The sequence below is a fragment of the Pseudomonas anguilliseptica genome (genome assembly GCF_900105355.1).
In the GTDB taxonomy this organism is placed as follows: Bacteria; Pseudomonadota; Gammaproteobacteria; order Pseudomonadales; family Pseudomonadaceae; genus Aquipseudomonas; species Aquipseudomonas anguilliseptica.
On record NZ_FNSC01000001.1, the window covers coordinates 395,996 to 857,368 of the forward strand.

At 60.7% G+C, this 461,373-nt stretch carries 378 protein-coding genes, 3 tRNA genes, 2 rRNA genes, 1 other RNA gene, 34 pseudogenes and 1 riboswitch (2 of these 419 only partly in view); of the genes and pseudogenes, 207 read left to right on the forward strand and 211 right to left on the reverse strand.

Going from position 1 to position 461,373, the window contains the following annotated elements; genetic code table 11:
- From BLW24_RS02025 to ilvC, 6 genes are all read right to left on the reverse strand, one after another.
- Positions 1-2,171: ribosomal RNA gene (locus tag BLW24_RS02025) — 23S ribosomal RNA — on the reverse strand (it extends 720 nt beyond the left edge of the window).
- A gap of 244 nt (positions 2,172-2,415) precedes the next feature.
- Positions 2,416-2,491, reverse strand: a tRNA-Ala gene (locus tag BLW24_RS02030).
- Between the two features lie 31 nt (positions 2,492-2,522).
- Positions 2,523-2,599 (reverse strand) — tRNA-Ile (locus BLW24_RS02035).
- A 65-nt stretch (positions 2,600-2,664) separates the two neighbouring features.
- Positions 2,665-4,201, reverse strand: a 16S ribosomal RNA gene (locus BLW24_RS02040).
- Together the 16S and 23S rRNA genes with 2 tRNA genes alongside form the textbook arrangement of a ribosomal RNA operon.
- Positions 4,202-4,864: 663 nt before the next feature.
- Complete coding sequence (gene pssA, locus BLW24_RS02045; RefSeq protein ID WP_090376053.1) at positions 4,865-5,677, reverse strand: CDP-diacylglycerol--serine O-phosphatidyltransferase; 813 nt, start codon at positions 5,675-5,677, stop codon at positions 4,865-4,867.
- A 156-nt stretch (positions 5,678-5,833) separates the two neighbouring features.
- Positions 5,834-6,850, reverse strand: coding sequence for a ketol-acid reductoisomerase (gene ilvC, locus BLW24_RS02050; protein ID WP_090376057.1), 1,017 nt, complete (start codon positions 6,848-6,850; stop codon positions 5,834-5,836).
- 125 nt (positions 6,851-6,975) lie between these two features.
- On the opposite strand from ilvC, the gene ilvY reads away from it, so the two are divergent.
- The gene (ilvY, locus tag BLW24_RS02055; RefSeq protein ID WP_090376061.1) at positions 6,976-7,857 is read left to right on the forward strand and encodes an HTH-type transcriptional activator IlvY; all 882 of its coding nucleotides are present in this window, start codon (positions 6,976-6,978) and stop codon (positions 7,855-7,857) included.
- A gap of 131 nt (positions 7,858-7,988) precedes the next feature.
- Here ilvY and ilvN read toward each other — a convergent pair whose 3' ends face one another.
- Both ilvN and BLW24_RS02065 read right to left on the reverse strand, forming a co-directional pair.
- Positions 7,989-8,480, reverse strand: a complete 492-nt coding sequence (gene ilvN, locus BLW24_RS02060; RefSeq protein WP_090256033.1) for an acetolactate synthase small subunit — start codon at positions 8,478-8,480, stop codon at positions 7,989-7,991.
- Between the two features lies 1 nt (position 8,481).
- Entirely contained in the window at positions 8,482-10,206 is a 1,725-nt protein-coding gene (locus tag BLW24_RS02065; RefSeq protein ID WP_090387605.1) for an acetolactate synthase 3 large subunit, read from the reverse strand.
- A gap of 407 nt (positions 10,207-10,613) precedes the next feature.
- Here BLW24_RS02065 and BLW24_RS02070 point away from each other — a divergent pair, with 407 nt between their 5' ends.
- Complete coding sequence (locus BLW24_RS02070) at positions 10,614-11,057, forward strand: DUF4124 domain-containing protein (protein WP_090376064.1); 444 nt, start codon at positions 10,614-10,616, stop codon at positions 11,055-11,057.
- 15 nt (positions 11,058-11,072) lie between these two features.
- On the opposite strand, the gene BLW24_RS02075 is transcribed toward BLW24_RS02070, so the two are convergent.
- The 3 genes from BLW24_RS02075 to mrcB are packed head-to-tail and all read right to left on the reverse strand — an operon-like array spanning position 11,073 to position 14,425.
- A complete protein-coding gene (locus BLW24_RS02075; RefSeq protein ID WP_090376067.1) occupies positions 11,073-11,402 on the reverse strand; it encodes a YqcC family protein in 330 nt (109 codons plus the stop codon).
- Complete coding sequence (locus BLW24_RS02080) at positions 11,402-12,091, reverse strand: tetratricopeptide repeat protein (protein WP_090376070.1); 690 nt, start codon at positions 12,089-12,091, stop codon at positions 11,402-11,404. Before BLW24_RS02080 ends, BLW24_RS02075 begins: the two co-directional genes overlap by 1 nt.
- A 15-nt stretch (positions 12,092-12,106) precedes the next feature.
- Positions 12,107-14,425, reverse strand: coding sequence for a penicillin-binding protein 1B (gene mrcB, locus BLW24_RS02085; RefSeq protein WP_090376072.1), 2,319 nt, complete (start codon positions 14,423-14,425; stop codon positions 12,107-12,109).
- Positions 14,426-14,551: 126 nt separating this feature from the next.
- Here mrcB and BLW24_RS02090 point away from each other — a divergent pair, with 126 nt between their 5' ends.
- From BLW24_RS02090 to BLW24_RS02110, 5 genes are all read left to right on the forward strand, one after another.
- Positions 14,552-16,114 (forward strand): bifunctional aminoglycoside phosphotransferase/ATP-binding protein, encoded by a 1,563-nt coding sequence (locus tag BLW24_RS02090; protein WP_090376075.1) that lies wholly within the window; start codon positions 14,552-14,554, stop codon positions 16,112-16,114.
- Between the two features lie 83 nt (positions 16,115-16,197).
- Positions 16,198-16,542: a pentapeptide repeat-containing protein gene (locus BLW24_RS02095; RefSeq protein ID WP_090376079.1), complete on the forward strand. Its 345-nt coding sequence runs from the start codon at positions 16,198-16,200 to the stop codon at positions 16,540-16,542.
- Positions 16,539-17,294: a class I SAM-dependent methyltransferase gene (locus BLW24_RS02100; protein ID WP_090376082.1), complete on the forward strand. Its 756-nt coding sequence runs from the start codon at positions 16,539-16,541 to the stop codon at positions 17,292-17,294. Before BLW24_RS02095 ends, BLW24_RS02100 begins: the two co-directional genes overlap by 4 nt.
- Before the next feature lie 39 nt (positions 17,295-17,333).
- Positions 17,334-17,606, forward strand: a complete 273-nt coding sequence (locus BLW24_RS02105; RefSeq protein WP_090376085.1) for a TfoX/Sxy family protein — start codon at positions 17,334-17,336, stop codon at positions 17,604-17,606.
- A gap of 106 nt (positions 17,607-17,712) precedes the next feature.
- On the forward strand, positions 17,713-18,513 hold the full coding sequence (locus BLW24_RS02110; protein ID WP_090376092.1) for a Crp/Fnr family transcriptional regulator: 801 nt from the start codon (positions 17,713-17,715) through the stop codon (positions 18,511-18,513).
- Between the two features lie 275 nt (positions 18,514-18,788).
- Here the strand turns inward: BLW24_RS02110 and BLW24_RS02115 are convergent, their stop codons facing one another.
- The 9 genes from BLW24_RS02115 to BLW24_RS02155 are packed head-to-tail and all read right to left on the reverse strand — an operon-like array spanning position 18,789 to position 25,592.
- Positions 18,789-19,196, reverse strand: coding sequence for a nuclear transport factor 2 family protein (locus tag BLW24_RS02115; protein WP_090376095.1), 408 nt, complete (start codon positions 19,194-19,196; stop codon positions 18,789-18,791).
- Positions 19,197-19,250: 54 nt separating this feature from the next.
- Positions 19,251-20,132: a ChaN family lipoprotein gene (locus BLW24_RS02120; protein WP_090376099.1), complete on the reverse strand. Its 882-nt coding sequence runs from the start codon at positions 20,130-20,132 to the stop codon at positions 19,251-19,253.
- 10 nt (positions 20,133-20,142) lie between these two features.
- The gene (locus BLW24_RS02125; RefSeq protein ID WP_090376102.1) at positions 20,143-20,910 is read right to left on the reverse strand and encodes a heme ABC transporter ATP-binding protein; all 768 of its coding nucleotides are present in this window, start codon (positions 20,908-20,910) and stop codon (positions 20,143-20,145) included.
- Positions 20,910-21,854 (reverse strand): FecCD family ABC transporter permease, encoded by a 945-nt coding sequence (locus tag BLW24_RS02130; RefSeq protein ID WP_090376105.1) that lies wholly within the window; start codon positions 21,852-21,854, stop codon positions 20,910-20,912. The genes BLW24_RS02125 and BLW24_RS02130 overlap by 1 nt, the downstream gene beginning before the upstream one ends.
- The gene (locus BLW24_RS02135) at positions 21,851-22,750 is read right to left on the reverse strand and encodes a heme/hemin ABC transporter substrate-binding protein (RefSeq protein ID WP_090376108.1); all 900 of its coding nucleotides are present in this window, start codon (positions 22,748-22,750) and stop codon (positions 21,851-21,853) included. Before BLW24_RS02135 ends, BLW24_RS02130 begins: the two co-directional genes overlap by 4 nt.
- The gene (locus BLW24_RS02140; RefSeq protein ID WP_167360311.1) at positions 22,737-23,168 is read right to left on the reverse strand and encodes an ExbD/TolR family protein; all 432 of its coding nucleotides are present in this window, start codon (positions 23,166-23,168) and stop codon (positions 22,737-22,739) included. Before BLW24_RS02140 ends, BLW24_RS02135 begins: the two co-directional genes overlap by 14 nt.
- Positions 23,165-23,806, reverse strand: a complete 642-nt coding sequence (locus tag BLW24_RS02145; protein ID WP_167360312.1) for a MotA/TolQ/ExbB proton channel family protein — start codon at positions 23,804-23,806, stop codon at positions 23,165-23,167. Before BLW24_RS02145 ends, BLW24_RS02140 begins: the two co-directional genes overlap by 4 nt.
- Position 23,807: 1 nt before the next feature.
- Positions 23,808-24,878 (reverse strand): hemin-degrading factor, encoded by a 1,071-nt coding sequence (locus BLW24_RS02150; protein WP_090376116.1) that lies wholly within the window; start codon positions 24,876-24,878, stop codon positions 23,808-23,810.
- Positions 24,879-24,899: 21 nt separating this feature from the next.
- Positions 24,900-25,592: an energy transducer TonB gene (locus BLW24_RS02155; protein WP_090376121.1), complete on the reverse strand. Its 693-nt coding sequence runs from the start codon at positions 25,590-25,592 to the stop codon at positions 24,900-24,902.
- 130 nt (positions 25,593-25,722) lie between these two features.
- Between BLW24_RS02155 and BLW24_RS02160 the strand changes: the two genes are divergently transcribed.
- The 3 genes from BLW24_RS02160 to BLW24_RS02165 all read left to right on the forward strand — a co-directional run bounded on the left by BLW24_RS02160 (position 25,723) and on the right by BLW24_RS02165 (position 28,367).
- Positions 25,723-27,648 carry a TonB-dependent hemoglobin/transferrin/lactoferrin family receptor gene (locus BLW24_RS02160; RefSeq protein WP_338062044.1) on the forward strand — a complete coding sequence of 642 codons (1,926 nt, stop codon included), beginning with the start codon at positions 25,723-25,725 and terminating at the stop codon, positions 27,646-27,648.
- Complete coding sequence (locus BLW24_RS26935) at positions 27,570-27,914, forward strand: hypothetical protein (protein ID WP_338062095.1); 345 nt, start codon at positions 27,570-27,572, stop codon at positions 27,912-27,914. The genes BLW24_RS02160 and BLW24_RS26935 overlap by 79 nt, the downstream gene beginning before the upstream one ends.
- Positions 27,915-28,040: 126 nt before the next feature.
- A complete protein-coding gene (locus BLW24_RS02165) occupies positions 28,041-28,367 on the forward strand; it encodes a Rieske (2Fe-2S) protein (RefSeq protein ID WP_090376124.1) in 327 nt (108 codons plus the stop codon).
- 138 nt (positions 28,368-28,505) lie between these two features.
- Here the strand turns inward: BLW24_RS02165 and BLW24_RS02170 are convergent, their stop codons facing one another.
- Entirely contained in the window at positions 28,506-29,396 is an 891-nt protein-coding gene (locus tag BLW24_RS02170) for an esterase/lipase family protein (protein ID WP_090376128.1), read from the reverse strand.
- Positions 29,397-29,517: 121 nt separating this feature from the next.
- On the opposite strand from BLW24_RS02170, the gene BLW24_RS02175 reads away from it, so the two are divergent.
- Complete coding sequence (locus BLW24_RS02175) at positions 29,518-30,246, forward strand: class I SAM-dependent methyltransferase (protein WP_244161066.1); 729 nt, start codon at positions 29,518-29,520, stop codon at positions 30,244-30,246.
- Between the two features lie 122 nt (positions 30,247-30,368).
- Here the strand turns inward: BLW24_RS02175 and BLW24_RS02180 are convergent, their stop codons facing one another.
- Both BLW24_RS02180 and BLW24_RS02185 read right to left on the reverse strand, forming a co-directional pair.
- Positions 30,369-31,457, reverse strand: coding sequence for a fatty acid desaturase family protein (locus BLW24_RS02180; protein WP_090376130.1), 1,089 nt, complete (start codon positions 31,455-31,457; stop codon positions 30,369-30,371).
- A 17-nt stretch (positions 31,458-31,474) separates the two neighbouring features.
- Positions 31,475-32,590 carry a ferredoxin reductase gene (locus BLW24_RS02185; RefSeq protein WP_090376133.1) on the reverse strand — a complete coding sequence of 372 codons (1,116 nt, stop codon included), beginning with the start codon at positions 32,588-32,590 and terminating at the stop codon, positions 31,475-31,477.
- Positions 32,591-32,731: 141 nt separating this feature from the next.
- On the opposite strand from BLW24_RS02185, the gene BLW24_RS02190 reads away from it, so the two are divergent.
- From BLW24_RS02190 to BLW24_RS02220, 7 genes are all read left to right on the forward strand, one after another.
- Positions 32,732-33,394, forward strand: coding sequence for a TetR family transcriptional regulator (locus BLW24_RS02190; protein ID WP_090376136.1), 663 nt, complete (start codon positions 32,732-32,734; stop codon positions 33,392-33,394).
- 177 nt (positions 33,395-33,571) lie between these two features.
- Positions 33,572-34,072 carry an urease accessory protein UreE gene (gene ureE, locus BLW24_RS02195; RefSeq protein ID WP_090376139.1) on the forward strand — a complete coding sequence of 167 codons (501 nt, stop codon included), beginning with the start codon at positions 33,572-33,574 and terminating at the stop codon, positions 34,070-34,072.
- A gap of 87 nt (positions 34,073-34,159) precedes the next feature.
- On the forward strand, positions 34,160-34,834 hold the full coding sequence (locus tag BLW24_RS02200; RefSeq protein WP_090376143.1) for an urease accessory protein UreF: 675 nt from the start codon (positions 34,160-34,162) through the stop codon (positions 34,832-34,834).
- Between the two features lie 19 nt (positions 34,835-34,853).
- Positions 34,854-35,468 (forward strand): urease accessory protein UreG, encoded by a 615-nt coding sequence (ureG, locus tag BLW24_RS02205; protein WP_090376147.1) that lies wholly within the window; start codon positions 34,854-34,856, stop codon positions 35,466-35,468.
- Positions 35,469-35,495: 27 nt separating this feature from the next.
- Positions 35,496-36,068 (forward strand): HupE/UreJ family protein, encoded by a 573-nt coding sequence (locus tag BLW24_RS02210; protein WP_090376151.1) that lies wholly within the window; start codon positions 35,496-35,498, stop codon positions 36,066-36,068.
- Positions 36,069-36,239: 171 nt separating this feature from the next.
- A complete protein-coding gene (locus BLW24_RS02215) occupies positions 36,240-37,151 on the forward strand; it encodes a glycerophosphodiester phosphodiesterase family protein (RefSeq protein WP_090376155.1) in 912 nt (303 codons plus the stop codon).
- A gap of 1,041 nt (positions 37,152-38,192) precedes the next feature.
- Positions 38,193-39,149 (forward strand): DUF808 domain-containing protein, encoded by a 957-nt coding sequence (locus BLW24_RS02220; protein WP_090376158.1) that lies wholly within the window; start codon positions 38,193-38,195, stop codon positions 39,147-39,149.
- Between the two features lie 38 nt (positions 39,150-39,187).
- Here the strand turns inward: BLW24_RS02220 and BLW24_RS02225 are convergent, their stop codons facing one another.
- The 6 genes and pseudogenes from BLW24_RS02225 to BLW24_RS02250 all read right to left on the reverse strand — a co-directional run bounded on the left by BLW24_RS02225 (position 39,188) and on the right by BLW24_RS02250 (position 49,442).
- The gene (locus BLW24_RS02225) at positions 39,188-40,036 is read right to left on the reverse strand and encodes a mechanosensitive ion channel family protein (RefSeq protein ID WP_090376161.1); all 849 of its coding nucleotides are present in this window, start codon (positions 40,034-40,036) and stop codon (positions 39,188-39,190) included.
- Positions 40,037-40,114: 78 nt separating this feature from the next.
- Positions 40,115-41,020 carry a transglutaminase family protein gene (locus BLW24_RS02230; RefSeq protein WP_090376164.1) on the reverse strand — a complete coding sequence of 302 codons (906 nt, stop codon included), beginning with the start codon at positions 41,018-41,020 and terminating at the stop codon, positions 40,115-40,117.
- A pseudogene (locus BLW24_RS02235) lies at positions 41,017-43,518 on the reverse strand (circularly permuted type 2 ATP-grasp protein). The gene BLW24_RS02230 and the pseudogene BLW24_RS02235 overlap by 4 nt, the downstream one beginning before the upstream one ends.
- Positions 43,519-43,578: 60 nt before the next feature.
- A complete protein-coding gene (locus tag BLW24_RS02240) occupies positions 43,579-46,836 on the reverse strand; it encodes a transglutaminase family protein (RefSeq protein WP_090376167.1) in 3,258 nt (1,085 codons plus the stop codon).
- 255 nt (positions 46,837-47,091) lie between these two features.
- Positions 47,092-48,204, reverse strand: coding sequence for an SO2930 family diheme c-type cytochrome (locus tag BLW24_RS02245; RefSeq protein ID WP_090376170.1), 1,113 nt, complete (start codon positions 48,202-48,204; stop codon positions 47,092-47,094).
- Positions 48,204-49,442, reverse strand: coding sequence for a parallel beta-helix domain-containing protein (locus tag BLW24_RS02250; RefSeq protein WP_090376172.1), 1,239 nt, complete (start codon positions 49,440-49,442; stop codon positions 48,204-48,206). Before BLW24_RS02250 ends, BLW24_RS02245 begins: the two co-directional genes overlap by 1 nt.
- A gap of 144 nt (positions 49,443-49,586) precedes the next feature.
- Between BLW24_RS02250 and BLW24_RS02255 the strand changes: the two genes are divergently transcribed.
- From BLW24_RS02255 to BLW24_RS02335, 17 genes are all read left to right on the forward strand, one after another.
- Positions 49,587-49,763 (forward strand): hypothetical protein, encoded by a 177-nt coding sequence (locus BLW24_RS02255; protein ID WP_003244646.1) that lies wholly within the window; start codon positions 49,587-49,589, stop codon positions 49,761-49,763.
- A 59-nt stretch (positions 49,764-49,822) separates the two neighbouring features.
- Complete coding sequence (locus BLW24_RS02260) at positions 49,823-52,777, forward strand: sensor histidine kinase (RefSeq protein WP_090376175.1); 2,955 nt, start codon at positions 49,823-49,825, stop codon at positions 52,775-52,777.
- A gap of 76 nt (positions 52,778-52,853) precedes the next feature.
- Positions 52,854-54,281, forward strand: coding sequence for a sigma-54-dependent transcriptional regulator (locus BLW24_RS02265; protein WP_090376178.1), 1,428 nt, complete (start codon positions 52,854-52,856; stop codon positions 54,279-54,281).
- A 700-nt stretch (positions 54,282-54,981) separates the two neighbouring features.
- Entirely contained in the window at positions 54,982-56,388 is a 1,407-nt protein-coding gene (locus BLW24_RS02270) for a polynucleotide adenylyltransferase PcnB (RefSeq protein WP_090376181.1), read from the forward strand.
- Positions 56,388-56,885, forward strand: a complete 498-nt coding sequence (gene folK, locus BLW24_RS02275; RefSeq protein WP_208600127.1) for a 2-amino-4-hydroxy-6-hydroxymethyldihydropteridine diphosphokinase — start codon at positions 56,388-56,390, stop codon at positions 56,883-56,885. Before BLW24_RS02270 ends, folK begins: the two co-directional genes overlap by 1 nt.
- A 236-nt stretch (positions 56,886-57,121) precedes the next feature.
- Complete coding sequence (gene panB / locus BLW24_RS02280; RefSeq protein ID WP_090376187.1) at positions 57,122-57,922, forward strand: 3-methyl-2-oxobutanoate hydroxymethyltransferase; 801 nt, start codon at positions 57,122-57,124, stop codon at positions 57,920-57,922.
- Positions 57,919-58,779 carry a pantoate--beta-alanine ligase gene (gene panC, locus BLW24_RS02285; protein WP_090376190.1) on the forward strand — a complete coding sequence of 287 codons (861 nt, stop codon included), beginning with the start codon at positions 57,919-57,921 and terminating at the stop codon, positions 58,777-58,779. Before panB ends, panC begins: the two co-directional genes overlap by 4 nt.
- A 107-nt stretch (positions 58,780-58,886) precedes the next feature.
- Positions 58,887-60,551, forward strand: a complete 1,665-nt coding sequence (gene pgi / locus BLW24_RS02290; protein WP_090376193.1) for a glucose-6-phosphate isomerase — start codon at positions 58,887-58,889, stop codon at positions 60,549-60,551.
- 95 nt (positions 60,552-60,646) lie between these two features.
- Positions 60,647-62,584, forward strand: coding sequence for an acetate--CoA ligase (gene acs, locus BLW24_RS02295; protein ID WP_090376197.1), 1,938 nt, complete (start codon positions 60,647-60,649; stop codon positions 62,582-62,584).
- 141 nt (positions 62,585-62,725) lie between these two features.
- The gene (locus tag BLW24_RS02300) at positions 62,726-63,601 is read left to right on the forward strand and encodes an oxygenase MpaB family protein (protein ID WP_090376199.1); all 876 of its coding nucleotides are present in this window, start codon (positions 62,726-62,728) and stop codon (positions 63,599-63,601) included.
- 95 nt (positions 63,602-63,696) lie between these two features.
- Positions 63,697-64,878: an acetyl-CoA C-acetyltransferase gene (locus BLW24_RS02305; RefSeq protein ID WP_090376202.1), complete on the forward strand. Its 1,182-nt coding sequence runs from the start codon at positions 63,697-63,699 to the stop codon at positions 64,876-64,878.
- 176 nt (positions 64,879-65,054) lie between these two features.
- Complete coding sequence (locus tag BLW24_RS02310) at positions 65,055-65,546, forward strand: phage infection protein (protein ID WP_090376204.1); 492 nt, start codon at positions 65,055-65,057, stop codon at positions 65,544-65,546.
- A gap of 120 nt (positions 65,547-65,666) precedes the next feature.
- Positions 65,667-66,683, forward strand: a complete 1,017-nt coding sequence (locus BLW24_RS02315) for a class I SAM-dependent rRNA methyltransferase (protein ID WP_090376207.1) — start codon at positions 65,667-65,669, stop codon at positions 66,681-66,683.
- A gap of 102 nt (positions 66,684-66,785) precedes the next feature.
- Positions 66,786-69,785 (forward strand): DUF748 domain-containing protein, encoded by a 3,000-nt coding sequence (locus BLW24_RS02320; protein WP_090376210.1) that lies wholly within the window; start codon positions 66,786-66,788, stop codon positions 69,783-69,785.
- A 12-nt stretch (positions 69,786-69,797) separates the two neighbouring features.
- Positions 69,798-70,094, forward strand: coding sequence for a DUF2845 domain-containing protein (locus BLW24_RS02325; RefSeq protein ID WP_090376213.1), 297 nt, complete (start codon positions 69,798-69,800; stop codon positions 70,092-70,094).
- 3 nt (positions 70,095-70,097) lie between these two features.
- Positions 70,098-70,397, forward strand: a complete 300-nt coding sequence (locus tag BLW24_RS02330) for a DUF2845 domain-containing protein (RefSeq protein WP_090376216.1) — start codon at positions 70,098-70,100, stop codon at positions 70,395-70,397.
- 43 nt (positions 70,398-70,440) lie between these two features.
- Entirely contained in the window at positions 70,441-70,731 is a 291-nt protein-coding gene (locus BLW24_RS02335) for a DUF2845 domain-containing protein (protein WP_090376220.1), read from the forward strand.
- Positions 70,732-70,795: 64 nt separating this feature from the next.
- Here the strand turns inward: BLW24_RS02335 and BLW24_RS02340 are convergent, their stop codons facing one another.
- Complete coding sequence (locus BLW24_RS02340; protein WP_090376224.1) at positions 70,796-70,993, reverse strand: CsbD family protein; 198 nt, start codon at positions 70,991-70,993, stop codon at positions 70,796-70,798.
- A gap of 64 nt (positions 70,994-71,057) precedes the next feature.
- On the reverse strand, positions 71,058-71,426 hold the full coding sequence (locus tag BLW24_RS02345) for a BON domain-containing protein (RefSeq protein ID WP_090376228.1): 369 nt from the start codon (positions 71,424-71,426) through the stop codon (positions 71,058-71,060).
- Positions 71,427-71,500: 74 nt separating this feature from the next.
- Between BLW24_RS02345 and tnpB (BLW24_RS02350) the strand changes: the two genes are divergently transcribed.
- The 4 genes and pseudogenes from tnpB (BLW24_RS02350) to BLW24_RS02365 all read left to right on the forward strand — a co-directional run.
- Positions 71,501-71,896 (forward strand): IS66 family insertion sequence element accessory protein TnpB, encoded by a 396-nt coding sequence (gene tnpB, locus BLW24_RS02350; protein WP_244161054.1) that lies wholly within the window; start codon positions 71,501-71,503, stop codon positions 71,894-71,896.
- 18 nt (positions 71,897-71,914) lie between these two features.
- Positions 71,915-73,471 carry an IS66 family transposase gene (gene tnpC / locus BLW24_RS02355; protein ID WP_090375474.1) on the forward strand — a complete coding sequence of 519 codons (1,557 nt, stop codon included), beginning with the start codon at positions 71,915-71,917 and terminating at the stop codon, positions 73,469-73,471.
- A gap of 41 nt (positions 73,472-73,512) precedes the next feature.
- Positions 73,513-74,343, forward strand: a pseudogene (gene tnpC / locus BLW24_RS02360) (IS66 family transposase); the annotation flags it as partial.
- Positions 74,344-74,388: 45 nt separating this feature from the next.
- Positions 74,389-74,592 (forward strand): annotated as a pseudogene (locus BLW24_RS02365) (transposase domain-containing protein); the annotation flags it as partial.
- Between the two features lie 211 nt (positions 74,593-74,803).
- Here BLW24_RS02365 and pnp read toward each other — a convergent pair.
- The 25 genes and pseudogenes from pnp to tnpC (BLW24_RS02495) all read right to left on the reverse strand — a co-directional run bounded on the left by pnp (position 74,804) and on the right by tnpC (BLW24_RS02495) (position 111,103).
- A complete protein-coding gene (pnp, locus tag BLW24_RS02370; protein WP_090376234.1) occupies positions 74,804-76,909 on the reverse strand; it encodes a polyribonucleotide nucleotidyltransferase in 2,106 nt (701 codons plus the stop codon).
- A gap of 207 nt (positions 76,910-77,116) precedes the next feature.
- Positions 77,117-77,386, reverse strand: coding sequence for a 30S ribosomal protein S15 (gene rpsO / locus BLW24_RS02375; RefSeq protein WP_042554902.1), 270 nt, complete (start codon positions 77,384-77,386; stop codon positions 77,117-77,119).
- Between the two features lie 180 nt (positions 77,387-77,566).
- Complete coding sequence (gene truB / locus BLW24_RS02380) at positions 77,567-78,487, reverse strand: tRNA pseudouridine(55) synthase TruB (protein ID WP_090376237.1); 921 nt, start codon at positions 78,485-78,487, stop codon at positions 77,567-77,569.
- A 4-nt stretch (positions 78,488-78,491) separates the two neighbouring features.
- The gene (gene rbfA / locus BLW24_RS02385; RefSeq protein ID WP_090376241.1) at positions 78,492-78,896 is read right to left on the reverse strand and encodes a 30S ribosome-binding factor RbfA; all 405 of its coding nucleotides are present in this window, start codon (positions 78,894-78,896) and stop codon (positions 78,492-78,494) included.
- 116 nt (positions 78,897-79,012) lie between these two features.
- Entirely contained in the window at positions 79,013-81,499 is a 2,487-nt protein-coding gene (gene infB, locus BLW24_RS02390) for a translation initiation factor IF-2 (protein WP_090376245.1), read from the reverse strand.
- A 27-nt stretch (positions 81,500-81,526) separates the two neighbouring features.
- Positions 81,527-83,008 carry a transcription termination factor NusA gene (nusA, locus tag BLW24_RS02395; protein WP_090376248.1) on the reverse strand — a complete coding sequence of 494 codons (1,482 nt, stop codon included), beginning with the start codon at positions 83,006-83,008 and terminating at the stop codon, positions 81,527-81,529.
- A 67-nt stretch (positions 83,009-83,075) separates the two neighbouring features.
- Positions 83,076-83,537, reverse strand: coding sequence for a ribosome maturation factor RimP (rimP, locus tag BLW24_RS02400; protein WP_090376250.1), 462 nt, complete (start codon positions 83,535-83,537; stop codon positions 83,076-83,078).
- Positions 83,538-84,167: 630 nt separating this feature from the next.
- A complete protein-coding gene (locus tag BLW24_RS02405; RefSeq protein ID WP_090376253.1) occupies positions 84,168-85,397 on the reverse strand; it encodes a glycosyltransferase family 4 protein in 1,230 nt (409 codons plus the stop codon).
- Complete coding sequence (locus tag BLW24_RS02410) at positions 85,394-86,635, reverse strand: glycosyltransferase family 4 protein (RefSeq protein WP_090376256.1); 1,242 nt, start codon at positions 86,633-86,635, stop codon at positions 85,394-85,396. Before BLW24_RS02410 ends, BLW24_RS02405 begins: the two co-directional genes overlap by 4 nt.
- Positions 86,625-88,553: an asparagine synthase (glutamine-hydrolyzing) gene (gene asnB, locus BLW24_RS02415; RefSeq protein WP_090376258.1), complete on the reverse strand. Its 1,929-nt coding sequence runs from the start codon at positions 88,551-88,553 to the stop codon at positions 86,625-86,627. Before asnB ends, BLW24_RS02410 begins: the two co-directional genes overlap by 11 nt.
- A gap of 20 nt (positions 88,554-88,573) precedes the next feature.
- Positions 88,574-92,761: a D-glucuronyl C5-epimerase family protein gene (locus BLW24_RS02420; protein WP_090376261.1), complete on the reverse strand. Its 4,188-nt coding sequence runs from the start codon at positions 92,759-92,761 to the stop codon at positions 88,574-88,576.
- Positions 92,761-94,113 (reverse strand): glycosyltransferase, encoded by a 1,353-nt coding sequence (locus BLW24_RS02425; RefSeq protein ID WP_167360313.1) that lies wholly within the window; start codon positions 94,111-94,113, stop codon positions 92,761-92,763. Before BLW24_RS02425 ends, BLW24_RS02420 begins: the two co-directional genes overlap by 1 nt.
- Before the next feature lie 14 nt (positions 94,114-94,127).
- On the reverse strand, positions 94,128-97,580 hold the full coding sequence (locus BLW24_RS02430; protein WP_167360314.1) for a methyltransferase domain-containing protein: 3,453 nt from the start codon (positions 97,578-97,580) through the stop codon (positions 94,128-94,130).
- Positions 97,577-99,352, reverse strand: coding sequence for an ABC transporter ATP-binding protein (locus BLW24_RS02435; protein ID WP_090376272.1), 1,776 nt, complete (start codon positions 99,350-99,352; stop codon positions 97,577-97,579). The genes BLW24_RS02430 and BLW24_RS02435 overlap by 4 nt, the downstream gene beginning before the upstream one ends.
- Positions 99,352-100,134: an ABC transporter permease gene (locus tag BLW24_RS02440; RefSeq protein ID WP_090376275.1), complete on the reverse strand. Its 783-nt coding sequence runs from the start codon at positions 100,132-100,134 to the stop codon at positions 99,352-99,354. Before BLW24_RS02440 ends, BLW24_RS02435 begins: the two co-directional genes overlap by 1 nt.
- 2 nt (positions 100,135-100,136) lie before the next feature.
- Positions 100,137-101,225: a non-hydrolyzing UDP-N-acetylglucosamine 2-epimerase gene (gene wecB, locus BLW24_RS02445; RefSeq protein ID WP_090376278.1), complete on the reverse strand. Its 1,089-nt coding sequence runs from the start codon at positions 101,223-101,225 to the stop codon at positions 100,137-100,139.
- Positions 101,222-102,313, reverse strand: a complete 1,092-nt coding sequence (locus tag BLW24_RS02450) for a DegT/DnrJ/EryC1/StrS family aminotransferase (protein ID WP_090376282.1) — start codon at positions 102,311-102,313, stop codon at positions 101,222-101,224. Before BLW24_RS02450 ends, wecB begins: the two co-directional genes overlap by 4 nt.
- A complete protein-coding gene (wbpD, locus tag BLW24_RS02455) occupies positions 102,310-102,894 on the reverse strand; it encodes a UDP-2-acetamido-3-amino-2,3-dideoxy-D-glucuronate N-acetyltransferase (RefSeq protein ID WP_090376285.1) in 585 nt (194 codons plus the stop codon). The genes BLW24_RS02450 and wbpD overlap by 4 nt, the downstream gene beginning before the upstream one ends.
- A 3-nt stretch (positions 102,895-102,897) precedes the next feature.
- The gene (locus BLW24_RS02460; RefSeq protein WP_090376287.1) at positions 102,898-103,848 is read right to left on the reverse strand and encodes a Gfo/Idh/MocA family protein; all 951 of its coding nucleotides are present in this window, start codon (positions 103,846-103,848) and stop codon (positions 102,898-102,900) included.
- Positions 103,849-103,901: 53 nt separating this feature from the next.
- Entirely contained in the window at positions 103,902-105,212 is a 1,311-nt protein-coding gene (gene wbpA, locus BLW24_RS02465) for a UDP-N-acetyl-D-glucosamine 6-dehydrogenase (RefSeq protein ID WP_090376290.1), read from the reverse strand.
- A gap of 900 nt (positions 105,213-106,112) precedes the next feature.
- A complete protein-coding gene (locus tag BLW24_RS02475; protein WP_090376295.1) occupies positions 106,113-106,997 on the reverse strand; it encodes a recombination directionality factor in 885 nt (294 codons plus the stop codon).
- A 79-nt stretch (positions 106,998-107,076) separates the two neighbouring features.
- Positions 107,077-108,081 carry a YqaJ viral recombinase family nuclease gene (locus BLW24_RS02480; RefSeq protein WP_090376298.1) on the reverse strand — a complete coding sequence of 335 codons (1,005 nt, stop codon included), beginning with the start codon at positions 108,079-108,081 and terminating at the stop codon, positions 107,077-107,079.
- An 80-nt stretch (positions 108,082-108,161) separates the two neighbouring features.
- A pseudogene (locus BLW24_RS02485) lies at positions 108,162-109,135 on the reverse strand (DUF932 domain-containing protein).
- Positions 109,136-109,223: 88 nt separating this feature from the next.
- Entirely contained in the window at positions 109,224-109,445 is a 222-nt protein-coding gene (locus tag BLW24_RS26315) for a hypothetical protein (RefSeq protein ID WP_244161257.1), read from the reverse strand.
- 101 nt (positions 109,446-109,546) lie between these two features.
- Complete coding sequence (tnpC, locus tag BLW24_RS02495) at positions 109,547-111,103, reverse strand: IS66 family transposase (RefSeq protein ID WP_090376045.1); 1,557 nt, start codon at positions 111,101-111,103, stop codon at positions 109,547-109,549.
- Positions 111,104-111,203: 100 nt separating this feature from the next.
- Here tnpC (BLW24_RS02495) and BLW24_RS02500 point away from each other — a divergent pair, with 100 nt between their 5' ends.
- On the forward strand, positions 111,204-112,184 hold the full coding sequence (locus BLW24_RS02500) for an IS5 family transposase (protein ID WP_090375775.1): 981 nt from the start codon (positions 111,204-111,206) through the stop codon (positions 112,182-112,184).
- 130 nt (positions 112,185-112,314) lie between these two features.
- Here the strand turns inward: BLW24_RS02500 and tnpB (BLW24_RS02505) are convergent, their stop codons facing one another.
- From tnpB (BLW24_RS02505) to BLW24_RS02520, 4 genes and pseudogenes are all read right to left on the reverse strand, one after another.
- Complete coding sequence (tnpB, locus tag BLW24_RS02505) at positions 112,315-112,713, reverse strand: IS66 family insertion sequence element accessory protein TnpB (RefSeq protein ID WP_244161067.1); 399 nt, start codon at positions 112,711-112,713, stop codon at positions 112,315-112,317.
- A gap of 281 nt (positions 112,714-112,994) precedes the next feature.
- Positions 112,995-114,659 (reverse strand): recombinase family protein, encoded by a 1,665-nt coding sequence (locus tag BLW24_RS02510; RefSeq protein WP_090376300.1) that lies wholly within the window; start codon positions 114,657-114,659, stop codon positions 112,995-112,997.
- 192 nt (positions 114,660-114,851) lie between these two features.
- Positions 114,852-115,037 (reverse strand): annotated as a pseudogene (locus BLW24_RS02515) (FKBP-type peptidyl-prolyl cis-trans isomerase); the annotation flags it as partial.
- Positions 115,038-115,117: 80 nt separating this feature from the next.
- On the reverse strand, positions 115,118-115,630 hold the full coding sequence (locus BLW24_RS02520; protein ID WP_090376305.1) for a MarR family winged helix-turn-helix transcriptional regulator: 513 nt from the start codon (positions 115,628-115,630) through the stop codon (positions 115,118-115,120).
- Between the two features lie 92 nt (positions 115,631-115,722).
- On the opposite strand from BLW24_RS02520, the gene BLW24_RS02525 reads away from it, so the two are divergent.
- Both BLW24_RS02525 and BLW24_RS02530 read left to right on the forward strand, forming a co-directional pair.
- The gene (locus BLW24_RS02525; RefSeq protein WP_090376311.1) at positions 115,723-116,625 is read left to right on the forward strand and encodes an EamA family transporter; all 903 of its coding nucleotides are present in this window, start codon (positions 115,723-115,725) and stop codon (positions 116,623-116,625) included.
- A gap of 11 nt (positions 116,626-116,636) precedes the next feature.
- Positions 116,637-117,254, forward strand: coding sequence for a nitroreductase family protein (locus tag BLW24_RS02530; RefSeq protein ID WP_090376314.1), 618 nt, complete (start codon positions 116,637-116,639; stop codon positions 117,252-117,254).
- 19 nt (positions 117,255-117,273) lie between these two features.
- Here the strand turns inward: BLW24_RS02530 and BLW24_RS02535 are convergent, their stop codons facing one another.
- From BLW24_RS02535 to BLW24_RS02545, 3 genes are all read right to left on the reverse strand, one after another.
- Positions 117,274-117,579 carry a ribbon-helix-helix domain-containing protein gene (locus BLW24_RS02535; protein WP_090376317.1) on the reverse strand — a complete coding sequence of 102 codons (306 nt, stop codon included), beginning with the start codon at positions 117,577-117,579 and terminating at the stop codon, positions 117,274-117,276.
- A gap of 46 nt (positions 117,580-117,625) precedes the next feature.
- Positions 117,626-118,207: a DJ-1/PfpI family protein gene (locus tag BLW24_RS02540; RefSeq protein ID WP_090376320.1), complete on the reverse strand. Its 582-nt coding sequence runs from the start codon at positions 118,205-118,207 to the stop codon at positions 117,626-117,628.
- A gap of 286 nt (positions 118,208-118,493) precedes the next feature.
- Positions 118,494-118,907, reverse strand: coding sequence for a hypothetical protein (locus tag BLW24_RS02545; RefSeq protein WP_090376325.1), 414 nt, complete (start codon positions 118,905-118,907; stop codon positions 118,494-118,496).
- A 272-nt stretch (positions 118,908-119,179) separates the two neighbouring features.
- Here BLW24_RS02545 and lldD point away from each other — a divergent pair.
- From lldD to BLW24_RS02560, 3 genes and pseudogenes are all read left to right on the forward strand, one after another.
- Positions 119,180-120,121: pseudogene (gene lldD / locus BLW24_RS02550) on the forward strand (FMN-dependent L-lactate dehydrogenase LldD); the annotation flags it as partial.
- Positions 120,122-120,146: 25 nt separating this feature from the next.
- Positions 120,147-122,899: pseudogene (locus tag BLW24_RS02555) on the forward strand (FAD-binding and (Fe-S)-binding domain-containing protein).
- Positions 122,900-122,972: 73 nt separating this feature from the next.
- The gene (locus tag BLW24_RS02560) at positions 122,973-123,218 is read left to right on the forward strand and encodes a hypothetical protein (RefSeq protein WP_090376326.1); all 246 of its coding nucleotides are present in this window, start codon (positions 122,973-122,975) and stop codon (positions 123,216-123,218) included.
- Between the two features lie 27 nt (positions 123,219-123,245).
- Here BLW24_RS02560 and BLW24_RS02565 read toward each other — a convergent pair whose 3' ends face one another.
- Positions 123,246-126,161: a hybrid sensor histidine kinase/response regulator gene (locus tag BLW24_RS02565; RefSeq protein WP_090376329.1), complete on the reverse strand. Its 2,916-nt coding sequence runs from the start codon at positions 126,159-126,161 to the stop codon at positions 123,246-123,248.
- Between the two features lie 147 nt (positions 126,162-126,308).
- On the opposite strand from BLW24_RS02565, the gene ssrA reads away from it, so the two are divergent.
- The 5 genes and pseudogenes from ssrA to BLW24_RS02590 all read left to right on the forward strand — a co-directional run bounded on the left by ssrA (position 126,309) and on the right by BLW24_RS02590 (position 131,019).
- Positions 126,309-126,700: a transfer-messenger RNA gene (gene ssrA, locus BLW24_RS02570) on the forward strand.
- A 402-nt stretch (positions 126,701-127,102) separates the two neighbouring features.
- Positions 127,103-128,256 (forward strand): annotated as a pseudogene (locus tag BLW24_RS02575) (iron-containing alcohol dehydrogenase).
- 82 nt (positions 128,257-128,338) lie between these two features.
- Positions 128,339-129,016 (forward strand): type 1 glutamine amidotransferase domain-containing protein, encoded by a 678-nt coding sequence (locus tag BLW24_RS02580; protein ID WP_090376333.1) that lies wholly within the window; start codon positions 128,339-128,341, stop codon positions 129,014-129,016.
- Between the two features lie 90 nt (positions 129,017-129,106).
- On the forward strand, positions 129,107-130,231 hold the full coding sequence (locus BLW24_RS02585; protein WP_090376336.1) for an alkene reductase: 1,125 nt from the start codon (positions 129,107-129,109) through the stop codon (positions 130,229-130,231).
- A 188-nt stretch (positions 130,232-130,419) separates the two neighbouring features.
- The gene (locus BLW24_RS02590) at positions 130,420-131,019 is read left to right on the forward strand and encodes a nucleotidyltransferase family protein (RefSeq protein WP_090376339.1); all 600 of its coding nucleotides are present in this window, start codon (positions 130,420-130,422) and stop codon (positions 131,017-131,019) included.
- Here the strand turns inward: BLW24_RS02590 and BLW24_RS02595 are convergent.
- From BLW24_RS02595 to BLW24_RS02610, 4 genes are read right to left on the reverse strand one after another with little or no spacing between them, the layout of a single operon-like run.
- Complete coding sequence (locus BLW24_RS02595) at positions 130,997-131,965, reverse strand: GTP 3',8-cyclase MoaA (protein WP_090376342.1); 969 nt, start codon at positions 131,963-131,965, stop codon at positions 130,997-130,999. The two genes, BLW24_RS02590 and BLW24_RS02595, sit on opposite strands and share 23 nt — an antisense overlap.
- Entirely contained in the window at positions 131,962-132,300 is a 339-nt protein-coding gene (locus BLW24_RS02600; RefSeq protein ID WP_090376345.1) for a putative quinol monooxygenase, read from the reverse strand. The genes BLW24_RS02595 and BLW24_RS02600 overlap by 4 nt, the downstream gene beginning before the upstream one ends.
- Before the next feature lie 28 nt (positions 132,301-132,328).
- Positions 132,329-133,537, reverse strand: a complete 1,209-nt coding sequence (locus BLW24_RS02605; RefSeq protein WP_090376347.1) for an XdhC family protein — start codon at positions 133,535-133,537, stop codon at positions 132,329-132,331.
- 13 nt (positions 133,538-133,550) lie between these two features.
- Positions 133,551-134,327 (reverse strand): cytochrome c, encoded by a 777-nt coding sequence (locus BLW24_RS02610; RefSeq protein ID WP_244161068.1) that lies wholly within the window; start codon positions 134,325-134,327, stop codon positions 133,551-133,553.
- A 158-nt stretch (positions 134,328-134,485) separates the two neighbouring features.
- On the opposite strand from BLW24_RS02610, the gene BLW24_RS02615 reads away from it, so the two are divergent.
- The gene (locus tag BLW24_RS02615; RefSeq protein WP_090375775.1) at positions 134,486-135,466 is read left to right on the forward strand and encodes an IS5 family transposase; all 981 of its coding nucleotides are present in this window, start codon (positions 134,486-134,488) and stop codon (positions 135,464-135,466) included.
- 141 nt (positions 135,467-135,607) lie between these two features.
- Here BLW24_RS02615 and BLW24_RS02620 read toward each other — a convergent pair.
- From BLW24_RS02620 to BLW24_RS02645, 5 genes and pseudogenes are all read right to left on the reverse strand, one after another.
- Positions 135,608-135,967 (reverse strand): annotated as a pseudogene (locus BLW24_RS02620) (c-type cytochrome); the annotation flags it as partial.
- A gap of 10 nt (positions 135,968-135,977) precedes the next feature.
- Positions 135,978-138,175, reverse strand: a pseudogene (locus tag BLW24_RS26940) (xanthine dehydrogenase family protein molybdopterin-binding subunit).
- 1 nt (position 138,176) lies between these two features.
- Positions 138,177-138,638, reverse strand: a complete 462-nt coding sequence (locus BLW24_RS02630) for a (2Fe-2S)-binding protein (protein WP_090376350.1) — start codon at positions 138,636-138,638, stop codon at positions 138,177-138,179.
- 462 nt (positions 138,639-139,100) lie between these two features.
- Entirely contained in the window at positions 139,101-140,135 is a 1,035-nt protein-coding gene (locus BLW24_RS02640) for an NADP-dependent oxidoreductase (protein WP_090376356.1), read from the reverse strand.
- 112 nt (positions 140,136-140,247) lie between these two features.
- Entirely contained in the window at positions 140,248-140,841 is a 594-nt protein-coding gene (locus BLW24_RS02645) for a TetR/AcrR family transcriptional regulator (protein ID WP_090376359.1), read from the reverse strand.
- 272 nt (positions 140,842-141,113) lie between these two features.
- Between BLW24_RS02645 and BLW24_RS02650 the strand changes: the two genes are divergently transcribed.
- Positions 141,114-141,734 (forward strand): glutathione S-transferase family protein, encoded by a 621-nt coding sequence (locus tag BLW24_RS02650; RefSeq protein ID WP_090376362.1) that lies wholly within the window; start codon positions 141,114-141,116, stop codon positions 141,732-141,734.
- Between the two features lie 102 nt (positions 141,735-141,836).
- Here BLW24_RS02650 and mnmH read toward each other — a convergent pair whose 3' ends face one another.
- Positions 141,837-142,934, reverse strand: a complete 1,098-nt coding sequence (mnmH, locus tag BLW24_RS02655) for a tRNA 2-selenouridine(34) synthase MnmH (protein WP_090376364.1) — start codon at positions 142,932-142,934, stop codon at positions 141,837-141,839.
- Positions 142,934-143,968, reverse strand: coding sequence for a selenide, water dikinase SelD (selD, locus tag BLW24_RS02660; protein ID WP_090376366.1), 1,035 nt, complete (start codon positions 143,966-143,968; stop codon positions 142,934-142,936). Before selD ends, mnmH begins: the two co-directional genes overlap by 1 nt.
- A gap of 169 nt (positions 143,969-144,137) precedes the next feature.
- On the opposite strand from selD, the gene BLW24_RS02665 reads away from it, so the two are divergent.
- From BLW24_RS02665 to phnE, 4 genes are read left to right on the forward strand one after another with little or no spacing between them, the layout of a single operon-like run.
- Entirely contained in the window at positions 144,138-144,989 is an 852-nt protein-coding gene (locus tag BLW24_RS02665) for a putative selenate ABC transporter substrate-binding protein (RefSeq protein ID WP_090376369.1), read from the forward strand.
- A complete protein-coding gene (locus tag BLW24_RS02670) occupies positions 144,986-145,783 on the forward strand; it encodes a phosphonate ABC transporter ATP-binding protein (RefSeq protein WP_090376372.1) in 798 nt (265 codons plus the stop codon). The genes BLW24_RS02665 and BLW24_RS02670 overlap by 4 nt, the downstream gene beginning before the upstream one ends.
- Entirely contained in the window at positions 145,777-146,604 is an 828-nt protein-coding gene (locus BLW24_RS02675) for a PhnE/PtxC family ABC transporter permease (protein WP_090376375.1), read from the forward strand. The genes BLW24_RS02670 and BLW24_RS02675 overlap by 7 nt, the downstream gene beginning before the upstream one ends.
- A complete protein-coding gene (phnE, locus tag BLW24_RS02680) occupies positions 146,601-147,368 on the forward strand; it encodes a phosphonate ABC transporter, permease protein PhnE (RefSeq protein ID WP_090376378.1) in 768 nt (255 codons plus the stop codon). The genes BLW24_RS02675 and phnE overlap by 4 nt, the downstream gene beginning before the upstream one ends.
- Before the next feature lie 265 nt (positions 147,369-147,633).
- Here the strand turns inward: phnE and putA are convergent, their stop codons facing one another.
- Positions 147,634-151,575, reverse strand: coding sequence for a trifunctional transcriptional regulator/proline dehydrogenase/L-glutamate gamma-semialdehyde dehydrogenase (gene putA / locus BLW24_RS02685; RefSeq protein ID WP_090376381.1), 3,942 nt, complete (start codon positions 151,573-151,575; stop codon positions 147,634-147,636).
- A 563-nt stretch (positions 151,576-152,138) separates the two neighbouring features.
- Between putA and BLW24_RS02690 the strand changes: the two genes are divergently transcribed.
- The 6 genes from BLW24_RS02690 (at position 152,139) to BLW24_RS02715 (ending at position 155,614) form a co-directional block, all read left to right on the forward strand.
- A complete protein-coding gene (locus BLW24_RS02690) occupies positions 152,139-152,426 on the forward strand; it encodes a hypothetical protein (RefSeq protein ID WP_090376384.1) in 288 nt (95 codons plus the stop codon).
- A gap of 296 nt (positions 152,427-152,722) precedes the next feature.
- Complete coding sequence (locus BLW24_RS02695; protein ID WP_090376387.1) at positions 152,723-153,517, forward strand: outer membrane protein OmpK; 795 nt, start codon at positions 152,723-152,725, stop codon at positions 153,515-153,517.
- Positions 153,518-153,704: 187 nt separating this feature from the next.
- Positions 153,705-154,163, forward strand: coding sequence for an LEA/WHy family protein (locus BLW24_RS02700; RefSeq protein ID WP_090387609.1), 459 nt, complete (start codon positions 153,705-153,707; stop codon positions 154,161-154,163).
- A gap of 50 nt (positions 154,164-154,213) precedes the next feature.
- Positions 154,214-154,555, forward strand: coding sequence for a zinc ribbon domain-containing protein YjdM (locus BLW24_RS02705; protein ID WP_090376389.1), 342 nt, complete (start codon positions 154,214-154,216; stop codon positions 154,553-154,555).
- A gap of 107 nt (positions 154,556-154,662) precedes the next feature.
- The gene (locus tag BLW24_RS02710) at positions 154,663-155,385 is read left to right on the forward strand and encodes a substrate-binding periplasmic protein (RefSeq protein ID WP_090376391.1); all 723 of its coding nucleotides are present in this window, start codon (positions 154,663-154,665) and stop codon (positions 155,383-155,385) included.
- Positions 155,386-155,419: 34 nt separating this feature from the next.
- On the forward strand, positions 155,420-155,614 hold the full coding sequence (locus BLW24_RS02715; protein WP_090376393.1) for a hypothetical protein: 195 nt from the start codon (positions 155,420-155,422) through the stop codon (positions 155,612-155,614).
- Between the two features lie 18 nt (positions 155,615-155,632).
- Here the strand turns inward: BLW24_RS02715 and BLW24_RS02720 are convergent, their stop codons facing one another.
- On the reverse strand, positions 155,633-156,343 hold the full coding sequence (locus BLW24_RS02720; RefSeq protein ID WP_090376397.1) for a hypothetical protein: 711 nt from the start codon (positions 156,341-156,343) through the stop codon (positions 155,633-155,635).
- Positions 156,344-156,627: 284 nt separating this feature from the next.
- Between BLW24_RS02720 and BLW24_RS02725 the strand changes: the two genes are divergently transcribed.
- The 3 genes and pseudogenes from BLW24_RS02725 to BLW24_RS02735 all read left to right on the forward strand — a co-directional run.
- Complete coding sequence (locus BLW24_RS02725) at positions 156,628-157,386, forward strand: endonuclease (RefSeq protein ID WP_420874975.1); 759 nt, start codon at positions 156,628-156,630, stop codon at positions 157,384-157,386.
- A 72-nt stretch (positions 157,387-157,458) separates the two neighbouring features.
- Positions 157,459-158,040: a DUF1415 domain-containing protein gene (locus BLW24_RS02730; RefSeq protein WP_090376401.1), complete on the forward strand. Its 582-nt coding sequence runs from the start codon at positions 157,459-157,461 to the stop codon at positions 158,038-158,040.
- 324 nt (positions 158,041-158,364) lie between these two features.
- Positions 158,365-159,558: pseudogene (locus BLW24_RS02735) on the forward strand (type IV pilus assembly protein FimV); the annotation flags it as partial.
- A 55-nt stretch (positions 159,559-159,613) separates the two neighbouring features.
- Here BLW24_RS02735 and BLW24_RS02740 read toward each other — a convergent pair.
- Positions 159,614-160,716 (reverse strand): annotated as a pseudogene (locus tag BLW24_RS02740) (hypothetical protein).
- Between the two features lie 202 nt (positions 160,717-160,918).
- Here BLW24_RS02740 and BLW24_RS02745 point away from each other — a divergent pair.
- Both BLW24_RS02745 and BLW24_RS02750 read left to right on the forward strand, forming a co-directional pair.
- The gene (locus BLW24_RS02745) at positions 160,919-161,680 is read left to right on the forward strand and encodes a substrate-binding periplasmic protein (protein WP_090376406.1); all 762 of its coding nucleotides are present in this window, start codon (positions 160,919-160,921) and stop codon (positions 161,678-161,680) included.
- A gap of 66 nt (positions 161,681-161,746) precedes the next feature.
- Positions 161,747-162,444: pseudogene (locus BLW24_RS02750) on the forward strand (transposase).
- A gap of 224 nt (positions 162,445-162,668) precedes the next feature.
- On the opposite strand, the gene BLW24_RS27065 reads toward BLW24_RS02750, so the two are convergent.
- Together BLW24_RS27065 and BLW24_RS27070 are read right to left on the reverse strand one after the other, a co-directional pair.
- Positions 162,669-163,514, reverse strand: a complete 846-nt coding sequence (locus tag BLW24_RS27065; protein WP_420875020.1) for a methyl-accepting chemotaxis protein — start codon at positions 163,512-163,514, stop codon at positions 162,669-162,671.
- 15 nt (positions 163,515-163,529) lie between these two features.
- Positions 163,530-164,636: pseudogene (locus BLW24_RS27070) on the reverse strand (cache domain-containing protein); the annotation flags it as partial.
- 319 nt (positions 164,637-164,955) lie between these two features.
- Between BLW24_RS27070 and BLW24_RS26130 the strand changes: the two are divergent.
- The 3 genes from BLW24_RS26130 to BLW24_RS02770 all read left to right on the forward strand — a co-directional run bounded on the left by BLW24_RS26130 (position 164,956) and on the right by BLW24_RS02770 (position 167,500).
- On the forward strand, positions 164,956-165,462 hold the full coding sequence (locus tag BLW24_RS26130; protein WP_244161070.1) for a hypothetical protein: 507 nt from the start codon (positions 164,956-164,958) through the stop codon (positions 165,460-165,462).
- Positions 165,463-165,771: 309 nt separating this feature from the next.
- Complete coding sequence (locus tag BLW24_RS02765) at positions 165,772-166,554, forward strand: substrate-binding periplasmic protein (RefSeq protein WP_090376412.1); 783 nt, start codon at positions 165,772-165,774, stop codon at positions 166,552-166,554.
- Positions 166,555-166,765: 211 nt separating this feature from the next.
- Positions 166,766-167,500, forward strand: a complete 735-nt coding sequence (locus BLW24_RS02770) for a DUF6882 domain-containing protein (protein WP_090376415.1) — start codon at positions 166,766-166,768, stop codon at positions 167,498-167,500.
- A 1,010-nt stretch (positions 167,501-168,510) separates the two neighbouring features.
- Here BLW24_RS02770 and BLW24_RS02780 read toward each other — a convergent pair.
- Positions 168,511-169,491 (reverse strand): IS5 family transposase, encoded by a 981-nt coding sequence (locus tag BLW24_RS02780; protein WP_090376416.1) that lies wholly within the window; start codon positions 169,489-169,491, stop codon positions 168,511-168,513.
- A gap of 31 nt (positions 169,492-169,522) precedes the next feature.
- Here BLW24_RS02780 and BLW24_RS02785 point away from each other — a divergent pair, with 31 nt between their 5' ends.
- The 3 genes from BLW24_RS02785 (at position 169,523) to tnpC (BLW24_RS02795) (ending at position 172,982) form a co-directional block, all read left to right on the forward strand.
- Positions 169,523-170,797 (forward strand): type I restriction endonuclease, encoded by a 1,275-nt coding sequence (locus BLW24_RS02785; RefSeq protein ID WP_244161071.1) that lies wholly within the window; start codon positions 169,523-169,525, stop codon positions 170,795-170,797.
- A 214-nt stretch (positions 170,798-171,011) separates the two neighbouring features.
- Positions 171,012-171,407 (forward strand): IS66 family insertion sequence element accessory protein TnpB, encoded by a 396-nt coding sequence (gene tnpB, locus BLW24_RS02790; protein WP_244161054.1) that lies wholly within the window; start codon positions 171,012-171,014, stop codon positions 171,405-171,407.
- Between the two features lie 18 nt (positions 171,408-171,425).
- Positions 171,426-172,982 carry an IS66 family transposase gene (gene tnpC / locus BLW24_RS02795; protein WP_090375563.1) on the forward strand — a complete coding sequence of 519 codons (1,557 nt, stop codon included), beginning with the start codon at positions 171,426-171,428 and terminating at the stop codon, positions 172,980-172,982.
- 46 nt (positions 172,983-173,028) lie between these two features.
- Here the strand turns inward: tnpC (BLW24_RS02795) and BLW24_RS02800 are convergent.
- The 3 genes and pseudogenes from BLW24_RS02800 to BLW24_RS02810 all read right to left on the reverse strand — a co-directional run.
- Positions 173,029-173,424, reverse strand: a pseudogene (locus tag BLW24_RS02800) (nitroreductase family protein); the annotation flags it as partial.
- A gap of 95 nt (positions 173,425-173,519) precedes the next feature.
- Positions 173,520-174,002 (reverse strand): glutathione peroxidase, encoded by a 483-nt coding sequence (locus BLW24_RS02805; RefSeq protein WP_090376419.1) that lies wholly within the window; start codon positions 174,000-174,002, stop codon positions 173,520-173,522.
- A gap of 223 nt (positions 174,003-174,225) precedes the next feature.
- Positions 174,226-174,711 carry an FKBP-type peptidyl-prolyl cis-trans isomerase gene (locus BLW24_RS02810; RefSeq protein ID WP_090376422.1) on the reverse strand — a complete coding sequence of 162 codons (486 nt, stop codon included), beginning with the start codon at positions 174,709-174,711 and terminating at the stop codon, positions 174,226-174,228.
- On the opposite strand from BLW24_RS02810, the gene BLW24_RS02815 reads away from it, so the two are divergent.
- The 4 genes and pseudogenes from BLW24_RS02815 to BLW24_RS02830 all read left to right on the forward strand — a co-directional run bounded on the left by BLW24_RS02815 (position 174,680) and on the right by BLW24_RS02830 (position 179,498).
- The gene (locus BLW24_RS02815) at positions 174,680-175,051 is read left to right on the forward strand and encodes a DUF3565 domain-containing protein (RefSeq protein WP_090376426.1); all 372 of its coding nucleotides are present in this window, start codon (positions 174,680-174,682) and stop codon (positions 175,049-175,051) included. The genes BLW24_RS02810 and BLW24_RS02815 overlap by 32 nt on opposite strands.
- Positions 175,052-176,239, forward strand: a complete 1,188-nt coding sequence (locus BLW24_RS02820; RefSeq protein ID WP_090376429.1) for an acetate kinase — start codon at positions 175,052-175,054, stop codon at positions 176,237-176,239. It begins immediately after the preceding gene.
- Between the two features lie 27 nt (positions 176,240-176,266).
- Positions 176,267-178,360, forward strand: coding sequence for a phosphate acetyltransferase (pta, locus tag BLW24_RS02825; RefSeq protein ID WP_090376432.1), 2,094 nt, complete (start codon positions 176,267-176,269; stop codon positions 178,358-178,360).
- 239 nt (positions 178,361-178,599) lie between these two features.
- Positions 178,600-179,498, forward strand: a pseudogene (locus tag BLW24_RS02830) (acyltransferase).
- A gap of 28 nt (positions 179,499-179,526) precedes the next feature.
- Here BLW24_RS02830 and BLW24_RS02835 read toward each other — a convergent pair.
- The 6 genes and pseudogenes from BLW24_RS02835 to BLW24_RS02850 form a co-directional block, all read right to left on the reverse strand.
- Positions 179,527-181,677 (reverse strand): putative bifunctional diguanylate cyclase/phosphodiesterase, encoded by a 2,151-nt coding sequence (locus BLW24_RS02835; protein ID WP_090376435.1) that lies wholly within the window; start codon positions 181,675-181,677, stop codon positions 179,527-179,529.
- A gap of 71 nt (positions 181,678-181,748) precedes the next feature.
- Positions 181,749-183,758, reverse strand: a complete 2,010-nt coding sequence (locus tag BLW24_RS27075) for a response regulator (protein ID WP_420874976.1) — start codon at positions 183,756-183,758, stop codon at positions 181,749-181,751.
- Positions 183,718-184,410 carry a PAS domain-containing protein gene (locus BLW24_RS27080; RefSeq protein WP_420875022.1) on the reverse strand — a complete coding sequence of 231 codons (693 nt, stop codon included), beginning with the start codon at positions 184,408-184,410 and terminating at the stop codon, positions 183,718-183,720. The genes BLW24_RS27075 and BLW24_RS27080 overlap by 41 nt, the downstream gene beginning before the upstream one ends.
- Positions 184,402-185,131, reverse strand: a pseudogene (locus tag BLW24_RS27085) (CHASE domain-containing protein); the annotation flags it as partial. The pseudogene BLW24_RS27085 and the gene BLW24_RS27080, both read right to left, overlap by 9 nt.
- Positions 185,132-185,307: 176 nt before the next feature.
- The gene (locus BLW24_RS02845) at positions 185,308-185,964 is read right to left on the reverse strand and encodes a YiaD family glycine zipper/OmpA-like lipoprotein (RefSeq protein ID WP_090376438.1); all 657 of its coding nucleotides are present in this window, start codon (positions 185,962-185,964) and stop codon (positions 185,308-185,310) included.
- A gap of 113 nt (positions 185,965-186,077) precedes the next feature.
- Positions 186,078-186,722: an MBL fold metallo-hydrolase gene (locus BLW24_RS02850; protein WP_090376442.1), complete on the reverse strand. Its 645-nt coding sequence runs from the start codon at positions 186,720-186,722 to the stop codon at positions 186,078-186,080.
- 364 nt (positions 186,723-187,086) lie between these two features.
- On the opposite strand from BLW24_RS02850, the gene BLW24_RS02855 reads away from it, so the two are divergent.
- The 6 genes from BLW24_RS02855 to BLW24_RS02875 all read left to right on the forward strand — a co-directional run bounded on the left by BLW24_RS02855 (position 187,087) and on the right by BLW24_RS02875 (position 192,884).
- Positions 187,087-187,887 carry a site-specific integrase gene (locus BLW24_RS02855; RefSeq protein WP_244161073.1) on the forward strand — a complete coding sequence of 267 codons (801 nt, stop codon included), beginning with the start codon at positions 187,087-187,089 and terminating at the stop codon, positions 187,885-187,887.
- 54 nt (positions 187,888-187,941) lie between these two features.
- Positions 187,942-188,922, forward strand: coding sequence for an IS5 family transposase (locus BLW24_RS02860; RefSeq protein ID WP_090375775.1), 981 nt, complete (start codon positions 187,942-187,944; stop codon positions 188,920-188,922).
- Positions 188,923-189,253: 331 nt separating this feature from the next.
- Positions 189,254-190,000, forward strand: a complete 747-nt coding sequence (locus BLW24_RS02865; protein WP_090376445.1) for a hypothetical protein — start codon at positions 189,254-189,256, stop codon at positions 189,998-190,000.
- Positions 190,001-190,045: 45 nt separating this feature from the next.
- Complete coding sequence (locus BLW24_RS25505; RefSeq protein ID WP_139272630.1) at positions 190,046-190,543, forward strand: serine protease family protein; 498 nt, start codon at positions 190,046-190,048, stop codon at positions 190,541-190,543.
- Between the two features lie 40 nt (positions 190,544-190,583).
- Positions 190,584-191,564 carry an IS5 family transposase gene (locus BLW24_RS02870; RefSeq protein WP_090376448.1) on the forward strand — a complete coding sequence of 327 codons (981 nt, stop codon included), beginning with the start codon at positions 190,584-190,586 and terminating at the stop codon, positions 191,562-191,564.
- A 228-nt stretch (positions 191,565-191,792) separates the two neighbouring features.
- Entirely contained in the window at positions 191,793-192,884 is a 1,092-nt protein-coding gene (locus BLW24_RS02875; protein WP_090376451.1) for an IS630 family transposase, read from the forward strand.
- A gap of 514 nt (positions 192,885-193,398) precedes the next feature.
- Here BLW24_RS02875 and tnpC (BLW24_RS02880) read toward each other — a convergent pair.
- Positions 193,399-194,955, reverse strand: a complete 1,557-nt coding sequence (gene tnpC, locus BLW24_RS02880) for an IS66 family transposase (protein ID WP_090375563.1) — start codon at positions 194,953-194,955, stop codon at positions 193,399-193,401.
- Positions 194,956-194,973: 18 nt separating this feature from the next.
- Entirely contained in the window at positions 194,974-195,369 is a 396-nt protein-coding gene (gene tnpB, locus BLW24_RS02885; protein ID WP_244161054.1) for an IS66 family insertion sequence element accessory protein TnpB, read from the reverse strand.
- An 87-nt stretch (positions 195,370-195,456) separates the two neighbouring features.
- On the opposite strand from tnpB (BLW24_RS02885), the gene BLW24_RS02890 reads away from it, so the two are divergent.
- Entirely contained in the window at positions 195,457-195,774 is a 318-nt protein-coding gene (locus tag BLW24_RS02890) for a glutaredoxin family protein (protein ID WP_090248834.1), read from the forward strand.
- 33 nt (positions 195,775-195,807) lie between these two features.
- Here BLW24_RS02890 and BLW24_RS02895 read toward each other — a convergent pair whose 3' ends face one another.
- The 4 genes from BLW24_RS02895 to BLW24_RS02910 form a co-directional block, all read right to left on the reverse strand.
- Entirely contained in the window at positions 195,808-196,743 is a 936-nt protein-coding gene (locus BLW24_RS02895) for a glutathione S-transferase family protein (protein ID WP_090376454.1), read from the reverse strand.
- 66 nt (positions 196,744-196,809) lie between these two features.
- Complete coding sequence (locus BLW24_RS02900) at positions 196,810-197,127, reverse strand: GIY-YIG nuclease family protein (protein ID WP_090376457.1); 318 nt, start codon at positions 197,125-197,127, stop codon at positions 196,810-196,812.
- A 37-nt stretch (positions 197,128-197,164) separates the two neighbouring features.
- A complete protein-coding gene (locus tag BLW24_RS02905) occupies positions 197,165-197,635 on the reverse strand; it encodes a nuclear transport factor 2 family protein (protein ID WP_090376460.1) in 471 nt (156 codons plus the stop codon).
- 163 nt (positions 197,636-197,798) lie between these two features.
- On the reverse strand, positions 197,799-198,779 hold the full coding sequence (locus BLW24_RS02910; RefSeq protein ID WP_090376416.1) for an IS5 family transposase: 981 nt from the start codon (positions 198,777-198,779) through the stop codon (positions 197,799-197,801).
- 171 nt (positions 198,780-198,950) lie between these two features.
- Between BLW24_RS02910 and BLW24_RS02915 the strand changes: the two genes are divergently transcribed.
- From BLW24_RS02915 to BLW24_RS02935, 5 genes are all read left to right on the forward strand, one after another.
- Entirely contained in the window at positions 198,951-199,898 is a 948-nt protein-coding gene (locus tag BLW24_RS02915; RefSeq protein WP_090376463.1) for a GlxA family transcriptional regulator, read from the forward strand.
- A gap of 99 nt (positions 199,899-199,997) precedes the next feature.
- Positions 199,998-200,951 (forward strand): ornithine cyclodeaminase family protein, encoded by a 954-nt coding sequence (locus tag BLW24_RS02920; RefSeq protein ID WP_090376466.1) that lies wholly within the window; start codon positions 199,998-200,000, stop codon positions 200,949-200,951.
- Positions 200,951-202,081 carry an NAD(P)/FAD-dependent oxidoreductase gene (locus tag BLW24_RS02925; protein WP_090376469.1) on the forward strand — a complete coding sequence of 377 codons (1,131 nt, stop codon included), beginning with the start codon at positions 200,951-200,953 and terminating at the stop codon, positions 202,079-202,081. The genes BLW24_RS02920 and BLW24_RS02925 overlap by 1 nt, the downstream gene beginning before the upstream one ends.
- Positions 202,082-202,212: 131 nt before the next feature.
- On the forward strand, positions 202,213-202,845 hold the full coding sequence (locus BLW24_RS02930; protein ID WP_090376471.1) for a helix-turn-helix transcriptional regulator: 633 nt from the start codon (positions 202,213-202,215) through the stop codon (positions 202,843-202,845).
- A gap of 29 nt (positions 202,846-202,874) precedes the next feature.
- A complete protein-coding gene (locus BLW24_RS02935; RefSeq protein ID WP_090376473.1) occupies positions 202,875-203,327 on the forward strand; it encodes a hypothetical protein in 453 nt (150 codons plus the stop codon).
- 19 nt (positions 203,328-203,346) lie between these two features.
- Here the strand turns inward: BLW24_RS02935 and BLW24_RS02940 are convergent, their stop codons facing one another.
- The 7 genes and pseudogenes from BLW24_RS02940 to dmeF all read right to left on the reverse strand — a co-directional run bounded on the left by BLW24_RS02940 (position 203,347) and on the right by dmeF (position 209,167).
- Positions 203,347-203,844: a hypothetical protein gene (locus tag BLW24_RS02940; RefSeq protein WP_090376476.1), complete on the reverse strand. Its 498-nt coding sequence runs from the start codon at positions 203,842-203,844 to the stop codon at positions 203,347-203,349.
- Between the two features lie 201 nt (positions 203,845-204,045).
- Positions 204,046-204,824, reverse strand: a pseudogene (locus BLW24_RS02945) (ABC transporter substrate-binding protein).
- Positions 204,825-205,100: 276 nt separating this feature from the next.
- Positions 205,101-205,559 (reverse strand): molybdopterin synthase catalytic subunit MoaE, encoded by a 459-nt coding sequence (gene moaE / locus BLW24_RS02950; RefSeq protein ID WP_090376479.1) that lies wholly within the window; start codon positions 205,557-205,559, stop codon positions 205,101-205,103.
- 46 nt (positions 205,560-205,605) lie between these two features.
- A complete protein-coding gene (locus BLW24_RS02955) occupies positions 205,606-205,848 on the reverse strand; it encodes a MoaD/ThiS family protein (RefSeq protein WP_090376482.1) in 243 nt (80 codons plus the stop codon).
- A complete protein-coding gene (gene moaC, locus BLW24_RS02960) occupies positions 205,845-206,321 on the reverse strand; it encodes a cyclic pyranopterin monophosphate synthase MoaC (protein ID WP_090376485.1) in 477 nt (158 codons plus the stop codon). Before moaC ends, BLW24_RS02955 begins: the two co-directional genes overlap by 4 nt.
- Positions 206,322-206,466: 145 nt before the next feature.
- Positions 206,467-207,858: a PhoH family protein gene (locus BLW24_RS02965; protein ID WP_090376488.1), complete on the reverse strand. Its 1,392-nt coding sequence runs from the start codon at positions 207,856-207,858 to the stop codon at positions 206,467-206,469.
- Positions 207,859-208,159: 301 nt separating this feature from the next.
- Positions 208,160-209,167: a CDF family Co(II)/Ni(II) efflux transporter DmeF gene (gene dmeF / locus BLW24_RS02970; protein ID WP_090376490.1), complete on the reverse strand. Its 1,008-nt coding sequence runs from the start codon at positions 209,165-209,167 to the stop codon at positions 208,160-208,162.
- A 138-nt stretch (positions 209,168-209,305) separates the two neighbouring features.
- On the opposite strand from dmeF, the gene yaaA reads away from it, so the two are divergent.
- On the forward strand, positions 209,306-210,085 hold the full coding sequence (gene yaaA, locus BLW24_RS02975) for a peroxide stress protein YaaA (protein WP_090376493.1): 780 nt from the start codon (positions 209,306-209,308) through the stop codon (positions 210,083-210,085).
- Positions 210,086-210,186: 101 nt separating this feature from the next.
- Here the strand turns inward: yaaA and BLW24_RS02980 are convergent, their stop codons facing one another.
- On the reverse strand, positions 210,187-211,215 hold the full coding sequence (locus BLW24_RS02980) for an IS30 family transposase (protein ID WP_090375993.1): 1,029 nt from the start codon (positions 211,213-211,215) through the stop codon (positions 210,187-210,189).
- 559 nt (positions 211,216-211,774) lie between these two features.
- Here BLW24_RS02980 and BLW24_RS02990 point away from each other — a divergent pair.
- The 16 genes and pseudogenes from BLW24_RS02990 (at position 211,775) to BLW24_RS03065 (ending at position 230,860) form a co-directional block, all read left to right on the forward strand.
- A pseudogene (locus BLW24_RS02990) lies at positions 211,775-213,086 on the forward strand (nucleotide sugar dehydrogenase).
- Between the two features lie 81 nt (positions 213,087-213,167).
- On the forward strand, positions 213,168-214,655 hold the full coding sequence (alg8, locus tag BLW24_RS02995; RefSeq protein WP_420874977.1) for a mannuronan synthase: 1,488 nt from the start codon (positions 213,168-213,170) through the stop codon (positions 214,653-214,655).
- Positions 214,656-214,689: 34 nt separating this feature from the next.
- A pseudogene (locus tag BLW24_RS03000) lies at positions 214,690-215,855 on the forward strand (alginate biosynthesis protein Alg44).
- Positions 215,856-215,866: 11 nt separating this feature from the next.
- On the forward strand, positions 215,867-217,258 hold the full coding sequence (algK, locus tag BLW24_RS03005) for an alginate biosynthesis TPR repeat lipoprotein AlgK (RefSeq protein ID WP_090376504.1): 1,392 nt from the start codon (positions 215,867-215,869) through the stop codon (positions 217,256-217,258).
- A 14-nt stretch (positions 217,259-217,272) separates the two neighbouring features.
- Positions 217,273-218,766 (forward strand): alginate export family protein, encoded by a 1,494-nt coding sequence (locus BLW24_RS03010; RefSeq protein WP_090387612.1) that lies wholly within the window; start codon positions 217,273-217,275, stop codon positions 218,764-218,766.
- Between the two features lie 12 nt (positions 218,767-218,778).
- The gene (gene algG, locus BLW24_RS03015; protein WP_090376508.1) at positions 218,779-220,368 is read left to right on the forward strand and encodes a mannuronan 5-epimerase AlgG; all 1,590 of its coding nucleotides are present in this window, start codon (positions 218,779-218,781) and stop codon (positions 220,366-220,368) included.
- An 11-nt stretch (positions 220,369-220,379) separates the two neighbouring features.
- A complete protein-coding gene (locus BLW24_RS03020; protein ID WP_090376511.1) occupies positions 220,380-221,804 on the forward strand; it encodes an alginate O-acetyltransferase in 1,425 nt (474 codons plus the stop codon).
- 17 nt (positions 221,805-221,821) lie between these two features.
- A complete protein-coding gene (locus BLW24_RS03025) occupies positions 221,822-222,922 on the forward strand; it encodes a mannuronate-specific alginate lyase (protein WP_090376514.1) in 1,101 nt (366 codons plus the stop codon).
- A gap of 145 nt (positions 222,923-223,067) precedes the next feature.
- Entirely contained in the window at positions 223,068-224,555 is a 1,488-nt protein-coding gene (locus BLW24_RS03030; protein ID WP_090376517.1) for an MBOAT family O-acyltransferase, read from the forward strand.
- An 11-nt stretch (positions 224,556-224,566) separates the two neighbouring features.
- Positions 224,567-225,709 carry an alginate O-acetyltransferase gene (locus BLW24_RS03035; protein ID WP_090376520.1) on the forward strand — a complete coding sequence of 381 codons (1,143 nt, stop codon included), beginning with the start codon at positions 224,567-224,569 and terminating at the stop codon, positions 225,707-225,709.
- A 60-nt stretch (positions 225,710-225,769) separates the two neighbouring features.
- Positions 225,770-226,414: an alginate O-acetyltransferase AlgF gene (locus tag BLW24_RS03040; RefSeq protein ID WP_090376523.1), complete on the forward strand. Its 645-nt coding sequence runs from the start codon at positions 225,770-225,772 to the stop codon at positions 226,412-226,414.
- 168 nt (positions 226,415-226,582) lie between these two features.
- Entirely contained in the window at positions 226,583-228,022 is a 1,440-nt protein-coding gene (locus tag BLW24_RS03045; RefSeq protein WP_090376526.1) for a mannose-1-phosphate guanylyltransferase/mannose-6-phosphate isomerase, read from the forward strand.
- A 108-nt stretch (positions 228,023-228,130) separates the two neighbouring features.
- Positions 228,131-228,595 (forward strand): multidrug transporter, encoded by a 465-nt coding sequence (locus tag BLW24_RS03050; RefSeq protein WP_090376529.1) that lies wholly within the window; start codon positions 228,131-228,133, stop codon positions 228,593-228,595.
- A gap of 34 nt (positions 228,596-228,629) precedes the next feature.
- Entirely contained in the window at positions 228,630-229,460 is an 831-nt protein-coding gene (locus tag BLW24_RS03055; RefSeq protein WP_090376532.1) for an SDR family oxidoreductase, read from the forward strand.
- Positions 229,461-229,471: 11 nt separating this feature from the next.
- The gene (locus BLW24_RS03060; RefSeq protein ID WP_090376535.1) at positions 229,472-229,825 is read left to right on the forward strand and encodes a hypothetical protein; all 354 of its coding nucleotides are present in this window, start codon (positions 229,472-229,474) and stop codon (positions 229,823-229,825) included.
- 54 nt (positions 229,826-229,879) lie between these two features.
- Positions 229,880-230,860: an IS5 family transposase gene (locus BLW24_RS03065; protein WP_090376538.1), complete on the forward strand. Its 981-nt coding sequence runs from the start codon at positions 229,880-229,882 to the stop codon at positions 230,858-230,860.
- A gap of 130 nt (positions 230,861-230,990) precedes the next feature.
- Here BLW24_RS03065 and BLW24_RS03070 read toward each other — a convergent pair whose 3' ends face one another.
- Positions 230,991-231,314 carry a hypothetical protein gene (locus BLW24_RS03070; protein WP_139272631.1) on the reverse strand — a complete coding sequence of 108 codons (324 nt, stop codon included), beginning with the start codon at positions 231,312-231,314 and terminating at the stop codon, positions 230,991-230,993.
- Between the two features lie 719 nt (positions 231,315-232,033).
- On the opposite strand from BLW24_RS03070, the gene BLW24_RS03075 reads away from it, so the two are divergent.
- The 3 genes from BLW24_RS03075 (at position 232,034) to BLW24_RS03085 (ending at position 238,108) form a co-directional block, all read left to right on the forward strand.
- Positions 232,034-236,221 carry a sensor domain-containing protein gene (locus tag BLW24_RS03075; RefSeq protein ID WP_090376543.1) on the forward strand — a complete coding sequence of 1,396 codons (4,188 nt, stop codon included), beginning with the start codon at positions 232,034-232,036 and terminating at the stop codon, positions 236,219-236,221.
- 125 nt (positions 236,222-236,346) lie between these two features.
- Positions 236,347-237,600: a serine hydroxymethyltransferase gene (gene glyA, locus BLW24_RS03080; RefSeq protein ID WP_090376546.1), complete on the forward strand. Its 1,254-nt coding sequence runs from the start codon at positions 236,347-236,349 to the stop codon at positions 237,598-237,600.
- 136 nt (positions 237,601-237,736) lie between these two features.
- On the forward strand, positions 237,737-238,108 hold the full coding sequence (locus BLW24_RS03085; protein WP_090376549.1) for a PilZ domain-containing protein: 372 nt from the start codon (positions 237,737-237,739) through the stop codon (positions 238,106-238,108).
- A 187-nt stretch (positions 238,109-238,295) separates the two neighbouring features.
- Here the strand turns inward: BLW24_RS03085 and radA are convergent, their stop codons facing one another.
- The 3 genes from radA to BLW24_RS03100 form a co-directional block, all read right to left on the reverse strand.
- Positions 238,296-239,660 carry a DNA repair protein RadA gene (radA, locus tag BLW24_RS03090; protein ID WP_090376552.1) on the reverse strand — a complete coding sequence of 455 codons (1,365 nt, stop codon included), beginning with the start codon at positions 239,658-239,660 and terminating at the stop codon, positions 238,296-238,298.
- A gap of 68 nt (positions 239,661-239,728) precedes the next feature.
- Positions 239,729-240,007 carry an HP1242/YdcH family protein gene (locus BLW24_RS03095; protein WP_090376555.1) on the reverse strand — a complete coding sequence of 93 codons (279 nt, stop codon included), beginning with the start codon at positions 240,005-240,007 and terminating at the stop codon, positions 239,729-239,731.
- An 84-nt stretch (positions 240,008-240,091) separates the two neighbouring features.
- Positions 240,092-240,334, reverse strand: a complete 243-nt coding sequence (locus tag BLW24_RS03100) for an HP1242/YdcH family protein (RefSeq protein WP_090387613.1) — start codon at positions 240,332-240,334, stop codon at positions 240,092-240,094.
- A 137-nt stretch (positions 240,335-240,471) separates the two neighbouring features.
- On the opposite strand from BLW24_RS03100, the gene BLW24_RS03105 reads away from it, so the two are divergent.
- Together BLW24_RS03105 and mscL are read left to right on the forward strand one after the other, a co-directional pair.
- Positions 240,472-241,218 carry an EAL domain-containing protein gene (locus BLW24_RS03105; RefSeq protein ID WP_090376558.1) on the forward strand — a complete coding sequence of 249 codons (747 nt, stop codon included), beginning with the start codon at positions 240,472-240,474 and terminating at the stop codon, positions 241,216-241,218.
- Positions 241,219-241,285: 67 nt separating this feature from the next.
- Positions 241,286-241,699 (forward strand): large-conductance mechanosensitive channel protein MscL, encoded by a 414-nt coding sequence (mscL, locus tag BLW24_RS03110; protein WP_090376561.1) that lies wholly within the window; start codon positions 241,286-241,288, stop codon positions 241,697-241,699.
- Between the two features lie 58 nt (positions 241,700-241,757).
- Here the strand turns inward: mscL and BLW24_RS03115 are convergent, their stop codons facing one another.
- Positions 241,758-242,531, reverse strand: coding sequence for a ferredoxin--NADP reductase (locus BLW24_RS03115; protein ID WP_090376564.1), 774 nt, complete (start codon positions 242,529-242,531; stop codon positions 241,758-241,760).
- 230 nt (positions 242,532-242,761) lie between these two features.
- Positions 242,762-243,634: pseudogene (locus BLW24_RS03120) on the reverse strand (DctP family TRAP transporter solute-binding subunit); the annotation flags it as partial.
- 112 nt (positions 243,635-243,746) lie between these two features.
- On the opposite strand from BLW24_RS03120, the gene BLW24_RS03125 reads away from it, so the two are divergent.
- Both BLW24_RS03125 and BLW24_RS03130 read left to right on the forward strand, forming a co-directional pair.
- Positions 243,747-244,871, forward strand: coding sequence for a methyltransferase (locus BLW24_RS03125; RefSeq protein WP_090376572.1), 1,125 nt, complete (start codon positions 243,747-243,749; stop codon positions 244,869-244,871).
- Between the two features lie 123 nt (positions 244,872-244,994).
- The gene (locus BLW24_RS03130) at positions 244,995-245,447 is read left to right on the forward strand and encodes a GNAT family N-acetyltransferase (RefSeq protein ID WP_167360315.1); all 453 of its coding nucleotides are present in this window, start codon (positions 244,995-244,997) and stop codon (positions 245,445-245,447) included.
- Positions 245,448-245,549: 102 nt separating this feature from the next.
- On the opposite strand, the gene BLW24_RS03135 is transcribed toward BLW24_RS03130, so the two are convergent.
- From BLW24_RS03135 to BLW24_RS03170, 8 genes and pseudogenes are all read right to left on the reverse strand, one after another.
- Complete coding sequence (locus tag BLW24_RS03135; protein ID WP_090376577.1) at positions 245,550-245,693, reverse strand: DUF2474 domain-containing protein; 144 nt, start codon at positions 245,691-245,693, stop codon at positions 245,550-245,552.
- A gap of 150 nt (positions 245,694-245,843) precedes the next feature.
- Positions 245,844-246,851: a cytochrome d ubiquinol oxidase subunit II gene (gene cydB / locus BLW24_RS03140; RefSeq protein ID WP_090376579.1), complete on the reverse strand. Its 1,008-nt coding sequence runs from the start codon at positions 246,849-246,851 to the stop codon at positions 245,844-245,846.
- Between the two features lie 2 nt (positions 246,852-246,853).
- Entirely contained in the window at positions 246,854-248,293 is a 1,440-nt protein-coding gene (locus BLW24_RS03145) for a cytochrome ubiquinol oxidase subunit I (protein WP_090376581.1), read from the reverse strand.
- A gap of 237 nt (positions 248,294-248,530) precedes the next feature.
- A pseudogene (locus tag BLW24_RS03150) lies at positions 248,531-249,097 on the reverse strand (nucleotidyltransferase family protein).
- Position 249,098: 1 nt separating this feature from the next.
- Positions 249,099-250,054: pseudogene (locus tag BLW24_RS03155) on the reverse strand (XdhC family protein).
- Between the two features lie 16 nt (positions 250,055-250,070).
- Positions 250,071-251,279 (reverse strand): cytochrome c, encoded by a 1,209-nt coding sequence (locus BLW24_RS03160; protein ID WP_090376584.1) that lies wholly within the window; start codon positions 251,277-251,279, stop codon positions 250,071-250,073.
- 2 nt (positions 251,280-251,281) lie between these two features.
- On the reverse strand, positions 251,282-251,821 hold the full coding sequence (locus BLW24_RS03165) for a (2Fe-2S)-binding protein (RefSeq protein WP_090376587.1): 540 nt from the start codon (positions 251,819-251,821) through the stop codon (positions 251,282-251,284).
- The gene (locus BLW24_RS03170; RefSeq protein ID WP_090376590.1) at positions 251,814-254,570 is read right to left on the reverse strand and encodes a xanthine dehydrogenase family protein molybdopterin-binding subunit; all 2,757 of its coding nucleotides are present in this window, start codon (positions 254,568-254,570) and stop codon (positions 251,814-251,816) included. Before BLW24_RS03170 ends, BLW24_RS03165 begins: the two co-directional genes overlap by 8 nt.
- Positions 254,571-254,842: 272 nt before the next feature.
- Here BLW24_RS03170 and BLW24_RS03175 point away from each other — a divergent pair.
- A pseudogene (locus BLW24_RS03175) lies at positions 254,843-255,914 on the forward strand (MFS transporter).
- Here BLW24_RS03175 and BLW24_RS03180 read toward each other — a convergent pair.
- Positions 255,911-256,465 carry a DJ-1 family glyoxalase III gene (locus BLW24_RS03180; protein WP_090376593.1) on the reverse strand — a complete coding sequence of 185 codons (555 nt, stop codon included), beginning with the start codon at positions 256,463-256,465 and terminating at the stop codon, positions 255,911-255,913. The pseudogene BLW24_RS03175 and the gene BLW24_RS03180 overlap by 4 nt on opposite strands.
- 185 nt (positions 256,466-256,650) lie before the next feature.
- On the opposite strand from BLW24_RS03180, the gene BLW24_RS03185 reads away from it, so the two are divergent.
- Together BLW24_RS03185 and trmA are read left to right on the forward strand one after the other, a co-directional pair.
- Complete coding sequence (locus tag BLW24_RS03185) at positions 256,651-257,943, forward strand: NCS2 family permease (protein WP_090376595.1); 1,293 nt, start codon at positions 256,651-256,653, stop codon at positions 257,941-257,943.
- Between the two features lie 73 nt (positions 257,944-258,016).
- On the forward strand, positions 258,017-259,105 hold the full coding sequence (trmA, locus tag BLW24_RS03190) for a tRNA (uridine(54)-C5)-methyltransferase TrmA (protein ID WP_090376598.1): 1,089 nt from the start codon (positions 258,017-258,019) through the stop codon (positions 259,103-259,105).
- 2 nt (positions 259,106-259,107) lie between these two features.
- Here the strand turns inward: trmA and BLW24_RS03195 are convergent, their stop codons facing one another.
- Positions 259,108-259,494, reverse strand: coding sequence for a DUF4345 domain-containing protein (locus tag BLW24_RS03195; protein ID WP_090376601.1), 387 nt, complete (start codon positions 259,492-259,494; stop codon positions 259,108-259,110).
- Between the two features lie 126 nt (positions 259,495-259,620).
- Between BLW24_RS03195 and BLW24_RS03200 the strand changes: the two are divergent.
- The 3 genes and pseudogenes from BLW24_RS03200 (at position 259,621) to ypfJ (ending at position 261,876) form a co-directional block, all read left to right on the forward strand.
- A pseudogene (locus BLW24_RS03200) lies at positions 259,621-260,068 on the forward strand (DUF411 domain-containing protein).
- 15 nt (positions 260,069-260,083) lie between these two features.
- Positions 260,084-260,956, forward strand: coding sequence for a PhzF family phenazine biosynthesis protein (locus tag BLW24_RS03205; RefSeq protein WP_090376604.1), 873 nt, complete (start codon positions 260,084-260,086; stop codon positions 260,954-260,956).
- Between the two features lie 53 nt (positions 260,957-261,009).
- Positions 261,010-261,876, forward strand: a complete 867-nt coding sequence (ypfJ, locus tag BLW24_RS03210) for a KPN_02809 family neutral zinc metallopeptidase (RefSeq protein ID WP_090376607.1) — start codon at positions 261,010-261,012, stop codon at positions 261,874-261,876.
- Between the two features lie 195 nt (positions 261,877-262,071).
- On the opposite strand, the gene BLW24_RS03215 is transcribed toward ypfJ, so the two are convergent.
- Positions 262,072-262,959 carry a PA4780 family RIO1-like protein kinase gene (locus BLW24_RS03215; RefSeq protein WP_090376610.1) on the reverse strand — a complete coding sequence of 296 codons (888 nt, stop codon included), beginning with the start codon at positions 262,957-262,959 and terminating at the stop codon, positions 262,072-262,074.
- A gap of 347 nt (positions 262,960-263,306) precedes the next feature.
- On the opposite strand from BLW24_RS03215, the gene BLW24_RS03220 reads away from it, so the two are divergent.
- Complete coding sequence (locus BLW24_RS03220) at positions 263,307-263,711, forward strand: DUF2218 domain-containing protein (RefSeq protein ID WP_338062045.1); 405 nt, start codon at positions 263,307-263,309, stop codon at positions 263,709-263,711.
- Positions 263,712-263,714: 3 nt separating this feature from the next.
- Here BLW24_RS03220 and BLW24_RS03225 read toward each other — a convergent pair whose 3' ends face one another.
- Positions 263,715-264,605 (reverse strand): LysR family transcriptional regulator, encoded by an 891-nt coding sequence (locus BLW24_RS03225; protein WP_090376614.1) that lies wholly within the window; start codon positions 264,603-264,605, stop codon positions 263,715-263,717.
- A gap of 100 nt (positions 264,606-264,705) precedes the next feature.
- Between BLW24_RS03225 and BLW24_RS03230 the strand changes: the two genes are divergently transcribed.
- Both BLW24_RS03230 and BLW24_RS03235 read left to right on the forward strand, forming a co-directional pair.
- Positions 264,706-265,347 (forward strand): NAD(P)-dependent oxidoreductase, encoded by a 642-nt coding sequence (locus BLW24_RS03230; protein WP_090376617.1) that lies wholly within the window; start codon positions 264,706-264,708, stop codon positions 265,345-265,347.
- A 25-nt stretch (positions 265,348-265,372) separates the two neighbouring features.
- A complete protein-coding gene (locus BLW24_RS03235; protein ID WP_090376619.1) occupies positions 265,373-265,654 on the forward strand; it encodes a DUF2218 domain-containing protein in 282 nt (93 codons plus the stop codon).
- Here the strand turns inward: BLW24_RS03235 and BLW24_RS03240 are convergent, their stop codons facing one another.
- Both BLW24_RS03240 and BLW24_RS03245 read right to left on the reverse strand, forming a co-directional pair.
- Complete coding sequence (locus tag BLW24_RS03240) at positions 265,655-266,842, reverse strand: response regulator (RefSeq protein WP_090376620.1); 1,188 nt, start codon at positions 266,840-266,842, stop codon at positions 265,655-265,657.
- 13 nt (positions 266,843-266,855) lie between these two features.
- Positions 266,856-270,368 (reverse strand): response regulator, encoded by a 3,513-nt coding sequence (locus BLW24_RS03245; protein WP_090376623.1) that lies wholly within the window; start codon positions 270,366-270,368, stop codon positions 266,856-266,858.
- A 122-nt stretch (positions 270,369-270,490) separates the two neighbouring features.
- Between BLW24_RS03245 and ada the strand changes: the two genes are divergently transcribed.
- On the forward strand, positions 270,491-271,528 hold the full coding sequence (ada, locus tag BLW24_RS03250; RefSeq protein ID WP_090387615.1) for a bifunctional DNA-binding transcriptional regulator/O6-methylguanine-DNA methyltransferase Ada: 1,038 nt from the start codon (positions 270,491-270,493) through the stop codon (positions 271,526-271,528).
- A 225-nt stretch (positions 271,529-271,753) separates the two neighbouring features.
- Here ada and BLW24_RS03255 read toward each other — a convergent pair whose 3' ends face one another.
- A complete protein-coding gene (locus tag BLW24_RS03255) occupies positions 271,754-273,034 on the reverse strand; it encodes an acetyl-CoA C-acetyltransferase (protein WP_090376628.1) in 1,281 nt (426 codons plus the stop codon).
- 330 nt (positions 273,035-273,364) lie between these two features.
- Here BLW24_RS03255 and BLW24_RS03260 point away from each other — a divergent pair, with 330 nt between their 5' ends.
- The gene (locus BLW24_RS03260) at positions 273,365-274,720 is read left to right on the forward strand and encodes a 3-oxoacyl-ACP reductase (protein WP_090376631.1); all 1,356 of its coding nucleotides are present in this window, start codon (positions 273,365-273,367) and stop codon (positions 274,718-274,720) included.
- Positions 274,721-275,157: 437 nt separating this feature from the next.
- Here BLW24_RS03260 and speA read toward each other — a convergent pair whose 3' ends face one another.
- The 5 genes from speA to BLW24_RS03285 form a co-directional block, all read right to left on the reverse strand.
- Positions 275,158-277,071 carry an arginine decarboxylase gene (speA, locus tag BLW24_RS03265; protein ID WP_090376634.1) on the reverse strand — a complete coding sequence of 638 codons (1,914 nt, stop codon included), beginning with the start codon at positions 277,069-277,071 and terminating at the stop codon, positions 275,158-275,160.
- Positions 277,072-277,195: 124 nt separating this feature from the next.
- Complete coding sequence (locus BLW24_RS03270; RefSeq protein WP_090376637.1) at positions 277,196-277,567, reverse strand: translation initiation factor Sui1; 372 nt, start codon at positions 277,565-277,567, stop codon at positions 277,196-277,198.
- A gap of 19 nt (positions 277,568-277,586) precedes the next feature.
- Complete coding sequence (locus BLW24_RS03275; protein WP_090376640.1) at positions 277,587-277,778, reverse strand: hypothetical protein; 192 nt, start codon at positions 277,776-277,778, stop codon at positions 277,587-277,589.
- Positions 277,779-277,838: 60 nt separating this feature from the next.
- A complete protein-coding gene (locus tag BLW24_RS03280) occupies positions 277,839-278,375 on the reverse strand; it encodes an NUDIX hydrolase (RefSeq protein ID WP_090376643.1) in 537 nt (178 codons plus the stop codon).
- A 3-nt stretch (positions 278,376-278,378) separates the two neighbouring features.
- A complete protein-coding gene (locus BLW24_RS03285) occupies positions 278,379-279,452 on the reverse strand; it encodes a DUF2333 family protein (RefSeq protein ID WP_090376646.1) in 1,074 nt (357 codons plus the stop codon).
- 308 nt (positions 279,453-279,760) lie between these two features.
- On the opposite strand from BLW24_RS03285, the gene BLW24_RS03290 reads away from it, so the two are divergent.
- The 30 genes and pseudogenes from BLW24_RS03290 to BLW24_RS03435 all read left to right on the forward strand — a co-directional run bounded on the left by BLW24_RS03290 (position 279,761) and on the right by BLW24_RS03435 (position 315,665).
- The gene (locus BLW24_RS03290) at positions 279,761-281,380 is read left to right on the forward strand and encodes a GGDEF domain-containing response regulator (protein ID WP_090376649.1); all 1,620 of its coding nucleotides are present in this window, start codon (positions 279,761-279,763) and stop codon (positions 281,378-281,380) included.
- Between the two features lie 821 nt (positions 281,381-282,201).
- Positions 282,202-283,245 (forward strand): methyl-accepting chemotaxis protein, encoded by a 1,044-nt coding sequence (locus BLW24_RS27360; RefSeq protein WP_477742882.1) that lies wholly within the window; start codon positions 282,202-282,204, stop codon positions 283,243-283,245.
- A gap of 127 nt (positions 283,246-283,372) precedes the next feature.
- The gene (locus BLW24_RS03300; protein ID WP_090376654.1) at positions 283,373-285,136 is read left to right on the forward strand and encodes a protein-disulfide reductase DsbD; all 1,764 of its coding nucleotides are present in this window, start codon (positions 283,373-283,375) and stop codon (positions 285,134-285,136) included.
- Between the two features lie 120 nt (positions 285,137-285,256).
- Entirely contained in the window at positions 285,257-285,706 is a 450-nt protein-coding gene (gene aroQ / locus BLW24_RS03305) for a type II 3-dehydroquinate dehydratase (protein WP_090376657.1), read from the forward strand.
- A 22-nt stretch (positions 285,707-285,728) separates the two neighbouring features.
- On the forward strand, positions 285,729-286,190 hold the full coding sequence (gene accB, locus BLW24_RS03310) for an acetyl-CoA carboxylase biotin carboxyl carrier protein (RefSeq protein WP_090376661.1): 462 nt from the start codon (positions 285,729-285,731) through the stop codon (positions 286,188-286,190).
- Between the two features lie 17 nt (positions 286,191-286,207).
- On the forward strand, positions 286,208-287,557 hold the full coding sequence (gene accC / locus BLW24_RS03315) for an acetyl-CoA carboxylase biotin carboxylase subunit (RefSeq protein WP_090376664.1): 1,350 nt from the start codon (positions 286,208-286,210) through the stop codon (positions 287,555-287,557).
- 264 nt (positions 287,558-287,821) lie between these two features.
- Positions 287,822-288,700: a 50S ribosomal protein L11 methyltransferase gene (gene prmA / locus BLW24_RS03320; protein WP_090376667.1), complete on the forward strand. Its 879-nt coding sequence runs from the start codon at positions 287,822-287,824 to the stop codon at positions 288,698-288,700.
- A 76-nt stretch (positions 288,701-288,776) separates the two neighbouring features.
- A complete protein-coding gene (locus BLW24_RS03325) occupies positions 288,777-290,102 on the forward strand; it encodes a DUF3426 domain-containing protein (RefSeq protein WP_090376670.1) in 1,326 nt (441 codons plus the stop codon).
- Between the two features lie 179 nt (positions 290,103-290,281).
- Positions 290,282-291,280, forward strand: coding sequence for a tRNA dihydrouridine synthase DusB (gene dusB, locus BLW24_RS03330; protein WP_090376674.1), 999 nt, complete (start codon positions 290,282-290,284; stop codon positions 291,278-291,280).
- Positions 291,277-291,597 (forward strand): DNA-binding transcriptional regulator Fis, encoded by a 321-nt coding sequence (gene fis / locus BLW24_RS03335; protein WP_090376677.1) that lies wholly within the window; start codon positions 291,277-291,279, stop codon positions 291,595-291,597. The genes dusB and fis overlap by 4 nt, the downstream gene beginning before the upstream one ends.
- A 74-nt stretch (positions 291,598-291,671) precedes the next feature.
- A complete protein-coding gene (gene purH / locus BLW24_RS03340) occupies positions 291,672-293,279 on the forward strand; it encodes a bifunctional phosphoribosylaminoimidazolecarboxamide formyltransferase/IMP cyclohydrolase (protein ID WP_090376680.1) in 1,608 nt (535 codons plus the stop codon).
- A 115-nt stretch (positions 293,280-293,394) separates the two neighbouring features.
- Positions 293,395-294,672 carry a phosphoribosylamine--glycine ligase gene (gene purD / locus BLW24_RS03345; RefSeq protein WP_090376683.1) on the forward strand — a complete coding sequence of 426 codons (1,278 nt, stop codon included), beginning with the start codon at positions 293,395-293,397 and terminating at the stop codon, positions 294,670-294,672.
- A 113-nt stretch (positions 294,673-294,785) separates the two neighbouring features.
- Positions 294,786-297,566 (forward strand): hybrid sensor histidine kinase/response regulator, encoded by a 2,781-nt coding sequence (locus tag BLW24_RS03350; protein WP_208600131.1) that lies wholly within the window; start codon positions 294,786-294,788, stop codon positions 297,564-297,566.
- 71 nt (positions 297,567-297,637) lie between these two features.
- Positions 297,638-298,234 (forward strand): MarC family protein, encoded by a 597-nt coding sequence (locus BLW24_RS03355; RefSeq protein ID WP_090376687.1) that lies wholly within the window; start codon positions 297,638-297,640, stop codon positions 298,232-298,234.
- 218 nt (positions 298,235-298,452) lie between these two features.
- Positions 298,453-300,296, forward strand: a pseudogene (atzF, locus tag BLW24_RS03360) (allophanate hydrolase).
- Positions 300,278-303,894, forward strand: a pseudogene (gene uca / locus BLW24_RS03365) (urea carboxylase). The pseudogenes atzF and uca overlap by 19 nt, the downstream one beginning before the upstream one ends.
- A 1-nt stretch (position 303,895) precedes the next feature.
- Positions 303,896-304,627, forward strand: a complete 732-nt coding sequence (locus tag BLW24_RS03370) for a GntR family transcriptional regulator (RefSeq protein ID WP_090376690.1) — start codon at positions 303,896-303,898, stop codon at positions 304,625-304,627.
- Positions 304,628-304,723: 96 nt separating this feature from the next.
- Positions 304,724-305,989: an urea ABC transporter substrate-binding protein gene (gene urtA / locus BLW24_RS03375; RefSeq protein ID WP_090387617.1), complete on the forward strand. Its 1,266-nt coding sequence runs from the start codon at positions 304,724-304,726 to the stop codon at positions 305,987-305,989.
- Positions 305,990-306,062: 73 nt separating this feature from the next.
- Positions 306,063-307,505, forward strand: a complete 1,443-nt coding sequence (gene urtB / locus BLW24_RS03380; RefSeq protein WP_420875023.1) for an urea ABC transporter permease subunit UrtB — start codon at positions 306,063-306,065, stop codon at positions 307,503-307,505.
- Positions 307,505-308,600: pseudogene (gene urtC, locus BLW24_RS03385) on the forward strand (urea ABC transporter permease subunit UrtC). The gene urtB and the pseudogene urtC overlap by 1 nt, the downstream one beginning before the upstream one ends.
- Positions 308,600-309,451, forward strand: coding sequence for an urea ABC transporter ATP-binding protein UrtD (urtD, locus tag BLW24_RS03390; protein ID WP_090376693.1), 852 nt, complete (start codon positions 308,600-308,602; stop codon positions 309,449-309,451). Before urtC ends, urtD begins: the two are co-directional and overlap by 1 nt.
- A 96-nt stretch (positions 309,452-309,547) precedes the next feature.
- On the forward strand, positions 309,548-310,246 hold the full coding sequence (gene urtE, locus BLW24_RS03395; protein WP_090376696.1) for an urea ABC transporter ATP-binding subunit UrtE: 699 nt from the start codon (positions 309,548-309,550) through the stop codon (positions 310,244-310,246).
- Positions 310,247-310,309: 63 nt separating this feature from the next.
- The gene (locus BLW24_RS03400; RefSeq protein WP_139272632.1) at positions 310,310-310,726 is read left to right on the forward strand and encodes a hypothetical protein; all 417 of its coding nucleotides are present in this window, start codon (positions 310,310-310,312) and stop codon (positions 310,724-310,726) included.
- Positions 310,723-311,556 carry an urease accessory protein UreD gene (locus tag BLW24_RS03405; RefSeq protein WP_090376701.1) on the forward strand — a complete coding sequence of 278 codons (834 nt, stop codon included), beginning with the start codon at positions 310,723-310,725 and terminating at the stop codon, positions 311,554-311,556. The genes BLW24_RS03400 and BLW24_RS03405 overlap by 4 nt, the downstream gene beginning before the upstream one ends.
- A 3-nt stretch (positions 311,557-311,559) precedes the next feature.
- The gene (gene ureA / locus BLW24_RS03410) at positions 311,560-311,862 is read left to right on the forward strand and encodes an urease subunit gamma (protein WP_003347927.1); all 303 of its coding nucleotides are present in this window, start codon (positions 311,560-311,562) and stop codon (positions 311,860-311,862) included.
- A 2-nt stretch (positions 311,863-311,864) separates the two neighbouring features.
- Entirely contained in the window at positions 311,865-312,377 is a 513-nt protein-coding gene (locus BLW24_RS03415) for a GNAT family N-acetyltransferase (RefSeq protein WP_420874978.1), read from the forward strand.
- Positions 312,377-312,907: a GNAT family N-acetyltransferase gene (locus BLW24_RS03420; protein WP_090376706.1), complete on the forward strand. Its 531-nt coding sequence runs from the start codon at positions 312,377-312,379 to the stop codon at positions 312,905-312,907. Before BLW24_RS03415 ends, BLW24_RS03420 begins: the two co-directional genes overlap by 1 nt.
- Complete coding sequence (locus BLW24_RS03425) at positions 312,904-313,212, forward strand: urease subunit beta (RefSeq protein WP_090376709.1); 309 nt, start codon at positions 312,904-312,906, stop codon at positions 313,210-313,212. Before BLW24_RS03420 ends, BLW24_RS03425 begins: the two co-directional genes overlap by 4 nt.
- 109 nt (positions 313,213-313,321) lie before the next feature.
- Positions 313,322-315,022: an urease subunit alpha gene (ureC, locus tag BLW24_RS03430; protein ID WP_090376711.1), complete on the forward strand. Its 1,701-nt coding sequence runs from the start codon at positions 313,322-313,324 to the stop codon at positions 315,020-315,022.
- Positions 315,023-315,164: 142 nt separating this feature from the next.
- Entirely contained in the window at positions 315,165-315,665 is a 501-nt protein-coding gene (locus BLW24_RS03435) for an REP-associated tyrosine transposase (protein WP_090376715.1), read from the forward strand.
- 146 nt (positions 315,666-315,811) lie between these two features.
- Here BLW24_RS03435 and BLW24_RS03440 read toward each other — a convergent pair whose 3' ends face one another.
- The 7 genes from BLW24_RS03440 to BLW24_RS03465 all read right to left on the reverse strand — a co-directional run bounded on the left by BLW24_RS03440 (position 315,812) and on the right by BLW24_RS03465 (position 320,804).
- Positions 315,812-316,078, reverse strand: a complete 267-nt coding sequence (locus tag BLW24_RS03440) for a DksA/TraR family C4-type zinc finger protein (RefSeq protein ID WP_090376720.1) — start codon at positions 316,076-316,078, stop codon at positions 315,812-315,814.
- Between the two features lie 74 nt (positions 316,079-316,152).
- Positions 316,153-317,016, reverse strand: coding sequence for an isocitrate lyase/PEP mutase family protein (locus BLW24_RS03445; RefSeq protein WP_090387619.1), 864 nt, complete (start codon positions 317,014-317,016; stop codon positions 316,153-316,155).
- 130 nt (positions 317,017-317,146) lie between these two features.
- The gene (locus BLW24_RS03450; RefSeq protein WP_090376723.1) at positions 317,147-318,145 is read right to left on the reverse strand and encodes a type II secretion system F family protein; all 999 of its coding nucleotides are present in this window, start codon (positions 318,143-318,145) and stop codon (positions 317,147-317,149) included.
- A gap of 72 nt (positions 318,146-318,217) precedes the next feature.
- Complete coding sequence (locus tag BLW24_RS03455; protein ID WP_090376726.1) at positions 318,218-318,949, reverse strand: substrate-binding periplasmic protein; 732 nt, start codon at positions 318,947-318,949, stop codon at positions 318,218-318,220.
- A gap of 77 nt (positions 318,950-319,026) precedes the next feature.
- Positions 319,027-319,311 (reverse strand): hypothetical protein, encoded by a 285-nt coding sequence (locus BLW24_RS26330; RefSeq protein WP_420874979.1) that lies wholly within the window; start codon positions 319,309-319,311, stop codon positions 319,027-319,029.
- Between the two features lie 35 nt (positions 319,312-319,346).
- On the reverse strand, positions 319,347-319,787 hold the full coding sequence (locus BLW24_RS26335) for a substrate-binding periplasmic protein (RefSeq protein ID WP_244161075.1): 441 nt from the start codon (positions 319,785-319,787) through the stop codon (positions 319,347-319,349).
- A gap of 102 nt (positions 319,788-319,889) precedes the next feature.
- On the reverse strand, positions 319,890-320,804 hold the full coding sequence (locus BLW24_RS03465; RefSeq protein ID WP_167360316.1) for a substrate-binding domain-containing protein: 915 nt from the start codon (positions 320,802-320,804) through the stop codon (positions 319,890-319,892).
- Positions 320,805-321,094: 290 nt separating this feature from the next.
- On the opposite strand from BLW24_RS03465, the gene BLW24_RS03470 reads away from it, so the two are divergent.
- The 4 genes from BLW24_RS03470 to BLW24_RS03485 all read left to right on the forward strand — a co-directional run bounded on the left by BLW24_RS03470 (position 321,095) and on the right by BLW24_RS03485 (position 324,802).
- A complete protein-coding gene (locus tag BLW24_RS03470; protein WP_090376733.1) occupies positions 321,095-321,823 on the forward strand; it encodes a VC0807 family protein in 729 nt (242 codons plus the stop codon).
- A 24-nt stretch (positions 321,824-321,847) separates the two neighbouring features.
- On the forward strand, positions 321,848-322,285 hold the full coding sequence (locus tag BLW24_RS03475; protein ID WP_090376735.1) for a YqaA family protein: 438 nt from the start codon (positions 321,848-321,850) through the stop codon (positions 322,283-322,285).
- Between the two features lie 131 nt (positions 322,286-322,416).
- A complete protein-coding gene (locus BLW24_RS03480; RefSeq protein ID WP_090376739.1) occupies positions 322,417-323,382 on the forward strand; it encodes a lysylphosphatidylglycerol synthase transmembrane domain-containing protein in 966 nt (321 codons plus the stop codon).
- 154 nt (positions 323,383-323,536) lie between these two features.
- Complete coding sequence (locus tag BLW24_RS03485; protein ID WP_090376742.1) at positions 323,537-324,802, forward strand: Hsp70 family protein; 1,266 nt, start codon at positions 323,537-323,539, stop codon at positions 324,800-324,802.
- Between the two features lie 150 nt (positions 324,803-324,952).
- Here BLW24_RS03485 and BLW24_RS03490 read toward each other — a convergent pair whose 3' ends face one another.
- Entirely contained in the window at positions 324,953-327,283 is a 2,331-nt protein-coding gene (locus BLW24_RS03490) for a YgiQ family radical SAM protein (RefSeq protein ID WP_090376746.1), read from the reverse strand.
- 234 nt (positions 327,284-327,517) lie between these two features.
- Between BLW24_RS03490 and BLW24_RS03495 the strand changes: the two genes are divergently transcribed.
- Positions 327,518-329,395 (forward strand): diguanylate cyclase, encoded by a 1,878-nt coding sequence (locus tag BLW24_RS03495; protein WP_208600132.1) that lies wholly within the window; start codon positions 327,518-327,520, stop codon positions 329,393-329,395.
- Between the two features lie 132 nt (positions 329,396-329,527).
- Positions 329,528-331,431 (forward strand): annotated as a pseudogene (locus BLW24_RS03500) (diguanylate cyclase).
- 1 nt (position 331,432) lies between these two features.
- Here BLW24_RS03500 and alr read toward each other — a convergent pair.
- Entirely contained in the window at positions 331,433-332,512 is a 1,080-nt protein-coding gene (alr, locus tag BLW24_RS03505; protein WP_090376750.1) for an alanine racemase, read from the reverse strand.
- A 239-nt stretch (positions 332,513-332,751) separates the two neighbouring features.
- On the opposite strand from alr, the gene BLW24_RS03510 reads away from it, so the two are divergent.
- Complete coding sequence (locus BLW24_RS03510; RefSeq protein ID WP_090376753.1) at positions 332,752-333,117, forward strand: VOC family protein; 366 nt, start codon at positions 332,752-332,754, stop codon at positions 333,115-333,117.
- Between the two features lie 62 nt (positions 333,118-333,179).
- Entirely contained in the window at positions 333,180-333,881 is a 702-nt protein-coding gene (locus BLW24_RS03515; protein WP_090376756.1) for a helix-turn-helix transcriptional regulator, read from the forward strand.
- Positions 333,882-333,904: 23 nt separating this feature from the next.
- Here BLW24_RS03515 and dnaB read toward each other — a convergent pair whose 3' ends face one another.
- The 7 genes from dnaB to rnr all read right to left on the reverse strand — a co-directional run bounded on the left by dnaB (position 333,905) and on the right by rnr (position 341,028).
- Positions 333,905-335,299: a replicative DNA helicase gene (gene dnaB / locus BLW24_RS03520; protein WP_090376759.1), complete on the reverse strand. Its 1,395-nt coding sequence runs from the start codon at positions 335,297-335,299 to the stop codon at positions 333,905-333,907.
- 115 nt (positions 335,300-335,414) lie between these two features.
- Positions 335,415-335,861: a 50S ribosomal protein L9 gene (rplI, locus tag BLW24_RS03525; protein ID WP_090376762.1), complete on the reverse strand. Its 447-nt coding sequence runs from the start codon at positions 335,859-335,861 to the stop codon at positions 335,415-335,417.
- 21 nt (positions 335,862-335,882) lie between these two features.
- A complete protein-coding gene (locus BLW24_RS03530; protein WP_090376765.1) occupies positions 335,883-336,776 on the reverse strand; it encodes a YybS family protein in 894 nt (297 codons plus the stop codon).
- Between the two features lie 36 nt (positions 336,777-336,812).
- The gene (gene rpsR / locus BLW24_RS03535) at positions 336,813-337,043 is read right to left on the reverse strand and encodes a 30S ribosomal protein S18 (protein WP_069519637.1); all 231 of its coding nucleotides are present in this window, start codon (positions 337,041-337,043) and stop codon (positions 336,813-336,815) included.
- Between the two features lie 28 nt (positions 337,044-337,071).
- Entirely contained in the window at positions 337,072-337,494 is a 423-nt protein-coding gene (gene rpsF, locus BLW24_RS03540) for a 30S ribosomal protein S6 (RefSeq protein WP_090376767.1), read from the reverse strand.
- Positions 337,495-337,738: 244 nt separating this feature from the next.
- Complete coding sequence (gene rlmB, locus BLW24_RS03545; RefSeq protein WP_090376769.1) at positions 337,739-338,491, reverse strand: 23S rRNA (guanosine(2251)-2'-O)-methyltransferase RlmB; 753 nt, start codon at positions 338,489-338,491, stop codon at positions 337,739-337,741.
- Entirely contained in the window at positions 338,488-341,028 is a 2,541-nt protein-coding gene (gene rnr / locus BLW24_RS03550; RefSeq protein WP_090376772.1) for a ribonuclease R, read from the reverse strand. The genes rlmB and rnr overlap by 4 nt, the downstream gene beginning before the upstream one ends.
- 215 nt (positions 341,029-341,243) lie before the next feature.
- Between rnr and BLW24_RS03555 the strand changes: the two genes are divergently transcribed.
- Positions 341,244-341,330, forward strand: a tRNA-Leu gene (locus BLW24_RS03555).
- Positions 341,331-341,433: 103 nt separating this feature from the next.
- Here BLW24_RS03555 and BLW24_RS27095 read toward each other — a convergent pair.
- The 15 genes and pseudogenes from BLW24_RS27095 to BLW24_RS03625 all read right to left on the reverse strand — a co-directional run bounded on the left by BLW24_RS27095 (position 341,434) and on the right by BLW24_RS03625 (position 357,704).
- Positions 341,434-342,318: a methyl-accepting chemotaxis protein gene (locus BLW24_RS27095; RefSeq protein ID WP_420875024.1), complete on the reverse strand. Its 885-nt coding sequence runs from the start codon at positions 342,316-342,318 to the stop codon at positions 341,434-341,436.
- A pseudogene (locus BLW24_RS27100) lies at positions 342,292-343,221 on the reverse strand (HAMP domain-containing protein); the annotation flags it as partial. The pseudogene BLW24_RS27100 and the gene BLW24_RS27095, both read right to left, overlap by 27 nt.
- Positions 343,222-343,505: 284 nt before the next feature.
- On the reverse strand, positions 343,506-344,801 hold the full coding sequence (locus tag BLW24_RS03565) for an adenylosuccinate synthase (protein WP_090249662.1): 1,296 nt from the start codon (positions 344,799-344,801) through the stop codon (positions 343,506-343,508).
- Between the two features lie 64 nt (positions 344,802-344,865).
- Positions 344,866-346,053 (reverse strand): ATP phosphoribosyltransferase regulatory subunit, encoded by a 1,188-nt coding sequence (locus BLW24_RS03570; protein ID WP_090376778.1) that lies wholly within the window; start codon positions 346,051-346,053, stop codon positions 344,866-344,868.
- A gap of 37 nt (positions 346,054-346,090) precedes the next feature.
- Entirely contained in the window at positions 346,091-346,276 is a 186-nt protein-coding gene (locus BLW24_RS03575; RefSeq protein WP_090249667.1) for a DUF2065 domain-containing protein, read from the reverse strand.
- Between the two features lie 100 nt (positions 346,277-346,376).
- On the reverse strand, positions 346,377-347,246 hold the full coding sequence (gene hflC / locus BLW24_RS03580) for a protease modulator HflC (RefSeq protein ID WP_090376781.1): 870 nt from the start codon (positions 347,244-347,246) through the stop codon (positions 346,377-346,379).
- Positions 347,246-348,403 (reverse strand): FtsH protease activity modulator HflK, encoded by a 1,158-nt coding sequence (gene hflK / locus BLW24_RS03585; RefSeq protein ID WP_090376784.1) that lies wholly within the window; start codon positions 348,401-348,403, stop codon positions 347,246-347,248. Before hflK ends, hflC begins: the two co-directional genes overlap by 1 nt.
- A 96-nt stretch (positions 348,404-348,499) precedes the next feature.
- Positions 348,500-349,801 carry a ribosome rescue GTPase HflX gene (hflX, locus tag BLW24_RS03590; RefSeq protein ID WP_090376787.1) on the reverse strand — a complete coding sequence of 434 codons (1,302 nt, stop codon included), beginning with the start codon at positions 349,799-349,801 and terminating at the stop codon, positions 348,500-348,502.
- 14 nt (positions 349,802-349,815) lie between these two features.
- Positions 349,816-350,076 carry an RNA chaperone Hfq gene (gene hfq, locus BLW24_RS03595; protein ID WP_090249679.1) on the reverse strand — a complete coding sequence of 87 codons (261 nt, stop codon included), beginning with the start codon at positions 350,074-350,076 and terminating at the stop codon, positions 349,816-349,818.
- Between the two features lie 101 nt (positions 350,077-350,177).
- Positions 350,178-351,155: a tRNA (adenosine(37)-N6)-dimethylallyltransferase MiaA gene (gene miaA / locus BLW24_RS03600; protein ID WP_090376790.1), complete on the reverse strand. Its 978-nt coding sequence runs from the start codon at positions 351,153-351,155 to the stop codon at positions 350,178-350,180.
- Between the two features lie 168 nt (positions 351,156-351,323).
- Positions 351,324-353,201, reverse strand: coding sequence for a DNA mismatch repair endonuclease MutL (gene mutL, locus BLW24_RS03605; RefSeq protein ID WP_090376791.1), 1,878 nt, complete (start codon positions 353,199-353,201; stop codon positions 351,324-351,326).
- Positions 353,198-354,628 (reverse strand): N-acetylmuramoyl-L-alanine amidase, encoded by a 1,431-nt coding sequence (locus BLW24_RS03610; protein WP_420874980.1) that lies wholly within the window; start codon positions 354,626-354,628, stop codon positions 353,198-353,200. The genes mutL and BLW24_RS03610 overlap by 4 nt, the downstream gene beginning before the upstream one ends.
- Before the next feature lie 7 nt (positions 354,629-354,635).
- Entirely contained in the window at positions 354,636-355,103 is a 468-nt protein-coding gene (tsaE, locus tag BLW24_RS03615) for a tRNA (adenosine(37)-N6)-threonylcarbamoyltransferase complex ATPase subunit type 1 TsaE (RefSeq protein WP_090376796.1), read from the reverse strand.
- Positions 355,091-356,539 (reverse strand): NAD(P)H-hydrate dehydratase, encoded by a 1,449-nt coding sequence (locus BLW24_RS03620; RefSeq protein WP_244161076.1) that lies wholly within the window; start codon positions 356,537-356,539, stop codon positions 355,091-355,093. The genes tsaE and BLW24_RS03620 overlap by 13 nt, the downstream gene beginning before the upstream one ends.
- A gap of 184 nt (positions 356,540-356,723) precedes the next feature.
- A complete protein-coding gene (locus BLW24_RS03625; protein WP_090375326.1) occupies positions 356,724-357,704 on the reverse strand; it encodes an IS5 family transposase in 981 nt (326 codons plus the stop codon).
- A gap of 142 nt (positions 357,705-357,846) precedes the next feature.
- Between BLW24_RS03625 and queG the strand changes: the two genes are divergently transcribed.
- Complete coding sequence (queG, locus tag BLW24_RS03630; protein WP_090376803.1) at positions 357,847-358,908, forward strand: tRNA epoxyqueuosine(34) reductase QueG; 1,062 nt, start codon at positions 357,847-357,849, stop codon at positions 358,906-358,908.
- A 42-nt stretch (positions 358,909-358,950) separates the two neighbouring features.
- On the opposite strand, the gene orn is transcribed toward queG, so the two are convergent.
- Both orn and BLW24_RS03640 read right to left on the reverse strand, forming a co-directional pair.
- Positions 358,951-359,493, reverse strand: coding sequence for an oligoribonuclease (gene orn / locus BLW24_RS03635; protein ID WP_090376806.1), 543 nt, complete (start codon positions 359,491-359,493; stop codon positions 358,951-358,953).
- Between the two features lie 76 nt (positions 359,494-359,569).
- Positions 359,570-360,349: a class I SAM-dependent methyltransferase gene (locus BLW24_RS03640; RefSeq protein ID WP_090376809.1), complete on the reverse strand. Its 780-nt coding sequence runs from the start codon at positions 360,347-360,349 to the stop codon at positions 359,570-359,572.
- A 119-nt stretch (positions 360,350-360,468) separates the two neighbouring features.
- On the opposite strand from BLW24_RS03640, the gene rsgA reads away from it, so the two are divergent.
- Positions 360,469-361,500 carry a small ribosomal subunit biogenesis GTPase RsgA gene (gene rsgA, locus BLW24_RS03645; RefSeq protein WP_090376811.1) on the forward strand — a complete coding sequence of 344 codons (1,032 nt, stop codon included), beginning with the start codon at positions 360,469-360,471 and terminating at the stop codon, positions 361,498-361,500.
- 118 nt (positions 361,501-361,618) lie between these two features.
- On the opposite strand, the gene motB is transcribed toward rsgA, so the two are convergent.
- Positions 361,619-362,635 (reverse strand): flagellar motor protein MotB, encoded by a 1,017-nt coding sequence (gene motB, locus BLW24_RS03650; RefSeq protein ID WP_090376815.1) that lies wholly within the window; start codon positions 362,633-362,635, stop codon positions 361,619-361,621.
- An 8-nt stretch (positions 362,636-362,643) separates the two neighbouring features.
- Entirely contained in the window at positions 362,644-363,495 is an 852-nt protein-coding gene (gene motA / locus BLW24_RS03655) for a flagellar motor stator protein MotA (protein WP_090376818.1), read from the reverse strand.
- Between the two features lie 119 nt (positions 363,496-363,614).
- On the opposite strand from motA, the gene BLW24_RS03660 reads away from it, so the two are divergent.
- From BLW24_RS03660 to BLW24_RS03680, 5 genes are all read left to right on the forward strand, one after another.
- Positions 363,615-365,129 carry an HDOD domain-containing protein gene (locus tag BLW24_RS03660; protein ID WP_090376821.1) on the forward strand — a complete coding sequence of 505 codons (1,515 nt, stop codon included), beginning with the start codon at positions 363,615-363,617 and terminating at the stop codon, positions 365,127-365,129.
- Positions 365,130-365,174: 45 nt separating this feature from the next.
- Positions 365,175-365,990, forward strand: coding sequence for a rhodanese-like domain-containing protein (locus BLW24_RS03665; RefSeq protein WP_090376824.1), 816 nt, complete (start codon positions 365,175-365,177; stop codon positions 365,988-365,990).
- A 36-nt stretch (positions 365,991-366,026) separates the two neighbouring features.
- Positions 366,027-366,887: an archaetidylserine decarboxylase gene (gene asd, locus BLW24_RS03670; protein ID WP_090376827.1), complete on the forward strand. Its 861-nt coding sequence runs from the start codon at positions 366,027-366,029 to the stop codon at positions 366,885-366,887.
- Between the two features lie 230 nt (positions 366,888-367,117).
- Positions 367,118-368,923: a molecular chaperone gene (locus BLW24_RS03675; protein WP_090376830.1), complete on the forward strand. Its 1,806-nt coding sequence runs from the start codon at positions 367,118-367,120 to the stop codon at positions 368,921-368,923.
- Positions 368,924-368,977: 54 nt separating this feature from the next.
- Positions 368,978-371,047: an EAL domain-containing response regulator gene (locus BLW24_RS03680; protein ID WP_090376833.1), complete on the forward strand. Its 2,070-nt coding sequence runs from the start codon at positions 368,978-368,980 to the stop codon at positions 371,045-371,047.
- 48 nt (positions 371,048-371,095) lie between these two features.
- On the opposite strand, the gene serB is transcribed toward BLW24_RS03680, so the two are convergent.
- Positions 371,096-372,310, reverse strand: coding sequence for a phosphoserine phosphatase SerB (gene serB, locus BLW24_RS03685; protein ID WP_090376836.1), 1,215 nt, complete (start codon positions 372,308-372,310; stop codon positions 371,096-371,098).
- 174 nt (positions 372,311-372,484) lie between these two features.
- Here serB and BLW24_RS03690 point away from each other — a divergent pair, with 174 nt between their 5' ends.
- Entirely contained in the window at positions 372,485-374,017 is a 1,533-nt protein-coding gene (locus BLW24_RS03690; RefSeq protein ID WP_090376839.1) for an AhpA/YtjB family protein, read from the forward strand.
- 51 nt (positions 374,018-374,068) lie between these two features.
- On the opposite strand, the gene BLW24_RS03695 is transcribed toward BLW24_RS03690, so the two are convergent.
- The 10 genes from BLW24_RS03695 to thiC form a co-directional block, all read right to left on the reverse strand.
- Positions 374,069-374,773 carry a PqiC family protein gene (locus BLW24_RS03695; protein ID WP_090376842.1) on the reverse strand — a complete coding sequence of 235 codons (705 nt, stop codon included), beginning with the start codon at positions 374,771-374,773 and terminating at the stop codon, positions 374,069-374,071.
- Positions 374,774-374,928: 155 nt separating this feature from the next.
- Complete coding sequence (parC, locus tag BLW24_RS03700) at positions 374,929-377,178, reverse strand: DNA topoisomerase IV subunit A (RefSeq protein ID WP_090376845.1); 2,250 nt, start codon at positions 377,176-377,178, stop codon at positions 374,929-374,931.
- Positions 377,179-377,185: 7 nt separating this feature from the next.
- Positions 377,186-377,710: a retropepsin-like aspartic protease family protein gene (locus BLW24_RS03705; RefSeq protein WP_090376848.1), complete on the reverse strand. Its 525-nt coding sequence runs from the start codon at positions 377,708-377,710 to the stop codon at positions 377,186-377,188.
- Complete coding sequence (locus tag BLW24_RS03710; protein ID WP_090376851.1) at positions 377,707-378,690, reverse strand: esterase-like activity of phytase family protein; 984 nt, start codon at positions 378,688-378,690, stop codon at positions 377,707-377,709. Before BLW24_RS03710 ends, BLW24_RS03705 begins: the two co-directional genes overlap by 4 nt.
- Positions 378,690-380,594, reverse strand: coding sequence for a DNA topoisomerase IV subunit B (gene parE, locus BLW24_RS03715; RefSeq protein WP_090376854.1), 1,905 nt, complete (start codon positions 380,592-380,594; stop codon positions 378,690-378,692). Before parE ends, BLW24_RS03710 begins: the two co-directional genes overlap by 1 nt.
- A gap of 15 nt (positions 380,595-380,609) precedes the next feature.
- Positions 380,610-381,221 carry a YqiA/YcfP family alpha/beta fold hydrolase gene (locus tag BLW24_RS03720; RefSeq protein ID WP_090376857.1) on the reverse strand — a complete coding sequence of 204 codons (612 nt, stop codon included), beginning with the start codon at positions 381,219-381,221 and terminating at the stop codon, positions 380,610-380,612.
- A 55-nt stretch (positions 381,222-381,276) separates the two neighbouring features.
- Entirely contained in the window at positions 381,277-382,098 is an 822-nt protein-coding gene (gene cpdA, locus BLW24_RS03725; RefSeq protein ID WP_090376860.1) for a 3',5'-cyclic-AMP phosphodiesterase, read from the reverse strand.
- A gap of 173 nt (positions 382,099-382,271) precedes the next feature.
- A complete protein-coding gene (locus BLW24_RS03730; protein WP_090376863.1) occupies positions 382,272-382,736 on the reverse strand; it encodes a DUF1249 domain-containing protein in 465 nt (154 codons plus the stop codon).
- Positions 382,727-383,326: an NUDIX domain-containing protein gene (locus tag BLW24_RS03735; protein WP_090376867.1), complete on the reverse strand. Its 600-nt coding sequence runs from the start codon at positions 383,324-383,326 to the stop codon at positions 382,727-382,729. Before BLW24_RS03735 ends, BLW24_RS03730 begins: the two co-directional genes overlap by 10 nt.
- Before the next feature lie 88 nt (positions 383,327-383,414).
- Positions 383,415-385,307 carry a phosphomethylpyrimidine synthase ThiC gene (gene thiC, locus BLW24_RS03740; protein WP_090376870.1) on the reverse strand — a complete coding sequence of 631 codons (1,893 nt, stop codon included), beginning with the start codon at positions 385,305-385,307 and terminating at the stop codon, positions 383,415-383,417.
- An 85-nt stretch (positions 385,308-385,392) separates the two neighbouring features.
- A riboswitch (TPP riboswitch) is annotated at positions 385,393-385,500 on the reverse strand.
- Positions 385,501-385,715: 215 nt separating this feature from the next.
- Between thiC and BLW24_RS03745 the strand changes: the two genes are divergently transcribed.
- A complete protein-coding gene (locus BLW24_RS03745) occupies positions 385,716-387,158 on the forward strand; it encodes a TolC family outer membrane protein (RefSeq protein WP_090376872.1) in 1,443 nt (480 codons plus the stop codon).
- Between the two features lie 106 nt (positions 387,159-387,264).
- Here the strand turns inward: BLW24_RS03745 and waaA are convergent, their stop codons facing one another.
- Together waaA and BLW24_RS03755 are read right to left on the reverse strand one after the other, a co-directional pair.
- Positions 387,265-388,557, reverse strand: coding sequence for a lipid IV(A) 3-deoxy-D-manno-octulosonic acid transferase (gene waaA / locus BLW24_RS03750; protein ID WP_090387622.1), 1,293 nt, complete (start codon positions 388,555-388,557; stop codon positions 387,265-387,267).
- Between the two features lie 52 nt (positions 388,558-388,609).
- Positions 388,610-389,494 (reverse strand): LysR family transcriptional regulator, encoded by an 885-nt coding sequence (locus BLW24_RS03755; protein WP_090376876.1) that lies wholly within the window; start codon positions 389,492-389,494, stop codon positions 388,610-388,612.
- 87 nt (positions 389,495-389,581) lie between these two features.
- On the opposite strand from BLW24_RS03755, the gene BLW24_RS03760 reads away from it, so the two are divergent.
- From BLW24_RS03760 to BLW24_RS03775, 4 genes are all read left to right on the forward strand, one after another.
- Positions 389,582-389,914: a DMT family transporter gene (locus BLW24_RS03760; protein ID WP_090376881.1), complete on the forward strand. Its 333-nt coding sequence runs from the start codon at positions 389,582-389,584 to the stop codon at positions 389,912-389,914.
- 202 nt (positions 389,915-390,116) lie between these two features.
- Positions 390,117-391,289 (forward strand): NAD(P)/FAD-dependent oxidoreductase, encoded by a 1,173-nt coding sequence (locus tag BLW24_RS03765; RefSeq protein WP_090376884.1) that lies wholly within the window; start codon positions 390,117-390,119, stop codon positions 391,287-391,289.
- On the forward strand, positions 391,289-392,104 hold the full coding sequence (locus BLW24_RS03770; RefSeq protein WP_090376887.1) for an aldo/keto reductase: 816 nt from the start codon (positions 391,289-391,291) through the stop codon (positions 392,102-392,104). Before BLW24_RS03765 ends, BLW24_RS03770 begins: the two co-directional genes overlap by 1 nt.
- A gap of 69 nt (positions 392,105-392,173) precedes the next feature.
- Positions 392,174-393,049, forward strand: coding sequence for a metal ABC transporter ATPase (locus BLW24_RS03775; RefSeq protein ID WP_090376890.1), 876 nt, complete (start codon positions 392,174-392,176; stop codon positions 393,047-393,049).
- A gap of 202 nt (positions 393,050-393,251) precedes the next feature.
- Here the strand turns inward: BLW24_RS03775 and BLW24_RS03780 are convergent, their stop codons facing one another.
- Both BLW24_RS03780 and BLW24_RS03785 read right to left on the reverse strand, forming a co-directional pair.
- On the reverse strand, positions 393,252-394,460 hold the full coding sequence (locus tag BLW24_RS03780; RefSeq protein ID WP_090376895.1) for an acyl-CoA dehydrogenase family protein: 1,209 nt from the start codon (positions 394,458-394,460) through the stop codon (positions 393,252-393,254).
- 12 nt (positions 394,461-394,472) lie between these two features.
- Positions 394,473-395,549: pseudogene (locus tag BLW24_RS03785) on the reverse strand (acyl-CoA dehydrogenase family protein); the annotation flags it as partial.
- Positions 395,550-395,593: 44 nt separating this feature from the next.
- Between BLW24_RS03785 and tnpB (BLW24_RS03790) the strand changes: the two are divergent.
- Both tnpB (BLW24_RS03790) and tnpC (BLW24_RS03795) read left to right on the forward strand, forming a co-directional pair.
- On the forward strand, positions 395,594-395,989 hold the full coding sequence (gene tnpB, locus BLW24_RS03790; RefSeq protein ID WP_244161054.1) for an IS66 family insertion sequence element accessory protein TnpB: 396 nt from the start codon (positions 395,594-395,596) through the stop codon (positions 395,987-395,989).
- Positions 395,990-396,007: 18 nt separating this feature from the next.
- Entirely contained in the window at positions 396,008-397,564 is a 1,557-nt protein-coding gene (tnpC, locus tag BLW24_RS03795) for an IS66 family transposase (RefSeq protein WP_090375563.1), read from the forward strand.
- A 42-nt stretch (positions 397,565-397,606) separates the two neighbouring features.
- Here tnpC (BLW24_RS03795) and BLW24_RS03800 read toward each other — a convergent pair whose 3' ends face one another.
- The 3 genes from BLW24_RS03800 to aptA all read right to left on the reverse strand — a co-directional run bounded on the left by BLW24_RS03800 (position 397,607) and on the right by aptA (position 401,716).
- Positions 397,607-398,320 (reverse strand): gamma-glutamyl-gamma-aminobutyrate hydrolase family protein, encoded by a 714-nt coding sequence (locus tag BLW24_RS03800; protein ID WP_244161077.1) that lies wholly within the window; start codon positions 398,318-398,320, stop codon positions 397,607-397,609.
- Positions 398,321-398,716: 396 nt separating this feature from the next.
- Entirely contained in the window at positions 398,717-400,213 is a 1,497-nt protein-coding gene (locus BLW24_RS03805; protein ID WP_090376903.1) for a CoA-acylating methylmalonate-semialdehyde dehydrogenase, read from the reverse strand.
- 156 nt (positions 400,214-400,369) lie between these two features.
- Positions 400,370-401,716, reverse strand: coding sequence for an omega-aminotransferase AptA (aptA, locus tag BLW24_RS03810; RefSeq protein WP_090376906.1), 1,347 nt, complete (start codon positions 401,714-401,716; stop codon positions 400,370-400,372).
- 148 nt (positions 401,717-401,864) lie between these two features.
- On the opposite strand from aptA, the gene BLW24_RS03815 reads away from it, so the two are divergent.
- Positions 401,865-402,785, forward strand: coding sequence for a LysR family transcriptional regulator (locus BLW24_RS03815; protein ID WP_090376909.1), 921 nt, complete (start codon positions 401,865-401,867; stop codon positions 402,783-402,785).
- A 99-nt stretch (positions 402,786-402,884) separates the two neighbouring features.
- Here BLW24_RS03815 and BLW24_RS03820 read toward each other — a convergent pair whose 3' ends face one another.
- The gene (locus tag BLW24_RS03820; RefSeq protein ID WP_167360318.1) at positions 402,885-403,391 is read right to left on the reverse strand and encodes an energy transducer TonB family protein; all 507 of its coding nucleotides are present in this window, start codon (positions 403,389-403,391) and stop codon (positions 402,885-402,887) included.
- Between the two features lie 396 nt (positions 403,392-403,787).
- Between BLW24_RS03820 and BLW24_RS03825 the strand changes: the two genes are divergently transcribed.
- From BLW24_RS03825 to BLW24_RS03865, 9 genes are all read left to right on the forward strand, one after another.
- On the forward strand, positions 403,788-404,459 hold the full coding sequence (locus BLW24_RS03825) for a TetR/AcrR family transcriptional regulator (RefSeq protein WP_090376914.1): 672 nt from the start codon (positions 403,788-403,790) through the stop codon (positions 404,457-404,459).
- On the forward strand, positions 404,459-405,043 hold the full coding sequence (locus BLW24_RS03830) for an IMPACT family protein (protein WP_090376917.1): 585 nt from the start codon (positions 404,459-404,461) through the stop codon (positions 405,041-405,043). The genes BLW24_RS03825 and BLW24_RS03830 overlap by 1 nt, the downstream gene beginning before the upstream one ends.
- A gap of 175 nt (positions 405,044-405,218) precedes the next feature.
- Entirely contained in the window at positions 405,219-405,677 is a 459-nt protein-coding gene (locus tag BLW24_RS03835; protein ID WP_090376920.1) for an REP-associated tyrosine transposase, read from the forward strand.
- Positions 405,678-405,946: 269 nt separating this feature from the next.
- A complete protein-coding gene (locus tag BLW24_RS03840) occupies positions 405,947-407,527 on the forward strand; it encodes an ABC transporter ATP-binding protein (protein ID WP_167360439.1) in 1,581 nt (526 codons plus the stop codon).
- Positions 407,528-407,538: 11 nt separating this feature from the next.
- Positions 407,539-408,636 (forward strand): ABC transporter permease, encoded by a 1,098-nt coding sequence (locus BLW24_RS03845; protein ID WP_090376925.1) that lies wholly within the window; start codon positions 407,539-407,541, stop codon positions 408,634-408,636.
- A gap of 125 nt (positions 408,637-408,761) precedes the next feature.
- Positions 408,762-409,688 carry an ABC transporter permease gene (locus BLW24_RS03850; protein WP_090376928.1) on the forward strand — a complete coding sequence of 309 codons (927 nt, stop codon included), beginning with the start codon at positions 408,762-408,764 and terminating at the stop codon, positions 409,686-409,688.
- Between the two features lie 281 nt (positions 409,689-409,969).
- Positions 409,970-411,052: a BMP family ABC transporter substrate-binding protein gene (locus BLW24_RS03855; RefSeq protein WP_090376931.1), complete on the forward strand. Its 1,083-nt coding sequence runs from the start codon at positions 409,970-409,972 to the stop codon at positions 411,050-411,052.
- A gap of 198 nt (positions 411,053-411,250) precedes the next feature.
- On the forward strand, positions 411,251-412,219 hold the full coding sequence (locus BLW24_RS03860) for a 2-oxoglutarate and iron-dependent oxygenase domain-containing protein (protein WP_090387623.1): 969 nt from the start codon (positions 411,251-411,253) through the stop codon (positions 412,217-412,219).
- 206 nt (positions 412,220-412,425) lie between these two features.
- A complete protein-coding gene (locus BLW24_RS03865; RefSeq protein WP_090376934.1) occupies positions 412,426-413,373 on the forward strand; it encodes an adenosine deaminase in 948 nt (315 codons plus the stop codon).
- Between the two features lie 79 nt (positions 413,374-413,452).
- Here BLW24_RS03865 and BLW24_RS03870 read toward each other — a convergent pair whose 3' ends face one another.
- The 10 genes from BLW24_RS03870 to BLW24_RS03915 form a co-directional block, all read right to left on the reverse strand.
- Positions 413,453-413,986, reverse strand: coding sequence for a cytochrome b/b6 domain-containing protein (locus BLW24_RS03870; protein WP_090376937.1), 534 nt, complete (start codon positions 413,984-413,986; stop codon positions 413,453-413,455).
- The gene (locus BLW24_RS03875) at positions 413,986-414,252 is read right to left on the reverse strand and encodes a PepSY domain-containing protein (protein ID WP_090376940.1); all 267 of its coding nucleotides are present in this window, start codon (positions 414,250-414,252) and stop codon (positions 413,986-413,988) included. Before BLW24_RS03875 ends, BLW24_RS03870 begins: the two co-directional genes overlap by 1 nt.
- Positions 414,253-414,418: 166 nt before the next feature.
- Complete coding sequence (locus BLW24_RS03880) at positions 414,419-416,512, reverse strand: TonB-dependent copper receptor (RefSeq protein ID WP_090376945.1); 2,094 nt, start codon at positions 416,510-416,512, stop codon at positions 414,419-414,421.
- Between the two features lie 82 nt (positions 416,513-416,594).
- Positions 416,595-416,966, reverse strand: a complete 372-nt coding sequence (locus tag BLW24_RS03885; protein WP_090376948.1) for a DUF2946 domain-containing protein — start codon at positions 416,964-416,966, stop codon at positions 416,595-416,597.
- A 131-nt stretch (positions 416,967-417,097) separates the two neighbouring features.
- Positions 417,098-417,580, reverse strand: coding sequence for a copper chaperone PCu(A)C (locus BLW24_RS03890; RefSeq protein WP_090376951.1), 483 nt, complete (start codon positions 417,578-417,580; stop codon positions 417,098-417,100).
- An 89-nt stretch (positions 417,581-417,669) separates the two neighbouring features.
- The gene (locus BLW24_RS03895; protein WP_090376954.1) at positions 417,670-419,049 is read right to left on the reverse strand and encodes a PepSY-associated TM helix domain-containing protein; all 1,380 of its coding nucleotides are present in this window, start codon (positions 419,047-419,049) and stop codon (positions 417,670-417,672) included.
- Between the two features lie 46 nt (positions 419,050-419,095).
- Positions 419,096-420,379 (reverse strand): hypothetical protein, encoded by a 1,284-nt coding sequence (locus BLW24_RS03900; protein ID WP_244161078.1) that lies wholly within the window; start codon positions 420,377-420,379, stop codon positions 419,096-419,098.
- 217 nt (positions 420,380-420,596) lie between these two features.
- On the reverse strand, positions 420,597-422,642 hold the full coding sequence (locus tag BLW24_RS03905; protein WP_090376957.1) for a TonB-dependent receptor family protein: 2,046 nt from the start codon (positions 422,640-422,642) through the stop codon (positions 420,597-420,599).
- Positions 422,643-422,907: 265 nt separating this feature from the next.
- Positions 422,908-423,294, reverse strand: a complete 387-nt coding sequence (locus BLW24_RS03910) for a DUF2946 domain-containing protein (RefSeq protein WP_090376960.1) — start codon at positions 423,292-423,294, stop codon at positions 422,908-422,910.
- A gap of 82 nt (positions 423,295-423,376) precedes the next feature.
- Positions 423,377-424,294, reverse strand: a complete 918-nt coding sequence (locus BLW24_RS03915; RefSeq protein ID WP_090376963.1) for a LysR family transcriptional regulator — start codon at positions 424,292-424,294, stop codon at positions 423,377-423,379.
- Between the two features lie 103 nt (positions 424,295-424,397).
- Here BLW24_RS03915 and BLW24_RS03920 point away from each other — a divergent pair, with 103 nt between their 5' ends.
- The 3 genes from BLW24_RS03920 (at position 424,398) to BLW24_RS03930 (ending at position 426,216) form a co-directional block, all read left to right on the forward strand.
- On the forward strand, positions 424,398-424,691 hold the full coding sequence (locus BLW24_RS03920) for a putative quinol monooxygenase (protein ID WP_090376966.1): 294 nt from the start codon (positions 424,398-424,400) through the stop codon (positions 424,689-424,691).
- 10 nt (positions 424,692-424,701) lie between these two features.
- On the forward strand, positions 424,702-425,718 hold the full coding sequence (locus tag BLW24_RS03925) for a zinc-binding alcohol dehydrogenase family protein (RefSeq protein WP_090376968.1): 1,017 nt from the start codon (positions 424,702-424,704) through the stop codon (positions 425,716-425,718).
- Positions 425,719-425,871: 153 nt separating this feature from the next.
- The gene (locus BLW24_RS03930) at positions 425,872-426,216 is read left to right on the forward strand and encodes a hypothetical protein (RefSeq protein ID WP_090376970.1); all 345 of its coding nucleotides are present in this window, start codon (positions 425,872-425,874) and stop codon (positions 426,214-426,216) included.
- Between the two features lie 130 nt (positions 426,217-426,346).
- On the opposite strand, the gene BLW24_RS03935 is transcribed toward BLW24_RS03930, so the two are convergent.
- Entirely contained in the window at positions 426,347-427,327 is a 981-nt protein-coding gene (locus BLW24_RS03935) for an IS5 family transposase (protein WP_090375425.1), read from the reverse strand.
- Between BLW24_RS03935 and BLW24_RS03940 the strand changes: the two genes are divergently transcribed.
- Both BLW24_RS03940 and BLW24_RS03945 read left to right on the forward strand, forming a co-directional pair.
- Positions 427,269-428,951: a PAS domain S-box protein gene (locus tag BLW24_RS03940; RefSeq protein ID WP_167360319.1), complete on the forward strand. Its 1,683-nt coding sequence runs from the start codon at positions 427,269-427,271 to the stop codon at positions 428,949-428,951. The two genes, BLW24_RS03935 and BLW24_RS03940, sit on opposite strands and share 59 nt — an antisense overlap.
- A gap of 69 nt (positions 428,952-429,020) precedes the next feature.
- A complete protein-coding gene (locus tag BLW24_RS03945; protein ID WP_090376976.1) occupies positions 429,021-429,200 on the forward strand; it encodes a hypothetical protein in 180 nt (59 codons plus the stop codon).
- A gap of 2 nt (positions 429,201-429,202) precedes the next feature.
- Here BLW24_RS03945 and BLW24_RS03950 read toward each other — a convergent pair whose 3' ends face one another.
- From BLW24_RS03950 to BLW24_RS03965, 4 genes are all read right to left on the reverse strand, one after another.
- On the reverse strand, positions 429,203-430,387 hold the full coding sequence (locus BLW24_RS03950; protein ID WP_090376979.1) for a multidrug effflux MFS transporter: 1,185 nt from the start codon (positions 430,385-430,387) through the stop codon (positions 429,203-429,205).
- A gap of 127 nt (positions 430,388-430,514) precedes the next feature.
- Positions 430,515-433,643 (reverse strand): efflux RND transporter permease subunit, encoded by a 3,129-nt coding sequence (locus BLW24_RS03955; RefSeq protein WP_090376980.1) that lies wholly within the window; start codon positions 433,641-433,643, stop codon positions 430,515-430,517.
- A gap of 12 nt (positions 433,644-433,655) precedes the next feature.
- Entirely contained in the window at positions 433,656-434,795 is a 1,140-nt protein-coding gene (locus BLW24_RS03960) for an efflux RND transporter periplasmic adaptor subunit (protein ID WP_090376981.1), read from the reverse strand.
- 237 nt (positions 434,796-435,032) lie between these two features.
- Positions 435,033-436,013: an IS5 family transposase gene (locus BLW24_RS03965; protein WP_090375775.1), complete on the reverse strand. Its 981-nt coding sequence runs from the start codon at positions 436,011-436,013 to the stop codon at positions 435,033-435,035.
- A gap of 116 nt (positions 436,014-436,129) precedes the next feature.
- Here BLW24_RS03965 and BLW24_RS03970 point away from each other — a divergent pair, with 116 nt between their 5' ends.
- A complete protein-coding gene (locus tag BLW24_RS03970) occupies positions 436,130-436,768 on the forward strand; it encodes a TetR family transcriptional regulator (protein ID WP_090376983.1) in 639 nt (212 codons plus the stop codon).
- Here the strand turns inward: BLW24_RS03970 and BLW24_RS03975 are convergent.
- Positions 436,755-436,967: a heavy-metal-associated domain-containing protein gene (locus tag BLW24_RS03975; protein ID WP_090376986.1), complete on the reverse strand. Its 213-nt coding sequence runs from the start codon at positions 436,965-436,967 to the stop codon at positions 436,755-436,757. The genes BLW24_RS03970 and BLW24_RS03975 overlap by 14 nt on opposite strands.
- A 148-nt stretch (positions 436,968-437,115) precedes the next feature.
- On the opposite strand from BLW24_RS03975, the pseudogene BLW24_RS03980 reads away from it, so the two are divergent.
- Positions 437,116-437,346, forward strand: a pseudogene (locus BLW24_RS03980) (heavy-metal-associated domain-containing protein); the annotation flags it as partial.
- A gap of 141 nt (positions 437,347-437,487) precedes the next feature.
- Here BLW24_RS03980 and BLW24_RS03985 read toward each other — a convergent pair.
- On the reverse strand, positions 437,488-438,468 hold the full coding sequence (locus BLW24_RS03985; protein ID WP_090375326.1) for an IS5 family transposase: 981 nt from the start codon (positions 438,466-438,468) through the stop codon (positions 437,488-437,490).
- A 67-nt stretch (positions 438,469-438,535) separates the two neighbouring features.
- Between BLW24_RS03985 and BLW24_RS26345 the strand changes: the two are divergent.
- A pseudogene (locus tag BLW24_RS26345) lies at positions 438,536-439,714 on the forward strand (heavy metal translocating P-type ATPase); the annotation flags it as partial.
- Between the two features lie 22 nt (positions 439,715-439,736).
- On the forward strand, positions 439,737-440,135 hold the full coding sequence (gene cueR, locus BLW24_RS03995) for a Cu(I)-responsive transcriptional regulator (protein WP_090376992.1): 399 nt from the start codon (positions 439,737-439,739) through the stop codon (positions 440,133-440,135).
- Between the two features lie 79 nt (positions 440,136-440,214).
- Here the strand turns inward: cueR and BLW24_RS04000 are convergent, their stop codons facing one another.
- Both BLW24_RS04000 and tesB read right to left on the reverse strand, forming a co-directional pair.
- A complete protein-coding gene (locus BLW24_RS04000; protein WP_208600133.1) occupies positions 440,215-440,802 on the reverse strand; it encodes an HAD family hydrolase in 588 nt (195 codons plus the stop codon).
- Complete coding sequence (tesB, locus tag BLW24_RS04005) at positions 440,799-441,668, reverse strand: acyl-CoA thioesterase II (protein WP_090376999.1); 870 nt, start codon at positions 441,666-441,668, stop codon at positions 440,799-440,801. The genes BLW24_RS04000 and tesB overlap by 4 nt, the downstream gene beginning before the upstream one ends.
- A gap of 184 nt (positions 441,669-441,852) precedes the next feature.
- Here tesB and BLW24_RS04010 point away from each other — a divergent pair, with 184 nt between their 5' ends.
- The 3 genes and pseudogenes from BLW24_RS04010 (at position 441,853) to BLW24_RS04020 (ending at position 444,828) form a co-directional block, all read left to right on the forward strand.
- A complete protein-coding gene (locus tag BLW24_RS04010) occupies positions 441,853-442,773 on the forward strand; it encodes a histone deacetylase family protein (RefSeq protein ID WP_090377001.1) in 921 nt (306 codons plus the stop codon).
- 57 nt (positions 442,774-442,830) lie between these two features.
- A complete protein-coding gene (gene ampC, locus BLW24_RS04015; RefSeq protein ID WP_090377004.1) occupies positions 442,831-443,991 on the forward strand; it encodes a class C beta-lactamase in 1,161 nt (386 codons plus the stop codon).
- Positions 443,992-444,004: 13 nt separating this feature from the next.
- Positions 444,005-444,828: pseudogene (locus BLW24_RS04020) on the forward strand (class I SAM-dependent methyltransferase).
- 116 nt (positions 444,829-444,944) lie between these two features.
- Here the strand turns inward: BLW24_RS04020 and BLW24_RS04025 are convergent.
- Complete coding sequence (locus tag BLW24_RS04025) at positions 444,945-446,078, reverse strand: aminotransferase class V-fold PLP-dependent enzyme (RefSeq protein ID WP_090377006.1); 1,134 nt, start codon at positions 446,076-446,078, stop codon at positions 444,945-444,947.
- Positions 446,079-446,190: 112 nt separating this feature from the next.
- Here BLW24_RS04025 and BLW24_RS04030 point away from each other — a divergent pair, with 112 nt between their 5' ends.
- The 4 genes from BLW24_RS04030 (at position 446,191) to BLW24_RS04045 (ending at position 449,665) form a co-directional block, all read left to right on the forward strand.
- Positions 446,191-447,435 (forward strand): TIGR03862 family flavoprotein, encoded by a 1,245-nt coding sequence (locus tag BLW24_RS04030; protein WP_208600134.1) that lies wholly within the window; start codon positions 446,191-446,193, stop codon positions 447,433-447,435.
- A gap of 312 nt (positions 447,436-447,747) precedes the next feature.
- Positions 447,748-448,749, forward strand: coding sequence for a response regulator (locus tag BLW24_RS04035; protein ID WP_090377011.1), 1,002 nt, complete (start codon positions 447,748-447,750; stop codon positions 448,747-448,749).
- A gap of 3 nt (positions 448,750-448,752) precedes the next feature.
- Positions 448,753-449,208: a PAS domain-containing protein gene (locus tag BLW24_RS04040; protein WP_090377014.1), complete on the forward strand. Its 456-nt coding sequence runs from the start codon at positions 448,753-448,755 to the stop codon at positions 449,206-449,208.
- 79 nt (positions 449,209-449,287) lie between these two features.
- Complete coding sequence (locus BLW24_RS04045) at positions 449,288-449,665, forward strand: VOC family protein (RefSeq protein ID WP_090377017.1); 378 nt, start codon at positions 449,288-449,290, stop codon at positions 449,663-449,665.
- Positions 449,666-449,758: 93 nt separating this feature from the next.
- Here BLW24_RS04045 and BLW24_RS04050 read toward each other — a convergent pair whose 3' ends face one another.
- From BLW24_RS04050 to BLW24_RS04065, 4 genes are all read right to left on the reverse strand, one after another.
- Positions 449,759-451,090, reverse strand: coding sequence for an RNA helicase RhlE1 (locus BLW24_RS04050; RefSeq protein WP_090377019.1), 1,332 nt, complete (start codon positions 451,088-451,090; stop codon positions 449,759-449,761).
- Between the two features lie 138 nt (positions 451,091-451,228).
- Positions 451,229-452,323: a cell division protein ZapE gene (gene zapE, locus BLW24_RS04055; protein ID WP_090377021.1), complete on the reverse strand. Its 1,095-nt coding sequence runs from the start codon at positions 452,321-452,323 to the stop codon at positions 451,229-451,231.
- Between the two features lie 113 nt (positions 452,324-452,436).
- Positions 452,437-453,783 carry a tryptophan--tRNA ligase gene (locus BLW24_RS04060; RefSeq protein WP_090377024.1) on the reverse strand — a complete coding sequence of 449 codons (1,347 nt, stop codon included), beginning with the start codon at positions 453,781-453,783 and terminating at the stop codon, positions 452,437-452,439.
- 28 nt (positions 453,784-453,811) lie between these two features.
- Positions 453,812-454,441 (reverse strand): alpha/beta hydrolase, encoded by a 630-nt coding sequence (locus BLW24_RS04065; protein ID WP_208600135.1) that lies wholly within the window; start codon positions 454,439-454,441, stop codon positions 453,812-453,814.
- Between the two features lie 152 nt (positions 454,442-454,593).
- Here BLW24_RS04065 and BLW24_RS04070 point away from each other — a divergent pair, with 152 nt between their 5' ends.
- Positions 454,594-455,031 (forward strand): Z-ring associated ZapG family protein, encoded by a 438-nt coding sequence (locus tag BLW24_RS04070; RefSeq protein WP_090377027.1) that lies wholly within the window; start codon positions 454,594-454,596, stop codon positions 455,029-455,031.
- An 83-nt stretch (positions 455,032-455,114) separates the two neighbouring features.
- Here BLW24_RS04070 and cysN read toward each other — a convergent pair whose 3' ends face one another.
- The 3 genes from cysN to BLW24_RS04085 form a co-directional block, all read right to left on the reverse strand.
- A complete protein-coding gene (cysN, locus tag BLW24_RS04075) occupies positions 455,115-457,013 on the reverse strand; it encodes a sulfate adenylyltransferase subunit CysN (RefSeq protein WP_090377030.1) in 1,899 nt (632 codons plus the stop codon).
- 1 nt (position 457,014) lies between these two features.
- Positions 457,015-457,932 (reverse strand): sulfate adenylyltransferase subunit CysD, encoded by a 918-nt coding sequence (gene cysD / locus BLW24_RS04080; protein ID WP_090377033.1) that lies wholly within the window; start codon positions 457,930-457,932, stop codon positions 457,015-457,017.
- Positions 457,933-458,074: 142 nt separating this feature from the next.
- Positions 458,075-458,833 carry a Nif3-like dinuclear metal center hexameric protein gene (locus BLW24_RS04085; RefSeq protein WP_090377036.1) on the reverse strand — a complete coding sequence of 253 codons (759 nt, stop codon included), beginning with the start codon at positions 458,831-458,833 and terminating at the stop codon, positions 458,075-458,077.
- Between the two features lie 111 nt (positions 458,834-458,944).
- Between BLW24_RS04085 and algW the strand changes: the two genes are divergently transcribed.
- A complete protein-coding gene (gene algW / locus BLW24_RS04090; protein WP_090377038.1) occupies positions 458,945-460,087 on the forward strand; it encodes a Do family serine endopeptidase AlgW in 1,143 nt (380 codons plus the stop codon).
- Positions 460,088-460,307: 220 nt separating this feature from the next.
- A protein-coding gene (locus BLW24_RS04095) for a TonB-dependent siderophore receptor (protein WP_420875025.1) crosses the window boundary here: on the forward strand, positions 460,308-461,373 show its 5' portion. Its footprint extends 893 nt past the window's final position; 1,066 of the gene's 1,959 nt are visible here — the first part of the coding sequence; it begins with the start codon at positions 460,308-460,310; its stop codon lies beyond the right edge, outside the window.

Consider the following 461,373-nt stretch of genomic DNA (forward strand, 5'->3'; position numbering starts at 1 on the left):
TACCAGGGTGGTATTTCAAGGATGGCTCCACGCGAACTGGCGTCCACGCTTCAAAGCCTCCCACCTATCCTACACAAGTAAACTCAAAGTCCAGTGCAAAGCTATAGTAAAGGTTCACGGGGTCTTTCCGTCTAGCCGCGGATACACTGCATCTTCACAGCGATTTCAATTTCACTGAGTCTCGGGTGGAGACAGCGCCGCCATCGTTACGCCATTCGTGCAGGTCGGAACTTACCCGACAAGGAATTTCGCTACCTTAGGACCGTTATAGTTACGGCCGCCGTTTACCGGGGCTTCGATCAAGAGCTTCGCGTTAGCTAACCCCATCAATTAACCTTCCGGCACCGGGCAGGCGTCACACCCTATACGTCCACTTTCGTGTTTGCAGAGTGCTGTGTTTTTAATAAACAGTCGCAGCGGCCTGGTATCTTCGACCGGCATGGGCTTACGTAGTAAATACTTCACCCTCACCGGCGCACCTTCTCCCGAAGTTACGGTGCCATTTTGCCTAGTTCCTTCACCCGAGTTCTCTCAAGCGCCTTGGTATTCTCTACCTAACCACCTGTGTCGGTTTGGGGTACGGTTCCTAATTACCTGAAGCTTAGAAGCTTTTCCTGGAAGCATGGCATCAACCACTTCGTCACCTAAAAGGTAACTCGTCATCAGTTCTCGGCCTTGATTTCCCGGATTTACCTAAGAAACCAGCCTACCACCTTAAACACGGACAACCAACGCCGTGCTGGCCTAGCCTTCTCCGTCCCTCCATCGCAGTAATTAGAAGTACGGGAATATTAACCCGTTTCCCATCGACTACGCATTTCTGCCTCGCCTTAGGGGCCGACTCACCCTGCGTCGATTAACGTTGCGCAGGAAACCTTGGTCTTTCGGCGTGGGAGTTTTTCACTCCCATTGTCGTTACTCATGTCAGCATTCGCACTTCTGATACCTCCAGCAAGCTTATCAACTCACCTTCACAGGCTTACAGAACGCTCCTCTACCGCTCAACTTACGTTGAACCCGTAGCTTCGGCGTATGGTTTGAGCCCCGTTACATCTTCCGCGCAGGCCGACTCGACTAGTGAGCTATTACGCTTTCTTTAAAGGGTGGCTGCTTCTAAGCCAACCTCCTAGCTGTCTAAGCCTTCCCACATCGTTTCCCACTTAACCATAACTTTGGGACCTTAGCTGACGGTCTGGGTTGTTTCCCTTTTCACGACGGACGTTAGCACCCGCCGTGTGTCTCCCGTGCTGACACTTGCTGGTATTCGGAGTTTGCATCGGTTTGGTAAGTCGGGATGACCCCCTAGCCGAAACAGTGCTCTACCCCCAGCAGTGATACACGAGGCGCTACCTAAATAGCTTTCGAGGAGAACCAGCTATCTCCGAGCTTGATTAGCCTTTCACTCCGATCCACAGGTCATCCGCTAACTTTTCAACGGTAGTCGGTTCGGTCCTCCAGTCAGTGTTACCTAACCTTCAACCTGCCCATGGATAGATCGCCCGGTTTCGGGTCTATACCCAGCGACTAAACGCCCTATTAAGACTCGCTTTCGCTACGCCTCCCCTATTCGGTTAAGCTCGCCACTGAATATAAGTCGCTGACCCATTATACAAAAGGTACGCAGTCACCCAACAAAGTGGGCTCCCACTGCTTGTACGCATACGGTTTCAGGATCTATTTCACTCCCCTCTCCGGGGTTCTTTTCGCCTTTCCCTCACGGTACTAGTTCACTATCGGTCAGTCAGTAGTATTTAGCCTTGGAGGATGGTCCCCCCATATTCAGACAAAGTTTCTCGTGCTCCGTCCTACTCGATTTCATTGATAAGAGAATTTCGTGTACGGGGCTATCACCCACTACGGCGGCACTTTCCAGAGCCTTCCACTATTCTCAAATCAACTTAAGGGCTAGTCCCCGTTCGCTCGCCACTACTAAGGGAATCTCGGTTGATTTCTATTCCTCAGGGTACTTAGATGTTTCAGTTCCCCTGGTTCGCCTTACACACCTATGTATTCAGTGTGTAATAACCAGCTTATGCTGGCTGGGTTCCCCCATTCAGAGATCTCCGGATCAAAGTCTGCTTGCCGACTCCCCGGAGCTTATCGCAGGCTACAACGTCTTTCATCGCCTCTGACTGCCAAGGCATCCACCGTATGCGCTTCTTCACTTGACCATATAACCCCAAGCAATCTGGTTATTGCCTCTAACGTGAAGACGACATTCGCCGAAAATTTGCAATTGAGAACTACAAATTTTACCTTGACCAGATTAATTACCAGTGAAAGTAATTAATCAGTCACTTCTATCACATACCCAAATTTTTAAAGAACGATTTGTTACTGATCAAAGACCAGAAATCAACATTCATCTACTTGCAGTAGGAACGTTCATTTCTGAACTCTCAACGAGGCTGTATATGGTGGAGCCAAGCGGGATCGAACCGCTGACCTCCTGCGTGCAAGGCAGGCGCTCTCCCAGCTGAGCTATGGCCCCATATTCTTACAAGGCCAAACCCCACAACAATTGGTGGGTCTGGGCAGATTCGAACTGCCGACCTCACCCTTATCAGGGGTGCGCTCTAACCAACTGAGCTACAGACCCAATCGTCTTTCGCAATGAATCAAGCAATTCGTGTGGGAACTTATGAAGAAGCTGAAGTCTTCGATTAAGGAGGTGATCCAGCCGCAGGTTCCCCTACGGCTACCTTGTTACGACTTCACCCCAGTCATGAATCACACCGTGGTAACCGTCCCCCTTGCGGTTAGACTAGCTACTTCTGGTGCAACCCACTCCCATGGTGTGACGGGCGGTGTGTACAAGGCCCGGGAACGTATTCACCGTGACATTCTGATTCACGATTACTAGCGATTCCGACTTCACGCAGTCGAGTTGCAGACTGCGATCCGGACTACGATCGGTTTTATGGGATTAGCTCCACCTCGCGGCTTGGCAACCCTTTGTGCCGACCATTGTAGCACGTGTGTAGCCCTGGCCGTGAGGGCCATGATGACTTGACGTCATCCCCACCTTCCTCCGGCTTGTCACCGGCAGTCTCCTTAGAGTTCCCACCATAACGTGCTGGTAACTAAGGACAAGGGTTGCGCTCGTTACGGGACTTAACCCAACATCTCACGACACGAGCTGACGACAGCCATGCAGCACCTGTGTCTGAGCTCCCGAAGGCACCAATCCATCTCTGGAAAGTTCTCAGCATGTCAAGGCCAGGTAAGGTTCTTCGCGTTGCTTCGAATTAAACCACATGCTCCACCGCTTGTGCGGGCCCCCGTCAATTCATTTGAGTTTTAACCTTGCGGCCGTACTCCCCAGGCGGTCAACTTAATGCGTTAGCTGCGCCACTAAAATCTCAAGGATTCCAACGGCTAGTTGACATCGTTTACGGCGTGGACTACCAGGGTATCTAATCCTGTTTGCTCCCCACGCTTTCGCACCTCAGTGTCAGTATCAGTCCAGGTGGTCGCCTTCGCCACTGGTGTTCCTTCCTATATCTACGCATTTCACCGCTACACAGGAAATTCCACCACCCTCTACCGTACTCTAGCTCAGGAGTTTTGAAAGCAGTTCCCAGGTTGAGCCCGGGGATTTCACTTCCAACTTACTGAACCACCTACGCGCGCTTTACGCCCAGTAATTCCGATTAACGCTTGCACCCTTCGTATTACCGCGGCTGCTGGCACGAAGTTAGCCGGTGCTTATTCTGCCGGTAACGTCAAAACAATAACGTATTAGGTTACTGCCCTTCCTCCCAACTTAAAGTGCTTTACAATCCGAAGACCTTCTTCACACACGCGGCATGGCTGGATCAGGCTTTCGCCCATTGTCCAATATTCCCCACTGCTGCCTCCCGTAGGAGTCTGGACCGTGTCTCAGTTCCAGTGTGACTGATCATCCTCTCAGACCAGTTACGGATCGTCGCCTTGGTGAGCCATTACCTCACCAACTAGCTAATCCGACCTAGGCTCATCTAATGGCGCGAGGTCCGAAGATCCCCCGCTTTCTCCCGTAGGACGTATGCGGTATTAGCGTCCGTTTCCGAACGTTATCCCCCACCACAAGGCAGATTCCCAGGCATTACTCACCCGTCCGCCGCTCTCAAGAGAAGCAAGCTTCTCTCTACCGCTCGACTTGCATGTGTTAGGCCTGCCGCCAGCGTTCAATCTGAGCCATGATCAAACTCTTCAGTTCAATACTGCTTGGGTTTTGAAAAAACCCTAAACCTAGCTCAGCAATCGCAAAAAACCCTCAAATTAACGAGTATTACTTGTGATGCTGACAACCTTGCGACTAGCAGTCTTACCTCACAAGCACCCACACGAATTGCTTGATTCAGTTGTTAAAGAGCGGTTGGTTAAGCCTTTCGCCTCAACCGAGGCGCGCACTCTACAGCAGCCTCATCTTCCGTCAAGTGATTTCGAAAATTTCTTTTCAATCTCAACTACTTGCGCTTTCGATCGACATCTAGCTTATCGTCAGCGGGAGGCGAATTCTACAGCATTTCAAATCGCTGTCAACCGCCTCTTTTACCGCTTTCGACCACCTCGACCAAACCTCGCCAGGCTCAAACACTACCACCTGAAGAAGAGGCGCATTCTACGCAGCTTTCGCTGCTTTGCAACCCCTTATTTAAATCTAACTTCTTGCTTTATAAGAAGTTTAAGGAGCCGCATACGCCTGAAGAGCTGCGCATTATAGGGACTGGCAAAAGAAGGTCAATCGATTGTTATGCTTTTGTTTCAAAAGCCGCTAATCGAGAGCCACGACTACTCCACACCCATGCGCCGACCGCAAAAACGACAAAGCCGTTGAAGCTGACGCTTCAACGGCTTTGTAGAACCACACGCGTAGTAACTAGGCGCCCTTACCGCGACGAAGGCGCAGCAGGTACTGAATCGGCCCCGAGGCCGCGTAGGCCAAGAAAATGATCAGCAGAATCCGCGGCGGATCACTGAACACCACCGCGAACACCAACACCACCGCAAGAATAGCCACGAACGGCACACGACCTTTAAGGTCTAGATCCTTGAAGCTGTTGTACTTGATATTGCTGACCATCAGCATACCGGCAGCCGCCACCAGGATGGCAACCACAAAGGCCATATTCGGACCCTTAATGCCGAAATCACTGAAGGCCCACACCGTACCCGCCACTACACCCGCCGCAGCAGGACTGGCCAGGCCGATAAAGTAGCGCTTGTCGACACTGCCGATCTGCGTATTGAAGCGCGCCAGACGCAACGCCGCACCCGCTACATAGATGAAGGCGACCATCCAACCGACCTTACCCATGCTACCCAACGCCCACTCAAAGGCGAGCAAGGCAGGCGCCACACCAAAGGCAACCATATCGGACAGCGAGTCATACTCGGCACCGAAAGCACTCTGAGTATTAGTTAGGCGCGCAACACGCCCATCCAGACCATCCAGCACCATGGCAACAAACACCGCAGCAGCCGCCACATAGAAGTTGCCGTTCATGGCATTGATGATGGCGTAGAAGCCAGCAAACAGGTTGGCCGTAGTAAACAGGTTGGGCAGCAGATAAATACCGCGATGACGGACCTTGCGCCCTTCGGCGTCATGCCCCTCTTCTATATGCTCATCGATTGGCAGCAAACTTTCGGCATCGACGGGAGACTGCGGCTCATCTGGACGTTCATTCATGAACAACACCTTGCAACGGATTTGGAGAATTTCGACAAGCGCTGACAACAACGATTCATAGCAGCGCCCATGCAACACTCAGGCTTTATACCAGAAGCCTTGCCGCACCATGAAAAAACGCGGCCTTAGCCGCGTTTTTTCTTACGTCACAGAACCTTAGTTCTTGGCTTTGTCGACGATTTTGTTGGCACCAATCCACGGCATCATGGAACGCAGTTGCTCACCGATGATTTCGATACCATGGGCAGCGTTGTTACGACGCTTGGCGGTCATCGAAGGGTAGCCAGTAGCGCCTTCGCTGATGAACATCTTGGCGTATTCGCCGTCCTGGATACGCTTCAGCGCGTTGCGCATTGCCTGACGGGATTCGGCGTTGATGACTTCCGGTCCGGTCACGTACTCACCGTATTCGGCGTTGTTGGAGATCGAGTAGTTCATGTTGGCGATACCACCTTCGTACATGAGATCGACGATCAGCTTCAGTTCGTGCAGGCACTCGAAGTAGGCCATTTCCGGCGCGTAGCCAGCTTCAACCAGGGTTTCGAAACCGGCTTTGACCAGCTCAACGGCACCGCCACAGAGAACAGCCTGTTCGCCGAATAGGTCGGTTTCAGTCTCATCCTTAAAGGTGGTTTCGATGATACCGGTGCGGCCGCCACCTACACCCGAAGCGTACGACAGAGCAACATTCTTGGCGTTGCCGGAGGCGTCCTGGTAGATGGCGATCAGATCAGGGATACCGCCGCCCTTGACGAACTCGGAGCGCACGGTGTGACCTGGAGCCTTCGGCGCTATCATGATCACGTCGAGGTCGCTGCGTGGCACAACCTGGTTGTAGTGAATGGCGAAGCCGTGGGAGAAAGCCAGAGTCGCGCCCTTTTTGATGTTTGGCTCGATCTCGCTCTTGTACAACTGGGACTGGAACTCGTCCGGGGTCAGGATCATCACCAGGTCGGCAGCGGCAACAGCGCTGGCCACGTCAGTCACTTTCAGGCCATGAGCTTCTGCCTTGGCAACGGTAGCCGAGCCCTTACGCAGGCCAACGGTCACGTCAACACCGGAGTCTTTCAGGTTGCACGCTTGCGCGTGGCCCTGGGAGCCGTAACCGATGATCGCAACTTTCTTACCCTGAATGATCGAGAGGTCACAGTCTTTGTCGTAATAAACTTTCATGTTCTTGGCTCTTTTAATCGGAAAGGGATGGGGTGCATGCACCGCGACGGAGACACCTTAAGTGATCCGCTAAATTGCGTAAAATGATATATTCGCAACACAACATGCCGATATTTGAAACACTCATGGATAGTCACGCCCTCAGGCTCTTTCTCGCTCTAGCCGACAACCTGCACTTCGGCAAAACCAGCCGTGAGCAACACGTTAGTCCTTCCGCGCTTAGCCGCAGCATCAAACAGCTTGAGGAGGAACTCGGCGCTCCATTGTTTCTGCGCGACAACCGCTCAGTACGCCTGACCCGAGAGGGACAACAGTTCCGCGAGTACGCTAGCGAGGTTCTTAATGGCTGGCAGGCCATCCGCCAAACCTTCAAGCAGGACCAGTTAATCCTGCACGGGGAGCTTTCCCTGTATTGCTCGGTAACAGCCAGCTACAGCTTCCTCTATGACATCTTGAGCAGCTTTCGCCAGGACTACCCGCGCATTGAAATGAAACTGCACACCGGCGCCCCCGCAAAAGCTGTCGAGCGCGTACAGGAAGGACTGGAGGACCTGGCCATCGGCGCCCGCCCCGACAACTTACCAGGCGGTATCGCATTTCAATCGATTGCCCGTTCCGCCCTTTGCTTTATCGGCCCACTGTCTCCCCAACTGCTAACCGAGGAGCAAGTGAAGCGCCCCAGCACAGATACCTGGAAAGACGTACCGATGATTCTCTCAGAAGAAGGCCTTGCCAGGACTCGCACCGATAGATGGTTAAAACACCACAATATCAAACCGCGTATTTACGCCCAGGTGAGTGGCAATGAGGCCATCGTCAGCATGGTGAGCCTGGGTTTCGGTATTGGCGTAGTGCCGCAAATCGTCCTCGACAACAGCCCACTGACCGCACGCATCCGCACCTACGATATTCAGCCACCGTTAACCGCATACGACATTGGCCTGTTCGCACTGGAGAAGCGCCTTAAAGATCCGCTGATCAGCGCCTTCTGGAATCGCCAACGCTAAGCGTGTTTAACAACACCCGCCCTGCGCGAGACGCTTACTTAATCTGCTGGCGGATTAAGCGAAAGCCCAGAAACGCAAAATCCCTCAGGGATCTCTCCCTGAGGGATTTTCGTTTTATTAGCACAACGCAATTAGATGCTCAGCACCTTGTCGCCGCGAGCAATACCGGTGACACCACTGCGCACGGTTTCCAGAATCGACGCAGTGCCGATGGCTTGGATAAAGCTGTCCAGCTTGTCGCTCGTGCCAGCTAGTTGAATGGTGTACACGCTGCTGGTCACATCGACGATCTGCCCCCGGAAGATGTCTGTAGTACGTTTGACTTCCGCACGCTGAGCGCCAGTCGCCTTGACCTTGACCAGCATCAGTTCGCGCTCGACGTGAGCGCTTTCCGATAGGTCGACCAGTTTGACCACCTCAACCAGCTTATTGAGGTTTTTGGTGATCTGCTCGATGACTTCATCATGCCCAACAGTGGTCAGCGTCAGACGCGACAAAGTCGGGTCTTCAGTCGGCGCGACAGTCAGGCTTTCGATGTTGTAGTTGCGCTGCGAGAACAGACCAACCACGCGGGACAGTGCGCCGGGCTCGTTTTCCAGCAGCAGGGAAATAATGTGTCGCATGTTAGGTACGCTCCGTCTTGCTCAGCCACATATCGCGCATTGCACCGTCTTTGATCTGCATCGGGTAGACGTGCTCACTGGTATCAACCTGGATATCGAGGAACACCAGGCGATCTTTCATCGCGAAGGCCTCCTCCATCTTCGGTTTTAGATCCTTCAGATCCGTGATGCGCATGCCGACATGACCATAGGCCTCGGCCAGCTTGACGAAGTCCGGCAACGATTCCATATAGGAATGCGAATGACGGCTACCGTAGTTCATGTCCTGCCACTGGCGCACCATACCCAGTGCACCGTTGTTCAAGTTGACGATTTTCACCGGCAAACCGTACTGCAGGCAGGTCGACAGCTCCTGAATGTTCATCTGGATACTGCCTTCACCGGTAACGCAGGCAACCTCGTCATCCGGGAAGCTCAGTTTGACGCCCATGGCTGCAGGGAAACCAAAGCCCATGGTGCCCAGGCCGCCGGAGTTGATCCAACGGTTCGGCTTGTTGAAGCGATAGTACTGGGCAGCAAACATCTGGTGCTGACCCACGTCGGAGGTCACGAAAGCATCGCCACCGGTAACTTCGGACAGCGTCTCAATCACGGTCTGCGGCTTGATGATGCTGCCGTCGCCCTTGTCGTAAGGGAACATGATGCGGCCGCCGCGCCACTCTTCGACCTGCTTCCACCAGCTCGCCAGCGCATCCTTGTTCAGCTGCTCGCCGATCTCTTTAAGGATAGCGACCATTTCGGCCATCACACTATCAACCGGGCCGACGATTGGGATATCGGCCTTGATCGTCTTGGAGATGGAGGCCGGATCGATATCGACGTGGATGATCTTGGCATTCGGGCAGAACTTACTCGCGCCGTTGATCACCCGATCATCGAAGCGTGCACCAACCGCCAGAATCACATCGGCGTGGTGCATTGCCAGGTTGGCGGTGTAACTGCCGTGCATGCCGAGCATGCCGAGGAACTGGCGATCGGTACCTGGATAGCCACCCAAACCCATCAAGGTGTTGGTGACCGGCAGGTTGAGCATCTGCGCCAGTTCAGTCAGCGGCGCTGCAGCACCGCCCATGATCACGCCACCACCGGAGTAGATGACTGGCCGCTTGGCTGTCAGCAGCAATTCAGCCGCCTTGCGGATTTGCCCGGAATGTCCGCGCAGAGCCGGGCTGTAGGAGCGCAGCTTGACCTTTTTCGGATAGACGTACTCGAACTTCTCAGCCGGGTTGGTCATGTCCTTGGGAATATCTACAACCACTGGGCCTGGACGGCCGGATTGCGCCAGATAGAAAGCTTTCTTCAGGACTTCCGGGATTTCCGAGGCGTGCTTGATCATAAAGCTGTGCTTTACGATCGGCCGGGAGATACCGATCATGTCGGTTTCCTGGAAGGCATCGGTGCCGACCATGGTGCTCGGCACCTGACCTGACAACACCACCATCGGGATGGAGTCCATGTAGGCAGTAGCAATGCCGGTAATGGCATTGGTTGCGCCAGGACCGGACGTTACCAGCACCACGCCGGCTTTACCGGTGGCACGGGCATAGCCGTCTGCCATATGGGTTGCCGCTTGCTCATGACGAACCAGGATGTGCTGCACTTCCGGCTCTTTGAACAAGGCATCGTAGATGTGTAGAAGAGCACCGCCCGGGTACCCATAGATGTTCTTAACGCCTTCGTCACGCAAAAAGCGGACGACCATTTCAGCGCCGGATAAAAGCTCCACGTTGTTCACCTCTAAAACGCCAGAAAACCGCCCAACAAGGAGGGCGGCCTAAGATAGGTTTACTGCCAGCAGAGCATGAGCGACGGTGGTCGCCGACTACGTCAGCTACTACTGAGCAAGTATTGGGAATGCCCCAAAGTGTTGCGGGGTTTTCCCACCCAGCGCGAGGTAACGCGTTGCGGGTGTAACAGGTCGGCGCGGGTATGCACCTCATGTCTACTGAGCTAAAGCCTGCTTGCGGCGGACTCCACTACAGCGAGCGTGGAATTGTTCGGATTCGGCGCTACCAAGTCAAGCAATCCGTGATTGAATCTGCAATCTTCTGCTGTGACGCAGCGCAGGATGACGATTCGAACATTTTGGTTATAGTAGTGGGCAGGCACCGCAGCTCAACATAAGGAAACCGCATGCGCCGCATGATGATCACCAGCAGCTTGCTGCTCGCCATGAGCGCCACCGCCATGGCCAGCCAGGTTTACAAGTGGGTCGACGCTCAGGGCGTGACGCACTTCAGCGCACAGCCGCCACAAGGCCAAGACGCAACCAGCATCAATACCGCAACACCGCCGCCAAAGCCTGCTGTTGCGGAAGAAAAGAAAGCTGCGCCGACCTTTGAGAGCATCGCCGACCCCGAGCAGGCAGCCATTGATGAGAAGATTAAGCAAGAGGTTGCCGCCAAGGAAGTAGAGCGCAAGAAATACTGCGAAGATGTGCGCACCAACCTCGCACAGCTGCAGAACAACCCGCGCGTACGCACGGAAGTAGACGGTGAACTGCGTCGCCTAAGCGAAGAAGAGCGCCAGAGCCGTATCAGCGAGGCACAGAAGGCAATTGCCGAAAACTGCAAGTAAGCCAGTTGGCGCGACTCAGCTCGCGCCAACAATCAGCTGATCGAACTCACCCAACAGCTTGATCAGCTCTCTAGCCTTTTTGGCCTGCCCACCATACACCTGCTCGGCCATCGGTTGAATCCCGGACACGCTGGGCAATGCCACCCCGGCTTCCAGCATTTGTTTCATCCTTGGTAGAAATATCCACTGCAGCCACTGCTCGAACGCCAGCGTATCGACACAGAACGGCTGCTGACTGGATAACGCCTGCGCACTGGGCGACTGCATCTCCCACCAGCCGAGCAGACGCAGTTCACGTTCGATCAGCAGCAACTGTTCTGCCACGGCAAGCACACGCGCATCCATCAGAGGCTGACTCGCGCCTGTTCACGGGCCTGAGCGGCACCCGCTGCATCACCCTGGCGCTCACGGGCCTGGGCAATAAGGTTCCACAGACTGGCCTGCAGAGCAGGGCGACCACTGGCATAACTCAGGCCGCGACGGGCGAACTGTTCGGCCTGCGCAGCATCACCCTGAGCCAGGCGAACCTCAGCCAAACGGTACAGCACCTGCGGTTCACGTGGAGCAATACGCTGAGCACGCTCCAAGCTGGAGGCAGCGCCATTCAGATCACCACCACCCTGCTGTTGCTGAGCCGTAGTCAACAAGGCCAGAACCGGACCATCCAGCTGCTCATCCATGGCCAAACTACCGCTTGGAATGCCACTGGGCGCCGGCGCGGCATAACCGCCTTGAGTAGCTGCTGGCGGCGTAGCGCTCCACGGCTGCGTTGCATCCAGCGGAGCACTACCCGCAGGGAACGACTGAATCGGCGCGGAACTCCCCCCACCGCCAGGCACCATCACCACCACGCCGGAGTCTTCCGGCAAGGCCTGAGGCTGTGTAACTGGAGCACCATAGCCACCAGGTGTGCCCGACTGGGCGCCGGCTACCGCACTGCCGCCCTCAACAACAGGAATTGAGCCGCGCGGCACACTGCTGCAACCTGCCAGTACCAGCGACACAGTTACAGCTGGAATCAACCACTTATTCACATCAAACCCTCTCGCTTAATCCAACCAGCCGCGCACCCAATCCATCACTTCGTTGACTGGTGCCTGAATACCACAGCCCGGCCCGGCAAGAGGCTGGCTGCCGCGAACATACGGCATCTGTACTGCATTCGGACAACTGGGGTCAGTGCCCTGGCCGCTACTAGCATCCACCCAGGCCTGCACCACATTATCTGGCACAGGCATATCCAATGGCAGCGGGTCGGCCTTGCGCATAAAGTCCGTCCATACCTGCAGCGCACCGGTAGCCCCGGTCAACGGCGTCGGCCCGTTGTCATCTCGCCCCAGCCAGACCACAGCCAGAACGCCCTGACTGAAGCCGGCAAACCAGCTGTCGCGCGAGTCGTTACTGGTGCCGGTCTTGCCGGCCAAGGCCAGAGAGCGCGGCAGTTGGCCGTAAACCGAGCGCCCTGTGCCTTCTGACATCGTACGCTGCATGGCGTTCTGCAGTAGGTAGATGGCACCGCTGTCGAAGCGTTGCTGAATCTGATACGGGTAGCGCTTGAGCGGCTCCCCTTCTGCCGTCAATACCGCACGAATACCACGCAACGGCGTGTTGAAACCGCCATTTGCCAGGGTCTGGTACATATTCGCCACGCCCATCGGGCTCAGCCCACCCGCGCCCAACAGCATCGACGGATAGGCCGGCCATTGCTGCTCGACACCCAAACGGTTAAGGGTCTTCAGCACTTCCGGCACACCGATTTCCAGCCCCAGCTTGGCGGTGGACAGGTTGTAAGAGTTGACCAACCCCTGATACAGGTAAATCGTGCCGTGGGCCTTGCGGTCGTAATTCTGCGGACTCCACACCTGGCCATTGGCACCCTTGATGGAGAACGGCTGATCCTCCAGCAGGCTGGTCAGGGTGTACTGACTCGGCCGTTCGAGCGCCGTCAGATAGATCGCCGGCTTGATCAGCGAGCCAATCGGCCGAACCGCATCCAATGCCCGGTTGAAGCCGGCAAAGCGCGGCTGACGACTGCCGATGATCGCCTGCACTTCACCACTTTCCGGACTGGTCACGACCATGCCCGCCTCAACCTGATCAACCCCTTTGCGCCCAGACAGACGCTTGAGCGTGTCCGCCAGGGCGCTTTCTGCCTTGAGCTGCAAAATCGGATCAAAGCTGGTGAAAATGCGCAGACCTTCTTCGGTCAGGTCCTGCTCTTGGTAATCCTCGCGCAACTGGCGCTTGACCAGATCGAGAAAAGCCGGGAAAGAACTGTCCGCCAGACTACCGCGACGGGTGATGCCCAGCGGCTTCTGTTTCGCCGCCTCTACCTCTTCGACACTGGCTACGCCCTGCTCTGCCAGCACATCCAGCACCAGGTTACGCCGCTCCAGCGCGCGCTCAGGGTTACGCCGCGGATTGTAGTAAGTCGGCCCCTTGACCATACCGACCAGCAGAGCGACCTGATCAAGCTTCAGTTCGGACAGCGGCTGACTGAAGAAATACTGGCTGGCCAGACCAAAGCCATGCACCGCGCGCTGACCGTCCTGACCAAGGAAAACCTCGTTGAGGTAGGCTTCAAGAATGTCTTTTTTGTCGTAATGCAGCTCCAGCAGCACCGCCATCATGGCTTCGGTGGCCTTGCGCGAGAGGCTGCGCTCATTGGTCAGGTAGAAGTTCTTCACCAATTGTTGAGTGAGGGTGCTGCCACCCTGACGCAGCTGACCGGCGGTGGCGTTGATCCACACCGCACGGGCAATGCCCTTGGGCGACACACCGAAGTGATTGAAGAACTCACGATCTTCAATCGCCACCAGGGTTTCCACCAGATAAGGCGGCACCTGCTCCAGCTTGATCAGCACACGATCTTCCTGGTGCGCCGGGTACAACCCACCGATCAGTAACGGCTCCAGCCGCGCCACCGCCAGGTTGCCACCACCAGCCTGAGTCAGCCCGGCAACGTAATCACCGGAAAAACGCACACGCACGCGCTGCGACGGTTCGGTACTTTCATAGAATTGAAAGCCGCGTGAATGCAGCTCGATGTTGTTGCCCGCAACCGACACCCCACCGGGGCCGGCCACAGCGTTTTCGCGGCGATAGCCCAGGGCATCCAGCTCCTTGAGGAAGTCATCCTTGGCCAGCTTCTGCCCCACGAACAACTCCAGCGGCCTGGCATACACCTTGGCGGGCACAGTCCAGCGCTTGCCGGAGAATTTCTCCTGCACCACTGCATCGAGGTAAACCGCAAACACGGCGAGCACTACCAGACCGACCAGGCCGAGCTTGATAGCCCAGCCCAACCAGGGGCGCATACCGCCGGAGCGGCGTTTAGAACGGGGACGGGAAGATCGGGTACGAGTCATGGCGCGGCATTATACGCACTTTGCCCACTTGCCAGCAGGCCAGCAGGCCAGCACAGAGGTTTGCAGACGGACATTGAGCCGCCATAATGGCCGCTTCTTATTTCAGTACAACGCCAAGGATCGCCCGTGAGCCAAGCTCTGATCGCCGCACTGCAGAACCCGGCCCTCTACCCCCATCCCGTGGAGCAGTTTCAGGTTATCGAAACCTATATTTCCTGGGTGGTGCTTACCGGCCCCTTTGCCTACAAGATCAAGAAACCGATGAACTTCGGCTTTCTCGACTTCACCGAGCTGAGCGCCCGCGAGCACTTCTGCAAGGAAGAGCTGCGTCTCAACCAGCGCCTGACTCAGGGCCTTTATCTGGAAGTACTGCCGATCAGTGGCAGCACCGATACGCCACAGCTCGGCGGCAGCGGCCCGGCCATCGAATATGCACTGAAAATGCGCCAATTCCCGCAAAGTCAGCTACTCAGTGACGTGCAGGCACGCGGCGAACTGAGCGAGGCGCATATCGATGCCCTGGCCAAACAAATTGCCGACTTCCACGCCTCGACCCCAGTCGTCGCAACCAACCATGCACTGTGCACACCTGAAGCAATCGTCGCGCCGATGCGACAGAACTTCGAACAGATCCGCCCGATGCTCAATGACGCGGCCGACCTGCAGCAGCTGGAAGCCCTGGAGGCCTGGACTGAAGCTAACTGCGTGCGCCTTGAACCACTGCTGGCCTCGCGCGCAGCCAATGGCTCAATTCGCGAATGCCACGGCGACATCCACCTGGGCAATGCCACCCTGCACGACGGCCAAGTGGTGCTGTTCGACTGTATCGAATTCAACGAGCCGTTCCGCCTGATCGATATTGCCTCGGACGCTGCATTCCTTGCCATGGACTTGGAAGACCGCGGCCTCAAGGCCCACGCCTGGCGCTTCGTCAATGGCTGGCTGGAGCACACAGGCGATTACGCCGCTCTGGAACTGCTGAATTTCTACAAAGCCTACCGCGCCCTGGTACGCGCCAAGGTCGCGTTGTTCAGCCTGGCCCATCAGACCGATGCGGTGCAGAAAGCCGTGACCCTGCGCCAGTACCGCAACTACGCCAATCTGGCGGAAAGCTACAGCGCCATCCCGTCGAACTTCCTGGCCATTACCCACGGTGTTTCTGCAGTGGGTAAAAGCCATGTGGCCATGCGCCTGGTTGAGGCACTGGGCGCTATTCGCCTGCGGTCGGATGTGGAGCGCAAGCGTCTGTTCGGTGAGCAGCAGGCTGCCAACCTCGGCAAACTCAGCGCCGGCATCTACACCCAGGACGCCAGTGCCGCCACTTACCAGCGCCTGCACCAGCTCGCCGAAGCGGTCCTGCACGCCGGCTTTCCGGTAGTCATCGACGCCACTTACCTCAAGCAGGCGCAGCGCGAGGCAGCCAGCCAAGTGGCCGAAGCCTGCGGCGCCCCCTTCATCATTCTGGAGTGCAGCGCTCCCGATGAAGTGATCGCCAGCTGGCTGGAACAGCGCAAATCCGCCGGCAGCGATCCGTCCGATGCCACCATGGACGTTGTGCGCGCCCAGCAGGCCAGCCGCGAAGCATTGAGTGACGATGAGCTGTTGCACAGCAAGCGCGTCGACACCCACGAAAGCGCCAGCCTGGACACCCTGATCGCACGCATTCGCCAGCGCCTGCCAGGCCTGTAACCAGAAACGGCTAACGACGTTGCGGCGCGAGCAGAGCGCGCCGCGGCTTCTATACTGGCGGTGAGTCAATAAGGAGATGCACCATGAGCCAGCCCCGACAACTGGATAACCCGCTGTATGTCCTGATCCGCAACGAACAAATCTCCGCTTTTAATGCGCAAAAACCCAAAGACACAGTCGTCGACCTGAGCGACGGTGATTTTCGCGGCATTGACCTGCGCGCCCTGGATGCCCAAGACATCAACTTCACCAACGCCTACTTTCGCGGCACTGACCTGCGCGGCCTTGACCTGCGCAACGCCAAGCTCGAAGGCGCCAGCCTGGCCCATGCGCAGATTTCCGGCGCCTACTTCCCGGTCGAACTGACAGCTGACGAGATTCTTATGTCGGTGAATTTCGGCACCCGCCTGCGCTACAACACCCGTTGAGAGGCAATCACGTCAGCCGACTGTTCGGCGCCCGAGCAGATGCCTACGCCAGCTTCCGCCCGCATTACCCAGAAAGCCTGTTTGCCTGGCTGGCCGCACAATGCCCAGAGCGCCTGCGGGCGCTGGATATCGCCTGCGGCAACGGTCAGGCCAGCCACCCACTGCTTCAGCATTTCAAGCAGGTACTGGCCTGCGATGCCAGTCTTGAGCAGTTGCAGGCTGGCGCAGATCAGACAGGGCTGCACCTGTTCGTCGCCGAAGCGCAGACACAACCGCTACCCAGCCATAGCCTGGATCTGATCGTGGTGGCGCAGGCACTGCACTGGTTCGCCACTCCAGCGTTCTTTAGTGAAGTGCGTCGCCTGCTGCAGCCTGGCGGCGTGTTCTGTGCCTGGTGTTACAGCCTGATGCGCATTGACGATGAGCTGGACACACTAATCGACGACCTTTACTGGAATACTCTCGGCGGCTATTGGCCTGCAGGCCGCGCCAGTGTCGATGCCGGCTACCGCGATATCGACAATCCCTTTGCCCCTCTCGCCCCGCCCGCCTCGGCTATCGAAGCCAGCTGGACACTCGAACACCTGTTGGGCTATCTGCGCACCTGGTCAGCGGTGCAACGTTACGAGCAGCAAAACGGCGTCGATCCACTGCTGCAACTGCAACCAACGCTGCGCCAGGCCTGGGGTGATGCCAAACAGCCACGCTTTGTCCGCTGGCCGCTACACTTTCTGGCAGGCACGCAAAACTGACTCCACCCGCACGACTGCCCAGCAGCGCAAGGAGGCTTGATGAACGATGAACTGCAACACCTGAAGAACCTCGGCAAAACCTCAGCCCAGTGGTTACACGCGGTTGGCATTCACAACGCCAATGACCTGCGTCGACTGGGTGCGGTCAGCGCTTATCGAGCGGTACGCGCGCGGGGCTTCAGGGCATCCAAGGTGCTGTTGTATGCAATTGAAGGCGCACTGCTGGACGTGCACTGGAACGAGCTGCCACCCGGGCATAAGGCCGAACTGAATGGTCAGCTCGATGAAACTTTACCCCACAACAAGAGCTAGCTCACAACCTCTCAGGCTTTTGATTTACCTGAGGCGCGCTGGCAACTATTGTTCTAGGGACGTTCGTGCGGCTTAGTATGCCCAGCCAGTTCAAGGGAATTCGCTCATGTATTTACTCGGGGAGCAACCGGCTTACGCCGATCAGCTGATCAACCGACTACAAAGCATCCCCACTCAATTGCTCGATGGGCTTGCACCTGCTGGATCACCACTACAGCTTGAGCGCGCGGAAGACCTGGCCAAGATGCTGCCGGGCAATCAGTTGTTCATCATTGAAAATGGCCTGCTGCATGCTTTGGTCGATGAACGCCCGCTGTTTTATCTACAGGAAGGCGACCTGGTTGGCCTACGCCAGGGCCTGGACATACCCAGCTGCCGCTACAGCAGTGAAGAACAGCTGAGCCTGATTCCCTACTCACGTAGCGACGTGTTCAAACACATTTATTCCAGCGAACAGCGCCAGGAACTGTTTATCCAGTACCTGATCGGCCATACCGCTCTGCTTTCCGATGCCCTGGCACGCTTGAAACAACCCGAAATTCGCCCATCCACCGGTTTCCAGCATTTTGCTGCGGGTGAAGAGCTGATCCACCAAGGTGATGTCGCCGATAACGTATTTATCATCATCGAAGGTCATGCCGAAGCGTACGTCGACGGACACAAGGTCGGTGACGTACAGAAGGATGAAATCTTCGGCGCCATGGCGGTATTCACCCGCGAGAAACGCAGCGCCACCGTATTGGCCAGTGAGCCCTGCACCGTGATGGTCATTCCCAAAGAGCAATTCCTCAGCCTGATGCAGAGTAACCCGCGGATTGCCCACAGCCTGATTGAGAGCATGGCCAAGCGCATCGACCTACTGAACAAGGAAGTCACCCAGCTGCGCCTACCGGCCGAAGCATCCTGAGCCCGCTGGCTACCTCAACAACCCGACCCTGTGTCGGGTTGTTTGTTTATGGGCCGAACAAACATTTGGCAGGCTGATAAAAAAGTTGGATTAAGGGTGTTGACTTGAAAATGAGAACCGTTATTATTGGCACAACTGGTCGCGAGATCAGCCGATAAGCTTAAGAGACCTTCAGTCGGCCTCTTCAGATTATCTCCTCATCAGGCTAATCACGGTTATTGACCCGGCTCTTGCCGGGTCTTTTTTTACCTGTCGAAAAGTACGCTTAACAGTCTCTAGAAGTCGACCTGCGCCAACCACTCCGGCAGATTGAAGTGCTGGCTTACGCGACAGATCTTGCCATCGCGAATCTCGAAGAAACTTGCTGCCGTCAGCTGATAGCTCTGACCACAGGCATCCGGCAGGCCATCATCGGTGCTCAGGTATTCGCCGCTCAGAGTGAACTCACAAGCGGCGCGCTGCCCGCTCGGTTCGGTAAGGATTTGCAGATTGTCGATGCTTTCGCGGTAGCAGCGCTGGGTGCGCTCCAGGTAGTCAGCAAAGGCTTGCACACCCTGCTCGCGCGGGCCCTGGTTGATATCCAGCAACACATCGTCGCTGAGCAGGGCCAGACAGGCACGGCTATCACGTTCGTTGAGGGCGTTGAAATAGCGGGTCAGCAGGGCATGGGTAGCGGCTGGCATCGGCGGTCTCCGGTAAAAACCGCAGACTACCTGCTCAGCCGCAGGCAAATCGGGCTAGGGTCGCAGTTTTGCGCAGTGATCCTGCTCAGGCTGCGCTGGCGTGTACCAGACGTAATCGGCGGACTCAGCGGCTACCTGGCTGCCGACCTCCGCAAGAATCAGCACCTGCACAGCTTCAGCAGCACCTAAATCCTGCAGATGCAGCGGTACGCCCAACTCCCGGCGCACATGGAAAGCACCAGCAAACAGCAGACTTGGCTCCGGCGCAGCCAGCAGCGCTTCGGCCATACGCCGATCCCGTTGTTGCTGCACGGCGAGCATCGCCGGCAACTGACTTTCCGGCAGCAAGTTGCAGTGCGACTCGCGAATTTGCTTGAACAGCGCCTCGCGCACCGTCTGCGCCGTGGATACCTGGGCTTGCAGTTGCGGCACCTGGGCGTAAATCTGCATGACTTCGCGGCGCTCAAGGTTGACTGCCAGCAACGGATACGGTTGACGCAGCGCATGCTGCACGATGGGCCCGTACAGAGACCAAGCCCAGCCCGGCTGCCAGTTCAAAGCACCAAGCATGTCCTGCGGCGCCTGCCCGGCAGTGATGGCAGCGCGCACCTGATCGACCTTGGCCTGCTGATCCGGCGTCAGCATTTCCAGCAACAGGCTACCTTGTGGCCGCTGCGCTGCAAGCGCGCGCAACAACCAGAGCTGCAGCGCATGGTGATCGGGATTGTCATGCCGCTCGCCGACCAGCACCTTGGGCGCTGCAGCCAGACGTGTCAGCAGTTGCTCAGGCGTCAGCCGCGCGCCGGTGCGCAACTCGACAATCTGCCCCAGTTCAGGATGCTGCAAGCCTTCCGGGCTCTGCCAGGCAGGCAACACGGGTAACGAAGCCTGACAGGCGCTCAGCAGCGCCGCCACCAGCAGTAATGCAATACGCATAGACACAACCTTAGCGAGCAACAATTAAAGGATGACCCCGTTCTGGATGCTGCTGCACCAGCACTTCGAGACCGAACACGGCCTGCAGCGGCTCGGCGCGCAGCACGTCCTCAGGGCTACCGAGCGCATGGGGTCGACCGCGTTCCAACAGCAACAAGCGGTCGCAATAACGCGCAGCCAGATTGAGGTCGTGCAGGATCACCGGCACTGCTGCACCCTGCTCGACGAAGGCGCGGGTGGCCTGCAGCGTGGTGTGCTGATGCAGCGGGTCGAGCATCGAGGTCGGCTCATCGAGCAGCAGCATCTGCCCTTCACCACCCGGCCAGAGCTGGGCCAGCACCCGCGCAAGATGTACACGCTGACGCTCGCCGCCGGATAACGCCAGGTAACTGCGGCCGGCGAAATGCAAGGCATCGGCCGCTTCCAGCGCCTGATGAATGATCTGCGCATCACGCACACGCCCGCTGGCGTGAGGTAAACGGCCCATGCCGACCACTTCTTCCACGCGAAAGGCAAAGTTCAGCGTCGAGGTCTGCGGCAATACCGCCAAACGCTGCGCACGCTCACTGCCCGGCCAGTCCTGCAGCCGTCGCTGATCCAGCCAGACATCGCCGTGGCTCGGCTGCAGCTCGCCACACAAAGCACCCAGCAAGGTGCTCTTGCCGGCGCCATTGGGCCCCAGTACGCCGAGTACTTCGCCCGGACGCAGTTCCAGGTTGATATCCGCCAACACCGTACACGGGCCGCGCTGTACCGCCAGATTTTCCGCGCGCAGCATCAGGTACGCCCCCGCAACAACAGATAAAGGAAGAACGGCGCGCCAATCAGCGCCGTGACAATACCGATCGGCAGTTCCGCCGGGGCCAGCAGACGCACCAGATGCGGCACCACCAGGCCGATAAAGCCGATCATCCCCGCTGCGGCCACCGCTGCGCCAACGCCCAGGGCCGTGCAGAACACCAGCTCGGCCTTGATCCGTTCAACCGCAAAGCCCAGGTGACGCGCCTCGGATTCGCCCAAGAGCAAGGCGTTCAGTGCCTTGGCTCGACGCGGCAACCACAGCGCCACCGCCGCCGTGACCAGCAGCAGCGGCCACAGACGCGCGTAGCTGGCGCCATTGAGGCTGCCCAGGTTCCAGAACGTCAGGGTGCGCAAGGTGGCGTCATCGGCCAGGTAGGTAAACAAGCCAATGCAGGCGAACGCCAGAGCATTCAGCGCGATACCGGCCAGCAGCATAGTCGTCACACTGGTTTCACCATCACGCCGGCCCAGACGATAGACCAGCGCGGTCACCCCCAGGCCGCCGATAAAGGCACACAGCGACAACAGATAGGGCGCGAAGGCTTGCGGCAAACCGCCCAAGGCGGCGCCGCCGACAATCGCCAGCGCCGCGCCCAGGGCCGCACCGCTGGATACACCAATCAATCCGGGATCGGCCAGCGGGTTGCGGAACAGCCCCTGCATTGCCACTCCGCAAAGCGCCAGCACAGCGCCCACCAGCAACCCCAGCAGGGTGCGCGGCAGGCGGATCTGGCCGAGGATCAGTTCGGCCTGAGCCAGGTCATAACCCGCTTGCGCCAGACCCAACAGGCGTAGCGCTGCCTTGAGGGTATCCAGCAGCGGCAGGCTGACCGGCCCCAGCGCCAGGGATAACCAGAGCGCGAGCGCCAGCAGCAGGCTCAGTGCGATAAACAGTGAGCGCGGTCGAATAACAGGATTCATGGCGTGGACTTAGCTTCGGCGACCAGGGGTTGGCTGGCAGGATAAAAGGCTGCGGACAAGGCCGCCAGCTCATCCGGCATACGCGGGCCGAGACCACCGACCAGCAGCGTAGGGTCAAGCATCAGCAAACGCTGGTTAAGCGCCGCCCGGGTCGCCGCCAGCGCCGGGTTCTGCTGCAGCAATGCCTCACGCGCGGCGTCACCGGACAGGCTGCGGTCCGCGATGATCACCACCTCGGGATCCAGCGCCAGCAGGGCTTCGGTGGACAGCGCTTTGAAGCCGCTGTGGCTGGCCAAGTTGCGCCCGCCGGCGCGCTCAATCAACCAGTCGGCCGAGGTGTCCTTGCCACCGGCCATCGGACCACCACCCGCATGCCCGAGCAACAGCAACACTCCCGGAGCCATTTGCTGACGTTGCGCGACAATCAGCCAGTCGGCCTGCTGCTGCAAGCGCTGTTGATAGGCCGCAAAGGCCTGATCGGCGCGCTGCGGCTCGCCTAACAACGTGCCGATGTGCTGCAGACTGGCATGCAGGCTGGCCAGATTCGCCTTGGACGAGAGCATTTCCACCCGCACACCCGCGCCGCGCAATTGCGCCAGCACCGGCGGTGGGCCCATTTCCTCACTGCCGATCAACATATCCGGGCGCAGCGTCAACATGCCTTCGGCTGCCAGCTGGCGCTGATAACCGATGCTCGACAGTGCGCGCAGCGACTCTGGATGCTGACTGGTGCTGTCCACCCCGACCAGACGACTTTCGCCACCCAGCGCCACCACCCACTCACTGAGCGAGCCGCCGGAACTGATCCAGCGTTGCGGCAACGGTTCGGCGGCCATCACTGATCCACAGGACAACAGGCTCGCACACAGGGCGAGCAGAGTATTAAGGCGTTTCATGATTGGCCTCTAGAAGAATGCGACTGTCCTGAATGCCCTGCTGCTGCAGCAGCGCCATCAGGTCGAGAAATGCCGACAGCGGTGCCTGACGATCCAGCGCCAGGTCCAAGCCCGCAGAGTTGTCGGCAGCAAAGGCTTCGCTCAGTTGAGTGCGTAACGCGCTGAAATCCGCCTGCGGGGTGCCGTTAAAGCGCCAATTCCCCTCTGCGGACAGCTGTACTTGCATGCGCTCGCCGCTGCCGGCACTCGCTGTAGGCAGCGCTTCACGGCTCTGCGGCAGCTGCAGGGGCAGCTCCAGCAACGGCGTTTGCGCGGTCAGCAGAAAGAACACCAGCACGATAAAGATCACGTCGAGCAGCGGCGTCAGATCGGGCAACAGATTGCCCTGGGTGCTGCTGGCAGCGGGCAGACGAATCACGACAACACCCACTGCGCGGCCGGCTGATGACTCGGCAGCTCCAGCTCCAGGCCATCCAACGCCAGCTGGCAGCGATTGAGCAATGCCTGCACGCCCTCCAGGTAGTGCTCGGCCCATAAGGCAAAGCCCTGACCTGCCGCCAGCGCCGGAATGGCGATCAGCAAGCCCCACACCGTGGTGTACAGCGCCTGCCATAGACCATCGGCGAGCAGCGCAGGGGTGACCGGGCTGTTCTGCCCGGCGATATTGGCAAACATTTCGAGCATGCCCAGCACCGTACCGAGCAAGCCGAGCATGGGCGCCAGCATGCCGATCAGCTGCAGCAAGCGCAGTTGTCGATTGAGGCGCTGACGTTCTTCCAGCAACCAGCAGCCGAGCAGTTCTTCGCGCTGCACCGCTGGCAAGGCGCTGTGTTTGAGCAACAACGCCAGGCCATAGCGCCAACCGCGCGCGCGGCCCTTGCAGTGCTCGCGCTCACAGGTACGGCAAGCGCTGACTGCGGCCCGCCCGGCAGCATTGCTCAGCGGCTGCAAACGTAGAAATACGCTAAGGCGCTCAAGTATCAGCGCCAACGCCACAAGCGAGCACAGTGCCAGTGGCCAACCCAGCGGCCCCATCGCACTCCACCACTGGCTCATTTCAGCACTCCAGCGCTGGCGCGCTTTCGGCCAGGGCGCGCCAATCTTCACGCTCCGGGATACCCGGCTTGCGTGCACCAAACAGCTGCACCACCAACTCGCCATTAGCGTCGAAGGCTTCCCAGCTGGTGATCACGCCATCGCTGCTCGGCTTGCGCACCCGCCACAGCTCGGTCACGCCAGTGGTCTGCAGGTGCAGGTTGAACCCGGGGTCGAGTACGTTGAACCAGGTGTCCATCCAGCGCAGGTTGCGTACCGGGCCGGAATGAATCTGGATGCAGTGGCGATTGCCGACAAACACCATGATCGGCACTTCACGCGCACCGGCCTGTTCAAGCAGTTTCGGCAACTCGCGCACGTCCACTGGCTCGGCCCATTCGCGCCCTGCCAGGCGCAGGGCCTGGGTGCGTGTAGTGCCATGTTTTTTCAGCAGGGCAAAGAAATGGTGAGTGTCCTTGAGGGTCGACCAGCCCACGCGCAGGGCATTCACATCCACCTGAGCATCGGCTTGCACCGGTTGCGCTTGGGGCAATGGCATCAGCTCCAGCTCCACACTCTGCTCAGCCATACGGAAACGCTCCAGCAGAGGTGCCCAGGCACTTAGCTGGCTGTCCTCGGTGAGGAAGACCTTGTGCACCGCAGTGCCCTGACGGTCGAACACCTGAATGCTGCGCTGGATGCCTTTACCGGTTTGCTCTTCGATGGCAAACACACTGGCCCAGCCGCCGAGGAACAGGCGCAGGTCGATATCGGCCGAGACCACCAGGCCCATCTGGCCATTACCGGTCACCGTCACTTCACGGTAATAGCCTTTACGCTCATGCACACAATGCTCGTTGCGGGTCAGCGCCATCACATAGCCCAACTCACCGAGTGCTGGCAGTAACTGCGACCAATCAGGCTGCAGGCGCACGGTATCGACATCCAGGCGGCTGGCCACCAGCTCGGCCTCGCTGACGGCCAGGCGCTCGGCGGCATCGCGGGCGCGCAGGCGTGGCTGCTCGCTGCGCAGCACCTGCCAGGCCAGATACAGATCATTGCTGGGCGCGACGGATTGGGCGTGTGTGCTCATGAAAAACTCCTCACTGATTAATCAACGGCTCGCCGTCAAAGCGAACTGAATAGGGATCTGTACACGGCTAGGCACGGCCTGGCCGCCGGTTCTTTCAGGGTTAAAACGCCACTTGGCAACCGCCTCCAGGGCGGCGCGATCAAGACTGTCTACGCCAGAGGAGCGCAGCACATTCAGGCTGCGCTGCTGGCCGCGTTCATCCAGGCGCACCTCGACCAACACCACGCCCTGCTGATTGCGTCGCCGCGCCTGGGACGGGTAATTCGGCTGGCGTGGCGGCTCACGAAAGCTCGGTTTAGCGCTGAGCATTTCAGCGGCCGGTTGTGCTGCCACCTGTTTGGTCGGCGCGGACGGAGCTGAGCCGACAACCGCAGCTGGCTGGCTGGCCACCTTGCTTGCCAAAGCCTGAGCTGGCGCGCTCCTGGTCGGCGCGACCGCTTTCGCCAGCATCGGCTTGACCACTGGCACCTGCGCGGCGGGCTTGGCTACCGGGACCTTGCTCGGCACCACCGCCTGGCGCTGCGGTTGCGCAGGCTCTGACAGCTTGACCGGCGCCGGTGCGGCCTGTTGCAGCACTGCAGCCAGGCGTAACACCTGAGGGGCTTCGCGGCTTTGCGTAGCGTTCAAAGCAGGCGGTTGGGCGTCGCCATGCAGCAGCCAGCCGGCGATATGCAGCGCCAGCGACAGCAGCAGAAATAGCGACAAACGCAGCATGCAAGAGCTCAGTCAAACCGAATTAAATCCATTTGATAATTATTTGCATTCGCACGTCAATGTCGTTTAGTTTTGCCGCCGATGCCAACCCGGTGGTCACAGAAACCACCTGCACGATCCTGGAGTCCCCATGCACAGAAGTCCTCCATTCGCCCGCCGTCCCTGGCTTGCCCTGCTGTTGCTCAGCCCCTCGCTGGCCCTTGGCGCAGAACAAGCGCCGAACCAGTTCGATACCGTGACCGTCACGGCCACCCGCACCGAGCAGACCCTCGACCAGGTGCCCAGCACTGTGTCGGTGCAAACCGAACGGCAGATCGACCAGCAGAACATCAAGAACATCAAGGATCTGGTGCGCTACGAGCCCGGCGTATCGGTCGGCGGCAGTGGTGATCGATTTGGCCTGTCCGGCTTCACCATTCGTGGCATAGGCGGCAACCGCGTACTGACTCAGGTAGATGGTATTGGTATGCCGGACGCCTTCTCCTTCGGCGGCTTCCTCAGCGCCAAACGCGATTACGTCGACCTCGACACCGTCAAACAGGTGGAAATCATTCGTGGCCCCGCCAGCTCGCTGTACGGCAGTGATGCGATTGGCGGTGCGGTGAGCTTCCTGACCAAGGATGCCGGCGACTATCTGGACGAAGACGATGACGCTTACGCCCGCCTGAAAACCGGCTATGACGGCAGCGATGACAGCTGGCAGCGCAGCGCCACCTTCGCCGCCCGCCTGGGCCAGGTCGACGGCTTGCTGCACCTGGGTCGACGCAGTGGCCAGGCCACCGACACCCACGGCGGCCAGGGGGGAATCGGCGCTACCCGCGAACAGGCCAACCCGCTGGATTACCGCACCGATAACCTGCTGAGCAAATTCGGCTGGGATTACAGCGACAGCGGTCGCCTGCAGCTGACCTACGAGCGTTATCAGGACGACACCGATACCCGCGTGCTGAGCAACTACAGCAACACTGCGACCATCCGTACCCAGGATGCCGAAGACCGCGTCGACCGTGAACGCTACTCCCTCGCCCATACCCAGCAACTCGATACCCTGCTGGTTGACCAGATTCATAGTCAGCTCAGCTACCAAGACAGCCAGACCCGTCAGCAAACCTTCGAGGACCGCGTGGTCGGCGGCCAGCCGCGCTACCGCACACGGGACTCGTACTACGAAGAAAAGCTCTGGGCGTTCAATACCAAGCTGGACAAGGCATTCAGCATCGGCAGCACACAACATGCGCTGGTTTATGGCCTGGACGTCAAACACCTGAAGAACGCGGATCTGCGCAAAGGCGGCGAGACCGTACTGGCCACCGGCGTGACCACACCAGTTCTGCCCACCAGCGACTTCCCCGATCCGACCACCAAGGAATACGCGCTGTTCGCTCAGGACAGCATCAGCATTGGCCGCTGGACCCTGTTACCGGGTTTGCGTTATGACCACTATGAGATGAGCCCGCACGTCACCGACAAGTACCTCAACAGCCAGGCAACGGATCGCAATCCGAGCGACTTCAAGGATTCGGCGTTGTCGCCCAAGTTTGGCGTGACCTACCAGCTCGACGACGCCCACAGCGTCTACGGTCAGTACGCTGCAGGCTTCCGCGCGCCACAGGCAATCGAGATCTTTGGCGAGTTCGCCAACCCCGGCATGTACCGCACCCTGGCCAATACCAACCTGAAGGCGGAAACCAGCGACAGCTTCGAGCTGGGCTTGCGCGGCCAGTACGCCCTCGGCAGCTTTGGTGCAGCGCTGTTCTACAACCAGTACGACGACTTTATTGAGCAGATCAGCCACCCCTCCAGCGTGCCGGGTTTCCCCTTCGGCGAGTTCCAATACGTCAACCGTGATCGCGTGACCATTCGCGGTGCGGAAGCCAAAGGTGAGCTGTTCCTCGACCAACTGGGTCTTCCTGCTGGCTGGAAGCCCGTGGCAGCGTGGCTTATGCCCGCGGCAAGGATGAAGGCACAGGCCAGCCGATCAACAGTGTCGACCCACTCAAAGGTGTGTTCGGCCTGGGCTACAGCGAGCCGAGCGGCAAGTTTGGTGGCGAGCTGAGCTGGACCCTGGTGGCGGCGAAAACCCGCGTCGACATGACCCAAACCGCCAATCACGTCGAGACATCGGGTTATGGCGTACTCGACCTCAACGGCTGGTGGCAGATGACTGATGCCTTCGCTGTGAATGCCGGCCTGTTCAACCTGACCGACAAAGAGTACTGGCAGTGGGGTGATGTACGCGGCCTGACTGAAAATAGCCCAAGCCTGGGCCGCTTCAGCCAGCCGGGCCGCCACGCCGCCGTCAATCTGGTCTGGGAAATCTGACCCGGCAACATATCTACCGCGCTATTAACTAGCCGCAAAAAAGCGTTCCACTTGGCGCAAGGATGCGCCCTCCTCTTTCACTTCCCCGCCAGGGCGGCATAATACCGGCCTGTCGGGGAGGTTGCTATGTTGCGTTTATGTGCACAGGATGAAGTGGCCGAAGGCCAGAGCCGGGGCTTCGAAGTTGCAGGTGAGAAGCTGTTTGCCGTGCGCAAGGACGGCCAGCTGTATGCCTATCGCAATCGCTGCCCGCACCGTGGCATCCCGCTGGAATGGCTACCCGACCAATTTCTCGATCACAGCGCCAGCCTGATCCAATGCGCCACCCACGGCGCACTGTTTCTGATCGAATCCGGCGAATGCGTCGCCGGCCCCTGCGCCGGGCAGTCGCTGCAAGAGCTTGCCATCCACGAAGATGAACAGGGCATCTGGGTTGATCTAAACGAAGCCTAAGAACCTGTTTACGATCTCGCGAGCTAGAGCCATACAAGGCAAAAGCAGGCGAGGACGCGGAGTTTACTGGCTGTAAATGAGCATCCGAGCCTGCTTTTAACGCCGTAGGGCCGACGCGCAGCAGATCGTAAATAGGTTCTAAAGCCCTGCGGTCTGCAGGCGCTGAGCATGCTCAACAAACAACTTGACCGGTTCAGCACCCTTGCCGACCAGGCCGAAGGTCTGATTGATGATGTCGAAGTGATCCAGCGGGTACTGATCACCGATCACCGTTCCCAGGTGCGAGCTGTAGCGGCCGACCATGCCATCGCACTGGCCAACTTCGCGCTGAAAGGTTTTGGCAAACAGTCGGCAGGCGACATTCGGCCCGTCGAAGCGGTTGCCGCCTTTATTGGTGATACCTGGCTGAATGGTGCCGGACCAGGAGTAGTAGCGCACGCCATTGACCTCAGCCGCGCCTTCGCCCCCCCAGACTTCAGGCAAGCCCTGCGGATACTGCGCATTGAACGCTGCCACGCCCTCGCTGGTCAGCGACTGCTGCGCCGCCGCCACATCGATCGGCAGTGGTTCGCCTTTATAACCACGCTCCAGCCACGCCATACAACGCGCCACGCCGCGTAATAAAGCACTCAACACGCGCTCACGCAGGCTGCCATGCGAGGCTTTGCGCTTGAGAAAATCCGCCAATTCCGAACCATGATTCGGCCCGGCTACCGAGGTCACGGACGCCACCCACTCGGATTTTAGCGCGGCCGCATAGCGCGCCGTCAGCGCGCCCTGGCTATGAGCGATCAGATGGACCTTTTCTGCGCCAGTCTGCTGCAACACATCGGCGATACGCAGCAACAGTTGCTCGCCGCGCACCTCAGTGGAGTGCACCGAAGACACCAGTACCGGGAAGACTGTTGCACCGAGGCGGCGCAGCGCCGTGACGATGCCGTACCAGTAGGGGTAACCGAGCAGGCTGATAAAACCGAGTAAACCTGGCACCAGGACCAGGGGATAACGGGGTGCAGAAGATGTCGACATAGCAAACCATCCTTGTGTCATACCGCCAAGAAAGAAAGTGCTGAACCACGAAGTATGCCAATACAGTTCGTGGGAAAACTGAGCCGCCTGGCATATAGTCCCGGCTTCTCTTTGCGCTGCCATGACCATGCATACCATCGAACGGATTTACCCGAAGGATCTCAACCCGCAGAACCCGGATGACCAGGCCAGCCAGCATATTCACATGCAGCGCTATGAGTTCGCCGCCGAGCACCTCAGCGGCCAGCGCGTGCTGGATATGGCCTGTGGCTGCGGCTATGGCACCGCCCTGCTGGCCGAGCGCAACCCGCACATGCAAGTTACCGGCGTGGACATCGACCCGGCGGCCATCGCTTACGCCCGCGCGCATTACCAACTGTCCAACCTGCGTTATGAATGTACCGATGCCGAACAATTCGCCAGCGAGCAGGGCTTTGATTGCATCGTCAGCCTGGAAGCCATCGAGCACCTGCCGCGTCCGCAACAGCTTCTGGCCAACTATGCACGCTTATTGGCCGAGGGCGGCAAGGTCATCGCTTCGGTGCCAATCACCCCGACCCTGGACGGCAACCCCCACCACCTGCATGACTTCAGCAAACGCAGCTTTTATGCGCTGTTCCGCCAGCAGGGGCTGCATGCCAGCCAGTACTTGGAACAGATTCAGTGGTGGCAGTTCAAAGGTTTGTTTTCGAAACAGGTCGATCAACAGAAACAGCACCGCAGCGAAGGGGTCGGCAATGCTGTGCTGCTGTATTACCGCAAGCGCCCGCTGTACCTGTTCAGCCGGCTGTATTCGATGCTGCGCTACGGCTTTAGCAACCGTTATCTGACCTGCGTTTTTACCCGCTGACTGTCGCCCAGGCAAACCCCGCGCAGGGTGGAAGGCGCTGCTTTCATCCACCACTGCCGTTGGTGGATGGGTGAAGCGTCAGCGTCATCCACCCTACATAGAGCTGCTTGCTCGGGGCGATTTCAAAGCCCAGCCGGCATAGCCTCTAACGGACGGCGGCGGTAGATCCAGATCCGCTTAAGCACCGTCGCGAACTGCTTCCACAAGCTGCCGTTGTTGTAGACCTGTCCATAGCGCTCGGCAATCTCGCGCACCTTCACGGCCATCGCCGCATAGCGCCGAGCCGGTAGATAGGGAAACAGGTGGTGTTCGATCTGATGGCTCAGGTTGCCGGTGAGGATATGAAACAGCGGCCCGCCATTCAGGTTGCTGGACCCGCGCAGCTGACGCAGGTACCAGTGACCGCGGCTCTCGCCGACCACCGACTCCTTGCTGAACACCGCCGCCTGCTCGGTAAAGTGACCGCAGAAGATCACCGTGAAGGTCCACAGATTGCGGATCAGGTTGGCCACGGTATTCCCGGCCAGCACCGCCACGGCATTGGCCCCGATAAGCAGCGCCAGCAACGGAAAGAACAGGTAATCCTTACCCCACTGCCGCAGGATCTTGGCGTTGAACTGTTTGATCAGCGGGCGCACCTCGGCCTTGCTCAGCTTGCCCTTGTAGACCTTGTCCAGACGCAAGTGCTGGATCGCCACCGAGTACTGGAACAACAGCGCCTGAATCGTCACCCACAGCGGCTGCCAGCGGTAGAACGGCTTCCAGCGTTGTTCGGGAAACAGCCGCACCACGCCATACCCCACGTCATCATCCATGCCCAGTACATTGGTCCAGGTGTGATGCACATGGTTATGGGTGTGCCGCCAGAAGTCACTAGGCCCGGCGATATCCCACTCATAGCTGCGCCCGGCAAATTCGGGATCATTCATCCAGTCGTACTGGCCGTGCATGACGTTATGGCCCAACTCCATATTCTCCAGAATCTTGCCCAGGCCCAGCAGCAAGGTGCCGAGCAACCAGGTCGGCGGAAACCAACCAAGCATCAGCAAGGCCCGACCGCTCCAGCAACAGCAGCGCACCGCAGCGCGGATACGACGGATATAGCGCGCATCTGCCTCGCCCAGATCAGCCAGGGTGCGTTGGCGCAAGACGTCCAGCTCGTTGCCGAAGGCGTGCATTTCATCCATGGAGAGTTCACGGTCACGACGCATAGGAGTTCCCTCGCAAGTTAAAGATCAATTTCGACGTCGCTGTGAGGGGCACTTACACACAAGCGTATGGGCTGCCCGGGCTCGCTAAACAGCGCACCACTGCGCAAATCGCGCACCGTGCCGCTAAGCAAGGTGCAGGTACAACTGGCGCAGATGCCCTGGCGACAGCCATGCACCGGCTGCAGGCCATGGGCCTCGGCCTGTTCCAGCAAGCTGTGCTGATTATTGGCAGTCGCCTGCTGATGGCTACGAGCAAAACCCAAACGCACCTGGCGCAAGCTGACGTCGGCGTGCAGCATGGGCGCAGTGAAGGCCTCAACCTGCAACGCACCAGGCAAGCTGGCGGCCTGCCACCACTGCTGCACCTGGGCGACAAACCCCGCCGGACCGCAAGCCAGCACACGGCGCTGGTCCAGCTGCGTGACCTCGGTCAGATGCTCGCCAGCAAAACGCCCAGTCAGGGCTCCCGACTCAGCCCCGGCAGCGGTCAGCGACCAACGCACCTGCAGATTGCTGTGTTGCGCCTGCAGGGCCTGCAGCTCAGCGACAAAACCGCGCTGACCCTGCTCACGCACGTAATGCAGCAGCGTGATCGGTGCGCTGAAACCCTGAGCCAGCGCGGCGCGCAGCATGCCCAGCAGCGGCGTGATGCCACTGCCCGCAGCCAACAGCAACACGCCCTGTTGCGCCTCGGGCCAGCTCAGCTCGCCATACACAGGCCCCAACTCCAGCACATCGCCCACCGCCAGATGCTCCAGCAGGTAAGGCGAGACGCGGCCAGCGGCCTGATGCTTAACCGCGATCTGCACACGGCCTTTCGGCTGCACCGCAGTCAGGCTGTAACTGCGGCTCAGGCGTACGCCATCGCGCTCGAGGTACAGCTGCAGGTGTTGGCCCGGCTGCGCGCCGTGCCAGTTGCCATTGGCCTGCAGGGTCAATTCGAGCATGTCATCGGCCACCCACTGGCGCTGGGTAACCTGCGCGAACACCCGATTCAGCCGCAGCGCCGGGTGCAGCAACTTCAACCCGGCATCGACATCACTTTCCCGCAGCCAGCCGTGGGCGACCAGCGCGCGCAGTGGATACAGCAGGCTGGCAAGCCCACGTACCCAGGCAAAAGGAAGAAGGGCCATGGCAAGACTCCAGTGAACAATTGCTCACCAGACTGGCAGAGCGCGCCAATTCAGTCAACAGTCGTACACTCAAAGCCAGGGGCGCATGCACGGTTCGACGTAAACAATGAGCGTTTGTTAGAGTGCTGCGCTGATTTCGCCATGCAGAGCCATGCCCGCTTGAAACCACTACAACCGCGCGCCGAACAAAAACTGCAAACCCGCCACGCCCTGATGGACGCAGCGCGCAGCCTGATGGGCAGCGGCCGTGGCTTTGGCAGCCTGAGCCTGCGCGAAGTGGCGCGCTGCGCCGGCATCGTGCCGACTGGTTTCTACCGGCACTTCGAGGATATGGACGCCCTGGGCCTGGCGCTGATCGCCGAGGTCGGCGAAACCTTCCGCGAAACCATTCGCCAGGTACGCCATCACGAGTTCGAAGTGGGCGGCGTGATCGACGCTTCGGTGCGCATCTTCCTCGACGCAGTGGCGGCCAACCGTTCGCAATTCCTGTTTCTCGCCCGCGAGCAGTACGGCGGCTCGCTGCTGGTACGCCAGGCCGTGGGCGCGCTGCGCGAACGCATCACCGCCGACCTGGTGGCGGATCTTGCGGCCATGCCGAAACTGCAACACTTCGACGCCCCGGCGCAGAACGTGATCGCCGACCTGGTGGTAAAAACCGTATTCGCCACCCTGCCAGAACTGATCGACCCTCCTGCAGCGCCCCTGCCGATGCACGCCTCGCCCGAGGTCAAAATGATCGAGCAGCTGCGCTTTATCTTTATCGGTGCAAAGCACTGGCAAGGCCTCGGGCAAACCCGCGACTGATCACCGCCCGTAGCTCGCACCAAAAACACGCACAACCCAAACAAGCGCACCAAACCAAACCTCATCACGCTCTAATTTCAGCCACACCCACCCCAGGCGCCCCGCTCTGCGTGGCGCAACAGCAGTTTGGCAAGGCACTTGCTCTATAACCGGTATTGCCCTGCCGGAAACTGCCCCATGTTGGTGATCCACCGCCGTATTGCCGCCCAGCCACACTGGGACGCCGAACTTGAACTGAGCTTCGAGGCCCGCAGCAAAAGCCGCCTGCGCTGCTTCAGCCGCACCGGCGAAGATGTCGGCCTGTTCCTCGAACGTGGCCAGCCGGCGTTGCACGACGGCGAATGCCTGCAAGCCGAAGACGGCCGCATCGTCCGCGTGGTCGCCCGCGCCGAGCCGCTGCTGCACGTTACCTGCGCCACCCCCTTCGAATTGATGCGCGCCGCCTACCACTTGGGCAACCGCCACGTCGCCCTGCAACTCGGCGATGGCTGGCTGCGCCTGCCGGATGACTACGTGCTCAAGGCCATGCTCGAACAGCTGGGCGCCATGGTGGAACTGATCGAGGCGCCCTACCAACCCGAGCAAGGCGCTTACGGCGGAGGCCACCACCACTCCCATGCCGGCGATGCCGAGTTCAGCTATACGCCGCGCCTGCATCAGTTTGGTGCGCGCAAGTGAATAAAGTCTGGCAGCTACTGCGGCTGGCCAGCCCGCCACTGGCGAAAAGCCAATCGGCTACAGCGCTCTCGACAGCAAGGCCTACCGATGAATAAGGCCTGGGCGCTACTGAGACTGGCAAGTCCTCAATTACCTATTGGCGGCTACAGCTATTCCCAGGGCCTGGAAATGGCCGTCGAACAGGGTCTGGTCGATGACGCCGCAAGCGCTGAGCGCTGGATTGCCGATCAGCTGTTGCTGAATCTCGCGCGCTTCGAGGCGCCGCTGCTGCTCGCCCATTGCCAGGCCGCCGCCAGCGAGGACTGGGCCCAGCTGCGCCAGCTCGCCGAACAGCAACGCGCCAGCCGTGAAACCCGCGAACTGCGCCTGGAAAACCGGCAAATGGGCTACTCCCTGCAGCAGCTGCTCAGTGGCCTACCCGAGCTGGATCAGCCGGCGCAGCTGCTGTTCAGCGAACTGGACGAACCCGGCCTGGCCATTGGCTGGGCGCTGGCGGCACGAGCCTGGCAGATCGCGCCAGAGGATGCCCTTGCCGCCTGGCTCTGGGGCTGGCTGGAAAACCAGCTGGCGGTGCTGATGAAAACCCTGCCGCTGGGCCAGCAAGCCGCCCAGCGTCTGACCACACAACTGCTGCCGCTGCTCGATCAGGCCCAGCGCCAGGCTAGCGAGCTGGAACCGCAACACTGGGGCAGTGCCGCCTTCGGCCTGGCCCTGGCGAGCATGGCGCATGAGCGCCAGTACAGCCGCTTATTCCGCTCTTGATGATAAGGAAAACTTGAAGATGAACAGCCAACCCCTGCGCGTCGGCATCGGTGGCCCGGTCGGTTCCGGCAAGACCGCCCTGACTCTGGCCCTGTGCCTGGCCCTGCGCGAGCGCTACAACCTGGCGGTGGTGACCAACGATATCTACACCCAGGAAGACGCGCAGTTTCTGGTGCGCAACGAGGCCCTGGCGCCGGAGCGGATCATCGGCGTAGAAACCGGCGGCTGTCCGCACACGGCGATCCGCGAAGACGCCTCGATCAACCTGGAAGCGGTGGATCAACTCAACCGGCGTTTCCCAGGCCTGGACCTGATCATCGTCGAGTCCGGCGGCGACAACCTCTCGGCCACCTTCAGCCCGGAGCTGTCGGACCTGACCATCTATGTGATCGACGTATCGGCCGGCGACAAGCTGCCGCGCAAAGGCGGCCCTGGCATCTGCAAGTCCGACCTGCTGGTGATCAACAAGGTCGACCTGGCCCCGCTGGTCGGCGCCTCACTGGAGGTAATGGAACGCGACACCCTGAAGATGCGTGGCGACAAGCCATTCGTGTTCAGCAACCAGAAGATCGGCCAAGGCCTTGAGCAGATCATCGCCTTTATCGAACGGCACGGCATGCTCACGGCCGCTTGAGAACCTACTCAGTCAAGGAGACACCCCATGAACCTGCGCAAAACCCTGTTCGCCATTGCTTTGTTTCTCAGCCCAGCGGTGGCCTTCGCCCACGCGGGCCACGATCACTCTGGATTGATGGCCGGCCTGGCGCATCCAGTCTTCGGCCTTGATCACCTGCTGGCGATGCTCGCCGTCGGCCTGTGGGCTGCGCAGCAATCCGGCGCGGCGCGCTGGGCGCTGCCGCTGACTTTTGTTGGCAGCATGCTGATTGGCGGCCTGCTGGGCTTTAACGGCCTGCAGATTCCGCTGATGGAAACCGGCATCGCCGCTTCGGTATTGGCCTTCGGCCTGCTGGTGGCAGTCGCCATCCGCCTGCCGATGGTGATCGCCATCGCCCTGACTGCGCTGTTTGCCCTGACCCATGGCGTCGCCCACGGCCTGGAGCTGCCGGAACTGGCCAGCCCATGGGGCTATGCCGCAGGTTTCGTGGTGGCCACTGCGGCCCTGCACGCCAGCGGCTATGCCCTGGTGCGTCTGCTGCCGCAGGCCGCTGCACCGGTGGTGCGCATACTCGGCGCCGCCTCGGCCGTAACCGGCGCCTGGCTGTTGGCCGGCTGAGTTGCTGGCGCGGGTGGACGACCAGCTTCCACCCGCATCCTCCACGCCAGCAATGCCTGACCGCAAAGGTCGCTAGGCTGGCGCATTTCGCCTCTCGCCCAGCCGCCATGGCTTTGTCATAGTCAAGGCGTATTAAAGCCCCTCCCCCATTGACTGTCCTGGACCCTGACCATGCTGCGCGTTACCCGCTTTCTCTCTGTTCCACTGCTGTTGCTGGCCATCGCCCTCGGCGTACTGGCCCTGACCAGCAAACCGGCCCAACCGGCGGCGGTGCTCAGCAGCTTTGCCGAGCAACCGCTGGTGATTGCCCACCGGGGCGGCAAAGGCCTGTGGCCGGAGAACAGCCTATTTGCCTTCGAGCGCGCCAGCGACCTGGGCGTAGACATGCTGGAGATGGACCTGCACCTGTCCAGCGACGGCGAACTGGTGGTGATCCACGACAGCCCCCTGGAGCGCACCACCAATGGTGAAGGCCCGGTTGCCGCGCTCAGCCTGGCGCAGTTGCAAGCACTGGACGCCGGTTATCGCTGGAGCGCCGATGGTGGCCAAAGCTACCCCTACCGCGGCCAGGGTGTGCGTATCCCGACCTTTACCGAAGTGCTCGAACGTTTCCCCAACATCCCCAAAGTGATTGAAATCAAGGTGCCGGATGTCGGTATGGAAGCGCAGCTGTGTGATGCCCTTGCAGCGAACCAGCAACGCGACAAGGTGATTGTCGGCAGTTTCTATGACCGCAGCCTGCAGCTGTTCCGTGAACAGTGCCCAGGCGTTGCGACCTCCGCAGGCCCAGGCTCGGTGCGCCTGCTGGTGGCGCTCAACTGGGTCGGCCTGGGCAGCTTGCTGTCGCCCTCTTACCAGGCGCTGCAGATTCCCGAAGCCCACGGTGGCCTGCCCGTTGCCAGCCCAAGCCTGCTCAAGACCGCCGCACAGCGCGGGCTTAACGTGCAACTGTGGACCATCAATGAACAACCGGACATGCGCCGCCTGCTCGACCTGGGTGCACACGCGCTGATCACCGACTACCCGGATCGCGCCCTGCAGGTGCTCGGACGCTCAACGCAGATCAGCGCCCTGGAAGACTAAAAGCCTTTTACGATCTGCTGCGCCCCAGCCCAACTGTACAAAAAACAACCTACTGTGTTCAGGCCACGCCCACTGTGGCCTGAACACAAGCGTGCGCAGCTTATCCACAGATCACTCCACAGCAACCTGGGATAAGTTATCCACCGCGTACTGCAGCACGGCAGCAAACCCTTGAAATAGCGCGATTATTGCTTGACTCGGGGCACTGGAAATGACGTATTTCATGGCGCCAGCGGACTGCTTAAAAATTAACCAAACGGCGCAAAACCAGGTTTTATCAGCCCTTCAGGCAGGCATACCAGAGTTATCAACAGCTCTACCCACAATAGTCGTGGACAACTTCAGTGCTACCCCATAACACCCTGAATAACCAGGCTAACCTGTTGTTTTAACGGTCAATAACCGACTGATCAAAAAGCGTACAAACACCGTAAACAGCCAAACGACTAGGCCTGCATACGCCTACGCCCACCTTATCCACAGTTCGCTCCACAGTCTTTGTGCACAACTGAACAAACTCTGCCGCAATGGCTGTACATAACACCAAAGCGGCTTCCGGCTATGACCCTCATCAAGACAATCAACAGCCCAGCCGCCGGGCACAGGCGTAATGTCACTCTACCTACCAAGGAGATATGCCCATGCCTCTCAATGACCTGTTACGCAGCCTGCTCGCTGCCTATGCCAGTGGCGCCAGCGGCAGCAGTAACGATTAGTCTTACGACGCAAAAGCTGCCGTTTCCGTGGTAGGGGGTTCAGCCGCGACGCTTTCAGCGCCCTATTAAGGTCAATCGCGGCTAAAGCCCCTCCCATATCGCCAGCCTATCTACCGACATATCCGGGGCGGTGCCGCAATAGCATTGCCGTCGCTCCTGCATCGCACTCGCAACCGATTTTTTCGTGCACTGCGGCAAACCTGGATTTGCCGCCTATGGCTGATGCATGCTGACTCACGTATAAATCTGCGCACTATCACCTGCAATTCTGTCTGCAGTTATGCCGGGTGATTCGCCCCAGAAACCGTAGAAAGGAATCCGACCCATGGCCGGCGCTAGCCTGTTAACCCTGCTCGATGATATTGCCGCCGTTCTCGACGATGTGGCGGTAATGACCAAAGTCGCCGCCAAGAAAACTGCCGGAGTACTCGGCGACGACCTGGCGCTGAATGCCCAGCAGGTCAGCGGCGTACGCGCCGAACGTGAGCTGCCGGTGGTGTGGGCGGTGGCCAAGGGCTCGTTCAAGAACAAACTGATTCTGGTGCCTGCCGCCCTGCTGATCAGCGCCTTCGCGCCCTGGGCGGTGACGCCGCTGCTGATGTTCGGCGGCGCCTTCCTCTGCTACGAAGGCTTCGAGAAGCTCGCGCACAAGTTCCTCCACAGCAAAGCCGAGGACCAGGCGCAGCATGCAGAACTGCTGCACGCCGTGGCCGACCCTGAAGTGGACATGCTGGCGTTCGAGAAGGACAAGATCAAAGGCGCGATTCGCACCGACTTTATTCTCTCGGCAGAAATCATTGCCATCACCCTCGGCTCCGTGGCCCTGGCCAGTTTCGGCAAGCAGGTCGCGGTGCTGTCCGCCATCGCCCTAGTGATGACGGTTGGGGTTTATGGCCTGGTGGCGGGTATCGTCAAGCTGGACGACGCCGGCCTCTACCTCAATCAGCGCACTGGCGAAGGCCTGGGCGGCCGCCTGCAACGCAGCATCGGCCGCGGCATTCTGTTTACCGCGCCATACATGATGAAAACCCTGTCGATTCTCGGCACCGCGGCGATGTTTATGGTCGGCGGCGGCATCCTTGTTCATGGTGTGGACTCAGCCCAACAATGGGTAAATGCACTAACTGAGAGTGTTGCATCCAGCAGCGGCCTGTTCGCGGCCTTGCTGCCAACCCTGCTGAATGCCATCGCCGGGATTATCGCAGGGGCCATTGCCCTACTGCTGGTCAACCTGGCGACCCGCATCTGGAAAGCGGTGAAACCGAGCAAGACGCAAGCCTGATCCAGCCCCGGCCGCCCCCTGGCGGCCGGCCTCCTCTGTTACCCCGCCTGCTGCATGATCACCGTCTGCGCCGGCATCGGCGCTGGGAAGCCGCCTTCGCCGAGGGCATCCTTGATCATCTTGTTACTATCGAAATACACCTGCCAGTAATGGTCGGGGTGGCAATACGGACGCACTGCCAGCACCGGGCCAACCAGATTGAACTCGATAATTTCCACATCCACCGCCGGCTCGCTCAGCACATTGGCGATACCCGCAATACGTTCCTTGAGCAGCGCCACAGCGGCTTTGTAATCTGCCGCACCGGACAGCTGCGCCTGCAGATCGACCCGGCGAAACGCGTTGTGGCTGAAGTTCTGGATATTGTCGGAGAAGATCTTGTTGTTACCCACCAGGGTCATCACGTTGTCCGGGGTATTGATCGCGGTGACGAACAGGCCGATCTCGGTGACGGTGCCGGTAACCCCACCGGCGCTGATAAAGTCACCCACCTTGAACGGCCGCAGCACGATGATAAAACCGCCCGCCGCCAGGTTGGCCAGCAGCCCCGACCAGGCCATGCCGATGGCCAGACCGACCGCCGCAATTAGCGCCGCCAGGCTGGTGGTCTGCACGCCAAAGTAACCAAGAATACCGATAACCAGAATGATATTAAGGGTCACCGAGATAAAGTTGCCGACATAGCGCAGCACGATCGGGTCGACCCGCTGCTGGCCCAGGGCCTTCTGCACCATGCCAACGGCAAAGCCGATCAGCCAGCGGCCGATCACCCAAAAGGCAATTGCCGAGATGATCTTGATGGCAAACACCGCGCCGTACTGCGCGACCAGGTTGTAGAGATCGGCAACTTTCTCGGTGCCGAGATTGATCAGGTTGGTTTCTTCCATAGTGCAACTCCCAATGAATGTTCATCGGAAACGCTAGCACGCACTTGGGCAACCGTCGAAGTGCCTAGCACCGCACTTTCAAGCCAGCGCACTGGATAACGGCAGCACCGTGACCTGCACCTCGGGATCGTGGCTGCCGCCGCCGAGAATCACCCCGCGCAGCGGCGAGACATCGGCAAAGTCGCGGCCCCAGGCCAGGGTGATATGTTCCAGCGCCGGGCGGATATTGTTGGTCGGGTCGAAATCCACCCAGCCCTGCTCTGGGCAAAATACCGAGACCCAGGCGTGCGAGGCATCGGCACCGATCAGTCGGGGCTGGCCGGGCGGCGGCTGAGTCAGCAGGTAACCACTGACATAGCGCGCCGCCAGCCCGCGTGAACGCAAACACGCAAGCATCAGGTGGGCAAAGTCTTGGCACACACCGCGGCGTTCCTCCAACACCTGTAACAGCGGCGTGGCCACTTGAGTGGCGGCGGCATCGAAGCTGAATTCGCTGAAAATCTTCTGCATCAGCCCGTCGACCGCTGCCAACAGCGGTCGACCTGGGGTAAAGCAATCCGCCGCATAATCGCTGAACACCTGCTTGAGGTGCACATAGGGCGACTCGAAACGAAAACGCGTCGCCTCCAGCACCCCAGGCAGCAGCGCCTGACCGCTGTAGCGCAGCGCGGTGCAGGCGTCTTCCCAGGGCGGTGACGCCTGCAGATCCAACGCTGGGCGCGCCAGCACTTCGACCTGCAGGCGCGCGCTGACTTTGAGTTCGTCATGCGGGCGCTCGAACACCAGGCGGGTCAGCGGGTTGCCGAACACATCCAGAGTATCCTGACGCTGGCACGGCTGTGGGCTGACCAACAGCTGCTGCTCATGGCTACGCTGCCAGGGGCAGGCGCGCGGCCACAGGTGCGCCAGCTGCTGGGCCAGCGATACCGGGGCGGCATAGCGGTAATGGGTGTCGTGCAGAATCTGGTAGAAGGCGCTGCTCATGAGGACTGCGTCCGCTGGCTGGCATCGACATGGGCAAAGAAGCGCAGCCCCAGACGGTCGGAAATTTCGGCACTGGCCTGGCTGATGCTGTTGAGCAATACCGCCAGCCCGTCGAGCACCTCCTGCACGCTGCCGACACCAAACAACGGGTTCTCCAGGCTGGCCAGGCTAAAGCGCGCCAGCTGCCCGTCCAGGTGTTTCAGCCGGCGCTCGCTGGGTAACTCGAAACGCTCGCCCAGACGCGCCAGGGAACGCAGCAGGGTGCGCACCTGGAACAACACGGCATGCGGGTTCTGCTCATCCAGCAGCAACAGGTCGAGCACCGGAATCAGTTGCGCCGAGGCCAGATAACGGGTGCGGTAGGTGATGCTGCTGTTGCCCAGTTCCAGTAGCCACTCCAGTGCCGACTGATCCTGCGCGGCGCTGCTGGTGAGAAAGTTAGCCAGGCTGTCACAGAGAAACTGCAGACGTTCGATGCAGCGGCCGATCATCAGAAAACGCCAGCCGTCATCGCGGGTCATGTCGTCCAGGGCAAAGCCTGAGAGCGCCGCCAGCGACAGTAGCAGACGGTCGAGAAAATCCAGCAACTCGCCGAAGTCGGCCTGCTCGCAGCTCAACCCCTGGGCCTCGCGCTGCAATTCGAGCAGGGCCTGCCAGTTGGCCTGGGACAGCTTGCCGCGCACGCTGCCGGCTACCCACTGCAGGCGCTGCAGATTACCGCGCAGGCTGCCCGGCCAGTCCTCACCCAGCAGCGCTTCAAGCAGACGCTGCTGCAGTTCGTCGCTTTCAGCATCCGGTAGCAGGCCCAGGCTCTCGGCCAGACTCAGGGCGGTTTGCAGCGCCTGCGGGTCATCGTCGTCATCCACATAGCGCGCCAGCATGATGCGTAGCAGCCGCGCACCGTCTTCACAGCGTTCGCTGTAGCGGCCAAACCAGTAGAGGTTTTCCACCACCCGCGAAGGCAGATAAGGGTCACTGCGCACCAGATCGGCCACGCCCAGCGGGCGCAACCATTGCCAGGGTTCGCCGCCGGCATGCCGCTCACCGAGCACCCAGGTGTCCTTGCTGGCACCGCCGCGCTGCATCGACACCACCTCGGCGTCGGCGTCGGCTTCGGCGGCGACCCGAGTCAGGCCACCGGGCATCACCCGATAGCCCTCGGCGCTGGCCACGGCAAATACCCGCATACCAATCGCACGCGGCGCCAGCTGGCCGTCTTCCGGCTGCCAGACCGGCGCCTGTGACAGTTGCGCCAGCGCCTGGGCGACATAGGCATAAGGCCGCGCCTTGAGCCGTTCAGCCAGCTCGGCGCGCTGCGCCTCATCCAGATCACGGCCAAACACCGGGGCAAAGCTCTGCGAGGGAAAGCTGGCGCGCACCAGCAACTCGTCAAGCTGCTCCAGGGCTTTGTCCAGCACCGGCGGCTCGCCGCACCACCAGCTGGCGATAGAGGGCAGCAGCAGGTCTTCGCCCAATAATTTTTCCGCGATGGCCGGGAGAAAGCCCGGCAAGCCAGGGGACTCCAGCACGCCGCTACCCAGGGCATTGGCCACCAGCACATGGCCCTGGCGCACCGCTTCGAGCAGGCCGGGCACGCCGAGGGCCGAATCGGTGCGCAATTCCAGCGGATCGCAAAAGTCATCATCCAGGCGGCGCAGTACCGCATGCACGCGCCGCAGCCCAGCCAGGGTCTTCAGGTAGACCTTGGCGTCGCGCACGGTCAGGTCACTGCCTTCCACCAGCGGATAGCCGAGCTGACGTGCCAGGTACAGGTGCTCGAAATAACTCTCGTTAAAACGTCCCGGGGTGAGCAACACCACCAGCGGCGTCTCACCGCCGGCAACAGGCGCCTGCCGCGCCAGGGTGTCCTGCAGGGTGCGGAAGAAGCCGGCCAGGTATTGCACGCGCAGGTCGCGGTACAGCTCGGGAAAGGCGCGCGAGACAATCTGCCGGTTTTCCAGGGCATAACCCGCACCGGACGGGGCCTGGGTGCGGTCGGCGGTGACCCACCAGCGACCATCCGGGGCGCGGGCCAGGTCCACGGCATACAGGTGCAGGAAGGTGCCGCCGGCCGGCTGCACACCCTCGCAGGGCCACAGGAAGTTGTTGTGGCCAAACACCAGCTCGGCAGGCAACAAGCCATCGGCCAGCAGTTGCTGCGGGCCATAGAGGTCGGCCAGCACGCCGTTCAGCAAAGTGGCACGCTGCGCCACGCCGGCGGCGATCTGCTGCCATTCTTCGGCCGGAATCAGATTGGGCAGCAGGTCCAGCTCCCACGGACGGTCGGCGCCATCGGGGTCGGCGTAGACGTTGTAGGTCACCCCATTTTCCTGAATCTGCCGGGCCAGCAGGGCCTGACGCTGCGCCAGCTACGCCGGGCTGCTGCGCTGCAGACGCTCCAGCAACAGGCGCCAGTGCGGACGCACCTGACCGTCTGCATCGAACAGTTCGTGGTAAGCCCCTGGCGTCAGGGGGTAATCGGCAAGCAGGTCGGGCATGGCAGGCTCGATAAGACGATCAAGGGCGGCGCGCCCCTCGCCCCATTATGGGAGAGGGGATTAAACGAGGCGCAGATCCAGAGTCATGGGCAATTCATTATTGTTGATGGGTGCCAGGGTCGGGCGTTTGCCTGGGCTGTGGCCCAGCCGAAAGAAGCGTGCTAGACGTCGGCTTTCGGCTTCAAAGGCGTTTACCGGCAGGCTGTCGTAGTTACGCCCGCCGGGATGGGCGACATGGTACTGGCAACCGCCGAGGGAGCGGCTCATCCAGCTATCCACCAGATCGAATACCAGCGGCGCATGTACTTCGATGGTCGGGTGCAGGCAGTTGGCCGGCTGCCAGGCACGGAAACGCACGCCGCCGACAAACTCGCCGACCTTGCCAGTGGGCCGCAGCGGCACCGGTACGCCGTTGCAGGTCAGCACATAGCGGTCACTCTGCAGGCCGCTGAGCTTGACCTGCATGCGCTCCAGCGAGGAATCGACATAACGCACCGTACCGCCGCCACCGCCCTCCTCACCCAGCACATGCCAGGGCTCCAGGGCCTGACGCAACTCCAGTTCGATGCCCTTGACGTTGAAGTCGCCGGATTTGGGGAAGCGAAACTCGAAGTGCGGAGCAAACCATTCGCTGTGCAGGCGATAGCCACAGCCGTCCAGCTCCTGCAGCACGTCGGCAAAATCCTGCTCGATAAAGTGCGGCAGCAGGTAACGGTCATGCAGCTCAGTGCCCCAGCGCACCAGGCGTGCCGGCTGGTAGTGCTCGCGCCAGAAGCGTGCAATCAGCGCGCGAATCAACAGCTGCTGGGCCAGGCTCATCTGCGCATGGGGCGGCATTTCGAAGGCGCGCAGCTCCAGCAGGCCGAGGCGCCCGGAGGCGGAATCCGGCGAATACAACTTGTCGATGCAGAACTCGGCGCGATGGGTGTTACCGGTCACGTCCACCAGCAGGTTGCGCAGCAGGCGGTCGACCAGCCAGGGCTGGCAGTCGCGGCCAGCCTCGGGCATCTGCGCGAAGGCGATTTCCAGCTCGTACAACGCATCGTTACGCGCTTCATCGATACGCGGCGCCTGGGAGGTCGGGCCGATAAACAGGCCGCTGAACAGGTAGGACAGCGACGGGTGGTTGTGCCAGTAGCTGATCAGGCTGCGCAGCAGATCCGGCCTGCGCAGAAACGGTGAGTCCGCTGGCGTCGCGCCGCCGAGAACAAAGTGATTGCCGCCACCGGTGCCGGTGTGACGGCCATCGATCATAAATTTCTCGCTACTCAGGCGGCACTCGCGGGCCTGTTCGTAGAGAAACTCGGTGCGCTCGACCAGCTCACCCCAGCTGGCGGCCGGGTGGATATTCACCTCGATCACGCCGGGGTCCGGAGTCACGCGGAAGAACTGCAGGCGCGGGTCCAGCGGCGGCTCATAACCTTCCAGCAACACCGGGCATTTCAGCTCGGCGGCGGTGGCCTCGATGGCCGCCACCAGTTCCAGGTAATCCTCCAGACGCACCAGCAGCGGCATAAACAGATACAGCTTGCCGTCACGCGGCTCGGCGCACAGCGCGGTGCGCACCACACCGGCGGCGGACTGACCCAGCAGCGGGCGTTTGTTCGTGCTGGTCTGGCTGCCCGACCAGACACCGCGCGACTGCGGTTTGATCTGCGCCGCTGCCGGCAACGGGGCGAATTGCTGGCTCGGGTCTTCGGGAGTGATGTAGGGATAATCGGCCTCACTGACCCAGGGTTGCGAATCAAGCGGCAGGCGGTAGCCCAGCGCCGAATCGCCCGGTATCAGCCGGCAATGCTCATCACGCAAAAACCAGCTGCCACTCTGCCAGCCCAGCTGCTTGGCCTGCCGGGCCAGCGGCAGGATATGCCCGACGACCTTATCCAGCCCCTGTTCGAACACCTTGCGCAGCCGTTCGCGCTCCAGCGGATCAGCCAGACGCGGGTCTTCGGCGCTGACGTTGATCGGCAGCCTGCGCTCGCGCCACAGGTAGTAGAAGCGGTCTTCATAGGCCGGCACGCAGTATTTAGCGTCCACGCCCAGGCGCTCGGCCAGTAGGGCAAGAAAGTCGGCGGCCTTGGCCGCATCGACGCCGTAGTCTTTTTGTTCATCGGCATACAGCGCCGGGTTGTGCCAGATCGGCTCGCCGTCACGCCGCCAGTAGGCATTCAACGACCAGCGCGGCAGCTGTTCGCCGGGGTACCACTTGCCCTGACCGAAATGCACCAGCGCACTCGGCGCGTAATGCTCGCGCAGCCGATGAAACAGATCGCTGGCCAGGCGGCGCTTGTTCGGCCCCAGGGCGGCGGTGTTCCACTCCGGATCATCCGGGTAATCGAGGGCGACAAAGGTCGGCTCGCCGCCCATGGTCAGGCGCACGTCCTGCTCCTGCAGGTCCTCATCGATCTTTTGCCCGAGGTCGACAATCGCCTGCCACTGCGCCTCGCTGTAAGGCTTGCTCACCCGCGGCGCTTCCCAGATACGCTCGACCCACATCTCGTGGCTGAACTCGCATTCGCACTCATCAACGCCGCCGCTGATTGGCGCCGCCGAAGACGGCTCGGGGCTGCAGGCCAGCGGGATATGGCCTTCGCCGGCGAACAGCCCGGACGTCGGATCGAGGCCGATCCAGCCGGCGCCTGGCAAATAGACCTCGGTGCCGGAGGGGCCGTCGAGGGATTTCACATCGGCTTTCAGCTGAATCAGGTAACCGGAAACAAAGCGCGCCGCCAGGCCCAGGTGGCGGAACAACTGCACCAGCAGCCAGGCTGAGTCCCGGCAGGAGCCGGAGCCTTTCTCCAGGCTTTCCTCCGGGGTTTGCACACCCGGCTCCAGACGAATCAGGTAACTGATATCGGTGGAAAGACGCTGATTGAGTGCCACCAGAAAATCCACGCTCGGCAGCGGCGTGCGCTCGATGCTGGCCAGGTATTTGGCGAACAATTTCCCGGCTGGCAGTTTGACCAGATAGGGCGCCAGCTCCAGCTGTTCGCCCTCGGTGTAGGCGAAGGGAGTTTTCTCGGCGTAGGGCTCAAGGAAGAAATCGAATGGATTGAATACCGCCATCTCGGCGACCAGGTCGACCTCGATCTTCAGCTCACGGGTCTTTTCCGGAAACACCAGACGCGCCAGGTAGTTGCCCTGGGGGTCCTGTTGCCAGTTGATAAAGTGCTCGCCCGGCTCGACCTTCAACGCGTAGGACAGCACCCGGGGGCGGCTGTGCGGTGCAGGGCGCAGGCGCACGACCTGCGGGCCAAGATTGACCGCGCGGTCGTAGCGATAGTGGCTGACATGGTGCAAGGCGATATGAATCGACACAGCGGGCCTCCTGCGAGCCTGGGCGATAACCCAGCAGCGCAAGACTTATGCCAGTGACCCACGCCAGCGCTTGCGCGGCCTGGCGTACTCACCCGCCACTGACGCGCACCACAACAGGGCCAGGCATGCCCCAGGCCTGCTGCGGCGCACGAAAACAGGTCGCACACTGACCTCAGGGCACCACCAGAGCCGTGGGAGGGGCTTTAGCCGCGAAAACTGCTCGCCGCTGAAGCGCCTCCCACACCTAATAGCCCCTCAGCAATCCCCTTGCAGGCTGGCAATCCAGCGTTGCAGTACGTCCACACCTTCGCTATGCACAGTGGAGCGGCCCAGCTCCGGCATCATGATGCTCGGGTCGACACTTTCCACACGGAACAGCAGCACCGATTTATCCGGCTGGCCGGGGTGAATATCCACCAGGCGATCACCCGAGCCCTTGCCCGCCGCCACCGGCTGCTTGCACAGGCCATAGCTGATGCCAATTGCGGTGGCTGGATCAAGCAACAGCCCCGAAGTACGCCCTGGCCCTTTGGGGTTGTGGCAATGGCTGCAGTTGGCGTCCAGGTAACTGCGCGCCTGCTTTTCCAGGCTCTCGCCACTGCGCGGCGTCGGCCATAGGGCGTTTTGCGGCACGCCCTGCAACTCGGCCGGCACCGCCTGCAAACGGCCCTGCTGCTGCCAGTACTGCAACTGATTGTGCGTGCCGTCTGCGTAGGCAAAATCCTTGTTCAGATGGCGCGCCTTCGGCCCCAGCGGATTGACGCCCTGCCCTGCGGTTTCCTCATGACAGCCTGCACACTGGTTGGCGTCCGGTACCTGATAGGCCACCGCCTGAGTCTTGCCCTCCGCATTCAGCAGGCTCAACTCACGGCTGTCGCCAGCCCACTCCAGATGCGCCTCCTGCTGCTGTTCATCCCACACGTAGGGCAACGCCACCCAGCCGTCCTGCTGTTTGAGCAGGATACGTGTCTCGATCAACTGCACCCGCGCCAGCTCAAGGCCGCGCTGCGGGTCACGGTCATCCTGCTCGTTCAGCAGCAGACGGCCCTGGGCATCCTTGGGGTAGTAGAAGGTTTTGCTCAGCACCGTGCCGACCGGGTAATCGAAGTGCGCCTCGGCGTAGGTCGCCGCTGTCCCGGTCGGCATCCAGACGGTGCGCAGTTTGTGTGCATAGTCGGTGAACAACGGGGTATTCAGGTCGTAGGGCAAGGCCTCGGCAACGGGCGCGATAAAACCATCGGCGCGCTGCAGCATGCCCCACTCGCTGAGTGTTTCCGGGTAGTTGTCACCTTGCGGCAGGTACAGCGGCGCCGGCTGCTGCTCACAGCCGGCCAGGAGCAACAGCACACCCAGCAGCAACCTGCGCATCAGGCCCCCTGACCGGCTTCGGCCGAGGCCAGTTTGACCGCCGGCAGCGCTGGCAGGCTGCAACGGTAGTCGGCCATTTCGGTGCTGATATTCTGGAAGTTGTTCGGCCCGTCGACGTTGATCATCCCCGCCTCACCGTTATTGATGCAGATCGCCCGATCAGCCGGCAGCTTGCCGTCGACCAGAATGTCGAGGTTGACGTAACCATCCCAGAGGATATCCGGCAGGCGACCATTCAAGCCGAACTGGCTGACCTTCAGCGCCTTCAGCTCCAGGTGATCCGGGCTTTCACCACCGGGGCCGAAGCGGTTGCCGTGGATATGAATGCCTTCCGGGTAGGGATCGAAACTCTCAGCCGTGGACAGGTCGGTATAGCCGGTACTGAAGTAGCTGCTGATGATCACGTTGGCGGTCTTGTGGTTGCCAATGTCGTTGTCGAATACCTCGACATCATCGTTGGAGTTGATCACCACCCCGGAGCCTGCCGGCACGCTGGCTACCGGCGTGCCCTTGTGGCCGAAGTTCTTGTGGTTGTTGCCTTCGATCTTGTTACGGAACACCCGCGTAACCCGCCCGGCCTGTGGCAGGTTGGGCATGTTGAACACCAGAATGCCGCCGGTATTGCCGGTGGCGACGTTGTCATACACGTCGGCGTCGATGGTGTTCTCGATCTCGATGCCGGCGACATTGCGCTCGGCGCGGCTGTTACGCACCACCACGTTGCGCGACTGGCCGACATAGATGCCGGCATCCGATGCGCCGATGGCCACCGCGCCGTCGATCAGGGTATTTTCGGTCTGCACCGGGTAGATGCCGTAGGCGCCGTTCTCGGTGGCCGGGCCGTTGGTCCACTCGGTGCGCACGCGGCGGATAATGATGTTCTTACCGCCTACCACTTTCAGCGAGTCGCCCAGAGTGTCCTCAAAGGCGATGTCTTCGATGGTGAAGTCCGAGGCATCCACCAGCAGGCCTTCGGCACCGGATTTCTGCCCTTTGAAACTGAGGATGGTCTTGTCCATGCCCGCGCCCTTGATGGTCACGCCGCTGACTTTCAGGCTCAGGCTGCGGTCGAGCTGGTAGGTGCCGGCAGGAATCTCTATCACGCTGCCGGGCTTGGCCTTGATCAGTTGGGTCTGCAGGTCTTTCTGGAAATCCAGATCGGCCACTGGGGCCGGTTCTTCGCTGCAGGCGGCAAGCAGCACGGACAGGGCAAGCACGGAAAGCGGGGCAAGGCGCATGGCAATCTCCAGCGTATTCTTATTAAGTGGAACGATAGTACCAACTAATCAGAAAAAGCCAAGCCCTGCGCACGCCGCCCGACCAATAGCCCAGAGCGTCACGCATCCGTTACCATCGCCGGCAATTAAGCGAAGAGATGCGGCATGTATATCTATCGATTGGTACTGATCCTGGTGGTGGGGATCTACCTGTTCTCCCCGGCCATCATGGACTGGTGGATCGACCCCAATGGGGCCTGGTACCGCCCCTATCTGCTGTGGCTGATCCTGATAGTCGTGACCTTCATTCTTCAGAGTCAGCGTGATGCCGATGAGCTCTGACCTGCTGCGGCGCGACCTGCTTGAGCGCTCCTTCCCCTATTCGCTTCAGAGCCAACGTGATGCTGACGAGCTTTAGCCTGAGCCAGCTGATTCTGATCAGCGCTGCCTACCTTCTTATTCTGTTCGGCGTGGCCTGGATCAGTGAACACGGCCTGATTCCGCGCTGGGTGATTCGCCACCCGCTGACCTACACCCTGTCGCTCGGCGTCTACGCCAGCGCCTGGGCCTTCTACGGCACGGTGGGGTTGGCCTATCAGTACGGCTATGGCTTCCTCGCCAGCTACCTGGGGGTGTCCGGGGCGTTTCTGTTGGCGCCGGTGCTGCTCTACCCGATTTTGCGCATTACCCGCACTTACCAGCTGTCATCGCTGGCCGACCTATTTGCCTTCCGTTTTCGCAGCACCTGGTCCGGCGCCCTGACCACGGTATTTATGCTGGTCGGCGTGTTGCCGTTGCTGGCCCTGCAGATTCAGGCAGTGGCGGACTCCATCGGCATCCTTACCCGCGAGCCGGTGCAGGAGCGCGTCGCCCTGGCCTATTGCGGGCTGAACATTCTGTTCACCATCCTGTTCGGCGCGCGGCATATCGCCACCCGCGAGAAACACGAAGGCCTGGTGTTCGCCATTGCCTTCGAGTCGGTGGTCAAGCTGGTGGCGATCAGCGTGATCGGCCTGTACGCCCTGTATGGCGTATTCGATGGCCCACAGGACCTGCAATCCTGGTTGGTGCAGAACCAGTCGTCGCTGACCAGCCTGCACACCCCGCTGCAGGAAGCCCCCTGGCGCACCCTGCTGCTGGTGTTCTTCGCCTCGGCCATCGTCATGCCGCACATGTATCACATGACCTTTACCGAAAACCTCAACCCGCGCGCCATGGTCAGCGCCAGCTGGGGGCTGCCGCTGTTCCTGTTGCTGATGAGCCTGGCGGTACCGCTGATTCTCTGGGCCGGGCTGAAACTGGGCGCGACCACCAACCCGGAGTACTTCACCCTCGGCGTCGGCATTGCGGTCAACAGCCAGACTCTGGCACTGATTGCCTACGTCGGCGGCCTGTCAGCCTCCAGCGGTTTGATCATTGTCACCACCCTGGCGCTGTCCGGCATGGTGCTCAACCATGTGGTGTTACCGCTGTATCAGCCGCCGTCGGAAGGCAATATCTACCGCTGGCTGAAGTGGACACGCCGCGCGCTGATCCTGCTGATCATCATGGCCGGTTACGGCTTCTATCTATTACTCGGCGCCGAACAGGACCTGGCTAACCTGGGTGTCGTCGCCTTCGTCGCCACCCTGCAATTCCTCCCAGGCGTACTCTCGGTGCTGTACTGGCCGACCGCCAACCGCAAAGGCTATATCGCCGGGTTACTGGCGGGGGTCGGCGTGTGGGTAGTGAGCATGCTGTTGCCGATGCTCGGCAATCTACAGGGGCTGTACCTGCCCTGGTTCAACGTCATCTATGTACTGGATGACAGCAGCTGGCACCTGGCCGCCATCGGCTCGCTGGCGGCCAACGTACTGGTGTTCACTCTGGTGTCGCTATTTACCGAAGCCAGCCCGGAAGAAAAAAGCGCTGCCGAAGCCTGCGCCGTGGATAACGTGCGCCGCCCGCAACGCCGTGAACTGCTGGCCGCCTCGCCACAGGAATTTGCCGCGCAATTGGCCAAGCCCCTGGGCGCCAAGACCGCCCAGCATGAGGTCGAACAGGCCCTGCGCGACCTGCATTTGCCGTTCGACGAAGGCCGCCCCTACGCCCTGCGTCGCCTGCGTGACCGCATCGAAGCCAACCTCTCCGGGCTGATGGGTCCCAGTGTGGCCCAGGACATCGTCGAAACCTTCCTGCCTTATAAGGCCGGCAGCGAAACCTATGTCACCGAAGACATTCACTTTATCGAGAACCGCCTGGAGGACTACCACTCGCGCCTTACGGGCCTGGCCGCCGAGCTCGACACCCTGCGCCGCTACCACCGCCAGACCCTACAGGAGTTGCCGATGGGCGTCTGCTCGCTGGCCAAGGATCAGGAGATTCTGATGTGGAACAAGGCCATGGAAGAACTCACCGAAATCCCCGCCCAGCGCGTGGTCGGTTCACGCCTGAACACCCTGGGCGAACCCTGGCGCGGCTTGCTGGAACGGTTTATCGAACTGCCCGACGAGCACTTGCACAAGCAGCGCCTGGCCCTCGACGGCCAGACCCGCTGGCTCAACCTGCACAAGGCGGCCATCGACGAGCCCCTGGCGCCGGGTAACAGTGGCCTGGTGCTGCTGGTTGAAGACCTCACGGAAACCCAAATGCTCGAAGACAAGCTAGTGCATTCCGAGCGCCTGGCCTCCATCGGTCGCCTGGCCGCCGGGGTGGCACACGAAATCGGCAACCCGATCACCGGCATCGCCTGCCTGGCGCAGAACCTGCGCGAAGAGCGCGAAGGCGACCCCGAGCTGACCGAAATCAGCGAGCAGATCATCGAGCAAACCAAACGCGTGTCGCGCATCGTCCAGTCGCTGATGAGCTTTGCCCATTCCGGCAGCCACCAGAACAGCGAGGAGCCGGTCTGTCTGGCCCAGGTCGCCCAGGACGCCATCGCCCTGCTGGCCCTCAACCGGCGCAGCGTCGAAGTGCAGTTCTTCAACCTCTGCGATTCCGACCACTGGGTGGTGGGTGACCCGCAGCGCCTGGCCCAAGTACTGATCAACCTGCTCTCCAACGCCCGCGATGCCTCACCTGCAGGCAGTGCGATCCGGGTCAAGAGCGAACGTTTCGAGCACACCGTCGACCTGATCGTCGAAGACGAAGGCAGCGGTATTCCCAAGGCAATCATCGACCGCCTGTTCGAACCTTTCTTCACCACCAAGGACCCGGGCAAAGGTACGGGACTGGGCCTTGCACTGGTCTATTCGATCGTGGAAGAGCATTATGGACAGATAACAATCGACAGCCCGGCCGACCCCGAGTTCCAACGCGGCACCCGCATTAGGGTCAGCCTGCCGAGGCATGTCGAGGCGACGTCCATAGCGACTTAAACCAGCTACCAGCGAGCATGCCTGCCAGGCCCTTTAGCCCAGCGACATGCCCCGAGACCGTCGAGAGACCGAATTGATGCCTCATATTTTGATCGTCGAAGACGAAACCATTATCCGCTCAGCCTTGCGTCGCCTGCTGGAACGTAACCAATACGAAGTCAGCGAAGCCGGCTCGGTGCAGGAAGCGCAAGAACGCTTCAGCATTCCCAGCTTCGACCTGATTGTCAGCGACCTGCGCCTACCCGGCGCACCCGGCACCGAGTTGATCAAGCTCGGCCAGGGCACGCCGGTGCTGATCATGACCAGTTACGCCAGCCTGCGCTCGGCGGTCGACTCGATGAAGATGGGCGCGGTCGACTACATCGCCAAACCCTTCGACCACGACGAAATGCTCCAGGCCGTGGCGCGCATCCTGCGCGATCACCAACAGGCCAAGAGCCCGCCAGCACCCGCAACCAGCACGGCAAAAGCCAGCGCCGACAAGGTGGTGGACAACAGCAATGGCGAAATCGGCATCATCGGCTCCTGCGCCGCCATGCAGGAGATGTACAGCAAGATTCGCAAGGTCGCGCCCACTGACTCCAACGTGCTGATTCAGGGCGAGTCCGGCACCGGTAAAGAGCTGGTCGCCCGCGCCCTGCACAACCTCTCGCGTCGCGCCAAAGCGCCGCTGATTTCGGTGAACTGCGCCGCCATCCCGGAATCGCTGATCGAGTCCGAACTGTTTGGCCACGAGAAAGGTGCCTTTACCGGCGCCAGCGCCGGCCGTGCAGGCCTGGTGGAAGCCGCCGATGGCGGTACCCTGTTCCTCGATGAAATTGGCGAGCTGCCCCTGGAAGCTCAAGCGCGTCTGTTACGCGTGTTGCAGGAGGGTGAGATTCGCCGGGTTGGTTCGGTGCAATCGCAGAAGGTCGATGTACGCCTGATCGCCGCGACCCACCGCGACCTGAAAACCCTGTCGAAGATCGGCCAGTTCCGTGAAGACCTGTATTACCGCCTGCACGTGATAGCCCTGAAACTGCCACCGCTGCGTGAGCGCGGGGCGGACGTGATCGAAATCGCCCGCGCCTTCCTGATCCGTCAGAGCACTCGCCAGGGTCGCCTCGACCTGAGCTTTGCCAGCGACGCCGAACAGGCCATCCGCCAATACCCCTGGCCGGGCAACGTGCGCGAACTGGAGAATGCCATCGAGCGCGCGGTAATCCTCTGCGAAGGCAACAGCATCTCAGCCGAACTGCTGGGCATCGATATCGAGCTGGATGACCTGGAAGACGATTTCACTGGTCTGCCCGCGCAAAGCGGCGGCCTGGGGCATGAACCGAGCGAACCGACCGAAGACCTGTCACTGGAAGACTACTTTCAGCACTTCGTACTGGAACACCAGGACCATATGACCGAGACCGAACTGGCACGCAAACTCGGTATCAGCCGCAAGTGCTTGTGGGAACGCCGCCAGCGCCTGGGCATTCCACGGCGCAAATCCTCGGGCGCAACCGCAGGCTAGAGCACTGCGCGTAGGTGACAGATATACGCGCAAGAGGTTCCACAGTCTGTTACCCATTCAACACTTAGTAACAAAAGCCGGGTCTTATGGTAACGAGAACCCGGCTTTTTTATGCCACCCCACCTCTCCAACCACAGCTCAAGGCCTTGTTTTTAAAGGAGTTGCAAAAACTGGCACGGGTTCTGCTTTATTGCTGGCACAACAACAATAACAAGCACGTTCCAAACCTAATAAAAATAAGACGTACCGACTCCAGCACAATAAAAACAACAACGCGGAGGCGCAGCTAACTGATTCTTTTGGAAAGGAATTGCCTTTGGGGTTCGCCCCAAAACCAGGCCGAGAATAATAAAACTGCCCTAAGGCAGCGCCAGAACTGGTTGGGTCACTGTGTGATCATGGCAGCGTCAGCATCCAAAGAAATCCGTTTGCTCTTGATTCCCAGCTTGGGAAATTTTCCCAAAGTCCTTGACTGGATGGAACGGGTAAATCAACAAAAACAACAAGCCCGCCATAATAATAAAAAAAGAGCACGCACCAATTTGGGGGGGAGCTTCGGCTCCCCCAGTCGCTTCAAACTGCCCGCCTGTAGCAGTCTCCCGCCGTTTCCTGCATCAAACCCCGACTCAATGCTAGAATCCGCGCCATTCCTGCGGCCGGCATATACTCTGGCCAGTCATTTAGTCAAACAGTGCCTCCCATGCTGAAAAAGCTGTTCAAGTCCTTTCGTACCCCCATCCGCCGTGGCAAACACTCGCACAGCACGCCCGAAGTGTTGAGCCGCAGCCAGCACCCTATCGAGCGCGGTGAAATCAGCCGCTACGCCATCAGCGTGGTCGAACGTCTGCAACAGGCCGGCTACCAGGCGTATCTGGTCGGTGGTTGCGTGCGCGACCTGCTGCTGGATATCGACCCCAAGGATTTCGACGTGGCCACCAGCGCCACACCGGAACAGGTGCGTGCCGAGTTCCGTAACGCCCGGGTAATTGGTCGGCGCTTCAAGCTGGTCCACGTGCATTTCGGCCGCGAGATCATCGAAGTCGCGACCTTCCGCGCCAATCACCCCGAAGGTGATGAAGAAGAGAACAGCAACCTGTCCTCACGCAACGAGAGCGGCCGCATCCTGCGCGACAACGTGTATGGCAGCCTGGAAGACGATGCCCAGCGCCGCGACTTCACCATCAATGCGCTGTATTACGACCCGAGCACCGAGCGCATTCTCGACTACGCCAATGGCGTGCACGACATTCGCAATCACCTGATCCGCCTGATCGGTGACCCAACCCAGCGCTACCAGGAAGACCCGGTGCGTATGCTGCGCGCAGTGCGTTTCGCCGCAAAACTGGATTTCGACATCGAAAAACACAGTGCAGCGCCGATCTACAAACTGGCTCCGCTGCTCGGCGGCATCCCCGCCGCACGCCTGTTTGATGAAGTGCTCAAGCTGTTTCTCGCCGGCTACGCGGTGTACACCTACGAGCTGCTGGTGGATTACGGGCTGTTCGGCCAGCTGTTCCCGGCCAGCGCCGAGGCGCTGAAACTCAACCCGGACTACACCGACCAGTTGATCCGTAACGCGCTGGACAACACCGATCTACGTATTCATCAGGGCAAGACTGTTACTCCGGCCTTCCTCCTTGCGGCGCTACTCTGGCCAGCCCTGCCGGCCCGCGTGATCAAGCTGCAGGATCGAGGCATGCCGCCAATCCCAGCCATGCAGGAAGCTGCTCACGAGCTGATCAGCGAGCAATGCCAGCGCATCGCCGTACCCAAACGCTTCACCATGCCGATCCGCGAAATCTGGGATATGCAGGAACGCCTGCCACGCCGCAGCGGCAAACGTGCCGACATGCTGCTGGAAAATCCACGCTTTCGCGCCGGTTACGACTTCCTGCTGCTGCGTGAAAGCGCTGGCGAGCAAACCGGCGGCCTCGGCGACTGGTGGACCCGCTATCAGGACGTCAGCGACAGCGAGCGGCGCAATATGATCCGCGACCTCAGCAGCAAGGACGACGGCCCCGGCGCGCCGCGCAAACGCAAGCGCAGCAACAACAAGCGCAAACGCGGCCCCGCCAGTGACACCGCCAGCCCCGCCGCGAGTGAATAATGGAGCGCGTGTATATCGGCCTGGGCAGTAACCTGGCCACTCCACTCGAACAACTGCGCAGCGCCCTGGCCGCACTGGCCGCACTGCCACACACAAGCCTGGCCGCCCAATCATCTTTCTATGCCAGCGACCCACTAGGCCCTGCGGATCAGCCGCGCTACGTCAATGCCGTCGCTGCGCTGGATACCGAACTCAGTCCGCTGGTCCTGCTCGATGCGCTGCAAACCATCGAGCTGGAACAGGGCCGCACGCGCAAGGCCGAACGCTGGGGGTCACGCACCCTCGATCTGGATATCCTGCTGTTCGGTGAACGCCAGCTGGATGAGCCACGCCTGACCGTGCCGCACTACCATATGCACGCCCGTGCTTTTGTCCTCTACCCGCTGGCCGAGATCGCCCCTGACCTACAGCTGCCGGATGGCCGAACACTGGCTGAGCTGCTTGATGCCTGCCCTTACAGAGGACTGGAGCGCCTCAGCGCAGCAGAGCTGACCTGAAAGCAGGGCGATCTCGACTGCCGGGTCATGCAGCCGCTGCAGCACTAACCCCGGCGGCCAGTCGGTACATTGGCGGTAACGCCAGTAACAGGCCGGTAACACCTGCAATTGACTTCGAGCCCCCCCATCAGGACTATAGGCGTCCCGTTGCCCCGCACCGGTGCAATTCGAGGCCAATGCAGGCCAACTTGAAGCAGCACAACTGCTGACTGAACGCCTGAGTGAGGACAGTTTTCATGCCTGATGTAACCCTGACCACCCTGCAAAGCCTCAAGCAGAGCGGCGAGAAAATCGCCATGCTGACCTGCTATGACGCCACGTTCGCCCAGACGGCCTGCCAGGCCGGTGTCGATGTGCTGCTGGTGGGCGATTCCCTCGGCATGGTCTTGCAAGGCCATGACAGCACGCTGCCCGTCACGGTCGCCGAAATGGCGTACCACACCGCCAGCGTCAAACGTGGCAACCAGGGCGCGCTGATTCTCGCCGACCTGCCCTTCATGGCCTACGCCACCCTTGAGCAAGCCCTGAACAACAGCGCTGCATTGATGCAGGCCGGCGCCCACATGGTCAAGCTGGAAGGTGCAGCCTGGCTGGCTGAGCCGATTCGCCAACTGGCCGAACGCGGCGTACCGGTCTGTGCCCATCTGGGCTTGACCCCGCAGGCGGTGAATATCCTTGGTGGTTATAAAGTTCAGGGCCGCCAGGAAGCTCAGGCACGGCAGATGCGTGCCGATGCCATGGCCCTGGAGCAAGCCGGTGCCGCCATGCTATTGCTCGAATGCGTGCCCAGCGAGCTGGCTGCCGAAATCAGCCAGGCGGTGAAAATCCCGGTGATCGGCATTGGCGCAGGTGCAGCCACCGACGGCCAGGTACTAGTGCTGCACGACATGCTTGGGCTATCGCTGAGCGGCCGCACGCCGAAGTTCGTGAAAAATTTCATGGCCGGCCAGAGCAGCATCCAGAACGCCATCAGCGCCTACGTCAAAGCGGTCAAAGACCAGAGCTTCCCAGCAGTCGAACACGGATTTTCTGCATGAACACAGTGAAAAGCGTGCGCGAGTTGCGCGCCGCTGTCGCCCAGGCCCGCGCCGAAGGCAAACAGATCGCCTTCGTCCCGACCATGGGCAATCTCCACGCCGGTCACGCCGCACTGGTGGAGAAAGCCGCCCAGCGCGCGGACTTCGTGGTCGCCAGCATCTTCGTCAATCCGTTGCAGTTCGGCCCCAGCGAAGACCTCGACAAATACCCGCGCACCCTACTCGCCGATCAGGAAAAACTGGTCGAAGCCGGCTGCCACCTGCTGTTTACTCCCGATGTCGAGGAAATCTACCCGCATGGCATGGACGGCCAGACCCGCGTCAGCGTGCCAGGCGTATCCGAAGGCTTGTGTGGCGCCAGTCGCCCAGGGCACTTCGAAGGCGTCGCCACTGTGGTGAGCAAGCTGTTCAATATGGTGCAGCCTGACCTGGCAATTTTCGGCCAGAAGGATTTCCAGCAACTGGCGGTGATCCGCACCCTGGTGCGCGACCTGAATATGCCGATCCAGATTATCGGCGAGCCGACCGTACGCGCCGAAGATGGCCTGGCGCTGTCCTCGCGCAACGGTTACCTGACTGCCGAACAGCGTGAAGTTGCGCCGGTGCTGTACCGCTCCCTACAGGAGATAGCCGCGGCGATCCGCGCCGGTGACCGCGACTACGCCACGCTGGTTGCCGCAGCACAGCAGCAACACAGCGCCGCAGGTTTTCGCCCGGATTACCTGGAAGTACGCGAAGCCAACAGCCTGAGCCCGGCCAGCGCCGATGATCGCCAGCTGGTGATTCTGGTGGCCGCCTTTATTGGCAGCACCCGACTGATCGACAACCTGGCTTTCGACCTCGATACTCCAGGCTGATCCACTGCGTAGATGCTGGCCCAACACCCGCCAGTTACACTCAAGGCCCGGATCACACCGGGCTTTTTTGCATATATCGTCGCACCCAGAGCAAGGAACACGCACCAATGGCCTATTTCCAGCAGCCGCATGACGTCACCAGCCTGCCCGCCTGGCAGGCGCTGCGCGAGCAGCGCGAGCAGATGAACGACTTCAGCATGCGCGAGGCCTTTGCCAGTGATCCACAACGCTTTAACCGCTTCTCTCTGAGCAGCTGCGGCCTGCTGCTGGATTACTCGAAGAATCTGATCGACGAAAAGACCCTGGCACTGTTGGTACAACTGGCCGAACAGACCCAGTTGCAGGAATCCATTCAAGCGCTGTTCAACGGCGATAAGGTCAATGCCTCAGAGGGCCGCGCCGCACTGCACACGGCCCTGCGCAGCCCGATTGGCCGTAGCCTGAAACTCGACGGTGTCGACCTGATTCCGCAAGTACACCGTGTACTGCATCAGATGACCGAACTGGTCAGCCGCGTGCACAGCGGCCTGTGGCGTGGCTACAGCGACAAACCGATCACCGAGGTGGTGAATATCGGTATCGGCGGTTCGTTCCTCGGCCCGCAACTGGTTTCCGAAGCACTGCGGCCCTTTACCCAGCGTGGCGTGCGCTGCCATTACCTGGCCAATATCGACGGCAGTGAATTCCGCGAGCTGACCGCACGCCTGAATCCGCAAACCACCTTGTTTATCGTCTCGTCAAAATCCTTCGGCACTCTGGAAACCCTGAAAAACGCTCTGGCCGCACGCGACTGGTACCTGGCCCTGGGCGGTCCGGAAGCCGAGCTGCACAAACACTTTATTGCGGTGACCAGCAACCAGAAGGCCGCCATCGAGTTCGGTATCAAGACGGAAAACATCTTCCCGATGTGGGACTGGGTCGGCGGGCGCTACTCGCTGTGGTCGGCCATCGGCCTGCCAATTGCCCTGGCCATCGGCATCTCCAACTTCAAGGAACTGCTGGCCGGCGCCTATGCCATGGACCAGCACTTCACCCAGGCGCCGCTGGCCGAGAACATGCCGGTATTGATGGCCCTGCTGGGCATCTGGTACGGCAACTTCTGGGGCGCAAAAAGCCAGGCGATTCTGCCCTACGATCACTACCTGCGTAACTTCACCAAGCATTTGCAGCAGCTGGATATGGAATCCAACGGCAAGAGCGTGCGCCAGGATGGCAGCCCAGTGGACTTCAGCACCGGGCCGGTGATCTGGGGCGGCGTCGGCTGCAACGGTCAGCATGCCTACCACCAGTTGCTGCACCAGGGCACTGAGCTGATCCCGGCGGACTTTATCGTGCCGGTCAACAGTTTCAGCCCCCTGGCCGACCACCACCAATGGCTGTTTGCCAACTGCCTGTCGCAGAGCCAGGCACTGATGCACGGCAAAACCCGCGCCGAGGCTGAGGCCGAGCTGCGCGGCAAAGGCCTGGATGAGGCAGAAGTGCAGCGCCTGGCGCCGCACAAGATGATTCCCGGCAACCGCCCAAGCAATATCCTGGCGCTCAACCGCATCGACCCGTTCGGCCTCGGCGCGCTGGTGGCGCTGTATGAGCACAAGGTCTTCGTACAGAGCGCCATCTGGGGCATCAACGCCTTTGATCAGTGGGGTGTCGAACTGGGCAAGGAGCTCGGCCAGGGCGTCTACCAGCGTCTCATCGGTCAGCTCGATGAACCTGCCAGTGACGCCTCGACACAGGGTCTGATCCAGCACTTCCGCGAGCGTCATCGCGGCTGAGCCACGGCACCTGAGCACAAGGCCAGCACTTGAACCAAGCACCCGCTTGGGTGCACCCTTACGGGCATTGCGGAACACAACAACAAGGACCCGTCATGTTCGAAATCACCCGCCACCCCGTGCCCGATGCCGTGCGCCAACGCGCCCACTTGGACAACGACGACTACCTGCGCCTGTACCAGCAATCGGTGGAGCAACCGGAAACCTTCTGGGCCGAGCAGGCCAAGGCCTTTCTTGACTGGAGCAAACCCTGGGACAGCGTGCAACAGGGCGACCTGCTTAGCGGTTCGGGCTCGTGGTTCAAGGGCGGGCAACTAAACGTCAGTTACAACTGCATCGACCGCCACCTGGAAAAGCGCGGCGAGCAGATCGCACTGATCTGGGAAGGCGACAACCCCGCAGAATCCGCCAACATCACCTATAACAAGCTGCACCACAACGTCAGCCGCCTGGCCAACGTGCTGAAAAGCCGTGGGGTGAAAAAGGGCGACAGGGTGTGCATCTATATGCCGATGATCCCCGAGGCCACCTACGCCATGCTCGCCTGCACGCGCATCGGTGCCGTGCATTCGGTCGTGTTTGGCGGTTTCTCCCCGGATGCCCTGCGTGACCGTATCCTGGATGCCGATTGCCGCACAGTGATTACCGCCGATGAAGGCGTGCGCGGCGGCAAATACGTGGCGCTCAAGGCCAACGTCGACAAGGCCCTGCAAAGCTGCCCGGCCGTCAGCACAGTGGTGGTGGTCGAGCGCACCCAGGGCGAGATCGACTGGGTAGAGGGCCGCGACATCTGGTATCACGAGGCCCTGCGTGAAGCCTCCGCCGATTGCCCGCCAGAGCCGATGGATGCCGAGGACCCGCTGTTTATCCTCTACACCTCCGGTTCCACCGGCAAACCCAAGGGCGTGCTGCACAGCACCGGCGGCTATCTGTTGATGGCGGCCATGACCCACAAATACGTGTTCGACTACCACGAAGGCGATATCTACTGGTGCACCGCCGACGTCGGCTGGGTCACCGGGCACAGCTATATCGTTTACGGCCCACTGGCCAACGGCGCCACCAGCCTGATCTTCGAAGGCGTGCCCAACTACCCGGACGCCTCACGCTTCTGGCAGGTGATCGACAAGCATCAGGTGAATATCTTCTACACCGCCCCCACCGCCCTGCGCGCGCTGATGCGTGAGGGAAGCGGCCCGGTCGAATGCACCGAGCGCACCAGCCTGCGTTTGCTCGGCAGCGTCGGCGAGCCGATCAACCCAGAAGCCTGGGAGTGGTATTACAACGTAGTCGGCGAACGCCGTTGCCCGATCGTCGACACCTGGTGGCAGACCGAAACCGGCGCCATCCTGATCACCCCGCTGCCCGGCGCCACGGTTCTGAAACCCGGCTCGGCGACCCGGCCGTTCTTTGGCGTGCAACCGGTGCTGCTGGATGAACAGGGCAAGGAGATCGAGGGCCCCGGTGCCGGCGTACTGGCGATCAAGGACAGCTGGCCGAGCCAGATCCGCAGCGTCTACGGCGACCACCAGCGGATGATCGACACCTACCTGAAGCCCTACCCCGGCTACTACTTCAGCGGCGACGGCGCGCGCCGCGACGAGGATGGTTACTACTGGATCACCGGGCGCGTGGACGACGTGATCAACGTCTCCGGCCACCGCATCGGCACCGCCGAGGTGGAAAGCGCACTGGTGCTGCACGACGCCGTCGCCGAAGCCGCGGTGGTCGGCTACCCACACGACCTCAAGGGCCAGGGCATCTACGCCTTCGTCACGCCAATGAACGGCGTGGAAATCAACGATGCACTGAAGAAAGAGCTGCTGGCCCTGGTCGGCAAGGAAATCGGCAGTTTCGCCAAGCCCGAGCTGATCCAGTGGGCACCTGGTCTGCCGAAAACCCGTTCAGGCAAGATCATGCGGCGCATCCTGCGCAAGATCGCCTGCAACGAGCTGGAAAACATGGGCGATACCTCGACCCTGGCCGACCCGACGGTGGTCAACGGCCTGATCGAGCAGCGCCTGAACCGGTAGGTTGGATTGAGGGGCACAGCCCTGAAGCCCAACGCGGTTAGCGGCACAGGCCACTGTGCCGCCTGACAACCAGCTCACTGGGCTTCGCTGCGCTCAACCCAGTTTCCCCACTGCAGTGCCATTTGCTTGAGCTTCGCCCCCATGGAATTTTTGCGCCGCCGTATCGAAAGCCAAGTTCTTAGTCTCAGCGGTATCGCCTTGGGGCAAATCGACTTCGAAAACCCCAAGGGTGATCCCGGCCTGTTCGGCCCCGATTCGGTGAGCTGGCAGGTACATGGCGACTTCACTAGCATGCTGATCGGCGGTATCAGCGCTCTACTGCTGCAAGCCTTGCACCCCCTGGCTCTGGCCGGGGTGTGGGACCACTCGAACTTTCGTGAAGACCTGCTCGGTCGCCTGCGCCGCACCGGACAGTTTATTTCCGGCACCACCTACGGCTCTCGCGCCGATGCCGACTGGCTGATCGACAAGGTCAAGACCATTCACCTCCAGGTCACAGGCACCGCCCCGGATGGTCGCGACTACGCTGCCAGTGACCCGGCGCTGTTGACCTGGGTACATGTGGCCGAGGTGCACAGCTTTCTCCAGGCCCACCTGCGTTACCGCAATCCACAGCTGAGTGAGGCCGACCAGGATCGCTACTACGCAGAAATTGCCCTGATCGCCGAACGCCTGGGCGCCACCCAGGTGCCGCGCTCACGCGCCGAGGTCGCGACCTACCTGGCCTCGATACGCTCCGAGCTGCGCTGCGATGAACGCTCGCTGGAGATTCTACGCATCCTGCTCAACGCCCCGGCACCTAGCGCCCTCGCCGCCCCGGCGGCCAAGCTGCTGATGCAGGCCGGTATCGACCTGCTGCCGGAGTGGGCGCAGCAGATGCTCGGCCAGCAAATCAGTCCTGCGCGCAGCCGAATGATCCATAGCGGCGTGCACAGCCTGGCCCCAGCGCTGCGCTGGGCGGTACGTGGCGGCGCCATTCACCGCGCGCACCGGCGTCTGAATCTGCCACCGCGCTGACCGGCCGGTTCGCAAGCTGGCCGTATACAAAGTCGCTGTGCCACCATAGCGACCTTTCGCGGCCCGCCGCGCCTGTCACTTGTGAGGATCGCGTGATGCAAGACGTCGTCATCGTTGCCGCCACCCGCACCGCCATCGGCAGCTTCCAGGGTTCACTGGCGAATATCCCGGCACCGGAACTGGGCGCAGCGGTGATCCGCCGCCTGCTGGAGCAGACCGGCCTGGATGGCGCACAGGTCGACGAAGTAATCCTCGGCCAGGTGTTGACCGCCGGCAGCGGGCAGAATCCGGCGCGGCAGGCCGCCATCCTCGCCGGCCTGCCGCACGCCGTACCGGCCCTGACCCTGAACAAGGTTTGCGGCTCGGGCCTCAAAGCCCTGCACCTGGGTGCCCAGGCCATTCGCTGCGGCGACGCCGAGGTGATCATCGCCGGCGGTATGGAGAACATGAGCCTCTCCCCTTACGTCATGCCCGGCGCCCGCACCGGCCTGCGCATGGGCCACGGGAAGGTCATCGATACGATGATCACTGACGGCCTGTGGGATTCCTTCAACGACTACCACATGGGCATCACTGCCGAGAACCTGGTCGACAAATACAACATCAGCCGCGAAGAGCAGGACGCCTTCGCCGCCGCCTCGCAGCAGAAAGCCGTGGCCGCTATCGAGGCCGGGCGCTTTGTCGATGAAATCACCCCGATCATGATTCCGCAGCGCAAGGGCGACCCAATCGCCTTCGCCACCGACGAACAGCCGCGCGCCGGCACCACAGCCGAGTCCTTGGGCAAACTCAAACCGGCCTTCAAGAAGGACGGCAGCGTCACCGCCGGCAACGCCTCCAGCCTCAACGACGGCGCTTCCGCCGTGCTGCTGATGAGCGCCGCCAAAGCCCAGATCCTGGGCCTGCCGGTACTGGCGAAGATCGCCAGCTACGCCAATGCCGGTGTCGATCCGGCGATCATGGGGATCGGCCCAGTCGGCGCCACTCAGCGCTGCTTGGCCAAGGCCGGCTGGCAACTGAGTGATCTGGACCTGATCGAAGCCAACGAAGCCTTCGCCGCCCAAGCGCTGGCAGTGGGTAAGGAGCTGGGCTGGGATGCCAGCAAGGTCAACGTCAACGGCGGCGCCATCGCCCTCGGCCATCCGATTGGCGGCTCCGGCTGCCGCGTGCTAGTCACCCTGCTGCACGAGATGATCAAGCGCGACGCCAAGAAAGGCCTCGCCACCCTGTGCATCGGTGGCGGCCAGGGCGTGGCATTGGCTATCGAACGGGCCTGATAACAGCGCTTAGCTGTAGCTAGAAAAAAGCCGGCCCCATCAATCATGAGGCCGGCTTTTTTATTTACCATCGACAGCAATGATGATTGCTATTGACCGCCTGCGTTTCTCAAGAGTCGGGCTGCGGCGCAATATTAGCCCCGTAGCCACTTACCCACTCTTCCGAGGACACCCAGATGAACAAGTACCTGATCGCTTCCCTGCTTGCCGCCAGCCTGACCAGCAACGTTTTCGCCGCTGACGGTGCTGAACGTACCCTGAGCAACCGTATCGCCGCTGATGGCTTTGACCGCACCAGCATCAACCGCATCGCCGAAGACGGTGCAGATCGTATTGGTGGTAACCGTATCGCTGCTGACGGCGCTGACCGTACTGGCGCTAACCGCATCGCTGCCGACGGCTTCGACCGTACCAGCATCAACCGTATCGCTGCCGATGGCGCTGACCACACTGGTGGTAACCGTGTAGCTGCTGACGGCGCTGACCGCACTGGCGGCAACCGCGTAGCCGCTGATGGTGCCGACCGCACTGGCGGCAACCGTGTAGCTGCTGACGGCGCTGACCGTACCAGCATCAACCGTATCGCTGCCGATGGCGCTGACCGTACTGGTGGCAACCGCATCGCTGCTGATGGTGCTGATCGCACGGGCATCAACCGCATCGCCTGATTGCATCATCACTCGCAAATTAAAGGGCACCTCAGGGTGCCCTTGCTGATTTTGCCAAGCCCGCGTCCCGGCAGGTGATTCTTGATAAACTGCGCGCCCTCCTTTTTCGAGTCGCCGCGCATGCCCTCTCTCGATCAGGCGCTGCGCGCCGCCCTGCATAACCGTCACGACCTGCTGGCTGAACTGCATCAGCAAGGCACTGACTGCTACCGCCTGTTCCATGGCAGCCAGGAAGGTGCCGGCGGCTTGACCATCGACCGTTACGGTCCGCAATTGCTGGTACAGAGCTTCCACCAGAGCCTGAGTCGCGACGAACTGCTGCAACTGGCTGAGCAATGCCAGGTCAGCCTCGGCCCCCCACTGCTGCTGGTCTACAACGACCGGTCCCAGGGTAACTCGCGAATCGACCGCACTGATTCGGTCTATCAGGCAGAGCCTAGCGCACTGGAAGACCTGATCGGCCATGAATGGGGGCTCAACTACCGCGTCCGTGGCCGCCATGCAGGGCAAGATCCATTGCTGTTTCTCGACCTGCGCAACGCACGCGGCTGGGTCAAAACGCACAGCGCTGACAAGTCAGTGCTTAACCTGTTCGCCTACACCTGCGGTGTCGGTTTGAGCGCAGCCGCTGGGGGAGCCCGCGAAGTCGTCAATCTGGATTTTGCCGAAGGCAATCTGGCGGTAGCCCGCGAAAATGGCCAGCTCAACCCACAGCTGCAAGCCATGCAGTTTGTGCAGTCGGACTACTTCCCAGCGATTCGCCAACTGGCCGGTCTGCCGATCAACGCCCGTCGCGGGCAGAAGCTGCCGCATTACCCGCGCCTTGAACAGCGTCAGTTCGACCTGGTGCTGCTCGACCCGCCCGCGTGGGCCAAGAGCGCTTTCGGCACTGTCGATCTGCTGCGCGATTATCAGAGCCTGCTCAAACCTGCGATTCTCGCCACCGCCGATGATGGTGTGCTGATCTGCTGCAACAACCTGGCAAAAATCGCCATGGCCGATTGGCGCGAACAGATGCTGCGCTGCGCGGAAAAGCTCGGCCGCCCGGTACGTGACTGGCAGGTGCTGCCACCGGCCAGCGACTTCCCCTCACAGGATGGCCAACCGCCGCTGAAAACCCTGATCCTGCAGTTCTGATGTACCCGTCTGCGTGAAGAAAATCGCCGCGCAGAGCCTCTGCGGAACTGCGCACGCGTGCCATACTCCAAGGCACTTCTCGTCGGGATAGATGACGTTTTTATGCTTAAAGGAATAAAGCGCGCTGCCAGCGCCATTGCCATCGCCGTTGCCCTCTACAGCCTGCTGGGGTTTCTGATTCTGCCCGGTATCGGCCTGCGCATCGCCAACCAGCAGCTGGCGCACTACGCCGAAGTACCCGCCACACTGCAGCGCCTGCAACTCAACCCGTTCAGTCTGGAGCTCAGCCTCTGGGGCCTGCAGATTGGCGAAGCCGACCAGCAGCAAATCGCATTCGAACGCCTGTATGCCAACCTGCAACTCGACAGCCTGTGGAGCGGCGTGTTGCACCTAGCTGATATCGAGTTGGACAAGCCGCACAGCGAAGTGCTGTTCGGTAAGGACGGTCGGCTTAACCTGACCCAACTGTTCAAAGTTCCGCCCAGCCCGCAATCTGAGGTCGAAGAACCTGCCGGCGAGCCGTTCCCGCTGCGTATTTCGCGGATCAAGCTGAGTGGCGGCAACGTGCACTTTGAGGACTTGCGCCCCAGCGAGCCGATCGAGTTTGTTTACGACGATCTCAATTTCGAACTGCACAACCTCAGCACTCTACCTGACGACAATGCCGACATGAGCCTGGTCGCCACCGGCCCCCGGGGCGGCCGCATCGACTGGACCGGGCGTATCAGCTTGGTGCCGATCAGCTCCAGCGGCAGCCTGAAAGTCACTGACGGCAAACTTAAAGCCATCTGGCCCTATGTACGCGATGCGGTGCCGCTGGTTCTGGAGGACGGCACCGTAAACCTGAGCAGCGACTACAGCCTGAATCTGGCCAAAGGCACCGAACTGCTGTTGAGCAACACTCAGCTCAGCGTCAGCAGCTTTGCCATCAAGAGCCCCTCGGACAAAGCGTTGCTGCACTTGGAAAGGCTGGATATCAGCGAAACCAGCGTAGACCTGGCCAAGCAGCAGATCATCGTCGGCAAGATTCGGAGTCAGAAGCTGGAAACCTGGGCCGCACGCGAGGCCGATGGCCAGCTCGACTGGCAGAAACTGCTGGCCAGCCAACCCGCCAAACCGGCTCCAGCTCCAGCTCCAGCTCCAAATGAGGGTGGCGCTGGCTCTTCGGCAACAGAAGCCGAACCGGCAAAAGAGCCAGCCGCACCGGCCACCGCAGAGCAATCCGCCAACCTGGAAACCAGCACTGCAGGCCAGCCGGAAGAGCCCAGCAAACCCTGGCAGGTGATTCTGCGTGACGTGCAATTGCGCGACTATCAGGTGCATCTGGCCGACCACGCTGGCGGTGCGGAAGTCAAAATCGATCTGGCACCGCTTAATCTCGACCTAAGCGACTTCGACAGCCTGGGCACCTCGCCCTTCACTCTCAAGCTCGACACCGGGGTAAACAAGAGCGGGCAGATCAAGACCGCCGGCCAGGTGCAACTGACCCCCACCACCGCCAAGCTGCAGGTCGCCACCCGCGATATCGACCTGCGCCTGGCGCAGACCTATCTGAGCCCCTTCGTGCGCCTGGAACTGCGCAGCGGCAAGCTGGGTAGCGATCTGACGGTGGATCTGCAGAGCGTCGAGCCGCTGACCTTCAGCGTTGGCGGGCAGGCCGAGATCAACCAGCTGCATACCCTCGACACGCTCAAAGACCGCGACTTCCTCAAATGGCAGCAAGTGTTGATTGAAGGGCTCGACTACCAACACGGCAAGGGCCTAGCGATCGGCCAGGTCAAACTACAGCAGCCCTATGTGCGCTTTATCATCAACGAAGACCTGACCACCAATATCAACGACCTGCTGGTGTCCCAACCGGCCAGCACCACGCCCGCCAAAGCGCCGGCCGAAAAGCCGCTGCCGATCCGTATCGGCGGCATCAGCATCAAGGATGGTTCGGCCAACTTCGCCGACTTCAGCCTGACGCCCAACTTCGCTACCGCCATCCAGCAACTCAACGGCCAGATCGGCACGCTGGATAACCAGAGCCCGAAAGCCGCCAGCGTGGATATCAAGGGCAAGGTCGACAAGTACGCCCCGGTCAGTATCAAGGGCAAGCTCACCCCCTTCGACCCGCTGAACAGCCTGGATATTGCCACCAGCTTCAAGAACGTCGAGCTGACCACACTCACGCCCTACTCCGGCAAGTTCGCCGGTTTCCGCATCCGCAAGGGCCGCCTCAACCTCGACCTGCATTACCAGATCGAGAAAGGCCAGCTCAACGCCGAGAACAAACTGCTACTGGAAGACCTGCAGCTGGGAGAGAAAGTCGACAGCAAGGACGCTATGGACCTGCCAATCCGTCTGGCTGTAGCCCTGCTCAAAGACACCCAAGGCAATATAGAAATCCAGCTACCGGTGCAGGGCAACCTCAACAGCCCGGAATTCAGCGTAATGCCGATCGTCTGGCAAACCCTGCGCAATCTGGTGCTGCGCGCGGCCCAGGCACCGTTCAAGTTTATCGGCGGACTGGTCAGTGGTGGCAGCGATGTCGACCTCAGCACCGTACGTTTCTCGGCCGGCGGCAGCGAGCTCGACGGCGACGCGCAGAAAGCGCTGGACACCCTGGCCAGCGCCTTGAAGGAACGTCCGACCCTGCGACTGGAGATCGAGGGCATGAGCGCTGCAAGCAGCGACGGCGCGCCACTCGCGGCGGCGCGCCTGGAGCGCGAATACCAGAACACTTGGTACAAGATGCTGCAACGCCGTGGCGATGATGTACCCGCCGAGGCCAGTGAATTGGTCGTGGATGATGACGACAAGGCCGTACTGCTCGAAGGCATCTACCGCACCCGCCTCAAGCAGCAGCCACCAGCCGAGTGGGCCGAACTGCCCGACGAGGAACGCAGCGCGAAGATGCGCGATGGAGTGCTGCAATCCTGGGCGCAAAGTGAACTGCTACAGCGTCAGCTGGCTCAGGCGCGGGCGGCAGAAATAAAGAGTTATCTGGTCGAGCGCGGCGGCCTGGCCGACGAACGTATTTACCTGCTGGATGTCAATATTGCACAGGCTGACGCCGATGGCCGCGTCGCCACCACCCTGCACCTCGGTAGCGAGTAAGGTCTTCGTAATATGCGTGCTTTCGCCACAATTCTGATCCTTGCCTGCGCCGGCGCATCGTCGCTGGCCCAGGCCGAAACGCTGCGCTGCGGCAGCCAACTGGTCAGCCTGGATGATCGGCGTTTCGAGGTGCTGCAGAAATGCGGCGAACCGGCTTTTCGCGACCTGGTCGGCTACTCACTCGGGCCAAACGAGCGCCGCGAATACCAGATCGAGGAATGGGTCTACGGCCCCGATAACGGCATGCTCAGTATTCTCACCTTCGAAGGCACGCGCCTGCGCGCCATCGAACGCCGTCGTAGCCGCTAACCGATGAAAGCCTTGATCAGCGCCCTGCTATTACTTGTGCCCTTCTGTGCACAGGCCTCATCGACTCTGCGTTGCGACAGCGGGCTGGTCAGCCTTGATGACACCACCAGCGAAGTCAGCAGCAAATGCGGCGAACCACTGAGCAGTGACTTTCTCGGCTACCGCGAAGTGCTGGATGAATACGGTTTCTACCATGAAGTCGCGGTCGAAGAATGGTCCTATGGACCACGCAACGGCATGTACCAATTTCTGCGTTTTCAAGGCAACCGACTGATCAAGATCGAAAGCAAACGCGGCAACTAGCAACTCCCTACACTTCCCGCATCCACGATAAGGACATTGCACCATGCAACGGATAGCACTCAGCCTCACCCTGCTCGCGCTGGCAACCAGTGCCCAAGCCAGCACCCTGCGCTGCGAGAAAGGCATCGCCAGCACCGGCGACCGCACCACAGAGGTCGCCAGCAAATGTGGCGAACCGATTGCCCGCGATATGCTGGGTTACACCCTGGATGCCCACGGCAATAACGAGTTCCTCGTCGAAGAGCGGGTCTATGGCCCGCGTAATGGTATGAATTACTACCTGCGATTCGAAGGCGGTCGCTTGAAGAGCGTGGAAAGTAAACGCGGCAGCTGAGCCCATCCAGAACAGCCACAAAAAAGCCCCGCTGGTTATGCCAGCGGGGCTTTTTTACGCCTGATTACAGCTTGCTGCTGAAATCCCGCAGCTCGTTCTGAGCCTTTTCCTTGGTCCAACCGTAACGCTCTTGCAGCTTGCCGGCCAGGTACTCGCTATGGCCTTCGGCGACGTCCAGGTCATCATCGGTCAGGTTGCCCCAACGCTCCTTGATGCGGCCACTGATTTGCTTCCACTTGCCTTTGATTACGTCAGCATTCATCTGTTTGTCCTCGTCGTTGAGTGGCGACCAGACGGAGTCATCTCGTCTGGCTCGCATCCATGGCTTACTGAGCGGTTTTCAGCGCTTCGGCGGATACAGCACTGACACCTTTGATCTCGCCTGCCTTGGCAATGGCCAGATCACGTTCGGCTGAGCTGGCAACAACCCCGGAAAGCGTGACAACGCCCTTATTGGTTTCGACCTTGATGTCGATACCGCTCAAGCTGCTGTCGGCCAGAAAAGTCGACTTCACCTTGCTGGTGATCCAGGTGTCGGAAACCGCATCTTCTGCTTTATCCATCGTCTCACTAGCGGCCAGTAGGGTTGGCTGCACGGCCGGGGTGTCCGCAGCCATAACCGGCCCGGCGAGCAACAGACCCAGCGCGGTGGCGGTCATGGCGGTTACTGCGAAATGCTTGATTGGCTTTTTCATAAATAATGCCTCCTGCGTGTACTGAACGTAAGCGCTCCATAAACCTCATCTACAAATGATCCGCAGGCCAGCCAATGCTGAGCTCCAATTTCTTTCTGGAGCCAGCCGTCATGATGCGCCCCGACGCCAAAGTCGAAAAAGTCTATCTATACCCCAAGCCGGTGGATTTCCGAAAATCCATCGATGGCCTGGCCGCCCTGGTCGAGCTGGATATCAAGGTGGCGGTGTTCGACCCGGTGCTGTTCGTCTTCCTCAACCGCGCGCGCAGCCGGGTGAAGATTTTGTATTGGGAGCGCAACGGCTTTTGCCTGTGGCTCAAGCGATTGGAGGCTGAACGCTTCAAGTCGCATCCGGAACCTGGCGAAGATGCGATCGTGCTGACGGCCCAGGAGTTGAACTGGTTGTTGGACGGTATCGACCTGTGGCGCAACCGGCCGCACCAGGTTTTGACCCCTAGGTTCGTCACCTGAGCCGGTATAATCCACGGCATGATTTCTGTGCCCGAAACCCTTCCTGATGACCCCGCCGCGCTCAAGCAATTGCTCGCTGAGGTGTTGTCGTCGGCGCAGGAATTGGCCAAGGACAAGGATGGGCAGATCGAGCGCCTGCGCGAACAAAACGCGCTGTTGATCCAGCGCCTGTTCGGCCGTAAATCCGAGCAGAGCAGCGACCCGGATTCACCGCAGCTAGAGATGTTCAACGAAGCGGAAAGCCTGGCCGAAGCGGCGGCTGAAGCTCCGGCCGCTGAGGTCGAGGAAGAAGTCGTTGCGCCGACCAAGCGCCGCGGCAAGCGCAAGCCGTTACCGGCCGAACTACCGCGTGTCGAGGTCATCCACGAACTGCCCGAACACGAACTGACCTGCGAATGCGGTTGCCGCAAGCAGGCCATCGGCGAAGAAACCAGCGAGCAGCTGGAAATCATCCCGATGCAGGTTCAGGTGATCCGCCACATTCGCAAGACCTATGCCTGCAAGGCCTGCGAAAGCGCGCCGGTCACCGCTGACAAGCCGGCCCAACTGATCGAGAAAAGCCTGGCCAGCCCGAGCGTGCTGGCGATGCTGCTGACCAGCAAATACGCCGACGGCATCCCACTGTATCGCTTCGAAAAGATGCTCAGTCGCCATGGCATCGACATCCCCCGGCAGACCCTGGCGCGCTGGGTGATCCAGTGCGGCGAACTGCTACAACCGTTGCTCAACCTGATGCGCGACAGGCTGCTGGACAGTCCGGTGATCCACTGCGATGAAACCCGCGTGCAGGTGCTCAAGGAGCCTGGGCGCGATCCGAGCAGCCACTCCTGGATGTGGGTGCAGACCGGTGGCCCGCCTGGCAAACCGGTGATCCTCTTCGACTACACAACCAGCCGCGCGCAGGAGGTGCCGCTGCGCCTGCTCGACGGTTATCGCGGCTACCTGATGACCGACGATTACGCCGGCTACAACGCCGTGGCCGCACAACAAGGTGTTGAACGCCTGGCCTGCTGGGCGCATGCGCGGCGCAAGTTCGTCGAAGCGCAAAAGGTGCAACCGAAGGGCAAAACCGGGCGTGCCGACATCGCGTTGGGGATGATCAACAAGCTCTACGGCATCGAGCGCGAACTTAAGGATGCCAGCGATGAACAGCGCTACCGGGGCCGCCAGCAGCACAGCCTACCGCTCCTCGATCAGCTCAAGACCTGGCTGGAGAAAACCCAGCCGCAGGTCACGGCGCAGAATGCCCTGGGCAAAGCAGTGAACTACCTGGCGAGCAACTGGAGCCGACTCGAACGCTACATCGAGGCTGGCCACCTGCCGATCGATAACAACGCTGCCGAGCGCGCGATCCGGCCCTTCGTCATAGGTCGCAAGAACTGGCTGTTCAGCGACACGCCGAAAGGCGCGACCGCCAGCGCCCAACTCTACAGCCTGGTGGAAACCGCCAAGACCAATGGCCAGGAGCCCTACGCCTGGTTGCGCCATGTCCTCGAACGCCTGCCGCTGGCCAACAGCGTTGAAGCCTACGAAGCGCTGCTGCCTTGGAACTGCCAACCAACGACGCCACTGTAAAACGCAAAACCTCTCCAGAGGGAGGTGGGGTCTATGGAGCGCTTACGGACAGTCCGGTGATCCACTGCGATGAAACCCGCGTGCAGGTGCTAAAGGAGCCTGGGCGCGATCCGAGCAGCCACTCCTGGATGTGGGTGCAGACCGGTGGCCCGCCTGGCAAACCGGTGATCCTCTTCGACTACACAACCAGCCGCGCGCAGGAGGTGCCGCTGCGCCTGCTCGACGGTTATCGCGGCTACCTGATGACCGTCGATTACGCCGGCTACAACGCCGTGGCCGCACAACAAGGTGTTGAACGCCTGGCCTGCTGGGCGCATGCGCGGCGCAAGTTCGTCGAAGCGCAAAAGGTGCAACCGAAGGGCAAAACCGGGCGTGCCGACATCGCGTTGGGGATGATCAACAAGCTCTACGGCATCGAGCGCGAACTTAAGGATGCCAGCGATGAACAGCGCTACCGGGGCCGCCAGCAGCACAGCCTACCGCTCCTCGATCAGCTCAAGACCTGGCTGGAGAAAACCCAGCCGCAGGTCACGGCGCAGAATGCCCTGGGCAAAGCAGTGAACTACCTGGCGAGCAACTGGAGCCGACTCGAACGCTACATCGAGGCTGGCCACCTGCCGATCGATAACAACGCTGCCGAGCGCGCGATCCGGCCCTTCGTCATAGGTCGCAAGAACTGGCTGTTCAGCGACACGCCGAAAGGCGCGACCGCCAGCGCCCAACTCTACAGCCTGGTGGAAACCGCCAAGACCAATGGCCAGGAGCCCTACGCCTGGCTGCGCCATGTCCTCGAACGCCTGCCGCTGGCCAACAGCGTTGAAGCCTACGAAGCGCTGCTGCCTTGGAACTGCCAACCAACGACGCCACTGTAAAACGCAAAACCTCTCCAGAGGGAGGTGGGGTCTATGGAGCGCTTACGCAAGAACTGGCTGTTCAGCGACACGCCGAAAGGCGCGACCGCCAGCGCCCAACTCTACAGCCTGGTGGAAACCGCCAAGACCAATGGCCAGGAGCCCTACGCCTGGCTGCGCCATGTCCTCGAACGCCTGCCGCTGGCCAACAGCGTTGAAGCCTACGAAGCGCTGCTGCCTTGGAACTGCCAACCAACGACGCCACTGTAAAACGCAAAACCTCTCCAGAGGGAGGTGGGGTCTATGGAGCGTTTACGAATAAACCATCATGAACCGTGCAATCTGCATGTTAGAACCAGCCGAGCAAGGCATATTGCACGACAGCGGCGGTTGCATAGGCGCAAAGCCTCACATGCTTATTTACCGACAAAAAAAGAGGGCCCCGAAGGGCCCTCTTGCTCTGTGCAAAGTAACGCGGCGATTAAACGCCCGAAGCCTTGGCAGCAGCTACATCCTTGATCGACAGCTTGATACGGCCGCGGTTGTCCACGTCCAGTACCAGCACTTCGACTTCCTGACCTTCTTTGAGAATGTCGGTGACTTTCTCAACGCGAGCGTCGCTCAGCATGGAGATGTGCACCAGGCCGTCCTTGCCCGGCAGGATGTTGACGAAAGCGCCGAAGTCAACGATGCGCTCGACCTTGCCGACGTAGATCTTGCCGATCTCGGCTTCCGCGGTAATGCCCAGCACGCGCTGACGCGCAGCCTCGGCCGCTTCCTTGGTTTCGCCGAAGATCTTGATCGAACCGTCATCTTCGATGTCGATCGAAGCCTTGGTTTCTTCGCAGATGGCGCGGATGGTCGCGCCACCTTTGCCGATCACGTCGCGAATCTTGTCCTGGTCGATCTTCATGGCGATCATGGTCGGCGCGTTAGCCGACAGCTCGGTACGCGACTGCGCGATCACCTGGTTCATCTGACCGAGAATATTCAGGCGTGCTTCCAGTGCCTGATTCAGGGCGATTTCCATGATTTCTTCGGTGATGCCCTGGATCTTGATGTCCATCTGCAGCGCAGTAACACCATTGGCGGTACCGGCTACTTTGAAGTCCATGTCGCCCAGGTGATCTTCATCGCCGAGGATATCGGTCAGAACGGCAAATTTCTCGCCTTCCTTGACCAGCCCCATAGCGATACCAGCAACCGGAGCCTTCATCGGCACACCGGCGTCCATCAGGGCCAGGGAAGCGCCGCAAACGGAGGCCATCGAAGACGAACCGTTTGACTCAGTGATTTCCGATACCACACGGATGGTGTACGGGAACACGTCAGCAGCAGGCAACATGGCCTGCACCGAACGACGCGCAAGACGACCGTGACCGATTTCGCGGCGGCCGGTAGCGCCCATACGACCACACTCGCCCACCGAGTACGGCGGGAAGTTGTAGTGCAGCATGAAGGGGTCTTTCTTCTCGCCTTCCAGGGTATCGAGCAGCTGTGCGTCGCGCGCGGTGCCGAGGGTAGCAACCACCAGGGCCTGAGTTTCGCCACGGGTGAACAGCGCCGAACCGTGGGTCTTGTCCAGAACACCCACTTCGATGTTCAGGCCACGTACGGTGCGGGTGTCACGGCCATCGATACGCGGTTTGCCATTAACGATGTTCTCGCGCACGGTGCGGTATTCGATTTCACCGAAGGCGTCTTTGACTTCACCAGCAGAAGGCTGGCCTTCTTCACCGGAGAACTTGGCAACGATTTCATTGCGCAGCTCACCCAGACGGGCATAACGCTCGTGCTTGACGGTGATGGTGTAGGCCTGGGAGATCGCCTCGCCAAACTCGCTACGGATAGCGCTCAGCAGTGCAGTGTTCTCAGCTTTTGGCTGCCAGTCCCAAGTCGGCTTGGCGGCTTCAGCAGCCAGTTCGGCAACAGCGTTGATCACCACCTGGAATTCATCGTGAGCGAACAGCACGGCGCCCAGCATCTGGTCTTCGGTCAGCTCTTTGGCTTCCGATTCAACCATCAGCACGGCATCTTTGGTGCCGGCAACGACCATGTCCAGGCTCGAGGCCTTGAGTTGTTCGTAGGTCGGGTTCAGCAGGTAGCCGGTTTCCGGATGGAAGGCCACGCGCGCGGCACCGATCGGGCCGTTGAACGGGATACCGGAGATGCCCAGCGCAGCCGAGGTACCGATCATCGCAGCGATGTCCGGATCGGTCTTCTTGCTGGTGGAGATCACGGTGCAGATAACCTGCACTTCGTTCTGGAAACCTTCCGGGAACAGCGGACGGATCGGACGGTCGATCAGACGCGAGGTCAGGGTTTCTTTCTCGGATGGACGGGCTTCGCGCTTGAAGAAACCGCCAGGGATCTTGCCGGCTGCGTAGGTTTTTTCCTGGTAATGCACGGACAGCGGGAAAAAGCCTTTGCTTGGGTCGGCAGTCTTGGCGCCGGTTACGGCGACCAGTACAGCGACATCGTCGTCAACGGTGACCAGCACTGCGCCGGAGGCTTGACGGGCGATACGGCCTGTCTCGAGGGTAACGGTCGATTGACCGAACTGGAACTTCTTGATTACCGGGTTCACGGTGTTTTCCTTCTCTTTGTTGCCCTTGGGGAAAGCGTTTCTTGCAACCGTTGCTCAGCATGTGAGCAGACGGGGCTTACAGAATGAGTGGGCGGTTACGGGAATCGGACCCGCTATCGTCCAAAACAGCTAAAGCAGAAAAGCAAAAGCTGGAAGCAGGGTAAACCCCACTTCCAGCTTCGGCAGTCAGCTACGCGTAAGCATTGCTTAGCGACGCAGACCCAGGCGACCGATCAGGGCGCTGTAACGACTGGTGTCCTTACCCTTCAGGTAGTCCAGCAGCTTACGACGCTGGTTAACCATACGGATCAGACCACGACGACTGTGGTGATCTTTACCGTTGGCCTTGAAGTGGCCTTGCAGCTTGTTGATGTTGGCGGACAGCAGTGCAACTTGCACTTCCGGGCTACCGGTGTCGCCTTCAGCTTGCTTGTAGTCGTTAACGATCTGGGCTTTTTCTTCAACGCTGAGTGCCATGGGGCAATCCTCTCAGTTAGGCAACTGCCGAAACAGTCGCAATAGGCCGGGAATCGCTTCCCGTGTTTTTAAGTGAGGTATGACCGCGCCTATTAACAGCCACCCTCGATACACGCAGACCAGAGCCGAAACCCTTTGCCTGCGCTACGGTCATGCCGACCGAATCCTCTATCAACCAGCCTAGGCTTTGGTTGCAATCAATCGACGCGGCGCAATGCGCCCGTCTTCGCTCACTTCACCGATACCGATAAAGCGACCATTGTGATCTTGCACCCGAACCATGCCGAACTTCGGCGCCTCCGGGGCGCGTACCGGCTGCCCTTGCAACCAGTAGAACGAACTGTGCTCGGAGAACTGCAGCAGCGGCCAGTGTTGCAGACCGCTATCGACCGGTTGCAGGAACTGGTCAACCGCCTCACAGCCACCTTCAGCATGCACCCGTTCCAGCTCTTCGAGCGTTACGGTGCGGCTCAAGTCGAAGGGGCCGGCTTTGGTTCTACGCAGTTCTGCAACGTGTGCACCACAACCCAGCTGCTGGCCGATGTCTTCAACCAGGGTGCGGATATAGGTGCCTTTGCTGCAATCGACCGCCAGGCGCGCCTGCTCCGCCTCGCAGCCCAGTAATTCCAGGCGCGCAATAGTAACAGAACGCGGCTCGCGCTCCACTACTTCACCGGCACGGGCCAGCTTGTACAGTGGCTGACCATCACGCTTGAGCGCCGAGTACATCGGCGGTATCTGACTGATTTCACCACGAAAACCGGGAAGAATAGCCTCAATATCGGCGCGACCAACGGTCACTGGGCGGCGCTCCAGCACTTCACCTTCGGCATCGGCGGTGGTCGTGGTGACACCCAGCTGCATCAGGGTTTCGTAGCCTTTGTCGGCATCCAGCAGGTACTGGGAGAACTTGGTCGCCTCGCCGAAGCACAACGGCAACACGCCAGTGGCCAGTGGATCGAGACTACCGGTGTGCCCAGCCTTCTCGGCATTCAGCAACCAGCGCACCTTCTGCAGCGCAGCATTGGAACTAAAGCCTTTAGGCTTATCCAGCAGGATGATGCCATCAACGGCACGACGAATACGTTTGACCTGGGCCACGCGCTTACTCCTTGGCCTCGGGTTCATCAGCGTGCTGACGGTCTTCGCTGACTGCACGCTCAATCAGGGCCGACAGTTGCGCACCGCGAATCACGCTTTCGTCGTAGTGGAAACGCAGGTTTGGCACGCTGCGCAGCTTCATTGCCTTACCCAACTGCATGCGCAGGAAGCCGCTGGCATCGTTGAGCACCTTAAGGCTCTGCACGACTGGATCAACACCTTCTTCAGACTCGCCACCCATGATGGTGACGAACACCTTGGCATGACTGGAATCGCGACTGACTTCTACTGCCGTGACGGTCACCAGACCGCCAAGACGCGGATCTTTGATTTCCAGGCGGATCAACTGCGCCAGTTCGCGCTGTATCTGGTCGCCGATACGCTGGGCCCGGCTAAATTCTTTGGCCATTTCTACTACCTTCACTCGTCACGCCGCCTAAATAAGCAGCGGACCTAAAAGCGGCAAACGCCCGGCCACGCATAAACGGGGCCGGGCGCTGCGTTTCGCAACTCGCTACCTGATGATTACAGGCTACGAGCCACTTGGACTTTCTCGAACACTTCGATCTTGTCGCCGACCTTGACGTCGTTGTAGCTCTTCACGCCGATACCGCACTCCATGCCATTACGCACTTCGGAGGCATCGTCTTTGAAGCGACGCAGGGATTCCAGCTCGCCTTCGAAGATCACCACGTCATCGCGCAGTACGCGGATCGGACGGTTACGGAAGACCGTACCCTCGACCACCATACAACCGGCAATCGCACCGAACTTCGGCGAACGGAACACGTCACGTACTTCGGCAATACCCAAGATGTTCTCGCGAACATCGCTGCCGAGCATACCGGTCAAGGCTTTCTTGACGTCTTCGATGATGTCGTAGATCACGTTGTAGTAACGCATATCCAGACCTTCCTGCTCGACGATCTTGCGCGCGCCGGCATCGGCACGCACGTTGAAGCCGAACAGTACAGCGTTGGAGGCCAGTGCCAGGTTGGCATCGGACTCGGTGATACCACCGACGCCACCACCGACCACACGCACCTGTACTTCATCGTTACCCAGGCCGCTGAGCGAGCCTTGTAGTGCTTCCAACGAACCACGGACGTCGGATTTGAGGACGATGTTAAGCGTCTTCTTCTCTTCCTGCCCCATGTTCTCGAAGATGTTTTCCAGCTTGCCGGCGTGAGCACGAGCCAGTTTCACTTCGCGGAACTTGCCCTGACGGAACAGTGCAACTTCACGGGCCTTCTTCTCGTCAGCCAGCACGCTCATGTCATCGCCAGCATCCGGAGTGCCATCCAAGCCGAGAATCTCGACCGGAATAGACGGGCCAGCTTCTTTGATCGGCTTGCCGTTCTCGTCGAGCATGGCGCGGATACGGCCGTAGTTGGAGCCGATCAGCACCATGTCGCCTTGGCGCAGAGTACCGTCCTGAACCAGTACGGTCGCAACCGGACCGCGGCCTTTATCCAGACGCGATTCAACCACAACACCACGGCCCGGGGCCGACGGAGTGGCTTTCAGCTCGAGGATCTCGGCCTGCAGCAACACGGCTTCCAGCAGTTCGTCGACCCCGGTACCGACTTTCGCCGACACAGGAACGAACGGCGTATCACCGCCCCACTCTTCCGAGGTCACACCGTGCACCGACAGCTCGCTACGAATGCGATCAAGATCAGCGCCCGGCTTGTCGATCTTGTTCACGGCAACCACCAGCGGCACGCCAGCGGCCTGAGCATGCTGAACGGCTTCAATGGTCTGCGGCATCACGCCGTCGTCGGCAGCAACCACCAGAATCACGATATCGGTCGCCTTGGCACCACGGGCACGCATCGCGGTAAACGCGGCGTGGCCCGGGGTGTCGAGGAAGGTAACCATGCCGCGCTCGGTTTCTACGTGGTAGGCACCGATATGCTGGGTGATACCACCGGCTTCGCCAGCAGCCACCTTGGCGCGACGAATGTAGTCGAGCAGCGAGGTCTTACCGTGGTCAACGTGACCCATAACGGTCACAACCGGCGCACGAGCAAAGGTCTCGCCTTCGAACTTCAGCGACTCAGCCAGAGAATCTTCCAGGGCCGTGTCGCTGACCAGGGTAACTTTGTGACCCAGCTCTTCAGCAACCAACTGGGCCGTTTCCTGATCCAGTACCTGATTGATGGTCGCCGGGGTACCCAGTTTGAACATGAACTTGATGATTTCAGCGGCTTTGACCGACATTTGCTGAGCCAGATCGCCCACAGTGATGGTCTCGCCGATCTTCACTTCACGCACGATTGGCCCTGTTGGGCTCTGGAAGCCGTGCGCATTACGCTTCTTCAGCTTGGCCTTGCCACGACCGCCACGACGGAAGCTGTCGCTTTCCTCGTCGATGGTGCGCGGAGCAACCCGTGGTGCCGGAGCCTTTTCCTTGACGGTCGGGCGATGCTGAGTGGTCTTGCGCTCACCACCACGACGATCGGCATCATCATTACGCGCCTTGTCCGGACGACGCGGCTCGTCCTTCTTGCGCTCTTCAACCACAGGAGCAGCCACTACCGGCAACTCAACCGCTACAGCTGGAGCTGCTTCAACTACCGCTTCAGCAGCAGGCGCAGGACGCTGCGCTTCTTCTGCGGCGCGGCGCTTGGCTTCTTCTTCAGCCTTGGCCTTGGCCGCTTCAGCTACAGCGCGTTGCTCAGCCAGCTCACGCTGCTTTTCAGCTTCGATTTCTTCAGCGCTGCGCTTGACGAAGGTTTTCTTCTTGCGCACTTCAACGCTGATGGTCTTGCTACCGGCAACCCGCAGGGTGCTGGTAGTTTTGCGCTGCAAGGTAATCTTGCGCGGCTCTTCTGTTTTGCTGTCGCCGTGACTGCTCTTGAGGTGGGCCAACAGGGCCTGCTTCTCACTGTCAGTCACTGCTTGCTCAGCACTCTTGTGCGGCAAACCTGCCTCACTCATTTGCTGTAGCAGGCGTTCAACCGGTGTATTGACCACTTGGGCCAGTTCTTTAACCGTGACTTGCGTCATGCATTTCTCTCCTCAGGCCGCAACTGCTTACTCGAACCAATGGGCTCGGGCGGCCATGATCAACTTGCCGGCTCGCTCAGCGTCGATACCGTCGATGTCGAGCAGGTCATCAATCGACTGCTCGGCCAGGTCTTCGCGGTTAACAACGCCGCGCACTGCCAGTTCATGCGCAAGCGCCTTATCCATCCCCTCAAGCGAGAGCAAGTCTTCGGCTGGGTGGGCATCTGCCAGCTTTTCCTCGTTGGCGATGGCTTTGGTCAGCAAGCGATCTTTGGCACGGACGCGGAGCTCGTTGACGATATCCTCGTCAAAGCCATCAATGCTGAGCATTTCTTCCATCGGTACGTAGGCAATCTCTTCAAGGCTGGTGAAGCCCTCTTCGACCAACACCTGGGCCAGCTCTTCGTCGACTTCCAGCTCGTCGATAAAGCGCTGCAGGATGTCGCCTGTTTCTGCTTGCTGCTTGGCCTGGATGTCCGCTTCGGTCATCACGTTCAGGGTCCAGCCAGTCAACTGACTGGCCAAACGCACGTTCTGACCGCCACGGCCAATGGCCTGAGCAAGGTTGTCGGCGCCAACGGCGATGTCCATGGCATGGGCATCTTCGTCGACGATGATGGCGGCAACCTCGGCCGGCGACATGGCGTTAATCACGAACTGCGCGGGATTGTCATCCCACAGCACGATGTCCACACGCTCACCCGCCAATTCGCCAGAAACCGCCTGCACGCGCGAACCGCGCATGCCGATACAGGCACCCTGCGGATCGATACGCTTGTCTTTGGAACGCACCGCCAACTTGGCGCGCGAACCCGGATCACGGGACGCGCCCATGACTTCGATCAGCTCTTCGGCAATTTCCGGCACTTCAATGCGGAACAGTTCAATCAGCATTTCCGGCGCGGTACGCGAGAGGATCAGCTGTGGACCGCGGTTCTCGGTGCGAATTTCCTTGAGCAGAGCACGCAGGCGCACACCCACACGGAAAGTTTCGCGGGAGATGATGTCTTCGCGCGCCAGCATGGCTTCAGCGTTGTTGCCCAGATCAACGATTACGCTGTCGCGGGTCACTTTCTTCACAGTGCCGGAGATAATTTCACCTAGGCGCTCGCGGTAAGCCTCGACCACCTGAGCACGCTCGGCTTCGCGGACTTTCTGCACGATCACTTGTTTGGCGGTTTGCGCGGCAATACGACCGAATTCGATGGACTCGATCTTCTCTTCCAGCACGTCACCAACTTTAGCGTTGGCTTCGACTGCACGCGGCATGTCAGTGGTGACCTGGTGTGCAGGATCATCAAAGTCACTTTCTTCAACCACTGTCCAGCAGCGGAATGTTTCGTAGTTGCCGCTCTGACGATTGATCGCCACACGCAACTCGACTTCGTCTTCGAAACGCTTTTTGGTAGCGGTGGCCAAAGCCAGCTCCAGCGCTTCAAAAATTACGCTCGCCGGTACGCCCTTTTCGTTGGATACCGACTCAACAACCAGCAGTACTTCTTTGCTCATCGTACGCCTCGCCTTTCGCAATCCATTGGATCCGCGCTATCCGCGCCACTTGCGGGGGATCCGCGTCTCAATCAAACCTGGGGATAATGTTGGCCTTGTCGACCATGTCGATCGGCAACAGGAATTCATGGTCATCCACCTGCACTACCACGTCCTGCTCTTCCACACCGCGCAGAAGGCCCTGGAAGTTGCGTCGACCTTCAAAAGGCGAACGCAGCTTGATCCTCACTTGCTCGCCGGCATGGCTGGCGAACTGTTCAAGGGTGAACAGTGGCCGATCCATACCTGGTGAGGACACCTCAAGGGTGTACTCGGCGCTGATCGGGTCCTCGACATCGAGCACACCACTGATCTGCCGACTGACAATTTCACAGTCCTCGATCAGCACGCCGTCAGGCTGTTTATCAATATAAATCCGCAGCAGAGAATGCCGCCCTTGCGACAGGAACTCGACACCCCAACATTGGTAGCCAAGAGCCTCGACTACCGGGGCCACCAAGGCGTGCAACTGTTCTAGCTTGCTCGACACCTGAACCCCTCGCGCATGCTGTAAAAATAAAAAATGGGCGAATCGCCCATCATCAAACCGCCCTCTAAAGGCCGGCAAAGCTATCGCCCAGCTAGCAAAAAGCCCCTTAAAAGGGGCTCCTCTGCAACTCAATGCGGGGACTGGTTTAACCCAGCCAGCTTCGGATTAAACATCCGAGGAGCGACCTTGCTGCTCAATCCCACATCAAAGCTGGGGCCGGATTATACGACTGAACCCCAAGCAGGGTCAATCAACACTCCAGCAACAAAAAGACCCGCATGGAGCGGGCCTTCCTGAAAATTGGTACGAGGAGGGGACTCTAATATAGACCATCAAAGGCTCATTATTGCTGGATTTGTATAACCTTAATTTTGCATCGTGTCCCTAAACGTGTACTTAAAACAGAACACACTCCACAACCAGAGCCATGCCACCCCGGAAGGTCGCTAAAAAATTCGGCTCTAAATGCGCCAGTCTGCCAGGGTTGACGTTTTCAAGCGTCTTCGCCATTCGTCAATGTGCGCATACATCCTCAACTGGAATGCGAAAAAACCCAGCCCGCAATGCTGGACGCTGTCGCCCCTCATCCGACAAGGAAGTGAACACGCAGCAATTTAATCCACTAAAATATCAGCCCGCTCCAACAGTTTTCTGTAATAGCTCAGTCATCGCCGCTCGGCTTGAGGCCGCATCAAAATTGCTTTGAATATACCGTGCCGCGCTGCAACCCATATCGAGCCTGCGAGGCTCATCACTCATCAACTCACTGACAAAGTTTGAAAGCTGCGGAGCACAATTCGGAGCAAATATAACACCCGCATGAGCAGCCTTAACTATCCCAGCAGCCTCCCCACCAACACCACATAACACTGGTCGACCGCAGGCCATGTAATCCAGTAACTTTGTAGGAATAGCTCCTTTGAATAGAGGAATATCCTGCAAAGTTACTAGACACAAATCCGCGGCATTAATGAAACCACGCGCCAAGTTTTTTGATATCGGAGCCAGTAGCAGCACGTTACCAAGCTTCAACTCGGCAACTCGCCCCTCGATATGGGAGCGTTTCATGCCATCGCCGACCAACACGAAAAGTGTTTTTTTATCCTGACAATGCATGGCAGCATCAACAATCACATCCAGATTATTGGCTTCGCCCATCGCCCCAAAATACAAAACAATGTTGCGTCCGTCCCAGCCATGCATTCGACGAATCTCGGCCCCTGCGTCGGGATCGGGATAAAGCATCTGGGTATCGATACCACAGGTAATTACTTCCAGCTTTTCTTTGGGCCAGCCACGTCGATGAATATCGTCGCGAATGCCATGGGTCAAGGTAACGATTCGCTCTGCCTTGTCGTAAAGCAGCCGCTCCATCCAAGACATGATGGCGATTAGCTGCCGGTTGCGCAGAATACCCATCTGCACGGCAGACTCCGGCCACAGATCCCGAACCTCAAAAACCATCGGGATGCCACGCAACTTGCAGACCATCCAGACAGAGAACATCGGGAAAATGGGCGGTGAAGAAGCGAGCACGACATCCGGCTTTCCAGCCCGCAACAGTCCGACGGGCGCCGTCAGTGAAAATGAAATGAAACTAAGCAAGCGCCCCCAGTAACTGCGATGCAGTTCGTTGTAGGTGAAGGTACGAATGATCTGAACCGCACCGTCCTGCTCCCGGCGCAACAGGAGCCTGTACCAAGGCAAGACCGGTTGATCCCGGCGCATGTAACCGGTCTCCCCAGAAACCACTGTTACCTCATGGCCATTGCTAGCCAGATGTTGGGTAAGCTCGTACACCAGCGAGTGCCCCGGCGAAGTGTGCCCCTGATAGTACTGGTAGACCACCGCAACCTTCATCTGAACTCCCTGTAGAGCCGCTTGAGGTGTTCGCCTTTTTTCTGCCAGCTGAGTTCCTGGCGAACAACGAAAAGATGCTGACGCCAGCGTTGCAGGCGAAGTTCATCGGCAAAAAAATGTTCAATCATCTTAGCCATGGCCAGCGGCGTGGCCAAATCACCAACGCAACCGATCTGATTGCCCTCAACCAAACGCCGCAACTCTGGCAAGTCGCTGGCCAGGATTGGAATACCGGCAGCAATGAATTCGAACAACTTGTTAGGCGTGCAATAGTAATTGTTCAGGCAGATCGCCTGATAAGGGATCACACCAGCATCCGCTGCTGCCGTGACCTCAAGCAAACGAGCTTGGGAGACTGCTGGATGTAGATGAACCCGCGACTGCAGTCCTTTACGCTTGATCAGATGGTGCATGGCATCGGCAAGCTGGCCATCACCCAGCAACACAAGATGAATGTCAGAGTCACGCAGCAATACCATAGCCTCGACTAGCTCAAGTAAATTGCGCCCGGCAGAAAACCCACCCTGAAACAACAAGACGCGATGCTCACGAGGAATGCCGAAGCACTCATGCAGATACCAAGAGCGAGGCCCAAGCGAGCTGATGCGCTCGGCATTATGAATGACTGCCACCTCAGTCAGCCCATAGCGAGTCTCCAGCTCACGGGCAATCGAGGGATTAACCGTAATCACCTGATCACAGGCATGGATATGCCGGCGTTCAATCTTCGCCCAGCTCGCCTGCTGCCCGCGAGAGAACTCTTGTTCGCTATACAGCTCATGACTGTCATAGATCAAGCGGGCGCCAAACTCACTGGCCAACGCCCGACCAACAGTAAGCATAGGCAGATCATGCGCCACCACAATATCAGCCACATGCTGACGACCATCAGCAAGAAACAAGTTCAGATAAAAGCGCTCATGATCGACCAAAAAGCGCCAAGCAAAAGACTTCAACACCCGCATCAATTGGCCATTCATCGGTAAATACCGACGAACCAACCTATATACCTGAAGCACGCGGTTTTCCCTCCGAGCCACTGACTCGGAGGGAAAACCGATTCGTACAACGCGGGGATCGTCCAATATTACCGGCCCATCCAGTGGCATCGCCAAAATGGTGACCCGCCAGCCGTCCTCCTCCAAGCTGTCTGCCTGGAGAAGAATCCGTCGATCAATTTGCCGGTCATTGCACAGCATCAACACCCGCTGTGCGGGCGCCTTGATGTCAGATGCCACTGGACTTCATATCTCCGTCGATGAAAATGCGATGCCACAGTTCCAGGCACAGGAGGCCCCAGACCACGCGACCAAACTCGCTCTCGTTGCCCAAGGCTTTCTCTACCGCTACCACGTCATACAAGCCGCGCTGGCGCGCACGATCAGAGAGCAGTGTGTCGCGCACAAAGTCACGCGCCACGCCTTTGGCCCACTGGGTGAGCGGCGTCGGGAAGCCCATTTTGTCTTTACGATCGAAAATACTCTGTGGCACCGCACTGCGCACCGACTCCTTGAACAGATGCTTCATGCGTCCTTGAGCAAACTTGATGTTCGGTGGAATAGTTGCCATGAACTCGACGATGCGGTGATCCAGCAACGGCACCCGCGATTCGATAGAGGCTGCCATGCTGGTGCGGTCTTCAACATGCAGCAACGCCGGCAGCGAGCCTTTCAGGTCGAAATAGGTCATCTGATTGACCAGCGGATGCATCTCGCTGCGGTTGAAAATGCGCTGGAACGACTCGAACGACGAATAGCCGCTGCTGCTCTGCAACACACCCTGATTGAACAGTTGCACCATGCCTTCGCTGCGGTCTAGGAGGCTGAAATAGCGTTGATCATGGGGCGCGAACAATCCGTTTTTCCACAGCCCCTGCAACATCGGCTGGTAAGTCGCCAGGAGCGGCAGGTTCGGCACAATGGATTCCAGCGACACCGCATAACGGTTCTGGTCGGCAGTCTGGTAGATCGCACCCGACAGGCACTTCTCCAGGTACAACGCCATATAACGGGCGTAGCCGATAAACAGTTCATCACCGCCCTGCCCCCCCATGACCACCTTCACGTGCTTGGCAGCCAACTGCGACACGTAGTACTGCGGAATCACCCCTGGCCCGGCCAGCGGTTCGTCCATGTAATACATCAGGCGCGGCAGCATATCCGCCAGCTCGTTGCCGGCTGGAATATAGATTTCGTTGTATTGAGTACCGGCAAAGGTAGCGACATCCTTCGCATAGCCGGTCTCGTCAAACTGCGGTCCCTCGCTGAACGCACCAGTAAAGGTATGCATCTTTTCGCCGCCCAGCATGCGCGAGGCCAGACAGACGATGGCGCTGGAGTCCAATCCGCCGGACAAGTGCGCACCCAGCGGCACGTCGGAACGCATATGCAGGCGGACCGAGTCGTCGATCAGGCCCGACAACGTGTCGATGAAATAACGCTCATCATGCTCTTCATCAATGTTGTAGTGCAGGTCCCAATACTGGCGAGTCTGAATCTTTAGCGAATCTCCCTCGTACCAGGCTGACAGGCAATAGCCCGGCTCCAACTTATTCACACCTTGGAAAAGGGTTTTCTCATCCAGGCAAAACTGGAACGTCAGGTAATCCTGCAAACCGTCCGGATTAGCCTGCGCCTTCACCCCATTGTCGGCAAGAATCGCTTTGATCTCCGAGGCGAACACCAACCGACGTCCATCGAAGTGGTAATAGAACGGTTTGATACCGATTCGATCACGGGCGCAAAACAGACGCTGCTCATGCTTGTCCCAGATGGCAAACGCGAACATCCCCAGCAACCGGTCGACAAAACGCTCGCCCCACTCGCGGTATGCATACAGCAGCACTTCGGTATCCGAATAGCTGTGGATAGGGTGACCCTTGTTGATCAACTCGCGACGCAACTCCAGGTAGTTGTAGATGGCACCGTTGAACACCACGATAAAGCGACCGTCTTCGGTCACCATCGGCTGCTTGCCGTGTTCGGGATCAATGATCGCCAGGCGCACATGGCCCAAGCCAACCGGCCGACGCTCGTCCAGCCAGATACCATCGCCGTCGGGACCGCGATGGCGGATGGCGGACATCATTTTTTTCAGCGAATTAGTGATTTCACCGCTGTTTCCGAATGTCGCTAGCGACCCTGCTATTCCACACATAAAACTCGCCTACTCAATCATTAATTTTTATACAACTTGTAGCTCTGCATATTCATGTACAGATACTGCGGCCCAGCATAATCATGCTTCAGGGATATTTTCTGCGTGGCGCCACTTGCCACAAATGAAATCTTCCAAGATTGAGGCTTGCCATCAGCAAAGTTAAATTTGTGCAACAACTCTTTTTCGGTACCATCAGAACGATTAATCACCGATCGCAAGTTAAACGTTAAATCCTTAAGATCTAAATCGCCACCCAAATTCTTCGCCGTTATCTCGAAGGTATAGTTGGCACCTTTTTTTAGACCATCAAGAGTCCACTCTTGCTGCTGATTTGTCGGCGCTGCACCAATAAAATTGGCGCCCTGCCATTTAGCACCAAACTCAGAAGCCTCAAGCGAGTGACGATCCGGAAGGGTAAACTTAAGCGGAAATAAAAATGGCTTACCTGGACCAATTACACCCAACGGGTTTGCCTTAGTAAAAATATTGCGCCCCGCATAGTCGTTAACACCATCTCGTTTTGATTCGTGATGAACAACCACCGCTACTCCTTTCTCATAAGATTCTTTTATTTCATAAAACGACAGGGGCACATCAGAGCCAGCCAGAGTATAAAAGGCATTATAGGTTGGATCATAAAGCGCCCACTTATCCTTCAGCCTAATCTCAGCAACCGCATGCCCATCATTTTTTGGATAGTTCAAAAGGCTAATTACTCTACCCTCAAACCCTTGCGCCGCTGCGAATGCCAGCAGCGTATTGGTAAATGAACCACAAGCACCTTCCTGCTCCATAATTGTTTCGTCTGGCGCTGAAGAACTGGCTACTCCAACTGCAAACCCGTCGATATACTTCATAAACGCCAAAATCTTCTGATGGTCATCAATCACGTCATGAACGAGCTCATCAGAAAGTGCTTTTACTTCCAAGGTAACAGGAATTCTAAAAACATTTAACGGATTGCGTGGGTCTTTTGCATCCAGAAAATTTCCTTTTGAATTTTTAGATAATGAATGTCTAGCCGCTTCAGCCTTCTCATCTTTGCCCAACAGTGAAGCGTTTAACGTTATCAACCGCACGAGCAACCGGGGCTGGCCAACGAACGAAGAAAACTCGATACGCAACGACTGAAACTGATTGGAAGCTTTTAATTGAAGCTCAGCATCCTCGCCGTCTTTAAATTCGGCGCTCGCTATTTCCTGTGTAACCTCTCCAGCGGCATCAAGAGCAAAAACCCTAACCCTTTGGGCGTAGTTAGCACGACTCTCCCAGCGAAATTTGAGCACACCTGCCAAAACTGGCTTGTCCAACCTCACATCAACGTATTCCAGCGAGGTGTTCTCTATGCTGGCGACATAGTCGTCATTGGGGTCGCCATCCAGCGCATTTTCAAAGCCGAACCCATCGTATGTCGGCGAGACTTGGATAACTGATAGTTCAACAGGCTGCAGAGGGGATTTGTACGCAGGTTGCACGATCACCGGCTGCCCCTTGGCCTTGGCATCCAAAAAGTAACGATGGCGAAGAGCATACTGCTTGAAGAACCAGTCGCCGGTAAGTTCAGCTATTTGCTCCATTTGCTGAACTTCAAACACTTGGTAATCAGACCCCTTATACCAACCCATATCACGGGAAAATACTTCGACAACAACGGTCTTCCATTGCTGATCACCTACAGTCGTGAGTACCGCATTACGCAATGGAGTAAAATCGAGCACGTTACCTTCGTTTATGGATTGTATTTTTATTGCAAACTTACCAACCGAAACATCTTTGTATCGAATAACCAACTTATGGGGCTGAACATCGAAATAATCATTGAATTTGGTAACCGGCAGTTGCATTGAGAAATATACATTTTGACGAGAGCCGCCCTTGACAGCCTCACTATGAGCCTCATACCCGTTGGTGAACGCACGAACTTGACGCCCATCCACAGATTGGACCGCACCCCATTCCAATCCCGCGATCTTGCTTCCACCCTCAAACGCATCTTCACTTCCAACATTGAGGTGAACATATTTAGCAAACTGCGGGGCTTTCAGATCAATGCTTTCGATAAGGGGAGAAGATGTGCCCGCCAACCAGTCAAACTGAAAAAAGAGAGTTTTTTTCGGATTCAGATCGTAGCGAAGCCAGTAACCGGTATCGAATTTACTTAGATTCTCCGCCAGGGACTCAACACCTTTGAAAAACAAATCGTCCCCTAACGGCAATTTAAGTTCTTCTCCTACTTTATGAATAACCGGCAGGGCGGACAACTGAGCATTCAGAACATGTGTACGGTTCGGTACCTCTTCAAAAAACAATCCGCCCGACTTACTGGAGTGCGCAAGCCCCCCATCGGCAATATCCACCGAGTAGGCTTTCATTACTGACTCTGTAAGGTTTTCGAGCGATTTTTTGTCTGCTGCCTGATCTTTGAAAGACTGAAATAAAGCTTTCAGGACGTAAGTCTGACCGAACGATGACTGCCAAGGAGCCGGTGTTACAACATCGTTATATACGTTCATAAAATCGAATTTGCAAACTACTGCACCACCAGCACCGAATTGATTCTTCGAATCTAACAGCCACTTAAGAGCGGCATCTTTTTTTACCGAAGTTTTATTAATGTTGAATTTCTTGAGAAGCAAGTCCAGCGCAGCCATGTTCTGACCGTCGACGGCTTGGCTCGCAATAATGTATGGGGAGTAAACAGCCGTGCCAGTCTCCAATTTTGAACGTGCATCTTGCACGTGCATCATCAAAACACCTTGGGCATCCAATGAGTACCAAGGCAATATGAGCGTTTGATCAGGGACTTTGTCAGCCTGAGGCGTAACCTTTTCATAACTCGCAGTGGGCAACTGGTTGACATAGAATTTGGCTACTTCTGCCCACGTATGAAAACGCTTATCCCGGCTGGAAAGTTTAGAGAGATATTCTGCGTGTTTTCGACCGTAGGTTGTTCCCACCCAATACCCGAGATCTCGAGTTTTTACAGGTACATTCCAAGCTCGCCATGTACCAGTACCTGATAGCAGGAGTTCACCATCTGGGACTCGTTGAAACGTTTTGCTATCTGGCGCAATCGAGCGCATCTGAACTTCAAGATTTCCCCGATGTTCATCTAGGTACTCAACACTTAGCTCAAAGCGTTCCTTGCGCAAGTTGTCTTTCCACTCACTCGGCAGCGTCAGATAGAAGTAGCTATACGGCGCAACCATCTGCCCTGAACCGCCTTCAGCCTCGCGCTCGCCGGCTGCTGGGCGGAGGCGACGTACAGAACGCCCGTCGACTTGCTCGATCTGGCCCCAGTCGTTACCAGCAATACGCAAATCACCTTCGGCGTCATTCGCACTGCCCACGTCCAGAACCGACTCTTCTCCAGAGACAGGATCACGCAGCACGATGCGGTCGATAGCAACTTCCGGATTGGCGAAGCCATAGGGGTTGGCCAAGCGGAACAGCAGCTCTTCTTTGCGCGGATTCAGGTCATATCGAATCCAGTAGCCTGCGTCATACAGCGGCAACCAGCGCAGTAGGGTATCGGCACCTTTGGTAAACCACTCTTGATAGAGTGCATCGCCAGTGGCGTCCTGCAACTCACCCAAGGCAAGTAGTGCTCGCATATGGCCGTTGAGAATATGCGAAGGGTTGCTGGCGGAAGCTGGGATTTCTTCAAACCAGATGTCCTGCCCCGAGGCAAACAGAAATCCGCCTTTGCTCAAGGGCACGAATAGCGATTCAGCGGCTTTCTTTGCTGCATCGAGGCTGCTTTGGTCGCCGGTTTGTTTCCAGTGCGTTACCAATGCCTGCACACCACTGGCCTGTGCGAAAGCACTACTCCATGGTGCCTTGATGGCCACGTCGTTGTAGGTGCTGTCGAAGTTGTATGGCCATACCCACAGGCCATTTTTGTCTTGAACGAGGTTGGCTTTTAGCCAATCAATGGTCGAGGCGAAATGCTGCGGATCAGCTTTCAGGCCGAGGCTCGGATCGTAGTCTTCCACACCGGCATAAGCTAGCGCGTAGAGCGCGGTCCAGGCTGGGTGGGCAACCTTGCCGACGCCATCGATGGACAGCTGCGGAACGCCATGGTCATCGACCATATGCTTGGCTTGGTCAACATTGGTTTGGTTTTGTGCTTGTACTGCGGCAGCGCCGAATGCAAAAACCGTAACGAAAAAAAGCGCCCGAAGGCGTTGGCTTACACAGCGCATCAAAAGTCTCCGGCCGCAGTTTTGAGTGTGGTGTCGAGGTATCGATTCATTTCATTGGCGTAGATAACGTCTTGCGCCGACCAGGCAAACTCGCTTCTGCGTTGCTCAATTGCCACGCGCCACTTCGAAAAGTCGTTGGAGTCGAAAGCCATGTCGATAGCATTGGCGATCTGCTTGGCACTGCCCATGATGGCGGAGTGGCCAAAGCCATTGGCACGCACGAAACGGTTCAATTCAGGCGAGTCGTTAGCCAGAATCGGTAGGCCAGCCTGAATAAATTCGAATAGTTTGTTCGGGGTGCAGTAGTAGGAGTTTAGGTCTACGTGTGGGTACGGAATGATGCCGATATCCGCCGAGGCGCTGTGCTGCAGGAGTTCACTTTGTGGCACAGCGGGCAAGAAGTGAATGCGTTTCCCCAGCAATTTCAGGCGAATGGCTTTGGCTTTGGCTTTGAGCAGATCGCCAAACGTGCCAAAGCCCATCATCACCAGGTCGACATCGCTGGTTTTTACATGGGCCATGGCCTGAATCAGAGTTTCAAGGTTGCGATGCGGTGCGAAGCCGCCCTGGAAAAGCAAGATGCGTCGTTCGGCCGGCAGGCTCAGCTTTTCACGCAGCAGGTCGTAACGCGCCGCTGGGTCGAAATCCGGCAACGGGTCGATGGCGTTTAACAGGGTCACCGGCTTGGCGATCTGATAACGACGAGCCATTTCATCACCGATGGATTCGTTTACGGCGAATACCAGGTCGGCCTTCTTAATGTGCTCGGCTTCGGCTTTGGAGCAGATACGCCGCTGCACAGAGGAGAAAGACTTCTGCTCCGGGTAAAGTTCGTGCGCGTCGTACACCAACGGCACGCCCCAGGCGGCAGCCAGTTCGGCGCCGGCTTCGAGGGCTGGCAAGTCATGCACCTGTACCACGTCGCAGGTGAATTCCTGGCCATGGCGGACGAAAGCCTGGCGGAAGGGCAGCGGGTCGTGCAACTCACGATTGCGGTAGCGCATCAGCAGGAGTGCTTTGTAGAGCGCCCAGTTGACGCGGCTGGCGTAATTGAACAGGCGCTGAAAAATGCCCAGGCGGTTGGGGTAGCGATTGGCGCCCCAGTTGAGAGCGTCGTTGAAGCGGTATTGCCGCTTCATATAACCGGCGTAGGTGGGGTTTTCTGGAATGATGAAATTCAGGCCGATACGGGTGAGCGCAATACCTTCCGGTGTTTGCTCATGATGCGTATCGCCGTCGTGCGATAACGCCAACAACCGCACGGCATGCCCCCGGGCGATCAAGGAAACGGCCTGCGCCACTACCCGACGATCCAGGTTTTGATCGTGGCACAACATTAAAACGTGAGCCATGTGGCTCATCTCCCCTACTTATTGTTAACCAGACTCGCCTGCGCTTTCCTGACGGCGATGCCCACCCGATTTTCCAAATGTTGATTGAGTTGCGACAACCGGGCCTGTTTGGCGTGCAATTGATCATTAAGATGTTGGTTTTCTGCCTCTAGCTTGGCAAGACGCCCAAGCGACTCTTGTAGCTGGGCTTGCATTTCTGAAGAACGCTGATGGAAGTGCTGGTCTTGCTGATGCTGCGCTTCGATATGGTTTTGCACTTGCTGGGAAAGCGCGTCGCGTTCGGCACTGAGGTTTTGTAACTGCACAGCGAGGCGGTCAGCTTCAAGGGCGCGCTGAAGCAGCGCATTACGATCAGCACTGAGGTTCTGTACTTGCACCGCCAATTGATCCGCCTCTTGGACTCGCTGTAGCAGTGTTTCTCGCTCGGCAGTGAAATTCTGCACCTGCACAGCCAGTCGATCCCCCTCGACTGCACGCTGCTGCAGAGCATCATGTTCAGCGATCAGGTTCTGCAACTGCACGTCGATCTGATCCGCTTCGGTTGCCCGTTGCAGTAAGGCGTCACGCTCGGCATTGAGGTTCTGCAATTGTACGAGCAGATGATCAGCTTCCAATGCCCGCTGCCGAAGTGCATCGCGTTCGACAGTAATGTTCTGCAGTTGCACAGCAAACTGTTCAGCTTCGGCTGCACGCTGCTGCAAGGCGTCATGCTCGGCACTGAGGTTCTGCAACTGCACGGCGATCTGATCCGCTTCGGTTGCCCGCTGCAGTAAGGTGTCACGTTCGGCATTGAGGTTCTGCAATTGTACGAGCAGATGATCAGCTTCCAATGCCCGCTGCCGAAGTGCATCGCGTTCGACAGTAATGTTCTGCAGTTGCACAGCAAACTGTTCAGCTTCGGCTGCACGCTGCTGCAAGGCGTCATGCTCGGCACTGAGGTTCTGCAACTGCACGGCGATCTGATCCGCTTCGGTTGCCCGCTGCAGTAAGGTGTCACGTTCGGCATTGAGGTTCTGCAATTGTACGAGCAGATGATCAGCTTCCAATGCCCGCTGCCGAAGTGCATCGCGTTCGACAGTAATGTTCTGCAGTTGCACAGCAAACTGTTCAGCTTCGGCTGCACGCTGCTGCAAGGCGTCATGCTCGGCACTGAGGTTCTGCAACTGCACGGCGATCTGATCCGCTTCGGTTGCCCGCTGCAGTAAGGTGTCACGTTCGGCATTGAGGTTCTGCAATTGTACGAGCAGATGATCAGCTTCCAATGCCCGCTGCCGAAGTGCATCGCGTTCGACAGTAATGTTCTGCAGTTGCACAGCAAACTGTTCAGCTTCGGCTGCACGCTGCTGCAAGGCGTCATGCTCGACACTGAGGTTCTGCAACTGCACGGCGATCTGATCCGCTTCGGTTGCCCGCTGCAGTAAGGTGTCACGTTCGGCATTGAGGTTCTGCAATTGTACGAGCAGATGATCAGCTTCCAATGCCCGCTGCCGAAGTGCATCGCGTTCGACAGTAATGTTCTGCAGTTGCACAGCAAACTGTTCAGCTTCGGCTGCACGCTGCTGCAAGGCGTCATGCTCGACACTGAGGTTCTGCAACTGCACGGCGATCTGATCCGCTTCGGTTGCCCGCTGCAGTAAGGTGTCACGTTCGGCATTGAGGTTCTGCAATTGTACGAGCAGATGATCAGCTTCCAATGCCCGCTGCCGAAGTGCATCGCGTTCGACAGTAATGTTCTGCAGTTGCACAGCAAACTGTTCAGCTTCGGCTGCACGCTGCTGCAAGGCGTCATGCTCGACACTGAGGTTCTGCAACTGCACGGCGATCTGATCCGCTTCGGTTGCCCGCTGCAGTAAGGTGTCACGTTCGGCATTGAGGTTCTGCAATTGTACGAGCAGATGATCAGCTTCCAATGCCCACTGCCGAAGTGCATCGCGTTCGACAGTAATGTTCTGCAGTTGCACAGCAAACTGTTCAGCTTCGGCTGCACGCTGCTGCAAGGCGTCATGCTCGACACTGAGGTTCTGTATCTGCACCCGCAACTGGTTCAGTTCGGCGGCTTGAGCTTCGCTGTGTTCGTCCGCCGAGCAGCTCTTCAATGCGTTGTCGAAGCAGGCTTGCAGGCCCAAGAGCACCTGCGCCTGCGTGGGCATAACAGCGGTCTCGCAGGAATTCAGGGTCGCCGGATCGAACCAGAGGGTCTGGGTGACCTGCACGTAAAAAGGCTGCGGAGTGTCACTCAGTTGCAGGTAGCGGCAGGCGTTGTCGTCACCAGCAACCCAAAGAACGTCGGGTGCCTGGCCGAGTTGCACGCTGGCGAATGGCTCGTCATTGGCACAGGAGGCCAGCACGCCATAGTAGCCCGCCACTGGCTCACGGGGCAGTTGATGCGTACTGTGGGCCTGACCGTCTTCCAGCACGCAGCCATCGAACAGAGTACCGATGCTGTCTTCGAGCAACAGTTGCAGTGCGCCCTGGCTACCGGGTTGACGGCTGACGCGCAGGGTGGGGGCGGATTCAAACAGCGGAAACTGCAGGCGCCAGAGGCCACCGACGCAGGCTACCCGATGTGCAACCTGGCAAAACGGGTGCAAAGCGGCGGCCGGGGCGTATTCGAAATCAACTCTGGACGCGGGCTGCGAACTCGCTTCGGCCAAGCGCGGCGTCGGCAGCGTGAGTGCGGCGTCGGCGCGCTGGAAAATCACCAGAATCTCACTGTGGCTGCGACAATAACGTTGCTCGGCCAGCACGGGGTACAGCTGTTTAGCCAAGGCCTGGGCCAGCAGCGATTGCAGTGGTTGCTCGGGCGCCGCTGCTTGGCCGCCGCTGCCGCAGTGCGGACAGATTGCCAGCTCCCAACCAGACCATTCGCCCAAGGCGCTGCGGCGCAAGTGGGTCTCAGGCGGCAACATGGCACTCCAAGGTTCCCCCGCCAATATCGTGGCCCGCACCTGCCAGCCGGCGGGCGCCCGACGATGCAGATCGGCGATATCGTAGCGGCGCTGGTGCCAGTTGACGTGGTAGCTATTGCCGCAGTCGGCACAACGAGCGGTGGCATCCAGAAGCTCTTCGCGAAACGGCACGGCCACCATCACCGCTTTGCCGGCAACGCGAAACAGCTCGCTCCAGGCCGCATTTTCTTCGGCGGCGGGCATGTGCTCCAGGGTATCGGTGCTCATCACCAGATCAAACGCAGCTTGGGGAAACGGCAGTGCCTGGGCATCGCCCAAGACGCTGTCGAATGGCAGGCGCGAGAGCGCTTCGGCGCTTGAATCGAGACCGACGATTTTCAGCGCACCGGGGGCGGCCAGGCGCGAGGTCAGCTTGCCGTCGCCGCAACCGACATCCAGCACCGAGCCAATGCCGGCCGGCCAAAAGTCTCGAATGGCTTGCACCAGATTAAGCTGGCCGAGCTGCAACTCCTGATCCCAGACCTGGGCCTCGCCATACAAGCGTGTGTCCTGGCTCACGGCAGCAACTCCCAATGGGCTGGCTGATTGACCACGCCAATCTGTACATGGATGCCGGAAGGGGGCAACACTTTCAGTGCGTGGCAGCGGTCATGCAAATCGTAGGAGGACGGCTCTACCGCCGATGCCAGGTTCAGCTCGCGGAACAAAGCCACCGACACCAAGTAATCCCCTGGCCCCAGCAATAACGGGGCGAAGTCCACGCGTATGCCGCCTTTGCCTTCCAGTTGCACAAACCGCTGGCCGCTCAGACTGGCAATTACCTGCATCACGCAGGTGCCGTCAGGCCGGTAGATAGCTACCACGGGGATGGGGTCGAGCACCACCTGATCAGCATCGAAGGCGATAACAGCAAAAGCCGGCTCGCCAGTAATCAAAGTGTGACGACGTGTGCCGCCTGCATCAAAAAAACCAAACCCCGTGATTCGTACTTCGCCGCTGCCGTAGCGGTCGTCACTACTTAGCTCCTGCAGGTCAGCGAGCAGGTCAGCGCGCAGGTTGCGGCCCAATGTGAACTCGGTTTGCAACGGAGCCCTGAGGTCGATCCAGGTTTGGCTGTTGTCCGCGGCTATTTCTGCCAGAGTGCAATACACGCCTTGTTCGGGGTCATACTGCTCGAGCAATACCGGATGGCTGGGACTGTTGCGCAATTGCAGTTGCACCCAAGCGCCTTCAGGCACACCGTTGGGCCAGGCCAGTTGCAGCGGGGCATGCTGGTATCGCCCGCCGAAGTCACCGAATGCCCAGCAGTCGGCATTTGTAGACGACGCGACGCGCTGCCAGTTCATGAACTGCGAATCAATAATCAAACACGAGCCACCTACTTGAGCTCCTGCCATATCGATGCTGCCCAGTTGCCCGCTTGCATCGCCATAGTCGATAGCCCTCACCAGCAGCGGCTGCGTCGGCACCACACCGTCGCGCCCCATCAGGCGCAGCAGGCTGGTCTGTCCGCCATCTGCGGTCAAGGCACACACCTGCCCGCGGGTTAGCGACATACTTCTAGCTCTCACCCGTCTCTCTTCTTGCTCGCGGATGCTGGCCAAGTACGCCTTGCTAACGGGTAATAACGGACCGTCCTGACGGATGCAGCCGCCTTCCAGCCAGATACCGCGGTCACAGAGCATTTGCACCGAACTGATGTCGTGGGAGACAAACAGAATGGTGGCGCCCTGGCTGGTGAGCGCTTTCATGCGCTGGATGCACTTGCCCAGAAAATACGCATCCCCGGCGCCGAGAATCTCGTCGATGATCAGTACTTCGGGGGTAATAGTGGTGGCAACGGCAAAAGCCAGGCGCGCGTACATGCCTGCCGAGTACTCCTTCACCGGGCGCCGCAAAAAGCTGTCCAGCTCGGTGAAGTCGGCGATTTCTTCGATGCACGCGTCCACCTGCGAAGGCGCAATGCCCTGGTAAGCGAGCGCTGAGCGGATGTTTTCCAACCCACTGAAGTCCGGGTGAAAGCCGGTTCCTAGGGTCATCAACGCCTGCACCTGACCGTTGACGCGGATCTGCCCGGCGTCAGCGCGCATCTGCCCAGCGATTAATCGCAGCAGCGTGCTTTTGCCGGCACCGTTGCGACCGATCAGGGCCACTTTTTCGCCACGGGCGATGTTCAGGTTGATATCGGCCAGCGCCTGAAACTGGTCATAGCGCCGCTTCGATACCGGCCAACCCAAGGCATCCAATGCACGCCAGCCGGGATGCTGGAAGCGACGGAAAGTCTTGCTGACACCGGTAAGGGAAATCGCGCAATCGGGCATGGTAGGCATCAGGCGTGGTCAGCAAACAAGGGTTTGAGGCGCAGAATCAATGCTCCCCCAAGGGAGAACAGCACGCAGGCAAACAGGGCAAACAGGGCAAGTTGCTCCAACGGCACTTCACCGCGCATCAGGCAAGCGCGGTACAGCTCCATCAGCCAGGCCAATGGGTTGAACAACAGCAAGGCTTTAAGGCCTTCGGGCACCATGTCGGCGGTGTAGCCGATGGGCGAAACCATCATCAGAAACAGCACCAGAATCGGGATGGCCTGCTGTAGGTCGCGGAAAAAAACGGTGAGGGTTGCGGTAATCCACACCAGACCGAGCACCATCATAATTTGCAGCAGATAGATCACTGGCACCAGCAGATGAGTCCAGTGCACACCATGAAAATGCAACACCGCGCCCCACAGCAATAGCATGCCCATACCCATGGTGGTGTGGCCGATAAGCACTTCACGGGCCACCACTAACTCGATGGGAAACAGGGTGTTCATCAACAGGTCGCGGTTGGCGACGACACTGGTGGTGCCGGTTCCAAACGCCTCGGCAAAAGCTAGAAACGGCACCAGGCCACTGAACACCACCAAGATGTAATCCATGGTGCCCAGGCCCGGGATGCGCACTTGCAGGATCTGCACGAACACCAAGCTGTACATGCTCAGAAACAGCAGTGGATACAGCAGTAGCCACAGCGCACCCAAGGCATTGCCGCTGGTACGTTTCTTCAAGCCTTGCAACACGGTGGCGTAAAGAATGCGCCGGTGCGTGAGCAAGCTAGTCAGGGCACCCATGTTCAACCTTCTTTAAGCAGTTCTTCGAGGATGAGTCGGCTGGCGAAACCCGAGCCATAGGGCGCGCTCAGGTCATCGGCACGGCCATCGGTAAGGTTTGTGAACGCGCTAATGATCCTTTCATAAGAAGCGCCCACCAGTTGATTCCAGCCCAGCTCGACGGTCTCTACCCACTCGGTTTCATCGCGCATGGTGATGCATGGCACCCGGTAAAAGAAGGCTTCTTTCTGCACGCCACCGGAGTCGGTGAGAATCACCTTGGCGGCTTGTTCCAGAGCAACCATATCGAGAAACGCCAACGGCTCGACCACGCTCAGAGGCTCGAGCAGGTGTTCCAGTTCAAAGTCACCAATCAGCTTGCGGGTGCGCGGGTGCAGCGGCAGCACCACCGGCAGTTCGCGGGCAATGTTGACCAAGGCGCTAAGAATGCTGGTCAGGCGTTCATGCGAGTCGGTGTTCTCGGCGCGGTGACAGGTCGCCAGGGCAAAGCCCTTCTCGCTCAGCCCCAGGGTGCTGAGAATTTTGCTATTGCTGCGGGCACGGTCGCGGTAATACAGCGCCACATCGAACATCACATCGCCGACGTTATGTACGCCCTGAGTTAGGCCTTCACGCGCCAGGTTCTCTACAGCCAGCGTGGTGGGGCAAAGCAGAAGAGTGGAAACCCGGTCGGCCAGAATGCGGTTAATCTCCTCGGGCATGCGCATGTTGAACGAGCGAAGACCGGCTTCGACGTGCGCGACTGGGATATGCAGTTTTGCTGCCGCCAGAGCGCCGGCCAAGGTGGAGTTGGTGTCGCCGTAGATCAGCACCCAGTCAGGCTTCTCGGTCAGAAGAATCTGCTCGATGCCTTCGAGCATGCGCCCGGTCATTGCACCGTGGCCGCCACCTGAAATCTCGAGGTTGTATTTGGGTGTGGGAATTTCTAGCTCGTCAAAAAATACCTGAGACATGTTCGGATCGAAGTGCTGGCCGGTATGAACCATCACCTCTTCCAGCACACCTGGGTGTTTGAGAAATTCCCGGGAGACTGCAGCGGCCTTAATGAACTGCGGTCGCGCCCCGACGATGGTGACGATTTTTCTGGTCATGCGCGCAGACTCTCCTGCAGGGATTGAATGATTGTGCCTTGTGCCGCTTCATCCAGGTAAGGATGCATCGGCAGACTCATCACCCGCTGTGCAATCTCATCGCCCACCGGCAGACAGGCAGCCTCATCCTTCACCGCCGGCTGACGGTTGAGCGGGATAGGGTAATGCACGGCGGTAGGAACGCCTGCAGTCTTGAGGCGCTCCTGCACTTGATCACGGCCGGATACCTGTACAGTGTACTGGGCCCAGGCGCTGCGATTATGCGCCTCGATGAAGGGCTCGGTTATGCCTGCCTCGCCGAGGAGTCGGGCATAACCCTGTGCGACCTGCTCGCGCTGTTTCAGTTCGCGCGGGAAGATCTCTAGCTTGGGCAGCAGGATGGCGGCCTGCAGGGTATCTAGGCGGCTGTTCACGCCCACGCGGATGTGATGGTAGCGGCGATCCTGGCCATGCCGCGCGATCTGGCGGATAACTGTAGCCAGCTCTTCATCATTGGTGAAGATGGCCCCGCCGTCGCCATAGCAGCCCAAAGGCTTGCTTGGGAAAAAGCTAGTGCAAGCGATTGTGCTGAGGCTGCAGGAACTCCTACCTTTGTAGCTGGCGCCAAAACTCTGGGCGGCATCTTCGATAACCGGGATCCCATGCCGAGCGGCTATGCCGTTGATGGCGTCAAAGTCGGCGCACTGGCCATACAGCGACACAGGGATGATTGCCTTGGTACGCGGCGAGATGGCCGCCTCGAGCAACTGTGGATCAAGATTGTAGGTGCGCGGATCGACATCCACGTAAACCGGCTTGGCGCCGAGCAGCGCAACAGTCTCGGCGGTAGCTATATAGGTGAAGCCGGGGGTGATGACTTCGTCGCCTGGCCCAATGCCCAATGCCATCTGGGCAATCTGAAGAGCATCGGTGCCATTGGCCACGCTGATGCAGTACTTCGCACCGACAAAGACTGCGAGTTTCTCTTCCAGCTCATTTACTTCCGGACCAAGGATGTACTGGCCATGCCCGAGAACTCGCTGGATACCAGCGTCGATCTTCTCTTTAATCAGCGCCTGCTGCGCTTTGAGGTCGATGAACTCGATCATGCTAGGCTCTCCTTGCGCAGTTCGCGGCCATGCAGCACATAGGTTGCGCCGGTATGAATACAGGGCGCACTACCCTCGCCCTCTAGCGGCAGATCCAACTGATCACCAAACTCGCTCATCCAGCCAATCTGGCGGGCAGGAACACCCACCATCAGGGCGTATGGCGGGACATTCTTGTTAACTACAGCGCCCGCGCCAACGAACGCAAACTCGCCGATGGTAACGCCGCAGACGATGGTGCAGTTGGCGCCCAGAGTGGCACCTTTCTTGACGAGCGTATCGAGGTATTCGCTTTTCCGCTCAATCAGGGAGCGAGGGTTGTAGACGTTGGTAAAAACCATACTCGGGCCACAAAAAACGCCCTCTTCCAGGGTCACATTGTCGTACACCGAGACATTATTTTGGATCTTGCAGTTGTCTCCAATGACCACCTTATTGCCGACAAACACATTCTGGCCCAGAGACACACGTTGACCAATACGCGCGCCGCCACATACGTGAACGAAGTGCCAGATGCGCGAGTCTACGCCGATCTGCGCGCCCTCGTCGACGATGGCACTGGAGTGCTGGTAGTGGCTCATGGCTCAGCTCTGCAGACGAGTAAGAAACGGGTGCCCTTCGCCATCTTGGGCGCGACTAAGCGATAAGGTGCGGATCGTTTCGACGGTTTCCACGCAGTGCCGCGCATCCTCAATACCGTAGCCATTGCCATCGAGAATGGCTTGGTAGCTTATGGTGTGCAGGTCTGTGAAACCTTCAGAGAATTCGATTTCGGTACCGTCGCAGGTAATCGAGCGATAAGTCGGTTTCTTGCCCTTGACCGAGTCAGGCAGGTCATTGGCGTCAATGGAGAGGAACCAGCGTACCCGGGCTTTCTCATACTCCAGATAGCCTGCAGCTTTATATTCGCTAGCGAAATGCACCACATTGCGCTGTAACTTGCCGAAGATGAAGTGCAGCATGTCGAAGAAGTGCACGCCGATGTTGGTGGCCACACCGAAGGATTTGCGCGGATCGCCTTTCCAGCTCTCCATGTACCACTTACCGCGACTGGTGATGTAGGTTAGCTCGACTTCGTGCTTGTGAGCCTGACTACCGCTACCGACACGGCTCTTCAGGTCAATTATTGCCTGGTGATGCCGCAGTTGCAGGATGTTGTACAGCCTCTTGCCGGTCTCTCGCTCAACCAAGGCCAGGTCGTCCAGCAGCGCGCTGGATGGCACCAGTGGCTTCTCGCAGATCACGTCACAGCCCAAGCGCAGGCCGGCGGTGATGTGCGGGTGGTGCAAGTAGTTGGGCGAGCAGATCGAAACAATATCCAGCGCCGTGCTCGGGTCCCGTTTCAGGCGCCAGGCATGGTCGTAAAAACGCTCGAACTCGGTGAAGAACTCGCTCTGTGGCGAGAGGCTGTCAATGATGCCGACCGAGTCATTGATGTCGTAGGCACAAGCCAGCTCGTTGCCGGTGTCCTTGATCGCGCGCATATGGCGGGGGGCGATGTAACCGGCGGCGCCGATCAGAGCGAAGCGTTTCATTTAGGTATTCTTTCGATTGTCGGGACAGAAGGCCGCAGAACGACCCAATTGAATCAGGCTTTGATGACGTGGGCGGCCGGAGTCCGGTACTTGCCACGACTGTCCACGATCAGCGGAGCAGCGCGCAGGATCAGGTCGTAGTCGAAACGCTCGTGGTCGGTAGCCAGTACTACGGCATCAAAGGAGGCCAGATTCTCCGCAGTAAGCGACTCACTGGTCAGCTCGAAGTGATGCTCGCGCATCTTCGGGAACACTGGCACGTGCGGGTCGCTATAAGCGACTATACCGCCCTTGGCCTCAATCAACTCCATGATTTCCACGGATGGTGATTCACGCATGTCGTCGACGTTCTTCTTGTAGGCGATGCCCAGCACAAGTACCCGACTGGCCTTGAGCGCACGACCGCGGTCGTTGAGCCCGCCCATCAGCTTGCCCACCACGTATTCAGGCATGGCCTTGTTGACCTCGCCGGACAACTCGATGAAACGGGTGTGCAAGCCGTACTCGCGAGCTTTCCAAGTCAGGTAGAACGGGTCGATCGGGATGCAATGCCCACCAAGGCCAGGGCCAGGGTAGTAGGGGGTAAAGCCGAAAGGTTTGGTAGCTGCAGCATCAACCACCTCGAAGATGTCGATACCCATACGGTCGGCGACCACCTTCATCTCGTTAACCAAACCGATGTTCACAGCGCGGTGGATATTCTCCAGCAGCTTGGTCAGCTCAGCAGCCTTGGTCGAGCTGACAGAAACCAACCGATCGATAGCCTGCTCATAGAGCGCGATACCGACCTGCAGACACTTAGATGTATGCCCACCGATAACCTTTGGAATGGTTCGCGTTTCAAAATTTGGATTACCTGGGTCTTCACGCTCAGGCGAGTAAACCAAGAAGATATTCTCGCCCACAGTAAGACCGCCTTCCTGAACGCGCGGCAGCAACTCTTCCTCAGTTGTACCCGGGTAGGTAGTACTTTCCAGTGAAAGCACCTGTCCCGCACGCAGATAAGGCTTGATGGCATTGGTGGTGTCGATCACGAAGCTCATATCCGGCTCGCGATACTTGTTCAACGGAGTCGGTACGCAGAGAATCAGCGCATCGCACTGACTGGCCCGACGGAAGTCAGTGGTCGCCTCGAAGCCGGATGCACGAGCTTTGCTGATGCGCTCACAGGCAATGTGCTCAATGTAACTCTGACCAGCATTGAGCTTGGCGACTTTGTCGGCATCAATGTCTATGCCGAGCACACGGTACCCAATAGCGTTGTAGCGAAGCATCAGGGGCAGACCAACATATCCGAGCCCTACAATGCCAACAACCGCTTCCTTACTTTTAAATTTAGCAATACTTACTTCGCCAACATCCATTGATCAAATCGCTCCGCAAATTCAAAGAAAATATAATTTTTTGAGGGTTGACGCCTTTCAATAATCTAATCTATTGATTCGATTTTATTTAACCTTGGGCGGCATATTTTACGCGTCTACTGCACTAAAGCCGTCCGCGACTGGACAGACGCCTGGCTGTCGGCTGCCGAGACTGGCATCCAAGCGCAAATTGGAAACTGTCACGACAACACCCTATAAATGAACGGAAACACACCTAGAAAAACCAACAATCCTACCGTTAAGTGGTTGGTCCACCCGCATTGACCTGAAGCTGGCGAGCATGTGTGAATTGACCGAGAACCCAGACCTGCACTGCAACGCAGCGACTCATCCAAAGCAACCTGCCAATCCAAGCCCGAATCAGCAAAAAAGATCAGTAACCAATACTGAGATGTGCATGCATGGGGGGGATGATACACGACAGGCGCACGGTTACGAAGTACAAACCGACCAATAGCTGGCAGTTTACTATCATTACAGAAGCGCTTAAGTGGCCTGGAATGGGCCGCCCAGAGGCAATCAGCAAGCCCCACCCGACGCATCTGATTCAGAGCAGTGTATTGGCAAATTGGACTTTCCGTGTTGATGGATCGAAGCAGGTTTGGGTCGGTGGACTGCCCCGGTTACCTGTGCGACGCCATCTTCCTCATCACGCAGACGAACATCCCGCATGCCAGTAGTACGGCAATCAGCATCAGCGGAAAGCGCAACAAGATGATTATGGTCAGCACGAATGCGCCGGCCGAGGCCAATAAACCAATGAAGGTGAATGAGTACAGGATAAAACGCAGAAATGTCATGATCAGACTCTCGAAATTGATCAACCATGGTGTCCCGCAGGACACTCATCGCCGGGTGTGTGATGAGGCAACAGACCGGCTACTCGGTAGCCAGCAGCTCCAGTTTGTCCGCCAATGTTTCTTGGCCTGTTGCGCGGATGTCAGGTAGTGGTAGATTGATTTCAGCAGCGGGGAAGAACTCTTCAACAATGGCACTGCTGTCCTCTTCACTATCCTCAAATGCGCCATTGCTGAGACCTTGCCGTGCGGCGAGATCCAGTGCTGCCTGGTCGAATCCAGCGGACTGCCGGATGTCGTGCAATTGCTTGGCGGCCATTAGCGCCTCTTCCATCGTGATGCCGCTGCGCACGATGATGTCTGCATAGAAGATTGGTGCGCCGTGGCTCTGGCGGGTGGACTTGCCCCGCAGACGCAGCTCCAGTGGTAAACAAGCCAGCCGATTCCCTGAGATAGCCTGGAAATACTGCAGTCTAGCCGCCAGGGTGCGGATGCTGTTGAAGCCGGTGGTGCGGAACACAAAGCTGCCCAGCAGATCCTCATCACCTATGACTACGTTTAGTCGACCATAGGGCTTACAGGCACCTCCTTTCGCGAGTGCACAGGCATCAGGTGAAGGACAGGGTAAGGACTGCATACCTTCCTGAGTGACACGCTTGCAAGTTTCACCGTTGCCCACACAAATCGGACGTCCAGACTGGCGGTCAAACAAGGTGTAGTCAGCCCGAAAGTTCAACTCAGGCTCGTTGAATAGCAGCCTTACCGGAATGCTACGCAGCTTGTCATCTTGGCTCTTGCGCAGCTCATCATTGAGCGGGTGCAGTAACCAGCCATCCCGGCCTTGTACTTGTGAGGTGATAGTGAATTGATCGTCTTTCTCCGGTAGGCGTTTGCCGTTTTTCTCGATGACCTTGCCGATGGATATACGTCCGAGTACTGGCGGGGTAATTGCTAGACCTTTAAGCATGGTTTTCTCCTTCAAACAAAAAATAAAGCCACCCATCAGTACGAACTGATTGGGTGGCTAAGTGGTGGTGATTGATGAATCAGGCGACCAGGAAACGGCGACTGCCTTCCTTGACCTTGGCGTAGCGAACTTGCAGGTGAGGTCTTTCTTTGATGAGGGTTTCAACGTCCAACACAGTGCTGTCTTTTGATTTCTTCCAGCTGACATAGCCACTGGAAAACTCTGCGCGGGTGGCATCGCCCATGGCTTGTTGCAAGGTCTGCTTGAGCTGCGCTTCATGAGATTGCTGCTGGGCAATCCGCTGACGCACAGATTTCAGTTCCACGTAGGCCACTGACAAGGCTGGATCTGCAGAGAAGTCCACGGTTTGGCCGTTGTCTTCGGGGTAGAGGCAACGCAGTGCCAGATCAGCTGAATCCGAACCGTCAGCAGGGGGAGGGGTATCGGTGATGACGTACTCCCAGAACTTTCGTTCCAGTTGGATGAGCCGGGCAATCATTTGCTCATTACGCTCGATACGGTGGATTTCCAAGTGCTGACCACCCAACAAAACCGCCACATCAGCTGCTTGCTTGCCGGTGACGGCGAGCTGGTGCATCACCTGCAGCTGCACATACTCAGGCACGCCTTCCTTCCAGAGTCGTGCACCGTTAATGCCGGCGGTTTTACACTCCAGAATCTGAACATCAGTTGCACTGACTATTTCCCTGCCTATGTTCGCCAACATCCAGCTCAGGTCGGTATCTGGGTGTTGCAGTACGGCGTTGATGCGACGCACGCGATTGCCACTGCGCTTGGTGTAATGGGCAGCAACAATGGGTTCAAGAATGTTGCCCCAGTACGCGGGGCTTTCTTCATCCTGGGGATCGATCTTGGGTAAAGCGGCGTCTCTGCCAGTTTTCTCCATCCATAACTCCAGCTGGGATTTGTATGGATTAAGTCCAACAGCCGCAGCGGCATCTGAACTGCCAATGCCGCGCTTACGTATCTCCAGCCAGTCTTCACGCGGCAGCGCTTTGGTGGTTACCAGGCGGAGTGCGGGGCGAGATTTTGACACGGGGCTTTGCTTGGTTTGAGTTTTCATAGTTGGTCTCCTTGAAGACAAAAAAGCCCGACCAGCAGAAGCTGATCGGGCTGATTGGTTTGTGGGTTTAAGGGAATGGATTAAGCAGCGAGTCGCAGCGCCGCATCTAATGCACGTTGCTTGATCTGAGCACCTTGTCCGAACCAAGCCGAATCCATGCGGAATTCGTTGCTGCGGGCTCGGCGCTCGTGATCGACATACTCGGTAACGGCATTGAGCAGTCCCCAAGCCGTTCCTTTAGATGATTCCAGCGTTGCTCCACGACCTTTGCCTTCATAGAGGCTCTGTACCTTGCGCAGCGCCCGTTCATTCGGTAGGACCTCAGGAAGCGGGCTGTTCGGACTGGTTTCACACAGCACGTTCATGAAGTAACCCATGGCTTCATGCCATTGAACCTTACGCTCAGCCAAAGAGCGCATGCGGTACATGAAATCGTCCCATTGCGAGACTGCGATACCCAGCTGCTTCTTCACAGCCCTTGGATCGAATCGGGTGCTGTGAGGCACCTTGATCGAACGACAGGCACCATCCAAGGCAATGGTCAGGGTGTTATTGCAGACGACACGCACGGTGGTGGGTGTAGCAGTCGTGGCAAGTGTTCCGTCGCATGATGTTGCCAGCAGCAAGTAGCCGTTTACCTGATCATTACCCTTCAATGCGGTTGTTTGTCCCGTGCGTGCCAGCGCCCAGAACTTACGGCCACCTTTCAACACGCCTGCCGTTTCCAGCTCATATCCAGATACTTCGGTCAGATCCCGGTAGAACTCCAGCACTTCACGAGGCTGCACTATCTGGTAGCGATTGGACACTACGGACAGGGGTGCCTTGTTGTCTGATCGATACAGCACCTTCTGCTCTGGGAATGAGTGAATAGTGCCGAGGTGAGCCACGGCATCAGCCTTGAAGTGCACAGGGCTTTCTTCGATCTGCCAGTTCATTCCGGCTTCACGTTGCCAGACTTCCAGCGGTTGTTTTTGGGTAAGACGATTGCCCAGGCCATGCCATGCCATGGGGTGTTGCCGACATAAGCCATTTGTTCGAGTTGATGAGCCATAAGGAGGATTCCTTTTTGTAAGGGCAGGCATAAGCGCTGCGCAAAGCGCAGCACTGATCTGATTGGTTGTTGGGGGTGGGGTTAGTGGTTAAGCAGAAGCGATGTTCTGGTTAAAGCGATATCCGCAGTCCAGACAGAGGTTGTTGGCAAGGAAGCGACGATCGAGCTGATTGCCCAGCTGGGCACCAATAGCGCAGCCGCTAGCTCCTCCTGCTAGACCGCCAAGGATGGCTCCCGAGAGTGCTCCGAGAGTAATACCAGCAGGTCCAGCTATGACGCCGACGGCGGCACCGATTTCACCGCCTGCCAAGGCGCCACTAACCCCTTTAGCGGCACCGCCAACGGTACCGACTGCGGCTCCGACCGTAAGCGCTCCATAGACCCCACCTCCCTCTGGAGAGGTTTTGCGTTTTACAGTGGCGTCGTTGGTTGGCAGTTCCAAGGCAGCAGCGCTTCGTAGGCTTCAACGCTGTTGGCCAGCGGCAGGCGTTCGAGGACATGGCGCAGCCAGGCGTAGGGCTCCTGGCCATTGGTCTTGGCGGTTTCCACCAGGCTGTAGAGTTGGGCGCTGGCGGTCGCGCCTTTCGGCGTGTCGCTGAACAGCCAGTTCTTGCGACCTATGACGAAGGGCCGGATCGCGCGCTCGGCAGCGTTGTTATCGATCTGCAGGTGGCCAGCCTCGATGTAGCGTTCGAGTCGGCTCCAGTTGCTCGCCAGGTAGTTCACTGCTTTGCCCAGGGCATTCTGCGCCGTGACCTGCGGCTGGGGTTTCTCCAGCCAGGTCTTGAGCTGATCGAGGAGCGGTAGGCTGTGCTGCTGGCGGCCCCGGTAGCGCTGTTCATCGCTGGCATCCTTAAGTTCGCGCTCGATGCCGTAGAGCTTGTTGATCATCCCCAACGCGATGTCGGCACGCCCGGTTTTGCCCTTCGGTTGCACCTTTTGCGCTTCGACGAACTTGCGCCGCGCATGCGCCCAGCAGGCCAGGCGCTCAACACCTTGTTGTGCGGCCACGGCGTTGTAGCCGGCGTAATCGTCGGTCATCAGGTAGCCGCGATAACCGTCGAGCAGGCGCAGCGGCACCTCCTGCGCGCGGCTGGTTGTGTAGTCGAAGAGGATCACCGGTTTGCCAGGCGGGCCACCGGTCTGCACCCACATCCAGGAGTGGCTGCTCGGATCGCGCCCAGGCTCCTTGAGCACCTGCACGCGGGTTTCATCGCAGTGGATCACCGGACTGTCCAGCAGCCTGTCGCGCATCAGGTTGAGCAACGGTTGTAGCAGTTCGCCGCACTGGATCACCCAGCGCGCCAGGGTCTGCCGGGGGATGTCGATGCCATGGCGACTGAGCATCTTTTCGAAGCGATACAGTGGGATGCCGTCGGCGTATTTGCTGGTCAGCAGCATCGCCAGCACGCTCGGGCTGGCCAGGCTTTTCTCGATCAGTTGGGCCGGTTTGTCAGCGGTGACCGGCGCGCTTTCGCAGGCCTTGCAGGCATAGGTCTTGCGAATGTGGCGGATCACCTGAACCTGCATCGGGATGATTTCCAGCTGCTCGCTGGTTTCTTCGCCGATGGCCTGCTTGCGGCAACCGCATTCGCAGGTCAGTTCGTGTTCGGGCAGTTCGTGGATGACCTCGACACGCGGTAGTTCGGCCGGTAACGGCTTGCGCTTGCCGCGGCGCTTGGTCGGCGCAACGACTTCTTCCTCGACCTCAGCGGCCGGAGCTTCAGCCGCCGCTTCGGCCAGGCTTTCCGCTTCGTTGAACATCTCTAGCTGCGGTGAATCCGGGTCGCTGCTCTGCTCGGATTTACGGCCGAACAGGCGCTGGATCAACAGCGCGTTTTGTTCGCGCAGGCGCTCGATCTGCCCATCCTTGTCCTTGGCCAATTCCTGCGCCGACGACAACACCTCAGCGAGCAATTGCTTGAGCGCGGCGGGGTCATCAGGAAGGGTTTCGGGCACAGAAATCATGCCTTGGATTATACCGGCTCAGGTGACGAACCTAGGGAAACCCTGAAGAAGACTTCCTGAATTTGGCAAAATACCTGAACTCCACCCGCCGAGTTTTCCGATGAAGCAGATGACCTTCGCCGACGCCGAGTACGCCGGCAAGCGCAAGCAAACCCGCAAAGAGCTGTTCCTGATCGAGATGGATCAGGTTGTGCCGTGGAAGGGTTTGATTGCCTTGATCGAACCGCATTACCCCAAGGGTGAAGGCGGACGTCCAGCCTATCCGCTGATGGCGATGTTACGGGTTCATTTGATGCAGAACTGGTTCGGCTACAGCGACCCGGCGATGGAGGAGGCTCTGTACGAGACCACCATCCTGCGCCAGTTTGCGGGTCTGAGCCTGGAGCGCATTCCCGACGAAACCACCATCCTCAACTTCCGCCGATTGCTGGAGAAACACGAACTGGCTGCGGGCATCTTGGCCGTCATCAATGGCTATTTGGGTGACCGCGGTTTGTCATTGCGCCAAGGCACCATCGTCGATGCCACGCTGATCAATGCGCCGAGTTCGACCAAGAACAAGGACGGTAAGCGTGACCCGGAAATGCACCAGACCAAGAAGGGAAACCAGTATTACTTCGGCATGAAGGCGCACATCGGCGTCGATGACGAGTCGGGTTTAGTGCATAGCGTGGTCGGCACGGCAGCCAATGTTGCAGACGTTACTCAGGTCGACAAGCTGCTACACGGCAAAGAAAACATGGTGGGTGCCGACGCGGGTTACACCGGCGTAGAGAAGCGGCCAGAACATGAAGGCCGTGAAGTGATCTGGCAGATCGCAGCCCGCCGCAGTACGTACAACACGTTGAGTAAGCGCAGCGCGCTATACAAAGCCAAGCGCAAGATCGAGAAGGCCAAAGCCCAGGTGCGCGCCAAGGTCGAGCACCCGTTTCGGGTGATCAAGCGGCAGTTCGGCTATGTGAAGACGCGCTTCCGTGGCCTGGCCAAAAACACCGCACAACTGGTAACGCTGTTCGCCCTGTCGAACCTGTGGATGGCCCGTCGACATTTGCTGACGAATGCAGGAGAGGTGCGCCTGTAATGTGGGAAATGACCGCTGCGAGGTGCTCGCGGCGGCCAGAAACACCGAAATGAGCGGATGACTTGATCGTTTTTGATCAGTTTTCCGCTTTCAAAATCAGCGGAGGCTGAAGTTGACCGGAAATACAGGGCTACTTCAGACCATCCCTAGGGGTCAAAACCTGGTGCGGCCGGTTGCGCCACAGGTCGATACCGTCCAACAACCAGTTCAACTCCTGGGCCGTCAGCACGATCGCATCTTCGCCAGGTTCCGGATGCGACTTGAAGCGTTCAGCCTCCAATCGCTTGAGCCACAGGCAAAAGCCGTTGCGCTCCCAATACAAAATCTTCACCCGGCTGCGCGCGCGGTTGAGGAAGACGAACAGCACCGGGTCGAACACCGCCACCTTGATATCCAGCTCGACCAGGGCGGCCAGGCCATCGATGGATTTTCGGAAATCCACCGGCTTGGGGTATAGATAGACTTTTTCGACTTTGGCGTCGGGGCGCATCATGACGGCTGGCTCCAGAAAGAAATTGGAGCTCAGCATTGGCTGGCCTGCGGATCATTTGTAGATGAGGTTTATGGAGCGCTTACGCTCAAAGCATGGTTTGAGTGTGTGTCTACGGGGTAGCACCAGCACTAGACCACGATATTTCTAGCAGTAGTGAGGCCGTGCTACTGGTGAGCACGTACCTGCTAATCACATCGGCGAAATCTCTGTTTGTAATCGGCAAAACACAAACAGCCTTACAGATATTTTCCAAACCATAGAAAACAAAAAGGCTGCATAAAGCAGCCTTTGATTCCGGGAAAATGGGAAAGTGACAATTATTGACACAGCTCTACAGGATGCCCACGCAAGATATTTGCATACCTAGGTGACAGCCAGTTATTTCCTTTATGTTGCGCCGTATCCAGCAAGGGGAATGCATCTATAACCAGATGCCCCGGCTCAATCTTGCACAGCCACTCTCTGCCTGTAGCTTTGTGAATCATTAACAGCTTGTAGTAGTCAGTAGTACAGCTTTTCACCATCCTCTGCACACCAGCATAGCGCCAGCTAACACCCATAAACTCAAGCTCATTACATTCTATGCTGCCATCCATGCTTGTTATGATTTTGTAGTCAGCAGATTTAAGCATCGCATTCAGCACAGCAGGGCTAGATTCTAGAAGATTCTTTTCTTCTATCATCGCCTGCTTAATCTCACTCTCTACAACAGCACCAGCATCAATGCTCGCCAGCTCAGATACAAGCTTTTCTCTTTCTTCTTTCAAAGTTAGCAGCTTGTCTTTAGTTTCTGGTAGATCGAGCATATCCAGCTCAATCAGCTTACTGATATTTCTGGACACAACAGACAACTGCTCTTCTATGACAATCTTTCTCTTTTCAGAGGTTGATAATGTTTGCTTCTGTAAAGCTCTCTGCAATCCACTAAAGGCCGTACAAAGGTAAATGTATAACACAAGATTATAAGGAATAGATTTATTATTCTTGCATCCTAAGTCTTTATTTCTATGATGACTCAAACACCTAAAAGCGTTTGGCTTGCCGTTAGTGTTATGCACAATCATCGTACTGTCACAGTGACTGCACACGACAAGACCAGATAGAAAGTTAGCTTTACCTGTCTTGGTTGGCTTGGCTGTCTTCCGCTGTTCAATCAGCTTTTGAACAAGAAAGAATCTTTCTTTCTCTACAATTGCAGGATAGGCATCTGGTATTTCTTCCCGCTTCCTTTCCTCTGCTGCTTCTGTATTGGCCCATACACCAATCGCCGCCCTGTTACGCAGCCATGCCGCAACAGTTGGCCCGCTAACCTTTTCTAGCCCTTCAATCTTTCTCTTTTTAAGCTCTACGGCAATGCTATGTACGCCCATCGCTTGAATGTAAAGATTAAATACTTCTTGCACAGCTACAACAACTTCAGGCTTTAGACCGCCCTCAGCAGTCAGCCACATCGGCACATTCCTTTTTACCTGCTTACCTTCCTTGGCTTCTTTCCGTCTGAGGTCATACGATGCCGATACACGCTCTGACAATATTTTACTGTACCCATATGCAGCCTGAATCTTTGCCACCAGTAGAAAAGCATGGCTACCATTCAAGCTTTCTTTTGTGTAGGTAATACCATCATCTAGGGTGCAAATATCAACACCAGCTTTCAGGATGGGGGTTATCAATTCCCAAGCATCAACCATCTTTCTGCGCGTAGCTCGGTCGAATGCTTCCAGCAGCACAAGATCACCGGAACGAATCAACCCCGCTTCGATAGCAGCAGCAATCTTGAGCATTCCAGATGCTTGCTTGTATTTCTTCCTTTCATCAGCAAACCCCGATTTCCCGAGGTCTTCAAACACAAGATTACTTTTCACATAATCAGGATGGGCAGCTAGCCAGCGGTCTATAGCTTCCCGTTGACGCTGGTAACTATTCCCTTCCGATTGTTTGAAGCTGGAAAAGCGAATGTAGGGTATCGCCTGCTTTGTCATTGCTTCGCATCCTTGGGCAGCACCTTGGCCAGCATCCTGTACAGGTTGAGCAGCACCAGCACATCTACCCCGCTTTCCTGAATTTCTCGCATAGTCATTAGGCCAAGCTGCCTGTAGGCATTCTGTAGTATTGGCATTGTGCTACCCCCTGATCTACTTGAACAGGCTATAGACTACCTAATGTAAAAGTAGCTCCCAGCCTTTGATCACCCGGCCGGTGCCGATCACGCACTGGAAGGCTTTGCCGCGATCATAGGATGAGTCGAACTTACTGCCATCTTCTAGAAAACCATTGTATTGGGTAGTGATCAGCGCACCTTTGACCACTGCCTTGCCGTCACCCAACTGGATGTCTTCGATCTTCAATTCATCGTTCATGCTGTGCTGCTCTCTTGTCTGGTTCGCCCGCGGGGATGGCTGCCGCCTTCACAGCCGAGACAACCTGGTGGTCTGTCGAGTCACTTTTGCACAGGTTCCAATATAGCCAACAGCGCCGACAGGCCATCATCCAGCTGATTGCAGATCGCGACAGGCAAGGCCGCGAGGATGCGCGCCTCATTGTCGACATGGGCCTCCACCGCCTGGTCGATCAGTTCCAGGCCTGCCGGGGTGAGTTGCACCAGCAGGCTGCGAGCATCACTGGGGTTGGGGATGCGGCTGATCCTGCCGGCGGCTTCCAGCTGCTGCAGCTGCCGGGTCATGGTGCCGGAGGTGATCATCAGCGCCGAGAACAGGGCCGTGGGCGCCAGGCAATAGGGAGCGCCGCTGCGCCGCAAGGTCGCCAGCACATCGAACTCCCAAGCACTCAAGCCGAAGCGCTCAAACACCGGTAGCAGCTCGCGGCGCAACAATGCCGAGCAGCGGCCAATACGGCCGATCACCCCCATCGGGCTGACATCCAGATCCGGCCGCTCTTGGGCCCATTGCTGGAGGATGAGATCAACAGCATCGGCTGGGCGTGACGGGTGCATGGCGGACTCTCCAAAAATTATCTTGAATTCAAGATAAATTCGACTTAGGCTGAAATTATCTTGAATGCGAGACAATCTACAGGATAACCATCATGCTGCGTACCCCCTGGTTCAACACCTTGCTCACTGCCCTGGCTCCCTTGATCTGGGGATCCACCTATATCGTCACCACCGAGTGGTTGCCGCCTGATCGCCCCTTTGTCGCCGCAATGCTGCGAGCCCTGCCGGCCGGTCTGTTGCTGGTGCTGTGCTGCCGTCAGCTACCGACGCGCAGTGACTGGGGCCGTATGCTGGTACTCGCCGCACTGAATATCGGCTGCTTTCAGGCCCTGCTATTCGTCGCGGCCTACCGCCTGCCCGGTGGCCTGGCGGCCGTGGTCGGGGCGGTGCAACCCCTGCTGCTGATGGGCCTGCTCTGGGGCCTGGAGGGTCGACGCCCAGCTCAGGTGACCATTGGTGCCAGCCTGCTGGGAGTTGCCGGCATGGCGGCACTGCTGCTGTCACCCGATTCGCGCTGGGACACCCTGGGGATTGTCGCGGCCTTCGCCGGCATGAGCTGCATGGCGCTAGGGACTTACCTGACCCGACGCTGGAAGAGCGACCTGGCTTTGCTGCCCTTTACCGGCTGGCAGCTGTTGCTGGGCGGGCTGATGCTGCTGCCGCTGGCCGTGCTGGTCGATCCGCCCTTGCAGAGCCTGAGCATCAGCCAGGGTCTGGCCTATGCCTACCTGTCGCTGTTCGGTGCGCTACTGGCCTACGTGCTGTGGTTCCGCGGCATTGCCCGCCTGTCACCCGTGGCCGTTTCTTCACTGAGCCTGCTGAGCCCGGTGGTGGCCGTCTTGATCGGCTGGCTGCTACTGGATGAGCGTATCACCGGCGTGGCCCTGATCGGCCTGCTGACCGTACTGGGCAGCATCCTCGCCGTGCAGTGGACCAGCAACGCCCCCAAGGCCTCTAGCCAGCCCAAAGATTCTTCCCTGAGCAACCCTGTATAACGGAGCCTGCCATGACCAACACTGTCAAACACCTGATCGAATCCCGGGTATCCACCACGCGTTACCAGGGCGGTCGCGAACTGCCCGAGCCCGTCATCCGCGAGCTGGTTCAGCTGGCCACCCGCGCCCCCACGGCCTTCAACCTGCAGAACTGGAAATTTATCGCCGTACAGTCCGCAGCGGCCAAGGCGCGCCTGTACGAGCTGGCCTACCAGCAACGCCAGGTGCTAGATGCCTCGGTGACCTTTATCGTCTGCGGCACTCTTGAGGCCCACACTCACCTGGCCCAGCACCTGCAACCCTCGGTCGATGTCGGCATCCTGCCCGCCAGCGTCCAGCAGAGCTGGACGGACATGGTCAACCAGAGTCATGCCGACAACCCTCAGCTGCAACGTGAAGAGGCGGTGCGCTCGGCGTCCCTGGCGGCCATGACCATGATGCTGGCCGCGCAGGGCATGGGCCTAGCCAGTGGTGCCATGACCGGCTTCGATGCCGAAGGTGTGGCACAGGCCTTTGCGCTGGAAGCCCATGAGCCGCCCATCCTGCTGGTTACCGTCGGCTATGCCGCCGAGGGCAACTGGCCGCAGAAAGTGCGCCGCCCCGTGCAGGAGGTGCTCGCCTTCGCCTAAGCCAATCGCGGGCGCAGCACTACTGCTCGTGCTGCGCCCGCGGCAGCAGCGCCCGCACATTGCTGGGGCGCTGGCTAAGAAAGCGGGTACAACTGACGCGCAGAAACGAGGCGAAATTCACCACCTCGCCACGGTAGTCCATCACCTCGTCATACAGCTTGGTAATCAGCTGATTGGTGGTCATGCCATCGACTTCGGCGATTTCGCGCAGGATGTCCCAGAACTGATTTTCCAGACGCAGGGTGGTGACCACGCCACGGATGCGCAGTGATCGGGCGCGGGACTCGTAGAGAATCGGATCGGCTTTGACATACAGCTCGCACATGACGGCTCACCTCCCTGAATGTTGGGGCCTGACAGGCCCCGGCAGTTTATAGCGTGATCTGCGTACCCAGCAGGCCGAGAAACGCCGCCAGCCAGTTGGGGTGCGCCGGCCAGGCCGGTGCAGTGACCAGATTGCCCTGCACATGGGCCTGGTCCACGGCGATATCGATATAGCGCCCGCCAGCCAGGCTCACTTCCGGGCCACAGGCCGGGTAGGCGCTGCACTCGCGGCCTTTAAGCACACCGGCGGCAGCCAACAACTGCGCGCCGTGGCAGACAGCAGCAATCGGTTTGCCGGCCTTGTCGAAGGCCTGCACCAGCGCCAGCACCTGAGCGTTCAAGCGCAGGTACTCCGGGGCGCGACCACCGGGAATCAGCAGGGTGTGGTAGTTTTCGGCCTTAACCTGAGCGAAGTCGAAATTAAGGGCGAAGTTATGCCCGGGTTTTTCGCTGTAGGTCTGCTCACCTTCAAAATCGTGGATGGCGGTGCGTACGCTTTGCCCGGCAGTCTTGTCCGGGCACACCGCGTGCACCTGGTGACCGACCATCAGCAGTGCCTGAAACGGCACCATCACTTCGTAGTCTTCGACGTAGTCGCCGACCAGTATGAGAATCTTCTTCGCTGCCATGTGCCTGCTCCCTTCAATAAATTGAGAAGCTCAGAGTGTTATCCCGATCCGCCCGGTGCGGGTAATAGCCCGGTACTACAGGGCAAGCGATGGATAAACGGTCAGCGAGGAAATGGAGAAAGGCAACCTGGATTAAGGAATGGCAGCAAGTAGGTTGGGTTGAGGAGCAAGGCGACGAAGCCCAACTAGGCATGCCACTGCTCGTTGGGCTTCGCTGCGCTCAGCACCAACCTACCTGCGCGCGTCATGCATACCAAGGCTGTACATAGCCGAAGGAAAGGCTGAATTATTCCAGCACTTCCTCATCACGCAGCAGCACATAAGTGCAGCCAGTGTCGTCTTCCAGGTAGTCGTGCACATAGAACATCACGACTTCCCCCAGGCCCGGCTGGGCGGCTACGTAGTCACCGATGTCCACGGCGAAATGGCCTTTGGAACCCGGCTTGGCTTCGCATTCGATACGCGCATTGACGAACAGCTCCGGCGCGCTGTCGCCGAAATAATCCTCACGTTCTGCCGCATCCCAATCGGCTGGAGCTTCGAACGGGCCGCAGAACAATACCTTGGCATCACCCAGATCCACTTCCTCGGCGTCCGGGTCCTGATCATCGGCGCGATAGACCGTGCAGTCCTGCACCTCAGGGTTTTCCAGGATGGCCAGACGGGCCGCCAGTTGTTGCTCAGTATCCATAGGGGGCATAGCTATCTCCGAGCGTTTGGCGATTAAGGTCAGGGCTGATCAACTTGCCGTCCTTCGGCAAGTCAGGCTTAGCAGGCTATGAGCTGTGGTGGCTGCAGCGCAAGCGATGAAATGCATGCAACCGACTCACGGCAGAATATTGTGTGACTTAATTTAGCGTTAAGACTGGCGGCAGAAACTCGCACCCAAGTTCACAGACGAGATTCCGTTTATGGAGCTGCCTTGGGTGTATCACAACTCTGCACTTGCACAGATCGGCCGCGAGCAACCGCCCGGTGGCCCTGGCCCCGGTCGGCCTGACCGGCATGTACGCCCGCCGCGGTGAAGTACAAGCGGCCAAGGCGGCTGCCGCCAAGGGCATTCCCTTTACGCTGTCGACCGTGTCGGTGTGCCCGATTGAAGAAGTCGCGCCAGCTATCGACCGGCCGATGTGGTTTCAGCTGTATGTGCTGAAAGACCGCGGCTTTATGAAAAACGCCCTGGAGCGCGCCAAGGCCGCCGGTGTCACCACCCTGGTGTTCACCGTCGACATGCCCGTACCCGGCGCGCGCTACCGTGATGCCCATTCCGGCATGAGCGGGCCGAACGCTCCTGTGCGCCGCATGCTGCAAGCCATGATCCACCCACGCTGGGCCTGGGATGTCGGCCTGCTCGGCAAGCCCCACGACCTGGGCAATATCTCCGCCTACCGGGGCAACCCCACGGGCCTGGCCGACTATATCGGCTGGCTGGGCAACAACTTCGACCCCTCGATTTGCTGGAAGGACCTGGAATGGATTCGTGAGTTCTGGGACGGCCCAATGGTCATCAAGGGCATTCTCGACCCGCAGGACGCCAAGGACGCGGTGAGCTTCGGCGCCGACGGTATCGTCGTGTCCAACCACGGCGGCCGCCAACTGGATGGCGTGATGTCCAGCGCCCGTGCCCTTCCGGCGATTGCCGATGCGGTGAAGGGTGAGCTGGCAATTCTCGCCGACTCCGGCATTCGCACCGGTCTGGACGTGGTGCGCATGATCGCCCTCGGCGCGGACACGGTGATGCTCGGCCGCGCCTTTATCTACGCCCTGGCCGCCGACGGGGGCGCGGGGGTGAGCAACCTGCTGGAGCTGATCGAGAAGGAAATGCGCGTGGCCATGGTGCTGACCGGGGCCAAGTCGATCAGCGAGATCAATGCCGATTCGCTGGTGCGTGAACTGCACCACGCCGCGTCCTGACGCTGCATCTAATTTCGGAGCCTGCATGAGCCTGCCTGCCGCTTTTCTCACCGCCATCAAGCGCCTGATCCCTGCCGAGCGGCGTTTCGACGACCCGCTGTCGACCCTGGCATTCGGCACCGATGCCAGCTTCTACCGGCTGATCCCCAAGCTGGTGGTGCGCGTCGAGGCAGAGCTGGAAGTGGTCGACCTGCTCAAGCTGGCCGGCGCCCATCAGGTGCCGGTGACCTTTCGCGCCGCTGGCACCAGCCTGTCCGGCCAGGCCATCAGTGACTCGGTATTGATCGTGCTGGGCGATAACTGGAACGGCCGGGAAATCCGCGGCCAGGGCAGCCAGATCCGCCTGCAACCGGGGGTGATCGGCGCCCAGGCTAATGCCGTGCTGGCGCCCTTTCAGCGCAAAATCGGCCCAGATCCGGCGTCGATCAACGCCTGCAAAATCGGCGGCATCGTCGCCAACAACGCCAGCGGCATGTGCTGGACACCGAAGACCCGCTCAGTGTCACACGCTTCTTCTCCACCCACGCCGACCTGCTCGCGCAGCTCAACGAGTTGGGCAAACAGACCCGTGCCAACAGCGCGCTGGCGGCGAAGATTCGCCACAAATACCGGCTGAAAAACACCACCGGCCTGTCGCTCAACGCCCTGGTGGATTTCGACCAGCCGCTGGATATCCTCAGCCACCTGCTGGTCGGCTCCGAAGGCACCCTGGGTTTTATCAGCGCGGTAACCTACAGCGCGGTAACCTACAACACCGTGCCCGACCACCCGCACAAGGCCAGCGCCTTGCTGGTGTTCCCCGATGTGGAGAGCTGCTGCCGTGCGGTGACGCTGCTCAAGCAGCAGCCGGTGTCCGCCGTCGAACTGCTGGACCGCCGTAGCCTGCGCTCGGTACAGAACAAGCCTGGCATGCCGGAGTGGGTCAAGGGTTTGTCCAACAGTGCCTGCGCATTGCTGATTGAATCGCGTGCCGCCAGCCAGAGTCTGCTGCATGAGCAGCTTCAGCTGATCATGGCCTCCATCGCCGACTTCCCCCTGGAAAAGCAGGTGGATTTCAGCGAAGACCCGGCCGTTTACAACCTGCTGTGGAAGATCCGCAAGGACACCTTCCCCGCCGTCGGCGCGGTGCGTCAGACCGGCACCACAGTGATTATCGAGGACGTCACCTTCCCCATCGAACAGCTGGCCGAGGGCGTCAATCGCCTGCTCGCGCTGTTCGATAAACACGGCTACGACGAAGCGATCATTTTCGGCCACGCCCTGGAGGGCAACCTGCACTTCGTCTTCACCCAGGGCTTTGACAGCGAGGCAGAAAAGACCCGCTACGAAGCCTTTATGGACGACGTGGCGCAACTGGTTGCGGTGGAGTTCGGCGGCTCGCTCAAGGCCGAGCACGGTACCGGGCGCAATATGGCGCCCTTCGTCGAGCTGGAATGGGGCGCGGATGCCTACCAATTGATGTGGCAGATCAAGCGCCTGCTCGACCCCCAGGGCATTCTCAACCCTGACGTGATTCTTTCCGACGATCGCGACATCCACCTAAAGAACCTCAAGCCGCTGCCGGCCGCCGACGAGATCGTCGACAAGTGCATCGAGTGCGGTTTCTGCGAGCCGGTCTGTCCGTCCAAGGGGCTGACCCTGAGCCCACGCCAGCGCATCGTGATCTGGCGCGACATTCAGGCAAAAAAGCGCGCCGGCATCGATACCTTTGAGCTGGAAGCGGCCTATCAGTACCAGGGCATCGATACCTGCGCCGCCACCGGCCTGTGCGCCCAGCGCTGCCCGGTGGGCATCAACACCGGCGACCTGGTGCGCCAGCTGCGCGCCCGCGACGCCAACAGCCCGCGCAGCGCCGACTGGCTGGCGAATAACTTCCGCCGCGCCCTGCAGGGCGCGCGGCTGATGCTGCATGTGGCCAACGGCGCGCGCAGGGTCATGGGTGCGCCCCTACTTAGCCGCACTTCGGCGGCACTGAGCAAGGCCAGCCAGGGCCGCGTGCCACAGTGGACGCCAGCGATGCCGCAAGCGGTACAGCGCCTGCAAGTGCCTGCCGTAATGGCGGATACCCGACCACGCGTGGTCTATCTGGCCGCCTGCGTATCCCGCGCCATGGGCCCGGCGGCAACCGATTCCGAGCAAATGCCGCTACTCGACAAGACCCGCGCGCTGCTGGAGAAAGGCGGCTTTCAGGTGGTGTTTCCGGATGAGCTGGACAACCTCTGCTGCGGCCAGCCGTTTGCCTCCAAGGGCTACAGCGAACAGGCCGAACGCAAGAAGCAGGAACTGATCGACGCGCTGCTCAAGGCCAGCCGTGGCGGCCTCGACCCCATCTACTGCGACACCAGCCCTTGCACCCTGCGTCTGTTGCAGGATGGCCTGGACTCACGGCTAAAGCTGCACGACCCGGTGAAATTTATCCGCGAGCAGTTGCTCGACCGTCTGCACATCACCCCGCAGGACAAACCGGTGGCCGTGCATGTCACTTGCAGCACCCAGCATCTGGGCGAGGCGCAGGGGCTGATTGATATCGTCCGTCGCTGCACTTCAGAAGTGGTCATCCCAGAGGGCATTCACTGTTGCGGCTTCGCAGGCGATAAGGGCTTCACCACGCCCGAGCTGAACGATCACGCCCTGCGCAGCCTGAAGTCAGCAGTGCAATATTGCGAGGAAGGCATCAGCACCAGCCGCACCTGCGAAATAGGCCTGAGCCAGCATGGCGGTATCGATTATCACGGGCTGGTCTATCTGCTGGATCGGGTCAGCAGCGCCAGGCCTTGAGTGACCAACGACCCAGTCAATGAGTGAGGGCTTTCTATACTGAAAGCCCTACCTACATCGCTGGAGCCATGCCATGCGCCGTCTTGCCACTTTCCTTGCTACCGCACTCCTCAGCACTTCGCTCTGGGCCATGCACTGCCCGGCGGATATGGCCAAGATCGATGGCCTGCTGAAAACCGATCCGCCGAGCGATGCCGCCGTACTCGCGCAAGTGCAGCAGCTACGCGCCGAAGGCGAAGCCCTGCACAAGGCCGGTAACCACAGCGAATCGGTCAAGGTTCTGGGCGAAGCGCTGCAACTGCTCGAAGCCAGCGAATAGCCCAGACAGAGGCCGAGAAGGTGCTGGTTAAAGCGCCCGCCCTAACAGACTAAGCGCCACGCGGCGCACCTGCGCCAGATCAATCGGCTTGGCCAGGCAAGCCTGGGCGCCGCGCTGGCGTGCTTCGGCAAACACCGCCTCATCTGCCGCAGCACTGATCACCAATACCGGCACCGCCTGCAACCGCGGGTTAAGGCGCATGGCATCCAGCACTTGCATGCCGTCGCCATCGGGTAGATCCAGATCAAGCAACAGCAGGGTCGGCGTACAGTGCTCCAGTTCAGCCAGCGCCCGCTGCACCGAGCCGGCGCCGCGTACCTCGGCAAATTCACGCAGGGCTTCCTGAACCACCTTGAGGCAGGCCGGGTGATCTTCCACACACAGCACCTCGGCCAGCTGCTTGGGCTGCGCCGACATGGACTGCACATCGGCAACAGCCGGTGCTGCCGGTGCCGCCGCGCCGGGCAGGTCAATCCAGAAACGGCTGCCCATGCCGGCGCTGCTGCTAAAGCCTATTTCGCCCGCCATCAAGGTGGCCAGCTCACGACACAACACCAATCCAATACCGGTGCCAGGAATGCTGGAATTCTCCCGACCCAGACGCTGGAACGGCTGGAACAGATTGGCCTGCTGCTCGGCCGTCATTCCCGCACCGTTGTCTTCGACCCACAAACGCACACAGTTCGAGCGCACCTCATAACCCATGCGAATCAGCCCCTGCGGGCTGTTGTACTTGATCGCGTTGGACAGCAGGTTGAGTACCACCTGGCGCACCCTGCGCACATCTGCCTGCACGTAAAGACCGGCATCGGCGTCAGCCAGTACCTGCAGCTGCAACTGACGTTGCTGCACTTCCGGCTGTACCAGCTCGGCGCAGCCATGCAGCAGCGCGCCGACTTCCACCGGTTGTAACTTGAGCTGCTGACGGCGGCTTTCGATGCTCGACAGGTCGAGAATATCGTCCACCAGTGAGGTCAGATGGCGGCTGGCATTGACGATCTCGCGGGCGTAATCGGCCTCCAGCTTGGCCTCGGGCTTGTCCTGCGCCTCCATCTCGATCAACTGACCAAAGCCGTAGATCGCATTGAGCGGCGTGCGCAGCTCGTGGCTCATGCTCGACAGAAAGCGGCTCTTGGCCTGGCTGGCGGCCTGGGCATCCAGACTGGCGCGACGCAGGTCTTCCTGCACCTGTTTGAGCCGCGTGATATCGACATGAGTACCGGCCGCACGCAGGGCTCGGCCCTCGCTGTCACGTTCCAGCACCTTACCGCGGCTCAGTAGCCAGACGTACTCACCCAGAGCATCGGCGTAGCGGTATTCCGCCTCAAAGTTATCCTCACCACTGCTGGCAAACAGCTGACGCAGATGGCGAATACGCTCTACATCATTAGGATGCACGCGCTGATTAAACTCACTGAAACTCATGATCGAATGAGTCAAACCAAAGCGCCTGAGGAAGCGCTCGCTGAGAGTGATGCTCATACCCTCTGCCTCGACCTCCCAGAGACTTTCCGTGGTGCTTTCCAGCACCAGCTGGAGAATTCGTTGCGCCTCCACACGCTGCGCTTCACTGGCCTGCAACTGCTCGCCGGTCTGCTGCACCGCCTCCGCCATGCTCACCAGCTCACGGATCTGACTGCTCGGTGCAGTGGGCTGATAGTTGCCCTGACCCAGCTCGCGCATCATCCCGACAATCCCGTCAATCGGCCGTACCAGCTGCTCACTCAAGCGCCGCGAACGCAGCCACATCAGGGCAAAGAACAGCAGATAGAACAGTGCCAGACCAACAATCAGCAGATAACCGATATGCAGGTAGCGTTCGGCCAGGCGATTGGTCTCACTGAAGATGTGCTCCTCATCCACCACCAGCAACAGTTGCCAGCCGGTCTGCGGGATCTCACTCCAGGCAATCAGCCGATTGCGCCCGCCCAGCACCACTTCCTGCACATTGCTCTGTCCGGCCGCCATGGCCTGCAACAGCGGCTGCATCTCGGCACGCTTGGCCAGGCTGAAGTCTTCAGGCTTGAGCACCTCGCGACGCACCGCTTCGGCATAGGAGTATTCGGTCAGCTCGCGCAGGCCGAAATCCTCTTCGCCAGCACTCGGCAAGGCCATGATGTTGTGGTCGCGGCTGACCAGCATGGCATAGCCCTGCCAGGACACATCCAGCTCGCCAATCTCACCGAGCATCTGCCCGACCGTAATATCCAGCCCCACCACGCCTTCGAGGAAATCACCGCGATACACCGGCGCCACTGCCGACATCATCCAGCCCATACCTGCCGGGTCAAGGTAGACATCGGTCCAGGCCACCTTGCGCTCGGGGTTGTGCTTGGCATCCGCCAGGTAATAAAAGTTGTAATCGGGTATCACCATGTCATGGGGATACTGCTCGGGGGTCATAAAGAAGGGGTAGATGCGGTTGTAACTGTCCCAGGTATTGAAATAGGCTGCCGCCACGCGCGGGTTGGCGGCCTGGATCGAACGCATCAAAGGATCGAGCTGCGACAGGCGCAGGGCCTTGGCGTGATCCTGCTGGGCTAACGGTGTGCTGTTGGCATAAAAGGACGCCGCCCGGCCACCATCGCTGCGGCTGTAGAACACGCCGTCTTCAGTCAGCGCATGGCGCTGGCGCTCTAGCGCATCGGGCTCAAACCTATGGTTATCCAGAGCATTGAGCGCAGCATCACGGAAGATCTGTACCTGCACCTCCACCGATCGCAGGCGGCCATCAATCACCTGACCTTCACGCGCCACCGCCGCAGACAGATCATCCAGCGCGCTCTGCTGCAAATGCTCGATCTGCGCATCGCGAATCGCCGCGTTGCTCAGCAGGTACACCGTGATCAACACCGACTCGACCAGAATCAGCGGAATCAGGGCACTCTGCACAAAAGCGCGCCAGATCCACTGACGTAAAGGGTAACGCGACGCGCGCGGCATACGATGGTCTCATCCAGAAGACATAGCGAATGTGCAGGATGCAATCATAGCCGGCAAGCCCAATCAGCGTCCGCCAGGCAATTGTCGGGTCGACGCTGTGGAGCCTTTGGCGTAAACTCGCGTCTCAGTACCAGCAGCAAAAGCTTTGGGGCCGATTAGGATTCGACGCCGGTAGCGAAGCTCTAGGTGCATGCCGACTTGGTAACAGAAGTCGTAAATCCACTGTTGCAACTTTCTATAGTTGCCAATGACGAAAACTACGAGGGCTACGCTCTCGCTGCGTAAGCGGCGCGACTAGTCCTTCTGGTAGCTTCGGCTCCAGCGATCACTAGGGGATGCCTGTAAACCTGAAGTGATTGTCATGCAGAACAGGATCGCCGCGTAGTACGTTGTGGACAAAGCGGCTAAAACTTACACAACTCGTCCAAAGCACCCTGCCCGTCGGGCGGCTGCGGATTAACTCAATAGACACGGCTAAGCATGTAGTACCGAAAGTGGAGAACTGGCGGACGGGGGTTCAAATCCCCCCGGCTCCACCAAATATACATCTAAGGGCGTCCACGGACGTCTTTTTTGTGCCTGAAATCCAGTTTAAACCGGGCGTTCAGTGCCATTGACGCCGACATACGTCAATTGACGGACACGCCTTTTACATTCCCCCTGACTCAACCGCCTGACGAATCCTGAGGGCGATCGGGTGATGAAGAAACCTGGTAGCATTGTAGACGACTGGTCTATTTTGAAATATATTGCAGCCCACAGGTGAACTCAGACCAGCATCTGGCCTAGCAAACCAGCGCACAAAGCCCCATAGCGCAAACTCCTAGCACGCCACGGCGCACTGAACTTCTAACGCCACGCACATTACGCCGCGCGCTCACGGTAACCCCGCGCGAGACTTCGCAGAAAAAATAGACGACTGGTCTATTAAGGATAGATACATGTTTAACTTCGATTTTTACAACCCGACCCGTATTGTCTTTGGCCGCGACACCATCGGCCGTCTGGATGATTTAGTGCCGGCTGACGCGCGTGTGTTGCTGCTTTACGGCGGCCAGAGTGCCGAGAAAACCGGCACCCTGGCGCAAGTGCGCGAAGCGCTTGGTGCCCGGCACGTGCAGGCGTTCGGCGGTATCGAGCCGAACCCCAGCTATGAAACATTGATGCAGGCCGTAGCGTTGGTCAGTGAGCAGCGCGTGGACTTCCTGCTCGCGGTGGGCGGCGGCTCGGTGATTGATGGCACCAAGTTCGTGGCTGCTGCGGTTGGCTATGCCGGCGATGCCTGGGACATCCTCGAAACCCGCGGCGCCAAGATCCGCCACGCCCTGCCGTTCGGTAGCGTACTGACGCTGCCTGCCACCGGCTCGGAAATGAACCACAGCGGCGTGGTCACGCGCCGGGCAACGCAAGCAAAACTGCCGTTTCGCAGTGCTCATGTGTTCCCGCAATTTTCAATTCTCGACCCGACCAAGACCCAGACCCTCCCCGTTCGCCAGCTGGCAAACGGCGTGGTCGATGCGTTCGTGCATGTCATGGAGCAGTACCTGACCTACCCGATCGATGCCCGCGTGCAGGACCGCTTCGCCGAAGGGCTGCTGCAAACCCTGATCGAAATCGGCCCGCTGATGCTGGAGGAATCCGCCGACTACAGCACCCGCGCCAACCTTATGTGGACGGCCACTTTGGCGCTCAATGGGCTGATCGGCGCGGGCGTACCGCAGGACTGGTCCACTCACATGATCGGCCATGAGCTAACCGCGCTGCACGGCATCGATCACGCACGCTGGCCATCGTGCTGCCCGCGAACCTGGAAGTTCGTCGTGAAGCCAAGCGCGCCAAGTTGCTGCAATACGCCGAGCGGGTTTGGCAGATCCGCCAGGGCGACGAAGAACAGCGGATTGACGCCGCCACCCAACAGACCCGGACGTTCTTCGAGAGCCTCGGCCTACCGACGCGCTTATCGGCCTACCAGCTTGGTGCTGACGCCATCGCTGCGCTGATCAACCAGCTCGCCGCTCACCGCCTAACCGCACTCGGCGAACACAGCGACGTCAACTTAGACGTCAGCCGCCGGGTGCTTGAGGCGAGCCTCTAAGCCGCGCCGCTAGCGCTACACACCCACGCTAGCGGCACATGAACAAACAGCCACCAGCACTTTTAACCGCAAGGTAAACCACATGAAAATCCTCCTCGTTCTGACTTCCCACGAGCAACTTGGCGACACGGGTGAGAAGACCGGTTTCTGGCTCGAAGAGCTCGCCGCGCCTTACTACGCCTTTCTCGACGCCGGCGCGCAACTGACCCTGGCATCGCCCAACGGCGGCCAGCCACCGCTTGACCCAAAGAGCAACGAGCCTGACTTCCAGACCGACGCCACCCGCCGTTTCGAGGCCGATTCAGTTGCCACGCACGCGCTGGCCAATACGCTAAAGCTGAGCGACATAAATAGCGCCGAGTTTGATGCCGTGTTCTACCCCGGCGGCCATGGCCCGCTGTGGGACCTGGCCGAAGATGCCGCATCCATCGCCTTGCTCGAGCACGCCATCGCCGCTGGCAAGCCGGTCGCGGCGGTGTGCCATGCGCCTGCGGTGCTGCGCCACGTCAAGGGCAGCGATGGCCAGCCATTGGTCGCTGGCAAAGCGGTCACCGGCTTCAGCAACAGCGAGGAAGAGGCTGTGGGCCTGACTCAGGTGGTGCCGTTCCTGGTCGAGGACATGCTCATGGCCCAGGGCGGCCACTACAGCAGGACCGCCGACTGGCAGGTGCATGTCGTCACCGACGGGTTGCTGATCACGGGCCAGAACCCGGCCTCCTCCGAAGCTACCGCCCACGCGCTGCTAAAACTGCTGGCCTAAGGCCGGCGTCACGCCTCTGCCGACGTCGGCAGAGGTGCACTTTTTGCCCGTGGCCGCTAGGTGGCCGTGGGTATCACCAGGAGAGCAAAAATGGATACAAGTCGTTTTTTTCAGTCGGTACAACTCGGCCCTTACGTGCTCAACAACCGCATCGTCCTGCCGCCCCTGACGCGCTCGCGCAGCACCCAGCCGGGAAACATCGCCAACCCGCTGATGGCCACCTATTACCGGCAACGTGCCGGCGCAGGCTTTATGGTCACCGAAGGCACGCAGATCGAACCCCGCGGCCAGGGCTATGCCTGGACGCCGGGCATTCACAGCCAGGCGCAAATCGACGGTTGGCGCAACGTCACCGATGCCGTGCATGCCGCCGGCAGCATCATTTTCGCCCAGCTCTGGCACGTCGGTCGGGTTTCGCACACCTCGCTACAGCCCGATGGCGCAGAGCCGGTAGCGCCTTCGGCTATTGCCGCAACCAACGTAAAGGTGTTCATCGAAACAGGCCCAGGTACCGGCGCCTTGGCCGAACCTTCAGCGCCCCGTGCCCTGAGCAATGTCGAAGTCAAAGAACTGGTGCAGCTGTACGCGCAGGCCGCGCGTAACGCACTGAGTGCGGGCTTTGATGGCGTGGAAATCCACTGCGCCAACGGCTATTTGGTCAATCAGTTCATCTCTGCGCATAGCAACCAGCGCGACGATGAATATGGCGGTTCGCTGCACAACCGTTTGCGCTTCCTGCGCGAGATTGTCCAGGCCGTAGCCGAGGTTGTCGGTGCCGACCGTTTGGGCGTGCGCTTCGCGCCGTTGTTTGAAAGCACGGCCGAGGACCGGGTCTATTTGGGCCTGGTTGAAGAGGATCCGCACAGCACCTACATCGAGGCCATCAAGGTGCTCGAAGAAGCGGGTATCGCCTACCTGTCGATCGCCGAGGCCGACTGGGACAACGCCCCGGACCTTCCCGAAGACTTCCGCCGCGAGGTTCGCCAGGCCTTTAGCGGCCGCATCATCTACGCCGGCCGCTACACCGCACAACGCGGGGCGCAAACCCTGGAGGCAGGCTTGGGTGACATGATCGCTTTTGGCCGTCCGTTCATTGCCAACCCGGATTTGCCGCAACGCATTGCCAATGGTTGGCCGCTCAACCCGGTCGACCCAAGCAGCATGTACGGCGGCACGGAGAAGGGTTATAGCGACTACCCCACCTACACCGAATAAACCCGCCACAGCGGCCGTCACGGTTTAACCCTGACGGCCGTCTTCTGATGACGCCGTCATGCAGCATCTGGATAATTGCACCCTTCTCGCGGCGATACGCCTGATCGTTACCCAAGCCCCCGCCTACACGTCCACACTCAAGCGCTGCGCAGAGCAATAACCCGGCAGAGCATTAAGGACTTCTCAACATGACAGAACTGCAGAGCAACCCGGACTGTATTGGCCTGGTACTGGCCGCCGGCTACGGGCAACGCTTCGGCAGCGACAAACGCCGCGCCCAGCTGGCAGACGGCAACAGCTTGCTGCGCGCGACAGTGCTGCGTGCGCAAGAAGCCTTCAGCGATGTTCGCGTCGTGCTAAAAGCCGAGGACGATGCCCAGGCCCTGGCTATTCCACCCGGCGTTCAGCTGGTACGTGCGGCCCACGCCAAACAGGGCATGGGCTCAAGCCTGGCTGCCGGCATCCAGAGCCTGGCACACTCGCAGGCCACTGCGGTGGCGGTGCTGCTTGGAGATATGCCGTGGATTTCTGTCGCCACCCTGCGGCAACTGCGAGCGCAGGCCCACGCTGACCATATCGTCGTGGCTTACTGCGAGGGCCAGCGCGGCCACCAGGTGCTGTTCGGCCGGTGCTTCTGGCCGGAGCTGATGCAACTGCAGGGCGAGAATGGGGCCAAGGGCTTGATCGCCAGCCATGCGCAACAGGTGATTGCCGTGACGCTCGATGACCACGGCATTCTGCGGGACGTCGACAGGCCGGCCGACCTCAGCCACCCACCGACTTCATAATCAGGGCGCTGCCGGTAAACGTAGCGTCCTGCTTGTCCGCAAGCGCACGGCCGAGCAACCCGGTCAGCTGCGGCTGCACCTGCTCAGTCGGCAGATCCAACAGCGCGCCCATAAAGTGCCCGCGATTGGATGACAGGCATCCATATAACCAGCCCGTAGACGACAGGCGCAGACGGCTGCAACTCCGGCAAAAGGGCGCGCTTTCGTTGGCAATGATGCCGAACGCCCCGCGCTCGCCAACGCTATAACGCAGCGCGGTGGAGTCTACCGGCGCCTCAGCCTGGGTGAAGGCATAGCGCTGGCCGATAAGCTCCAGCAGCTCGCGCTGGCCGACGAACTGGGTACGAAAAGCCTCTGCATTCTGGGCCAGATGGCCCATGCGCATAAGTTCGATAAAGCGCAATTCGTAGCCCTGCTGAAGGCAGAACGCCAACATGGGCAAAACTTGATCGAGGTTGCTACCACGCATCGGCACCATGTTGATCTTGATGCTCATGCCGGCTCGGCGCGCCTGCTCGATGGCGCTGAGCACCGTCTGCAGGTCGCCGCCCTTGGCGATCGTGCGGAAGGCACTCGGGTCGAGCGTATCAAGGGACACATTGAGCCGCTGGATGCCGGCGCTGCGCAATAACGGCAGTTTGCCGGCCAGCAACTGGCCATTGGTGGTCAGGCTAATGTCCTGCAACGCCAGCTTACCTATGCCCTGCAGAAAGGGCTCCAGCCGGTCACTCAGCAGCGGCTCGCCGCCGGTAATGCGCAGTTCCTCAACCCCGGCAACATCCCTGAGCAACTCGACGGCACGCAGCATCGACGCGGACGTCAGCTCATCGCGTGCGGCCACCAAGCGACGGCCATCGGCCACACAGTAGGTGCAGGCGTAATTGCAGGCCGCGGTGAGGCTCAGGCGCAGTTTGCGAAAACGTCGACCATGTCGATCGACGATCACCCGACAACGCCCGCGTGGGCATCAGTGGTGGCTTCGATGTCCTCCGCCAGCGCTTCAAGCACATAAACCTGACGATCGCTCAGCAGCTCGCCAAGGGCATTGGCCATGGCCGTGTAATGCGGCATCTGCCGATGAAGCGCTATCGCCTCGTGGCTGGCCCAGCGCTCGACGAAGACAAACCGCCCAGCCTGCTCAATACAGCGATTCAGGACGTAAGCCAGGCAACCGTCTTCGCCGCGCGAGGGCTGCACGCAAGCTCGCAGAATCTGCTCGACCTGCTGCTCTTTGCCGGCTTTGGCGGTCAGTACCGCGACAACGCGTATGGCTTGATTCATGCGGATGGGTTCCTCGGTTGATCAGTCGTCAGCGCTGCACGGCGAACTGCCGAAAAGCTTCTGTAGTAACAGCGGTTGCGGCCTGGCCAGCGATCAGCACAGGGTCGCTGTCATGGATGCTCGCGGCGCGCAAACGCAGGCTGCCGCCATGGCGGCCGTTGAGCACTGCCTGAATTTCCGCCAGCACCGCCATGGCCACGCTTTCCGGGGTGTCGCCGCCCAGGTCCAGGCCGATCGGATAATGCAAACATGCCAGCCCCGGCAGCTCGTCCTGCGGTTTAGCCAATTGTTCGTGGATGCCGGCCAACAAGCGCTCGGTACGCTCACGCGGGCCTAGCTGGCCGACATAGCAGGGTTCACTGTGCAACACGCCCTGTAGCCAATGCGCGTCTTGCACCAGGCTGTGGGTCATCACCGCTACCGCAGCCCCGCGCACCAGCTCGTGGTAAGCGAAAGGCTGCTCGACGTCGCCGACCAGTATCTGGTCAGCCTCGGCAAAGCGCTCGGCTCGGGCAAAGTGCGCCCGGCCGTCGATCACCGTCACATGCCAACCCAACAGCTTGGCCATGCGCACCAGCGGCTGGGCATCATGGCCCGCGCCGAAGATCACCAGACGCCGCACCGGCGGCAGGTACTCCAGAAGCACTTCCACTTCGCCGAGACCATTCGGGTAGAGACCACGGGATGACTTGCCGCGCAGCAAGGTCTTCTGCAGGTCGGCGCTGATTTGCTCAACCAGCACCGAGCGCAGCAACTCGCCCGCGGCCTCCTGCCCAGGCATCAAGCACAAACGCTCGCCTAAGCGTGGCGCAGCCGCGCCCGAGCTGGCGATTACCGTGGCGATGGCCGCAGGCTGCTGGCGGTCGCGCACGCTGAGCAAAGCATCGACCAAGGCGCAAGGGCCGGCCGGCAGGCGCTCGAACAGCACGTGAACCTTGCCGTTACAGCCCAGGCCGAAGCTCAGCGCTTCCTCGCTGGCGTCATCCGCCTCTGCGGTGCTGTAGCTGCGCAGCGCCGGCCCGGCTTCGGTCAGCCACCAGGCCTTTTTCGCCACTTCCGCCTCCAGGCAGCCACCACTGATGGTGCCCTCGGGCCGGCCGAAGCGCGACACCAGCATGCGCGCACCGGGCCGCCGATACGCAGAGCCCTCGACCTTGACCACAGTCGCAAGCACCGCTTCGCGGCCAGCCTCGCGCTCGGCCAGGAGCGCATCCAGCAATGTGTTCAGGCCCGACATGCGGCACCTCCGCTCAATGCAGGGACTCGGTCCGGCGCTTAGCCACAGCTGGCACCGATACCTGCGCACCACTGTCGCCAAAGCGCTGCAACATAAAGCTGCTCAGCGCGGCCAGCTCTTGGTCGTTGTAAATGGTACCGAACGACGGCATAAGCCGATCCACAGGGGCGTCGGCAGCACCGTGCCCACTCAACAAGATGCCGAGCAAGTTGCTGGCGGCCGGGTCGTTGACCGTCTTCAAGCCCAGCAGCATGGCCGTCTGGCTCTGGTTGCCCGTGCCGTCCCAGCGGTGGCAACTGGCGCAGGCTTCGGCGAACAGCTTGTTGCCGAGTGCATTGCCGCTGCCCGGCTCAGCAAGCGTGACCTGCTGCGGGCGAGGCACGCCTTCACTGCGCGGCGGCGAGTCCTTGAGGAACACCGCAATCGCCTGACGGTCAGCGTCGGTCAGGTGGCGCAAGCTGTTTTCCACCACCTCTGCCATGGGCCCCGAAGACAAACCCAGGCCTGGCGCTGCGCCATCCTTCAAATAGCCGGCAAGCACGTCCGTGGGCCAGGCACCAATGCCGTGCACGGGGTCGGCACTGATGTTGTAGGCGTTCCAACCCTGAAGCAGGTTACCGGCCAGCGAGCGGTCGCTGCTGACTGCCTGAAACAGGTTGCGCGGTGAGTGGCATTCGCCGCAGTGACCCGGCCCTTCGACGAGGTATTTGCCGCGATTCCACTCCGCAGAGCGCTGGCTGTCCGCCTGAAATGGCTCATCGTTAAGGAACAGCAGATTCCAGAGAACCATGCCCCAGCGCTGATTAAACGGGAAGCCGATTTGGTTTTCGCGCGGTGCTTGCTCGACTGGCTCCAGGCTGTCGAGGTAACCCTTGATCGCTAGGGAAACCCTGAAGAAGACTTCCTGAATTTGGCAAAATACCTGAACTCCACCCGCCGAGTTTTCCGATGAAGCAGATGACCTTCGCCGACGCCGAGTACGCCGGCAAGCGCAAGCAAACCCGCAAAGAGCTGTTCCTGATCGAGATGGATCAGGTTGTGCCGTGGAAGGGTTTGATTGCCTTGATCGAACCGCATTACCCCAAGGGTGAAGGCGGACGTCCAGCCTATCCGCTGATGGCGATGTTACGGGTTCATTTGATGCAGAACTGGTTCGGCTACAGCGACCCGGCGATGGAGGAGGCTCTGTACGAGACCACCATCCTGCGCCAGTTTGCGGGTCTGAGCCTGGAGCGCATTCCCGACGAAACCACCATCCTCAACTTCCGCCGATTGCTGGAGAAACACGAACTGGCTGCGGGCATCTTGGCCGTCATCAATGGCTATTTGGGTGACCGCGGTTTGTCATTGCGCCAAGGCACCATCGTCGATGCCACGCTGATCAATGCGCCGAGTTCGACCAAGAACAAGGACGGTAAGCGTGACCCGGAAATGCACCAGACCAAGAAGGGAAACCAGTATTACTTCGGCATGAAGGCGCACATCGGCGTCGATGACGAGTCGGGTTTAGTGCATAGCGTGGTCGGCACGGCAGCCAATGTTGCAGACGTTACTCAGGTCGACAAGCTGCTACACGGCAAAGAAAACATGGTGGGTGCCGACGCGGGTTACACCGGCGTAGAGAAGCGGCCAGAACATGAAGGCCGTGAAGTGATCTGGCAGATCGCAGCCCGCCGCAGTACGTACAACACGTTGAGTAAGCGCAGCGCGCTGTACAAAGCCAAGCGCAAGATCGAGAAGGCCAAGGCGCAAGTTCGCGCCAAGGTCGAGCACCCGTTCCGGGTGATCAAGCGTCAGTTCGGTTATGTGAAGACGCGTTTCCGTGGCCTGGCCAAAAACACCGCACAACTGGTAACGCTGTTCGCCCTGTCGAACCTGTGGATGGCCCGTCGACATTTGCTGACGAATGCAGGAGAGGTGCGCCTGTAATGTGGGAAATGACCGCTGCGAGGTGCTCGCGGCGGCCAGAAACACCGAAATGAGCGGATGACTTGATCGTTTTTGATCAGTTTTCCGCTTTCAAAATCAGCGGAGGCTGAAGTTGACCGGAAATACAGGGCTACTTCAGACCATCCCTAGAATGTCATCGCGCGACATCTTGCTGTAGGAGGTATAGGGAAACGCCGGGTAGTAGTGCTTGCCATCACGGCCCACACCGGCCTGCAGCGCACTGACGAACTCGTCATCGGTCCACGCACCGATGCCGGTTTGCGTGTCAGGGGTAATGTTGGGCGAAAACAGCGAGCCGAACGGCAGCTTGAACTCAACACCACCGGCGAAGGGTTGACCGCCGGACACGGTATGGCAAGCCACGCAGTTGGCGGCGCGCGTGAGGTATTCGCCCTTAGCCAGCGAGTAGTCCTGAGCATAGGCCGCTTGCGCCAGCAGAGCAGCACTGGCGAGCAGCAGTAGGTTGCTTATTAATTTCATCAGGTGCTCCTTAAACCGGGTAGTAGCCGAAACGGCTCAGCGGCAAGCGACGAATGCGCTGGCCCGATGCGGCGAACAGGGCGTTGACCAGGGCCGGACCGATCAACGCAGTACCGGCCTCGCCAACGCCACCCGGCGCTTCCAGACTCGGCAGCAGGTGCACCTCCACCGCCGGCGCTTCGCTGATACGCAGCTGCCTATAGTTGTGGAAGTTGGTCTGCTGCACCTGGCCGTTTTCGATGAGGATTTCGTTGAACAGCGAGGCGGACAGGCCGAACAGCGTGCCGCCCTCGATCTGCGCCTTAACCGAGGTCGGGTTAGTCGCAAAGCCGCAATCCACCACACTGACCAGGCGCTTGATGCGTATGCCCAAGTCGCCCTGCATCTCCAGTTCAACCAGGGTCGCCACATAGCTGCCGAACACCGCACTGACCGCCACCCCACGGCCCTGCCCTGCGGGCAACGGCTTATTCCAGTCAGTCTTTTCGGCCAGCAAACGCAGCACCGCCTGGGCACGTGGCTGCTCCGCCATCAGCTCCATGCGGTAGGCAACCGGGTCGGCCTTGGCGTTGTGCGCCAGCTCATCAATAAAACACTCCAGGGCATAGGTGCCACGCAGCGGGCCCACGCCGCGCCACCAGGACACGGGCACAACGCTCGGCTCCCGGCGGATATAACGAACCTGCAAATGCGCCAGGCTGTAGATGGGCTCTACCGCCACTTCCACGGCATCGGCATCGGCATCCACGCCATTGGGTGGCAAGCTGCCGACATAACGGGCGAGAATCGAGGCGCCGGCGATGCGGTGCTCCCAACCCAGCGGCCGTCCCTGCTCGTCGAGGGCGGCCTGCATACGGTCGGCGTAAAGCGGCCGGTAAAGGTCGTGGGTCATGTCCTCCTCACGGCTCCAGATCAGCTTGATCGGGTAAGCAACCAGGCGTGCGATGGCCACCGCCTGGGTGATGAAATCAAACTCCAGACGCCGACCGAATGCGCCACCGACCAGCTGGTTGTGCACCTGGATTTTTTCCACGGGCAACCCGGTGACTTGGGCCGCCGTCTGCTGGGCGAACACCGGCACTTGGGTGCCGACCCACAGCTCGCAGGCATCTTTACGCACATGGGCCACGCAGCTCATGGGCTCAAGCGGTGAATGGGACAACAGCGCCTGCTCGTAAACCGCCTCGTACTGGCTGGCCGATTGCTGCTTGGCTTGTTCAATGTCGCCAGTGCGCTTAGCGACCACGCCATCACGGCTACTGGCCGCGAGCAGCTCCTGGTCCAACTGCGCTGAACCAATCGCGGCATGTGGGCCGAGGTCCCACTCGTTTTCAGCGCCCTGATGGCCTGCTGACAGGCCCAGAAGTTGCTCGCGGTGACGGCCACGGCATTGTCCAGGCGCACGATGTCGCGCACCCCAGGCCCCCGTCGCGCCGCAGTATCATCAACGTTGAGCAGCAGCCCGCCATACACCGGACAGGTGATACTGGAGGCCACCAGCATGCCGGGGATTTGCAGGTCGATGGTAAAGCGCGCCTTGCCGTTGACCTTCGCGGGCGTATCCAGGCGCTGCGCGGGGGTGCCCAGTAACTTGAACTGCTCGGGGGTTTTCAGTGGCACTGCGTCGGGCAATGGCAGCGTCGCAGCCGCCTCGACCAAGTCGCCATAGCCCGCCTGCAGGCCATTGGGGCCAAACACCTGGCCGTTCTGCGCATGGCACAGGCTCGGCGCGACGCGCCATTGCAGAGCAGCCGCCTGGATCAACAGGATCCGCGCCGTAGCGCCCGCCCGACGCAGCGGCTCCCAGGTAACACGAGTAGAAGTCGAACCACCGGTGGCCTGAAACTGCATCAGGCTGTCGGTATACAGCGCCGAGTTCGGTGGCGCTTCCTGGATCACCACCTGATCCAGGGGCACTTCCAGCTCCTCGGCGACCATCATGGCAATACCGGTTTGCGCACCCTGGCCCATTTCAATTTTCGGCGAGATCACCGTGACCACGCCATCGGGGCCCACCCGCACAAAGGCACCGTAACCCTCAGCTGAGCGATCACCAAGCCGACCTGTCGCCGCCGCCTCGGCGGCTGCGCTTTTAGACACCAACGGCGGTAGCCAGGTACTCAACACCAAGCCGCCGAGGGCGATACCGCTGCCCTGCAAGAGGCGGCGACGGGACATATCAACAGTCATTTCGTTAGTCTTTTTCATCTCACGCCTCCTCTACACGGCCAACACTGTGAATGGCCGTGCGAATCCGGGTGTAGGTGGCGCAGCGGCACAGATTGCCCGCCATGGCGGCATCAATCGCCTGGTCGTCAGGCTTCGGCTGGCTCTGCAGCAGCGCCGTGGCGGCCATGATCTGCCCTGATTGGCAGTAACCGCATTGCACCACCTCATGCGCCAGCCAGGCCTGCTGCACGGCTTGGCCCACGGCCGTCTCGCCGATGGCCTCAATGGTGGTGATCGAACGCCCCGCTACAGCGGAAATCGGCGTCACGCATGAACGTATCGGCTGGCCATCGAGGTGCACGGTGCACACGCCGCACTGGGCAATGCCACAGCCATATTTGGTTCCGGTCAGGCCCAGTACATCGCGCAGGACCCATAGCAGAGGCATATCGGGGGCAACGTCAACCTGCTGCGACTGTCCGTTGATGATTAACGTTTGCATGTTATTTCCTCTGCCTAAAGTGTTAATGCCGACAACCTTGGTTATCGCTTTGATCATGTGGGTGCGCTACGTGACGCAGACTAAAACAGCTTCATGCCCTCACGAATTAATCCGCCTTAAACGGGCAACCAGCCACCCGGCCAGTGGGAAGGAGATAAGCTGGGTGACAGGCACCAATACCAGCACTTCCACCAATACCATTAGCGGAAAACTCAAATCACGGGTCAGCGGGGCCAACACACTCAGCACCAATAAGAGTGTTGGGTATAACCCCAGACAGCCCACCACTACACGCCAGAACATGGCGTTTATTTGATGCGAGCGCTTGCTGGGTGTATGCATAAAAATCTCTGCAGGCATTGCCTGTAACTTAGCGGCCTGGATCTTTTAAATAAAAAAACCCTGCCAGCAAGGAGCTTGAGCTGGCAGAGCACGAACCATGGTCATTCCAACGCCAGACAATCAGTCGTGACCGACGCGAACCACCAACTTGCCAAAATTACGGCCCTCGAGAAGCCCGATAAAGGCCATAGGCGCCTCTTCCAAGCCGCTCACTAATTCCTCGCGATACTTGATCTGACCCTGTGCAAACCAGCTCGACATCTCGTTAAAGAATTCGTCGTAGCGGTGCGCGTGATCATCAAAAATAATAAAACCCTGCACATGAATGCGCTTACGCAGAATGGCGCCCATCAAAGACGGCAAGCGATCTGGCCCGCTGGGTAAGGCGGTGTCGTTGTAGTGCGCGACGATGCCGCAGACCGGCACCCGCGCCTTGGTATTGAGCAGCGGCAGCACCGCCTCGAAGACCTTGCCACCGACATTCTCGAAGTAGACATCGATACCCGCCGGGCAGGCCTTGGCCAGTTGCTCGGCGAAGTCCGGCGCACGGTGATCGAGGCAGGCATCAAAGCCCAGCACCTCGACGGCATACCGGCACTTTTCCGCGCCGCCGGCGACGCCGACCACATGGCAGCCCTTGATTTTGCCGATCTGCCCGACAGTCGCGCCGACCGGCCCGGTAGCAGCCGCCACCACCAGTGTTTCGCCCGCCTGCGGCCGGCCAATATCGAGCAAGCCCATATACGCGGTGAAGCCCGGCATACCAAAGATGCCCAAGGCATAAGAGGGCTGTGCCGGCGACTCGCCCAGCGCGGTCAGGTCACTGCCATCGGACAACGCATAGTCCTGCCAGCCAGCAAAGGACAGCACCCAGTCACCGACCTTGTAGGCCGGGTTTTTCGAAGCCTCCACACGGCATACAGTGCCACCCACCATCACCCCGCCGATTTCCACCGGCGGCGCATAGGACGGCGCATCACTCATGCGGCCGCGCATGTAAGGGTCGAGCGACAGGTAGACGGTACGCAGCAGCACCTGCCCTTCTGCAGGCTCAGGAATAGGGCTTTGCTCAATGCGGAAATTCGCCTCGACAGGCGCACCGTGCGGGCGCGAGGCCAGAACAACGCGTCGATTGATTTGCTTTGACTGGGGCATATGCAAACTCCTGGCTGATGTTGAAGAAATGGTTGTCTCGGAGCAGATGAATTAGACCAGTCGGCTATTAAGCCGATAAAAAAAGCCCACCAACTGTTGGGCAGTCTCGCCACTAGGTGTTGTCAGAGGCCAACATGGTCTGGGTCGTGTCCATGGCGTTTTCCAGCGACCGACTATTACGGTGCAGCTTGCTCAGCAGGCTGGCGCCGAGCCACAGCTGATAAAGGGCCGTCGCCGTGCGGTAAGCATCGCCTGGCGGCAGGGAACCGTCTTGCTGGCCCTGCGCAATGCAGTCAGCGATCCGCACAATGATTTGATCGGCGCCATCGCGCAGCGTGAGGCGCATGGACTCAGAGAGATCCGCCACCTCAGCGCTCAGCTTCACCACCAGGCACTTCTGCTCATCGCAGGGCTCGCAGTAGCTGTCCAGCCACTTCTGCCAATAGCCCATCAGCCGTTCGCGGGCCGTGTTGCCCGTGACGGCGAAGCGCTCGTCCATGTTCGCCAGATAAGTGCGAAAGTAATCCTCGAGCAAGGACTGGCCGTACTGCTCTTTGGATTTGAAGTAATGGTAGAACGAGCCTTTCGGCACGCTGGCGGCCTGCAAAATCTCGTTAAGGCCCACACCTGTGAAGCCCTTCACCACCATCATGCGGTGGCCGGTGTCGAGTAAATGCTGGCGCGTGTCATCGTAGTTTTGCTTCATCGGGGCAGGCTACCAATAAATTAGACCAGTCGTCTATTTTGAATATCAACGCTCTACTATACCAACACTCCACCTCGGCCACCCAGGCCAAACCGCAATGCAACCCGCCGACAGCAGAGGCTACTCCGCAAAAAAGCGCTACGCTTCGAGCATACCCTTTCAATAGTAGACCAGTTGACTACTGGGCGCGTAGCATCCATCTAGAACACGCCAATTACCAATCACACATCAGCGCGCCATATGCACGATGCGCCCCAAACGGAGCCACACCGATGATCAAACTTCACCACCTGAATGCCTCACGCTCAATTCGCATCCTCTGGCTACTGGAGGAAATCGGTGAGCCCTATGAGCTCATCAAGTACACGCGCGATGCAAAAACCCACTTGGCCCCCGCTTCACTAAAGGCCATCCATCCGCTCGGCAAATCGCCGGTGATTGAACTAGACGGGCAGGTTATTGCCGAGTCTGGCGCGATGGTGGAAGTGCTGATTAAGCGCCTGGCGCCTCACTTGGCACCTGCTGAAGGTTCAGCTGCATACATTGATTACCTGACGTGGATTCACTTTGCAGAAAGCTCTGCCATGCTGCCTTTTCTACTGAAAATATTTAATCAGTATGAAACCCAGTCAGGCACCGACCTGAAGTTTCTAAACGCCTACGCGGAGACTGAATTCAACAAGGTGTTTGCCCATATCAACAACCACCTTGAAGGTCGGAACTTTCTGGTAGAAGAGCGCCTGACCGGCGCGGACTTTATGCTGGGCTTCGTCGTGCAGGAGGCACTGAATAACCTAAAAGGCGCACAGGCCTTCCCGCACATCGAACGCTATATCCGTAACCTGGAAAGCATCAGCAGCTACCAGCGCGCCCTGGCAAAAGAGCAAAACTGAAGCACCCCAAGTAAGGACGGCCTCGGCCGGCGCTGGCGTTAGGCGTTCACTTCTGCGTGTTAGTACCTGAGCCGAGCGCCTAGGCTCAGGTACTAACACGGCTTAGGCCTTTGCTTGACGCGCCTTCAGGTAGGCGATGACCGCAGCCTGGTCGCCGGCGAACTCAATACGCGCGGCCTTGCTGTCGCGCTGATAGGCGTACATCGGGTCGTAATACTCGCACAGCAGCCCGGCGATCCAGTCGCGATGCAGCTCAACCGCGCCACTGCGCTGTTCGTTCAGCGCCACTTGCATGATGGCCAGCAAGCGCTGGTAGCGTTCACCGCCCAGGCGCTTCTGGATATTGCTCAGACTTTGCAGCAGACGTTCGGCGTAGAGCCGAAAGCCCTCTTCCTCACCGTGCAAGGCAGTAAATTCGGCGCACAGATTGACCACGTAATCGCGCAGAATGCGCTCGACACGATCCTCGAAGGCATCCTCCAACCACACCAGCGGGTACTGCTGCATGCCCTGGTACAGCGCCAGCGGCACGGTGCAGCTGCCGACCATGCGCCCTTCGTCTTCCAGCACAAACTGCTCGGTGCCACGGGCGCGCTGCTTGAGCAGATCAATGGCCAAACGGTTTTCGAAGTCGATCTGCGCCGGCTGGCCGCTGGCGCGTTTGCCGAAGCTGGAGCCACGGTGGTTGGCGTGGCCTTCCAGATCCAAGCTGTTATCCAGCTGCACCAGCACGTCGGTCTTGCCGGTGCCGGTCAGGCCGCCGAGGATAACGAAATCGCACTCGGCCACGGCTTGCTGGGTGGTTTCCAGCAAAAAGGTGCGCATCGCCTTGTAGCCACCGATTACCCGAGGATAGTCGATACCGGCTTCGGCCAGCCATTGCTGAGTGATCTGCGAACGCAGACCGCCGCGAAAGCAGTACAGATAGCCGTGCGGATTGGCCTTGGCGAACGCCGCCCAGGCCGCGACCCGCTCGGCCTTGACCTGTCCGCTGACCAGTTGGTGGCCGAGCGCGATGGCGGCGTCCTGGCCATGCTGCTTGTAGCAGGTGCCGACACGCTGGCGCTCGCTGTCATCCATCAGCGGCAGGTTGAGCACTCCGGGGAAGGCGCCCTTGCTGAACTCGACGGGCGCGCGGGCGTCCATCATCGGCAGATCATTGAGGAAGATGTCGCGGTAGTCGGCGGTGTTGTCGCGCATCAGAGCACCTCTACCGCGTAGCGCTGTCGCGGGGCCAAACGGCCGATGGGTGCCAGGTTCAGGCCCAGCTCGGCGGCCACGGCGAGAAATTCTGCTTCGCCCTCAGGGGTGACCGCAACCAGCAGGCCGCCGCTGGTCTGCGGATCGCACAGCAGGTCACGCTGTGCGTCGCTGATGGGCGCAATCTTCTCGCCGTAGCTGTCGAAGTTGCGTAGGGTGCCGCCCGGCACGCAGCCCTCGGCCAGGTAGTAGTCGACCCCCGGCAGGCGCGGCACGGCGGCGTAGTCGAGCTGGGCAGTGAGATTGGCACCATCGGCCATCTCCACCAAATGACCGAGTAGGCCGAAGCCGGTGACGTCGGTCATCGCCGTAACCCCGGCCAACTTGCCGAAGCGCGAACCGGGTTTGTTCAGGGTGCACATCCAGTCGCGCGCCAGGCCGACATCCTCGGGACGCAGCTTGGCCTTCTTCTCGGCGGTGGTGAGGATGCCGATGCCCAACGGCTTGCTCAGGTACAACTTGCAGCCGGCTGTGGCGCTGTCGTTGCGCTTCATGTGCTGCTTGTTGACCACGCCGGTGACGGCCAGGCCGAAGATCGGCTCCGGGGCGTCGATGGAATGCCCGCCGGCCAGCGGGATGCCGGCCTCGTCGCACACAGCGCGGCCGCCACGAATCACTTCACGAGCCACTTCCGGCGGCAGCAGGTTGACCGGCCAGCCGAGGATGGCGATGGCCATCAGCGGATCGCCGCCCATGGCGTAGATATCGCTGATCGCGTTGGTGGCAGCGATGCGACCGAAGTCATAGGGATCATCGACAATCGGCATAAAGAAGTCGGTGGTCGACACCACCCCGCGCTCGTCGTCCAGGGCATACACCGCCGCATCATCACGCGAGGCATTGCCCACCCACAGCTTGGGGTCAAGGTTCTGTGCGCCGCTGCCGGCGAGAATCACCTCCAGCACCTTGGGCGAAATCTTGCAGCCGCAGCCGGCACCGTGGCTGTACTGGGTCAAACGGATCGGCTCGCTCATCGGTCAGGCTCTCGGCAAATCGGAAACAGGCGCGGATTCTAGCAAAGCTGGCCTTTAACACGGCGCCCCATATAATCGCGCCACGTCGACTACCCTGACTACGCGCAGCCCACTTGTTCTCGTGGCCTGTCATTTCGAACCTTTTCCGCTATTGAACCGGAGAATTTTCATGCTCAAACGTACCCTGGCGCTCGCCGCCGGCTTTGCCCTTTCCCTGTCTGCCAGCCTGACCCATGCCACCGAAGTGCTCCGCGTCAGTGCCATTCCGGACGAAGCACCGACCGAACTGCTGCGCAAATTCAAACCGTTGGGCGCCTACCTGGAACAGCAACTGGGCATGAAGGTCGAGTTCACCCCGGTCGCCGACTACCCCGCCGTGGTCGAAGCACTGGCCACCGACCGCCTGGACCTGGCCTGGCTCGGCGGTTTCACCTTCGTGCAAGTGCGCCTGAAGACCGGCAACGCCATGCCCCTGGTACAGCGCGAGCAGGATGCCCAGTTCACCAGCAAGTTCATCACCGCCAACCCGGATGTGACCTCCCTGGCCGACCTCAAGGGCAAGACCTTTGCCTTCGGCTCGGTATCGTCCACCTCCGGCAGCCTGATGCCGCGCTATTTCATGCTGCAGGACGGTATCAAGCCGGAAAGCCACTTCAGCCGTGTTGGCTACTCTGGCGCGCATGACGCTACTGCTGCCTGGGTGCAGGCCGGCAAGGTCGATGGTGGCGTGCTCAACGCCAGTGTGTGGGACAAGCTGGTTGCCAGCGGCAAGGTCGATAGCAACAAGGTCAAGGTGTTCGCCACAACCCCGACTTACTACGACTACAACTGGACCGTGCGTGGCAGCCTCGACCCGGCCCTGGCCGAGAAGATCAAAGCCGCTTTCCTCGCCCTCGACCCGGCCGTTCCTGCGCACAAGGCGATTCTCGATCTGCAGGCCGCCAGCCGCTTTATCGAAACCTCGCCTGAGAACTACAAGGGCATCGAGGACGCTGCGCGCGCCGCTGACCTGCTGAAATGACCCTGCGCCTGTCCGGCGCCAGCCTCAGCCACGGCAACGGAGTCCACGCCCTGAGCGGCGTGGATTTGCAAATCGCCGCAGGTGAGCGCGTCGCCATCATCGGCCCGTCCGGGGCCGGCAAGTCGAGCCTGCTCAACCTGCTGGCCACTGCGCTGCAACCCAGTGGAGGCGAACTGCAGGTGCTCGGCGAGCAGCCGTGGCAACTGTCCAGCCGCCAGCGTCAGCGCTTGCGTGCGCGCATCGGCCTGGTACACCAAGCGCCGCCACTGCCGGCACGCCAACGGGTGATCACTGCAGTGCTGGCTGGCAAGCTTGGCCAATGGAGCCTGGGCAAGAGCCTGCTGAATCTGCTGCACCCGCTGGATATCCCCGGTGCACGCCGTGAGCTGGCCAAGCTGGACCTGGCCGACAAGCTGTTTGCCCAGTGCCAGCAGCTTTCCGGAGGTCAGCTGCAGCGCGTCGGCATCGCCCGCGTGCTGTACCAGGCGCCAGAACTGCTGCTGGCCGACGAGCCGGTGTCAGCCATGGACCCGGTGCTGGCCGAACACACCCTCAACGTATTGTGTCGGCATGCCGAGCAGCATGGCGTGACCCTGGTCGCCAGCCTGCATGCGGTGGAACTGGCCCTGGCGCACTTCCCGCGCATCATCGGCCTGCGCGACGGGCGGATTCTCTTCGACCGCCCTGCCGACGAGGTCGATCAGGCGCAGCTCGACGCCCTGTATGCCAATGAGCAACTGCTCTCGCCGCCCGTGCCCAGCGTGACCCTGAGCCTGCAGATTCCGCGATGCTAAACCGCGACACCCGCGACCCGGCCGCCCTACCCCGCCTGCTGCTCACCCTGCTGGCGCTGGCGCTGCTGTGGCCGGGTATCCAGCTCAGCGAGCTGAATCTGGGCGTGCTGTTGCAAGCTGACAGCCAGAGCGAGATGGGCCGCTTCGTCGCCGCCTTCTGGCCGCCAACCCATGGCACGGACTTTCTGCAGTTACTGCTCGACGCCACCCTGCAGACCCTAGCCATCGCCACCGCCGGCATGGCCCTGGCGCTGCTACTGGCTATACCAGCCAGTCTGCTGGCCAGCCGCGCTCTTTCGCTGTCCGCCGCGTCCTGTGGTGGTCGGCCGAAGCCACTGGCGCAACTGCTGCGTTGGCCGGTGCGCGGCCTGCTGATCTTCCTGCGCAGCGTGCCGGAAATCGTCTGGGCGCTGCTGTTCGTCCGCGCCGTCGGCCTCGGCCCCACCGCCGGAGTACTGGCGATCGCCATTACCTACAGCGGCATGCTCGGCAAGGTCTATGCGGAAATCTTCGAGTCGGTCGACCAGCGCCCGGCCCACGCCCTGCTCCAGGCCGGCAGCAGCCGGCTGGCGGCGTTCGCCTACGGCATCCTGCCAAATGCCGCGGCCGAGCTGACCTCCTACACGGTGTACCGCTGGGAATGCGCGATCCGCGCCTCGGTGGTGATGGGCTTCGTCGGCGCCGGCGGCCTGGGCCAGCAGATCGACCTGTCGCTGCGCATGTTCGCCGGCGGTGAGGTGGCCAGCATGCTGCTGACCTTCCTCCTCCTGGTGCTGCTGGCCGACCAGCTCAGCCGCCTGCTGCGCGGGAGGCTGGCATGAGCCGGCTGATCAACCTGGTGCTGCTGCTCGGCATCGGTGCGGCGGTGGTCGCCTCGTTCGTCTACCTGGGCATCGACCTGGGCGCCCTGACCGGCGGCGACAGCCTGGGCCAGATGGCCGGCTACGTGCGGCGTTTTCTCAGCCCCGACCTGAGCGCCGAGCACCTGGCGGCCATCTGCCGTGGCGCTCTGGAAACCCTGGCCATGTCAGCCATCGGCACCTTGCTGGCGGCAGTGTTCGGCCTGTTGCTGGCCTTGCCCGCCGCCGGACGTTTCGGCTGGCCGCTGCAGAGCGCCGCGCGCTTGCTGCTGAATGCCCTGCGGGCGACTCCCGAACTGGTCTGGGCCGCGCTGATGGTGCTGGCCGCAGGGCTGGGGCCGAATGCCGGCACCCTGGCCCTGGCCCTGCATACCGCCGGGGTACTCGGCCGGCTGTTTGCCGAAGCGCTGGAAAACACCCCCACAGCACCCGCCGAAGCCATTCGCCTGCAGGGCGGCAGTCAGGTCGCGGCGTTCTGCTACGGCACCCTGCCCAACCTGTGGCCGCAACTGTTGGCCTACTGCCTGTACCGCTGGGAAAACAATATTCGCATGGCCAGCGTGCTCGGTTTCGTCGGCGCCGGCGGCCTGGGGCAGATGCTCTATGTCAGCCTCAGCCTGTTTCAGGAAGCCCAAGCCAGTACGGTGATAATCGCCATGTTGCTGCTGGTATTGGGTGTCGATGCGCTGAGCAGCTGGAGTCGACAGCGCTGGATTCGCGCCTGATTTCGAGTGGGGAGTATGGCGGGCGGCCGATGTGGAACGGAGCGGGTAGCTCCGTTCCTGCGCCGCCGGGTAGGCGAGCGCAGCGCATCGAAATGCCAGAGGGGAAGAAACTCATCGTACCGGGTGGGTAACCCTCCGTTGCTGGATGTACGACGGGCGCTGCAGTGCAGCACCAGGCACCTGGGCAAGGTGCCTGGGGGTGGAGCCGGTGTTGCCAACCACCCCGGCCGGCGAACCAGTCGAAGTGGGATGCTCGTAGAACCTGTCAGCCGATGGTCATCAGGCTGGCGTTGCCGCCCGCTGCGGCGGTGTTGATGCTCAGGGCGTGCTCGATCAGCAGACGCTCCAGCGGAATGTCCGCCTCGCCTTTGTGCAGACCATGCACACCGATGATTGCGCCAGGACGCTGAGCCGCCAATTGGCAGACTTCGCGCAGCTGATCGGAGTCACCGTGATGCAGGATGGCGTCGAACGTAGTGTCGCTTTCGCTCCACTGGCTAAGCACGGTGATGCGTTGCTGCACGGCCTTGGGCAGCGCGGCAAACAGCTCGCGGCTCAGCTCGCCTTCCTGCCACAGCACCTGGCAACCCACGGCCAAAGCCGCTGCCAACTGCACCAGCAGATCACTGCGCTCATCCGCCAGACACAGCACATGCTCACGCGGCAGCAGGCTGTAGCTGTTGCGCTCACCGGTTGGGCCGTTGAGCATCTGCACGGTGCCGCTCTGCGCCAGCTCGACATACTGCGCGCTTAGTGCGCTCAGGCTCGGCTCATGCTTGGCCGCCCAGTCTTGCAGGGCCTTGATCACTTTGGCCTGCTCCGCCGGACGCTGGATTTCGCCACTTTCCTGCTGCAGCTGCTTGGCCACTGCGTCCTGCGGACGGGTCGCCAGCAGGCGATACATATACAGCGGGCCACCGGCTTTCGGGCCGGTACCGGACAGGCCTTCGCCGCCGAACGGCTGCACGCCAACCACCGCACCGACCATATTGCGGTTCACATACAGGTTGCCGACCTTGGCGGTGTTAACCACCTGGGCGATGGTTTCGTCGATGCGCGTGTGCACACCGAGGGTCAGGCCGTAACCGCTGTCGTTGATCTGCTGCAGCAACTTGCCCAGGTCAGCACGCGGGTAGCGCACTACGTGCAGCACCGGGCCGAAAATCTCGCGCTGCATCTCATCGAAGCTGTCCAGTTCAATCAACGTCGGCAGCACAAAAGTGCCACGTTTGATGTCGTCACCCACGGCACGGGCAGTCTGGAATACCTTGCGACCCTTCTCGCGCATCTTCTCGATGTGCTGGTCGATATTGCCCTTGGCTTCCGCGTCGATCACCGGGCCGATGTCGGTGCTCAAACGCTCCGGGTTGCCCAGGCTGTATTCGGCCATGGCGCCCTTGAGCATGTTGATCACCCGATCCGCCACGTCTTCCTGCACGCACAGTACGCGCAGGGCCGAGCAACGCTGGCCGGCGCTGTCGAAGGCCGAAGCCACCACATCGACCACCACCTGCTCGGTCAACGCCGAGGAGTCGACGATCATGCTGTTGAGGCCGCCGGTTTCGGCGATCAGCGGGATGGTGCGGCCCTGGGCATCCAGGCGACCGGCGAGGTTGCGCTGGATGATGCCGGCCACTTCGGTGGAGCCGGTGAACATCACACCACGCACCCGCTCATTGCCGATCAGGCCGGCTCCGACGGTTTCGCCACGACCGGGCAGCAGTTGCACAGCACCGCTCGGTACACCGGCATCCAGCAGAATGCGCACGGCTTGCGCAGCGATCAGCGGAGTCTGCTCGGCCGGCTTGGCCAACACGGTGTTACCGGCAGCCAGCGCGGCGGCAACCTGACCACTGAAGATCGCCAGCGGGAAGTTCCACGGGCTGATGCACACCACCGGGCCCAGCGGGCGATGGCTGTCATTGCTGAAATGATTGCGCGCCTGCGCCGCGTAGTAGCGCAGGAAGTCCACTGCCTCACGCACTTCGGCAATGGCGTTGGCGAAGGTCTTGCCGGATTCACGCACCAGCAGACCCATCAGCTGCTGCATTTCCGCTTCCATCTGGTCGGCGGCGCGATCCAGCACGGCGGCGCGTTCGGCCGGCAGGGTCGACTGCCAGATCTGCCCGCTGGACACCGCACAAAGCACGGCGTTGCGCACATCCTGCTCGCTGGCCTCATGCACATGGCCAACGATGTCGCGGTGATCCGCCGGGTTGCGTACCGGCTGCGCTTCGCTCAGCTCAGGGGTGTCGCAGCCGAGCAGCGGCATGGCCTTGTAAGCGCTGTTGGTGCTGCTCAGCAGCGCCGAAGACAGCGAACCCAGGCGGTGTTCGTTGGCCAGGTCGATGCCTTCGGAGTTGACCCGTGCCTCGCCATACAGGGCGCGCGGCAGAGCAATACGCGGGTGCGGCAGACCGAGGCCGCCTTCCTGGGTGGCCATCTGCTCGATCTGCTGCACGGGGTCGAGCACCAGATCCTTGATCGAGATGCTGTGGTCGGCGATGCGGTTGACGAACGAGGTGTTCGCGCCGTTTTCCAGCAGACGACGCACCAGGTAAGCCAGCAGGGTTTCATGGCTGCCCACCGGTGCGTAGATGCGGCACGGACGGTTCAGCTTGCCATCGGCGACCTTGCCCACCACCTGCTCGTACAGCGGCTCACCCATGCCGTGCAAGCACTGGAACTCGTACTGACCGGGGTAGTAGTTCTGCCCAGCCAGCTGGTAAATGGCCGACAGCGAGTGGGCGTTGTGCGTGGCGAACTGCGGGTAGATCGCCTCCGGCACGGACAGCAGCTTGCGCGCGCAGGCGATGTAGGAAATATCGGTGTACGGCTTACGGGTGTAGACCGGGTAGCCTTCCAGGCCTTCGACCTGGGCGCGCTTGATCTCGCTGTCCCAGTAGGCGCCTTTTACCAGGCGAATCATCAGACGGTGACGGCTGCGCTTGGCCAGGTCGATGACGTAGTCGATTACATATGGGCAGCGCTTCTGGTAGGCCTGAATGACAAAGCCGATACCGTTCCAGCCGGTCAGGGCCGGGTCGAAGCACAGACGCTCCAGCAGATCGAGGGAGATTTCCAGACGGTCGGCTTCTTCGGCATCGATGTTCAGGCCGATGTCGTACTGCTTGGCCAGCTTGGTCAGGCTCAGCAGGATCGGGTACAGCTCGTCCATCACCCGCTCGTACTGGGCGCGGCTGTAGCGCGGATGCAGGGCGGAGAGCTTGATCGAAATACCCGGACCTTCGTAGATGCCACGGCCGTGCGAGGCCTTGCCGATGGCATGGATGGCCTGCTCGTAGGATGCCAGGTAACGCTTGGCGTCTTCATCGGTCAGCGCGGCTTCACCGAGCATGTCGTAGGAGTAACGGAAGCCTTTGCTTTCCATATTGGTGGCATTGGCCAGGGCTTCGGCGATGGTCTCGCCGGTGACAAACTGCTCACCCATCAGACGCATGGACATGTCCACGCCCTTGCGGATCAGCGGCTCGCCGCCCTTGCCGATAATGCGGTTGAGCGAAGTCACCAGACCGGCTTCGTTGTGCGTGGCCACCAGTTTGCCGGTGATCAACAGGCCCCAGGAGGCGGCGTTGACGAACATCGACGGGCTGTTACCCAGGTGCTGGCTCCAGTTGCCGTTGCTGATCTTGTCGCGGATCAGTGCGTCACGGGTGGCCTTGTCCGGGATACGCAGCAGCGCTTCGGCCAGGCACATCAGCGCCACACCTTCCTGCGAGGACAGCGAGAACTCCTGCAGCAAACCCTGCACCAGGCCCTGACGGCCGCCAGCGTTCTTCTGGTTGCGCAGCTTCTCGGCAATGCCCATGGCCAGCTTGTTGCTCGCCTCGGCCATATCCTTGGGCAGACGCGCCTGCTCCAGCAGCATCGGCACCGCTTCGGTTTCCGGACGACGATAAGCACCAGTAATCGCCGCACGCAGCACCGATTGCGGAAGGATGCTTTCGGCGAAGTCGAGGAACACCTGCAGGCCTTGCTCGGTCAGGTTTTCCACCACCTCTTCGCCCGCCACAGCGGCCAGGCCGGAGTGCTCGGCCGGGGTCAGACCACCCTCGATCTGCTCCAGGTAATTGAAGATCGCCTGCTTGATCAGCCAGTGCGGCGTGCGGTCAATCGACTGCGCAGCCTGCTTGAGGCGATCACGGGTTGCATCATCGAGCTTTACGCCAAGGGTAGTGGTGGCCATTGGTTTGTCCTGTTATGAGCTGGAGCACGGCAACTAAGCGCCGGGAGCAATTTCTGACGTCGCCCGCAACGGCCCCGATGGGGTGGCCGCCATGGGTCGCGGGGCACAAAAATCTGGCGAGAGATTAAACCTCAGAAGGCGCAAGGTGCAACTAGGTGCAACTAGGTGCAACCAAACAAATCCAAGGTCACCCATGCCATCTAACAGCCCGTAATTCGGCTATCTATTCACGCAAACCCAGTACTGGCAAGGCTCTAGCAAAAAGCACCTGCCGCACCAGAAAAACGCCCGTTTTAAAAAACCGCAGAGCATCCGACGACAGGTACAACCCAAACGCACACAAGGTTGCACTATGGCTTTTATTCACGCCTTAACTGAGCAAAGCACAACAGGCCACTGTCCGCGCAGTGGCCGACGGAGTGCACAGACAGTCAGCGCAACCGGGCACTAGGCGATAAACAGATAGAGCACAGAGCCCGACGGCAGGACTCAGGCGACGGAGCGGATAGCCGGGCGACACAATGTCGCGCTAAGCTCAAGACAGGATTCACAAGGAGATGACCATGACTGCCAAGGAAGCGCAATTGACCGAGTTGCTCAGCTTGTCCACGCGCACCCTCACCCACCTGACAGCCGCAATCACCGCCATGTCGTTTGAACTGCTCAACACCCAGGACAGCGCGGTAAACGCCACCGCGCACAAGATGATCGAGCGAATGCTGGCAATCAACAGTGAGCTGGACCAACAGTGGCAGTTGCTCGGTCAGCTGGCCGGCACACAGCCTGAACTCAGCAACTCGCTCGAGCAGGTGGTGCTGCAGAGCCTGGAACCGGTAGCTGACGAGCACTGACTTACGCCTGCCTAAACAACCACCGCGCAAGCCGATCAAACGCACCATCAGCACCACGCCGCGACAAAGCTAGCAGGCGCACCAACTTAAGGCTGAATCTGTCCAACCGGTCAGTTATCAGTGCATACCGCGTATTTACATTCCCCTGGAAAGCACTAGAGTGCGCGCCCGCAGCGCTCTAGTGGCGGTGCCGTGGCCATATGCAGAACTTGGCCTTGTTCTTGCTCAAGCTCCGACAGCCTGACCACTCAGACAGGTTTAAAACCATAATTCAGCACTTTGGGGAGCACCACTCGATGAACCGTACTCTTTCCTCTCTGGTCCTGGCGGGCGGGCTGCTGGCGGGCGGCCAGGCCGTAGCGGGCGACCTGCTGCACTGGCAGAACAACAGCCTGACCTACCTGTACGGCCAGGATTACAAGATCGACCCGGAAATCCAGCAGACCATCACCTTCGAGCACGCCAGCGGCTGGGCTATCGGCGACCTGTTCTTCTTCGTCGACACCATCAAGTACAACACCGACGCCACCAACGGCGCAGGCGACGGCCACACCTTCTATGGTGAATTCTCCCCGCGCCTGTCGTTCGGCAAGCTGTTCAACAGCACGCTGGAGTTCGGCCCGATCAAAGACGTGCTGCTGGCCACCACCCATGAATTCGGTGAAGACGATGTCGAGTCCTACCTGATCGGCCCAGGCTTTGACCTGGCGATCCCCGGCTTCGACTACTTCTCACTGAATTTCTACAACCGCACCACCGATGGCAAGCGCGACGGCGACAACGTCTGGCAGATCACCCCGGTGTGGAGCTACACCATCCCGGTGGGCAAATCCGATATCGTGATCGACGGCTTTATGGACTGGGTGGTGGACAACGACAAGAGCTACCACGCCAACCTGCACTTCAACCCACAGATCAAGTACGACCTGGGCAAGGCCATGAGCTGGGGTGAGAAGCAACTGTATGTCGGCATCGAATATGACTACTGGAAGGACAAGTACGGCATCGAAGACAGCGGTTTTGTCAGCGACAACTTCGTCGGCGCGACGGATCAGAACACCGCCAGCCTGCTGGTAAAAGCACACTTCTGATATTCCGCTGAAAACCCGCCAGCGCCAGTGATTACAGGCTGGCGGGCATCTCCCGCAACACCCTTTCTCGCGCTAACTTGCCCAGCTGCGGCGTAATTGCCTCAGTATCAGGGTCTTCTACTCTGTGATTACTCAGCAGTGGAAACCCAGCACGCCCAACGCCCTTCACCGCACACTTGCCCGCGCGCTGCTTGCCAGCCTGCTGCTCACCCTGGCTGCGTGCAGCACCCTGACCCCACACGACCCATTGCGCATCGAACTGGTCGGTATCGAACCTCTGCCTGGCGAAGGCCTGGAAGCGCGCTTCGCGATCAAACTGCGGGTACAGAATCCCAATGACCGAGCCATCGATTTCAACGGCGTGGATCTGGGGTTGCAGGTTAACCAGCAGCCGCTGCTAAGTGGCGTCAGTGACCAACGTGGGCAAGTGCCACGTTATGGCGAAAGCATTCTGCGCATTCCCGTCAGCCTTTCTGCCTACGCTGCACTGCGTCAGGCCTGGGGCATGGCCGGCTACCAGGACGGCCAGGGCCTGCCTTATGAACTACGCGGCAAACTGGCCAACGGTCTGTTCGGCACCTGGCGTTTCAATGACCGCGGCACGCTGAATTGGCCACAACTGCCAGCGCCCGGTGCAGCGCGATAAAACCCTATACAATATGCGGCCTTTTCCTATCGACCTATCAAGGACCCGCCGTGAGCACGTTGCCGCCCTGCCCCAAATGCAATTCCGAGTACACCTACGAAGACGGCGCCCAGCTGGTCTGCCCGGAGTGCGCCCACGAATGGTCGAGCACTGACGCGAGCGACGCGGCAGATGACGCCAAGGTGATCAAGGATTCGGTGGGCAACGTGCTGCAGGACGGCGACACCGTCACTGTGATCAAGGACCTGAAAGTCAAAGGCTCATCCCTGGTGGTCAAGGTCGGCACCAAGGTCAAGGGCATCCGCCTGTGCGACGGCGACCACGACATCGACTGCAAAATCGACGGCATTGGCGCGATGAAGCTGAAATCCGAGTTCGTGCGCAAAGTCTGAGTCAGCCTCTAATAAAAAAAGCCCCGGTCAGCTGCCGGGGCTTTTTTCATTAGCTAGCATCAATACAGAGCAAATCGCTCGTTCGAGGCGCCAGCCTGGAGGATCTTATGCGTACTGTTGCGCTGTGTCTGATGTTGCTACTGCCCTGGGCTGTACAGGCCGAACCATGGAAGGTGGTCGGCGATGAGCAGTTTGCGCCCTACAGTTTTGTCACCATTGATGACGACCAGCCGCGTGGACTGGATGTCGAGCTGGTGGAGGCGGTGCTGCAGGAAGCCAAGCCCCCTTACAGCCTGCGCCTGTACCCCTGGGAGCGGGTCAAGCGGATGATTGATCGCAGGGAAGTGGCCATGGCCTTTGTGTTCGCCGGCACCCCTGAGCGCATGCAACAGTATGAGTTGGTCGGACCGATTCGTACCGGTTCCACGGTCTTTATGACCTCAGACAAAATCACCCTCAGCGAGTGGATCGAACTCGATGACCTGTCGCCTTATACCATTGGCCAGGTGCGCGGCTACGCCTACCAATCGGAATTTGATAAGGCGGACCTGTCACGCGATACCAGCGCGCAGAACCCGCGCCAACTGGTGTCGATGCTGTTGGCCGGGCGTATCAATATGATAGTTGGCGACCGGGCGCAGTTGATGTACTTCGTGCGCGAGCAACGCGCCGAGCAAAGCGTGCGCATTCTGCCCAAACCATTGGTGGAAATGCCGCGCTACGTGGCCTTCGCCAAGGGTGATAGCGCCCGTGCCAAACAGTTCTCGGCTGCGCTAGAGCGTTTAAGACAGGCTGGCACCTTGGACAGCATTCACAAACGCTGGCACTAAGCCGCGTCTTGTATCTATTTGCCTAGGAGCCAGCATGCACGTCGCCCTTGCGTTATTACTGCTCTCGACCACCCTAGCCCTGAGCGCCTGCGGCCTCGGTGAAACCGCCGCAACCGCCAGCCTGCAAGCTGAGCAGGCGGCACAACTGCAGCAGCAGACCGAGCAGCTGAAACAGCAGATCGAAGCGGCCAATGCGCAGAGCAATAAACGCTTGGAAGAAAGCTACTGAGAAAGGACGAAGACGGCCTTACTGCACCGGTAGGAAGTTCATAAACAACAACCCTTGGGCATAACTCACGCCCATGCGCCGATAGCGCTCATCCAGCACATCGGTGAGCAGATCCAGACGCGCGACTATCTTGCCGAACTCCACGGCATAGCTGAGGTTATGCCCCTTGGCGGAAATCTCGTTGGACAATAGCCAGGGCTTGCCGCCGGCATCCGTACGCTGGGCGAGCATCCAGCTGGCCTTTTCGAAATTACGTGCGGCGTTATGGATAAACTGCGGGTCCAGCGTGTCGCTCAGGTAGTACTCGGTGCGCCCGCCATGGGCAGTGATCAGCATGCTCGCCAGCGAATAGATAAACGCGCCCACGCGATCGCCCTGGTACTCGGCACTCAGTGCATAACTCAGCGCCGCAACATCGGTACGCCCGCCCAGTTGCGGCAACGGTTGGTCCAACTCGATGGCACGGTGTACCGCGCGCTTGGCGGATTCCACATCAGCCAGGCCGGTTTTCCGCCATTCACGCGGGTTGCGCAGGTACAACTTGTCCATCAGGCGGTAGAGGCTGTTGAGGTTGTTACGCATGCCCAGGGTAGCCATACGGTCGGCATGGCTCTGGAAGAACTCGGTGGGCTTGATCGGGCTGCGGTTACTGACGATGGTCTGATGATCCTGCCGGGTTGAGCAGCCACTGACCGCCAACAACAGCAAAATCAGCAGCGGCAGGCGCATTGCCACAGCATTGCTGCCCGACCAGACGGGCCCAGTTCTTAGCCATTGCCAACGCTGCACAGTACTCATCAGGGGAGGTCGTCCGCTGCGGTGTGATGGGGTAACGCTAGCAACAAAATCCAGATTGGCCAGTTTTCCTCCCCGAATACATGACTTTCAGCACAATCAAGCACCTAGCTGCATAAGCTCAGGTGGACTGCCAACAGACCGCCTGAGACGCAAAAAATTTCCAACCACTTATCAGTACATCGCCAAAAGGCCCGTCGCAGAGCGCTTTAAGCGGTATGATCCGCAGCTTTTTGGCTGCCGAGTGCCCCATGCTGCGTCTGTTTGTCCTGCTTTGCCTGTTAATTACTTTGCCCGCCTTCGCTGACGCCCCGAAAACCTTCAACGCCGCGAAAAAAATTGCCTGGCGGTTATATGCCGAACGCCCCAGCACCTTCTATTGCCAATGCGCCTATAACGGAAACCGGGTCGACCTCAACAGCTGTGGCTACAGCCCGCGCAAACAGCTGCGCCGTGCCCAACGTCTGGAGTGGGAACATGTGGTGCCAGCCTGGGTGATCGGCCATCAGCGTCAGTGCTGGCAGAACGGTGGACGCAAGAACTGCACCCGCACAGACGCCACGTTCAAGGCCGCCGAAGCCGACCTGCACAACCTGGTGCCGAGCATCGGCGAGGTAAACGGCGACCGCTCCAACTACGCCCTCGGCATGCTCAGCGACAAACCCACGCAGTACGGAAGCTGCCCGATGGTGGTCAACTTCAAGGCGAAAACCGCCATGCCGCCGGCCCATACGCGCGTGGCAGCAGCGCGCATCTATCTGTATATGGCCGAGCGTTACCAACTGCGACTGTCCAAAATCGACCGCCGCACCTACGAAGCCTGGAGCCGCCAATACCCGATCAGCGAGTGGGAGCGCTGGCGCAATCAGCAGGTCGGCTGCGTGATGGGCCACGGCAACCCCTATGTCGGTGCCATCGACCCCAGCCGTTGCAGCCCGCTACGCCGCGCCGGCAACCCGCAAAGCAACAGCGGTTAAGCCTCAACCCCAAGAGCCTGCACGCAGTTATTGACGCTAAACTTCACACCACGCCAGCCCGAGTATTGCCCTATGTCCAGCACCGCCACCCCAAGCGCCGCCCACGCCATTGCCGAAACCCGCGCCTGGGTTGATCGCGCCGTGATCGGCTTAAACCTCTGCCCGTTCGCCAAGGCCGTGCAGGTCAAAGGGCAAGTACGCTATAAGGTGTGCGCCAGCGCCGAGCCGGAAGAGCTACTCAGCGCCTTGATCGACGAGCTGCACGCGCTCGCCAACTGCGAGCCAAGCGAAACTGACACCACCCTGTTGATTCACCCCGCAGCCCTTAGCGACTTTCTCGACTTCAATGATTTTCTCGCCGTGGTCGATGACACCCTAGACGACCTCGGCTATGCCGGCATCCTGCAAGTGGCCAGCTTCCACCCGCAGTTCCAGTTTGCCGACACCGGCGTCAATGATCTCAGCAACGCCACCAACCGCTCGCCCTACCCGACCCTGCATATCCTCCGCGAAGCCAGCATCGATCGCGCCGTGGCCGCCTTCCCCGACCCGGAGGCGATCTTCGAAGCCAATATCCAGACCCTGGAAGACCTCGGCGCCGAAGGCTGGGGCGCCCTGCAGGCGCAATGCCGCAAAGACGCGCAAACCAGCTAAGCCACAAGCCTAGGGCTGCCAGAACACCTGACGGCACGACAGCGTATCTATCCAGCTCAGTACCCACGCCCATGCAAATGAGCGTGCGGATGCTGCATACCCGACGAATGGACGCTATTGAGCGCAGTTCCAAGCAAGAACCTTGAGAGATTTGCAAGCTGATCAACACAATTAATCGGCGCGACTCAATAAAATCCCACGTCTTTCGCAGCTGCCAATACTGGTTGAGTTGATTGCCGAGTGCGCTCACCTCTGCGGGCCGGTGGCAACAACGCTCACGACCCTCTTGCGGGTCAAGAAACAGATAAAACAAGGGATAACGCTATGGCTCGGGTTCGTAAACTGGTGCTGGCAATCGCAGCGGCTTCGGCGCTGTCATCCGGCATGGCGCACGCGCTAGGGCTGGGCGAAGTAACGCTGCAGTCAGAACTTAATCAGCCATTGGTAGCTGAGATCGAGCTACTGGAAAGCCGTGGCCTGGATGCCAATGAAGTGATCCCGACCCTGGCGTCCCCAGAAGCATTTAACAAGGCCGGGATTGATCGTCAGTTCTTCCTGACCGACCTGAAGTTCACCCCGATGCTCAAAGCCAATGGCAAGGGCGTTATCCGGGTGACCTCGAGTAAGCCGATGCGCGAGCCGTACCTGAACTTCCTGGTACAGGTGCTCTGGCCGAACGGCCGCCTGCAACGCGAATACACCCTGCTGCTGGACCCACCGCTCTACACCGCGCAAAGCGTTATCCCTGCCGCAGTGCAACAGCCGGTGACCGCAGCCTCTTCTCCAGCACGGGCACAGCCGCCTGCAGCGCGCCCGGCAATTACTGCAACTCAGCCAGCATCCTCCAGCACTGCTGCCACAGCGCAGGCAGGCAATGAGTACAAGACCACAGCCAACGACAACCTCTGGGACATTGCCAACCGTGTGCGGGGTGACGGCAGCGTGCATCAGGCCATGCTGGCGATCCAGGAGCTGAATCCGCAGGCCTTTATCGATAACAACATCAACCGCATGAAAAGCGGCCAGGTGCTGCGCCTGCCCGATGCACAACAAATCAACAGCCGCACGCAAAGCGCCGCCATTGCTCAGGTTAACCAGCAGACTGCGGCCTGGCGTGAAGCGCGCAGTGTTGCTGCCAGCGCCCGCCAGCTGGATGCCAGCAAGCGTAATAGCGCAGCCGCTACGCCAGCCACAATTGAACGCCGCGATAACCTGAAACTGGTTGCCGAAGGCAGCGACAAGGCGGGCGCCGGCAGTGACAAAGGCAGCGCAGGCAACAAGGCCCTGCTTGATCAGCTGGCAGTAACCCAGGAAAGCCTCGATTCGACCAATCGTGAAAATGCTGAGCTGAAAAGCCGTATTGCCGACCTGCAAAGCCAACTCGACAAACTGCAGCGCCTGATCCAGTTGAAGAACGATCAGATGGCCAAGCTGCAGGCCTACCTGGCCGCGCAAGACCAGGCTCCAGCTGCAGCACCTGGGGTTTCAGAGACTACAGCTGGCAATCAAACACCGGCTATTCCTTAAGCCAAGCGCGTTCACAACCCACAACGGTGGTCTGTGAACGCGGCACTTAGCTACTCGCCGGGGTGCACTTGGCCTGTGCAGCCTCTTCCGTCAGGTTGCGCACCGAGGTGTAGAACAGCTCGCAGGTTTGCAGCTTGTCAGTGACCTGCCATTTCTCGCTGCAGGCACTCAGCACCGGGCTCGCGTCCTGATTGGGTTGTTCGCCCATACGCGCCTGCCAACAGGCGGCGCTGAGATCCTGCCCCATGACCTTGAGACCGGCAGCATCGGCTTTCTGCTCGTCACCGTTATAGTTTTCCGGGTCAGCGGCATACCAGATGTAGCTGGGGTGATTGGCGCCAAGCACGGCCACCTGCTGCCCAGCCGCCGGGCTGATCTGCGCCAGGCCGAGGACATCGATGGAAACCCCGTACTGCTGATTAACCCAGCTGCGTACCGGGCTGCCATCGGCAGCGCCTGACCGCCCTCACCAGCAGTCAACTGCATCACCATCTGCGTCTGGTAGGCGTTGAAATAGCTGTAGACCCCCTCAAGCGCGCTACCAGCGTTGGCAGGCGCGGCAATCGGGGCAATGTCGATGATGGTCTGGAAGGCCGGCGTCTGCGCCGCACCGATGCCGTTCTCGGTCAGCAGGCCAGCCCAACGATTTGTGGTGCTCGACTCCAGATAATCCTGCGCCTGGGTCAGCGAGTAATCCGGCGGAAAGTGCAGCAACTCAACGCTCTTGCGGTTATCCAGCGCCATGCCCAGCGGCAAGAACAACGACCAGTTGTATTGCCACTTGCCATCCTTGTTAAGCAGTTTCGCGCCCGCGTAGGCCAGCTCTCCGGTCTTCAGCAGCTGTTCGAGTGGCTTACCGTACCCCTCGGGCACCTCGGTGAATTTGGCGTAGAGGTCTTGCTGCTCGCGGTGCACGGTTACCTTGGCCTTGTCGTAACCATCGCGCTGCAAGCTCTGGCCCAGGTAGTGCTCGGCGGTCTGCTCCAGCGTCCAATCGCGATAGCAGATCACATTGCAGTTATTGGGGTAGGCAAATAGGCGAGTAACGCGCTCCGCGCTGCCCAACTTGACCGTTACATCGGCAGCTTGGGCGTGGCAGGCAAGCAACAAAACGGCTGTGGCGAGCATGAATCCTTTACGACTCAGCATGAGTAACTCCTTAATTGAGGGGGGGGGGTGAGCCTTCTCCCTTTCGTGCTCTATGCCTAAGGCACGAAAGGGGCGAAGCGATTGATTTTGCACAATCAACTACAAGCAACAGTTCAAAATTTTCCACTCCGCCCACCCATTTAGCACAACTGGACTACCCTTTTCATTAGTCGTTGCATTACCTGCCCCTGTGGAGCTTGACATGAATAAGTATTTTCATACTGGCCTGCTTGCACTGCTATTAACTTGCAGCACACACGCTGTACTCGCCGCCCCGCTGGTGTTTATTACCGAGGCCTACCCCCCGTACAACTTCTCCGACGACAACATCCTGCGCGGCATCGCCGTGGATATTCTGGTGGCGGCCAGCCAAAACACCGAACAACCCGTTAAGAGGAGCGACATCCAGCTCTTACCGTGGGCGCGAGGCTATCACTCCGTTCAGAAAAACCCCAACACCGTACTGTTCTCCACCACACGTACTCCTGCGCGGGAGAAACTGTTCAAATGGGCCGGGCCGATTGCCGAAACCCGCGTGGTGTTGATGGCGCGCAAGGACCGCCATATCAAAATCGACAGCCCCGCAGACCTGCTGGCCTACCGGATTGGCGCGATTCGCGAAGACATCGGCGAACAAGCCGTCCGCGCCCTCGGCGTGGGCCAGGAACAACTGTTGTTATCGGCCAATGCCGACGCCCTGAGCCGCCAGCTGGATGCTGGGCGCATCGACCTGTGGGCCTATGAAGAAAACGTTGCGTACTGGTTCCTGCGCAACGCCGGTTTCGAAACCGCTGAATATGAAGATGTCTACCTGCTGGAACAAGGCGAACTCTGGTTCGCCTTCAACCTGCACGTCACGGACGAACGCATCCAGCAACTGCAGAACGGCATTGACGCCCTGCATAAAACCGTCGGAACATTCGGCAAAAGCCGCTACGACGACATCCTGCTCAACTACCTCTGAGCTATAGCCCCCTCTAACAGGCCGTTGAATAAAGCCAGCCTCTTCTACCGACCTCAACCCAAGCCGGTGCGTGGTACCGACCTCAAACAAAACGAGCAATTCAGTTACGCTAGAACAGCGCATCCTGAACGATCACCCGCCACTCCCTCTGCGAGGCCTGACCGATATCGTTATGGCGTCGATGAACCGGGGCTTTGACGGGCTGTACTCCACGCTTGGGCGGGCTTCGCTTACGCCGGAATGCCTGCTGCGCATGTCAATACTCAAGGTAATCTACACCATTCGCTCCAAGCGGCAGTTGGTCGATCAGATTGATTTCAACTTGCTGGTTCACCGGCTTCTCGATGGACGAGCGCATGTGGGATCACTCGATCCTTCAGCCACAACCGCGACCGGATGTTCCGCCAGGATTTAGCGCGCCTGTTCTTTCAGCGCATCAAGTCGCTGGAGTAGTGGTCCGAGTGCGCCAGCGACGAGCATTTTAGCGTCGACGGCACACTGATCCCGAGGCCCGACTGGCGCGCAAGAGTAATGGTGATACCAGTCGGTTGGCGTACGATGATGGAGCACCACGCGGCATCCGGGGTATGCCGACAGCCAGAAGATCCGCAAGACCTTGGCTGACTGAAGACGGTTGGCGGCCGGCGCAAGGCCACGCTGATCGGTCACGCCAAGCTAAGTACTCAGTTATTGCTGGGTTTCTCGGTCTACAACGGATCCGACTAAGCAACCTATCAGGTTGGTGGCGAGAACCGCATGTATAGGGCAAGTGCGCCCCAAAACTCCGAAAGACGTGAAAGCTGTGCTGAAAACGGTCAAAAAGACCTGAATCCAAGCCTTCTTGGATTCAGGTCGGCCAAGGCGCTTGAAAAGCGTCAAGCCAAACGGGTTGGGGCAATGAAAACTAAATTTTCCAGCGGCCTACTAAAACCGCACAAGCATGCTGTTGTGCAATAACCATGACGTTACGCCAAAAGGCCAGCAACACTCACTCCGTGCGGAAACGCACCACCAGCTGTTTCAGCTCACTGCTCAAGCCGCTTTGTTCCTGGGCGTAGCTTTCCACCTCGGCTGCCTGCACAGATATCTGCGTCACTGCGTCGTTGATGGCGACGATGTTCTGGTTGATTTCCTCTGTCACCAGATGCTGTTCCTCGGTCGCAGTGGCGATCTGCATGGTCATGTCGCGGATCATCTGCACCTTGCCTTCAATGCTTTCGAAGGCGGCCATCACCTCTTCAGACAGCACGATAGCCTTGCCCGACTCGACCAGGCTTTGGTCCATGCTCACCGTCACTTCCTTGATACGGTTAACCAGCAGGTTAAGGATATTGTTGATCTGCTCAGTAGAGTCCTGAGTGCGTTTGGCCAGGTTGCGCACCTCATCGGCCACCACCGCAAACCCGCGCCCCTGCTCGCCCGCGCGGGCGGCTTCGATGGCGGCGTTCAAGGCCAGCAGGTTGGTCTGTTCGGCGATCTGCTGAATGGTCGAGAGGATATTGTTGATATTGACCGTTTCCTTCTCCAGCTCCTGAATCACCTTGCTGGAGTTCTGGATGCTGGCGCCAAGATTGTTGACCCCGGACGTGCTGCGGCCAATCACCTCTTTACCATTGCGCGTGGCCACCAGGCCCTGCTCCGACACCTCGGCGGTCTGCACGCAGGTCTTGGCCACCTCATTGGCCGCCGACGACATCTCGGTCACGGCAGTGACAATCTGCTCCACCGAACTCAACTGGCGCTGCAGCGTGGCCGACATCGCCGTGGTGCGCTTGTTGGTATCGCTGGAAACCCCATCCATGCTGATGGCGTTCTCCTTGATCACCTTGATCATGCCCTGGATCGACTCGATAAACTGATTGAACCACTTGGCCAGCTCGCCGGTTTCATCGCTGCTGAGCAGGTCCAGGCGGCGGGTCAGGTCACCTTCCCCCTGAGCGATGGTGCGCAGCCCGTCTTTCACCAGATTAATCGGGTTGACGATCCGGTTGGCGATCACCACCCCAGCCGCGCCGAACAGCAGCACCAGCACGATGCACACCACCAGGGTGATCCAGGTCAGCTCACGGGCACTCGCGTAGATCTCATCGGCCTGCTTGAAGCCAACAAACTTCCAGCCCAGCTCCGGCGAGGTGTAGACGTTGGCCATATACGCCACCCCGTCGATCTCCACCTCCACCAGGCCGTTCTCGGTTTTGCCGATAACCGCGAAATGCTCGCCGGGCAGCTCGCTGACCTTCTTGAAGTTGTTGTCCGGCTTAAGGCCATCCACCAGCAAGGTGCCGCTGCCCTCGGCCAGCATCAGAAAGCCGGTTTCACCGAAGCGTACCTTCTGCGCCATATCGGTGAGCGCCTTGAGCGACACATCCACCGCCACCACTCCTGCGAACTGCCCGGCATTGTCCTTGAAGCCCTTGAGCACCGAGACATACACCGCGTCATCCGGCTCCCAGTAATAACCGTCGCGGCGGCCCAAGGTGAAGTTGGCATCTCGACCGATGGGGTACCACTCACGCTTGCGCGGGTCCCAGTCACCGTAATCGCCGGTGCCCGGCCACTCCACATAGCCACCGTTGGTATCGCTCATATAAACGTAACCAAAGGTGGGATTGTTCTTACCGATGCTGGAGAAGTAATCGAAAATCTGCTTTTCGCGCCCCCCATTGGCAGTGGCCACCTCGCCCGGCTTGCGCGCCTCACCGAAGTAGGTGGTCAGCTCACCGTTATCGGCATCCTTCACTGCGGGATATTCCGCCAGGGCCGAAACGGTGTAGCCCACCGAATCAAAGAAGGTGGCGAAGCTGTTGTTCACCAGCTTCATATCCAGGCTGCTGGAAACCTGAAAATTCTCTTTGGCCTGCTGCGTGACATTGCGAATCGTCAGCAGTGCCACCACCAGAACCGGAATCAGGGTTGCCACCAGAAAGCTCAGCAACAGTTTGGATTTGATACGCATGGGACATCGCCTTCTAGCTGGCCAGTAATACGCTCTATCGGCGCTTGTTGAGGATAGTTGAGGCTGATGACCGCGCCGGCGTGGCACTCAGTAGCTGAAGGCCACCGACATAAAAAGCGCCCCAACAGCATCAATGCCAATTTGCCATCACCACACATTGTCATTTGCCTGTGCGCCGCCCAGGGACGGGCGATAGCAGATGGTCGTTCCTTGCGCACTAACCCGTTGTATCGACGAGGATTCGCCATGAAAAAGATTGCCTACCTGCTGGCCCTGACCCTGCTCGCCACCCTGACCGGTTGCACCATCAAACACCCGATTGCCGAACCCCGCCTACCTGAGCAACAATACCGGGGACAGCCAGCTGCCCAGCGCCAACGGCCCTGCCGCCTACGCCCTGAGCCCGGCCACCAGCAGCCACCATTACGAATTCCGCTCCGCCGTCGTGGGCCATGCCAACCTGTGGATCGTCAACTTCGGCCAGATGCTCGACAACACCCTGCAATCGGCGGACGTACAACAAGCCTTCGGCCGCCTCGAAGCGCGCCAGAGTGCTGATCTGCCGCTGCTGAGCTTCGAGCTGCAGGAATACCGCTTCGCCGACTTCCGCGCCTACATCACCCTGAAGGTGAACGTCAGCGCGGACGAGCAGCAGCTGTTCTCCAAAACCTACAAGGTCGAGGGCAAAAGCCAGGGCGGCAAAATGTTCTGGGGCGGCTCCTTCGCCATGAAAAACGCCATCCAGCAATCCACCAAACTGGCCCTGGACGACATCCTGCGCGAGTTTATTCAGGACTATAACCAGCTCAATCTGGCCCAGAAGTAAGCCAGTCGCTCGGGCAACGATCGCAGTGGTGGATGGATACAGCGTCATCCACCCTACTCGCTGGTTGTTTACACGAGTTGCAAACGCCCCCATATAACGACACTGGGCGGACACCCCTTCAGCGCATCCACAACGTACCTGACATCCGACTAGGTGTTCACCACGCCGGCGCTCAACTGCACCCCACAGCCGGACACCAAAAACCCCGCGTCAAGCGGATGACCATCCGTCTCACCAGCGTTCAACCAAGTAAGGCAACCTATACTCACTGTACTCGGCAGAGTCCTCTGCACACTGGCGGAACACAGCATGAGCATACGGCGATATGCACTGGCAGTACTTGTATCCATATTTGCTGCACAGGCCCATGCAGAACGCATCCTGATTGCCGCCGAAGATGACTGGGCACCCTACTCCGCCAAACGTGCCGACAGTCCAGAACCAGATGGCTTTACCCCAACACTGGTGCGCGAGATTTTTGCCCGGCGCAACATTGGAGTGGAGTTTGTCACCGTACCTTTCTCACGTTGCCTGCATTACGCCGAGACCGGGCGCACCGTTGCCTGCTTCAACGTCACCATCACCGACGAGAACCGTGACCAGTTCTACTGGCACCCCACGCCCATGTTCCATGAGGGCCTGGCCATCTTCGCCCTGCGCGGGCGCTTCAAACCGGAGCTCAGCAGCAAAGACCTGGAGCAGTACAAAGTCGGCATTACCAACGCCTACACCTACCCCACCGACTTTATGCAGAACCCCAGAATCGAACGCTCTGTTGCTCAGTCGGACGCCAACTTGCTCAAAATGCTGATCAAGGGCCGGGTGGACTTCATCATCATGAACACCCTGCCCGGCCAACTGCGCATCCTCGATGAACAGCTGGGTAGCAAAATCGAGCGTGTGGGCATGATCTCCCTCGATGGCTTCTGGCTGAGCTTTTCCAAAAACCATCCCGACGGCGAACGCCTGTCGAAAATATTTGAAGAAGAACTAAACAGACTCATCGTCAGCGGGCGCGTGGCGGAACTGGAACTGAACATGAAAGCGCGACTAGGCTTTCGCGTCCCGCAAGACGCTCAAGTAGGGCACTAACCCAGAGATGGCTACCACGCAGAAGCGTGGGAGCTATGTGGAACACCAATCTCACAGACGACGCCAAACGCCCCATCAGAAGGCCGAGTGGAATCGTTGCGCAAGTGTTGTGGCTCAACGATGAATTGGGCCGATTGATACACAATTGATCGGAATTACGTTCTTCGCCCTTACGGCGACGCATCTGCCCCACTTCTATTAAGGAAACGCTATGAGCGACGAAGAGCAGAAAGTTGAATGTGGCGTGCATGGTACCAGCACAGCTACGTTCCTCTGTCGCCATCTCAATGATGGTGAGGCCCTGGGATTCAATGTGGGTTATGACCCGGAGCAGCCTGAAAATCTCTACCCCGATGCATGGTGTGATCAATGTGACGCGATGCTGGAACAAGAGGGGGAATGGAATGATCGCGCCGAGACGTTTGCGGGTATCCGCCTGGTGTGCGCAGAGTGCTATTGCCATATCCGAGAGCTTAATTGGCTTCAAGATGAAGACACGCTGCATACGCTGATCACCGATAGCTTCAACTATCTGCAAGAGCAGCAGAGCAGCTTTATGACCACCTACAAGATTGGCGAGCACAGCCGCTGGGATTGGTATCAGGAAACCGGCAAGCTTATTTTCTCGAATGAGGGCACACCGACGGTGGAGTGTGATGTCGATTTCGTAGGCACCTTCTCAAACCGTTCCGACTCCTGGATGTGGGCCTGGGCGAATGAGTCGTTTCTGGAACTGGTCAAGGCAAGGTCTCGGGAAGTCCGCGAGCTAGGTGACACATTGAACTTGCTGAAACTAGCTTGTGCCACCTGGTCGGCAGACCCGGTCGACGGCTGGGAAATGACGGCAGTGATGGCCAAGCACTTGGGCGCCATCGGCTCTTATAGAGCCCCCGGTGAAAATGGATTTCTCTACATGGTGGTACGTGAAGCCCGCTGGGTGAGCTAAAGGTTGCAATAGGCTTGGCTCGCTCTCTCCTACCCGGCCATCGTTTGGCTTTAAGCCATCAATACGGCGTCGCCAGCGTCAAACGCATCTACGGCGAATCTAAAGCACAAAGCACAGATAAACACCGCCCCAAATAGTGGATGAAAAAAGTGTCATCCACCCTACTCGCTACTTGCTATCGCGGAAAATCGGCGGCTGGTTGAACGTAGGTATTCCGCCGCTCTTGTATTGGCTCTACTTACTGGTTTCGCCCTTACGGCGAGTTACTTTCTCTTTGCGCGCGCAAAGAGAAAGTAACCAAAGAGAAAGCGCGCCCGGCATCCGGGTTTCGCTGCGCTCAACTTCCCTCGCTCCGGTGCTGTTCCGAGGGTCGTCACGGTGGGCCATCCCTGGCCCATCGTTCCTCGTTTGGCATCCATGCCAAACGCCCCTCTACACAGCACCTCCACTCGGCCTCCTGACGGGACCCGGAGACCGCGTTGTTTGGGTGATTTGTGGAAGGCAGAGCGAAAGGCAAAAGCAGAACAAAGACCAAAGCATCGCGGCCATGGGCCACTTCTACGGGTTCGTAGACTTGTGGGCAGGTGAAACCCGCCATGATTTTTGCTTTTCAATCAGCGATTACACAGACGACGCCAAACGCCCCATCAGAAGGCCGAGTGGAATCATTGCGTAAGGGGTTGAGCGGCATGGATGCCGCGAGAGCCGCGATGGGCCAGGGATGGCCCTTCGCGGCGTGCCCCTGGAGCGATGATGGAACGAGGGAAGTCGAGCGCAGCGAGACCCAGATGCAAGGGGCAAGACCTTTTGGTTACTTTTGGGGCAACTGCCAAAAGTGACCCGCCGTAAGGGCGGAACCGTTAGGGATCCTCTGAAGTAGCCATGCATTTCTGGCTGACGTCAGCCTCTGCTGATTTCGAAAGTGATAAATCGATCAAAAACGATCAGATTACCGGCTCATTTCTGTGTTTTTAGCCGCCGCGAGCACCTCGCGGCAGCCATTTCCAGCATTACGGGCGCACCTCTCCTGCATTCGTCAGTAAATCTCGGCGCGCCATCCACAGATTTGACAGCGCGAATAAAGTCACCAGTTGCGCCGTGTTTTTGACCAGGCCACGGAAGCGCGTCTTCACATAACCGAACTGACGCTTGATCACCCGAAACGGATGCTCGACCTTGGCTCGCACTTGGGCCTTGGCCTTCTCGATTTTGCGCTTGGCTTTGTACAGCGCGCTGCGCTTACCGAGTTTCTTGTAAGTGCTACGCCGTGCTGCAACCTGCCAGATCACTTGACGGCCCTCATGCTCGGGGCGCTTCTCGACACCGGTATATCCGGCATCGGCCCCCACCATGTTTTCCTCGCCGTGCAGCAGCTTATCGACCTGGGTGACATCCGCCACGTTGGCGGCAGTACCCACCACGCTGTGCACCAAGCCAGACTCGTCATCCACCCCGATGTGCGCCTTCATGCCGAAGTAATACTGATTGCCTTTCTTGGTTGAGTGCATCTCAGGGTCACGCTTACCGTTCTTGTTCTTGGTTGAACTCGGCGCGTTGATCAGCGTGGCATCGACGATGGTGCCTTGGCGCAGCGACAAACCACGGTCACCCAGGTAGCCATTGATCACGGCCAGGATGCCGGCAGCCAGTTCGTGTTTTTCCAGCAAGCGGCGGAAGTTGAGGATGGTGGTTTCGTCAGGAATGCGCTCCAGAGTCAGCCCGGCAAACTGGCGTAGGATGGTGGTCTCGTACAGCGCCTCTTCCATCGCCGGATCGCTGTAACCGAACCAGTTTTGCATCAGATGCACTCGCAGCATCGCCATCAGCGGATAGGACGGTCGGCCGCCTTCACCCTTTGGATAATGCGGCTCGATCAAAGCGATCAACCCTTTCCATGGCACTACCCGATCCATCTCGATCAGGAACAATTCTTTGCGGGTCTGCTTGCGCTTGCCGGCGTACTCGGCGTCGGCGAAGGTCATCTGCTTCATCGGAAAACTCGGCGGGTGGAGTGCGGATATTTTGCCAAAATCAGGAAGTCTTTTTCAGACCATCCTTAGACCGGGCAACGCAGAGGCGGCGAGGACACTGCTACCGCAGGAGAACAGCAAAACGAATGATGATCTCGAATGGCCATTATTGAAGGGTATCGCTACGCTCAATCCATCCTACGGGCGCACAGAAAAATACCGCATCAATAGCAAGGAGCTAAACATGGAGTTCTTCGAGAAGTTAAACAGCCTTTCAGCAAAAATCCGCCAGCAGGCAAGTGCAATTAAAACGGAAGAAGCCACAAAAAACGCATTTGTCATGCCATTTATAAACACCGTTCTCGGCTATGACGTATTCGACCCAAGGGAAGTAACCCCAGAATTCGTCTGTGACATTGGGACGAAGAAAGGTGAAAAAATTGACTACGCAATATTAAAAGATGGCGAAGTTCAGATACTGATCGAATGTAAGAAAATTGGCGAACCGCTTAACCTCAACCATGCCTCACAGCTCTTCCGCTACTTTCATGTAACAAACGCCAGAATCTCAATCCTAACTAATGGTCAAGTCTATAAATTCTTCACTGACCTTGACGCCCCAAACAAAATGGATGAGAAGCCCTTCCTTGAACTCGACCTGCTAGATATCGACGAGCACGCGGTACCCGAACTTGTAAAACTTACAAAATCAGCCTTCGATGTTGAATCTATAGTCAACGCAGCGGGCGAGTTGAAGTATGTAAGCCAGATAAAAAAACAAATCGCACTTCAATTCACCAAGCCTGACGACGACTTCGTAAAATTCTTTGCATCCCGTGTTTACGAAGGGATGATCACTCAAAAAGTGCGCGAACAATTTGCAGAGTTGACCCGCAAGGCAGTCGCACAATTCTTGAACGACCAAATCAACGACCGCCTAAAGTCCGCAATGAGCGGAGCCATTCAACCCAGTTACGCGGCCACGACTTCGTCACCAGCAGATCCTGCGAATGAGCAAATTGATGACACTACAGAAGACAAGGTTCTGACCACCTTAGAAGAGCTTGAGGGCTATCACATCGTCAAAGCCATTGTGCGTTCCGTTGTTGACTCCAAACGCATTATTCAACGCGACACTCAAAGTTACTTTGGGATATTGCTAGACGATAACAATCGCAAACCGATATGCCGCTTGCACTTCAACCGCACGCAAAAATATATCGGTATTTTCGACCAAGAAAAGAACGAAACGCGCCACCCCATCAGCTCACTCGACGAAATCTATGATTTTGCTGATCAACTGAAAACAACCATAAGCTTCTACTAACAGCACGTAGCATGGGTTAAGCACAGCAATACCCATCAACTCTCAAAACAAAAAAGGCCCATCAATCGATGGGCCTTTGGTTTAAAACACCACTCGGATCAGACCAACGCAGCCTCGCTACGACGCTCAAGCTTCTTCGCCTGATACTCCCGCGCCGCCTGATGAAAGTAAGCGCTCCATAAACCTCATCTACAAATGATCCGCAGGCCAGCCAATGCTGAGCTCCAATTTCTTTCTGGAGCCAGCCGTCATGATGCGCCCCGACGCCAAAGTCGAAAAAGTCTATCTATACCCCAAGCCGGTGGATTTCCGAAAATCCATCGATGGCCTGGCCGCCCTGGTCGAGCTGGATATCAAGGTGGCGGTGTTCGACCCGGTGCTGTTCGTCTTCCTCAACCGCGCGCGCAGCCGGGTGAAGATTTTGTATTGGGAGCGCAACGGCTTTTGCCTGTGGCTCAAGCGATTGGAGGCTGAACGCTTCAAGTCGCATCCGGAACCTGGCGAAGATGCGATCGTGCTGACGGCCCAGGAGTTGAACTGGTTGTTGGACGGTATCGACCTGTGGCGCAACCGGCCGCACCAGGTTTTGACCCCTAGGTTCGTCACCTGAGCCGGTATAATCCACGGCATGATTTCTGTGCCCGAAACCCTTCCTGATGACCCCGCCGCGCTCAAGCAATTGCTCGCTGAGGTGTTGTCGTCGGCGCAGGAATTGGCCAAGGACAAGGATGGGCAGATCGAGCGCCTGCGCGAACAAAACGCGCTGTTGATCCAGCGCCTGTTCGGCCGTAAATCCGAGCAGAGCAGCGACCCGGATTCACCGCAGCTAGAGATGTTCAACGAAGCGGAAAGCCTGGCCGAAGCGGCGGCTGAAGCTCCGGCCGCTGAGGTCGAGGAAGAAGTCGTTGCGCCGACCAAGCGCCGCGGCAAGCGCAAGCCGTTACCGGCCGAACTACCGCGTGTCGAGGTCATCCACGAACTGCCCGAACACGAACTGACCTGCGAATGCGGTTGCCGCAAGCAGGCCATCGGCGAAGAAACCAGCGAGCAGCTGGAAATCATCCCGATGCAGGTTCAGGTGATCCGCCACATTCGCAAGACCTATGCCTGCAAGGCCTGCGAAAGCGCGCCGGTCACCGCTGACAAACCGGCCCAACTGATCGAGAAAAGGCTGGCCAGCCCGAGCGTGCTGGCGATGCTGCTGACCAGCAAATACGCCGACGGCATCCCACTGTATCGCTTCGAAAAGATGCTCAGTCGCCATGGCATCGACATCCCCCGGCAGACCCTGGCGCGCTGGGTGATCCAGTGCGGCGAACTGCTACAACCGTTGCTCAACCTGATGCGCGACAGGCTGCTGGACAGTCCGGTGATCCACTGCGATGAAACCCGCGTGCAGGTGCTCAAGGAGCCTGGGCGCGATCCGAGCAGCCACTCCTGGATGTGGGTGCAGACCGGTGGCCCGCCTGGCAAACCGGTGATCCTCTTCGACTACACAACCAGCCGCGCGCAGGAGGTGCCGCTGCGCCTGCTCGACGGTTATCGCGGCTACCTGATGACCGACGATTACGCCGGCTACAACGCCGTGGCCGCACAACAAGGTGTTGAGCGCCTGGCCTGCTGGGCGCATGCGCGGCGCAAGTTCGTCGAAGCGCAAAAGGTGCAACCGAAGGGCAAAACCGGGCGTGCCGACATCGCGTTGGGGATGATCAACAAGCTCTACGGCATCGAGCGCGAACTTAAGGATGCCAGCGATGAACAGCGCTACCGGGGCCGCCAGCAGCACAGCCTACCGCTCCTCGATCAGCTCAAGACCTGGCTGGAGAAAACCCAGCCGCAGGTCACGGCGCAGAATGCCCTGGGCAAAGCAGTGAACTACCTGGCGAGCAACTGGAGCCGACTCGAACGCTACATCGAGGCTGGCCACCTGCCGATCGATAACAACGCTGCCGAGCGCGCGATCCGGCCCTTCGTCATAGGTCGCAAGAACTGGCTGTTCAGCGACACGCCGAAAGGCGCGACCGCCAGCGCCCAACTCTACAGCCTGGTGGAAACCGCCAAGACCAATGGCCAGGAGCCCTACGCCTGGCTGCGCCATGTCCTCGAACGCCTGCCGCTGGCCAACAGCGTTGAAGCCTACGAAGCGCTGCTGCCTTGGAACTGCCAACCAACGACGCCACTGTAAAACGCAAAACCTCTCCAGAGGGAGGTGGGGTCTATGGAGCGCTTACGTTGTACTGAAAGGGGGCGGTTTTGCTGTAGAAGCTGCGAATTCGCGCCGGCACTTGCGGTTCAGGCCAATAGTCGATGATGTTTTGGCAGGCCTGTTTCCAGGTGTCAGGGCGCGCCAGCACGGCAATGATCAGTGGCGCCTTGGCCGCGTTCTGACTCATGCACACCGGGTGCAAACGGACCAGCAACGCCGGATCGCGAATCACCTGAAAACTCCAGGGTTGCAGGTTGCAGGAGTTGGGCGCCAGCACCGCCAGCTCCAAACAATCACGCACCACATCATAGGGCACCGCTTCGGCCGTAAAGCGACGCACCGCGCGTCGACGCTCGATCAGCTCACGCAGCGCGGCGGGACTAGCGGGTGAAATGGCGGTGTCGGAGGGAAACAGGCTCATCGGGGCATCCTCGGCAGGTTGCCCGATTAAGCCGCGATGCCGCGTGCTGAACAAGCGGCTGCGGTGGATAGTCCGCAGCCTTGGCGCAAATGGCCTTAGCCCAAAGCCTTTTCGATAGCCTGAATGATGCTCGGATCATCCGGCGTGGTGCGTGGGAAGAAGCGCGCCAGTACGCGGCCATCGTGACCGACGAGAAATTTCTCGAAATTCCAGGTGATATCACCTGGAAACTCGGCACCCTCGCCTGCCAGCAGACGATACAGCGGATGCCGCTCCGGCCCATTCACCTCAAGCTTGCTGCCCAATGGGAAGGTCACGCCGTAGTTGAGGCTGCAAAACTCGCGAATGGTTTCCTCACTGTCGGGCTCCTGCTCGGCAAACTGGTTGCACGGCAGGCCCAGCACGCTGAAGCCCTGATTCTTGTATTGCTGATAGAGCTTTTCCAAGCCGGCGTACTGCGGCGTCAGGCCGCACTTGGAGGCGACATTGACCACCAACACCACCTGCCCCTTGAAGGGTGCCAGCGGCAGCTCTTGGCCATCCAGTGCACGCAGGTTGAGGTCGTGAAAGGCACTCATGGCTAACTCCTTGAGAACACACAGGTTACGTGTAGCGGACAAGAAATGGCCGGGAGCCATTTTTAACGTCGCACCGCGACGGCCCGCAGGGTGACCGCCAAAGATGGCGGGTCATAAAAAAGGCGCCTATCTGAAGGCGCCTTTCTTCTGTTGCAGCTTAGCAGCCGGGCCAGCGGTTGATACGACCATAAGTCGACTCGCGGCCGTGGCATAAGGCTAAACCTTAGTGGTGATGACCACCTTCACCGTGGATATGGCCATGCGCAACTTCTTCTTCGCTGGCATCACGCACGCTGACAACCTTGACCTTGAAGTGCAGACGCTGGCCAGCCAGTGGGTGGTTGCCGTCAACGATCACGTCGTCGCCGTCCAGTTCACGGATGGTGACGATCTGCATGCCGCCGTCTGGACCGGATGCGTGGAACTGCATGCCAACTTCCAGCTCGTCCACACCTTCGAACATCGAACGGTTGAGGGTGGCGACCAGCTCGGCGCTGTATTCGCCGTAGGCGTCTTCCGGCTCGACTGCAACTTCCAGCTCGTCGCCGGCTTGTTTGCCCAGCAGGGCTTTTTCCAGGCCGCCGATGATGTTGCCGGCACCATGCAGATAAGCCAGCGGCGCGCCGCCTGCGGAACTGTCGATCACCTCACCGGCATCGTTAGTCAGGGTATAGTCGATGGAGACGGCCTTATTGGCGGCGATCAGCATGGGGCGAGACCTTTTGCTTAGAAATAAAGAACGGCCAAGTTTACCCAAGGGCACGCGCGAAAGCGAACCGGACACAGACGGACGGCCAAGCGCGGCCTCAGTGCGCGTGCTTGATTTTCGTCAGGATGAGCACGGCCATTGGGTGGCAGTATTGTCCTGCGGCCATACTCAGCACCTGCGCCACCAGCCGCCCTGGCAGAATCGTGCGTGGGTGCTGGATGCTCAACAACGCCAGGCGCACCTGGGTGAACCTTTCCTCTGCGGCTGGTGCGCGGCTGAAAATGGCGCAAGCGAGGCGATGACAGAACGCCCGAACCAAGATTTGAACAAGGAGCGGTAAATGCCCGCACGCAATATTCTGGTGATCAACTGCGGCAGTTCATCAATCAAGTTTGCCCTGATCAACGAAACGCAAGATGCCTTTATCCTCAGCGGCCTGGCCGAGCGCCTGGGTAGCCCGGATGCACAGGTCCACTGGCAACAAGGCGACAACAAAGACAGCCTGATTCTGCCCCATGCCGATCACCGCACCGCCCTCGCCCAGGTATTGCCCCTGGTGCAGGCCGCAGCTGGCGGCCAACTGCACGGTATTGGCCACCGAGTGGTGCATGGCGGCGAACATTTCACCGCGGCCTGCCGCCTGGATGCGTTAAGTCTTGCGGCGATTCGCGCCACCGCGCCGCTGGCACCGCTGCATAACCCGGCCAATCTGCTGGGCATCGAGGCGGCGATCAAGCTGTTCCCCGACCTGACTCAGGTGGCCGTGTTCGATACGGCCTTTCACCAGACCCTGCCCGAACACGCCTACCGCTATGCCCTGCCCGAGCACCTGTACCGCGAACACGGTGTACGCCGTTATGGCTTCCACGGCACCAGCCACCGTTTTGTCAGCCAGCGCGCCGCAGCAATGGCCGGGCTACCGGTCAATGCCAGCAGCTGGCTGGTGGCACACCTGGGCAATGGCTGCTCGACCTGCGCCATCGTCGATGGGCAAAGCCGCGACACCAGCATGGGCCTGACGCCATTGGAAGGCGTGGTGATGGGCACGCGCAGCGGCGATGTCGACCCCAATCTGCACAGCCACTTGGCGCGCACCCTGGGCTGGAGCCTGGAGCAGATCGAAGACATGCTCAATAAAGACAGTGGCCTGCAGGGGCTGTCTGGCCTGTCCAACGACATGCGTACTCTGGAGCAAGCCCGCGAACAGGGCCATGCCGGCGCCATCCTGGCCGTCGAGGTGTTCTGCTACCGCCTGGCCAAATCCCTGGCGGCCATGAGCTGCGCCCTGCCACAACTCGACGGCCTGGTCTTTACCGGCGGCATCGGCGAGAACTCGGCACTGATCCGCAGCAAGACCGTCACGCATCTGAAGTTGCTCAACCTGGCACTCGACGAACAGGCCAATGCCCGCACCGTGCGCGGCGCGGCCGGACCGATCCAAGCACACGGGCACCCACGCGTGATGGTCGTACCCACCAATGAAGAACGACAGATTGCCCTCGACACCCTGGCGCTACTTGAAGCCTGATCGTCACCTGACTACTACGGAGCGCGAATGCACACTTTCTTTATTGCCCCCACCGGTTTCGGTGTCGGCCTTACCTCAATCAGCCTGGGCCTGGTCGGCGCCCTTGAGCGCGCCGGCCTCAAGGTCGGCTTTTTCAAGCCCATCGCCCAACCGCATCAGGGCGATTTGGGCCCAGAGCGTTCCAGCGAGCTTATCGCCCGCACCCATGGCCTGCACTCGCCAAAACCGCTGGCCCTGGCCCATGTCGAACGCATGCTTGGCGACGGCCAGCTGGATGAACTGCTGGAAGAAATCATCAGCCTCTATCAACAGGCCGCTGCAGGCAAAGACGTGGTGATCGTCGAAGGCATGGTGCCGACGCGCCAGGCCAGTTACGCCGCGCGGGTCAATTTTCACCTGGCCAAGAGCCTGGATGCCGAGGTGATTCTGGTCTCCGCACCGGAGCAGGAAAGCCTCAGCGAACTGAGCGATCGGGTGGAAATCCAGGCCCAGCTGTTTGGTGGGCCGAAAGACGAAAAAGTGCTCGGGGTGATCCTCAACAAGGTCCGCAGCGACGATGGCACCGAAGCCTTCGCCAATCGCCTGAAAGAACTCTCGCCATTGCTCAAGGGCGATGACTTCCGCCTGCTCGGCTGCATCCCCTGGCAGGACGAACTGAATGCGCCGCGTACCCGCGACATCGCAGACCTGCTCGGCGCGCGGGTACTGAATGCCGGCGATTACGAGCAGCGGCGCATGCTGAAAATCGTGCTCTGCGCCCGCGCTGTGGCCAACACAGTGCAACTGCTTAAACCCGGCACGCTGGTGGTGACGCCAGGAGATCGCGACGACATCATCCTCGCCGCCAGCCTGGCCGCGATGAACGGCATGCCGCTGGCCGGTCTGCTGCTGTGCAGCGACTTTGCTCCCGACCCGAGGATCATCGAACTGTGCCGAGGTGCCTTGCAGGGCGGCTTGCCAGTGATGACGGTCAGCACCGGCTCCTACGACACCGCAACCAATCTCAACCGCCTGAACAAGGAAATCCCGGTCGACGACAAGGAGCGCGCGGAGACAGTCGCCGACTTCGTCGCCAGCCATATCGACCACGAATGGCTGTTCGCCCGCTGTGGCACGCCGCGCGAGCTGCGCATGTCGCCGCCGGCGTTCCGCTATCAGCTGGTGCAGCGCGCCAAGGCGGCGAACAAGCGTATCGTCTTGCCGGAAGGCAGCGAGCCGCGCACCGTGCAGGCCGCCGCCATCTGCCAGGCGCGCGGCATTGCCCGCTGCGTACTGCTGGCCAAGCCGGAGGATGTTCACGCGGTGGCCAACGCCCACGGTATCGAACTGCCGGAAGGGCTGGAAATCCTCGACCCGGACCTGATTCGCGAACGCTATGTCGAGCCCATGGTCGAGTTGCGCAAGGGCAAAGGGCTGAACGCGCCGATGGCCGCCGCACAGCTGGAAGACACCGTGGTGCTGGGCACCATGATGCTGGCCCTGGATGAAGTCGACGGCCTAGTGTCCGGGGCGATCAACACCACTGCCAACACCATCCGCCCCGCCCTGCAGCTGATCAAGACTGCACCGGGCTACAAGCTGGTGTCGTCGGTGTTCTTTATGCTGCTGCCCGACCAGGTGCTGGTTTACGGTGATTGCGCAGTAAACCCCGACCCGACGGCGGTGGAACTGGCGGAAATTGCCCTGCAAAGCGCGGCCTCGGCCAGCGCCTTCGGTATCACCCCACGGGTGGCGATGCTCAGCTACTCCACCGGTGACTCCGGCAGCGGCGAGGAAGTCGAGAAGGTCCGTGAGGCCACCCGCCTGGCGCGAACCCTCGACCCACAACTGCTGCTCGACGGCCCGCTGCAATACGACGCGGCGGCGATTGAAAGTGTCGGCCGACAGAAGGCCCCCGGCAGCCCGGTCGCCGGCCGTGCCACCGTATTTATCTTCCCTGACCTGAATACCGGCAACACCACTTACAAGGCGGTACAACGCAGCGCCGATTGCGTCAGCGTCGGGCCGATGTTGCAGGGTCTGCGTAAGCCGGTAAATGACCTGTCGCGCGGAGCACTGGTCGATGACATCGTCTACACCATCGCCCTGACCGCGATTCAGGCCGCCAACCTGCCGCAGTAATACACAGCCAGGGCCGCTCAGCGGCGGCCCTGGCCAGAAAAAGCGCTAAAAATCCGCGAAACGCGGCGATCACCAACGTTTCGAAAGGCTTGCAGTTCGATGCACAGGCGTTAACCTGTGCGCCGACCGATCTGTGGTGGAAAACCACAGGCGTAGATAAGTCAGGGATCAAGCCGCTTGAGCGCCACGGCAGTGGCCCGCAACCAGCCTGGGCCCATTTTCTGGAGGCTCCTGCCCCAATGCTGCATTTCCTGCCTGCTCCACTGCGCGGCCTGCTTGCCGGCCTGATGCTCGCCCTGAATACCCTGATCTGCTGCTGGCCGCTGTTTGCCGTGGCCTTGCTCAAACTGCTGCTGCCCATTCCAGTGATCCAGCGTGGACTGCGCTTTGTCATGCATGGGATTGCCGAGTTCTGGATCAGTACCAACAAGTTCTGGATGAACCTGGTTGGCCGCACGCATTGGGATGTTGCGGGCCTAAGCGGCTTCGACAAACAGCACTCCTACCTGGTAACCACCAGAGCTGGGTGGATATTCTGGTGCTGCAATACCAGCTCAACCGGCGCATGCCGCTGCTGAAGTTTTTCCTCAAGCAGGAGCTGATCTGGGTGCCGGTGATTGGCCTGTGCTGGTGGGCGCTGGAATTCCCGTTTATGAAGCGCTTCAGCAAGGAATACCTGGCCAAGCACCCGGAAAAACGCGGCCAGGACCTGGCCACCACGCGCAAGGCCTGCGAGCGCTACAAGACCAACCCGGTATCGGTGTTCAACTTCCTGGAAGGCACGCGCCTGTCGCCGGCCAAGCACGCGCAACAGCAATCACCGTTCAAGCATCTGCTCAAACCCAAGGCCGGCGGTATTGCCTTTGTGCTGGATGCCATGGGGGAGCAATTGCATAGCCTGATCAACGTCACCATCCACTACCCACAGGGCACCCCCGGTTTCTGGGACCTGCTGTGCGGGCGAGTTGAGCAGGTGGTGGTGCGCTTCGATCAACTGCAGATTCCCGAGGAATTCCTCGGCGGCAACTACGATCAGGACGAAGCCTACCGCCTGCAGTTCCAGCAGTGGGTCAACCAGCTGTGGCTGGACAAGGATGCACAACTCGACGAGCTGAAACAGCGCTATCCCGCACGCTAGGCGGCTATCGCCGACACCTCAAGCCCGCCTAGCCAGCGGGCTTTTCATTGCGTAACGGCAAATTGTGCCAATCCAGCTGTGCGGGGAAGGTGTTGATCTGCTCGGCGTCTAGCCCCGGCGCGACTAGAAAGCCCTGCATGATTGCGCAGTTGTGCGCCGCCAGCCAATCACGCTGAGCCATGGTTTCCACACCCTCAGCGATCACTTCCAGCCCCAGATTGCGGCCCAGATCGATGATAGTGCTGACCACCGCAGCGTCACGCGGCGAGTCGAGCATATTGGAGACAAACAGGCGATCAACCTTCAGCGTATCCAGTTCGAAATGACGCAGGTAAGCCAGCGATGAATAACCGGTGCCGAAATCATCGATGGCGATTTTCACCCCGAGCTTGCGCAACTGACGCAGCTGTTCTTGGCTGGCTTGCAGATCCTGCATCAGCGCGCCTTCGGTGACTTCCACGTCCAGTTGCCGAGGGTTCAACTGGTGTTCTTCAAGCACCCGGCGCAGATCATCGACCAGCTGCGGCATACCGAACTGCACCGGACTGACATTCAGGCTGAGCACCAGTTCGTTGCCGAAGTGCTGGCTCAGCTGTTGGCATTTTTCGATCCCAGCCTGGAAGATCCAGCCGCCCAGGCGGTTGATCAGACGTGTCTCCTCCAGCAACGGAATAAACACCCCTGGCGCCACGGTGCCGGCAACCCGATGTTGCCAGCGCAGCAAAGCTTCGAAGCCACGCAGGCGCCCGCTCTCCAGGTAGATCTGCGGCTGGTAGACCAGCACGAAATCATCATTCTCGATAGCGTTGCGCAGGCTTTCCTCGAGCATCAACCGTGAGCGCGCACGGCCATTCATTTCCGGGGAAAAGAACCGGTACTGCTGACGACCGGTGCGCTTGGCCTCATACATGGCCATGTCAGCAGCGCGCAGCAAATCTTCCACGGTTTGCCCACACTCGGGGAAACAGGCAATGCCCACACTCGCGCCCAGAGTCACCTCGATGCCGTCGAGGTTATGCCGCACCGACACCTGCTCAATCAGCTTTTCGGCGATGCGCGCAGCGTCTTCCGGGTGTTCCAGGCTGTCGAGCAGGGCAGTGAACTCATCGCCACCAATCCGCGCCAGGCTGTCATAGGGGCGCAGGCTGGTCTTGAGCTGCTCGCCAACCAGTTTGAGCAAGCGGTCGCCCACGTCGTGACCGAGGGAATCATTGATCCGCTTGAAGCCATCCAGATCGAGATAGAGCACCGCCATACGCTGACCACTGCGATTGATCCGCGACAACGCCGACTCCAGCGCCTGATAGAAACCACGGCGGTTGAGCAGACCAGTCAAGGCGTCGGTAATCGCCTGCGACTCCAGTTGCTGATGCAAATGACGCACAACCGACATATCCAGCGCCATCACCACCATGGCATGCTGCAGGCGCGGCATGGGCGAACAGGAAAGCGCCACCGGCACCTGCCCTCCATTCAAGGTGCGTAGGCTGGCATCGTGTAGGCGGTAAGACTCACCGCGACGCCATTGCAGGTAAAACTCGGACAGACGCCAGTCGCTGGTGACTTTCGGGCTGACTAGATAGGAGAGCATTTCACTGCCTTCCAGATCGCTGATCGAGCCTCCAAGCATGCGCGCCATCGCCGGGTTGGCGAAATTGATCCGGCCATCTTCACCCACCACCATGATGCCTTCGGCGGCGTTATCCAGCACCGAGGCATTGAAGGCCCGCGCCGTGTCTAGTTGCTGAGTCAGTTGCAGCAGCTCGCTGCGATTACGCTCATGCTCAAGTAGGGCGTGAATCTTATGACGTAATACGTTGGTATCGAACGGTTTGAGCATAAAATCCACCGCGCCGGTGGCGTAGCCCTTGATCACCGATTCCTGGGTCTGCGCGATGGCGGACACGAAGATGATCGGGGTGTAGCGAGTACACGGGTTGCCGCGCATCAGCCGGGCGACCTCGAAGCCATCCATGTGCGGCATTTGTACATCCAGCAGCACCAGGCCGACGTCCTCTTCGAGCAGACACTGCAGGGCGGCCTCGCCCGAGTCGACACAACGCAGTTGCCAGTCGCCCTCTTCCAGCAGGGCTTGCATAGCCACCAGGTTTTCCGGTCGGTCATCCACTACCAGCAAAATCTGCGTACTGGGCACGATATTCAGCTGTACATGCGCCATAACTTCTCCCTTGTCCCTGGCGAGCGCCTTGCGACTCCTATTGCGGTTGAGAGTAGCAGCCCACAGCAAAACTACTGCGATGGCGCGACAGATGTGCCGACATATGGATCGGCAATAGCCAGCCAGCGCACCAGCAGCTCAAGCAAAGCCTCGCGGCTGACCGGTTTGGCCAGATAATCATCAGCACCCGCGGTGATGCACTTCTCTCTGTCGCCTTTCATCGCATGGGCAGTCAGGGCGATGATCGGAATGCTGCAGCCGTGTTCGGTCTTGAGCAGCCGTGTGGCGGTGTAGCCGTCCATGGTCGGCATGGCCATATCCATCAGGATCAGGTCGAACGGCTCGCGCTCATATGCATTGATTGCCTCCTGACCGTCCTTGGCCGAGCTGATGATCAGCCCCACCTCGTCAAGCAAAGCGGTCAGGGCATAGACGTTGCGTACATCATCATCAACCAACAGCACGCGCCGGCCTTCCAGCGGATTCTCGACTCTCGGGCGTCCCAGCCGCGCGGGGTCGCGCACGCTGCCAAGAAAGCCCTGCACCGCCTCGCTCAGCTCCTGCATGTCCTCGCCGTGTTTGTGCACCACCACCGCGCTGTAACGGCGCAGGCGCTGCAGGGCCTGACGGGTAACATCGACACCGGTATTGATCACCACCCGCGTGCCATTCAGGGGGCGCTGGCGGTTGAGGGTTTCCAGCAGTTCAAAGCCGTCTTGATCGGGTAGATCAAGGTCGATCACCAATGCGTTGAACATGCCGCCGGCGTAGGCCTGCTGCGCCTCATCAGCGCGCGCGCAGGCCAGCACATCAAAGCCCAACTGCTGCAGATGCTCACGGTAATGTTCACGCTCAACCTCGACATCTTCGACCAGCAACAGGCGCTGCGCTGGGGACTGGTCAAGCTGTTGCAGGTCGACAAACACCTGCTCCAGGTCAGCGCGCTGAATCGGCTTGACCAGGTAGCGCGTGCCGTCATCGTTCCAGTCCACCGGTTGCGGCACGCAGGAGATGATATGCACCGGCGTGTTGCGATGACTGGCCTGGCCACGCAGGCGGCGAAACAGCTGCCAACCGCTGATATCCGGCAGCAGAATATCCAAGATCACCGCACTGAAGTGCTCGCTTTGCAGCAGGTTGAGCGCCTGCAACCCAGAGCGGCAATGCACGCTGGAAAAGCCGTGGGCATGGGCCTCTTCGGCGAGTACCGCAGCAAAATTCACATCGTCTTCGACAATCAGCACAGCCGGGCCCTCACCGCTGCGTTGCGGTGCGCCTGCTACAGGCCCCGTATGGGCCTGCGCCACCACTCGCACCGGCAGGTGCACGGTAAAGCAGGAGCCTTCACCAGGCGCGCTTTGCAGGCTGATCTCACCGTCCATGGCCAGTACCAGCTGACGGGTAATGGCCAACCCCAGCCCGGTGCCACCGAAGCGCCGACTGGTGGAACCATCAATCTGCTGAAAGGCCTGAAATATCTGCTCATGCTGCTCGGGGGGGATGCCAATACCGCTGTCGCGCACGCTGAAGTTGAGCAGCTCATAGCCCTCCTCCGGCTCGCCACTGGCGCAGGACACCGTCAAGCTGACCTCACCGTGCTCAGTAAACTTAAGGGCATTGGACAGCAAGTTGAGCAGAATCTGTTGCAGGCGGATGCGGTCCGTGTGAATCACCCGCGGCACTCCGGCCTCTAGCTGGGTATGTAAGCGCAGGCCCTTGATCTCGGCCATCGGCCGCAGGCTGGCATCAAGCTCGACGAGAATGTCCTGCATGTTCAACGGCTCGAGCTTGAGCTGCATGCGCCCGGATTCGACCTTGGCCAGATCGAGCACATCGTTGATCAACTGCAGCAGGTCACTGCCGGCCCGGTGCACGATATCGGCATGTTTGGCCTGCTTCTCGGTCAGGTTACCGGCACTGTTCAAGCGCAACTGGTCGCTGAGAATCAGGATGCTATTAAGCGGCGTGCGCAGCTCATGGGACATATTAGCCAGGAACTCGGATTTGTAGCGGTTGGCCAAAGTCAACTGATCAGCCTGATCACGCAGGCGCTGTTCGGCGGCCTTGCGCGCGCAGGTCAATCAGGTTGATCAGGTAATTGACCCCACCGGAGTCGCCCAGCACGCTCAGGCTCAGAGCCACCGGAATTTCCTCGCCGAGATCACCGCGCGCCAGGTATTCGTTGGATCGCTCGGAGGTGTCGTGATCAATGGCCAGAGCACTAAGCTGCTCGACACTCGGCAAAAAGCGTTTGACCCGTTCACCGACCAAGCTCTCGGGCGTCGAGTCGAGCAGATCGGCGGCGCTGCGGTTAGCCATCTCGATCCGACCCTGGGCGTTGCACAGCAACGTCGCCACCGGCAGCCGCTCGACCAGCAGGCGAAAGCGCTCTTCGCGCTCACGCAGTTTGTTGGTGGCCAGGTGGTTGGCATGCATCTCGCGCTCACGCAAATACAGGTATCCACCAACCAGCAAGGCCAACAGGGCCGCAGCCACCAGGCCGATCCATAAACTGATACCGCTACGGCTGGAGAAGGCCGCCTCATAGGCGGGTGTACTGGTTACCTGTAGCACCCAGTTGCGTCCATACAAGGGTAATTCCAGTTCATGCTGAAAGCGTGGCTGCGGGGAAGCACCCTGCTCCTCGGCGCTTAACAACGGGGTTTGCAAGGCCTGCTGATCCTTGATCACCACATCAAAGCGCTGGCTCTGCGCCCCGAGAATGCCCTCCATCAGCTCATGGCTGCGAAACGCCCCATGCACCACGCCGAGCAAGGCCGCCCGGCGTTCCTCCACACTACTCAGCGGCATGCCAGGCAGGTACACCGGCAGGAACAGCAGCCCCCCCCTGCACATTGGCCTCGATTTCCTGGCGCAAGGTGACCGGCGCACTGAGAATTGCCTGACCACTGTCGATGGCCTGCTCAACTGCGGCACTCCGTACGGCTTCGCTGAGCATGTCGTAACCCAGCACCCTTCGGTTGCGCCAATCCAGCGGGCTGATGTAGTCGATCAACAGGTAATGCTCGCGCGCCCCTACTGGGGAAAGCTGGTAGTCCGCTCGCCCCTGGCTCTGCTGCGCAGCCAGAAAAGCATCAAGCTGTTCGGCACGCAGATACCGCGACCATACCAGGGCCAGGGTGCCCGGATAACGGTCCTGCAGCTGCAGCTGATCGAGGGCGCGATCCCATTCGGTCAGGGACACATGATCACTGCCGGTCATCAGCCCGGAAACGCCGCGCAAGGCCATTTCATAGACGTGCATGCGGTTTTTCACCCGCTGGCCGATGTCCTGCGCTTCCTGCTCGAAGCGCTGCTGGCTCTGCTCGCGCTCACGCTGTTCGAAAACCTGCCACTGCCAGACGATCAAGGCCCCCAGGCCAAGCAACAAGGCCAGGGTGACCCACAATGGCAGCCAGGGTTTACGCGAAGTAGGAACAGGCCTGTCGTCCATGATTGCTCCAGTTGTCGTCCATGTCCGGCGCAGGCAACGCGCCGATGCAGCAGGGTTATAGGAACCACTGCCAGCAGTCTAGTCACGAATTGAACAGGCGGCCGAGTCTAAATTGCAGGTATAAAAAAGCCGCGTATTCGTGCGAATACGCGGCTTTATATGAAGACGCCTTATGGTTACAGCGGACGCAGGTTGATTTCTACCCGGCGGTTCTGCGCGCGGCCTGCTTCATTGGCATTGCTGGCAATCGGCTGACTCGGCCCCGCGCCGTAGGACGACAAACGCGAAGCCGGAACACCATTGGCACTCAGGTAAGAGGCAACACTTTGTGCACGACGGTTGGAAAGGTTCTGGTTCAACTCGAACGAGCCGGTGCTGTCGGTATGGCCAACGATATCCACACCGTTTTTGTTGAACTCCTTGAATACGGTGACCAGCGAATTGAGGGTTGGGTAGAAGCCGCTGGAAATGTCCGCCGAGTTGCTGGCGAAGGTGATGTTGCCTGGCATGATCAGCTTCAGGTCATCACCATTGCGCTGTACTTGCACGCCAGTGCCTTGCAGGGTCTGGCGCAACTTGGCTTCCTGAGTATCAACGTAATAGCCGTAACCGCCACCGGCCGCACCACCGACTGCCGCGCCAATCAAGGCGCCTTTTGCGCGGTCTTTCTTGCTGGAAGTAGCTGCACCGATTACCGCACCAGTAACTGCGCCAACACCACCGTAGATGCCCGCTTTGCCTGCCTCGCGTTCACCGGTATAGGGATTGGTGGTACAGCCGGCGAGTACGCCAAGACCGAGGGTAACAACAGCCAGATTTCGCCACAGCTTCATGCGTACTTCCTTTGAATATCGGATCGGGACAGGTTTTGCACCTGAGTTTTCGAGCCCGATACATAGCTAAAGTTCATTTTCAGAGGTAATTGAGCAGGCAAACACATGACCTGCTAGGCACGGATAAACGGGTTATCGCGCATTTCATCACCGAGGCGCGTATCGGCGCCATGGCCAGTCACCACGGTGGCGTCTTCGTCTAGGCTGTACAGCCGCTGCTTGATCGAGCGCTCAATGGTCGGGTAATCGCCGCCCCACAAGTCGGTGCGGCCGATGCCACGTTTGAACAGGGTATCGCCGGCAATCAGCAGCTTGTCCTGGGGGAACCAGAAGCTCATCGAACCCGGGGTATGCCCTGGCGTATGCAGGGCGACGCCGCAACCGCAGGCCAGCTCCTCGTCATCACTCAACCACTGATCCGGTGCCGGCACAGGCGTATAGGGCACGCCGAACATGCGGCACTGCATCTCCAGGTTGTCCCAGAGGAACTGATCCTCCTTGTGCAGATGCAGGGTCGCCCCGGTTTTCTCCTTCATCTGCCCTGAGGCAAGGAAGTGATCCAGGTGGGCATGGGTGTGAATGATGCTCACCACCTTCAGCCCATGGGCCTCCAGACGCGCCATGATCAGCTCGGGATTTCCACCCGGGTCGACCACGATGGCCTTCTTGGTTACAGGGTCACCGATGATTGTGCCGTTGCACTGCAAAGGCCCGACGGGAAAGGTTTCGCGTATTAGCACGGGATTTGCGGCTTCCATTGGTATTCCCTTATGATATTTGGCACAATTTTGTCACACCGAGATTAGAAATGGCGACTTTTCGGAAGCGCGGCCCATCCCAGTGGCAAGTGCAGGTCAGACGCAAAGGATGGCCCCTGCAAACCAAGACATTCAATACCCAGGCCGAAGCCAAGACCTGGGCGACGATGATTGAACGTGAAATGGATGCCGGTGTGTTCGCTAGCCGAAATGAGGCTGAATCCACCTCATTCTCCAAAGCCTTGGAGACATATGCTAGCGAAGTGACCAGCAAGAAACGAAGCAGCGCCTCCGAGCTATCTCGCATCCAAGCTATGCAGCGCCACCCTCTCGCCCTTCGCTCGCTAGCATTCGTGGTGCCGACTTGGCCAGCTATCGCGATGAGCGACTTGCGGAAGGCTTAGCACCGGCTACCGTCCGCAGGGAATTAGCGTTGATCTCCCACGTGTTCACCATCGCCAGAAAGGAATGGCGTATGGAGTCACTGAACAACCCGGTTGAGCTCATTCGCCAGCCCAGCGTCGATGATGCCAGGGACAGACGCATTCTCAGCGCTGATGTGTGGACGTTCCAGAGTGGCAAACTGGCTTGCGAGCATCTAGATGAGCTGGAAATGATCTGCCGCCACTCGCGCTCAACCGAGCTGCCTCAGATCGTCCGATTTGCTGTTGAAACAGGTATGCGCCGCGGCGAGATTTCCGGGCTGCTCCGTGCCAATGTAGATCTGAAAAAGCGGACTGCCCTCCTCCCAATGACGAAGAATGGTTCTTCACGCGGCGTACCGCTTTCCAGCCGAGCTGCCGCAATCGTTGAAAGCCAGCCAAAGCTAGAGGGCGGCCGAGTATTCAGAAGCCAACCAGACACTATCACCAAAGCATTTTTGGACGCCCTTGGTGACGCGCGGAGCACCTACGAGACAGGACTCAAGCGGCATCTAGAATCCCAAGGACTAGAGCAGAAGAAGGCTGAAGAGCTATCAGCCAAGGATACTTTCCTCGCCGACCTGCGATTTCACGACCTGCGCCACGAGGCCACTTCGCGCCTTGCCGAAATATTCCCTCTCCATGAACTAACCAAAATTACCGGCCATCAAGACACGCGCATGCTTATGCGCTACTACCACCCAAGGACAGAGGATTTGGCGAAGAAGCTAAGGAAACCCTGAAGAAGACTTCCTGAATTTGGCAAAATACCTGAACTCCACCCGCCGAGTTTTCCGATGAAGCAGATGACCTTCGCCGACGCCGAGTACGCCGGCAAGCGCAAGCAAACCCGCAAAGAGCTGTTCCTGATCGAGATGGATCAGGTTGTGCCGTGGAAGGGTTTGATTGCCTTGATCGAACCGCATTACCCCAAGGGTGAAGGCGGACGTCCAGCCTATCCGCTGATGGCGATGTTACGGGTTCATTTGATGCAGAACTGGTTCGGCTACAGCGACCCGGCGATGGAGGAGGCTCTGTACGAGACCACCATCCTGCGCCAGTTTGCGGGTCTGAGCCTGGAGCGCATTCCCGACGAAACCACCATCCTCAACTTCCGCCGATTGCTGGAGAAACACGAACTGGCTGCGGGCATCTTGGCCGTCATCAATGGCTATTTGGGTGACCGCGGTTTGTCATTGCGCCAAGGCACCATCGTCGATGCCACGCTGATCAATGCGCCGAGTTCGACCAAGAACAAGGACGGTAAGCGTGACCCGGAAATGCACCAGACCAAGAAGGGAAACCAGTATTACTTCGGCATGAAGGCGCACATCGGCGTCGATGACGAGTCGGGTTTAGTGCATAGCGTGGTCGGCACGGCAGCCAATGTTGCAGACGTTACTCAGGTCGACAAGCTGCTACACGGCAAAGAAAACATGGTGGGTGCCGACGCGGGTTACACCGGCGTAGAGAAGCGGCCAGAACATGAAGGCCGTGAAGTGATCTGGCAGATCGCAGCCCGCCGCAGTACGTACAACACGTTGAGTAAGCGCAGCGCGCTGTACAAAGCCAAGCGCAAGATCGAGAAGGCCAAGGCGCAAGTTCGCGCCAAGGTCGAGCACCCGTTCCGGGTGATCAAGCGTCAGTTCGGTTATGTGAAGACGCGTTTCCGTGGCCTGGCCAAAAACACCGCACAACTGGTAACGCTGTTCGCCCTGTCGAACCTGTGGATGGCCCGTCGACATTTGCTGACGAATGCAGGAGAGGTGCGCCTGTAATGTGGGAAATGACCGCTGCGAGGTGCTCGCGGCGGCCAGAAACACCGAAATGAGCGGATGACTTGATCGTTTTTGATCAGTTTTCCGCTTTCAAAATCAGCGGAGGCTGAAGTTGACCGGAAATACAGGGCTACTTCAGACCATCCCTAAGTTAATGCAAAGGATGGTCTGAAAAAGTCCTTTCTCGAAAAATTCAGCCCAGAAACCATGAGGGTTACAGGGCAGTGAGCTCGCCAAATAGGGGCTTTTCAGAGTTTCCCAAAGAATTAAAATGAAAAAAAACGGGACGGTCTATAGCGCCAAGTTAAACGCCTCACCTTAGGAGACTCACATGACGGATAAGCCAGACTCAAAAAACCCAGATGCAAAATCTTTACTATCGACTGGAGTAATTGAAAAGGCCTGGGAATGGCGATGGGGCATAAAACTCGCATATGCGGTAGTTTTCCTCGATATTATCCTATTGCTCAACGGACATAGAGGCATACTGCATTTCTCATTCACAATGGACAAAGTCTGGGAAAATTTCGGCCTTCTGCTAACTTCAATTTGCGCATTTTGCCTTATTGTATCATTCGTTATCCCTGCACTGGCTATAGCTCTACGGCAAATAATCCTGCTTATACCCTTCGACTTCTTCTCTACAAGAAACGGTTCCGATCAGCAGCCCCATGGATGCGTCTTGCTTGGCGATTTACGCGAGCATGCATTAAGAAATAACAGCGACTTCTTATGGAAATTTTACGAACAATGTAAATCTGATTTTGAAAAAACACAGGAACTACGCGAGCAATTTGGCGCACTTGTCTTTGGCATTACTTTTCTCTGCCTAATTGATTGGTGGTCCAGCAGTAAATTTGGAGCGGACTCTTTGACTAGCATAATGCTGTCCTATATCGGCCCCCAAGGAGGTATCATTACGCTGATGATAGTTGCCTTACTTTTACAGTGGGCATGGTTTTCTGAGTGGAAAACTCGCTGGGTCTTCTACGCGCCACTTTACGATGCACAACTTGCAAAACTGCAGGAACAAAGAAAGGCTCGCGAAGAAATCTCACGAAACAGGGCCCACCCATAGAAATCCCCAACGTACTTCTCGAATCCTACTCTGAAGTGATACTCAATGAACCCAAGTAAAAACATCACCCTAGTAGCACTTGCATCGGCCATGCTCTCTGCCTGCTCCACCCAAGCCCCCTCTTCTATCTATACCCACCCCAGTTTTGAGGCAGGAAATCGGCAATTGGCGATCGAAGTAATTTCAAAAGGCGAGACTTCGAGCGGATCAGCCGCATGGATTGGGCACGAGATTGTTCTTACCGCAGCACATCTGTTTCTCGGAGCCTCGGAAGGTTCAACTATACGTGTCGGCAACGGCCTGACCTGGGGAAGTGCAGAAATTATTGCAATAGATGATCCTGCATATCGAGATCTTGCAATTTTAAAGATTGACCAAGATAGTCTCGCTAGTCTTGCCTCTCCGGCCAACCCCGTAAAGCTATGTGAAACGCCTATTCGATCAGGCCAAGAGGTTCTAGTTGCATCTGGCCTAACCAAAACAGTGTCATCAACCTACGCCTCTCCAGAAATGACTAGGGAAACTCTGAATAAGACTTCCTGATTTTGGCAAAATGCCCGGACGCCACCCGCCGAGTTTTCCGATGAAGCAAATGACCTTCGCCGATGCCGAGTACGCCGGCAAACGCAAGCAGACCCGCAAAGAGTTGTTCCTGATCGAGATGGATCGGGTGGTGCCGTGGAAGGGTTTGATCGCACTGATCGAACCGTATTACCCCAAGGGTGAAGGCGGTCGGCCGGCCTATCCGCTGATGGCGATGCTACGTGTGCACCTGATGCAGAACTGGTTCGGCTACAGCGACCCGGCGATGGAAGAAGCGCTGTACGAGACCACCATCCTGCGGCAGTTCGCCGGGCTGAGTCTGGAACGTATCCCCGACGAAACCACCATCCTCAACTTCCGTCGTCTGCTGGAGAAACATGAGTTGGCTGCCGGCATCCTGGCCGTCATCAATGGCTATCTTGGCGACCGTGGCCTGTCGTTGCGCCAAGGCACCATCGTCGATGCCACGCTGATCAATGCGCCGAGTTCGACCAAGAACAAGGACGGCAAACGCGACCCAGAGATGCACCAGGCCAAGAAGGGCAACCAATACTACTTCGGCATGAAGGCGCACATTGGCGTGGATGACGAGTCGGGGCTGGTACACAGCGTGGTAGGCACGGCGGCCAACGTGGCGGATGTCACTCAGGTCGACAAGTTGCTGCACGGCGAGGAAAACGTGGTGTGCGCCGATGCGGGTTATACCGGCGTCGAAAAGCGCCCCGAACATGATGGGCGCGAGGTGATCTGGCAGGTTGCTGCCCGCCGCAGCACCTATAAGAAGCTGGGTAAGAGCAGCCCGCTGTACAAAGCCAAACGCAAGATCGAGAAGGCCAAGGCCCAGGTGCGCGCCAAGGTTGAGCACCCGTTCCGGGTGCTCAAGCGTCAGTTCAGTTATGTAAAGACACGCTTCCGTGGCTTGGCCAAGAACACGGCGCAACTGATGACGCTGTTCGCGCTGTCGAACCTGTGGATGGCACGCCGACATTTACTGACCAATGCAGGAGAGGTGCGCCTGTAATGCGGGAAATGGCTGCCGCGAGCTACTCGCGGCGGCTAAAAACACAGAAATGAATGGGTAATCTGATCGTTTTTGATCGATTTGCCGCTTTCAAAATCGGCGGGGGCTGAAGTCAGCCAGAAATACATGGCTACTTCAGACCACCCCTAGTGAACTGTCTGTAAAATTCGTTAATCCAATGCCGAGCCAGTATACTGCGCGCTCTATCGTCATGAATTGAGCTCCCATATGGCCCGGCCAGCAGCCCCATTCTTCTTGAGTCCCAGTGATGCCGACATGCTGCAAGGCTGGTTACGCATGGGATCGCTGCCTCAGAGCATCGGCCAGCGGGCCAGAATTCTGTTGCTGCTGGCCAACGGTCTCACGCCCAAGGAGATCAGCGAGCAGCTGCAAGTCTCTGCGCCAGTGGTCTTCAAATGGCGTAAACGCTACCAGGAGACCGGTCTGGAGGGGCTGAGTGACCTGCGGCGCAGTGGAGCGCCTCGCAAGCTCAACGAAGCGAAGATCAAGGAAATCCTGACGCTGACGACCCAGCGAGTCCCGCGCGAAGCTACCCACTGGAGCCTACGGTTGATGGCCAAGTACGCTGGGGTCAGCATCTGGCAGGTCGCACAGGTGTGGGCTGCTGCCGACCTCAAGCCGCACCGGTTGAAAACCTTCAAGATCAGTAACGACCCGCACTTTGCAGACAAAGTGGTCGATGTCGTCGGGCTCTATTTGAATCCGCCCGACAACGCCCTGGTGCTATCTGTTGACGAAAAAACACAGATCCAGGCGCTGGACCGCACACAGCCCATGCTGCCGCTCAAGCCCGGGCAGATTGAGCGGCGGACGCATGACTATAAGCGCCACGGTACGGCCAGTCTGTACGCAGCCTTTGACATCCTGACGGGTAAGGTCATCGGCCGTATCACCCAGCGGCACAGGGCCAAGGAGTTTTTGGAGTTCCTTCGACAGATCGACCGCAGCACCCCCGCCGAGCTGGACCTGCATGTAATTCTGGACAACAGCTCGACTCACAAGATCGCTGCCGTCAGGGAATGGCTGGAGAAGCATCCCCGTTTCAAGCTGCACTTCACACCGACCAGCGCCTCGTGGCTGAACGCCGTGGAGGGCTGGTTTGCGCAACTGGAAAGACGGGCGCTTTATCGTGATGCCTTCAGCAGCGTGGCTGACCTGAGAGCGGCGATACGTCGCTTCATTGAGGCTCATAACGAACATTCGGCTAAGCCGTTCCGCTGGAGCAAAACGGCTGAGTCGATTATCAGCTCCGTGCATCGAGCAAAGCTGGCTGTAATTCGGAATGAGTTATTGGATTAACCAGACAGGCCACTAGGCATAGCAATGGAGACTCGTGGGCGGAGCATTTAACAGGCTATTATGCTCCCGGCACGAGTGGCGCTGCGATTTATGACGCTGAAAGTGGCTGCCTAGGTGGGGTAGTTAGCAAGCGTCGAAAAACTATCTCAAATAGCGATCTTCAAATTTACTCGACTGAGCTCGTCGCGCTACCGCAAATACTCGATTTCCTAGATAGCCACATGCAGAAGCCTCATTAATATCATCCATACACGATAAGGAAATCAGGGGCGATTCAGCCGGCCGGAATATCTATCTGCAGGTCATCGAGGTCTATCATTTCCCCCGCACGGGCAACCACGGCCATAGCTTCAGCGATATAGGCGGCGTCTCCCGCTTACAAGGCGTCCGCGATGAACACAGCGATCGCCCCACGACCCTCTAGGACTGGCGCGGGATCGTAGTCGTGAATTGGATCGGCATTTCAGCGTAAGCGCTCCATAGACCCCACCTCCCTCTGGAGAGGTTTTGCGTTTTACAGTGGCGTCGTTGGTTGGCAGTTCCAAGGCAGCAGCGCTTCGTAGGCTTCAACGCTGTTGGCCAGCGGCAGGCGTTCGAGGACATGGCGCAACCAGGCGTAGGGCTCCTGGCCATTGGTCTTGGCGGTTTCCACCAGGCTGTAGAGTTGGGCGCTGGCGGTCGCGCCTTTCGGCGTGTCGCTGAACAGCCAGTTCTTGCGACCTATGACGAAGGGCCGGATCGCGCGCTCGGCAGCGTTGTTATCGATCGGCAGGTGGCCAGCCTCGATGTAGCGTTCGAGTCGGCTCCAGTTGCTCGCCAGGTAGTTCACTGCTTTGCCCAGGGCATTCTGCGCCGTGACCTGCGGCTGGGTTTTCTCCAGCCAGGTCTTGAGCTGATCGAGGAGCGGTAGGCTGTGCTGCTGGCGGCCCCGGTAGCGCTGTTCATCGCTGGCATCCTTAAGTTCGCGCTCGATGCCGTAGAGCTTGTTGATCATCCCCAACGCGATGTCGGCACGCCCGGTTTTGCCCTTCGGTTGCACCTTTTGCGCTTCGACGAACTTGCGCCGCGCATGCGCCCAGCAGGCCAGGCGTTCAACACCTTGTTGTGCGGCCACGGCGTTGTAGCCGGCGTAATCGTCGGTCATCAGGTAGCCGCGATAACCGTCGAGCAGGCGCAGCGGCACCTCCTGCGCGCGGCTGGTTGTGTAGTCGAAGAGGATCACCGGTTTGCCAGGCGGGCCACCGGTCTGCACCCACATCCAGGAGTGGCTGCTCGGATCGCGCCCAGGCTCCTTGAGCACCTGCACGCGGGTTTCATCGCAGTGGATCACCGGACTGTCCAGCAGCCTGTCGCGCATCAGGTTGAGCAACGGTTGTAGCAGTTCGCCGCACTGGATCACCCAGCGCGCCAGGGTCTGCCGGGGGATGTCGATGCCATGGCGACTGAGCATCTTTTCGAAGCGATACAGTGGGATGCCGTCGGCGTATTTGCTGGTCAGCAGCATCGCCAGCACGCTCGGGCTGGCCAGCCTTTTCTCGATCAGTTGGGCCGGTTTGTCAGCGGTGACCGGCGCGCTTTCGCAGGCCTTGCAGGCATAGGTCTTGCGAATGTGGCGGATCACCTGAACCTGCATCGGGATGATTTCCAGCTGCTCGCTGGTTTCTTCGCCGATGGCCTGCTTGCGGCAACCGCATTCGCAGGTCAGTTCGTGTTCGGGCAGTTCGTGGATGACCTCGACACGCGGTAGTTCGGCCGGTAACGGCTTGCGCTTGCCGCGGCGCTTGGTCGGCGCAACGACTTCTTCCTCGACCTCAGCGGCCGGAGCTTCAGCCGCCGCTTCGGCCAGGCTTTCCGCTTCGTTGAACATCTCTAGCTGCGGTGAATCCGGGTCGCTGCTCTGCTCGGATTTACGGCCGAACAGGCGCTGGATCAACAGCGCGTTTTGTTCGCGCAGGCGCTCGATCTGCCCATCCTTGTCCTTGGCCAATTCCTGCGCCGACGACAACACCTCAGCGAGCAATTGCTTGAGCGCGGCGGGGTCATCAGGAAGGGTTTCGGGCACAGAAATCATGCCGTGGATTATACCGGCTCAGGTGACGAACCTAGGGGTCAAAACCTGGTGCGGCCGGTTGCGCCACAGGTCGATACCGTCCAACAACCAGTTCAACTCCTGGGCCGTCAGCACGATCGCATCTTCGCCAGGTTCCGGATGCGACTTGAAGCGTTCAGCCTCCAATCGCTTGAGCCACAGGCAAAAGCCGTTGCGCTCCCAATACAAAATCTTCACCCGGCTGCGCGCGCGGTTGAGGAAGACGAACAGCACCGGGTCGAACACCGCCACCTTGATATCCAGCTCGACCAGGGCGGCCAGGCCATCGATGGATTTTCGGAAATCCACCGGCTTGGGGTATAGATAGACTTTTTCGACTTTGGCGTCGGGGCGCATCATGACGGCTGGCTCCAGAAAGAAATTGGAGCTCAGCATTGGCTGGCCTGCGGATCATTTGTAGATGAGGTTTATGGAGCGCTTACACTCACTAAACCATCAATACAAGAAGGCAAAGGAACGCCCATGAAGAAAGTCATCCTGCTGCTCAGCGCCTTGGCACTGTTCCAGCACTGGGACACTGTGCAGCGCTGGTTCCAACCACCATTGGCCGACCGCCCAGGCGAAGTGGTGTTATATGCCACGCAATGGTGCGGCTACTGCGCGAAAACCCGCGAGCAACTGGCGCAGGACCAGATTGCCTACCGGGAAATCGATATCGAGAAAGACCCTGCCGGTCAGGCGACCTTCAAAGCCCTGGGTGGGCGCGGCGTACCCTTGCTGGATATCAAAGGCACGCTGATTCATGGCTATGACCCACAAGCGATGCGCGCAGCCTACTGAAAAGTCGGCGCACAACAGAGCGTCAACAGACGCTTACAACGCCTGGATGGCAAAACCCAGGCGTGGGAAATGCACATGCACGGTGCCAGCGCGCGGGTCCTCGCGGCGCAGGATCAACTCTTCAACACCGGCGAACACAAGCTCGCCCTCCACCGAGTCGACACCGTAATCGGTGGCGGCAATCTGCACCCGCTGACCGACCGTAAAGCCGTTGGGCTCGGCGAACTGCTCGTCCGGCAAAGCAGCTGGCGTCGCGGCACGGGCGATGGCGATAGCGTCTTCTGCGCTCAGTGCACTGGACGCTCCGTGACCGAAGCCCAGCACGCGGCCGAGCCAGGCGCTGACATTTGGATAGGCGTCGACCAGCGGTGCGGTCACCGGGGTGCCTTTGAGGAACCACAAACAGTGGGCCAGGGAAAAATCAGCAATCGACGGTTCACCGAACAGATAATCGCCCTCCTCGCGCGCCAGTTGCTGCTCCACCCGCGCCATCAGCGACGGCCAGTTGTGCTTGGCGACCTCCACCGGCAAACGCGTGGCGCTGCCGCCACTGAACAACCCGGCACGGTCGGCGACAAAGGCCTTGACCGCCTCAGGCGGCAGCATGCCGAAACGCACGGCGACCGACTCTGGCTGAAACACCAGGCTCACCGCATGCTGAAAAATCTGCGAATCGACCCACTGGGCAAAGCTCGCCGCGACAAACTCCTGGCCCTCCGGGAACAGCGCAGGGGTCGCTTTCTCCGCGTCCAGGCGACGGGCAATCAGCGCGGTATCACAGTAGATATCGGCCCCCACCTGCAGCACCGGAGTCTTGCGGTAGCCACCAGTCAGCGCCATTAGATCGGGCTTGGGCATGATTCGCGGAATATCCACCGAGCGCCAGGACAGCTGCTTGAAGCCCAGCATCAGGCGCGCCTTCTCGGCAAACGGTGAGGCATCGTAATGGTGCAGGATCAACTCGTGCATAACAGGCTCCGCTGCAATCAGATAAAGGAACCAGCTTAACCCTGCACAGCGCTGCGGCCTACCCGGCTAGGCTGATGATGCTTTATCAGCCGCAACGATAACCGCGGTCGCCACCAGAGCTTCCTTGGCCAACTTGCTCAAGGCCTTGACCGCACGCTCACGGCGCAACGCATCGCCTTTGCCGGCACAGGGTTCGATGTACACCAGCGCCTGCGCCGGACTGGAGTGGAAAAAACGCGCGCCTTTACCGCTCTGGTGCTTGGCAAAACGCTTGTGCGGATCGTCGCTAATGCCGCAGTACAACGCGCCATTGGCGGCCCGCACCAGGTAGACAAACCAGGGCTTGCCGGCAGGTATTTCAGGCACAGAAGAGGAGTCAGGCATCAGTTAAATCGGCAGGCAATAAGCAAGGTCGCCGAGCTTAACGGCTCTTCTGGAAGGCAGCCAACCCTTTACCAGCCTGCTGGCGAATGGCGCTCTGCACAAACGGCGCCCAGCCCAGCAGGCGACCTTTGAGGCCCAGCGCCTGGCCGGCCCAGCGCCACAGGTCGAAGTGATCACGGTGCTCGCTGATCTTGCCATCGCGAAAGCGGAAGTTGGCCTCGATATGGTTGACCACCTGATTACCGGTCTGGCTAAAGGTATAGGTCGCCACCCAACGCGCCTTGCCAGAGTGATCATCCGCCGCCACGCCATCAAAGGTCAGGGAAAACCCCTGGGCCTTGGCGCAGAGCATGCGCCACATATCGTCGGCAGCCGCACCACGTAGATCGGTAAATACCGGGTCGCTGAACTGCACATCCTCGCTGTAACAGCTAGCCATGGTCTCGGCATCCAACTGCTGGAAGGCCTGGTAGAAGCGGGTAATCAGCGCGGCGTTGGGATGGGTCATGGGGCGAACTCCGTTAGGGATCCTCTGAAGTAGCCATGCATTTCTGGCTGACGTCAGCCTCTGCTGATTTCGAAAGTGATAAATCGATCAAAAACGATCAGATTACCGGCTCATTTCTGTGTTTTTAGCCGCCGCGAGCACCTCGCGGCAGCCATTTCCAGCATTACGGGCGCACCTCTCCTGCATTCGTCAGTAAATCTCGGCGCGCCATCCACAGATTTGACAGCGCGAATAAAGTCACCAGTTGCGCCGTGTTTTTGACCAGGCCACGGAAGCGCGTCTTCACATAACCGAACTGACGCTTGATCACCCGAAACGGATGCTCGACCTTGGCTCGCACTTGGGCCTTGGCCTTCTCGATTTTGCGCTTGGCTTTGTACAGCGCGCTGCGCTTACCGAGTTTCTTGTAAGTGCTACGCCGTGCTGCAACCTGCCAGATCACTTGACGGCCCTCATGCTCGGGGCGCTTCTCGACACCGGTATATCCGGCATCGGCCCCCACCATGTTTTCCTCGCCGTGCAGCAGCTTATCGACCTGGGTGACATCCGCCACGTTGGCGGCAGTACCCACCACGCTGTGCACCAAGCCAGACTCGTCATCCACCCCGATGTGCGCCTTCATGCCGAAGTAATACTGATTGCCTTTCTTGGTTGAGTGCATCTCAGGGTCACGCTTACCGTTCTTGTTCTTGGTTGAACTCGGCGCGTTGATCAGCGTGGCATCGACGATGGTGCCTTGGCGCAGCGACAAACCACGGTCACCCAGGTAGCCATTGATCACGGCCAGGATGCCGGCAGCCAGTTCGTGTTTTTCCAGCAAGCGGCGGAAGTTGAGGATGGTGGTTTCGTCAGGAATGCGCTCCAGAGTCAGCCCGGCAAACTGGCGTAGGATGGTGGTCTCGTACAGCGCCTCTTCCATCGCCGGATCGCTGTAACCGAACCAGTTTTGCATCAGATGCACTCGCAGCATCGCCATCAGCGGATAGGACGGTCGGCCGCCTTCACCCTTTGGATAATGCGGCTCGATCAAAGCGATCAACCCTTTCCATGGCACTACCCGATCCATCTCGATCAGGAACAATTCTTTGCGGGTCTGCTTGCGCTTGCCGGCGTACTCGGCGTCGGCGAAGGTCATCTGCTTCATCGGAAAACTCGGCGGGTGGAGTGCGGATATTTTGCCAAAATCAGGAAGTCTTTTTCAGACCATCCTTAGGGAACGTACGAGCAGTATTGTCGCTAGAACGCCGCCGCGCGATTGGCGTAAAAGACATACTTGTGTCAATAATCGCCAAAATCCATCAAGACTGAGCACCTCATGCTGAAAACTGCCCTGTTCGTCTGCCCACAAACTGTGTGTTCCAGCCTGAGCATGGCCATGGACGCTTTTGTCCTGGCCAACCGCCTGGCCGAGCAACGACTGTTCGAGCTGCAGCGCGTAAGCCTGGATGGGCACGCGGTCGATCTGGGCTTTGCACAGATTCAGGTCGATGGCGACCTGAGCCTGGCCGAGGATGCCGACCTGATTCTGCTCGCCGCCAGCGGCAGCGCCATCGACAGCAGCTTGGCCGACAACGCCGCCCTACTGCCCTGGCTGGCGCAGCGCCCCCCGCACCAGCAATTGGCCAGCCTGTGCAGTAGCGCCTTTCTCCTGGCCGCTGCGGGCGTGCTCGACGGGCGCCGCGCCACTACTCACTGGGCGCTGGCGGCTCAATTCCGCCAGCGCTTCCCACAGGTCAATCTGCAGATCGAGCAACTGGTCTGCGAAGACGGCAACCTGCTCAGCTCCGGTGGCGCGCATGCCGGGCTCGACCTGTGCCTGCATCTGATCGCCCAGCATGGCGGCGACAACCTGGCCCAGCAGGTGGCCAATGCCATGGTCTTCGACAGCCAGCGCGGCCTGCAGTCGCGCTTTGCCCCGCTGCTGCCAGCGCACAGTAGCGATGGCCAACTCACACCCGTGTTGCAGTGGATGCAACGTCACCATGGCGAAAATATCGACCTCAACCGCTTGGCCGCTCAGGCCAATTGTTCATCGCGCACCCTGTTGCGGCGCTTCAAGGCCAGCACCGGGCTAACGCCCAACGATTATCTGCAGCGGGTGCGCATCAGCGCCGCGCAGCGCGCCCTGCGCAGCCCGGCCTCACTGGAGCAGATCGCCGCACAGGTCGGTTATGCCGACCGTGCCACCTTTGCCAAGCTGTTCAAGCAGCTCTGCGGGGAAAGCCCTGGAGCGTTTCGCAAGCGCCTGCGTCAGCCAGACTGAACGTCGCCGCAACGTATCAAGATGCCGCGCCAGCGTTTGTCGAAAAATACCACAAAGTCCAAAATGGAATTAATTGTTTAATTTGTTACGGAGCCGCCCATGTCGACCACCCCTTATGTGCTGGATAAAAGCGCAGCCGAACAGCTGCTAGCCCAGGTCGATGTGCACCAGGCCATGGTCGCCATGTTCCGCGAGCTGGCCGCCGGCAATGCGGTGCAGCCGGCGCAGCAACTGGTGGAGTTTCCCGCTGGCGGCGGCGACTTTATCAACTACCTCGGCGTGCTCGCAGGCGCGGGGGTGTACGGGGTAAAGACCTCGCCCTATATCGTCCGCGAGCAAGGCCCGCTGATTACCGCGTGGACTCTGCTGATGTCGATGCAGACCGGCCAGCCGTTGCTGCTGTGCGATGCCGGCAGCCTGACCACCGCGCGCACCGCCGCCACCACCGCAGTGGCCGTTGATGCCCTGGCTGCGCCCGAAGCCAGCCGCCTGGCGGTGATCGGCAGCGGCGCCGTGGCGCAAGCGCATGTGCATTACGTCAAGCAGCTACGGCCCTGGCAGAGCATCCGCCTCTACTCGCCAAGCCTTGCCGGCAAAACCGGAGCGCAGCTGCTCAAGCTGCAGCAACTCGACCCACGCATCCAGCTATGCGCCAGCCAGGCGGACGCCATTCGCGATGCCGACGTGGTGATGCTCTGCACCTCTTCGGCAAAACCGCTGCTCGATCCCGTCGAGCTGGATAAACCGGCGCTGATCACCTCGATCAGCACCAACGCGCCGCGTGCCCATGAGGTAACGCCCGCCAGCCTGCTGAATATGGATGTCTACTGCGACTACCGCGCGACCACACCAGGCAGCGCGGGGGAAATGCTCCTGGCCAGTCGTCTGGGCTGGAACAGCGCCGACATCCTCGGTGATCTGGCCGAGCTAGTCAGCGGCAAGGCAATTCGCCCGGACTACCGCCGTACGGTATTTTTCCGCTCCATCGGCCTGGGCCTGGAAGATGTCGCCCTCGCCCACGCGCTGTACCAGCTCAAGCAGGAGGCCTGCTGATGCACCAGGCCGACTATCTGATCATCGGAGCGGGCATTGCCGGCGCCTCCACCGGTTACTTTCTCGCCGCCCATGGCAAAACCATCCTGCTCGAGCGTGAGCAGCTGCCCGGTTACCACTCCACCGGCCGCTCCGCCGCGCTCTACACCGTGGCCTACGGCACGCCGCAGGTGCGCGCCCTGACCGCCGCCAGCCGGGCGTTCTACGACGTACCGCCGGTCGGCTTTGCCGAACACCCACTGCTGACCCCACGCGGTGAACTGGTGGTGGACTTCACTGGCGATGCCGCCGAACTGCAACGCCAATTCGACAGCGGCAAAGCCAGTGTGCCGGAGATGCGCCTGCTCAGCGCCGACGAAGCCTGCGCCCTGGTGCCCGTGCTGCGCCGCGACAAGGTGCAGGCCGCCATGCTCGACCCCAGCGCCGCCGATATCGACACCGATGCCCTGCACCAGGGCTACCTGCGCGGCATTCGCCAGCAGGGCGGGGAAATCCACACTAGCTGCGAAGTACTGCGCATCCAGCGCGATGGTGACGCCTGGCTGGTGGACTGCGGCAACGCGCACTACCGGGCCAAGGTGCTGATCAATGCCGCTGGCGGTTGGTGCGACCAGATTGCCGCCCTGGCTGGAGTGGCGCCCATTGGCTTGATCCCCAAACGTCGTGCGGCTTTCACTTTTAATGGACCGGAAGACATCGACTGCCACGCCTGGCCCTGTGTGGTCAGCCTGGACGAATCCTTCTATTTCAAACCCGATGCCGGCCTGCTGCTAGGCTCGCCCGCCAACGCCGACCCGGTCGAGCCCCACGATGTACAGCCCGAAGAACTGGATATCGCCCTGGGCATCTACCAGATCGAAGAACACACCAGCCTGAGCATTCGCCGCCCAGCGCACAGCTGGGCCGGCTTGCGCTCCTTTGTCGCCGATGGCGATCTGGTAGGCGGCTTCGACTCGCAGGTAGCAGGCTTCTTCTGGGTCGCCGCCCAAGGCGGTTATGGCATCCAGACCTCGGCGGCCATGGGCATGGCCTGCGCCGCCCTGGCCCGTGGTGAGCCGCTACCCGAGCATCTACGCCAGTTTGGCCTAACGGAAGCCATGCTATCGCCGGCCCGCCTGGCAGGCCGTTGAAAAACTACCTGCGCGGCCATCGCGGCGTTAACAACAGGCTGCAACAATAGCTGCGCGCAGCGCCCAAGGATGACGCCTCAGGCGCTTTGCGGCACACTTCCAACGCCTCCCAAGCCCGAAGAGTTAGTCGCATGACGCCGCCCCGCCCTGCCCCCGAGCTGGACAACTACCGCACCATCGCCGACGCCATCGCCACGCTGTTCTTCCCCCACGCCGAAGTGGTGCTGCACGACCTGCGCACACAGAAGGTCGACTACATCGCCAACAACATCTCCAAACGGGTGATCGGCGATGACGCGGCGCTGGAAGACATGCTTAGCGGCGAAGTCGACGAGCGCAGCATAGGCCCTTATGAAAAGCTCAACTGGGATGGCCAGAAGATCCGCTCGGTCAGCAGCGTGCTGCGCGACGCCGCTGGCACGCCCATCGCGGTGCTATGCATCAACCTGAATATCTCGCTGTTCGAGACCGCCAAGCAGGCGCTGGATCTGTTTCTCTCGTCCAGCAAACTGGTGCCGCAGCCCGACGCGCTGTTCCGCGACGACTGGCAGGAGCGCATCAATACCTTTCTGCACAGTTGGCTGCGCCAGCGACAGCTTGGCCTCAACCTGCTGACCCGCGACCATAAACGCGAGCTGGTCGAAGCGCTGCACGCTGAAGGCGCCTTCAAAGGCAAAAGCGCCGCCAACTACGTAGCCAACGTACTGAACATGGGCCGCGCGACGGTGTACAAACACCTGAAAGAGATCAAGGGCGAGGCCTGAGCCCGCTCATCCGGCAAGGACTGCCAGACATGCAACGCTTTCTCGGTTTTATCCTCGCAACCATTCAGGCGCTCGGCATTCCCCTGGTAGCTGGGCTGTTTATCTGCGCCGTTACCGGCGAACTGCGCAACCAGCGCCTCACGCTGGAATGGCCATTTTTAATCGATGTCGAGTACCCGCTGCTGGAAATCCTGCTGCTCTCGCTGCCCAGCATATTGCTCTACGCCACCCTAATCAGAGTGCTGAAAAGCCGCCGCTGGCGGGCGGCCTGCTTTGCTCTGCTCGCTGTGCTTGCGGCCTATTTCAGCTGCGTGGTATTCGCCCAGGCCTTTGGTAATATCTGGACGCAGTCAGCAATGTTCATCGCCCTGTTTCTCGGGCGCCTGCATCTGCTTGCAATCGCCCTGCTACCTGGCCTGCTGCTGTGGTGGCTTATTGATTTACTCGGCACACTGATACGCGGACGCCTGTCACAGGCGTGAGCAGGTCACGCCTTTGCAACTAAGTGCGGGCACCTGGAATGCCGCGAGCGTTTTTCTTCTGCAGAATCATTGATGCTTCGTTATAGGCATGCTGGAAGGCGTCGCTGCCGATCCACTCCACGGCGGTATCTTCGTCTTCATCGTGGAAGATCCCGCGATAGACAATCAGCAGCCCCATCATAAAGTCCGTGGCCGCGTCCTCCGCTTCCTCCGCGACCACCAACTCCAACACCGGGTATTGCAGGAATATCAGGCACATTGCCAACAGACTGATGCCTTCGCCGACCTTCATCGCCTGGAACAGGTCGTCGAAGTGCGCCGGATCGAAACCATTCTCTTCGATGTCTTTGAAATCGAAGGTGCTCAGGTCGATTTCCACATCATCGAACGGCTCGTTGATCAGCGGATTGGCCAGCAATGGGTGAACAACATTGGTCTTGAGCTTGCCCGAACGGTTCTGCTTAGCCTTGGTTTTGGCTCGTTGGGCACGTTTTTGCTGTTTATCAGGGGAAGCCATAGAGGCGCGTTCCTTATTCGAGGCTGCCATTTAGAATTCTTGCGCAGGGAGGGGGCTCTGCCGCGAAACTTACCCCGACCAGGCTCAGCCACAACAATAACTGGCTGGACGCCATTTAATGTTGGAGCAACTGGGTATATCCAAGCACACATAAGCAGCAAAAAGCCGCGCACTGCGCGGCTTTCTTTATCCCCGACTGAATCAGTCGCCGTAGATGTCGAAGGTGAAGTACTTGTCCTGAATCTTCTGGTACTCGCCGCTGGCGCGAATCGCCTGGATAGCGGCATTCAGCTTGCCGAGCAGTTCAGCGTCGCCCTTGCGCACAGCGATGCCGGCACCTTCACCAAAGTACTTCGGATCAGTAAACGCCGGGCCAACGAAGGCGAAGCCCTTGCCGTTGTCGGTTTTCAGAAAGCCTTCATCCACCGGAATGGCGTCGGCCAGGGTGCCGTCCAGACGCGCGGAAATCAGGTCCAGGTAGATCTCGTTCTGCGAGCTGTAGCGCACCACTTCAACCCCTTGCGCGGCCAGCACTTCGCTGGCGAAACGGTCGGTGGTGGTGGAGCGCTGTACGCCGATGCGCTTGCCCTTGAGGTTGCTGAAGTCGGCGGCGACTTCACTGCCGGCCTTCATCACCAGACGCGCCGGGCTGTATAGTAGTACTTGCCGGTGAAGTCCACCGATTTGCGCCGCTCATCGGTGATGGTCATGGACGACAGAATGGCATCGACCTTCTTCACCTTGAGCGAGGGGATCAGGCCATCGAACTCCTGTTCGACCCATTGGCACTCGGCCTTCATTTCGGCACACAGGGCGTTGCCGATATCCACATCAAAACCGGCGATCTGCCCGCTGGCTTCTTTATAGGCAAACGGTGGATACGCAGCCTCGATACCCAGGCGCAGGGGTTTGTCTGCGGCGAACAGACTGGATGCGATCAGACTCAGGGCGATGCCGCCCGCCAGGACGATTTTCTTCATGCTGTGAATTCCTGCTGAGGGAGGGACAGGCCCACGCCACCTGGCATTGTTGCGCAGGTCGAGCGGGCAACGACGGTTGCTACAAGACAGAAGAAAGGCGCATCAGGTGTGCTCCTGAGCGAAAAGCGATGGCTGGGTAGCACGCGTGGACGGGTCATTTGCCAGCCTCAACTTATACTTTAAATTCCATGCTGGACTTAAATGTATAAGTCGTCAACCGGGCAACAGTCAGCGCTGCGACTGAAGAATCAGCGCAGGCGACCTGGCAAAAGGTGTTTAGGGTTGCTGTTTCCAGCGTTCCGCTGCGGCCTGATCGGAACAGCGCCCCTCGACCCAGCGTGGACCGTCGGCGGTGTCTTCCTTCTTCCAAAACGGCGCGCGGGTTTTCAGGTAATCCATGACGAAGTTGCAGGCATCGAACGCCGCCTGGCGGTGCGCGCTGCTGGTACCGACAAACACGATCGGCTCGCCGGGCTCCAGACGGCCAATGCGGTGGATCACCTCGATGCCCAGCAGCGGCCAGCGCTGAGCGGCCTCCTCGGCAATCTTGCCCAGGGCCTTCTCGGTCATGCCGGGAAAGTGTTCGAGAAACATGCCGCCGACTTCGCGCCCTTCGTTGAAGTCGCGCACATAGCCAACAAAGCTGACCACAGCACCGATACCCAGGTTGGCCGCGTGCAAGGCGTTGAGCTCGGTACCCGGATCGAAGGGTTGCGACTGGACGCGAATACTCATGCAAATGCTCTCTGTGGTAGGGGCTTTAGCCGCGACGACAACAAACTCAGCCGCCAGTCACAGTAGGAAAAAACGCCACTTCATCGCCTGCCACCAGCGGCTCATCCAGGCTGCACAGTTCCTGATTGCGTGCACACATCAGGTTCTGCTCGGCCAGCACGTCCCAAACACCGCCGCGCGCCAGCAGGTGTTGGCGCAACTGATCGAGGCTGGCGAACTCAGCGTTCAGCTGCTCGCCGTCCAGGCCGAGGGCTTCGCGGTAACGAGCGAAATACTGCACGCGGATCATGCTTCGTCCTCGACCTTGAAGTGACCACTCTTGCCGCCGACCTTCTCCAGCAGCCGCACACCTTCGATCACCATGCCGCGATCCACCGCCTTGCACATGTCGTAGATGGTCAGCGCGGCGACGCTAGCGGCGGTCAGGGCTTCCATTTCCACCCCGGTCTGCCCGGTCAGCTTGCAGCGCGCGGTGATGCGCACGGCATCCGCGCCTTCAGGCACCAACTCGACCTTGACGCTGGTAAGCATCAACGGATGGCACAGCGGGATCAGATCACTGGTTTTCTTGGCCGCCTGAATACCGGCAATGCGCGCCACAGCGAACACATCGCCCTTGGGGTGATCGCCCTGGGCAATCATCTGCAGGGTTTCTGGGCGCATGCGCACCAAGGCTTCAGCCACGGCCTCACGGACGGTCTGAGCCTTGTCGCTGACATCGACCATATTGGCGCGGCCTTGGGAATCGAGATGGGTTAACACGGACAGGCTCCAGGCAAGTGTCCGGCGATTGTAAACCCACGGGTCAGGTTTCGGCACCTGTGAATGCCAGGGGATTCAGACGGGAGGTTGCGGCGACACCCAGCCCAGCAGCCATGACGGCCTGCTGGGCGAGCGTGAGTGAGGGCTACATATGGGTTTCGGCGTACTCGGCGAGGATCGAGCGCGGCACACCTTGCAGTGTGATGTGCACGCCATGCTCGAAGTCTTTGAAGCGCTCCGTCAGGTAGGTCAGGCCCGAACTGGGCGCCGACAGATAAGGCGTATCGATCTGCGCCAGGTTACCCAGGCACACCACTTTCGAACCGCTGCCGGCACGGGTGATGATGGTTTTCATCTGGTGCGGAGTGAGGTTCTGACATTCGTCGATCAGGATCAGGCTCTGCTGGAAGCTACGGCCACGGATGTAGTTGAGGGATTTGAACTGCAGCGGGACCTTTTGCAGGATGTAGTCGACGCTGCCGTGGGTGTTCTCGTCGTCCATGTGCAGGGCTTCGAGATTGTCGGTAATCGCACCGAGCCAGGGCTCCATCTTCTCGGCTTCGGTGCCGGGCAGAAAGCCGATCTCCTGATCCAGCCCCTGCACGCTACGGGTGGCGATAATCCGCCGATAACGCTTGCTGACCATGGTCTGTTCGATGGCCGCCGCCAGGGCCAAGATGGTTTTCCCGGAACCGGCCGCGCCGGACAGGTTGACCAGGTGGATGTCCGGATCCAGCAGGGCAAACAGCGCCAGTGACTGGTAGATATCCCGCGGCCGCAGGCCCCAGGCTTCCTGGTGCATCAAAGGCTCTTGGTGCATGTCGAGAATCAGCAGTTCGCCGTGCTTGATGCCCTTGATCCAGCCAACAAAGCCCTGCTCGTCGATGATGAACTCGTTGACGTGCACCGCCGGCAGGTTGTCGGTGAGCTGCACACGGTGCCAGGTACGACCGTGGTCCTGACGGGTTTCCACCTTGTTCACGCGGTCCCAGAAGGAGCCGTCCATGTTGTGATAGCCCTGCGACAGCAAGGAGACGTCGTCGACCAGTTGGTCGGTGTGGTAATCCTCGGAATCGATGCCACAAGCGCGCGCCTTCAGGCGCATGTTGATGTCTTTGGTCACCAGCACCACGTTGAGACCGGGGCGGCGGGACTTCAGCTCGACCAGCTGGTTGATGATTTTGTTGTCGTTGAGGTCTTCCGGCAGCCAGGTGACCGGGCTGGCGCTCTTGCTCATAAGGATTGAGAGGAAGCCGCAGGGGCCGCTCTTGTCACGCTGGATAGCAACGCCGTGCTCCACCTCTTCCGGGTTGGCGCTGCCGAGAATCTTGTCGATCAGACGAATGGCTTGGCGGCACTCGGCGGCCACGCCCTGTTTGCCGGTTTTAAGCTTGTCCAGTTCCTCCAGTACGGTCATCGGGATAGCAACGTGGTGCTCCTGAAAATTCAGCAGCGCGTTGGGATCGTGGATCAGCACATTGGTGTCGAGGGCGTACAGGGTTGGGGCGGTGGGCTTGGAGCGTCCGTGGTCATCCATACTCGGTCACCTTCTTGTAGTAGCCAAGCAACGCAGGGGCGAGTCTGCGCCGCGGAGGGGCCGCCGACTCCTCAGTGCCGGGGCTGAGAAGGCTGCAAAAAGGTGAGGGCCAATGGCCGCCACCTGTCTGCAGGGTTCGGCGGTCTTGCCTTTTAGATACTCCAAAAAAGATGACAGAAAAACGTATTTTTTGAGTTTTTCAGGTTTATTTATCGGAGCGACAAATAGCGCTTGGCGCACCACGCAAGCGCCGTTAAAGTCGGAAGTCCCACCGGCTTTCGAGCCAGGCAGATTTTTCCATTCAGCCCCGCTCCACCCTGTGCTCATCGGCACAGCGATTGACCTCCACGGTCACATGCACCAGCTCCGCAATCCCCGCCAGCCGCGCCTTGTAGCGATCCGCCGAGCCGTCACCATGGGTCACCACGCTGACAATGCAGGCGAACTGCGCACGGCCAACGCGCCATAGGTGCAGATCGGCCAGCTCAGTGTCCGCCTCCTCGGCCAAGGCGCTGCGCACGCGCTCGACCACCGGACTGTCCATCTCGCGATCGAGCAACACCTTGCCGGTTTCGATCAGCAGCCCCTTGGCCCACACCGCGATGATCACCGCACCGATCACGCCCATCAGCGGGTCGAGCCAATCCCAGCCCAGCAGCAAGCCGCCCAACAGCGCGACGATAGCCGCCACCGAGGTCAGCGCGTCGGCCAGTACATGGATAAAGGCGGCGTGGCGATTAAGATCCTTGCCCGCAGGCGCTGCAGCGTGATCGTGATCGTGATCGTGATCGTGATCGTGATCGGCGTGAGCATGCTCTGCGGCGTGGCTATGGCCTTGCCCATGTGCGTGGTCATGGCTATCACGCAGCAGCCAGGCAGAAGCCAGGTTGACCAACAGGCCAACGACGGCGACCCACAGCGCCATATCGAAGGTGATCACCTGAGGCTGCCACAGCCGCCACAGCGACTCGAACGCCAGCATCGCCACTACAACCAACAACATCAGCGAACTGGCAAACCCCGCCAGCACCTCGACCTTCCAGGTGCCAAAGGCAAAGCGTGGGTCCTGGGCATAGCGCCGCGCCAGCAGGTAGGCCAGCGCAGTCAGACCGATAGCGAGCATATGCGAAGCCATATGCCAGCCATCGGCGAGCAAGGCCATGGAGTTGAACGCATAGCCGGCGACAATTTCCACCAGCATGGTCCCCCCGGTCAGCGCGGCAACCCGCCAGGCCTGGCGTTCTGCGGTGGTTTCCGGCGGGCGATAATCGTGGGACGGTTCCCAGCGCGAATGATTGCAGGCGGTCATGACAGCTCCTTGAGAGATCGACCTGGGCAGACTACAACCCCGTGGCGGCCCCTGGGTCAAGCGCCTCAATCGGCCTTATAGGTAGTCTCAAGCGCCGGCAGCTTCTAGAATCGCCGCAGACTTTCAGGAGCACAGCTTATGTTGATGGTGATTTCCCCGGCCAAGACCCTCGATTACGAGACGCCGCCTGCGACCCCGCGCTTTACCCAGCCCGAACACCTCGACCACGCCCAGGACCTGATCCAGCAACTGCGCGACTTCACCCCGGCGCAGATCGCCGAGCTGATGCACCTCTCGGACAAACTCGCGGGCCTGAATGCTGCGCGCTTCGGCAGCTGGGAACGGCCGTTCAATCCGTCCAACGCCAAGCAGGCGCTGCTGGCGTTCAAGGGCGACGTGTACACCGGGCTTAACGCCGAGGATTTCAGCGAAGCCGACTTCGACTTCGCGCAAACCCACCTGCGTATGCTTTCCGGTCTGTACGGCGTACTGCGTCCGCTCGACCTGATGCAGCCCTACCGCCTGGAAATGGGTACCAAACTGGCTAACCCGCGCGGCAATAATCTCTATGACTTCTGGGGTGAGCGCATCAGCGGCTGGTTGAATGAGGCGCTGGCCGCTCAGGGCGACGATGTGCTGCTCAACCTGGCGTCCAACGAATACTTCAGCGCGGTGAAACGCAAGGCGCTGAATGCGCGGATCATCGACACCGAGTTCAAGGACCTGAAGAACGGCCAGTACAAGATCATCAGTTTCTACGCGAAAAAAGCCCGTGGCCTGATGGCTCGTTATGTAATCAAGGAGCGCCTGACCGATCCGGCCGGCCTCAAGGATTTCACCTATGAGGGCTACCGCTTTTCGGCCGAAAACTCGAAAACCGACACCCTGGTTTTCCTTCGCGACCATCCCCAAGATTAACCTCCCGCCTCCCGCTATTTGTCGCCGTCGCCACGACCTAATCAAACAGTCAGCTTTATCAAGTTGAAACTTGGCGGTTGCAGGAGCTGAGTGCAACACGGTTATTGAATTGACGCTGGCGCATCATGCCGCATAGCCATGGCTTCTTGCATTACTTCGCTCATGACTTCGATCGGGCACTTGAAGTCGAAGCGCTTACGCGGCCGCATATTCAGTTGCAGTGCAATGGCATCCAACTGTTCTTGGCTGTGTCCCGACAAGTCTGTGCCCTTGGGCAGGTACTGGCGAATGAGGCCGTTGATGTTTTCGTTGCTGCCGCGCTGCCAGGGGCTGTGTGGGTCGCAGAAGTAGATCGCTATGCCGGTTCTCTGGGTGATCTCGGCGTGCCGCGCCATCTCCCGGCCCTGGTCGTAGGTCATGCTCTTACGCATCGCCAGCGGCATACGATTGAGTGCGGCGCTGAAACCTTCCATCGCCGAGGTCGCCGTCGCATCGTTCATCTTGATCAGCATCAGGTAGCCACTGGTGCGTTCTACCAAGGTGCCGACCGACGAGGCGTTGGCCTTGCCCTTGATAAGGTCGCCCTCCCAGTGGCCCGGCATCAGGCGGTCTTCAATCTCCGGCGGGCGCACGTGAATACTGACCAGCTCCGGGAGCTGGCCACGTCGATCCACGCCGCCAGAGCGCGGCCTGCGCGTCGTCTTGCTTTGGCGCAGGCAGATAATCAGCTCCTTACGCAGCTCGCCGACCGGCAAGGCATAGATCGCGGTATAGATCGTCTCGCGACAGACGTAGGCATCTCTGAGGCTGGGTATGTTCATGCTGCGCAGCTTGCCGGCAATCTGCTCGGGAGACAAACGCTCACGCAGCATATGGGTCACCAACTCGAAGCGTTCACTACCGGGCAGCAGCTTTCGCTTGGGCCGGCAGACTTGGCGCCGGGCTCTCATCTGCTGCTGCGCCGCACGGGCCGAGTAACGACCGCAGACCTCTCGATTACGGCGCAACTCGCGACTGATAGTCGAGGGGGATCGGTTGATCAGGTGGGCAATCTTGCGCAGGCTAAAGCCTTGGGCATGACCGATTTGAATAGTGGCGCGCTCTTCAACGCTGAGTTCGGAATAAGACATAGGGGCAGCACCGTATCGGAAAGATCAGGTGTTGCACTCAGTTTTTGCCGCCGCCCTTCTCCATGGAACTTTTTCGCGCCTATAAACACCGCGCGAGTTACTCGCCACATAACTGCAACGCGCTATCAAAGTGCAACTACCAAGCAGTTCTCATTTCATTGCAAAAGATGACGAACGGCAGGAACCATCAGAAAAAAATCGGACTCATAGCGAATACGATTTTTTTCTTCATGTAACTTTCCGCATGAATATATCCGCGATTAATACCGACCCATTGTCCGGCGCATAAATTCACCCGCAAGAAAGTTACGAGTAATCCAAGGAGGAACTATCAACTTTTCACGACTCACTGAAAAGCCTCATGCCAGAGCCTAAAAAGCCACTGGCAAGACAATTAGAACGGGCGTGCAAGCTATACAGCCCGACGCCGGCAACAGCTTTAAGTTGCCAACCAACTTTTATGCCTGAATTAGCTCAGCACTTACCCGTGCAGAACTAACGAATAACTGTGGCCAACAACCACTACTTGATTATTTAACAAATGGACGAGGTAAATGCGATGCGAATTAGCATCTTCGGTTTAGGTTATGTCGGGGCAGTATGTGCAGGTTGTTTATCGGCACGCGGTCACCAAGTGATCGGTGTGGATGTTTCCGCCAGCAAGATTGATCTGATTAACAATGGCAAATCGCTAATAGTCGAACCGGGCCTGGAAGAACTGCTGCAACAGGGGCTGGCTTCGAGGAATTTGCGCGGCACCACCAATGTGACCGATGCAGTGCTGAACAGCGATGTGTCATTTATCTGCGTGGGCACGCCGAGCAAAAAGAACGGCGATCTGGAGCTCAATTACATCGAGGGTGTGTGCCGCGAAATCGGTCTGGCCATGCGCGACAAAACCGAACGGCATACCGTGGTTGTACGCAGTACGGTGCTGCCGGGCACCGCCAAGAACGTGGTACTGCCGATCTTGCAGGACTGTTCGGGCAAGCAGGCCGGGGTCGACTTCGGTCTGGCGGTAAACCCAGAGTTTTTTGCGCGAAAGCACCGCGATCAAGGATTACGACTTCCCGCCCATGACGGTGATCGGTGAACTGGATCAGGCCTCAGGTGACCTGCTGGAAAGCATCTACAGCGAGCTGGATGCGCCGATCATCCGCAAGAGCATCGATGTCGCCGAGATGATCAAGTACACCTGCAACGTCTGGCATGCCACCAAGGTCACCTTCGCCAACGAGATCGGCAATATCGCCAAGGCGGCTGGTGTCGATGGCCGCGATGTGATGGAGGTGATCTGCCAGGACCACAAGCTCAACCTGTCCAAGTACTACATGAAGCCCGGCTTCGCCTTTGGCGGCTCGTGCCTGCCCAAGGATGTACGCGCCCTGTCCTACCGCGCCGGGACCATGGATGTCGATGCACCGTTGATTGGCTCACTGATGCGCAGCAACGCCATCCAGGTGCAGAACGCCTTCGACATCATCGCCAGCTACGACAAACGCAAGGTGGCCCTGCTCGGCTTGAGCTTCAAAGCCGGCACCGATGACCTGCGTGAAAGTCCGCTGGTAGAGCTGGCTGAAATGCTGATCGGCAAGGGTTATGACCTGAGCATCTTCGACCGCAACGTCGAGTACACCCGCGTCTACGGGGCGAACAAGGACTACATCGAGTCGAAGATCCCCCACGTCTCCTCGCTGCTCAGCAGTGACTTCGATGCCGTGGTGGATGGCGCCGACATCATCGTGCTGGGCAACGGCGACATGCACTTTGCCCCGCTGGCGCAGCAGGCCCTGCAAGGCAAGCACGTGGTCGACCTGGTGGTTTTTATGCCGACCGCATCGCGCGCCGGCAGCGAAGGCATCTGCTGGTAAAGGCTGCAGCCGTGAGCTGAAGCAAGTCCTGGGCGGCCAAGCGCCGCTCAGGGCTACCTGGCACAGACGATGGATATGCTTATGCAAACCCACACGCTGAAAAGCGGCCTCAACCAGGCCGCTGGCTGGCTGTTCTACTTATCACTGCTGATGCTGCTGGCGCTGGCATTACCCAGAAGCGTGTTCGACCCCGAGTCGCGCGACTACCTGTTGTTGATCGGCGCAGTCGGTATCTGGCGCTACTCCATGGGTGCCATGCATTTCGTGCGCGGCATGCTGTTTCTCTATCTGTTGTTCCCTTACTTCCGGCGCCAGGTCGTCAAGCTCGGCAAAGATGCTGACCCTTCCCAGGTATTTCTGCTGGTCACCAGCTTCCGCATCGACGCCCTGACCACCGCGCAGGTATACCGCTCGGTCATCCGCGAAGCGATTGACTGCGGTTACCCAACAACCGTGGTCTGCTCCATCGTCGAACTTTCCGATGAGCTGTTGGTGAAGAACCTCTGGGCGCAAATGCAGCCACCGGAGCAGGTCACCCTGGACTTCGTGCGTATTCCTGGCACAGGCAAAAGGGATGGCCTGGCCTACGGCTTTCGCGCCATCTCGCGGCAGATGCCGGATGCCGATGCGGTAGTGGCGGTGATCGATGGCGACACTGTGCTCGGCGCAGGGGTGGTGCGTAAAACCGTGCCCTGGTTCAAGTTGTTCGCCAATGTCGGCGGCCTCACCACCAACGAGTTCTGCGAGGTGCGCGGCAGCTATGTGATGAGCGAATGGCACAAGCTGCGCTTCGCCCAGCGTCACTTGAACATGTGCTCGATGGCCCTGAGCAAACGTGTGCTGACCATGACCGGGCGCATGTCGGTATTCCGCGCCGAAGTGGTGACAGACCCGGCGTTTATTGCCGACGTAGAAAGCGATCACCTCGACCACTGGCGCCTGGGTCGCTTCCAGTTTCTCACTGGCGATGACAAGTCCAGCTGGTACAGCCTTATGCGCCTGGGCTACGACACCTTCTACGTGCCGGATGCGGCGATCAATACGGTCGAGCATCCGCCGGAAAAGAGCTTTATCAAGGCCAGCCGCAAACTGATGTTCCGCTGGTACGGCAACAACTTGCGGCAGAACGCCCGCGCCCTGCGCCTTGGCATGCAACGCCTGGGTGGCTTCACCAGCCTGGTGCTGTTCGATCAGCGCGTGTCGATGTGGACCAGCCTGCTCGGCCTGAGCGTGGCGATTATCGCCAGCCTCAAATACGGCCTCGGGTTCTTCCTGGCCTACCTGCTGTGGATCGGCCTGACCCGACTGATTCTGACCCTGCTGCTCAGCGTCACCGGGCACCACATAGGTCCGGCCTACCCACTGATTCTCTATTACAACCAGATCGTCGGCGCGCTGGTGAAGATCTACGTGTTCTTCCGTCTCGACCAGCAATCCTGGACCCGCCAGAACACCAAGCTCGATCGTGGCCTGGTGAGCTTTCAGCGCTGGTTCAACACCTGGTCCTCACGGGCCATGACCTTCTCTGCCGCCAGCCTATTCGTCGCCACCCTGCTGGTGCTGGTGTGACGAGCGTGCCCCTTTTGAACAGGAATTTGCAAGCATGAATACAGCCGTCAACGTCAATGTGGTGCATGAATCAGAGGCCCAGCGCCAGCATGCACGGGTGAAGATCCCAGCCCAGGTGCACTACCTGAACAAGAGCCGCGAGCGTATCGAGTTACAGCTCTGCGATATCTCGGCAGGTGGTTTCAGTGTGGTCGACAACCAGCAGGCGATGCAGATCGGTGACTTTCACAAAGGCCGCCTGCAATTCAAACTCGACAGCTTCAACCTGGGTATCGACATCGAATTCCAGGTGCGCTCGGTGGATGCCGACAGCAAGCGCATCGGCTGCCAGCTGCACAACCTCAAGCCGCGCGAACAGGCCACCCTGCGCCACCTGATCAGCGCCTACCTGGGCGGTGATCAGGTGGCGCCGGCGACCTGCTGAGCACCTTGCAACGCGATAACTTCACCAAGGCACGCAAGCACGCCAACACTGGCACCGCCATGAGTGCACTCGGCCGTCTCAAGGCGGTGACATTCAGCCTGGCAATCTTTCTGGTGGGCCTGGCGGCCTTTGGCTTCATCTTCAAGTCAGTGTATGGCCTGTACTTCGTCACGCATGCCCAGTCAGCTCTGGTCAACGTGCCCAGTCTGCAGGTCACCATGCCGCGTGAAGGCACGGTGCAGAGCCTGATTGGCGCAGATGGCAGCGTGGCCAAAGGCGCGCCGATCGCCTCATTCTCCGCCAGCATGCTGGAGATGCTCAAAGGTCACCTGAACGACGAGCAGCTAAGCCCGGCAAACATCGAAAGCCTGTTCGGCAAACAGGTCAAAGGCACCCTGACCAGCCCCTGCGACTGCAAGGTGGCACGTCAGCTGGTGGCCGACGGCCAGTTCGCCAGCAAGGGCGATGTGATCTTCGAACTGGTGCCACAAAACACCCGCGCCACGGTGTTGGCGAGCTTCCCTTACCGCAACTTTTCCCAGGCCCGCATCGGCAGCCGCGCCAGCTTTATGGTCGCCGGCGAAGAAACCCCGCGCTACGGCAAGATCGTCAGCAGCAGCCTGCATGAAGGTGGCCTGGCAGCAGATATCCGCGTGGTGATCGAACCCGAGCAGACCTTGAACAGCAACCTGGCCGGGCAACCGGTGGAAGTGCTGCTCGACCGCGGCCCGTCGCTCGACTGGATGATCGACAAAGCCCTGGCGGCTGGTCTCTGAGGAGCAGGCGCATGTCGAACCGCAACGCCCGTCCGCTGGCCACGCCCCTGCTCACGCTCACCCTGGCGCTGGGCCTGAGCGCCTGCGCCAACCTGCCTGACCAGCGTCTGGCCGTAGAAGCGCTGAAGCAGGGCGACCACGCCACCGCCGAGCAGCACTTCCGCCAGCTGGCCGAGCTGGGCTATGTCGACGCGCAAATCGGCCTGGCCGACCTGCAACTGGCCAGCGGCTCCGCAGACGGCCTGGAGCAAGCCGAGCAGACCTACCGCAGCGCCCTCGATGGCTCGCCACGGGCGCAGGCGCGGCTGGGCAAATTGCTCGCCCGCAAACCCGCCGCCAGCCCTGCCGAACGCCACGAAGCCGCGCAATTACTGGAGCAGGCCTTCGCAGCGGGAGAACCCGCCAGCCTGCTGCCGCTGGTGATGCTGTACCTGCAATACCCACAGGATTATCCCGATATGAACGTACAACAACGCCTCACCACCTGGCGCCAACAAGGCAACACCCAGGCCGATCTGGCGCAGATCCTGCTTTACCGCAGCCAGGGCAACTACGACCAGCACCTGGAGGAGATCGAGCAGATTTGCCAGGGCCTGATCAGCCAGGCCGATGTCTGCTATGTCGAGCTGGCCACCGTGTACCAGAAGCAAGGCAAGAGCAAACAACAGAAAGCCCTGATCCAGCGCCTGATGGCCGGCTACCAGAGCGCGGCCATCCCCGCGCAACGGGTGGATGCCGTGGCCCAGGTGCTGGCCGACGCCGAACTCGGCAAGCCGGACGAAAGCCAGGCGCAGGAGATGCTCGAAGCCATTGTGCCGAACTATCCCGCAGCCTGGGTGAGCCTGGCGCGCTTGCTTTACGACTACCCGGCCCTGGGTGATATCGAGCAGATGCTCGCTTACCTCGAACAAGGCCGCGCCGCCGCCCTGCCGCGTGCCGAGCTACTGCTCGGGCGCCTGTACTACGAAGGCAAGCTGCTGCCGCAAGACCCGCACAAAGCCGAAGAGCACCTGCGCAAGGCCGCGCCCAGCGAACCCAGCGCCAACTACTTTCTCGGCCAGATCTACCTGCGCGGCTATCTCGGCGACATCTACCCGCAACAGGCCCTCGATCACCTGCTCAGCGCCGCGCGCAACGGTCAGATCAACGCCGACTTCGCCCTCGCGCAGATGTATTCGCAGGGCAAAGGCATCCAGCCAGACCCGGTCAATGCCTTTGTCTTCAGCCAGCTGGCCCTGCCGAAGAACCCCCCGCAGGCCAGCGAGCTAGCGCGCAGCTGCGAACAGCAACTGAGCCCCAGCGAGCGCGCCAGAGCGCAGCAATTACTCGCCGACGAGCGCCAGTTGCGCGGCACAGCCTGGCAAGCGCAAACGCAAACCACGGCACAGGTGCTTAACCCATGACGCGCCGTGCCTTGCTGCAACTCAACCCGATCAGCCTCGGTATCGGCCTGTCCATGCTCTGCGCCAGCTCCGCCTGGGCCGTGCAGATGGACGCCATACATTTTGGTGCCGACATCAAGATCACCGCGCAATCGGAAGAAGACCGCGACCTCGGCACCCGCGGTGGCGGCGACGCCAACGGCATCGCCCTCGACCTGCGCCCCTGGCTGCGCGCGCAACGAGGTGACTGGAGTGCCTTCGCCATGGGTCAGGCGGTAATGGCCAGCGACATCATCCAGACCGATACCCTGGAATCGTCCGCAGACCAACCGGAATCCGTCCAGACCGATGGCCGAACCCGCAAGAAGAACTACCTGGCACTGCGCGAATTCTGGGTCGACTACGCAGGGCTCACCGACTACCCCGGCGAACACCTGCGCCTGGGACGCCAGCGCCTGCACAACGAAGACGGGCAATGGCGCGACAGCAATATCGAAGCGCTGAACTGGACCTTCGACACCACCCTGCTGCAGGCCAGCCTGGGCGCGGCCCAGCGCTTCAGTGAGTACCGCACCGACCTCGACGAACTGGCCCCGGAAGACGAGGATCGTCTGCACCTGTACGGCGATATAGCCGCTCAGTGGCAGCCAGGGCACTGGCTCGGTTTTCGCGCGCATCACTCACGCGACGACAGCTCGCTGGCCGACCCCAATCAGCCCATCGACGCGCTGGACAAACGCGCCAACGGCAACCTCACCTGGCTGGGCCTGCATGCGCACAGCGATGCGTACAACTTTCGTAACCAGCAGCGCATCAACTACTGGGCCAGCCTCACCTCGCTGACGGGCGAGCGCAACAGCCTCAACAGCCTCAACAGCAGCCTGGATGACAGCGTTGCCGGCGGTCAGAACAGCAATCATCTGAGTGCCTGGACCACCGACCTGGGCTTGCGTCTGCGCCTTGATCGCCACTGGCAAATTGGTGCGGCCTACGCCCGTGGCAGTGGCGGCGGCGATGCCGACGGCACGGGGAACGGCAACTACCGGCAGACCGGCCTGCACAGCAACCGCTCCACCTTTACCGGCACCCGCAGCAGTGTGCAGCGCTTCGGCGAGGCCTTCCGCGGCGAGCTGAGCAACCTGCAGGCCGCCACCCTGTTCGGCTCCTGGCAGCTGGCCGACGACTACGACGCCAGCCTGGTCTACCACCACTTCTGGCGCGTCGATGCGCACCAGCAGATCGGCCGCAGCGGTATCAACGCACGTTTCGATGACCCACTCGCCGATCTCAGCCCTGCCCCGCAAGTAGCCCTGGTGGACGGTGAGAAGGCGCTCGGCCAGGAGCTGGATCTGGTCGTCACCAAGTACTTCAAGCAAGGCCTGCTGCCTGCGGCGATGAGCGAGGCCATCGACGAGCCGGCAGCTCTGGTGCGTTTCCGTGGCGGCGTATTCAAGCCTGGCGATGCCTACGGCAGCGACACCGACTCGCTGATGCATCGGGCCTTTATCGATGTCATCTGGAAATTCTAAGGACCCCGCGCCATGACGCCACGCCCCAGCACTCTCAAACGCGCCATCGGCATTGCCCTGCTGTGCAGCGGCCTGCTGCTCGGCGCGCTGCAACCGGCCGCACCCTGGATAGCCACGGCAGCGGCCGGTGAAGCACAGAAACAAGTCACACCGACGCAGAATTACACGGTAACCAGCGCGCCGATTGCCGAGCTGCACCTGGACCCACCGCAACTGCCCGACCTCAGCGCCTACACCACTGCGGCCGTCGAGGCCAAGATCAGGCGCACACCCGGCGGCAAGGTGGTGGTACGGCGCATGCTGCAGCAGGATGTGCTGAAGGACTTTATCGGCGGTAACGAGCGCATACGCGAGTGGGTCACGCGGCAGAACGGCATGCCCCATGCGATCTTTATCGAAGGCGGTTACGTAACGCCCAAGGATCTCGCGCGCAGCCTGCCGCACAGTCAGTTCAGCGAAGTTGAACCGGGCGTCTACCTGGCGCGCCTGCCCATCGTGGTGGCCCAGGGCGCGACCCTGCACGTGGGCAAAGACACCAAAGAGCTGCGCCTGTCCCAGGAGCGCGGCAGCTTTATGGTCAATGATGGCCAGCTGTTTTTCACTCACACCCGCCTCACCGCCTGGCGTGAAGCGGACAACGCCCCGGCGAGCTTTCGCAGCGCCGATGAGTCCCGCCCCTTTCTGGTGTCCTGGGGCGGCAGCGAGCTGTATATCGCCTCCAGCGTATTCACGAGCCTGGGTTACAACACCAGCAAGTCCTACGGCGTCAGCATCACCCAGTACACCCCGGGCATGCAGGCCCGCCTGCAACGCCCGGAGCCGACTGGCTGGCTGATCGATTCGGAGTTCGTCGACCACTGGTACGGTTTCTACTGCTATGAAGCCGAAAACGTGGTGATCAAGGGCAACACCTATCGCGACAACATCGTCTACGGCATTGACCCGCATGACCGTTCCCACGGCCTGATCATCGCCGAGAACAGCGTGCACGGCACCCGCAAGAAGCACGACATCATCATCTCCCGCGAGGTCGACGACAGCTGGATCTTCAATAACAAGAGCTACGACAACAAGCTCTCCGGCATCGTGATCGACCGTAATAGCGTGAACAACCTGGTGGCCTACAACCAGGTGTACGACAACCACGCGGACGGCATCACCCTCTATGAAAGCTCGGACAACCTGCTGTGGGGCAACCAGGTCCTGAACAATGCCCGCCACGGCATTCGCCTGCGCAACAGCACCAACATTCGTCTGTACGAGAACATCGCCGCGGCCAACGGCCTGACCGGCGTCTACGGGCACATCAAGGACCTCTCCGACACCGACCGCAATATCCAACTCGACCCCTTCGACACCGAGGTCTCGATGATCGTGGTCGGCGGCACCCTCGCGGCCAACGGTTCCGGCCCGCTGTCCATCGACTCACCGCTGTCGGTTGAGCTGTACCGCGTGGAAATGCTCGCGCCGAGCAAAAGCATCGGCATCAGTTTCAGCGGCATCCTCGGTGACAAGCAGGAAGAAATCCTCGACCTGATGGTGCGCCGCCAACTGGCCGTGCTGATCGACCCCGTGGAACGCCAGGCCGAACTCCAGGATTGAGGAACGACAACGTGAACACACAGCCTTTCAAACTCCGCCAACTGGCCCTTGCCTGCACCCTGCTGGGTGCCACCGCTGCCGTACAGGCCGAGCCGCAGTACCAGGTGCAACGGGTCGGTCCACTGTGCCCCGCCGCCCAGGCCCCCAGCCAGTACAACAGCAAATACCTGAGTTTTTTCACCGCCCTGGTGCAGGGCGAAGGTGACTGGCTGTTTCGCAGCCGCTATGACCTGCGCACCGACTTTGGCACCACGCCCGCCGGCTACCGGCAGTTCAAGCGGCTGCGTGATGCGCTCAAGCGCAAAGGCGTGGAATTGGTGATCGTTTATCAACCGACGCGCGGCCTGGTAAACCGCGAAAAGCTCACCGCCGAGGAAAAAGCCAAGTTCAACTTCGAGCTGGCCAAGCAGAACTACCTCAAGGCCATCGCAAGCTTTCGCCAGGCAGGCATATGGACCCCCGACCTGTCGCCGTTGTTCGATGAACGGGGCGTGGACACCGACTACTACTTCAAGGCCGACCACCACTGGACGCCAGCCGGGGCTGATCGCACCGCCAAGCTGGTGGCCGCAACGCTCAAGCAGATTCCGGGGTTCGACGAAATTCCCCAGCAGCAGTTTGAAAGCAACATTACTGGCCTGCTGCCCAAAGCCGGCACCCTGCACAAGACCGCGACCCACTTCTGCGGCATCAGCTACGCCACCGAATACGTGCCGCGTTTCGAGACCGCCATGCAGGGCGAGGCCGACAGCGACAGCCTGTTCGGCGACGAAGCCGACCCGCAGATTGCCCTTGTCGGCACCAGCAACAGCGGCCCGGCATACAACTTCGCCGGTTTTCTGCAGCAGCACAGCGGCGCCGAAGTGCTCAACCGCTCGGTCAGTGGCGGCGGCTTCGACAGCGCCCTGCTGCAGTACATGACCAGCCAGGAGTTTCACGACAACCCACCGCAGATTCTGATCTGGGAGTTCGCCACCCATTACGACCTCGCGCAGCAAAGTTTCTACCGCCAGGCCGTGCCGCTGGTGGACAACGGCTGCGAGGGGCGCAAGGCGGTGATGAACAACAAGGTCACCCTCAAGCCAGGCGCCAATCAGGTGCTGGTCAACGGTGAGCACAGCCCACTGCAGGACCTGCGTGGCGGTGATTACCAGATCGACCTGACCTTCAGCGACCCCGGCGTGCATCAGGCCCAGGCCACCCTCTGGTACCTCACCGGGCGGCGCGAGAATTTCAAGCTGGAACAGAGTGACCGCGCCCCTACCGATGGCCGCTACGTCTTCGAACTGCGCAACGACGCCGACTGGGCCGACCTCAACCTGCTCGCCCTGGACATCCACAGCCCGGAAGACATGCCGGCCAACCTCAGCGTCGAAGCCACCCTGTGCAAGCGCCCCAGCGCTGACGCCAGCAACCTCACGGCGCGTGTTCGATGAACCGCCCAGGAGCTTTGATGCCACGCCCCAGCTGGATCCTTGCGCCCTGCCTACTCGGCGTGGCCCTGTGCAGCCAAACGCTGCTGGCTGCCGGCCTGGTGCCGCCGCCGGGCTATTACGCGCCCGTGTCGGTTACCGCGAAAAAGGCCCAAGCCTGCCCGGCGACGCCGTCGCCCTACACCGACAAGCTGGTATTTCGCAGCAAGTACGAAGGCTCGGGCAAGGCTCGCGCCACCCTTAATCTCGATTCAGAAAGGGCCTTTCGCCGCAAAACCGCCGCCATCACCGAGCTGGAGCGCGGGGTCAGCCAGCAGGTCACCCAGTACCTGCGCGATGGCCAGCCGGCGCAGCTCACCTGCGCGCTGCAGTGGCTGAACGACTGGGCCGAAGCCGACGCACTGCTCAGTAGCGAGTACAACCACACCGGTAAATCGGTGCGCAAATGGGCACTGGGCAGCCTGGCCTCGGCCTACCTGCGCCTGAAGTTTTCCGCGTCGCAGCCACTGGCCGCTTATACGCCGCAAACCCAGCGCATCGAAGCCTGGTTCAGCACACTGGCCGAGCACACCGTGCAGGACTGGAGCGACCTGCCGCTGAAAAAGATCAACAACCACAGCTACTGGTCCGCCTGGTCGGTAATGGCCACCGCCATCGCCACCGATCGCCGCGACCTGTTCGACTGGGCCGTGGCGCAGTTTCGCGTAGGTGCCAACCAGGTCGATGCCGACGGCTACCTGCCCAACGAGCTGAAACGCAGTCAGCGCGCCCTGGCCTACCACAACTACAGCTTGCCGCCGCTGGTGATGATCGCTGCCTTCGCCCAGGCCAACGGCGTCGACCTGCGCGCAGAAAACCACGGCGCCCTGCAGCGTCTGGCAGAACGGGTGCTGAGCGGCGCGGATGACCCGGACGACTTCGCCCGCAAAACCGGTGAGAAACAGGACATGGACGAGCTGAAAAAACCCAACAAATACGCCTGGCTCGCACCCTATTGCACGCTCTACCGCTGCTCGGCCAACGCCGAGGACTACAAGGCGCAGATGGGGCCGTTCAAGACCTTCCGCCTCGGCGGCAACGTCAGCCAGCTATTCGAACCCAAGCACGCCAAAGGCAGCTGATTCGCGTAGCGGGCTAAGCGTTTAGCCCAGACGCGACTACGTCGGTAAACCCGTCCGCTGACGGGGTGAAACAAACCTCTCGCTCGCGGGGGGAAAGGGGGGCTTGCGAGCCCCGGAAGAGTGGCTACTCAACGGAGATCTACGGATGGTGTTTTCATCCAACGTATTCCTGTTCCTGTTTCTGCCGATTTTTCTCGGCCTGTACTACCTGAGCAGTAATCGCTATCGCAACCTGCTGATCCTGATCGGCAGCTACGCCTTCTATGCCTGGTGGCGGGTGGATTTCCTGCTGCTGTTTGTTGCGGTCACCCTATGGAATTACATCTTCGGCCTGCGCATTTATCAGGCAGGTGTCAGGTCCAAGGCGGCGCAGCGCTGGGTGCTGTGGGGGATCGTCGGCAACCTGGCGACCCTGGGCTATTTCAAGTACGCCAACTTCGGTGTGGCGAACATCAACAAGGTGATGGAAGCGGCCGGCCTGGAGCCGTTCCTGCTGACCCATGTGATCCTGCCGATCGGTATTTCCTTCTATATATTCCAGTCGCTCAGCTACCTGATCGACGTGTACCGCGGCGACACCAAGCCCACAGAGAACCTGATCAACTTCGCCGCCTTTATCGCCCTGTTCCCGCAGCTGATTGCCGGGCCCGTGCTGCGCTACAAGGATCTGGCCGACCAGTTCACCGAGCGCAGCCACAGCCTCGACAAGTTCAGCGAAGGCGCCACGCGCTTTATGCAGGGCTTCGTCAAAAAAGTGTTTATCGCCGACAGCCTGGCACCCCTGGTTGACCATATCTTTGCCCTGCAGAACCCCAGCACCGGCGACGCCTGGCTGGGCATGCTGGCCTACACCGCGCAGTTGTATTTCGACTTCTCCGGCTACAGCGACATGGCCATCGGCCTGGGTCTGATGATGGGCTTCCGCTTTATGGAGAACTTCAACCAGCCCTATATCAGTCAATCGATCACCGAGTTCTGGCGGCGCTGGCACATCAGCCTGTCCACCTGGCTGCGCGACTACCTCTACGTGCCACTGGGCGGTAATCGCGGCGGCACCTTCAACACCTACCGCAACCTGTTTTTGACCATGCTGCTGGGCGGCTTCTGGCACGGCGCCAACTGGACGTTCCTGCTCTGGGGGGCGTGGCACGGCATGTGGCTGGCCATCGAACGGGCGCTGGGGGTGAACGCCGCGCCCACGCTGATCAATCCACTGAAATGGGCCTTCACCTTCCTTCTGGTGATGCTTGGCTGGGTGATCTTCCGCGCCGAGAACCTCGACGTGGCCTGGCGCATGTACAGCGCCCTGTTCAGCCCGGCGATGTTCAGCAGCCAGGGCTGGGCCCTGAGTGAACTGAACCGCGCCAGCATCAGTGACCTGCAGATCGCCACCCTGCTGCTGGCCTACACGGTGATGGCCTTCTGCGGCTTGCGCCAGTTCTACCGCCAGCGTGCGACAAGCGCTGGCAACGGCCTGCTACCCAGCAGCGGCGCACTGCTGCTGACGCCTGCCGGCGCGAGTATCGCCCTGCCCCGTTACCTGACGCGCGGCGCCTTACTGCTGTTGTTCTGCGCCTCGCTGCTCAAGCTCTCGGCGCAAAGCTACTCGCCGTTTCTGTACTTCCAGTTCTGAGGAGGCCGACCATGACGCGCCCGTTACGCACACTCTATGTCGCGCTGTTTATCGGCGTGCTGGGCCTGCTGTTTGCCTGGTCCATGCGCTCGGTACTGAGTTATCAGCTGCCCAAGCAGTTCAGCATCATCGACGGTGACCTGGCAAAGACCTTCGAAAGCCATTACGACGAGCACTTCCCGATCAAGACCCTCGGCACCAGTCTGTGGGCCGGCCTGGACTATCTGCTGTTTAACGAGGGCCGGCCTGGCGTAGAGATAGGCGAGCAGGGTTGGCTGTACTCGAGTGAGGAGTTCAAAGCAGAGGTCGACGGCGCCCAACAGGTGCGCGACAACCTGGCGCTGATCAAGGGTGTACGCGATGAACTAGCGCAGCGCGACGTACTGCTACTGCTGGCCATTGTGCCGAGCAAGTCGCGGCTGTACCCGGAGTTTGTCGGTGACAACCTCACCAGCAGCTTGCGCCAGGGGCTTTACCAACACTTCCTCAACGAGGTGCGCGCCGCCGATATTGCCGCGCCGGATCTGCTCAGCACCTTGCAGGCCGGCAAAGCCAGCGGCGCCATGTTCCTGCGTACCGACACCCACTGGACGCCGGCAGGCGCAGACCTGGTTGCCCAGCAACTGAGCAGCACGCTCAAGAGCGCCATCAGTCTGTCCGGCGAGCCGCAGGTGTTTGTCACCCAGGCCAGTTCGGCAAAGCCCTACCCCGGTGACCTCACCCGCCTTCTGCCGCTGGAGCCGCTGTTCGGCCACCTGCTGCCGCCCCCCGATCAGCTGCGCCACCACACAACCCTGGCCGCCGAGCAAGCCTCAGGGGCTGATGCGTTGTTCAGCGACAGCGAAATGCCGGTGGCGCTGGTTGGCACCAGCTACAGCGCCAACCCCGCCTGGAATTTTGCCGGGGCGCTGCGCCAGCACCTGCAGCGCGACCTCAGCAACCACGCCGAAGACGGCCAGGGCCCACTGGTCCCGATGCTCAAGTACCTGCAAAGCGATGAGCTGCAGGATGCCCCACCGCAGCTGGTGATCTGGGAGTTTCCCGAGCGTTACCTGCCCATGAGCAACGACCTCAGCGCCTTCGACGCGCAGTGGCTAAGCACCCTAAAACACCCCAGCAGCAACCGCCGCCTAGCCCTCAGCGACAGGCGCTGAAGCCTGTACCCACAACTGCGGCACTACCTACCGTTTGTAAATCCACAGGGAGTACTACCTATGCACAGACCCACCTCAACCTTCGGAATGTTCTATGCCTGCGCGCTGGCACTGAGCCTCTCCAGCCTCAATGCCAGCGCTGGCGAAGGCGGCCTGTACGCACCCAACGCGCCCAAGGGCTCAACCTTTATCCGCGGCTACAACGCCAGCAACAGCGAGCAGAGCTTCAGCGTCGGCAACACCGAGCTGAACGACATCGCACCGCTGGCTTCCAGCGACTTCAGCTTTCTCCCGGCCGGCAGCTACAGCGCTCAGGTCGGCAGCAACAGCCTGCCGGTAAAACTCGAAGCGGAGCATTTCTACACCCTGGTCAGCCAGGTCGGTGAGCCGCCCAAACTGGTGGCTGAAGCGCCCTTCAACAACAAACGCAAGGCGCTGCTGCGGGTGCAGAACCTCTCGGACAGCACCCTCAGCCTGAAAACCGCCGACGGTAAACCAGTGGTCGACGCCGTAGCACCGGACGCCAACGGCCAGCGCGAAGTCAATCCGGTCAAGGTCAGCCTGGCGCTGTTCGACGGCGAGCGCAAAGTCAGCGACCTCAAGCCCGTCACCCTGACCCGTGGCGAAGTGGTGTGCCTGTACATCACCGGCAGCGGCAAGACGCTCGCGCCGGTCTGGGTCAAGCGTCCGGCGCGAACTGAATAACCCCTGACAAGTACAAGTGCTGGCAATGACCGGCACAGCAAAGCAGCGCCTGCAGTGGCAGACGTTTTGGAGTGATCCCCCAGCGCTGTTAACCAGCCTGGGCAACAGGGCATAACCGGCCATGGCCGGACGCCTAACCAAACCAAAAGTGCTTTAGGAGTACATGCAATGATTCCAGTAATTCTCTCCGGCGGCAGCGGTTCGCGACTCTGGCCGCTCTCGCGCAAGCAGTATCCCAAGCAGTTTCTCGCCCTCACCGGCAACGACACGCTGTTCCAGCAAACCATCAAGCGTTTGCGCTTCCCCGGCATGCAGGCGCCGGTACTGGTGTGCAACCTGGAGCACCGCTTTATCGTCCAGGAACAGCTCAACACCCAGCAGCTGGAAACTCAGACCATTCTGTTTGAGCCCTTTGGCCGCAACACCGCGCCGGCCTTGGCCATCGCCGCCATGCAGCTGCTCGCCGAGGGTCGCGATGAACTACTGCTGATCCTCCCGGCCGACCATGTACTGACCGATCAGCAGGCCTTCCAGACGGCCTTGCAGCTCGCCAGCCGAGCGGCGGAGAAAGGCGAAATGGTGCTGTTCGGCATCCCCGCCAGCCGTCCGGAAACCGGCTATGGCTATATCAAGTCAGTGGCAGATCCGGCCTTGCCCGAAGGCATCATCCGCGTTGCGCAATTTGTCGAAAAACCTGACGAGGACCGTGCCCGCGAGTTTGTTGCCAGCGGCGACTACTACTGGAACAGCGGCATGTTTCTGTTCCGCGCCAGCCGTTACCTCGAAGAGCTGAAAGAGCACGATGCCGACATCTATGACACCTGCCTGCTGGCACTTGAGCGCAGCCAGATCGATGGCAGCCAGGTGACCATCGATGCCGCCACCTTCGCCTGCTGCCCGGATAACTCCATCGACTACACGGTGATGGAAAAAACCACCCGCGCCTGCGTAGTACCACTGGATGCGGGTTGGAACGATGTTGGCAGCTGGTCCTCGATCTGGGACGTACACCCCAAGGACGCCCAAGGCAACGTGCTGTCCGGCGATGTGGTAGTGCATGACAGCCACAACTGCCTGGTGCACGGCAACGACAAGCTGGTCTCGGTGATCGGTGTGCAGGACATCGTGGTGGTGGAAACCAAGGACGCCACCATGATCGTGCACAAGGACCGCGTGCAGGACGTCAAGTCCATGGTCAACCAGCTTGATGCCGACGAGCGCAGCGAAACCCAGAACCACTGTCAGGTCTATCGCCCGTGGGGCTCCTATGACTCGGTGGACATGGGCGGCCGCTTCCAGGTCAAGCACATCACGGTCAACCCCGGCGCCACCCTCTCCCTGCAGATGCACCACCACCGCGCTGAGCACTGGATCGTGGTATCCGGCACCGCCGAGGTGACCTGCGATGACAAGGTGTTCCTGCTCACCGAAAACCAGTCCACCTACATCCCCATGACCTCGGTGCACCGCCTGAGCAACCCCGGCAAGATCCCCCTGGAGATCATCGAAGTGCAATCGGGCAGTTACCTGGGTGAGGACGATATTCAGCGCCTGGATGATGTCTACGGCCGCAGCCAGACCGCCAAGCTGAGTCTCGCAGCCGGTTGATACACAACCGCCAGCCCTGCACATGGGCTGGCGGGCCAAAGCATGTACCCAGCCGCCCGGCCTTGTGTAGGATGAACGTCTGTTTATCGACCAAGGCCATCTATCCCCATGCTATTCGGTGCAATCCTGGTACTGAGCTGGCTGATCTTGCTGATCCGCTACCCGAGCAAGGCCCTGCCGATCTCTCTCGGCGCGCTGATCGGCCTGGGCCTGGTCGCCAGCTGGGTGCTCTGGCAGGAAAGCCGCGAAAACCGCCACCTGGCCCACCTCGAGTTACGCCTCGACTACGCGCCGGACCGCTGCCCGGCGGATCGCCCGCTGGCCCTGAACCTGAAGAATGGCAGCGAAGCCGCACTACTTGAGCTGCATTGGCAGATCGCCGCCTACCGCCCCGGCGACAGCATCAACCTGGCCGAGCGCCTGTATGAAACCCCGCGGTACAGCGGCCCTGGCGAATTGCTGCCCGGCGCCGACTGGCAAACCTGCCTGCCCTTGCCAACCCTGCGCAGCGGCTACCGCGCCAGCACACTAGAATTTCGCGCAGAGCGCCTGCAAGGCAGCTTTAGCCGCTGACATTTACCCCCATTAGAGCGACAAGGAAAGCTGCATGACCCAGCCCAGCGTACTGATCACCGGATGTTCCAGCGGTATTGGCCGCGCCCTGGCCGAGGTGTTCCACAAAGCCGGTTATCAGGTCTGGGCCACTGCGCGCAAAACTGAAGACCTCATACCCTTGAGCGAAGCGGGCTTTCACGCAGTGCAACTGGACGTCAACGATGGTCTGGCCCTGGGTCAGTTGGCCGAACGCCTGCAAGCTGAGATCGGCGGCCTCGACGTGTTGATCAACAACGCCGGCTACGGCGCCATGGGCCCGCTGCTCGATGGCGGCGTTGAAGCCATGCGCAAACAGTTTGAAACCAACGTGTTCTCACTGATCGGTGTGACCCGCGCACTGTTCCCGCTGCTGCGGCAGAACAAGGGCCTGGTGGTGAATATCGGCAGCGTCTCCGGCGTGCTGGTCACCCCCTTCGCCGGCGCCTACTGCGCATCCAAAGCTGCCGTGCATGCGCTGACCGATGCCCTGCGCCTGGAGCTGGTGCCCTTCTCGATTGAGGTGATGGAAGTGCAGCCCGGCGCGATTGCCTCCAGCTTCGGCGCCAACGCCAGCCAGCAGGCCGAACAGCTGATCGACGAAGCCTCACCCTGGTGGCCGATCCGCGACGGCATCCGTGCCCGCGCCAACGCCTCGCAGGACAACCCCACCCCCGCCAGCCACTTTGCCCGTAACCTGCTTGCCGCCGTGCAAAGCAAACCCCGGCCAAACCTGATGCGCCTGGGCAATGGCAGCCGCAGCATGCCGCTGATCGCAGCCCTGCTGCCTAAGCGGCTGCTCGAAGCCGTACTGAAAAAACGCTTCGGCCTAAACCGCAGCCTCTAGGAGCACACCCCATGCGCGAACCAAGCCCCAACAGCGTTCCGGTCACCCGCCTGGCCCTGGCTGGTGTGCTGGCGGTGATCGCGCTCAACCTGCTGCTGCGCACCTGGGTCAAACTCGGCGGGCCACTCGCGACCCTGCTGATTGCCAGCGTCGTGGCCGCGGGCATGGCCCTGTGGTTTATCTGGCGCAACCAACGCCGTCCCCGGCAAGGCGAACGTCGCCGCCTGCTGGCGCTCTACGGCGGCATCCTGGCCCTGCTTTATCTGGGGTTACTGGCGATGATGACGTTGCAGGACGAACCCAGCCCCATGGGGCTGCTGATCTTTGGCCTGCATTATTTCTGTTATCCGCTAAGGATGGTCTGAAAAAGACTTCCTGATTTTGGCAAAATATCCGCACTCCACCCGCCGAGTTTTCCGATGAAGCAGATGACCTTCGCCGACGCCGAGTACGCCGGCAAGCGCAAGCAGACCCGCAAAGAATTGTTCCTGATCGAGATGGATCGGGTAGTGCCATGGAAAGGGTTGATCGCTTTGATCGAGCCGCATTATCCAAAGGGTGAAGGCGGCCGACCGTCCTATCCGCTGATGGCGATGCTGCGAGTGCATCTGATGCAAAACTGGTTCGGTTACAGCGATCCGGCGATGGAAGAGGCGCTGTACGAGACCACCATCCTACGCCAGTTTGCCGGGCTGACTCTGGAGCGCATTCCTGACGAAACCACCATCCTCAACTTCCGCCGTTTGCTGGAAAAACACGAACTGGCTGCCGGCATCCTGGCCGTGATCAATGGCTACCTGGGTGACCGTGGTTTGTCGCTGCGCCAAGGCACCATCGTCGATGCCACGCTGATCAACGCGCCGAGTTCAACCAAGAACAAGAACGCTAAGCGTGACCCTGAGATGCACTCAACCAAGAAAGGCAATCAGTATTACTTCGGCATGAAGGCGCACATCGGGGTGGATGACGAGTCTGGCTTGGTGCACAGCGTGGTGGGTACTGCCGCCAACGTGGCGGATGTCACCCAGGTCGATAAGCTGCTGCACGGCGAGGAAAACATGGTGGGGGCCGATGCCGGATATACCGGTGTCGAGAAGCGCCCCGAGCATGAGGGCCGTCAAGTGATCTGGCAGGTTGCAGCACGGCGTAGCACTTACAAGAAACTCGGTAAGCGCAGCGCGCTGTACAAAGCCAAGCGCAAAATCGAGAAGGCCAAGGCCCAACTGCGAGCCAAGGTCGAGCATCCGTTTCGGGTGATCAAGCGTCAGTTCGGTTATGTGAAGACGCGCTTCCGTGGCCTGGTCAAAAACACGGCGCAACTGGTGACTTTATTCGCGCTGTCAAATCTGTGGATGGCGCGCCGACATTTACTGACGAATGCAGGAGAGGTGCGCCCGTAATGCTGGAAATGGCTGCCGCGAGGTGCTCGCGGCGGCTAAAAACACAGAAATGAGCCGGTAATCTGATCGTTTTTGATCGATTTATCACTTTCGAAATCAGCAGAGGCTGACGTCAGCCAGAAATGCATGGCTACTTCAGAGGATCCTTAAGCACTTGGCCACTGAATGGACTGAGCACTTCGCGCAGTTCTGCTTCGCTGAACAGACTTACGCCCGCTATGGAAAAGCCTTCCACCATTATTTGGCTGTCACTAAAGGCAGCGGCGGCTTGTGAAGGGCTTAACGTTTGCACTTCACTGCTGGTTTCAGTAGTTGGCGACTGGCGCAGGCGCTGTTGCGTTTCATCCTGCAACTGGCGTAATCCGGCGCCGGCATTGGGGGCAGCGTGGACAATGGGGGTGAGTAAGGTTATGCCTGCGGCCAATAGCGGTATCCATACAGTCTTCTTGCGCATAATCACCCCTGTGATGAATAGACAGTTGTCACAAACGGCATGCCGCAGTCCGTGTAATTGCCAGATTGACTGAGCCTAGTTGAGAAGTAATGAGTCTCCTCTACAAGAAGAACTTTATTTGCTGCCTCATCAGAGGAAATCTGCGGGCGATACCTGGCAAGAAGTGGTCACAGGAACACTTCGAAAAAGTTAAGTTTTGAAGCCTAAATTTGACCCAAAATCAGCAAAAGCTAACTAAAAGCTCTGCTCTGACACAGAATTGAGAGAAAAAACATACTGTATAGGCTGTAAAGCCAGTGACCACGAGAGTTCGACTGCAGATCGCAAAACATGACTAAAAGCTAATAGGGCAGATAGGCGTATTGAGCCATGATGACCTTGGTGCTGGGTTGAAACGAAAGAGAAGCCGCCAACTGATGCGTACAGCCTGAGGCCACACGGCGGGGACGGAGCCGCCAGGCGCTACCTGCACAGCGTCGTTTGCACAGTCGCGCGCGCGCGGCAAAGCTGCCGGAATGCGCCGGACAGGGCAAACGACGCTCGTCGGCGGCGCTGGCACTTTGCCACGATCATGGCATGCTAGCCGCCCCCTGCCTGCCGGCCATTCTGCGCACCCCAGGGACCAGCTCATCGCCGCTAAGCCCCCAGGATGTAAGTCGTTGCCAACAGTCACGCCCCCAACCACACCGCGTACACCTGGCGCTCCGCCGGCTGAGGCGATGCGTGGGCCGACCCGTGGCGCGCTGGTGATACTGGTGCTGAGCATGCTGGTGTTGCTGCTCTGGCAGCTGCGCCAGGAGTCTCAGCAGTTGCTCGACAACCAGCGCCAGCTCGGCCTGGCCTACAGCTCGCAGCTGGCCAACCACTTGAGCCTGAACATGGTGCTCAAGGCCAGCGCTGGTCAGGCCCTGTTGCAACCTCATGTGTTGCCGCCAAGCAACCCGAATGAGTTGGAAGAGCTGCTGCACACCCTGCGCGGCGTGTTCCCGACCCTGCGCAGCCTGGCCTGGATAAATGGCCAAGGCCGAATTATTGCCGACAGCCACGCCCCCACCGAAGACGCGCTGTACCTCGGCGAATTGCTGGCGCGCGGGCGCAGCGACAGTTTCTTCTACACCTTCAGTGCCAACGACAACGGTCGTATCTACCTGCTGCTGCGGCATAACCCCGACAGCGCCGCCAGCGGCTTCTGGGTGCTGCGCCTGACCAATCAGGCGCTGACCAGCTGGCTGCATGAACACCACCAAAGTCCACATCAGTGGCAACTGGAAGATCGCAACGTGCAGCGGGTGATTGCCAGCAACATGCCCCAGACGCTCAGCGGCTCCTCGGTGGCGCCCCCGGTTACCGCCGAGAACCTCGACCAGAGCCTGCTGCAAACCCCGCTCAAGGGCAGCGACTGGCAGCTGCGCGCGCTGTTCAATGAGCGCAAGGTGCGCGCCCAGCAATTGCCGCAACAGGCCAGCAAGCTGCTGCTGTTTATCCTCTGCGCCACCCTGACGCTGCTGGCGCTGTATCGCCTGCTGAACGAGCAACGCAACCTGCACGCACTGAATACCGCCTCACGGCGCTCATTGCAGCAGGCCGCCAGCGTACTCGGCGCCATCGAAGAACGTGTACTGGTCACCGACAGCAACGGCCAGCTGCAATACCTCAACCCGCAGGCCGAAGCGATGTTCGGCCTGAGCAACAACGAGGCGCACGACTGGCACCTGCTCAAACTGCTGCCGCGTCTCGACCCGCTGCTGCTGCACGACACTGCCCTGCACAACGACCTCGGCCCTGACCTGGTGGAGATCCAGCAGAACGGTGTGGCGCACCTGTACGACATCAGCCGCAGCGACTTGAGCGAAGACAACAAACGCACCGGTTTTGTCTGGGTGCTGCGCGATGTCACCGAAGAACAGCACGCCTCGCACGTGCTACAGGAAACCCGCCGACGCTACCAGGACATCTTTGACGGCACCGGCACGGCCCTCTGTGTACTCGACCTGGCCGAGCTGCAGCGCTATCTGCAACAGCAGCAACTGCGCAGCATGACCAGCCTGCAACGCTGGCTGGACGAAGACCCGCAGCACCACAGCGAACTCTGCCAGCGCCTGCGCCTGACCGAGACCAACCAGGTGGCCCTGCAACTGCTCGGCGTCGACTCCAACCAGCAGGCTTGGCAGTATCTGTTCAACAGCGGCCCACTGCGCCCGGATGGCTTTCGCATGCAGCTAATCAGCGCCCTGCTCAGCGGTAGCGGTCAGCTGGAAATGGAACGCCAGATCCTTACCCCGCAGGGCTATGAGCGGCATCTGTGGCTATTGTTGCGCTTGCCGGAAAGCATCGACGACCTGCAGGCCGTGACCCTCAGCATCAGCGACATCACCAACCGCAAGCGCATTGAAACCTCGCTGATTGAACGCGAGCGCTTCTGGTCCGATGTGGTCAGCGCGGTGCCCGACACCATCTATGTGCACGACATCGCCGGCAAGCGGGTGATGTACAGCAACAACCACCTCGGCCCTCAGCTGGGCTATAGCAAGGCGGAAATACAACAGCTCGGCGAGCGCCTGTGGGAGAAAATCCTGCACCCCGATGATGTCGAGCTGTACCAGCGCATGCGCAATATCCAGCAGGTACAGGGCAACGGCCTGCTGATGCAGTTCGAGCTGCGCTGGCGACACCGCGATGGCAGCTGGCACTGGTTCGATATCCGCGAGCAGGCCCTCTCGCGCGATGCCAAAGGCCGGGTCAGTCGGCTGATCGGCGTGGCCAAGGACATCACCGACCAGATCACCCACAGCGAATCCCTGCGCACCAGCGAGCAGCGCTATCGCCTGCTGGCGGAAAGCATCAGCGACGTGATCTTCTCCACCGATGCCCAGCTGCAGCTCAACTATGTCAGACCGTCGGTGATGCCAGTGCTTGGTTATGACAGCGAGTGGGCGCTGACCAACGGCTTCCAGAGCCTGGCCACCAACCCACGTCAGCTGAGCGGCTTCTACGCCCTGCTCGACCGTGTGCGTAACGCCCTTGGCGACCCGCAGCGGCTGGCCGAGCTGCGCGCCGAGTTTCTACCGCAGCTGTTCGTCTTCGATGCACTGCGAGCCGACGGCCAGAAGATTCCGGTGGAACTGCGCCTGGTACCAATGTGGGATGACAGTGGGCGCTTCGAAGGCCTGCTCGGTGTCGGCCGCGACATCAGCCTGCAGCGCCGCGCGGAGAAAGACCTGCGCATGGCCGCCACGGTATTCGAACACTCCACCGCGGCGATTCTGGTCACCGATCCGGCCGGCTATATCGTTCAGGTCAACAATGCCTTCAGCCGGGTCAGCGGCTACAGCTCCAAGCAGATTCTCGACCAGCTGCCGAGCATGCTTACCGCCGACACCCAGCAGGCCAGCCACCTGGCCTATGTGATCAAACAGCTCAACCAGCAGGGCAGCTGGGAAGGCGAGGTGTGGCTCAAGCGCAGAAGCGGCGAGAAGTTCCCGGCCTGGGTCGGCATCACCGCAGTCAAGGACGATGAAGGCGACCTGGTCAGTTACGTGTGCTTCTTCAGCGACATCAGCGAGCGCAAGGCCAGTGAACAGCGTATCCACCGCCTGGCCTACTACGACGCCCTGACCCAACTGCCCAACCGCACGCTGTTCCAGGACCGCCTGCACAGTGCCCTGCAGCATGGCGAGCGGCACCAGGAGTGGGTGGTGCTGATGTTCCTCGACCTCGACCGCTTCAAGCCGATCAACGATTCGCTCGGCCACGCCGCCGGCGACCGCATGCTCAAGGAAGTCGCGGTGCGTCTGTGCGCCTGCGTGGACAGTGACGACACCGTGGCGCGCATGGGGGGTGATGAGTTCACCCTGCTGCTGCAATCCCAGGCCCAGCGCGAAGGTGCGCTGACCCGCGCGATCCATGTCGGCGAGCAGATTCTCGCCAGCCTGGCGCAACCGTTTATTCTCGAAGGCCGCGAGTTCTTCGTCACCGCCAGTATCGGTATCGCCCTCAGCCCGCAGGATGGCAACGAGCTGAGCCAGCTGATGAAGAACGCCGACACGGCGATGTACCACGCCAAAGAACGCGGCAAGAACAACTTCCAGTTCTACCAGGCCGACATGAACGCCTGCGCCCTGCAGCGCCTGGAGCTGGAAAGCGACCTGCGCCACGCCCTCGAACAGGGCGAGTTCAAGCTGTATTACCAGCCGCAGTTCTCCGGCGACGGTAAACGCCTGACTGGAGCCGAAGCGCTGCTGCGCTGGCAGCATCCGCAGCGCGGCCTAGTGCCGCCGAATGACTTTATTCCGGTGCTCGAAGAGTTGGGCCTGGTGGTCCAGGTCGGCGACTGGGTGCTGCGCGAGTCCTGCCGGCAACTGGCCGAATGGCACGGGGCGAAGATTCGCGTACCGAAGATTTCGGTCAACCTCTCGGCCCGGCAGTTTGCCGAAGGCGACCTCGATCAGCGCATCGCCGAGATTCTCCAGCACAGCGGTATTCCCGCCGGCTGCCTGGAGCTGGAGCTGACCGAAAGCATTCTGATGGAAGACGTGGCCAACGCCATGCAGACGCTCAGCAGCCTGAAGAAACTCGGCGTGTTTATCGCCATCGACGACTTCGGCACCGGTTACAGCTCACTGAACTACCTCAAGCAGTTTCCCATCGACGTGCTGAAGATCGACCGCAGTTTTGTCGACGTCCTGCCCCACGGCGAGCAGGACGGGCAGATTGCCCGGGCGATCATCGCCATGGCCCACAGCCTGAACCTCACGGTAATCGCCGAAGGCGTGGAAACCCTGGCTCAGCTGGACTTCCTGCGCGGCCACGACTGCGACGAAGTGCAGGGCTTCCTGCTCGGCAGACCAATGCCGGCCCACCAGTTCACCGCGCTGTTTACCGGCACCGCGCTGTTTATGCTGAGCTGAATCGTCGGCGTGCATGAGCCCCGCTTGTCCGTCAGATGACCACGCTTCATATGCCTGTTTAGTGCGGATGAGGTAGAATTCGCCCCCTCTTTCTACCGCCCAGCTGATTTTCTCAGGGGAATGCTATGTTCAGCCGTGATTTGACTATCGCCCGTTATGACGCCGAATTGTTTGCCGCGATGGAGCAAGAAGCCCAGCGCCAGGAACATCACATCGAGCTGATCGCCTCGGAGAACTACACCAGCCCAGCGGTGATGGAAGCCCAAGGCTCGGTACTGACCAATAAGTACGCCGAAGGCTATCCAGGCAAGCGTTACTACGGCGGTTGCGAATACGTCGACATCGTCGAGCAGCTGGCCATCGACCGTGCCAAGGAACTGTTCGGTGCCGACTACGCCAACGTTCAGCCGCACTCCGGTTCGCAAGCCAACAGCTCCGTGTATATGGCTCTGCTGGAAGCCGGTGACACCGTACTGGGCATGAGCCTGGCCCACGGCGGCCACCTGACCCACGGCGCCAGCGTCAGCTTCTCCGGCAAGATGTACAACGCCGTGCAGTACGGCATCACCGATGCCGGCCTGATTGACTACGACGAAGTCGAGCGCCTGGCCGTTGAGCACAAGCCGAAGATGATCATCGCCGGCTTCAGCGCCTACTCGCAGGTGCTGGACTTCCCACGTTTCCGCGCCATCGCCGACAAAGTCGGTGCCTACCTGTTCGTTGACATGGCCCACGTGGCCGGTCTGGTTGCTGCGGGCGTGTACCCGAACCCGGTGCCATTCGCCGACGTGGTCACCACCACCACACACAAAACCCTGCGCGGCCCACGCGGCGGCCTGATCCTCGCCCGCGCAAACGAAGCGCTGGAGAAGAAATTCAACTCCGCAGTATTCCCAGGCGGCCAAGGCGGCCCGCTGGAGCACGTAATCGCCGCCAAGGCCGTGTGCTTCAAAGAAGCCCTGCAGCCTGAGTTCAAGGCCTACCAGCAGCAAGTGATCAAGAACGCCCAGGCCATGGCCAGCGTGTTTATCGAAAACGGCTACGACGTGGTGTCCGGCGGTACTGAAAACCACCTGTTCCTGCTCAGCCTGATCAAGCAGGACATCACCGGTAAAGACGCCGACGCCGCCCTGGGCCGCGCCTTTATCACCGTGAACAAGAACAGCGTGCCGAACGACCCACGTTCGCCGTTCGTCACCTCCGGCCTGCGTATCGGCACCCCAGCCGTGACCACTCGCGGCTTCAAGGAAGACGAGTGCCGCGCGCTGGCAGGCTGGATCTGCGAGATCCTCGCCAACCTGGGCAACGACGCTGTTGAAGCGCGCGTGCGCGAGCAAGTCAAAGCGGTCTGCGCCAAGTTCCCGGTTTACGGCAACTAATCAGCAACTGCTGCTAAAAAGCCCGCCTCCTGGCGGGCTTTTTTATATCTGCCGCGCCACCCTCAGCACAGATAAAACCAAGCCATCATCAGCAGCCTTGGCTATAGTGGATAAAACCTCGCAGGAGTTTCTTTGCATGAGCGAAACAGCCAATGAGCGTCGGCGCTTTCACCGCATCGCTTTCGACGCCCCCACCGAGATAGTGCAAGGGGAACGGCGTTGGGCGGTCGAATTGCATGACGTATCGCTGAAAGGCCTGCTGATCAAGCGTCCCAATGGCTGGAATGGCGACCCTAATCAGCCATTCGAGGCCAATATCCAACTGGCCGACGACACCCGCGTGCTCATGGAAGTGGTACTGACCCGCACCCAGTCGGATCTACTCGGCTTTGTTTGCCGGCATATCGACCTCGACTCGATCAGTCACCTGCGCCGCCTGGTGGAACTCAACCTCGGCGATGACAGCCTGCTGGAACGCGAACTCGCCGCCCTCGGCGAAGACGAATAAAAAAGGAGGCCTCGGCCTCCTTTTTTCATCCTGCCTGCGCGGATTTAGAACGTGTTTACGATTTCGCGAGCTAGAGCCAGACAAGGCAAAAACAGCCGAGGAAGCGCAGTTTACGAGCTGTAAATGAGCATTCCGAGGCTGTTTTTAACGCCGGATGGCCGACGCGCAGTAGATCGTAAACAGGTTCTTACTCGAACAACGCATCCAGCGCTTGCTCCAGGCGCGTGACGGCAATCACCTGCAGCCCCGGCGGCGGATCTTTCGGCGCATTACCCTTGGGCACGATGGCGCGCTTGAAGCCGTGCTTGGCCGCCTCCTTCAAACGCTCCTGACCACTGGGCACGGGGCGAATCTCGCCAGACAGCCCGACCTCGCCAAACACCAGCAGGTCATGCGGCAATGGCTTGTTGCGCAGGCTGGAAATCACCGCCGCCATCAGCGCCAGGTCCGATGCGGTTTCCAGCACCTTGACCCCGCCGACCACGTTGAGGAACACGTCCTGATCATAGGTCGGGATGCCGCCATGCCGATGCAGCACGGCCAGAAGCATGGCCAGGCGGTTCTGATCCAGGCCCAGGGTGACACGGCGCGGATTGGCCATATGGCTGGTGTCGACCAGCGCCTGCACTTCCACCAGCATCGGCCGGGTGCCTTCCCAGGTGGCCATCACCACACTGCCGGGGACTTCTTCCTGGGCGCGGGTAAGAAAGATCGCCGAGGGGTTGGTGACCTCTTTCAGGCCCTTGTCGGTCATGCCGAACACACCCAGTTCGTTGATCGCACCAAAGCGGTTCTTTACCGCGCGCAGCAAACGCAGGCGACCGTCGGACTCACCCTCGAAATACAGCACGGTATCGACCATATGTTCGAGCACGCGCGGGCCGGCCAGCGCGCCCTCCTTGGTCACATGGCCGACCAGGAAGATCGCCGTACCGCTCTGCTTGGCAAACCGCACCAGCAGCGCCGCACTTTCGCGCACCTGGGCGACGCCGCCAGGGGCCGACTGCAGCTGTTCGGTAAAGATGGTCTGGATCGAGTCGATCACCATCACCTTTGGCTTTTCCAGGCGCGCAGTGGCGATGATGCTTTCGATGCAGGTTTCGGTCATGACCTTGAGCTTGTCTTCCGGCAAACCCAGGCGGCGGGCGCGCATGGCCACCTGTTGCTGGGATTCCTCACCGGTGACATACAGCGCGGGAAAGCGCGTGGCGATATTGCAGAGGGTCTGCAGGAGGATGGTCGATTTACCGATGCCGGGGTCGCCGCCGATCAGCACCACCGAACCGTCCACCAGGCCGCCGCCGAGCACGCGATCCAGCTCGCCAGAGGCGGTGGAGAAACGCGGCACTTCCTCGACGCTGACCTCGGCCAGGGTCTTAAGCTGCGCCTGCTCGCCGGCCCAACCCGCGCGGCCACTGGGGGTGGCCGCATTGGCTTCGAGCAGGGTTTCGACCAGGGTATTCCAGGCGCCGCACTCGCCGCACTGGCCGGCCCATTTCGGGAAGGTGGCGCCGCACTCGCTGCAGCCATACATGCGCTTGGCCTTGGCCATGCCGGACTCCTATAAACGCTGAGCCCGGATCATACGAAATAACTGGATATATTTACAGTCCCATGCAGCTATCCCTTGCAACCGTTACCACAGCCACAACACTGCCCGGCAGCGCGTTTTAACCGGCGCGCGAGATCATCCTTGATGCCGACACGCTCCTGCTTGAGGACAAGCAGCGCAGCATCAGCCAGCAGCTCGCTGCCCGCCTCGATCCGGCAGATACGCTTATCCAGGCTTTCGTAGATGTCAGCCAGGCGGGCGAAGTCAGCATCGCCCTGGCGCAACTCATGCAGCGCGCCACGCAGTTCGGGGAAGTCCTTGATCAACGGATGGTGTTCAACATGCATGCGGGCATTCCTCTGGGATAGTCATTGCCTGCAGACTATCCCCTGAGCCGGGACCAGCACTTGACCCGGATCAAGCCCATCACGCTATGGCGTGCGGCCCAGCAAGCCGGCCAATTCATCCTTGAGGCTAACGCGCTGCATCTTCAGGCCCAGCAGCAACATCTCATCCATGGCCACCCGACCGCTTTCCGCCTCATAGATACGCTTGTCGAGTTCTTCATACTCCTCGGCCAACCGGGCGAAATGCCCATCACTGGACAACAAGGCGTGCAGCTGCGTCTTGAACTCGGGAAACTCGCGGTGCAGCGGGTGATGTTCCAGTGGCATAACGGCATCCTCATGGCGGGCCTTCATTTGAGCCTAGCCCAGTCGCGCCGGCTCTGCCGAAACGCCTTGCAACACGGGCCTCAGGCGACTTCTGCTAGCGTTGCCCAAGCTTCAAACGCCATCAACGGGAACGGGTTATGAGTACAACATCAGGATGTTCGGCATGCCGTGATGGCCAGGGCCTGGACTTTCCCATCAGCATGGCCTTTCAGCCCATTATCAACCTGAGCACCGGGACTATATTCGCCCACGAAGCGCTGGTGCGCGGCACAGCCGGTGAATCCACCGGCAGCCTGCTGAGCCAGCTCACCGCAGACAACCTCTACACGTTCGATCAGGCCTGCCGGGTTACCGCCCTGGAATGGGCGGCCAAGCTGCAGGTACCGGCCATGGTTTCGATCAACTTTATGCCCAACGCGGTGTACAAACCCGAGACCTGCATCCGCGCCACGCTGGCGGCGGCCAAGCGCTTCAACTTCCCGCTGCGGCGAATCATTTTCGAGGTCACCGAACAGGAGCCGGTACTGGACGTCGACCACCTCACCGGCATCCTGCGCGCTTACCGCAAGCAGGGCTTTATGACCGCCATCGATGACTTCGGCGCAGGCTATGCCGGCCTCAATCTGCTGGCCGACTTTCAGCCTGACCTGATCAAACTGGACATGCCGCTGATACGCGATATCGAGCAGGACAGCGTGCGGCAGATTCTGGTCGAAGCCGCCCTGCGGATGTGCCGCAAACTGAATATCCGGGTAATTGCCGAAGGCATCGAAAGCCTCGGCGAATTGCATGCATTGCGCGACATGGGCGTGGAGCTGTTTCAGGGTTACCTGCTGGCCAAACCGGGGTTCGAGTCGCTGCCCGAGGCTCACTACCCGGCCTGAGAAGTAGCTGGCAAGCGGCGCGCACTGGATTACACTCAGCGCAACCTCACCTACCAGGGAACGCAGCATGAGCATACTCAGTGAATTCAAAGCCTTTGCCGTCAAAGGCAATGTGGTCGACATGGCCGTGGGCATCATCATCGGCGCGGCCTTCGGCAAGATCGTCTCGTCCTTTGTCGGTGACGTGGTAATGCCACCGCTGGGCGTGCTGATTGGCGGTGTGGACTTCACTGACCTGGCCATCACCCTGAAGGCTGCCGAAGGCGATCTGCCTGCTGTGGTGTTGGCCTACGGCAAGGTTATCCAGACCGTGCTCGACTTCCTGATCGTCGCATTCGCCATCTTTATGGGCATCAAGGTGCTCAACAAACTCAAGCGCGAAGAAGAAGCGGCGCCCGCAGCCCCCGCTCCACCGACAAAGGATCAGGAACTGCTCAGCGAGATCCGCGATTTGCTCAAGGCGCAGCAAGCCAAGGAGTAGCGCCCGGCAATAACGAATAAAGGCACCCTCGGGTGCCTTTTGTTTGGTGCAACAATCCCTACCAGTAGTTCTCCACCGCCACCTGCCCCGGACGGCGGGTCAGACTGAGCTGCAGGTCACGCTGTTTCAGCAGCGCGCGGGTGTCATCGATCATCTGCGGGTTGCCGCAGATCATCAGCCGCGAATGCTCAGGTTCCAGGCTCAGCCCCGCCGCCCGCTCCAGCCCGCCACTGTCCAGCAAGCTGGTGATGCGCCCATGCAAACAACCGGGCACCTGCTCGCGAGTGACCAGCGGCAGATAGACAAAGCTCTCGGCGTATTCCTGCAAATGCTCCTGCTGCATCAGCCCGCGAATCAGCGGCTGATAGGCCAGCTCGCTAGCCGTGCGCGCGCTGTACACCAGCACCACGCGCTGAAAACGCTGCCACACCTCCAAGCCCTGCAGAATCGACAGAAACGGCGCGAGCCCCGTACCACTGGCCAGCAGCCAGAGGTCACGGCCATCGGCAAAGCGATCGAGGGTGAGAAAGCCCAGTGCCTGTTTTTCTACCAACAGGCTGTCGCCGACCTGCAGCCGACTCAGCTCGGAGGTGAACTCACCATCCGGCACAACGATGGAGAAGAACTCGAGAAACTCGTCATGGGGCGCCGAGACCATCGAATAGGCCCGCCAGACCACCGCTCCATCGGCCTTGGCTACGCCGAGACGGGCGAACTGCCCGGCCCGGAAGCGAAAGCCCGGATCACGCGTACAGTGCAGACTGAACAGGCTGGGCGACCAGACCTGAATAGCGGTCAGGGTTTGCTGGGTGAACTTGTCGTCACTGGTCATGCGAACACCGGGTTTACGCGGACTGCATAAACCCAGTGTGGCGCAACGCCGGTCGAACAAACACCGGCAAAACCTGGGGGCTATCATTTAACAGGTTGTTGAAAACGTAGGCGAGGCAGGCAAGACAAGGCAAAAACGGCCGAGGAAGCGGAGTTTACTGGCTGTAAATGAGCATTCCGAGGCCGTTTTAAACGCCGTATTGCCAACGCAGGTAGTTTTTCAACGACCTGTTAGCGGCGGTTGACTGCCTGCGCAGCACGTAGCACATCAGCGCCGATTTCCGCTTCGTAGGTCTTCCACAGCGGGCTTAGCGCCGTGCGCCAGGCGGCACGCTCATCGGCCGTAAGGGTGACCACTTGGGCATTGCCGGCGGCGATGATGCGCTCGCGATCATTGTTGTTCAGCGTTTCGGCATCCTTGTTCACCGCGAAGGACACTTCATCGATGATCGCTTCCAGCTCGGTGCGGGTCTTGTAGGGGATGCTGGTCCAGAACTCCTTGCTGCTGATCAGCATATAGCTCAGCGAGCCGTGGTTGAGCTCGCTGATAAACGGCTGCACCGTGTCGACCTTCTGGCTGGCAATGTTCGACCAGGGGCCTTCGGTGCCCTGGATGGTGCCAGCCTGCAGCGCCTTGAACGCCTCGGCGAACGGCATCTTCACGGTCTTGGCGCCGAGCTGGCCAAACTGTGCCTGCAACACCGACGAGGGCTGGATACGGAAGGCCAGATCCTTGGCATCCTCGGGCTTGCGCAGCTCGCGGCTGGAGGTCAGCTGCTTCATGCCGTTGTTCCAGTAGGCCAGGCCATAGATGCCCTGGTTGGACATGGCGTGCAGCAGCTCGCGGCTTTTGTCACGCGTCTGGAAGCGCTTGACCGCCTCCAGGTCATCGAACAGAAACGGCAGGTCGAACACCTGCAATTGCTTGGTATACGCCTCGAACTTGGACAGCGAAGGGGCCAGCATCTGCACCTTGCCCTCGCGCAGCGCGGTGATCTCATCGCCATCACCAAACAGCGTCGAGTTCGGGTAGACCTCAACCGCCACCTGACCGGCCAGGCGCTCTTCCACCAGCTTCTTGAACAACAGTGCACCCTTGCCCTTTGTGATTTGCTGAACTAGCTCTCAGTTCCGAGACTTTTCCGGCACTTGCACCGACAATAGCGACCAACTGCACTTTCTATCGCGCCCTTGCGGCCTGCCACCCGAGTTTTCCATGCCTGTGTTCAGCACTCCGTTCGCCCAACTCGACCTGCTTCGCCAACCCGACCAGCCCAACGAACCGCTGCAGGCCTTCGATGCCGCCGACGAATACCTGCTCAACCATCTGCATGAGCAAGGGCTGCCGAACGGTGCGCGGGTATTGGTGCTGAATGACAGCTTCGGCGCCCTGGCCATTAGCCTGGCTGGGCAGGCGCAGGTGACCAGTAGTGGCGACTCACACCTCGGCCACCTGGGCTTGCAAGTCAATCTGCTGCGCAACCAGCAGCCGGCCGATGCCGTGACGTTTGTCCCAGCCAGTGCAGTCGCTCAGGGGCCGTTTGACGTGGTGCTGATTCGCGTCCCCAAGACCCTGGCGCTGCTTGAGGAGCAACTGATTCGCCTGCACGGCCAGCTCGCCCCAAACGCGCAGGTGATTGCCGCGGCCATGATCAAACACCTGCCGCGCGCCGCCGGTGACCTGTTGGAGAAATATATCGGCCCGGTGCAGGCTTCGCTGGCGGTTAAAAAAGCCCGCCTGCTGTTTGCCACCCCAGAAGCCAAGCCTGCACCTGTATCGCCCTACCCGACGCGCTACAACCTGGAAAAACCCGCTATCGAGCTGCTTAACCACGCCAATGTGTTCTGCCGTGAAGACCTGGATATCGGCACCCGCGCCTTTCTCCCGCACTTGCCCAAACACCTCAGCCGCGTGCGCGCGGCCGACCTCGGTTGCGGCAACGGCGTACTCGGCATTGCCTATGCCCTGGGCAGCCCGCAGGCCGAGCTGACGCTGGTCGATGAGTCCTATATGGCGGTGCAATCGACCGAGGACAACTGGCGTGCGGCGTTGGGTCAGCGCCCGGTCGAGATTCGCGCCGGCGACGGCCTGGCCGAACAGGCGGCTGATTCGCTGGACCTGGTGTTGTGCAACCCGCCCTTTCACCAGCAGCAGGTGGTCGGCGACTTTCTTGCCTGGCGCATGTTCCAACAGGCCCGCGCTACGCTGGTAACCGGCGGCGAACTGTGGATCGTCGGCAACCGCCACCTGGGCTACCACGCCAAGTTGAAACGGCTGTTCCGGGGCGTCGAACAGGTGGCGGCCACACCGAAGTTTGTGGTGCTTAAAGCGATCAAATAGAAGCGTGCCGTTATTCGTAGGACGGTTTGCGGCCGCCAGCACAGGTGAGAATCACCCATGATCAACATCAGCAAAGCCACGCAGTAAGAACTGAGCGCAGCGTGCCTCAACGCAAGCTTCAGCGTGACGCAAGAGCTGCAGCCGTATTTCGTCGATGGTCGGTTTGGCTACAACATCGTCCCGGTCGAGCCCTATCAGAAATCCTACGAGGACGAAGAGGGAGACGATGAGGCCGATGATAGCGAACTGTTTATCGCCCGCGTGGATGACAAGCCGGCCGGTGCGATAGAACTATCCGTGGCTTGGAACGGTTACACACGCATCGACAACATCCAGGTCGACCTTAGCCTTCGCCGGGCGGGAGTGGCGACGGCCCTGCTCCACCATGCCGTGGACTGGTGCCGAGCCCGCCAGCTGGTCGGCATCATGCTGGAGACACAGAGCAACAACCTGGGGGCCTGCAAGCTCTACGAGCGCTTCGGCTTTCACCTCGGCGGGTTCGACCTGCACTTGTGCGGCGCCCTCTCCAGCTCTGCAGAAATAGCGTTGTTCTGGTATTGGCACCCGGAGACCTGATTCTGCACGGCGCTCAGCCGTTCACCACGGAGCCACTATTGACGCGCAGCGTGGCTCCGCGGCCAACCCCGCTCAATCAAGTCGACCACATGCGACCGTCAATTACGGCGTGCCCATCCCCGCCGCTTGCATAAACAGGCGCAGCAGATAGGACACCGCCCCCAGGGCCAGCACGCTGCCGGCCCAGATCGCTACCACCCAGCCGAGCCGCTGCCACAGCGGCTTTTTCTCATCTACATCATTCATCTTGCGCCCTCACAACTGATCTGAGGTCTTGCGAGCTAGAGTCCTGCAAGGCAAAAACAGGCGAGGAAGCGGAGTGTACTTTTGTACATGAGCATTCCGAGCCTGTTTTTAACGCAGCAGGGCCGACGCGCAGCAGACCTAACTAGAACCTCAGTGATAGCCGTCTTCTTCAGTAACCTTGCCGCGGAACACGTAATAGCTCCAGGCCGTGTACATCAGGATAAAGGGGATGATGAACAGCGCGCCGACCAGGATAAAGCCCTGGCTCTGCGGCGGTGCGGCGGCGTCCCAGATGCTGATCGACGGCGGGATGATATTCGGCCACAGGCTGATACCCAGACCGCTGTAGCCGAGGAAGATCAGCGTCAGAGTCAGCAGAAACGGTGAGTAGTTGGCGTTGCGTGCCACTGCGCGCAGCAGCGCCCAGGTGCACAGCAGCACCAGCAACGGCACCGGCATAAACCAGAAGATATTCGGCAGGCTGAACCAGCGCTCGGCGATCTCGGCATGCGCCAACGGCGTCCACAGGCTGACGATACCGGTGACGCCGAGCAGGACGAACACCAGCGGCCGCGCCAGGTCGTGCATCTGCTGTTGCAAGCGGCCTTCGGTCTTCATGATCAGCCAGGTGCAGCCGAGCAAGGCGTAGGCGGCAATCAGCGCCAGGCCGCAGAACAGCGAGAACGGCGTCAGCCAGTCCAGCGCGCCGCCGGCATAGACCCGGTCGACCACCTTGAAGCCGTCGATATAAGCGCCCAGCGCCACGCCCTGAAAGAAGGTTGCGGTTAGTGAGCCGCCGATAAATGCCTTATCCCAGATATGCCGTTTGGCGGCCTTGGCCTTGAAGCGGAACTCGAAGGCCACCCCGCGGAAGATCAGCCCCAGCAACATAAAGATCAGCGGCAGGTACAGCGCGCTGAGCACCACCGCGTAGGCCAGCGGAAAAGCCCCGAACAGCGCCGCGCCACCGAGCACCAGCCAGGTTTCGTTACCGTCCCAGACCGGCGCCACGGTGTTCATCATCACATCGCGTTCACCTTCGCTTTTGACGAAGGGAAAGAGGATGCCAATGCCTAGGTCGAAGCCGTCCATGACCACATACATCATCACCCCGAAGGCGATGATCACGGCCCAGATCAGCGAGAGATCAATGCCCATGTTCAATTCCTCTCAGCCAGCGAATCGGTTTCGCCTTCTTCCAGGCCCTCTTCGGGCGCGGACAGCGGACGCGACGGCGTGCGTTTCTGACCCGGGCCGCCTTCAGCGGTTTCCTTGCCTTCGTCTGTGATCGGGCCCTTGCGCACCAGGCGCATCATGTAGCTGATGCCGGCGCCAAACAGGGCGAAATACACCACCACAAACAGAATCAGGGTCAGGCTCATCTGCGCAAAACTGTGCCCGGACGAGGCATCAGCGGTGCGCATCAGCCCCTGGATGATCCAGGGCTGACGGCCGATCTCAGTGGTGTACCAGCCAGCAAGGATGGCAATAACCCCCGATGGGCCCATCCACACCGCCAGATGCAGGAACGGCCGGCTCTCGAACAACCTGCCGCGCGTACGCAGCCACAGGCCCCAGAGACCGGTAAGAATCATCAGCATGCCGATGCCGACCATGATCCGGAAGGTCCAGAACACGATGGTCGAGTTGGGCCGGTCTTCCTTGGCGAACTCCTTGAGCGCCGGCACCTGCGTGTCCAGGCTGTGGGTCAGGATCAGGCTGCCGAGGGCCGGGATTTCGATCTTGAAGCGGGTTTCCTCGCGCTGCATGTCCGGCCAGCCGAACAGGATCAGCGGGGTTGGCTCATCACCGTGGTTTTCCCAGTGACCTTCAATGGCGGCAATCTTCGCCGGCTGATACTTGAGGGTATTCAGGCCGTGGAAGTCGCCAATCACCGCCTGAATCGGCGCCACGATCAACGCCATCCACATGGCCATCGAGAGCATCTTGCGGATCGCCGGATTGTCGCGGCCGCGCAGCAAGTGCCAGGCCGCCGACGCACCGACGAAGAACGCCGTGGCGAGAAACGCCGCGGTGGCCATGTGCAGCAGGCGGTAAGGGAACGAGGGGTTGAACACCACGGCCAACCAGTCCACCGGAATCACCCGCCCGTCGATGATCTCGAAACCTTGCGGGGTGTGCATCCAGCTGTTGGAGGCGAGAATCCAGAAGGTCGAGATCAGCGTGCCGACTGCCACCATCACCGTGGAGAAGAAGTGCAGGCCTGGGCCGACGCGGTTCCAGCCGAACAGCATGACACCAAGAAAGCCCGCTTCGAGGAAGAACGCGGTGAGCACTTCATAGGTCAGCAGCGGCCCGGTGACCGCTCCGGCAAAGTCGGAGAAGGCGCTCCAGTTGGTGCCGAACTGGTAAGCCATAACCAGACCGGAGACCACGCCCATACCGAAGTTGACGGCAAAAATCTTCGCCCAGAAGTGGTACAGGTCGCGGTACACCTCCTCCCCGGTCTTCAACCACAGCCCTTCAAGCACCGCCAGGTAACTGGCCAGGCCGATGGTGATGGCCGGAAAGATGATGTGAAAGGAGATGGTGAAAGCAAACTGGATTCGGGCGAGGTCGAGAGCCTCCAATCCAAACATGGCGTTTCCTCAGTCAGGTGATACGGGGCACGGCCACGGGCGCGCATGCCAGTCACAAGCAATCAGTCGGGGGATTATTGTTCTGGGTAGACAGCCATAAAGCTGGGCAAAACGCCCTCACAACCGCACGCCGAAGGTGTTGACGCGGGTCAAGATATGCACAAAGAGTAGCGCCTGGCGAGGCAAAATCGGCTGTGGTCGATTGTCGCGCGACCGGCTGCCACAAGGGCTTGCGCCCTATAGCAGCGCTTCTGGTCGATCCACATCGCGCAGTACGCCAGGGTCATCTACAACGATCCCCTGGCAGGCACCTGGATTGGCTTGCAGCAGGGCTCACGCACCTTGAGCACCGCGCAGGGTCTGCAACTGCGGCCAGAAGCTGCGGCCAAACAGCACCGGATGGCCGCGCTGTCCATCGTGCAGCGGGTAGACGATACGCTCGGCCGCCGCCTGACTGCACAGCAGCTGCAGGCTGTCGGCACTGACCCAGGGCATATCGCCGAGCAATACCGCGACAGCCTCGGCCTCGTGCCCAAGCAACGCACCTACGCCAGTAGCCAGGCTGTGGCCCATGCCCTGATCAGCCTCACCGCAACGGATAACCCGGCACGCCGCTGGCAGCCCCAACGCCTGCGCATCGTCCTCGTCACGTAGCAGCACATGCACTTCAGCGAACACCTGCAACGCCCGCTCGGCACTGGCCGCCAGCAGGCCGCGACCGTCCGGCAAACGGGCCAGACGCTTGTCACTGCCAAAACGCTGACCGCGACCGGCTGCGAGCATAAAGGCGGGCACCTTGAACATGCTAAAGGGCATCCCGCGCCAGGCCGTTGCGCACCCGCAGGATGTCGGCGAGTACCGCGAGGGCGATTTCCGCCGGGGTCTTGCTGCCCAGGTTCAACCCGATAGGCGCGATGATCCGCGCCAGCGCAGCATCATCCAGGCCGCCAACCCGGCGCAGGCGCTGGTCAGTCGCGAGCCCATCACACCGATATAAAAAGCCTCGGTGCGCACCGCTTCGATCATCGCCAGATCATCGATACGCGGGTCATGGGTCAGCGCTACCACGGCGGTGTCGGCATGGCAGCCGCCGCGGCGAATCACCTCGGACGGTAGCTCGCGGCGGATCTCAACCCCCGGTAAATCGACGCCTTGCAGCACCTCCTCGCGCGGATCACACAGCACCACCTCGAAGCCCAGGCCCTGGGCGAACTGCGCGCAAACCTGCGCCACCGAGGAGTAGCCCGCCAGCAGCAAGCGCTGGGCAGCGCCAACGCGCACACGCAGCCGATTCGGCTGACGTTCAACCCGTGGCCCCTGTGTGTTGTCCGCCAGCAAGCAGCGCTCACCGCTGGGCAACGCCACCTCGCGGATCAGCCGGCGCTGGCCCGCCAAGGCACTTTCCAGCTCACGCAGATGCGCCTGCACCGCACAGTCGGCCGGCAGGTTTTCCACCAGCACGTCCAGCACGCCGCCGCAGGGCAGGCTGATCTGCGAGCGCGGGTCGCTGCCATCGCCATAACGCACCAGATGCACAGGTTCAGGAAAGGCGCCAGCAGCCAGACGCTCAAGAAACTCATCCTCGACGCAACCGCCGGACAACGAGCCGATCCAGTCGCCCTCGGCCGTGGCAGCCAGCAGCGAACCCGGCGCGCGCGGCGCCGAGCCGTAGGTGCTCAGCACCGTGCACAGCCATACGCTCTGCCCTGCGGCGGACCACTGCAGCGCCTGGCGGACGACCAGCAGATCAAGGTGCTGCATCAGGCTTCACCCGGCCTCAATGGCCTTTCTCGCTACGCAACTGGCCGACCTGCTGCGGGCTCAGCTCGGCCGCCTGGCCGCCCCAGGTCTGCCGCAGGTAATGCAGCAGGTCGCGCATCTGCCCGTCATCCAGTTTGTCGCTGAAGCCCGGCATCGGCTGCATGCGCTCGAAACCGGTGAACTGCTGCTCCTTGATGCCGTCATCGATCACCCGCAACAGGTTGCGCGCATCGTTCAGGCGCAGGGTGGTGTTGCCGTCCATGGCCACAGCCACATGTGGCACGCCCTCACCCGCCACGCCATGGCACCCGGCGCAGAGGTTGAGGTAATGCTGGCGACCCTGCTGCGCGCTGGCGTCGAGCTGTTTGAAGGCCACCGCGTTGACCTTGCGCGGCGCCGGCGGCTGATCGCCAAGCAGGTAGGTGGCCATGGCCTTGTGGTCGTCCAGCGGCAGGTACTGGGTGCTGTGGTGCAGCACCGGGTACATCTCGTTGAACATCGAACCCTGAGCGCTGATGCCGTGCTTGAGGAAGGTCGCCAGGTCATCGGTGCTCCAGCCGCGCTCGGCCAGGTCCTCGGCGAGCAGGCTGGGGGCCTCGTAACCGAGCAGCACGCCGCCCTGCAAACGCTGATCCTGTTGCAACGCACCAAGGGCATTGCGCGGCGTGTGGCACTCGCCGCAGTGGCCCAGGGCCTCGACCAGGTACTGGCCGCGTTGCCAGGTCTCGCTTTTGCCTTCAGACGGCAGCATTTGCACGCGGTTCTTGTAGAGCATGTTCCAGAAGCCCAGACCGAAGCGCACATTGAACGGGAAGCTCAGGCTGGTTTGCGGGCTGGGTTTGGCGATCGGCTCCAGGCTCATCAGGTAGGCGTAGATGGCGTCGGAGTCTTCGCGCTTGAGCAGGTGATAGGAGGTGTACGGCATGGCCGGATAGAGCTTGCTGCCATCACGCCGCTCACCTTCGGCCACCGCGCGGTAGAAGTCATCGGCGCTGTACTCGCCGATGCCGTACTGCTTGTCCGGGGTGATGTTGGTGCCGTAGATGGTGCCGAACGGCGACTCCAGCGGCAGGCCGCCGGCGTATTCGGCACCGCCTTCGACGCTGTGGCAGGCCACGCAGTCGGCGGCGCGCGCCAGGTACTTGCCGCGCTCAATCAGTTGCTTATCCGCCGCCTGGGCGGCCAACGGCAACAACAGGGCGGCAGCAATCAGAATGTTCTTCATGCTTAACCTTCCTTGACCAGGCCGAGAGACTCGACCACATCGCGCGCGGCGTTGTAGTAGCGCACGTAGCCGGTGCAACGGCAGATGTGCTTACCCAGGGCATCTTCGATCTCGCCTTCCAGCTCGCTGCGTTTGACCGGCTGGCGTTGGAGTTTTTCCACCAGCACGGTGGCGGCATTGACGTAGCCGGGGGTGCAGTAGCTGCACTGGAAGGCGAACTGGTCGACGAACTGCTGCTGAATCGGGTTGAGCTGGCTGACTTCGCCCTGAGCATCGCGCTTGGCGTGGCCCTCGATAGTGCGTATGCGCTTGCCGTCGAAGAAATGCGCGCCGGTGATGCAGGTGCGGATTTCCTCGCTGGTGCCGTCGGGCTTGTCGAGGATCGCCACACAGGCGTGGCACACACCCTGGCCGCAGCCCAGGCGCGAGCCGGTGAGGTTCAGGTATTCGTGGAGAAAGTCGATCATCATCAGGTCGTCGGCCACTTCCAGCGGGCCGACCGCCTGGCTGTTAATGATCATGCTGAGCAGGCGCTTAGCCATGGAGGGCCTCCTTGATGCGGGCCGGAGTCAGGGGAAGGTCGCGCAAGCGCTTGCCGGTGGCGTGGGCCACGGCGTTGACGATGGCGCCGACCACCGGAATCATCACCACTTCGGCGATGCCCTTGGCCGGGTCACTGGGCGACAGCGGCGGCAAAATTTCCGCGCTTTGCGACCACACGGCACAGTCCTTGGCGCGCGGCAGTTGATAGCGGTTGAAGTTCCAGGTGCCGTCGCCGGGGCCGCCTTCATACAGCGGCATTTCTTCCAGCAGCGCGTGGCCGATGCCCATTGCGATGCCGCCTTCGAGCTGACCGAGCACCAGTTCTTCGACTATCACCCGGCCGCATTCGAGCCAGGAGTGATGGTTGATCACCCGCGCCTCGCCGCTGCCCTTGTTGACCTTGACCTCAACCAGCGTGGCCACCGGGCTGTAGTAGGTGACCATGGCGTTGTTCAGCTGGGTCACCGGGTACTTGATGCTGACGCGGTCGAGCAGGTGGAAACCGTTGCGGGTCATCTGCGCCTTCTGCGCGGCACTTGCGCCGTCACCGTATTTCACCGCCAACGCATCCAGCGGCACACGCTCGCGCTGGCCGTTGATCTCGAACTCGCCTTCGGCCCAGCTCCAGCGGTTGAAGCCGTGCACGCTGATACCGGTGACCAATCCCAGCTCATGGGCCTTGTGCGCCAGCAGCTTGAACGGAATCGGCGGCATGCCGTCGGCAGTCAGTTTGCCTTCGACCCAGTGCGCGTTCTCGCGGCGTACCACATAAGGGTTGGCCAACCCGCCGTGTTCACCACGCCCCCAGATGGCCAGGGCTGCCGGCCACAGACCGTGGATAAACAGCAGGCGCGCCGCCTCGCGAGTGGAATGCCCGGTGTAGTAGGAGGAGTTGGTCGCCGACGACGGCGAGGCCAGCTTGCCGACCCAGCGCGGGTTGCGCAGCGCGGCGTCCTGCTCGGCCTGGCTGATCATATAAGGGTTGCCACTGGTGGTCAGGGCCAGTTCGCTCCACTCGGTTTCGCCAGTCTTGATTTCATCGGCGGGCTGGCCGAGGTAGTCGGCGACCAGCAGAGCCTGCGAGGTGGCCATGCCGGTGCCCATGTCGATGGCAATCTGGCGCAGACTGACGCGGCCGTCGGCGCTGAACTCCAGGCTGGCCATCGGCGCTTCGGAGCCGGTGCCGAAGTCCTTCTGGCAGATGGCGAAACCAACGCCGTAGAGGTTGTCCGGGTCTTCGGCATCGAAGCGCTGCTTGCGCGCAACGCGGTTCTTCCAGATCTCGTGCTGCGCCGCCTTGTCGAGGATTTCGTCGAGGCGCAGCGCACCGGCCGGGATTGCGCCCTGGGTGTTCTTCATGCCGGACTGGAACACGTTTTTCTTGCGCAGCTCGATGGCATCGAGGTTCAGCCGCTCGGCCACTTCGTCCACCATCATTTCGGTGGCGGCCAGGTCGCTGCGCGGCAGGTAGTAGATCGATTGCGCCGCCGTGGCGCCGACCGCGGCCACAGAGGAGCTGTAGTTGGCACGGCCGCCGCCATCAACATCCATATGCGCGCGGAAGATCTGGAAGCGGTGGTCCTGCTTGTTCACCGCCAACTGGTAGTGCATGTCGAAGGGATGCCGCTTGATCCCACTCTGGAACTGCTCGTAGCGGTCATTGGCCAGGCGCACCGGCACACCGTCGCCGTAGATCGCGGCCAGGACGGCGTAGAAGACGAAGATGTTGTTGTCCTTGGAACCGTAACCGACGGTGTAGCCAGGGTGCATGCTGAGCTTTTTCACGCCGAACCTGGAGGGCTCGAGCATATGCGCGGTCTGCTCGGCCACTTCGAACGGGCACTGGGTGGCGACCACAAAATGCAGGGTGCCGCTAGCTGGATCAAACCAGCCGTTGCCGTTGTCGGCCTCCAGCGCGGCCGGCTCGATGGACTGGGTGGTGAAGCGCTCGTCGAACACCAGCCAGTCGTCCGGCGGGGTCTGCAGCTGGTTGAGCATCTGTTCGGCGTGGTACAGGCCCTGCTGGGTCAGGTCGCCACTGACCTTGCCCTCGCCCCAGGCCGGTTTGCGGTTGTGGATCAGCGGGAACAGCATGCTGTCCTTGAGGCTGGAGAAGGTGTCCGGCTCGAACGGCGTGCTGCCGCCGACGCGCACAAAGCGGAAGCTGCCGTAGGGGTCGCTCTGGAACGCCGGTGCCTGCTCGCCGTAGCGGATCACCTTGTCGTTGAACTTGAGGATGTTCTTGGCCTGACGATAGCGCTCGAAGTCATGCCAGATCAGCAGCGCCACCGGGTGCCCGATAAACATCGGCACCTGGCCTTCGGGCAGCAGCGGGTCGAGGTTGTGGCCCTCCGGAAAGCTGATGCCGTCCTTGGCCAGATCGCTGGCGGTCACTACACGTTGCGGCTGCAACTCGGCCGGCAGCACCGACAGGTCGAAGCCCTGATACAGCTGCTCGGTGCGCGTGGCCTTTAGCAACAGCGCATGGCCTTGCTGCTGCGGCCAGCCGGGCATGTCCTTGGCGCGAATATCGCGGGCAAACACCTTGGCCCCACAGGCCTTGGACACCCCGTCGATACGCGCCACGGCCTTACCGCTGGCGTCATACCAAGGCTGCGGCATGGCGGTTACACGCTCTTCGAACAAGGCGGCAAACGCCTTGCTGCCCAGCGGGGCGAAACTGATGCCGATACCGGCGATGACGCTGCCTTGCAGAAAGGCGCGGCGGGACAACTCAGGAGTGGACATGTCCGTTCCTCGAGGCCAGAGCAGCCTGGCCATTTACGTGAACAAAAGACAGACAGGCGCGCCGCTTACAAGCACGGAGCATAATCAGCGTAGACGACAGATTTATTGACCTGGAAGTCAGATTCTACTCAAGTCATTGCCACAACAGAATAAAAACCTGCCTTTGCAGTCAGATAAGTTCGTTGCAGCGTCTCTAACGCGGGCTTCAGCATACCGTCCGCACGGACGCATGCTAGGCTGCGCCTCCCGCCAGCCGTGCGAGTTGTTCGGCCATGTCTCAGCTTTTACGTCACCAGCGCCCATTCCTGGCCTTCTGGTTCGCCCGGGTATTCACCGCCAGCGGCTTCCAGATGATTACCGTGGCAATCGGCTGGCAGATGTATGCGCTGACCGGCAACGTGCTCGACCTCGGCCTGGTCGGGCTGAATGATCTTCGTGATTGCCTTTCTGCTCGGCACCGCCCGCGCCTTCGAGATGCCCACCACCCAGGCATTGCTGCCGAATATCGTCCCGCCTGGGCTGTTCCCCGCTGCCGTAGCCGCGTCGGCCTCGGCCATGCAGGCTGCCTGCATCATTGCGCCGGCGCTGGGCGGTTTGCTCTATGCGCTCGGCACGCACTGGGTCTATGGCCCGGCCGTGCTGCTGTATGGCTGCGCCCTGAGCCTGATGCTCAGCCTGCCGGCGCGCCAGTTGCCGCTGAAACAGAAAGTCTCGCTGGATTCGCTGCTGGCCGGATTTCGCTTTATTCGCAGCCGCCCTGCCGTGTTCGGCGCGGTGTCGATGGACATGCTGGCGGTGCTGCTCAGCGGCGCCACCGCGCTGCTGCCGGTGTTTGCCAAGGACATTCTGCTCACCGGCCCCTGGGGCCTCGGCCTGCTGCGTTCGGCGCCGGCAGTGGGCGCGCTGCTGATGTCGCTGTGGCTGGCGCGCTTTCCCATCGAGCGACGAGTCGGCCCAGTGATGTTCAGCTCGGTGGCAATCTTCGGCGTGGCGACCATCGGCTTCGGCCTGTCCGCCTCGCTGTGGTTCAGCCTGGCAACGCTGGTAGTTCTGGGCGCGGCGGACATGATCAGCATGGTGATCCGTGGCGCCTTCGTGCAACTGCAAACCCCGGACGAGATGCGCGGCCGTGTCGGTGCGGTCAACGGCCTGTTTATCGGTGCGTCCAATCAGCTGGGGGATTTCCGCGCCGGGGTCAGCGCCGCCTGGTTCGGCACTGTGCCGGCGGTGCTGATTGGCGGAGTCGGGGCGATTCTGGTCACCGGCCTGTGGATCCGCCTGTTCCCCGAACTGGCCAAGCGTGACCATCTGCACCCGCAAGGCCCAGAGCGAGCCAGTAACTAGCTGACCAACATGGTCTCAGCGACCTGCTTGCGCACGGCCTTGCCGCACAGCTGCTCGACCAGGGTCAGGGCAAACTCCATTGCGGTGCCGGGGCCCTGGCTGGTGATGCAGTTGCCATCGACCACCACCGGCTGATCGACAAACACGCAACCGCTGAGGCGATCACTGAACGCGGGGTAGCAGGTCATGCGCCGCTGCCTGAGCACGCCGTACTGCTGCAAGGCCAGCGCAGGCGCTGCGCAGATCGCGGCAAACAGCTTGCCGGCCTTGGCCTGCTCACGCACCCGCTCGGCCAGCGGTTCGTGCTCGGCCAGGTGTTGTGCGCCAGGCATACCGCCGGGCAGCACGATCAGATCGAAGGGCTGGGCCAGCACATCCACCAGCATGGTGTCGGCGGTCAGGCGCGTGCCACGGGCACAGGTGATCATCCGCCGGCTTTCGATGCTGGCCACCACCACTTCAACCTCGGCACGTCGCAGTACGTCAATCAGGGTTACGCATTCGAGGTCTTCGACACCATCGGCAACGCTGATAAGAGCCCGTGCAGTCATCATTTCGCTCCTTGCAAATCAGGTACATAAACTGTCCGAGCGGTCATAAATTCACCCCTTCCGGACGAGCTGATATGATGCGCGCCTTTTTCCAGATCGCCAGCAAAAACATGCACCCACGCGTGGATGTGCTTTGCTTTCGGTTTGCATAAACACGGCAAAAAAGCCGTTACGGGGAGTGCCACATGCTGGAAAGACTGTTCCAACTCAAAGCCCACAACACCACGGTGCGCACCGAGATTCTGGCGGGGCTGACCACCTTCCTGACCATGGCCTACATCCTCTTCGTCAACCCCAACATGCTGGCCGAAACCGGTATGGACAAGGGTGCGGTATTCGTTGCCACCTGCCTGGCAGCGGCGCTTGGCTCGGCCATCATGGGCCTGCTGGCCAACTACCCGATTGCCCTGGCACCCGGCATGGGCCTCAACGCCTTCTTCACCTACACCGTGGTGCTGACCATGGGGTACACCTGGCAGACCGCTCTCGGTGCGGTGTTTCTCTCCGGTGCGATCTTCTTTCTGCTGTCGATCTTCAAGATCCGCGAGTGGATCATCAACAGCATCCCGCTGGCCCTGCGCGCCGGTATTGCGGCCGGTATCGGCCTGTTCCTGGCGATTATCGCGCTGAAAAACGCCGGCATCGTGGTGGACAATCCGGCCACCCTGGTTGGTCTGGGTGACCTGAGCAAGGGCGGCCCGCTGCTGGCCTGCCTGGGCTTCTTCGTGATTGCCGCGCTGGCCTACCGTCGCGTCACCGGCTCGGTGATGATCGGCATTCTGCTGGTCACCGGCCTGTCGATCCTGTTCGGCCTGTCGCAGCTCAATGGCGTGGTGTCGATGCCACCGTCACTGACTCCGACCCTGATGCAGCTGGACATCATGGGCGCGCTGGATATCGGCCTGCTCAGCGTGATCTTCGCCTTCCTCTTCGTTGACCTGTTCGACACCTCCGGCACCCTGGTCGGCGTGGCGCAGAAGGCCAACCTGCTGGACAAGGACGGCAAGATGCCCAAGCTCGGCCGCGCCCTGCTGGCCGACAGCACCGCGACCATGGCCGGCGCGGCGCTGGGCACCTCGACCACCACCAGCTATATCGAATCCGCCGCTGGGATCAGTGCCGGCGGGCGTACCGGTCTGACCGCCTGCGTGGTGGCCATCCTGTTCCTCCTGGCACTGTTCTTCGCCCCGCTGGCTGGCGCCGTACCGGCTTTCGCCACCGCACCGGCGCTGATGTTTGTTGCCGTACTGATGATGAGCAGCCTGGCGCAGATCGACTGGGACGACCTCACCGTCGCCGCCCCCGTGGTGGTCGCCGCCCTGGCCATGCCGCTGACCTTCTCGATTGCCAACGGCATCGCCTTCGGCTTTATCGCCTGGACCCTGATCAAGCTGCTGGCCGGCCGCTGGCGCGATCTCAACCCGGCGCTGGTGGTGCTCTCGGTGCTGTTTGCGATCAAACTGGCGTACTTCGCTTAATCGCGCAGCACGTCATCGTAGGAGCGGGCGATGCCCGCTCCTACCCATTAACTGTAAAGATTTCGAGTAAACCATGAGCCGTTCCCAGTTCGATCCCGCCAACTACGCCGCCCAGCTTGCGGACAAGCAGCAGCGCCTGATCGAGCTGCTGGCGCCGTTCAACGCCCCAGCCCCCGAGGTGTTCGAATCGCCGCGCGAGCATTACCGCCTGCGCGCCGAATTCCGTCTATGGCGTGAAGGCGAAGGCCGGCACTACGCCATGTTCGAAGCGGGTGACAAGTTCACGCCGATTTTCTTCGAAAACTTCCCCATCGCCAGCGCGCAGATCAACGCCCTGATGCCACGCCTGAAAGCCGCTTGGCAGGCCAGTAGCGCCCTGAGCTTCAAGCTGTTCCAGGTCGAGTTTCTCACCACCCTGGCCGGCGATGGCCTGATTACCCTGTGCTACCACCGCCCACTGGACGCCGCTTGGCAAGCCGAAGCTGAAAAGCTCGCCACCGACCTGCAGGTCAGCATCATCGGCCGCTCCAAGGGCAAGCGCATCGTCATCGGCAAGGACTATGTCGAGGAAAAACTGCAAGTCGCCGGACGCACTTTCAGCTATCGCCAACCGGAGGGCGCGTTTACCCAGCCCAACGGCGAAGTGAACCAGAAGATGCTCGCCTGGGCCTATGACGCGCTCGGCGAACGCTCGGACGATCTGCTGGAGCTGTACTGCGGCAACGGCAACTTCACCCTGCCGCTGGCCACCCGCGTACGCAAGGTGCTGGCCACCGAGATCAGCAAGTCCTCGGTGAATGCCGCCTTGGCCAACCTGGCCGACAACGGCGTGGATAACGTCAGCCTGGTGCGCCTATCCGCCGAAGAGCTGACCGAAGCGCTGAATGAAGTGCGGCCGTTCCGCCGCCTGGCCGATATCGACCTGAAAAGTTACGACTTCGGCTGCGTATTCGTCGACCCGCCGCGCGCCGGCATGGACCCGGATACCTGCGAGCTGACCCGACGCTTCGAGCGCATCCTGTACATCTCCTGCAATCCGGAGACCCTGGCCGCCAACATCGCCCAGCTCAACGACACCCATCAGGTGACGCGCTGCGCGCTGTTCGACCAGTTCCCCTACACCCACCATATGGAGTCGGGCGTACTGCTGGAGCGCCGTTAAGCTTAAAGCCGCTGCAGCCCGCGCAGCGCCCAGAAACACAGCCCCGCCAATACCACTTCCAATAGCAGCGCGTAGAGATTGAAGGTCTGCTGCGCGCCGCCATCGAGCCACAATCCGCCAATCCGTGCCAAGGCCAGGGCGCTGTAGAGCAGTACCAGCAGGGTCAGCGCCGCTCGGGTCAGGTCCAGCCGGCTCAGCGACAGGCCGATAAACGCCGCCAGGCCCAGTTGCAGGCCGCCATAGAACGCTCGCATATCGGTGGCCGCCGCTGGCGACATCAGCAGCATGCCGCTGAGATTGGCCATTTCATGGGGACGCACAAAATAGGCCAGCCCCAGCCCTGCCAATGCCAACAGTTGAATAACCAGCACTATGCGTGCAAACAACATGGACACCCCCTCCCCCAGAAATCAAGCTCGCAGCATAAGCTGCGCCCGTCCGATTCGGAAATCGCCGGTGGTTAGCCACGGCCGCGCGGCGCTATGCTCAGCCTTTCACCTGCCAGGAGTCACCCCATGCGTCAGTTTTTTGTTGTTGCCGGGCTGCTGCTCAGCAACCTGAGTTTCGCCGCCGAGGCCTTGACCATTGACGTACACCGCGATGCCAACTGCGGCTGCTGCAAGGCCTGGATCAGCCACCTGCAGGACAACGGTTTTAACGTGGTCGACCATGTCGAAACCGATATGAGTGCGCTCAAACAACGCCTGGGCGTGCCGCCGCGCCTGTCCTCCTGTCATACAGGGGTAATCAACGGCCAGTTTGTCGAAGGCCATGTACCGGCCGCCGACATCCTCAAACTGCGCCAGCAGCCCGACCTGCTCGGCGCGGCGCGGCGCGGCCGTACCTGGCATGCCGGCCGGCTCACCGGGTATGAAATACGGCAATGTACGTGACGCTTATCAGGTCATCGGCCTGGATAAGCAGGGCGCAGAGCGGGTGATCAGCGAATACCCGGCCCATTGATAGCAAGGAGCCCTTATGTCACCCGTGGTTTATTGGCAGCTCGATGTCTTCGCCGAACGGCCGCTGGCCGGTAACGGCGTAGCGGTATTCCCCGATGCGCGCCAGCTGGATCCGGCCGTCATGCAGGCGCTGACCCGCGAGCTGCGCCAGTTCGAATCAATCTTTCTGCTGCCCGGCAAAGACCCGCAGGCTCAGGGCGCGCGAATCTTCACCATGGAAGAAGAACTGCCCTTCGCCGGCCATCCGATCCTCGGCGCCGCTGCCCTGCTGCACCATCTGCAGAGCGAAGACACACACGCCGAATGGACTCTAGAGCTGGCGGCCAAGAGCGTGCGCTTGCTTACCCGTCGCCAGGAACGCGGTTTTTATGCGCAGATGGACCAGGCCGCAGCCGAATTTGGAGCGCAGCTCAGCCCCGCGCAAGCGCAGGTAATCGCTGAAGCCTTTAGCTTGAACAGCGCCCACCTGGATCACCGCTACCCAGCCAGGGTAATCAGCACCGGCCTGCCCTACCTGATTCTGCCAGTCAGCGCCCAGGGCTTGGCCCTGGCCCGGCAGCAGCGCATGCTGGATGCCGAGCTGGCGTCCCATGCTGCCGCCTTCGTTTTCCTGCTCGACATGGATAACCGCGAAGGGCGCACCTGGGATCCTTCGGGGGTTATCGAAGACATCGCAACCGGTAGCGCCGCTGGCCCGGTCGCGGCCTTCTTGGTGGAACACGGCCTGCACCGGCGTGCAGAACACTTCAGCCTCAATCAGGGACGTTTCCTCGGCCGTCCCAGCAGGCTGGATGTCTGCGTTGGTAGCGACGACCGGATCAGCGTGGGTGGCAGCGTGCAGCTGGTGGCATGCGCCGAGTTATGGGTAGAACCGCACGAACTCGCCTGAGTGCAGGATAGAGAACGACGTTGCATGGCTGAAACAGACAAAAGGGCAGGACGATGCGCTGGAAACGCGGAAGACGCAGTGACAACGTGGTGGACGCACGCGGCAGCAGCCCCCGTATGGGCGGCGGCAAGGGGTTGACCCTCGGTGGCGTGGCCATCGTGGTGATCAGCCTGCTCAGCGGCCAGGACCCGATGCAGATTCTCGGCCAACTGGCCGGACAAGCCATGCAGGGCGGCTCGGTCAGCGCGCCGCAGAGCTCCACGCCTGCGACCAATGACGAACAGTCGGAGTTCGTCCGCGCGGTGCTCGGCGATACCGAGGACACCTGGCGGGAAATCTTCCAGGGCGCCAACCGCCAGTACCGCGACCCGACCCTGGTACTGTTTCGCGGCGGGGTGAATTCTGCCTGCGGCTTTGCCAACTCGGCGGTCGGGCCCTTCTATTGCCCTGGCGATCAGCGGGTGTATATCGACCTGGCCTTCTTCCGCGAGCTGGAACAGCGCTTTGGCGCCGCCGGCGACTTTGCCCAGGCCTATGTGATTGCCCATGAAGTCGGCCACCACGTGCAGACCCTGCTCGGCGTCTCGGCCAAGGTCAACGCCGACCGCCAGCGCGGCGAGCGGGTGGAAGGTGCAACCGGGCTACTGGTACGCCAGGAACTGCAGGCTGACTGTCTGGCGGGCGTGTGGGCCTTCCATGGCCAGCGCCGGCATGACTGGCTGGAGCCAGGTGACATTGAAGAGGCGCTGAACGCCGCCAATGCCATCGGTGATGACCGCCTTCAGAAACAGGCGCGCGGCCAGGTAGTGCCGGACTCCTTCACCCACGGCACCTCGGAGCAGCGCGTGCGCTGGTTCAAGACCGGTTTTGACGGGGGGGATGTCGGCCGCTGCGACACCTTCAAGGCTGCGCGGCTGTAGCCCTAAGCACGACCCGCAGGGTGGATGTCACTTCACTCACCCACCACTGCGCATCCGGATGGTGGATGAAAAAAGCGTCGGCTACGCGCCCCGATCCACCCTACAGACTGAACACTGGTAGTCACGGGCAACGGGCATAAAAAATGCCGCTCACCTGATCAGGTGAGCGGCATTTTTATCAGCAGCACGCGATGCCTATTGTGCCCAAGGTGGTGGCGGCTCTTCGCCCTTGGGTTCGTCTTCGGCATTCAACAGCGCCTGGCGACGTGCTTCGTCGGCCAGCGCGGCCTTGATTTCACGCATCACTGCGTCGATATCGGCTTCCTCTTCCAGATCATCGAATTCACCGGTCAGCGGACTCTCCGGGGTCAGCTCACCGGCCTCATACAGCGCCCACATCTCCTTGGCGTACTTGGTGAATTTCAATTCCGGGGCAAACTGACCAAAGTATTCGGCCATGTTGCGCACATCACGCTCAAGCATCTTGAACGCATGGTTGTTGCCAGCGGCATCCACCGCCTGCGGCAGGTCGATAATTACCGGGCCGCCCGGATCAAGCAGCACGTTGAATTCCGACAGGTCGCCGTGCACCAGGCCGGCGCAGAGCATTTTCACCACTTCACGAATCATAAAGGCGTGGAATTCGCGGGCATCGTCCGGATGCAGGTCGACATCATTGAGGCGCGGAGCGGCATCGCCCTCGCCGTCATCGACCAGCTCCATCAGCAACACGCCCTCAAGGAAGTCATACGGCTTGGGCACCCGCACTCCGGCGTTAGCCAGACGGAACAGCGCTGCCACTTCAGCATTCTGCCAGGCGTCTTCCTGGCCCTTGCGACCGTACTTCGAGCCTTTGGCCATGGCCCGGGCATCACGGCTATTACGTACCTTGCGGCCTTCCTGGTACTCGGCAGCCTGACGGAAGCTGCGTTTGTTGGCCTCTTTGTAGACCTTGGCGACGCGCAACTCATCACCACAGCGCACCACATAGACAGCAGCTTCTTTGCCACTCATCAGCGGCCGTACCACTTCATCGACCAGCCCGGCCTCAACCAGCGGCTCAATACGTTTTGGCGTCTTCATCAGCTTTAATCAGGGGTCCTGTGTTGCCCAAGTCGTATCTGCCGCCCGTTATACGGCAATCTTTACGCAGCGCCCACCCTCCTGTCAGCAAGCCCCAGATTGCTGGGTATTACGCGATCCTGCCGGATACGGCGCAAACCGCTCAATCACGCAGCCTGGCAGCACTTTATGGACAAGAAAACCAAGCAAACCAGGAGTTACAAGCAAGCGCCCGATGCAACCAAAAGGGATTAAGCACTGTCCCATAGGCAACATAATTGCCAGTCGCTCATCCCTTAACGCACTGGACCTGAACTTTACCCCGCGAAGGCGCTTTGCCTGAGCCAGCAGTGATTGGGGAAATAACCATGAAACGCGCCCAATCTGGCACCAGCAGCATGACCCTGGCCCCTGCCCTCTACCCGCGCGACGCACTGGACAACCTAGCAGCCCAGCGCCATGCCCACCCCGGTCGCTGCAACGGCATCAGCGCGCCGTACATTGCCTCCAGCTATGTGGCCACCGCTACGCCAGCGCGCTATATCAGCCGCCTGTGTACGCAGTTCGCCCACAAGCTACCGGTGAGTTTCGATGAGCACCACGGGCGCATCGAGTTAACGTTCGGTCTCTCGCACTTGCATGCCGGCCGAGCCGGCATGCATATCACCGCGCTGAGCAACAACCCGCAAGACCTGGACAAGCTCAAGCATCTGATCGCCGCACACTTCGAGCGCTTTGCCTGGCACGCCGAGCTAAGCCTCGACTGGCAATAGCAGTCAGGGCGCCAGAAGGTGCTGGCGTAGCGCATCAATGGCATAGCGCACCTTTGCCGGTTGCGCATCGCGGCGCGGCGTCACCAGATAGATACCGAATGGCGGCATATGCCAGTGCGGCAGCAGCTCGCGCAGGCTGCCATTGGCCAACTCCTCGCGCACTTCCTGCTCAGGCTGCAGCGACACGCCCATACCCGCCAAGGTGAAATGCCGCACGGCGAGGATGTTGTTGCAACCCACCCGGCTCTCCACCCGCAGCTTCTCGAGCTGTGCATCCGGCCCATGCAGTTCCAGCAGATTGAACGCGTTATCGCCATGCAGGATCAGCCAGTCCAGACCGATCAAGTCTTGCGGATGATTGATCGGCGGCTTGCGCAGCAAATAGGCCGGTGCGGCGCACAGCAGCATGCGCGAGTCGCCGATATGCCGCGCCACCAGGCTGGAATCCTCCAGATTGCCGACGCGGATGGCCAGATCGATACGCTGTTCAATCAGATCGATTTGCTCATCATGAAAAAACAGCTTGAGGCTCAGGCCGCTGTGCGCCTGTAACAGCGGCGCCAGTGCCGCGCTAAGCCGCCTCCCGGAAAACCCCACCGGCGCGGCAATGCGCAGTTCGCCTACCGGCGCATCACGCAACTCAGCCAGACGCTGTTCAGCCTGCTGCGCCAGCGCCAGCACCTGGGCGCAGCTCTGATAAAAGGTCGCGCCTGCCTCGGTCAGGGTCAGCTTGCGCGTGGTGCGATGCAGCAGGCTGACCTGAGTGCTGTCTTCCAGTTTACGAATCTGCTGACTGACCGCTGACTCCGTCATTCCCAACACCTCGGCCGCCGCCACCATGGAGCCACGGTCGACCACGGCGGCGAACACGGCCATGCGCTTTAACTGCTCCATTCGTAAGCCCTGCTTAATAGTTAAAGCCTTTTTAGCCTATTTTCTGCCCTTTACCCAACTGCGAGTATCTACTCCACTTCATTCCAACTGGAGACACCCCATGAAACTCGCCCTGATCGGCGCCAGCGGCTTTGTTGGCGCAGCTGTTCTGCAAGAAGCCCTGGACCGTGGCCACCAGGTCAGCGGCATCGTCCGTGATCCCGCGAAACTGCCACAGCACCCGGCGCTTACCACCATGGCTGGCGATGCCTACAACGCCGACGCATTGGCCGCGCAGCTCAAGGGCCATGACGCGGTAATCCATGCATTCAACCCAGGCTGGGGCACGGCGGAAATTCGCCAGCGTTTTATCCAGGGCAGCCAGGCGATCATCGCCGCCACTAAACAAGCCGGCGTGGAGCGCCTGCTGGTAGTCGGCGGCGCGGGCAGCCTGTATGTCGCCCCCAACCTGCAGCTGATCGACACCCCGGACTTCCCCGCCGAATACAAGGAAGGCGCCGAAGGCGCGCGGCAGACCCTCAACCTGCTGAAAACTGAAACCGCGCTGGCCTGGAGCTTTATCTCACCACCCGCGCTGTTGCAGCCGGGCGCGCGCAGCGGACAGTTCCGCATCGGCGGCGAGCAGTTGCTGATGAATGGCGACGCCCCAGCGCAGATCTCGGTGGCTGACCTCGCGGTGGCCATCATCGATGAGCTGGAACGCCCGCAACACCTGCGCCAGCGTTTTACCGTCGGCTATTAAGCCGTCACTTGATCAGGAGAACCCCATGCAACTGAACGCCAGCGCCTATGTCGTCACGGATACACCGGCCCGCTATATCAGCCGGCTGTGCAAACACTTCGCCCACAAGATTCCGGTGAGTTTCGATGAGCAGCAGGGGCGTATCGAGTTCGACAGCGGCCTGGCCTTGCTGCAGGCAGAGGCCGACGGCCTGCGCCTGAGCGTGCAAAGCGCCAGCAGCGAAGGCCTGGAAAGCCTGAAGAAGGTGGTGACCAGTCACTTCGAGCGCTTTGCCTGGCAAGCCGAGCTGAGCCTCGACTGGCAGTGATCAGCCCGCTGGTAGGGTCAGCTCGATGCTTTCGCCCAATGACTCATCCAGGCGCTGCAGCTCGGCATGAATCGCCGCCGCATCGTCGGCCAGGCGCTGAGCAATGTTGGCGAAGTCATCGGCGGCTTCGATAAAGGCCAGCACCACCGAGGGGTCGAAGCGCGTACCACTGGCCGCGCTGATCTGCTTGAGCGCTTCGGCGTGACTGCACGACGGCCGATACAGGTGGTGGCTGGTCAGTTCCTCATAGGCACCGACCACCGCCATCAACCTGGCCGTCAGTGGGATCTGCTCGCCCAGCAGGCCCTGCGGATAACCGCTGCCGTCCCAGCACTCATGCTGGCTATAGACGATATCGCGGGCATCGCGGAGAAAATCGGTGACGTTGCCCAGCTTGGCCTCGGCGGCAAGCAAGGCATCACGCCCGGCTTCGGTATGCCGATGCAGCAACTGCAGATCATCGCCCTGCAGCCGCTGGATCGGGTTGAGCAGGATCCGATCCGGCAGCACCAGTTTGCCGATGCCATGCAGCAGTGCCGACTTGCCCAGTTGAGTGATGCGTTCGCGGTTCAACTCATCGATCAGCGCCGGCTGCTGATGGGCCAGCGCTGTAGCCAGGGTGGTCATATAGGGCTCGATACGCGCCAGGTGCTTGCCGCAAGGGTTGTCGCGCATGGCCGCAAGGCTGGCCATGGCCTCGATGGTGACCTCCTGCAGGCGCTGCATATCGCGGGTGCGGCGGCGCACTTCCAGCTCCAGGTATTCACTCTTGTCACGCAGGAAATCCGCGCTGGCCTTGAGCTGCAAATGCGCGTGTACGCGGGCGAGCACCAAGGGCGGGCTGATCGGTTTGGTGATGTAGTCCACCGCGCCGAGGTCAAAGCCGTGCTGCTCGTCAGCCACCTCGGTCTTGGCGGTGAGAAACACCACCGGAATATCCGCCGTGGCCGGGTTGAGCTTGAGCAGGCGGCAAACCTCGTAACCGTCCATCTCCGGCATCATGATGTCGAGCAGGATCAGATCCGGCTGCTGGCTGCCGGCGGCAATGCGCAGCGCCTTGACGCCACTGCTGGCGACCTTGACCCGGTAGCTGCCAAGCAGCAGCCCGCTCATCAGTTCGAGGTTTTCCGGGGTATCGTCCACCACCAGCACCAAGGGCTGATCCGGCCGGTCGAGTATGTTGTCCATCACCACTCCCCACTCATAGTCTCAGGTGCCGTTGCCCGGCTGCGGCTTGCAGCAGCGCCAGCGCCAGCGCCTGCTCGAAGTCAAACCCGCGCACCGCTGCAGCCAGCGCCGCGTATTCACTATTAAAGGCGCTGCGCAGCAGTTCGGCCTGCTCATCGAAGAGTTTTCCGGCGCGCGGATCGTCCTCGACGAACAGTCGCTGCAGCTGCCGGCACAGTTGCAGCAGCTGTTCGCTATCCACCGCCAGCAATTCGTGCGGCGGCTCGGCAGGCAATTGCCCGTTGATCGCCGCCACCAGGGCTTCCAGGCTCTGCTGCAACTCGGCCAGCAGGCCGTCCAGCTCATCGTGACGGGCATCCTTGATCGCGCTCTCTAGGGTCGCCGCCTGAGCGGCCAGGGCCGTCGCGCCGAGGTTACCGGCCAGGCCCTTGAGGCTGTGGGCCAGACGCTCGGCACTTTCCTGCTGATTGGCCGCCAGTGCGGCGCGCAGCTGCGTCGGGAAATCGCCCTGGCTGGCGACAAACTTGCCGAGCAGCCGCTGGTACAGCTCGCGCTTGCCGAGCACCCGACGCAGGCCGCTGTCGATATCCACCCCTGGCAGCTGCCAGTCCACCGCAGCTTCAGCTATGCGAGGCGACTCACTCAGCGGCTCGGCCTGGATCGGCATCCAGCGCACCAGGGTGTGCCACAGCTCGTTTGGCTCAATCGGTTTGCCCAGGTGATCATTCATCCCGGCGGCCAGACAGCGCTCGCGGTCGGCCGGCATGGCGTTGGCAGTCATAACGATGATCGGTAGCGCGGCAAAGCGCGGCTCGCGGCGAATCGCCTCGGTGGTGGCGATGCCGTCCAGCACCGGCATCTGCATGTCCATCAGCACGAGGGCGTAATAACCCTCGGCATGGCTGCGCAGCAGCTCCAGGGCAATGCCGCCGTGCTCGGCCTGATCAATCTGCAGGCCGCTTTCCTGCAGCAGGCCGCAGGCCACTTCGCGGTTCAGCTCGTTGTCTTCCACCAGCAGCACACGCAATGCGCCGAAATTGGGAATCTGCTCACCCGCCGGCAAGCGCGCAAAGCCCTGCTCCGGCTCTGCGCCAGCCAGGCTGCGGATCAGCGCGTCGAACAGTAGCGAGGGATTGAGCGGCTTGAGCAGCACATCCTCGACACCGACTTTCTCCGCGCCCAGCAGCACCTCCTCACGACAATGGGCGGTGACCATCAGCAGGTGCGGTGGCGGTTGCAGATTGAGTTCGCGCACCCGGCGCAGGGTTTCAATGCCATCCATGCCAGGCATCTGCCAATCGACTAGCAGCACCTCGAACGGCTCACGTTGCAGGCTGGCCTGTTGCACCTGCTGCAAGGCGGCCATGCCCGAGGCCACGGCCTCGACGCGAAAGCTCATGCTTTCCAGCATGTCGTGCAGCACCTGCCGCGCGCTGTCATTGTCATCCACCACCAGCACCTTGCGCCCGCGCAGATCGGCCTGCGGCAGCAACCGCTGGGTTTGCTGGCGAGCAATGCCCAGCGGCACGCGGCACCAGAACAGGCTGCCCTGCCCCGGCTGACTTTCGACCCCGACGCTGCCGCCCATGGCCTCGGCCAGGCTCTTGCAGATGGCCAGCCCCAGACCGGTGCCGCCGTATTTGCGCGTGGTAGAGCTGTCGGCCTGCTGGAAGGACTCGAACAGCCTACCCATCTGCTCTGGCGTCAGGCCGATACCAGTGTCGCGCACGCCAAGGTAAACCAGCACCTGCTCGGCGTCGCGCTGCTCGACGCGCAGGATCACCTCGACCTCGCCCTGCTCGGTGAACTTCACCGCATTGTTGGCGTAGTTGATCAGGATCTGCCCGAGGCGCAGCGGATCGCCGACCAGTTGCTGCGGCAGCTGCGGATCGAGGTTGAACACCAGTTCCAGGCTCTTGGCGGCGACCTTGTCGCCGATCAGATTGGCGAGGTTTTCCAGCACCTGCTGCAAGTCAAAGTCGATGCGCTCGATGGTCAGCTTGCCGGCCTCGATCTTCGAGAAGTCGAGGATGTCATTGATGATCCCCAGCAGGTGCTGGCCGGATTGCTGAATCTTGCCCAAGTAATCACGCTGGCGCGGGTTCAGCTCGGTTTTCAGCGCCAGGTGCGACATGCCGATAATCGCGTTCATCGGCGTGCGGATTTCGTGACTCATATTGGCGAGAAAGTCCGATTTCAGCCGCGCAGCCTCTTCGGCCAGCTCCTTGGCCTCGGCCATGGCCTGTTCCGCCTGCTTGCGTACGGTGATGTCGCGGCTGATACCCACCAATCCCAGCAACTGACCCTGCTCGTCATAGAAGGTGGTGCGCAACGTATCGAAGATCACCCGCCGGCCATCCGGGTAGAGCGAATAGCCTTCGCTTTCAAACGGCTGCGCCTGGCTTCTGGCGATGCGGTCATGCTCGGCGCGCGAGGCAGCCCAGGCCGGATCAAGCAGCGCCTCGTCACGCTGGCCCTGCACCGCCTCACTGGGGCGGCCGAATAGCGTGGCGCAGGCCTGGTTGATGCCGACATAACGGCCGTCGACATCCTTGAACCAGATCGGACCGGGAATCGCGTTGATCAACGCCAGCAAGGTGCTGCGCTGACGGCTGGCCTCGGCCTCGGCACGCTGACGCTCGGCAATCTGCACCGCAAGGCGGCGATTCCACACCAGCACGAAAATCACCAGCGCCAGCAGGCCGAGCAGATAAGGCCAGCCCACGGCCAGCAGGCGCCGCCAGTTGAATACGGTCAGCGGCGGCAGCCAGCGCTCCTTGATTGCCTCCTGCTCGGTGTCACTCAGGTCACTCATGGCCAGATTCAGCAGGTTCACCAGCTGCGGCCAATCCGGGCGCACGGCAAAGCGAAACTCACTGCTGGACAGGCCGGTTTCGCCGCGCAACTCGAGGTTGGTCAGGTTCAACTCGCGAATCAAGTAGCTGGCCACGATCATGTCGCCGACATAGGCATCGGCGCGGCCAGAAGACACCGCGCGCAGCGCCGCTTCGGTGTCACCCACTTCGAGCAACTGCACGCCCTTGACCTGCTCGCGCAAGGCCTGCTGCAGCGCATAACCGCGCTCGATGGCAACCCGTTTGCCGGCCAGGTCACGCAGACGCTGCACCGCCAGTTCGCCGCGAGTAAAGATCAGGCTGCTGCTGGTTAGATAAGGATCGCTGAAGGCCATAAAGGCTTCACGTTCGGCGGTCTTGGCTACCGATGGCAGCAGGTCGACCTGGCCACTGCGCAGGGCTTTCAGCGCGCTATCCCAGTCGTCCATCAACACCGGTTCAAAGCGCAGCCCCTGGCGCTGACCGAGCAGCGCCAGGTAGTCGCCGCTGAGGCCGCGATGCTGACCTTGCTTGTCCAGCACATCAAACGGCGGCCAGCCGTTGCGTTCAATACCCACCCGAATCACCGCGTGTTCGGCGAGCCAGACACGCTGCTGTTCGTTCAGCGGCAGCGCCGCCACTGCCAAGGAGGGCAGCAGGCATAACAGCAACAGGCAGCAGAGGCGCGACATGGCGGCATCCTTGCGGACAGTCAGGTGCTATTGAGCTTAGTCAGCAGTTTGAAAGTCAGATGTGGATTGGCAGACCACCAACCGCAGCCGACAATCAGCCCATGTTTATTGAGGATCGCGCCATGCTCGATGCCAACCGCTGCTGGCAAGCCGTATGCGACCGTGACGCCGCGCAGGATGGCCGCGTTGTGTTTGCCGTGCGCAGCACCGGTATCTATTGCCGCCCCAGTTGCCCGGCGCGGCGGCCCCGGCGCGAGAACGTGAGTTTCCATGTCGACGCTGACGCCGCAGCCGCTGCTGGCTTTCGCCCATGCAAACGCTGCTCGCCGCAAGGGCAGAGCCCGGCCGAACAACTGGATGCGTTGGTCGTGGCTGCCTGTGAGTTACTTAATAGCAGCGAACAGCCACTGTCCCTTGCGCAACTGGCCGCGCGCATTGGCCTGTCCGCCTCGCACCTGGCACGCGCCTTCAAGGCCCGCACCGGGCTAACGCCGAAAGCCTGGACGGCGGCGCAACGCCGCGCGCGCCTGGAGCAGCAGTTGCCGACGGCAAGCAGCGTGCTGGATGCCGCACTGGACGCCGGCTATTCCAGCACCCGCGCGCTGTATCAGCAGCCAGCCGCTCTCAGCCCGGCGCAACGGCGCAAGCAGGGGGCGGGCGAACAGCTGCGCTACAGCATCGCGCCCTGCTCGCTCGGCCACGTGCTGTTGGCCAGCAGTGGCAAAGGCATTTGCGCACTGCTGTTTGCTGACGACCCGGCGCTGCTGCTGAATGAATTGCAGCAACGCTTTGCCGCCGCCGAGTTGCAACTGGATAACACCGGCCTGGGCGCGGAGTTGCACCAAGTTTTGGCGCAAATCCGTGAACCGCAACGTGCCGCCCAGTTACCGCTGGATATTCGCGGCACGGCGTTTCAGCAGCAGGTGTGGCGCGCCCTGCAACAGATTCCACTGGGACAGACACGCAACTACGCCGAACTGGCCGAGCAACTGGGCAGCCACCCGCGCGCCGTGGCCCGCGCCTGCGCCAGCAACCCGCTGGGCCTGTTGGTGCCGTGCCACCGGGTGATTGCCAGCAACGGCAGCCTCAGTGGTTACCGCTGGGGCCTGGCGCGCAAGGCGGCGCTGCTGAAGGGCGAAGCCGATACCCAGGCGCAATAGCTGCGTCGACCTGAACGCTCGGTTGAATGCCGGCCTGGAGTGGGAGGGGCTTTAGCCGCGACGTGTAGCGCCCCCAAGATTTGTCGCGGCTTAAGCCCCTCCCACGGAGCGCGCAGTCATCAAATGACGCGCACAAAAAAAGAGCGGCTCCACCTGCGTGGGCCGCTCCAAATCACGGAGTTGCATACATCAGTACTCGCACAGCGTGCGAATACCGCTGTTTGATTACTTTTCCAGGATTGCAGTCACACCTTGACCGCCAGCGGCGCAAATCGAGATCAACCCACGGCCTTCCTGCGCCACCGAGAGCAGCTTGGCCAGGTTCGCGACGATGCGCCCGCCGGTCGCAGCAAAGGGGTGACCAGCCGCCAGGGAACTGCCCTTGACGTTCATCTTGCTGCGGTCGATGGCACCCAGCGGCGCATCCAGGCCCAGGCGGGTCTTGCAGTAGTCAGCGTCTTCCCAGGCCTTGAGGGTGCAAAGCACCTGGGCGGCGAAGGCTTCGTGGATTTCGTAGTAGTCGAAGTCCTGCAGGCTCAGCTTGTTACGCGCCAGCAGACGCGGCACGGCGTAGGCCGGGGCCATCAGCAGGCCCTCCTTACCCGCGCCAACAAAGTCCACCGCCGCCGCTTCACCGTCCTTCCAGTAGGCCAGGATCGGCAGGCCACGGGCCTTGGCCCACTCTTCACTGGCCAGCAGCACCAGGGACGCGCCATCGGTCAGCGGCGTAGAGTTGGCGGCGGTCATGGTGCCGCGCGGGCTGCGCTCGAAGCAGGGCTTGAGGGTTGCGAGTTTTTCCAGGCTGATGTCGGCACGCAGGTTCTGGTCGCGGGTCAGCCCACGGAACGGCGTGAGCAGGTCGTCGTGCCAGCCTTCGGAATAGGCCGCGGCGAGTTTCTGGTGGCTGGCCACGGCCAGCTGATCCTGCTCGTCACGCGGGATGGCCCAGGCCTGCGCCATCAGCTCGCAATGCTCGCCCATAGACAATCCGGTGCGCGGCTCGCCGTTACGCGGAATGGCCGGGGCCAGGTGGCGTGGACGAATCTGCAGCAGGCTTTTGATCTTCTCGCCGGTGCTCTTGCCACGATTGGCCTGCAGAAGAATCTTGCGCAGCCCTTCATTGACCCCGATCGGCGCGTCCGAGGTGGTGTCGACACCGCCGGCAATGCCGCACTCGATCTGCCCAAGGGCGATTTTGTTGGCCACCAGCAGCGCCGCTTCCAGACCGGTACCGCAGGCCTGCTGCAGGTCATAGGCCGGGGTTTCCGGGGCCAGTCGCGAGCCCAGTACGCATTCGCGGGCCAGGTTGAAATCGCGCGAATGCTTGAGCACCGCACCCGCCACCACCTCACCGAGGCGTTCGCCGTGCAGGTTGAAGCGCTCGACCAGACCATCCAGTGCACTGGTCAGCATCTCCTGATTGCTCGCGGTGGCGTAAACGGTATTGGAGCGGGCGAACGGAATACGGTTACCACCAACGATGGCGACGCGGCGCGGCTGGGTCATGGATGACTCCTGAACAAGGAATTGATCTGAGAATCTGTTCAAAGTCTCGCGAGCTAGAGTCCTGCAAGGCGCTACGTTAGTAACAGCCTTTGGCTGGTCAAAACAGGCGAGGAAGCGGAGTGTATTTTTGTACATGAGCATTCCGAGCCTGTTTTTAACGCCGCAGGGCCGACGCGCAGCAGACTTTTAATGAATGGTGCACAGGCTAACCTGTTGCCGCAGTGTGGCATTGGCCGCCTTGCCGGCACAGCAGGCGGATGCGGTCAATTGCGCATTTCTACGGGCTGCGTAGAGTGGGCGCACTTTTGATCCATGCGCAGGAGCCGCTCCATGTCCGACCGTTATCTCGCCTTTGCCAACTCCACGTCCGGGCGCCGTCTGGTCAGCGCACTCGGCCTGCCCGCGCCGCTGTTGCTGGAGCGCTGGATGGCCGGACGCAGCCGCCCGGTAGACGGCGCCCTGCTGCTGGGCGGTGAAGGCAGCCTGGCCAGCGCCGTACTGCCCTTCGCGCACAAGCTGACCGACGCCCTTTACGCCGCGCGCGAAGGCCAGCTCGAGCTGCCGCGCTGGCCCGCCGAACACGGCCCGAAACTCAAAGCACTGGTGTTTGATGCCAGCCATCTGACCCGTTTCGAGCAGTTGATCGAGCTGCGCGACTTCTTCCAGCCGACCTTCAAGGGCCTGGACAAATGCCCCCGCGTGGTGGTGCTGGGGCGCGCCCCGGAATCGCTGAAAGACCCGATTGCCGCCAGCGTGCAACGCTCACTGGAAGGTTTTACCCGCTCGCTGGGCAAGGAAATCCGCCGTGGCGGCAACGTGCAGCTGATCTACGTCGGCAAAGGCGGCGAAGCGCAGCTGGAAGGCGCGCTGCGCTTCTTCCTCTCGCCGAAAAGCGCGTACGTCTCCGGCCAGGTGCTGCGCCTGAATGCCTGCGGCGAACAGGTCAAGGACTGGACCCGCCCGCTGGCCGGCAAAAAAGCGCTGGTCACCGGGGCTTCGCGCGGCATCGGTGCGGCCATCGCCGAGACCCTGGCCCGCGACGGCGCCGAGGTGGTGCTGCTGGACGTACCACCGGCCAAGGATGCCCTGAATGCCCTGGCGGCACGCCTGGGCGGGCGCGCCCTAGCCCTGGACATCTGCGCCGAGGATGCCGCCGCGCAGCTGGTTGAGGCACTACCGGACGGCATCGATATCGTCGTGCACAACGCCGGCATCACCCGCGACAAGACCCTGGCGAAGATGAACGATGCGTTCTGGAACTCGGTGATCAACGTCAACCTCAGTGCCCCGCAAGTGCTGACCCAGGCCCTGCTGGACGCCGGCAAGCTGCACGACAACGGCCGCGTGGTGCTGATCGCCTCGATCAGCGGCATCGCCGGCAACCTCGGCCAGACCAATTACGCAGTGAGCAAGGCTGGGGTGATCGGCCTGGCCCAGGCCTGGGCACCGGCCTTGGCCAAGCGCGGCATCAGCATCAACGCCGTGGCACCGGGTTTTATCGAAACCCAGATGACCGCCGCCATCCCGCTGACCATCCGCGAAGCCGGCCGGAGGATGAACTCCATGGGCCAGGGTGGCCTGCCACAGGACGTCGCCGAAGCCGTGGCCTGGTTCGCCCAGCCGGGCTCGGGCGCGGCCACCGCGCAAGTGCTGCGTGTCTGCGGGCAAAGCCTGCTCGGGGCATAAAACGCGCTGTTGTAGGGTGGATGACGCTTTACCCATCCACCAAATACCACGCCGGCGGTGAATGAAAAGAGCGTCATCCACCCTACACCTACAGAAGTAACCCGGATGCAATCCAGGGCGCTGTATTGCCGTCAAAATCCTTCCCGGATTACATCCGGGCTACGGCCTGCTACGGTTTTTAACCAATGGCAGCAGACAGCAAAAGGCCCCACAGTGCGAAGCCTTTTGCATTCAGCGCGAGCTTCTACCTGCTCAAGATCTTGCGAGCTAGAGCACTACAAGGCAAAAACAGGCGAGGAAGCGGAGTGTACTTTTGTACATGAGCATTACTCGCTTCGCTTGCTCCTTCGGGGCCGCACTAAAGTGCGTTAGCCGCAAGCGGCTTTCCGAGCCTGTTTTTAACGCAGTAGGGCCGACGGCAGCAGATCGATTGTTCCCTAGGACGACAGATAAGACGAACGGGTCAGCCCCAGACGCAACGCATCAAGGAACTGGGTGCGCTCGCGCGGGCTGATCTTGGCGCTGGCCACCTTATCGCGGTAGTGAGTCATCAACTCTTCGGGCGACAAGTGCACATAGCGCAGCATGTCCTCGATAGTGTCGTGGGTCTCGATACCGGCGTGGTACACGCTGCCATCGGCGCTCTGGTAGATGCTCACCGAGTCGGTGTCGCCGAACAGGTTGTGCATATCGCCCAAAATTTCCTGGTAGGCACCGACCAGGAAGATCCCCAGCAGATAGTCCTCACCTTCGCGCACTTCGTGCACCGGCAGGCTGGTCTCGATGCTCTGCTCATCGACGTACTGGCGAATCTTGCCATCCGAGTCGCAGGTCAGATCCTGCAGCACGGCGCGGCGCAGCGGCTCTTCGTCGAGACGGTTGAGCGGCAGAATCGGCAGCACCTGGCCGATGGCCCAGGTGTCCGGCAGACTCTGGAACACCGAAAAATTGCAGATGTACTTGTCGGCGAGCTTGTCGTTGAGCTCGTCCAGCACCTGACGATGGGAGCGCTGACGGGCTTTGAGCGAATTGTGCAGGCGGCGGCACACGGCGAAGTAGCACTGCTCGGCCAGGGCCTTGTCGGTCAGGCTGAGTTTGCCGTCGGCATACTGATTGGCCACGTCGCTCATGTAGTGCGTGGCGCGCCAGTAGGTCTCGGTGACCATCTCGATATCGGTCGGCCCGAGCAGCTCGACCAGGTAACGCACGGTTTCCGGCAGGCTGGTGACGTCTTCGATCTTGGGGATCTCGTCATTGTGTTTTTCCACGTCAGTGACCTGCACCACCAGCATGGCGTGGTGCGCGGTCAGCGAGCGGCCGCTTTCCGAGAAGATATGCGGATGCGGCAGCTCCTGAGCATCACAGAACTCCTTGAGCATGCCGACCACCACGCCGGCGTAGTCGTCCATGTCGTAGTTGATCGAGCTGGCATTGCGCGAGTGGGTGCCGTCGTAATCCACACCCAGGCCACCACCGACATCGATATGGTCAACCGGCAGGCCCAAGCCACGCAGCTCGCCGTAATAGCGGATGGCTTCCTTGAAGCCGTGCTGGTAGTCGGACAGGTTGGCGATCTGCGAGCCCATATGGAAATGCAGCAGGCGGATGCCCTGGTCCAGCTTGGCCGCGCGGAAGCGTTCGACCACCGACAGCAGCTGCGCCGCCGACAGGCCGAACTTGGATTTCTCGCCGCCGGTATCGGCCCACTTGCTCGAGGCCAGCGACGACAGACGCACGCGCAGGCCGATCTGCGGCGCGACTTTGAGTTCGGCCGCCTCGTCGATCACCAGCTGCACTTCGGATTCTTTCTCGATGACGATAAACACGTTGTGACCGAGCTTCTGACCCATCAGGGCCAGCTTGATAAATTCGCGGTCTTTGTAACCGTTGCAGACGATGGTGCCGCCCTTCGGCGCCAGCGCCAGCACCGCCATCAGCTCAGGCTTGGAGCCAGCTTCCAGGCCAATGGAGACGTTCTGTGTGGCGATGATGTTTTCCACCACCGCTTCCTGCTGATTGACCTTGATCGGGTACAGCGCGGTGTAGCGGCTCTGGTATTCCAGGCGTGCAATGTTGGCGTCGAACGCACCGGTCAGCTGCCGTACACGATCCTGCAGAATGTCCGGAAAACGCACCAGCAACGGCAACGACAAACCGCTGGAACGCAGCTCATCCAGCTGCTCGTAGAGGTCGATCGGGGTGCTTTGCTGGCCATTCGGGCGCACCTCGACACGGCCCTTGTCATTGATCGCGAAGTAACCCGCGCCCCAATGGCGAATGCCGTAGACGCTGCGGCTGTCCGCTACGGTCCACTGGCTGCCGTCATCTTTACGTGTGCGTCGTGCAGACATCGATGTCTCCCTTGCTGGCGATAGTGGCCTTGGCACAGCCAAGACGCGTACAGATTAAAGTCTGGAAATGACGATTACTCAGCTGTGACCAAAGGCCAGCTGAGGAAGTTTAGAAAAGACTGGCTTAGCCGCCGGATTTCTTGGCTTTAAAGCCGTGCTTGATCAGCTCGGCAATCAGCAGCTCGACGTGGTCGCCCTGAATTTCGATCACCCCATCCTTGAGCGAACCGCCGCAGCCGCAGCGCTTTTTCAGTGCGCTGGCGAGGTCTTTCAGGGGCTCTTCGGCCAGAGGCACGCCACTGATGCTGGTCACCGTCTTGCCGCCGCGGCCTTTGGTTTCGCGGCGCACGCGGGCGATGCCATCACCTTCGGGGATCAGGGTCTGTTTACAGATACAGGCGTCCACCGGCTGACTGCAATCCGGGCAGTGCCGGCCGCTATCGGTGGAATACACCAGGCCGCCGAGGGCGGCAAATGAGGAAGCTTTCTTGACCACCGGTTGGTCCTCGAAGGGGTCAGGATAGCGACTGGTCGACTGAGTGTTCGGAGTCGACCGCGAAGCCCCACTCTGGCAGGGGCAGCGCACCCTGGCGATACACGGCCAAGGCTTGAAGGCGGCGCAGTGTAACGGCAAAAGCCGCGACTGCTAAGTGTAAAAATGCGCCATTAATCGGCGGATTGGCGACGTTGTTCAGGATGCCGAACAAAACGCCTGGATATCCTGCACAAAGCCAGGACTGACGCGGGGTTCGGCCAGTATCGAGGGCCTAGCGCGTGGCGGCCAGATAGCGCTGCAAGGCGGCCAGCGAATCGGGGCAATAGGGCAGGTACTGGGTTTCGGCCAGCGCCTCGTCGATGGAGATAAACCGCGCCTCCAATACTTCCTCCGGCTGCAAACGCAAAGGCGCATCGGACACCGCCGAGTAGGCCATGCACCACAGGCGGCTTTCCGGCGCGTCGTAGAGGAAATGCGCATGCTCGACCAATTGCGCGTCTTCGATACCCAGCTCTTCAGCCAGCTCGCGCGCGGCCGATTCGGCGTAGCTCTCGCCTTCGAGCACCATGCCGCCGGCCGCCACATCCCAATAACCGGGATACAGCGCCTTGCTCAGGGTACGCCGGTGCACGCACAGCAGGCCGGCGCTGTTGAACAGCAGGATATAGGTGCCACGCCCGAGCAGATGCCGCGCACGCAGCTCACTGCGCAACACACCGCCGAGCGGACGATCCTCCTCGTCGACCCAGACGATGCGTTCAGCATCAGAGGCGGCGCGGTGCGCCACCTCAGCTTCGGACCAGGCCACCGCTTAGCCCTGCGACAGCAGTTGGCGCAGGTCGATCAGCCCGGCATTGGCGCGCGAGATGTAGTTGGCCATCACCAGCGAGTGGTTAGCCAGCAGGCCATAACCGCTGCCATTGAGAATCATCGGGCTCCACAGGGTTTCCTGCGCGGCTTCCAGCTCACGGATGATCTGGCGCACGCTGACGGTGGCGTTCTTCTTCGCCAGCACATCGGCAAAATCCACCTCAATGGCGCGCAGCAAATGGGCCAGCGCCCAGGCCTGTCCACGCGCTTCGTAGAACACGTTGTCAATCTGCAGCCATGGCGTTTCGTAATTCACACCTTCGACAAAATCGGCCTGGGCCACGCTATCGGCCAATGCCGGGTCGACCACTGCGGTATTCAAACGCACCTGACCGACACTGGCCGACAGACGCTGCGACAGCGAACCCAGACGCGTGGCGGCATCGCCCAGCCAGTTATTCAGGTTGTCGGCGCGGGTATAGAACTGGGCATTGCCTTTGCTCGGATCACCCAAGCGCTCAAGGTAACGATCCAGCGATTTGATGCCTTCGGCGTACTCAGCCTCGGAGGCCGGCAGTGCCCAGCTTTTATGGTCGAAGTGGAAACGCGGCTCGGCCTTGGCCAGATCGGCGTCTTCGGTGGATTGCGACTGCGAACGGGTGAAGTCCTTGCGCAGCGCGCGGGACATATCACGCACCTGCACCAGCACACCAAACTCCCAGCTTGGCATGTTGTCGAGCCATAGACCCGGTGGTGCCAGGTCGTTGGACAGGTAACCGCCCGGCTTATCGAGCAAGGTGCCCGCGACCTGCTTGAGGGTTTCCACCGTGGTGTAGCCATTCACCAGCTTGCGGCCGCCAGCACGGGCGGCGGCCTCGGCACGCTGTTGCACGGAGAATTGCGCAGGCTCCTGGCTCCAGTACCAGCCCACCACCAGCGCCACAACCAGGTAGAGCCCCAGCAGACCAGCGACCGTCCGCGTGACCAGGCTTCCTGTCGATTTACTCTGTAAGGTGGTGGCAGCACCTGCCGCGCCATCACGCGCTTCGGCAGTTCGGTTCTTCCAATCCAGCATGGCAATGTCCTTTTGTTACCCAAGTAGCAAACTCGCAACCGGACAACACAACCCGGTCGCAGTTGGTTCGACCGCAACCCTTGAGCAGGGTTGCGCAACTGCCTTGCACTATAAGGGAAGCGCGGCCGACTGCGCAGCGGCGAACGGCAAACTTAGCGCCGGTTATGCCAATGGTGTATCTGTGATGCCATAGACAGAAGGCCGACGCCAATAGATCGACGGCACTCGCAATAATTCAAACGAGTGTTAACATTGCTAGCACTAAGCCATCACCCGTAGCCACGTGCTGCGCCAACTGAAATTGGGCCATGATCGAGCAAGAAGACCCCAGCCGCGACCGCCTCAAGCAGCACTTCGCCCAGCGCGTGATCAATCAGGCGCGTCAGGTATTGGAAGTCTGGCAGCGCCTGCAGCGCAGTGAGTGGAACGAAGCAGGCATGGGCGAACTGCGCGAGGCGACGGAATTGCTGCAGCGCTACGCCGAACGCCTCGATCAGGCCGAGCACAGCCAGCTGGCCCAGGAAATCGGCAGCTGCCTGCAACTGGTGGCCGACAACCGTGGCCGCCTCAATAGCGAGCTGATCAGCCAGCTCAACCAGCTGCTGCAGCGTCTGTCACGCACCGGCCTGCGCCACGGCGACCGTTTCGAGCAAACCGTGCTGCCGCCGCTGCGCAAACCTGTGTACCTCGCACTGCAGCATCTGGAACGCGCCGAACAGCTGGTGCAGCGCCTGGAATTCTTCGGCATGAACGCCATCGCCCTGGACAGCGCCAATGCATTTCGCAATGCCATGCGTGAGCGCCACCCGGCGGCGATCCTGATGGAAGTCGACTTCTCCGGCCCCGGCTGCGGCCTGCAGCTGGCAAAAAGCGTGCAGGAAGGTCTGGAACACCAGATTCCGCTGCTGTTCTTCAGCCAGGAAGACACCGACACCATGACCCGCCTGTCTGCAGTGCGCGCCGGTGGCCAGGAGTTCTTCACCGGTAGCCTGGATGCCTCGAACCTGTTCGAGCGCATCGAAGTGCTGACCCACGTGTCGCAGTACGAACCCTACAAGGTGCTGATCATCGACGACTCGCGGGCCCAGGCCACGCACACCGAGCGCGTGCTCAACAGCGCCGGTATAGTCACCCGCACCCTGATCGAGCCGATCCAGGCCATGAGCCATCTGGCCGATTTCCAGCCGGACCTGATCACCCTCGACATGTACATGCCCGAGTGCAACGCCCCGGAACTGGCCCAGGTGATCCGCCACAACGACCGCTACGTCAGCGTGCCGATCATCTACCTGTCCGCCGAAGACGACCTGGACAAGCAGCTCGATGCGATGAGCGAAGGCGGCGATGACTTCCTCACCAAACCGATCAAACCCCGCCACCTGATCGCTACCGTACGCAACCGTGCAGCCCGCGCGCGCAGCCTCAAGGCGCGCATGGTGCGTGACAGCCTGACCGGTTTGTACAACCACACCCATACCCTGCAATTGCTCGAAGATGCACGCTTCCGCGCCGAACGCGATGGCCAGCCGCTGAGCTTTGCGATGATCGATATCGACTTCTTCAAGAAGGTCAACGACACCTACGGCCACCCCATGGGCGACCGGGTGATCAAGAGCCTAGCGCTGTTTCTCAAGCAGCGCCTGCGCAAGAGCGACCATATCGGCCGTTACGGCGGCGAAGAGTTCGCCGTGGTGATGCCTGACACCGACGCCGAATCGGCCCGCCGGGTACTCGACGACATCCGCCAGCGTTTCGCGGAAATCCAGTATTCGGCGCAGCCGCATGACCTGTCCTGCACCTTCAGCTGCGGCATCGCCCAGCTGGCGCCGCAACTGGACGGCAAACGGCTCTCGCAACAAGCCGACCAGGCCCTGTATGTGGCCAAGCACGGCGGACGTAATCAGGTAGCGATCTATCAGGGCGCCTGAGACGCGCCCTGATAGACCTGAGCCGCCAGCAACCACCCGGCAGAAAACTGTGACGCAGTCGGCGTCGTCATATTACGGTCACGAAAAAGCAATAAATTCTGAGGCTTAGCGCCGCCCTGACGCATCCGTCGGCGGCCGGAACCGTTCGTTGTCGGTCGAGCCCTATGCGCCTGAAATCCCTTACCAACCTCAACACCCTGCTGCTGGTCACCGTTTGCGTGGCCCTGGCCGTGACGCTCTGGTGGTCACAGCGCGCCCTGGAGCGCCCTTATCTGCTGATGGCCCGCTACCTGAGCCTGTCCCAGCAGTTCCAGGGCGAGGCGGCGCAGAACATCAGCACCTACCTGGAAAGCGGCGACGCCCTGCGCCACAGTGCCGCTCTGCAATCGCTGGACAGCCTCGAACAGGCCATGACTGAACTGCCCACGCAATTGGCGGCCAACCTGCGCCCCAGCCTCGCAGAGCTCAAAGCCTTCAGTGCCAACGAGCTACTGGCCGCTGGCAAGCTCTCCGCCGACCCGCAAGGCCTGCTGTTACAAGCCGAGCGGGAAATGGACGCAGCGCTGGAGCAGCTCGCGCAATACGCCGACAGCGGCGAAGCCAATGCCGCCGTCGCTTATCGCAGCCCGCTGTTCAGCGCGGCGCGCCACCTCACCCGCCTGGCCCATGCCCGCAACAACCTGATCGAACAACGCAGCGCCCTGGCCACCAGCACGCGCACGCAGATCGACCAGGTGCAGCAAGCGCTGGCCGCGCTGGAACCCCTGGTACGCGCCGAACACGGGCGAATCCAAGGTGAGGTGCAGCTGATCCTCGGCCTGATGATCGGCCTGATTTTGCTGATCGCATTGATCATCGACACCATCCAGCGGCGCCTCACTCGCGTACTCGAACGCCTGGTTCCAGCCCTCTCTGCCTGGGCCGCCGGCGACTTCGCCCATGACATCCAGCTCAATTCACGCACCCGCGAACTGCGTGATATCGAAGAGTCGCTGAACCGCCTGCGCGCCTATCTGGTCGACCTGGTCGGCACCATTCGTCGGCACGCCGAACAGGTAGTCGGCTCCAGCCGAACCCTGGCCGACCTAAGCGGCGGTCTGCACAGCGGCGCCGAACGCCAGGCCGGCGACACCGCGCAAATCCGCGATGCCCTCGGCGAACTGCAGGCCACCATCCAGCAGGTTGCTGGTGATGCCAGCCAGGCCGCCGATGCCAGCCGCGACGCCAACCGCGCTCTGGAACAGGGCCAGCAGGTGATTGGCCACAGCCTTACCGGCCTGCACTCGCTGGTTGATGAGGTGCAGGGCAACGCCCAGGCCATCGAACGCCTGGCCGAGGAAACCGCCACCATCGGCAATGTACTGACTGTCATTCGCGGCATCGCCGAGCAGACCAACCTGCTGGCACTGAACGCCGCTATCGAAGCGGCACGGGCCGGCGAGCTGGGCCGCGGCTTTGCCGTGGTCGCCGATGAAGTGCGCTCGCTGTCGCAGCGCACCACCGGCGCCACCGCGCAGATTCAGGAGCTGATCGGCCGCCTGCAACAGGCCGCATTGCAATCGGTACAAGCCATGCGCACCCAGGTCGAACACGCCGAAGCTACCGCTAGTCAGGCCGAAGCCGCCGATGGCGCACTGGATGAAATCGTCGCGGCGATCCGTACCATCGCCAGCATGGCCGAGCGGATTGCCGATGCCACCGCCCAGCAGAGCGGCGCGGTCAGCGAGATTCGCGGGCACAGCGAGCGCATCCACCAACTTGGCGGTGACAACCTGCAACGCATCGGCGAGGGCCGCCATCAGGGCGAGCAGCTGCTGCAACTCGGCGGCCAACTGCATACCGCTGTAAAGGCGTTCAGGGTTTAACCGGCTGTGGGCGCGGCAATCTGTCGCGTACCATCCAGCCTCTAGACAAGACCGCTTACAGGCTAAGGCATGCGCGCTACCTTATGCCTCCGCTATGATGCGGCGATTCCCGCATCACGAGCCTGCCATGCACCGTCTACTCAGCCTGCTTCTGGTCGTACTGCCGGCCAGCGCCGGCCTGTTCGATAAGCCCCCCGTCCCTGCGCAGTTCGGCGCCCCACTGAACAACAGCGCAGACTTCCTGCCGGTACGCGAGGCGTTCAAGCTGAGCCTGATCAGCAGCTCCAGCGAGTCGGTGAAACTGCGCTTTGTCGCTGCCGAAGGTTATTACCTGTATCGCCATCGCTTCAGTTTCAGCAGCGAGCCCGCCGCTGTGAGCGTGGGCCAGGCCGTTCTGCCCGCAGGCAAGGCCAAGACCGATGACTACTTCGGCGATGTCGAGGTGTACTACGAGGTACTGGATGTCGAGGTGCCGGTCGACAACCCGGACAATCGCCCCTTCAACCTCAGCGTCAACTACCAGGGCTGCGCCGACAAAGGCCTGTGCTACCCACCGGAAACCGAAGTGCTGGCGATTGGCGGCGGTGCAACAGCCGGCAGTGCTGCACCCAATGCCGCAACGCCGTGGAGCTGGACCGACCTGGCGCTGTTCTTCCTCGGCGGCCTGGCGCTGACCTTCACCCCCTGCGTGCTGCCGATGCTGCCGATCCTCACCGGCGTGGTGCTGCGCGGCCAGCCGGGCGGTATGCGCAGCCTGGTGCTGGCACTGGCCTACGTGCTGCCGATGGCCCTGAGCTTTGCCATTCTCGGCGCGCTGATGGGCCTGTTCGGCGCGGAACTGAATCTGCAGGCGCGCCTGCAATCGCCCTGGGTGCTGGTGCCCTTTGCGATCTTCTTCGCCCTGTTCGGCGCGGCCAGCCTGGGCTTTCTCGAACTGCGCCTGCCAGCCGCCATCGACGGCCCCCTGCAGCGCCTGAGCCAACGCCTGCACGGCGGCACCATCTTTAGCGCTGCGGCGCTCGGCGTGCTGTCCAGCGTGCTGGTTTCACCCTGCGTCTCCGCACCACTGGCCGGCGCATTGCTGTATATCAGCGCCAGCGGCGACGCCCTCGGCGGCGGCCTCAAGCTGCTGGCGCTAGGCATGGGCATGGGCGCGCCGCTGGTACTGTTTGCTGTCGGTGGCGGTGCATTCCTGCCGAAGTCCGGGCCCTGGATGCTCACCGTGCGCAACCTGTTCGGTGCACTGCTGATGGCCGTGGCGATCTGGCTGCTCGAGCGTGTGGTACCCGGCCCAGTCAGCCTGGCGCTGTGGGGCATGCTAGCTGCAGGCATCGCACTGTGGCTCGGCGCGCTGGAACTGACGCCGAAAACTCATCACCAGAAACTCGCCCAACTGCTCGGCCTACCCCTGCTGGTTTACGCCCTGTTGGCCTGGGTCGGTGCGCTGCAGGGGCAGGATGATCCGCTACGCCCGCTCGGTCGGTCGGTCAGTAGCGTAGAAGCGACGCAGCAGGTGCAATCCGGTCAATGGCAAACCATCACGACTCCCGCCGAGCTGGATAGCGCTCTGCTCGCCGCAAAGAACAATGGCAAGCCACTGCTGCTCGACTGGTATGCCGACTGGTGCATCAGCTGCAAGGTGATCGAACGCGAAGTGCTCAACGCCCCGGAAGTCGGCCGCCAGCTGGGCGACTATCAGCTGGTGCGTTTCGACATCACCGAAAGCAATCCCGCGCAGCGCGCCCTGCTCGACCGCTACCAGCTGTTCGGCCCACCGGCGATTCTGCTGTTCGACGCCAAGGGTGACGAATGGCTGGATTTGCGTGTCGTAGGTGAGGTGGATGCGGCGACCTTTGCTGCGCGCCTGAGCACCGCACGTGAACGTTTTTAACGCCCCGAGTCATATATTTGCCGCAATTTGCGGTCATCGTGTCGACTATTGCTGAGAACTGGACAGCCCCGCGCTGTCGCGGCATAGTCCTGCGCAGTAGAAAAACAAGGAAGCACCGCCATGGCGACCCTACTGGTATTGCACGGCCCCAACCTCAACCTGCTCGGCACCCGTGAGCCGGGCACCTACGGCGCCACTACCCTGGAGCAGATCAACCTCGACCTGGAGCGCCGGGCGCGCGAGGCAGGCCACCACCTGCTGTACCTGCAGAGCAATGCCGAGTACGAGCTGATTGACCGTATTCACACCGCAAAAGGCGAAGGTGTCGACTTTATCCTGATCAATCCTGCCGCTTTTACTCACACCAGCGTCGCATTACGTGACGCATTGCTGGCAGTGAGCATCCCATTCATCGAAGTGCATTTGTCCAACGTGCACAAACGCGAAGCTTTCCGCCATCACTCCTACTTTTCAGATGTTGCGGTGGGAGTGATCTGCGGCCTTGGCGCCAGCGGTTATCGACTGGCCCTGGAGGCTGCACTCGAACAACTTATACTTAAGCGCCCCTGACCTCACCGGGAGTTGAACCACTATGGATATTCGTAAAGTCAAAAAACTGATCGAGCTGCTGGAAGAATCCGGTATCGACGAGCTGGAGATTCGCGAAGGCGAAGAATCCGTGCGCATCAGCCGTCATAGCAAGCAGCCGGCCTTTATGCAACAGCCAGTGTACGCCCAGGCTCCGGCTCCGGCCGCCGCGCCAGTGGCTGCAGCACCGGTCGCTGCCGAAGCTGCTGCACCGGCTGCCGCCAAGCTGAATGGCACTGTGGTGCGCTCGCCGATGGTCGGCACCTTCTACCGCGCTTCCGGCCCTACTTCGGCCAACTTCGTCGAAGTGGGTTCGAGCGTGAAGAAAGGCGACATTCTCTGCATCGTTGAAGCGATGAAGATGATGAACCACATCGAGGCCGAAACCAGCGGCGTGATCGAATCCATCCTGGGCGAGAACGGCCAGCCGGTGGAATACGATCAACCTCTGTTCACCATCGTTTGATCCGCGGAGAGCCTGCGATGTTGGAAAAAGTTCTGATCGCCAACCGCGGCGAGATCGCCCTGCGCGTCTTGCGCGCCTGTAAAGAGCTGGGCATCAAGACCGTTGCGGTGCATTCCACCGCTGACCGCGAACTGATGCACCTGGGCCTGGCCGACGAGTCGGTGTGCATAGGCCCGGCCCCTGGCGCGCTGTCCTACCTGAATATTCCGGCGATCATCAGCGCAGCTGAAGTCACCGGCGCTACCGCCATTCACCCGGGCTACGGCTTCCTCGCGGAAAACGCCGACTTCGCCGAGCAGGTGGAAAACTCCGGTTTTGCCTTTATCGGCCCGAAAGCCGAGACCATCCGCCTGATGGGCGACAAGGTCTCGGCCAAGGACGCCATGAAACGCGCCGGTGTACCGGTCGTGCCTGGCTCCGACGGCCCACTGCCGGAAGACGAGGAAACCGCCCTGGCGATTGCCCGTGAGGTCGGTTACCCGGTGATCATCAAAGCCGCTGGCGGCGGCGGTGGTCGCGGCATGCGCGTGGTGTACAAGGAAGAAGACCTGATCAAATCGGCCAAGCTGACCCGCAGCGAAGCTGGCTCGGTGTTCGGCAACCCGATGGTCTATCTGGAGAAATTCCTCGGCAATCCACGTCACGTGGAAGTCCAGGTCATCTCCGACGGCCAGGGCAGCGCCATCCACCTGGGTGATCGCGATTGCTCGCTGCAGCGCCGCCACCAGAAGGTACTGGAAGAAGCGCCGGCACCGGGCATCGATGAAAAGGCCCGCGCCGAAGTGCTACAACGCTGCGTCGATGCCTGCATCGAGATCGGCTACCGCGGCGCTGGCACCTTCGAGTTCCTCTACGAAGATGGGCATTTCTACTTTATCGAGATGAACACCCGCGTTCAGGTGGAGCATCCGGTATCGGAAATGGTCACCGGCATCGACATCGTCAAGGAGATGCTCAGCATCGCCGCTGGCAACAGGCTGTCGTTCAAGCAGAGTGACGTGGTGATTCGCGGCCACTCGCTGGAGTGCCGGATCAACGCCGAAGACCCGGACAATTTCATGCCCTGCCCTGGCAAGGTCAAGCACTTCCACGCGCCAGGCGGCAACGGCGTGCGGATGGACTCGCACCTGTACAGCGGCTACAGCGTACCGCCGCACTACGACTCGCTGATCGGCAAGATCATCACCTATGGCAAGGACCGCGACGAGGCCATGGCCCGTATGCGCAACGCCCTAGACGAGATCGTCGTCGACGGCATCAAGACCAACGTGCCCCTGCACCGCGATCTGGTCCGCGATAAAGGCTTCTGCAAAGGCGGCGTGAATATTCACTATCTAGAGAAAAAACTGGGTATGGATAAGCACTAAGCCCTATGACCTGCTGCGCGTCGGCGGTACTGTGTTAAAAACGGCCGAGGAATGCTCATTTACAGACGTAAACTCCGCTTCTCCGGCCGTTTTTGCCTTGTCCCGCTCTAGCTCGCGATGTCATGACTGAAATGCTAAACAAAGGCTGCCATTCGGCAGCCTTTGTCGTTTCTGTCGACCGCAAGCGGTGGCAGCCGTACCACCGCTTCAAGTAAGCTGCGCGCCAATTTGCGCCATCCCGCCACAACGCTCACGAGGTTTCCCATGCCCTGGTTACAAGTCCGTCTCGCCATCACCCCGGAGCAGGCGGAAACCTACGAAGATGCGCTGCTGGAAGTCGGTGCGGTATCGGTGACCTTTATGGATGCCGAAGATCAGCCGATTTTTGAGCCGGACCTGGGCACCACGCCACTGTGGTCGCACACTCACCTGCTTGCCCTGTTTGAAGCCGATACCGACGCCAACGCGGTATTTGCCCACCTGCAACTGCTGACCGGTGCCGAATTGCCGGAGCACCAGGCCGAAGTGATCGCCGATCAGGACTGGGAACGCAGCTGGATGGACGGTTTCCACCCGACGCGCTTCGGCCAACGTCTGTGGATTGTTCCCAGCTGGCACGCCGCACCGGAGCCGGAGGCAGTCAACCTGCTGCTCGACCCAGGCCTGGCCTTCGGCACCGGCACCCACCCGACCACCGCGCTGTGCCTGGAATGGCTGGATGGCCAGCACCTGCAGGATTGCAGCGTGATCGATTTCGGTTGCGGCTCGGGCATCCTGGCGATTGCCGCTCTGTTGCTCGGCGCACCGCAAGCAGTTGGTACCGATATCGATATCCAGGCCCTCGAAGCCTCACGCGACAATGCCCAGCGCAATGGCATCGACGACGCGCGCTTCCCGCTTTACCTGCCTGAAGACATGCCGCAACAACCTGCGGATGTCGTCGTGGCCAATATCCTCGCCGGCCCACTGGTAGCGCTGGCCCCGCAGATCACCAGCCTGGTCAAGTCCGGCGGGCGCCTGGCGCTGTCGGGCATCCTCGCCGAACAGGCCGAAGAGGTGCGCGCCGCCTATAACGACGCCTTTATTCTGGACCCGACCGCCGATAAAGACGGCTGGGTGCGCATCAGTGGCGTACGCCGCTAACCGCCCCAGTACGCACAGCTGCTGCATTGCCAAGCACTTGCGTTAGACTAGCCGCCTCGTTTAGCCGGATCGCCGCATGACCCAGAGCTTCGTCACCCAGTGCCCCCATTGCCGCACCAGCTTTCGCGTGAACCTCACGCAGCTGGGTGCCGCCCATGGTGCCGTGCGCTGCGGAGCCTGCCTGCATGTGTTCAATGCCGCGCAACAGCTGCGCGAGCAGGGCCAGCAACTGCCGCCACCTGCGGCACCAGCCGCAGCACCAGCACCAGCACCACAGCCCAGCAAACCGCCTGCGCCGCCGCAAGCAGTGCCAAGCGCGCGCCCTGCAATACCAGCCGCGCCGGCCAGCAGCAAAGCCAGCGACACACTGTGGATTCACGACGACCTGGATCTCGACAGCCTCGATCTGGATGAAGAACTGGCCAAGCTCGAAGCCCAGGAACAGCAACTGTCCAAACAGTTCCTGGCGATTGATAGCGCACCGAAATTTAACGAAAGCTTTCTAACGCCCGAGCCGGTTGAGCACGACCCGCACGACGAGCGCTGGGCCGAAGCCCTGCTGCAGGACGAACTGAGCAAGCCAACTGCCAGCCTGAGCATCAAACCTCAGCCACTGACTCCGCCAGCACGCCCGGCTCCGCCCGCTCACGCAACACCAGAACCAGTCAACGAGCCCGATGACGAGCCGCCGCTTGACCTCAACAGCCTTGACCGCCGCCACCCCGAGCCGGAAATCGAGCACATTGAACTACATGCCGAGCGCGAGCCATTTGGCGCGCCGACAGACAGCCCGCGCGATGAAGCACCGGCCGTAATGGCGCGGAAAAAGACCGCGCGCAGCGAGCCCGAATTGCGTGACGAGCACCTGTTCGAGCTGGATGACGAGCCACTGCAACTGGACTGGCAACAGCCGAAGAAACCCTGGGCCCGCTGGATCGGCTGGGGCCTACTGAATCTGCTGGGAGCTGCCGCACTGGCTGGCCAGTACGTGATGTATCACTTCAATGAATTGGCGCGCCAGGATCAATACCGCCCCTGGTTCGAGCAACTCTGCCCGGCGGTCGGCTGCCAATTGCCATCCAAGGTCGACATCACTCAGGTCAAGAGCAGCAACCTGGTGGTGCGCAGCCACCCGGAATTCAGCGGCGCCCTGGTGGTCGACGCCATCCTTTACAACCGCGCGGCGTTCTCCCAGCCCTTCCCGCTGCTGGAAATGCGCTTCGCCGACATCAATGGCCAGCTGCTCGCCAGCCGCCGCTTCAAGCCCAGCGAATACCTTGCTGGCGAGCTGGCCGGCAACGCGGAAATGCCGCCTCAGACGCCCATTCACATCTCGTTGGACATCCTCGACCCCGGCACCCAGGCGGTGAACTACAGCCTGAGCTTCCACTCGCCGGAATAGCCTGCACGCTGCGGACTGCTTGAAAATCCGCAGCAACCAAACCCTTCGCGACAAGCCCAGAGCTGTTCAGAATTTGTTCAAAACAGCCTTTCTCCGGTCATCCAGAGCGGGTATCATGCCCACCCTTTTTCGCACTCTCCTATTTGTTCAACAGCTGGTCTCTTGAGCAGAGAAGCCCTATGTCGGCGCTACGCATCGGCCCCTACACATTGCCAAATTCGCTGATTCTCGCCCCTATGGCGGGCGTCACTGACCAGCCGTTTCGACAGCTGTGCAAGCGTATGGGCGCAGGCCTGGTGGTGTCGGAAATGGTCACCAGCGATGTGCGCCTGTGGAACACCCGCAAGTCGAGTCTGCGCATGATGCACAGCGGTGATCCAGAACCCCACTCGGTACAGATCGCCGGTGGCGATCCCGAGATGCTTGCCGAGGCGGCGCGACGCAACGTGGAAATGGGCGCGCAGATTATCGACATCAATATGGGCTGCCCGGCCAAGAAGGTCTGCAACAAGGCCGCCGGTTCCGCCCTATTGAAAGACGAAGTGTTAGTTCACGAGATTCTTCAGGCTGTGGTCGCCGCCGTGGATGTGCCGGTGACACTGAAGATCCGCACCGGCTGGGACCGCGAGAACAAAAACGGCATCACCGTGGCGAAAATCGCCGAAGACAGCGGCATTGTCGCCTTGGCTGTACACGGCCGCACTCGCGCCGACCTGTATATGGGCGAAGCCGAGTACGAGACCATCGCCGCGATCAAGCAGGCGGTGTCGATTCCGGTGTTGGCCAACGGCGATATCGACTCGCCGCAAAAGGCCAAGGCCGTATTGGCAGCCACTGGCGCCGATGGCCTGCTGATTGGCCGCGCGGCTCAGGGCCGGCCGTGGATATTCCGTGAAATCGAACACTACCTGCGGACCGGCGAGCAGTTGCCGGCGCCGAGCCTGGGCGAGGTGGAACGCATTCTGCTTGAACATCTGACAGCCCTGCACGCCTTCTATGGCGATGTGATGGGCGTGCGGATTGCCCGCAAACATGTCAGCTGGTATCTCGCAACCTTGCCGGGCGCCAAGGAGTTTCGCGCCCAATTCAATCGTCTGGACAGTACGGACGCGCAGTGCACCAACGTTCGCGAGTTTTTCAGCGAACGTCATAACAATGGAGAAGGGGTGGCCGCATGACGATGTTGACTGAGACCTTAGAGAGTGGAATGGCTCCCGTGAGTGACAACAGCAGTTTGAAGCAGCATCTCAATACGCCAAACGAAGAGGGGCAAACCCTGCGCGGCAGCGTTGAGAAGGCTCTGCACAATTATTTCGCCCATCTTGAGGGCGCAGACGTCAGTGACGTGTACAACCTGGTGCTCACCGAAGTGGAAGCGCCGCTGCTGGAAACCGTGATGAATTACGTCAAGGGCAACCAGACCAAGGCCTCCGAGCTGCTCGGCCTGAATCGTGGCACCCTGCGCAAGAAGCTCAAGCAATACGACCTGCTGTAACCACGAACTCCCGAAAAGGGCGACCCACATGAGCCGCCTTTTTTGCTGATATCCCCGCTCTGATGGATTCTGAAATGACCGACCAGACCACCCGCCTCCCCGTTCGCCGTGCCTTGATCAGCGTTTCCGACAAGACCGGCATCCTCGAGTTTGCCCGCGAGCTCGTCGCCCTGAATGTGGAAATTCTCTCCACTGGCGGCACTTACAAGCTGCTCAAGGACAACGGCATCGCCGCCGTGGAAGTGGCCGACTACACCGGCTTCCCGGAAATGATGGACGGTCGCGTCAAGACCCTGCACCCGAAGATCCACGGCGGCATCCTTGGCCGTCGCGCCATCGACGGCGCAGTGATGGACGAGCACGGTATCAAGCCGATCGACCTGGTCGCGGTCAACCTCTACCCCTTCGCAGCCACTGTAGCCAAGCCGGGTTGTGACCTGGCCGACGCCATCGAGAACATCGACATTGGCGGCCCGACCATGGTCCGCTCTGCCGCGAAGAACCACAAAGACGTGGCCATCGTGGTCAACGCCAGCGACTACGCCGGCATCGTCGAGTCGCTCAAGGCCGGCGGCCTGAGCTACGCCCAGCGCTTCGACCTGGCCCTCAAGGCCTTCGAGCACACCGCTGCCTACGACGGCATGATCGCCAACTACCTGGGCACCATCGACCAGAGCCGCGACACCCTCTCCACCGAAGAGCGCGGCGCCTTCCCGCGTACCTTCAACAGCCAGTTCATCAAGGCCCAGGAAATGCGCTACGGCGAGAACCCGCACCAGAGCGCGGCGTTCTACGTGGAAGCACAGAAGGGCGAGGCCAGCGTCGCCACCGCCGTGCAGCTGCAGGGCAAGGAACTGTCGTTCAACAACGTCGCAGACACCGACGCCGCGCTGGAATGTGTGAAGAGCTTCGTCAAACCGGCCTGCGTGATCGTCAAGCACGCCAACCCGTGCGGCGTGGCCGTGGCCCTGGACAGCGAAGGCGGCATCCGCCAGGCCTATGAACTGGCCTACGCCACTGACACTGAATCCGCGTTTGGCGGCATCATCGCCTTCAACCGTGAACTGGACGGCGAAACAGCGAAAGCCATCGTCGAGCGCCAGTTCGTCGAAGTGATCATCGCCCCGAAAATTTCCCAGGCCGCCCGTGATGTCGTCGCCGCCAAGGCCAACGTGCGCCTACTGGAATGCGGCGAATGGCCGGCCGAACGCAGCGCTGGCTGGGATTTCAAGCGGGTCAACGGCGGCCTGCTGGTGCAGAGCCGCGACATTGGCATGATCAAGGCGGAAGACCTGAAGATCGTCACCCAGCGCGCACCGAGCGAGCAGGAAATCCATGACCTGATCTTCGCCTGGAAAGTGGCCAAGTTCGTCAAATCCAACGCAATTGTTTACGCCAAGGGCCGCCAGACCATCGGCGTCGGCGCCGGCCAGATGAGCCGCGTCAACTCTGCCCGTATCGCCGCGATCAAGGCCGAGCACGCAGGCCTGCAGGTTGCCGGCTCGGTAATGGCCTCCGACGCCTTCTTCCCGTTCCGCGATGGCCTGGACAACGCGGCGGCCAATGGCATCACTGCGGTGATCCAGCCGGGTGGCTCGATGCGCGATGCCGAAGTGATTGCTGCTGCCGACGAAGCGGGCATTGCGATGGTGTTTACCGGCATGCGCCACTTCCGTCATTGATTGGCTGGTGGATGGCTGCGGCCATCCACCCTACTTCGTACCGATTTCGTAGGGTGGATAGCGCTTTTTCTATCCACCAACCGGGCTACCAGCCCGCCTCCACAAGGAGATAAAGATGAACGTACTGATCATCGGCAGCGGCGGTCGTGAACACGCCCTGGCCTGGAAAGTGGCGCAGGACAAACGTGTCGAGAAGGTCTTCGTTGCCCCGGGCAACGCTGGCACCGCCACCGAAGCTAAATGCGAGAACGTCGCCATCGACGTACTGGCCATCGAGCAACTGGCCGACTTCGCCGAGAAGAACGTGCAGCTGACCATAGTCGGGCCGGAAGCGCCGCTGGTGAAGGGCGTGGTCGACCTGTTCCGTTCGCGCGGCCTGGACATCTTCGGCCCAACCGCCGCCGCCGCCCAGCTGGAAGGCTCCAAGGCCTTCACCAAGGACTTCCTGGCGCGCCACAACATTCCCACCGCCGACTACCAGAACTTCACCGAAGTCGAGCCGGCGCTGGCCTATCTGCGTGAGAAAGGCGCGCCGATCGTGATCAAGGCCGACGGCCTAGCCGCCGGTAAAGGCGTGATCGTCGCCATGACCCTGGAAGAAGCCGAAGAAGCCGTGCGCGACATGCTGTCCGGCGACGCCGGCGCCCGCGTGGTGATTGAAGAGTTTCTGGATGGTGAAGAGGCTTCCTTCATCGTCATGGTCGACGGCGAGCACGTGCTGCCGATGGCCACCAGCCAGGACCACAAGCGTGTCGGCGACGGCGACAGCGGTCCGAACACCGGCGGCATGGGCGCCTACTCGCCGGCCCCGGTGGTCACCGCCGAGGTGCACCAGCGCGTAATGGACGAAGTCATCTACCCGACCGTGCGTGGCATGGCCAGCGAAGGCAACGTCTACACCGGTTTCCTCTACGCAGGACTGATGATCGACAAGGCTGGCAAGCCCAAAGTTATCGAGTTCAACTGCCGCTTCGGCGACCCAGAAACCCAGCCGATCATGTGCCGCCTGGAATCCTCTCTGGTGCTGCTGGTCGAAGCCGCATTGGCCAAGGCGCTGGACAAGGTCGAAGCCACCTGGGACCCGCGCCCGACTGTAGGCGTAGTGATCGCTGCTGGTGGTTACCCGGCCGATTACGCCAAGGGCGATGTGATCGAAGGTCTGGATGCGGCCGCACAATTGGAGGGCAAAGTCTTCCATGCAGGCACCGCGCTGAAGGACGGCCAGATCGTCACCGCAGGTGGCCGCGTACTCTGCGCCACCGCCATCGGTCGTACGGTTGAAGAAGCTCAGCAGCAGGCCTATCGCCTGGCCGAGAAGATTCGCTGGAACGGTAGCTTTTACCGCAACGATATCGGTTACCGCGCCATTGCCCGCGAACGCGGGGATAAGTGAAGGTAAATAAAGGGTAAAACACGACAAAGGTGGCCAATTGGCCACCTTTGTCATATTTCCCTCGCGAACAGCTTGGCTATAATCCGACCACTTATTACTGAAGGGACTTCACTGTGCGCCGGCTGAGGATTGCCACTTACCTGCTACTCAGCACGCTGCTGATGGCGCTCACCGTAGCGTCGGCTCAGGCAGGGGCGCAGGCATCCTGGTCAAGCCTTACCGACCCGAGTGCCGAGCTGCAATTCAATGATGTAAGCAGCCCCGAGCGCCAGGCACAGTTCCGCCCCACCGATCTCACCCAGCTTTACACCCCCGGCGGCAACAGCGCGCTATGGCTGCATCACCGCATGCCGGCCAACACCGATGCGCACATGCTGCGAGTATTCGCGCCCTACCTGGCCTACCTCGACCTGTACGTGCTGCAAGGCGCTACGCTGATCGAGCAGGCGCACACCGGCAGCAACCTGCCGTTTTCCAGTCGCCCCCTGGCCAGCCGCGACTTCCTCCTGCCACTGCCCAAAGCCGAACAGCCGCTGGATATCTACCTGCGCCTGGCCTCGGAACATTCACTGCGCCCCAGCATTACCCTGCAAAGCGCGCAAGCCATGGTCGCCGATGACAACCGCCCGCTGCTGTTCGGCCTGCTGCTCGGCTGCCTCGGCATGCTGGTGGCCTACAACCTGGTGCGCTTTGCCTACACCCGGGCCATGAGCGGCCTGTGGCTGGCAGCCACCCAGGTCTGCCAGCTAGTGGCGGTGGTCAGCCTGCTTGGGATCAGCACGCCCTGGCTCAGCGAATGGCAAAGCCTGCAGCCACAGATCGCCAACCTGTCGATGCTGCTGGCCGCACTCTGTGCCCTGTGTTTTACCGCCAGCTTTTTCCACAAGGTCTGCCCGAGCACGCCGCTGAACCACCTGCTCACTGGCGAAGTGGTGGTCATCAGCCTGGTCTGCGTGGCCCTGCTGGTGGCAACCAATCTGCAGTTCAATCAACTGGCCTACCTGCTCAACGCCGTCGCCGGCCTGAGCATCCTCATGGTTGCATTGACACACTGGCGCCATGGCTACAAGCCTGCACGGCTGTTCAGCCTGGCGGCGCTGCTGTTCTGTGCAGCCTTTATCTGCGCCCTGCCAATCCTGTTCGGCTACTGGGCGGTGCAGAGTGAGTGGATGGCTTACGGCCTGCTCGCCGTCACCGCCGTCAGCGGTTTTATCCTCAGCATGGCCTTGAGCGAGCGACAGCGACGCATCATGCAGGACCAGTTCAGCACCAGCCGCGCCCTCGCCGCAAGCTCCGCCGAATTGAAAGCCAAGGCGGAATTTCTAGCCAAGATCAGCCACGAAATCCGCACCCCGATGAATGGCGTGCTGGGTATGACCGAGCTGTTGCTCGGCACCCCGCTGTCCGCCAAGCAGCGCGACTACGTACAGACCATCCACAGCTCGGGCAACGAGCTGCTTACCCTGATCAACGAAATCCTCGATATCTCCAAGCTCGAATCCGGGCAGATCGAGCTGGACGACGTGCAGTTTGACCTCAACGCGCTGATCGAAGACTGCCTGGATATCTTCCGCGCCAAGGCCGAACAGCAGAAGGTCGAGCTGATCAGCTTTATGCAGCCGCAAGTGCCACGGGTGATCAGCGGCGACCCCACCCGCCTGCGCCAGACCCTGCTGAGCCTGCTGGATAACGCCTTCAAACAGACCGATGAAGGCGAAATCCTCCTGGTGGTAGCGCTCGACACCAATACCGAGCAGCCGCGCCTGCGCATCGCCGTGCAGGACAGCGGCAAGCCGCTGGATGCCAGCGAGCGCGATGCGCTGCTGAATGCCGAACTGCACAGCAAGGACTTCCTTGCCGCGACCAAACTCGGCGGCCGACTTGGCCTGATCATCGCCCGCCAGCTGGTGCGCCTAATGGAAGGCGAGTTCGGCATCCAGAGCGGCGGCAGCCAGGGTTCGACCCTGTGGCTGACCCTGCCCCTGGACGCTACACGCCTGGAGCAACCTACCGCCGACCTCGACACCTCGCTGCAAGGCGCGCGCCTGCTGGTGGTGGATGACAACGACACCTGCCGCAAGGTTCTGGTGCAGCAGTGCAGCGCCTGGGGCATGCAGGTCAGCGCCGTGCCCTCGGGCAAAGAAGCCATGGCCCTGCTGCGCACCAAGGCGCATCTACGTGAATACTTCGATGCCGTGCTGCTCGATCAGGACATGCCCGGCATGACCGGCATGCAGCTGGCCGCGCGGATAAAGGAAGACGCCAACCTCAACCACGACATCCTGGTGATCATGCTCACCGGTATCAGCAATGCGCCGAGCAAGATCATCGCGCGCAACGCCGGGATCAAACGCATCCTGGCCAAGCCGGTGGCCGGCTACACCCTGAAGACCACCCTGGCCGATGAACTGGCGCAGCGCGGCAAGGGCGACTCACCGATGTTCAACCCGGCACCACAGAGCACACCACTGAACGTGCCCAATGACTTCCGCATCCTGGTGGCCGAGGACAACACCATCTCCACCAAGGTGATCCGCGGCATGCTCGGCAAACTCAACCTGCAGCCCGACACCGCCAGCAATGGCGAAGAGGCTCTCAGCGCAATGAAGGCCCAGCAGTACGACCTGGTGCTGATGGACTGCGAAATGCCGGTGCTCGACGGCTTTTCCGCCACCGAGCAGCTGCGTGCCTGGGAAACCGCCGAACAGCGCGCACGCACCCCAGTGGTTGCGCTTACCGCGCATATCCTCAATGAGCACAAAGAGCGCGCCCGTCAGGCCGGTATGGACGGGCACATGTCCAAACCGGTGGAAATGTCGCAACTGCGCGAGCTGATCGAACACTGGGTCGCCGAACGGGAAATCCGCCGCCAACGCGACGCCCTGCCGTCCTGAGCTGGATTGATTGCCCGGCAACCGCTACACGCTTACCCTGCCACCCTTCTTTATCGAGACGAGTCCTTTCCATGGCGTCCGCGCTGTTCAGCCTGTATTTGAAACTGCTGGTGCTCTATAGCCCGTTCTTCGTGCTGTCGTGTTTTATCGGCCTGAGCCGTGGTTACACGGTCAAGGAGCGCAAGCGCCTGGCCTGGAAGGTCGCCGCCGGCGTGCTGATCGCCAGCGTGCTGCTGTACCTGTTCGGCAAACATATCTTCACCCTGTTCGGTATCACCATCGACGCCTTCCGCATCGGTGCCGGCAGCCTGCTGTTTATCTCAGCTCTCGGCATGGCCCAGGGCAAATCGGCAGTGCAGAGCGACAACGTGCAGCAGGACGTGACCATCGTGCCGCTGACCATCCCGCTCACCGTCGGCCCCGGCACCATCGGTGCGCTGCTGCTGATGGGTGCCAGCCAGCCGGACTGGGGCGACAAGGCCGTGGCCGTGCTGGGCATAGTCCTGGCCAGCCTCACAGTGGGCGTGGTGCTGTACCTGTCCAACCAGTTCGAGCGCCTGCTCGGCGACCAGGGCCTGCAGATTGTCAGCCGTCTGATGGGCCTGTTCGTCTGCGCGCTGGCCGCGCAGATCATCTTTACCGGGGTAAAGAACTACCTGGTGCCGTAAACCGCGATAAGCATATGGTCTGCCCCGGATTTCATCCGGGCTACGCCGCTGCACCATCCGCTTGCAACGCGGCCCCACCACGGTGCAGCGCACCTCTCCCACCCAGCCGCCCGCAGCGCCAGAATCAAGCTAAGCACTTGATATAGATGTATTAATAGAAACTGGCATCCTCATTGCTCTAGCGACTCCAACTTGGATACAAGATGGAATCTCGAAGCATGTCCAACGCACCGATCGCTTTCACCCTCGCGCAATGGCAACAGGCCTACCGCGACGGCCAATCCCCTGCCGAACTGCTGCACGCCCTGCGCCTGGAACTGCGCACCGATGACAGCGCCTGGATTGCTCTGGCCAGCGAAGCGCAGCTCAATAGCCAACTCGATACGTTGTCAGCGCTGCTCGACGCGGCCAACGGCGAGCTAAGCAAGCTGCCGCTGTACGGCGTGCCCTTTGCCATCAAGGACAATATCGACGCCGCCGGCTGGCCCACTACAGCGGCCTGCCCTGAATTCGCCTACACCGCCAAAGCCGACGCCACAGTGGTGACCAAGCTGCGCGCTGCGGGCGCGATCCTGATCGGCAAAACCAACCTTGATCAGTTCGCCACCGGCCTGGTCGGCACCCGCTCGCCTTATGGCGCGGCCAGCAACAGCTTCGACCCGGCCTACGTCAGCGGCGGCTCCAGCTCTGGCTCGGCCAGCGTCGTGGCGCGCGGTCTGGTGCCGTTCGCCCTGGGCACCGACACCGCCGGTTCCGGCCGCGTACCGGCCGCGTACCGGCCGGTTTCAACAATATTGTCGGACTCAAACCCAGCAAAGGCTGGCTGTCCAACAGAGGCCTGGTGCCAGCCTGCAAAACGCTGGATTGCATCTCGGTATTTGCCCTGACCGTCAGCGATGCCCTGAGCGTGGCACAGATTGCCGGCGGCTATGACGCAGTCGATCCCTACAGCCGCAAAAACCCAGGCAGCGCCAAAGTGGGTATGCCGGCCCAGCCGCGCCTGGCGATACCGAGCAACCCTGAGTTCTTCGGCGACACGCAGAACCAGGCTGTCTTCGAGCAAGCGCTGGGCACACTGCGCGAACTGGGCGCCGAGCTGGTGGAGATCAATTCCGCCCCCTTCCAGCAACTGGCCGAGCAGCTGTATTACGGCAGCTGGGTCGCCGAGCGCACGGTGGCGCTGGAAGATGTCGACCCTGCACATATCAACCCGGTGGTGCGCGGCATCGTCGAAAACGGCCACACGTACAGCGCCTGCGACGCCTACAAGGCCCAGTACATTCGCGCCGAACTGAGCCGCACGATCAACGACATCCTGGGCGGTTTCGATGCTCTGGTCGTACCGACCTCACCGACCATCCGCAGCCTCGCTGAGATGGAAGACGAACCGGTGCTGTTCAACAGCCAGTTCGGCACCTACACCAACCTCGCCGACCTCGCCGCCCTGGCCTTACCCGCCGGCTTTCGTGCCGACGGCCTACCGGCCGGGATTACCCTGATCGCCCCGGCCTGGCATGACCAGGCCCTGGCCACCTTCGGCCAACGCTGGCAACAGGCGCTGGCCCTGCCGCTGGGCGCCACCGGCCAGCCGCTGCCGGTGCAGGCGCCGGGCGATAAACCCGCACCAGGCAGCATCCGCGTGGCCGTGGTCGGCGCGCACCTGACCGGCATGCCGCTGAACTTCCAGCTCACCACTCGCGATGCCGTGCTGGTCGAGCAAACCACCAGCACCGCCAGCTACCGCCTCTACGCCCTGCCCGGCACCGTCCCGCCCAAACCGGGCCTGGCACGGGTCGCCAAGGACGGCGCCGAGATCATCGTCGAGCTGTGGGACGTGCCGCAGGCGCGCTTCGGCGAATTCGTCGCCGAGATCCCGCTGCCGCTGGGCATCGGCAACCTGGAGCTGGCCGACGGTCGCTGGGTCAAGGGTTTCATCTGCGAGCCCTATGCTCTGGATGGCGCGCGCGATATCACCAGCTTTGGCGGCTGGCGCGCCTATATCGCCAGCCTGCAAGCCGCTAAGAACAGAGGAAGGGATAACCCATGTTCCATACCGTACTGATCGCCAACCGTGGCGAGATCGCCGTCCGCGCCATCCGCACGCTCAAGCGCCTGGGCGTGAAAAGTGTCGCCGTCTATTCCGACGCCGACCGCAATGCCCAGCACGTACGCGACGCCGATATCGCCATTGCCCTGGGCGGCGACAAACCGGCCGACAGCTACCTGCGTATCGACAAGATTCTCACCGCCGCACAGGAAACCGGCGCGCAGGCCATCTACCCCGGTTACGGCTTCCTTTCGGAAAGCGCCGAGTTCGCCGATGCCTGCGAAGCCGCTGGGATCGCCTTCGTTGGCCCGACCGGCGAGCAGATTCGCGAGTTCGGCCTCAAGCACCGCGCCCGTGAACTGGCCGCCCAGGCCCAGGTGCCGATGGCACCAGGCACCGGCCTGCTGCAGAGCCTGGAAGAAGCGCTGAGCGCCGCTGAAAGCATCGGCTACCCGGTGATGCTCAAGACCACCGCAGGCGGTGGCGGCATCGGCCTGACCCGCTGCAGCGACGCCGCCGCGTTGGAAAGCGCCTATGAAAGCGTCAAGCGCATGGGCGAACAGTTCTTCAGCGATGCCGGCGTATTCCTCGAGCACTTCGTCGATCAGGCACGGCATGTCGAAGTGCAGATTTTCGGCGACGGCGTCGGCCGCGTCGCCGCACTCGGCGAGCGCGACTGCTCGCTGCAGCGGCGCAACCAGAAGGTGGTCGAGGAAACCCCGGCGCCGAACCTGTCGCAGGCCACCCGCGAGCGCCTGCACGCCGCCGCCGTGCAGCTCGGCGAGTCGGTGAACTACCGCAGCGCCGGCACCGTGGAATTCATCTACGACGCCGCCCGCGACGACTTCTACTTCCTCGAAGTGAACACCCGCCTGCAGGTCGAGCACCCGGTCACCGAGATGGTTACCGGCCTGGATCTGATCGAGTGCATGCTGCGCGTGGCCGCAGGCGATGCGCTGGACTGGGTCGCGCTCGACCGCGCCCCGCAAGGCGCTGCCATCGAGGTGCGGATCTACGCCGAAGACCCGTTGAAGAACTTCCAGCCCAGCCCGGGTGTGCTCACCGACGTGCATTTCCCGGACGATGTGCGCGTCGACGGCTGGGTCAGCACCGGCAGCGAGGTTTCAGCCTTCTACGACCCGATGATCGCCAAACTGATCGTCCATGCGGCGACTCGTGACGAAGCCATCGGCAAACTGCAAAAAGCCCTGGGCGAAACCCGCCTGCACGGCATCGCCAGCAACCTCGACTACCTGCGCCAGGTGGTGGCCGATGAGCGCTTCGCCAAGGGTGAGGTGTGGACGCGCCTGCTCGACAGCTTCGCGTTCAAGGCCAGCGTGATCGAAGTGCTGGAGCCCGGCACCTATTCCAGCGTGCAGGATTACCCCGGCCGCCTCGGCTACTGGGATATCGGCGTTCCGCCGTCCGGGCCGATGGACGACTTCGCCTTCCGCCTGGCCAACCGCATCGTCGGCAATGCGGCCGAAGCCGCTGGCCTGGAATTTACCCTGCAAGGCCCGACACTGCGCTTTCACAGCGACGCGTTGATCGCCCTGACCGGCGCCGATTGCCCGGCCACCCTGGACGATGCGCCAGTGGCCTACTGGCAGCCAGTCGTGGTCAAGGCCGGTCAGGTGCTCAAGCTGGGCCGCGCGCTCAGCGGCTGCCGCACCTATCTGGCCGTGCGCAATGGCCTGGACGTACCGCTGTACCTGGGCAGCCGCTCCACCTTCGCCCTAGGCCAGTTCGGCGGGCATGCCGGGCGCACCCTGCGTACCGCCGATATGCTGGCCATTTCGCAACCGCAACTAGCGGCCTGCACCACGCCCGCGCCGGTCGCGCCACCACAGGCTGCGCACCCGAGCCTGATCCCCAGCTACGGCACCACCTGGAACATCGGCGTGCTCTACGGCCCGCACGGTGCGCCGGACTTCTTCACCGCTGAAGCCATCGAGGAGTTCTTCGCCGCCGAATGGGAGGTGCACTACAACTCCAACCGTCTCGGTGTGCGTCTGAGCGGGCCGAAACCGAGCTGGGCACGAGCCGACGGCGGCGAAGCCGGCCTGCACCCATCCAATGTGCATGACTGCGAATACGCCATCGGCGCGATCAACTTTACAGGCGACTTCCCGGTGATCCTGACCAAGGACGGCCCCAGCCTCGGCGGTTTCGTCTGCCCGGTGACCATCGCCAAGGCCGAGCTGTGGAAGGTCGGCCAGGTCAAGCCCGGCGACAAGCTGCGCTTCCACCCCATCGGTTTCCAGCAAGCGCAGAGCCTGGAGCAGGCGCAACTGGGCAGCATCGAGGCATTGGCGGCGATCAGCGCGGCGACCCTGCCGGCGCCGTCGCGGCAAGCGGACAGCACCGTTTTCGCCACCGTGCTGGCCGAGCTGCCCGCTGAAGGCAGCCGCCCGCGCGCGGTCTATCGCCAGGCCGGCGACGCCTACATCCTGCTGGAATACGGCGACAACGTGCTGGCCCTGCGCCTGCGTGTGTACCTGCTGATGGAGGCACTCAAGGCCGAGCCACTACGGGGTCTGGAAGAACTCGCCCCCGGCGTGCGCTCGTTGCAGCTGCGCTATGACAGCCGTGTGCTGCACCAGCGCACCCTGCTCGAACACCTGCTGCGCCTGGAGCGCCAGCTCGGCGATGTCGCCGAACTCAAGGTGCCGACCCGTATCGTCCATCTACCGATGGCCTTCGAGGACAGCGCCACCCTCGCCGCTGTCGAGCGCTACCGCGAAACCGTGCGCAGCGAGGCACCCTGGCTGCCGAACAACGTCGACTTCATCCAGCGCGCCAATGGCCTGGAAAGCCGCGAGCAGGTGCGCGACATCCTGTTCGACGCCAGCTACCTGATCCTCGGCCTCGGCGACGTCTACCTCGACGCGCCGTGCCGCTGGACCCACGCCATCGCCTGCTCAGCTCCAAGTACAACCCGGCGCGCACCTTCACCGCTGAGGGCACCGTGGGCATCGGCGGCATGTACATGTGCATCTACGGCATGGACTCGCCCGGCGGCTATCAACTGGTCGGTCGCACCCTGCCGATCTGGAACAAGTACGTGAAGAACGCCCAGTTCGAGAATGGCCAGCCCTGGCTGCTGCGCTTCTTCGATCAGGTGCGCTTCTACCCGGTCAGCGAGGCCGAGCTGGATGCATTCCGCGAAGCCTTCCGCGAGGGCCGCGCGCAGGTGCGCATCGAGCACAGCGAGTTCGACTTTGCCGAGTACCAGCGCTTTCTCGACGCCAACGCAGGCAGCATTCAAGCCTTCCAGAACCAGCAGAAGACCGCCTTCGACGCCGAAGTACAGCTGTGGCGTGACGACGACCCAAGCGAGGCCGCCGTACTGATCAACGGCCCGGATGAAGATGGCGACAACGACGGCAATATGGTCAACGCCGAGATGAGCGGCAGCGTATGGAAGGTGCTGGTCGAGCCCGGTCAGCAGGTGGAAGCCGGCACGCCGCTGCTGGTGGTCGAGGCGATGAAAATGGAACTGGCGGTAACCGCACCGGTGGCCGGCACGGTCAAGTCGTTGCGCTGCGCACCCGGCAAGGCGGTTACCCCTGGCGATGCGCTGCTGTTGCTCGCCCCCACCGAGGCGGCCTGAAATGCAGCTGGTCAGCGCGTCCGCACCTGGCAAGGAACGCCCGGAGAACCTCGCCGAGCGCATCTACCTGCAGCTCAAGGACGACATCTTCGAGTTCCGCCTGCTGCCGGGTGATCGCTTTTCCGAGGGCGAGATCGCCGAGCGCATGGCGGTCAGCCGTACGCCGGTGCGCCAGGCGCTGTATCGCCTGCAGCGCGAGGACTATTTGCAGGTGTATTTCCGCAGCGGCTGGCAGGTCAAGCCGTTCGACTTCGCGCATTTCGAGGAGCTGTACGAAGTGCGCATCGTCCTCGAACTGGAAGCCGTACGGCGTTTGTGCGCACGCGCCCAAGACGAGCACTGCACTGCCCTGGAGCAACTCAAGCGCACCTGGTTGGTGCAACCCGAGCAGCGTTTGCAGGACGGCCGCGAAGTATCGCGCCTGGATGAGCGTTTTCACTGCCAGTTGGTGGAAGCCGCAGGCAACCGCGAGATGGCCCGTCTGCATGCCGAGGTCAGCGAGAAAATCCGCATTATCAGGCGCTTGGACTTCACCCAGAGCCCGCGCGTGGCGGCCACTTATGAGGAACACGGACAAATACTCGGGGCGATTCTGTCGCGCCGGTGCGAAGAGGCACAGCTATTGCTCAAGACCCATATAGAGGTCAGCAAGGCGGAAGTGCGCAAGATCACCCTGCACATGCTGCACAGCGCGCGTCAGCGCGTCATGCCAGCACCAGAGGTGAAGACCTGAAGTGAAGACCCAGGGCCATGCCCTGTTTCAACTGCCAGACAAACAACTAAAAACCAGCAGCTCAAACACTTAAGTTCGTCAATGGACGATCGCACCATGCAACGTCGCAATCTGATCAAGGCCTTTACCCTCACCGCTTCCATCGCCGCCATGGGCATGACCTGGACCGTACAGGCCGCCGAGACCATCAAGGTCGGCATCATGCACTCGCTGTCCGGCACCATGGCCATCTCGGAAACTTCGCTGAAAGACATGGCGCTGATGACCATCGACGAGATCAACGCCAAGGGCGGCGTGAACGGCAAACAACTGGAAGCCGTGGTGGTTGACCCCGCCTCCAACTGGCCGCTGTTCGCCGAGAAAGGCCGCCAGCTGCTGACCCAGGACAAGGTCGACGTGGTGTTCGGCTGCTGGACCAGCGTGTCGCGCAAATCCGTACTGCCGGTGTTTGAAGAGCTCAACGGCCTGCTGTTCTACCCGGTGCAATACGAAGGCGAGGAAATGTCGCCGAACGTCTTCTACACCGGCGCAGCGCCAAACCAGCAGGCCATTCCAGCGGTCGAGTACCTGATGAGCGAAGACGGCGGCGCGGCCAAGCGCTACTTCCTGCTCGGCACCGACTACGTCTACCCGCGCACCACCAACAAGATCCTGCGCGCCTTCCTGATCAGCAAGGGCGTGGCTGAAAAAGACATCGAAGAGGTCTACACCCCGTTCGGTCACAGCGACTATCAAACCATCGTCGCCAACATCAAGAAGTTCTCCGCGGGCGGCAAAACCGCGGTGATCTCCACCGTCAACGGCGACTCCAACGTGCCGTTCTACAAGGAGCTGGCCAACCAGGGCCTGGAAGCCACCGACGTTCCGGTCGTGGCCTTCTCCGTGGGTGAAGAAGAACTGCGCGGCATCGACACCAAGCCGCTGGTCGGCCACCTGGCTGCGTGGAACTACTTCCAGTCGGTAGAGAACCCGGTCAACAGCGAATTCGTCGCCAAGTGGAAGGCTTACGCCAAAGCCAAGAACCTGCCAGGTGCCGACAAGGCCGTGACCAACGACCCGATGGAAGCCACCTACGTCGGCATCCATATGTGGGCCCAGGCCGTGGAAAAAGCCGGCACCACCGATGTCGATAGAGTGCGCACCGCCCTTTACGGCCAGACCTTCGCCGCACCGAGCGGCTACACCCTGACCATGGACAAGACCAACCACCACCTGCACAAGCCGGTGATGATCGGTGAAATCCAGGAAGACGGGCAGTTCTCGGTGGTCTGGGAAACCAGCAGCCCAGTCCGCGCCCAGCCGTGGAGCCCGTTCATCGAAGGCAACGACAAGAAGCCGGATTACGCGGTCAAGTCGAACTAAGCACCTGTCAGTAAGCCCGGATGTATGCCGGGAACGCCCTGCCCGGAATACATCCGGGCCAAGGCTTGCCAGCCTGCTCGAACGCTGGTCCGCCGCGCCGGATGCCGCGCGCCTGCCGCTGCTCGAAGCCCTGCAACAAGGTCGCGTCGCCGCCGACAGCAGCAAAACCGCCTTTATCGAAGTAAGTGGCGCTTATCAGCCCGCCGAAGGCGCCGCACAACCGGTCGAAACACCGAAGAAGCTGCGCCTGAATAACCGCCTGCGCGGCCTGATCGCCACTGCGGTGGCCAGCCACCAGCTGCTGGTCGATGACCCGGCGCTGCGCCTGGCTGCCGCCCAGCAACTGCAAAAGAGTGCCAAACCGGCGCAACTGCAACTGCTCAACGCCCAGGTCGCTAGCGAAACTGATGATGCCGTGCGCGACGCTCTGACCCTGGCCCTGGCCAACCTGCAGCTGGTCGACAGCGACCTGGCCGTGCGCCTGCTCGGTGAAACCGGTGATCCGCTGGCCCGCACCCGCCTGGAAGCCCTGCTCGACCCGGCCGTGGAAAGCGACCCGACGGTACGCACCGCCGCCGAAACCAGCCTGGCTCAGGTCAAGCGCAAACTGCTGATCGGTGAGCTGCTCGGCCAGGCCTTCAGCGGCCTGTCGCTCGGTTCGATCCTGCTGCTGGCCGCACTCGGCCTGGCCATCACCTTCGGCCTGCTCGGCGTGATCAATATGGCCCACGGCGAGATGCTGATGCTCGGCGCCTACTCCACCTATATGGTGCAGGTGCTGTTCCAGCGCTTTGCCCCGGAAGCCCTCGCACTCTACCCGCTGGTAGCGCTGCCGGTGGCATTCTTCGTCACCGCCGCCATCGGCATGGCGCTGGAGCGCACGGTGATTCGCCACCTCTACGGTCGCCCACTGGAAACCCTGCTGGCCACCTGGGGCATCAGCCTGATTCTGATCCAGCTGGTACGCGTACTGTTCGGCGCGCAGAACGTCGAAGTGGCCAACCCCTACTGGCTGTCCGGCGGCATTCAGGTGCTGCCGAACCTGGTGCTGCCCTACAACCGCATCGTGATCATCGGCTTCGCCCTGTTTGTGGTGGCGCTGACCTGGCTGCTGCTGAACAAGACCCGCCTCGGCCTCAACGTGCGCGCCGTAACCCAGAACCGCAATATGGCGGCCTGCTGCGGCGTACCGACGGGACGGGTGGATATGCTGGCGTTCGGTTTGGGCTCCGGTATCGCCGGCCTCGGCGGCGTGGCGCTGAGCCAGATCGGCAACGTCGGCCCGGACCTAGGGCAGAGCTACATCATCGACTCCTTCCTGGTGGTGGTGCTCGGCGGCGTTGGCCAACTCGCCGGCAGCGTGATGGCGGCCTTTGGTCTGGGCATCGCCAACAAGATTCTCGAACCGCAGATCGGTGCCGTGCTCGGCAAGATCCTTATCCTCGCGCTGATCATTCTGTTTATTCAGAAACGCCCGCAAGGTCTGTTTGCTTTGAAAGGACGGGTGATCGACTGATGACTATGCCCCTGAATCAAACGTTGCTGGCCCGTGCCAGCGTCAAGCTTGGCCCGCAAGTGTCGCTGGCCATCGGCCTGCTGGTACTCGCCGTGCTGCTGGCCATGCCGCTGCTGCACCTGCTGCCGGCGGAGCACGCCCTGCATGTTTCGGCCTACAGCCTGACCCTGGTCGGCAAGATCCTCTGTTACTGCATCGTCGCCCTGGCGCTCGATCTGGTCTGGGGTTACGCCGGCCTGCTGTCGCTCGGCCACGGCCTGTTCTTTGCCCTCGGCGGTTACGCCATGGGTATGTACCTGATGCGCGAAGCGGCCGGCGACGGCTTGCCGGCGTTTATGAGCTTCCTCGCCTGGACCGAACTGCCCTGGTACTGGTACGGCACCAGCAACTTCCTCTGGACGCTGTGCCTGGTGGTGCTGGCCCCTGAGTTGCTCGCGCTGGTGTTCGGCTTCTTCGCCTTCCGTTCGCGGATCAAGGGCGTGTACTTCTCGATCATGACCCAGGCGCTGACCTTCGCCGGCATGCTGCTGTTCTTTCGCAACGAAACCGGCTTTGGCGGCAACAACGGCTTTACCAACTTCCGCACCATTCTCGGCTTCGACATCACCTCGGCGCACACCCGCGCGGTGCTGTTCTTCGCCACGGTGGTGTTGCTGGTGGCCAGCCTGTACCTGGGCTGGACCCTGGCGCGCAGCAAGTTCGGCCGGGTGCTCACCGCGCTGCGTGATGCGGAAAACCGCCTGATGTTCTGCGGCTACGACCCACGCGGCTACAAGCTGTTTATCTGGGTGCTCAGCGCCGTGCTGTGCGGCCTGGCTGGCTGGCGCCTTGTATGTGCCGCAGGTGGGCATCATCAACCCCAGTGAAATGTCGCCGACCAACTCCATCGAAGCGGCCGTGTGGGTCGCCCTGGGCGGGCGCGGCACGCTGATCGGCCCGCTGCTCGGCGCAGGCTTGGTCAACGGTATGAAGAGCTGGTTTACCGTGGCCTTCCCCGAGTACTGGCTGTTCGCCCTGGGCTTTCTGTTTATCGTCGTGACCTTGTTCTTACCCAAAGGGGTCATCGGCCTGCTGCGTAAAAAGGGAGAGCAATGATGCGCGCCACTCCGGTCCCCGAATTGATGCTCGAACCCGCCTATGACCCGGCCGGCAGCGGCCGCGATGCGATTGGTGCAAGTACCCTGGCCAGCAAGGGCCTGAACGTTCGTCACGGCACCATCCTGACCCTGGAAGACATCAACGTCAGCTTCGATGGTTTCAAGGCGCTGACCAACCTGACCCTGTACATCGGCGTCGGTGAACTGCGCTGCGTCATCGGCCCCAACGGTGCCGGCAAGACCACCATGATGGACGTGATCACCGGCAAGACCCGCCCGGACAACGGCGTCGCCTACTTCGGTGAAACCCTCGACCTGACCCAGATGAGCGAGGTGGAAATCGCCCAGTCCGGCATCGGTCGTAAGTTCCAGAAGCCAACGGTGTTCGAAGCGCTCAGCGTGTTCGAAAACCTCGAACTGGCGCAGAAAACCAACAAGTCGGTGTGGGCCAGCCTGCGCGCCAAACTCAGCGGCGAGCAGAAAGACCGCATCGATGAAGTGCTGCAGACGATCAAGCTCGACGCCTCACGCAATCGCCCCGCCGGGCTGTTGTCGCACGGGCAGAAACAGTTTCTCGAGATCGGCATGTTGCTGGTGCAGGACCCGCAACTGTTGCTGCTGGATGAGCCGGTGGCGGGCATGACCGACGCCGAAACCGAGTTCACCGCCGAGCTGTTCAAGTCGCTGGCGCGCAAACACTCGCTGATGGTGGTGGAGCACGATATGGGCTTCGTCGGCAGCATTGCCGACCACGTCACCGTGCTGCACCAGGGCAGCGTGCTGGCCGAAGGCTCATTGGAGCAGGTGCAGAACGATGAGCGGGTGATCGAGGTGTATCTCGGCCGCTAGAACGTAGGGTGGATGACGCTTTTCTCATCCACCACAGCCACTGCACGGTGGATCGATAAAGCGCGATCCACCCTACGCATAAACAAGGACATCGACATGCTGCAAGTTGAGCAACTGCATCAGTACTACGGCGGCAGCCATATCCTCCGGGGTCTGTCGTTCGACGTGACGCTCGGCGAAGTCACCTGCCTGCTCGGGCGTAACGGCGTGGGCAAGACCACATTGCTGAAATGCCTGATGGGCCTGATCCCCGCAAAGGAAGGCGCGGTGAACTGGGAAGGCCAGCCCATCACCGCCTTCAAACCGCACCAGCGCGTGCACGCCGGCATCGCCTACGTGCCCCAGGGCCGGGAGATCTTTGGCCGCCTGACCGTGGAAGAAAACCTGCTGATGGGCCTGTCACGCTTTCCCGGCAGCGAAGCCAAGGTGGTGCCGGAATTTATCTACGAGCTGTTCCCGGTGCTGCGCGAGATGAAGCAACGCCGCGGTGGCGACCTCTCCGGCGGTCAGCAGCAACAGCTGGCCATCGGCCGCGCGCTGGCCAGCAAACCGCGCCTGCTGATCCTCGACGAGCCCACCGAAGGCATTCAGCCTTCAGTGATCAAGGAGATCGGCGTGGTGATCAGGAAACTCGCCGAACGCGGCGACATGGCCATCCTGCTGGTCGAGCAATTCTATGATTTCGCCGCCGAGCTGGCCGATCAGTACCTGGTGATGAGCCGTGGCGAAATCGTCCAGCAGGGCCGTGGCGAAACCATGGAAGCCGACGGCGTGCGCGGACTGGTCGCAATCTGAATGACGACGCTGGCACTGCACTTTGCGCATAATCAGGCTTTCGCCCACGGACTCGAGGCCCCGATGTTTGCCCTGCGTCACGCCCTGCTCCCGCTCACTGCACTGACGGGCATCGCCCTGCTGATCTGGGCCGGCAGCCAGCCGGACTACTGGATGCTACGCGCCCTGCCCGCCGGCAGTGAACTGCCCTACCCGCTGAAACCGGTGCTGGTTTTCTGCGCCGTCGTCCTGGCCGAATGCAGCCTGCTGCTGGCGATACTGCGCCCGCGCTCCTATTGCCGCTCCTGGGGCCGCGCGCTGTGCGCCAGCGTGCTGGCCATCGGCCTGGCGCTATTCTGGCTGCAAGGTGCGCTGCATGCACCGCCCTACTACGGCATGCACCTGCAATGGTGGTTGGCGGTCAGCCTGGGCCTGGTGCTACTAAGTGTTTACTCCGCCGTGCAAGCCTGGCGCCAACGGCGCAACCGGGTGAAGGCATGAACGCCCCCGCCGCCGTCTTCACCCCCAGCTGGCACGCCGAGCTGGAGCTGGGCTATGGCCGCGACGGTGACTGCACACGGCCGACCTTGCGCCGGCATAAAGGCCCGCTGCGGGTGCAGAAGCACCTGTACGCCGAAGGGCCCGAGGTGTGCCAGCACATCATCGTCCACCCGCCCGGCGGCATTGCCGGCGGTGACCGCCTGGATATTTCGGCCAAGGTCGACAGCAACGCCTGGGCACAATTGACCAGTCCCGGTGCAGCCAAGTGGTACCGCGCCGCCGGCCCGGCGTACCAAAGCCTCAAGCTGCGCGTCGAAGCCGGTGCCACCCTGGAATGGCTGCCGCAGGAAACCATTGTCTACGCCGCTGCCCAGGCGGAACTGACCACCGAGATCGACCTTGAGGGCGATGCCAGGCTGCTCTATTGGGACATCGTCGCCCTCGGCCGTCCCGCCAGCGGTGAACGCTTCGATGCCGGCCACTTCCAGGCCCAGCTGAATATCCGCCGCGACGGCCAGCTGCTCTGGCACGAACGTCAGCGCGTGGTCGGTGCCGATGGCCTACTCGACTCGCCCATCGGCCTGGCGGGCAAACCGGTGTTTGCCACCCTGCTGATCAGCGGTGAAATCGACAGCGAACTGCTGGAACACTGTCGCAACCTGAACACAGCGGTGCGCGGCGACCTGACTCAATTACCCGGCCTGCTGGTGGCCCGCTGCCTGACCGACGAAGCCTTGCACGCGCGCGCCTGGCTGATTGCCCTCTGGCAGTTGCTGCGCCCGGCCCTGCTCGGCCGCACGGCCGTCCCCCCACGAATCTGGAGCACCTGAACGATGGACCTGACACCCCGCGAAAAAGACAAACTGCTGATCTTCACCGCCGGCCTGGTGGCCGAACGTCGCCTGGCCCGTGGGGTAAAGCTCAACTACCCGGAAGCCATGGCCTATATCTCCGCCGCGCTGCTCGAAGGCGCGCGCGACGGCCAGACCGTCGCCGAGCTGATGCACTACGGCACCACTCTGCTGACTCGCGATCAGGTGATGGAAGGCATCGCGGAAATGATCCCGGAGATTCAGGTCGAAGCGACCTTTCCTGACGGCACCAAGTTGGTCACCGTCCATCAGCCGATCGCCTGAATATGATTATTCAAGACGCTACCGCCGCCGACCTGCCTGCCATCCTGGCCATCTACAACGATGCCGTGCAGCACACCACGGCGATCTGGAACGAAACCCTGGTCGACCTGGGCAACCGCCAGGCTTGGCTGAATGAACGCAGCGCGGCCGACTTTCCGGTGTTGGTGGCCCACAGCGACACGGGCGAGGTGCTCGGCTATGCCAGCTACGGCACCTGGCGCGCCATCGAAGGCTTTCGCCACACCGTTGAGCACTCGGTGTATGTACGCAGCGACCAACGCGGTCAGGGCCTCGGCCCGTTGCTCATGCACGCCTTGATCGAACGCGCGCAAGCGGCCGGTCTGCACGTGATGGTCGCCGCCATCGAGAGCGGCAACAGCGCCTCAATCCGCCTGCACGAGCGCCTCGGTTTCGTCACCACCGGCCAGATGCCCCAGGTCGGCCGCAAGTTCGGCCGCTGGCTGGACCTCACCTTTATGCAACTGATGCTTCGCCCCGAAAGGAGTGAAGCCTGATGCTGAGCATTGAGCGCCTCGACGCAGCTGACTTTGAGCCTTATCGCCAGGGCCTGCGGGCCCTGCTGCTCGACTCCGTGGCACATGGCGCCTCGGTGGGCTTTCTCGCCGACCTCGATGCTGACGCGGCCAATGTCTATTTCGACCAGGTACTGGCCGGCATACATGACGGCACCCACCTGCTCTGGCTGGCCCGTGAGCAGGGCCAGGTGCTGGGCAGCGTGCAACTGGTGCTGTGCCAGAAACCTAATGGCCTCAACCGCGCCGAAGTGCAGAAGCTACTGGTACACAGCAACGCCCGCCGCCGAGGCATCGCCAACAGCCTGATGCAGCGCCTGGAAGGTGAAGCAGCCGAGCGACAACGCGGTTTGCTGTACCTGGACACCGAAGCCGGCAGCGATGCCGAAGCCTTCTATCAGGCACTTGGCTACAGCTGCATCGGCGGGCTACCCGACTATGCCTGTGGCCCTGACGGCCAATACCGAGCAAACGCCATCTACTACAAAACCTTGTCGAGGCCACATCCATGATTCCCGGCGAATACCAGATTCAGGACGGCGAAATCGAGCTTAATGCCGGCCGTCGCACGATCAGTTTGAGCGTGGCCAACAGCGGCGACCGGCCCATCCAGGTCGGCTCGCACTATCACTTCTTCGAAACCAATGACGCGCTGACCTTTGACCGCAGCGCCGCACGCGGTATGCGCCTGAATATCCCGGCCGGCACTGCAGTGCGCTTCGAGCCGGGGCAGAGCCGCGAAGTGGAACTGGTCGACCTGGCCGGCCATCGCCGCGTGTTCGGCTTTGCCGGACGGGTGATGGGCGAACTGGATTAAGCACACTTATCAGGGCCTTAGGGAGGGGCTTTAGCCGCGACTCCGCGGTATCGCGGCTAAAGCCCCTCCCACAGCACTCAACCGCACGCACTGTTCAGGACGTTGATTGATGAAAATCTCCCGCCAAGCCTATGCCGATATGTTCGGCCCCACCGTCGGCGACAAGGTGCGCCTGGCCGACACCGAGCTATGGATCGAAGTGGAGCAGGACTTCACCAGCTATGGCGAGGAGGTGAAGTTCGGCGGCGGCAAGGTGATCCGCGACGGCATGGGCCAGAGTCAACTGTGTGCAGCGGATGTGGTCGATACCCTGATCACCAACGCGCTGATCATCGACCACTGGGGCATCGTCAAGGCCGACGTCGGCCTCAAGGACGGCCGCATCGCCGCCATCGGCAAGGCCGGCAACCCGGATATCCAGCCCGACGTGACCATCGCCATCGGTGCCGGCACCGAGGTAATCGCCGGCGAGGGCATGATCCTCACTGCGGGCGGTATCGACACCCATATCCACTTTATCTGCCCGCAGCAGATCGAAGAGGCGTTGATGAGTGGGGTGACCACCATGATCGGCGGCGGCACCGGGCCGGCCACCGGCACCAACGCCACCACCTGCACCTCGGGGCCCTGGCATATGGCGCGCATGCTGCAGGCCGCCGACGCCTTCCCGATGAACCTGGGTTTTACCGGCAAGGGCAATGCCAGCTTGCCGGAGCCGCTGATCGAGCAGGTCAAGGCCGGCGCCATCGGCCTCAAGCTGCACGAGGACTGGGGCACCACTCCAGCGGCCATCGACAACTGCCTGAGCGTGGCCGACCAGTACGACGTGCAGGTGGCGATACACACCGACACGCTGAACGAGTCCGGCTTCGTCGAAACCACCCTCGGCGCGTTCAAGGGCCGCACCATTCACACCTATCACACCGAAGGTGCCGGCGGCGGCCATGCGCCTGACATTATCAAGGCCTGCGGCTTTCCTAATGTGCTGCCCAGCTCGACCAATCCGACCCGACCGTTCACCAAGAACACCATCGATGAACACCTGGACATGCTGATGGTCTGCCACCACCTCGACCCGAGCATCGCCGAGGACGTGGCCTTCGCCGAGTCACGGATTCGCCGCGAAACCATCGCCGCCGAAGACATCCTGCATGACCTCGGCGCGTTCAGCATGATCAGCTCCGACAGCCAGGCCATGGGCCGGGTTGGCGAGGTGATCACGCGCACCTGGCAGACCGCAGACAAGATGCACAAGCAGCGCGGCCCGCTGGACGGCGACGGCCCGGGCAACAGCAACTTCCGGGTCAAACGCTATATCGCCAAATACACCATCAACCCGGCGATCACCCACGGCATCAGCCATGAAGTGGGTTCGATTGAAGTGGGCAAGTGGGCCGATCTGGTGCTCTGGCGCCCGGCGTTCTTTGGGGTCAAGCCGACGCTGATTTTGAAAGGCGGGGCGATTGCCGCCAGCCTGATGGGCGACGCCAATGCCTCGATCCCAACGCCACAGCCAGTGCACTACCGCCCGATGTTCGCCAGCTACGGCGGCAGTCGGCATGCCACCAGCATCACCTTTATCAGCCAGGCCGCGTTTGATGCAGGTGTACCCGAGCAGCTGGGCCTGAAGAAGAAGATCGGCGTGGTCAAAGGCTGCCGCTCGGTGCAGAAGAGCGATCTGATCCACAACGACTACCTACCGACTATCGAAGTGGACCCGCAGAATTATCAGGTCAAAGCCGATGGCCAGCTGCTCTGGTGCGAGCCGGCCGAGGTGCTGCCAATGGCGCAGCGCTATTTCCTGTTCTGATCCAGGTGTTGGGCTTCGCTGCGCTCAACCGCAACCTGCATAGAAACCCGTAGGTTGCGGTTGAGCCGCGCAGCGGAGAAGCCCAACACCCAGCCCCCTGATCTACACTCGAAACATATTGCACTCACCAAGGACGGTGAATATGCGTTATCGACGCGCCTGGGTGCCAGGCGGCACCTACTTCTTTACGGTCACGCTCGCTGATCGCAGCCAAACATTGCTGACCGACCATATCGAGCCACTGCGCCAAAGCATTCGCCGCGTTCGCACCAGCAATCCATTCGATATTCTGGCAATGGTGGTGTTACCCGACCATCTACATTGCATCTGGCAACTACCGAAAGACGATCTGGATTACCCAACTAGATGGGCCCTGATCAAACCAGGTTTCAGCCGTCAGATAGAACGAGGCGAATGCGTTTCGCTTTCGCGTCATCTCAAAAGAGAGCGAGGCATCTGGCAGCGGCGCTATTGGGAGCATTGCATTCGCGATGAGCATGACTTGCAGCGGCATATCGACTACATCCACTTCAACCCGGTCAAGCACGGCCATGCCCAGCAGCCAATTGACTGGCCATATTCATCCATTCACCGCTACGTGCGCCAAGGCCTGCTGCCAGCAGACTGGAGCGGAACTCCGTAGGTTGGGTTGAGGAGCGAAGCGACAAAGCCCAACGAGACATGCCAAGTACCTGTTGGGCTTCGCTACGCTCAACCGCAACCTACATAGTCACCCGTAGGTTGCAGTTAAGCCGCGAAGCGGTGAAACCCAACAAGAGCCAGACACCCTCAGCGCAGCTGACTGTCCTTACTGCCCCGGCGGTTATAGCCGCTGAATCTGGCCTGCTCCTTGTCGTGCTCGGTCTGGCAGGCAACGCACAGGGGCACGCCGGGTATGGAGTTGCGCCGCGCCTCAGGAATCACCGCGTCGCACTCCTCGCAGTGGCTCAGGCTCTCGCCTTTCGGCAGTTGGCTGCGAGCACGCTGGATGGCGTCCTCGATGCTGCTGTCGATCTGCTCCTGTACCGCCCCGTCAGTTGCCCAACCACCGGCCATCGCAATTGTCCTCCGCTGTGTATACCTCTAGATATGCGCCGTCTGCGGGCGAATCTCAAGCGCACGCGGTCGCCCTACTCCTTGACCTCCATAAACTCGCGCGCCCAGACGATATAGTCCTCGGGTTGGGTGTAGGTGTGGGTCAACTCGGTGGCACTGAGGTCGCAGGCATCGACGCCGCGCTGCTCACGCAGACAGTCGTAAGTGGCCTTGATCGCCGCGAAGTAAGCCGCATGGCCGTTGACCACAATGCGCACGCCGAGGCTGGCCAGACGGGCGTTGTCACGCAGCTTGGGGTTGCCATAGGTGACCAGCATCAGCGGAATACTCAGGGCTGCGGCGATCTGCTCCAGGTGGGCAAAATCCTCGACCCCAACCAGGCAGATGGCATCAGCGCCGGCCGCCTGATAGGCCTGGGTACGGCGAACCACCTCACTGACATCCAGCACGCCGGCATGGGTGCGAGCGATGATCGCCAGGTCTGGATCAACCCGTGCCTCCAGGGCCGCGCGGATTTTGCCGACACCTTCGTCGATGCTGATCAGGTCGGTCGATTTGCGGCCGAGTTGCGCCGGCAGCAGCGTGTCTTCGATGGTCAGCGCAGCAATACCGGCGCGCTCCAGTTCCACCACGGTGCGCATTACGTTGAGCGCATTGCCATAGCCGTGGTCAGCATCGGCTATGACCGGCAGGCGGCTAACGCGGCCAATCCGCGTGGCCTGCTCGACAAACTCACTGAGGGTGATCAGGGCGAAATCCGGTGCGGCCAATACTTGTAGTGAAGCTACAGAACCACCCAGAATGCCCACTTCAAAGCCCAGGTCAGCGGCAATTCGAGCAGCCATAGGGTCGAACACAGAAGCGGTGTGATAGCAGCTATTCGAAGCAAGAAGCGCACGAAATTGCGCGCGAAGGTCGTAATGCGAGGCTCTTTGCATGGGGTGCACCATCGGTCATGGTCAATTCTGAGCAAGGGATTATGTAGCAAAACTACAAAAACCGTCATGTAGTAAAACTACATAGTCGACCAGTAACCTTGCGCCCGCCTTTCAGCTCACCCGCCGCGCACTAACCCAAGTCCGCAGGCAAGCGTGGACCAAAGCCGCCACCGGTGAGCAGCCCATAGGCCATCCACAGCATCACCCCGGCATACAGCACGCGTGGTAGCCAGGTGGCCAGCTGTTCGGTCAGGCTATCCAGCTTCTGGGTTTCCACCTCGGCATAGTTGAGCAGGCTGGCCGGTAAGGCGCCACTGGCCTCCCCCGTACGAATCAGCCCAAGGGCCAACCCTTGCCCGGGGAAATCCACACTGGCCAACGCCTGCGCCAGGTTTTGCCCGCGCTGCACAGCCAACTGCACACCGCTGAAGCGGTTGCGCAACGGCGCATGGCGGATCACCGCGCAGGCCTTGGGCAGGGCTTCGAGCATGGGCATGCCAGCCTCCAGCATCAGCCCCAGGCTGTCGAAAAAGTCGCGCAGATTACGCCGCAGCAACGCGGGACCGAGAATCGGCACATTCGCCAACAGGCCATCGAACGGCGAAGCCTCACCAGCAGGCGCGCGCTCACGACGCAGGTAAAACCCACGACCCAGGCCATAGAGCGTGCCCAGCACCAGCAACGGCCAGAGCACACCCCACAGATAACCGGCGATGCTCAGCTGGCCGCCGACCAATGCGGGCAGCGGCTGGATAAACAGCGCCAGCACCAACACGGCTGCCGGCAACAGCAAGCGTGACTTCACGGCGGCGGCCTGTTGCGCCCGGTGGTTGTAACGCTCGGCCAAGCGCTGATAAACCGCCGCCAGGCAGCCGCTGGTCTGAGCGGCATGCAGCAAGGTGCTGTCCAGCGGAGCGAACAAGCCACTGCGCAGCCCGGCACTGGCCATATCACTACCGCCGGCGATATGAGCTTGCAGGCTGGCCAGCGCAGCCCTGGCGCGCGCTGGCACTTGCAGGCTGAGCAGCGCCCGCTCGACTGGCACACCGGCTTTTTCCATAGCCGCCAGATGGCCGAACAACTGGGCGCGCGCAGCAAAATCAGGCAAGGCAGGACGTGGGGGCGGCATAGGTGGGCTCAACGAAGTCAGATCGACATAGCAGGCGTCAGGTTAGCAGGCCGCGCATTGCAGAGCAGCGGGCTATTCAGTGGCCGTCGGTAACTCGGCATGCGGCAGCCAGCGGCGGAATATCTGCGCGAAGCTGCCGTCCTCATGCATGGCATCGAGGGCGCGCCGCCAGCGTTCGACCAGCGCCTTATCGGTCTGCGGGGAGAAGGCTATGTAGTAAGCCGACCGCATAAAGGGCAAGTGCGCCTGCACCTGGTCCGGGCGCAAACCGCCGCTGGCCAGTTCGTCCTTGAGAGTCAGGTCTTCAGTGGCGATCAACTGCACCCGCTCATGTTTGAGCATGGTCACCATATTCTTCGAGCTGGGAACCCCGTAGAGATTCTTGAAACCACGCGCGCTGAGGGTTTCAAAGGTGTACCACTGTTTCGGCACGGCCAGCGGCCCGCTCTCGGCGGCTTGCTGCAGGTTGTCGAAACGCAGATTGCGCGATTTCAGCGAGTAGAAGCTGGTGGTGCCAATCAGCAGCGGGCCGACCCATTGAAACTTGCTCTCACGCTCCGGCGTACGCACGGTGGAGAAAATTGCCGTATTCGGCTCCTGCTGAGCCAGGTGGTAGCCGCGCGTCCAGGGCAACAGCTCGATCTTGCCGGGGTCGCCGGTACGCTCGATCAGCGCACGCACCACTTCTACGGCCAGGCCGTGCAACTCGCCATCACGGCTAAAGCTGGTCGGCGGCGCTTCCTCGGTAAGCAGATACAACTCGGCACGCACGGACCCGACCAGACAGAGCAGTAGCCAGATCATCAGCGCGCAGCATGGTTTGAGCAAAGTGGGTTCTCCCGGTACTGACTTCAGCCTAGCTCATAGCCGGGCAAGTCGCGTTATGGCAAGGAAGGTGCGGTCGGCAGGCTGAACGGCTGGGTAAACCAGCGTTTATGAATCCGCTCCAGGCTGCCGTCGCGCAGCAACTCATCAAGGGCCAGCTGCCATTGCCGGACCAGAGCAGGGTCGGTGTTGTTCGAAAAGGCGATATAGGAGTTGTCCCCCATAAAGGTGAACTGCAATTCCACCTCATCACGGCGCATGCCTTGCTGCGAAAGCATGTCATCCAGTGCCAGGTTATTCGCCACCAACAGCTCGATACGGCCGTACTTGAACATTTTCATCATGTGCTGGGGCGTTGGCACTCCGTAGAGGTTTTTCATACCACGGTCGCTGAGGTACTCATAGGAGTACCACTGCTTGGGCACCGCGAGGGTGTTGAAGCGCCCGACTCCTGCAGCGTGCGCACATTCAACCCGGCGCCGCGTCGCGCATAGAAGCTGGTATACCCCCGGGCAATCGGCCCGACCCACTGGAACAGTGCCTCGCGCCGTGCGGTGCGTACCGTGGAGAACAAGCCGCTGTTGGCCTCGCGCTGCACCTGATGGTAACCGCGGGTCCAGGGCACCAGTTCGATGCGGGTGTCCTGTCCGGTACGCTGAATCAGCAGCTCGACCACTTCCACGGCCATACCAGTCAGCCTGCCATCTTCGATATAGCTCAGCGGCCGGTACTCCTCGGTATACAGGCGCAACTCGGCAGCCTGCGCAGATGTACAGCAGCCAAGCAACAACACAACAAACCAGGACTTCAACCACATTGGGCAACACCTGCAAACACACAAACAATGGGCCGAAAAGCAGAATGATAAACAGCCATTGGTTCAGCAACCAGCAACGTTCTGCGGCAAATCAGCGCGAGCTTAGGGATTACCGGAAAGTTCAAACTCGCGGGCCCGCTGCCATTGCGCCAGGTTCTCGCGATTTACCTGCTGCACCTGCAGCGCGATATTCACCGGCTGCGGCGCAAGTTCGCCACGCAGGCTTTGTGCGGCCAATTGCACGGACTGATAACCGATGGCATGGGCTTGCTGGATCATCAGGCTATGGATCTCGCCCTTGCTCAGCGCTTCAATCAACAGAGGATCACCATCGAAACCGATATGAACGAGCTCACCCGCCTTGCCGAGTCGGCGCAGTGCCGCCAGAGCGGCACGTGAGCTGGTGCTGTTGGGGGTGAACACCCCAGCCAGTTGCGGCAACTGCTCACGCAAGGCATCCACCGCCGCCTGGCTGTCGTCGCCAATAAAGGTATCGACCAGGATACTCAGGCCACCCTGCTCCGCGCCCTGGCGAAAGCCACGCTCACGCTCGCTGGTCGAGAGCACGCCGGCCTTCAGGCGCAACAACGCGACCTTGCCCTGCCCGCCGAGCGCCACAGCCAGGGCCTGCCCGGCCTGCACGCCGGCGAGGAAATTATCAGTGGAGACCACACCGCGCACTGCACTTCCGGGCAGATCACGGTCGAAATACACGGTATTGATGCCACTGCCCGCCAATTGCTGCACACGTGGGGCGATCTCGGGGCCGCTGGGGGCGATAACCAGCGCCTTGCAGCCATATTCCAACACCCAATTGATCATCTGCAGCTGGGTTTCCACCCGTCCCTCGCGGCTGGGCCCGCGGAAATGCACGTCCAGATCAAGCGCTTGACCCGCCTGTCGCGCGCCCGCCTCCACCTGCACCCAGAAGGGCGTGGCTCCCGCCGCCACCACACCGATACAGTCCTTTGCCAACGCTTGAGTAGTCCAACTGGTCAACACAACGAATAGCAGCACATAGTTCGCTTGGCATCGGCAGTACATCAGCATCACTCCCAAAACCTGGCGACGCTATGCACAACATTCGTGCACCACACCTAACAGCGCTCAGGCGTCACCGTAGAGTTACTGATATCACTCTAGCATCAGGCCATTAGCCTCGCCGGGCATGGGACTAGCGGTCATCCGCCAGAAAACCGTGTTACACACCTGCCCCTCACACTTTTTCACACTCCAGGCGACGGCTGGGCTGGTAGCCGCCGCTCAAGCAGGCCATCATCGCGTCTCTTTCCTGCACTTTGAATGACATGACCGATACCACGCAAAGCACTCAGGCCACGCACAAACCCCGCCCGCTGATCGATTTGCTGGTCAGTATCCTGATTCCCTCCCTGATTCTGATGAAACTCAGTGGCGAGAGCCGACTGGGTGCCGACGGCGCGCTGATACTGGCGCTGGCCTTCCCGCTGGGCTGGGGCAGTTTCGAGCTGCTCAAGTACCGCAAATTCAACTTTATCGCGCTGCTCGGCCTGATCAGTGTGCTGCTTACCGGCGGCATTGGCCTGCTCAAGCTGGACAACCAATGGCTGGCGATCAAGGAAGCGGCGATCCCCGGCATCATCGGTATTGCCGTGCTGGTATCAACCCGCACCCGCTTCCCGCTGATTCGCACCATGCTGTTCAACAAGACCGTGCTCAACGTCGACAAAATCCATGAGCGCCTGGAGCAGGCCGGCAATACCGAGCGCTTCGAAGCGCGCTTGCTCAGGGCCACCTACTGGCTGAGCGGCACCTTCTTCTTTTCCTCGGCGATGAACTACGTGTTGGCCAAGTGGATCGTGATCAGCCCGGCTGGTAGCGAAGCCTTCAACGAAGAGCTGGGGCGGATGAACCTGCTCAGCTATCCGATGATCGCGATCCCCTCGATGATCATGCTGATGGCCATCTTCTATTACCTCTGGCGCACCATTCACGGGCTTACCGGCCTCAAGCTGGAAGACGTGATGGCCAATGCCGAGCAGGAAAAACAGTCTTAAACAACGCTGCCTGGCGTACCAAGGGTGTTGACGTTTTCCGCCTACCTCGGCCTGTTTGTTTCGGCCCTTGGCGCCGCCACCCTGCTGCCGCTGCAATCGGAAAGCGTGCTGGTGGCGCTGCTACTCAGCAGCGCCTATTCACCCTGGGCGCTGCTGGCGGTGGCCAGCGTCGGCAATATCCTCGGCTCACTGCTCAACTGGCTGCTCGGCCGCTACCTGGAACACTTTCGCCATAAGTCCTGGTTCCCCGTCAGCGAAGCACGCCTGCAGCAGGCACAGCGCGGCTACGCACGGTATGGTCGCTGGTCACTGCTGCTGAGCTGGATGCCGATCATCGGCGACCCGCTGACCCTGGTGGCCGGGGTGATGCGCGAACGCCTGTGGTTTTTCCTGCTGATCGTCAGCCTGGCGAAAACCGCCCGCTATGCTGTATTGGCAGCCCTGACCCTCGGCTGGAGCTGAGTTACACCACGCGCGACACACGCCGTAACGCCAACGGCAAGTCCGAGGTTGAGCATCGGCCATGCCTCCGTGATACTGCGCAGCCTTCGCACAGGCGCGTGCGAGGAAGTGATCTCAGTGGAGCTGCATCCGTGATGAAAAGGAGCGATCTGGTCTGGACCCTGGTGGGGCTCGGCGCCGTGCTGCTGTCGTGCTACTTGCTCTATCACCAAGTGCGCACTATCTCCCTGAATGAAATCGCCGACAGCCTGCGCGCCATTCCACGCCTGGATTGGCTGCTGGCCGCAGCAGCCACCCTTGGCGCCTATAGCGCCTATAGCGCCCTGGCCTGGTACGACCGCATCGCCCTCGCTCACCTGGGCAAAAAGATTTCCTGGCGCTTTATCAGTCTGTGCTCCTTCACTACCTATGCGCTGGCCCACAACATCGGCGCCTCAGTGTTCTCCGGCGCCCTGGTGCGTTACCGCGCTTACCGCACCAAAGGCATGACGCCGCAGGAAATCGGCATTCTGATCGTCTTCTGCTCCTTTACCTTCGCCCTCGGCACCATCCTCGCCAGCGGCTGCGTACTGGTGCTGGAGCCGGATCTGATCCACCGCGTGGCGAAAGTCACGCCGCTGGTGTCCGAAATCATCGGCGTGCTCCTGCTGCTGTTGGTCGCGCTCTATGTGCTCGGTTCCTGGCGGCACTTCAAGCCCTGGCACTGGGGCAAGCTGCATCTCGAATACCCACGCCTGGGGATTGTCGGCCGCCAGTTGCTGGCCGGCCCACTGGAGCTGGCTTGCGCGGCAGCGATCATCTACTTCGCCCTGCCAGCGGAGAACAACCCAGGCTATCTAGTGGTGTTCGGCGTATTCCTCGCCTCGTTCTCGCTGGCGCTGCTGTCTCACGCCCCCGGCGGCCTGGGTGTGCTGGAAGTGACCTTCCTCGCGGCGATGCCCGAGCTGCCAGCGGCGGACGTTCTCGCCGCGCTGATCGTGTTCCGCTACTTCTACCTGCTGTTGCCGTTCGCCCTGTCGCTGCTGGTGGTACTGGGCTTCGAGTGGACGCAGTGGCAGAGCCGCCGCACCAACCCTGACAACCCGCCCTTGCCCTGAGTCGCACACACCGGATAACCGGGGGCAGCATTGCGCCGCACACTCGCATAGAATGCGCGGCCGTTTTTGCGGCCCCTTCACGACAGCCACTGGCCAGCTGTCGTGACAGGATGCCCAGAAACCTCCCGGTACTTATTCAGGAACAGCGCGCCGCATGACTCTCTCTACACCCGCCCGCGCCTGCGGCATCGACTTCGGCACCTCCAACTCCACCGTCGGCTGGCTGCGCCCCGACGCCGAAACCCTGATTCCCCTGGAAGACGGCAAGATCACCCTGCCCTCGGTGGTGTTCTTCAACCTCGAAGAACGTCGCCCGGTGTACGGCCGCCTGGCGTTGCAGGAATACCTGGAAGGCTACGAAGGCCGGCTGATGCGCTCGCTGAAAAGCCTGCTGGGCAGCAAACTGCTGAAAAGCGAAACCACGGTCTTGGGCAGCGCCCTGCCGTTTAAAGACCTGCTCGGTTTTTTTATCGGTGAGCTGAAAAACCGCGCCGAGGCCACTGCCGGCCGTCCCTTTGAAGAAGTGGTGCTGGGCCGCCCGGTGTTCTTCGTCGACGATGACCCGGTGGCCGACCTGGAAGCACAGAACACCCTGGTGGCCGTGGCGCACAGCCTCGGTTTCAAGGACGTGTCGTTCCAGTACGAGCCCATCGCCGCAGCCTTCGACTATGAGTCGGGCATCAGCCGCGAAGAGCTGGTGCTGATCGTCGATATCGGCGGTGGTACCTCGGACTTCTCCCTGGTGCGCCTGGCGCCCGAACGCCGCGCAGTGGCGGATCGTCACAGCGACATCCTCGCCACCGGCGGCGTACATATCGGCGGTACCGACTTCGACAAGCAACTGTCCCTGGCCGGGGTGATGCCGCTGTTCGGTTACGGCAGCCGGATGAAGAGCGATGCACCGATGCCCACCAGCACCCACCTCAACCTGGCCACCTGGCACACCATCAACGCGGTGTACTCGGCGCAGTCGCAGCGCCAACTGCAGAGCATGCGCTACGACATCGTCGACCCTACCGGCATCGACCGCCTGTTCCAGCTGATCGAGCGCCGCGACGGCCACTGGCTGGCCATGCAGGTGGAAGAAAGCAAGATCGCCCTGACCGAACAGGATGCCCGCCCCATCGACCTCAGCCGCCTGGAAGATGGCCTGGTCGCCGAGCTGACCCGCACACTGTTTGAGGATGCCATCGAACCGCTGCTGGAGCGCGTGCGTGCCAGCGTCACCCAACTGCTCGGCGATGCCGGCGTCAGTGTTGAGCAGGTCGATACGGTGTTTTTTACCGGCGGCTCCAGCGGTATTCCGGCACTGCGCCAGAGCGTCGCGGCAATGCTGCCGAATGCCCAGCATGTGGAAGGCAACACCTTCGGCAGCATCGGCAGCGGCCTGGCCATCGAGGCGCACAAGCGTTACGGCTAAACACTGCAACAGCTCGCGGCTAAAGCCCCTCCCACCTAGCTTGCAGTGATTGCGGGAGGGCCGGGCGGCGTTCCGCTTTAGCCGCGACAAAACCGCAAACGCCAGAATAAAAAACGCCAGCTCAACGCTGGCGTTTTTATGGCTGCAGAATCAGCGCGGCACCACCGGCTTCTTCGGCGGCTTCTTGCCTTTACCTTTAGCGGCATCGGCACGCTCCTTCGCCGCCTGCTGGTTACGCGCCTGCGCCGCGGCCTTGGCCTTCTCGCGCTTGTCCCAGGGGCTACCACCGGCCGCACCGGTATCGCGTGGTGGCAAGCCGGTGTGCTGGGTCAGCATCGGCTTGCTCTTGCTGGTGTCCTTGGCGACTTTGTGGCTACCAGCCGGCGTCGAATTCTTGCGGCGTGCGCTCTGGTAGCTGTCGGTGGCGGGCTGATGCAGCGGGATCAGCTGATTCTTGCCCGGCCCGATCAGATCGCCACGGCCCATGCGCAACAGCGCTTCACGCAGCATCGGCCAGCCTTTCGGGTCGTGGTAACGCAGGAAGGCCTTGTGCAGCCGACGCTGTTCTTCACTCTTGACGATGGTCACGCCGTCGCTCTTGTAGCTGACCTTGCGCAGCGGGTTCTTGCCCGAGTGGTACATGGCCGTGGCGGTGGCCATCGGCGAGGGGTAGAACGCCTGCACCTGGTCGGCGCGGAAGCCGTTGCCCTTGAGCCACAGCGCCAGGTTCATCATGTCCTCGTCGGTGGTGCCAGGGTGCGCTGCGATAAAGTATGGGATCAGGTACTGCTCTTTGCCCGCCTCTTTCGAGTACTTCTCGAACATGCGCTTGAACTTGTCGTAGCTGCCTATGCCCGGCTTCATCATCTGATTCAGCGGGCCTTCCTCGGTGTGCTCCGGGGCGATCTTCAGGTAGCCGCCGACGTGGTGGGTGACCAGCTCCTTGACATACTCCGGCGACTCGACGGCGAGGTCGTAGCGCAGCCCCGAGGCGATGAGGATCTTCTTCACCCCCGGCAGAGCACGCGCACTGCGGTACAGCTGGATCAGGCTGGAGTGATCGGTATTCAGGTTCGGGCAGATACCGGGGAACACGCAGGACGGCTTGCGGCACGCGGATTCGATTTCCGGGCTCTTGCAGGCGATGCGGTACATGTTTGCGGTCGGCCCGCCAAGGTCGGAAATCACCCCGGTAAAGCCCGGCACCTTGTCGCGGATCTCTTCGATCTCGCGGATGATCGACTCTTCCGAACGGTTCTGGATGATCCGCCCCTCATGTTCCGTAATGGAGCAGAAGGTACAGCCGCCAAAACAGCCACGCATGATGTTCACCGAGAAGCGGATCATCTCGTAGGCCGGGATCTTCTCCTTGCCATAGGCCGGGTGCGGAATGCGCTGATAGGGCATGCCGAACACGTAGTCCATTTCCTCGGTGGTCATCGGGATGGGTGGCGGGTTGAACCACACATCCACCTCACCATGTTTCTGCACCAGCGCACGGGCGTTACCCGGATTGGTTTCCAGGTGCAGCACGCGGTTGGCGTGGGCGTAGAGCACCGGGTCGTTACGCACCTTTTCCATCGACGGCAGGCGGATCACCGTCTTGTCGCGGGTCATCCGGGGGCTGGCAAGAATCTGCACGACCTTCGGTTCGTTCGGATCTTCTTGCGGGCCTGAGCCGGCCGCACCTTTCTCCTGCTCGATGGCGCAGGCCGCGGTGTCCTGAGTATTCACGTACGGGTTGATGATCTTGTCGATCTTGCCCGGACGGTCGATACGGGTGGAGTCCACTTCGTACCAGCCCTGCGGCGTGTCGCGGCGGATAAACGCGGTGCCGCGCACGTCGGTAATGTCTTCGATCTTGTGGCCATAGGACAGGCGCTGGGCCACTTCGACGATGGCGCGCTCGGCGTTGCCATACAGCAGGATATCGGCGCTGGCGTCGATCAGGATCGAGTTGCGCACGCGATCTTGCCAGTAGTCGTAGTGCGCAATACGGCGCAGCGAGGCCTCGATACCGCCGAGCACGATCGGCACGTGTTTGTAGGCTTCTTTGCAGCGCTGGCTGTACACCAGGCTGGCGCGGTCCGGGCGCTTGCCGGCAAGGCCGCCAGGGGTGTAGGCGTCGTCGGAGCGGATTTTCTTGTCGGCGGTGTAGCGGTTGATCATCGAGTCCATGTTGCCGGCCGCGACGCCGAAGAACAGGTTCGGCTCGCCGAGCTTCATGAAATCGTCTTTCGACTGCCAGTTCGGCTGGGCAATGATGCCCACGCGAAAGCCTTGCGACTCCAGCAGGCGGCCAATAATCGCCATGCCGAACGAGGGGTGATCCACATAAGCATCACCGGTGACAATGATGATATCGCAACTGTCCCAGCCAAGCTGATCCATCTCTTCCCGGCTCATCGGCAGGAAAGGCGCCGGCCCGAAACACTCGGCCCAGTACTTTGGATAATCGAATAACGGCTTGGCGGCTTGCATGGGCATGAAAAGTGACCGGTGTTGGCGAACAGGGATGGAAAATCGCGGGCGCGGAATATAGCACAAATTTTAACCAAACCCGACTCAGACACTCGGATTAAGCGCGTAAAATCCCCTACAGCTTGTAGTCTTCCTGTAGTGGCTTACGGCTATACTCCAGCGCATAACATCGGCCGCCAATAGCCGGGACAAGGGGTGAACGTGCTGCAACGCTTAGCTTTTTCCATCCTAATCATGCTGAGCCTAGCCCTGCTGCCTGGCCTTTCGAGTGCAGCCATCACTCTCACGCCCACCAGCAGTGGCATTTCCCTGAACACCGACTTCGAACTGCTGGAAGACAGCAGCGCACAACTGACCATTGCCGATATGGCCGACCCGGCCATTCAGAGCCGCTTCCAGCCGGCCAATGGCCGCGCCAGCGTAGGCCAGAGTCTTAACCCCTGGTGGATCAAGGTTACCCTGCAGCGCACTAGCGATGCCCCCAGCCAGTGGTGGCTGGAAGTCAGTTCGGTCACCCAGCTCGACCTGCGCCTGTACCTGCCTGGGCAGAATGGCCGCTGGCAGGAGCGACAATCCGGCGAGCTGGTCAACCATAAAGAAGGCCGCGATCACGAATTCCGCCACATGCTGTTCAAGCTGCCGGAGCTGAGCCCACAACCGCTGACCTTTTATCTGCGCAGCTATGACCCGGCCGGCAACTCGTTCCCGATGCGCGCCTGGCAGCTGGATCAGCTGATCCAAGGCGCCGCAGAAGAGAACCTCGCACTTGGCGTGGTCTACGGCATCATCGCCGCACTGCTGCTGTACAACCTGTTTATCTTCTTCAGCCTGCGCGACTCGGCCTATTTCTGGTACGTGCTGACCACCGCCGGCGCGCTGCTGATGATCCTCAGCATGAGCGGCCATGGTTTTCAGTACCTGTGGCCAAACAATCCTGTGCCCTTCTGGCTGGACCGTGTCACCCTGCCATCGCTGTGGGGCTTCTGCGCCTGCCGCTTTACTCAATGCCTGATGCAAACTCGCACCCATGTGCGCTGGGCTCATCATCTGCTGAGCCTGGCCTGCATCTGCTATGTGATTGCAGTCGCCCTGGAGGGCCTGGGACAACGCCATACCGCTGCCTGGATCATTGCCCTGCTATCGCTGACCAGCATCCCTGCAGCGCTGGGCTCGGCCCTGATTCGCTGGCGCCAGGGTTACTTCCCGGCCCTGCTCTATCTCTTTGGCTATGGCCTGATTCTCGGCAGCATCAGTCTGGCGCTGATGCGCGCCACCGGCCTGGTACAGCCGGCCACCTGGAATGCTTATGTATTCCCGCTGTCAGTGGCAGCCGAGTCGATCCTGTTCTCCTTCGCCCTGGCGTACCGTATCCAAACGCTCAAGCAGGAAAAAGCCGAAGCCCTGGAACAGGCCGATCGCGAAAAAACGGCACGTCTGGCGCAGATGCAAGGCAGCGCCGATGAACTGCAAAGTGCGGTCAAACTGCGTACTGCCGAACTGGCGCAGGCCAACCAGCAACTCTGCGAACGCGAGCGCGAGCTCCAGCACGTCGCCTTCCACGACCCGCTGACCGAGCTGCCCAATCGACGTTTTCTGGTCGAGCGCTGCGAAGCGGCGCTGGCCAATGCCCGTCGGCACAATGAAGCCACGGCTCTGCTGCTGATTGACCTCGACCATTTCAAACCGATCAACGACAAATACGGCCACGATGCCGGCGACCTCATGCTGCAAAGCATCGCTCAACGTCTGCGCGAGCACGTACGCTCGGGTGATGCGGTGGCGCGCCTGGGTGGCGATGAATTTGCCGTACTGATCTGCGGCGAGGACGCCGAACAGCATGCCCGCGATATCGCCCGCCGCCTGCTGGACGAGCTGGCCAAGCCGGTGGCCTACGGTGCCGACCGCCTCACCGTAACCATCAGCATCGGCGTGGCGCTGTATCCGCGTCACGCCAGCAACTTCACCACGCTGTACAAGGCCGCCGACGAAATGCTCTACAAGGTCAAGAGCCGCGGTCGTTCAGGCTCGGCCGTTTGCGGGGAGAACGGCGAGCTGAGCAGCAGCGCGCGCCTGCAACTGGATGTGCTGAATGTACCCAGTGGCTTGGGCTGATTACACGAAGGCAGCGATCAACGCTCACAGCACAGTTATCACCAAACCAATGTCGTGCCGGCAACTTCTGTGAACGATCACACAGCTGCGCCTATACTCGCGCAAACGCCACTCGACATCAGGAAGTCCGCAGTGCAGCGCCTCACCTTATCCATCCTGCTATTGCTGAGCCTGTTTAGCGGCCCGAGCTTTGCCAACCCGGTGCTGCTGAGTGCGCCAAGTAGTGGCAGCGTGCTCAACGGCAGATCGAACTGCTGGAGGATGTCGACGGCCAACTGAGCATTGCCGACATGACCGACCCCGCCGTGCAAAGCCGCTTTCAACCCGCCGCCGGACGCACCAGCGTGGGTCAGAGCGGCAACCCCTGGTGGATCAAACTCAGCCTGCAGCGCAGCAGTGACGCGCCCGCACAATGGTGGCTGGAAGTCGGCGCGGTCACCCTGCTCGACCTGCAAATATTCCTTCCTAGCGCCACAGGCCAATGGCAACTGCGCCAGGCCGGTGAACGCGTCGGTTTCGCCGAAGGCCGCGACCACGATTACCGCCGCGCGTTATTCCGCCTGCCACCGCTCGGCGAGCAGGCGCAAACCATTTACCTGCGCACCTTTGATCCGGCCGGCAACTCCTTCCCGCTGCGTATCTGGCAGCTGCACGACCTCGAGCAACTGGCCAAGCGCGAGCATCTGGTGCTCGGTCTGATCTACGGGGTGATTCTCGCCCTGCTGCTGTACAACCTGTTTATCCTGCTGGCCCTGCGCGACCCGGCGTACCTCTGGTATGTACTGACCATGGCGGCCTCACTGGTATGTATTGCCAGCATGAGCGGCCACGGCTTCCAGTACCTTTGGCCTGACGACCCGGTGCCCGCCTGGCTGGATCGCATCACCCCGCCCATTCTGGTCAGCCTCGGCATCCTGCGTTTTGCCCAGGCACTGCTGTCCACCCGCACCACCCTGCGCATTGCCCACACCATCCTCAACGGCTGTATCGTGGTCTACCTGCTGGCCCTGGCGGTCAACCTCGCCGGCTATCGCAGTGAAACCGGCCTGCTGATCGGGCTGATCCCGATTGTCACCGTCCCTACCCTGCTGCTCAGTGCCGTCATCCGCTGGAGACAGGGCTTTACCCCGGCGCTGTTCTACCTGCTGGGCTACGGCAGCGTGCTGCTGAGCTTTGTGATTCTGGTGCTGCGCGCCGCCGGCGTGGTGCAGCCGGGCGAGTCCACCGCTTACCTGTTCCCGCTGGCAGTGGCGGCCGAGGCGATCCTGTTCTCCTTCGCCCTGGCTTATCGCATCCAGATTCTCAAACAGGAAAAGGCCGATGCGATTCTCCAGGCCGACCGTGAAAAAACCGCACGCCTGGCCCAGGCCCAGGCCAATGCCGCCGAACTGCAGCACTCGGTTGAACTGCGCACCGCAGAACTGGCCGCCACCAATGAACGCCTGCGCCAGCGTGAGCAGGCGCTGCAGCACGCGGCGTTTCACGACCCGCTGACTGAACTGCCAAACCGCCGTTACCTGGTTGAACGCTGCGAAACCGCCCTGGCCAACGCCCGTCGGCACAGCGAAGCGATTGCCCTGCTGCTGATCGACCTCGACCATTTCAAGCCGATCAACGATAAGCACGGCCACGATGCCGGCGACCTGATGCTGCAACAGATCGCCCTGCGCCTGCGTGAGCATGTACGCGCAGGCGACGCCGTGGCACGCCTGGGCGGCGACGAGTTTGCCGTACTGGTGTGCGGTGCCGATGCCGAAGAGCATGCGCGGGAAATTGCCAATCGCCTGCTCGCCGAGCTGGCCAAGCCGGTGATGTACGGCGCCGCACGGCTGACCGTGGCCATCAGCATTGGTGTGGCGCTGTATCCACAACACGCCGGCACCTTTACCGCGCTGTACAAGGCAGCCGACGAGATGCTCTACCGCGTCAAAACCCGCGGCCGTTCAGGCTCGGCGGTGTGCGGTGAGGGCGGTGAATTGAGCAACAGTGCGCGCCTGCACCTGGATGTGCTCAGCGTACCCAGCGGCCTACTTTGACTCAGCTGCTGCGATAGCGCCGTGGCACCCGCGCAGTGACCTTGCTGAGCAGCTCATAACCAATGGTACCGGCCGCCTGCGCCACCTCATCCACCGGCAACTGTGTACCCCACAACTCGACCGCATCACCTACAGCAGCATCGGGCACGTCAGTCAAATCGACCGTCAGCATATCCATCGACACCCGCCCGACCAGTGTCACCCGCTGGCCACGGACGACAACCGGCGTACCGATCGGAGCATGGCGCGGGTAGCCATCGGCATAACCGCAACTCACGGTGCCGATACGCGACGGCCGCTCAGCTCGCCAGGTGCCGCCATAGCCAACCGTTTCACCGATTGCTACCTCCCGGCAGGCAATCAGCTGTGCGGTCAGGCTCATCGCCGGGCGCAAGCCCAGCTCAGCGGCGCCCAGCTCAGCAAAAGGCGTGGCGCCATAAAGCATGATGCCGGGCCGCAGCCAATCCATATGCGCAGCAGGGATGGTCAGAATTGCCGCCGAGTTGGCCAGCGAGCGCTGGGCAAAATCCAGATCCAGCAGATCGAGAAACTGCTCAAGCTGCAGTTCGCTGGTCTCGCTGCCACGCTCATCGGCACAGGCAAAGTGACTGATCAGGTTCAACTCGGCCAGCTGCGCCGCGCCCTGTAAACGACCATGCCATTCACGCACGGCAGCGGCGCTGAAGCCCAGGCGATGCATGCCGCTGTCCAGCTTCAGCCACAGATTCAGCGGGCGCGATAGATTAGCGGCGAGCAGCTGCTGCGCCTGCTGCTCGCTGTGCAACACCAGATCCAGGCCCAGCTGCGCGGCAAACTGATACTCCGCCGCCTCGAAGCAGCCTTCGAGCAACAGAATCCTTGCCTCACCATGCAGCGCACGCACCTCGGCGGCTTCCTCCAGGCTGGCCACGGCAAAGCCATCGGCAACATCGTGCAAGGCCGTCACCACCTCACGCACGCCATGCCCGTAGGCATTCGCCTTGACCACCGCAAATGCCTGTCGGCCCGGCGCACAACGTTTGGCCAGCGCGTAGTTATGGGCGATGGCTGACAGATCAACAGTGGCAACAAGAGGACGCATGACAGGGCTCCACGGCAGGCTAAAGCCGAGCATCTTAACCCCCGACTCCCGAGCTGCAAGCGTCAGGTCGCTCAGCACACTGCGGCGCCGCAGTTAGCGCCGCAAATTTAATTGCACAGCCGTGAAAGCTACTGACAATAAGCTGTCAGTAGCACTCCCCTAGAGTGGGTTCCACAGGCTAGAACGCGCCCTCAGATACTGCCGCAGCCTGTCGACCCCAACCTTCAAGGAGAGAGAAAATGAATGCGATCAACTGGTTCGAACTATTTGTCAGCAACTTCGAACGTGCCCGCGGCTTCTATGAACGCGCCCTGGCTACGCCGCTGGAGGTAATGGAGGGCATGGGTGGCCGTATGGCACTGTTCCCCCACGCACTAGAAAGCGGTGTCGGCGGTTGCCTGAGCGAGTCTGCCGAGCAACAAAGTGGCATTGGCGGCACCCGCATCTACCTGAACGTCGAAGGCCAGCTGGATGCTGTGGTGAACCGCGTCCCTTCGGCAGGCGGCGTGATTATCCAGAGCAAGATGTCTATCGCGCCGCATGGTTTTATCGCTGTGATAAAAGACAGTGAAGGTAACGAAGTGGGCCTGCACAGCATGTCCTAAGCCCAGCCCTCCGGGCGTGCGTCAGCGCGCCCGGTCATCCAGAGCGGAACAGCTGAGACAACATGAGACGCGCCGACCGTCTGTTTCAAATCGTGCAGTTCCTGCGCAGCCGTCGCCTGACCACCGCCCAGTGGCTGGCCGAGCGCCTGCAGGTATCGGTGCGCACCATTTATCGCGATATCCAGGACCTTTCCCTTTCCGGAGTGCCGCTGGAAGGTGAAGCCGGCGTCGGCTACGTGCTGCGCCAACCGATGGATTTGCCGCCCTTGATGTTCGAGCGCGAGGAGATTGAGGCGCTGCTGGTGGGCGCGCGCATGGTCAAAGCCTGGGCGGACCCACAGCTGCAACGAGCCGCCGAATCGGCACTGGCGAAAATCCACAGCGTGCTGCCCAACGAGCTGCGCGATGAGTTCAATCGCAATCAGCTGTTTGCCCCGGAAACCAATCCGTACCCTGTGCACTGGCTCGGCCAGTTGCGCCAGGCCATACGCCAGCACCACAAGCTGCTGATCAGTTACCGCGATGAACGCGGCAGAACCAGCCAACGCTGCATCTGGCCGCTGGGGCTGTTTTTCTGGGGGCAAACCTGGACGCTGTGCGGCTGGCGTGAGCTGCGCAACGACTTCCGCAACTTCCGCATCGACCGCGTGCAGCAGCTGCAGGACCGCGCGGAAATCTTTGAGCCGGTGGATGGCCAACGCCTGGAGGACTACCTCAAACCGTTTCTGGGCGAACACGCCACCGCACCACTGTACAAAAGCTAAACGCCTGAAGCCCGCGCGTCAGATCACTCGTCTTCGAACTGATAGCTACCCGGCGCAAGGTTCTCAAAGCGCGAAAACTTACCGAGAAACGCCAGCCGCGCCGTACCCAGCGGGCCGTTACGCTGCTTGCCGATAATGACTTCAGCCACGCCCTTGTACTCGGTCTCGGGGTGATACACCTCGTCGCGGTAAACAAACATGATGATATCGGCGTCCTGCTCGATCGCACCCGACTCACGCAAGTCGGAGTTGATCGGGCGCTTGTTCGGGCGCTGTTCCAGGCCACGGTTAAGCTGCGACAGGGCAATCACCGGGCAGTTGAATTCCTTGGCCAGGGCTTTGAGCGAGCGGGAGATTTCGGAAATCTCGTTGACTCGGCTGTCGCCGCTGGAGCCGGGAATCTGCATCAGCTGCAGGTAGTCGACCATGATCAGGCCGATCTCGCCGTGCTCGCGGGCCAGGCGGCGGGTACGCGCACGCATTTCCGAAGGCGAGATACCGGCGGTATCGTCGATAAACAGCTTGCGGTCATTGAGCAGGTTGACCGCGCTGGTCAGGCGCGGCCAATCGTCGTCGTCCAGGCGACCGGCACGCACCTTGGTCTGGTCAATGCGCCCGAGCGAGGCGAGCATACGCATGACGATGGAGTCGGAAGGCATCTCCAGGGAGTACACCATCACCACCTTGTCGCTGCGCATCAGCGCGTTTTCCACCAGGTTCATGGCGAAGGTGGTCTTACCCATCGAGGGTCGGCCGGCAACGATGATCAGGTCAGCCGGCTGCAGGCCGCTGGTCAGGTTGTCCAGGTCGGTAAAGCCGGTGGACAGACCGGTGATGGCGTCGCCGGCATTGAACAGGGTGTCGATGCGATCGATGGCCTTGACCAGGATATCGTTGATCCCCACCGGCCCACCGGTCTTCGGCCGCGCCTCGGCAATCTGGAAGATCAGGCGCTCGGCCTCGTCGAGAATTTCGGCACCGGTACGGCCTTGTGGCATATAGGCGCTGTCGGCGATTTCACCGCTGATGCCGATCAACTGGCGCAGCGTGGCGCGCTCACGAATGATCTGCGCATAGGCCTTGATATTGGCCACCGACGGAGTGTTTTTCGCCAGTTCGCCGAGGTAGGCCAGGCCGCCGACTTGTGACAGCTGGCCTTCCTGGTCCAGCTGTTCGGACACGGTGACCACGTCGAAGGGGTGGTTACGCTCGGCCAGCTTGAAGATCGCACGGAAGATCAGGCGGTGGTCATGCCGATAGAAGTCGCCATCGGACACCGCATCGAGCACCCGCTCCCAGGCGTTGTTGTCGAGCATCAGGCCGCCCAGTACGGCTTGCTCCGCCTCGATCGAGTGCGGAGGCACCTTCAGGGCGGAGGTTTGCAGGTCGTACTGTTCGGGCAGGCTGATGTCGTTCATAAGGCTCGGGCAAGGAATTCTGTGTTGGAAAAACAAAGGGCACGGCATCGCTTTCGCAATGCCGTGCCCGATGTTAGCGAGCCTGCACTCAAGTGCAAGCCCGTTGAGCAGCCAGTTAAGCGGCTACAACAACAACCTTAACGGTTGCTTCAACGTCGCTGTGCAGGTGCACGGCTACGTCGTATTCGCCGAGTTGACGAATGGTGCCGTTCGGCAGACGCACTTCAGCTTTGGCCACTTCAACGCCAGAGGCGGTCAGGGCTTCAGCGATATCGTGAGTACCGATGGAGCCGAACAGTTTGCCTTCATCGCCCGCGGTAGCGGTGATGGTGACTTCCAGTTCAGCCAACTGAGCAGCGCGGGATTCAGCGTAAGCTTTCTTCTCGGCAGCCAGTTTTTCCAGCTCGGCGCGACGCGCTTCAAACGCAGCAACGTTTGCAGGAGTAGCGGCAGTGGCTTTGCCTTGCGGCAGCAGGAAGTTACGACCGTAACCGGCCTTAACATTCACTTTATCGCCCAGGTTGCCCAGGTTGGCGATTTTTTCCAGCAGGATCAGTTCCATTTGGTAATAACCTCTTAACTTTTAACCTTCACCGTTCGCGGGACCCGAGCCTTGTTTGCGCTCAAAGCGACCACGAAAATCAAGCAGACTGTCGACAATGGCCAAAACCACCAGTAACGGATAAGTCAGCTGCATAAACAGCAACAACGTGATGTACAACCCGACCAGCCAGAACTTACCTAGCCGACCTTGCGCCACCAGCCCATGCAACAAGGCGATGCCCGCAAACGCCAACGGCACACTGCATAACGGGGTCAGCATGGCCATTTGCGGACCCAGATTGGGCCCCAACAGCATGCCAACCAGCAGCAACATCGCCAGCGGGGTCGGGAGGCGTAGCGCGCGAAACTCGCGGCCAAAACCACCCGGGTTATACAACTGCGCCTGCCAGAAGCGCCCAAGCATCAGGCTCAACAAGCTGACTACCTGCAACAACGCCGCGATCAATCCGGTCAGTACCGGTGCAATCAGGCTATCCAGGCGCGCTCGCTCATCCACCGACATCTGCTGGTGAACCCCATCAAGCATTTGCGGCATCAGCTTTTGCAGCTCAAGCGCCATTGCTTGGATGGGTTCGCGGAACACCGCACCCAAGACCAACCCGTACACCAGGCCCAATGCCACGCTGCACAGCAGCACACGATTCCAGGACAGGTTGGCGTGTAACAACAACGCCAATCCCAGCGCACCGAGCAACACCAACAGGGTGCGCGGCTCACCGAAATACCACCAGCCAATGGCCGGCAGCAGGGCCCAGGCGAGGATGCCAGCGGCATCACTCCAACCGCGCCGCAGAAGCACCAGGCTTCCCGCGGCAGCACTCAACCAGAACAACAGCGGCAATGCCGCAGAAACCACCACTACAAGAGTGGCCTGCATACGGCCGCGCATAATGAATTCAGCTATGGCGCGCATGCGATCTATCCCTTACTTCTTGTCGAACATCCGGTCTCAGCGGCCGTGGCTGTCGGTGTAAGGCAGCAGGGCCAGGAAGCGGGCGCGCTTGATAGCGGTAGCCAGCTGACGCTGATAACGAGCCTTAGTACCGGTGATACGGCTAGGAACGATCTTGCCGGTTTCCGAGATGTAAGCTTTCAGCGTGTTGAGATCTTTGAAATCGATCTCTTTCACTTCTTCTGCAGTAAAACGGCAGAATTTACGACGACGGAAGAAACGTGCCATGAGAGTGGCTCCTCAATAGATCCGTGGATTACTCGTCAGCGTTGTCGCTGTCGTTGTTGTCGCTGTCATCGCCATCAACAGAATCGGCGCTTTCAGGACGGTCACGACGCTCACGGCGCTCACTGCGGTTTTCTTCGGCCTTGAGCATCTCGGACTGGTCAGTAACGGCTTCGTCGCGACGGATGACCAGGTTACGGATCACGGCATCGTTGTAACGGAAGTTGTCTTCCAGCTCAGCCAGGGCTTTGCCAGTGCACTCAACGTTCAGCATCACGTAGTGAGCTTTGTGGACGTTGTTGATGGCGTAAGCCAGCTGACGACGGCCCCAATCTTCCAGGCGGTGAATCTTACCGCCGTCTTCTTCGATCAGCTTGGTGTAACGCTCAACCATGCCGCCGACTTGCTCGCTCTGGTCCGGGTGAACCAGAAAGATGATTTCGTAATGACGCATAAATGCTCCTTACGGGTTGTAGCCTGCCGCCAAATGCGGTCAGGCAAGGAGTGAATTTCACTTGTTTGTCTTGCTGAAACAGAAAGGCGCAAAAGCGCCTGCCGTCGCGGCAAGGGGCGACATTCTAGTGAAGCCCCCTGCCACGCGCAAGGCGAACTGGTGATTATTTGAACAATCCGCAGCGGGCGCACGGAACAGAGAAGGCTTAACAAGTGCGGGCACCGGCCAGATGCCCGCCATACACTCACTTCTTGCTGACAGCCTTGCGCTGGCGCAATGCCTCGAACAGGCACACACCGGTGGCAACCGACACATTGAGACTGCTGACACTGCCCGCCATCGGCAACTTGACCAGGTAATCGCAGTGCTCACGGGTCAGCCGGCGCATGCCTTTGCCTTCGGCACCCATGATCAGCACGGTCGGCCCGGTCAGATCATGCTCGTACAACTCCATCTCAGCCTCACCGGCCGTGCCAACAACCCATAGCCCGCGCTGCTGGAGTTTCTCCAGGCTGCGCGCCAGGTTGGTCACCGCGACCAGCGGGATCACCTCGGCGGCGCCGCAGGCCACCTTGCGCACGGTGGCATTGAGCGTGGCGGACTTGTCCTTCGGCACGATAACCGCCAGCGCACCAGCCGCATCCGCGGTGCGCAGGCAAGCACCGAGGTTATGCGGATCGGTCACGCCGTCGAGCACCAGCAACAAGGGCGCGCCCTCAGTGCGATCGAGCAGCTCATCAAGCATCGCCTCGCCCCACACCTGACTGGGACTGACATCAGCCACCACCCCCTGATGAACCCCTTCAACCCAGGCATCCATCTCGCGGCGTTCACACTGACCAACAGCAACCCGCGCATCCGCCGCCAGCGCCAGCAGCACTTGTACCCGCGGGTCATTACGCCCTTCTGCCAGCCAAATCTGCTTGACCCGTTTAGGGTGGTGACGCAGTAATGCCTCTACGGCATGCACGCCATAGATCTTTTCCAACTGACTCATGACTTCGCCTTACGCTTGCGCGCGCCGCCGGACGCCGGCGCCCCACCAGCCGGAGCGCCCTTGCGGTGCGCCCCAGACTTGCCCGACTTGCTGGCTGGTTTGGACGACCCACTCTTGGCCGCGCCTTTGCCGGCTTTGCTCTTCGAATCACTGAGCAGCGACTTTTTCAGCGCACGGCTCTTTTCCACATCGGTATCACCTGGCGCAGCGCGCTCGCCGCGACGCCCTGTTTTACCTGCCGCCGACTCAAAACCACCACGACGCTGACCGGCCGGCATAGCCGTTTTGCCTTCAGCCAATTCGAAGTCGATCTTGCGCTCGTCCAGATCGACGCGCATGACCTTGACCTCAACGCTATCGCCCAGGCGGAAACTGCGACCACTGCGCTCGCCCGCCAGGCGGTGATGGACGGGGTCGAAATGGTAGTAATCGCCTGGCAAGGCGGTGACGTGCACCAGGCCTTCGACGTAGATGTCTTTCAGCTCGACGAACAGCCCGAACCCCGTCACAGCCGTAATCACACCCGGGAAGGTTTCGCCGACGCGATCCTTCATAAACTCGCATTTGAGCCAGTTCACCACATCACGGGTTGCTTCATCGGCGCGCCGCTCGGACATCGAACACTGCTCGCCGAGCTGCTCGAGAATCGCATCGTCGTATGGGTAGATGCGCGCTCGCGGCATGATCGCCGCACCGGCACGCTTGACGTGCGGGGTATCGAGCTTGGAACGCACCACACTGCGAATCGCCCGGTGGATCAGCAGATCCGGGTAGCGACGAATCGGAGAAGTGAAGTGCGCATACGCACCGTAGTTCAGACCGAAGTGGCCCTGATTATCCGCGCTGTACACAGCCTGACTGAGCGAGCGCAGCATCACGGTCTGAATCAGGTGGTAATCCGGACGTTCGCGGATACTTTCCAGCAGCAGCTGGTAGTCCTTGGGCGACGGACCGTCCTTCGACTTGCCACGGTGCAGCGACAGCCCCAGCTCGGTGAGAAAGGCCTTGAGCTTCTCTACACGCTCCGGCGGCGGACAGTCGTGCACGCGATACAGCGCTGGAATTTCATGCTTCTGCATAAACGCAGCCGTGGCTACGTTGGCGGCCAGCATGCACTCTTCGATCAGCTTGTGTGCATCGTTGCGCTGGGTTGGGCGGATCTCTGCGATCTTGCGCCCAGCACCGAAGATGATGCGGGTTTCCTGGGTCTCGAAGTCAATGGCACCACGCTCATGACGCGCCGCCAGCAATACCTGATACAGCGAGTACAGCTGCTTGAGATGCGGCAGCACTTCTTTGTACTCGCCACGCAAGGCCTTGCCTTCGCTGCCCTTGGGCTGCTCAAGCATGGCACTGACCTTGTTGTAGGTCAGTCGCGCGTGAGAATGGATCACCGCCTCGTAGAACTGGTAATCGGTCATCTTGCCGGTCTTCGAGATACTGATCTCGCACACCATGGCCAGCCGATCGACATGCGGGTTCAACGAGCACAGGCCGTTGGACAGCTCTTCCGGCAGCATCGGGATAACCCGCTCAGGGAAGTACACCGAGTTGCCGCGCACCTGGGCTTCGGCGTCCAGCGCCGAATCGATCTTCACATAATGTGAAACGTCGGCGATGGCGACATACAGCTTCCAGCCGCCGGAAAACAGCCGCCAGTTGCTGCCGTTTTTCTCGCAATACACCGCATCGTCGAAGTCGCGCGCGTCTTCACCATCAATGGTGACGAACGGCAGATGGCGCAAATCAATGCGTTTCTCCTTCTCCTCGACTTCCGGCTTGAGCTTGCGCGCTTCCTTGATCACCGCCTCCGGCCAGACATGCGGAATATCGTAGCTGCGCAGGGCAACGTCGATTTCCATGCCCGGCGCCATGTAGTTGCCCACCACCTCAACCACATCACCCTGGGGCTGGAAGCGCGGGGTCGGCCAGTGGGTGATCTTCACCTCGACGAACTGGCCTTGCTTGGCATTGGCATTGCGGCCCGGGGTGACCAGCACTTCCTGCTGGATCTTCGGATTGTCGGCAACCACGAAGCCCACACCACTTTCTTCGTAGTAGCGACCAACTATCGTTTCGTGAGCCCGCGAGATCACCTCAACGATCGCCCCTTCACGCCGGCCACGCCGATCCAGCCCGGAGACACGCACCAACGCACGGTCACCGTCGAATACCAGACGCATCTGCGCCGGACTGAGGAACAAGTCATCGCTGCCGTCATCCGGCACCAGGAAGCCAAAGCCATCACGGTGACCGCTGATGCGGCCGAGAATCAGGTCAAGTTTGTCCACCGGGGCATAAGTGCCACGCCGGGTATAGATCAACTGGCCATCGCGCTCCATAGCGCGCAGACGGCGGCGCAGCGCTTCGAGTTGGTCTTCAGTGGCCATGCCAAACTCATCGGCCAGCTCTTCACGGCTCGCCGGGGAGCCACGGTCAGACAAGTGCTGCAGGATCAGCTCGCGACTTGGAATGGGGTTTTCGTATTTTTCCGCTTCACGAGCGGCCTCGGGATCGAGGGATTGCCAATCGGCCATTAGAGGTAATTCACCTTATCTACACAAATTCGGTTTGCCATGCGCCTATTGAAGCGCGAAACCACTGTCCAGGTCAGCCCGGCACACAGAATAAAATTTTTTAACAACAGGGGTTTACAAGTAAAAACCCGATCCGTATTATGCGCGCCACAACGACGGGAAACGAAGTTAACCGAGTTGTAGTTGATAGCAAATAAGCATGTTTTGCAATCAATGCCCAGGTGGTGAAATTGGTAGACACGCCAGCTTCAGGTGCTGGTGACCTTACGGTCGTGGAAGTTCGAGTCTTCTCCTGGGCACCAATTCAAAAAACCGAGTCCCTGACTCGGTTTTTTATTGCTCGCGATTTAATCCATCACGTCGCAACCATCCGACGAGCGCCAGAGGCGCCCACCCTCAATCGATTTAAACGCGAAACTGCCCCAGACTGGCTTTGAGCTTCTTCGCCAAGCCATCCAGCACGCGGCCACTATTCGCCGTTGCCGCTACCGCCTCCGCCGCCCGCCGCGCCTCGACATGAATGACCTCGACGCGACCACGCACGGCATCCGCCCCCTCAGCCTGATGCGCCGCGGCCTCGGTCGCCGTGTTGATTGCTCCATGCACTTCCTCGACCGCTTCGCGCACCGACTCTTGCACCCGCGCACTTTCACGCAGCGCAGCCAAGCCTTGATCCGCCTGCTTGCCCGCCTGACCAATAGCCTCAACCGCCTCGCGCGCCCCCTGTTGCAGTGCGCCGATATGGGTCTGAATATCGCCGGTGGACTGCTGCGTCTTGCTGGCCAGTGCGCGCACTTCATCCGCCACCACGGCAAAACCGCGACCACTTTCGCCCGCCCGCGCAGCCTCAATCGCCGCATTCAGGGCAAGCAGGTTGGTTTGTTCGGCGATTGAGCGGATCACCGTCAGCACCATTTCAATCTGCTCGCTCTGCTTAGCCAACCGCTCGATGACTGCCGAACCGGTTTCCACACGCCGCACCAGCTCCTCGATCGAACCACCAACGCGCAGCGCAATCGCGGCATTGTCATCCGCAGCCTGACGAATAGCACCAACGCGCTGCAACGCTTCGCGCATGGCCTGGCTTTCCGCCTGCGCTTCACCGGCCATTTCCGCCAGCGCCTGCAGACTGCCCGCCACCTCATCACGCTGGCGCTCAGCAGCCGACTCGGCAGCCGCACTGCGCGAGGCCAGATTGCCGATTTCCTGCCCGGTGAGCGAAGCCACCTCACCCGCCTCACGCACAATCGGCTGCAGCTTGGCGACGAAGCGATTGACCGCCGCTGCCATGTCACCAATTTCATCACGACTATTGAGTTCGACCCGACGCGTCAGATCACCCTCGCCCGCCGCCCAGTCATTGAGCACCGCAATCAAGGTATGCAGCTTGCTGACTACTCGCCGCCCCAGCACCAGCGCCAGTACCAGCAGAATCACCAGCGCCACCACCGCCAGGCCCATGCTGATATTCCAACGCAAGCCGGCCGCAGCCTGTTGCACCACCTTGCGACTGCTCTGCTCCATACCGCCGGCCGCCTCACGCGCAACACTCAACCGCGCCACCAAGGCATCCGCACTACTGGTGGCTGCGCCACTCAAACTGTCGGAAACCAGCTGCCCACTGCTATCGATCAGGCTGACAAAGCGCTGATCCAGCTTCGCCAACTCCTCATCCACAGAAGCAGTGGAGACCCCTAACAGGACCTTGCCAATATCCGAACCCATTGGACTGATCGCAGCCTCGGCGATATACACGCCCGGATCATTGGCGGCGGCCTGCAACACCTTATCCAGCGCACCACCGCCTTCGCCTTTGGCCATCAGCGCACGAACGCGGGAATTCTGCCGATTGAGGTGACGCGTCAGGCGCTCGCCTTGCGCATCGAGATAAACCGCAAACAGCACAGCCGGATTGCGATGGGCACCACGCACCAACTCGGTCAGCGCCGGTACATCAGCGTCCCAGATTGCCTTCGGCGCAACCGCCGAGAGCAACTGCGCCAACTCATCGGCAGAACGCTTGAGGTTACTGTCCAGCACACCACGAATCTGCGCCTGCTCCTCGGCCAGCCGAGCGGAAAGGCCTTTGGCTAACTGCGCCTGAGTGCTAGCGGAAAGGCTGTCCAGGCCGCCACGCACCTCATTTCCGGCCTTGGTCAGCTCCCCAACCAGTCGCGCCGTATCGGCCTGCATGCCTTTGGCCAAATCCGCCTCAAGCGTCGCCACTGTGGTACGGGTCAACGCCACAGCCACAACGACCTGCACCAGCAGGGCCACACCCAGCGCGAGAAACACCGGCAACAGCAGGCGACTGCGCAACACAGAAATAATGGCAAACACGGCAGACACTCCTGACAACGGTAATGCCTATAACGGCGGGGAAGCTGATTTATAAAGGCTAGCTCGAATATTTTTACCTGGACCAGAAACGACAAAGGGCCGCCAATTGGCGACCCCCTGTGCACTGCCTGTGACTATCAGGCAAACGGATGGCGCAACACAATAGTCTCGTTGCGGTCCGGGCCAGTGGAAACGATATCAATCGGCGCACCGACCAACTCTTCCACACGCTTGATGTAAGTACGCGCTGCCGCTGGCAGCTCTTCCAGGGTTTTCGCACCCAGGGTCGACTCGCTCCAGCCTGGCAGCTCTTCGTACACCGGCTGCAGACCCAGATAGCTGTCGGCATCAGTCGGCGCATCGACCAGAACGTCGCCGTTCTGATCTTTGTAACCCACACAGATACGGATAGTTTCCAGGCCGTCGAGCACGTCGAGCTTGGTCAGGCACAGACCGGAGATGCTGTTGATCTCGATGGCGCGACGCAGGATCACCGCATCAAACCAACCGCAACGACGGGCGCGACCGGTGGTGGAACCGAACTCATGGCCACGCTTGGCGAGGAACGCGCCGGTTTCATCAAACAGCTCGGTCGGGAACGGACCGGAGCCAACACGGGTGGTGTACGCCTTGGTGATACCGAGGATGTAATCCAGGTACATCGGACCGAAACCGGAACCGGTGGCAATGCCGCCAGCAGTAGTGTTGGAGCTGGTGACGTAGGGGTAGGTGCCATGGTCGATGTCCAGCAGCGAGCCCTGAGCGCCTTCGAACATGATGTCCTTGCCCTCACGACGCATGTCGTGCAGCACGGCAGTCACGTCGGTCATCATTGGCTTGAGTAGCTCGGCGTATTCCATGCACTCGTCGAGTGTCTTCTGGAAGTCGATGGCCGGCTCTTTGTAGTAATTGACCAGTACGAAGTTGTGGTAATCCAGCAACTCGCCAAGCTTGGCGGCGAAACGCTCACGGTGGAACAGGTCGCCAATACGCAGACCACGGCGCGCCACCTTGTCTTCGTATGCAGGGCCGATGCCGCGACCAGTAGTGCCAATCTTGGCATCGCCGCGAGCTTTCTCACGAGCCTGATCGAGAGCCACGTGATACGGCAGGATCAGCGGGCAGGATGGACTGATGCGCAGACGCTCGCGCACCGGCACGCCCTTCTCTTCCAGCTTGATGATTTCACGCATCAGCGCATCGGGCGCAACCACCACGCCGTTGCCGATCAGGCACTGCACGTTTTCGCGCAGAATGCCGGAGGGGATCAGGTGTAGAACGGTCTTTTCGCCGTCGATCACCAGGGTGTGGCCAGCATTGTGACCACCCTGATAACGCACAACAGCTGCAGCCTGTTCGGTCAGCAGGTCGACGATCTTGCCCTTGCCTTCATCGCCCCACTGGGTGCCCAGGACTACGACATTCTTACCCATAACACTAACCCTCTTCGCAAACTTGATGCCGGCCACAGCCGACGGAAACTTTTCGCACGACCGCTCAGGCAGCCAGCGCAGCCAACTGCCAGCGACCATCACGCAACAGCAACTGACGATCACACCCTGCAGCCTCGGCGTCAGCCGCGACCTGCCCAGGCAATGCCTGAACCACGCGCTGACCGTCCTGACGCAAACGCACAATCGCCTGCCACAAAAACACATCATGGTTATCCGGCGCCCATATTCCGGCCGGCTCTTCACCCAACTGCATCTGCCCCAGGCTTACCAGGGTTTTCAGGTCAGTGGAGAAGCCTGTCGCCGGACGTGCTCGGCCAAAGTCGGCACCGATATCGTCATAGCGCCCGCCCTGGGCGATGGCATAGCCCACGCCCGGGACGAAGGCCGCGAACACCACACCTGTGTGGTAGTGATAGCCGCGCAGCTCGCCAAGATCGAAGTACAGCGGTAATTCCGGGTAGCGCAAGCTCAGTGCGTCGGCAATCGACATCAGATCATCCAGCGCCGCATGCACATCGTCCGGCGCATCGGTCAGGCAAGCCTGAGCCAGATCCAGCACCTCACGACCACCGCACAACTCGCTGAGTGCGCGCAGCATCTTGCGCAGGTCATCCGGCAGGGTTTCGGTCAGCTCTGCGACCTCGTCCATCGCCTTTCGCTGCAGCGCATCGAACAACTGCTGCTCGACCTCGCCAGACAGCTCGGCGGCGCGCGCCAGGCCACGATAGATACCGACATGACCAAGATCCATGTGCACATCCGGCACCGCAGCCAGCTCAAGGGTGTTGACCAGCAGGCTGATCACTTCCACATCGCTGGCCGGGCTGGCATCGCCATACAGCTCGGCACCCAGCTGGATCGGGCTGCGCGAGGTGGTCAGCGCACGCGGCTGGGCATGCACCACGCTACCGGCATAGCACAGACGGCTCGGCCCTTCACGGCGCAGGGTATGCGCATCGATGCGCGCTACCTGTGGCGTGATATCGGCACGAAAGCCCATCTGCCGACCGGACAGCGGGTCAGTCACCTTGAAGGTACGCAGATCCAGATCCTGGCCCGCGCCAGTCAACAGCGATTCCAGGTACTCGATATGCGGGGTGACCACAAATTCATAGCCCCAGCGCAGGAACAGGTCCAGCACCTGGCGGCGCGCCACTTCAATACGCCCTGCGTACGGTGGCAGTACTTCTTCGATGCCATCTGGCAGCAGCCAGCGGTCTACCGTTGCCATTTCGCCATTCCCCTCTTGAACCGGGCGGCACAAGCCTTCAGTGAAGCCAATAAAGGACGGTTGTTCCCAGCAACATGCTGGCCAACCCCAGCAGACGCAGCTGCCTGTCAGACAACTGCATCAGTTGTAAAAGCGTGTCACGCCAATGGCGCGGACACAGGAAGGGCAGGATGCCTTCCAGCACCAGCACAAGACACAACGCGATGCCTAATTCCTGCCACATGCTTCCCACAGACGCAAAAAAGCCGGGATTTTCCCGGCTGTCGCATGATACCACGTTTTCCACAAGGATCACCCCGGCGGCTGCCCGCCGGGGTGATGACTTAAGGCTTGGACTTCTCCAAATAGCGGAAGAAGTCGCTGCTCGGATCCAGCACCAGCACGTCACGCTTATCGGCGAAGCTCTCGCGATAAGCCCTCAGGCTGCGATAGAACGAGTAGAACTCCTGGTCCATGCCGTACGCCTTGGAATAGATCGCCGCAGCCTGGGCATCACCCTCACCGCGCAGCTCTTCAGCCTGGCGGTAGGCATCAGCCAGCAACACGCGACGCTGACGGTCGGCGTCGGCGCGAATACCTTCGGCCAGCTCCTTACCCTTGGCGCGGTGCTCACGAGCCTCACGCTCACGCTCGGAACTCATGCGATCAAACACGCTGCGGTTAACTTCCTTCGGCAGGTCGATAGCCTTCACGCGCACATCCACAACCTCGATACCCAATTCTTTCTGCGCGGCACGATTCAAGGAGGCGGTCACATCTGCCATCAGCGCATCGCGCTCACCCGACACAGACTCATGCAGGGTGCGCTTACCGAACTGGTCACGCAGGGACGCTTCAAGACGACGCGCTAGACGCTCGTCGGCAATCTGCTTCATGCCAGAGGTTGCAGTGTAATAGCGCTCGGCATCCAGCACTCGCCACTTGGCGAAGGCATCAACCATCAACGCTTTCTTTTCCAGCGTAAGGAAACGCGAGCTGTCAGTATCCAAGGTCAGCAGACGCGCATCGAACTTGCGCACCTGGTTGACGTACGGAACCTTCACATGCAAACCAGGCTGCACGTCCGGCTGGACGATACGACCGAACTGCAACAGCACCGCACGCTCAGTCTGCGAGACGATATAGAAGCTATTCCAGGCGACCAGCGCCAGCACCACACCAACAATAAGGGCGATCAGCGATTTATTGCTCATCAACGGCTCTCCCTTGTACGCAGTTCAACCTGACGCGGATCGATAGTTACCCGCGAGCCAGCGTCTGCAGTGCTCGCAGAGCCAGATATCGAGCTAGGCGCAGAGGAGCTGCGGCCATCGATCATTTTGTCCAACGGCAGATAAAGCAGGTTGTTCTGCCCCTTGTCGCCAGTCACCAGCACCTTGCTGGTATTGCTCATCAGCTCTTGCATGGTGTCCAGATACAGACGCTCGCGAGTGACCTCAGGTGCCTTGCGGTACTCAGTGACCAATGCAGTAAAGCGATCTGCCTCACCCTGTGCGCGGGAAACCACTTCATCACGGTAACCGCTGGCATCCTCGATCAGGCGCTGCGCCTGACCACGGGCTTCCGGCACCACGCCATTGGCGTAGGTTTCCGCCTGATTCTTCTCACGCTGCTCGTCTTCACGGGCGCGAATCACGTCATCGAAGGCTTCCTGCACTTCACGCGGCGCCGCCGCACTCTGCAGGTTGACCTGAGTAACCGTGATACCGGTGCGGTAGTTGTCGAGGAAACGCTGCAAACGCTCCTTGACCTCGCTGGCCATCAGCTCACGACCCTCGGTCAGCACCTGATCCATCTCGGTAGAACCCACGACGTGACGCACGGCACTGTCGGTCGCATGCTGCAGACTGACTTCCGGCTGATCAACGTTGAGGACGAAATCCTGCAAGTTGCTGACCCGGTACTGCACGGTCAACGGCACTTCGATGATGTTTTCGTCCTCGGTCAACATCTGCCCCTGCTTGCTGTAAGCACGCTCGCGGGTGACGTTTTCCTGAAACTTGCGATCAATCGGCGGGAAATAGATATTCAGGCCCGGGCCGACTGTTTCGTAGTACTTGCCGAAGCGCAGCACCACAGCCTGCTCCTGCTCATCAACGACATAGATCGCGCTGTACAGCCAGACTGCAGCCAGCAGCCCCAGGCCCACGAACAGCAGGCCGAAACCGCCGCCATTGCCCGAGCCAGTTTCACTGCCTCGTTTCTTGCCGCCACCGAACAGCCCATTCAGGCTCTCCTGCAGCTTGCGGAAGGCCTCATCGATATCCGGCGGCCCCTTGCGATCACCGTTCTTACGGCCACCCCACGGGTCCTGATTATTCGAGTTGCCACCCGGCTCATTCCAAGCCATAGCGCTCTCCATCTGATAAAGCAAAGACGCGCCCACGGCGCGCCCGCCAATGCTACAGAATGCATGCAACCAGCGGCAAAGTCGCTGATGCAGGCTTTATTGCAAAGTGTGTTGCTCGATAAATTCCTGCGGCTGCAGCCCTTCACGACTGACCAGCCGATTCAGCTCAATGCGCGGCAAACGCACGGCCAACAGACTACTACCGTCCTCGGCATGCGACTCGCTCTGCACCGCACCCAAGGCGAAGAACTGTGCGCGCAAACGCCCCAGGCGCTGCGGCAACTGCAATGTAGCGACAAACAGATCATCGCCCAACAACTCGGCTATAGCCTGACGCAACAACGGCAAACCACGCCCATCACGCGCCGACAGCCAGACCCGCTGCGGCTTGCCATCGGCATCGCGCTGAATCTGCGGCTCCACGCCCTCAAGCAAATCGAGCTTGTTATACACCTCAAGCATCGGCAGCTCATGGGCACCAATCTCGCCCAGCACCGCCAACACCTGCTCGATCTGCTGATCGCGCTCGGGCTCGTGGGCGTCGATCACGTGCAGCAGCAGATCGGAATTGCTCGACTCCTCAAGGGTCGCACGGAATGCCTCGACCAGCTTGTGCGGCAAATGCCGGATAAACCCCACAGTATCGGCGAGCACAATCGGACCCAGGTCATCCAGATCCAGACGGCGAAGGGTGGGATCAAGGGTGGCGAACAGCTGATCGGCTGCGTAAACATCCGAGGTGGTCAGCGCATTGAACAGAGTCGACTTGCCGGCGTTGGTGTAACCCACCAGCGATACCGAAGGAATATCCGCACGCTGGCGGCCGCGCCGCGCCTGCTCACGCTGACTGCGCACCTTTTCCAGCTTCTGCTTGATCTGACGAATCCGCACGCGCAACAGGCGGCGATCAGTTTCCAGCTGGGTTTCACCCGGACCGCGCAGACCGATACCACCCTTCTGCCGCTCAAGGTGAGTCCAGCCGCGCACCAGTCGCGTACTCATGTGGTCGAGCTGGGCTAGCTCGACCTGCAACTTGCCTTCATGGGTGCGCGCCCGCTGAGCAAAAATGTCGAGGATCAGACCGGTACGGTCCAATACTCGACACTCGAAAGCACGCTCAAGGTTACGCTCCTGACTGGGCGTGAGGACGTGATTGAAGATAACCAGATCAGCCTCGGCGGCTTTGACCTGATCACGCAGCTCTTCAACTTTGCCACTGCCGATCAGGTACTTGGCCGTCAGCCGATTGCTCGGAACACTAAGGAACGCGACAGTTTCAGCACCGGCCGAGATGGCCAGCTCCTGAAACTCCTGCGGATCCTCGCGCGCCTCGGAATTTTGGCCGTCCAGATGTACCAGAATGGCCCGCTCTCCACCTTCATGGCGCTCGAAGAACAATGCAGCCTCCTAAATCAGGCGTTACCAGGCTCAGCTTCAGCTTGCTCGGTTTCGCTGGCGCTCGGCAGACGCACCGGACGGCTAGGCACTACAGTGGAAATGGCGTGTTTATAGACCATCTGGCTGACAGTGTTTTTCAGCAAAATCACGAACTGGTCGAAAGATTCGATCTGGCCTTGCAGCTTGATGCCGTTAACCAAATAAATAGAAACCGGGACGCGTTCCTTACGCAAGGTATTCAGGTAAGGGTCTTGTAGCGAATGCCCTTTTGACATGTGCCGCACTCCTTTAAGGATCAATTTTCAATAATTTTTAGTAAACCAACGAACGGCTTAAAGCCGTCACCCCCCAAGGATAGACGGCCAACGGCAAGGTCTCAGGTCAATATGGAGACCGCTGCCAGGTATTTCAAGGCACGCGGCAGATTGTCGCAGTCGGCGCTATCTAGCAAGTGCACATCCTGCTGCCAACCACGTAACCAGGTGAACTGTCGCTTGGCCAGCTGGCGCGTGGCGATAATGCCGCGCTCCTGCATCTGCTCGGCGTCGAGGTTGCCGCCCAGATAATCCCAGACTTGGCGATAACCCACCGCCCGTATAGACGGTAGACCAACGTGCAAGTCACTTCGCTGACGCAGGCGTTCGACCTCGGCAACCAGCCCCTGTTCCAACATCAGGCGAAATCGCAGGGCAATTCGCTCGTGCAACAGCTGCCTTTGTGCCGGAGCAATGGCCAATTGCGCCACAGTATAGGGGAATTGGCGCGCAGCCGATGCGCCAGCAGCAGTATTTTCTGCCGCCTGGCGCTGACGATGAACGGTCATGCTTTGCCCGCTGACATGATAGACCTCAAGGGCGCGAATCAAGCGCTGCGGGTCATTGGGATGGATACGCGCAGCCGATTCCGGATCGACTGCACGCAGCTCGGCATGCAGCACTTCCCAACCTTCGGCCTGGGCGCGCGCCTCCAACTCCGCCCGCAACGCCGCATCGGCACTGGGCATGTCGGCAAGACCTTCCAGTAACGCCTTGAAATACAACATGGTGCCGCCCACCAATAGCGGAATACGCCCGCGCGCGGTGATTTCAGCCATGGCAGCCAGGGCATCGGCACGGAATTCGGCCGCCGAATAGCTTTCGGCCGGGTCACGGATATCGATTAGGCTATGAGGGAACTCGGCCAGCGTGGCCTTATCCGGCTTGGCAGTGCCGATGTCCATGTCACGGTAGATCAAGGCAGAGTCGACGCTGATCAACTCGCACGGCAGCACCCGCGCCAGCTCGATGGCAAGATCGGTTTTGCCGGCTGCGGTCGGCCCCATCAGGAAGATCGCCGGGGGCAGGCACTCGGACATGCTTATAACTCTCTAAATGGCACGGTGCTTAGCAGGCCATTGAAAATGTAGGCGAGGCGGCCGAGACAAGGTGAAAACAGGCGAAAAGCGGAGTTTACTGCTGTAAATGAGCATTTTGAGCCTGATTTTAACGCCGTATCGGCAACGCAGGTAGTTTTCAACGGCCGGCTAGCGGCCGCGCAGGAACAGCTTGTCCAGGTCATCCATGCCCATCTGCGTCCAGGTCGGACGCCCATGATTGCACTGACCACTGCGCTCGGTGTGCTCCATATCGCGCAGCAAGGCGTTCATTTCCGGCAGGGTCAGGCGCCGGTTGGCGCGCACGGCACCGTGACAGGCCATGGTGCCGAGCAGCTCATTGAGGTGCGCCTGAATCCGGTCGGTAGTGCCGTATTCGAGCAAATCACCCAGCACATCCTGAACCAGGCGGGTCGCTTCGGCCTGTTTGAGCAACGCTGGAATCTGGCGAATTGCCAGGGTTTCTGGGCCCAAGCGCTGTAATTCAAAGCCAAGCCTCTGGAACCACTCGGCATGCTCTTCGGCGCAATCAGCTTCACGCTGACTCACCGCAATCGACTCTGGCACCAGCAGTGGCTGGCCACGCAGGCCTTCGCTGGCCATGGCAACTTTAAGCCGCTCGTAGGTGATGCGCTCATGGGCGGCATGCATATCCACCACCACCAGGCCTTGCAGGTTCTCGGCGAGGATATAGATACCCTTGAGCTGGGCAATCGCGTAACCCAGCGGTGGAATATCCCCTTGCGCATCCGGCAGGGCCGCTGGCGCCTGCGTATTGGCCAGCGGAGTGAAATATTCGCGGTACGCCCCTTGAGCCTCGGCAGCCGGCAACGGGGTTTCCGGGCGGTAGCCCTGATAGCCGGCACCCGGCGAACGCCAGACGGATGCATTGGGCGCAGGCTCAAGCAGACTGGCGGCCAAGCCGATTTCACCCTGCGGGCCAAACTCGCCAGCCGCCTGCCCCGTAGGGCGCACCATCTCTGCCACCGCCGCCGGAGCAGCGAGTTGATCCTCGGGACGAACCTCACCCAAGGCTCGGTGCAGCGTGCCGTAGAGAAAGTCATGCACCATGCGGCCATCACGGAAGCGCACTTCGTGCTTGGTCGGGTGCACGTTGACGTCAACCACCGACGGGTCAATTTCCAGAAACAGCACAAAGGTCGGATGACGACCATTGAACAGCACGTCACGGTAGGCCTGGCGCACCGCGTGGGCAACCAGCTTGTCGCGCACCATGCGACCATTCACATAGAAATACTGCAGATCCGCCTGACTACGGGAAAACGTCGGCAAGCCCACCCAGCCCCACAGGTGCAGGCCGTTGCGCTCGATATCAATCGGCAGCGCCTGCTCGAGAAACGCCGGGCCACAAACCGAGGCCACCCGCCGCGCGCGGCTCTGTTCATCCGGCGCCTCATGCAGGCCGAGCACAGTCTTGCCGTTGTGGCGCAGGTGGAAGGCCACGTCAAAGCGCGCCAGGGCCAGGCGCTTGATCACTTCCTGCAGGTGATCGAACTCGGTCTTTTCAGTCTTGAGAAACTTGCGCCGCGCCGGGGTATTGAAGAACAGGTCACGCACTTCCACCGAAGTGCCGACCGGATGCGCCGCAGGCTGAACCCGCGGCTGCATATCGCGGCCTTCGGTCTCCACCTGCCAAGCCTGCTCGGCACCTTCGGTGCGCGAAGTCAGGGTCAGACGCGCGACGGAGCTGATCGAGGCCAGCGCCTCACCGCGAAAGCCCAGGCTCATCACCTGCTCGAGGTCTTCCAGCTCGCGGATCTTACTCGTAGCGTGGCGGGCCAGCGCCAGGGGCAAGTCGTCCGGGGAGATACCACTGCCGTTGTCGCGCACTTTGAGCAACTTGACGCCGCCCTGCTCAACATCCACCTCAATGCGTTTGGCGCCGGAGTCCAGGCTGTTTTCCAGCAGCTCCTTGATTACCGAGGCCGGACGTTCGACCACCTCACCGGCAGCAATCTGGTTCGCCAGCCGCGGGCTGAGCAGCTGGATACGCGCGGCTTCACTCATGGCTGCGCAGCCAAAGCAGTGGCGGGAACCTGCAGACGCTGACCGACCTTGATCACATCGCTTTTCAGCGAGTTGGTACTACGCAGCACGGCCAGGCTGACCTGATAGCGCTGCGCAATCAGCGCCAGACTTTCGCCGGAGCTGACCACATGCTCGCGTGGACCGAGGGCAATCTTGCCGTTGTCACGCAGCCAGGCCACGTGAGTACCAGGCGGCGGATTTTCATGGAAGAACTGCCGCACGCCCGTAACGATCGAGCGCGCCAGCGCTTGCTGATGGCTGGCACTAGACAGCTTGCGGGCCTCATTGGGGTTGGAGATAAATCCGGTTTCCACGAGGATCGACGGAATATCCGGCGACTTCAGCACCATAAAGCCGGCCTGCTCCACCCGCCGTTTATGCAGCGGCGTCACCCGCCCCATATTGCCCAGCACCTTGTTGCCGACGTTCAGGCTGGATGACAGCGAGGCAGTCATCGATAGATCAAGCAATACCCCGGCAAGCATCTTGTCCTTGTCGTCCAGGCTGACGTTGCCGGCGCCACCGATCAGGTCCGACTGGTTTTCCGCATCTGCCAGCCAACGCGCGGTCTCCGAGGTGGCACCGCGATCTGACAGGGCATACACCGACGCACCGAATGCAGCGGCACGCGGCGCAGCATCGGCATGGATGGAAACAAACAGATCGGCGCCCTTCTTGCGGGCAATCTCGGTGCGCTTGCGCAGCGGGATAAAGTAGTCGCCCGCGCGCACCAATTCGGCGCGGAAGCCCTTCTCGGCATTGATCTGCCGCTGCAGCTCCTTGGAAATAGCCAGGGTCACATGCTTTTCATACTGGCCTTTGACCGGCGACAGTGCGCCCGGGTCTTCGCCGCCGTGGCCGGCGTCGATGGCAATCACGATATCGCGCTTGCCATTGGGCACTGGCGTCAGCTTCGGCGGGGCCTGTGTCGGCGTTACCGGCACCTGGGGGGCAGTGGCTACAGGGGTAGCAGGTAGATTGGGGGCCGCGCCGCTTTCCTGGTCAAACAGATCGACCACCAGACGATGGCCGTACTGCTGATTGGGCGCCAGGGTAAAGCTTTTTGGTGTGACCGCTGCTGACAGGTCAATCACCACGCGCAGGTCATCCGGGGTGCGCTGCGCCGAGCGTACACCGGTGATCGGGGTATTACTCAAGGTCAGTTGATCGAAGCTGGTAGCCAGCTTGGCCCCACTGACATCAATGACGATACGATTGGGCGCGGACAGCAGGAAAACGCTGTGCTGCACGGGACCGGACAGGTCAAACACCAGGCGAGTGTTATCCGGCGCACGCCACAAGCGGACACTGCGCACATCCGAAGCGGCCATTACATCAGCGACCAACGCCACCAATGCCACTCCAATTGCGATGAAACGCGCGCCTATGCGCATAGCCAACCCCATATTAAATTCATGCCCCGACGGCCAAAATGGCACACCAGGCGTTGCCGCGCTCGCCTTGCGCCCGCAGATGCAGCGCCCGCCCGGCTCCATGCGGGCTAATGGTAATGTCCATGTCCGCCTTTGGCAAAACGCCTGCGCCGCGTTGCGGCCACTCGACCAGACACAGTGCATCGCCTTCGAAATAGTCGCGAATGCCGAGAAACTCCAGCTCCTCGGGATCAACCAAACGGTACAGATCGAAGTGAAAGGCCCTAACCGCACCGAGCTCGTAGGGTTCGACCAGGGTAAAGGTCGGGCTTTTTACCGCCCCGACATGCCCCAGCCCACGGATAATTCCGCGCGACAAAGTGGTTTTACCGGCGCCGAGATCGCCATGCAGATAGATCACCCCCACGCCGCCGGTCGCCTCGGCGATGCGCGTACCCAGCGCCAGCATCGCCTCTTCATCGGCGGCAAACAGTTCTAACTCAGACACGCAGACTGCTCCTGCAACAATTGACGAATAACCGCACACATATCACTGGCCGCCAGACCACGGCCCTGCTGCGCCAACTGCTCACCCGCGCAGGCATGCAGATAGACCGCCAGCTGGGCCGCTTCCAGCGCAGGCAGGCCCTGCGCCAGCAGTGCACCGATTAAACCGGCCAACACATCGCCCAATCCGGCGCCTGCCATGACTGGATGGCCGCGATCACACAACCACAAGCCGCCATCCGGCGCGGCAATCAGGCTACCAGCGCCTTTCAGCACACATACCGCCTGATAGCGCTGGGCCAAAGCCCGCGCCGCCGCTGAACGATCAGCCTGCACCTCGGCCGTACTGATGCCCAGCAAGCGCGCCGCTTCGCCAGGATGCGGGGTGAGCACCGCGGCTGCAGGCAACTGGACTACAGTTTGCGCCAACAGGTTCAGCGCATCGGCATCCCAGACCTGCGCAACCTGGCTGACCGCAGCCGCCGATAACAGACTGCGCCCCCAGGCGCCCTGCCCCAAGCCTGGGCCAACCACCCAGACGCTGGCATTCACGCCCAGCGCCAGCAGCTGATTGGCCGAGGCCACGCCGGCGCTCATTACCTCGGGCAAGCGCGCCTGCGCTGCCGGCAAATGCTCGCCACGGGTCGCCAGGCTGACCAACCCGGCACCGGCGCGCAAAGCGCTTTGCGCCGCCAGCAGCCCTGCCCCGGCAAAGCCGCGATCGCCGCCCACCACCAGTACATGGCCCAGCTGGCCCTTGTGCACGCTGCGCGAACGCACAGGCAACCGCGGCAAACTGGCCAGCGCCAGGCGCTGGGCCGTAAAAGCCTGAACAGCAACCAGGGCCGCGTCGGCCTGCAGATCAGCAAACTGCAACTCGCCCAGGTAATCCGCCGATTGCCCGGTAAACAGACCCAGCTTGAGGCCGATCAGGGTGACCGTCAGCTGCGCACGCACAGCGACGCCCAGCACTTGGCCGGTATCAGCGCAGAGCCCGGACGGAATATCCACCGCCAGCACCGGCAGACTGCTGGCATTCAACAGCCGGATGGCCTGGGCATAGGGTTCACGCACGGCGCCCTGCAAGCCCGTGCCGAGCAGAGCATCGAGCACCACGCCCTGCAGCTCGGCGCATTCACTCCAGGGCTGCACCGCCACCCCAGCGGCCAGCGCTTGGTCGCGGGCCAACGCGGCATCGCCCTGCAACTGCGCCGCATCGCCGACCGCCAGCACCTGCACCCGCCACCCCGCACGCAGCGCCAAGGCGGCCACCAAGTAGCCGTCACCGGCGTTATTACCGCGCCCGGCCAGCACCGTCAGCACACCGGCATCCGGCCAGCGCCGACGCATGGCACGCCAGATGGCATGTGCGGCGCGACTCATCAGTTCGAAACCCGGCGTGCTGGCCGCGATTAATCGCGCATCCAGTTCGCGCACTTGTGCGGCGCTGTACAGCGGCAGAGGAAGATTGTCAGGGATCCTCTGAAGTAGCCATGCATTTCTGGCTGACGTCAGCCTCTGCTGATTTCGAAAGTGATAAATCGATCAAAAACGATCAGATTACCGGCTCATTTCTGTGTTTTTAGCCGCCGCGAGCACCTCGCGGCAGCCATTTCCAGCATTACGGGCGCACCTCTCCTGCATTCGTCAGTAAATGTCGGCGCGCCATCCACAGATTTGACAGCGCGAATAAAGTCACCAGTTGCGCCGTGTTTTTGACCAGGCCACGGAAGCGCGTCTTCACATAACCGAACTGACGCTTGATCACCCGAAACGGATGCTCGACCTTGGCTCGCACTTGGGCCTTGGCCTTCTCGATTTTGCGCTTGGCTTTGTACAGCGCGCTGCGCTTACCGAGTTTCTTGTAAGTGCTACGCCGTGCTGCAACCTGCCAGATCACTTGACGGCCCTCATGCTCGGGGCGCTTCTCGACACCGGTATATCCGGCATCGGCCCCCACCATGTTTTCCTCGCCGTGCAGCAGCTTATCGACCTGGGTGACATCCGCCACGTTGGCGGCAGTACCCACCACGCTGTGCACCAAGCCAGACTCGTCATCCACCCCGATGTGCGCCTTCATGCCGAAGTAATACTGATTGCCTTTCTTGGTTGAGTGCATCTCAGGGTCACGCTTACCGTTCTTGTTCTTGGTTGAACTCGGCGCGTTGATCAGCGTGGCATCGACGATGGTGCCTTGGCGCAGCGACAAACCACGGTCACCCAGGTAGCCATTGATCACGGCCAGGATGCCGGCAGCCAGTTCGTGTTTTTCCAGCAAGCGGCGGAAGTTGAGGATGGTGGTTTCGTCAGGAATGCGCTCCAGAGTCAGCCCGGCAAACTGGCGTAGGATGGTGGTCTCGTACAGCGCCTCTTCCATCGCCGGATCGCTGTAACCGAACCAGTTTTGCATCAGATGCACTCGCAGCATCGCCATCAGCGGATAGGACGGTCGGCCGCCTTCACCCTTTGGATAATGCGGCTCGATCAAAGCGATCAACCCTTTCCATGGCACTACCCGATCCATCTCGATCAGGAACAATTCTTTGCGGGTCTGCTTGCGCTTGCCGGCGTACTCGGCGTCGGCGAAGGTCATCTGCTTCATCGGAAAACTCGGCGGGTGGAGTGCGGATATTTTGCCAAAATCAGGAAGTCTTTTTCAGACCATCCTCAGGTGAATGCAGCATGCGTCGGCTCCGATGTCTGGCAGAATTATACCCACCTGCGCCCCGGTTACCCGCCCTCATATGAATACTGACACCCTTGACCTCATCGCCCTTGCCCAGTCGATCAAAGACTGGGGCCGTGAGCTGGGCTTTCAGCAGGTCGGGATTGTCGATGTGCAACTGGGCGAGCACGAGGCGCACCTGCAGCGCTGGCTGGATGCGGGCTACCAGGGTGAGATGGACTATATGGCTGCCCACGGCAGCAAACGCTCCCATCCGGACGAACTGGTGCCCGGCACCCTGCGCGTGGTGTCACTGCGCATGGACTACCTGCCCGGCGACACACAGATGGCCCAGCGCCTCGCCCAGCCAGAGAAGGCCTACGTGTCGCGCTACGCCCTGGGCCGCGATTACCACAAGCTGATCCGCAAACGCCTGCAGCAGCTGGCCGAACGCATCCAGCAGCAGATCGGCCCGCTCGGCTTTCGCGCCTTTGTTGACAGCGCACCCGTGCTGGAAAAGGCCATCGCCGAACAGGCCGGGCTTGGCTGGATCGGCAAGAACACCCTGGTACTCAACCGCAAGGCCGGCAGCTACTTCTTCCTCGGGGAGCTGTTTGTCGACCTGCCGCTGCCGGTCGACCCACCTCACGCCAGCGGGCATTGCGGTCGCTGCACGGCCTGCATGGATATTTGCCCGACCGCCGCCTTTGTCGGCCCCTATGTACTGGACGCGCGGCGCTGCATTTCCTACCTGACCATCGAACTAAAGGGCTCAATCCCTGAAGAGCTTCGCGCGCCCATCGGCAACCGGGTGTTCGGCTGTGACGACTGCCAGATGGTCTGCCCGTGGAACCGCTTTGCCAAACCCACCGAGCAGAGCGATTTCCAGCCGCGCCACAGCCTGGACAACGCCGAGCTAGCCGAACTGTTTGGCTGGAGCGAGGAAGAATTTCTCAGCCGCACCGAAGGCTCACCGCTGCGCCGCGCCGGCTATGAGCGCTGGCTGCGCAACCTGGCCGTCGGCCTGGGCAATGCGCCCTCCAGCATCCCGGTGCTGGAAGCGCTAAAGGCACGCCGTGAACACCCATCAGAATTAGTACGCGAGCATGTCGAGTGGGCGCTGGCGCGTCACGGCCTGTAACCGAACACAGAAAAAGCCCGCCGTAGCGGGCTTTTATATAGGTCAGACCTTGAGGAAGTGCTGACGATAGTGCTTCAGCTCGGCGATGGACTCGCGGATATCATCAAGCGCCTGGTGCGTGCCCTGCTTCTGGAACGACTCCTTGACTTGCGGCGCCCACATACCCGCAAGAATCTTCAGGGTCGAGACATCCAGATAGCGGTAGTGGAAGTAGGCTTCCAGGTTCAGCATATATTTGTAGAGGAAGCGCCGGTCCTGGCCAATGCTGTTGCCGCAGATCGGCGACTTGCCCTTCGGCACCCACTGTTCAAGGAAAGCGATGGTCATGGCTTCCGCTTCGGCCGGGCCGATGGTGCTTTCGCGTATACGCTGGGTCAGGCCACTCTGCCCGTGAGTACGGGTGTTCCACTCATCCATGCCGGCCAGCAGCTCATCACTCTGGTGCACGGCAATCACCGGCCCCTCGGCGAGGATGTTCAGATCGCTGTCGGTGACGATGGTGGCCATCTCGATGATGACGTCTGTTTCAGGCTCCAGACCGGTCATTTCCAGGTCGATCCAGATCAGGTTATTGGCGTTCTGCATGCGCGGCTCCTCAACTAAGGCCGACAGTTTAACAGGCCGCCGGAAAACTACTGCGCTCGGCTGTAGCGCATCGAATTCAAGCCGCGCCGCGCATGCGCCACAACAGCAGTCGGGACTTGCGCCAGTCGCGCAGTTCGATCTGCTGATCCGCAGGCTGCCCCGGCACCTCGAAAGTGTTGCTGATCAACAGGCTGCCGGCCGGCATCTGCGCGCCGACCTTGGCCCACAGCTCGGGCATCGGCGCTGGAGACAGGAAGCAATACACCACGTCAAACACCGACAGGTCTGTACGCCAGAGATTCTCGTAGCGGATCTGGCAATTACGCTGTGGTACGGCGCGCAACCAGGCGATGGCGAAGGACAGCGGCGCGGTCTCCACGCCGACAAACTGCGCCTGCGGATAATGGCGGGCCAGGCTCAGCAACGTCCCGGCAGGACCGCAGCCCAGATCGATAAAACGAAACTGCGCGGGTTGCTCGTCAAGCACTGCGCGCAAATGCTGACGCGTACCGACTGCAGTCAGGTACAACGGCACCCGCTCGCCAAAGCTGTTCCAGTTGAGCAGCAACAACAGAAAGAAACCACCAAGAAACACCCAGGATGGCAGCGGCGCGCCACTGGTCAGCAGCAGCGCCGGGACGAACAGCAGATTCAATCCGCACCACCAGCGCGACAATCCCAGATAGCGCGCCAACGTGGCAGCCAGCAAGCCTTGCAGCAGGCCGGCTGCCATCAGCGTCAGTCGCCAGGGTGACAGCTGAGCGATCAGATACAGCGCCAAACCGACCAGCAGGGTCGCACCCAGTTGAGCAGACAAGGCCAGCAGCGCCGGATAGTGACGGACAACGCGCAGCATGCAGACTCCTCAACCGCCCGACCGATGATGCGCCGCAGTTTAGCCGTGCCAGCAGCTCAATAGGCAGCCCGTGCTAGACTCGCGACCGTTTATTGCGCAATTCAACTCTCGGAAGCCCCATGGCCAAACGCCAACTCAACCGCCGGCAAAACTGGCGTATCGAAAAAATCCAGGGCGAGCGCGCCGCCCGCGCCGCCAAGCGCGAGTCGCAGGCGATACAGATTCTTGAAGGCGGCGACCTCGGCCCGGAACAGACCGGCCTGGTCATCGCTCACTTCGGCGTACAGGTCGAAGTAGAAGCCCTGGATGGCGAACTGGCCGGCCAGGTATTCCGCTGCCACCTACGTGCCAACCTACCGAGCATGGTCACCGGTGACCAGGTGGTGTGGCGCGCCGGCAACCAGGGCATTGGCGTGATCGTTGCCCAATTGCCGCGCAGCACCGAGCTCTGCCGCCCAGACACTCGCGGGCAGCTCAAGCCAGTCGCGGCCAACGTCGACCTGATCGTAATCGTCTTCGCGCCACTGCCCGAGCCCCACGCCAATCTGATAGACCGCTACCTGGTAGCCGCCGAGCATGCCGGCATCCGTCCATTACTGTTGCTGAACAAGACCGACTTGCTGGATGAGCAGAACGCCGTGGCCCTCAACCGCATGCTCGGCGTGTACCGCGAACTCGGTTATCCGCTACTGGAAGTGTCCGCCCATGGCGGCGACGGCATGCAACAGCTGCAACAGCAGCTCGATGGCCATGTCAGCGTGTTCGTCGGCCAGTCCGGGGTGGGTAAATCGTCGCTGGTCAACAGCCTGTTGCCGGAAGTCGATACCCGCGTTGGGCCACTCTCCGAACTGACCGGCAAAGGCACCCACACCACCACCACCGCGCGGTTATTCCACTTCCCGGGCGGCGGCGAGCTGATCGATTCCCCCGGGATTCGCGAGTTCGGCCTGGTGCACGTCAGCCGCGACGATGTCGAAGCCGGCTTTATCGAGTTTCACGACCTGATCGGCCAATGCCGCTTCCGCGACTGCAAGCACGACCGCGAACCCGGCTGCGCCCTGCTAAAGGCGCTGGAAGAGGGTCGCCTGCACCCACAGCGCATGGCCAGCTACCGGCATATTCTGGCCAGCCTGCCGGAAGCCGAGTACTGAAAGAACTGCCGGGGCGGCTTTCAACGTCGCGCCGCGACGCACCCGCAGGGTGGCCGCCAGAGATGGCAGGCCATCAACAAAAAAGGCCGCGACAAGTCGCGGCCTTTTAACATACAGCTCACTCAGCGGGCTGATCGAACTGCAACACGCCATCTTCGAAGATATTCAGTCGCTCGCGTAACTGCCCATCGGGCAGCGGCTCGTCGGGCACGACGGGGGGCGTGATGGCAGGCGCACCCGGAGAGTTTCCCGCCTCAGCAGGTGGATCAGTCGAATCACTTTGCGAGCCCTCAATGGCCCGCTGGGCTTTCTTGGTCAGCACCACGATATCGATACGTCGGTTGACCGGATTAAGCGGGTTCTCCCGATCAAACAAGGCCGAGGAGGCATAGCCCACTACCCGCGCGACCTGCTCGTCGTCATAGCCGCCAGCAATCAGCACCCGCCGCGCCGCATTGGCACGATCGGCGGACAGCTCCCAGTTGCCGTAACCGCCGCGCCCGACAAAGAGCGCGGCATCGGTATGACCACTGACGCTGATCTTGTTCGGCACCGCAGCGATAGTGTCGGTCATGGCCAGCAGGATATCTTCGAAATACGGCTGCAAGCGCGCACTACCGGAGGCGAACATCGGCCGGTTTTCGGCGTCCATGATCTGGATTCGCAGACCGTCCTGGGTGATTTCGAAGAGAATCTGATCCTTGAAGTTCTGCAGCTGAGGGTTTTCCTCAACCTTGTTCTGCAATTCCTGCAACAGCAACTCCAGCCGCTCGCGCTCAACTTCTTCGGCTATCGACTCGGCCTGCAGCTTGTCCACATCGGCTTGCGAATCCTCGGCAGGACTTTGTTCTTCCTGCGGCTCCGGGTTAAGGGTGCGGTCGGGAGCCGGGGTCGGTGTACCGCCCAGGTCGATCACATAGGGGCTGGCACTTTCGGAGAAGCCCACAGGGTCCTGAAAATAACCAGAAATCAACTTCTTCTGCTCGGGCGTGGCCGTAGACATCAGCCACATCACCAGAAAGAACGCCATCATCGCTGTGGCAAAGTCGGCGAAGGCGATTTTCCAGGCACCACCGTGGTGGCCACCGGCAACCTTCTTGACCCGCTTGACGATAATCGGCTGGTTATTTTCCATGGCTCGCGTTAGCCCCCACGCATGGCCTGTTCAAGCTCGGCAAAGCTCGGACGGTGCGCAGGGAACAGCACCTTACGCGAGAACTCCACTGCCAGCGATGGCGGCATACCCGAGGCCGAAGCCACCAGACCGGCCTTGATCGCCTCATAGACGTTCAGTTCTTCCTTGGCATCGTGCTCCAACGCACCCGAGAGCGGGCCGAAGAAGCCGTAGGAAGCCAAGATCCCGAGGAAGGTACCCACCAACGCGGTACCAACCTTCTGGCCGATCTCCGCGTTATCCGCCTCGGCGAGGATCGACATGGTGATCACGATGCCCAGTACCGCAGCCACGATCCCCATGGCCGGCATACCATCGGCCACCTTGGCCACAGCATGCGCCGGGTGTTCGAGTTCTTCCTTGAGGCTGGCGATCTCCATGTCGAACAGGCCTTCCAGCTCGTGCGGAGCCATGTTGCCGGACGACATGATGCGCAGGTAATCGCAGATAAAAGAGGTCATCTGCTGATCTTTGAGGATGCCGGGATACTTGCTGAAAATCGGGCTGGCGGCCGGGTCTTCGACATCCGCTTCGATGGCCATCATGCCTTCGCGGCGGCTCTTGTTGAGAATCTCGTACAGCAGCTTGAGCACATCCAGGTAGTAGTGATGCGTAAAGCGTGAGCTGAACATGCTCAGCGACTTCTTGAACACATGCATAAAAGCGCTACCCGGGTTGGCCTGCAGGAAAGCACCCAACGCCGCACCACCGATGATCATCACCTCGAAGGGATGCACCAACGCCATAAACTGGCCACCGGAAAGAATAAAACCGCCCAACACGCTGGCGAATACAACAATGATGCCGATGATTTTTACCATAGAAAGAGACTTGCCAGAGAGGGTAGAAAGGGGCTTTGCAAAACAACCCTTCTATTTATCGGAAGTTTTGCGCGAGACTATAGCCAGTTAAGGTCAAAAGCCAGCTTGTCTCAACCCGCATGCCAAAGCCCGTCCACTATCCGCGCGCCCTGACTGACTGGCTCAAGCAGCTGGACAGCCAGCTATTGCCTGCCTCCCTCGAAAGTCAGCAAAAGCTGCGCCGTGCCCTGGCAGACAGCAATCGCTCCATGCGCGAGTTGGCGGATTTGATACAAAATTGCCCTGCCTTGGCGCTAAGCGTCTTGCGTGAAGCCAACCGCAAGAGCAGTGGGCTGAGCGAGCAAACTGAAAGCCTCGAAGCGGCGATCAGCCGCCTCGGCATCAAGCGCACCGAAGACCTGCTCAATGCCCTGCCCGCACTCCCAGAGCAGGAGTTACCCAAAGCGCTGCGGCAAATTCTGCTGATCAGCCAGCATGCCAGCCACCAGGCCAATGGCCTGTTTGCTGGCCGCCTGGCGCGGTTGTGGCAAGAAGTACACTGGGGCAGCCTGCTGTTTCTCGCGCCGATCTGGACCTTGCTCGCCGCCCACCCTGAGCTGTTCGACGTGTGGGAGCAGCGTGTGCTGGTCAAGGGCGAAGCCGCGAGCAAGGTGGAGCAGGAGTTGCTGGGCGTGCCGCTGCTGAAGCTCTGCCTGGCCCTGAGCGAGCAATGGCATTTACCGGAGTGGGTTACTCAGGGCTATCGGCTGCTGGTCAGCGATCGACGCCTGCTGGTCAAGGCACTGCATATCGCCCGCGACAATGAACATCCACTGCATCAGCAACAAACTCTCGACGCCGACAGCAACCTGCGCCGCTGGTTGACACAACCGGCCAACAGCATTCTGCTGGCCAACGGCCTGGCACTGTCCGCGCACCACGTCTGGAACAGTCCGCATAGCCTGCGCTGGCAGCGCCTGACCGGTTTATTCCTGCAACTGCCGCTCGATAACGTGCAACAGCTGCTGCACCAGAATGCCGTCAGCAGCGCCCGACAGATACCCGGCACCGACCTCTGGCACCCGGCAGAAGCGCTGCTCTGGCCATGGCAGGCGCGGCACCTGCAAACCATAGTCGAACAGCCCAAGCCCGCAGTTGTCAGCGAGTGGCGCCAGCTATGCGCGCACCTGCTCGCCCTGCCCAGCGCGTTCAGCAATGTGTTGCAGCTGACCGCCTGCGCCAATCAGGCAATCCAGGCCTGCGGTATGCAACGGGTACTGATTTTGCTGGCCGACCGCAACCACACACGCCTGATCGCCCAGCAGCAGAGCGGCCTGGACAAAGCCGCCGCCAGCCTTAGCCTTGATCCGCAACAAAGCCAGGTGCTGCGCCGCCTGCTCAGTGCCCCCGCGCAGCTAAAACTGAGCACGGCCAACATCGCGCAGTTTTCCGCCATGCTGCCTGGTTCGCTGAAGAGCCTGTTCCCCAGCGAGCATTTGCTGATTCGCTCAATCGCCAGCAACAACCGCGTGGTTATGCTGATCTTTGCCGATCAGGGTGGCCCGGCACTGAGCGATGCCAGCGTGCAGGGCTTCGGCAAAACCGTGCAATGCATTGAGCGCGCGCTGGCCAGCTTTGCCAACCGCGGGCGCTAGGCTTTCCGCTACAATCCGTCCTTTTCCCGCAAAAAGAGGCCCGGCATGACCGCCTTCGCTGAGTTGCCCTTGCTGATCGAACCCGCGCAACTGGCCAGCCGCCTGAATGCGCCTGAGCTGATCCTGGTCGACCTGACCAGCAACGTCCGCTACACAGCCGGCCATATCCCTGGCGCACACTTTGTCGACCCCAAGCGCACCCAACTGGGCCAGCCTCCAGCACCCGGCTTGCTGCCTGAGCAGGCTCAACTTGAGCAATTGTTCGGCGAACTCGGGCATAACCCCAATGCCGTCTATGTGGTGTATGACGATGAAGGTGGCGGCTGGGCCGGACGCTTTATCTGGCTGCTGGATGTAATTGGTCACACGCGCTACCACTATCTGGACGGTGGCCTGCACGCCTGGCTGGAAGAAGAGCGTGAGCTCAGCAGCACAGTGCCGGATACCGGTACACAAGCTGTTGCACTGCAGCTGAACAGCGCGCCGACCGCGACCCGCGAATACCTGCAAAGCCGCCTCGGCGCTACCGACCTGGCCATCTGGGATGCCCGCGCACCCAGTGAGTACAACGGCGAGAAAGCCCTGGCGCAAAAAGCCGGGCACATCCCCGGCGCCATCAATTTCGAATGGACTGCGGGCATGGACCCAGCCCGGGCGCTGCGCATTCGTCAGGACATCCAGACACAACTCAACAGCCTCGGAATCACCGCCGACAAAGAAATCATCACCCACTGCCAGACCCACCACCGCTCCGGTTTTACCTACCTGATCGCCAAGCTGCTCGGCTATCCACGGGTAAAAGCCTATGCCGGCTCCTGGGGCGAGTGGGGCAACCACCCGGACACTCCGGTCGAGCGCTAAGCCCCGCAGACCGCCCGCCACTTTTAAGGAACGCCAATGAAAGATCGTCTGTTTATCCTCAGCCAGTACCTGCTGCCGCACCACCTACTGTCGCGCCTGATCGGCTGCGCTGCGGAATGCCGCGCCGGCTGGTTCAAGAATCGCCTGATCGGCTGGTTCGCTAAGCAGTACCAGGTCAATATGAGCGAAGCCCAGGTCGAAGACCTGACCGCCTTTGCTCACTTCAATGATTTCTTTACCCGCGCCCTGAAAGACGGCGCCCGCCCGCTCGACGATAGCCCTGGCGCAGTCCTCAGCCCGGCCGACGGCGCGGTCAGCCAGCTTGGCAAGATCGAACAAGGTCGGGTGTTCCAGGCCAAAGGCCACAGCTTCAGTGTGATCGAGCTGCTGGGCGGCGACACGGAGCGCGCAGCGGCCTTTATGGGCGGCGACTTCGCCACCATCTACCTCTCGCCCAAGGACTACCACCGCGTGCATATGCCACTGGCCGGCGCCCTGAAAGAGATGGTCTACGTGCCGGGCCGGCTGTTCTCGGTCAACCAGACCACCGCGGAAAATGTGCCCGAACTGTTTGCCCGCAACGAGCGCGTGGTCTGCCTGTTTGACACCGAGCGCGGCCCGATGGCCGTGGTGCTGGTCGGCGCGATGATCGTGGCGTCGATCGAAACCGTCTGGGCGGGCTTGGTCACACCACCCAAACGCACGTTGAAAACATTCAGTTACGACGAAGCTGCCCGCGCACCAATTGTGCTGGAAAAAGGCGCAGAACTCGGGCGTTTCAAGCTGGGCTCAACCGCCATCGTGCTGTTTGGCCCGGAGCAGGTGCAGTGGGCCGAAGAACTGGCCGCCAACAGCCCGGTACAGATGGGCCAACGCCTCGCCGCGTCACGCGGTTAATCTACCAAACCGGCACTATCAGCCTATGCGGCCAGTGCCGTGAGACCGGACAGAGTGAACCTCTGAGCATGAAAACCAGTCACAATAAAGACTTCCAGATGATTTGAGTGTCGCGCCAGCTTGGCAACCCAGCCAAGCACATGGCTGCGAGGCCTGCGAGATGCTGCTAGAGTCGAAACATAATTCTTAGACTCACCTGCCTTACCCGTGCGCTGGAGTATCTGATTTAGATGGATAAACAGAATTCTCACTTGCTACTGCGCGTCACCACGCCGGATAAGCAAAGCCTGTCATTCTGCGACGCCAGTCCGCGTGATCTGAAGAAATGGGTCGATGGCCTGCCCAAAGCCAATATCGGTGAAACCGCGCGCCAGCTGTATCAAGCACTGGTTGAACTCAACCAGTTGCTGACGCCTTCGGAAAATCGCCTGCAACTGCTGGAAATCCTCCGCCCGGAAATCTATTTCGTCTGCAAGCAACTGGAAAAACACTTCCTAAACCAAGCCATCGTCCTCGATGAGCGGCCGCGCAAGGTTGCCAACCTCTGCCAGGCCCTGCAGAACCACCTGGCCGTCGGTTATAAACTGATCGTGGCACGCCTGGCAGCGCAACCGGGCCGGGAACACCATCAACTGCTTGCCGTCGCGCTGCAGCGCGCTACGCATAGCCTGTGTGGCCCATTGATTCGCGCAAGCCAGCTGTACTGCCCAGTTCCCGAAGGGCTCTGGCTTGAGTTGCATCAGCTGTATCAGATTGCCCTGACGCGTGACCTGCACAAGACCATGATTCGTGATAGCCAGGCCCTGCGCACCCAAGGTATGAGCACCGAACAAAGCTATCTAGTCGCCCTGCTGCTCGGCTGCGCGCGCTGCAACCAGATGCGCCAGAGCGCCATTGCTCGCCTCGCCGAAGTGCTCGAGCCCTGGAGTGCACTGGCTACCCTGCAGGCTGGCGACGAGCCGTCCAGCCTGTTCGCCGTTGCGCCGCAAGTGGATGGTCCGCCTCGCTATATTTCGCTGTTCCAGCAAACCGAGCTGCACAAAGCACTAGGAATCGACCCCAGCCAACTGGTCGACGCTATCAAGGAACACCTGCTGCTGCCGGCCGAAAACATTGCTCAATCACGCCTGAGCGTGCCCGAAGGCTTCAGTCACGACATGCTGCAGCATCTGGCCGCAGCCTGGGGCGATATAGCCGAACGTACCTTCCAGCGCAGCCAGGGACAGGGCGCCCTGACCCTGTGCATTGGCATGAGTGCGCTGCATTTCTACCTGGCCGGCAAGCGTCCGTTCAACGAGGTGCTACAAGTTCCGGTAACCACCAATGCGGCAGTATTCAAGGCCGACACCGGGGCGCCGGATATTTGGTCGAACGCATTCGATGCGCAGAAGAGCAATCAGTGGGAAAACGGCCTACCCTTTGAAGAAATTCAATACAACAAGCCGAATCAGCCCAACGCACCGACGGAGCTAGGCGGCCAAGAAAGCTACCCGACCCACGAAGTCACCATCGTCAATATCAGCCCAGGCGGCTACTGCCTGTCGTGGCCGAGGAACGTCCCCAGCCAGCTGCAGGCCGGTGAACTGCTCGGTGTGCAAGGCTTGCCGCAACAAGGCTGGAGCACTGCCGTGGTGCGCTGGATTCGCCAGGTTCGTGGCGGCGGTACGCAGATGGGTATCGAGCTAATTGCTCCCCACGCGCAAGCTTGCGGCCTGCAACTGGTGCGCAAGGCAGAGCAGAATAGCCAGTACCTGCGCGCCCTGCTGCTGCCGGAAATCAGCGCCATCTCGCGGCCGGCCAGCCTGATTACTGCACGCCTGCCGTTCCAGGAGGGCAATAAGGTCAGCATCAATCTGAATGGCAACGAACATCGCGCAGTACTGAGCCGCCGGCAGACCAGCACCGGCAGTTTCAACCAGTTCGAGTACCGGGGTGTCGAGCAAATCAACGGTGAGCACGGGAAGCCTGTCACAGCGCCGAAAAGCCGCACACCAGACGGGGAGGAAGACTTTGACTCACTCTGGAAGTCGCTGTAGATTGCCGACGCTCTCCCTTTTCGCGCCCGTTCGGCGCAGATTTGATACCACACCATGGCCATTGAAAAAAAAACCATTCGGCTACTGATACTCGAAGACTCGCAGAACGAGGCCGAGCGCCTGGTCAGCCTGTTCCGCAATGCCGGGCGGGCAACCCGTGTGCATCGCCTGAGTTCCAGCGATGACCTTAACGAGGCCCTGCAGCAAAGCTGGGACCTGCTGATCTGCGCGCCGAGCAGTGAACAGCTGGCGCCGAATGAAGCGATTGGTGCGATCCGCCGCCAGGCCAAGGATATTCCGGTCATTCAGCTGCTCGCCGACAACGACTCAGACAGCATCACCGAAGCCTTGATGCTCGGTGCTCAGGACGCGCTGCCACAAGGTGAAGACGAACGCCTGGTACTGGTTGCCAAGCGCGAGCTGGCCAACCTGGAAGAACGCCGCGCCCGCCGCGCCTCGGAAGTCGCCCTGCGCGAGACGGAAAAACGCTGCCAGCTGCTGCTCGACAGTTCCGTTGATGCAATCACCTATGTGCACGACGGCATGCATATCTATGCCAACCGCGCCTATCTGGAACTGTTCGCCTACGAAGATGCCGATGAACTGGAAGGCATGCCAATGATCGACTTGATCGGTAGCAGCGACCAGTCGAGCTTCAAGGACTTCCTGAAGAACTATCAAAGTGCCGAAGGCAGCGCCGAACTCAACTGCGCCGGGATCAAGGCCAATGGCCAGAGCTTCCCGGCGCAGATGAGCTTCTCCCCGGCCACCTACGATGGCGAGCCGTGTATCCAGGTGGTGATTCGTGCCGAAACCGGTAACGCCGAGCTGGAAGAAAAACTGCGCGAGATCAGCAGCCAGGATCTGGTTACCGGCCTGTTCAACCGCACCCACTTCCTCGAACTGATGGACAGTGCCGCCGAGCGCGCAGTGAATGCCGGCCAGCCTTCGAGCCTTGCCTACATCCGCGTCGACCGCTACGCCAGCCTGCTCGCTGATATCGGCCTGGCCGGTATCGACATCCTCCTCACCGATCTGGCTAATCTGCTGCGTGCGCACTTCAGTACCGACGCACAACTGGCGCGCTTTGGTGATGACGTATTTGCTGTGCTGCAACCCGGCGTCAACCCGGAGAGCACCCGCGAGCAGCTGGATAGCTTGCTGAAAAAGGTCGAAGGTCATCTGTTCGACGTCAGTGGCCGCACCGTGCAAAGCACGCTGTCGATTGGCGTGGCTGGGCTCAATGAGAGAACCGCCAAGGCTCAGGAAGTGGTTGACCGCGCCCACCGCTGCGCCGATGAACTGAGCGATGGCAACGCCATCAAGCTGTTCAACCCGGCCGATGAGCTGGCCGCAGCGGCGAACCGCGGCAATATCGTCGCGATGATTCAACAGGCCCTGGAAAACAACAGCTTCCGCCTGCTGTTCCAACCGATCATCAGCCTGCGCGGCGACAGCTTTGAACACTACGAAGCGCTGCTACGCCTGATCAACCCGCAGGGTGAGGAAATCCCGCCCGTGGAGCTGTTCAATGCAGCCAAGGACGCCGGCCTGGCCGAGAAAATCGATCGCTGGGTGATTCTCAACTCGATAAAGCTGCTCGCCGACCATCGCAGCAAGGGCCACAACACCCGCCTGTTTGTGCACCTGTCGAGCGCCAGCCTGCAGGACCAGACTTTGCTGCCGTGGCTCAGCGTGGCCCTGAAGGCGGCACGCCTACCTTCGGACTCGCTGGTATTCCAGTTCAGTGAACCGGATGCGATTGCCTACCTGAAGCAGGCCAAGGTCATCACCCAAGGCCTCAACCAGCTGCACTGCAAAACCGCACTGACCCAGTTCGGCTGCTCGCTGAATCCGTTCAACACGCTCAAGCACCTGCATATCGACTTCGTCAAAGTCGACAGCTCCTTCTCCCAGGATCTGAGCCAAGCAGATAACCAGGAAGCACTGAAAACCCTGCTGGCCAGCCTGCATTCCCAGGCCAAGCTGACCATCGTGCCCTTTGTCGAAAGCGCCAGCGTACTGGCAACGCTCTGGCAGGCCGGGGTCAACTATATTCAGGGCCATTACCTGCAGGGCCCGAGCCAGTCGATGGACTACGACTTCTCGGCCGGCGACGAATAGCTCTGCGGACAAAGAAAAGCCGACGCATGCGTCGGCTTTTTTATCGCCCTATTCCAGGCCGTCGCGATCGCGAAAGCCGAGCAGATAGAGAATACCGTCCAGGCCCAGAGTAGAGATCGCCTGTTTGGCCGATTGCTTGACCAGCGGCTTGGCACGGAACGCCACACCCAGCCCGGCAATGGCCAGCATCGGCAGGTCGTTGGCACCATCGCCCACGGCGATGGTCTGCTCCAGGCGCAACCCCTCCTTGACTGCCAGCTCACGCAGCAAATCGGCTTTGCGCTGGGCATCGACAATCGGCTCGACTGCGACACCCGTGACCAGACCATCAACAATCTGCAGTTCATTGGCAAACACATAGTCGATGCCCAGCTTGGCCTGCAGCTGCTTGGCAAAGTAGGTAAAGCCACCGGAAAGGATCGCCGTCTTGTACCCCAGACGGCGCAGCTCGCTGAACAGGGTTTCTGCGCCTTCGGTCAGGCGCAACGAAGCGCCGATATCGGCCAGCACGGTTTCTGGCAGGCCCTTCAGCAGCGCCAGACGCTCGCGGAAGCTGGCGGCGAAATCCAGTTCGCCGCGCATCGCCCGCTCGGTAATCTCCGAGACCTGCTCACCGACGCCAGCGGCCTTGGCCAGCTCATCGATCACTTCAGCCTCGATCAGCGTCGAATCCATGTCGAATACCGCCAAACGGCGATTACGGCGGAACAGCGAATCGCGCTGGAAAGCGATATCGACATTCAGCTCCTGCGCCACGCTGAGGAACTCGGCACGCAGAGCAGCCGGGTCGGCAGGCTCGCCACGCACGGAAAACTCGATGCAGCCCTTGCCCTGCTCGGCCGGCATATCCAGCGGCATGCGCCCGGAGAGGCGGTCGATATGGTCGATGTTCAGGTCATATCGCGCAGTAATCGCACTGACCCGCTGCAGCTGCTCGGCGGTGACCTTGCGCGTAAGCAGGGTGACGATATGCCGAGCCTTACCCTGGCCACTGACCCACTGCTGGTAGTCGGACTCGGATACCGGGGTGAAACGCACCTGCTGATCGAGCTTGTAGGCGGTAAAGAGGATGTCCTTGAGTACCGACGAGGCGCGCTCGTTATCCGGAATCTCGACCAGAATGCCGAACGACAGGGTGTCATGGATCACCGCCTGGCCAATATCGAGGATATTCACCCCGCCCTGGGCCAGCACGCCGGTGATGGCGGCAGTCAAACCGGGGCGATCTTCGCCGGTGATATTGATCAGGACGATTTCGCGCAAGGCTCGGTCTCCAGTACAGCGTCAGGGGCAGCGGCTTGCTGAACAGGTCACAAGCCGTGGAAAAGGCGCACATTCTACCCATTATCAGCGGTAAACAGCCACGCACGGCGCTTTGCCCACTGCAGGGGCACCGCTATACTGCGCGCCAACTACAGTCGACATGAGCCGAGCTCTGTGAACCGGCCCGCCCCCGTAAAACCCGATAATTTCTTTCTGCTGCTGTTCCAGGCCCTGCGCCAGCGGCGCATTCCCCTGGCGCTGCGCATTGCCAGCCACAGCCTGCTGCTGGTAGCCCTGGCCCTGGTGATCTATGGCTGGGTGATCGGCATGCAGTTCAAGCATGCCATGCAACAACAAGCCGAAGCCCTGGGCACCAGCCTGATTACCCAGACGGCTGCCTCGGCGACCGAGCTGCTGGTGTCCAACGACATCCTCAGCCTCAACGTGCTGCTCAATAATCTGGTGAAAAACCCGCTGGTGGCCCACGCCGCTATCTACAGCGTGGACAACCGTATCCTCGCCGAAGCCGGTTCGCGTCCCAGTCAGAGCATGCTCGGTGAAACCGAAGGGCTGTATTCGACGCCGATTACCTTTCAGGAAGTGATCGCCGGGCAGCTGCGCATCAGCCTGGATATGCAGCAGTTCCAGCAACCGATGACTATCAGTCTGCAGAGCATGGGCATCCTCAGCCTGATTCTGCTGGCCCTGACCCTGTCGCTGAGCATGCGCCTGGGTCGGCATATCTCTACCCCGCTGCTGCAGCTGCGCGCCTGGCTGCGTGACCCGGATGATCCGGCACCCGGCGCAGGTCGCCAGGATGAAATCGGCGACCTGGCACGCCAGCTGCAAACACGCCTGGTGCCGGAAAAACCTGCGCTGCCTGAAGAAGAGGAAGAACCGTTCTACGATGAGCCGGCCGCCCAGGACGATGATGACTACCTGCCAGAGTCGTTCGACGATGAGCCGGACTTCGAAGTGCGTGACCTGCGCGATGATCGCTTCGATGAGCAAGACGAGTTGGTCGAGCCGCTGCAAAGCGATGACCTGCCATACGCTGATAGCGCAGTGGACGATCCGTTTTCCGAGCTACGCGATCAAACCGAGCCTGAAGCTGCGCCAGCCCCCGCGATCCGGCAGCCACTGCCCAGCGCCGTGCTGGCGATCCAGCTGGGCGCACAGGAACAGCTACGCCGCCTGCCGCGTACCCGCCTGATGGAGTTGCTGCAACGCTACCGCGACTGCCTGGACCGGGCTGCCAGCCTGTATCAAGGCGAGCTGCATACCCTCAGCGATGGCAGCAGCCTGATGCTGTTCCACCAGCTGGATATTGGTGAGGACTACCTGACCCACGCCATCTGCTGCGGCGAGCTGATGCGCGCCCTCGGTCATGCCCTGCAGATCGAAGTGGCGGACAGCGGTATCACCCTGCAGCTGCAGCTGGGCCTGACCCTGGGTGAAAACCTCAGCGGCCTCAGCCAGGGCGACCTGCTGCTCAGCGAAACGGCGCAGAACGCTCTGGCGCTGTCACAGCACAGCCGCAACCTGCTACTGGTCGAGCGCAGCATTGCCGACGATGCCCTGGTCAGCCAACGCGCGCGCATTCGCGCCATCGCCAGCCCGCAAGGCGCTTGCTGTGTGGAGCGTTTGCTGGAGCCTTACCCATCGCTGCTGGAGCGCCAGCTGGCGCGCATGCACGAAAACCATTAATCCGACCCAACAAAAAGCCCGCCTGATTGGCGGGCTTTTTGTTGGCGGCGCTTAGAAGCGGAACACTTCGCCTTCATCACGCATTGGCTCAACCACCGGGATACGCGGTGACGCAGGCGGTGCAGGTTTTACTGGCGCCGGCTTGCGCGGCGGCTCAGCCACGACCGGCGCTGGTTTGCCGTGGGTTTCGACGGCTACCGCCAATTGCTCGACCAGCTGCTGCACCACCAGGCTCTGCGCCCGCACCTGATCAACGATGGTGCCGCTGTGGGCTTCTTCCAGACGCACCAGGCGCCCGTCAAGCAGCTTGCCTTCGGCACCCACCAGACGCCACTGCGCTTCCAGCACGGCCGGACGCTGCGGGCCTGAATCCAGACGGGTAATCGACAGCCCCAGGCGCACCTGCGGCACGAAACCAGCGGTAGCAGGCGCCAGCACCAGACGCTGACTGTCCAGACGCGAGGCCAATTGACGCAACAGCTGCTGATCGATATCGGCAGCCAAACTGCCAGCCCAGCGCGCATCTTCGGCGGCGATCAGGCTGCCGTCGGCCTGGCGCTGCAACAGGGCTTCGCGCTGCAGGTAATCGGCAATCGCCACCGGCCCGAGTAACACGGCAATGCCCTGCTCGGCGGCGGGAACGTGAATTTCTCCGCTATCGAGCTGGTACAGCGGTGCTTGCTGATAACGCATACAGCCCGTCAGGCCAAGTACGCCCACCAGCAGGAGAATTCCGGGAAAACGCAGTGCAATCATCTCTCTCATCCAGCCGACCAGTCTGCCGGCGTGCATACACATTAAGTGCCAGCGGGTCGCTTGCGTGACCCGCCTTACGGCCGCGTATCATCCTTGAAAGCCGTTCACGACTCCAGCACAGCACTGTGCCAGCATGCGCCTGGGCGAGCAGCAGCCTATTCGACCAGCAGGCTGTCAACGCGCTGGAAGCCGCGCGGCAGCTTGTTACCGCGACGGCCGCGCTCACCTTTGTAATGCTCCAGGTCATCGGCCTTGAGCGACAGAGTACGCTTCCCGGCTTGCAATACCAGGGTGCTGCCTGCCGGCAGCACGGCCAGATCGGTGAGATACTCCTCGCGCGAAGCAACCCGCTCACCCGGGATGCCGATGATCTTGTTGCCCTTGCCCTTGCCCAGCTGCGGCAGATCGCGCACCGGGAACAGCAGCAAACGACCTTCGGTGGTTACCGCCGCCAGCCAGTCTTCCTCACGGTTAGCCAACGGTTTCGGTGGCACCACCAGCGCGCCGGCTGGCAGGCTGAGCAAGGCCTTGCCGGCCTTGTTCTTGGCCTGCAGGTCTTCGCCCTTGACCACGAAGCCGTAGCCGGCGTCGGAGGCGATCACATACAGCGCATTGTCATCGGGCAGCAGCACGCATTCGAAGGTCGCCCCCGGTGGCGGCGTCAGGCGCCCGGTCAGCGGCTCTCCCTGCCCCCGGGCGGACGGCAGCGAATGCGCGGCAAGCGAGTAGCTGCGCCCGGTGGAGTCGATAAACACCGCGTACTGGTTGGAGCGGCCCGGCGCGGCAGTCTTGAAGCCATCGCCGGCCTTGTACGACAGGCCAGTGGCGTCGATATCGTGGCCCTTGGCGCAGCGCACCCAGCCTTTCTCCGAGATCACCACGGTTACCGGCTCGGTCGGCATCAGCTCGGTTTCGCTGAGTGCCTTGGCTTCGGCGCGGGCAACGATCGGCGAACGACGGTCGTCGCCGTACTTCTCAGCGTCATCGAGGATTTCCTGGCGCACCAGCTTCTTCAGCTTGGCTTCGCTGCCGAGCAGAGCCAGCAGCTTGTCGCGCTCCTTGGCCAGCTCGTCCTGCTCGCCACGGATCTTCATCTCTTCCAGGCGCGCCAGCTGGCGCAGGCGGGTGTCGAGGATATAGTCAGCCTGCACGTCCGTCAGACCAAAACGCTCCATCAGCACCGACTTCGGCTGGTCTTCCGTACGGATGATATGGATCACTTCATCCAGGTTGAGGAAGGCGGTGAGCAAACCCTCCAACAAATGCAGGCGCTTCTCGACCTTGTCCAGGCGGAACTGCAGGCGGCGGCGCACGGTGCCGACGCGGTACACCAGCCACTCGGTGAGCAGGGTGCGCAGGTTTTTCACCGACGGTTTGCCGTCCAGGCCAATCACGTTGGTGTTGACCCGGTAACTGGACTCCAGCTCGGTGGTGGCGAACAGGTGCTGCATCAACTCGTCGGCATCCACCCGGTTGGAGCGCGGGATAATCACGATGCGGCACGGGTGCTCGTGGTCCGACTCATCGCGCAGGTCGGCGACCATTGGCAGCTTCTTCGCCTGCATCTGCGCGGCAATCTGCTCCAGCACCTTGGCCCCGGAGACCTGGTGCGGCAGCGCGGTGACCACGATATCGCCGTCTTCAACCCTGTAGACCGCACGCATACGCACCGAGCCGCGGCCGGTCTCGTAGATCTTCAGCAGGTCGGCCTTGGGTGTAATGACTTCCGCTTCAGTCGGATAGTCCGGGCCCTGGATGTGCTCGCACAACTGCTCGACGCTGGCATTCGGCTCGTCCAGCAGGCGAATGCAGGCCGACGCAACCTCGCGCAGGTTATGCGGCGGTACGTCAGTGGCCATACCCACGGCGATACCCGTGGTGCCGTTAAGCAGAATGTTCGGCAGGCGCGCCGGCAAGGTCGCCGGCTCATTCAGGGTGCCATCGAAGTTCGGCACCCAGTCCACGGTGCCCTGGCCCAGCTCGGTCAGCAGGACTTCCGAATAACGCGACAGGCGCGCTTCGGTGTAACGCATGGCGGCGAAGGATTTTGGATCGTCCGGCGCCCCCCAGTTACCCTGGCCGTCGACCAGGGTGTAGCGGTAGCTGAACGGCTGCGCCATCAGCACCATGGCTTCGTAGCAGGCGCTATCGCCGTGCGGGTGAAACTTACCGAGCACGTCACCAACGGTACGCGCCGACTTCTTGTGCTTGGAGTCGGCGTCCAGGCCCAGCTCGCTCATGGCGTAGACGATGCGTCGCTGCACCGGCTTCAAGCCGTCGCCGATATGCGGCAGCGCACGGTCCATGATCACGTACATGGAGTAATTGAGGTAAGCCTGCTCGGTAAAATCGGCAAGGGAACGGCGCTCAACACCGTCCAGGCTCAAATCGAGGGATTCGCTCATGCGTGCCTCATTGCAAGGTTGATTGGCGCAGCATCAAGGTGCCGCCGCGCTGGGTAAATTCGAGTTGTTTCAGGGCACTCATGCCCAGTAATACGTCATCGCCGCCCATGCCGGGGGCAATCAAAGCCTCTACATCGGTCAGTACGATATCGCCCAGCTGCAAGCGCTGCAGGCGCGTACGGTGGGCTGTGGAGCGGCCATTGGCGGTGCTGATGGTGATTGCCGCGCCCGCCTGCAAACCCAGGCGCTGCGCCACTTCAGTCGGCACCGCGACCTGCGTCGCACCGGTATCGAGGAGGAAGGTCACGTCCTCGCCATTGATCTTGCCGCCCGCCATATAGTGGCCCTGACGACTGCTGGCCAGGTGCACTTCGACATAGCCGCTGCCATGCAACGACTCGGGCGCCTGATTGGGGTTGCGCTGAGCGTCTTCCCAGTCGCCGAAGAATTTGGTCGCCAGCAACAAAGCAGCGCCCCAGGCCAGCACCAGCATCACCCGTCCGGCACGCTTGCCCGCAGGCTGCTCGCTCACGGTTTGCTACCCCAGCCGCCTTTGGGTGCGGCAAAACGCCAGATAATTGGCCGCGATTCGCCGTCTGCACGGCGGAAGCGGCCATTATCAACGCCGATCCAGGCGCCGTCCTGATCCACCCACAAGGCCTCGGCCAGACCATAGGACGGCGCATAGAGCCGCTCCGGAGTCAGTGCTTCGGCAGCAAACGACCAGCACTTCTCGACCTGACCAGTGCTCAGGCTGCGTCGGCAAACGCGATGTGCCTGGCGTTCAAGGGTAAACAGCTTTTCGTTATGGAAGGCCAGGCCGGAGAAATCCCGGGGCTGCGGCTTGCCGCCCAGCTGCTCGGGCCCCGTCTCCGTGCCCGCTTCGCTGAACAGCACGCAGCCACCAGTACAACGCCAGATAGCACGCTGCTTGTGCACCACCAGCAAGCCACGGCGCATGCGCTCGGCCGCCAAGTACAGGCGTTCGCCTGCCGGGTCGACGGCAACGCCTTCAAACAACGAGTTGTAGTGCAACAGCATGCCGCTGGCGCGCGCCTGACGAACCAGCCCCTGAGGCAGTTTCAGCCAATTGGGCTCGCCCATCAGCGGTAACTGCAGCACAGCCGCCTTGGCCTCACTGACCAGGTAGCGATTGCCGGCGGCGTCGCAACTGATGCCCTCGAAATCCAGCTCGCCCCCACGTACCAGACCCGCCGCCCAGCTGCGCATGCGCAGCCCCCAGGGCAGGCGCGCATCCGGCGCAGGCGGCGCAATAAAGGTCTCGGCCGTGGCCTGCCACTGCGAGTCATCGGACTCCAGGCGATAGAGCTGCTGATCATCGCGGTCGGATACCGCCCACAGCGCCCCATCGCACCAGGCCAGCCCGGACAGATTGCCACCACTGACGCCACTGACCGCTTGCTCGTTGAGCAATTTCAGCTCTTCCAACGCGGCCGCACTCGCCAACAGCGGTGAGCAGAGCAATAGGCAGACGGCCAACAGCCGCTGCATCAGAGCAACACCTCGGCCAGGTTGCCCTTGGACTCCAGCCAGGATTTACGGTCGCCGGCGCGCTTTTTGGCCAGCAGCATGTCCATGATTTCCTGGGTGCCGGGGTAGTCTTCCAGGGTCAGCTGCACCAGACGCCGGGTGTTGGGGTCCATGGTGGTTTCGCGCAGCTGCGGCGGGTTCATCTCACCCAGGCCTTTAAAGCGGGTGACCTGCGGTTTGCCGCGGCGCTTCTCGGCCACCAGACGGTCGAGAATGCCATCACGCTCAGCCTCATCCAGGGCGTAGAAAATCTCCTTGCCCAGGTCGATGCGGTACAGCGGCGGCATGGCCACATAGACATGACCGGCATCCACCAGCGGGCGGAAATGCTGAACGAACAGCGCGCAGAGCAAGGTGGCGATATGTAGGCCGTCGGAGTCGGCGTCGGCGAGGATGCAGATCTTGCCGTAACGCAGCTGACTGAGATCGCTGGAACCCGGATCGAGGCCAACCGCCACGGCGATGTTATGCACTTCCTGGCTGGCCAGCACTTCGCTGCCGTCGACTTCCCAGGTATTCAGAATCTTTCCACGCAGCGGCAGGATCGCCTGAAACTCTTTGTCCCGCGCCTGTTTGGCCGAACCGCCGGCGGAATCACCTTCCACCAGAAACAGCTCAGAGCGCATCGGGTCCTGCCCCGCGCAATCGGCCAGCTTGCCAGGCAGTGCCGGGCCCTGGGTGATGCGTTTGCGCTCAACTTTCTTACCGGCCTTGAGGCGGCGGTTGGCATTGCTGATCGCCAGTTCGGCAAGCTGCTGCCCCAGTTCCGGGTGGCCGTTAAGCCACAGACTGAAAGCATCTTTCACCACGCCAGAAACGAAGGCGGCCGCCTCACGGGACGACAGGCGTTCCTTGGTCTGCCCGGAGAATTGCGCATCCTGCATCTTCATCGACAGGACGAAGGCAATGCGCTCCCAGATGTCTTCAGGGGCCAGTTTGACCCCGCGCGGCAGCAGGCTGCGGAACTCGCAGAACTCGCGCATCGCATCCAGCAGGCCCTGGCGCAGGCCATTGACGTGGGTGCCGCCCTGCGCAGTGGGGATCAGGTTGACGTAGCTTTCCTGCACCGCGTCGCCGCCTTCCGGCAGCCACAGCAGCGCCCAATCTACCGCTTCTTTATTGCCCGCCAAGCTGCCGCAGAAGGGCTCATTGGGTAGCCGTTCAAATTCGCTGACCGCATCCACCAGGTAAGAGCGCAGACCGTCTTCGTACAGCCACTCGACTTTCTCGCCGCTGGCTTTGTCCTCGAAGCTGACCGCAAGCCCCGGGCACAGCACCGCCTTGGCCTTCAGGACGTGCTTGAGACGGCTGACCGAAAACTTGAAGGAGTCGAAATACTTGGCATCCGGCCAGAAATGCACACTGGTACCGGTGTTGCGCTTACCCACCGTGCCGACCACGGCCAGGTCACTGGCTTTGTAGCCGTCGGCAAAACTCATCTGGTATTCGTTGCCGTCGCGTTTGACCGTGACGATCACGCGGGTCGACAGCGCGTTGACCACCGAGATGCCCACGCCATGCAGGCCGCCGGAGAACTGATAGTTCTTGTTGCTGAACTTGCCGCCGGCATGCAGTTTAGTGAGGATCAGCTCAACCCCTGGCACGCCCTCTTCCGGGTGAATATCCACTGGCATGCCGCGACCGTCGTCGAGCACTTCCAGGGAGTTGTCCTCGTGCAGGATCACCTGAATCGATTTGGCATGCCCGGCCAGTGCTTCGTCGACGCTGTTGTCGATGACTTCCTGAGCCAAGTGGTTGGGCCGGCTGGTGTCGGTGTACATGCCCGGGCGTTTGCGCACCGGGTCGAGGCCGGAAAGGACTTCGATGGCATCGGCGTTGTAAGAGCTAGAACCTTGCTGGGCCATGGGGTCTCTTGTTCGTTAATTGAGAGCGGAAAAGTCGATATCCTGCCACAGATGGCGGGGAATACCGGCGAAAGCGAAAAGTACCGGCAAGCGCTCGGCAAAACCCTGAAAGCCGTGATCGCCACCAGCCTGGATACGCAGCGCGCAGGCGCGGTAGTAGCGCTGAGCGTCACGATAGTCGAGAGTTTCGTCAGCGGTCTGCAGCCACACCTGATAGCGCGCCGGGTCTTGCAGCACTGCTACATCCAACTCGGCTAGGGCGGTTACATGGTCGGTCGTCAGCTCCCAGGTCTCATCGCTGTAATAGTTCTTCTGCGGCCCCAGGTAACCATCGAAACGCAAATGCGGGCGCACTGCTGGGTTGATCAACAGCGCCGGCAGCCCGTGGCGTTCGGCCAAGTGGGTCGCATAGTAGCCGCCCAGGGAGCTGCCAACCAGCACGGGCCGACCAAGCTCGGCAATCAGCGCTTCGAGCTGAGCAATTGCCTGGCGCGGATGGTGATGCAGGGCTGGTACTCGCAGCTGCGCGGCCAAGCCCAGATGCGCCATGACGCGCTGCAGCTGGCTGGCCTTGAGCGATGCCGGCGAGCTGTTAAGCCCGTGGATATAGAGAATGGATGTGGTCATGGGGCGGGAGGCTAACCGGTTGCGGCGACCGGCTGCAACCGGTTAGCCAAGCGGCTTAATAGCCTTTGATGGTGTAATCGATTTCGAACTTGATCCCGGTCACCCGCGATACACCGGTTTCCAGGCGACCGTCGTCGAACAGGCGCAGCCAGCGATAGCCTGGCGCGGTTTTATCCACCTGAAACTCTTCGCTGCCCGGGGCGAACTGCACGCAGGTCGAGGGCGACGCCAGCAGGCGAATCGGGCCGCGCTGCTGATCGAGCTCCTGATGGATATGCCCCCAGAGCACCGCACGCACCTGGCTGAACCGTTCCAGCACAGCAAACAGGGCATCCGGATTGCGCAGGCCGATAGGCTCCATCCACTTGCAGCCGATGGACACCGGATGGTGATGCAGGCAGATCAGGTGATGACAATCCGGTTCTTCGCTCAGCGCGCGCTCCAGCAAGGCAAGCTGCTGTTCGTTGAGGTAACCGGGCACAGCACCAGGAATCGAGGAGTCAAGCAGAATCACGCGCCAGTTACCCAGGTCGATCACCGGTTCCAGCAGATCACTGCCGACGCAAGCCTCCTGCATCGCGGGCACTTCATCATGGTTACCGGGGAACCAGCGCGCGGGCGCGGGGATAGCTGCGGTCATCTCGCGGAAACGCTGGTAGGACTCTGCGCTGCCGTCCTGCGAGAGGTCGCCACTGGCCAGGATCAGGTCGATCTGCGGTTGCTCCAGCAGCACACGCTCAATCACCCGCTGCAAGCTATCCTGGGTATCCATGCCCAATAGCTTGCCCGCCCCGTCGGCAAACAGGTGGCTGTCGGATAACTGCACCAGCAGTACCGAGCGATCAACAGCAGTGGTTTTAGTCGGCGCGCCCGGCAAGACCTTCTCCTTGAGCGGAATGCGTGAATTATGCTGGCTAGCCCTGCAGGCGGTAAACCCGCGAAAGGGGAATAGATCACAGAACGTCCGCTGTAAATCCAGCGCCCATCCAAAGGCTAGCGCGTATCGGAATAATGCGCCTGCGACTGATTATCGGCAGAACATGGAAAAACCTAACGGACGGGAGCCAGTTCGTGACCGCAGGCCAGGCAGTGACTCAGCCACTCGCCGAGAAACAGATTGAGCTGAGTCTTCTCATCCGGCTGGTGCATGGCCGCATTGGGATAGGGATAAATGCCGCGAAAACGCCGCGCACTCTGCGCCCCAATGACTTCAGCCATTCGCGCATCGTGGTACACACGCACCTCCATATGCGGCACCGGCAGCCAGGGCAGACTGTGCTCCTGACGCACCGAGAGGGTCGAGGTGTAGGGGCAGGTTTCCAGCACTTCCAGCGCCAGCACGCCCAGCTGCTGTTCACCCTGACTCATGCCCACACGACGCGCCTGCCGATAGGCATCCGGGCCCTCACGCATTTCCGGCAGCAACTGCATCAGGCGCGCATAGTTGGCCTCGCAAGCGGCTTGTAGCTCGACCAGGTCGACCCGATAGCGCTCGCGCAGCAAGTTCACGACCACAACCCCCGCACTTCGCTGCGGTTTAGCGCCAGCCACTGCAGGGCGATGATGCTGGCGGCATTGTCGATACGCCCGTCTTTCAGCGCATCCAAGGCATCTTCCAGCGGCCAGACGTGTACACGAATATCCTCGCCCTCTTCCGCAAGGCCATGCACGCCACCGGCGCCTTCACTGTCGCAACGACCGACGAACAGGTGCACGCGCTCATCCGAGCCACCGGGTGAAGGGTAGTACTGGGTAATTGGCCACAACGACGTCAGCTGTAGATTGGCCTCTTCGATCGCTTCGCGGCGCGCGACCTCTTCGGGCTCCTCGTCCTTGTCGATCAACCCGGCGACCAGCTCCAGCAGCCAGGGATTGGCACTTTTCTCCAACGCACCGACGCGGAACTGCTCGATCAGCACCACACAGTCGCGCTGTGGGTCATAGGGCAGCACGCACACCGCATCGTGTCGCACGAATAGTTCGCGACTCAGCTCCGGGCCCATGCCACCGGCAAACTGGCGATGGCGCAAACGCAGCCGATCGAGCTTGTAGAAGCCGCTGAAGCAGGCTTCGCGCTCGATCACTTGAACATCTTCTCGTTGCATAACGCCCCCTGATTAACAGAAACGGGCCCGAAGGCCCGCCCTGGTTACACCCTATGCTGCTCCGAAACATGGCGCAGCAAAAGCTCTATCAGACCTTGTGGTAGAGCTGCGCACCCTGCGCCTTGAACTCCTCTGCCTTGGCTTGCATGCCCGCCTCTGCATCCAGGTCGAGTGCGGCGATGCGCTGCTCTTCAGCATAGACGCGAACTTCCTGGGTGATCTTCATCGAGCAGAACTTCGGCCCGCACATGGAGCAGAAGTGTGCCACCTTCGCCGAGTCCTTGGGCAGCGTTTCGTCGTGATAACTGCGCGCAGTGTCGGGGTCGAGACCGAGGTTGAACTGATCTTCCCAACGGAACTCAAAGCGCGCCTTGGACAGTGCGTTGTCGCGAATCTGCGCGCCGGGATGGCCTTTGGCCAAGTCCGCAGCATGGGCGGCGATCTTGTAGGTGATGATGCCGGTCTTCACGTCATCCTTGTTCGGCAGCCCCAGGTGCTCCTTGGGCGTGACGTAGCAGAGCATGGCGCAACCGAACCAGCCGATCATCGCCGCGCCAATACCGCTGGTGATGTGGTCGTAGCCCGGGGCGATGTCGGTGGTCAGCGGGCCGAGGGTGTAGAACGGTGCCTCGTCGCAGCACTCCAGCTGCTTGTCCATGTTCTCCTTGATAAGCTGCATCGGCACGTGGCCGGGGCCTTCGATCATGGTCTGCACGTCGTGCTTCCAGGCGATCTTGGTCAGCTCGCCAAGGGTTTCCAGCTCACCGAACTGAGCTTCGTCGTTGGCGTCGGCAATCGAACCCGGACGCAGGCCATCGCCCAGCGAGAAGCTGACGTCGTAGGCCTTCATGATTTCGCAGATGTCTTCGAAGTGGGTGTAGAGGAAGTTCTCTTTATGGTGCGCCAGGCACCACTTGGCCATGATCGAACCACCGCGCGAGACGATGCCGGTGACACGCTTGGCAGTCATCGGCACATAACGCAGCAACACACCGGCGTGAATGGTGAAGTAGTCCACGCCCTGCTCGGCCTGCTCGATCAGGGTGTCGCGGAACAGCTCCCAGGTCAGCTCTTCGGCCGCGCCGCCGACTTTTTCCAAAGCCTGGTAGATCGGCACGGTGCCAATCGGCACCGGCGAGTTGCGAATGATCCATTCGCGGGTTTCGTGAATGTGCTTGCCGGTCGACAGGTCCATAACCGTGTCGGAACCCCAGCGAATGCCCCAGGTCAGCTTGGCCACTTCCTCTTCGATGGAAGAACCCAGCGCTGAGTTGCCGATATTGCCGTTGATCTTCACCAGGAAGTTACGGCCGATGATCATCGGCTCCAGCTCGGTGTGGTTGATGTTGGCCGGGATGATCGCGCGACCGCGGGCAATCTCTTCACGCACAAACTCGGGGGTGATGATCTTCGGCACGCTAGCACCGAAGCTGTGGCCAGGGTGCTGCTGGTCGAGCAAGCCGGCTTCGCGCGCCACTTCCAGCTTCATGTTCTCGCGGATGGCAACGTATTCCATCTCGGCGGTGATGATGCCTTTGCGCGCGTAGTGCATCTGGCTGACGTTAGCCCCGGCCTTGGCGCGGCGCGGGTTGTTGACGTGGGCGAAACGCAGCTTGGTCAGTTCGGCATCGGCAAGGCGCTGCTGGCCGAAGTTGGAGCTCAGCCCAGGCAGGCGTTCGGTGTCGCCACGCGCCTCGATCCACGGCGAACGCACATCGGCCAGGCCCTTGCGCACGTCGATAATGACCTTGGGATCGGTGTACGGGCCGGAGGTGTCATACACCATCACCGGTGCATTGATCTCGCCGCCGAAGTCAGTGGGGGTGACGTCCAGGCTGATCTCGCGCATTGGCACCAAGATGTCCGGGCGCGAGCCCTGTACATAGACTTTCTGCGAACGCGGGAAGGGTTGGATCGACTGCTGGTCGACCTGGGCAGATTCACTCAGGATCGGATTGAGGTTTTTTTCTTGTGTGCTCATCGGCGGCTCTCCAGGGCTATATGTCGGAGCGAACCTGGAGATAAATGAGCGGCGAAAGGTGCACCAGGGCGGTGCCAGAGGCTCGCCGAAGGACAGGCAAGCAGCCCTACGCAGGCCTTAACCTGATCAGGTTCAACGGGATCCGGCAGCTGCCAATCTCAGCCCCGCAATTGGGGCTCCCCGACAAGAACGCGACCAGTCTAATCAACCCCAGGCAATAAAACCAACCCGCGAGTCAAATATTCATGACCCACGCGTCGGATCGTGACGCTCGCATATAACCACCTGGATTGTTGCACCCAGGCAACATAGCTTGTTGCAAACTACACTACAGGCGCCTAAACGGCCCTTGCCCCCCAGGCACGGCCCCTTAGCCTTGCCGATTACCGCCAAATCAGGATCACCCTCATGTTGCGCAGACTCTCTCTGGCTCTCGCTGTGGCCGCCGCGTCCAACGGAATGGCCTGGGCTGCTGAACAAGCCCCACTGTCCACCAAAACTGACCTTGTCACGGTTTACCAGGAAGCCGCCGCCAACAATGCCGACCTAGCCGCCGCCCGTGCTGACTATGAAGCGCGCAGCGAAGTGGTACCCCAGGCCCGTGCCGGACTGCTGCCGAACCTGTCTGCCGGCGCCAACCTGAGCGACACCCGTACCCAGGTCGATTCGCCTGCCAACACCAGCTCGCGCAGCGGCGTGGTGTACCAGGCCAACCTCAGCCAACCACTGTTCCGCGCTGACCGCTGGTTCCAGCTGCAAGCCGCCGAAGCAACCAACGAGCAAGCTGCGCTGGAACTGTCGGCCACCGAACAGAACCTGATTCTGCAGAGCGCCGAAACCTACTTCGCGGTATTGCGTGCCCAGGACAATCTGGCCTCGACCAAGGCCGAAGAAGCCGCATTCAAGCGCCAGCTGGATCAGGCCAATGAGCGCTTCGATGTCGGCCTCTCGGACAAGACCGACGTGCTGGAAGCCCAAGCCGGCTTCGACACCGCCCGCGCCAACCGCATCATCGCCCAGCAACAGGTAGAAGATGCCTTCGAGGCGCTGATCACCCTGACCCACCGCGACTTCGCCGCCCTGGAAGGCATCGAGCACAGCCTGCCGATCCTCGCGCCAACGCCGAACGATGCCAAGGCCTGGGTCGATATTGCCGCTGCGCAGAATCTCAATCTGCAAGCCAGCAACTACGCCGTTGAAGCCGCCGAAGAAACCCTGCGCCAGCGCAAATCCGGCCACGCCCCGACTCTGGATGCGGTTGCCAGCTACCAGAAGGGCGACAACGACAGCCTCGGTTTCAGCAACAATGCCGGCACCATTAACCGCTTCAGTGGTGATGTCGAGCAACGCTCAATCGGCTTGCAACTGAATATCCCGCTGTACAGCGGTGGCCTGACCAACTCCCAGGTGCGCGAGTCCTACCAGCGCCTGAACCAGACCGAGCAGCTGCGTGAAAGCCTGCGCCGTCAGGTGGTGCAGAACACCCGCAACCTGCACCGCGCGGTGAATACCGACGTGGAAACCGTGCAGGCGCGCAAGCAGTCGATCATCTCCAACCAGAGCGCCCTGGAGGCCACCGAAATCGGCTATCAGGTCGGTACGCGTAACATCGTTGACGTGCTCGACGCTCAGCGCCAGCTGTACAGCTCGGTGCGCAACTACAACAACGCGCGTTACGACTACATCCTCAACAACCTACGCCTGAAACAGGCCGCCGGCACCCTCAGCCCGGACGACCTGGCCGCCCTGGAGCAATACCTGAAATCCGACTACAACCCGGACGAAGACTTCCTCCCGCCGGACCTGGCCAAGGCCGCCGAAGCCCAGCTGCGTGGCAACCCGCAGTACTGAGTTGAGCAAGACAAAAAAGCCCGCTGAATTCAGCGGGCTTTTTGTTGGGCAACAGCTAGTAGGAGCGGGCCATGCCCGCGATTGCAATTGCGCGAGCATGGCCCGCTTACCGCTTACTCTTTAACAGACGCTCAAGCCCTGCCAGCAAACGCGCCAGCGCCCCCTGATTGGCCTGCATCACCGCCAACCCCGCCTTACGCATGGCCTGCGCGGCATCAGGCTCACGCCACAGCTGCGCAACGCGCTGCGCCAGACCGTCAGCATCCGCCACGTCAATCAAGGCACCGGAAGCGCGTAACTGCGCGGCAATCTCCAGAAAGTTGAACCGGTGCGGGCCGCTCAGCACCGGTTTGCCCAGCGCCGCCGGCTCCAGCAGGTTATGCCCGCCATTGGCCACCAGACTACCGCCAACAAAGGCGATATCGGCCAGGGCATAAAGAAACAGCAGCTCACCCATGGTGTCGCCGAGCAGCACCTGATCACTCGCCAGCAGCGCTTCGCCAGTGGAACGCCGCCGCGTGTTGAAGCCTTGCCGCTGGCACAACTCGAACACCGCATTGAACCGCTCGGGATGGCGCGGCACCAGAATCAGCAGGGCGCCGGGGTTCTGTCTGAGTAGCTCACTGTGGGCAGCGAGCACGATCTCGTCTTCACCGGCATGGGTGCTTGCGGCGATCCACACCGGGCGCCGCGTGGCCTGCCATTGCTCACGCAAGGCAGCGGCGCGGGTCAACAATGCAGGATCAATCGCCAGATCGAATTTGATCGAGCCGGTGACCTCAACACACTCCGGCCGAGCACCCAGGCTGCGAAAGCGTTCGGCTTCCAGCGCTGTCTGCACCGCCAGCAAATCCAGCTCGGCGAGCATCGGCGCAGTAAGGTTGGCAAAGCGCGCATAACCACGCGCCGAGCGTTCGGAGAGCCGCCCGTTGGCCAGCGCCAACGGGATGCCACGCTTGGCGCACTGGTGAATATGGTTGGGCCACAGCTCGGTTTCCATAATCACCGCCAGCCGTGGCTGCACCTGATCGAGAAAGCGCGCGGCGGCCCAGGGCAGGTCATACGGCAGGTAGCAATGCTGTACCCGGCCGGCGTACTCCGCACCACCGAACATCGCCTGGATACGCTCCGAACCGGTCGGCGTCATGCAAGTAATGGTGATTGGCAACTGCGGGTAACGCGCCAGCAGCTCACGCACCAGCGGCGCGGCGGCGATGCTTTCGCCCACCGACACCGCATGCAACCAGATGCCACCTGGTTTGAGCGCAGGCAGGCCGAGGGCGAAACGCTCGCCGATGCGCTTGGCATAGGCCGGTGCCTGCAAGGCACGCCAAGCCAGACGCCCGGCCACCAGCGGCAGGCCGAAATGAAACAACAGGGTATAGAGGCTTCTATTCATGGCGCGCAGCTTATGCACTTTGACCAATACCGTCGAGTCAGGCGCAGGCCTGCTAGCCGATGGCCTGCAGGTGCTGGGCAAAACACTCAGCCAACCACAAGGCCGCCGGCCCCAGCGCCTCGTCACGGCGGCAGACCAACTCGACCACCAACGGTGGCGGCGTCCAGTCGCTGCTCAATTCCACCAGCTGACTCTGGTAGGTCGGGTACTGCACCACATGGCGCGGCAGCCAGGCCCAGCCCAGGTTACGCATCAGCAGTTCGGCCATCGCGTAGAAGCTGTCCGTGCGCCAGACCGACGGGCTGATTTGCTCGCCGCCCGGGTAGTGACTGTCCTGCGGCGCCATCAGCAGTTGCCTATGTCGCGCCAGCTCACGCCGATCGACATGCCCGGCTCCCGCCAACGCGTGCCCAGCCCCGCACACGGTAACCATCTCGATGGTACCCAGGCGCTGACGTTCCAGGGCGTCAGGCATCTGCTCATGGTGGAACAGCAGACCGAGATCGGCGCGGTGCTCCAGCAGCTTGCGCGCCACATCGCCTTGGGCGCCGCTGGCCAGCTGCACCTCCAGCAGCGGGAACTGTTGCGCCAGCGCCTCCAGACTGTCGAGCACCGGCTGATAGGGCATGGCTTCATCCTGCGCCAAGCGCAGGCGCACCTCTTCACCGCGCACCAGGCCCAGCGCCCGCCCTTCCAGACGCTGACACTGGCGCAGCACCTCGCGCGCCTCCTCCAGCAGAGCCGCGCCGGCATCGGTCAGGCGTGGCTGACGGCCGCTGCTGCGCTCGATCAGACGCACGCCAAGGTCAGCCTCCAGCAAGGCAATCGCATTGCTCACTGCCGATTGTGCGCGCTGCATCTGCCGACCCACGGCGGAGAACGACTGGCCATCGGCGACACTGACAAACAGGCGAATCTGCTCCAGGCTCCACTGCATAACCCATCTCCACTTCAGATAGGTAATCACTTTATCCCATCCGCCATGTCACTAGAATGGCCGCCAGATCACTCTGGAGGCCACATCATGGGCGGCTATCTCTACCTTGCAATTGCCATCACCGCTGAAGTCATCGCCACCACCTCGATGAAGGCCCTGGATGGATTCAGCAAACCCCTGCCCCTGCTACTGGTCGTGGTTGGCTACGCCATCTCGTTCTGGATGCTCAGCCTGGTGGTGAAAACCATCCCGGTCGGCGTCGCCTATGCGGTGTGGGCCGGTATGGGCATTGTGCTGGTGAGCATCGCGGCGGTGTTTCTCTACCAACAACGGCTGGACCTGCCGGCCATGCTCGGCATGGGCCTGATCGTCGCTGGCGTGGTGGTGATTCAGTTGTTCTCGCAAAGCGTCGGCCACTGAGAACCCGCCCAACGCCCGCTGCGCTTCGGCCCTGCGGCGTTAAAAACAGGCTCGGAATGCTCATTTACACCAGTAAACTCCGCTTCCTCGCCTGTTTTTGCCTTGCATGACTCTAGCTCGCGAGACGTTGAGCAGGTTCCGGGGTAAGGCGCTAGCGCGGCCGGGTTATACTGCGCGCCTGTTTTCCCGGTGAGACACCTGCATGTCCCAGGCATTGAGCACTGATGTTTTGATCGTAGGCGGCGGTATCGCCGGCCTTTGGCTGAATGCGCGCCTGCGCCGCCAGGGGTTCGCCACCCTGCTGGTAGAAAACGCCCGCCTCGGTGGCGGCCAGAGTGTGAAATCCCAGGGCATCATCCACGGCGGCGCCAAATACGCCCTGCATGGCGCGCTGACTGGCGCCTCCGAAGCCATCGCCGATATGCCGCGCCGCTGGCGTGAAGCCCTGGCGGGCAACGGCGAGCTGGACCTGAGCGGCGTTCGCCTGCTCTCCGATGCCCACTACCTGTGGTCGCCCGGCAGCCTGGCCGGCAATATCACCAGCTTTTTTGCCAGCAAGGCTGTACGCGGCCGGGTCGATCAGGTCAAGGGCGAGCAGCTGCCACCGGCCCTGCAACACCCGAAATTCAAGGGCAAGGTCTATCGTCTGGCTGAACTGGTGCTGGATGTGCCCAGCCTGATCAGCCGCCTCAGCGAACTGGCCGGCGATGGTTTGCTGGCTGCCGAGCACATAGAGCCGCTGCGGGAAAACGGCGAGCTGGTCGGCCTGATCATCGATGGCCGTGAGATTCGCGCACAACGCATCATTCTCAGCGCCGGGCGTGGCAATGCCGAGCTGCTCAGCGCACTCGACCTCAGCCAACCCGCACAACAACTGCGCCCGCTGCATATGGTCCTGGTCAAAGGTCCAACGTTAAAACCGCTGTACGCCCACTGCCTGGGCGGTGGGCCGAAGCCGCGCGTCACCATCACCACCCACCCGGCGGCCGACGGCCAGTGGGTCTGGTATCTGGGTGGCGATCTGGCCGAAGCCGATGGCGTGGCCCGCGATGAAGCGGCGCAGCTCCTGGCTGCGAAAAAAGAGCTGAGCGAACTGCTGCCCTGGGTCGACCTATCGGCCGCGCAATGGGCCACGCTGCGAGTTGACCGCGCGGAGCCGGCGCAGTCCGGCCTGGTGCGCCCGGACAACGCCTTCCTCCACGAGCAGGACAAGCTGCTGGTGGGCTGGCCGACTAAACTGGCGTTAGCCCCGGACTTTGCTGAGCGTGTACTGGCCGCACTCGATCGCGACGGCATTCAGCCGGCGCAGCACGCACCACTGCCCGCGCTGCCGCGCCCGAGCGTCGCCCCACCCGCCTGGGAGGAACTGTTCTGATGCATCCCCTGCATAGCCTGCACAACCTACACCGCCCACTGGGCGCCACCGAGTTGCTGGTTTCGCCATTGGGCCTGGGCACGGTCAAGCTGGGCCGTGACCAGGGGGTGAAGTATCCCAACGGCTTCACCATCCCCGACGACGCCGCGGCCCGCGAACTGCTGGCCCAGGCCCATGATCTGGGTATCAATCTGATCGACACCGCGCCAGCCTACGGCACCAGCGAAACCCGCCTCGGCCCGCTGTTGCGCGGCCAGCGCCAGCAGTGGGTGATTGTCAGCAAGGTCGGCGAAGAATTCGATAACGGCCAATCGCACTTTGACTTCAGCCCTGCGCATACGCGGCTCTCGGTGGAGCGCAGTCTCAAGCGCCTGGAAACCGACTTTATCGACCTGGTACTGGTGCATTCCGACGGCAACGATGTGGCGATTCTGCGTGACAGTGGCGTGTACGAAACCCTGGCTGAACTCAAACGCGAGGGCAAGATTCGCGGTTTCGGCCTCTCCGGCAAAACCGTTGCAGGTGGCCTGCTCGCCCTTGAGCAGGGTGACTGCGCGATGGTGACCTATAACCTTAATGAGCAAAGCGAGCAGGCCGTACTGGACTACGCCGAGCTACACGGCAAGGGCATCCTGATCAAGAAAGCCCTGGCCAGCGGCCACGCCTGCCTGGCTGACGCAGACCCGGTGCGCGCCAGTTTCGAGCTGATCTTCAGCCATCCGGCGGCCTGCAGCGCGATTATCGGCACCATCAACCCGCAGCACCTGGCGCATAACGTCACCACGGCCGCAGCTGTAATTCAGGATATTGCCTGACGGGTCTCCCCCGTCGATCTGTGCCAAGCTCTCAGGCCATGCCCACGCCGACACCCGCGAGGAGTTGCCATGCCGCGCACTCTGCTCCGCAAAGACCCCAGCAGCTTCAAGACCCTGCAACTCTTTGTTGAAGCCAGCCCGGAAGGCCTGAGTTACCAGGGCCTGGGCATGCCGCTGAACTTTGCGCAGATGCTGGAAAAGCGCAAACCGGTGGCGGTAGCCGACAGCCAGCGCTTTGCCGTGGAGCTGGCCAATCTGGGCGTTTCGGTGCGCCTGACCCTCTGCTGGCAAGGCCGCGAATACTGGGTGCTGGTGCGCCAGCGCCGGGCGGATCGTGGCGATGTGGTACTCAAGCTGATTTCCGGCTATGTGCCAGCCCACGAGCTCAATCTGCCGCTGCTCACCGCGATTCAGGAAGTGGCCGAAGAGTGCCTGCTGGAAACCCCGGCAGGCTGGCTAAGCGGACGCTTTGGCGACACCTGGCTGCCCACGCCCTACCAGAGCAGCCTGCGCTACCGGGAAACCGCGCACTTCAGCCTTAGCCCGCTGTCCGGCGCAGCGCGCCCGGTGCAATGCGGCAACCTCAAGCTGCTCGAACGCCCCCGCGCCTACGTGCACCTGCCGACCGCCTCATTGCAATTGGTGTATGACCTACGCCTGGAGCTGCCCAAGGAGGCGCGCCAACTCAGCCTGTTGCATGTCGATGAGCACCTGGAAGACGGCCAACTGATCGCCCGCCTCAACCGCGCACGCCCCGATCTGTTTCTGATCCCCCTGGCCCAGGGCCGGCCGACTGCCGAGCTGCTGACCCTGAAACAAGGCCAGCTACTGCCGGCTAGCACCCGAGGGCTGTGGCTGGCAGAAAGCTTCGCGCCACAGGATGGCTGGCTGGTGCACGATGAGCGGACTCGCTGGAAGGATTGGCTAAGCCTGCAAGGCATTTGAATGCAGCCGCAGAGGCAATCTGCAACGGCCAAAACCGTAGGGTGGATGACGCTCTTTTCATCCACATTTACCGCGTATCGGTGGATGGGTGAAGCGCCATCCACCCTACAACGGGCTGGCGTAGAGGCAAAAAAGCCCCGCCTAGGCGGGGCAAAAAGGGATTTCAGGCAGGCGGGCTGGCGTCATCCAGCCCGCGTAACAACTACTTCAATTCGCTGGAGCTCTTGTCCAGCAGACGTCTGGCGACGATCAACAACTGGATCTGCTGGGTGCCTTCAAAGATGTCGAGAATTTTCGAGTCGCGCGCCCATTTTTCCAGCAGCTCATCTTCGCCGTAACCCAACGCACCGGCCAGTTCGACACACTTCAGCGTCACCTCGTTGGCCACCCGCCCGGCCTTGGCCTTGGCGATGGAGGCTTCCTTGGAGTTGGGCAGCTTGTTGTCGGCCATCCAGGCGGCCTTCAGGGTTAACAGTCGCGCGGCCTCCCATTCGGCCTCCAGGCGATAGAGGGTCGCCTCGGCATGGCTGACACTCAGCAGCGGCGTGCGGTAATCCAGCTTGCAGACCTTTTTCAGCAGCTCGCGGGTGCGGTCTAGCGAGGCCTTGGCCACACCGATCGCCATGCCGGCGACCAGTGGACGGGTGTTGTCGAAGGTTTCCATCACCCCGGCAAAGCCCTTCTGCACATCAATTTCCGGGTTGCCCAGCAGGTTGGCCGCCGGCACCCGGCAATCCGTGAAACTGATCGAGGCGGTATCCGAAGCCTTGATGCCGAGTTTCTTCTCCAACCGTGTAACGCTCATGCCCTTTGTTCCGTGCTCGACCACGAAGGACTTGATCGCCGCACGACCGAGGCTCTTGTCCAGGGTGGCCCAGACCACTACGGCATCCGCGCGCTCTCCGGAAGTGACAAAGATCTTCTCGCCGTTAAGTACGTAGTGATCGCCATCCTTGATCGCCGTGGTACGAATTGCCGCCGAATCCGAACCACAACCCGGCTCGGTAATCGCCATGGCCGCCCAGATGCCGCCGAAGCGCGTCAACTGCTCATCATTGGCCACCGCCGCAATCGCCGCATTGCCCAAGCCCTGACGCGGCATAGCCAAGAGCAGGCCGACATCGCCCCAGCACAACTCCATCACCCCGAGCAGGGCCGACAGATTGCCGCCATTCTTGATGCCTTCCTGTTGCTCGCGGGCCGCGCCTCGTTTGCTTGCGGAGGTGGCACCGATGGCGTCCGGTGAGCCGGCATTCATGCCATCGAGCAGCGCCGCGAGCAGGTCCAGCTCCTTGGGATAGGCGTGCTCGGCCTTGTCGTATTTGCGTGAAATCGGCCGGAAATAGTTCTCCGCCACCTGATGGGCCTGATTAACCAGGCCACGGAATTTATTGGGGGTTTCCAGGTTCATGGTGATGTGTCCTTAGAGCTGGAGACCGCCGGCCATAATCGCCAGCGCACGCAGATCGCGGTACCAGCGCTCGGCTGGATGTTCTTTGGTAAAGCCGTGGCCGCCGAGCAACTGCACGGCGTCGGTGCCAATCTTCATGGCCTTTTCGCTGCACAGCAGGCGTGCCAGATAGGCTTCGCGCTGGAACGACAAACCCTGCTCGGCACGTGAACACGCGCGCCAGACCATCAGGCGCATGGCGTCGAGCTCCACGGCCATATCGGCGACCGTAAAGGCCACGCCCTGGCGATGACTGATCGGCTCGCCGAAGGCCACGCGCTCATTGCAGTACGGCACCACATAATCCAGCGCCGACTGCGCCGTGCCCACGGCCAACGCGCACCAGGCCAGCCCGGCATAATCGAGAAAGCTCTGGTAATTGAACGACTCGGAGGCCAGTCGCGCCTCAACCGGCACCTTGACCCCATTGAGCCGCACCCGCGCGGTGCTGCCAGCCTTCAGGCCCATGGCCGGCTGCGGGCTGCGCTGCAGGCCTTTGGCGCCGGCTTCGACGATAAACAGCGCAGGGCCGTCCGCCGCCTGCGCCGCGATGATCAGCTGACTGGCATCCAGGCCGCGCAGCACCAGGCACTTTTCACCGCTGAGCACATAGTGTTTACCGCGTTTGCGCGCACGGGTCGCCAGCGTGTGCGGGTCGAACAGCGGCGTCGATTCATTGACCGCAATGGCCATCACCGGCGCAGGCTCCTCAGCGACAAAGGCCGGCAGCCAGCGCGCCTGCTGCGCGGCATTGCCCCAACGGCGGATGCAGTTGGCCGCAGACAAGGGCACCAACAAAGCGGCGGCCAGGGACAGATCGCCCTTGCCCAGTGCTTCGGCAATCAGCGCATTACTCAACGTGGTGCGTTCACCGGCCATGCCGCCCTGCGCCTCGCTGACCGCATAATGGGTCAGCCCCAGCTCGTGCGCCTGATTGAGCAACGCCGCCGGCAGCGCCGCCTGTTCATCGGCATCGTGAGCGAGCGGGCGCAGCACTTCACTGGCGAAGGCTTCGAGCATCTGCTGCTCATCAGATAGGGACAAATCGTAAGCGCTCCATAAACCTCATCTACAAATGATCCGCAGGCCAGCCAATGCTGAGCTCCAATTTCTTTCTGGAGCCAGCCGTCATGATGCGCCCCGACGCCAAAGTCGAAAAAGTCTATCTATACCCCAAGCCGGTGGATTTCCGAAAATCCATCGATGGCCTGGCCGCCCTGGTCGAGCTGGATATCAAGGTGGCGGTGTTCGACCCGGTGCTGTTCGTCTTCCTCAACCGCGCGCGCAGCCGGGTGAAGATTTTGTATTGGGAGCGCAACGGCTTTTGCCTGTGGCTCAAGCGATTGGAGGCTGAACGCTTCAAGTCGCATCCGGAACCTGGCGAAGATGCGATCGTGCTGACGGCCCAGGAGTTGAACTGGTTGTTGGACGGTATCGACCTGTGGCGCAACCGGCCGCACCAGGTTTTGACCCCTAGGTTCGTCACCTGAGCCGGTATAATCCACGGCATGATTTCTGTGCCCGAAACCCTTCCTGATGACCCCGCCGCGCTCAAGCAATTGCTCGCTGAGGTGTTGTCGTCGGCGCAGGAATTGGCCAAGGACAAGGATGGGCAGATCGAGCGCCTGCGCGAACAAAACGCGCTGTTGATCCAGCGCCTGTTCGGCCGTAAATCCGAGCAGAGCAGCGACCCGGATTCACCGCAGCTAGAGATGTTCAACGAAGCGGAAAGCCTGGCCGAAGCGGCGGCTGAAGCTCCGGCCGCTGAGGTCGAGGAAGAAGTCGTTGCGCCGACCAAGCGCCGCGGCAAGCGCAAGCCGTTACCGGCCGAACTACCGCGTGTCGAGGTCATCCACGAACTGCCCGAACACGAACTGACCTGCGAATGCGGTTGCCGCAAGCAGGCCATCGGCGAAGAAACCAGCGAGCAGCTGGAAATCATCCCGATGCAGGTTCAGGTGATCCGCCACATTCGCAAGACCTATGCCTGCAAGGCCTGCGAAAGCGCGCCGGTCACCGCTGACAAACCGGCCCAACTGATCGAGAAAAGGCTGGCCAGCCCGAGCGTGCTGGCGATGCTGCTGACCAGCAAATACGCCGACGGCATCCCACTGTATCGCTTCGAAAAGATGCTCAGTCGCCATGGCATCGACATCCCCCGGCAGACCCTGGCGCGCTGGGTGATCCAGTGCGGCGAACTGCTACAACCGTTGCTCAACCTGATGCGCGACAGGCTGCTGGACAGTCCGGTGATCCACTGCGATGAAACCCGCGTGCAGGTGCTCAAGGAGCCTGGGCGCGATCCGAGCAGCCACTCCTGGATGTGGGTGCAGACCGGTGGCCCGCCTGGCAAACCGGTGATCCTCTTCGACTACACAACCAGCCGCGCGCAGGAGGTGCCGCTGCGCCTGCTCGACGGTTATCGCGGCTACCTGATGACCGACGATTACGCCGGCTACAACGCCGTGGCCGCACAACAAGGTGTTGAGCGCCTGGCCTGCTGGGCGCATGCGCGGCGCAAGTTCGTCGAAGCGCAAAAGGTGCAACCGAAGGGCAAAACCGGGCGTGCCGACATCGCGTTGGGGATGATCAACAAGCTCTACGGCATCGAGCGCGAACTTAAGGATGCCAGCGATGAACAGCGCTACCGGGGCCGCCAGCAGCACAGCCTACCGCTCCTCGATCAGCTCAAGACCTGGCTGGAGAAAACCCAGCCGCAGGTCACGGCGCAGAATGCCCTGGGCAAAGCAGTGAACTACCTGGCGAGCAACTGGAGCCGACTCGAACGCTACATCGAGGCTGGCCACCTGCCGATCGATAACAACGCTGCCGAGCGCGCGATCCGGCCCTTCGTCATAGGTCGCAAGAACTGGCTGTTCAGCGACACGCCGAAAGGCGCGACCGCCAGCGCCCAACTCTACAGCCTGGTGGAAACCGCCAAGACCAATGGCCAGGAGCCCTACGCCTGGCTGCGCCATGTCCTCGAACGCCTGCCGCTGGCCAACAGCGTTGAAGCCTACGAAGCGCTGCTGCCTTGGAACTGCCAACCAACGACGCCACTGTAAAACGCAAAACCTCTCCAGAGGGAGGTGGGGTCTATGGAGCGCTTACTGATGAAACGCCTCCAACAGCGCGTTGTAATCCGCCTTCTCCCAATAGCGATACTCCGGATGCCACTGCACCCCAACAGCAAACGCCTTGGCGCCAATCACACTGACCGCCTCGATCTGCCCATCCTCGGCCACGGCTTCAACCTGCAAGCCCTCGCCTAGGCGATCAACCCCTTGACCATGCAGCGAGTTGACCTTGATCTGCCGCTCGCCGAACAGCGAATGCAGCACGCCGCCTTCGGTCAGGGCCACGTTGTGCATCGGGCCGTAGGCCACGTCATCCGGTACGTCCTTCACCTCACGGTGATCGAGACGCCCTTCCACCTCATGCACTTCACGGTGCAGGGTGCCGCCAAACAGCACGTTCATTTCCTGCATGCCGCGGCAGATGCCGAGGAACGGAATGCCACGATCAATACAGGCGCGCATCAGGCGCAGCACGGTTTCGTCGCGGGGTTTGTCGGCCAGGCCGAGGCCGGGATGGTCGTCGCCGTAGAAGCTGGGGTGCACGTTGGAGAGTGAGCCACCGAACATGATGCCGCTGACGCTATCCAGCACCGTATCCATGTCCAGGTCGTCGCCGAAAGCCGGGATCATCAGCGGGAAGGCACCGAAGCCGGTGACGGCGTGGATGTACTTCTCGCCGACCAGGTGAAACCAGCCGATATCACGGCTGGTCAGCTGCCAACGGCACAGGGGAAGGCCAATCATGGGTTTGCTCATAGGGAGTCCTCTTCATTAGTCATTGAAGTGGGCTGCCCTTGGGAGAGCGGGCTTACGGGCCAGGAAACCCTGAACCCGCTCACCCAAGGGGTGCCGTAACCTGCGGTCACTGCACCAACGCCGCGCCCGCGCGGCTGGTTTGTTGCGTAAAGCGATGGCTATGCATCCATTACGTGCTGCATACAATCGGTAGGTTGGTGTTGAGCGCAGCGAAGCCCAACAGGCATTGGTATCGCTCGTTGGGCTTCGTCACTACGTTCCTCAACCCAACCTACGTCTGATCGCCTGTTAATCGCGGCCAAGACGGAACACCGTCCGACCGCTCCTATAGGTCATCATCCACATCCAAAAAGGGGGCTGATCCTGCGATCAGCCCCCTGTTACTTAGCCATTACTCGGGAAAGCGAACTGTGCCGCTTCATGCGAAGCGCGCTGCGGCCAGCGCTGGGTGATGGCCTTCTTGCGGGTGTAGAAGCGCACACCGTCCGGGCCGTAGGCATGCAGGTCGCCGAACAGCGAGCGCTTCCAGCCGCCGAAGCTGTGGTAGCTGACCGGCACCGGCAGCGGTACGTTGACGCCGACCATGCCGACTTCGATCTCGTCGCAGAACAGGCGGGCCGCTTCACCGTCACGGGTGAAGATGCAGGTGCCGTTGCCGTATTCGTGGTCGTTGATCAGCTGCATGGCTTGTTCCAGGCTGCCGACGCGGACGATGCACAGCACGGGGCCGAAGATTTCGTCGGTGTAGATGGTCATCTCCGGGGTCACCTTGTCGAACAGGGTGCCGCCGACGAAGAAGCCATTCTCGTTGCCCGCCACCACCAGATCGCGGCCGTCGACCACCAGGCTTGCGCCCTGGGCCACACCGGCGTCGATATAGCCTTTGACCTTGTCACGCGCCGCGCCGGTAACCAGCGGGCCCATGTCCAAGCCGCAGGAGGTGCCGGCACCGATTTTCAGCGCTTTGATTTGCGGCACGATCTTCTCGACCAGGGCATCGGCGATCTGGTCGCCTACGCACACGGCCACGGAGATGGCCATGCAGCGCTCGCCGCAGGAACCGTAGGCCGCGCCCATCAGTGCGCTGACGGCGTTGTCCAGGTCGGCATCAGGCATCAGCACGGCGTGGTTCTTCGCGCCGCCCAGGGCCTGCACGCGCTTACCGCGTTTGGTGCCTTCGCTATAGATGTACTCAGCGATTGGAGTCGAGCCAACAAAGCTCAGGGCTTTGACTTCCGGCGCTTCGATCAGCGCATCCACGGCTTCCTTGTCGCCGTGCACCACGTTGAGTACGCCTTTTGGCAGGCCGGCTTCCTGCAGCAGTTGGGCGATATACAGGGTGGAGCTTGGATCACGCTCGGATGGCTTCAAGATAAAGCAGTTGCCGCAGACGATGGCCAGCGGGTACATCCACAGCGGCACCATGGCCGGGAAGTTGAACGGGGTGATGCCGGCCACGACGCCGATAGGCTGCATATCGCTCCAGGCGTCGATGTTCGGGCCGACGTTGCGGCTGTACTCGCCCTTGAGGATTTCCGGGGCGGCGCAGGCGAATTCGACGTTCTCGATACCGCGCTTGAGCTCACCGGCGGCGTCGTCCAGGGTTTTGCCGTGCTCTTCGCTGATCAGCTTGGAGATGGTCGCTTCGTGCTGCTCCAGCAGCTGCTTGAAGCGGAACATCACCTGGGCGCGTTTGGCCGGCGGAGTGTTGCGCCAGGCCGGGAAGGCAGCCTTGGCCGAGTCGATGGCCAGTTGCATGGTGGCGCGGTCGGCCAGGGCGACCTGCTTAGTGGCTTCGCCGGTGGACGGATTGAATACGGCAGCCGAGTGGCCAGTGCCGGCGGTCAGTTCGCCGTGGATCAGGTGATTAACGAGGGTCATGGCAGTTCCTTAATAACGGATATTGTTTTAGCAGGCGCCGAACGGCTGGCACCTGCAGAAAAAGTGGGGTGTTCCCGTAGGGTGGATGACGCTGTTTTCATCCACCTTGCGGCGCGGCAACTTGGTGGATGGGTGAAGCGACATCCACCCTACGCCTTAGTCGAGGCTGTTCAGCACATCGCCGACGGCGTTGAACACGGAGTCCAGCTGCTCGGGCGTGGTGTTGAAGGTTGGCCCGAACTGCAGGGTGTCGCCACCGAAGCGCACGTAGAAGCCGGCGTTCCACAGTTTGATACCGGCCTCGAACGGGCGGATCACCGGGTCGCCGTCACGCGGGCTGATCTGGATCGCGCCGGCCAGACCACAGTTGCGGATGTCGATAACGTTCTTGCTGCCTTTGAGGCTGTGCAGCTTCTCTTCAAAGATCGGTGCCAGGGCCGCCGATTGCTCGATCAGGTTGTCGCGCTTGAGCAGCTCCAGGGTCGCCAGGCCGGCGGCGCAGGCAACCGGGTGGCCCGAGTAGGTGTAGCCGTGGCCGAACTCGACCATATGCTCAGGGATCGCCTGATTCATAAAGGTGTTGTAGATCTCGCTGCTGGCGATCACCGCACCCAGCGGAATCGCGCCGTTGGTGACCTGCTTGGCGGTGTTCATGATGTCCGGGGTGACGCCAAAGTATTCGGCACCGGTCCACTTGCCCATACGTCCGTAGGCGGTGATCACTTCGTCGAAGATCAGCAGAATGTTGTGCTGGGTGCAGATCTCACGCAGGCGCTGCAGGTAGCCGACTGGCGGCACGATCACGCCGGCGGAACCGGACATCGGCTCGACGATCACTGCCGCGATGTTCGAAGCGTCGTGCAGTTCGATCAGTTTCAGCAGCTCGTTGGCCAGCTCTACGCCACCGGTTGCCGCCATGCCCTTGGTGAAGGCCAGGTGCGACTGCAGGGTGTGCGGCAGGTGGTCGGCGTCCATCATCTGGCCGAACATCTTGCGGTTGCCGCCGATGCCGCCCAGCGAGGTGCCGGCGATGTTCACGCCGTGATAACCACGGGCACGACCGATAAATTTGGTTTTGCTCGGCTGGCCTTTCAAGCGCCAGTAGGCACGGGCCATCTTCACCGAAGTGTCGGCGCACTCGGAGCCGGAGTCGGTGTAGAACACGTGATCGAGGCCGGCCGGCGTCAGCTCGGTGATTTTCTCGGCCAGCTGATAGGACAGCGGATGGCCGTACTGGAAGCCCGGCGCGTAGTCCAGGGTGCCCAGCTGCTTGGCCACGGCCTCCTGAATTTCCTTGCGGTTGTGCCCAGCGCCACAGGTCCACAGGCCGGACAGGCTGTCGAACACGCGACGGCCCTTGTCGTCGATAAAGTAGTTGCCGTCGGCACCGACGATCAGACGCGGGTCGCGCTTGAAGTTGCGGTTGGCGGAAAACGGCATCCAGTGCGCATCCAGCTTGAGCTGGCTGGCCAGGGACAGGACTTCGGTCTGTGGCATATTCATGGTGGCATCGGTGTGGGCGATTGAAGCGGTAAAGTCGAATCTGTTGCCAGCAAAGGTGCCACGGGCTTAGAGTCAGGAAAACCAGACTCTTCTTATCTTTAGTTAAGCGCCCACTAAACAAACAGCAGTACACAATGAGCAACCCGCAATGAGCACCCGCCGCCCCGATCCGCTGGCCCAGGTCAGTGATTTTGATATCCGCCTGCTCAAGCTGTTTCGCAGCGTGGTGGAGTGCGGCGGTTTTTCCGCCGCGGAAAGCGCCTTGGGCATCGGCCGCTCGGCGATCAGCCAACAGATGAGCGACCTGGAACAACGCCTCGGCCTGCGCCTGTGCCAACGCGGCCGCGCCGGCTTTGCCCTGACCGAAGAAGGCCGCGAGGTGTACCAGAGCACCCAGCAGTTGCTGGCAGCGCTGGAGAGCTTTCGCACCGAGGTCAACGGCCTGCACCAGCACCTGCGCGGCGAGCTGAATATCGGCCTGACCGACAACCTGGTGACGGTGCCGCATATGCGCATCACCAACGCCCTGGCACACCTGAAGGAACGCGGTCCGGACGTGCATATCCATATCCGCATGACGCCGCCGAGTGAAGTCGAACAAGGCGTGCTCGACGGCCGCCTGCATATCGGCGCGGTGCCGCAGGCCAGTACGCTGTCCGGGCTGGAATACCAGACGTTGTATGACGAGCGCTCGCTGCTCTACTGCGCGGTCGGCCATCCGCTGTTCTATGTCGATGATCAGCAGCTGGAAGATGCGCGGCTGAATGCTCAGGAAGCCATCGCCCCGACCTTCCGCCTGCCACCGGAGGTGCAGAGCCACTACCAGGCGCTCAACTGCACCGCCAGCGCCTCGGACCGCGAAGGCATGGCCTTTCTGATTCTCACAGGGCGCTATATCGGCTACCTGCCCGACCACTACGCCCAGGCCTGGGTGCAGCAGGGCCGCCTGCGCGTGCTCAAGCCAGCCAGCCGCTTCTACGACATCAGCCTGGCCTCGGTGACGCGCAAAGGCCGCCGCCCGCATCTGGTGCTGGAGAGTTTTCTGGAAGCGCTGGCGGTTAGCACTTGAGTTCAACGCCTTAACAACGGCGCACGTAACCGGATGCTTACAGGAGTGGCTTAGCCACGAAGCCGCATAGATATGCGGAACTACCCGTGGTTCAAACGCCTATGGGCCAAAGTGAAACGTTCTGACGCTGCTAAGCCTAACAATTTCGGACTTCAACTCATCTGGAAAAGGCTCGCAGGGAGTCGTTAGCTTAAGTAGGCGTAGCGCGGCAGCATCCATTGCAGCATTACCAGAAGACTCAGCGACCTTCATAGTCTGGACACTCCCGTCCGCCACCATCTCGAATGACAGTTTTACTGTGCCACGATGTCCTTTGAGTAGCATAGGGTAATGGGCATTGGCATCCGTCTCGATCTGGGCACTGCAACGTTTCAGATAGTGTTGAATCTGTGGCCTGAAATCTTGGCCGTCATGTTTCAGGAGTGGCCTGTTTGCGTACTCGGTACGTTCCTCTGCCAACTCTTTCTCAAGAGCCTGGATCTCAGCACTTAGCTGCGGGTTAAGCGTCGGTGTGTTTTCATCGCCATAAGCCATCGTTGGCAGTAACAAATAGGCTGCAACTAGTAACAGGGCACCACCTGTGCCTGGTCGATTGTTTCTTTTCATATCCATTCCCGAAACGGCCATAACAGACACTGCGCGCCTTAAATTCCGATCCACGCCGATGTTATGCAAGCGACCCAGGCCAGACTCGAATGTTCGCGCATACTAGCGCAACAACGCTCCGAAATGATCGAGCCTGGCGGTTATCGACATCAGCCTAGCCTCAGTCACCCGCACTTGGTGCTGGAGAGTTTTCTTGAGGCGCTGGCCGAGGGTTGAAGCGCAGCGCATTGAGTCACGACACAACCCGCTTTCACGCGCCGTTTTTCGCACAAAGACGGTGCACAACGCCCGACAAATGGCGCTTAGCCAGCTTTTTCTGCCCCTTGCGCTTGTCACCTCGGCAGCGCTGGGGTATCAGTGCAGTCGTCCGAAAACCTGACCACTGCGGAACCGCCCATGACTGTTGAAGTACTTGCGCACCGAGCCGATCCGAACAACAAACCTGCCGGCCGGATTCGGCAGAAAAACGAAGAGGCGATCATCAAGGCCGCCGAGGAAGAGTTCGCCCGCCACGGCTTCAAAGGCACCAGTATGAACACCATCGCGCAGAACGTTGGTCTGCCGAAGGCCAATCTGCACTACTACTTCAGCAACAAGCTGGGGCTGTATCAGGCGGTATTGGTGAACATCCTTGAGCTGTGGGACAACACCTTCAACACCCTGAGCGTGGACGATGATCCCGCCATCGCGCTGGCCGGCTATATCCGCGCCAAGATGGAATTCTCCCGCCGCCACCCGAAAGCCTCACGTATCTACGCCATGGAAGTGATCAGCGGTGGCGAGCACCTCTCGCAGATGCTCAATCAGGATTACCAGACCTGGTTCCGTGGCCGCGCCGCGGTGTTCGAAGCCTGGAGCGCCGCCGACAAGATGGATCCGGTGGACCCGGTGCATCTGATATTCCTGCTGTGGGGCAGCACCCAGCATTACGCCGACTTTGCTTCGCAGATCTGCCGCGTCACCGGTCGCTCGCGCCTGGTCAAGGCCGACTATGAAGAAGCCGGCGACCAACTGATTGCCATCATCCTCAAAGGCTGCGGCCTGACCCCGCCAGCCAAAGACGCCTGATGCCCTTTACCCTGCTCGGCCCTTGCGACTACCGCGAGGAGATTCGCAAAAGCCGCTTTATCGCCCTCGCCACGCCGGTTACCAGCGCGGCCGAGGCGCAGGCGTTTATCACCGCGCACAGCGACGCCAGCGCCAGCCATAACTGCTGGGCCTGGAAGGTGGGCCAACAGTACCGTTCCAGCGACGATGGCGAGCCAGGCGGCACCGCAGGCCGGCCGATCCTCGCCGCCATCGACGCCCAGGAGATGGACCAGGTCGCAGTGCTGGTGATCCGTTTCTACGGTGGTATCCAGCTCGGCACCGGTGGCCTGGCCCGCGCCTACGGCGGCAGCGCCAACAAATGCCTGCAAGCCGCTCCTCGCCGCGAGCTGGTTGCCCGTGAGTCTTATCGCTGCCATTGCCTGTTTGCCGAACTGCCCCTGCTCAAAGCGCGCCTGGCGGAGCTGGACTGCCTGCTGGAGCACGAAACCTACGACGCCACCGGGGCCGAACTGCAGCTTGCCCTCCCCGCGCTACGGGTTGCTGAGCTGCAACGGCTGATGGCGGATATCAGCCGTGGGCGAATTGCGCTGCAGGCGCTGTAGATGCACTAGGCTTCTGCATTGTGGCTGTGAGCCTGCAGATAACTTCACCAATTATCGTGGGCAAGTCCGCTCCTACAGGGAATCGAGGCGTAACAGTGATGACAAGGCACTGCGCGCTTTTGTAGGAGCGGGCTTGCCCGCGATCAATATCAAGTACACCACTAGAGGCAATGGAATGCCTGCAAAGCCCCATGGCTGCAACCTGCGGCGCGCCCGCTATTCAGAGCCGGAACGTCTTTACCTGCTAACCACCACCCTGTTGCATCGCCGCCCACTATTCAACGACTTCACCCTAGCCCGCTTGCTGATCAGAGAATTGCGTGCAGCCCATGAGCAACAACAGGTTGCGTCTCTGGCCTGGGTGGTAATGCCCGACCACCTGCACTGGCTTGTTCAACTGCAAGCAGGCTCGCTGGATGAACTGATGCGCCATATCAAAAGCAACAGCGCACGGCAGATCAATCAGCACCTTGGTACACAGGGCCCAATTTGGCAGCCGGGTTACCACGACCGCGCGCTGCGCCAGGATGAAGACCTGCAATCAGCGGCTCGCTATATCATCGCCAATCCACTGCGGGCTGGCTTGGTAAAGCGCATTGGCGATTACCCGCTATGGGATGCGGTGTGGTTGTAGACCTACGTAGTCCTCAGGATGTATCGCGGGCAAGCCCGCTCCTACAGGGGATCGAGGCGTAACAGTGATGACAAGGAGCTGCGCGCTTTTGTAGGAGCGGGCTTGCCCGCGATGCGCCAAAACGCACCGACCATCAAGACCATGCACCACGCTGGGGCCTCCACCAGGCAGGCGGTAGTGATGGACCTTACGCGGGCGCTGTACAGCGGCTTTTCTGACTCACTGGCCAGCTTTTTGCTTTAGCCAGGCCAGTTGTCATTCCCGAGCCACTGCCCATGTCCAGTTCCCCCTCTGTTCCACGCTTGCAACTGAGCGGTATCAGCAAGCGCTACCCCGGCTGCCTGGCCAATGACCGTATCGATTTGAACATTGCGCCAGGGGAAATCCATGCGCTGCTCGGCGAGAACGGTGCCGGCAAAAGCACCCTGATGAAGATCATCTACGGCGTCACCCAGCCCGATAGCGGTGAGATTCGCTGGCAGGGCGAGGCCCTGAAAATGCGTGACCCAGCCATGGCGCGCAGCCTTGGCGTAGGCATGGTGTTTCAGCACTTCTCGCTGTTCGAGACCTTGAGCGTGGCGGAGAACATCGCCCTGGCCATGGGCGCAGCGGCCGGCACACCGAAACAGCTGGAGCCGAAGATTCGCGAAGTCTCGCAGCGTTATGGCATGGCCCTGGAACCGGGCCGGCTGGTGCACAGCCTGTCCATCGGTGAACGGCAGCGGGTGGAGATCGTCCGTTGCCTGATGCAGGACATCAAACTGCTGATTCTTGATGAACCGACCTCGGTACTGACCCCGCAGGAGGCCGACGAGTTGTTCGTTACCCTGCGCCGTCTGGCGGCCGAGGGCTGCAGCATTCTGTTCATCAGCCACAAGCTCGGCGAAGTGCGTGCCCTGTGCCAGAGCGCCACGGTGCTGCGCGGCGGCAAGGTATCGGGGCATTGCATACCGGCCGAATGCAGCGATCTGCAGCTGGCGCGGCTGATGGTCGGCGACGCTGAAGGCCTGGAAAGCAGCTACCCGAAAGCTGACGGAGGCCTGCCGCGCCTGCGCGTGGATGATCTCAGCTGGCACAACGCCGACCCGTTCGGCTGCACCCTCAGCCAGATCCGCCTGGAGGTGCGCAGCGGCGAGATCGTTGGCATCGCCGGAGTCGCCGGCAATGGTCAGGACGAGCTGCTGGCCCTGCTCAGTGGCGAAACCCGCCTGCCGCGCAGCGAGCGTGAACGCATCAGCCTGGACACTCAACCCATCGCCGACCTGTACCCGGATGCGCGGCGCAAGCTGGGCCTGGCCTTTGTTCCGGCCGAACGCCTGGGGCACGGCGCGGTGCCGGATATGAGCCTGAGTGATAACGCCCTGCTCACCGCTTTCCAGCAAGGTTTAGTCAGCAAAGGGCTGGTTCAGCGCGGCAAGGTGCGAGCCCTGGCCGATGAGATTATCCAGCGCTTTGCGGTAAAGACGCCGGATGCCGATGCGCCCGCGCGCAGCCTGTCCGGCGGCAACCTGCAGAAATTTATCCTCGGCCGCGAAATCCTGCAGAACCCGAAACTGCTGGTGGCCGCGCACCCAACCTGGGGCGTGGACGTCGGCGCGGCGGCGGCGATTCATCGCGCGCTGATTGCCCTGCGCGATGCCGGCGCGGCGATTCTGGTGATCTCCGAAGACCTCGACGAGCTGTTCCAGATCAGCGACCGCATTGGCGCGCTGTGCAGCGGCAAGCTCTCGCCCCTGGCCGCCACCGCAGACACCGAAGCCGTTGAAGTCGGCCGCTGGATGGCTGGTGAATTCGCCCCGCGTCCCCCTATCACAAGCACGCCGGCAGCCGCTGCTGCCAGCCTGAGCTGACGGAGTTTTCCATGCTGTTATCCCTCGAACCGCGCGGCCAGCAATCGCGCGCCATGCTCTGGCTATCGCCGCTGCTCGCCGCGGTGCTGACTCTTTGCAGCGGCGCACTGTTGTTCGCCCTGCTCGGCCACGACCCGCTGGACACCCTGCACACCCTGCTGATTGCGCCACTGGCCGACTGGTATGGCGTCTCCGAACTGCTGGTCAAGGCGCTGCCGATTCTGCTCTGTGCACTTGGCCTGGCCGTGGCCTATCAGGCGCGCATCTGGAATATCGGCGCAGAAGGTCAACTGCTGCTCGGCGCGCTGGCCGGCAGCGCCATGGCGATCCAGATCATCGACTGGGACAGCCGCTGGGCGCTGGTCTGGGTGGTACTCGCCAGCGTGGCAGCGGGTGCAGCCTGGGGCGGCCTCACCGCCTGGTTGCGCACGCAGTTCAATGCCAACGAAATCCTTACCAGCATCATGCTCAACTACATCGCGCTGAACCTGCTGCTGTTCTTCGTGCATGGCCCATTGAAAGATCCGGCCGGCTTCAACTTCCCCGAGTCGGCAATGTTCGGCGATGCCAGCCGCCTGCCGCTGGTGAGTGAAGACGGGCGCCTGCACGCTGGCCTGTACTTCGCCCTGCTGGCCCTGGTGGCAGTGTGGGTGCTGCTGCACAAAAGCTTTCTGGGTTTTCAGATCAAGGTGCTCGGCCTCGACCGCCGCGCCGCCGGTTTTGTCGGTTTTCGCGAAAAACGCCTGGTGTGGTTTGCCCTGCTGGTCAGCGGCGGCCTGGCCGGGCTGGCGGGTGTGGGGGAAGTGGCCGGGCCGATTGGCCAACTGGTGCCGCAGGTATCGCCGGGCTACGGCTACGCGGCGATCACCGTGGCCTTTCTCGGCCGCCTGAATCCGCTCGGGATTGTCTTCGCCAGCCTGTTGATGGCCCTGCTCTACCTGGGCGGCGAGAACGCGCAGATGACCATGAACCTGCCCCAGGCGATCACCCAGCTGTTCCAGGGAATGATGCTGTTCTTCCTGCTCGCCTGCGACGTGCTGATTCTTTATCGGCCACGGCTGAAGCTGAAGTGGGCACAGCGCGAAAGGCTCACCGAGGCGACCACCTAACCGTGGGATGGGCTTTAGCCGCGACGATTTCAAGCGAAGCACTGTCGCGGCTAAAGCCCATCCCACAACCCGTATCGACATCACCTTTTCACCTGCACATTTAGCACGCGCCTGAGGCTGCAAATATGGATCTCGACCTGTTAAGCAATATCTTCTACGCCATGGTGCGCACCGGTACGCCGTTGCTGCTGGTGGCATTGGGTGAACTGATCTGCGAGAAGAGCGGCGTGCTCAACCTCGGCCAGGAAGGCATGATGCTGTTCGGCGCGGTGATCGGTTTTATCGTCGCCCTGAGTACCGGCAACCTGTGGCTCGGCGTGCTGCTGGCGATGAGCGCCGGCATGCTGCTGTCCATGCTGTTCGCCGCCGTGGCCCTGGGTTTTAACGCCAACCAGGTGGCCACCGGGCTGGCGTTGACCATCTTTGGCGTCGGCCTGTCGACCTTTGTTGGTGCGGCCTGGGTTGGCAAGCCGCTGGCCGGGTTTGAACCCATCGCCATTCCGCTGCTGAGCGAGATCCCGCTGATCGGGCGCATGCTGTTTGCCCAGGACATTCTGGTCTACCTGTCCTTCGGCCTATTCGCCATGGTGGCCTGGGTGCTGCTGAAAAGCCGCATCGGTTTGGTCATCCAGGCGGTCGGTGAGAACCCCGACGCCGCCAGCGCCATGGGCCTGCCGGTGCTGCGCGTGCGTACCCTAGCGGTGCTGTTCGGCGGAGCCATGGCCGGCTTGGCGGGCGGTTACCTGTCCTTGGCCTATACGCCAATGTGGGCGGAAAACATGACCGCCGGCCGTGGCTGGATCGCCCTGGCGCTGGTGGTATTTGCCAGCTGGCGGGTATTACGCGTATTGCTCGGCGCCTACCTGTTCGGTCTGGCCAGCAGCATCCATCTGGTGGCCCAGGGCATCGGCCTGTCGACCCCCTCCAACCTGCTGGCGATGCTGCCCTATGTGGCGACCATTCTGGTGCTAGTACTGCTGTCGCGTGACGCGATCAAGACTCGCCTGTTTGCTTCGTTGTCACTGGGAAAACCCTGGCAGCCGGGGCACTGAAGCTTTTTACCTTGTTCGCGGCTAAAGCTCCTCCCACAGGGATGCAGCAATCTGTGGGAGGGGCTGGGCGGCACTCCGCTTTAGCCGCGACACCCCAAGAGCAACACCGCACCATCTGGCAGCACAACAAGCTCGCTACGCACCACCACAGCCCCCCCCCGGCGGGGTTCTGTGTTTTAGCGCGGCGCGCAGCGCTAATTGTCCAGTTGGTCAGCTTTTTGCAATTGAACAGGCAGCTGTTTAACCACAACGTACTCACACCCATCGGAGTTCCACCGACCATGTTCGAGAAGAGCAAAAAACCGCTGCTGCGCACCCTTGTTGCCGCCCTTGGCTTTAGCACCACGTTGGGCGCTTCTGCCGCCGATCCGTTAAAGGTCGGCTTTGTCTATATCGGCCCGATTGGCGACCACGGCTGGACCTACCAGCATGAGCAGGGCCGTCAGGCGGTGATCAAACAGCTGGGTGACAAAGTCGAGACCAGCTACGTGGAAAACGTGCCGGAAGGCGCAGACGCCGAGCGGGTGATCCGCAACATGGCCAAGGGCGGTTATGACCTGGTCTTCACCACCTCCTTCGGCTATATGAACCCAACGCTGAAAGTCGCCAAGCAGTTCCCCAAACTGACCTTCGAGCACGCCACCGGCTACAAGCAGGACAAGAACCTCGGCACCTACCTGTCACGCTCTTATGAAGGTCGTTACGTCGGCGGCTTCCTCGCGGCGAAGATGACCAAAACCAAGAAGATCGGCTACGTCGCCTCCTTCCCGATCCCGGAAGTGATCCGCGATATCAACGCCATCCAGCTGGCGCTGGACAAGTACAACCCGGGCAGCGAAATCAAGGTGGTGTGGGTCAACTCCTGGTTCGATCCAGGCAAGGAATCCGACGCGGCCAACGCGCTGATCGACCAGGGCGTCGACGTGGTGTTCCAGCACACCGACAGCCCGGCGCCGATCCAGACCGCCGAGCGTCGTGGTGTTTATTCCGTGGGTTACGCCTCGGACATGGCGCACTTCGGGCCGAAAGCCGTACTGACCTCGATCGTCAACGACTGGGGCCCGCACTACGTCAAATCCACTCAGGCGGTGATCGACGGCAACTGGAAGTCTGAAGACTTCTGGGGCGGTCTGGCGGAAGACACCATTCGCCTGCCGATCAGCGACCTGGTGCCGGCGGACGTGAAAGCCGAAGCTGAGCAGATCATCGCGGATATCAAGAGCGGCGCCTTCCACCCGTTCACCGGGCCGATCAAGGACCAGAGCGGCGTAGAAAAAATCCCGGCCGGCATCGCCGCGACCAACGCCGAACTGGCGTCGATGAACTACTACGTGGAAAACGTAAAGGCTGAACTGCCGAAGTAAGGCATCCGCCAAACCTTGTGGGAGGGGCCGGGCGGCGATCCGCTTTAGCCGCGAACAGCAGCCCCTCCCACACAGATCACACCGATGCCGTCCCTGCTTGTCGAGCAGCAGAACCGCATCACCGTGGTGCTGGCCTTCAGCACTACGCACCGCTGCCCTGGGTACGAGAAGACTCGCAGCAACATCCCGGAGCTTTTTATGAACCGCCTACCGATTATCGATATCGCCCCGCTCTACAGTGACGACCAAACCGCCTGGCCCACCGTGGCTGAGCAGATTGACCGCGCCTGCCGCGAATGGGGTTTCTTCTATATCACCGGCCACCCGATCGGCCCGGCGCGTATCTCCGACCTGCTCAGCGCCGCCAAGACCTTCTTCGCCCTGCCGGCTGCCGAAAAGCTCAAGATCGACATCACCCAGACCGCCCACCACCGTGGCTACGGCGCGATTGCCACCGAGCAGCTGGACCCGAGCAAACCGAGCGACCTCAAGGAAACCTTCGACATGGGTTTCCATATGGATCTCAATCATCCCGAGGTGCTGGCCGGCAAGCCGTTGCGTGGCGCCAATCGCCACCCGGATCTGCCGGGATGGGCCGCCCTGATGGAACAGCACTACGCCGATATGCAGGCACTGGCGCAAACCCTGCTGCGCGCCATGACGATTGCCCTGGATATCGACCGCGAGTTTTTCGACACGCGCTTTCATGAGCCGATCAGCGTGCTGCGGATGATCCACTACCCGCCGCGCCACACCGCCAGCAGCGCCGAACAGCAAGGCGCGGGTGAACACACCGACTACGGCTGCATCACCCTGCTCTATCAGGACGACGCCGGCGGTCTGCAGGTGCGTAACCGTGACGGTGAGTGGATCGATGCGCCGCCGATTGCCGGCAGCTTTGTGGTGAATATCGGCGACATGCTCGCGCGCTGGAGCAACGACCGCTACACCTCGACCCCGCACCGGGTGATCAGCCCGCTGGGGGTGGATCGCTACTCCATGCCGTTCTTCGCCGAACCGCACCCGGACACCGAGATCAGCTGCCTGCCCAACTGCTCGGACGCCGCCCATCCGCCTAAGTATCCGAGCGTGACCAGCGCTGAGTACCTGCTGTCACGCTTTGCCGATACCTATGCGTATCGACGTGAAGAACAGGCCGACGCATAACACCGTCAGGCGTAGGGTGGATCGGGGCGCGTAGATGACGCTTTTTTCATCCACCACCTGCGTTACTACGCTGCTCGCTGGTGGACATAAAAAGCGATGTCCACCCTACATAGCGCCACACATCGTCAACAGCCGTACCGATTCGGCGAAATCCTGTCCTTGCGGTTAAACTTTGTCGCGACCACGCCTGATAACGAGATCTGACCATGTACGACTGGCTCAATGCCCTGCCCAAGGCCGAACTGCACCTGCACATTGAGGGGTCGCTGGAGCCCGAGCTGCTGTTTGCCCTGGCCGAGCGCAACAAGATCAAGCTGCCCTGGAATGACGTTGAAGCGCTGCGCAGCGCCTATGCCTTCAACAACCTGCAGGAATTTCTCGACCTGTATTACGCCGGTGCCGATGTGCTGCGCACCGAGCAGGATTTCTACGACCTGACCTGGGCCTACCTGCAAAAGTGCAAGGCGCAGAACGTCATCCACACCGAGCCGTTCTTCGACCCGCAGACCCACACCGATCGGGGCATTCCCTTCGAAGTGGTGCTGCGCGGTATCAAACAGGCGCTGGTCGATGGCGAGAAACAACTGGGTATCAGCCACGGTTTGATCCTGAGCTTTCTGCGTCATCTGCCCGAAGAAGAAGCCTTTAAAACCCTGGAGCAGGCCAGGCCATTTCGCGATGCGTTTATCGCCGTCGGCCTGGACAGTTCGGAAATGGGCCACCCGCCGAGCAAGTTCCAGCGGGTGTTCGACAAGGCGCGCAGCGAGGGCTATCTGACCGTGGCTCACGCCGGTGAAGAAGGCCCGCCCGAATACATCTGGGAAGCCCTGGACCTGCTGAAAATCGAGCGCATTGACCACGGCGTGCGCGCCATCGAAGACGAGCGGCTGATGCAGCGCATCATCGACGAGCAGATCCCGCTAACCGTCTGCCCGCTGTCCAACACCAAGCTCTGCGTATTCGACGACATGCGCCAGCACAACATCCTGCAGATGCTTGAACGCGGGGTGAAGGTGACGGTGAACTCGGATGATCCGGCCTACTTCGGCGGCTACGTCACCGAGAACTTCGCCGCACTGCACGACAGTCTGGGCATGACCCAGGAGCAGGCCAAGCGCCTGGCGCAAAACAGCCTGGATGCACGCCTGGTCTGAACCTGATAATCGCCGCTAAAGCGCCTCCCACATCAGCACGTCTGCCGTGGGAGGCGCTTTAGCCGCGACAGATAAAAACTCAGTGGTCCAATTTGCGCCGCTTGCCGGTGACCATCGACAGCGGCAGGTTTTCCTTCAGCCGGTAGCTTTCAAACAACGCCGCCGCGATGTGCAGGCCCACCAAGGCCATCAATGCATCGGCGCAGAATTCATGAATTTCTAATGGCAGATCTGCACCCCAGAAGTAGTCGACTTCTTCCATCAGAAAGCCGGTCACACCCAGGCCGAGCATCAGCAGCATCATGCCGATCATCACCAGCGCGCCCAGCGGGGAATGCCCCATGCGGTGGAAATCACGCCCGCTGAATAATGCCCGCAGATGTTCGACCAGGCGCGCCCGGGTCGGCCAGAAGTCCGCCCAGCGCGCTGCCGGTGTCCCGATAAAACCCCACACCAGGCGAATCGCCAACCAGGCCACAGCGTAGTAACCGAACCAGCGGTGCCAGCTCTCGCCCTCTTCGGTGAAGAAGTAATTGGCCAGGAAAGCGCTCGCCAGAGACCAATGGAACAACCTTACTAGCGGGTCCCAGAGGCGTGTGGTGGCGGTGTTCATCAGCCTTCAACGCCGCCTTTGATGGCCTTGCCAGTGACCGGATCTAAGTAGATTTCGACCTTCTGGCCATCCTTGTTGAAACCGTAGATTTCGTAGCAGTTACCACCGGTGACCTTGAACTTCTTGATCTCATAGCCCTGAGTTTTGAGGTCAGCCTGGAACTTGTCCTGATCCTGCCACTGCGCCTTGTCGGCGTTGGTGCATTGGGTGGCGGCGAAGGTCAGCGGGCTGGCCAGAACCAGAGACAGCAGAAGCAGTTTGCGCATGATGAAGTCCTCGTGATGCAGGGGAAGTTGTGTGTTTGCGAGGACTACTGTCGCGCTTGAACCTTAAGGCTGTATTAGCCCGTGCGGATTCATCGCGCGGATGTGGGAGGGGCTTTAGCCGCGACTCAAAAGCTCGCGGCTAAAGCCCCTCCCACGACTGGACACATCAGAAGTCGAAATCGACCTTGGCCCACAAGGTGCGGCCCGGCTCGTCGATCCGAGTATCAGCCGGGAAGCCAAAACCGGAGTCACCGCCCAGATTCAGGTGCTCGGCGTATTGCTTGTCGAGCAGGTTATCCACCCCGGCACTGAGCTTGACCTGCTCGCTGACGCGGTAAGCACCGTTGAGCGAGAGCACACCGAAGCCGGCGCTGTCGCCAAAGTCCTGCCCCACCACGTTGCCGCGTCCAGCGGCGATGCGGCCCTGGCCATCGACCACCCGCCACAGGCCACCGACGCTCCAGTCGTCACGCTGATAGGTCAGGCCCAGACGTGCTTCCAGCGGCGGCATCTGCGGCAGCGCTTCGCCGTCGCTGCTGTTCTTGCCCCAGGCATAGGCCAGGGTGGCATCGGTCTTCCAGTTGCTCGTCAGGTCATAGGCCACGCCCAGCTCGCCGCCCATGATGCGCGCGTCGACATTGTCGGCTTGAGTGCTCATGCCACGGTAGTCGAACAGGATGTAGTCACGCACCTGGCCGACATAGGCCGAGGCCCAGGCCTGCAGGTCGTCACCCTTGTACTGGATACCGATATCCAGCTGGGTGGTCTTCTCCGGCTTGATGCCGTCGAAGGCATTGTCTGCGCCAGCCGGCCCGTTGAGCCCGGCGGAAAACAGCTCCCAGTAGTCAGGGAAACGCTGCACATGGCCGATGCCGGCATAGACGGTGGTCGGCGAACCGGACAGGTCGTGCTCGTAGCGCACAAAGCCGCTCGGCAACGTATCGGCGCGCGTCTCACCCGCCGTTGGGTTGGGCCGCGGCATACCCATCATGCTGCGAAAACTCTGCCGGTAGTCCTTGGCCGAGGCCCGATCCACCCGCGCACCGGAGACCAGCCGATCATGCTCGGCCAGGCTCCAGGTGGCCTCGGCGAACGCGCCGTAGTTGTGCATCAGTGCGTCCTTGTTCCAGGGGAAGCGGTCGGCGTCCGTGTAGCCCGTCATCATGCTGTAGGTGGAACGACGGGCACGGTGCTCGCTGCGCTGGGCATCGAGCCCAGTAATCAGCTCAACATCCTCCCACACCCAGGTCGCAGCCAGGCGTGCACCGAGGGTGCGACGGTCGACCTGCGAGGCCATGGGCATGGCCATCATGCTGGTCGGGTCCGGCACACGCAGGCGGAAGTTATCCATGATGTGGTCGGCGTAGTTGTAGTAGACCTTGGCCTCGACCTTATCCAGTACACCGCCGAAATTGTCCCGCTCAATGCGCAAGCCCAGGCTTTCGCGCTTGAACTGGGTGCCGTCCATGCCACGGCCGCCGTAGCGTGCCTCGCCATCGCCACGGCCGGCGGTGAGTTCGACCAGGGTGTCGGCATCCGGCGTCCAGCCCAGGGCCACGTCGCCGTTCCATTTATCCCAGCGCGAGGGGATGGTGTCGCCGTTACCGTTGGCGTAATCATCCGAATGCGAGCGGTTACCGGTCACCCGCAGGTAGCCTTGCTCACCGCCCACAGCACCATCCAGGGTCTGGTCGAAACGGCCATTGGAGCCGGCCAGCACGCTGGCATGCAGGCGCGCACCCAGCTCGCCGAAACGCTCCGGCGCACGGTCGAAACGCACCACCCCAGCCGAAGCGCCGGGGCCCCAGATAACCGTTTGCGGGCCTTTGTTCACGGTCAGCAGGTCAAAGGTTTCCGGCGAGATATACGAGCTGGGCGCATCCATCCGGCCCGGGCAGGCACCGAGCATCTGCCCGCCGTCGGTGAGCAGCAGCAGGCGCGAACCGAACATGCCGCGCAGTACCGGATCACTGTTGCTGCCGCCACTGCGAATCGCGGAGAAACCCGGAATGGTCTTCAGATAATCCGCTGCATCACTGGCCGGCACCGGCTGGCGCGGATCCTTGGGGTCGGCCACCACGGTCAGTGGCGAGCTTTGCTGCACGGCGGTGACCACCGAGGGCGGCAATTGCAGCGCATGCTGCTCCGGGTCGTGTTCAGTGGTTTGCGCGGCATGCGCCTGAGTGGCCAACAGCAGACCGACGCACAGCGGCGCCAGTCGAAAAGGTGCAGCACTGATCAAAAGCGAACAAGTAGACATGGGTATTCCAGAATCGAGACAAAACCAGAGAATGGCCGGCACCGCACACGCAGCACCGACACAGGCAACAGGGCAATAGCGATCAGGAATAGGCAGGCGGTGCGCGGCTGCGCGAACCGGGGAAAATGGCTGAGCGGGCAACGCCACTGCGCACCGGCGCAATATGCCGGTCAGCGGGTATAGCGGCGGCCAGCGCCAGTGTCTGGCTGGCGCAGCCGGTGGCCGGGCTGTTGAGCAACAAGGTGCAATAGCCGCACTTGGCCCACAGCGCGTCGTGATTCAGAGGGTCGTTATGACTACCGGCATGCTCCCCGCAAGCCAGTTCCGTCAGCCAGGCCGGTTCAGCCGGCGCAGTGAGCTGCGACAGCAACGGCCCAACACTGAGCAACAGCATGGCCAACAGAGCCAGCCAGCTCGCGCGGTAATCGGCAGTGAAGGAGCGATTGCGGGGCATCACGACAACTCAAGAATCCTGCGCCGAGTATGACTAACGGCCTAAGCAGGACGGCTGATGCAAATCAATGACGGTGAATATCACCGAACAGCAGCAGCCCCGCTGCAACGCAGCAGGGCTGGGCGCACAGCTCAGTGCGCGTGCCCTTCACCGTGGGATTTCTCACCGGCAGGGGCGTCCTTGTGTACGGCAATTTCCACGTCGACTTTGCCGGCCTTCTCGAAGGTCAGGGTCAGCGGAAAGCCCTCGCCGTCCTTGGCCTGCTGTTTCAGGTTGAACAGCATGACGTGGTAGCCCATGGGTTCGAACTTCACTTCGCCACCGGCAGGAATCGCCACATTCTGCACCTGCTGCATCTTCATCAGGCCATCGGCGTGGATATGTTCGTGCAGCTCGGCTTTGCCCGCCACCGGTGTGCTGGCGCTGAGCAGGCGATCGGCCTCGCTGCCCTTGTTGTGCACCACGAAATAGGCTGCAGCGGTGGGCGCTACGGCCGGCATTTCCCGCGACCAGGGGTGTGCAATATGCAGCTCGCCAGCGGTGTATTCGTGAGCACTGGCAAACAGGTTCGGACTCAGCAGAGCGGCAATCAGCAGGGTCTTTTTCAACAACATGGTATTCCTCCAAAAGTGGACTGACTGTCCATGACAGATGTTGTAACGCGAAGCCCTAGCGCGGGCCAAGCCCGCGCCGGTTATTCCAGTCAGCCGTTGGCCAAGCGTTGCTTAGGCAGGCGCGAGAGCAGCAGCCAGTCCAACGCCCAGATCAGCAGCAGGGATGCCCCCACCAGCGGAAAGGCCGCGCCGAGCAGGCCCATGATCACCATCGCGGTCTTCCAGCGTGGCAGGTCGTGGCGCAGCGGTGCTACGCCGAGCTTGCCGCTCGGCCGGCGTTGCCACCACATGATCAGGCCGCTGACCGCGCTCAGCAGCACCAGCAGGCAGACCGCGAGCATCAGCAACTGGTTGGCCAGGCCGAACAGCTTGCCTTCATGCAGCATCACCCCGGTTTCCACGGTTTTCGCCACCACGCCGTAATCCTTCCAGCGCACATCGGCGAGCACCGCGCCGCTGTACTGATCGATATGCAAGGTGGCGTCGTTACGCGGGTCGTCGGCGAACAGCGCGATGCTGTACACCCCGGTTTCACCTTGCGGCAGGGTGATGCTGTAACCCGGCTGTACGCCGCGCTCAGCAGCGGTATCGACTACGTACTGCAGCAGGTTGGCCGGGGCGGCGGGCGCCAGGGCAGTGGCATGGCAGTTATGCGCGGCGTGTGGATCGGAAGCCGGCAGCGGCGTGGTTTCCACCGCCCAGGCGACAGTCTGCTGACTGCTGCTGTTGAGGCTGCCGGTGAGCTTGCCGGACTGCGGCACGTCGTCCCACATCGCCGCCGGGAAGTGATTCCAGGCGCCGGCAAACTGCGCACCCCAGAAGCCAGTCCAGGTCATGCCGGTGAGCAGCATAAACAGCAACAGCAGCGAGCCCCAGAAGCCAGTCACCGCATGCAGGTCACGCCATAAAAGTCGCCCACGGGCACTCAGCCTTGGCCACAGCACGCCCGCACCGGAACGCCCGCGCGGCCACCACAGGTAGAGGCCAGAGACCACCAGCACGATGCCCCAACCAGCGGCCAACTCGATCAGCCGATCGCCCAGAGTCCCGACCATCAGATCACCATGCAGCTGACGGGCGATGGCCTGCAGGTTGAGCTGCGCATCCTGGCTGCCGAGAATCCTGGCGCTGTAGGGGTCAACAAATACATTGAGGCCCCGGCCATCAGCCTCCAGCACAAACTGCGCACTGCGCTCGGCGTTCAGCGGCGGCAGGTACTGGCTGATGCTCGCCTTTGGATACGCTTGACGCACCAACGCCAGCTGCTGATCCGCCGAGATCGCCTGTTCGGCAGGCGTGACCTGCTGCAGTTCGGCATACATCAGCTGGTCAAGTTGTGGCTTGAACAGGTAGATGATGCCGGTGACCGAGAGCAGGATCAGAAACGGAATCACAAACAGCCCGGCATAGAAATGCCAGCGCCAGGCCAGGTTGTAGAACGAGATGTTCGACGTAGTCGGCTTCTGCATATTCAGCTCCAGGTATGACCATAAAGAGTGATGGATCGGCAGCGGTTCATCGGCGCTGCCCGCGGCGCAGCAGACTCAGCCCCACCAGCGCCAACAGCACATGAGCCAGCGCAACGATGCCCAGTAGCAGGTGCTTGTAGCCATTGCCAAGGCCTGCGAGAAACTCCCACTTGTGCAGGTAGGCAAAGGTCCAGCCTTCGCTGCGGTCTGCATCCTGCACGCGGCTGGCCAGTGCACCGTCCAACGGGTCGATAAACAGCGCGGTGTTGTGCGCATCGGCATAGCTGGCCTTGAACACCGGCAGGCGTTTGAAGACGAAGCCGTATTCATGGTCGAAGCGGTGCTGCAGCGTGAGCGCCTGCGCCTCACCCAACCCCAGGGCCTTGGCGTAATGATCGAGGCGCTGTTGAGCATACCGACGCGGGGTGTCATGGCCCAGCTCACGGCCCTGAGTATCGAGGTAATGCAGGCTGGGCATGCTGGTGAACTGCTGCCCCTGGGCGCGCCAGATCGGCTTGCCGTCGAGCTCAAGCAGGCTGAGCATGTACAGCTCTTCACCGGCCAGCAGCCAGTCGGCCGCCGGTGCCTTGTCCAACTCGGCCACACTAAAGCTCGGCACAAAGGGCGCCGGCCAGGGCTGCGCAACCTGCTTGTGCAACAGATGCCAGGCACCGCTGCTGGCAAAGCTCAGCGTCGCTAAGGCCAGGCCCAGCCCCCACCAGCCATGCAGGCGCCGATTGAAGCTACGGGCACCTCGGCGGGCGATAAAAAATGGCCGGGAGCCATTTTTAACGTCGCTCAGCGACGGCCCGCAGGGTCGCCGCCATGGATGGCGGGCGATAAACAGCGCCATACCGAACAGCGTCGCCGAGACAATCGAGGCCAGCAGCACCAGCATCAGCACCGGCCGCAACGGCCCGGCCGCATCCAGCCAGCGAAAGCTGTGCAGCGTCTGGAAGAACACGCTGAACCAGGCCCTGCGCTCATCCACCAGGGTGCCGAGGCGGTCATGGAACAGATCGACATACAGGCGTAACTGGTCATCACGCTGAGTGTCGACCCGCGCCGCCGGCAGCAGGCGGTTGATAAAGGCGTATTCGCTGGTAAAGCGCTCGATGCTGCCGGCATAGGCCAGCGGCTCGTCGCGGCCCAGGTAGTGCCGCGCCAGGCTTTCGGCATGGGCAGCGGCCAGCTCGACTGCCTGACCACTGCGTGCATGCCAGTAACGCGGCTGCAGTTCGCCAGCCAGACGCACCTGGTAATAAGGCTCACCGGCCAGCACCAGCAGGCGCAAGCCCTGCACCTGGGCAACACCAGCCGCGCCGAGCACCTGCGCAGGTTATCCAGCGGCAACACCTGCTGTGGTGTGGCCATGGTCTGCGGACGCGGCTGCAGGTAACCCATCAGCGGGTGCAGCATGCCGCTGCCGGCCCAGCTGAACACCCCCAGGCAGGCCAGTAGCGCCAGGCGCTTGTGCCACGGCATAAGCCGTAGCAGGCGCTGGCGCCAGGTCAGGCGTGGCAGTTCTTGCGGTTGCAGTGCTGCAGTCAAAGCTTCCACTCCAGGCCGACATACAGGCTGCGACCGTCGCCGGGCATAAACAGCGCGGCATCCTGGCCACGGGCATTGGCCACAACGCCGGTGGTAGCGATATAGGTCTTGTCCGAAAGGTTGCGCCCTTCGACGAAGAAGCCCAGGCCTTCACGTGGACGATAACCGCCCTTCAGCCCCCAGATCGCATAGGCCTCGGCATACAGCGACTCGGCATGGTCGGCGGCGTAGTGCACCGGCACCCACTCGACTGTCGGGCCGGCGTACCAGCCATTGCGCTGCCACAATGCCTCACCCTTGAGGAACTGGCTCGGCACGCCGGCAATGCGGTTGTTGCCATAGGCCGGGTCGTTGTCGAAGCGGAAGTCATTGAGCAAGTACTGACCGCGCAATACCACTTCACCCAGCTGCCAGGCACCACCGAATTCAATGCCCTGATGCACGGTGCGGTCGGCGTTGGTGGTGATCACCTGAGTCGGGGCCAGCGGGTTGACGTAGCCCAGCAGCTCGTCGCGGATCTCGCTGCGGTAAACCGCCAGGTCCAGGTCCAGATTGCCCTGGGTGAAGCGCATACCCGCCTCCAGGGTGGTGGCCTTCTGCGCCTCGTTTTCGGTGACGATGGAGCCCCCGGTCAGCTCGCTGAAAGTCGGCGGCTCGTAGCTCTGGCTGAGGTTGGTAAACAGCTGCACACCGTCGGACAGATCATGGCGCAGGCCGATACGGCCAATCCGGGCACTGTAGCTACGGTTGAATGACGAATCCTGGAAGCCAGTCGGCATGCCGACGAAGTTGAAGCTGCTTTTCAGCTTGTCATCGATGTCGCGCTCGCTGTGCAGCCAGGTCAGACCACCGATCAGCGCCCAGTCTTCAGCCAGCGGTACTTCCAGCTCGGTAAAGGCATTCAGGCTGCGCGCGGTCTGTACCTGGCGGTCCATCTGATTGCCGCGCTTGCCTAGCACGTTGACATGGTTTTCCGTGTGGTTGCGGCCCTGCAGCGCCTCCACCCCGCCACTCCAGCGCCAGCCATCGCTGTTCTGCCACTTGTGAGTCAGGCGTACACCGAGGTCCTCACTATCAACTTCCAGCACCTGGAAGATCGGGTGCCACAGCGATTTCTCGCTGTAAAAACTCGACAGCTCCAGGCTGTGTCCACCGTCCAGCGGCAGGGTGGTGATATTGCCGATGCGGTTGAGGGTGAAATCGCGCTTGTTATCGCCGGTTACTGTGCTCAGCGCGGCCTGCTCAGGGTTACGCCGCAGCTGCGCCTTGGTCAGGCTGCCGGGGATTTCCGAATCGGTTTCCACATGGCTGATATAAAAGCGGGTCGACAAGCGCTCATTGATCCGTCCGCCGATATTGGCGAAATAGCGCTGACTTTCCTGGCGGGCGTGATCGCGGAAACCGTCCTGGGCGTAATCGGAGATACTCAGGTAGGCATCCCAGTCGCCAAAGTCTTCAGCCACTGCGCCGAAGATGCGCTGGTAGTCGAAACTGCCGGCCTCGGCGCGCAGCTGCACCTTGGGTGCGGTCTTGCCGGTGGGCGTGAGAAAGTTGATCGCCCCGCCTAGGTTGGCGGCGCCATAGCGCCAGGCATTGGCGCCGCGCATGACCTCGATATGGTCCAGGGCGATCGGTTCGATGCTCTGGAAGTCGCCACTGCCATCAGCCAGGTTCAGCGGTGCGCCGTCCTGCATCAGCAGGATGCCACGCTGGTGAAAGGTGCGCTGCAGGCCCGAGCCACGGATCGACAGACGCGACTCCTCGGCGCCGGAGCGTGACTGGATATACACGCCCGTGGCCTGGCCCAGGGCATCCTGCGGCGAGCTGGCGCGGCCGGTTTTGTAGGTTTCAGCATCGACCACACTGGCACCACCGGGAATCCGCGCAAACTCGGCGCGCTTCTCGGCAATTGTCGGCGCAGTGGTATCGCCCTGCTGCTTACCGACGATGGTGCTGTCTTCCAGTTTGAGCTGTTCGGCATAGGCGGAACTGGCCAGGCTGATGCTAACGGCCAGCAGGCTGAATACGGATATCTGACGCATGGACCTCCCCAACTTCGGCCTATCGGGTGCCGCCTGAGAACCTGCTGAAAGTCTGCTGCGCGTCGGCCCTGCTGCGTTAAAAACAGACTCGGAATGCTCATGTACAACTCGTACACTCCGCTTCCTCGCCTGTTTTGCCTTGCAGGACTCTAGCTCGCGAGACTTTAAACAGGTTCTGACTCAGGTTTAGGGCACCGATAAGCGCGGTTTTTATCTGGCTTCAAGTGATACGCGCGGCAGCAAAGGCTGCCGCAGCAACAGCGACTCAAGCCAGAACAGGGGATGCGCGGGGATTGGCCGAGGGCCAGAGGTAGCGAACGGGGCGCGGGGTGAAGAAGAACGTCAGCAGGGGCGCGCGACTGGGGGCCAGCAAGCCCAGCAGACCGAAGAACGCCGCCAGGATGATCGCGCTGAAGGTGGAACTCAGGGAACAGCCGGAGCCCGTCGCCGGGTTGGGCGCCACTACACCGGAACCATCCAGATCCGCGCCGGCGCCGAAGTTGCCCTCAAAGGAGCAGTACTGGCTGCCCAGCCCGCTGAGCTGCAGGCCGGCCATCTGACCGTGACCAATACTGCAGGCGAACGTACTGAACAGAACGCTGAAATACAGCATCCAGGCCAGCAGGCGACGGTCAGTACGGGTCATTTTCATGGGGCGCGACTCTAGCATTGCTCCGGGGCGCATGTGACATAGCCGCACTGCGATGGATTGCCGCAGCGCGCTGGCGGCAATCTTAGTTCGGCCAGGGTCCCTGCGCCAACAACTCCTCGCAGCGAATTTGCACGAACTCTCGCAGCAAGAGCACCGGTTTACTCAGCTGCGCCCGGTGCGCGCAGATCAGGTTGAGTGGCGTCGGCTCGCCGCGCAGTTCAGGCAACAACACCTGTAGCCGACCTGCACGCACATCGCCGGCCACATCCAGCCAGGATTTGTAGACCAGCCCGGCACCACTGACCGCCCAGCGCCGCACCACATCGGCATCGTCACTGACCCGGTCGCCTTTGACGCTGATGCCCTGCTCGCGCTTGCCGTCGCTGAAGCGCCAGCGATCATGCAGCCGCCCACCGAGCATATAGAGCAGACAGTTGTGCTCGGCCAGTTCATCCACTGATTGCGGCGCTCCATGCCGCTGCAGGTACTGCGGTGCAGCGCATAACACGCGCCGATTCAGCGCGGCCACGGGTAAGGCAACCAGACTGGAATCCTCCGGTGCGCCATAGCGCAGGGCAATGTCCACCGGCTCGCGGAACAGATCGGCCACGCGATCACCGAGCAGCAGACGCAGCTGCACCTGCGGGTGCGCCTGCTGAAATTCATCCAGCCAGGGCAGTAAGGTGTTGCGACCGAAATCCGACGGCGCAGACAGCTGCAACGGCCCGCTGATGCCAACCTTGCTGCCAGCCAGTTGCTGCCGGCCGTCATCCAGGCTCTGCAGGGCCAGGCGCGCATGGCCGAGAAACAGCTCGCCCTCGGGCGTCAGCCGCAGGCTGCGGGTGGAGCGGCTGAACAGGCGCGCTTCCAGCTGCTGCTCCAGTCGTTTGAGCGCGGCGCTGGCCACTGCAGGGGAAATATCCAGGCGCCGCGCAGCGGCCGAGAGATTGCCCAGATCAGCGGTGGTGACAAACAACTGCAGGTCATCGAAACGCAGCATGGCGGCTCATTATCAAAAAAGTATTGAAAGAGACTCTAGTAGCCGCCGGTTTTTCTCGTCAATCAAATAACCGAGCATGGCAGCACTTGAACCGGAGTCCGCCATGACCACGCCATTGACGTTGATTGCCACCATCACTGCCCTCCCCGGCCATGCCGAGGCGGTTGAAGCCGGTCTGCGCCAGCTGGTGCCGCCCAGCCAGGCCGAAGCCGGTTGCCTGCAATACAACCTCCACCGCCATCAGGAGCTGCCCAACCGCTTCATCATGGTTGAGCAGTGGCAGGACGCTGCCGCCCTCAGCGCGCACCAGCAAACCGCTCATTTTCTGCACTTTGGCGAAACCTGCGGCAACCTGCTGGAACAGGTCGATCATCAACTGATGCAACGCATTCTTTAAGGAGCTCGTTATGAAAGCTGTCGCCTATTACCAATCGCTGCCCGCCGACCACGCTGACGCTTTGCAGGATGTCGAACTGCCGGCGCCAACGCCCGGTCCGCGCGATCTGCTGGTCGAGGTCAAGGCCATTTCGGTCAACCCGGTGGACACCAAGATCCGCCGCAACGTCGCCCCAGCCGATGGCGCCGCCAAGGTGCTCGGTTGGGATGCCAGCGGTATCGTCAAAGCAGTGGGCAGCGAAGTCAGCCTGTTCCAGCCCGGCGACCGGGTGTATTACGCCGGGGCGATCAACCGTGCCGGGGCCAACAGCGAACTGCATGTGGTGGATGAACGCATCGTCGGGCATATGCCCAAGAGCCTGCCGTTTGCCGAAGCAGCCGCCCTGCCGCTGACCGCGATCACCGCCTGGGAATTACTGTTCGAGCGTTTGCAGGTCACCCAGGGCAACGCCGATCAGGGCCAGAGCCTGTTGATCGTCGGCGCTGCAGGCGGCGTCGGTTCGATTCTGGTGCAGCTGGCCCGTCAACTCACTGGCCTGACGGTGATCGGCACCGCCTCCCGTCCGGAAACCCAAGCATGGGTCCGCGAACTGGGCGCACACCATGTGATCGACCATCGCCAGCCGCTGAGTGAGGAGCTGCAACGTATCGGTATCGATCAGGTCACTCACGTCGCCAGCCTGACCCAGACCGACCAGCACTTCGCCCAACTGGTCGAAGCCCTGGCCCCGCAAGGCCGTCTGGCGCTGATCGATGACCCTGAGCAGCCACTGGACATCATGCAGCTCAAGCGCAAAAGCCTGTCGCTGCACTGGGAGCGGATGTTTAGCCGCTCGCTGTTCGAGACCGCCGACATGATCGAACAGCATCGCCTGCTGGGTCGGGTCGCTGAACTGGTGGATGCCGGCACCCTGCGCACCACCCTGGGTGAGCATTTCGGCAGCATCAACGCCGCCAACCTGCGCCGCGCCCATGCGCTGCTGGGAAGCGGTACAGCCAGAGGCAAGATCGTTTTAGAGGGTTTCTAAGAGAAGTCTGGCCCGCACTGCCTGCGGGCCAGACCATTTTTCACTACTCGCCTACGCCCTGATTATTGCCGTCTAAACTCTAGCTATGACGTATTGCTGTGAAGTTGCGAGCAGTTCATCCATTTTCGACCTAGCTAACCTTGGCGGTAAGAGATGCGACCTGATCTTCAAGCCCCATTGCGACTAGCGGGCGTATATCTTCTATTCAGCGTCATATGGGTTATCAGCAGCGATTACCTGTTCCACGGGCATACTGAGGACACCTCGCTGCTGGCAGAACTGCATCTAGTCGAAGTTTTACTCTTTGTTTTGCTCAGTGCGGGCTTAGTATTCTTAGTCAGCTATCGGGACCGGCAGGCACAACGCAGCTTGCTAGATGAGATCACCCAGAACAGCCGACTGCTACAACAAACCCAACGCAATGCTGCACTCGGCAGCTGGGAATACCGCAACGGTTTCCACTTAAGTGAAGAAGCCCTTAAGGATGGTCTGAAGTAGCCATGTATTTCTGGCTGACTTCAGCCCCCGCCGATTTTGAAAGCGGCAAATCGATCAAAAACGATCAGATTACCCATTCATTTCTGTGTTTTTAGCCGCCGCGAGTAGCTCGCGGCAGCCATTTCCCGCATTACAGGCGCACCTCTCCTGCATTGGTCAGTAAATGTCGGCGTGCCATCCACAGGTTCGACAGCGCGAACAGCGTCACCAGTTGCGCCGTGTTCTTGGCCAAGCCACGGAAGCGTGTCTTTACATAACTGAACTGACGCTTGATCACCCGGAACGGGTGCTCAACCTTGGCGCGCACCTGGGCCTTGGCCTTCTCGATCTTGCGTTTGGCTTTGTACAGCGGGCTGCTCTTACCCAGCTTCTTATAGGTGCTGCGGCGGGCAGCAACCTGCCAGATCACCTCGCGCCCATCATGTTCGGGGCGCTTTTCGACGCCGGTATAACCCGCATCGGCGCACACCACGTTTTCCTCGCCGTGCAGCAACTTGTCGACCTGAGTGACATCCGCCACGTTGGCCGCCGTGCCTACCACGCTGTGTACCAGCCCCGACTCGTCATCCACGCCAATGTGCGCCTTCATGCCGAAGTAGTATTGGTTGCCCTTCTTGGCCTGGTGCATCTCTGGGTCGCGTTTGCCGTCCTTGTTCTTGGTCGAACTCGGCGCATTGATCAGCGTGGCATCGACGATGGTGCCTTGGCGCAACGACAGGCCACGGTCGCCAAGATAGCCATTGATGACGGCCAGGATGCCGGCAGCCAACTCATGTTTCTCCAGCAGACGACGGAAGTTGAGGATGGTGGTTTCGTCGGGGATACGTTCCAGACTCAGCCCGGCGAACTGCCGCAGGATAGTGGTCTCGTACAGCGCTTCTTCCATCGCCGGGTCGCTGTAGCCGAACCAGTTCTGCATCAGGTGCACACGTAGCATCGCCATCAGCGGATAGGCCGGCCGACCGCCTTCACCCTTGGGGTAATACGGTTCGATCAGTGCGATCAAACCCTTCCACGGCACCACCCGATCCATCTCGATCAGGAACAACTCTTTGCGGGTCTGCTTGCGTTTGCCGGCGTACTCGGCATCGGCGAAGGTCATTTGCTTCATCGGAAAACTCGGCGGGTGGCGTCCGGGCATTTTGCCAAAATCAGGAAGTCTTATTCAGGATTTCCTTAACCTCTTTGGCCGTGATCACGACAGTCAACACTGCAACCTTGAGCAGCTGCTCAGCTGGTTACACCCCGCTGAGCGAGACTCCGTACAACGCGGCCTACAAGCTCTTCTCGCGGCCAGCACGCCGCTGGTGATCAGCGCACGCCTATTGCAACCACAACAACAGAAAGCCGTATGGCTGATGCTGCGCGGGGAAGTCGGCGAGAACGACGAAGTACTCGGCACCGTGCAAAACATCAGCCCACAAAAACGTGACGAAAGTGCGCTGCGCGAGAGCGAGCAGCGTTTTCGCCAACTGTTCGAGCAAACCCCACGAATTGCAGTACAGGGCTATGACCGCGAGCGGCGAGTCATTTATTGGAATCACGCCAGCACTCTGCTCTATGGTTATGCCGTGAATGAAGCGATGGGACGCCGTCTTGAAGAATTAATCGTCCCCCCAGAAGCACGCAATAAAGTGGCCAACGCAATCAATCTGTGGCAGCTCGGCGGCCCACCTGCCCCGCCAGCGGAGGTGCAGTTACAACGAAAAGATGGCAGTTTGGTCTGGGTATTCTCCAGCCATCTAATGCTACGCAACAGCCTCGACCAAACCGAACTGTATTGCGTCGACATCGACCTCACCACACAGAAGAAATTCGACAATGAGTTGCAAGCCAGCGAGCGGCGTTACCGTTCGTTGGTCGAGCACCTTGGTGATGCCATCTTCATCACGGATGCGAACAACCAACTGAGCTTTCTCAACCCCGCCTGGGAGACAATCAGCGGCTACACCATAAGTGACAGCCTAGGCAGCCCACTGCAACGCTTCATGCCAGACCTCGGCCAAACCCCGCTGCACCAGCGCCTAGAAGAACTGCGCGATGGCGCACTGGAAAGTCTGCGGGTGGAATGTCAGCTGCTCACTAGCAGTGGCCAAGCCCGCCGGGTTGAGCTGCAGCTTAATCAAAGCCAACCCGACCAAAGCATTCACGGCAGCTTGCACGACATGCATGAGCGCCATCTCTCCCAACAGCTACAAAAGGCACGCAATGCGGTACTTGATAAACTGCTGGGCGTGCACCCGCTGAGCGATATTCTGGGCGATATCAGTCATCGCCTAGAAAGCCTGCAACCGCAGATGAAGGTGTCGATTATGCTGCTCAATGAACATCAGCAGTTACACATCGGCGCAGCACCGAGCCTAGCTGAAACGTACACCCAGGCCATTGACGGGGTTCAAGCCGCCCTAGAGGTCGGCTCATGCGGGCATGCCGCAGTCAGTGGTGAGTTGGTGATCGTCGAAAACATCAGCCTTCACCCTTACTGGCGTGATTACAAAGCTATCGCTCTAGCAGTAGACCTACACGCTTGCTGGTCACTACCCTTCAAGAATGAAAACGGCCAGGTACTGGGTACCTTCGGCATCTATTACCCGCAGCCAACCCGGCCAAGCGCTGCCGATATCGCCCTGGTGACCGAATTCACCCGACTTGCAGGGTTGGCCGTGCAGTTCAGAGCCAATCCCACCACAGCCGAAATGTGCGAATCAGACCAACGGTACGCCAGCCATGATTGATTTGTTACAGGTCAATGAAAGTTCATATTGAGCGACTAGACTGGCCTTTCTTGCATAGGAGGCTCGTCGATGAACATCATGGTCCAACCGGTAAAAACAGCCGCAGGTCCGGGCTGGCAAGTAAACTTTGGTAAGCAGAGCGTGACCTTCCGCAGTGAACGCGAGGCCCGCCAGTTTGTCAGCACCCTGCAAGCGCGCCTGAACGCGCCGCATAGGCTGCCTTTCGAGCAGCAGCGCGCGGCAAGTTAAGCCTATGCGCGAATCGCGCCGCGCTCGACCCACCGGGTAAACAGAGAAAAACTCACGGCCAGCCCCCCGCAGGCGAAGATCACCACGGCAATCGGCCAGGCACTGCCGTCATGCAGTACACCCACCATGGCGGCGGCACTGGCAGCGATAACAAATTGCAGGCTACCCAACAGCGCCGAGGCACTGCCGGCATGGCTACCCTGCCCGGCCATGGCGCAAGCCGAGGCGTTGGGCAGAAGAATGCCCAGACTGGCAATGCAGCCGAACAGAGGAATCAGCAGCGGCCACAAGGCCTGCGGCTTGGCCAGTGCCACCAGCAGCAACGCCAGGCCACAAGCCAGGTAGAACCACACGGTCTTGCCCAGCCAGTATGCCGGGCCGTGTCGCGCCACCAGCCAGGCATTCAGCTGCGCCACCAGAATAAAGCCCAGGGCATTGCTGCCGAACAGCCATCCGTAATGCTCGGCGGGTATGCCATACAGCTCGATAAACACGAACGGTGAGCCGGCGATATAGGCAAACATTCCGGCAATCGCACAACCACCGGTCAACGCATAACCGAGAAACGGCAGGTCAGTAAACAGCCGCTTGTACTCCCCCAACGCGCCGCGCAAAGGCGCATGCGGCGCATCTTTGGCCAGGGTTTCCGGCAGCCACCGGGCCACCGCCAGCAGACAGACAAAGCTGAACAGCGTCAGGCAGACAAAAATCGACGGCCAGCCCAGCGTGCTGAGCAGCAACCCACCGCCCAGTGGCGCGAGAATCGGCGCCAGGCCCATCACCAGCATCAACTGGGAAAACACCTTGGCCGAGCTGACTGGGTCACACAGGTCACGCACCACCGCCCGCGAAATCACCATCCCGGCGCAGCCGCCCAGAGCCTGCACAAAGCGCGCAGCAATCAGCCATTCCAGGCTCGGCGCCAGGGCGCAGGCCAGCGACGCCAGGCTGAACAGCATGACCCCGAGCAACAGCGGTTTGCGCCGGCCAAAACGGTCGGCCAGCGGACCATATGCCAGCTGACCAATAGCCAGGCCGGCAAAGTAGACGGCCAACGACAGCTGCACGTGCTCCACATCGGTGGAGAACGCGCGCGCCAGGGTTGGGAAGCTCGGCAGATAGAAATCGATGGCCAAAGGGCCAAAGGCGCTTAACGCGCCAAGAATCAACAGAAGACGTAACGGCATGGGTGTCCAGAAATGTAATAACCGAGGAGCCGCCGTGGCCCGGATCAACCCCGGACTACAGCGGACTGACAAACCGCTCCCGGCGTGCATCCGGGCTACGGTTTGCCGCTCACCAGCGGGCTGCTAGTCAGACCGGCGTATCGGCCTTTTTCCGACCTTTGCCGATTTTCTCTGCCAGCGACTCCACCAACAGATAGAACATCGGGATCAGGAAGATCGCCAGGAAAGTTGCCGCCAGCATGCCGCCGAGCACCCCGGTGCCAATCGAGTGACGGCTAGCCGAACCTGCGCCAGCACTGGTGACTAACGGCATGACGCCTAGAACGAAGGCCAGCGAGGTCATGATGATCGGGCGGAAGCGCAGGCGCGAAGCCTCCAGTGCCGATTCGAAGATGCTCATGCCCTGCTGTCTGCACAGCACGGCGAACTCGACAATCAGAATAGCGTTCTTCGCCGCCAAACCGATCAGGGTAACCAGGCCAACCTGGAAGTACAGATCGTTTTCGATGCCGCGCAGCCACACCGCGACAATCGCGCCGAACACCGCAAACGGCACGGCGGTAACCACCGCCAACGGTAGGGTCCAACGCTCGTACTGCGCAGCCAGAATCAGGAACACCAGAATCAGGCCAAAGATAAAGGCACTGCTGCCCGAGCCCTGCGACGCCACTTCCTGGTAGGCCGAACCTGTCCAGCCGATGCTGTAGTCACTGCCCAATACCTCGCTGGCCACTTCCTGCACAGCCGCCAGGGCCTGACCCGAACTGTAGCCAGGTGCCGGTCCGCCGAGAATTTTCGCTGAGGGGTAGACATTAAAGCGTGCGTAGGTATCCGGGCCGAGGATGCGCTTGACCTTGACCAAGCTCGACAGTGGGATCAGCTCACCGCTGGCCGAGCGTACATAGACCTGGGACAGGTCTTCCGGCTTACTGCGAAACTCCGCCTCGGCCTGCAGGCTGACTTGGAAGGTACGGCCATACAGGCTGAAATCGTTGACGTAGTAGCTGCCAAAGGTAGCCTGCATGGCGGTGAACACATCATTCACCGACACCCCCAGGGCCTGGGCCTTGGTGCGGTCGAGATCGATAAAGTACTGCGGCACGTTGGCGCTGAAGGTGCTCTGTACCCCACCCAACTCCGGACGCTTGTTTGCCGCCGCGAGAAAGGCCGCAACCTTACCCGCCAACTGCTCGGTGGTACCCCCACTGCGGTCCTGGATATAGCCCTCAAAGCCACCGGTGGTGCTCATTCCAGTGATCGGTGGCGGATTGAAGCTAAGTACCACGCCATCTTTCTGTGTTGCACCCATGCCCATAAATTCACGCGTCAGGTTGCGTGCATCCAACTCGGGCGTGGTTCGCTCGCTCCAGTCTTTCAGCGGCACGAACGACACCCCGGCACTGCTACGGGTACCAGAAGACAAAATGTCGTAACCGGCGAAGGTCACCACGTCTTTCACCGCAGGGTGCGCCATCAACTGCTGGGTCACGTCACCGGTCAGTTTTTCGGTGCGGGTCAGCGAGGCGGCTGGCGGTAGGAAGTAGGCGTTAAGCACATAACCTTGGTCTTCATTGGGCACCAGGGAGCTGGGCACGCGGTTGAACAGCACCACGGTCAAGGCAATCATCAGGCCGAACAGCGCCAAGCCCACCAGAGAACGCTTGAGGAAGAAGCGTACGCCGGCGGTATAGCCATTAGTCAGTTTGTCGAATATCCGATTGAATGCACGGAACGGCGCAGCAGGCTCGTGCTGACCAGGCTTGAGCAGCAAGGCGCAGAGCGCCGGACTCAGGGTCAGGGCGACCAGGCTGGAAATCACCACCGACACGGCGATGGTGATGGCGAACTGTTTGTACATTTCCCCGGCCAGACCGCCAAGGAAACCTACCGGAATAAACACCGCGCAGAGCACCAGGCTGGTGGCGATGATCGGCCCGGTTACTTCCTCCATGGCTTTGATCGACGCCTCACGCGGGCCAAGCTTGTCTTTGCTCATTGAGCGCTCGACGTTTTCGATCACTACAATGGCGTCGTCCACCACGATGCCGATGGCCAACACCATGCCGAACAGGGTCAGTAGGTTGATCGAAAAGCCAAGCATGTACATGCCGGTGAAAGTACCAACCAGCGAAACCGGAATGGCCAGCACGGGAATCAGGGTGGCGCGCCAGTTCTGTAGGAAGATAAACACCACAAGCACCACCAGTACCAGGGCTTCGAAGAAGGTGTGGATCACCTCAGTAATCGATACCTGGACGAATTTGGTGGTGTCGTACGGCACTTTGTAGGTCATGCCGCTGGGGAAGTTCTGCGACAGCCGCTCCAGCGTCTTGCTCACCGCCTCCGCAGTGTCCAGAGCGTTCGCGCCGGGCTGCAGGTACACGCCGAAGGCGGCGTTCTGCTGACCGTTGAGCGAGGTCATCAGCGAGTAGTCTTGGGCACCCAACTCGATCCGCGCGACATCCTTGAGCAGCAGGCTGGCGCCGGTGTCGTCGGTGCGCAGGATGACGTTTTCGAATTCTTTCGGGTCGGTGAAACGGCCCTGAGTGGTTACCGTGTAGGTGAAGTCCTGCTCCTGCTTGAGCGGCTGCTGACCAAAGCTGCCGGCGGCAAACTGCGAGTTCTGCTCACGGATCGAATTGACCACATCGGTCGGTGTCAGGTTGAACTGCGCCAGCTTGTCGGGCCGCAGCCAGATGCGCATGGAGTAGTCCTTGGAGCCGAACTGGCTGACATCGCCCACACCTGGCAGGCGCTTGAGTTCGTCGATGACGTTGATCAATGCATAGTTGCTGATATACACCGGATCGCGCGAACCATCCGGCGAATACAGCGTCACGATCTGCAGAATATCGGACGACTTCTTCTGTACCTTGACGCCCTGCCGGCGCACTTCTTCAGGCAACTTGGCCAGCGCGGCCTGCACGCGGTTGTTGACGTCGATGGTGGCTTGATCTGGGTCGGTGCCGACCTCGAAGTACACCGACAAACTCATGACGTTACCGCCCGAGTTGGACTGCTGGTAGATCATCCCCTGCACGCCATTGATCGACTGCTCCAAGGGCGCGGCCACCGTTTCGGCAATCACCTGAGCGCTGGCACCGGCATAACTGGCGCTGACCGATACTTGCGGCGGCAGGATCTGCGGGTACTGAGCGATCGGCAACGAGCGCATGGCCATCAGGCCCGCCAGCACAATGACAATAGAGATGACCGTGGCAAACACCGGGCGGTCGATAAAGAAGCGTGATATCACCGGGAACGCTCCTTAGGATTGGCTGGCGGCTGGGGCGGCGACTTTAACCGGGCTGTCTGGACGCACCTTCGGCAGACCCTCGACGATCACCCGCTCACCGGCACTGATGCCGGAAACAATCACCCAGCGGCCTTTGGCCGTATGCCCGGTAGTGACCTGACGCATACGCGCCACACCGTCTTCATCAACCACGTAAACAAAGGTGCCGCCAGGGCCTTGGGCAATCGCGCGCTCAGGCAGAGTCATGGCGTTGGGAATACTCAGGCCCTTGACCTGCACGCGGACGAACTGACCCGGCAATAGCGCCTGCTCTGGGTTTGGCACCACTGCGCGCGCACTGACGGTGCCGGTGCCGCGATCAATGAGGCTGTCGGTGAAATCCACCTTGCCTTCCAGCGGATAGACGCTGCCGTCACCGAGGGTGATCTGCACGCCCATCTTGCCGTCTTCCGGCAGCACCAGGCTGCCGTTCTGCAGGCCGCTGCGCACACTCTCCACATCGGAATCCGGGGCGGCAAAGTTGACGTAGATCGGGTCCAGCTGAGTGATATTACTCAGCAGGCTGGCATTCGGATCGCCGGCCACCATCAGGCTGCCTTCGGAAACAGTCTCCTTGCTGGTGATACCGGAAATCGGCGCTTTTACCGTGGTGTAATCAAGATCGATCTGCTTGGACTGCACCTCGGCCTCGGCGGCCTGGATATTGGCCTTGCTCTGCTCGAAGTTGGAGATGGCATTGTCCAGCTCACTCTCGCTGGCAAACCCCTTTTTCTGCAATTCACGGATGCGTTTGAGGTCACGCTCGGTCTGCCGATAGCGCACCTGCTGTTGCGCCAGTGCGCCCTTGGCACGGCTCAGGGAGGCCTGATAGGTGCGCGGGTCGATGCGGAACATCACCTGACCTTTTTTGACCTGGCTGCCTTCCAGATAGGTGCGTTCTTGCAGAATGCCACTGACCTGGGCCCGCACCTGCACTTCACGGAAACCGGCAGTACGCGCGGAATACTCAAGCTCCAGGGGCAAAGCCTCGGCCTTGACGGTCTCTACCACCACCTCGGGAGCTGGCGGAGCATCGGCAGCAAACAGCGGGGCGGCCAAAAAAGCCAACAACAAGGAACCGGCAGTGACCGGCAGACGACGGGGAAAAAGCATGGGTGTCTCCGAATAAACGCAAGGCGCAACGTTTGAAACCGGCAATGCTAGTTACATACACAAGTGTTTGTAAATAGAACATTACCCTTAAGGATGGTCTGAAGTAGCCCTGTATTTCCGGTCAACTTCAGCCTCCGCTGATTTTGAAAGCGGAAAACTGATCAAAAACGATCAAGTCATCCGCTCATTTCGGTGTTTCTGGCCGCCGCGAGCACCTCGCAGCGGTCATTTCCCACATTACAGGCGCACCTCTCCTGCATTCGTCAGCAAATGTCGACGGGCCATCCACAGGTTCGACAGGGCGAACAGCGTTACCAGTTGTGCGGTGTTTTTGGCCAGGCCACGGAAACGCGTCTTCACATAACCGAACTGACGCTTGATCACCCGGAACGGGTGCTCGACCTTGGCGCGAACTTGCGCCTTGGCCTTCTCGATCTTGCGCTTGGCTTTGTACAGCGCGCTGCGCTTACTCAACGTGTTGTACGTACTGCGGCGGGCTGCGATCTGCCAGATCACTTCACGGCCTTCATGTTCTGGCCGCTTCTCTACGCCGGTGTAACCCGCGTCGGCACCCACCATGTTTTCTTTGCCGTGTAGCAGCTTGTCGACCTGAGTAACGTCTGCAACATTGGCTGCCGTGCCGACCACGCTATGCACTAAACCCGACTCGTCATCGACGCCGATGTGCGCCTTCATGCCGAAGTAATACTGGTTTCCCTTCTTGGTCTGGTGCATTTCCGGGTCACGCTTACCGTCCTTGTTCTTGGTCGAACTCGGCGCATTGATCAGCGTGGCATCGACGATGGTGCCTTGGCGCAATGACAAACCGCGGTCACCCAAATAGCCATTGATGACGGCCAAGATGCCCGCAGCCAGTTCGTGTTTCTCCAGCAATCGGCGGAAGTTGAGGATGGTGGTTTCGTCGGGAATGCGCTCCAGGCTCAGACCCGCAAACTGGCGCAGGATGGTGGTCTCGTACAGAGCCTCCTCCATCGCCGGGTCGCTGTAGCCGAACCAGTTCTGCATCAAATGAACCCGTAACATCGCCATCAGCGGATAGGCTGGACGTCCGCCTTCACCCTTGGGGTAATGCGGTTCGATCAAGGCAATCAAACCCTTCCACGGCACAACCTGATCCATCTCGATCAGGAACAGCTCTTTGCGGGTTTGCTTGCGCTTGCCGGCGTACTCGGCGTCGGCGAAGGTCATCTGCTTCATCGGAAAACTCGGCGGGTGGAGTTCAGGTATTTTGCCAAATTCAGGAAGTCTTCTTCAGGGTTTCCTTAAGTTCATTACACTTTGTGCTGAGCCTAGCCAGAAATACGCCTACTGCCATGCGTCGAACCAAAGAAGAAGCCGAGAAAACCCGTTGCGCCATCCTTGAGGCCGCCGAAACGCTGTTTCTGGAAAAAGGTGTGGCGCACACCAGCCTGGAGCACATCGCCCGGCATGCAGGGGTGACGCGCGGCGCGGTGTATTGGCACTTTGCCAACAAGGCCGATCTGTTCAACGCCATGCTCAATCAGGTGCGGCTACCGCCCGAGCAGCTGGCCGAACGTATGCGCGGCTGCCCCGAGCACGACCCGCTGCAGACCCTGCGCGAGCTGTGTATCGAGGCCATCGAGAACCTGGCCCGCGAGCCGCAGAAGAAGCGCATCTTCACCATCCTGCTACGCAGGTGTGAGTTCACCGAAGAACTGCGCGAAGCCGAAGAGCGCCAAGAAGCCTTTATCAACCTGTTTATCGCGCTCTGCGAGCAGCAGTTCAACAAACCGTCAGTGCGCCTGCATGCCGGGCTGACGCCGCGCTTGGCCGCGCGCGCCCTACATGCACTGCTGATCGGTCTGTTCTACGACTGGTCGCGCGACCCTAATCTGTTCGACCCGCTCAGCGACGCCGCGCCGATGATCGACGCCTGCTTTCGCGGGCTGATCCGCGACTGGCCAAACGCCGCAGCTTTTACGCCAGGCTGACGCCGTAGCCTTGCTCGACGATGGCGACCATCAGCTGATCGACCGGCACACTGCTGCTCACACGCACTTCACCACCGGGAAACTTCACCTTCACATCAGCCGCCGAGTCGCAAGCCAACAGCGCCTCGGTGATGGTTTTGACGCAGCCCTGGCAAGTCATGCCATCGACCCGGAATGCGTGAACCTGAGAAACCTGCATAAACAACCTCCTGAATAAATAAGCCGCCATGGTAAACGGTTAGCCGAGTGTCGCCCTTGCCATAAGGGTAAGGTCAAGAGATATAACGGCTTGACCTTGCCCTTATGGCAAGGTTGATCCTGTACTGGAATTCCATGGAGGACCACTCATGTCCAGCCTCACCACCTTCAACCTGCCTATCAGCGGTATGACCTGCACCAGCTGCGCCGGACGGGTCGAGCGCGCCCTGGCCAAGGTGGCCGATGTCACCAGTGTCAGCATCAACCTCGCCAGTGAACAGGCGCGCGTCGAAGCGCCCGCGGACAGCCTGGAGCAGTTGGTCAACGCCGTTAGTGCGGCCGGTTATCAGGTGCCCAGCGAACGCCTGGAGCTAGGAATCCTCTGAAGTAGCCATGCATTTCTGGCTGACGTCAGCCTCTGCTGATTTCGAAAGTGATAAATCGATCAAAAACGATCAGATTACCGGCTCATTTCTGTGTTTTTAGCCGCCGCGAGCACCTCGCGGCAGCCATTTCCAGCATTACGGGCGCACCTCTCCTGCATTCGTCAGTAAATGTCGGCGCGCCATCCACAGATTTGACAGCGCGAATAAAGTCACCAGTTGCGCCGTGTTTTTGACCAGGCCACGGAAGCGCGTCTTCACATAACCGAACTGACGCTTGATCACCCGAAACGGATGCTCGACCTTGGCTCGCACTTGGGCCTTGGCCTTCTCGATTTTGCGCTTGGCTTTGTACAGCGCGCTGCGCTTACCGAGTTTCTTGTAAGTGCTACGCCGTGCTGCAACCTGCCAGATCACTTGACGGCCCTCATGCTCGGGGCGCTTCTCGACACCGGTATATCCGGCATCGGCCCCCACCATGTTTTCCTCGCCGTGCAGCAGCTTATCGACCTGGGTGACATCCGCCACGTTGGCGGCAGTACCCACCACGCTGTGCACCAAGCCAGACTCGTCATCCACCCCGATGTGCGCCTTCATGCCGAAGTAATACTGATTGCCTTTCTTGGTTGAGTGCATCTCAGGGTCACGCTTACCGTTCTTGTTCTTGGTTGAACTCGGCGCGTTGATCAGCGTGGCATCGACGATGGTGCCTTGGCGCAGCGACAAACCACGGTCACCCAGGTAGCCATTGATCACGGCCAGGATGCCGGCAGCCAGTTCGTGTTTTTCCAGCAAGCGGCGGAAGTTGAGGATGGTGGTTTCGTCAGGAATGCGCTCCAGAGTCAGCCCGGCAAACTGGCGTAGGATGGTGGTCTCGTACAGCGCCTCTTCCATCGCCGGATCGCTGTAACCGAACCAGTTTTGCATCAGATGCACTCGCAGCATCGCCATCAGCGGATAGGACGGTCGGCCGCCTTCACCCTTTGGATAATGCGGCTCGATCAAAGCGATCAACCCTTTCCATGGCACTACCCGATCCATCTCGATCAGGAACAATTCTTTGCGGGTCTGCTTGCGCTTGCCGGCGTACTCGGCGTCGGCGAAGGTCATCTGCTTCATCGGAAAACTCGGCGGGTGGAGTGCGGATATTTTGCCAAAATCAGGAAGTCTTTTTCAGACCATCCATAAGGCGCCGATCCAGAAACTGGTGGATAAAGTCAGCCGTATTTTCGTACCCAGCGTATTGCTGATCGCACTGGTCACTCTAATGACCTGGCTGCTACTCGGCGCCAGTATTGAAACAGCGCTACTCAACGCGGTGGCCGTGCTGGTGATTGCCTGCCCCTGCGCCCTCGGCCTGGCCACGCCCACGGCATTCTGATCAAGGACGCCGAAGCCCTGGAAATTGCCCATTCGGTAACCCTGGTGGCCTTCGACAAGACCGGCACCCTGACCGCAGGCGCCCCGCGTATCGCCCACCTGCAAGCCATCGACGGCGACAGCACGCAACTGCTGCAGCTGGCCGGAGCCCTGCAGCGCGGCAGCGAACACCCGCTGGCCAAGGCCGTGCTGGACCAGTGCGCAGCGGAGCACCTGACACTCGCCGAGGTCAGCGACAGCAAGGCCCTGGCTGGGCGCGGCATTGCCGGAAAGATTGGCGAAAGACAGCTGGCCCTGGGCAACAAACGCTTGCTCGAAGAGCACTGGCTGCAAAACCAGACACTGATCGCCGAAGCGCTGGCCTGGGAGGCTGAAGGCCGCACTGTCCTGGCTTATAGAGCTCGCTCCGCAACCGCAGGTGCTCGGCCTGCTCGCCTTTGGCGATACGCTCAAGGAAGGCGCACCAGAAGCCATTGCTGCACTGACTGCACAAGGCATCGACAGCCACCTGATCAGCGGGGACAACAAAGGCAGCGTACATGCCGTGGCACAAGCACTGAACATTAAGGTCGCGCATGCCGAAGTGCTGCCGGCGAACAAAGTGGCGATCATCACTGAGCTGAAGCAAGACGCCGTTGTGGCCATGGTCGGTGACGGCATCAACGACGCCCCGGCGTTGGCCGCCGCTGACGTGGGCATCGCCATGGGCAGCGGCACCGATGTGGCCATGCACGCCGCCGGCATTACCCTGATGCGCGGCGATCCGCGCCTGGTGGCCGACGCCCTGGAGATCAGCCGGCGCACCTACAACAAGATTCGCCAGAACCTGTTCTGGGCCTTCGCCTACAACCTGATCGGCATTCCTCTGGCCGCCGCCGGCCTGCTTAACCCGATGCTCGCAGGCGCGGCCATGGCGCTGTCCAGCGTCAGCGTGGTGAGCAATGCTTTGCTGCTGAAAACCTGGAAGCCCAAGGATCACGAATAAACCGCAGGGCAGGAGAAGAACGATGAATATCGGCCAAGCCGCCAAAAAAACCGGCCTGAGCGCCAAGATGATTCGTTACTACGAAAGCATCGATTTGCTGCCTGAGGCCGGCCGCAGCGACAGCGGCTACCGCCAGTACAGCCAGCAGGACCTGCATCGTCTGGCCTTTATCAAACGCTCACGCGACCTGGGCTTTTCCCTGACCGAAGTCAACCAGCTGCTGGCCTTGTGGCAGGATCGCCAACGCGCCAGTGCCGATGTGAAAGCCCTGGCCGCTGCACATATCAGCGAGCTGGAACGCAAGATCAGCGAACTCAGCGGCCTGCGCGACACCCTCAAGGACTTGATGGACAACTGCCAGGGTAACGACCGCCCGGACTGCCCGATCCTCAGGGATCTGGAATCCGGCTGCTGTCATTGAATAAACACACGTAGGGTGGATGGCGTTTTATCCATCCACCACAAGGGGCAATGGGTGGATGGATAAAACGCCATCCACCCTACAACAGCTGCTGCAAGGCGCAGCAATCCACGGCGAAATGATCGGCCAATTCCGGCCAGGGGTTTTCCGCCAGGTTGACCAGCACGCTGCGCGCACCCGCAGCGCGGGCACACTCCAGGTCAAAGCGGTAATCGCCTACCATCACCAGCTCGCTCGGTGCGACCTGCCAGGTTCTGGCGAAATGCAGCAGCCCACCCGGATCGGGCTTGGGCGGCGCCTCGTCACGGCCGATCACGTCCGGCACGGCAAAGCAGTCGTCCAGACCGAGGGCACGCAGGGTCAGCAGCGCCAGCTCATGGGCATTGCGGGTGAGGATGCCGAGTCGGCAACCACGCCCGTGCAGCTCGCGCACCAGCTCAATCGCCCCAGGGGCAGGCTCGGCGGTCAACGCCAGTTCGCGCTCATGCTCCAGCAGCCAGGCATGCTTGGCCGCCGCCACCGCCTCGGGCAGCGCGGCCAGATGGCCAAGAATGTCGTGTTCCAGGGGAATATCCAGCGCGCGCTTAATCGCCTCGAAGTCGTGCACCGCCAGAGTCAGGGTGCCATCCATATCGAATACCCAGTGGCGGGCCGCGCTCAGACTCACTTCCAATCCTCTCGCACGCGGGTAAGCCCTTCCTGGGCAACCGAGGCGACCAACTGGCCCTGACGATTGAAGATGCTGCCACGGGAGAAACCGCGGGCATTGCCGGCCCAGGGGCTGTCCATGCTGTACAGCAGCCAGTCGTCCATACGCAGGTTGCCGTGAAACCACAGCGAGTGGTCGAGGCTGGCGACCTGCATAAACTTCTGCCAGACGGAAACCCCGTGCGGCAGCATTGAGGTGGTCAGCAGGTTGAAATCACTAGCGTAGACCAGCAGCAGCTTGTGCAGTTGCGGTTCATCCGGCAGCTCGCCCGCGGCGCGGAACCACACGTGCTTGACCGGCTCACTGGGCTTTGGCGCGAAGGGGTTGCCGATGGTGACCGGGCGAATCTCGATCGGCTTGTCACTGATAGCGCACTCACGCATACGTTCGGGAATCATGGCTTCGACCATGCGCGCCAGCTCGGTTTCCGATTTCAGCTCTTCCGGCCCCGGCACTTCAGGCATCCGGTTCTGATGATGAAAGCCTTCTTCATCGAACTGGAACGACGCACTGCAGGTAAAGATCGGCTTGCCCTTCTGGATCGCCGTCACCCGCCGTGTACTGAAGCTGCCGCCATCACGCACGCGCTCAACCTGATACACCACCGGCAGCGTGGCATCACCGGGGCGCAGGAAGTAGCCGTGCATAGAATGCACATGACGCACGGTATCCACCGTCTGGCTGGCCGCTGAAACGCACTGCCCCAGCACCTGGCCGCCATACAACTGGCGAAAGCCGAGATCCTGGCTGACCCCGCGAAACAGGTTTTCTTCGATGGTTTCCAGGGTCAGCAGGGCGACCAACTCATCCAACACCTGACTCATGCATGCTCTCCTGTTAACGCATCTGGCTGGGGGCGAGATGGTAAAGACTTCGCCGAAGTTTGTCGGCCCGACTGAAAGATGGATGTGGACAATAATGGCAGCATTCTAGCCAATCGGCCGCAGGGCTTGAGCGCAAGCAGAGCCTGCCGCCATACTTCGGCCACTTCCGCCCGAGCCCGCCACCATGCGCCTGCCGCTGGTCTACCACGACGATTACAGCCCGCCCTTCCCGGCCAATCATCGTTTCCCCATGGAGAAGTTTCGCCTGCTGCGCGATCACATTGTCGCCAGCGGCCTAAGCACCGATGCCGAACTGCTGCGCCCTGAACTGTGCCCCGCCGACGTACTCGCCCTGGCCCACTGCCCGGCCTATATCCAGCGCTTTGCCAGCGGCGAACTGGCCCATGACGAGCAACGCCGCCTCGGCCTGCCCTGGAGCGCCGCCCTGGCGCAACGCACCATTCGCGCCGTGGGCGGCTCGCTGCTGGCGGCTGAGCAGGCGCTGCAACATGGATTGGCTTGCCATCTGGCTGGCGGCACCCACCACGCGCATTACGATCACCCAGCCGGGTTCTGCATCTTCAATGACCTGGCAGTAATCAGTCAGTACCTGCTAGCCAGTGGCAAGGCCCAGCGCGTGCTGATATTCGACTGTGACGTGCACCAGGGCGATGGCACCGCGCGCCTGCTGGAGAGCACCCCGGAGGCGATCACCGTATCACTGCACTGCGAAAAGAATTACCCGGCGCGCAAAGCCGCCAGCGACTGGGACATTCCCCTGCCCAACGGCATGGCCGATGACGACTACCTCAAGGAGGTCAACGACAGCCTCAACTACCTGCTGCCGCTGTACCAGCCGGATATCGTGCTCTACGACGCCGGCGTCGATGTGCACCAGCACGATGCCCTCGGTTATCTCAACCTGACGGATGCTGGTATCGCAGCCCGTGACGAAGCTGTACTCAACCACTGCCTGAGCCGTGACATTCCCGTAGTCGGGCTGATCGGCGGCGGCTACGACAAGGACCGCCTAGCCCTAGCCAAGCGTCACGGGATTCTGCACCACAGCGCCGCGCAGGTTTGGCAGGCGAGCGGGCTGGGATAAAATCGGCACGCGCGCTGTCACATCGCGCATCTTCACGACCAAGGAATCTCACACAGCATGTATGCAAAACTCAGCACACTGCCGGCCCTACTGGCAGCACTGGCATTCGGCACTGCCGCACACGCCGAAGACACACTGCAGTCACTGGTGGACACCACTATTCGCCCAGTGATGGCGGAACACGATATTGCCGGCATGGCCGTGGCAATCACTCACAACGGCCAGGCCCACTACTTCAACTATGGCGTTGCACGCCTGGACGACCAGCAACCGGTAACCAGCGATACCCTGTTTGAAATCGGTTCGCTGAGTAAACCCCTCACCGCCACCCTAGCCGCACTGGCCCAGGCTACCGGCAAGCTGACCCTCGCCGACAGCGCCGGCCAGCACTGGCCCGAGCTGCAAGGCAGCCAGCTGGAACACGCCAGCTTGCTTAACCTCGGCACCTACACCGCCAGCGGACTGCCGCTGCAGTTCCCCGACAACGTGACCGACCCGGCCAGCATGCTCAGCTATTACCGCCAGTGGCAGCCCGAGCATATTGCCGGCACTCACAGACGCTATTCCAACCCCAGTATTGGCCTGCTCGGCTACCTCGCCGCGCGCAGCATAGGCCAGCCGTTCCCCACACTGATGGAAGGCACGCTGTTCCCCGCGCTCGGCATGTCGCACAGCTATATCCAGGTGCCGGCGGCGCAGATGCCTTGCTATGCCTATGGCTACAGCAAGGACAACCAGCCGCTGCGCGTCAGCCCGGGCATGCTCGACGCCGAAGCCTATGGGGTGAAAGCCAGCGCCAAGGACCTGTTGCGCTTTGTCCAGGCCAACCTTGATCCGGCCAGTCTCACCAAGGACCTGCAGCGCGCCATCGCCATCACCCACGCAGGCTATTACCGCGCCGGCGAGATGACCCAGGGCCTCGGCTGGGAGCGCTACCCCTACCCGATCAGCCTGGAACGCCTGCAAGCCGGTAACTCTCCGGCCATGGCCCTGGAGTCGAAACCTGCTACACGCCTCGCACCGCCGGAAACCGAGCCAGGCGACAGCCTGTTCAATAAAACCGGCTCAACCGGCGGCTTCGGCGCCTATGCGGTGTTTGTCCCCAGTCAGAACCTCGGCCTGGTTATGCTGGCCAACAAAAACTACCCCAACGCTGCCAGAATCAAGGCCGCCCACGCCATACTGAGCGCGTTGGATAAGCACTCCCCCACACACTGAATGGAATCCCGTCATAGATGGCTCGTTTGCCCTGAACAAAGCTAACTGGAACGAGCGCGCCGCCTTGCATGCGGCCTCGCCCGATTACCAGATACAACTGTTTATCGCCTCACCCGCGCATTTATCCGAGGTGGTGCGTTTTGACCTGCCGCGCCTCGGCGATATCCGTGGCCTGCGCGGGGTGCACCTGCAGTGCCATATAGGCACCGAACCCTGTCGCTGGCCCGTCTGGGGGCGCAGATGAGCGGGTTGGACTTCTCATCCGCCTCACTGGAACAGGCCCGTAAGCTGACAAATGCCTGCGGCGAGCACATCACGTTTGTCGAAGCCTCGGTCTACGACGCCGCCAAGGTGCTCGGCGCGCAGTCATTCGACCTGGTCTACACCGGCATTGGTGCGCTGAACTGGCTACCGCAGATCGAGGACTGGGCGCGCAATGTCGCGGCCCTGCTCAAGCCTGGCGGACGCCTGTTTCTGCGCGAAATGCATCCCGTACTGATGACGCTCGACCAGGACTGCGAAGATGCCCTGCAGATGGTCCACTCCTATTTTGAACATAGCCAGCCGCAGGTCTGGAATGACGAGTACAGCTATGTGGAAAGCGACAGCAAGCTGACCGCCACCACCACTCACGAGTGGAACCACGGCATGGGCGAAATCATCACGGCGCTGCTGCGCCACGGCATGCGCCTGAATGCACTGGAAGAACACACCAGCATCCCTTGGGAAGCCCTGCCGGGCCAGATGAGCCTGGGCGAAAATGGCGAATGGCGGCTGAATAGCCAGCCTGAACGACTGCCATTGAGCTATACGTTGCAGGCAGTCAAGGTCAACTAAACTCTGGGGGTGGCGTTGAGCGCAGCGATACCCATCGGCAGGTATCGCTGCGACGCCAGGAGAGTGACAGGTAGCGCGATGCTCACCTGTGCGGCCCGCCCCATCCTGCGCCTCGGTTACTCCGCCAGCACCTTATCCAGCGCCTGCTCCAGGGTCGCCACGGTGCGGTCGATATTGCCCAGCTTGTCCAGGCCGAACAGGCCCAGGCGGAAGGTCTGGAAATCCGCCGGCTCATCACACTGCAATGGCACGCCGGCTGCGATTTGCAGGCCCTGGGCGGCGAATTTGCTGCCGTTCTTGATGCTGGCGTCGGTGGTGTAGCACACCACCACACCTGGGGCTTCAAAGCCTTCGGCGGCGACGCTCTTGAAGCCTTTGCTGGCGAGCAAGGCGCGCACACGCTCACCGAGTTCCTGCTGCTGGTTGCGCACGGTGGCAAAGCCAATGGCTTCGGCCTCGCGCATGGCATCACGGAAACGCGCCAGGGCATCGCTGGGCATGGTCGCGTGGTAGGCGTGGCCGCCCTGCTCGTAGGCCTGCATGATCTGCAGCCACTTCTTCAGGTCACAGGCAAAGCTGGTGCTCTGGGTGGCTTCGACGCGGGCCTGGGCGGCCTCGCTGAGCATCACCAGGGCGCAACACGGTGAGGCGCTCCAACCTTTCTGCGGTGCGCTGATCAGCACGTCGATACCGCAGGCCTGCATATCCACCCAGAGGGTGCCCGAGGCGATGCAATCGAGCACAAACAGGCCGCCGACCGCATGCACAGCATCCGCCACGGCGCGCAGGTAGCCGTCTGGCAGAATCATCCCGGAAGAGGTTTCCACATGCGGGGCGAACACCACCTGCGGTTTTTCCGCAGCAATTACTGCCAGCACATCGACCAGCCGTGGCGGTGAGAACGCAGCCTGGCTGCCCTCGGCGACCGGGCGCGCCTTGAGCACAATCGACTCAGAGGGGATCTGCCCCATCTCGAAAATCTGCGTCCAGCGGTAGCTGAACCAGCCATTGCGTAGCACCAGGCACTTCTGTCCGGTGGCCAGCTGACGCGCCACCGCTTCCATGCCATAGGTGCCGCTACCGGGCACGATGGCCATCGCATGGGCGTTGTAGACCTGTTTCAGGGTGCTGGAGATATCCTTCATCACGCCCTGAAACGACTGCGACATATGGTTGAGGGAGCGGTCGGTGTAGACCACCGAGTATTCGATCAGGCCGTCGGGGTCGATGCTGGGGTAGAGGTCAGACATAAAGGGCTCCAGGCAGAAATTCTGACTGCGACCCTGCCCGAAGCCGGGGAAAATGACAAGGCGGACGCCGCCTCGGTTAGAATGCGCGGGCACACCCCACGCCGAAACCGCCATGAACAGTGCCTTGCCAAAGTCCGCTCCACGCGTTGCCATTATCGGCGGCGGCCCTGCCGGGCTGATGGCCGCTGAAGTGCTGGCCCAGGGCGGTGTGCAGGTCGATCTTTACGACGGCATGCCTTCGGTGGGGCGCAAATTCCTCCTGGCCGGGGTCGGCGGAATGAATATCACCCATTCCGAGGCCAAGCCGGCCTTTGTCGCTCGTTATGGTGCGCGCCAGGCAGAAGTGGCCGAGCTGCTGCAGGATTTCGATGCCGAAGCCCTGTGCGCCTGGATTCACGGCCTGGGCATCGACACCTTTGTCGGCACCTCAGGCAGGGTATTTCCAACCGACATGAAAGCCGCGCCGCTGTTGCGCGCCTGGCTCAAACGTCTGCGCGAACTGGGTGTACAGATACACACCCGCCATCGTTGGCAGGGTTGGGATAGCCAGGGTGCGCTGCGAATCACCTCGCCCTGCGGCGAGCACAGAGTAAATACCGACGCCACCCTGCTGGCCCTGGGTGGCGCCAGCTGGGCGCGGCTGGGCTCGGACGGCGCCTGGGTCAGCCTGTTGCAAGACCGAGGCGTGACTATCGCGCCCTTGCAGGCGAGCAACTGCGGCTTTGATGTCAGCGCCTGGAGCCCGTTTCTGCGGGACAAATTCGCCGGCGCGCCGCTGAAGAACGTCAGCCTTAGCCTGGCCGGCGCAGCGCCACGCCTGGGCGAGTGTGTACTGACCGCCAGCGGCATCGAAGGTAGCCTGGTCTACGCCCTGTCAGCAGCCATTCGTGAATCGATCAACCAGCATGGCAGTGCCACCGTGCACCTCGATCTGCTGCCGCAGACGCCGCTGAGCAAACTGCAGGCGGCCCTGAGCAAACCGCGCGGCTCGCAGTCCATGGCCAAACACCTGCATCGCCAGGCCGGGATCGACGGCGTCAAGGCCGCCCTGCTGCGCGAACTGGCCAGCGCTGCAGCCTTCAATGACCCGGCGCAGCTGGCCAGTGCAATCAAGGCCCTGCCTATCACTCTGGTGCGTCCGCGGCCATTGGATGAGGCGATCAGCACAGCCGGCGGCGTACCATTCGAACAACTGGACGGCCAGCTGATGCTCAAGGCGCTGCCTGGCACCTTCTGCGCCGGGGAAATGCTTGACTGGGAGGCGCCCACCGGCGGCTATCTGCTGACCGCCTGCTTTGCCAGCGGTCGCTGTGCAGCTCTGGGCATGCTGGAATGGCTGCAACACCCCGCAGAATAAGGTCCTGCTTACGATCTGCTGCGCGTCGGCCCTACTGCGTTAAAAACAGGCTCGGTAAGTCGCTAGCGACTAACGCGCCTTAGCGCGGCCCGAAGGGCGAACGCATTGAGTAATCTCATTTACACCAGCAAACTCCGCTTCCTCGCCGTTTTGCCCAGCCGGAGGCTGTTACTGGCGTAGCACCTTGTATGACTCTAGCTCGCAAGATCGCAAATACACTCTAAGAGCCGCCGCGCACAATCTCAAGCGGCTATGCTTGAAGAAAACCGCCTCAGAGCGGTGTTCTTCCACGCGCACAGGTACTCTCCAGCCGTGATTCCACTAGTGGTCTGCGACGACTCGAACATGGCGCGCAAGCAGTTGATCCGCGCCCTGCCGCCCGAATGGCCGGTGACCATCAGCCAGGCCACCAATGGCCAGGAAGCCCTGGCTGCACTGCGCCAGGGTCTGGGCCAGGTGATGCTGCTGGACCTGACCATGCCAGTACTCGACGGCTATGAAACCCTCGCAGCCATGCGCGCAGAAGGCCTGGCCTGCAAAGTCGTGGTAGTCTCCGGCGACGTGCAGGAAGAAGCCCTACGCCGGGTCAAGGAACTCGGCGCCCTGGCCTTTATCAAGAAGCCTGCCGACCCCGAGATACTGCGCAGCACCCTGCTCGAACTCGGCCTGTTCGCCCCCAAGGCGACGCCTGGCGCCATCGCCCAGGCGGCGGTACTGGATGAGCTGAAGGTCAACTTCCGCGATGCCCTGCGCGAGGTCACCAACGTCGCCATGGGCCGCGCCGCCGCGCTGCTGGCCAAGGCGCTCGGGGTCTTTGTGCAGTTGCCGGTGCCGCAGGTGAATATCTTCGAAGTCAGCGAGCTGCATATGACCCTCACCGACGCCATGCGCGGCGAACGCCTGAGCGCGGTGTGCCAGGGCTTTATCGGCGACGGTATCGCCGGCGAGTCGCTGCTGCTGTTCCACGACTCCGAAGTGGCCGATATGGCGCGTCTGCTCAACTGGCAGCCGAAGGATGACCTGGAAACCTCGGAAATGCTCCTGGATCTGGCCAGCATCCTGATCGGCGCGTGCCTGGCCGGGATTGCCGAGCAGATCGACGTGCGCTTCTCCCAAGGCCATCCACAACTGCTTGGTCAGCATTCTTCCATCGAGCGGCTGATCCACCTCAACCAGCGTCGCTGGAAGAAGACTCTGGCGGTGGAAATCAGCTACAGCCTGGAAGCACACAACATCCACTTCGACCTGCTGCTGCTGTTTACCGAAGACTCGATCAAGCGCCTGACCAACAAGATCAACTACCTGATGAGTTAAGCCATGGCCGCACAGATAGATATTCAAGAGGTGCACTGGCTGCTCGATATCGTGCAGTGCATCGATGTCGGGGTGATCGTCCTCGATCGCCAGTACCAGGTGGAGGTGTGGAACAGCTTTATGGAGAACCATTCGGGCATGGGCCCGGACGAGGTGCACGGCAAAACCCTGTTCAGCCTGTTCCCGGAAATCAACGAAGCCTGGTTACGGCGCAAGGTCGATACCGTGGTGCAACTCGGCACGCGCGCGTTCAGCCTGTGGGAGCAACACCCCTACCTGATGCACTTCAAGAACTATCAGCCGATCACCGGCCAGGAAGACTTTATGTACCAGAACGTCACCCTACTGCCGCTGGCCGGGGCCAAGGGTGATGTGGAACACATCTGCGTGGTGATCTACGACATGACCGCTGCCGCCACCCACAAGAAGCAGCTGGAAGCGGCGCAGGCCAGCCGTTAAGCTCTGCTCGCCAGGCTCCGCCAGAGAGCCGGCACAACCGTAATAGCCTGTCCGACATCACTCGCGCAGGAACCATCCGATGTTGCACAGCATTGAACTGAAGACCTTTGTGCCGGCCCGCGACTTCGCGTTGAGCCAGGCGTTTTATCAGGCTCTGGGCTTCAAGCCGGGCTGGGTCAGCGACGACATGGCCTATTTCAGCCATGGCGAGCATTGCGCCTTTCTGTTGCAGAACTTCTACGTCAAGGAGCAGGCGGAAAACTTCGTCATGCACCTGCTGGTGGAAAACGTCGAGGCCTGGTGGCAGAAGGTACTGGATGAGCAGTTGGGCGAGCGCTTCGGCGTGCGCCTGGTGCCGCCCCAGGATCAGCCCTGGGGCATGCGCGACTTTGTGATCATCGACCCCAGCGGCGTACTCTGGCGGATTGCGCAGAACACCGAGCGCCTAGCCGAGTAAGAGCGCCGATACTAATCGCGGGCAAGCCCGCGAGCTTTGCTTTATCGGCGAGGAGCACCGGGTTCTATCGCCCGGTTACAGCGCGCTCTACGACTATCTGCCGCCCTTGGCTGGTTTACCGCCAAAGCTTGGCACCTTACGCACAGCCTTCACCACTGGGGCGGCCGGTTCGTCGGTCTCCATCCAACGCCCTAGGCTGCCGCCTTTGCCACCGCCCACCACTTTCGGCTTCTTCGGTTTCTTCGGCTTTTTCACCACCTGGCCACCGGGCAGAGTCTGCGGTACGCGGTGGTCGGGGATAAAGTCCGGCTCGTCGATGCGCTGCAACACTTGCTGGGTCAGGGTTTCGATGGCCGAGAGCAGCTGCACTTCATCGGCGCAAACCAGCGATACGGCCTGACCGGTGGTGCCAGCACGGCCGGTACGGCCGATGCGGTGCACATAGCCTTCAGCAACGATGGGCAAATCGAAGTTGACCACCAGCGGCATATCGTCGATATCCAGACCACGGGCCGCCACATCGGTGGCCACCAGGACCTTGACCTCACCGTCCTTGAAGCGCTGCAAGGCGCGCTGGCGGGTGGCTTGGGGTTTGTCGCCGTGAATCGAGTCGGCACTGATGCCGTGGCGTTGCAGCTCGGCTTCCAGCTCATCCACACCCTTGCGGGTTTTTACAAACACCAGGGCCTGGCTCCAGCGCTTGCTCTGGTACAGGTGCAGAAACAGCTCGCTCTTGCGTTTTTTGTCCACCGGGATCAGCCACTGCTTGACCGACTTGGCGGCGGCGTTGCGCGGGCTGACTTCAATGCTCAGCGGGTCGTTGAGCATCTGCCCGGCCATGGCGCGAATGGCGTCGGAAAAGGTCGCGGAGAACAGCAGGGTCTGGCGCTTTTTCGGCAGCGCAGCGAACACACTCTCCAGCTCGTTGGCAAAGCCCAGGTCGAGCATACGGTCGGCTTCATCCAGCACCAGGGTCTGCACCTGGTTGAATTTCACCGCGTTCTGCCGATAGAGGTCGAGCAAACGACCCGGAGTGGCTACCAGCACGTCCAGCCCTTTGCGCAGCTTCATCATCTGCGGGTTGATACTGACCCCGCCATACACCGCATAACTGCGCATCGGAAGGTGCTGGCCATAGGTGATAAAGCTCTGCAACACCTGCTCGGCCAGCTCACGGGTCGGCACCAGCACCAACGCACGCACCGAATTACTGGCCACCTGCGGCCCTTCCATCATCAGTCGTTGCAGCACCGGCAGGGCAAAGCCGGCGGTCTTGCCGGTGCCAGTCTGCGCAGCGGCCATCAGATCACGGCCCTTGAGGATCGGCACGATCGCCTGAGCCTGCACGGCCGTGGGGGTTTTGTAGTCGAGGCTGTCGAGGGTGCGTAGCAGAGGCTCGATCAGGCCGAGGGAGGCAAACGTCATAGGGCTAACCGCTGAAATAAGTCGATGGCGCAGAGTTTATCCTGCTTGGGCGCAGACGGCCTGGCTGTCTTCAGCCGGCCATCAACTACAAAGCCCGGAAAGATCCGGGCTTTTAGGTACGAGCGTACGCGTGTTGAGTTAAGGCTTGTGCGGCCGCGCGAGAAACTCGTGGGACTGCATTTCCAGCAGACGACTCAGCGTGCGCTGGAACTCGAAGGTCAGGCGACCGCCGGTGTAGAGGTCTTTCAGCTCCACTTCGGCGGAGATGATCAGCTTGACGTTGCGGTCGTAGAACTCGTCCACCAGGTTGATAAAGCGCCGGGCCATGTCGTCCTTGGCGGTGCTCATCTGCTCGACGTTGGCCAGCAGCACGGCGTGGAAGACCTTGCCCAACTCGATGTAGTCGTTCTGGCTGCGCGGGCCATCGCACAGCTCGCGGAACTCGAACCAGGCCACGTCGTCACCGACCTTACGCGCCACGATGGCGCGGTTTTCGATCATCAGCGCCTCGTTTTCCTGCACCTCGCAGTGCTCGGGCAGCAGACTGACAAAACTCTTCTGCAGGCTTTCCTCGGCCGCAGCGTCCAGCGGCCAATGGAACAGCTCAGCCTGCTCCAACGCACGCAGGCGGTAATCGATACCGCTGTCGACGTTGACGATCTCGGTGTGCTGCTTGAGCAGGGCAATCGCCGGCAGGAAACGCGCACGCTGCAGGCCGTCCTTGTACAGGCCATCGGGCACGATATTGGAGGTGGCGACCAGGCTCACACCGTTCTTGAACAGCTCTTCCATGAGGGTGGCGAGGATCATGGCATCGGTAATGTCACTGACGAAGAACTCGTCGAAGCAGATGACCTTGGCTTCGTCGGCGAAGCGCTTGCCGATAATGGTCAGCGGGTTCTTTTCGCCCTTGAGGGTGCGCATTTCTTCATGCACGCGCTTCATAAAGCGGTGGAAGTGCGTACGCATCTTCTTCTCGAACGGCAGCGCGTCGAAGAAGGTGTCGACCAGGTAGGTTTTACCGCGACCGACGCCGCCCCAGAAATACAGGCCCTTGACCGGCCCCTGCGGCTTTTTGCCGAACAGCTTGCCGAATACGCCGGCGCTGCCCTTGTCGGCGGCGACCAGGTCGTCATACAGGCGCTGCAGATGACGCACCGCCGTTTCCTGGGCGGCATCATGAAAGAAATCGGGGCGTTTAAGGTCAGCCTGGTAGCGTTCTAGGGGCGTCATAAATTCGTTAGCCGGGCAAGTAAAACGGGGGCGTCACTTTAGCGACGCCCCCGTTGATTGGCAACGGCTTATAGACGGCGTACCGGTTGTGGGAGGGGCCATCCAGCAGAGCGTTATTCCTGAGGTGCCAGCGCCTCACGCAGACGCTGAATCGCCGCCTGACAGGCCTCGCTGTCGGCAAATGCCGGGCTTTGCGCCACGCACTCATCGTCCAGCCAGACGGCAAAGCCGCCGTCCTGCTCGCGCACATCCAGTGCGTCGCCGGACTGCAGACGCTTGTTGACCATGCCTGCGGCCTTGCCATCGGCAAACGACTTGGATAGCAACAGCTGCTCGCCGGCGGCATCCAGCAGGCGGAAGCGGAAGCTGCCGTCGTCATCGCGGAAGCTGACAAAGCGTGCGCTCTTGCCGGCTTTCTTCTTCTCACCCGCCGTGTTGACGGCCTGGCTGCGGAACGAGCGCAGGCCAACGGCCTCACGCAGCTCACCGAGAAACGGCGTGGCGATCTTGCGCGCCTTGGCGGCACCGGCCAGCAGAATGTCTTCCAGATCGGCCGGTTTGCTGATCAGCGCGTGATAGCGCTCGCGCGCCTCGCCCAGCTCGGCTTCCAGCAGGGTGCACAACGCCTGCTTGGCTTCGCCCCAAGCCATACCGCCCTCCAGCGCAGCACGGAAGTCCGCCTGCTGGGTCGGTGCAGCAAAGGCCTGATAGAGGGTGAACAGATGCGAACTATCCGGGTCTTTTGGTTCGCCCGGCAGCTTGGAGTCGGTCACGACACGTGCAACGGCATCCTTGAGCTGCTTGGCACTGCCGAACAACGGGATGGTGTTGTCGTAGCTCTTGCTCATCTTGCGACCGTCAAGGCCTGGCAACGTGGATACGTCTTCCTCGATCACCGCCTCGGGCAGGGTGAACAGCTCCTTGCCATTGCCAAACAGATGGTTGAAGCGCTGACCGATATCGCGGGCCATTTCCACGTGCTGAATCTGGTCGCGGCCGACCGGCACCTTGTGTGCGTTGAACATCAGAATGTCCGCGGCCATCAGCACCGGGTAGCTGAACAGGCCCATGGTGATGCCCGCATCCGGGTCTTCACCGGCTTCGACGTTCTTGTCCACCGACGCCTTGTAGGCGTGGGCGCGGTTGAGCAGGCCCTTGCCGGCGACGCAGGAGAGCAACCAGCACAGCTCGGGAATCTCGGGGATATCCGACTGGCGGTAGAAGGTTGCCTTGTCGGTATCCAGACCCAGCGCCAGCCAGGTGGCGGCGATTTCCAGTCGCGAACGCTGGATACGTGCCGGCTCATCGCACTTGATCAGCGCATGGTAGTCCGCCAGGAAGTAGAACGAATCCGCATCGGCGGCGCGACTGGCAACGATGGCCGGGCGAATCGCGCCCGCGTAATTGCCCAGGTGCGGCGTGCCGGTGGTGGTGATGCCGGTAAGGATACGAGTGGTCATAACGTTCGCTTATTGAGGCTCAATCAGTTCAGAGACGCGGCAATAACAAATCCTTTAGGTCGGTCAGCTTGCCGTGAAAAAAGTGGCCGCATTCTGCCACTTTCAGCAGCTCATGGGCACGCCCGAGTGCCGCCGACCACTGGTAAACCACCTGCGGGTCGATCACTTCGTCGTCGCCGGGCTGGATCAGGATCAACGGGCAATGGCTGGCCGGGGGCGTTTCTTCGCTCAGGCGATGCACGGCCGGGGCCACCATAAACAGCTTGTCGAGTGTCACGCCCTGGATCTCAAGGCGCGCGCCGAGTGCGGCAGCGACAAAACCGCCAAAGGAAAAACCCAGCAGGGTCAGCGGTAACTCGGGGTGCTGCGCACGCAGCCAGTTGGCCACGGCCTCGGCATCATCTACCTCACCGCTGGCCATATCGTGGCTGCCCGCACTGGCGCCGACACCGCGGTAATTGAAACGCAACGTGGCCAGGCCACAGTCACGAGCCGTGCGTTGCAGGGTGGAGACCACCTTGTTAAGCATGGTGCCGCCCTGCACCGGGTTGGGGTGGCAAATCAGCGCCACGCCACGGGCATCAGGGGTATCCAGCCACAGGGCTTCGAGTTGGCCGCAGGGGCCGGCAATCATCAGAGGGGTTTCGCGGGTGAGCAACAGGGAACTCCGTGACCTCGCAGTGGGTCGACTCGTCTAGCTGACAGCCTGCACCATACACAACACCGCAAACCTTTCGGCATTGCATTGCGGTATACAGCGCAGGTTCGAGCCGTTAACGTAAAGCAAAGCCGTTTAGAGAGGAAGGACTCGTGGAACAGACGCTTACCGCCTGGTTGCTACCCGCCATTACCCTGGTAGCTGGCATTGCCATTGGCTTCCTGATTGCCCGCCTGGCACCCAATGCGGCCCCTAGCCGCACCCAACGTCAGCTGGATGAAATTCAAGAACGCTTCGACACCTACCAAAGCGAGGTGGTGACACATTTCAACACCACGGCCAACCTAGTGAAAAAGCTCAGCCAGACTCAACTGGACGTGCAGCAGCACCTGTCCGAAGGGGCCAACCGCCTGGCACTCGACGAACTGACTCGCCAGCGCCTGCTTGCCACCCTGCATGCCGATGAAAGCAGTGAAAAGCGCGAGCGCATCAAGGCACCGGCCCATCATGAAATGCCTAAGGACTACGCGCCGAAAAGCGCGGATGTGCCAGGCATGCTCGATGAAAGCTACGGTTTGAAGAACAAGTAAACGCCACTGACCCGGTCGCTTCGGCGACCGAACAGGCATTAAAAAGCCCCGCACTAGGCGGGGCTTTTTAATGTGCAGCGGATTTAGATGGCGCCGCGCTCACGCAGCAGAGCCAGTACAAGCTTGACCCCTTCATCTACCGACACCGACTGCGTATCGATCAGCAGATCGGCATTCAGCGGGATGTCGTACGGGAAGGACTCGCCCGGGATGTTGTCACCACCCGCTGCGTACAGACCCTGCGGATCACGCTCTGCGCAGACCTGCGGAGACGCCTGCACATACACAGTGATCAGGCGCTCGGCACCGATCAGCGCCTTGGCCTGCTCGCGGCCTTCGGCATCCGGGGCGACGAACGCGGCCAAGGTCAGCAGACCAGCTTCGTTGAACTGACGCGAGACGTGAGCGGCACGCCGCCAGTTCTCGGTGCGCCCGGCACGATTCTGCGGCAGACCTTTGTTCAGGTCATGGCGCAGGTTCTGGCCATCCAGCACATAGACCGCGCGCCCCATATCGAACAGCTTGCGCTCTACGGCGTAGGCCAGGGTGCTCTTGCCCGCGCCGGACAGGCCGCTGAACAGCACGGTAGCCGGCTGTTGACCAAAGCGCGTGGCACGCTCTTCAGTGGAGACATGCGCCAGCTTGCCATGATGACCACCCGCGCCTGCACCGACAGGCTCAGCGATGATCATGCCGGCACCAACGGTGCCATTGGTCAGACGGTCGATGACGATAAAGGAGCCGGTGGTGCGGCTGTGCGCGTAGCCATCCAGCGCAATCGGAGCATCCAGGGCGATACGCACCTGACCGATTTCGTTGAGTTGCAGGCTGCTCGCCGCACCGTGCTCCAGGGTATTCACATCGACCCGGTGGGTGATGCTGGCAATCGAACCCGGCACATAGCTGGTGGCGCGCTTGATGTCGTATTTCTTGCCCGGCAGCATCGGCTCTTCGGCCATCCACACCAGCATGGCGTCGAAGCTGTCGACCACCTGCGGGCGGTTGTCGGCATGCACCAGCATGTCGCCACGGGAGACGTCGATTTCGTCTTCCAGGGTGATAGTGATTGCCTGGCCCGGACCGGCCTGCTCCAGTTCGCCTTCGAAGGTGACAATGGATTTGACCTTGCTGCCCTTGCCCGATGGCAGCGCGATGACTTCGTCGCCCTTGCGCACGATGCCGCTGGCCAGGGTGCCGGCAAAACCACGGAAGTTCAGGTTCGGACGGTTAACGTACTGCACCGGGAAACGCAGGTCGGTGAAGTTGCGATCGCCGGCCACTTCCACGGTTTCGAGGATTTCCATCAGCGACTGGCCGGTGTACCAAGGCGACTGCTCGCTCTTGTTGACCACGTTGTCGCCCTTCAGTGCCGACATCGGCACGAAGTGCAGGGAAGTCGGTTTAAGCGCAATACCTTCAGCAAACTTCAGGTAGTCGGCCTTGATCTGCTCGAACACGCCTTGATCGAAGCCCTTGAGGTCCATCTTGTTGATGGCCACAACGATGTGCTTGATGCCCAGCAAACTGGCGATAAAGCTGTGGCGCTTGGTCTGGGTCCGCACACCGTAGCGCGCGTCGATCAGGATGATCGCCAGGTCGCAGGTGGAGGCGCCGGTGGCCATGTTGCGCGTGTACTGCTCATGGCCGGGGGTGTCGGCGATGATAAATTTGCGCTTGGAGGTCGAGAAATAGCGGTACGCCACATCGATGGTGATGCCCTGCTCGCGCTCGGCCTGCAAACCATCCACCAGCAATGCCAGGTCGATGTCATCGCCCGTGGTGCCGACTTTCTTCGAATCCTTGCTGATGGCTTCCAGATGATCTTCGTAGATCATCTTGGAGTCGTGCAGCAGACGCCCAATCAGAGTGCTCTTGCCGTCGTCGACGTTGCCACAGGTGAGAAAGCGCAGCAGTTCTTTACGCTCGTGCTGGGCCAGGTAAGCGAGGATGTCTTCGCTGATCAGATCGGATTGGTGCGACATCTTAAAAATACCCCTGACGTTTTTTCTCTTCCATCGAACCGGCAGCATCGTGGTCGATGACACGGCCCTGACGCTCGGAAGTACGGGTCAGGAGCATTTCCTGAATGATGTCCGTGAGGCTGGTGGCCGTGGACTCCACCGCGCCGGTCAGCGGGTAGCAGCCGAGGGCACGGAAACGCACCATCTTCTTGGTGATCCGGGCTTTTTCTTCGTCGGAGAGGTGCTCGAGGATGCGATCGTCGTCGATCATGATCAGCGTGCCATTCTTCTCGATCACTTCACGCTCGGCGGCGAAGTACAGCGGCACGATCGGAATCTGCTCCAGGTAGATGTACTGCCAGATGTCCAGCTCGGTCCAGTTGGACAGCGGGAACACACGGATCGACTCGCCCTTTTTGACATTGCCGTTGTACACATTCCACAGCTCGGGACGCTGGTTCTTCGGATCCCAACGGTGCTTGCTGTCGCGGAAGGAATACACGCGCTCTTTAGCACGGGATTTCTCTTCGTCGCGGCGTGCGCCACCGAAGGCGGCATCAAAGCCGTACTTGTCCAGCGCCTGCTTGAGGCCCTCGGTCTTCATCACGTCGGTGTGCTTGGCACTGCCGTAGGTGAAGGGGTTCATGTCCTGCGCTACGCCATCGGGGTTGATGTGGGTGATCAGGTCCAGGCCGTACTCTTTGACCATCTTCTCGCGGAAGCTGTACATCTCCTGAAACTTCCAGCGCGTATCGACGTGCATCACCGGGAACGGCAACTTCCCCGGGAAGAACGCCTTACGTGCCAGATGCAGCATCACGGCGGAGTCTTTACCGATGGAATAGAGCATTACCGGGTTGTCGAATTCGGCGGCCACTTCACGAATGATGTGGATACTTTCCGCCTCCAGCTGTTTCAGGTGGGTCAGTTTATCGAGCATGGCTACTCACGAAATGCGATGTGTTTGGGCCGGCGGGCCGTGGACGAGGGCGCACTCTAGCACAGCACCCGCGTCTAATCAGGAGCCAGGTTAGATCGAAACGATCTAGCTTTATACCTGCCGGGAAGGCGGTAATTACGCCTCAGATTGGGTTTGGACAATCGATAAATAGATGCTCAATGGCAAAACGTCGCGCCAGGTAATCGCCTAAAGCTTTCACGCCATAACGCTCGGTGGCGTGATGGCCGGCGGCGATAAAGCTGATGCCGTTTTCCCGGGTGCTGTGGAAGGTCTGCTCAGAGGCTTCGCCGGTCAGGTACAGATCGACCCCGGCGGCAATCGCCTGATCGATATAGCCCTGACCACCGCCGGTGCACCAGCCGACTCGACGAATCATTTCATCGCCCTCAACCAGCAGTGGTTCACGGCCAAGCACCTGATGCACATGGCGGGCAAAGTCGCGCGGACTCATGGCCTCGGTCAACGAGCCGATCAGGCCGACGGTGCGTGGGTTTTCCGGCTCCAGCGGACCTTCCACGGTAATGCCCAGCTGCGCGGCCAGTTGCACGTTGTTGCCCACCTCAGCGTGCACATCCAGTGGCAGGTGATAAGCCAGCAGGCTGATGTCGTTGGCCAGCAGGGTTTGCAGGCGGCGGCGCTTCATCCCGGTGATACAGGGATTTTCACCTTTCCAGAAGTAGCCATGGTGCACCAGCAGCACATCGGCTTCAGCTTCAACGGCCGCATCGACCAGCGCCTGGCTGGCGGTCACGCCACTGACGATGCGCCGCACCTGCGGCCGGCCTTCGACCTGCAGGCCATTGGGGCAGTAATCGCTGATGCGTGCGGCATTCAGGTAGCGGTCGGCTTCTTCCACCAGGGTCGCCAGGGCAATGGCCATAGGGTTTCCTTATCAACAAGTGTGCAGGCGCTGCTTTATTCGCGGCCACCTCTCTATAATGGCGCACCTTAAGGGGCGCATCCGCCCCCGGCAACCCTCAGGATTGGTTCGATGTTCAAGGCCCTGCGTTTCCTCGGCTGGCCCCTGCTGGTCGGCGTGCTGTCGGCACTGCTGATCATGCAATATTTCCCTCAGTGGGTCGGTTTGCCGGGGCAGGACGTGCACGTGCGCCAGGCACCGTTCTACAGCCGGATGCAAGAAGGCCCGGTGTCCTACGCCGATGCGGTGAACCTGGCCTCGCCGGCCGTCGCCAACCTGTACACCACCAAGTTCGTCAACAAACCTGCGCATCCTCTGTTCGAGGACCCGCAGTTTCGCAAGTTCTTTGGCGATAACCTGCCCAAGCAGCGGCGCATGGAGTCCAGCCTCGGCTCGGCAGTGATCATGAGCCCGGAAGGCTACCTGCTGACCAACAACCATGTGGTCGCCGACGCCGACCAGATCGTCGTGGCCCTGAAGGATGGCCGCGAAACCCTGGCTCGCATCATTGGCAGCGATCCGGAAACCGACCTCGCGGTGCTGAAAATCGACCTGCCTGACCTGCCGTTTATCATCCTCGGGCGCTCCGACAATATCCGCATCGGCGACGTGACCCTGGCCATCGGCAACCCCTTCGGCGTCGGCCAGACCGTGACCATGGGCATTATCAGCGCCACCGGGCGCAACCAGCTGGGCCTGAATACCTACGAAGACTTTATCCAGACCGATGCGGCGATCAACCCCGGCAACTCTGGCGGCGTGCTGGTGGACGCCTATGGCAATCTGGTGGGCATCAATACAGCGATTTTCTCCAAGTCGGGTGGCTCGCAAGGCATCGGCTTTGCCATCCCGGTGAAACTGGCAATGGATGTGATGCAGGCAATCATCGAGCACGGCCAAGTGATTCGCGGCTGGCTGGGGATCGAGGTGCAACCACTGACCCCGGAGCTCGCGGAGTCCTTCGGACTGGACGGACGCCCTGGGATCGTCGTTGCGGGCATCTACCGCGACGGCCCCGCGCAGAAAGCCGGCCTGCAGCCAGGCGATCTGATCCTCAGCATCGACGGTGAAGCCGCCGGTGATGGCCGCCGCTCGATGAACCAGGTGGCGCGTGCCAAGCCGGGTGAGAAGATCAGCATCGACATCCTGCGCAACGGCAAACCGCTGCAACTGACTGCCGAGATCGGCGTAAGACCGCCCGTCAACGGCAGCTAACCCTCAAATTTTCAATTTGCGCAGCGCAATCGATAAACCTTCTCAATTCTAATGTTATGTTATCACATTAAACACAAGAGAAGAATGTTTCCCCTTGCGCGCCGCCCACGCCTTACTTGCCAGCTTGCTGGCTCCCTGCGCTGTTGCCGCTGCAGCAGAAAACCCCGTCGAGCTCTCTGCCACCACGGTCACCGCCCGCCAGGAACAGGCGGACAGCCCTGTGCAAGGCTATCGCGCCACCCGTTCGGCCAGCGCGACGCGCACCGATACGCCGATTGAGCAGATCGCCCAAAGCATCAACGTGGTGCCCGCGCAGGTGCTCGATGACCTGGGCACCACGCGCATCGACCGCGCCCTGGACTTTGCCGGCGGCGTGTCCAGGCAGAACAACTTCGGCGGCCTGACCTTCCTCAATTACAGCGTGCGTGGTTTCACCACTGGCGAGTTGTACAAGAACGGCTTCGCCATCAACCGCGGCAGCTACAGCTCGCCGGACGCCTCCGGTATCGAACGCATCGAGGTGCTCAAAGGCCCGGCCGCCAGCCTGTATGGCCGTGGCGACCCCGGCGGCATGATCAATATCGTCAGCAAGAAGCCGCAGGCCGAGGCCTTCAGCCAGCTCAAGGCCAGCGCCGGCAGCTGGGACCGCTACCGCAGCAGCCTGGACGTCAACACCCCGCTGAATGACGACGCCACCCTGCTGTCGCGGGTCAATCTGGCGGTCGAGGACAACCAGAGCTTTCGCGACCATGTCGGCAGTGAACGGCAGATCGTCAGCCCTTCGCTGAGCTGGCAGCTGAACCCCGACACCCTGCTGCTGATCGAGAGCGAATTCACCCGCACCGAGTCGGTATTTGACCGCGGTATTCCGGCGGTGAACAACCGCATGGGCGCGGTGAGAGACTCCAGCTTTATGGGTGAACCTAACGACGGCAGCATCCGCAACGACAACCAGATGCTGCAGGTCAGCCTGGAGCGCTACCTCAATGACAGCTGGAAGCTGCGCCTGGCCAACCACTACGCCCAGGGCCGCCTGCAGGGCAACAGCTCCGAACCGTCGCGCCTGGTCGGCGACACCCTGACGCGTTTCTATCGTCAACGCAGCTTCGAATGGAACGACAGCATTACCCAGGCCGAGCTGCATGGCAGCTTCAACCTCGGTAGCTGGCAGCACCAGACTCTCGCCGGGCTGAAATACGAGAACTACCGCAACAGCCAGAAGCACCCGCAAAGCGCGACCACCCTGGGCTATGGCCAGAACATCTACCAACCGCATTACGGCCAGG

What these genes read in the sequence shown, in the direction of transcription:
- BLW24_RS02715 (WP_090376393.1), top strand. Translation starts at nt 155,420, where the DNA reads ATGCACGTCGCCCTTGCGTTATTACTGCTCTCGACCACCCTAGCCCTG.
- dmeF (WP_090376490.1), bottom strand. Translation starts at nt 209,167, where the DNA reads ATGACCGCCTGCAATCATTCGCGCTGGGAACCGTCCCACGATTATCGC.
- BLW24_RS02780 (WP_090376416.1), bottom strand. Translation starts at nt 169,491, where the DNA reads ATGAAGCAGATGACCTTCGCCGACGCCGAGTACGCCGGCAAGCGCAAG.
- wbpD (WP_090376285.1), bottom strand. Translation starts at nt 102,894, where the DNA reads ATGAGCCACTACCAGCACTCCAGTGCCATCGTCGACGAGGGCGCGCAG.
- queG (WP_090376803.1), top strand. Translation starts at nt 357,847, where the DNA reads ATGAATACTGACACCCTTGACCTCATCGCCCTTGCCCAGTCGATCAAA.
- BLW24_RS03255 (WP_090376628.1), bottom strand. Translation starts at nt 273,034, where the DNA reads ATGACCCAGCCGCGCCGCGTCGCCATCGTTGGTGGTAACCGTATTCCG.
- phnE (WP_090376378.1), top strand. Translation starts at nt 146,601, where the DNA reads ATGAGCCGGCTGATCAACCTGGTGCTGCTGCTCGGCATCGGTGCGGCG.
- parC (WP_090376845.1), bottom strand. Translation starts at nt 377,178, where the DNA reads ATGAGCGAATCCCTCGATTTGAGCCTGGACGGTGTTGAGCGCCGTTCC.
- BLW24_RS02910 (WP_090376416.1), bottom strand. Translation starts at nt 198,779, where the DNA reads ATGAAGCAGATGACCTTCGCCGACGCCGAGTACGCCGGCAAGCGCAAG.
- rlmB (WP_090376769.1), bottom strand. Translation starts at nt 338,491, where the DNA reads ATGAGTCAGTTGGAAAAGATCTATGGCGTGCATGCCGTAGAGGCATTA.
- BLW24_RS02460 (WP_090376287.1), bottom strand. Translation starts at nt 103,848, where the DNA reads ATGAAACGCTTCGCTCTGATCGGCGCCGCCGGTTACATCGCCCCCCGC.
- BLW24_RS02600 (WP_090376345.1), bottom strand. Translation starts at nt 132,300, where the DNA reads ATGAATCAAGCCATACGCGTTGTCGCGGTACTGACCGCCAAAGCCGGC.
- BLW24_RS03975 (WP_090376986.1), bottom strand. Translation starts at nt 436,967, where the DNA reads ATGCAGGTTTCTCAGGTTCACGCATTCCGGGTCGATGGCATGACTTGC.
- BLW24_RS04030 (WP_208600134.1), top strand. Translation starts at nt 446,191, where the DNA reads ATGAACAGTGCCTTGCCAAAGTCCGCTCCACGCGTTGCCATTATCGGC.
- BLW24_RS03950 (WP_090376979.1), bottom strand. Translation starts at nt 430,387, where the DNA reads ATGCCGTTACGTCTTCTGTTGATTCTTGGCGCGTTAAGCGCCTTTGGC.
- waaA (WP_090387622.1), bottom strand. Translation starts at nt 388,557, where the DNA reads ATGAATAGAAGCCTCTATACCCTGTTGTTTCATTTCGGCCTGCCGCTG.
- BLW24_RS02565 (WP_090376329.1), bottom strand. Translation starts at nt 126,161, where the DNA reads ATGCCGCGCGCGTCGCGTTACCCTTTACGTCAGTGGATCTGGCGCGCT.
- dusB (WP_090376674.1), top strand. Translation starts at nt 290,282, where the DNA reads ATGTCGGCGCTACGCATCGGCCCCTACACATTGCCAAATTCGCTGATT.
- BLW24_RS03570 (WP_090376778.1), bottom strand. Translation starts at nt 346,053, where the DNA reads ATGGCAACGGTAGACCGCTGGCTGCTGCCAGATGGCATCGAAGAAGTA.
- alg8 (WP_420874977.1), top strand. Translation starts at nt 213,168, where the DNA reads ATGCAAACCCACACGCTGAAAAGCGGCCTCAACCAGGCCGCTGGCTGG.
- BLW24_RS03290 (WP_090376649.1), top strand. Translation starts at nt 279,761, where the DNA reads ATGATCGAGCAAGAAGACCCCAGCCGCGACCGCCTCAAGCAGCACTTC.
- dnaB (WP_090376759.1), bottom strand. Translation starts at nt 335,299, where the DNA reads ATGAACGACATCAGCCTGCCCGAACAGTACGACCTGCAAACCTCCGCC.
- BLW24_RS02170 (WP_090376128.1), bottom strand. Translation starts at nt 29,396, where the DNA reads ATGTCGACATCTTCTGCACCCCGTTATCCCCTGGTCCTGGTGCCAGGT.
- BLW24_RS02245 (WP_090376170.1), bottom strand. Translation starts at nt 48,204, where the DNA reads ATGCGCAGGTTGCTGCTGGGTGTGCTGTTGCTCCTGGCCGGCTGTGAG.
- BLW24_RS02105 (WP_090376085.1), top strand. Translation starts at nt 17,334, where the DNA reads ATGAACGATGAACTGCAACACCTGAAGAACCTCGGCAAAACCTCAGCC.
- BLW24_RS02940 (WP_090376476.1), bottom strand. Translation starts at nt 203,844, where the DNA reads ATGGCTTCCCCTGATAAACAGCAAAAACGTGCCCAACGAGCCAAAACC.
- BLW24_RS02710 (WP_090376391.1), top strand. Translation starts at nt 154,663, where the DNA reads ATGCGTACTGTTGCGCTGTGTCTGATGTTGCTACTGCCCTGGGCTGTA.
- BLW24_RS02450 (WP_090376282.1), bottom strand. Translation starts at nt 102,313, where the DNA reads ATGATCGAGTTCATCGACCTCAAAGCGCAGCAGGCGCTGATTAAAGAG.
- BLW24_RS04060 (WP_090377024.1), bottom strand. Translation starts at nt 453,783, where the DNA reads ATGACCACTCGTATCCTTACCGGCATCACCACCACCGGCACGCCGCAC.
- BLW24_RS03565 (WP_090249662.1), bottom strand. Translation starts at nt 344,801, where the DNA reads ATGGGTAAGAATGTCGTAGTCCTGGGCACCCAGTGGGGCGATGAAGGC.
- BLW24_RS02585 (WP_090376336.1), top strand. Translation starts at nt 129,107, where the DNA reads ATGGATACAAGTCGTTTTTTTCAGTCGGTACAACTCGGCCCTTACGTG.
- BLW24_RS03870 (WP_090376937.1), bottom strand. Translation starts at nt 413,986, where the DNA reads ATGAACACCGCCACCACACGCCTCTGGGACCCGCTAGTAAGGTTGTTC.
- BLW24_RS03930 (WP_090376970.1), top strand. Translation starts at nt 425,872, where the DNA reads ATGCGACCTGATCTTCAAGCCCCATTGCGACTAGCGGGCGTATATCTT.
- BLW24_RS02615 (WP_090375775.1), top strand. Translation starts at nt 134,486, where the DNA reads ATGAAGCAGATGACCTTCGCCGACGCCGAGTACGCCGGCAAGCGCAAG.
- BLW24_RS03100 (WP_090387613.1), bottom strand. Translation starts at nt 240,334, where the DNA reads ATGCCACTGGAACATCACCCGCTGCACCGCGAGTTTCCCGAGTTCAAG.
- BLW24_RS02115 (WP_090376095.1), bottom strand. Translation starts at nt 19,196, where the DNA reads ATGCCAGCCGCTACCCATGCCCTGCTGACCCGCTATTTCAACGCCCTC.
- BLW24_RS02770 (WP_090376415.1), top strand. Translation starts at nt 166,766, where the DNA reads ATGAGCGACGAAGAGCAGAAAGTTGAATGTGGCGTGCATGGTACCAGC.
- BLW24_RS02650 (WP_090376362.1), top strand. Translation starts at nt 141,114, where the DNA reads ATGATCAAACTTCACCACCTGAATGCCTCACGCTCAATTCGCATCCTC.
- BLW24_RS02530 (WP_090376314.1), top strand. Translation starts at nt 116,637, where the DNA reads ATGACCAACACTGTCAAACACCTGATCGAATCCCGGGTATCCACCACG.
- BLW24_RS03135 (WP_090376577.1), bottom strand. Translation starts at nt 245,693, where the DNA reads ATGAATGATGTAGATGAGAAAAAGCCGCTGTGGCAGCGGCTCGGCTGG.
- BLW24_RS02605 (WP_090376347.1), bottom strand. Translation starts at nt 133,537, where the DNA reads ATGTCGGGCCTGAACACATTGCTGGATGCGCTCCTGGCCGAGCGCGAG.
- BLW24_RS02870 (WP_090376448.1), top strand. Translation starts at nt 190,584, where the DNA reads ATGAAGCAAATGACCTTCGCCGATGCCGAGTACGCCGGCAAACGCAAG.
- BLW24_RS02230 (WP_090376164.1), bottom strand. Translation starts at nt 41,020, where the DNA reads ATGAGCAGCGCCTTCTACCAGATTCTGCACGACACCCATTACCGCTAT.
- rbfA (WP_090376241.1), bottom strand. Translation starts at nt 78,896, where the DNA reads ATGGCCAAAGAATTTAGCCGGGCCCAGCGTATCGGCGACCAGATACAG.
- rnr (WP_090376772.1), bottom strand. Translation starts at nt 341,028, where the DNA reads ATGGCCGATTGGCAATCCCTCGATCCCGAGGCCGCTCGTGAAGCGGAA.
- BLW24_RS03915 (WP_090376963.1), bottom strand. Translation starts at nt 424,294, where the DNA reads ATGCTGCGTTTCGATGACCTGCAGTTGTTTGTCACCACCGCTGATCTG.
- BLW24_RS25505 (WP_139272630.1), top strand. Translation starts at nt 190,046, where the DNA reads ATGAACCCAAGTAAAAACATCACCCTAGTAGCACTTGCATCGGCCATG.
- BLW24_RS02160 (WP_338062044.1), top strand. Translation starts at nt 25,723, where the DNA reads ATGCACAGAAGTCCTCCATTCGCCCGCCGTCCCTGGCTTGCCCTGCTG.
- rpsF (WP_090376767.1), bottom strand. Translation starts at nt 337,494, where the DNA reads ATGCGTCATTACGAAATCATCTTTCTGGTTCACCCGGACCAGAGCGAG.
- BLW24_RS02220 (WP_090376158.1), top strand. Translation starts at nt 38,193, where the DNA reads ATGGCCGGCGCTAGCCTGTTAACCCTGCTCGATGATATTGCCGCCGTT.
- BLW24_RS03445 (WP_090387619.1), bottom strand. Translation starts at nt 317,016, where the DNA reads ATGCAAAGAGCCTCGCATTACGACCTTCGCGCGCAATTTCGTGCGCTT.
- cydB (WP_090376579.1), bottom strand. Translation starts at nt 246,851, where the DNA reads ATGGGCATTGATCTCTCGCTGATCTGGGCCGTGATCATCGCCTTCGGG.
- acs (WP_090376197.1), top strand. Translation starts at nt 60,647, where the DNA reads ATGTTCGAAATCACCCGCCACCCCGTGCCCGATGCCGTGCGCCAACGC.
- prmA (WP_090376667.1), top strand. Translation starts at nt 287,822, where the DNA reads ATGCCCTGGTTACAAGTCCGTCTCGCCATCACCCCGGAGCAGGCGGAA.
- tnpC (WP_090375474.1), top strand. Translation starts at nt 71,915, where the DNA reads ATGATTTCTGTGCCCGAAACCCTTCCTGATGACCCCGCCGCGCTCAAG.
- BLW24_RS02820 (WP_090376429.1), top strand. Translation starts at nt 175,052, where the DNA reads ATGCCCGCACGCAATATTCTGGTGATCAACTGCGGCAGTTCATCAATC.
- BLW24_RS03245 (WP_090376623.1), bottom strand. Translation starts at nt 270,368, where the DNA reads ATGTCGCGCCTCTGCTGCCTGTTGCTGTTATGCCTGCTGCCCTCCTTG.
- BLW24_RS04025 (WP_090377006.1), bottom strand. Translation starts at nt 446,078, where the DNA reads ATGTCTGACCTCTACCCCAGCATCGACCCCGACGGCCTGATCGAATAC.
- ilvC (WP_090376057.1), bottom strand. Translation starts at nt 6,850, where the DNA reads ATGAAAGTTTATTACGACAAAGACTGTGACCTCTCGATCATTCAGGGT.
- BLW24_RS03085 (WP_090376549.1), top strand. Translation starts at nt 237,737, where the DNA reads ATGAGCGAAACAGCCAATGAGCGTCGGCGCTTTCACCGCATCGCTTTC.
- urtA (WP_090387617.1), top strand. Translation starts at nt 304,724, where the DNA reads ATGCAACGTCGCAATCTGATCAAGGCCTTTACCCTCACCGCTTCCATC.
- BLW24_RS02330 (WP_090376216.1), top strand. Translation starts at nt 70,098, where the DNA reads ATGAAAGCCTTGATCAGCGCCCTGCTATTACTTGTGCCCTTCTGTGCA.
- BLW24_RS02305 (WP_090376202.1), top strand. Translation starts at nt 63,697, where the DNA reads ATGCAAGACGTCGTCATCGTTGCCGCCACCCGCACCGCCATCGGCAGC.
- BLW24_RS02125 (WP_090376102.1), bottom strand. Translation starts at nt 20,910, where the DNA reads ATGCTGCGCGCGGAAAATCTGGCGGTACAGCGCGGCCCGTGTACGGTG.
- BLW24_RS03960 (WP_090376981.1), bottom strand. Translation starts at nt 434,795, where the DNA reads ATGCTTTTTCCCCGTCGTCTGCCGGTCACTGCCGGTTCCTTGTTGTTG.
- BLW24_RS02110 (WP_090376092.1), top strand. Translation starts at nt 17,713, where the DNA reads ATGTATTTACTCGGGGAGCAACCGGCTTACGCCGATCAGCTGATCAAC.
- BLW24_RS03935 (WP_090375425.1), bottom strand. Translation starts at nt 427,327, where the DNA reads ATGAAGCAAATGACCTTCGCCGATGCCGAGTACGCCGGCAAACGCAAG.
- algG (WP_090376508.1), top strand. Translation starts at nt 218,779, where the DNA reads ATGACGCCACGCCCCAGCACTCTCAAACGCGCCATCGGCATTGCCCTG.
- BLW24_RS03970 (WP_090376983.1), top strand. Translation starts at nt 436,130, where the DNA reads ATGCGTCGAACCAAAGAAGAAGCCGAGAAAACCCGTTGCGCCATCCTT.
- panB (WP_090376187.1), top strand. Translation starts at nt 57,122, where the DNA reads ATGCCTGATGTAACCCTGACCACCCTGCAAAGCCTCAAGCAGAGCGGC.
- BLW24_RS03300 (WP_090376654.1), top strand. Translation starts at nt 283,373, where the DNA reads ATGCACCGTCTACTCAGCCTGCTTCTGGTCGTACTGCCGGCCAGCGCC.
- BLW24_RS04085 (WP_090377036.1), bottom strand. Translation starts at nt 458,833, where the DNA reads ATGGCCATTGCCCTGGCGACCCTGGTGGAAGAAGCCGACCGCTACCTG.
- rpsR (WP_069519637.1), bottom strand. Translation starts at nt 337,043, where the DNA reads ATGGCACGTTTCTTCCGTCGTCGTAAATTCTGCCGTTTTACTGCAGAA.
- folK (WP_208600127.1), top strand. Translation starts at nt 56,388, where the DNA reads ATGGAGCGCGTGTATATCGGCCTGGGCAGTAACCTGGCCACTCCACTC.
- hflC (WP_090376781.1), bottom strand. Translation starts at nt 347,246, where the DNA reads ATGAGCAATAAATCGCTGATCGCCCTTATTGTTGGTGTGGTGCTGGCG.
- BLW24_RS02745 (WP_090376406.1), top strand. Translation starts at nt 160,919, where the DNA reads ATGAATAAGTATTTTCATACTGGCCTGCTTGCACTGCTATTAACTTGC.
- BLW24_RS02815 (WP_090376426.1), top strand. Translation starts at nt 174,680, where the DNA reads ATGGAGACGGCCTTATTGGCGGCGATCAGCATGGGGCGAGACCTTTTG.
- BLW24_RS03450 (WP_090376723.1), bottom strand. Translation starts at nt 318,145, where the DNA reads ATGCCGCCCCCACGTCCTGCCTTGCCTGATTTTGCTGCGCGCGCCCAG.
- BLW24_RS02805 (WP_090376419.1), bottom strand. Translation starts at nt 174,002, where the DNA reads ATGAGTGCCTTTCACGACCTCAACCTGCGTGCACTGGATGGCCAAGAG.
- BLW24_RS02695 (WP_090376387.1), top strand. Translation starts at nt 152,723, where the DNA reads ATGAACCGTACTCTTTCCTCTCTGGTCCTGGCGGGCGGGCTGCTGGCG.
- BLW24_RS02440 (WP_090376275.1), bottom strand. Translation starts at nt 100,134, where the DNA reads ATGGGTGCCCTGACTAGCTTGCTCACGCACCGGCGCATTCTTTACGCC.
- BLW24_RS02165 (WP_090376124.1), top strand. Translation starts at nt 28,041, where the DNA reads ATGTTGCGTTTATGTGCACAGGATGAAGTGGCCGAAGGCCAGAGCCGG.
- pta (WP_090376432.1), top strand. Translation starts at nt 176,267, where the DNA reads ATGCACACTTTCTTTATTGCCCCCACCGGTTTCGGTGTCGGCCTTACC.
- BLW24_RS03890 (WP_090376951.1), bottom strand. Translation starts at nt 417,580, where the DNA reads ATGTTGTTGAAAAAGACCCTGCTGATTGCCGCTCTGCTGAGTCCGAAC.
- BLW24_RS03815 (WP_090376909.1), top strand. Translation starts at nt 401,865, where the DNA reads ATGAGCACCCGCCGCCCCGATCCGCTGGCCCAGGTCAGTGATTTTGAT.
- BLW24_RS02510 (WP_090376300.1), bottom strand. Translation starts at nt 114,659, where the DNA reads ATGACAAAGCAGGCGATACCCTACATTCGCTTTTCCAGCTTCAAACAA.
- BLW24_RS02810 (WP_090376422.1), bottom strand. Translation starts at nt 174,711, where the DNA reads ATGCTGATCGCCGCCAATAAGGCCGTCTCCATCGACTATACCCTGACT.
- BLW24_RS03065 (WP_090376538.1), top strand. Translation starts at nt 229,880, where the DNA reads ATGAAGCAGATGACCTTCGCCGACGCCGAGTACGCCGGCAAGCGCAAG.
- BLW24_RS02525 (WP_090376311.1), top strand. Translation starts at nt 115,723, where the DNA reads ATGCTGCGTACCCCCTGGTTCAACACCTTGCTCACTGCCCTGGCTCCC.
- accC (WP_090376664.1), top strand. Translation starts at nt 286,208, where the DNA reads ATGTTGGAAAAAGTTCTGATCGCCAACCGCGGCGAGATCGCCCTGCGC.
- BLW24_RS03370 (WP_090376690.1), top strand. Translation starts at nt 303,896, where the DNA reads ATGCAGCTGGTCAGCGCGTCCGCACCTGGCAAGGAACGCCCGGAGAAC.
- BLW24_RS02270 (WP_090376181.1), top strand. Translation starts at nt 54,982, where the DNA reads ATGCTGAAAAAGCTGTTCAAGTCCTTTCGTACCCCCATCCGCCGTGGC.
- BLW24_RS02520 (WP_090376305.1), bottom strand. Translation starts at nt 115,630, where the DNA reads ATGCACCCGTCACGCCCAGCCGATGCTGTTGATCTCATCCTCCAGCAA.
- BLW24_RS02720 (WP_090376397.1), bottom strand. Translation starts at nt 156,343, where the DNA reads ATGCGCCTGCCGCTGCTGATTTTGCTGTTGTTGGCGGTCAGTGGCTGC.
- BLW24_RS03115 (WP_090376564.1), bottom strand. Translation starts at nt 242,531, where the DNA reads ATGACCAGTGACGACAAGTTCACCCAGCAAACCCTGACCGCTATTCAG.
- cueR (WP_090376992.1), top strand. Translation starts at nt 439,737, where the DNA reads ATGAATATCGGCCAAGCCGCCAAAAAAACCGGCCTGAGCGCCAAGATG.
- BLW24_RS03845 (WP_090376925.1), top strand. Translation starts at nt 407,539, where the DNA reads ATGCTGTTATCCCTCGAACCGCGCGGCCAGCAATCGCGCGCCATGCTC.
- BLW24_RS03825 (WP_090376914.1), top strand. Translation starts at nt 403,788, where the DNA reads ATGACTGTTGAAGTACTTGCGCACCGAGCCGATCCGAACAACAAACCT.
- BLW24_RS02405 (WP_090376253.1), bottom strand. Translation starts at nt 85,397, where the DNA reads ATGAAGGTTGCGGTGGTCTACCAGTACTATCAGGGGCACACTTCGCCG.
- BLW24_RS03050 (WP_090376529.1), top strand. Translation starts at nt 228,131, where the DNA reads ATGCTATTCGGTGCAATCCTGGTACTGAGCTGGCTGATCTTGCTGATC.
- urtD (WP_090376693.1), top strand. Translation starts at nt 308,600, where the DNA reads ATGCGCGCCACTCCGGTCCCCGAATTGATGCTCGAACCCGCCTATGAC.
- BLW24_RS02920 (WP_090376466.1), top strand. Translation starts at nt 199,998, where the DNA reads ATGTCGACCACCCCTTATGTGCTGGATAAAAGCGCAGCCGAACAGCTG.
- motA (WP_090376818.1), bottom strand. Translation starts at nt 363,495, where the DNA reads ATGGTAAAAATCATCGGCATCATTGTTGTATTCGCCAGCGTGTTGGGC.
- BLW24_RS03470 (WP_090376733.1), top strand. Translation starts at nt 321,095, where the DNA reads ATGACCGATACCACGCAAAGCACTCAGGCCACGCACAAACCCCGCCCG.
- BLW24_RS02860 (WP_090375775.1), top strand. Translation starts at nt 187,942, where the DNA reads ATGAAGCAGATGACCTTCGCCGACGCCGAGTACGCCGGCAAGCGCAAG.
- mutL (WP_090376791.1), bottom strand. Translation starts at nt 353,201, where the DNA reads ATGAGTGAAGCCGCGCGTATCCAGCTGCTCAGCCCGCGGCTGGCGAAC.
- urtE (WP_090376696.1), top strand. Translation starts at nt 309,548, where the DNA reads ATGCTGCAAGTTGAGCAACTGCATCAGTACTACGGCGGCAGCCATATC.
- BLW24_RS03220 (WP_338062045.1), top strand. Translation starts at nt 263,307, where the DNA reads ATGAAACGCGCCCAATCTGGCACCAGCAGCATGACCCTGGCCCCTGCC.
- hfq (WP_090249679.1), bottom strand. Translation starts at nt 350,076, where the DNA reads ATGTCAAAAGGGCATTCGCTACAAGACCCTTACCTGAATACCTTGCGT.
- BLW24_RS02895 (WP_090376454.1), bottom strand. Translation starts at nt 196,743, where the DNA reads ATGCACGAGTTGATCCTGCACCATTACGATGCCTCACCGTTTGCCGAG.
- mscL (WP_090376561.1), top strand. Translation starts at nt 241,286, where the DNA reads ATGAGCATACTCAGTGAATTCAAAGCCTTTGCCGTCAAAGGCAATGTG.
- BLW24_RS02250 (WP_090376172.1), bottom strand. Translation starts at nt 49,442, where the DNA reads ATGCGCCTTGCCCCGCTTTCCGTGCTTGCCCTGTCCGTGCTGCTTGCC.
- BLW24_RS02340 (WP_090376224.1), bottom strand. Translation starts at nt 70,993, where the DNA reads ATGAATGCTGACGTAATCAAAGGCAAGTGGAAGCAAATCAGTGGCCGC.
- BLW24_RS03610 (WP_420874980.1), bottom strand. Translation starts at nt 354,628, where the DNA reads ATGGGGTTGGCTATGCGCATAGGCGCGCGTTTCATCGCAATTGGAGTG.
- BLW24_RS03665 (WP_090376824.1), top strand. Translation starts at nt 365,175, where the DNA reads ATGACCGCCTTCGCTGAGTTGCCCTTGCTGATCGAACCCGCGCAACTG.
- BLW24_RS03495 (WP_208600132.1), top strand. Translation starts at nt 327,518, where the DNA reads ATGCTGAGCCTAGCCCTGCTGCCTGGCCTTTCGAGTGCAGCCATCACT.
- tnpC (WP_090375563.1), bottom strand. Translation starts at nt 194,955, where the DNA reads ATGATTTCTGTGCCCGAAACCCTTCCTGATGACCCCGCCGCGCTCAAG.
- BLW24_RS03880 (WP_090376945.1), bottom strand. Translation starts at nt 416,512, where the DNA reads ATGTCTACTTGTTCGCTTTTGATCAGTGCTGCACCTTTTCGACTGGCG.
- BLW24_RS02630 (WP_090376350.1), bottom strand. Translation starts at nt 138,638, where the DNA reads ATGCAAACGTTAATCATCAACGGACAGTCGCAGCAGGTTGACGTTGCC.
- glyA (WP_090376546.1), top strand. Translation starts at nt 236,347, where the DNA reads ATGTTCAGCCGTGATTTGACTATCGCCCGTTATGACGCCGAATTGTTT.
- BLW24_RS02955 (WP_090376482.1), bottom strand. Translation starts at nt 205,848, where the DNA reads ATGATCCGCGTGCAGTATTTCGCTCGTTACCGCGAAGCCCTCGGCCTG.
- ilvY (WP_090376061.1), top strand. Translation starts at nt 6,976, where the DNA reads ATGGATAGTCACGCCCTCAGGCTCTTTCTCGCTCTAGCCGACAACCTG.
- BLW24_RS03745 (WP_090376872.1), top strand. Translation starts at nt 385,716, where the DNA reads ATGTTGCGCAGACTCTCTCTGGCTCTCGCTGTGGCCGCCGCGTCCAAC.
- BLW24_RS03240 (WP_090376620.1), bottom strand. Translation starts at nt 266,842, where the DNA reads ATGGACAACATACTCGACCGGCCGGATCAGCCCTTGGTGCTGGTGGTG.
- BLW24_RS02640 (WP_090376356.1), bottom strand. Translation starts at nt 140,135, where the DNA reads ATGCCCCAGTCAAAGCAAATCAATCGACGCGTTGTTCTGGCCTCGCGC.
- tnpB (WP_244161054.1), top strand. Translation starts at nt 71,501, where the DNA reads ATGCTGAGCTCCAATTTCTTTCTGGAGCCAGCCGTCATGATGCGCCCC.
- BLW24_RS04040 (WP_090377014.1), top strand. Translation starts at nt 448,753, where the DNA reads ATGGCCGCACAGATAGATATTCAAGAGGTGCACTGGCTGCTCGATATC.
- BLW24_RS03510 (WP_090376753.1), top strand. Translation starts at nt 332,752, where the DNA reads ATGAATGCGATCAACTGGTTCGAACTATTTGTCAGCAACTTCGAACGT.
- orn (WP_090376806.1), bottom strand. Translation starts at nt 359,493, where the DNA reads ATGCAGAACGCCAATAACCTGATCTGGATCGACCTGGAAATGACCGGT.
- BLW24_RS03855 (WP_090376931.1), top strand. Translation starts at nt 409,970, where the DNA reads ATGTTCGAGAAGAGCAAAAAACCGCTGCTGCGCACCCTTGTTGCCGCC.
- BLW24_RS02225 (WP_090376161.1), bottom strand. Translation starts at nt 40,036, where the DNA reads ATGGAAGAAACCAACCTGATCAATCTCGGCACCGAGAAAGTTGCCGAT.
- BLW24_RS02120 (WP_090376099.1), bottom strand. Translation starts at nt 20,132, where the DNA reads ATGCGTATTGCATTACTGCTGGTGGCGGCGCTGCTGAGCGCCTGTCAG.
- BLW24_RS02925 (WP_090376469.1), top strand. Translation starts at nt 200,951, where the DNA reads ATGCACCAGGCCGACTATCTGATCATCGGAGCGGGCATTGCCGGCGCC.
- BLW24_RS03965 (WP_090375775.1), bottom strand. Translation starts at nt 436,013, where the DNA reads ATGAAGCAGATGACCTTCGCCGACGCCGAGTACGCCGGCAAGCGCAAG.
- alr (WP_090376750.1), bottom strand. Translation starts at nt 332,512, where the DNA reads ATGCGTCCTCTTGTTGCCACTGTTGATCTGTCAGCCATCGCCCATAAC.
- BLW24_RS02560 (WP_090376326.1), top strand. Translation starts at nt 122,973, where the DNA reads ATGCGCCGTCTTGCCACTTTCCTTGCTACCGCACTCCTCAGCACTTCG.
- BLW24_RS02500 (WP_090375775.1), top strand. Translation starts at nt 111,204, where the DNA reads ATGAAGCAGATGACCTTCGCCGACGCCGAGTACGCCGGCAAGCGCAAG.
- ypfJ (WP_090376607.1), top strand. Translation starts at nt 261,010, where the DNA reads ATGCGCTGGAAACGCGGAAGACGCAGTGACAACGTGGTGGACGCACGC.
- BLW24_RS02725 (WP_420874975.1), top strand. Translation starts at nt 156,628, where the DNA reads ATGATCCGCAGCTTTTTGGCTGCCGAGTGCCCCATGCTGCGTCTGTTT.
- BLW24_RS02335 (WP_090376220.1), top strand. Translation starts at nt 70,441, where the DNA reads ATGCAACGGATAGCACTCAGCCTCACCCTGCTCGCGCTGGCAACCAGT.
- BLW24_RS02325 (WP_090376213.1), top strand. Translation starts at nt 69,798, where the DNA reads ATGCGTGCTTTCGCCACAATTCTGATCCTTGCCTGCGCCGGCGCATCG.
- BLW24_RS02675 (WP_090376375.1), top strand. Translation starts at nt 145,777, where the DNA reads ATGCTAAACCGCGACACCCGCGACCCGGCCGCCCTACCCCGCCTGCTG.
- BLW24_RS02980 (WP_090375993.1), bottom strand. Translation starts at nt 211,215, where the DNA reads ATGTCTTATTCCGAACTCAGCGTTGAAGAGCGCGCCACTATTCAAATC.
- BLW24_RS04050 (WP_090377019.1), bottom strand. Translation starts at nt 451,090, where the DNA reads ATGACGTTTGCCTCCCTCGGCCTGATCGAGCCTCTGCTACGCACCCTC.
- BLW24_RS02210 (WP_090376151.1), top strand. Translation starts at nt 35,496, where the DNA reads ATGAACCTGCGCAAAACCCTGTTCGCCATTGCTTTGTTTCTCAGCCCA.
- radA (WP_090376552.1), bottom strand. Translation starts at nt 239,660, where the DNA reads ATGGCCAAGGCCAAGCGCATGTATGGCTGCAGCGAGTGCGGCGCCACC.
- nusA (WP_090376248.1), bottom strand. Translation starts at nt 83,008, where the DNA reads ATGAGCAAAGAAGTACTGCTGGTTGTTGAGTCGGTATCCAACGAAAAG.
- mnmH (WP_090376364.1), bottom strand. Translation starts at nt 142,934, where the DNA reads ATGCGCGACAACACCGCCGACTACCGCGACATCTTCCTCAATGATCTG.
- BLW24_RS03405 (WP_090376701.1), top strand. Translation starts at nt 310,723, where the DNA reads ATGAACGCCCCCGCCGCCGTCTTCACCCCCAGCTGGCACGCCGAGCTG.
- BLW24_RS03765 (WP_090376884.1), top strand. Translation starts at nt 390,117, where the DNA reads ATGTCCCAGGCATTGAGCACTGATGTTTTGATCGTAGGCGGCGGTATC.
- algK (WP_090376504.1), top strand. Translation starts at nt 215,867, where the DNA reads ATGTCGAACCGCAACGCCCGTCCGCTGGCCACGCCCCTGCTCACGCTC.
- ada (WP_090387615.1), top strand. Translation starts at nt 270,491, where the DNA reads ATGCTCGATGCCAACCGCTGCTGGCAAGCCGTATGCGACCGTGACGCC.
- BLW24_RS03905 (WP_090376957.1), bottom strand. Translation starts at nt 422,642, where the DNA reads ATGCGTCAGATATCCGTATTCAGCCTGCTGGCCGTTAGCATCAGCCTG.
- rpsO (WP_042554902.1), bottom strand. Translation starts at nt 77,386, where the DNA reads ATGGCACTCAGCGTTGAAGAAAAAGCCCAGATCGTTAACGACTACAAG.
- BLW24_RS02835 (WP_090376435.1), bottom strand. Translation starts at nt 181,677, where the DNA reads ATGGCGCATGTACAGCTGAATATCGTGCCCAGTACGCAGATTTTGCTG.
- BLW24_RS03355 (WP_090376687.1), top strand. Translation starts at nt 297,638, where the DNA reads ATGGCGTCCGCGCTGTTCAGCCTGTATTTGAAACTGCTGGTGCTCTAT.
- BLW24_RS03440 (WP_090376720.1), bottom strand. Translation starts at nt 316,078, where the DNA reads ATGGCCGGTGGTTGGGCAACTGACGGGGCGGTACAGGAGCAGATCGAC.
- BLW24_RS02320 (WP_090376210.1), top strand. Translation starts at nt 66,786, where the DNA reads ATGCTTAAAGGAATAAAGCGCGCTGCCAGCGCCATTGCCATCGCCGTT.
- BLW24_RS03260 (WP_090376631.1), top strand. Translation starts at nt 273,365, where the DNA reads ATGTCCGACCGTTATCTCGCCTTTGCCAACTCCACGTCCGGGCGCCGT.
- cysN (WP_090377030.1), bottom strand. Translation starts at nt 457,013, where the DNA reads ATGTCGCACCAATCCGATCTGATCAGCGAAGACATCCTCGCTTACCTG.
- BLW24_RS02590 (WP_090376339.1), top strand. Translation starts at nt 130,420, where the DNA reads ATGACAGAACTGCAGAGCAACCCGGACTGTATTGGCCTGGTACTGGCC.
- BLW24_RS03070 (WP_139272631.1), bottom strand. Translation starts at nt 231,314, where the DNA reads ATGCGCAAGAAGACTGTATGGATACCGCTATTGGCCGCAGGCATAACC.
- BLW24_RS03165 (WP_090376587.1), bottom strand. Translation starts at nt 251,821, where the DNA reads ATGGCTAAGCGCCTGCTCAGCATGATCATTAACAGCCAGGCGGTCGGC.
- BLW24_RS03530 (WP_090376765.1), bottom strand. Translation starts at nt 336,776, where the DNA reads ATGCGCGCCATAGCTGAATTCATTATGCGCGGCCGTATGCAGGCCACT.
- BLW24_RS03735 (WP_090376867.1), bottom strand. Translation starts at nt 383,326, where the DNA reads ATGCAACGAGAAGATGTTCAAGTGATCGAGCGCGAAGCCTGCTTCAGC.
- motB (WP_090376815.1), bottom strand. Translation starts at nt 362,635, where the DNA reads ATGGAAAATAACCAGCCGATTATCGTCAAGCGGGTCAAGAAGGTTGCC.
- BLW24_RS03895 (WP_090376954.1), bottom strand. Translation starts at nt 419,049, where the DNA reads ATGCAGAAGCCGACTACGTCGAACATCTCGTTCTACAACCTGGCCTGG.
- infB (WP_090376245.1), bottom strand. Translation starts at nt 81,499, where the DNA reads ATGACGCAAGTCACGGTTAAAGAACTGGCCCAAGTGGTCAATACACCG.
- BLW24_RS03225 (WP_090376614.1), bottom strand. Translation starts at nt 264,605, where the DNA reads ATGGAGCAGTTAAAGCGCATGGCCGTGTTCGCCGCCGTGGTCGACCGT.
- BLW24_RS02300 (WP_090376199.1), top strand. Translation starts at nt 62,726, where the DNA reads ATGGAATTTTTGCGCCGCCGTATCGAAAGCCAAGTTCTTAGTCTCAGC.
- BLW24_RS02545 (WP_090376325.1), bottom strand. Translation starts at nt 118,907, where the DNA reads ATGCCCCCTATGGATACTGAGCAACAACTGGCGGCCCGTCTGGCCATC.
- BLW24_RS02645 (WP_090376359.1), bottom strand. Translation starts at nt 140,841, where the DNA reads ATGAAGCAAAACTACGATGACACGCGCCAGCATTTACTCGACACCGGC.
- BLW24_RS03830 (WP_090376917.1), top strand. Translation starts at nt 404,459, where the DNA reads ATGCCCTTTACCCTGCTCGGCCCTTGCGACTACCGCGAGGAGATTCGC.
- BLW24_RS03455 (WP_090376726.1), bottom strand. Translation starts at nt 318,949, where the DNA reads ATGATCTGGCTACTGCTCTGTCTGGTCGGGTCCGTGCGTGCCGAGTTG.
- BLW24_RS02260 (WP_090376175.1), top strand. Translation starts at nt 49,823, where the DNA reads ATGCTGACGAGCTTTAGCCTGAGCCAGCTGATTCTGATCAGCGCTGCC.
- thiC (WP_090376870.1), bottom strand. Translation starts at nt 385,307, where the DNA reads ATGAGCACACAAGAAAAAAACCTCAATCCGATCCTGAGTGAATCTGCC.
- BLW24_RS27095 (WP_420875024.1), bottom strand. Translation starts at nt 342,318, where the DNA reads ATGGCAGCGGCGGTCAATCGCTTCGTCGCCAAGCTGCAGCCGATTGTG.
- miaA (WP_090376790.1), bottom strand. Translation starts at nt 351,155, where the DNA reads ATGTCCGAGTGCCTGCCCCCGGCGATCTTCCTGATGGGGCCGACCGCA.
- BLW24_RS02315 (WP_090376207.1), top strand. Translation starts at nt 65,667, where the DNA reads ATGCCCTCTCTCGATCAGGCGCTGCGCGCCGCCCTGCATAACCGTCAC.
- ureE (WP_090376139.1), top strand. Translation starts at nt 33,572, where the DNA reads ATGTTGGTGATCCACCGCCGTATTGCCGCCCAGCCACACTGGGACGCC.
- asd (WP_090376827.1), top strand. Translation starts at nt 366,027, where the DNA reads ATGAAAGATCGTCTGTTTATCCTCAGCCAGTACCTGCTGCCGCACCAC.
- ureG (WP_090376147.1), top strand. Translation starts at nt 34,854, where the DNA reads ATGAACAGCCAACCCCTGCGCGTCGGCATCGGTGGCCCGGTCGGTTCC.
- BLW24_RS03695 (WP_090376842.1), bottom strand. Translation starts at nt 374,773, where the DNA reads ATGATTGCACTGCGTTTTCCCGGAATTCTCCTGCTGGTGGGCGTACTT.
- ureA (WP_003347927.1), top strand. Translation starts at nt 311,560, where the DNA reads ATGGACCTGACACCCCGCGAAAAAGACAAACTGCTGATCTTCACCGCC.
- yaaA (WP_090376493.1), top strand. Translation starts at nt 209,306, where the DNA reads ATGTTGATGGTGATTTCCCCGGCCAAGACCCTCGATTACGAGACGCCG.
- BLW24_RS03760 (WP_090376881.1), top strand. Translation starts at nt 389,582, where the DNA reads ATGGGCGGCTATCTCTACCTTGCAATTGCCATCACCGCTGAAGTCATC.
- BLW24_RS02730 (WP_090376401.1), top strand. Translation starts at nt 157,459, where the DNA reads ATGTCCAGCACCGCCACCCCAAGCGCCGCCCACGCCATTGCCGAAACC.
- BLW24_RS03415 (WP_420874978.1), top strand. Translation starts at nt 311,865, where the DNA reads ATGATTATTCAAGACGCTACCGCCGCCGACCTGCCTGCCATCCTGGCC.
- BLW24_RS03060 (WP_090376535.1), top strand. Translation starts at nt 229,472, where the DNA reads ATGCGCGAACCAAGCCCCAACAGCGTTCCGGTCACCCGCCTGGCCCTG.
- BLW24_RS03820 (WP_167360318.1), bottom strand. Translation starts at nt 403,391, where the DNA reads ATGAAAAGAAACAATCGACCAGGCACAGGTGGTGCCCTGTTACTAGTT.
- BLW24_RS02200 (WP_090376143.1), top strand. Translation starts at nt 34,160, where the DNA reads ATGAATAAGGCCTGGGCGCTACTGAGACTGGCAAGTCCTCAATTACCT.
- moaE (WP_090376479.1), bottom strand. Translation starts at nt 205,559, where the DNA reads ATGAGTATTCGCGTCCAGTCGCAACCCTTCGATCCGGGTACCGAGCTC.
- BLW24_RS02935 (WP_090376473.1), top strand. Translation starts at nt 202,875, where the DNA reads ATGCAACGCTTTCTCGGTTTTATCCTCGCAACCATTCAGGCGCTCGGC.
- BLW24_RS02075 (WP_090376067.1), bottom strand. Translation starts at nt 11,402, where the DNA reads ATGGATGCGCGTGTGCTTGCCGTGGCAGAACAGTTGCTGCTGATCGAA.
- BLW24_RS03675 (WP_090376830.1), top strand. Translation starts at nt 367,118, where the DNA reads ATGGATAAACAGAATTCTCACTTGCTACTGCGCGTCACCACGCCGGAT.
- BLW24_RS02765 (WP_090376412.1), top strand. Translation starts at nt 165,772, where the DNA reads ATGAGCATACGGCGATATGCACTGGCAGTACTTGTATCCATATTTGCT.
- rsgA (WP_090376811.1), top strand. Translation starts at nt 360,469, where the DNA reads ATGGCCAAACGCCAACTCAACCGCCGGCAAAACTGGCGTATCGAAAAA.
- BLW24_RS02665 (WP_090376369.1), top strand. Translation starts at nt 144,138, where the DNA reads ATGCTCAAACGTACCCTGGCGCTCGCCGCCGGCTTTGCCCTTTCCCTG.
- BLW24_RS02965 (WP_090376488.1), bottom strand. Translation starts at nt 207,858, where the DNA reads ATGGATGACCACGGACGCTCCAAGCCCACCGCCCCAACCCTGTACGCC.
- BLW24_RS03660 (WP_090376821.1), top strand. Translation starts at nt 363,615, where the DNA reads ATGCCAAAGCCCGTCCACTATCCGCGCGCCCTGACTGACTGGCTCAAG.
- BLW24_RS02915 (WP_090376463.1), top strand. Translation starts at nt 198,951, where the DNA reads ATGCTGAAAACTGCCCTGTTCGTCTGCCCACAAACTGTGTGTTCCAGC.
- tnpB (WP_244161054.1), bottom strand. Translation starts at nt 195,369, where the DNA reads ATGCTGAGCTCCAATTTCTTTCTGGAGCCAGCCGTCATGATGCGCCCC.
- BLW24_RS03205 (WP_090376604.1), top strand. Translation starts at nt 260,084, where the DNA reads ATGTCACCCGTGGTTTATTGGCAGCTCGATGTCTTCGCCGAACGGCCG.
- hflK (WP_090376784.1), bottom strand. Translation starts at nt 348,403, where the DNA reads ATGGCTTGGAATGAGCCGGGTGGCAACTCGAATAATCAGGACCCGTGG.
- asnB (WP_090376258.1), bottom strand. Translation starts at nt 88,553, where the DNA reads ATGTGTGGAATAGCAGGGTCGCTAGCGACATTCGGAAACAGCGGTGAA.
- fis (WP_090376677.1), top strand. Translation starts at nt 291,277, where the DNA reads ATGACGATGTTGACTGAGACCTTAGAGAGTGGAATGGCTCCCGTGAGT.
- BLW24_RS03755 (WP_090376876.1), bottom strand. Translation starts at nt 389,494, where the DNA reads ATGCAGTGGAGCCTGGAGCAGATTCGCCTGTTTGTCAGTGTCGCCGAT.
- speA (WP_090376634.1), bottom strand. Translation starts at nt 277,071, where the DNA reads ATGTCTGCACGACGCACACGTAAAGATGACGGCAGCCAGTGGACCGTA.
- BLW24_RS03325 (WP_090376670.1), top strand. Translation starts at nt 288,777, where the DNA reads ATGACCCAGAGCTTCGTCACCCAGTGCCCCCATTGCCGCACCAGCTTT.
- parE (WP_090376854.1), bottom strand. Translation starts at nt 380,594, where the DNA reads ATGGCCCAGCAAGGTTCTAGCTCTTACAACGCCGATGCCATCGAAGTC.
- BLW24_RS03230 (WP_090376617.1), top strand. Translation starts at nt 264,706, where the DNA reads ATGAAACTCGCCCTGATCGGCGCCAGCGGCTTTGTTGGCGCAGCTGTT.
- BLW24_RS27080 (WP_420875022.1), bottom strand. Translation starts at nt 184,410, where the DNA reads ATGGAGGGCATTCTCGGGGCGCAGAGCCAGCGCTTTGATGTGGTGATC.
- BLW24_RS03040 (WP_090376523.1), top strand. Translation starts at nt 225,770, where the DNA reads ATGCACAGACCCACCTCAACCTTCGGAATGTTCTATGCCTGCGCGCTG.
- BLW24_RS02890 (WP_090248834.1), top strand. Translation starts at nt 195,457, where the DNA reads ATGAAGAAAGTCATCCTGCTGCTCAGCGCCTTGGCACTGTTCCAGCAC.
- BLW24_RS03420 (WP_090376706.1), top strand. Translation starts at nt 312,377, where the DNA reads ATGCTGAGCATTGAGCGCCTCGACGCAGCTGACTTTGAGCCTTATCGC.
- BLW24_RS03680 (WP_090376833.1), top strand. Translation starts at nt 368,978, where the DNA reads ATGGCCATTGAAAAAAAAACCATTCGGCTACTGATACTCGAAGACTCG.
- BLW24_RS03920 (WP_090376966.1), top strand. Translation starts at nt 424,398, where the DNA reads ATGACCACGCCATTGACGTTGATTGCCACCATCACTGCCCTCCCCGGC.
- algW (WP_090377038.1), top strand. Translation starts at nt 458,945, where the DNA reads ATGTTCAAGGCCCTGCGTTTCCTCGGCTGGCCCCTGCTGGTCGGCGTG.
- BLW24_RS03800 (WP_244161077.1), bottom strand. Translation starts at nt 398,320, where the DNA reads ATGATTGGCCTTCCCCTGTGCCGTTGGCAGCTGACCAGCCGTGATATC.
- BLW24_RS03400 (WP_139272632.1), top strand. Translation starts at nt 310,310, where the DNA reads ATGTTTGCCCTGCGTCACGCCCTGCTCCCGCTCACTGCACTGACGGGC.
- BLW24_RS03720 (WP_090376857.1), bottom strand. Translation starts at nt 381,221, where the DNA reads ATGACCACATCCATTCTCTATATCCACGGGCTTAACAGCTCGCCGGCA.
- BLW24_RS02150 (WP_090376116.1), bottom strand. Translation starts at nt 24,878, where the DNA reads ATGAGCACACACGCCCAATCCGTCGCGCCCAGCAATGATCTGTATCTG.
- BLW24_RS02845 (WP_090376438.1), bottom strand. Translation starts at nt 185,964, where the DNA reads ATGAAGCTGTGGCGAAATCTGGCTGTTGTTACCCTCGGTCTTGGCGTA.
- BLW24_RS02180 (WP_090376130.1), bottom strand. Translation starts at nt 31,457, where the DNA reads ATGCGTCGTGACCGTGAACTCTCCATGGATGAAATGCACGCCTTCGGC.
- BLW24_RS02540 (WP_090376320.1), bottom strand. Translation starts at nt 118,207, where the DNA reads ATGGCAGCGAAGAAGATTCTCATACTGGTCGGCGACTACGTCGAAGAC.
- purD (WP_090376683.1), top strand. Translation starts at nt 293,395, where the DNA reads ATGAACGTACTGATCATCGGCAGCGGCGGTCGTGAACACGCCCTGGCC.
- cysD (WP_090377033.1), bottom strand. Translation starts at nt 457,932, where the DNA reads ATGCTCGATAAACTGACCCACCTGAAACAGCTGGAGGCGGAAAGTATC.
- trmA (WP_090376598.1), top strand. Translation starts at nt 258,017, where the DNA reads ATGAGCCGTTCCCAGTTCGATCCCGCCAACTACGCCGCCCAGCTTGCG.
- ilvN (WP_090256033.1), bottom strand. Translation starts at nt 8,480, where the DNA reads ATGCGACACATTATTTCCCTGCTGCTGGAAAACGAGCCCGGCGCACTG.
- BLW24_RS03145 (WP_090376581.1), bottom strand. Translation starts at nt 248,293, where the DNA reads ATGTTTGGATTGGAGGCTCTCGACCTCGCCCGAATCCAGTTTGCTTTC.
- BLW24_RS03285 (WP_090376646.1), bottom strand. Translation starts at nt 279,452, where the DNA reads ATGCTGGATTGGAAGAACCGAACTGCCGAAGCGCGTGATGGCGCGGCA.
- BLW24_RS03025 (WP_090376514.1), top strand. Translation starts at nt 221,822, where the DNA reads ATGCCACGCCCCAGCTGGATCCTTGCGCCCTGCCTACTCGGCGTGGCC.
- BLW24_RS02900 (WP_090376457.1), bottom strand. Translation starts at nt 197,127, where the DNA reads ATGCCTGACTCCTCTTCTGTGCCTGAAATACCTGCCGGCAAGCCCTGG.
- BLW24_RS02535 (WP_090376317.1), bottom strand. Translation starts at nt 117,579, where the DNA reads ATGTGCGAGCTGTATGTCAAAGCCGATCCGATTCTCTACGAGTCCCGC.
- pssA (WP_090376053.1), bottom strand. Translation starts at nt 5,677, where the DNA reads ATGAATGAACGTCCAGATGAGCCGCAGTCTCCCGTCGATGCCGAAAGT.
- aroQ (WP_090376657.1), top strand. Translation starts at nt 285,257, where the DNA reads ATGGCGACCCTACTGGTATTGCACGGCCCCAACCTCAACCTGCTCGGC.
- BLW24_RS03860 (WP_090387623.1), top strand. Translation starts at nt 411,251, where the DNA reads ATGAACCGCCTACCGATTATCGATATCGCCCCGCTCTACAGTGACGAC.
- BLW24_RS03885 (WP_090376948.1), bottom strand. Translation starts at nt 416,966, where the DNA reads ATGCCCCGCAATCGCTCCTTCACTGCCGATTACCGCGCGAGCTGGCTG.
- BLW24_RS02420 (WP_090376261.1), bottom strand. Translation starts at nt 92,761, where the DNA reads ATGCGCTGTGTAAGCCAACGCCTTCGGGCGCTTTTTTTCGTTACGGTT.
- BLW24_RS03575 (WP_090249667.1), bottom strand. Translation starts at nt 346,276, where the DNA reads ATGTGGCAGGAATTAGGCATCGCGTTGTGTCTTGTGCTGGTGCTGGAA.
- BLW24_RS02610 (WP_244161068.1), bottom strand. Translation starts at nt 134,327, where the DNA reads ATGGTTCTCTGGAATCTGCTGTTCCTTAACGATGAGCCATTTCAGGCG.
- BLW24_RS03235 (WP_090376619.1), top strand. Translation starts at nt 265,373, where the DNA reads ATGCAACTGAACGCCAGCGCCTATGTCGTCACGGATACACCGGCCCGC.
- BLW24_RS03775 (WP_090376890.1), top strand. Translation starts at nt 392,174, where the DNA reads ATGCCGCGCACTCTGCTCCGCAAAGACCCCAGCAGCTTCAAGACCCTG.
- BLW24_RS03780 (WP_090376895.1), bottom strand. Translation starts at nt 394,460, where the DNA reads ATGAACCTGGAAACCCCCAATAAATTCCGTGGCCTGGTTAATCAGGCC.
- BLW24_RS03425 (WP_090376709.1), top strand. Translation starts at nt 312,904, where the DNA reads ATGATTCCCGGCGAATACCAGATTCAGGACGGCGAAATCGAGCTTAAT.
- tnpB (WP_244161067.1), bottom strand. Translation starts at nt 112,713, where the DNA reads ATGCTGAGCTCCAATTTCTTTCTGGAGCCAGCCGTCATGATGCGCCCC.
- ureC (WP_090376711.1), top strand. Translation starts at nt 313,322, where the DNA reads ATGAAAATCTCCCGCCAAGCCTATGCCGATATGTTCGGCCCCACCGTC.
- tnpC (WP_090375563.1), top strand. Translation starts at nt 171,426, where the DNA reads ATGATTTCTGTGCCCGAAACCCTTCCTGATGACCCCGCCGCGCTCAAG.
- BLW24_RS03985 (WP_090375326.1), bottom strand. Translation starts at nt 438,468, where the DNA reads ATGAAGCAGATGACCTTCGCCGACGCCGAGTACGCCGGCAAGCGCAAG.
- BLW24_RS03055 (WP_090376532.1), top strand. Translation starts at nt 228,630, where the DNA reads ATGACCCAGCCCAGCGTACTGATCACCGGATGTTCCAGCGGTATTGGC.
- BLW24_RS03850 (WP_090376928.1), top strand. Translation starts at nt 408,762, where the DNA reads ATGGATCTCGACCTGTTAAGCAATATCTTCTACGCCATGGTGCGCACC.
- BLW24_RS02670 (WP_090376372.1), top strand. Translation starts at nt 144,986, where the DNA reads ATGACCCTGCGCCTGTCCGGCGCCAGCCTCAGCCACGGCAACGGAGTC.
- BLW24_RS02310 (WP_090376204.1), top strand. Translation starts at nt 65,055, where the DNA reads ATGAACAAGTACCTGATCGCTTCCCTGCTTGCCGCCAGCCTGACCAGC.
- BLW24_RS03640 (WP_090376809.1), bottom strand. Translation starts at nt 360,349, where the DNA reads ATGCTGCGCGTTGTCCGTCACTATCCGGCGCTGCTGGCCTTGTCTGCT.
- putA (WP_090376381.1), bottom strand. Translation starts at nt 151,575, where the DNA reads ATGGCCACCACTACCCTTGGCGTAAAGCTCGATGATGCAACCCGTGAT.
- BLW24_RS02130 (WP_090376105.1), bottom strand. Translation starts at nt 21,854, where the DNA reads ATGAATCCTGTTATTCGACCGCGCTCACTGTTTATCGCACTGAGCCTG.
- zapE (WP_090377021.1), bottom strand. Translation starts at nt 452,323, where the DNA reads ATGACGCCCCTAGAACGCTACCAGGCTGACCTTAAACGCCCCGATTTC.
- BLW24_RS02425 (WP_167360313.1), bottom strand. Translation starts at nt 94,113, where the DNA reads ATGGCTCACGTTTTAATGTTGTGCCACGATCAAAACCTGGATCGTCGG.
- BLW24_RS03075 (WP_090376543.1), top strand. Translation starts at nt 232,034, where the DNA reads ATGCGTGGGCCGACCCGTGGCGCGCTGGTGATACTGGTGCTGAGCATG.
- BLW24_RS03185 (WP_090376595.1), top strand. Translation starts at nt 256,651, where the DNA reads ATGCTGGAAAGACTGTTCCAACTCAAAGCCCACAACACCACGGTGCGC.
- BLW24_RS03625 (WP_090375326.1), bottom strand. Translation starts at nt 357,704, where the DNA reads ATGAAGCAGATGACCTTCGCCGACGCCGAGTACGCCGGCAAGCGCAAG.
- wbpA (WP_090376290.1), bottom strand. Translation starts at nt 105,212, where the DNA reads ATGGATGTTGGCGAAGTAAGTATTGCTAAATTTAAAAGTAAGGAAGCG.
- BLW24_RS03865 (WP_090376934.1), top strand. Translation starts at nt 412,426, where the DNA reads ATGTACGACTGGCTCAATGCCCTGCCCAAGGCCGAACTGCACCTGCAC.
- mrcB (WP_090376072.1), bottom strand. Translation starts at nt 14,425, where the DNA reads ATGACTCGTACCCGATCTTCCCGTCCCCGTTCTAAACGCCGCTCCGGC.
- BLW24_RS02215 (WP_090376155.1), top strand. Translation starts at nt 36,240, where the DNA reads ATGCTGCGCGTTACCCGCTTTCTCTCTGTTCCACTGCTGTTGCTGGCC.
- BLW24_RS03125 (WP_090376572.1), top strand. Translation starts at nt 243,747, where the DNA reads ATGCCTGTGTTCAGCACTCCGTTCGCCCAACTCGACCTGCTTCGCCAA.
- BLW24_RS03180 (WP_090376593.1), bottom strand. Translation starts at nt 256,465, where the DNA reads ATGACTGCACGGGCTCTTATCAGCGTTGCCGATGGTGTCGAAGACCTC.
- BLW24_RS02155 (WP_090376121.1), bottom strand. Translation starts at nt 25,592, where the DNA reads ATGCTGCGTTTGTCGCTATTTCTGCTGCTGTCGCTGGCGCTGCATATC.
- rplI (WP_090376762.1), bottom strand. Translation starts at nt 335,861, where the DNA reads ATGGAACTGATCCTGCTGGAAAAAATCGCCAACCTGGGCAACCTGGGC.
- BLW24_RS03030 (WP_090376517.1), top strand. Translation starts at nt 223,068, where the DNA reads ATGGTGTTTTCATCCAACGTATTCCTGTTCCTGTTTCTGCCGATTTTT.
- BLW24_RS03910 (WP_090376960.1), bottom strand. Translation starts at nt 423,294, where the DNA reads ATGAAAATGACCCGTACTGACCGTCGCCTGCTGGCCTGGATGCTGTAT.
- BLW24_RS03195 (WP_090376601.1), bottom strand. Translation starts at nt 259,494, where the DNA reads ATGTTGTTTGCACGCATAGTGCTGGTTATTCAACTGTTGGCATTGGCA.
- BLW24_RS27065 (WP_420875020.1), bottom strand. Translation starts at nt 163,514, where the DNA reads ATGATCAAGGTGATCAAGGAGAACGCCATCAGCATGGATGGGGTTTCC.
- panC (WP_090376190.1), top strand. Translation starts at nt 57,919, where the DNA reads ATGAACACAGTGAAAAGCGTGCGCGAGTTGCGCGCCGCTGTCGCCCAG.
- BLW24_RS03160 (WP_090376584.1), bottom strand. Translation starts at nt 251,279, where the DNA reads ATGAAGAACATTCTGATTGCTGCCGCCCTGTTGTTGCCGTTGGCCGCC.
- BLW24_RS02580 (WP_090376333.1), top strand. Translation starts at nt 128,339, where the DNA reads ATGAAAATCCTCCTCGTTCTGACTTCCCACGAGCAACTTGGCGACACG.
- BLW24_RS02435 (WP_090376272.1), bottom strand. Translation starts at nt 99,352, where the DNA reads ATGCCTACCATGCCCGATTGCGCGATTTCCCTTACCGGTGTCAGCAAG.
- BLW24_RS02175 (WP_244161066.1), top strand. Translation starts at nt 29,518, where the DNA reads ATGACCATGCATACCATCGAACGGATTTACCCGAAGGATCTCAACCCG.
- BLW24_RS03805 (WP_090376903.1), bottom strand. Translation starts at nt 400,213, where the DNA reads ATGACCCTCGTTAATCACCTGATCCACGGCGAACTGACCGCCGGCACT.
- BLW24_RS02255 (WP_003244646.1), top strand. Translation starts at nt 49,587, where the DNA reads ATGTATATCTATCGATTGGTACTGATCCTGGTGGTGGGGATCTACCTG.
- BLW24_RS02145 (WP_167360312.1), bottom strand. Translation starts at nt 23,806, where the DNA reads ATGAGCCAGTGGTGGAGTGCGATGGGGCCGCTGGGTTGGCCACTGGCA.
- BLW24_RS02875 (WP_090376451.1), top strand. Translation starts at nt 191,793, where the DNA reads ATGGCCCGGCCAGCAGCCCCATTCTTCTTGAGTCCCAGTGATGCCGAC.
- pgi (WP_090376193.1), top strand. Translation starts at nt 58,887, where the DNA reads ATGGCCTATTTCCAGCAGCCGCATGACGTCACCAGCCTGCCCGCCTGG.
- BLW24_RS02345 (WP_090376228.1), bottom strand. Translation starts at nt 71,426, where the DNA reads ATGAAAAAGCCAATCAAGCATTTCGCAGTAACCGCCATGACCGCCACC.
- BLW24_RS02865 (WP_090376445.1), top strand. Translation starts at nt 189,254, where the DNA reads ATGACGGATAAGCCAGACTCAAAAAACCCAGATGCAAAATCTTTACTA.
- BLW24_RS03435 (WP_090376715.1), top strand. Translation starts at nt 315,165, where the DNA reads ATGCGTTATCGACGCGCCTGGGTGCCAGGCGGCACCTACTTCTTTACG.
- tnpC (WP_090375563.1), top strand. Translation starts at nt 396,008, where the DNA reads ATGATTTCTGTGCCCGAAACCCTTCCTGATGACCCCGCCGCGCTCAAG.
- BLW24_RS03105 (WP_090376558.1), top strand. Translation starts at nt 240,472, where the DNA reads ATGAGTACAACATCAGGATGTTCGGCATGCCGTGATGGCCAGGGCCTG.
- wecB (WP_090376278.1), bottom strand. Translation starts at nt 101,225, where the DNA reads ATGACCAGAAAAATCGTCACCATCGTCGGGGCGCGACCGCAGTTCATT.
- BLW24_RS26330 (WP_420874979.1), bottom strand. Translation starts at nt 319,311, where the DNA reads ATGAAAATGTTCAAGTACGGCCGTATCGAGCTGTTGGTGGCGAATAAC.
- tesB (WP_090376999.1), bottom strand. Translation starts at nt 441,668, where the DNA reads ATGAGTCAGGTGTTGGATGAGTTGGTCGCCCTGCTGACCCTGGAAACC.
- BLW24_RS02265 (WP_090376178.1), top strand. Translation starts at nt 52,854, where the DNA reads ATGCCTCATATTTTGATCGTCGAAGACGAAACCATTATCCGCTCAGCC.
- BLW24_RS02930 (WP_090376471.1), top strand. Translation starts at nt 202,213, where the DNA reads ATGACGCCGCCCCGCCCTGCCCCCGAGCTGGACAACTACCGCACCATC.
- BLW24_RS03925 (WP_090376968.1), top strand. Translation starts at nt 424,702, where the DNA reads ATGAAAGCTGTCGCCTATTACCAATCGCTGCCCGCCGACCACGCTGAC.
- BLW24_RS03945 (WP_090376976.1), top strand. Translation starts at nt 429,021, where the DNA reads ATGAACATCATGGTCCAACCGGTAAAAACAGCCGCAGGTCCGGGCTGG.
- tnpB (WP_244161054.1), top strand. Translation starts at nt 395,594, where the DNA reads ATGCTGAGCTCCAATTTCTTTCTGGAGCCAGCCGTCATGATGCGCCCC.
- BLW24_RS02190 (WP_090376136.1), top strand. Translation starts at nt 32,732, where the DNA reads ATGCAGAGCCATGCCCGCTTGAAACCACTACAACCGCGCGCCGAACAA.
- BLW24_RS02850 (WP_090376442.1), bottom strand. Translation starts at nt 186,722, where the DNA reads ATGGAAGCCGCAAATCCCGTGCTAATACGCGAAACCTTTCCCGTCGGG.
- tnpB (WP_244161054.1), top strand. Translation starts at nt 171,012, where the DNA reads ATGCTGAGCTCCAATTTCTTTCTGGAGCCAGCCGTCATGATGCGCCCC.
- BLW24_RS26335 (WP_244161075.1), bottom strand. Translation starts at nt 319,787, where the DNA reads ATGTGGTTGAAGTCCTGGTTTGTTGTGTTGTTGCTTGGCTGCTGTACA.
- BLW24_RS02480 (WP_090376298.1), bottom strand. Translation starts at nt 108,081, where the DNA reads ATGAAAACTCAAACCAAGCAAAGCCCCGTGTCAAAATCTCGCCCCGCA.
- BLW24_RS02070 (WP_090376064.1), top strand. Translation starts at nt 10,614, where the DNA reads ATGCGCCGCATGATGATCACCAGCAGCTTGCTGCTCGCCATGAGCGCC.
- BLW24_RS03710 (WP_090376851.1), bottom strand. Translation starts at nt 378,690, where the DNA reads ATGCAGCGGCTGTTGGCCGTCTGCCTATTGCTCTGCTCACCGCTGTTG.
- ampC (WP_090377004.1), top strand. Translation starts at nt 442,831, where the DNA reads ATGTATGCAAAACTCAGCACACTGCCGGCCCTACTGGCAGCACTGGCA.
- BLW24_RS03515 (WP_090376756.1), top strand. Translation starts at nt 333,180, where the DNA reads ATGAGACGCGCCGACCGTCTGTTTCAAATCGTGCAGTTCCTGCGCAGC.
- BLW24_RS03215 (WP_090376610.1), bottom strand. Translation starts at nt 262,959, where the DNA reads ATGAAGACGCCAAAACGTATTGAGCCGCTGGTTGAGGCCGGGCTGGTC.
- BLW24_RS04045 (WP_090377017.1), top strand. Translation starts at nt 449,288, where the DNA reads ATGTTGCACAGCATTGAACTGAAGACCTTTGTGCCGGCCCGCGACTTC.
- BLW24_RS03875 (WP_090376940.1), bottom strand. Translation starts at nt 414,252, where the DNA reads ATGCGCAAACTGCTTCTGCTGTCTCTGGTTCTGGCCAGCCCGCTGACC.
- BLW24_RS03170 (WP_090376590.1), bottom strand. Translation starts at nt 254,570, where the DNA reads ATGTCCACTCCTGAGTTGTCCCGCCGCGCCTTTCTGCAAGGCAGCGTC.
- purH (WP_090376680.1), top strand. Translation starts at nt 291,672, where the DNA reads ATGACCGACCAGACCACCCGCCTCCCCGTTCGCCGTGCCTTGATCAGC.
- BLW24_RS02690 (WP_090376384.1), top strand. Translation starts at nt 152,139, where the DNA reads ATGACTGCCAAGGAAGCGCAATTGACCGAGTTGCTCAGCTTGTCCACG.
- tnpC (WP_090376045.1), bottom strand. Translation starts at nt 111,103, where the DNA reads ATGATTTCTGTGCCCGAAACCCTTCCTGATGACCCCGCCGCGCTCAAG.
- BLW24_RS02135 (WP_090376108.1), bottom strand. Translation starts at nt 22,750, where the DNA reads ATGAAACGCCTTAATACTCTGCTCGCCCTGTGTGCGAGCCTGTTGTCC.
- BLW24_RS03835 (WP_090376920.1), top strand. Translation starts at nt 405,219, where the DNA reads ATGCCTGCAAAGCCCCATGGCTGCAACCTGCGGCGCGCCCGCTATTCA.
- BLW24_RS03045 (WP_090376526.1), top strand. Translation starts at nt 226,583, where the DNA reads ATGATTCCAGTAATTCTCTCCGGCGGCAGCGGTTCGCGACTCTGGCCG.
- BLW24_RS02905 (WP_090376460.1), bottom strand. Translation starts at nt 197,635, where the DNA reads ATGACCCATCCCAACGCCGCGCTGATTACCCGCTTCTACCAGGCCTTC.
- BLW24_RS03035 (WP_090376520.1), top strand. Translation starts at nt 224,567, where the DNA reads ATGACGCGCCCGTTACGCACACTCTATGTCGCGCTGTTTATCGGCGTG.
- aptA (WP_090376906.1), bottom strand. Translation starts at nt 401,716, where the DNA reads ATGAATATGCCACAGACCGAAGTCCTGTCCCTGGCCAGCCAGCTCAAG.
- BLW24_RS03770 (WP_090376887.1), top strand. Translation starts at nt 391,289, where the DNA reads ATGCATCCCCTGCATAGCCTGCACAACCTACACCGCCCACTGGGCGCC.
- BLW24_RS03485 (WP_090376742.1), top strand. Translation starts at nt 323,537, where the DNA reads ATGACTCTCTCTACACCCGCCCGCGCCTGCGGCATCGACTTCGGCACC.
- BLW24_RS02095 (WP_090376079.1), top strand. Translation starts at nt 16,198, where the DNA reads ATGAGCCAGCCCCGACAACTGGATAACCCGCTGTATGTCCTGATCCGC.
- BLW24_RS02475 (WP_090376295.1), bottom strand. Translation starts at nt 106,997, where the DNA reads ATGCTTAAAGGTCTAGCAATTACCCCGCCAGTACTCGGACGTATATCC.
- accB (WP_090376661.1), top strand. Translation starts at nt 285,729, where the DNA reads ATGGATATTCGTAAAGTCAAAAAACTGATCGAGCTGCTGGAAGAATCC.
- BLW24_RS27360 (WP_477742882.1), top strand. Translation starts at nt 282,202, where the DNA reads ATGATCGGCCTGATTTTGCTGATCGCATTGATCATCGACACCATCCAG.
- BLW24_RS04010 (WP_090377001.1), top strand. Translation starts at nt 441,853, where the DNA reads ATGCGCCTGCCGCTGGTCTACCACGACGATTACAGCCCGCCCTTCCCG.
- BLW24_RS03490 (WP_090376746.1), bottom strand. Translation starts at nt 327,283, where the DNA reads ATGCAAGCCGCCAAGCCGTTATTCGATTATCCAAAGTACTGGGCCGAG.
- BLW24_RS03095 (WP_090376555.1), bottom strand. Translation starts at nt 240,007, where the DNA reads ATGCATGTTGAACACCATCCGTTGATCAAGGACTTCCCCGAACTGCGT.
- BLW24_RS02185 (WP_090376133.1), bottom strand. Translation starts at nt 32,590, where the DNA reads ATGGCCCTTCTTCCTTTTGCCTGGGTACGTGGGCTTGCCAGCCTGCTG.
- selD (WP_090376366.1), bottom strand. Translation starts at nt 143,968, where the DNA reads ATGAGCGAGCCGATCCGTTTGACCCAGTACAGCCACGGTGCCGGCTGC.